General features: G+C 61.2%; 342 protein-coding genes, 4 tRNA genes, 3 rRNA genes and 6 pseudogenes (1 of these 355 only partly in view). 178 read left to right on the forward strand and 177 right to left on the reverse strand.

The window, feature by feature from the left end; translation table 11 throughout:
• The 3 genes from ACVI9W_RS13095 to rrf (ACVI9W_RS13105) all read left to right on the forward strand — a co-directional run.
• Positions 1 to 2,717 (forward strand): 23S ribosomal RNA (locus ACVI9W_RS13095) (it extends 173 nt beyond the left edge of the window).
• A gap of 138 nt (positions 2,718 to 2,855) precedes the next feature.
• A 5S ribosomal RNA gene (gene rrf / locus ACVI9W_RS13100) occupies positions 2,856 to 2,971 on the forward strand.
• A 110-nt stretch (positions 2,972 to 3,081) separates the two neighbouring features.
• Positions 3,082 to 3,197, forward strand: a 5S ribosomal RNA gene (gene rrf / locus ACVI9W_RS13105).
• A gap of 62 nt (positions 3,198 to 3,259) precedes the next feature.
• On the opposite strand, the gene ACVI9W_RS13110 is transcribed toward rrf (ACVI9W_RS13105), so the two are convergent.
• From ACVI9W_RS13110 to ACVI9W_RS13130, 5 genes are all read right to left on the reverse strand, one after another.
• Positions 3,260 to 3,727: an SRPBCC family protein gene (locus ACVI9W_RS13110; RefSeq protein ID WP_461530211.1), complete on the reverse strand. Its 468-nt coding sequence runs from the start codon at positions 3,725 to 3,727 to the stop codon at positions 3,260 to 3,262.
• Positions 3,728 to 3,757: 30 nt separating this feature from the next.
• Positions 3,758 to 7,213 carry an amino acid adenylation domain-containing protein gene (locus ACVI9W_RS13115; protein ID WP_461530212.1) on the reverse strand — a complete coding sequence of 1,152 codons (3,456 nt, stop codon included), beginning with the start codon at positions 7,211 to 7,213 and terminating at the stop codon, positions 3,758 to 3,760.
• Positions 7,210 to 8,157 (reverse strand): diiron oxygenase, encoded by a 948-nt coding sequence (locus tag ACVI9W_RS13120; protein WP_461530213.1) that lies wholly within the window; start codon positions 8,155 to 8,157, stop codon positions 7,210 to 7,212. The genes ACVI9W_RS13115 and ACVI9W_RS13120 overlap by 4 nt, the downstream gene beginning before the upstream one ends.
• Positions 8,154 to 8,930: a DUF3050 domain-containing protein gene (locus tag ACVI9W_RS13125; protein ID WP_461530214.1), complete on the reverse strand. Its 777-nt coding sequence runs from the start codon at positions 8,928 to 8,930 to the stop codon at positions 8,154 to 8,156. Before ACVI9W_RS13125 ends, ACVI9W_RS13120 begins: the two co-directional genes overlap by 4 nt.
• 643 nt (positions 8,931 to 9,573) lie before the next feature.
• Positions 9,574 to 10,266, reverse strand: a complete 693-nt coding sequence (locus tag ACVI9W_RS13130) for a GntR family transcriptional regulator (protein ID WP_461530215.1) — start codon at positions 10,264 to 10,266, stop codon at positions 9,574 to 9,576.
• Positions 10,267 to 10,568: 302 nt separating this feature from the next.
• Between ACVI9W_RS13130 and lapG the strand changes: the two genes are divergently transcribed.
• Entirely contained in the window at positions 10,569 to 11,231 is a 663-nt protein-coding gene (gene lapG / locus ACVI9W_RS13135) for a cysteine protease LapG (RefSeq protein ID WP_408635414.1), read from the forward strand.
• 10 nt (positions 11,232 to 11,241) lie between these two features.
• The gene (gene lapD / locus ACVI9W_RS13140; RefSeq protein ID WP_157190704.1) at positions 11,242 to 13,188 is read left to right on the forward strand and encodes a cyclic di-GMP receptor LapD; all 1,947 of its coding nucleotides are present in this window, start codon (positions 11,242 to 11,244) and stop codon (positions 13,186 to 13,188) included.
• Between the two features lie 37 nt (positions 13,189 to 13,225).
• Here lapD and ACVI9W_RS13145 read toward each other — a convergent pair whose 3' ends face one another.
• On the reverse strand, positions 13,226 to 13,570 hold the full coding sequence (locus tag ACVI9W_RS13145; protein WP_038605348.1) for a hypothetical protein: 345 nt from the start codon (positions 13,568 to 13,570) through the stop codon (positions 13,226 to 13,228).
• Positions 13,571 to 13,727: 157 nt separating this feature from the next.
• The gene (locus ACVI9W_RS13150) at positions 13,728 to 26,756 is read right to left on the reverse strand and encodes a retention module-containing protein (protein WP_461530216.1); all 13,029 of its coding nucleotides are present in this window, start codon (positions 26,754 to 26,756) and stop codon (positions 13,728 to 13,730) included.
• A 348-nt stretch (positions 26,757 to 27,104) separates the two neighbouring features.
• On the opposite strand from ACVI9W_RS13150, the gene ACVI9W_RS13155 reads away from it, so the two are divergent.
• The 7 genes from ACVI9W_RS13155 (at position 27,105) to ACVI9W_RS13185 (ending at position 35,894) form a co-directional block, all read left to right on the forward strand.
• A complete protein-coding gene (locus tag ACVI9W_RS13155; RefSeq protein WP_038605350.1) occupies positions 27,105 to 28,442 on the forward strand; it encodes a TolC family outer membrane protein in 1,338 nt (445 codons plus the stop codon).
• 42 nt (positions 28,443 to 28,484) lie between these two features.
• Positions 28,485 to 30,641, forward strand: a complete 2,157-nt coding sequence (locus tag ACVI9W_RS13160; protein WP_157190706.1) for a type I secretion system permease/ATPase — start codon at positions 28,485 to 28,487, stop codon at positions 30,639 to 30,641.
• Positions 30,642 to 30,648: 7 nt separating this feature from the next.
• On the forward strand, positions 30,649 to 32,004 hold the full coding sequence (locus ACVI9W_RS13165) for an HlyD family type I secretion periplasmic adaptor subunit (RefSeq protein ID WP_342625569.1): 1,356 nt from the start codon (positions 30,649 to 30,651) through the stop codon (positions 32,002 to 32,004).
• A gap of 200 nt (positions 32,005 to 32,204) precedes the next feature.
• Positions 32,205 to 33,104, forward strand: coding sequence for a TauD/TfdA dioxygenase family protein (locus ACVI9W_RS13170; protein ID WP_461530217.1), 900 nt, complete (start codon positions 32,205 to 32,207; stop codon positions 33,102 to 33,104).
• Positions 33,105 to 33,124: 20 nt separating this feature from the next.
• On the forward strand, positions 33,125 to 34,144 hold the full coding sequence (locus ACVI9W_RS13175; protein WP_461530218.1) for an ABC transporter substrate-binding protein: 1,020 nt from the start codon (positions 33,125 to 33,127) through the stop codon (positions 34,142 to 34,144).
• Between the two features lie 5 nt (positions 34,145 to 34,149).
• Entirely contained in the window at positions 34,150 to 35,013 is an 864-nt protein-coding gene (locus ACVI9W_RS13180; protein WP_461530219.1) for an ABC transporter ATP-binding protein, read from the forward strand.
• A 14-nt stretch (positions 35,014 to 35,027) separates the two neighbouring features.
• Complete coding sequence (locus ACVI9W_RS13185; RefSeq protein ID WP_038605366.1) at positions 35,028 to 35,894, forward strand: ABC transporter permease; 867 nt, start codon at positions 35,028 to 35,030, stop codon at positions 35,892 to 35,894.
• A 5-nt stretch (positions 35,895 to 35,899) separates the two neighbouring features.
• Here ACVI9W_RS13185 and ACVI9W_RS13190 read toward each other — a convergent pair whose 3' ends face one another.
• Positions 35,900 to 36,490, reverse strand: a complete 591-nt coding sequence (locus ACVI9W_RS13190; protein ID WP_461530220.1) for a WCX domain-containing protein — start codon at positions 36,488 to 36,490, stop codon at positions 35,900 to 35,902.
• A 206-nt stretch (positions 36,491 to 36,696) separates the two neighbouring features.
• Between ACVI9W_RS13190 and ACVI9W_RS13195 the strand changes: the two genes are divergently transcribed.
• The 6 genes from ACVI9W_RS13195 to ACVI9W_RS13220 all read left to right on the forward strand — a co-directional run bounded on the left by ACVI9W_RS13195 (position 36,697) and on the right by ACVI9W_RS13220 (position 42,627).
• Positions 36,697 to 37,515: a tetratricopeptide repeat protein gene (locus ACVI9W_RS13195; protein ID WP_461530221.1), complete on the forward strand. Its 819-nt coding sequence runs from the start codon at positions 36,697 to 36,699 to the stop codon at positions 37,513 to 37,515.
• A gap of 94 nt (positions 37,516 to 37,609) precedes the next feature.
• Positions 37,610 to 38,062, forward strand: coding sequence for a MarR family winged helix-turn-helix transcriptional regulator (locus tag ACVI9W_RS13200; RefSeq protein WP_038605374.1), 453 nt, complete (start codon positions 37,610 to 37,612; stop codon positions 38,060 to 38,062).
• The gene (locus ACVI9W_RS13205; RefSeq protein WP_461530222.1) at positions 38,059 to 40,149 is read left to right on the forward strand and encodes an FUSC family protein; all 2,091 of its coding nucleotides are present in this window, start codon (positions 38,059 to 38,061) and stop codon (positions 40,147 to 40,149) included. The genes ACVI9W_RS13200 and ACVI9W_RS13205 overlap by 4 nt, the downstream gene beginning before the upstream one ends.
• Positions 40,146 to 40,358, forward strand: coding sequence for a DUF1656 domain-containing protein (locus ACVI9W_RS13210; protein WP_461530223.1), 213 nt, complete (start codon positions 40,146 to 40,148; stop codon positions 40,356 to 40,358). The genes ACVI9W_RS13205 and ACVI9W_RS13210 overlap by 4 nt, the downstream gene beginning before the upstream one ends.
• Entirely contained in the window at positions 40,355 to 41,230 is an 876-nt protein-coding gene (locus tag ACVI9W_RS13215) for an efflux RND transporter periplasmic adaptor subunit (RefSeq protein ID WP_038605378.1), read from the forward strand. Before ACVI9W_RS13210 ends, ACVI9W_RS13215 begins: the two co-directional genes overlap by 4 nt.
• Positions 41,227 to 42,627, forward strand: coding sequence for an efflux transporter outer membrane subunit (locus ACVI9W_RS13220; protein WP_461530224.1), 1,401 nt, complete (start codon positions 41,227 to 41,229; stop codon positions 42,625 to 42,627). The genes ACVI9W_RS13215 and ACVI9W_RS13220 overlap by 4 nt, the downstream gene beginning before the upstream one ends.
• 101 nt (positions 42,628 to 42,728) lie before the next feature.
• On the opposite strand, the gene ACVI9W_RS13225 is transcribed toward ACVI9W_RS13220, so the two are convergent.
• Together ACVI9W_RS13225 and ACVI9W_RS13230 are read right to left on the reverse strand one after the other, a co-directional pair.
• Entirely contained in the window at positions 42,729 to 43,475 is a 747-nt protein-coding gene (locus tag ACVI9W_RS13225; RefSeq protein ID WP_157190718.1) for a slipin family protein, read from the reverse strand.
• 2 nt (positions 43,476 to 43,477) lie between these two features.
• Positions 43,478 to 44,863, reverse strand: a complete 1,386-nt coding sequence (locus tag ACVI9W_RS13230) for an NfeD family protein (protein ID WP_461530225.1) — start codon at positions 44,861 to 44,863, stop codon at positions 43,478 to 43,480.
• 102 nt (positions 44,864 to 44,965) lie between these two features.
• Between ACVI9W_RS13230 and ACVI9W_RS13235 the strand changes: the two genes are divergently transcribed.
• From ACVI9W_RS13235 to ACVI9W_RS13245, 3 genes are all read left to right on the forward strand, one after another.
• Complete coding sequence (locus ACVI9W_RS13235; protein ID WP_038605387.1) at positions 44,966 to 45,424, forward strand: aminoacyl-tRNA deacylase; 459 nt, start codon at positions 44,966 to 44,968, stop codon at positions 45,422 to 45,424.
• 60 nt (positions 45,425 to 45,484) lie between these two features.
• Positions 45,485 to 45,724: a DUF2789 domain-containing protein gene (locus ACVI9W_RS13240; RefSeq protein ID WP_038605390.1), complete on the forward strand. Its 240-nt coding sequence runs from the start codon at positions 45,485 to 45,487 to the stop codon at positions 45,722 to 45,724.
• Between the two features lie 63 nt (positions 45,725 to 45,787).
• Positions 45,788 to 46,426, forward strand: a complete 639-nt coding sequence (locus tag ACVI9W_RS13245; protein ID WP_038605392.1) for a hypothetical protein — start codon at positions 45,788 to 45,790, stop codon at positions 46,424 to 46,426.
• A 16-nt stretch (positions 46,427 to 46,442) separates the two neighbouring features.
• On the opposite strand, the gene ACVI9W_RS13250 is transcribed toward ACVI9W_RS13245, so the two are convergent.
• The 15 genes from ACVI9W_RS13250 to ACVI9W_RS13320 form a co-directional block, all read right to left on the reverse strand.
• Positions 46,443 to 46,883, reverse strand: a complete 441-nt coding sequence (locus ACVI9W_RS13250) for a CBS domain-containing protein (RefSeq protein ID WP_038605394.1) — start codon at positions 46,881 to 46,883, stop codon at positions 46,443 to 46,445.
• Positions 46,884 to 47,059: 176 nt separating this feature from the next.
• Positions 47,060 to 47,518 (reverse strand): DUF805 domain-containing protein, encoded by a 459-nt coding sequence (locus ACVI9W_RS13255; RefSeq protein ID WP_461530226.1) that lies wholly within the window; start codon positions 47,516 to 47,518, stop codon positions 47,060 to 47,062.
• 509 nt (positions 47,519 to 48,027) lie between these two features.
• Positions 48,028 to 49,302 carry a VWA domain-containing protein gene (locus tag ACVI9W_RS13260; RefSeq protein ID WP_461530227.1) on the reverse strand — a complete coding sequence of 425 codons (1,275 nt, stop codon included), beginning with the start codon at positions 49,300 to 49,302 and terminating at the stop codon, positions 48,028 to 48,030.
• Between the two features lie 12 nt (positions 49,303 to 49,314).
• The gene (locus ACVI9W_RS13265; protein WP_461530228.1) at positions 49,315 to 50,559 is read right to left on the reverse strand and encodes a vWA domain-containing protein; all 1,245 of its coding nucleotides are present in this window, start codon (positions 50,557 to 50,559) and stop codon (positions 49,315 to 49,317) included.
• 44 nt (positions 50,560 to 50,603) lie between these two features.
• A complete protein-coding gene (locus ACVI9W_RS13270) occupies positions 50,604 to 51,107 on the reverse strand; it encodes a hypothetical protein (protein WP_461530229.1) in 504 nt (167 codons plus the stop codon).
• 9 nt (positions 51,108 to 51,116) lie between these two features.
• Complete coding sequence (locus tag ACVI9W_RS13275; protein ID WP_461531831.1) at positions 51,117 to 51,836, reverse strand: hypothetical protein; 720 nt, start codon at positions 51,834 to 51,836, stop codon at positions 51,117 to 51,119.
• A gap of 42 nt (positions 51,837 to 51,878) precedes the next feature.
• Positions 51,879 to 53,330 carry a formylglycine-generating enzyme family protein gene (locus ACVI9W_RS13280; protein ID WP_461531832.1) on the reverse strand — a complete coding sequence of 484 codons (1,452 nt, stop codon included), beginning with the start codon at positions 53,328 to 53,330 and terminating at the stop codon, positions 51,879 to 51,881.
• A gap of 91 nt (positions 53,331 to 53,421) precedes the next feature.
• The gene (locus ACVI9W_RS13285) at positions 53,422 to 54,645 is read right to left on the reverse strand and encodes an ABC transporter permease (RefSeq protein WP_461530230.1); all 1,224 of its coding nucleotides are present in this window, start codon (positions 54,643 to 54,645) and stop codon (positions 53,422 to 53,424) included.
• Complete coding sequence (locus ACVI9W_RS13290; RefSeq protein ID WP_461530231.1) at positions 54,629 to 55,327, reverse strand: ABC transporter ATP-binding protein; 699 nt, start codon at positions 55,325 to 55,327, stop codon at positions 54,629 to 54,631. The genes ACVI9W_RS13285 and ACVI9W_RS13290 overlap by 17 nt, the downstream gene beginning before the upstream one ends.
• Positions 55,328 to 55,332: 5 nt before the next feature.
• Entirely contained in the window at positions 55,333 to 57,294 is a 1,962-nt protein-coding gene (locus ACVI9W_RS13295; RefSeq protein WP_461530232.1) for a vWA domain-containing protein, read from the reverse strand.
• Positions 57,291 to 58,340, reverse strand: coding sequence for a hypothetical protein (locus tag ACVI9W_RS13300; protein ID WP_461530233.1), 1,050 nt, complete (start codon positions 58,338 to 58,340; stop codon positions 57,291 to 57,293). The genes ACVI9W_RS13295 and ACVI9W_RS13300 overlap by 4 nt, the downstream gene beginning before the upstream one ends.
• A 4-nt stretch (positions 58,341 to 58,344) precedes the next feature.
• Positions 58,345 to 61,053, reverse strand: a complete 2,709-nt coding sequence (locus tag ACVI9W_RS13305) for a putative virulence factor (RefSeq protein ID WP_461530234.1) — start codon at positions 61,051 to 61,053, stop codon at positions 58,345 to 58,347.
• A complete protein-coding gene (locus tag ACVI9W_RS13310; protein WP_461530235.1) occupies positions 61,050 to 64,127 on the reverse strand; it encodes a virulence factor SrfB in 3,078 nt (1,025 codons plus the stop codon). The genes ACVI9W_RS13305 and ACVI9W_RS13310 overlap by 4 nt, the downstream gene beginning before the upstream one ends.
• Before the next feature lie 17 nt (positions 64,128 to 64,144).
• The gene (locus ACVI9W_RS13315) at positions 64,145 to 65,596 is read right to left on the reverse strand and encodes an SrfA family protein (RefSeq protein ID WP_461530236.1); all 1,452 of its coding nucleotides are present in this window, start codon (positions 65,594 to 65,596) and stop codon (positions 64,145 to 64,147) included.
• Positions 65,597 to 65,871: 275 nt separating this feature from the next.
• Positions 65,872 to 65,948, reverse strand: a tRNA-Arg gene (locus ACVI9W_RS13320).
• A 261-nt stretch (positions 65,949 to 66,209) separates the two neighbouring features.
• On the opposite strand from ACVI9W_RS13320, the gene gabD reads away from it, so the two are divergent.
• The 3 genes from gabD to ACVI9W_RS13335 all read left to right on the forward strand — a co-directional run bounded on the left by gabD (position 66,210) and on the right by ACVI9W_RS13335 (position 70,468).
• On the forward strand, positions 66,210 to 67,652 hold the full coding sequence (gene gabD, locus ACVI9W_RS13325; RefSeq protein WP_038605409.1) for an NADP-dependent succinate-semialdehyde dehydrogenase: 1,443 nt from the start codon (positions 66,210 to 66,212) through the stop codon (positions 67,650 to 67,652).
• 183 nt (positions 67,653 to 67,835) lie between these two features.
• Positions 67,836 to 69,119: a 4-aminobutyrate--2-oxoglutarate transaminase gene (gabT, locus tag ACVI9W_RS13330; RefSeq protein WP_461530237.1), complete on the forward strand. Its 1,284-nt coding sequence runs from the start codon at positions 67,836 to 67,838 to the stop codon at positions 69,117 to 69,119.
• A gap of 140 nt (positions 69,120 to 69,259) precedes the next feature.
• Complete coding sequence (locus tag ACVI9W_RS13335) at positions 69,260 to 70,468, forward strand: HDOD domain-containing protein (protein WP_461530238.1); 1,209 nt, start codon at positions 69,260 to 69,262, stop codon at positions 70,466 to 70,468.
• 72 nt (positions 70,469 to 70,540) lie between these two features.
• Here the strand turns inward: ACVI9W_RS13335 and ACVI9W_RS13340 are convergent, their stop codons facing one another.
• Both ACVI9W_RS13340 and desA read right to left on the reverse strand, forming a co-directional pair.
• The gene (locus ACVI9W_RS13340) at positions 70,541 to 71,530 is read right to left on the reverse strand and encodes a GGDEF domain-containing protein (protein WP_461530239.1); all 990 of its coding nucleotides are present in this window, start codon (positions 71,528 to 71,530) and stop codon (positions 70,541 to 70,543) included.
• 134 nt (positions 71,531 to 71,664) lie between these two features.
• Positions 71,665 to 72,849: a delta-9 fatty acid desaturase DesA gene (gene desA, locus ACVI9W_RS13345; protein WP_274296329.1), complete on the reverse strand. Its 1,185-nt coding sequence runs from the start codon at positions 72,847 to 72,849 to the stop codon at positions 71,665 to 71,667.
• Positions 72,850 to 72,998: 149 nt separating this feature from the next.
• On the opposite strand from desA, the gene dibA reads away from it, so the two are divergent.
• The 17 genes from dibA to ACVI9W_RS13430 all read left to right on the forward strand — a co-directional run bounded on the left by dibA (position 72,999) and on the right by ACVI9W_RS13430 (position 89,881).
• Positions 72,999 to 74,894, forward strand: a complete 1,896-nt coding sequence (dibA, locus tag ACVI9W_RS13350) for a phosphodiesterase DibA (RefSeq protein WP_461530240.1) — start codon at positions 72,999 to 73,001, stop codon at positions 74,892 to 74,894.
• 207 nt (positions 74,895 to 75,101) lie between these two features.
• Positions 75,102 to 75,284: a sulfur starvation response protein OscA gene (oscA, locus tag ACVI9W_RS13355; RefSeq protein ID WP_007941032.1), complete on the forward strand. Its 183-nt coding sequence runs from the start codon at positions 75,102 to 75,104 to the stop codon at positions 75,282 to 75,284.
• Positions 75,285 to 75,325: 41 nt separating this feature from the next.
• Entirely contained in the window at positions 75,326 to 76,333 is a 1,008-nt protein-coding gene (locus tag ACVI9W_RS13360) for a sulfate ABC transporter substrate-binding protein (RefSeq protein ID WP_157190730.1), read from the forward strand.
• Between the two features lie 87 nt (positions 76,334 to 76,420).
• Positions 76,421 to 77,239, forward strand: a complete 819-nt coding sequence (cysT, locus tag ACVI9W_RS13365) for a sulfate ABC transporter permease subunit CysT (protein WP_461530241.1) — start codon at positions 76,421 to 76,423, stop codon at positions 77,237 to 77,239.
• 14 nt (positions 77,240 to 77,253) lie between these two features.
• Positions 77,254 to 78,126, forward strand: a complete 873-nt coding sequence (cysW, locus tag ACVI9W_RS13370) for a sulfate ABC transporter permease subunit CysW (protein ID WP_038605430.1) — start codon at positions 77,254 to 77,256, stop codon at positions 78,124 to 78,126.
• A gap of 3 nt (positions 78,127 to 78,129) precedes the next feature.
• Positions 78,130 to 79,119, forward strand: a complete 990-nt coding sequence (locus ACVI9W_RS13375) for a sulfate/molybdate ABC transporter ATP-binding protein (protein WP_461530242.1) — start codon at positions 78,130 to 78,132, stop codon at positions 79,117 to 79,119.
• Positions 79,120 to 79,416: 297 nt separating this feature from the next.
• Positions 79,417 to 81,759 carry a TonB-dependent receptor gene (locus ACVI9W_RS13380; protein WP_461530243.1) on the forward strand — a complete coding sequence of 781 codons (2,343 nt, stop codon included), beginning with the start codon at positions 79,417 to 79,419 and terminating at the stop codon, positions 81,757 to 81,759.
• A 245-nt stretch (positions 81,760 to 82,004) separates the two neighbouring features.
• On the forward strand, positions 82,005 to 82,793 hold the full coding sequence (locus ACVI9W_RS13385) for an energy transducer TonB (protein WP_461530244.1): 789 nt from the start codon (positions 82,005 to 82,007) through the stop codon (positions 82,791 to 82,793).
• Between the two features lie 27 nt (positions 82,794 to 82,820).
• Positions 82,821 to 83,543: a MotA/TolQ/ExbB proton channel family protein gene (locus ACVI9W_RS13390; RefSeq protein WP_461530245.1), complete on the forward strand. Its 723-nt coding sequence runs from the start codon at positions 82,821 to 82,823 to the stop codon at positions 83,541 to 83,543.
• 1 nt (position 83,544) lies between these two features.
• Complete coding sequence (locus ACVI9W_RS13395) at positions 83,545 to 83,946, forward strand: ExbD/TolR family protein (protein ID WP_461530246.1); 402 nt, start codon at positions 83,545 to 83,547, stop codon at positions 83,944 to 83,946.
• Positions 83,947 to 84,127: 181 nt separating this feature from the next.
• Positions 84,128 to 84,709 (forward strand): alpha/beta hydrolase, encoded by a 582-nt coding sequence (locus ACVI9W_RS13400; RefSeq protein WP_038605440.1) that lies wholly within the window; start codon positions 84,128 to 84,130, stop codon positions 84,707 to 84,709.
• A gap of 65 nt (positions 84,710 to 84,774) precedes the next feature.
• Positions 84,775 to 85,716, forward strand: a complete 942-nt coding sequence (locus ACVI9W_RS13405; RefSeq protein ID WP_461530247.1) for a sigma 54-interacting transcriptional regulator — start codon at positions 84,775 to 84,777, stop codon at positions 85,714 to 85,716.
• A 160-nt stretch (positions 85,717 to 85,876) separates the two neighbouring features.
• Positions 85,877 to 86,662, forward strand: coding sequence for a MetQ/NlpA family ABC transporter substrate-binding protein (locus ACVI9W_RS13410; RefSeq protein ID WP_038605448.1), 786 nt, complete (start codon positions 85,877 to 85,879; stop codon positions 86,660 to 86,662).
• A 268-nt stretch (positions 86,663 to 86,930) separates the two neighbouring features.
• Entirely contained in the window at positions 86,931 to 87,596 is a 666-nt protein-coding gene (locus tag ACVI9W_RS13415; protein WP_157190738.1) for an amino acid ABC transporter permease, read from the forward strand.
• Entirely contained in the window at positions 87,577 to 88,236 is a 660-nt protein-coding gene (locus ACVI9W_RS13420) for an amino acid ABC transporter permease (protein WP_038605454.1), read from the forward strand. Before ACVI9W_RS13415 ends, ACVI9W_RS13420 begins: the two co-directional genes overlap by 20 nt.
• On the forward strand, positions 88,233 to 89,006 hold the full coding sequence (locus ACVI9W_RS13425) for an amino acid ABC transporter ATP-binding protein (protein ID WP_461530248.1): 774 nt from the start codon (positions 88,233 to 88,235) through the stop codon (positions 89,004 to 89,006). The genes ACVI9W_RS13420 and ACVI9W_RS13425 overlap by 4 nt, the downstream gene beginning before the upstream one ends.
• Complete coding sequence (locus tag ACVI9W_RS13430) at positions 89,003 to 89,881, forward strand: transporter substrate-binding domain-containing protein (protein WP_342623867.1); 879 nt, start codon at positions 89,003 to 89,005, stop codon at positions 89,879 to 89,881. Before ACVI9W_RS13425 ends, ACVI9W_RS13430 begins: the two co-directional genes overlap by 4 nt.
• Positions 89,882 to 90,007: 126 nt before the next feature.
• Here the strand turns inward: ACVI9W_RS13430 and ACVI9W_RS13435 are convergent, their stop codons facing one another.
• Positions 90,008 to 92,377, reverse strand: coding sequence for a penicillin acylase family protein (locus ACVI9W_RS13435; RefSeq protein ID WP_461530249.1), 2,370 nt, complete (start codon positions 92,375 to 92,377; stop codon positions 90,008 to 90,010).
• A gap of 84 nt (positions 92,378 to 92,461) precedes the next feature.
• Here ACVI9W_RS13435 and ACVI9W_RS13440 point away from each other — a divergent pair, with 84 nt between their 5' ends.
• Entirely contained in the window at positions 92,462 to 93,010 is a 549-nt protein-coding gene (locus ACVI9W_RS13440; protein ID WP_461530250.1) for a sugar O-acetyltransferase, read from the forward strand.
• Here ACVI9W_RS13440 and ACVI9W_RS13445 read toward each other — a convergent pair.
• Positions 93,007 to 93,576: a DUF6436 domain-containing protein gene (locus ACVI9W_RS13445; RefSeq protein WP_461530251.1), complete on the reverse strand. Its 570-nt coding sequence runs from the start codon at positions 93,574 to 93,576 to the stop codon at positions 93,007 to 93,009. The two genes, ACVI9W_RS13440 and ACVI9W_RS13445, sit on opposite strands and share 4 nt — an antisense overlap.
• Positions 93,577 to 93,675: 99 nt before the next feature.
• On the opposite strand from ACVI9W_RS13445, the gene bipL reads away from it, so the two are divergent.
• Positions 93,676 to 94,617 carry a phospholipase BipL gene (gene bipL / locus ACVI9W_RS13450; protein WP_461530252.1) on the forward strand — a complete coding sequence of 314 codons (942 nt, stop codon included), beginning with the start codon at positions 93,676 to 93,678 and terminating at the stop codon, positions 94,615 to 94,617.
• On the opposite strand, the gene ACVI9W_RS13455 is transcribed toward bipL, so the two are convergent.
• Positions 94,618 to 95,367 (reverse strand): hypothetical protein, encoded by a 750-nt coding sequence (locus ACVI9W_RS13455; RefSeq protein ID WP_461530253.1) that lies wholly within the window; start codon positions 95,365 to 95,367, stop codon positions 94,618 to 94,620.
• A 113-nt stretch (positions 95,368 to 95,480) separates the two neighbouring features.
• On the opposite strand from ACVI9W_RS13455, the gene ACVI9W_RS13460 reads away from it, so the two are divergent.
• Positions 95,481 to 96,113 (forward strand): 2OG-Fe(II) oxygenase, encoded by a 633-nt coding sequence (locus tag ACVI9W_RS13460; RefSeq protein ID WP_461531833.1) that lies wholly within the window; start codon positions 95,481 to 95,483, stop codon positions 96,111 to 96,113.
• A gap of 1 nt (position 96,114) precedes the next feature.
• Entirely contained in the window at positions 96,115 to 96,597 is a 483-nt protein-coding gene (locus ACVI9W_RS13465; RefSeq protein WP_461530254.1) for a 2-thiouracil desulfurase family protein, read from the forward strand.
• A 47-nt stretch (positions 96,598 to 96,644) separates the two neighbouring features.
• Here ACVI9W_RS13465 and ACVI9W_RS13470 read toward each other — a convergent pair whose 3' ends face one another.
• Positions 96,645 to 97,412 carry a transporter substrate-binding domain-containing protein gene (locus ACVI9W_RS13470; RefSeq protein ID WP_422420803.1) on the reverse strand — a complete coding sequence of 256 codons (768 nt, stop codon included), beginning with the start codon at positions 97,410 to 97,412 and terminating at the stop codon, positions 96,645 to 96,647.
• Positions 97,413 to 97,637: 225 nt separating this feature from the next.
• Between ACVI9W_RS13470 and ACVI9W_RS13475 the strand changes: the two genes are divergently transcribed.
• The gene (locus ACVI9W_RS13475; RefSeq protein WP_157190750.1) at positions 97,638 to 98,114 is read left to right on the forward strand and encodes a DUF4399 domain-containing protein; all 477 of its coding nucleotides are present in this window, start codon (positions 97,638 to 97,640) and stop codon (positions 98,112 to 98,114) included.
• Positions 98,115 to 98,174: 60 nt separating this feature from the next.
• Here ACVI9W_RS13475 and serA read toward each other — a convergent pair whose 3' ends face one another.
• Positions 98,175 to 99,404: a phosphoglycerate dehydrogenase gene (serA, locus tag ACVI9W_RS13480; RefSeq protein ID WP_038605485.1), complete on the reverse strand. Its 1,230-nt coding sequence runs from the start codon at positions 99,402 to 99,404 to the stop codon at positions 98,175 to 98,177.
• A gap of 172 nt (positions 99,405 to 99,576) precedes the next feature.
• On the opposite strand from serA, the gene ACVI9W_RS13485 reads away from it, so the two are divergent.
• From ACVI9W_RS13485 to ACVI9W_RS13500, 4 genes are all read left to right on the forward strand, one after another.
• Positions 99,577 to 100,974, forward strand: a complete 1,398-nt coding sequence (locus ACVI9W_RS13485; RefSeq protein WP_461530255.1) for an FAD-binding oxidoreductase — start codon at positions 99,577 to 99,579, stop codon at positions 100,972 to 100,974.
• 41 nt (positions 100,975 to 101,015) lie between these two features.
• On the forward strand, positions 101,016 to 101,681 hold the full coding sequence (locus ACVI9W_RS13490; RefSeq protein WP_461530256.1) for a fumarylacetoacetate hydrolase family protein: 666 nt from the start codon (positions 101,016 to 101,018) through the stop codon (positions 101,679 to 101,681).
• A 149-nt stretch (positions 101,682 to 101,830) separates the two neighbouring features.
• Positions 101,831 to 102,763: an SdiA-regulated domain-containing protein gene (locus ACVI9W_RS13495; protein WP_461530257.1), complete on the forward strand. Its 933-nt coding sequence runs from the start codon at positions 101,831 to 101,833 to the stop codon at positions 102,761 to 102,763.
• Between the two features lie 68 nt (positions 102,764 to 102,831).
• Positions 102,832 to 103,743 carry an SdiA-regulated domain-containing protein gene (locus ACVI9W_RS13500; RefSeq protein ID WP_461530258.1) on the forward strand — a complete coding sequence of 304 codons (912 nt, stop codon included), beginning with the start codon at positions 102,832 to 102,834 and terminating at the stop codon, positions 103,741 to 103,743.
• Positions 103,744 to 103,801: 58 nt separating this feature from the next.
• On the opposite strand, the gene rpiA is transcribed toward ACVI9W_RS13500, so the two are convergent.
• Positions 103,802 to 104,473 carry a ribose-5-phosphate isomerase RpiA gene (rpiA, locus tag ACVI9W_RS13505; protein WP_038605494.1) on the reverse strand — a complete coding sequence of 224 codons (672 nt, stop codon included), beginning with the start codon at positions 104,471 to 104,473 and terminating at the stop codon, positions 103,802 to 103,804.
• A 135-nt stretch (positions 104,474 to 104,608) separates the two neighbouring features.
• Between rpiA and ilvA the strand changes: the two genes are divergently transcribed.
• On the forward strand, positions 104,609 to 106,123 hold the full coding sequence (ilvA, locus tag ACVI9W_RS13510; protein ID WP_461530259.1) for a threonine ammonia-lyase, biosynthetic: 1,515 nt from the start codon (positions 104,609 to 104,611) through the stop codon (positions 106,121 to 106,123).
• 38 nt (positions 106,124 to 106,161) lie between these two features.
• Complete coding sequence (locus tag ACVI9W_RS13515) at positions 106,162 to 106,590, forward strand: DUF2269 domain-containing protein (RefSeq protein WP_461530260.1); 429 nt, start codon at positions 106,162 to 106,164, stop codon at positions 106,588 to 106,590.
• Positions 106,591 to 106,699: 109 nt separating this feature from the next.
• On the opposite strand, the gene ACVI9W_RS13520 is transcribed toward ACVI9W_RS13515, so the two are convergent.
• Positions 106,700 to 107,356, reverse strand: coding sequence for a histidinol-phosphatase (locus ACVI9W_RS13520; protein WP_461530261.1), 657 nt, complete (start codon positions 107,354 to 107,356; stop codon positions 106,700 to 106,702).
• Positions 107,357 to 107,496: 140 nt separating this feature from the next.
• Between ACVI9W_RS13520 and ACVI9W_RS13525 the strand changes: the two genes are divergently transcribed.
• Positions 107,497 to 107,976, forward strand: a complete 480-nt coding sequence (locus ACVI9W_RS13525; RefSeq protein ID WP_010222140.1) for an RNA pyrophosphohydrolase — start codon at positions 107,497 to 107,499, stop codon at positions 107,974 to 107,976.
• 22 nt (positions 107,977 to 107,998) lie between these two features.
• The gene (ptsP, locus tag ACVI9W_RS13530; RefSeq protein WP_157190760.1) at positions 107,999 to 110,278 is read left to right on the forward strand and encodes a phosphoenolpyruvate--protein phosphotransferase; all 2,280 of its coding nucleotides are present in this window, start codon (positions 107,999 to 108,001) and stop codon (positions 110,276 to 110,278) included.
• Between the two features lie 64 nt (positions 110,279 to 110,342).
• Here ptsP and ACVI9W_RS13535 read toward each other — a convergent pair whose 3' ends face one another.
• Positions 110,343 to 111,089 carry an NRDE family protein gene (locus tag ACVI9W_RS13535; RefSeq protein WP_461530262.1) on the reverse strand — a complete coding sequence of 249 codons (747 nt, stop codon included), beginning with the start codon at positions 111,087 to 111,089 and terminating at the stop codon, positions 110,343 to 110,345.
• A gap of 129 nt (positions 111,090 to 111,218) precedes the next feature.
• Here ACVI9W_RS13535 and ACVI9W_RS13540 point away from each other — a divergent pair, with 129 nt between their 5' ends.
• Genes ACVI9W_RS13540 through ACVI9W_RS13550 form a run of 3 tightly spaced genes read left to right on the forward strand, consistent with a single transcriptional unit; the run spans position 111,219 to position 113,844 of the window.
• Positions 111,219 to 112,001: a sulfite exporter TauE/SafE family protein gene (locus ACVI9W_RS13540; RefSeq protein WP_038605510.1), complete on the forward strand. Its 783-nt coding sequence runs from the start codon at positions 111,219 to 111,221 to the stop codon at positions 111,999 to 112,001.
• A 14-nt stretch (positions 112,002 to 112,015) separates the two neighbouring features.
• Positions 112,016 to 112,825, forward strand: a complete 810-nt coding sequence (gene lgt, locus ACVI9W_RS13545) for a prolipoprotein diacylglyceryl transferase (protein ID WP_461530263.1) — start codon at positions 112,016 to 112,018, stop codon at positions 112,823 to 112,825.
• 47 nt (positions 112,826 to 112,872) lie between these two features.
• The gene (locus ACVI9W_RS13550) at positions 112,873 to 113,844 is read left to right on the forward strand and encodes a thymidylate synthase (protein ID WP_038605514.1); all 972 of its coding nucleotides are present in this window, start codon (positions 112,873 to 112,875) and stop codon (positions 113,842 to 113,844) included.
• 104 nt (positions 113,845 to 113,948) lie between these two features.
• Here the strand turns inward: ACVI9W_RS13550 and ACVI9W_RS13555 are convergent, their stop codons facing one another.
• The 5 genes from ACVI9W_RS13555 to cadR all read right to left on the reverse strand — a co-directional run bounded on the left by ACVI9W_RS13555 (position 113,949) and on the right by cadR (position 116,964).
• The gene (locus ACVI9W_RS13555) at positions 113,949 to 114,263 is read right to left on the reverse strand and encodes a hypothetical protein (protein ID WP_461530264.1); all 315 of its coding nucleotides are present in this window, start codon (positions 114,261 to 114,263) and stop codon (positions 113,949 to 113,951) included.
• 183 nt (positions 114,264 to 114,446) lie between these two features.
• The gene (locus ACVI9W_RS13560) at positions 114,447 to 114,821 is read right to left on the reverse strand and encodes a hypothetical protein (protein ID WP_461530265.1); all 375 of its coding nucleotides are present in this window, start codon (positions 114,819 to 114,821) and stop codon (positions 114,447 to 114,449) included.
• Positions 114,818 to 115,795: a hypothetical protein gene (locus ACVI9W_RS13565; RefSeq protein WP_461531834.1), complete on the reverse strand. Its 978-nt coding sequence runs from the start codon at positions 115,793 to 115,795 to the stop codon at positions 114,818 to 114,820. Before ACVI9W_RS13565 ends, ACVI9W_RS13560 begins: the two co-directional genes overlap by 4 nt.
• Positions 115,796 to 115,802: 7 nt before the next feature.
• On the reverse strand, positions 115,803 to 116,291 hold the full coding sequence (locus ACVI9W_RS13570; protein WP_342623884.1) for an Hcp family type VI secretion system effector: 489 nt from the start codon (positions 116,289 to 116,291) through the stop codon (positions 115,803 to 115,805).
• Positions 116,292 to 116,520: 229 nt separating this feature from the next.
• A complete protein-coding gene (cadR, locus tag ACVI9W_RS13575) occupies positions 116,521 to 116,964 on the reverse strand; it encodes a Cd(II)/Pb(II)-responsive transcriptional regulator (protein WP_157190769.1) in 444 nt (147 codons plus the stop codon).
• 82 nt (positions 116,965 to 117,046) lie between these two features.
• On the opposite strand from cadR, the gene ACVI9W_RS13580 reads away from it, so the two are divergent.
• The 7 genes from ACVI9W_RS13580 to ACVI9W_RS13610 all read left to right on the forward strand — a co-directional run bounded on the left by ACVI9W_RS13580 (position 117,047) and on the right by ACVI9W_RS13610 (position 125,996).
• Positions 117,047 to 119,290 carry a heavy metal translocating P-type ATPase gene (locus tag ACVI9W_RS13580; protein ID WP_461530266.1) on the forward strand — a complete coding sequence of 748 codons (2,244 nt, stop codon included), beginning with the start codon at positions 117,047 to 117,049 and terminating at the stop codon, positions 119,288 to 119,290.
• A gap of 7 nt (positions 119,291 to 119,297) precedes the next feature.
• A complete protein-coding gene (locus ACVI9W_RS13585; RefSeq protein WP_461530267.1) occupies positions 119,298 to 120,167 on the forward strand; it encodes a LysR family transcriptional regulator in 870 nt (289 codons plus the stop codon).
• Positions 120,168 to 120,356: 189 nt separating this feature from the next.
• Entirely contained in the window at positions 120,357 to 121,421 is a 1,065-nt protein-coding gene (locus tag ACVI9W_RS13590; protein ID WP_461530268.1) for a putative 2-aminoethylphosphonate ABC transporter ATP-binding protein, read from the forward strand.
• 1 nt (position 121,422) lies between these two features.
• Positions 121,423 to 123,147, forward strand: a complete 1,725-nt coding sequence (locus ACVI9W_RS13595; protein ID WP_461530269.1) for a putative 2-aminoethylphosphonate ABC transporter permease subunit — start codon at positions 121,423 to 121,425, stop codon at positions 123,145 to 123,147.
• Positions 123,148 to 123,188: 41 nt separating this feature from the next.
• The gene (locus ACVI9W_RS13600; protein WP_400170393.1) at positions 123,189 to 124,214 is read left to right on the forward strand and encodes a putative 2-aminoethylphosphonate ABC transporter substrate-binding protein; all 1,026 of its coding nucleotides are present in this window, start codon (positions 123,189 to 123,191) and stop codon (positions 124,212 to 124,214) included.
• 89 nt (positions 124,215 to 124,303) lie between these two features.
• Positions 124,304 to 125,431 (forward strand): TIGR03364 family FAD-dependent oxidoreductase, encoded by a 1,128-nt coding sequence (locus ACVI9W_RS13605; protein ID WP_461530270.1) that lies wholly within the window; start codon positions 124,304 to 124,306, stop codon positions 125,429 to 125,431.
• 10 nt (positions 125,432 to 125,441) lie between these two features.
• On the forward strand, positions 125,442 to 125,996 hold the full coding sequence (locus ACVI9W_RS13610) for a phosphonate degradation HD-domain oxygenase (protein WP_274296372.1): 555 nt from the start codon (positions 125,442 to 125,444) through the stop codon (positions 125,994 to 125,996).
• Here ACVI9W_RS13610 and ACVI9W_RS13615 read toward each other — a convergent pair.
• The gene (locus tag ACVI9W_RS13615) at positions 125,979 to 127,343 is read right to left on the reverse strand and encodes a GTPase/DUF3482 domain-containing protein (protein ID WP_461530271.1); all 1,365 of its coding nucleotides are present in this window, start codon (positions 127,341 to 127,343) and stop codon (positions 125,979 to 125,981) included. The two genes, ACVI9W_RS13610 and ACVI9W_RS13615, sit on opposite strands and share 18 nt — an antisense overlap.
• Positions 127,336 to 128,715 carry a DUF2868 domain-containing protein gene (locus tag ACVI9W_RS13620; protein WP_461530272.1) on the reverse strand — a complete coding sequence of 460 codons (1,380 nt, stop codon included), beginning with the start codon at positions 128,713 to 128,715 and terminating at the stop codon, positions 127,336 to 127,338. The genes ACVI9W_RS13615 and ACVI9W_RS13620 overlap by 8 nt, the downstream gene beginning before the upstream one ends.
• 75 nt (positions 128,716 to 128,790) lie before the next feature.
• On the opposite strand from ACVI9W_RS13620, the gene ACVI9W_RS13625 reads away from it, so the two are divergent.
• On the forward strand, positions 128,791 to 129,309 hold the full coding sequence (locus ACVI9W_RS13625) for a dihydrofolate reductase (protein WP_461530273.1): 519 nt from the start codon (positions 128,791 to 128,793) through the stop codon (positions 129,307 to 129,309).
• Between the two features lie 74 nt (positions 129,310 to 129,383).
• On the opposite strand, the gene ACVI9W_RS13630 is transcribed toward ACVI9W_RS13625, so the two are convergent.
• Positions 129,384 to 130,775, reverse strand: coding sequence for an L-cystine transporter (locus ACVI9W_RS13630; protein ID WP_274295707.1), 1,392 nt, complete (start codon positions 130,773 to 130,775; stop codon positions 129,384 to 129,386).
• Positions 130,776 to 131,016: 241 nt separating this feature from the next.
• Between ACVI9W_RS13630 and ACVI9W_RS13635 the strand changes: the two genes are divergently transcribed.
• Complete coding sequence (locus ACVI9W_RS13635) at positions 131,017 to 132,072, forward strand: HAD family hydrolase (RefSeq protein WP_461530274.1); 1,056 nt, start codon at positions 131,017 to 131,019, stop codon at positions 132,070 to 132,072.
• 12 nt (positions 132,073 to 132,084) lie between these two features.
• Here ACVI9W_RS13635 and ACVI9W_RS13640 read toward each other — a convergent pair whose 3' ends face one another.
• The 11 genes from ACVI9W_RS13640 to ACVI9W_RS13690 all read right to left on the reverse strand — a co-directional run bounded on the left by ACVI9W_RS13640 (position 132,085) and on the right by ACVI9W_RS13690 (position 142,896).
• Complete coding sequence (locus tag ACVI9W_RS13640; protein WP_342623897.1) at positions 132,085 to 132,729, reverse strand: methionine ABC transporter permease; 645 nt, start codon at positions 132,727 to 132,729, stop codon at positions 132,085 to 132,087.
• Entirely contained in the window at positions 132,719 to 133,846 is a 1,128-nt protein-coding gene (locus ACVI9W_RS13645; protein WP_461530275.1) for a methionine ABC transporter ATP-binding protein, read from the reverse strand. Before ACVI9W_RS13645 ends, ACVI9W_RS13640 begins: the two co-directional genes overlap by 11 nt.
• A gap of 1 nt (position 133,847) precedes the next feature.
• Positions 133,848 to 134,651 (reverse strand): MetQ/NlpA family ABC transporter substrate-binding protein, encoded by an 804-nt coding sequence (locus tag ACVI9W_RS13650; RefSeq protein ID WP_461530276.1) that lies wholly within the window; start codon positions 134,649 to 134,651, stop codon positions 133,848 to 133,850.
• On the reverse strand, positions 134,644 to 136,029 hold the full coding sequence (locus ACVI9W_RS13655; RefSeq protein ID WP_038605556.1) for an LLM class flavin-dependent oxidoreductase: 1,386 nt from the start codon (positions 136,027 to 136,029) through the stop codon (positions 134,644 to 134,646). Before ACVI9W_RS13655 ends, ACVI9W_RS13650 begins: the two co-directional genes overlap by 8 nt.
• Positions 136,029 to 137,234: an SfnB family sulfur acquisition oxidoreductase gene (locus ACVI9W_RS13660; RefSeq protein ID WP_461530277.1), complete on the reverse strand. Its 1,206-nt coding sequence runs from the start codon at positions 137,232 to 137,234 to the stop codon at positions 136,029 to 136,031. The genes ACVI9W_RS13655 and ACVI9W_RS13660 overlap by 1 nt, the downstream gene beginning before the upstream one ends.
• Positions 137,235 to 137,255: 21 nt before the next feature.
• Positions 137,256 to 138,497 (reverse strand): SfnB family sulfur acquisition oxidoreductase, encoded by a 1,242-nt coding sequence (locus ACVI9W_RS13665; protein ID WP_461530278.1) that lies wholly within the window; start codon positions 138,495 to 138,497, stop codon positions 137,256 to 137,258.
• Positions 138,498 to 138,672: 175 nt separating this feature from the next.
• The gene (locus tag ACVI9W_RS13670; RefSeq protein WP_461530279.1) at positions 138,673 to 139,395 is read right to left on the reverse strand and encodes a hypothetical protein; all 723 of its coding nucleotides are present in this window, start codon (positions 139,393 to 139,395) and stop codon (positions 138,673 to 138,675) included.
• A 170-nt stretch (positions 139,396 to 139,565) separates the two neighbouring features.
• Positions 139,566 to 140,327, reverse strand: coding sequence for an L-cystine ABC transporter ATP-binding protein TcyN (tcyN, locus tag ACVI9W_RS13675; protein WP_461530280.1), 762 nt, complete (start codon positions 140,325 to 140,327; stop codon positions 139,566 to 139,568).
• A 6-nt stretch (positions 140,328 to 140,333) separates the two neighbouring features.
• Positions 140,334 to 140,999, reverse strand: a complete 666-nt coding sequence (gene tcyL, locus ACVI9W_RS13680) for a cystine ABC transporter permease (RefSeq protein WP_051939131.1) — start codon at positions 140,997 to 140,999, stop codon at positions 140,334 to 140,336.
• A complete protein-coding gene (gene tcyJ, locus ACVI9W_RS13685) occupies positions 140,996 to 141,790 on the reverse strand; it encodes a cystine ABC transporter substrate-binding protein (RefSeq protein WP_157190786.1) in 795 nt (264 codons plus the stop codon). The genes tcyL and tcyJ overlap by 4 nt, the downstream gene beginning before the upstream one ends.
• A 107-nt stretch (positions 141,791 to 141,897) precedes the next feature.
• Positions 141,898 to 142,896, reverse strand: coding sequence for a D-cysteine desulfhydrase (locus tag ACVI9W_RS13690; protein ID WP_461530281.1), 999 nt, complete (start codon positions 142,894 to 142,896; stop codon positions 141,898 to 141,900).
• A gap of 192 nt (positions 142,897 to 143,088) precedes the next feature.
• On the opposite strand from ACVI9W_RS13690, the gene epsC reads away from it, so the two are divergent.
• Together epsC and betT are read left to right on the forward strand one after the other, a co-directional pair.
• Positions 143,089 to 144,021 carry a serine O-acetyltransferase EpsC gene (epsC, locus tag ACVI9W_RS13695; RefSeq protein ID WP_107025842.1) on the forward strand — a complete coding sequence of 311 codons (933 nt, stop codon included), beginning with the start codon at positions 143,089 to 143,091 and terminating at the stop codon, positions 144,019 to 144,021.
• A 173-nt stretch (positions 144,022 to 144,194) separates the two neighbouring features.
• Positions 144,195 to 146,195, forward strand: coding sequence for a choline transporter BetT (gene betT, locus ACVI9W_RS13700; protein WP_038605575.1), 2,001 nt, complete (start codon positions 144,195 to 144,197; stop codon positions 146,193 to 146,195).
• A gap of 125 nt (positions 146,196 to 146,320) precedes the next feature.
• Here the strand turns inward: betT and tauD are convergent, their stop codons facing one another.
• From tauD to tauA, 4 genes are read right to left on the reverse strand one after another with little or no spacing between them, the layout of a single operon-like run.
• A complete protein-coding gene (tauD, locus tag ACVI9W_RS13705) occupies positions 146,321 to 147,154 on the reverse strand; it encodes a taurine dioxygenase (protein WP_461530282.1) in 834 nt (277 codons plus the stop codon).
• 19 nt (positions 147,155 to 147,173) lie between these two features.
• Positions 147,174 to 148,013 (reverse strand): taurine ABC transporter permease TauC, encoded by an 840-nt coding sequence (gene tauC, locus ACVI9W_RS13710; RefSeq protein WP_461530283.1) that lies wholly within the window; start codon positions 148,011 to 148,013, stop codon positions 147,174 to 147,176.
• Positions 148,010 to 148,804: a taurine ABC transporter ATP-binding subunit gene (gene tauB / locus ACVI9W_RS13715; protein ID WP_461530284.1), complete on the reverse strand. Its 795-nt coding sequence runs from the start codon at positions 148,802 to 148,804 to the stop codon at positions 148,010 to 148,012. Before tauB ends, tauC begins: the two co-directional genes overlap by 4 nt.
• 12 nt (positions 148,805 to 148,816) lie before the next feature.
• Positions 148,817 to 149,794: a taurine ABC transporter substrate-binding protein gene (gene tauA, locus ACVI9W_RS13720; protein ID WP_038605585.1), complete on the reverse strand. Its 978-nt coding sequence runs from the start codon at positions 149,792 to 149,794 to the stop codon at positions 148,817 to 148,819.
• Positions 149,795 to 150,302: 508 nt separating this feature from the next.
• Here tauA and ACVI9W_RS13725 point away from each other — a divergent pair.
• The 10 genes from ACVI9W_RS13725 (at position 150,303) to ACVI9W_RS13770 (ending at position 160,219) form a co-directional block, all read left to right on the forward strand.
• A complete protein-coding gene (locus tag ACVI9W_RS13725) occupies positions 150,303 to 151,640 on the forward strand; it encodes an OprD family porin (protein ID WP_461530285.1) in 1,338 nt (445 codons plus the stop codon).
• Between the two features lie 158 nt (positions 151,641 to 151,798).
• Positions 151,799 to 152,437 (forward strand): peroxiredoxin, encoded by a 639-nt coding sequence (locus tag ACVI9W_RS13730; RefSeq protein ID WP_038605590.1) that lies wholly within the window; start codon positions 151,799 to 151,801, stop codon positions 152,435 to 152,437.
• 582 nt (positions 152,438 to 153,019) lie between these two features.
• Complete coding sequence (locus ACVI9W_RS13735; protein ID WP_342623908.1) at positions 153,020 to 153,346, forward strand: hypothetical protein; 327 nt, start codon at positions 153,020 to 153,022, stop codon at positions 153,344 to 153,346.
• Between the two features lie 127 nt (positions 153,347 to 153,473).
• Positions 153,474 to 155,348: an FAD-binding protein gene (locus ACVI9W_RS13740; protein WP_461530286.1), complete on the forward strand. Its 1,875-nt coding sequence runs from the start codon at positions 153,474 to 153,476 to the stop codon at positions 155,346 to 155,348.
• Positions 155,349 to 155,511: 163 nt separating this feature from the next.
• Positions 155,512 to 156,105 (forward strand): NADPH-dependent FMN reductase, encoded by a 594-nt coding sequence (gene ssuE, locus ACVI9W_RS13745; protein ID WP_038605593.1) that lies wholly within the window; start codon positions 155,512 to 155,514, stop codon positions 156,103 to 156,105.
• A 93-nt stretch (positions 156,106 to 156,198) separates the two neighbouring features.
• Positions 156,199 to 157,164 carry a sulfonate ABC transporter substrate-binding protein gene (locus tag ACVI9W_RS13750; protein ID WP_461530287.1) on the forward strand — a complete coding sequence of 322 codons (966 nt, stop codon included), beginning with the start codon at positions 156,199 to 156,201 and terminating at the stop codon, positions 157,162 to 157,164.
• Between the two features lie 58 nt (positions 157,165 to 157,222).
• Positions 157,223 to 158,371: an FMNH2-dependent alkanesulfonate monooxygenase gene (gene ssuD / locus ACVI9W_RS13755; RefSeq protein ID WP_461530288.1), complete on the forward strand. Its 1,149-nt coding sequence runs from the start codon at positions 157,223 to 157,225 to the stop codon at positions 158,369 to 158,371.
• Positions 158,372 to 158,381: 10 nt separating this feature from the next.
• Positions 158,382 to 159,176, forward strand: coding sequence for an aliphatic sulfonate ABC transporter permease SsuC (ssuC, locus tag ACVI9W_RS13760; protein ID WP_461530289.1), 795 nt, complete (start codon positions 158,382 to 158,384; stop codon positions 159,174 to 159,176).
• A complete protein-coding gene (gene ssuB, locus ACVI9W_RS13765) occupies positions 159,173 to 159,985 on the forward strand; it encodes an aliphatic sulfonates ABC transporter ATP-binding protein (RefSeq protein WP_461530290.1) in 813 nt (270 codons plus the stop codon). Before ssuC ends, ssuB begins: the two co-directional genes overlap by 4 nt.
• A gap of 18 nt (positions 159,986 to 160,003) precedes the next feature.
• On the forward strand, positions 160,004 to 160,219 hold the full coding sequence (locus tag ACVI9W_RS13770; protein WP_010221227.1) for a TOBE domain-containing protein: 216 nt from the start codon (positions 160,004 to 160,006) through the stop codon (positions 160,217 to 160,219).
• A gap of 63 nt (positions 160,220 to 160,282) precedes the next feature.
• Here ACVI9W_RS13770 and ACVI9W_RS13775 read toward each other — a convergent pair whose 3' ends face one another.
• The 4 genes from ACVI9W_RS13775 to ACVI9W_RS13790 all read right to left on the reverse strand — a co-directional run bounded on the left by ACVI9W_RS13775 (position 160,283) and on the right by ACVI9W_RS13790 (position 165,352).
• On the reverse strand, positions 160,283 to 160,909 hold the full coding sequence (locus ACVI9W_RS13775; protein WP_461530291.1) for a TetR/AcrR family transcriptional regulator: 627 nt from the start codon (positions 160,907 to 160,909) through the stop codon (positions 160,283 to 160,285).
• Between the two features lies 1 nt (position 160,910).
• Positions 160,911 to 162,497, reverse strand: coding sequence for a glutamate--cysteine ligase (gshA, locus tag ACVI9W_RS13780; protein WP_461530292.1), 1,587 nt, complete (start codon positions 162,495 to 162,497; stop codon positions 160,911 to 160,913).
• A gap of 153 nt (positions 162,498 to 162,650) precedes the next feature.
• A complete protein-coding gene (locus tag ACVI9W_RS13785; RefSeq protein ID WP_461530293.1) occupies positions 162,651 to 163,034 on the reverse strand; it encodes a PaaI family thioesterase in 384 nt (127 codons plus the stop codon).
• The gene (locus ACVI9W_RS13790) at positions 163,034 to 165,352 is read right to left on the reverse strand and encodes a Tex family protein (RefSeq protein WP_461530294.1); all 2,319 of its coding nucleotides are present in this window, start codon (positions 165,350 to 165,352) and stop codon (positions 163,034 to 163,036) included. The genes ACVI9W_RS13785 and ACVI9W_RS13790 overlap by 1 nt, the downstream gene beginning before the upstream one ends.
• A gap of 240 nt (positions 165,353 to 165,592) precedes the next feature.
• Between ACVI9W_RS13790 and ompR the strand changes: the two genes are divergently transcribed.
• On the forward strand, positions 165,593 to 166,333 hold the full coding sequence (gene ompR / locus ACVI9W_RS13795; RefSeq protein ID WP_045180947.1) for an osmolarity response regulator transcription factor OmpR: 741 nt from the start codon (positions 165,593 to 165,595) through the stop codon (positions 166,331 to 166,333).
• Between the two features lie 127 nt (positions 166,334 to 166,460).
• Positions 166,461 to 167,774, forward strand: a complete 1,314-nt coding sequence (locus ACVI9W_RS13800) for an ATP-binding protein (RefSeq protein ID WP_038605623.1) — start codon at positions 166,461 to 166,463, stop codon at positions 167,772 to 167,774.
• Here the strand turns inward: ACVI9W_RS13800 and rimK are convergent.
• Together rimK and rimB are read right to left on the reverse strand one after the other, a co-directional pair.
• Positions 167,771 to 168,676 carry a 30S ribosomal protein S6--L-glutamate ligase gene (gene rimK / locus ACVI9W_RS13805; RefSeq protein ID WP_038605625.1) on the reverse strand — a complete coding sequence of 302 codons (906 nt, stop codon included), beginning with the start codon at positions 168,674 to 168,676 and terminating at the stop codon, positions 167,771 to 167,773. The two genes, ACVI9W_RS13800 and rimK, sit on opposite strands and share 4 nt — an antisense overlap.
• Positions 168,673 to 169,155, reverse strand: a complete 483-nt coding sequence (gene rimB, locus ACVI9W_RS13810) for a retropepsin-like aspartic endopeptidase RimB (RefSeq protein WP_157190801.1) — start codon at positions 169,153 to 169,155, stop codon at positions 168,673 to 168,675. Before rimB ends, rimK begins: the two co-directional genes overlap by 4 nt.
• A 141-nt stretch (positions 169,156 to 169,296) precedes the next feature.
• On the opposite strand from rimB, the gene ACVI9W_RS13815 reads away from it, so the two are divergent.
• The 4 genes from ACVI9W_RS13815 to ACVI9W_RS13830 all read left to right on the forward strand — a co-directional run bounded on the left by ACVI9W_RS13815 (position 169,297) and on the right by ACVI9W_RS13830 (position 173,055).
• The gene (locus tag ACVI9W_RS13815; RefSeq protein ID WP_038605631.1) at positions 169,297 to 169,698 is read left to right on the forward strand and encodes an RNA-binding S4 domain-containing protein; all 402 of its coding nucleotides are present in this window, start codon (positions 169,297 to 169,299) and stop codon (positions 169,696 to 169,698) included.
• A gap of 62 nt (positions 169,699 to 169,760) precedes the next feature.
• A complete protein-coding gene (hslO, locus tag ACVI9W_RS13820; protein ID WP_461530295.1) occupies positions 169,761 to 170,663 on the forward strand; it encodes an Hsp33 family molecular chaperone HslO in 903 nt (300 codons plus the stop codon).
• A 179-nt stretch (positions 170,664 to 170,842) separates the two neighbouring features.
• Positions 170,843 to 172,384 carry a phosphoenolpyruvate carboxykinase gene (locus tag ACVI9W_RS13825; protein WP_157190804.1) on the forward strand — a complete coding sequence of 514 codons (1,542 nt, stop codon included), beginning with the start codon at positions 170,843 to 170,845 and terminating at the stop codon, positions 172,382 to 172,384.
• Between the two features lie 242 nt (positions 172,385 to 172,626).
• Positions 172,627 to 173,055, forward strand: a complete 429-nt coding sequence (locus tag ACVI9W_RS13830) for an acyl-CoA thioesterase (RefSeq protein WP_461530296.1) — start codon at positions 172,627 to 172,629, stop codon at positions 173,053 to 173,055.
• 9 nt (positions 173,056 to 173,064) lie between these two features.
• Here the strand turns inward: ACVI9W_RS13830 and ACVI9W_RS13835 are convergent, their stop codons facing one another.
• The 6 genes from ACVI9W_RS13835 to ACVI9W_RS13860 all read right to left on the reverse strand — a co-directional run bounded on the left by ACVI9W_RS13835 (position 173,065) and on the right by ACVI9W_RS13860 (position 179,783).
• Positions 173,065 to 173,721, reverse strand: coding sequence for a response regulator (locus tag ACVI9W_RS13835; RefSeq protein WP_157190808.1), 657 nt, complete (start codon positions 173,719 to 173,721; stop codon positions 173,065 to 173,067).
• A gap of 118 nt (positions 173,722 to 173,839) precedes the next feature.
• Complete coding sequence (locus ACVI9W_RS13840) at positions 173,840 to 174,655, reverse strand: CheR family methyltransferase (RefSeq protein WP_461530297.1); 816 nt, start codon at positions 174,653 to 174,655, stop codon at positions 173,840 to 173,842.
• 289 nt (positions 174,656 to 174,944) lie between these two features.
• Positions 174,945 to 175,421 (reverse strand): glycine zipper domain-containing protein, encoded by a 477-nt coding sequence (locus ACVI9W_RS13845; protein WP_174446934.1) that lies wholly within the window; start codon positions 175,419 to 175,421, stop codon positions 174,945 to 174,947.
• A gap of 212 nt (positions 175,422 to 175,633) precedes the next feature.
• Positions 175,634 to 177,970 carry an FdhF/YdeP family oxidoreductase gene (locus ACVI9W_RS13850; RefSeq protein WP_461530298.1) on the reverse strand — a complete coding sequence of 779 codons (2,337 nt, stop codon included), beginning with the start codon at positions 177,968 to 177,970 and terminating at the stop codon, positions 175,634 to 175,636.
• Between the two features lie 2 nt (positions 177,971 to 177,972).
• The gene (gene fdhD / locus ACVI9W_RS13855) at positions 177,973 to 178,803 is read right to left on the reverse strand and encodes a formate dehydrogenase accessory sulfurtransferase FdhD (RefSeq protein WP_038605652.1); all 831 of its coding nucleotides are present in this window, start codon (positions 178,801 to 178,803) and stop codon (positions 177,973 to 177,975) included.
• Positions 178,804 to 178,895: 92 nt separating this feature from the next.
• Entirely contained in the window at positions 178,896 to 179,783 is an 888-nt protein-coding gene (locus ACVI9W_RS13860) for a LysR family transcriptional regulator (protein WP_038605654.1), read from the reverse strand.
• An 84-nt stretch (positions 179,784 to 179,867) separates the two neighbouring features.
• Here ACVI9W_RS13860 and lysM point away from each other — a divergent pair, with 84 nt between their 5' ends.
• Positions 179,868 to 180,308, forward strand: a complete 441-nt coding sequence (lysM, locus tag ACVI9W_RS13865; RefSeq protein ID WP_038605656.1) for a peptidoglycan-binding protein LysM — start codon at positions 179,868 to 179,870, stop codon at positions 180,306 to 180,308.
• Here lysM and yrfG read toward each other — a convergent pair whose 3' ends face one another.
• On the reverse strand, positions 180,309 to 180,971 hold the full coding sequence (gene yrfG / locus ACVI9W_RS13870) for a GMP/IMP nucleotidase (protein WP_461530299.1): 663 nt from the start codon (positions 180,969 to 180,971) through the stop codon (positions 180,309 to 180,311).
• An 80-nt stretch (positions 180,972 to 181,051) separates the two neighbouring features.
• On the opposite strand from yrfG, the gene nudE reads away from it, so the two are divergent.
• Together nudE and cysQ are read left to right on the forward strand one after the other, a co-directional pair.
• Positions 181,052 to 181,618: an ADP compounds hydrolase NudE gene (nudE, locus tag ACVI9W_RS13875; protein ID WP_038605661.1), complete on the forward strand. Its 567-nt coding sequence runs from the start codon at positions 181,052 to 181,054 to the stop codon at positions 181,616 to 181,618.
• The gene (cysQ, locus tag ACVI9W_RS13880) at positions 181,615 to 182,442 is read left to right on the forward strand and encodes a 3'(2'),5'-bisphosphate nucleotidase CysQ (protein WP_038605663.1); all 828 of its coding nucleotides are present in this window, start codon (positions 181,615 to 181,617) and stop codon (positions 182,440 to 182,442) included. The genes nudE and cysQ overlap by 4 nt, the downstream gene beginning before the upstream one ends.
• Here cysQ and ACVI9W_RS13885 read toward each other — a convergent pair.
• From ACVI9W_RS13885 to rfbB, 7 genes are read right to left on the reverse strand one after another with little or no spacing between them, the layout of a single operon-like run.
• Entirely contained in the window at positions 182,431 to 182,886 is a 456-nt protein-coding gene (locus tag ACVI9W_RS13885) for a YiiD C-terminal domain-containing protein (RefSeq protein ID WP_038605666.1), read from the reverse strand. The genes cysQ and ACVI9W_RS13885 overlap by 12 nt on opposite strands.
• On the reverse strand, positions 182,883 to 184,295 hold the full coding sequence (locus tag ACVI9W_RS13890) for a sigma-54-dependent transcriptional regulator (protein ID WP_038605669.1): 1,413 nt from the start codon (positions 184,293 to 184,295) through the stop codon (positions 182,883 to 182,885). Before ACVI9W_RS13890 ends, ACVI9W_RS13885 begins: the two co-directional genes overlap by 4 nt.
• Positions 184,292 to 186,106 carry a sensor histidine kinase gene (locus ACVI9W_RS13895; RefSeq protein ID WP_461530300.1) on the reverse strand — a complete coding sequence of 605 codons (1,815 nt, stop codon included), beginning with the start codon at positions 186,104 to 186,106 and terminating at the stop codon, positions 184,292 to 184,294. Before ACVI9W_RS13895 ends, ACVI9W_RS13890 begins: the two co-directional genes overlap by 4 nt.
• 35 nt (positions 186,107 to 186,141) lie before the next feature.
• A complete protein-coding gene (gene rfbD, locus ACVI9W_RS13900) occupies positions 186,142 to 187,017 on the reverse strand; it encodes a dTDP-4-dehydrorhamnose reductase (protein ID WP_461530301.1) in 876 nt (291 codons plus the stop codon).
• Positions 187,014 to 187,559, reverse strand: coding sequence for a dTDP-4-dehydrorhamnose 3,5-epimerase (rfbC, locus tag ACVI9W_RS13905; RefSeq protein WP_461530302.1), 546 nt, complete (start codon positions 187,557 to 187,559; stop codon positions 187,014 to 187,016). The genes rfbD and rfbC overlap by 4 nt, the downstream gene beginning before the upstream one ends.
• Positions 187,559 to 188,431: a glucose-1-phosphate thymidylyltransferase RfbA gene (gene rfbA / locus ACVI9W_RS13910; protein WP_461530303.1), complete on the reverse strand. Its 873-nt coding sequence runs from the start codon at positions 188,429 to 188,431 to the stop codon at positions 187,559 to 187,561. Before rfbA ends, rfbC begins: the two co-directional genes overlap by 1 nt.
• A complete protein-coding gene (rfbB, locus tag ACVI9W_RS13915) occupies positions 188,428 to 189,510 on the reverse strand; it encodes a dTDP-glucose 4,6-dehydratase (RefSeq protein WP_461530304.1) in 1,083 nt (360 codons plus the stop codon). The genes rfbA and rfbB overlap by 4 nt, the downstream gene beginning before the upstream one ends.
• A gap of 190 nt (positions 189,511 to 189,700) precedes the next feature.
• Here rfbB and ACVI9W_RS13920 point away from each other — a divergent pair, with 190 nt between their 5' ends.
• From ACVI9W_RS13920 to ACVI9W_RS13940, 5 genes are all read left to right on the forward strand, one after another.
• Positions 189,701 to 192,607 carry an aminotransferase gene (locus tag ACVI9W_RS13920; RefSeq protein ID WP_461530305.1) on the forward strand — a complete coding sequence of 969 codons (2,907 nt, stop codon included), beginning with the start codon at positions 189,701 to 189,703 and terminating at the stop codon, positions 192,605 to 192,607.
• 184 nt (positions 192,608 to 192,791) lie between these two features.
• Entirely contained in the window at positions 192,792 to 193,670 is an 879-nt protein-coding gene (gene aguB / locus ACVI9W_RS13925) for an N-carbamoylputrescine amidase (protein ID WP_461530306.1), read from the forward strand.
• 60 nt (positions 193,671 to 193,730) lie between these two features.
• Positions 193,731 to 194,837 (forward strand): agmatine deiminase, encoded by a 1,107-nt coding sequence (aguA, locus tag ACVI9W_RS13930; protein ID WP_461530307.1) that lies wholly within the window; start codon positions 193,731 to 193,733, stop codon positions 194,835 to 194,837.
• Between the two features lie 182 nt (positions 194,838 to 195,019).
• On the forward strand, positions 195,020 to 195,220 hold the full coding sequence (locus ACVI9W_RS13935) for a hypothetical protein (protein ID WP_422415500.1): 201 nt from the start codon (positions 195,020 to 195,022) through the stop codon (positions 195,218 to 195,220).
• A 141-nt stretch (positions 195,221 to 195,361) separates the two neighbouring features.
• Positions 195,362 to 195,946, forward strand: a complete 585-nt coding sequence (locus ACVI9W_RS13940; RefSeq protein WP_461530308.1) for a hypothetical protein — start codon at positions 195,362 to 195,364, stop codon at positions 195,944 to 195,946.
• Positions 195,947 to 196,040: 94 nt separating this feature from the next.
• Here the strand turns inward: ACVI9W_RS13940 and ACVI9W_RS13945 are convergent, their stop codons facing one another.
• Positions 196,041 to 198,143 (reverse strand): TonB-dependent receptor, encoded by a 2,103-nt coding sequence (locus ACVI9W_RS13945; RefSeq protein WP_461530309.1) that lies wholly within the window; start codon positions 198,141 to 198,143, stop codon positions 196,041 to 196,043.
• Positions 198,144 to 198,529: 386 nt separating this feature from the next.
• On the opposite strand from ACVI9W_RS13945, the gene ACVI9W_RS13950 reads away from it, so the two are divergent.
• Positions 198,530 to 199,822 (forward strand): OprD family porin, encoded by a 1,293-nt coding sequence (locus ACVI9W_RS13950; protein ID WP_461530310.1) that lies wholly within the window; start codon positions 198,530 to 198,532, stop codon positions 199,820 to 199,822.
• Between the two features lie 29 nt (positions 199,823 to 199,851).
• Here the strand turns inward: ACVI9W_RS13950 and ACVI9W_RS13955 are convergent, their stop codons facing one another.
• A complete protein-coding gene (locus ACVI9W_RS13955; protein ID WP_461530311.1) occupies positions 199,852 to 201,516 on the reverse strand; it encodes an FMN-binding glutamate synthase family protein in 1,665 nt (554 codons plus the stop codon).
• 222 nt (positions 201,517 to 201,738) lie between these two features.
• Here ACVI9W_RS13955 and ACVI9W_RS13960 point away from each other — a divergent pair, with 222 nt between their 5' ends.
• Complete coding sequence (locus ACVI9W_RS13960) at positions 201,739 to 202,929, forward strand: MFS transporter (protein WP_461530312.1); 1,191 nt, start codon at positions 201,739 to 201,741, stop codon at positions 202,927 to 202,929.
• A gap of 4 nt (positions 202,930 to 202,933) precedes the next feature.
• On the opposite strand, the gene ACVI9W_RS13965 is transcribed toward ACVI9W_RS13960, so the two are convergent.
• Positions 202,934 to 204,082 (reverse strand): lysozyme inhibitor LprI family protein, encoded by a 1,149-nt coding sequence (locus ACVI9W_RS13965; RefSeq protein WP_461530313.1) that lies wholly within the window; start codon positions 204,080 to 204,082, stop codon positions 202,934 to 202,936.
• Positions 204,083 to 204,256: 174 nt separating this feature from the next.
• On the opposite strand from ACVI9W_RS13965, the gene rfaD reads away from it, so the two are divergent.
• The 3 genes from rfaD (at position 204,257) to ACVI9W_RS13980 (ending at position 206,054) form a co-directional block, all read left to right on the forward strand.
• Positions 204,257 to 205,264 (forward strand): ADP-glyceromanno-heptose 6-epimerase, encoded by a 1,008-nt coding sequence (rfaD, locus tag ACVI9W_RS13970; RefSeq protein WP_461530314.1) that lies wholly within the window; start codon positions 204,257 to 204,259, stop codon positions 205,262 to 205,264.
• Between the two features lie 176 nt (positions 205,265 to 205,440).
• Positions 205,441 to 205,620 carry a type II toxin-antitoxin system HicA family toxin gene (locus ACVI9W_RS13975; protein WP_157190834.1) on the forward strand — a complete coding sequence of 60 codons (180 nt, stop codon included), beginning with the start codon at positions 205,441 to 205,443 and terminating at the stop codon, positions 205,618 to 205,620.
• Positions 205,621 to 205,646: 26 nt separating this feature from the next.
• Complete coding sequence (locus tag ACVI9W_RS13980; protein WP_461530315.1) at positions 205,647 to 206,054, forward strand: type II toxin-antitoxin system HicB family antitoxin; 408 nt, start codon at positions 205,647 to 205,649, stop codon at positions 206,052 to 206,054.
• Between the two features lie 70 nt (positions 206,055 to 206,124).
• Here ACVI9W_RS13980 and ACVI9W_RS13985 read toward each other — a convergent pair.
• The 6 genes from ACVI9W_RS13985 to ACVI9W_RS14010 all read right to left on the reverse strand — a co-directional run bounded on the left by ACVI9W_RS13985 (position 206,125) and on the right by ACVI9W_RS14010 (position 208,239).
• Positions 206,125 to 206,200: transfer RNA gene (locus ACVI9W_RS13985), tRNA-Thr, on the reverse strand.
• Between the two features lie 97 nt (positions 206,201 to 206,297).
• Entirely contained in the window at positions 206,298 to 206,540 is a 243-nt protein-coding gene (locus ACVI9W_RS13990) for a hypothetical protein (protein WP_157190836.1), read from the reverse strand.
• 24 nt (positions 206,541 to 206,564) lie between these two features.
• Entirely contained in the window at positions 206,565 to 206,945 is a 381-nt protein-coding gene (locus ACVI9W_RS13995; RefSeq protein ID WP_461530316.1) for a hypothetical protein, read from the reverse strand.
• Between the two features lie 106 nt (positions 206,946 to 207,051).
• Positions 207,052 to 207,426 carry a hypothetical protein gene (locus tag ACVI9W_RS14000; protein WP_461530317.1) on the reverse strand — a complete coding sequence of 125 codons (375 nt, stop codon included), beginning with the start codon at positions 207,424 to 207,426 and terminating at the stop codon, positions 207,052 to 207,054.
• Positions 207,427 to 207,444: 18 nt separating this feature from the next.
• Positions 207,445 to 207,651: a helix-turn-helix domain-containing protein gene (locus ACVI9W_RS14005; RefSeq protein ID WP_038605723.1), complete on the reverse strand. Its 207-nt coding sequence runs from the start codon at positions 207,649 to 207,651 to the stop codon at positions 207,445 to 207,447.
• A 9-nt stretch (positions 207,652 to 207,660) separates the two neighbouring features.
• Positions 207,661 to 208,239: a hypothetical protein gene (locus tag ACVI9W_RS14010; protein ID WP_191831274.1), complete on the reverse strand. Its 579-nt coding sequence runs from the start codon at positions 208,237 to 208,239 to the stop codon at positions 207,661 to 207,663.
• Between the two features lie 471 nt (positions 208,240 to 208,710).
• Here ACVI9W_RS14010 and ACVI9W_RS14015 point away from each other — a divergent pair, with 471 nt between their 5' ends.
• Together ACVI9W_RS14015 and mdtI are read left to right on the forward strand one after the other, a co-directional pair.
• Positions 208,711 to 209,070, forward strand: coding sequence for an SMR family transporter (locus tag ACVI9W_RS14015; protein ID WP_461530318.1), 360 nt, complete (start codon positions 208,711 to 208,713; stop codon positions 209,068 to 209,070).
• Positions 209,064 to 209,393, forward strand: a complete 330-nt coding sequence (mdtI, locus tag ACVI9W_RS14020) for a multidrug/spermidine efflux SMR transporter subunit MdtI (RefSeq protein ID WP_191831276.1) — start codon at positions 209,064 to 209,066, stop codon at positions 209,391 to 209,393. Before ACVI9W_RS14015 ends, mdtI begins: the two co-directional genes overlap by 7 nt.
• A gap of 239 nt (positions 209,394 to 209,632) precedes the next feature.
• Here the strand turns inward: mdtI and ACVI9W_RS14025 are convergent, their stop codons facing one another.
• The 5 genes from ACVI9W_RS14025 to ACVI9W_RS14045 are packed head-to-tail and all read right to left on the reverse strand — an operon-like array spanning position 209,633 to position 213,886.
• Positions 209,633 to 210,853 carry a methyltransferase gene (locus ACVI9W_RS14025; protein ID WP_461530319.1) on the reverse strand — a complete coding sequence of 407 codons (1,221 nt, stop codon included), beginning with the start codon at positions 210,851 to 210,853 and terminating at the stop codon, positions 209,633 to 209,635.
• Between the two features lie 45 nt (positions 210,854 to 210,898).
• Complete coding sequence (locus tag ACVI9W_RS14030) at positions 210,899 to 211,588, reverse strand: ABC transporter permease (RefSeq protein WP_038605735.1); 690 nt, start codon at positions 211,586 to 211,588, stop codon at positions 210,899 to 210,901.
• Positions 211,585 to 212,280 carry an ABC transporter permease gene (locus ACVI9W_RS14035; RefSeq protein ID WP_038605738.1) on the reverse strand — a complete coding sequence of 232 codons (696 nt, stop codon included), beginning with the start codon at positions 212,278 to 212,280 and terminating at the stop codon, positions 211,585 to 211,587. The genes ACVI9W_RS14030 and ACVI9W_RS14035 overlap by 4 nt, the downstream gene beginning before the upstream one ends.
• Positions 212,281 to 212,337: 57 nt before the next feature.
• A complete protein-coding gene (locus tag ACVI9W_RS14040; protein WP_461530320.1) occupies positions 212,338 to 213,099 on the reverse strand; it encodes an ABC transporter substrate-binding protein in 762 nt (253 codons plus the stop codon).
• A gap of 13 nt (positions 213,100 to 213,112) precedes the next feature.
• Entirely contained in the window at positions 213,113 to 213,886 is a 774-nt protein-coding gene (locus tag ACVI9W_RS14045) for an ABC transporter ATP-binding protein (protein WP_157190844.1), read from the reverse strand.
• 195 nt (positions 213,887 to 214,081) lie between these two features.
• Between ACVI9W_RS14045 and ACVI9W_RS14050 the strand changes: the two genes are divergently transcribed.
• Together ACVI9W_RS14050 and gabP are read left to right on the forward strand one after the other, a co-directional pair.
• Positions 214,082 to 214,339 carry a hypothetical protein gene (locus tag ACVI9W_RS14050; RefSeq protein WP_461530321.1) on the forward strand — a complete coding sequence of 86 codons (258 nt, stop codon included), beginning with the start codon at positions 214,082 to 214,084 and terminating at the stop codon, positions 214,337 to 214,339.
• 156 nt (positions 214,340 to 214,495) lie between these two features.
• Entirely contained in the window at positions 214,496 to 215,890 is a 1,395-nt protein-coding gene (gene gabP, locus ACVI9W_RS14055; protein WP_157190845.1) for a GABA permease, read from the forward strand.
• Positions 215,891 to 215,961: 71 nt separating this feature from the next.
• On the opposite strand, the gene ACVI9W_RS14060 is transcribed toward gabP, so the two are convergent.
• From ACVI9W_RS14060 to ACVI9W_RS14085, 6 genes are all read right to left on the reverse strand, one after another.
• Positions 215,962 to 216,402: a hypothetical protein gene (locus ACVI9W_RS14060; protein WP_342623946.1), complete on the reverse strand. Its 441-nt coding sequence runs from the start codon at positions 216,400 to 216,402 to the stop codon at positions 215,962 to 215,964.
• A gap of 79 nt (positions 216,403 to 216,481) precedes the next feature.
• Positions 216,482 to 217,522, reverse strand: coding sequence for a polyphosphate kinase 2 (gene ppk2, locus ACVI9W_RS14065; RefSeq protein ID WP_461530322.1), 1,041 nt, complete (start codon positions 217,520 to 217,522; stop codon positions 216,482 to 216,484).
• A gap of 144 nt (positions 217,523 to 217,666) precedes the next feature.
• Positions 217,667 to 217,742 (reverse strand) — tRNA-Phe (locus ACVI9W_RS14070).
• Positions 217,743 to 217,833: 91 nt separating this feature from the next.
• Positions 217,834 to 218,106, reverse strand: a complete 273-nt coding sequence (locus ACVI9W_RS14075; protein ID WP_038605754.1) for an oxidative damage protection protein — start codon at positions 218,104 to 218,106, stop codon at positions 217,834 to 217,836.
• Positions 218,103 to 219,170, reverse strand: a complete 1,068-nt coding sequence (gene mutY / locus ACVI9W_RS14080; protein WP_461530323.1) for an A/G-specific adenine glycosylase — start codon at positions 219,168 to 219,170, stop codon at positions 218,103 to 218,105. Before mutY ends, ACVI9W_RS14075 begins: the two co-directional genes overlap by 4 nt.
• Positions 219,167 to 221,413: an AsmA family protein gene (locus ACVI9W_RS14085; RefSeq protein WP_461530324.1), complete on the reverse strand. Its 2,247-nt coding sequence runs from the start codon at positions 221,411 to 221,413 to the stop codon at positions 219,167 to 219,169. The genes mutY and ACVI9W_RS14085 overlap by 4 nt, the downstream gene beginning before the upstream one ends.
• 360 nt (positions 221,414 to 221,773) lie before the next feature.
• Between ACVI9W_RS14085 and ACVI9W_RS14090 the strand changes: the two genes are divergently transcribed.
• From ACVI9W_RS14090 to hisF, 6 genes are all read left to right on the forward strand, one after another.
• Positions 221,774 to 223,435: an OFA family MFS transporter gene (locus ACVI9W_RS14090; protein ID WP_461530325.1), complete on the forward strand. Its 1,662-nt coding sequence runs from the start codon at positions 221,774 to 221,776 to the stop codon at positions 223,433 to 223,435.
• 141 nt (positions 223,436 to 223,576) lie between these two features.
• Positions 223,577 to 224,170 carry an imidazoleglycerol-phosphate dehydratase HisB gene (gene hisB / locus ACVI9W_RS14095; RefSeq protein ID WP_028942262.1) on the forward strand — a complete coding sequence of 198 codons (594 nt, stop codon included), beginning with the start codon at positions 223,577 to 223,579 and terminating at the stop codon, positions 224,168 to 224,170.
• Positions 224,170 to 224,808: an imidazole glycerol phosphate synthase subunit HisH gene (hisH, locus tag ACVI9W_RS14100; RefSeq protein WP_461530326.1), complete on the forward strand. Its 639-nt coding sequence runs from the start codon at positions 224,170 to 224,172 to the stop codon at positions 224,806 to 224,808. Before hisB ends, hisH begins: the two co-directional genes overlap by 1 nt.
• Positions 224,808 to 225,068, forward strand: a complete 261-nt coding sequence (locus ACVI9W_RS14105) for a DUF2164 domain-containing protein (RefSeq protein ID WP_038605769.1) — start codon at positions 224,808 to 224,810, stop codon at positions 225,066 to 225,068. Before hisH ends, ACVI9W_RS14105 begins: the two co-directional genes overlap by 1 nt.
• Positions 225,069 to 225,110: 42 nt before the next feature.
• Positions 225,111 to 225,848 carry a 1-(5-phosphoribosyl)-5-[(5-phosphoribosylamino)methylideneamino]imidazole-4-carboxamide isomerase gene (gene hisA / locus ACVI9W_RS14110; RefSeq protein ID WP_038605771.1) on the forward strand — a complete coding sequence of 246 codons (738 nt, stop codon included), beginning with the start codon at positions 225,111 to 225,113 and terminating at the stop codon, positions 225,846 to 225,848.
• A gap of 10 nt (positions 225,849 to 225,858) precedes the next feature.
• On the forward strand, positions 225,859 to 226,629 hold the full coding sequence (gene hisF, locus ACVI9W_RS14115) for an imidazole glycerol phosphate synthase subunit HisF (RefSeq protein ID WP_038605774.1): 771 nt from the start codon (positions 225,859 to 225,861) through the stop codon (positions 226,627 to 226,629).
• An 81-nt stretch (positions 226,630 to 226,710) separates the two neighbouring features.
• On the opposite strand, the gene choV is transcribed toward hisF, so the two are convergent.
• The 3 genes from choV to ACVI9W_RS14130 all read right to left on the reverse strand — a co-directional run bounded on the left by choV (position 226,711) and on the right by ACVI9W_RS14130 (position 229,748).
• Positions 226,711 to 227,889, reverse strand: coding sequence for a choline ABC transporter ATP-binding protein (gene choV, locus ACVI9W_RS14120; protein WP_342623953.1), 1,179 nt, complete (start codon positions 227,887 to 227,889; stop codon positions 226,711 to 226,713).
• Positions 227,886 to 228,734, reverse strand: coding sequence for a choline ABC transporter permease subunit (gene choW, locus ACVI9W_RS14125; protein ID WP_174446953.1), 849 nt, complete (start codon positions 228,732 to 228,734; stop codon positions 227,886 to 227,888). The genes choV and choW overlap by 4 nt, the downstream gene beginning before the upstream one ends.
• A gap of 66 nt (positions 228,735 to 228,800) precedes the next feature.
• Positions 228,801 to 229,748 (reverse strand): choline ABC transporter substrate-binding protein, encoded by a 948-nt coding sequence (locus tag ACVI9W_RS14130; protein WP_157190853.1) that lies wholly within the window; start codon positions 229,746 to 229,748, stop codon positions 228,801 to 228,803.
• 451 nt (positions 229,749 to 230,199) lie between these two features.
• Here ACVI9W_RS14130 and ACVI9W_RS14135 point away from each other — a divergent pair, with 451 nt between their 5' ends.
• Together ACVI9W_RS14135 and gbdR are read left to right on the forward strand one after the other, a co-directional pair.
• The gene (locus tag ACVI9W_RS14135) at positions 230,200 to 231,576 is read left to right on the forward strand and encodes an L-serine ammonia-lyase (RefSeq protein ID WP_461530327.1); all 1,377 of its coding nucleotides are present in this window, start codon (positions 230,200 to 230,202) and stop codon (positions 231,574 to 231,576) included.
• A 392-nt stretch (positions 231,577 to 231,968) separates the two neighbouring features.
• On the forward strand, positions 231,969 to 233,072 hold the full coding sequence (gene gbdR, locus ACVI9W_RS14140; protein WP_038605789.1) for a choline metabolism transcriptional regulator GbdR: 1,104 nt from the start codon (positions 231,969 to 231,971) through the stop codon (positions 233,070 to 233,072).
• 85 nt (positions 233,073 to 233,157) lie between these two features.
• On the opposite strand, the gene ACVI9W_RS14145 is transcribed toward gbdR, so the two are convergent.
• The 3 genes and pseudogenes from ACVI9W_RS14145 to ACVI9W_RS14155 all read right to left on the reverse strand — a co-directional run.
• The gene (locus tag ACVI9W_RS14145; RefSeq protein WP_038605791.1) at positions 233,158 to 233,412 is read right to left on the reverse strand and encodes a hypothetical protein; all 255 of its coding nucleotides are present in this window, start codon (positions 233,410 to 233,412) and stop codon (positions 233,158 to 233,160) included.
• Between the two features lie 120 nt (positions 233,413 to 233,532).
• A complete protein-coding gene (locus ACVI9W_RS14150) occupies positions 233,533 to 234,003 on the reverse strand; it encodes a thioesterase family protein (RefSeq protein ID WP_461530328.1) in 471 nt (156 codons plus the stop codon).
• 13 nt (positions 234,004 to 234,016) lie between these two features.
• A pseudogene (locus ACVI9W_RS14155) lies at positions 234,017 to 234,307 on the reverse strand (L-carnitine dehydrogenase); the annotation flags it as partial.
• On the opposite strand from ACVI9W_RS14155, the pseudogene ACVI9W_RS14160 reads away from it, so the two are divergent.
• Positions 234,300 to 234,671, forward strand: a pseudogene (locus ACVI9W_RS14160) (helix-turn-helix domain-containing protein); the annotation flags it as partial. The pseudogenes ACVI9W_RS14155 and ACVI9W_RS14160 overlap by 8 nt on opposite strands.
• Here ACVI9W_RS14160 and ACVI9W_RS14165 read toward each other — a convergent pair.
• From ACVI9W_RS14165 to ACVI9W_RS14180, 4 genes are all read right to left on the reverse strand, one after another.
• A complete protein-coding gene (locus ACVI9W_RS14165) occupies positions 234,658 to 235,077 on the reverse strand; it encodes a DUF3010 family protein (RefSeq protein ID WP_191831295.1) in 420 nt (139 codons plus the stop codon). The pseudogene ACVI9W_RS14160 and the gene ACVI9W_RS14165 overlap by 14 nt on opposite strands.
• A 7-nt stretch (positions 235,078 to 235,084) precedes the next feature.
• A complete protein-coding gene (locus ACVI9W_RS14170; RefSeq protein ID WP_461530329.1) occupies positions 235,085 to 235,492 on the reverse strand; it encodes a lysozyme inhibitor LprI family protein in 408 nt (135 codons plus the stop codon).
• Positions 235,493 to 235,604: 112 nt separating this feature from the next.
• A complete protein-coding gene (locus ACVI9W_RS14175) occupies positions 235,605 to 236,300 on the reverse strand; it encodes a hypothetical protein (RefSeq protein ID WP_461530330.1) in 696 nt (231 codons plus the stop codon).
• A gap of 58 nt (positions 236,301 to 236,358) precedes the next feature.
• Positions 236,359 to 237,120, reverse strand: coding sequence for a hypothetical protein (locus tag ACVI9W_RS14180; RefSeq protein WP_461530331.1), 762 nt, complete (start codon positions 237,118 to 237,120; stop codon positions 236,359 to 236,361).
• A gap of 246 nt (positions 237,121 to 237,366) precedes the next feature.
• On the opposite strand from ACVI9W_RS14180, the gene ACVI9W_RS14185 reads away from it, so the two are divergent.
• The 6 genes from ACVI9W_RS14185 to etfB all read left to right on the forward strand — a co-directional run bounded on the left by ACVI9W_RS14185 (position 237,367) and on the right by etfB (position 245,104).
• Positions 237,367 to 238,344 carry a dipeptidase gene (locus ACVI9W_RS14185; protein ID WP_461530332.1) on the forward strand — a complete coding sequence of 326 codons (978 nt, stop codon included), beginning with the start codon at positions 237,367 to 237,369 and terminating at the stop codon, positions 238,342 to 238,344.
• A 75-nt stretch (positions 238,345 to 238,419) separates the two neighbouring features.
• Positions 238,420 to 238,950, forward strand: a complete 531-nt coding sequence (locus ACVI9W_RS14190) for a DUF5943 domain-containing protein (protein WP_110972473.1) — start codon at positions 238,420 to 238,422, stop codon at positions 238,948 to 238,950.
• A 15-nt stretch (positions 238,951 to 238,965) separates the two neighbouring features.
• Entirely contained in the window at positions 238,966 to 241,026 is a 2,061-nt protein-coding gene (gene dgcA / locus ACVI9W_RS14195) for a dimethylglycine demethylation protein DgcA (RefSeq protein ID WP_461530333.1), read from the forward strand.
• A 119-nt stretch (positions 241,027 to 241,145) separates the two neighbouring features.
• Positions 241,146 to 243,095 (forward strand): dimethylglycine demethylation protein DgcB, encoded by a 1,950-nt coding sequence (dgcB, locus tag ACVI9W_RS14200; RefSeq protein ID WP_461530334.1) that lies wholly within the window; start codon positions 241,146 to 241,148, stop codon positions 243,093 to 243,095.
• Complete coding sequence (gene etfA / locus ACVI9W_RS14205) at positions 243,095 to 244,318, forward strand: electron transfer flavoprotein subunit alpha (protein ID WP_461530335.1); 1,224 nt, start codon at positions 243,095 to 243,097, stop codon at positions 244,316 to 244,318. The genes dgcB and etfA overlap by 1 nt, the downstream gene beginning before the upstream one ends.
• Positions 244,319 to 244,333: 15 nt before the next feature.
• Positions 244,334 to 245,104 carry an electron transfer flavoprotein subunit beta gene (gene etfB / locus ACVI9W_RS14210; RefSeq protein WP_038605821.1) on the forward strand — a complete coding sequence of 257 codons (771 nt, stop codon included), beginning with the start codon at positions 244,334 to 244,336 and terminating at the stop codon, positions 245,102 to 245,104.
• Positions 245,105 to 245,745: 641 nt separating this feature from the next.
• Here etfB and gbcA read toward each other — a convergent pair.
• Positions 245,746 to 247,038: a glycine-betaine demethylase subunit GbcA gene (gene gbcA / locus ACVI9W_RS14215; protein WP_461530336.1), complete on the reverse strand. Its 1,293-nt coding sequence runs from the start codon at positions 247,036 to 247,038 to the stop codon at positions 245,746 to 245,748.
• 144 nt (positions 247,039 to 247,182) lie between these two features.
• Positions 247,183 to 247,326, reverse strand: coding sequence for a hypothetical protein (locus tag ACVI9W_RS14220; protein WP_422418029.1), 144 nt, complete (start codon positions 247,324 to 247,326; stop codon positions 247,183 to 247,185).
• On the opposite strand from ACVI9W_RS14220, the gene gbcB reads away from it, so the two are divergent.
• Positions 247,325 to 248,422 (forward strand): glycine-betaine demethylase subunit GbcB, encoded by a 1,098-nt coding sequence (gene gbcB / locus ACVI9W_RS14225; protein WP_191831301.1) that lies wholly within the window; start codon positions 247,325 to 247,327, stop codon positions 248,420 to 248,422. The two genes, ACVI9W_RS14220 and gbcB, sit on opposite strands and share 2 nt — an antisense overlap.
• A 79-nt stretch (positions 248,423 to 248,501) precedes the next feature.
• Here gbcB and ACVI9W_RS14230 read toward each other — a convergent pair whose 3' ends face one another.
• Together ACVI9W_RS14230 and ACVI9W_RS14235 are read right to left on the reverse strand one after the other, a co-directional pair.
• Complete coding sequence (locus ACVI9W_RS14230) at positions 248,502 to 249,374, reverse strand: methyl-accepting chemotaxis protein (RefSeq protein ID WP_461531835.1); 873 nt, start codon at positions 249,372 to 249,374, stop codon at positions 248,502 to 248,504.
• A pseudogene (locus ACVI9W_RS14235) lies at positions 249,357 to 250,160 on the reverse strand (MCP four helix bundle domain-containing protein); the annotation flags it as partial. The pseudogene ACVI9W_RS14235 and the gene ACVI9W_RS14230, both read right to left, overlap by 18 nt.
• A 240-nt stretch (positions 250,161 to 250,400) precedes the next feature.
• Here ACVI9W_RS14235 and ACVI9W_RS14240 point away from each other — a divergent pair.
• From ACVI9W_RS14240 to ACVI9W_RS14255, 4 genes and pseudogenes are all read left to right on the forward strand, one after another.
• Entirely contained in the window at positions 250,401 to 250,631 is a 231-nt protein-coding gene (locus ACVI9W_RS14240; RefSeq protein WP_038605832.1) for a hypothetical protein, read from the forward strand.
• A complete protein-coding gene (locus ACVI9W_RS14245; protein ID WP_028942233.1) occupies positions 250,628 to 250,930 on the forward strand; it encodes a cell division protein ZapA in 303 nt (100 codons plus the stop codon). Before ACVI9W_RS14240 ends, ACVI9W_RS14245 begins: the two co-directional genes overlap by 4 nt.
• Positions 250,931 to 251,131: 201 nt before the next feature.
• A pseudogene (locus ACVI9W_RS14250) lies at positions 251,132 to 252,163 on the forward strand (HAMP domain-containing protein); the annotation flags it as partial.
• A gap of 132 nt (positions 252,164 to 252,295) precedes the next feature.
• Positions 252,296 to 253,024 (forward strand): methyl-accepting chemotaxis protein, encoded by a 729-nt coding sequence (locus ACVI9W_RS14255; protein WP_371261987.1) that lies wholly within the window; start codon positions 252,296 to 252,298, stop codon positions 253,022 to 253,024.
• 93 nt (positions 253,025 to 253,117) lie between these two features.
• Here the strand turns inward: ACVI9W_RS14255 and ACVI9W_RS14260 are convergent, their stop codons facing one another.
• Positions 253,118 to 254,158, reverse strand: coding sequence for a threonine aldolase family protein (locus ACVI9W_RS14260; RefSeq protein WP_461530337.1), 1,041 nt, complete (start codon positions 254,156 to 254,158; stop codon positions 253,118 to 253,120).
• 267 nt (positions 254,159 to 254,425) lie between these two features.
• Here ACVI9W_RS14260 and glyA point away from each other — a divergent pair, with 267 nt between their 5' ends.
• The 7 genes from glyA (at position 254,426) to fdhA (ending at position 263,269) form a co-directional block, all read left to right on the forward strand.
• Positions 254,426 to 255,679 carry a serine hydroxymethyltransferase gene (gene glyA / locus ACVI9W_RS14265; protein ID WP_461530338.1) on the forward strand — a complete coding sequence of 418 codons (1,254 nt, stop codon included), beginning with the start codon at positions 254,426 to 254,428 and terminating at the stop codon, positions 255,677 to 255,679.
• A 20-nt stretch (positions 255,680 to 255,699) separates the two neighbouring features.
• Positions 255,700 to 256,950, forward strand: coding sequence for a sarcosine oxidase subunit beta family protein (locus ACVI9W_RS14270; RefSeq protein ID WP_038605844.1), 1,251 nt, complete (start codon positions 255,700 to 255,702; stop codon positions 256,948 to 256,950).
• A gap of 14 nt (positions 256,951 to 256,964) precedes the next feature.
• Positions 256,965 to 257,294: a sarcosine oxidase subunit delta gene (locus ACVI9W_RS14275; RefSeq protein WP_128323342.1), complete on the forward strand. Its 330-nt coding sequence runs from the start codon at positions 256,965 to 256,967 to the stop codon at positions 257,292 to 257,294.
• Positions 257,291 to 260,308: a sarcosine oxidase subunit alpha gene (locus ACVI9W_RS14280; protein ID WP_461530339.1), complete on the forward strand. Its 3,018-nt coding sequence runs from the start codon at positions 257,291 to 257,293 to the stop codon at positions 260,306 to 260,308. Before ACVI9W_RS14275 ends, ACVI9W_RS14280 begins: the two co-directional genes overlap by 4 nt.
• Positions 260,309 to 260,450: 142 nt before the next feature.
• Positions 260,451 to 261,083: a sarcosine oxidase subunit gamma gene (locus ACVI9W_RS14285; protein WP_461530340.1), complete on the forward strand. Its 633-nt coding sequence runs from the start codon at positions 260,451 to 260,453 to the stop codon at positions 261,081 to 261,083.
• A gap of 11 nt (positions 261,084 to 261,094) precedes the next feature.
• Positions 261,095 to 261,952, forward strand: coding sequence for a formyltetrahydrofolate deformylase (gene purU / locus ACVI9W_RS14290; protein ID WP_038605855.1), 858 nt, complete (start codon positions 261,095 to 261,097; stop codon positions 261,950 to 261,952).
• Positions 261,953 to 262,069: 117 nt separating this feature from the next.
• Positions 262,070 to 263,269, forward strand: coding sequence for a formaldehyde dehydrogenase, glutathione-independent (fdhA, locus tag ACVI9W_RS14295; RefSeq protein WP_028942224.1), 1,200 nt, complete (start codon positions 262,070 to 262,072; stop codon positions 263,267 to 263,269).
• A 73-nt stretch (positions 263,270 to 263,342) separates the two neighbouring features.
• On the opposite strand, the gene ACVI9W_RS14300 is transcribed toward fdhA, so the two are convergent.
• On the reverse strand, positions 263,343 to 263,798 hold the full coding sequence (locus tag ACVI9W_RS14300) for an REP-associated tyrosine transposase (RefSeq protein ID WP_461530341.1): 456 nt from the start codon (positions 263,796 to 263,798) through the stop codon (positions 263,343 to 263,345).
• A gap of 493 nt (positions 263,799 to 264,291) precedes the next feature.
• Here ACVI9W_RS14300 and ACVI9W_RS14305 point away from each other — a divergent pair.
• Positions 264,292 to 264,597: pseudogene (locus ACVI9W_RS14305) on the forward strand (DUF3077 domain-containing protein).
• A 141-nt stretch (positions 264,598 to 264,738) separates the two neighbouring features.
• On the forward strand, positions 264,739 to 265,305 hold the full coding sequence (locus ACVI9W_RS14310; RefSeq protein ID WP_461530342.1) for a DUF2780 domain-containing protein: 567 nt from the start codon (positions 264,739 to 264,741) through the stop codon (positions 265,303 to 265,305).
• 6 nt (positions 265,306 to 265,311) lie between these two features.
• On the opposite strand, the gene ACVI9W_RS14315 is transcribed toward ACVI9W_RS14310, so the two are convergent.
• On the reverse strand, positions 265,312 to 266,676 hold the full coding sequence (locus ACVI9W_RS14315; RefSeq protein ID WP_038605867.1) for an APC family permease: 1,365 nt from the start codon (positions 266,674 to 266,676) through the stop codon (positions 265,312 to 265,314).
• Between the two features lie 103 nt (positions 266,677 to 266,779).
• Entirely contained in the window at positions 266,780 to 267,682 is a 903-nt protein-coding gene (locus tag ACVI9W_RS14320; RefSeq protein WP_342623978.1) for an acyltransferase, read from the reverse strand.
• Positions 267,683 to 267,863: 181 nt separating this feature from the next.
• Here ACVI9W_RS14320 and rloA2 point away from each other — a divergent pair, with 181 nt between their 5' ends.
• From rloA2 to creD, 4 genes are all read left to right on the forward strand, one after another.
• Positions 267,864 to 268,367 carry a retropepsin-like aspartic peptidase RloA2 gene (rloA2, locus tag ACVI9W_RS14325; protein ID WP_038605873.1) on the forward strand — a complete coding sequence of 168 codons (504 nt, stop codon included), beginning with the start codon at positions 267,864 to 267,866 and terminating at the stop codon, positions 268,365 to 268,367.
• 161 nt (positions 268,368 to 268,528) lie between these two features.
• Positions 268,529 to 269,209: a two-component system response regulator CreB gene (gene creB, locus ACVI9W_RS14330; RefSeq protein WP_157190878.1), complete on the forward strand. Its 681-nt coding sequence runs from the start codon at positions 268,529 to 268,531 to the stop codon at positions 269,207 to 269,209.
• Positions 269,209 to 270,642: a two-component system sensor histidine kinase CreC gene (creC, locus tag ACVI9W_RS14335; protein WP_461530343.1), complete on the forward strand. Its 1,434-nt coding sequence runs from the start codon at positions 269,209 to 269,211 to the stop codon at positions 270,640 to 270,642. Before creB ends, creC begins: the two co-directional genes overlap by 1 nt.
• A gap of 95 nt (positions 270,643 to 270,737) precedes the next feature.
• Positions 270,738 to 272,072, forward strand: coding sequence for a cell envelope integrity protein CreD (creD, locus tag ACVI9W_RS14340; RefSeq protein ID WP_461530344.1), 1,335 nt, complete (start codon positions 270,738 to 270,740; stop codon positions 272,070 to 272,072).
• Between the two features lie 172 nt (positions 272,073 to 272,244).
• On the opposite strand, the gene ACVI9W_RS14345 is transcribed toward creD, so the two are convergent.
• From ACVI9W_RS14345 to aceE, 5 genes are all read right to left on the reverse strand, one after another.
• The gene (locus ACVI9W_RS14345; protein ID WP_461530345.1) at positions 272,245 to 272,877 is read right to left on the reverse strand and encodes a glutathione S-transferase; all 633 of its coding nucleotides are present in this window, start codon (positions 272,875 to 272,877) and stop codon (positions 272,245 to 272,247) included.
• A gap of 9 nt (positions 272,878 to 272,886) precedes the next feature.
• A complete protein-coding gene (msrA, locus tag ACVI9W_RS14350; RefSeq protein WP_461530346.1) occupies positions 272,887 to 273,552 on the reverse strand; it encodes a peptide-methionine (S)-S-oxide reductase MsrA in 666 nt (221 codons plus the stop codon).
• A 69-nt stretch (positions 273,553 to 273,621) separates the two neighbouring features.
• Positions 273,622 to 276,315 carry a putative bifunctional diguanylate cyclase/phosphodiesterase gene (locus ACVI9W_RS14355; RefSeq protein ID WP_461530347.1) on the reverse strand — a complete coding sequence of 898 codons (2,694 nt, stop codon included), beginning with the start codon at positions 276,313 to 276,315 and terminating at the stop codon, positions 273,622 to 273,624.
• Between the two features lie 318 nt (positions 276,316 to 276,633).
• Positions 276,634 to 278,262: a dihydrolipoyllysine-residue acetyltransferase gene (gene aceF, locus ACVI9W_RS14360; RefSeq protein ID WP_038605891.1), complete on the reverse strand. Its 1,629-nt coding sequence runs from the start codon at positions 278,260 to 278,262 to the stop codon at positions 276,634 to 276,636.
• Positions 278,263 to 278,275: 13 nt separating this feature from the next.
• Entirely contained in the window at positions 278,276 to 280,921 is a 2,646-nt protein-coding gene (aceE, locus tag ACVI9W_RS14365) for a pyruvate dehydrogenase (acetyl-transferring), homodimeric type (RefSeq protein ID WP_038605894.1), read from the reverse strand.
• Between the two features lie 383 nt (positions 280,922 to 281,304).
• Between aceE and glnE the strand changes: the two genes are divergently transcribed.
• The 8 genes from glnE (at position 281,305) to ACVI9W_RS14405 (ending at position 291,359) form a co-directional block, all read left to right on the forward strand.
• Positions 281,305 to 284,241, forward strand: a complete 2,937-nt coding sequence (gene glnE / locus ACVI9W_RS14370; RefSeq protein WP_461530348.1) for a bifunctional [glutamate--ammonia ligase]-adenylyl-L-tyrosine phosphorylase/[glutamate--ammonia-ligase] adenylyltransferase — start codon at positions 281,305 to 281,307, stop codon at positions 284,239 to 284,241.
• 157 nt (positions 284,242 to 284,398) lie between these two features.
• The gene (gene waaF, locus ACVI9W_RS14375; protein ID WP_461530349.1) at positions 284,399 to 285,448 is read left to right on the forward strand and encodes a lipopolysaccharide heptosyltransferase II; all 1,050 of its coding nucleotides are present in this window, start codon (positions 284,399 to 284,401) and stop codon (positions 285,446 to 285,448) included.
• Positions 285,449 to 286,507 carry a lipopolysaccharide heptosyltransferase I gene (gene waaC, locus ACVI9W_RS14380; protein WP_461530350.1) on the forward strand — a complete coding sequence of 353 codons (1,059 nt, stop codon included), beginning with the start codon at positions 285,449 to 285,451 and terminating at the stop codon, positions 286,505 to 286,507.
• On the forward strand, positions 286,507 to 287,631 hold the full coding sequence (locus ACVI9W_RS14385; RefSeq protein ID WP_038605906.1) for a glycosyltransferase family 4 protein: 1,125 nt from the start codon (positions 286,507 to 286,509) through the stop codon (positions 287,629 to 287,631). Before waaC ends, ACVI9W_RS14385 begins: the two co-directional genes overlap by 1 nt.
• Complete coding sequence (rfaP, locus tag ACVI9W_RS14390) at positions 287,628 to 288,434, forward strand: lipopolysaccharide core heptose(I) kinase RfaP (protein WP_038605909.1); 807 nt, start codon at positions 287,628 to 287,630, stop codon at positions 288,432 to 288,434. The genes ACVI9W_RS14385 and rfaP overlap by 4 nt, the downstream gene beginning before the upstream one ends.
• Positions 288,434 to 289,168, forward strand: a complete 735-nt coding sequence (locus tag ACVI9W_RS14395; RefSeq protein WP_038605910.1) for a lipopolysaccharide kinase InaA family protein — start codon at positions 288,434 to 288,436, stop codon at positions 289,166 to 289,168. Before rfaP ends, ACVI9W_RS14395 begins: the two co-directional genes overlap by 1 nt.
• A complete protein-coding gene (locus tag ACVI9W_RS14400; protein ID WP_038605912.1) occupies positions 289,165 to 289,917 on the forward strand; it encodes a lipopolysaccharide kinase InaA family protein in 753 nt (250 codons plus the stop codon). The genes ACVI9W_RS14395 and ACVI9W_RS14400 overlap by 4 nt, the downstream gene beginning before the upstream one ends.
• Positions 289,917 to 291,359 carry a lipopolysaccharide kinase InaA family protein gene (locus tag ACVI9W_RS14405; RefSeq protein ID WP_461530351.1) on the forward strand — a complete coding sequence of 481 codons (1,443 nt, stop codon included), beginning with the start codon at positions 289,917 to 289,919 and terminating at the stop codon, positions 291,357 to 291,359. The genes ACVI9W_RS14400 and ACVI9W_RS14405 overlap by 1 nt, the downstream gene beginning before the upstream one ends.
• Here the strand turns inward: ACVI9W_RS14405 and ACVI9W_RS14410 are convergent.
• The 8 genes from ACVI9W_RS14410 to ACVI9W_RS14445 all read right to left on the reverse strand — a co-directional run bounded on the left by ACVI9W_RS14410 (position 291,332) and on the right by ACVI9W_RS14445 (position 302,349).
• Positions 291,332 to 294,127 carry a dermonecrotic toxin domain-containing protein gene (locus ACVI9W_RS14410; protein WP_461530352.1) on the reverse strand — a complete coding sequence of 932 codons (2,796 nt, stop codon included), beginning with the start codon at positions 294,125 to 294,127 and terminating at the stop codon, positions 291,332 to 291,334. The genes ACVI9W_RS14405 and ACVI9W_RS14410 overlap by 28 nt on opposite strands.
• A gap of 68 nt (positions 294,128 to 294,195) precedes the next feature.
• Positions 294,196 to 294,387 (reverse strand): hypothetical protein, encoded by a 192-nt coding sequence (locus ACVI9W_RS14415; protein WP_038605917.1) that lies wholly within the window; start codon positions 294,385 to 294,387, stop codon positions 294,196 to 294,198.
• Positions 294,384 to 295,502, reverse strand: coding sequence for a PepSY-associated TM helix domain-containing protein (locus ACVI9W_RS14420; protein WP_461530353.1), 1,119 nt, complete (start codon positions 295,500 to 295,502; stop codon positions 294,384 to 294,386). The genes ACVI9W_RS14415 and ACVI9W_RS14420 overlap by 4 nt, the downstream gene beginning before the upstream one ends.
• Before the next feature lie 8 nt (positions 295,503 to 295,510).
• Entirely contained in the window at positions 295,511 to 297,934 is a 2,424-nt protein-coding gene (locus tag ACVI9W_RS14425) for a TonB-dependent siderophore receptor (RefSeq protein ID WP_461530354.1), read from the reverse strand.
• A gap of 200 nt (positions 297,935 to 298,134) precedes the next feature.
• Positions 298,135 to 299,100: a FecR domain-containing protein gene (locus tag ACVI9W_RS14430; RefSeq protein ID WP_461530355.1), complete on the reverse strand. Its 966-nt coding sequence runs from the start codon at positions 299,098 to 299,100 to the stop codon at positions 298,135 to 298,137.
• Positions 299,097 to 299,615: an RNA polymerase sigma factor gene (locus ACVI9W_RS14435; RefSeq protein ID WP_191831326.1), complete on the reverse strand. Its 519-nt coding sequence runs from the start codon at positions 299,613 to 299,615 to the stop codon at positions 299,097 to 299,099. Before ACVI9W_RS14435 ends, ACVI9W_RS14430 begins: the two co-directional genes overlap by 4 nt.
• Positions 299,616 to 299,710: 95 nt before the next feature.
• Positions 299,711 to 300,415, reverse strand: a complete 705-nt coding sequence (locus tag ACVI9W_RS14440; RefSeq protein WP_461530356.1) for a 3'-5' exonuclease — start codon at positions 300,413 to 300,415, stop codon at positions 299,711 to 299,713.
• Positions 300,412 to 302,349, reverse strand: coding sequence for a DUF294 nucleotidyltransferase-like domain-containing protein (locus tag ACVI9W_RS14445; RefSeq protein WP_342623996.1), 1,938 nt, complete (start codon positions 302,347 to 302,349; stop codon positions 300,412 to 300,414). Before ACVI9W_RS14445 ends, ACVI9W_RS14440 begins: the two co-directional genes overlap by 4 nt.
• Before the next feature lie 236 nt (positions 302,350 to 302,585).
• On the opposite strand from ACVI9W_RS14445, the gene ACVI9W_RS14450 reads away from it, so the two are divergent.
• On the forward strand, positions 302,586 to 303,029 hold the full coding sequence (locus ACVI9W_RS14450) for a response regulator (protein ID WP_461530357.1): 444 nt from the start codon (positions 302,586 to 302,588) through the stop codon (positions 303,027 to 303,029).
• 67 nt (positions 303,030 to 303,096) lie between these two features.
• Here ACVI9W_RS14450 and ACVI9W_RS14455 read toward each other — a convergent pair whose 3' ends face one another.
• Complete coding sequence (locus ACVI9W_RS14455) at positions 303,097 to 305,274, reverse strand: malate synthase G (protein ID WP_461530358.1); 2,178 nt, start codon at positions 305,272 to 305,274, stop codon at positions 303,097 to 303,099.
• 433 nt (positions 305,275 to 305,707) lie between these two features.
• Between ACVI9W_RS14455 and ACVI9W_RS14460 the strand changes: the two genes are divergently transcribed.
• Positions 305,708 to 306,226: a glycine cleavage system transcriptional repressor gene (locus ACVI9W_RS14460; protein ID WP_461530359.1), complete on the forward strand. Its 519-nt coding sequence runs from the start codon at positions 305,708 to 305,710 to the stop codon at positions 306,224 to 306,226.
• A gap of 211 nt (positions 306,227 to 306,437) precedes the next feature.
• Here ACVI9W_RS14460 and rarD read toward each other — a convergent pair whose 3' ends face one another.
• The 5 genes from rarD to ACVI9W_RS14485 all read right to left on the reverse strand — a co-directional run bounded on the left by rarD (position 306,438) and on the right by ACVI9W_RS14485 (position 312,063).
• A complete protein-coding gene (rarD, locus tag ACVI9W_RS14465; RefSeq protein WP_038605940.1) occupies positions 306,438 to 307,325 on the reverse strand; it encodes an EamA family transporter RarD in 888 nt (295 codons plus the stop codon).
• A gap of 63 nt (positions 307,326 to 307,388) precedes the next feature.
• Complete coding sequence (locus ACVI9W_RS14470; protein WP_038605942.1) at positions 307,389 to 308,363, reverse strand: serine/threonine protein kinase; 975 nt, start codon at positions 308,361 to 308,363, stop codon at positions 307,389 to 307,391.
• A gap of 172 nt (positions 308,364 to 308,535) precedes the next feature.
• Entirely contained in the window at positions 308,536 to 310,437 is a 1,902-nt protein-coding gene (locus ACVI9W_RS14475; RefSeq protein WP_461530360.1) for a PhoX family protein, read from the reverse strand.
• Positions 310,438 to 310,500: 63 nt separating this feature from the next.
• Positions 310,501 to 311,265, reverse strand: a complete 765-nt coding sequence (locus ACVI9W_RS14480; protein ID WP_038605947.1) for a TOBE domain-containing protein — start codon at positions 311,263 to 311,265, stop codon at positions 310,501 to 310,503.
• 60 nt (positions 311,266 to 311,325) lie between these two features.
• Positions 311,326 to 312,063: a double zinc ribbon domain-containing protein gene (locus ACVI9W_RS14485; RefSeq protein ID WP_461530361.1), complete on the reverse strand. Its 738-nt coding sequence runs from the start codon at positions 312,061 to 312,063 to the stop codon at positions 311,326 to 311,328.
• 89 nt (positions 312,064 to 312,152) lie between these two features.
• Here ACVI9W_RS14485 and bioB point away from each other — a divergent pair, with 89 nt between their 5' ends.
• The 9 genes from bioB (at position 312,153) to ACVI9W_RS14530 (ending at position 322,456) form a co-directional block, all read left to right on the forward strand.
• The gene (gene bioB / locus ACVI9W_RS14490) at positions 312,153 to 313,211 is read left to right on the forward strand and encodes a biotin synthase BioB (protein ID WP_157190909.1); all 1,059 of its coding nucleotides are present in this window, start codon (positions 312,153 to 312,155) and stop codon (positions 313,209 to 313,211) included.
• Positions 313,212 to 313,218: 7 nt separating this feature from the next.
• Complete coding sequence (gene bioF, locus ACVI9W_RS14495; protein ID WP_038605955.1) at positions 313,219 to 314,391, forward strand: 8-amino-7-oxononanoate synthase; 1,173 nt, start codon at positions 313,219 to 313,221, stop codon at positions 314,389 to 314,391.
• Positions 314,384 to 315,115: an alpha/beta fold hydrolase gene (locus ACVI9W_RS14500; RefSeq protein ID WP_461530362.1), complete on the forward strand. Its 732-nt coding sequence runs from the start codon at positions 314,384 to 314,386 to the stop codon at positions 315,113 to 315,115. Before bioF ends, ACVI9W_RS14500 begins: the two co-directional genes overlap by 8 nt.
• Positions 315,108 to 315,932 carry a malonyl-ACP O-methyltransferase BioC gene (bioC, locus tag ACVI9W_RS14505; RefSeq protein ID WP_461530363.1) on the forward strand — a complete coding sequence of 275 codons (825 nt, stop codon included), beginning with the start codon at positions 315,108 to 315,110 and terminating at the stop codon, positions 315,930 to 315,932. Before ACVI9W_RS14500 ends, bioC begins: the two co-directional genes overlap by 8 nt.
• A gap of 1 nt (position 315,933) precedes the next feature.
• Complete coding sequence (gene bioD, locus ACVI9W_RS14510; RefSeq protein ID WP_461530364.1) at positions 315,934 to 316,614, forward strand: dethiobiotin synthase; 681 nt, start codon at positions 315,934 to 315,936, stop codon at positions 316,612 to 316,614.
• A 107-nt stretch (positions 316,615 to 316,721) separates the two neighbouring features.
• Positions 316,722 to 317,018 (forward strand): hypothetical protein, encoded by a 297-nt coding sequence (locus ACVI9W_RS14515; protein WP_038605964.1) that lies wholly within the window; start codon positions 316,722 to 316,724, stop codon positions 317,016 to 317,018.
• A gap of 264 nt (positions 317,019 to 317,282) precedes the next feature.
• Positions 317,283 to 319,088 carry a phenylacyl-CoA dehydrogenase gene (locus ACVI9W_RS14520; protein WP_461530365.1) on the forward strand — a complete coding sequence of 602 codons (1,806 nt, stop codon included), beginning with the start codon at positions 317,283 to 317,285 and terminating at the stop codon, positions 319,086 to 319,088.
• 182 nt (positions 319,089 to 319,270) lie between these two features.
• Positions 319,271 to 320,554 (forward strand): GGDEF domain-containing protein, encoded by a 1,284-nt coding sequence (locus tag ACVI9W_RS14525; protein ID WP_342624010.1) that lies wholly within the window; start codon positions 319,271 to 319,273, stop codon positions 320,552 to 320,554.
• Positions 320,555 to 320,677: 123 nt separating this feature from the next.
• Complete coding sequence (locus ACVI9W_RS14530; protein ID WP_461530366.1) at positions 320,678 to 322,456, forward strand: acyl-CoA dehydrogenase C-terminal domain-containing protein; 1,779 nt, start codon at positions 320,678 to 320,680, stop codon at positions 322,454 to 322,456.
• A 228-nt stretch (positions 322,457 to 322,684) separates the two neighbouring features.
• Here the strand turns inward: ACVI9W_RS14530 and ACVI9W_RS14535 are convergent, their stop codons facing one another.
• Positions 322,685 to 323,608, reverse strand: coding sequence for a LysR family transcriptional regulator (locus ACVI9W_RS14535; protein WP_038605972.1), 924 nt, complete (start codon positions 323,606 to 323,608; stop codon positions 322,685 to 322,687).
• A 158-nt stretch (positions 323,609 to 323,766) separates the two neighbouring features.
• Between ACVI9W_RS14535 and ACVI9W_RS14540 the strand changes: the two genes are divergently transcribed.
• Positions 323,767 to 325,047 carry an aspartate aminotransferase family protein gene (locus tag ACVI9W_RS14540; protein WP_461530367.1) on the forward strand — a complete coding sequence of 427 codons (1,281 nt, stop codon included), beginning with the start codon at positions 323,767 to 323,769 and terminating at the stop codon, positions 325,045 to 325,047.
• Between the two features lie 162 nt (positions 325,048 to 325,209).
• A complete protein-coding gene (locus tag ACVI9W_RS14545) occupies positions 325,210 to 325,368 on the forward strand; it encodes a YqaE/Pmp3 family membrane protein (protein WP_003177654.1) in 159 nt (52 codons plus the stop codon).
• Positions 325,369 to 325,442: 74 nt separating this feature from the next.
• Here ACVI9W_RS14545 and ACVI9W_RS14550 read toward each other — a convergent pair whose 3' ends face one another.
• The 12 genes from ACVI9W_RS14550 to ACVI9W_RS14605 all read right to left on the reverse strand — a co-directional run bounded on the left by ACVI9W_RS14550 (position 325,443) and on the right by ACVI9W_RS14605 (position 338,223).
• Positions 325,443 to 327,281, reverse strand: coding sequence for a S9 family peptidase (locus tag ACVI9W_RS14550; RefSeq protein ID WP_461530368.1), 1,839 nt, complete (start codon positions 327,279 to 327,281; stop codon positions 325,443 to 325,445).
• Positions 327,247 to 328,407, reverse strand: coding sequence for a pyrroloquinoline quinone biosynthesis protein PqqE (gene pqqE / locus ACVI9W_RS14555; RefSeq protein WP_422415327.1), 1,161 nt, complete (start codon positions 328,405 to 328,407; stop codon positions 327,247 to 327,249). Before pqqE ends, ACVI9W_RS14550 begins: the two co-directional genes overlap by 35 nt.
• On the reverse strand, positions 328,379 to 328,654 hold the full coding sequence (pqqD, locus tag ACVI9W_RS14560) for a pyrroloquinoline quinone biosynthesis peptide chaperone PqqD (protein ID WP_038605984.1): 276 nt from the start codon (positions 328,652 to 328,654) through the stop codon (positions 328,379 to 328,381). The genes pqqE and pqqD overlap by 29 nt, the downstream gene beginning before the upstream one ends.
• Entirely contained in the window at positions 328,651 to 329,406 is a 756-nt protein-coding gene (pqqC, locus tag ACVI9W_RS14565; protein WP_038605986.1) for a pyrroloquinoline-quinone synthase PqqC, read from the reverse strand. Before pqqC ends, pqqD begins: the two co-directional genes overlap by 4 nt.
• 11 nt (positions 329,407 to 329,417) lie before the next feature.
• Complete coding sequence (gene pqqB, locus ACVI9W_RS14570) at positions 329,418 to 330,329, reverse strand: pyrroloquinoline quinone biosynthesis protein PqqB (protein ID WP_461530369.1); 912 nt, start codon at positions 330,327 to 330,329, stop codon at positions 329,418 to 329,420.
• A gap of 67 nt (positions 330,330 to 330,396) precedes the next feature.
• Positions 330,397 to 330,468: a pyrroloquinoline quinone precursor peptide PqqA gene (pqqA, locus tag ACVI9W_RS14575; RefSeq protein WP_008365141.1), complete on the reverse strand. Its 72-nt coding sequence runs from the start codon at positions 330,466 to 330,468 to the stop codon at positions 330,397 to 330,399.
• A 157-nt stretch (positions 330,469 to 330,625) separates the two neighbouring features.
• A complete protein-coding gene (gene pqqF / locus ACVI9W_RS14580) occupies positions 330,626 to 332,971 on the reverse strand; it encodes a pyrroloquinoline quinone biosynthesis protein PqqF (RefSeq protein WP_461530370.1) in 2,346 nt (781 codons plus the stop codon).
• A 38-nt stretch (positions 332,972 to 333,009) separates the two neighbouring features.
• The gene (locus ACVI9W_RS14585; protein WP_461530371.1) at positions 333,010 to 333,813 is read right to left on the reverse strand and encodes a carbon-nitrogen hydrolase family protein; all 804 of its coding nucleotides are present in this window, start codon (positions 333,811 to 333,813) and stop codon (positions 333,010 to 333,012) included.
• Positions 333,814 to 333,826: 13 nt separating this feature from the next.
• A complete protein-coding gene (locus ACVI9W_RS14590) occupies positions 333,827 to 335,509 on the reverse strand; it encodes a flavin monoamine oxidase family protein (protein ID WP_461530372.1) in 1,683 nt (560 codons plus the stop codon).
• Positions 335,510 to 335,672: 163 nt separating this feature from the next.
• On the reverse strand, positions 335,673 to 336,125 hold the full coding sequence (locus ACVI9W_RS14595; RefSeq protein WP_422415335.1) for an Lrp/AsnC family transcriptional regulator: 453 nt from the start codon (positions 336,123 to 336,125) through the stop codon (positions 335,673 to 335,675).
• Between the two features lie 92 nt (positions 336,126 to 336,217).
• On the reverse strand, positions 336,218 to 337,009 hold the full coding sequence (locus tag ACVI9W_RS14600; RefSeq protein WP_461530373.1) for a lipopolysaccharide biosynthesis protein: 792 nt from the start codon (positions 337,007 to 337,009) through the stop codon (positions 336,218 to 336,220).
• An 83-nt stretch (positions 337,010 to 337,092) separates the two neighbouring features.
• Complete coding sequence (locus ACVI9W_RS14605) at positions 337,093 to 338,223, reverse strand: Fic family protein (protein ID WP_461530374.1); 1,131 nt, start codon at positions 338,221 to 338,223, stop codon at positions 337,093 to 337,095.
• A 268-nt stretch (positions 338,224 to 338,491) separates the two neighbouring features.
• On the opposite strand from ACVI9W_RS14605, the gene ACVI9W_RS14610 reads away from it, so the two are divergent.
• Positions 338,492 to 339,037, forward strand: coding sequence for a serine acetyltransferase (locus tag ACVI9W_RS14610; RefSeq protein WP_038606003.1), 546 nt, complete (start codon positions 338,492 to 338,494; stop codon positions 339,035 to 339,037).
• Between the two features lie 94 nt (positions 339,038 to 339,131).
• Here ACVI9W_RS14610 and ACVI9W_RS14615 read toward each other — a convergent pair.
• From ACVI9W_RS14615 to rpsU, 5 genes are all read right to left on the reverse strand, one after another.
• A tRNA-Ile gene (locus tag ACVI9W_RS14615) sits at positions 339,132 to 339,208 on the reverse strand.
• 13 nt (positions 339,209 to 339,221) lie between these two features.
• Positions 339,222 to 342,965 carry an EAL domain-containing protein gene (locus ACVI9W_RS14620; protein ID WP_461530375.1) on the reverse strand — a complete coding sequence of 1,248 codons (3,744 nt, stop codon included), beginning with the start codon at positions 342,963 to 342,965 and terminating at the stop codon, positions 339,222 to 339,224.
• 127 nt (positions 342,966 to 343,092) lie between these two features.
• Positions 343,093 to 344,943: an RNA polymerase sigma factor RpoD gene (gene rpoD / locus ACVI9W_RS14625; protein WP_038606008.1), complete on the reverse strand. Its 1,851-nt coding sequence runs from the start codon at positions 344,941 to 344,943 to the stop codon at positions 343,093 to 343,095.
• Between the two features lie 67 nt (positions 344,944 to 345,010).
• Positions 345,011 to 346,981: a DNA primase gene (dnaG, locus tag ACVI9W_RS14630; RefSeq protein ID WP_461530376.1), complete on the reverse strand. Its 1,971-nt coding sequence runs from the start codon at positions 346,979 to 346,981 to the stop codon at positions 345,011 to 345,013.
• A gap of 304 nt (positions 346,982 to 347,285) precedes the next feature.
• Complete coding sequence (gene rpsU, locus ACVI9W_RS14635) at positions 347,286 to 347,501, reverse strand: 30S ribosomal protein S21 (protein ID WP_002551877.1); 216 nt, start codon at positions 347,499 to 347,501, stop codon at positions 347,286 to 347,288.
• Between the two features lie 202 nt (positions 347,502 to 347,703).
• Here rpsU and tsaD point away from each other — a divergent pair, with 202 nt between their 5' ends.
• On the forward strand, positions 347,704 to 348,729 hold the full coding sequence (gene tsaD / locus ACVI9W_RS14640) for a tRNA (adenosine(37)-N6)-threonylcarbamoyltransferase complex transferase subunit TsaD (RefSeq protein WP_157190929.1): 1,026 nt from the start codon (positions 347,704 to 347,706) through the stop codon (positions 348,727 to 348,729).
• A 23-nt stretch (positions 348,730 to 348,752) separates the two neighbouring features.
• Here the strand turns inward: tsaD and plsY are convergent, their stop codons facing one another.
• Entirely contained in the window at positions 348,753 to 349,322 is a 570-nt protein-coding gene (plsY, locus tag ACVI9W_RS14645; RefSeq protein ID WP_038606016.1) for a glycerol-3-phosphate 1-O-acyltransferase PlsY, read from the reverse strand.
• Positions 349,323 to 349,396: 74 nt separating this feature from the next.
• Here plsY and folB point away from each other — a divergent pair, with 74 nt between their 5' ends.
• Positions 349,397 to 349,750 (forward strand): dihydroneopterin aldolase, encoded by a 354-nt coding sequence (folB, locus tag ACVI9W_RS14650; RefSeq protein WP_038606019.1) that lies wholly within the window; start codon positions 349,397 to 349,399, stop codon positions 349,748 to 349,750.
• Positions 349,741 to 350,250 (forward strand): 2-amino-4-hydroxy-6-hydroxymethyldihydropteridine diphosphokinase, encoded by a 510-nt coding sequence (gene folK / locus ACVI9W_RS14655; protein WP_461530377.1) that lies wholly within the window; start codon positions 349,741 to 349,743, stop codon positions 350,248 to 350,250. The genes folB and folK overlap by 10 nt, the downstream gene beginning before the upstream one ends.
• A 75-nt stretch (positions 350,251 to 350,325) precedes the next feature.
• Here folK and ACVI9W_RS14660 read toward each other — a convergent pair whose 3' ends face one another.
• From ACVI9W_RS14660 to ACVI9W_RS14710, 11 genes are all read right to left on the reverse strand, one after another.
• Complete coding sequence (locus tag ACVI9W_RS14660; RefSeq protein ID WP_461530378.1) at positions 350,326 to 351,555, reverse strand: multifunctional CCA addition/repair protein; 1,230 nt, start codon at positions 351,553 to 351,555, stop codon at positions 350,326 to 350,328.
• Between the two features lie 55 nt (positions 351,556 to 351,610).
• Positions 351,611 to 353,173, reverse strand: coding sequence for a SpoVR family protein (locus ACVI9W_RS14665; RefSeq protein ID WP_038606026.1), 1,563 nt, complete (start codon positions 353,171 to 353,173; stop codon positions 351,611 to 351,613).
• On the reverse strand, positions 353,170 to 354,441 hold the full coding sequence (locus ACVI9W_RS14670) for a YeaH/YhbH family protein (RefSeq protein WP_038606029.1): 1,272 nt from the start codon (positions 354,439 to 354,441) through the stop codon (positions 353,170 to 353,172). The genes ACVI9W_RS14665 and ACVI9W_RS14670 overlap by 4 nt, the downstream gene beginning before the upstream one ends.
• Positions 354,442 to 354,545: 104 nt before the next feature.
• Positions 354,546 to 356,468: a PrkA family serine protein kinase gene (locus ACVI9W_RS14675; RefSeq protein ID WP_038606031.1), complete on the reverse strand. Its 1,923-nt coding sequence runs from the start codon at positions 356,466 to 356,468 to the stop codon at positions 354,546 to 354,548.
• Positions 356,469 to 356,750: 282 nt separating this feature from the next.
• A complete protein-coding gene (gene glpE / locus ACVI9W_RS14680) occupies positions 356,751 to 357,080 on the reverse strand; it encodes a thiosulfate sulfurtransferase GlpE (RefSeq protein WP_157190935.1) in 330 nt (109 codons plus the stop codon).
• Positions 357,081 to 357,094: 14 nt separating this feature from the next.
• Entirely contained in the window at positions 357,095 to 357,970 is an 876-nt protein-coding gene (locus ACVI9W_RS14685; protein ID WP_461530379.1) for a symmetrical bis(5'-nucleosyl)-tetraphosphatase, read from the reverse strand.
• Complete coding sequence (apaG, locus tag ACVI9W_RS14690) at positions 357,970 to 358,350, reverse strand: Co2+/Mg2+ efflux protein ApaG (protein ID WP_191831353.1); 381 nt, start codon at positions 358,348 to 358,350, stop codon at positions 357,970 to 357,972. Before apaG ends, ACVI9W_RS14685 begins: the two co-directional genes overlap by 1 nt.
• 105 nt (positions 358,351 to 358,455) lie before the next feature.
• On the reverse strand, positions 358,456 to 359,262 hold the full coding sequence (rsmA, locus tag ACVI9W_RS14695; RefSeq protein ID WP_157190937.1) for a 16S rRNA (adenine(1518)-N(6)/adenine(1519)-N(6))-dimethyltransferase RsmA: 807 nt from the start codon (positions 359,260 to 359,262) through the stop codon (positions 358,456 to 358,458).
• Positions 359,259 to 360,248, reverse strand: coding sequence for a 4-hydroxythreonine-4-phosphate dehydrogenase PdxA (gene pdxA / locus ACVI9W_RS14700; protein WP_461530380.1), 990 nt, complete (start codon positions 360,246 to 360,248; stop codon positions 359,259 to 359,261). The genes rsmA and pdxA overlap by 4 nt, the downstream gene beginning before the upstream one ends.
• Positions 360,245 to 361,561, reverse strand: a complete 1,317-nt coding sequence (surA, locus tag ACVI9W_RS14705; protein WP_461530381.1) for a peptidylprolyl isomerase SurA — start codon at positions 361,559 to 361,561, stop codon at positions 360,245 to 360,247. The genes pdxA and surA overlap by 4 nt, the downstream gene beginning before the upstream one ends.
• Positions 361,542 to 364,352 carry an LPS-assembly protein LptD gene (locus ACVI9W_RS14710; RefSeq protein WP_461530382.1) on the reverse strand — a complete coding sequence of 937 codons (2,811 nt, stop codon included), beginning with the start codon at positions 364,350 to 364,352 and terminating at the stop codon, positions 361,542 to 361,544. Before ACVI9W_RS14710 ends, surA begins: the two co-directional genes overlap by 20 nt.
• A 130-nt stretch (positions 364,353 to 364,482) precedes the next feature.
• Here ACVI9W_RS14710 and ACVI9W_RS14715 point away from each other — a divergent pair, with 130 nt between their 5' ends.
• Genes ACVI9W_RS14715 through ACVI9W_RS14725 form a run of 3 tightly spaced genes read left to right on the forward strand, consistent with a single transcriptional unit; the run spans position 364,483 to position 366,942 of the window.
• Positions 364,483 to 365,508 carry an aminoglycoside phosphotransferase family protein gene (locus ACVI9W_RS14715; RefSeq protein ID WP_461530383.1) on the forward strand — a complete coding sequence of 342 codons (1,026 nt, stop codon included), beginning with the start codon at positions 364,483 to 364,485 and terminating at the stop codon, positions 365,506 to 365,508.
• The gene (gene murU, locus ACVI9W_RS14720) at positions 365,505 to 366,176 is read left to right on the forward strand and encodes an N-acetylmuramate alpha-1-phosphate uridylyltransferase MurU (RefSeq protein ID WP_461530384.1); all 672 of its coding nucleotides are present in this window, start codon (positions 365,505 to 365,507) and stop codon (positions 366,174 to 366,176) included. The genes ACVI9W_RS14715 and murU overlap by 4 nt, the downstream gene beginning before the upstream one ends.
• A gap of 1 nt (position 366,177) precedes the next feature.
• A complete protein-coding gene (locus tag ACVI9W_RS14725; RefSeq protein ID WP_461530385.1) occupies positions 366,178 to 366,942 on the forward strand; it encodes a DnaJ domain-containing protein in 765 nt (254 codons plus the stop codon).
• On the opposite strand, the gene ACVI9W_RS14730 is transcribed toward ACVI9W_RS14725, so the two are convergent.
• Entirely contained in the window at positions 366,939 to 367,943 is a 1,005-nt protein-coding gene (locus ACVI9W_RS14730; protein WP_461530386.1) for an alpha/beta hydrolase family protein, read from the reverse strand. The genes ACVI9W_RS14725 and ACVI9W_RS14730 overlap by 4 nt on opposite strands.
• 94 nt (positions 367,944 to 368,037) lie before the next feature.
• Here ACVI9W_RS14730 and ACVI9W_RS14735 point away from each other — a divergent pair, with 94 nt between their 5' ends.
• The 9 genes from ACVI9W_RS14735 (at position 368,038) to trpE (ending at position 378,847) form a co-directional block, all read left to right on the forward strand.
• On the forward strand, positions 368,038 to 370,428 hold the full coding sequence (locus tag ACVI9W_RS14735; protein ID WP_461530387.1) for a PAS domain-containing sensor histidine kinase: 2,391 nt from the start codon (positions 368,038 to 368,040) through the stop codon (positions 370,426 to 370,428).
• Between the two features lie 7 nt (positions 370,429 to 370,435).
• Entirely contained in the window at positions 370,436 to 371,068 is a 633-nt protein-coding gene (locus ACVI9W_RS14740; protein ID WP_174446954.1) for a response regulator, read from the forward strand.
• 201 nt (positions 371,069 to 371,269) lie between these two features.
• Positions 371,270 to 372,394, forward strand: coding sequence for an ABC transporter ATP-binding protein (locus ACVI9W_RS14745; protein WP_038606070.1), 1,125 nt, complete (start codon positions 371,270 to 371,272; stop codon positions 372,392 to 372,394).
• A gap of 40 nt (positions 372,395 to 372,434) precedes the next feature.
• Positions 372,435 to 373,469, forward strand: a complete 1,035-nt coding sequence (locus ACVI9W_RS14750; RefSeq protein WP_038606073.1) for an ABC transporter substrate-binding protein — start codon at positions 372,435 to 372,437, stop codon at positions 373,467 to 373,469.
• A gap of 64 nt (positions 373,470 to 373,533) precedes the next feature.
• Positions 373,534 to 374,781: an ABC transporter permease gene (locus ACVI9W_RS14755; RefSeq protein WP_157190948.1), complete on the forward strand. Its 1,248-nt coding sequence runs from the start codon at positions 373,534 to 373,536 to the stop codon at positions 374,779 to 374,781.
• An 11-nt stretch (positions 374,782 to 374,792) separates the two neighbouring features.
• Complete coding sequence (locus tag ACVI9W_RS14760) at positions 374,793 to 375,620, forward strand: ABC transporter permease (protein WP_461530388.1); 828 nt, start codon at positions 374,793 to 374,795, stop codon at positions 375,618 to 375,620.
• A gap of 186 nt (positions 375,621 to 375,806) precedes the next feature.
• The gene (gene rpe, locus ACVI9W_RS14765) at positions 375,807 to 376,481 is read left to right on the forward strand and encodes a ribulose-phosphate 3-epimerase (RefSeq protein WP_038606081.1); all 675 of its coding nucleotides are present in this window, start codon (positions 375,807 to 375,809) and stop codon (positions 376,479 to 376,481) included.
• The gene (locus ACVI9W_RS14770; RefSeq protein WP_461530389.1) at positions 376,478 to 377,296 is read left to right on the forward strand and encodes a phosphoglycolate phosphatase; all 819 of its coding nucleotides are present in this window, start codon (positions 376,478 to 376,480) and stop codon (positions 377,294 to 377,296) included. The genes rpe and ACVI9W_RS14770 overlap by 4 nt, the downstream gene beginning before the upstream one ends.
• 69 nt (positions 377,297 to 377,365) lie before the next feature.
• Positions 377,366 to 378,847: an anthranilate synthase component I gene (trpE, locus tag ACVI9W_RS14775; protein WP_461530390.1), complete on the forward strand. Its 1,482-nt coding sequence runs from the start codon at positions 377,366 to 377,368 to the stop codon at positions 378,845 to 378,847.
• 45 nt (positions 378,848 to 378,892) lie between these two features.
• Here the strand turns inward: trpE and estP are convergent, their stop codons facing one another.
• Positions 378,893 to 380,797, reverse strand: a complete 1,905-nt coding sequence (gene estP, locus ACVI9W_RS14780; RefSeq protein WP_461530391.1) for an esterase EstP — start codon at positions 380,795 to 380,797, stop codon at positions 378,893 to 378,895.
• 398 nt (positions 380,798 to 381,195) lie between these two features.
• On the opposite strand from estP, the gene ACVI9W_RS14785 reads away from it, so the two are divergent.
• From ACVI9W_RS14785 to ACVI9W_RS14800, 4 genes are read left to right on the forward strand one after another with little or no spacing between them, the layout of a single operon-like run.
• Complete coding sequence (locus ACVI9W_RS14785) at positions 381,196 to 381,789, forward strand: aminodeoxychorismate/anthranilate synthase component II (protein WP_038606092.1); 594 nt, start codon at positions 381,196 to 381,198, stop codon at positions 381,787 to 381,789.
• A 9-nt stretch (positions 381,790 to 381,798) separates the two neighbouring features.
• Positions 381,799 to 382,848, forward strand: a complete 1,050-nt coding sequence (gene trpD / locus ACVI9W_RS14790; protein WP_461530392.1) for an anthranilate phosphoribosyltransferase — start codon at positions 381,799 to 381,801, stop codon at positions 382,846 to 382,848.
• Complete coding sequence (trpC, locus tag ACVI9W_RS14795; protein ID WP_461530393.1) at positions 382,845 to 383,681, forward strand: indole-3-glycerol phosphate synthase TrpC; 837 nt, start codon at positions 382,845 to 382,847, stop codon at positions 383,679 to 383,681. Before trpD ends, trpC begins: the two co-directional genes overlap by 4 nt.
• A gap of 53 nt (positions 383,682 to 383,734) precedes the next feature.
• The gene (locus ACVI9W_RS14800; protein WP_461530394.1) at positions 383,735 to 384,439 is read left to right on the forward strand and encodes a lipoate--protein ligase family protein; all 705 of its coding nucleotides are present in this window, start codon (positions 383,735 to 383,737) and stop codon (positions 384,437 to 384,439) included.
• Here ACVI9W_RS14800 and crp read toward each other — a convergent pair.
• Positions 384,436 to 385,080: a cAMP-activated global transcriptional regulator CRP gene (crp, locus tag ACVI9W_RS14805; RefSeq protein ID WP_422415366.1), complete on the reverse strand. Its 645-nt coding sequence runs from the start codon at positions 385,078 to 385,080 to the stop codon at positions 384,436 to 384,438. The two genes, ACVI9W_RS14800 and crp, sit on opposite strands and share 4 nt — an antisense overlap.
• A 189-nt stretch (positions 385,081 to 385,269) precedes the next feature.
• Here crp and ACVI9W_RS14810 point away from each other — a divergent pair, with 189 nt between their 5' ends.
• Entirely contained in the window at positions 385,270 to 385,692 is a 423-nt protein-coding gene (locus ACVI9W_RS14810) for an OsmC family protein (protein ID WP_038616192.1), read from the forward strand.
• A 64-nt stretch (positions 385,693 to 385,756) separates the two neighbouring features.
• On the opposite strand, the pseudogene ACVI9W_RS14815 reads toward ACVI9W_RS14810, so the two are convergent.
• From ACVI9W_RS14815 to hemJ, 7 genes and pseudogenes are all read right to left on the reverse strand, one after another.
• Positions 385,757 to 386,797: pseudogene (locus ACVI9W_RS14815) on the reverse strand (DUF2157 domain-containing protein).
• 8 nt (positions 386,798 to 386,805) lie between these two features.
• Positions 386,806 to 387,453: a 2-polyprenyl-3-methyl-6-methoxy-1,4-benzoquinone monooxygenase gene (gene coq7 / locus ACVI9W_RS14820; RefSeq protein WP_038606107.1), complete on the reverse strand. Its 648-nt coding sequence runs from the start codon at positions 387,451 to 387,453 to the stop codon at positions 386,806 to 386,808.
• Positions 387,454 to 387,518: 65 nt separating this feature from the next.
• On the reverse strand, positions 387,519 to 387,857 hold the full coding sequence (locus ACVI9W_RS14825) for a histidine triad nucleotide-binding protein (RefSeq protein ID WP_038606110.1): 339 nt from the start codon (positions 387,855 to 387,857) through the stop codon (positions 387,519 to 387,521).
• A gap of 71 nt (positions 387,858 to 387,928) precedes the next feature.
• Positions 387,929 to 388,702, reverse strand: coding sequence for an SDR family NAD(P)-dependent oxidoreductase (locus ACVI9W_RS14830; protein WP_461530395.1), 774 nt, complete (start codon positions 388,700 to 388,702; stop codon positions 387,929 to 387,931).
• Positions 388,703 to 388,777: 75 nt separating this feature from the next.
• Positions 388,778 to 389,239, reverse strand: coding sequence for a DUF805 domain-containing protein (locus tag ACVI9W_RS14835; RefSeq protein ID WP_461530396.1), 462 nt, complete (start codon positions 389,237 to 389,239; stop codon positions 388,778 to 388,780).
• Positions 389,240 to 389,270: 31 nt separating this feature from the next.
• Positions 389,271 to 390,227, reverse strand: coding sequence for an NAD(P)H-dependent flavin oxidoreductase (locus ACVI9W_RS14840; RefSeq protein ID WP_461530397.1), 957 nt, complete (start codon positions 390,225 to 390,227; stop codon positions 389,271 to 389,273).
• Positions 390,228 to 390,260: 33 nt separating this feature from the next.
• On the reverse strand, positions 390,261 to 390,686 hold the full coding sequence (hemJ, locus tag ACVI9W_RS14845) for a protoporphyrinogen oxidase HemJ (RefSeq protein WP_191831370.1): 426 nt from the start codon (positions 390,684 to 390,686) through the stop codon (positions 390,261 to 390,263).
• Between the two features lie 142 nt (positions 390,687 to 390,828).
• Here hemJ and argC point away from each other — a divergent pair, with 142 nt between their 5' ends.
• Both argC and erpA read left to right on the forward strand, forming a co-directional pair.
• Positions 390,829 to 391,863 carry an N-acetyl-gamma-glutamyl-phosphate reductase gene (argC, locus tag ACVI9W_RS14850; RefSeq protein WP_157190963.1) on the forward strand — a complete coding sequence of 345 codons (1,035 nt, stop codon included), beginning with the start codon at positions 390,829 to 390,831 and terminating at the stop codon, positions 391,861 to 391,863.
• A 156-nt stretch (positions 391,864 to 392,019) separates the two neighbouring features.
• On the forward strand, positions 392,020 to 392,370 hold the full coding sequence (gene erpA / locus ACVI9W_RS14855) for an iron-sulfur cluster insertion protein ErpA (protein ID WP_028942121.1): 351 nt from the start codon (positions 392,020 to 392,022) through the stop codon (positions 392,368 to 392,370).
• Between the two features lie 60 nt (positions 392,371 to 392,430).
• Here the strand turns inward: erpA and ACVI9W_RS14860 are convergent, their stop codons facing one another.
• Both ACVI9W_RS14860 and ACVI9W_RS14865 read right to left on the reverse strand, forming a co-directional pair.
• A complete protein-coding gene (locus tag ACVI9W_RS14860; protein WP_461530398.1) occupies positions 392,431 to 393,522 on the reverse strand; it encodes an anhydro-N-acetylmuramic acid kinase in 1,092 nt (363 codons plus the stop codon).
• Positions 393,523 to 393,525: 3 nt separating this feature from the next.
• Positions 393,526 to 394,956 (reverse strand): peptidoglycan DD-metalloendopeptidase family protein, encoded by a 1,431-nt coding sequence (locus tag ACVI9W_RS14865; protein WP_461530399.1) that lies wholly within the window; start codon positions 394,954 to 394,956, stop codon positions 393,526 to 393,528.
• Positions 394,957 to 395,000: the final 44 nt, after the last annotated feature.

Here is a 395,000-nt window from a genome sequence, read left to right on the forward strand (position 1 = left end):
AGAGGCGAACCAGGGGAACTGAAACATCTAAGTACCCTGAGGAAAAGAAATCAACCGAGATTCCCTTAGTAGTGGCGAGCGAACGGGGACTAGCCCTTAAGTGGCTTTGAGATTAGCGGAACGCTCTGGAAAGTGCGGCCATAGTGGGTGATAGCCCTGTACGCGAAAATCTCTTAGTCATGAAATCGAGTAGGACGGAGCACGAGAAACTTTGTCTGAATATGGGGGGACCATCCTCCAAGGCTAAATACTACTGACTGACCGATAGTGAACCAGTACCGTGAGGGAAAGGCGAAAAGAACCCCGGAGAGGGGAGTGAAATAGATCCTGAAACCGTATGCGTACAAGCAGTGGGAGCCTACTTGTTAGGTGACTGCGTACCTTTTGTATAATGGGTCAGCGACTTATATTCAGTGGCGAGCTTAACCGAATAGGGGAGGCGTAGCGAAAGCGAGTGTTAATAGCGCGTTTAGTCGCTGGGTATAGACCCGAAACCGGGCGATCTATCCATGGGCAGGTTGAAGGTTAGGTAACACTGACTGGAGGACCGAACCGACTACCGTTGAAAAGTTAGCGGATGACCTGTGGATCGGAGTGAAAGGCTAATCAAGCTCGGAGATAGCTGGTTCTCCTCGAAAGCTATTTAGGTAGCGCCTCATGTATCACTGTAGGGGGTAGAGCACTGTTTCGGCTAGGGGGTCATCCCGACTTACCAAACCGATGCAAACTCCGAATACCTACAAGTGCCGAGCATGGGAGACACACGGCGGGTGCTAACGTCCGTCGTGAAAAGGGAAACAACCCAGACCGTCAGCTAAGGTCCCAAAGTCATGGTTAAGTGGGAAACGATGTGGGAAGGCTTAGACAGCTAGGAGGTTGGCTTAGAAGCAGCCACCCTTTAAAGAAAGCGTAATAGCTCACTAGTCGAGTCGGCCTGCGCGGAAGATGTAACGGGGCTCAAACCATGCACCGAAGCTACGGGTGTCACTTAGGTGACGCGGTAGAGGAGCGTTCTGTAAGCCTGTGAAGGTGAGTTGAGAAGCTTGCTGGAGGTATCAGAAGTGCGAATGCTGACATGAGTAACGACAATGGGAGTGAAAAACTCCCACGCCGAAAGACCAAGGTTTCCTGCGCAACGTTAATCGACGCAGGGTTAGTCGGTCCCTAAGGCGAGGCTGAAAAGCGTAGTCGATGGAAAACAGGTTAATATTCCTGTACTTCTAGTTATTGCGATGGAGGGACGGAGAAGGCTAGGCCAGCTTGGCGTTGGTTGTCCAAGTTTAAGGTGGTAGGCTGAGATCTTAGGTAAATCCGGGATCTTAAGGCCGAGAGCTGATGACGAGTTGCCTTTAGGCGACGAAGTGGTTGATGCCATGCTTCCAAGAAAAGCTTCTAAGCTTCAGATAACTAGGAACCGTACCCCAAACCGACACAGGTGGTTGGGTAGAGAATACCAAGGCGCTTGAGAGAACTCGGGTGAAGGAACTAGGCAAAATGGCACCGTAACTTCGGGAGAAGGTGCGCCGGTGAGGGTGAAGGACTTGCTCCGTAAGCTCATGCCGGTCGAAGATACCAGGCCGCTGCGACTGTTTATTAAAAACACAGCACTCTGCAAACACGAAAGTGGACGTATAGGGTGTGACGCCTGCCCGGTGCCGGAAGGTTAATTGATGGGGTTAGCTAACGCGAAGCTCTTGATCGAAGCCCCGGTAAACGGCGGCCGTAACTATAACGGTCCTAAGGTAGCGAAATTCCTTGTCGGGTAAGTTCCGACCTGCACGAATGGCGTAACGATGGCGGCGCTGTCTCCACCCGAGACTCAGTGAAATTGAAATCGCTGTGAAGATGCAGTGTATCCGCGGCTAGACGGAAAGACCCCGTGAACCTTTACTATAGCTTTGCACTGGACTTTGAATTTGCTTGTGTAGGATAGGTGGGAGGCTTTGAAGCGTGGACGCCAGTTCGCGTGGAGCCATCCTTGAAATACCACCCTGGCAACTTTGAGGTTCTAACTCAGGTCCGTTATCCGGATCGAGGACAGTGTATGGTGGGTAGTTTGACTGGGGCGGTCTCCTCCTAAAGAGTAACGGAGGAGTACGAAGGTGCGCTCAGACCGGTCGGAAATCGGTCGTAGAGTATAAAGGCAAAAGCGCGCTTGACTGCGAGACAGACACGTCGAGCAGGTACGAAAGTAGGTCTTAGTGATCCGGTGGTTCTGTATGGAAGGGCCATCGCTCAACGGATAAAAGGTACTCCGGGGATAACAGGCTGATACCGCCCAAGAGTTCATATCGACGGCGGTGTTTGGCACCTCGATGTCGGCTCATCACATCCTGGGGCTGAAGCCGGTCCCAAGGGTATGGCTGTTCGCCATTTAAAGTGGTACGCGAGCTGGGTTTAGAACGTCGTGAGACAGTTCGGTCCCTATCTGCCGTGGACGTTTGAGATTTGAGAGGGGCTGCTCCTAGTACGAGAGGACCGGAGTGGACGAACCTCTGGTGTTCCGGTTGTCACGCCAGTGGCATTGCCGGGTAGCTATGTTCGGGAGAGATAACCGCTGAAAGCATCTAAGCGGGAAACTTGCCTCAAGATGAGATCTCACTGGAGCCTTGAGCTCCCTGAAGGGCCGTCGAAGACTACGACGTTGATAGGTTGGGTGTGTAAGCGCTGTGAGGCGTTGAGCTAACCAATACTAATTGCCCGTGAGGCTTGACCATATAACACCCAAGCAATTTGCGTCGAAAGGCCAGATTGCGGTGTTGTGAAGACGAAACGAACCGAAAGTTTGCGACTCACAATCATCACATACCCAATTCGCTGGAGTGTCTGAACAAGACCTTCTGGCAACAGAATTTCTTGACGACCATAGAGCATTGGAACCACCTGATCCCATCCCGAACTCAGCAGTGAAACGATGCATCGCCGATGGTAGTGTGGGGTTTCCCCATGTGAGAGTAGGTCATCGTCAAGATTAAATTCCGAAACCCCTATCTGCGTATGCAGGTAGGGGTTTTGTCTTTAGAGTAGAAGCATCAAGAATTCGCTGGCACGTCGCAACAGACGGACCGGCACACAGAATTTCTTGACGACCATAGAGCATTGGAACCACCTGATCCCATCCCGAACTCAGCAGTGAAACGATGCATCGCCGATGGTAGTGTGGGGTTTCCCCATGTGAGAGTAGGTCATCGTCAAGATTCAATTCCAGAACCCCTGTCTGCATTGCAGACAGGGGTTTTGTCTTTTCTGGCCTACAGCTTCAGCTCAGCAGGTTGCGCACATTGTTCAGCGCGTCATCGGCAAAGCCCTGAAGGAACGCCTGAAACCCCGGCAGGGCGTCGCTACCACCTGTGTAAGGTTCGGCCTGGATGGTCCAGGTAGCGCGGGCACGGCGCTCATCCACCGCCTCGACCTGCATGGCCGCCCACAGGTTGCCGATGTTCAGGCTGGTGTAGATCAGGCTCCAGGTCATGTACATGGCCTGCTCGTCGCGGGCATTGAGCTGCTCGATGACCACATTGCCGTCCTTGAACAGCTTTTTGCGCACCGAGCGTACGCCGTTGCCGGTCATGTCGATGTGGGCAAGCGCCGGGATGAACACCGGGAAGCCGGCAAAGTTGCCGACGATGTTCCAGACGCTGGCGGCGTCCGCGGCGATCTCGACGCTGGCAATTACCTGGCAGCCGTGCGGATTGTGGATCAAGGTATCGGGTTGAAGTACTTGCATGCTGTGGATCTCCTGCGTGGGTTGAAGGGGTCAGATGAAGCGGATATCGCGCAGGTACTGGCAGCCGCGCTGCAGTAGTTCTGGCGACTTGGCCGGGTAGCGGGCGCCCATGCGCTCGACGCCGGCGCGGGCGTTGCGGTGCTGGATGTTGGAGATATCGCCGATGTCCTCGCCGAAGCCGTCGAGGTAAAAGCCCAGTACGTCGAACAGGGCATTGTCCCGATCGACTCGCCGCAACTGGCGTTGCCACTGCGCCACGCTGACCAGCTCGAAGGGGTAGCTGTGCTCGCGAAAGGCCTGAACGTAGTCGCACCAGCTGAGCGGCTCGGGGTTGTGCAGGTTGAACACGGCGTGGTCGGCCTGGTAGCGGCTGCTGTGGAAGGCGATGAAACGAGCGAGGAAATCTACCGGCATCAGGTCGAAGTTCAGCTCCAGCGCCGGGACCTGGCCCAGTTGCAACGAACCTTTGAGCATCAACATCAGGCGATTGCGCTGGGGTTGGCAGACGCCGGTACGGCTGTTGAAACTGATGTTCCCGGGGCGATACAAGTTGACCCACACGCCCTCGGCGCGAGCGCGCTGGAGAATGCGTTCGCCGACCCATTTGCTCAGGTTGTAACCGTTGCGCAGATAGATGGGCGGCGTTTGTGCCGGTTCTTGTTCCAGTACCTGGCCGTTGCTGTCGATGGCGCTGCAGGCCGACAAGGTCGAGATAAAGTTGAAGATCTTCTTGCGCCGGCCTTCGCACAGGCGCAGGCATTCGAACAGCGGTTCGATGTTGTCGGCGGCCAGGGTCTGGTAGTCGAGCACATGGTTGACCTGCGCCGCGTTGTGCAACAGGGCACCATACTGGCTGTCGAGGTAGCCGTAATCGCTATCGCTCAGGCCCAGCTGCGGCAGGCGCAAGTCAGCGTCGAATACCTTCACCCGACTCAGGTCCAGTGAACTTAGCCGGTTTTCTTCCAGGGCCTGAAGGAAGCGCTCATGGGCCGATTGCTGCTCATTGCGCCGGACCAGGCAAGCCACTTCGCTGGCACCCCATTGCAGTAAGGCCTCGACCAGGTGAACACCGAGAAAGCTATTGGCGCCGGTGACGATCACCTTGTGCACATCGCCCAGTCGCGCCAATGGTTGAACGACCAGTGACAGCTCACGACGGGCATCGCGTTCGGCCCGGGGATCGAGAGCGCTGCTGATCGGTGTTTGCGGGCTGACCAGCTGCGCGAGGCGTTGCAAGGTCGGCATCTCGATAAAGCGGTTGATCGGGATACCGCAGCCGAACTGTTCTCGCACCTCCAGCAGCAAGCGCGACAGCAGGATGGAATGGCCACCCAGATTGAAAAAACTGTCGTCGGTAGCGATTTCCGCTTCGGACAAGCCCAGCAGCTCGCTCCACAAGGCCCGCAGACGTGTTTCGGTGGGGTTACTCGGGGACAGGCGTTGTTCGGTCTGTGGTAGCCCCCGAGGCCGCTTCAGCAGCGCCTGGCGATCGACTTTGCCGTTGGCGGTGTAGGGCATCTGCGCCAGCAGTTGGTAGAAAGCCGGACGCATGTAGTCGGGCAGATGAAGCTCGGCATATTCGCGTAAGGCGACATCATCCGGCGTGCTCTGGGGTTGGGCGGCGAAGACCAGGATTCGCCGTTGATCATCGATGACCACTGCCAGCTGGCGGAACAATCCACTGTTGCGCAGACAATGCTCGATCTCTTCGGGCTCGACGCGAAAGCCGCGGATCTTCACCTGATTGTCGCGACGGCCACACAGTTCGATGCCATCAGCGGTCCATTTGCCGATATCACCGGTGCGGTACAGACGCCGGCTGGTGCCGTCGGCCAATCTCAGTTGCAGAAAGCGCTCGTCGCTCAAGGCAGGGTTGTTGAGATAGCCCAGGCCGACGCCGGGGCCATCGATGTACAGCTCACCGGGCTGTTGCTCGAGGACAGGCTGCAGGTCCTGGTCCAGGATCAACACTTGGGTGTTGGCGATGGGACGCCCCAGGTTGCGGGGGTTATCGCCTGCCTGGAATACCCGGGTGGTTGCCAGCACCGTGGTTTCGGTTGGCCCGTAGATGTTGTGCAACTGACACTGTCCGGCCAGTTGAGCGATCACCGCTGGTTCACAGACATCGCCACCGGTGATCAAGTGACTCAGGCCCAAAGGCTGATCGAGTGGCAGGATGCTCAACAGCGCGGGCGGCAGGAAGGCATGGCTGATCTCTTGCTGGCGGATCAGCGTCAGCAGCTGCAGCGGGTCACGTCGCTGGTCTTCGCTGGGCACCACCAGTTCGGCGCCGCAAATCAACGTCGGCAGAATATCCAGCAGCGAAGCATCGAAGCCTATGGTCGAGAATTGCAGCACCCGGCTGTGCTGGTTGAGCTGCACATGCGCGGCATACCAGGCCTGGAAGTGGCTGAGGTTGCGCTGGCTAAGCAGTACGCCCTTGGGCTGGCCGGAGGTGCCCGAAGTGTAGATCGCCGCGCAGGGGGCATCCATGGCCGGGCGCTGGCGCATCAGCGGCGGTGGGAGGCTTTGCAGATCGATAGGCAACTGATGCACGTTCAGCGTCGGCAGACAGGGGTCATCAGCATCGAGCTGGCCATCATGCAGCAGCGCACTGGCCCTGGCGTCGCGCAGAATGTGCCTCAGACGTTGCGCCGGTTGGCTTGGGTCCAGCGGCAGGTACACCGCGGCACAACCGAGTACGGCGAGCAGGCTGGCGTAGAGCGCTGACGACTTGCCCAGGCAGACACCAATCACGCTGCTGTGGCGCGAGTCGGTAACGGCAGGCAGCATACGCAGCAGTTGTTGCTGGATGGCGGCGGCTTGTGTGTGCAGTTGTCGATAGTCGATGCGCTGGCCATCCAGGCTCAGTGCTGGCTTGTGCGCGTGGCTACAGAGGCTGCGCTCCAGTTGTTCGATCAGCGAAACTTCGGCCTGCTCCAACAGCGCCAGGTCCGTGGTCTGGTTGAAACGGTGAAACAACGCCAGCTGCTCTAGCCAGCCCAGGCTTTGCTCGTGGTCATACGGCCCTGAGTTGATGGTCGGGGCTTCGCGCAGATGCTCAGGGTTGCGGGCGAACCGGCTGACGTGCAGGGCGACCAACGCCTGTAGGGCGTCCATTGCTTGCACACGTAATTGCTGGCCGTTGCCCGACGAGTCGACTGTCAGTGTCTGACGCTCGATCAAGCGCTGGGTGGTGGCACTGCCAGTCCAGCACAACAGATCGAGCCGCGGCAGGTCATGACCGGGCAGTTGGCTGACCCCCAGACGCAGACTCAGTAGCGCGCACGCGTGCAGGTTGCGCCAGGCGGCTGAATCGAGCGTCAGGCTGCCATCTTCGATGACCAGTCCAGGCTGCTTTGTGTGCTGTGCCAATGCCTGGACGTTGCTGGCCTGGAAGACACCATGGCCCTGTTGTTCTAACGCTTGGCAGACACGGGCCAGCGCCGGGCTGGCGCCGATCAACAGAATTTCGAGACGTCTCATGAATCCCTCCTTGGCTCGGGCAGGTAGTGCGCTAGAGCGCGCTGCACGTAAGGTGAATCGAGCATCGAGCTGCTGCGCAAAAAGCGCAGGATGTTGCCCAGCAGCGGATGCTGGTGATTGATCGGGTAGGCCATGGCGAGCACTTCCTCACGCAGCGCCTGGCGTACCGAAGGGGCTACGGGCAGCTGATCGATCAGGGTGAAGTCGAAGGCTTTCTGGATCTCGTTGGTCAGGTACTGCTCGAGAAACACCGGAAGGATTTCAGCGATGCACCGGTGATCTTGCTCTGCGGCGCTTTGCCAGTAGATCCGCGCCAAGCGCGCCCAGAACATCGAGTGACGTCCTTCATCGAGCAGGTGATCGGCCATCAGTCCTTTGATCGAGGGCTTGACCGTGTCATCGCGGGCGAAGGCGGCCACGTCGTCGGTCAGGGTGTTCTCGGCAATGCCGACACAGATCAGCTCCAGAGCGTCGCGTAGATGGGCTGGCGCCAGCGCCAATGCCGTCGGAATGGCGCGGCTGAGTTCGATTTCATCGGGCAGGCTGATCGGTTCGATGCCGGTCAGGGCGATGGTCTGTTGCATGAAATCCATCGCCACCAAGGCGTGGTAGTCCTCGTCGACAACCACTGTCATCGCGTCATAGCGACAGGCGAAGGGAAAGCGGATGGCGAAGCGGTCCTTGGCGATTCGGCGGGCGGTGCGATCAACGATTTCGGTTTCGAAAATCACCACATCGTTGATGAACTTGTAGAGGCTCTGCACCAGGACCAGGTCGCGCAACTGCGGGCATTCACGCAGAAAACCCGCCGTCAGCACCAGCGGCTGGCGGCTGAGCGGGTAGATCAGCCGCTGATCATCCTCGACCATGCGTCTGGGCCGGGTGCGGATGGTCGCCCGGTTCTCCCAGGTCTCGGCGAAGGACTGATAGTCAGAGGCGTTCATACACTCACCTCGACCTGGAGAGTGCGCATCGACAGAAGCAAGCGATCCCACAGGGCAATACGGTTTTGCACCGCAGCAATGGCCGCTTGGTAAACCTGCTGCTCACGTTGTGGATCGTGCTGGACCAGACGGGCGAGCAATTGCTCGGCGGCCGGGCCGTGGTCTTCGGCATCCACTTCGATATGCCGTTGCAGGTAGTAGCGAAAAGTCGGTGCCTGTTCGCCAGTAATGCCCCAGTCATCAAGGATGCGCTGGAACATCCCCGGGATGACGCTTTCCCGCCCATGCAGGAACGCTGCGGCCACGCTGTGCGCCGGAGCATTGAGGGCGATGTCGAGGGTGTGGCAGACAAACTGCCGGGCTGCATCGCTGGCGCCGGCCTGTTGCAATGCGCTGGTGTAGTCGATGCCTTCACGTTGCAGGCTGACGAAGCGTTCGATGGCCTGGGTGCTGGCGCCTACTTCGCGCATGGCGTCCAGATACAGCTCGAAGTGGCTGTAATGACCCTGTTCGAGGCGCTCGTCAGACTCTTCGCCCAGCACGATCTCATTGATCAGCCGCGCGGCTTTCGGGTCTTGCGGGGGGAGCCAGGGCAGATCAACGCAGGTCAGTTCCTGTTGCAGACGCTTGGTCAGTGACATGAAGTCCCAGACGGCAAATACATGGGTTTCCATGAACCGTTGAAGTACCGGTAGTGAATGGATTTCGGCAAATATCGGATGGTTGGAAAGTTGTTCTTTGTAATGCGCCAGTGTCGATTCAAACGTGGTCATAATGTTCCCTCATCAGCACTTGGTGATTGGCTGGCTGTTTATTTGTTACAGCGCTTTATCTATTTCCAGGCGAGCAAGTATCTCGATTGCAAAGTCGATAAAAATGCTTCGGGTGTTTTGCCAGGGCCCATGACGGCAGGCGTTTACAGGGTGCACAAGCAGGTTGCAGCTCGCTTGTGGCTGGCGATTTAAAACTTAGAACAACTTTCGAGTTTGGCGCAATAAATTTCTTGAATATATTTGCGCTGTATGTTTTTTAAATATAAGTGTGTTGCATAAAACTCTCCGTAAAGGTTTTATTGGGATGTAAGTGCTCCTTCCGATAATTAAGGATCAGAATTAAAACTGCATGAGTGAATGCCTCACTCGGAGCACTACTGGGGGCAGGGCTATTGGGGTATTGGTTCGGTGGGCAGCTGATCGGTATCGGTCCTAGCCCGGCGACTGGCTCCTTCTGCATGTTCTGGACGAGCAAACGGCCTGGCCCGCCTGGAAGGCGATCAGCGGTCGTTGCGCGAACTAGAGTGTGCCGAAAACGCGGACGCTGCCATGTCTGGCTGAAGGGGCAGGGGGGAAGGCAGAAGGTCTGGGCAGCCATCACACCTGGATGATGGCTGCCCGTCCGTAGCTCAGAGGCCCGGAATCACTCTACCGATCGACTGTTCAGGTAGGCTTTGATGGTTTTCGCTGCGGTGTTCAGGTGGCGCTCAAGCACCCTGATGGCATCATCGACCGACTTGTCGTTGGCTGCATCGACCAAGCCGTTGTGGTCGTCCTGGGTCAGTTTACCCAGGCCCATCGAGGACAGGTGAAAGCGCAGGAAGCGTTCTTCTTCGTTGAGCTCGACTTCAATCAAGTGCAGCAGCTTCTTGTTCGAGGCCTTGCTGTATAGGCTCATGTGGAACAGGCGGTTCAGGCGCCCGATTTCAGCGTGCCGGGTTTCGTTTTCCAGTTGACTGATGTAGCTGCGGGCGAGGGCGATATCGTCAGCATCGAGCAGAGGAATCGACTGACGCAGCGCTTCGGATTCCAGCAGTACTCGCAACGCATAGGTGTCTACGGCGTCTTCACCGATCAGCGGCGCGACCACAGCGCCCTTGTGCGCCACTACCTGCAGCAGCGATTGCGCTTCAAGCTGGCGCAGCGCTTCACGCACCGGCATGCGGCTGACCCCGAACAACGTCGCCAGCTCCTGCTGGCGCAGGGCCCGGCCGGGTGGCAGGCGACCATCGAGAATGGCGCTGCGCAACCGCTCTTCAATCACACTACGAGCCAGGTGCGGCGGCACTTGCTCGCTGCCCAGTATTTCGCTCAAAGGTCTGGATTTTTCGGTCACGCTTTACGTTGTCCTTAATGTCGAATGGCTTTGATCATTGGATCCAATCACCCTAGTAAGCGCAGGAGTCCTTGTCAAACCGCGCTACTGCGGCAGTAGTTGCTATCGTGAATGAAGTTTTTCTCCAAGGGAAGTCGAGCCGACGTACTGGGGCCGGGGGGCTGCCAATAGACAGGCTGGTTGATATTGCGGTGATTGCAAGGTGCCATTGTTTTTTAATGGGCAAGGCCGCACCATCGATACTTTTCCACAGGTCTGCGCAGGTTTTCGCATTGGCGATACGTTGGGCTGTTCACTTGACCATGCGTCGGCTGGGCCTTGCCGTGGTGTTCGGCTGCCTGCTGTTGGGCAGCCTGCAGGCCGATTGGGATTTTTCCCAGATCAGCCGGCGTGCCCAGTCGCTGTACGGGCCGCTAGGCGCGGGACAAGGCCGTATAGATGCCTGGCAGAACATGCTGGCGACAGAAAAGCAGGGCAGCGATGCCGAGCAGCTCAAACGGGTCAACCTGTTCTTCAATCACCAGTTGCGCTACGTCGAAGACATCGATCTGTGGCGTGAGGTCGATTACTGGGCAACGCCGATACAGGCCTTGATCAAGGGCCAGGGCGATTGCGAGGACTATGCTATCGCCAAGTACTTCAGCCTGCGACGCATGGGGGTCCCGGCGGAAAAACTGCGCATCACCTACGTCAAGGCGCTGCGCCAGAACCGCGCGCACATGGTCCTGACCTACTACTCGAGCCCCAATGCCATGCCACTGGTGCTCGACAGCCTGATGGACGCGATCAAGCCCGCCAATGAGCGTGCCGACTTGTTGCCGGTCTATTCCTTCAACGGTGAAGGCCTGTGGCTGACCGGTGCTGCGGGCAATAAGAAAGTCGGCGACACCAAACGCTTGTCGCGTTGGCAGGATCTATTGAAAAAGATGCAGGCCGAAGGTTTCCCGGCCGAACCGGTTTACTAAAGGAGCACAGATGTCACTGTTCAAACAATTGCTGCTTGCCATCTGCCTGTTCCTGGTAGTCGCGTTCAGCGGCAGCTTCATGGTCAGCCTGGAAAGCTCGCGTAGCCAGTATGTCAACCAGCTGCGTTCACACGCCCAGGATGCGGCCACAGCGCTGGCGCTGTCGCTGACACCGAACATCGATGATCCGGCGATGGTCGAGCTGATGGTCAGTTCGATTTTCGACAGCGGTTACTACTCGAGCATCAAGGTCATCGACCTGGGCTCCAGTGCCGTGCTGGTGGAGCGTCATGCCGAGGCTGATGCCAACGGTGTACCGGCGTGGTTCATTCGCCTGATCGGCCTTGAAGCCGCCGGTGGCGATGCGATTGTCAGCCGTGGCTGGCAGCAGGCGGCGCGGGTTGAGGTGGTCAGCCATCCGATGTTCGCCCTGGCCAAGCTGTGGCAGAGCGCCCTGGGCAGTCTGGGCTGGTTGCTGTTGTGTGGTGCCTTGAGCGCAGTGCTCGGTGCCCTGCTGCTGCGTCGCCAGCTCAAGCCGCTGGACTACATGGTGGCGCAGTCTCACGCCATTGCCCGCCGTGAGTTCCTCAGCCTGCCCGATCTGCCGAGCACCCCTGAACTGCGGCGGGTGGTCCAGGCCATGAACCAGATGGTCGAGAAGCTCAAGGCGCTGTTCAAGGAACAGGCCGAGCGCAGTGAAAAACTACGGGTCGAGTCTTATCAGGACAGCCTGACGGGCCTGGCCAACCGGCGCTATTTCGAGATGCAACTCAACGCCCAGGTCAGCAACATCGAAGAGGCCCGACCGGGTTACCTGCTGTTGCTGCGGGTCAAGGACCTGGCCGGGCTCAACCAGCGCCTCGGTGGTCAACGCACCGATCAATTGCTTCAGGCCGTCGGCCAGCAGTTGCAGCGCACCTGCGCCAACTATCCGGAAACCAACAACCTGATCACCCGCAGCCGTGGTGGTGAGTTCGCCGTGCTGGCGCCCGGCCTGGTGCACGAAGAAGCGGTGCAGCTGGCCCAGGCCCTGGAAGTGACCCTGCAGAGCCTGGCCGACACCGGCGCCACCGACGTCACGCCGGTGGCCTGCATCGGCATGGCGCCCTACAGTCCGGGGGATGCGCCTCAGGCCCTGCTGAAACTCGCAGACGAGGCCCTGGCCCGGGCCGAGAACCAGGTGGAGCCGGGCTGGGTCTGCCTGGAGCAAGGTACTGCGCCGCAGGCGGGCGATACGCACCATGCCTGGCACCAACTGCTCGATGAGGCGCTGCAGCAAGGGCGCTTTCAGCTGTTCTTCCAGCCGGTGGTGGCCAGCGATGCGCCGGAGAAGGTGCTGCACTACAAGGTCATTTCGCGGGTGCTGGATGCTCAGGGGCAGGCGATTGCCGCCGGACGTTTCCTGCCCTGGCTGGAGCGCTTCGGCTGGTCGGCGCGGCTTGATGTGCTGATGCTTGAGCAGGTGCTCAAGCACATGCAGAACCACACCGAATCATTGGCCTTGAACCTGTCGGCAGCCACCCTGGCCGATCCGGGTGCATTGCAGCGGGTTTATGAGCTGCTCGGCCAGCATCCGGCACTGGGGCCGCGCCTGACGCTGGAACTCGGCGAAGAGCAGCTGCCCGACCAGGCCGTGCTGGAACAACTAACCCGGCGCTTGCGTGCGCTTGGTTTCAGCCTGAGCCTGCAACGCTTTGGCGGACGCTTCAGCATGATCGGCAACCTGGCTCACCTGGGGCTGGCGTACCTGAAGATCGACGGCAGCTACATTCGTGCTATCGACCAGGAGCGCCACAAGCGCCTGTTCATCGAAGCGATCCAGCGCGCAGCACACAGCATCGACCTGCCGCTGATTGCCGAGCGGGTCGAAACCGAAGGTGAGCTGAAAGTATTGCGCGAGATGGGCATCCAGGGCGTTCAAGGACGTCTGGTGGGCGAACCTGCACCCTGGCGTTGAGGCAAGCGGCTGCAGGCCCGCAGCGGGCCTGCACTATTCAGATCAGGCCGCCGTTCTCTTCGCTGTCATCGATCAGGTTGGTCAGCCCGCCCAGCACCTGGCGGGCATTTGAGCGGCTGAGCAACTTGGCCTGAGCACCGGGTGGCAGGTCAGTGATGCTGATCACGCCTTTGGTGGTCAGTACTTCAATCAGGTCTTCAAGCACCCGGATCATGTCCAGGTCGCTTTGCTTGAGTTGCTTGAGGCTGTTCTCGACCACGTCGTCGGCAAACCAGTCCTGAACCTCGGCATGATCGGCCGGCAGCATCTCCGTGTACTCGGCGTAGGGTGCGGCCTCTACCCGGACTAGCTGGCCCTGTGCATCGCGTTGCACGTAGAACATGGGGTATCCCTCTGAAGTGTCAGTCCGTATCCGCAGTCAGCAGCATAGGCCAAGCTGGCCGGGCGTGAAGCCCGGCCAGCGAGTATGCGCTGTGACACGGTACAGGGAAAGTCCGCAGCGTTGCGCCAGCCGGACAGCGGCTGGCGCAGGCTATGGATCAACTGTTGGAGTGGTCGATCTTGATGGTCGGGTCGGCACCGGACACCAGCGAGTTGATCGTGGTGTTGGCCCAGTTGACGCCTTCCAGCTTGATCGTCACATCGGCGTTGGCCAGGCCACCGGCGGAGTTGAGCTTGCCTTCGGAGCTGACCTGCAAGGTCGACTCGCCATTGACCGTAGTGATCTTCAGGAAGTTGTCGATGGTGCTGGCCTTCTCGCCCTGGAGCAGGTCGCTCAGGTCCAGACGGTCACCTTCGGCAGGCTTGAAGTCCTTGATGATGTCCTTGCCGGTGTCGCCAGCTTTCCACACGAAGGTGTCGGCACCGCTGCCACCGGTAAGCACGTCATCGCCTTTGCCGCCGATGAGGATGTCATTGCCCTCATCGCCAAGCAGGATGTCGTTGCCCTCATCGCCAAGCAGGGTGTCGATGCCGGCCCCGCCAACCAGGATGTCGTTACCCGCACCACCGATCAGGGTGTCCTTGCCGGAACCACCGAGCAGGATGTCATTGCCCTTGCCGCCATCGAGGTAGTCGTCGCCACCCTGGCCGAAGAGGATGTCATTGCCGTCGCCGCCCAGCAGGGTGTCGGCACCATCATTGGCGCGTGACACATCGAACTCGCTGACGTGCTCGGAGATGTACTGGTGCAGCACCCGCCCATCGACTTTGCCCAGGTCCATACCCAGCTTGCCGGCCACATATGCCTGCATGGCTTCAACGCCGTTACCGGCGATGCCGTCGAAGCTGACCAGGTCACCGAACAGAATGTCGTTGCCATCGCCACCCGCGAGCGCATCGTTACCCGGTTTGGTGGCCTCGGTATGGCCGAGAATGGCCTCGGCCAGCTTGCTCGGGTCGATGTTGGTCTGCGGTTTGCCGTCGGTGTCGTATGGCCTCAGGGCGTTGGCGTTGACGCCGTTATTCAGACCGATCGCTTCAACGCTCGAGAGATTGGCCAGTAGCAGGAACGCCTCTTTGGCGTTGACGCCGGCCCAATAGGAGCCCGACTCCGCATAGGACAGCTCAAAGGTGCCATCGCCTTGCGCATTGAGTTTTCCAGAGGCGTTGTAATCGGTGTACCAGTATTTGCCAGAGCGATACTCGGCGGTGAGGTACCCGGATTTGTCGATGCTGATCCGGTTGTCATCACCCACCTTGTAATCTCTGATTACGTCGCCCGGTTTGTACTTGAGGTCCCGGAGTGCATCATCCATCGTGTAGTTGGAGTACGCGAATGTCGGGTTGGTTTTCTCACCCCGCTGATACACGTTCGGTTCGCCATCGGTGATGAAGAACGTCTGGTTGCTACCGGTGCTGCCGGCATCCTTGAGATTCTGGAACCAGTTGGCCGTGGTCTTGAATGCATCTTCGTAGTTGGTACTGCCGCCGGCCTTGAGGTTGTCGAGCGCTTTTTGCAGCGTCTTCAGGGCGTCCTTGTCGGCAAGATCGATCGAGACGGTGGTGTTGACCTTCTCGGAGAAGTCCACCAGCAGGATGTTCACCGTACCGGACTGTGCGCCATTGACGCTATTGGCCAGGGTCTTGAACACCGACTCCAGGGACTTTCTCGCCGCGTCGACGCCCGACTTCTCCATACTGCCCGAGGTATCGACAATGAACGCCAGGTTGTAGTCCTGCCCTGGTACTACATGCAGGCCGTTGACGTCGGCAACCACGATGTCGTTCTCGGTGCCCAGGGTCTTGCTGTCGTTCTCCGCCGTCAGGTTGCCGGGGAGGTAGGTATCCGGGTAAACGGTAACCGTGATCGTGCCCGGGGTGGAGGCGGTGTCGTTATTGGCCTTTTCGGTTGCGGTCGAGGTGACGGTGACGTCGAACTGGCCATGGTAGTAGGCCGGTGGCTTGATGCTCAGGCCGTTCAGGTTCCAGCCGGTGACATCCACCTCTGTCTTGCCGACGGTAACCGTGTGACCAGCGCCATCGCTGAGGATCGAACCTTCCGGAATACCACCCAGCTTGATGCTGAGCTTTTCCGATCCGTCGGTATCGGTCAGGCCGGTGGAAATACCCACCAGCTTGACGGTGCCGTTCTCGGCGCCTTCGTTGAGCTTGTAGCCCTGGTAGTAGCCTTCGCCGTTGCTGCCGTGCAGATCGCCGACGGTAACGCCAGCATTGCTCAGCTCGTTGACGTTCGGGTACATCGGGATATTGCTATTGCTCAGGTCGACCGGCGTGCCGCCATTGACCGACAGGTTGACGTCATAGCTGCCAGGGCCGCTCTGGTTGGCGTGGTAGATGTCCAGGGTGTAGTAACCGCTGATGCTCGGCGTGAATGAGCCGCTGATACCGCCACCGGCACCCCAGGTGGCCGACGCCACATTCTTGCCGCCGATAGTGATCAGCAGGCTGTCGTCACCGACACCGCTGAAGCTGTAGGTCTTGCCGGCTTCCAGGAAGATCAGGCCGGAGGTCTTCGAGCCCGAACCGCCGGTCACACTGCCATTGGACTGGGCGTTGGTCACCGTCGAGCTGCTATTCGGGTTGCCGGCGTTATCGAAGACAGTCTTCAACGCATCACCGGTGATGCCGTTACCGTTGGTACCCAGACCTTTCAGGCTGTTCCAGGTTTCCTTGACCAGGCCGATCGAGTTGACGTTGTTGCTGCCGATGATCAGGTTTGGTGCGTCGGCGACCGGGGTGATATCGACCTTGAGGGTCGATTCGTTGCCCATGCCCTGACCGTCGGTTGGTTTGAACTGGATCTGTGCGTAGTCAGCCTTCTGGTCACCCACACCGTTGCCGCCGTTGGCGTTGATACCCGACTCGTTGTGATCCGGTACGAACTTCAGCTTGCCGCCATCGATGTCGGCCTTGCTGAAGACCTTGCCGGCATCGACATCGGCCTTGGTCAGGGTTTTCCAGACATCGCCATCCTTGTACTGCAGCACGCCATCGGCAGGTAGTTTGGTGATGGTCAGGCCCAGGTTGGCGGCCGGGGTGTCGGCATCGGTGATGCCGAAGTTGGCCCAGGTCAGCACCAGGTCAGTATCTTCGGTGCCGGTCACGGCGCCACCGGCGGCGACTGGCGCTTCGTTGCTGACGATGGTGGTGGTCACACTGCCATTGTCGCCAACCACCAGGTTTTCGAAATTGCCACCGGTAGCCGAACTGATCTGCACGTTGAAGGACTCAGCGCCTTCGGCGATGCCGTCACGCAGGATCGGCACACTGAAGGTGCCGGTATTGCTGCCTTTCGGAATCGTCACGGTGGCCACGCCGGTGAAGTCCGAGCCATCTTTGGCGGTACCGGTGTAGCGCAGCGTGATGGTGACGTCAGTTTCAGCCTTGCTGGACAGCGTCAGGGTGTAGTTGGCGGACTCACCTTCGGCAACCGAGGTAGTGCCGGTGATGCCGACCGTAGTGGTGTTGGTGGTATCGGCCACGTGGGTGACAGCGGGCTTGTCGCTGATCTCCAGTTTCTCGAAATTGCCACCATTGGCACCGGTGATGGTTGCACTGACGTCGCCTGCATCGATGTACACATCGTCGCTTGGCGCATCAATGGTGATGCTGCCGGAGGTCTTGTCAGCGGCGATGATGATGGTCTTGCCGTTGCTCAAGGTCACGGTAACCGGGGTGCCTGCCGGGTTGCTCAGGGTGGCGGTGTAGGTGATCTTGCCACCTTCATCGACCGACGGGGTTGCCGTCAGTTTCAGGGTGGTGGTGTCGATGGTATCGGTCACCTTGGTGACCGCAGTGGAACCGTCGACTACCAGGCTCTCGAAGTCTCCGCCGTTGGTGCCAGTGATCTTCGCACCCACATTCCCCTCATCGAGGTAGACGTCATCGCCCGGCGCATCAATGGTGACGGTACCGGTGGTCTCGCCCGCCTTGATGGTAATGGACTTGCCATTGTCCAGAGAGACGGTCATGTCGGTGCCGGCCTTGTTGGTCAAGGTGGCGGTGTAGGTGATCTTGCCGCCTTCGTCGACCGACGTGGTTGCGGTCAGCTTGAGACCGGTTTCGTTCTGAGTATCCGGGCTATCGGTCACGGTGATGGTGGTTTCACCCGAGGTTTCCAGCTTCTCGAAGTTGCCGCCACTGGTGCCGGTGATGCTGTTGCTCAGGTCCAGGTTGCTGGTGTGCACGTTATCCGGTGCGGTGTACTGCACGGTACCGGAGGTGGCATTGACCGGGATGGTGATGCTCTGACCGTTGGCCAGAGTGATCACCAGCGGGGTGCCGGTAACCGGGGCGCTGACGGTGGCGGTGTAGGTGATCACACCGCCTTCACCGATGGTGGTCACGTCGGCAGTCAGCTTGACCGTCGAGGTGTCGTAGGTGTCAGCGACATCGGTAACGGCTGGAGTGGTATCTACCACCAGGTTCTCGAAGTCACCGCCATCGGTGCTCTCGATCGTTGCTTCGACCTTGCCAGCGTCGAGGTAGACGTCGTCCGTCGGTGCATCGAAGAGCACGCTGCCCTGGGTTTCGCCTGCCTTGATCTCGATGACCGCCCCGTTGTCCAGGGTGATGGTCATGTCGGTGCCAGCCTTGTTGGTCAGGGTGGCGGTGTAGGTGATCTGGCCGCCTTCCTGGACCGACTTGGACGCGGTCAGGGACAGACCCGTCTCGTTCTGAGTGTCCGGGCTATCGGTCACGGTGATGGTGGTTTCACCCGAGGTTTCCAGCTTCTCGAAGTTGCCACCGCTGGTGCCGGTGATGCTGTTGCTCAGGTCCAAGTTGCTGGTGTGGACGTTGTCCGGAGCGGTGTATTGCACGGTACCGGAGGTGGCATTGACCGGAATGGTGATGCTCTGACCGTTGGCCAGGGTGATCACCAGCGGGGTACCGGTAACCGGAGAGCTGACGGTGGCGGTGTAGGTAATCACACCGCCTTCGCCGATGGTGGTCACGTCGGCAGTCAGCTTGACTGTCGAGGTGTCGTAGGTGTCAGCGACATCGGTAACGGCTGGAGTGGTATCTACCACCAGGTTCTCGAAGTCACCGCCATCGGTGCTCTCGATCGTTGCTTCGACCTTGCCAGCGTCGAGGTAGACGTCGTCCGTCGGTGCATCGAAGAGCACACTGCCCTGGGTTTCGCCGGCCTTGATCTCGATGACCGCCCCGTTATCCAGGGTGATGGTCATGTCGGTGCCGGCCTTGTGGGTCAGGGTGGCGGTGTAGGTGATCTGGCCACCTTCCTCGACGTTGCCAGTAGCGCTCAGGGACAGACCGGTCTCGTTCTGAGTGTCCGGGCTATCGGTCACGGTGATGGTGGTTTCACCCGAGGTTTCCAGCTTCTCGAAGTTGCCGCCGCTGGTGCCGGTGATGCTGTTGGTCAGGTCGGCGTTACTGGTGTGCACGTTGTCCGGTGCGGTGTACTGCACGGTGCCGGAGGTGGCATTGACCGGGATGGTGATGCTCTGGCCGTTGGCCAGGGTGATCACCAGCGGGGTACCGGTAACCGGGGCGCTGACGGTGGCGGTGTAGGTAATCACGCCGCCTTCGCCGATGGTGGTGACGTCGGCGGTGAGTTTGACTGTCGAGGTGTCGTAGGTGTCAGCGACATCGGTAACGGCTGGAGTGGTATCTACCACCAGGTTCTCGAAATCACCGCCATCGGTGCTCTCGATGGTGGCTTCGACCTTGCCGGCGTCGAGGTAGACGTCGTCCGTCGGTGCATCGAAGAGCACGCTGCCCTGGGTTTCGCCTGCCTTGATCTCGATGACCGCCCCGTTGTCCAGGGTGATGGTCATGTCGGTGCCAGCCTTGTTGGTCAGGGTGGCGGTGTAGGTGATCTGGCCGCCTTCCTGGACCGACTTGGACGCGGTCAGGGACAGACCCGTCTCGTTCTGAGTGTCCGGGCTATCGGTCACGGTGATGGTGGTTTCACCCGAGGTTTCCAGCTTCTCGAAGTTGCCACCGCTGGTGCCGGTGATGCTGTTGCTCAGGTCCAAGTTGCTGGTGTGGACGTTGTCCGGAGCGGTGTATTGCACGGTACCGGAGGTGGCATTGACCGGAATGGTGATGCTCTGACCGTTGGCCAGGGTGATCACCAGCGGGGTACCGGTAACCGGAGAGCTGACGGTGGCGGTGTAGGTAATCACACCGCCTTCGCCGATGGTGGTCACGTCGGCAGTCAGCTTGACTGTCGAGGTGTCGTAGGTGTCAGCGACATCGGTAACGGCTGGAGTGGTATCTACCACCAGGTTCTCGAAGTCACCGCCATCGGTGCTCTCGATCGTTGCTTCGACCTTGCCAGCGTCGAGGTAGACGTCGTCCGTCGGTGCATCGAAGAGCACACTGCCCTGGGTTTCGCCGGCCTTGATCTCGATGACCGCCCCGTTATCCAGGGTGATGGTCATGTCGGTGCCGGCCTTGTGGGTCAGGGTGGCGGTGTAGGTGATCTGGCCGCCTTCCTGGACCGACTTGGACGCGGTCAGGGACAGACCCGTCTCGTTCTGAGTGTCCGGGCTATCGGTCACGGTGATGGTGGTTTCACCCGAGGTTTCCAGCTTCTCGAAGTTGCCACCGCTGGTGCCGGTGATGCTGTTGCTCAGGTCCAAGTTGCTGGTGTGGACGTTGTCCGGAGCGGTGTATTGCACGGTACCGGAGGTGGCATTGACCGGAATGGTGATGCTCTGACCGTTGGCCAGGGTGATCACCAGCGGGGTACCGGTAACCGGAGAGCTGACGGTGGCGGTGTAGGTAATCACACCGCCTTCGCCGATGGTGGTCACGTCGGCAGTCAGCTTGACTGTCGAGGTGTCGTAGGTGTCAGCGACATCGGTAACGGCTGGAGTGGTATCTACCACCAGGTTCTCGAAGTCACCGCCATCGGTGCTCTCGATCGTTGCTTCGACCTTGCCAGCGTCGAGGTAGACGTCGTCCGTCGGTGCATCGAAGAGCACACTGCCCTGGGTTTCGCCGGCCTTGATTTCGATGACCGCCCCGTTGTCCAGGGTGATGGTCATGTCGGTGCCAGCCTTGTTGGTCAAGGTGGCGGTGTAAGTGATCTGGCCACCTTCCTCGACGTTGCCAGTAGCGCTCAGGGACAGACCCGTCTCGTTCTGAGTGTCCGGGCTATCGGTCACGGTGATGGTGGTTTCACCCGAGGTTTCGAGCTTCTCGAAGTTGCCGCCGCTGGTGCCGGTGATGCTGTTGGTCAGGTCCAGGTTGCTGGTGTGCACGTTATCCGGTGCGGTGTATTGCACGGTGCCGGAGGTGGCATTGACCGGGATGGTGATGCTTTGGCCGTTGGCCAGGGTGATCACCAGCGGGGTGCCGGTAACCGGGGAACTGACGGTGGCGGTGTAGGTAATCACGCCGCCTTCACCGATGGTGGTCACGTCGGCGGTCAGTTTGACCGTCGAGGTGTCGTAGGTGTCAGCGACGTCGGTCACAGCTGGAGTGGTGTCCACCACCAGGTTCTCGAAATCACCGCCATCGGTGCTTTCGATGGTCGCTTCGACCGTGTCGGCATCAAGGTAGACGTCGTCCGTCGGTGCATCGAAGAGCACGCTGCCCTGGGTTTCGCCTGCCTTGATCTCGATGACCGCCCCGTTGTCCAGGGTGATGGTCATGTCGGTGCCAGCCTTGTTGGTCAGGGTGGCGGTGTAGGTGATCTGGCCGCCTTCCTGGACCGACTTGGACGCGGTCAGGGACAGACCCGTCTCGTTCTGAGTGTCCGGGCTATCGGTCACGGTGATGGTGGTTTCACCCGAGGTTTCCAGCTTCTCGAAGTTGCCACCGCTGGTGCCGGTGATGCTGTTGCTCAGGTCCAAGTTGCTGGTGTGGACGTTGTCCGGAGCGGTGTATTGCACGGTACCGGAGGTGGCATTGACCGGAATGGTGATGCTCTGACCGTTGGCCAGGGTGATCACCAGCGGGGTACCGGTAACCGGAGAGCTGACGGTGGCGGTGTAGGTAATCACACCGCCTTCGCCGATGGTGGTCACGTCGGCAGTCAGCTTGACTGTCGAGGTGTCGTAGGTGTCAGCGACATCGGTAACGGCTGGAGTGGTATCTACCACCAGGTTCTCGAAGTCACCGCCATCGGTGCTCTCGATCGTTGCTTCGACCTTGCCAGCGTCGAGGTAGACGTCGTCCGTCGGTGCATCGAAGAGCACGCTGCCCTGGGTTTCGCCTGCCTTGATCTCGATGACCGCCCCGTTGTCCAGGGTGATGGTCATGTCGGTGCCAGCCTTGTTGGTCAGGGTGGCGGTGTAGGTGATCTGGCCGCCTTCCTGGACCGACTTGGACGCGGTCAGGGACAGACCCGTCTCGTTCTGAGTGTCCGGGCTATCGGTCACGGTGATGGTGGTTTCACCCGAGGTTTCCAGCTTCTCGAAGTTGCCACCGCTGGTGCCGGTGATGCTGTTGCTCAGGTCCAAGTTGCTGGTGTGGACGTTGTCCGGAGCGGTGTATTGCACGGTACCGGAGGTGGCATTGACCGGAATGGTGATGCTCTGACCGTTGGCCAGGGTGATCACCAGCGGGGTACCGGTAACCGGAGAGCTGACGGTGGCGGTGTAGGTAATCACACCGCCTTCGCCGATGGTGGTCACGTCGGCAGTCAGCTTGACTGTCGAGGTGTCGTAGGTGTCAGCGACATCGGTAACGGCTGGAGTGGTATCTACCACCAGGTTCTCGAAGTCACCGCCATCGGTGCTCTCGATCGTTGCTTCGACCTTGCCAGCGTCGAGGTAGACGTCGTCCGTCGGTGCATCGAAGAGCACACTGCCCTGGGTTTCGCCGGCCTTGATCTCGATGACCGCCCCGTTATCCAGGGTGATGGTCATGTCGGTGCCGGCCTTGTGGGTCAGGGTGGCGGTGTAGGTGATCTGGCCACCTTCCTCGACGTTGCCAGTAGCGCTCAGGGACAGACCGGTCTCGTTCTGAGTGTCCGGGCTATCGGTCACGGTGATGGTGGTTTCACCCGAGGTTTCCAGCTTCTCGAAGTTGCCGCCGCTGGTGCCGGTGATGCTGTTGGTCAGGTCGGCGTTACTGGTGTGCACGTTGTCCGGTGCGGTGTACTGCACGGTGCCGGAGGTGGCATTGACCGGGATGGTGATGCTCTGGCCGTTGGCCAGGGTGATCACCAGCGGGGTACCGGTAACCGGGGCGCTGACGGTGGCGGTGTAGGTAATCACGCCGCCTTCGCCGATGGTGGTGACGTCGGCGGTGAGTTTGACTGTCGAGGTGTCGTAGGTGTCAGCGACATCGGTAACGGCTGGAGTGGTATCTACCACCAGGTTCTCGAAATCACCGCCATCGGTGCTCTCGATGGTGGCTTCGACCTTGCCGGCGTCGAGGTAGACGTCGTCCGTCGGTGCATCGAAGAGCACACTGCCCTGGGTTTCGCCGGCCTTGATCTCGATGACCGCCCCGTTATCCAGGGTGATGGTCATGTCGGTGCCGGCCTTGTGGGTCAGGGTGGCGGTGTAGGTGATCTGGCCACCTTCCTCGACGTTGCCAGTAGCGCTCAGGGACAGACCCGTCTCGTTCTGAGTATCCGGGCTATCGGTCACGGTGATGGTGGTTTCACCCGAGGTTTCCAGCTTCTCGAAGTTGCCGCCGCTGGTGCCGGTGATGCTGTTGCTCAGGTCCAGGTTGCTGGTGTGCACGTTATCCGGTGCGGTGTACTGCACGGTGCCGGAGGTGGCATTGACCGGGATGGTGATGCTCTGGCCGTTGGCCAGGGTGATCACCAGCGGGGTACCGGTAACCGGGGCGCTGACGGTGGCGGTGTAGGTAATCACGCCGCCTTCGCCGATGGTGGTGACGTCGGCGGTGAGTTTGACTGTCGAGGTGTCGTAGGTGTCAGCGACATCGGTAACGGCTGGAGTGGTATCTACCACCAGGTTCTCGAAATCACCGCCATCGGTGCTCTCGATGGTGGCTTCGACCTTGCCGGCGTCGAGGTAGACGTCGTCCGTCGGTGCATCGAAGAGCACACTGCCCTGGGTTTCGCCGGCCTTGATCTCGATGACCGCCCCGTTATCCAGGGTGATGGTCATGTCGGTGCCGGCCTTGTGGGTCAGGGTCGCAGTGTAGGTGATCTGGCCACCTTCCTCGACGTTGCCAGTAGCGCTCAGGGACAGACCGGTCTCGTTCTGAGTGTCCGGGCTATCAGTCACGGTGATCGTGGTTTCACCCGAGGTTTCCAGCTTCTCGAAGTTGCCACCGCTGGTGCCGGTGATGCTGTTGGTCAGGTCGGCGTTACTGGTGTGCACGTTGTCCGGCGCGGTGTACTGCACGGTGCCGGAGGTGGCATTGACCGGGATGGTGATGCTCTGACCGTTGGCCAGGGTGATCACCAGTGGGGTGCCGGTAACCGGGGAACTGACGGTAGCGGTGTAGGTGATCACGCCGCCTTCACCGATGGTGGTGACGTCGGCGGTGAGTTTGACTGTCGAGGTGTCGTAGGTGTCAGCGACATCGGTAACGGCTGGAGTGGTATCTACCACCAGGTTCTCGAAGTCACCGCCATCGGTGCTCTCGATCGTTGCTTCGACCTTGCCAGCGTCGAGGTAGACGTCGTCCGTCGGTGCATCGAAGAGCACACTGCCCTGGGTTTCGCCGGCCTTGATCTCGATGACCGCCCCGTTATCCAGGGTGATGGTCATGTCGGTGCCGGCCTTGTGGGTCAGGGTGGCGGTGTAGGTGATCTGGCCACCTTCCTCGACGTTGCCAGTAGCGCTCAGGGACAGACCCGTCTCGTTCTGAGTATCCGGGCTATCGGTCACGGTGATGGTGGTTTCACCCGAGGTTTCCAGCTTCTCGAAGTTGCCGCCGCTGGTGCCGGTGATGCTGTTGGTCAGGTCCAGGTTGCTGGTGTGCACGTTATCCGGCGCGGTGTACTGCACGGTGCCGGAGGTGGCATTGACCGGGATGGTGATGCTCTGGCCGTTGGCCAGGGTGATCACCAGCGGGGTGCCGGTAACCGGGGAACTGACGGTGGCGGTGTAGGTGATCACGCCGCCTTCGCCGATGGTGGTGACGTCGGCGGTGAGTTTGACTGTCGAGGTGTCGTAGGTGTCAGCGACATCGGTAACGGCTGGAGTGGTATCTACCACCAGGTTCTCGAAGTCACCGCCATCGGTGCTTTCGATGGTCGCTTCGACCGTGTCGGCATCAAGGTAGACGTCGTCGGTAGGCGCATCGACGGTGACGGTGCCGCTGGTCTCGCCAGCCTTGATCTCGATGACTGCGCCGTTGCTCAGGGTCACAGTCATCGCCGTACCGGCTGGGTTGGTCAGCGTCGCGGTGTAGGTGATCTGGCCGCCTTCCTCGACGTTGCCAGTAGCGCTCAGAGACAGACCGGTAGAAGCCTCGGTATCCGGGCCATCGGTCACGGTGGTCACCGGGTTGCCGGTGGTTTCCAGCTTCTCGTAGTTACCACCGGTAGTGCTGGTGATGCTGTTGGTCAGGTCCGGGTTGGTGGTGTGGACGTTGTCGGGTGCAACGAACTCGACCGAACCGCTGCTTTGGCCAACGGGAATAGTGATCTGCTGACCATTGGCCAGGTTGATGATCAGCGCCGAACCGGTAACCGGTGCGGTCACCGAAGCGGTGTAGGTCACCACGCCGCCTTCAGCGACGCTCGGGGTCGCGGTCAGGGTGACGGTCGAGGTGTTGATGGTGTCGGTCACCTCGGTTACCGCCGGCACTTCGCTGACCACCAGGTTTTCAAAGTTGCCGCCATCGGCCTTGTCGATGGTCACGCCAACACTGCCGGCATCGATGTACACGTCGTCGCCAGGTGCCGCCACGCTGACGCTGCCTTCGGTCTGGCCAGCGGCAATGGTGATCACCGCGCCGTTGCTCAGGGTCACCGTTACCGGGGTGCCGGCCGGGTTGGTCAGGGTCGCGGTGTAGATGATCTGGCCGCCCTCGGCGACGGTGCCGGTGGCCGTCAGGCTCAGGCCGGTATTGTCGAGCGAGTCGGTGATGGTAGTAACGGCCGGGTTCGGGTCCGACACCAGGTTTTCGAAGTTGCCGCCCGTGGCCCCGGTGATGGTAGTGCTGACGCTGCTACCGTTGTTGTAGACGTCGTTCGGTGGCGTCTGCACGTCGACGGTGCCGCTAGTCTGCCCGGCGCCGATGGTGATGGTGGTGCCGTTGGACAGGGTGACGGTCACCGGCGTCTGGGCTGGATTGGTCAGGGTGGCGGTGTAAGTGATCACGCCACCTTCGGTGATACTCGGGTTCGCGCTCAGGGTGACCGTGGTGGTGTCGACGGTGTCGGTGATCTGGGTAACCGCCGGGGTGGTGTCCGGGGTGATGATCAGGCCGGCGCCACCGCTGGTGCCGGTAATGGTCGCAGAAATCTCGCTGCCATCCACGTACACGGTGTCGTTTGGTGCAATGGTCACGCTGACGCTGCCGGTGGTCTGCCCGGCGCTGATGACGATGACCTGGCCGTTGGACAAGGTAACGGTCAGGTCAGTCAGCGGCGGCTGGCCCAACGTAGCGGTGTAGATGATCACACCACCGGCCTCGGTGATCGACGGCGTGGCGGTCAGGGTCAGGCCGGATTCGCGCGTAGGCGTGGTGGTGTTCGCGTTGTTGGCATCGTCAAGGCCGCCCAGGTCCAGACGGTTGTCATCTGTGGCAAAACCGATAGGGGCAGTCGGGAAACCGATGGTCGGATCAACCGAGCCTGCCGTGGCATCCAGCATGACGAAACTGTGGCCACCACCGGCAGCACCACCAGAGCCTGCAGCCGAAGGGCCGGCCGCAGTGGCTTCCAGTTCGGTGGTCGGGTCGGCACCAGCAGCAATAGCTTGTTGCAATTCTTCGACCGAAGGCGCGGCCTGCGCGGTAGCAGCCGAAAGGTCGGTGCTGCTGTCTGGCGCGTCAGCGCTCCATTGCGTATCGCGGCCCAGATCCAGCGTGCGGCCGTCGGCCAACTCCAGGGTTACAGCGCCTGCCAGGCCGGTCAGCACCTGCTCGCCAGCAAGCAGGCGGTCACCTTCGATGAGGACGCGCCGAGCCCCTTCCGGGGATACGGCGATGACTTGACCAACAATGCTTTTGACGATGGCAACAACGCTGCTCATTGGACTCTCCGAATACCCGTATCAGTTGGCTTCCATGCCCAGTCGGCGCTGATTTGCCGCATTCCGATGGGTATGTATCAAATGTTATTTTGACGCAAAATCCGTCAAATATTTGTCTATATTTTTTGGCTATTAACTTTATGCCAAACTATTGACCTTCCTGCCGCCATCCTAAACAATCAACACCGTAATGTCACATTGATATTTAAGCGGCTGCCACCCTTCCTACGTACGCTCGAGTACCCCTTCGGAAGTTTCCGACAGAACGTCAAGCTGGTTGCCATTTTCGAATGCAGCAACGTCCTTTTGCTGTGATCTGGGACAAGAGGTCCCTAGGAAAAACGTCTCATGCGCGCGTCATTGTTCACTGCTCTTCCTTTCGCCCTTGCTGCCAGTTTCGCTCAAGCACAAAGCCTGCCTGAAGCCATGCAAAAAGCCCTTGAGGTGCATCCGGAAATCCAGGCCGGGGTTAACAGCCGTATCGCGGCCGACTACCAACTGCGTGCTGCCAAGGGCGGCTATCTGCCGAAGGTCGATGTGCTGGCAGGTTACGGCCGCGAAGGGACCGACAGTCCGAGCACGGGCAACCGCTGGGAAACCCTCAACCGCGGTGAATCCAGCCTGCGTCTGCGGCAAATGGTTTTTGACGGTTTTGCCACCTCCAGCGAAGTAGGGCGTCAACAAGCCACCGTTAACTCGCGCGCTTACTCCTTGCTCGGTGCCTCCGAGCGCACCGCGCTGACCGTCGCCCAGGTTTACCTGGACGTCCTCACCCGTCGCGAAATGGTGCGCCTGGCTGAAGACAACCTGCGCAGCCACGAACGCATCTACGACCAGATCAAGCTGCGCACAGCCCGCGGCGTGGGGCGTCTGGCTGACCTCGACCAGGCCGAAGCGCGTCTGGCTCAGGCCCGTAACAACCTGATTACCGAGCAGACCAACCTGGCAGACGCCAAGACCAACTACCTGAGCGTGGTTGGCCAGATGCCGGACGAGCTGAGCGCCCCTGCGCCGTTTATCGACCTGCTGCCAGCCAACCTCGACGAAGCCCGGCAACAAATGGTCGAAAGCAGCCCGATCCTGCGTTCGGCGGAGTCCGATATCGCGGCGGCGGAAAAACAATACGAGGCGGCAAAGTCTACGTTCTATCCACGTTTCGATGCAGAACTCGGACGGACGGCCGATAACGATATCGATGGCATGAACGGCCACAACAACGAATGGCAGGCTATGCTGCGTATGAGCTTCAACCTGTATAACGGTGGGAGCAACAAGGCCGATCTGGAATCCAAGTCGTACCAGACCAACCAGGCGCTGGACATTCGTAACAATGCCTTGCGCCAGCTCAATGAAGAACTAGGCCTGGCATGGAATGCTATGGATAACGCCAACGCGCAATTGCCTATTGCCCAGCAATACGTCGACTACAGCAACAACGTGCGCAGCGCCTACCAGAAGCAATTCAGCCTGGGCGAACGGACGTTGCTCGACTTGCTCGATAGTGAGAACGAGCTCTTCACCGCTCAGCGTCGCCTGGCCGAGGTGAAGAACAGCCAAGTGTTTACTCAATATCGAATCAAGGCGACCATTGGCCAACTGCTCAAGAGCCAGGGCGTTGTCGCGCCAATGGCCTCCGTTGTGCAAAACGATATGAAACCGAAGGTCAGCCTGCCAGGCATGAACTGAGGTTCACCTTAATCTCCAACCGTAATCATCAAGAGAAACCGCGTGGAATCAGAAGTCAGTCGAGTCCAACTCAGCCATGATCCACGCAGTCAGCACGATGATCCGTTGCTGGACAGCCTGCTGTCCCTCTGTGTGTTGCACCAGAAGCCCGCCAGCCGGGCAATGCTGACCACCGGTCTGCCATTGCCGGCCCAGCGCCTGAGCCCGGAGCTGCTGCCGCGTGCGGCGGCCCGTGCCGGTCTGCAGGGGCGTCTGTTGCAACGCAAGCTGGAGCAGATACCGGGCATCGCCATGCCGGCGATGCTGCTGCTCAAGGATGGTCGCAGCACGGTGTTGCTCGGTTGGGAGAATGACGACACCGCGCGGCTGTTGCTCAGCGAGAGCGACGGCGGCGAGGTGCATGTCAGCCGCGAGGCGTTGCAGAGTGACTACAGCGGGCGGGTGTTCTTCGCCCAACCGCAGCACAAGTTCGACGTCAATCACGGCAACCTGATTCCCCGCGCCCGCTCCTGGTTCCGCGACACGCTCAAGCGCAGCCGCTGGCTGTACATCGATGCCATCGCCGCCAGCCTGGTGATCAACCTGATCGCCCTGGCCGCGCCGCTGTTCGTCATGAACGTCTACGACCGCGTGGTGCCCAACCAGGCGACCGCGACCCTGTGGGTGCTGGCTGTCGGTATCTGCGGCGCCTATATCTTCGACCTGATCCTCAAAGGCCTGCGCAGCTTGTGCCTTGACCTTGCCGGGAAAAAGACCGACCTGATCATCTCCGCCACGCTGTTCGAGCGCATCGTCGGCATGGCGATGAAATACCGTCCGGCGCGGGTCGGCAGCTTTGCCCAGAACATTCACGAATTCCAGGGGCTGCGCGATTTCCTCGCCTCGCTGACCCTGACCAGCCTGATCGACCTGCCGTTTACCCTGCTGATCCTGCTGGTGATCGCCATCATCGGCGGCCATCTGGTGTGGATTCCGATCATTGCCTTCCCGCTCGCCCTGGGCATTGGCTACGCCCTGCAGAAGCCCTTGGTGGCGACGCTGGAGCGGACCATGGCCCTGGCGTCCGAGCGCCAGTCGAGCCTGATCGAAACCCTGGCCGGTCTTGATGCGGTCAAGGTCAACAACGCCGAAAGCGAACGCCAGTACATGTGGGAGCAGACCATCGGCACCCTCAGCCGTCTGGAGCTGCGGGTCAAGGTGCTGTCGGGTCTGGCGATGAACATCACCTTGCTGATCCAGCAACTGGCCGGGGTGGCGCTGATCTGTGCCGGTGTTTACCAGATCATTGCCGGCAACCTCAGCATGGGTGGCCTGATTGCCTGCTACATGCTCAGTGGCCGTGCCCTCGGCCCGCTGGCGCAACTGTCCGGCTTGTTGACCCGCTACCAGCAGGCCAAGGTCACCATGGTTTCGACCGACCAGATGATGGAGCTGCCACAAGAGCGCAACTTCGAAGAGCGCCCGCTGAGCCGCCAGGTGCTGCAGGGTGCAATCGAGTTCCGCAACATTGATTTCACCTACCCGAACCAGCAGAACCTGGCGCTCAAAGGCGTCAGCCTGAGCATCCGGCCGGGTGAGAAAATCGGCATCATCGGCCGAAGCGGCTCGGGCAAGAGCTCGCTGGCCAAGCTGATCGTCGGCCTGTACGAAGCCGACGGCGGTTCGCTGCTGGTCGACGGCGTGGACATCCGCCAGATCGACGTCAGTGAACTGCGCCACAACATCGGCTATGTGCCCCAGGATATCCAGCTGATGGCCGGCACCCTGCGTGACAACCTGGTCAGTGGTGCGCGTTACGTCGAGGACGAAATGGTCCTGCAGGCCGCAGAACTGTCAGGTGTCCATGAATTCGCCCGCTTGCATCCGCAGGGCTATGAACTGCAGGTCGGCGAGCGTGGCCAGAACCTATCGGGCGGTCAGCGCCAGAACGTTGCCCTGGGCCGGGCGCTGTTGCTCAACCCACAGATCCTGCTGCTCGACGAGCCTACCAGCTCCATGGACAACACCGGCGAAGAGCGTCTCAAGCAGCGCCTGCAAGCCGTCATTGAAAGCAAGACCGTGGTCCTGGTCACCCACCGGGCATCGTTGTTGTCTCTGGTCGATCGCTTGATCGTCGTCGATCGCGGACAGATTGTTGCGGATGGCCCGAAAGCCGCCGTCATGGATGCGCTGAAGAAGGGGCAGATCAGTGTTGCATAAGATCGATATGGGTCAGGTCAAGGACAGCCTGCGCAAGTACTTCAAAGGCTCCGAGTCGCTCAGCGGCCAGCCGCTGCCCGAGGTCAACAAGGCCCTCATCGAGGATGCGCCGCGTATCGTGCGCATGACCATCTGGGGCGTAATCGCGTTCTTCCTGTTCCTTGGAATATGGGCCAACTTCGCGATCATCGACGAAGTCACCCGGGGTGAGGGCAAGGCGATTCCGTCGTCCAAGCTGCAGAAAATCCAGAACCTGGAAGGCGGCATCGTTGCGCAGATCTTTGCCAAAGAAGGCCAGATCGTCGAAGCGGGCGACCCTTTGCTGCGTCTGGACGATACCCGTTTTGTATCCAACGTCGGCGAGACCGAAGCGGATCGCCTGGCCATGGCCTTGCGTGTAGAGCGCCTGAGTGCCGAGGTCGAAGACCGTCCGCTGAAGATCGACGAAGAGATTCGCAAGGCTGCGCCAAGCCAGGCGGCCAACGAAGACGCCTTGTACCAGAGCCGTCGTCAGCAATTGCAGAGCGAAATCGGCGGCTTGCAGGAGCAACTGGTGCAGCGCCAGCAGGAACTGCGCGAGTTCAGCTCCAAGCAGGCCCAATACCGCAATAGCCTGCAGTTGCTGCGTCAGGAGATCAGCATGTCCGAGCCGCTGGTGGCCCAGGGCGCAATCTCGCAGGTTGAAGTGCTGCGCCTCAAGCGTGCCGAAGTGGAAAACCGCGGTCAGCTCGATGCCACCTCGCTGGCCATCCCGCGGGCCGAGTCGGCGATCAAGGAAGTCGAGCGCAAGATCGATGAGACCCGTGGCAAGTTTCGCAGCGATGCCCTCACTCAGCTCAACGAGGCGCGCACCGACCTGAGCAAGGCGCAAGCCACTGGCAAGGCCCTGGATGACCGGGTCAACCGGACCCTGGTCACCTCACCGGTGCGCGGTATCGTCAAGCAGCTGCTGGTCAACACTGTCGGCGGTGTGATTCAGCCGGGCAGCGACCTGGTCGAAATCGTACCGCTGGATGACACCCTGCTGGTTGAAGCGCGTATCCGCCCGCAAGACATCGCTTTCCTGCATCCCGGCCAGGAAGCCATGGTCAAGTTCACTGCCTATGACTTCACCATCTATGGCGGCCTGAAAGCCAAGCTGGAACAGATCGGCGCCGACACCATTACCGATGAAGACAACAACACCTTCTACGTGATCAAGCTGCGTACCGATCGCAGTCACCTGGGCACGGATGAAAACCCGTTGTTGATCATTCCGGGCATGGTCGCCTCGGTGGATATCATCACTGGCAAGAAGAGCGTGCTGAGCTACCTGCTCAAGCCGATCATTCGTGCCCGGGCTGAGGCGCTGCGCGAGCGTTAACAGCATCGCGGGGCAAGCCCTGAAGCCCACCATATGCTTATTCAATAAAGATATTTAAATTATCTCTCTTATGACTTTATAGTCACTTCCCTGCGTACCTGCCGACCAATCGGCGCGCCGCACGACCGAACCAACACGGAACCCCGTGAGTTTCTGATCGATGCGCGCACCTTTGGGCGCGCTCTGCGTGGGAGTGAATCATGTCAGCGGCCTCCAGCGTCTTGTCACCTGTCGACAGCGCACAACAACAACGCTTCGAAATTCGTCCTTTCTCCGGTGCCGTCGGTGCCGAAATCATCGGCCTGGACCTGTCCCGTGCAGTCACCACCGAAGACTTCGCCCGGATTCACCGCGCGCACCTAGACCACCATGTGCTGGTGTTTCGCGACCAGCACATCACCCCCGAACAACAGATTGCCTTCAGCCGCCGCTTCGGTGTGCTGCAGATCCATGTGCTCAAGCAGTTCCTGCTGGCCGGCCACCCGGAAATCCTCATCGTCTCCAACATTGTCGAGAACGGCCAGAACATTGGCCTGGGCGATGCCGGCAAGTTCTGGCACTCAGACCTGTCGTACAAGGAGCTGCCGAGCCTGGGCTCGATGCTGCATGCCCAGGAGCTGCCGAACGAAGGCGGCGACACCCTGTTCGCCGACATGCACAAGGCCTGGGACGGCTTGCCTGAAGCCCTGCGCACTGCCGTGCAAGACCGTAGCGCGGCGCACTCCTACACCGCGCGCTACAGCGAAACAAAATTCGAAGGCAACTGGCGCCCGACGCTGACGGCCGAGCAACTGGCCCAGGTGCAGGAAGTGATTCACCCGGTGGTGCGCACGCACCCGGAGAACGGCCGCAAGGCCCTGTTCGTCAGTGAAGGCTTTACCACCCGCATCGTTGGCCTGCCCGAAGACGAAAGCCGGCAGATCCTCGCCGAACTCCATGCCCACAGCGTGCTGGAACAGAACATCTACCGCCACCAGTGGCAGCCACGTGACCTGGTGTTCTGGGACAACCGCTCGCTGATCCACCTGGCCGCCGGCTGCCCTGCGCACCTGCGCCGCAAGCTGTACCGCACCACCATCCAGGGCGATGCCCCGTTCTGACACGTATCGAGGAGTACAGCATGCGCAAGTCAATCAGCCGCCTGGCGGCCAGTATCGGTCTGGGTGTCAGCCTGCTCGCCGGCAGCCTGGTAGCCCCGGCAACCGCCCAGGCCGAAGGTGAAATCCGTATCGCCGAACAATTCGGCATCGTTTATCTGCTGCTCAACGTGGTGCGCGATCAGAACCTGATCGAGAAACACGGCAATGAGCAGGGCATCGACATCAAGGTCGACTGGACACAACTGTCCGGCGGCGCCGCGATCAACGATGCCTTGCTGTCCGGCTCGATCGATATCGCCGGAGCCGGAGTCGGCCCGCTGTTGACCATCTGGGACCGCACCCAGGGGCGGCAGAACGTCAAGGCCGTAGCGTCGCTGGGTAACTTCCCGTACTACCTGGTCAGCAACAACCCCAATGTAAAGACCATCGCCGACTTCAGCGAGAAGGACCGTATCGCCTTGCCGGCCGTGGGGGTCTCGGTACAGTCGCGTTTCCTCCAGTACGCTGCGGCCAAACAGTGGGGGGACAAGGAGTACAACCGCCTCGACAAGTACACCCTGGCCGTTCCGCACCCTGACGCTACCGCCGCCTTGCTGGCCGGTGGTACCGAGCTCAATGCGCACTTCTCCAACCCGCCGTTCCAGGACCAGGTGCTGGCCAACAAGGACGTGCACGTCGTGCTCAACACCTACGACCTGCTCGGGCCGAACTCGCCAACCGTGTTGTTCGCCACCGAGAAATTCCGCAAGGACAACCCGAAAACCTACAAGGCCTTTGTCGATGCCCTGGCCGAGGCCGCGGATTTCGCCCAGAACGACAAGGCGGCCGCGGCCGATACCTACATCCGCGTGACCAAGGCCAAGATCGACCGCGAAGCGCTGCTCAAGATCATCGACAACCCGCAGTACGAGTTCAGCGTCACGCCGAAAAACACCTACCCGCTGGCCGAGTTCCTCTACCGCGTGGGCGCGATCAAGCACAAACCCGACTCCTGGAAAGACTACTTCTTCCAGGACGAGACACCGCTGCAAGGGAGCTGAAGCGCATGAACACCCCATTGCAAGGCCACACGGTCAGCAAGTTGAGCAGCGTCGCCACGCCGCCGCTGCTGCAGGTGGATAACGTCAGCCTGGAGTACCGCACCGCGCAACGCGTGGTGCGGGCCACGCACCAGGTCAGTTTCGAAGTGGACAAGGCTGATCGCTTTGTCCTGCTCGGCCCCTCCGGTTGCGGCAAGTCGACGCTGCTCAAGGCGGTCGCCGGTTTTATCGAGCCGCAGGAAGGGCAGATCCGCCTGCAGGGCCAGGCGGTGCATGGCCCGGGCCCGGACCGGATCGTGGTGTTCCAGGAGTTTGACCAACTCCCACCGTGGAAAACTGTCAAACAGAACGTGATGTTCCCGTTGCTGGCGTCCGCCACGCTCAAGCGCAAGGAGGCCGAAGCGCGTGCCTTGCATTACCTGGATAAAGTCGGCTTGGGCGGTTTTGCCGATGCCTATCCGCATACCCTGTCAGGCGGCATGAAAGCCCGAGTGGCGATAGCTCGCGCATTGGCCATGCAGCCGAAAATCCTGTTGATGGACGAACCTTTCGCCGCCCTCGACGCCCTGACCCGGCGCAAGATGCAGGAAGAGTTGCTGCTGCTTTGGGAAGAGGTGCGTTTCACCTTGCTGTTCGTCACCCACTCGATTGAAGAAGCATTGGTGGTGGGCAATCGCATCCTTTTGCTGTCGCCTCATCCCGGGCGGGTACGCGCCGAAATCCACAGTCACCAATACGACCTGCAGAGCCTAGGCGCCAGTGATTTCCAGGCCTCGGCGCGACGCATCCATCGCTTGCTGTTCAACGATGACGCGCATGCCGAGCACGACCCGGCACTGGATTTTACCGACATCCGTATTGCCTACTGACCGGGAGAATTGCCATGACCACATCTGTTACGCCGCGTCAGGAATACGAAGTCGTCCTCGAGCCGCTGCTCAGTGTGCCGATCGAACGTGAGCTACCTCTGGGCCAGCGCTTGTGGCAACAGGCCTGGCTGCGCAAGGGGCTGATCCTGGTGCTGCTGGCGGTGGCCTGGGAAGCTATCGCTCGCTACCAGGCTAACGACCTGCTGCTACCCAGCTTCCTGCAGACTGCGGCGGCCCTGTACGACGGCCTGATCACGGGCGAATTGCCGGCCAAGGTCGGCGTTTCCCTGGTGGTGCTGCTCAAGGGATATCTGCTGGGTATTGTCCTCGCGTTCGGCCTGACCACCCTGGCCGTCTCGACCCAGTTCGGCCGTGATCTGCTCAGCACCCTGACTTCGATGTTCAACCCGTTGCCGGCCATTGCCCTGCTGCCGCTGGCCTTGCTCTGGTTCGGTCTGGGCGACAACAGCCTGATTTTCGTCCTGGTGCATTCGGTGCTCTGGGCCCTGGCCCTGAACACCTATGCCGGGTTTCTCGGTGTGTCGGAAACCCTGCGCATGGCCGGGCGCAACTATGGTCTGCGCGGCTTGCGACTGGTGCTGCACATCCTGATCCCGGCGGCGCTGCCGTCGATTCTCTCGGGTCTCAAGATCGGCTGGGCCTTCGCCTGGCGCACCCTGATTGCCGCGGAACTGGTGTTCGGCGCCACCAGTGGCAAAGGCGGACTGGGCTGGTACATCTTTCAGAACCGCAATGAGCTGTACACCGACAAAGTCTTCGCCGGGCTGGCCGTGGTGATCCTGATCGGCCTGCTGGTGGAAAGCCTGGTGTTCAACAACCTGGAGCGCATTACCGTGCGCCGCTGGGGTATGCAGCGCTGACCGGCTCAGGCGCTCTGGTACTGCGCCGCAGCGTTGCTCAGGGTTTCGGCGATCTGCTGGCGCAGGGCCAGGGGCTGTTCGACGATCAGGCCGTCGCCCTGGCTGAGTAACCACCAGCGCAGTTGCCAGCCGTTGCTCACCGTCGCACGCAGGCAGTGGCCGTGCTCCAGCTGGGTCAGGTGCATATCCGCTGACAGCGGGGTTGCACGCACCAGGCGCGCCAGGTTGTCGCTGATCCAGGCCTGCAACTCGATCTTGTCGGTATCACCAAACTGCAGGGCATCGCTGCGCAAATAGGCCTGCAGATCAAAGTCGCGCAGGCCTTCGCTGGCGTTGTTGAGCACGCGCAACTGGTGAAAACCGGCATTGGCCGCCCAGTGCCAGCCGTAGGGAATGCTCTTGTCGTTGCGCTCCAACGGAAAAATCAGCGACAGCTCGTTCAAGTCGCGTTCAATGGTGCGCTTGCTGATGGTAAAGCCGGCGTCTTTCAGGCGTGCTACCAGCTCGGCGCTGGTGGTACCGGGTGAACGGCTGGGCAGTTGGCGCAATAACTCCCATTGACGGCTGAGTGTGGCGCGGGTCGTGGCGGAGGGCAAAGTGTGGCGTCCTTGTCTAGGCTTGCGGTTGTAGCATGTTCCTAGTGGAAAGATATGGCAATTGGCCATTTATCTATCGAATCAAGGATGAAGTAGTTGATTTGCCTCAACCGAATCGTTCGCGACAGGTTTTGTCGTGGCTTTGCGCAGAATCACGCCTCATTACTCCTGCCTTCGTTTCGGCGGGTTGTTCAATGAGGATGAACATGTCAGCTGCCAGCAACATTTACCCACTGCTCGAGCGTCTGCTTCCCGAGCGCATCATTGCGGTGTCTGGCCGTTCCAGCCAACTGGAGCGGTTGTACGCCGGTGTGGGTATACCCAGCCAGCGGGCAGCTTTGGGTGAAAGCTTCATCCTGATCAGCCGTCTCGAGGAGGCCAGCGACCTGCAGGCGCTGTACAGCGATCTGCGGGCCCAGGCTCTGGATGGCAGTGTCGCGGCACTCAACGACCTGGGCTGGATCTGGCTCAATGGCAAGTACTGGCGCGCCGACCCGATGCTGGCCGGGCACCTGCTACGCATGGCGGCGTTGCAGGGCAGTGCGCCGGCCTGGTTCAACCTGGGCCAGCAGTATTATTTCGGCAAGGGTGTAGAGGTCGCCTATGCCAGTGCGGCTGAGTATTACCAGCAAGCCTTCGAGCGCGGTCTGGAACAGGCGGCCGCGGCCTTGGGCGATCTCTACGAGGAAGAAATCTGCGACAACGAAGTGCAGGAGTGGAAGGTCGACCTGCACATGGCCTACCACTGGTTCTTGCGCGGCGCCCAGCGCGGCGAGGCGCGCTGTCGTTTTGAAGTCGGCTACCGGCTGCTGCACGGGCAGACCGTGGCAGCCGACCAGAAGGCCGGCGTGTACTGGCTGGAACTGGCGGCCGTGGCCGGGGTGATGCAAGCCGCCGAAGAGCTGGCGGTGCACTTCAGTGTGTCGCAGAACGCCTTGCGCTACCTGTTCTGGCGTGACCAGGCCATCGCCATGGGCAGTTCGCTGGCCCTGACCATGAAGCTCGAAGATCAACTGCAACCCTGAGCGTGGCGCTCGTCAGCCACGCTTGACGGCGGGGGCGATGATCGAAGAATATTGATAGTTAGCAAACTATGAATATAGCGATGACCCTCCCTTCATGACTCTCGATGCACTGCACCTGAACATCAGCAGCGGTATGGTGGTGGCCGGTCGGCACTGGCGGCGGATCTGCCAGGCGACCTTGGCCGGCTACGGTATTTCCGAAGCCTGTGCCATGCCGTTGCTGATGATCGTGCGCCTGGGCGACGGCGTGCACCAGGTGGCGGTGGCCCAGGCCGCCGGCCTTGAAAGCCCCTCGCTGGTACGCCTGCTCGACCAGTTGTGCAACGCCGGGTTTGTCTGCCGCAGTGAAGACCCGGTGGACCGCCGGGCCAAAGCCTTGAGCCTGACCCACAGTGGCCGGGTACTGGCGGAAACCATCGAGGGCGAGCTGGTGCGTTTGCGCCGGGAGGTGCTGCAGGGCATCGATGAAGCCGATCTGCTGGCCACCCTGCGTGTGCTGCGGGCCTTCGAACAGGCCGCGCAGCGCACCCCGGGAGTGTCTTCGTGAAGGACTTTTTCAGCACCCTGCCGCCCGCGCGCGACTGGTTTTACGGCGTGCGTACCTTCGCAGCATCGATGATCGCCCTGTACATCGCCTTGCTCATGCAACTGCCACGGCCTTACTGGGCCATGGCCACGGTGTACATCGTCTCCAGCCCGTTTGTCGGCCCCACCAGTTCCAAGGCGCTGTACCGTGCCATGGGTACCCTGCTGGGCGCGGCTGGCGCGGTGTTCATGGTGCCGCTGCTGGTGCAGACGCCGGTGCTGCTGACCGTGGCCATTGCCCTGTGGACCGGCACCTTGCTGTTTCTTTCTCTGCACCTGCGCACTGCCAACAGCTATGCCCTGATGCTGGCGGGCTACACCTTGCCGATGATCGCCTTGCCGGTGGTCGACGATCCGCTGAGGGTGTTCGACATCGCCTCGTCGCGGGCCCAGGAAATCTGCCTGGGTATCGTCTGTGCCGCGGTGGTCGGGGCGATCTTCTGGCCGCGGCGCCTGACGCCGGTGCTGGTGGGCGCCACCGGCAACTGGTTCAACGAGGCCATTCGCTACAGCGATACTTTTCTGGCCCGCAGCGCATCGGCCGAAACCGTGGGTACCTCGCGCGCTTCGATGGTTGCCACCTTCAACTCCCTGGAGTTGATGATTGGCCAACTGTCCCATGAAGGCGCACGCTCGCAGACGGTGAAAAATGCCCGCGAACTGCGCGGCCGGATGATCCACCTGTTGCCCGTGGTCGATGCGCTGGACGATGCCCTGGTGGCCCTCGAAGCGCGCGCGCCGGCCCAGGCCTCTCAGCTGCAACCGTTGCTGGAGCAGGCTCGTGAATGGTTGAAGAGTACTGCCAGCGACGCCGCGCCGAGCCGCTGGTCAACCCTGCGGGCACAGCTCGAAGCGATGCAGCCCAGCGCCGCCGCCCTCGACGAGCGCGCCGCGCTGCTGCTGTCCAACGCGCTCTACCGCCTGGCCGAGTGGGTCGATCTGTGGCAGGACTGCTGCAGCCTGCAACACGCCATCCGCAATGAAGACCTGTCGCCCTGGCGCGCGGTGTACCGGCATTGGCGCCTGGGCCGGCTGACGCCGTTCTTCGACCGTGGCCTGATGCTCTACTCGGTATTCTCCACCGTGACCGCCATCATCGCCGCCACCACCCTGTGGATCCTCTCGGGCTGGAACGACGGCGGTAGCGCGGTGATTCTGGCCGCCGTGGCCTGCAGCTTCTTTGCCGCGATGGACGACCCGGCGCCGCAGATTTACCGCTTCTTTTTCTGGACGGCGGTGTCGGTGGTGTTCGCCAGCCTCTATCTGTTTCTGGTGCTGCCCAACCTGCACGACTTCCCGATGCTGGTGCTGGCCTTTGCCGTGCCCTTCATCTGCGTCGGTACCCTGACGGTACAGCCGCAGTTCTACCTGGGCACCTTGCTGACCATCGTCAACACCGCCTCGTTCATCAGTATCCAGGGCGCCTACGACGCTAACTTCCTGACCTTCATCAACTCCAACCTGGCCGGGCCGGTGGGGCTGTTGTTCGCCTTCATCTGGACCCTGGTGATGCGGCCGTTCGGCGTCGAGCTGGCGGCCAAGCGCCTGACGCGTTTCAGCTGGCATGACATCGTCGGCATGACCCGGCCTGCGACCCTGGCCGAACATCGGCGCCTCGGCGTGCAGATGCTCGACCGCCTGATGCAGCACCTGCCGCGCCTGACCCAGACCGGCCAGGACACCGGCAGCGCCTTGCGCGATCTGCGCGTGGGCCTGAACCTGCTCGATTTGCTGGCCTATATGCCACGGGTCGGCGCGCTGCCACGCCAGCGCCTGGAGCGAGTGGTGGAGGAGGTCGGTGAACACTTCCAGGCCTGCCTCGACGCCCGTCGTCGCCTGCATGCCCCCGAAGTGCTGCTGCAGAGCATGGAGCGTGCGCGCCGTGCCCTGAACCTCAATGACCTGGCGGATAGCGCCGACGCCCGCGTGCACCTGCTGCATGCCTTGAGCGGCTTGCGCCTGGCGCTGCTGCCAGGTGTCGAGGTGGTGCTGGAACCCTCTGGCGACCAGCCGCAACTGCCTTACGGCATCGATGGAGCGCCCCTGTGATCGGTGAACTGGATATCAGCGGGGTGTTCCTGCCCACGCTGCTGGTGATGATGGTCCTCACCTACCTGATGTTTCTCGGGGTGCACGCCGTGCTTACCCGTGTGCATTTCTACCGCCTGGTCTGGCACCGGGCGTTGTTCAACGTTGCGCTTTACGCCGTGCTGCTCGGCACGGTCGACCACTTTTGCCGAAACCTGATGCTGCCATGAAAAAACCCTTATTGACCCTGGGCCGCGTGGTCCTGACCCTGCTGGTAGTGACGCTGGCGACCGTACTGGTCTGGCAGATGGTCATGTATTACATGTTCGCCCCCTGGACGCGGGACGGGCATATCCGTGCCGACGTGATCCAGATCGCCCCGGACGTGTCCGGGTTGATCCAGCAGGTCGAGGTCCGCGACAACCAGGTGATCAAGCGTGGCGACGTGCTGTTCACTATCGACCAGGACCGATTCAAGCTGGCGCTGCGCCACGCCCAGGCGACCCTGGCCGAGCGCAAGGAAACCCTGGCCCAGGCTCAGCGTGAGGCACGGCGTAACCGTGGCCTGGGCAACCTGGTGGCGCAAGAGCAACTGGAAGAGAGCCAGTCCCGCGAGGCCCGCGCGCAATCGGCGCTGGCCGAAGCCCAGGTCGCGGTGGACGCTGCTCAACTCAACCTCGACCGCTCGGTGGTGCGCAGCCCGGTGGATGGCTACCTCAACGACCGCGCACCGCGTGCCCACGAGTTTGTCAGCGCCGGCAAGCCGGTGCTGGCGGTGGTCGACAGCGCGTCCTACCACGTCGATGGCTATTTCGAAGAAACCAAGCTCGGTGGTATCCACATCGGTCAGGCTGTGGATATCCGCGTGATGGGCGACAACGCCCGCCTGCGTGGGCATGTGCAAAGCTTTGCGGCGGGTATCGAAGACCGAGACCGCACCAGCGGTGCCAACCTGCTGCCCAACGTCAACCCGGCCTTCAGCTGGGTGCGTCTGGCCCAGCGGATTCCGGTGCGGATCGCCTTCGATGAAGTGCCGGCGGACTTTCGCATGATTGCCGGGCGTACCGCGACCGTGTCGATCATTGACGGTAACGGCCAATGAAACGCCTGTCGCTGCTTGGTGTGAGTCTGCTGCTGTCGGCCTGCCAGATGGTCGGGCCGGATTACTCACTGCCCAAGGAGGCGGCGATGCAGCGCGCCGACCTGCAGGGTGAGTTGCGCCAGGATGCCCACAGCGTGGTGTCTGCGCCGGTGCCGCAGAACTGGTGGCATCTGTATCACGATCAGCGTCTGAACACGCTGGTCAGCCAGGCCCTGGCGGCCAACACTGAATTGCGCGTCGCGGCGGCCAATATCGCCCGTGCGCGTGCTCAGGTCGAAGAAGCTCAAGCCCAGGTCGGATTCAACGGCGGGGTAAAACTGGGCGCGCAGCGCTTGCAGGAGTCCGGTGAAGCCTTCCTGCTGCCGGAGAAGGTACCGGTGGCGAACATCGGCGAAGCCATCATCAGCGCGTCCTACCAGTTCGACCTCTGGGGCACCCTCAAGCGTGGCGTCGAGGCTGCCCAGGCCAATGCCGACGCGACCCAGGCCGCTGCCGATACCGCACGCATTACCCTGGTGGCCGACGTGGTGCGCGCCTACACCCAGGTCTGCGCGGCCAACGAGGAGTACCACATCGCGCGTGAGTCGTTGGATCTGCAGGAGCAGAGCGTGAATCTGGTCCAGCGTCTGCGCGACGCCGGGCGTGGCGACGAAACCCAGGTGACCCGTTCGCAGACCCAGTTCAAGTCGCTGCGTGCCGAGCTGCCGCGCTACCAGGCCGCACGCGAGGCGGGCTTGTATACCCTGTCGATGCTGCTGGCCAAACCGGTTGCGCAGTTGCCAGCCGGCACCGCTGATTGCGCCGAGTTGCCGCACATCGCCCAGGTGTTGCCGGTGGGCGATGGCGCCGCGCTGCTCAAGCGGCGTCCGGACATCCGTCAGGCTGAGCGCAGCCTGGCGGCGGCCACGGCGACCATCGGCGTAGCTACCGGTCAGCTCTATCCGGACATCAGCATCGGTGCCCAGGTCGGCACCATCGGTATCCTGGAAAACCTCGGCGAACCGGCGACGAACCGTTGGGGCTTCGGCCCGGCGTTGACCTGGACCGTGCCAACCAATGGTTCGCGTGCACGCATCCGCGAGGCCGAGGCCTCGACCCAGGCGGCGCTGGCGCATTTCGACGGGGTGGTGCTCAACGCCATCCGCGAAACCCAGACCAGCCTGGCGCAATACAGTGCATTGCTGGAGCGGCGTGACGCCCTGGCAGACGCCGAGCGCTCGGCGCAGCAGGCGGCAGATCATACCCACCGTTTCTACCAGGCTGGGCGCGAGTCGTTCCTGGCTGATCTGCAGGCGACGCGGACCTATACCGATATGCGTGCGCAACTGGCCATGGCCAATACTCAGGTGGCGATGGGGCAGATCGGGCTATTCCTCGCCTTGGGTGGTGGCTGGTAGGTCACTGCCTGTGGGAGCGGGCTTGCCCCGCGATGCGATCTGACAGATACACCGCAATCGCGGGGCAAGCCCGCTCCCACCGAGTCCCCCCAAAGGCACTATCACTTATCCACAAACCCCTTGAGCATCTCGATCGGCAACGGAAAGACGATCGTCGACGACTTGTCCCCGGCGATCGTGCCCAGGGTCTGCATATACCGCAGCTGCATGGCCCCCGACTGGCGCCCGAGCATTTCTGCCGCCTGCATCAGTTTCTCCGAGGCCTGCAGTTCTCCTTCGGCATGGATCACCTTGGCCCGCCGCTCGCGCTCGGCTTCGGCCTGGCGGGCAATGGCGCGGATCATCGATTCATTGAGGTCGACATGCTTGATCTCGACGTTGGCCACCTTGATGCCCCAGGCGTCGGTTTGCGCGTCCAGTACCTGGCGGATATCCAGGTTCAGGCGCTCACGCTCAGCCAGCAACTCATCCAGCTCATGCTTGCCGAGCACCGCGCGCAAGGTGGTCTGCGCCAGCTGGCTGGTGGCCATGAGAAAGTCTTCGACCTGGATGATCGCCTTCTGCGGGTCGAGCACGCGAAAGTACAGCACGGCATTGACCTTGACCGAGACGTTGTCACGGGTGATCACATCCTGCGGCGGCACATCGAGGACCACGGTACGCAGGTCGACCCGGACCATTTGCTGGACCCCGGGAATCAGCAGCACCAACCCCGGCCCCTTGACCCGCCAGAAACGCCCGAGCTGGAACACCACGCCCCGTTCGTACTCACGCAGAATGCGAAACGCCGACAGTAACAGCACGGCAGCAAATGCCAGCAACGCACCAATGCCCAGTTCGAAAAACATCTTCAGTCTCCTTGCGCCACAGCGTCTGCTGCGGCGCTGACGTCCAGAAGTACGCCCTTGCGTGAGATCACCCGGACGTGTTGCCCCACTTGCAGCGGCGTCTGGCTGTAGGCCTGCCACTGTTCACCCTGCACCTGCACCGAGCCGATGTACGGATCGCTGTCATTGACCGCCATCACCGTGGCCAGGCTGCCGACCAGCCCGGCATCGCCACTGACCAGCGCGCGTTTGCGTGCTTTCATGGCCATGCCCAGCACGCCACCGAGCAGCAGTGCCGAGAACAGCGCGAGGAACAGGATCAGCGGCAGCGGAATGCCGAAGCCGGGCACATCGGTGTCCATCAGGATCACCGCGCCCACCACAAAGGCGACGATGCCGCCAAAACCGACCACACCAAAGCTGGGCATGAACGCCTCGGCAATCATGAAGGCCACGCCGAGCAGAATCAGCGCCGCCCCGGCGTAACTCACCGGTAGCAGCTGTAGGGCATACAGGGCCAGCAACAGACAGATACCGCCGATCACGCCGCCGACCCCGGAGCCTGGGCTCATGAACTCGAACATCAGGCCGTAGACGCCAATCATGATCAGGATCAGCGCGACGCTGGGGTTGGTGATCACCGCCAGCAAGCGCGTGCGCCAGTCTGGCTGGCGCTCGATCAGCGGCGCGGCGGCAGTCTGCAATTGCACGGTTTTCCCGGCGACTTCGAGGGACTTACCGTCGAGCTGGCGTAACAAGTCGGGCAGATCGTTGGCAATCTGGTCGATCACCTTCAGACGCAGGGCTTCGCTGGCAGGCAGGCTGACCGCTTCACGCACGGCCTGCTCGGCCCAGTCGGCATTGCGCCCGCGCATCTGCGCCAGGCTACGGATATAGGCGGCGGCGTCGTTGACCTGTTTACGGGTCAAGGTGTCCTGTTCGCTCGGTGCCGGTTGCTTGTCGCCCGTTGGCGCTGCCGGTGGTGCTCCAGGGTCTTTCGGCGTGCCGGGCAGGCCGCCGATCTGCACCGGGGTAGCGGCGCCGAGGTTGGTGCCCGGGGCCATGGCTGCGACGTGGCTGGCGTAAAGGATATAGGTGCCAGCGCTGGCCGCCCGGGCACCACTGGGGGCGACGAAACTGGCCACTGGCACGGGGCTGGCCAGGATCGCCTTGATGATCTCGCGCATCGAGCTGTCCAGCCCGCCCGGGGTGTCGAGGCGGATCACCACCAGCTGCGCCTGGTCGGTTTCGGCCTGGTGCAGACCACGAATCAGATAATCGGCACTGGCCGGTCCGATGGCGTCGTTAATACTGAGCACCAACACCGAATCGCCGGGCGCTGCCTGACCGCCGGGCAGCGCGCCGAGCAAGAGCAGCAAGAGCAGGTGCCGACACCAGCGAGCGATCACCTGAGTTCACCCGGTTTGTGCGTGTCCAATAAGTTTAGTCCGCTGCCCACGGCAGCACGGCCTAAACTTCAGAAGTGGGGGAGCTGTATCCGGAGGTGCATCATGCGTATGGCAAAAACCCTGCAGCAGTGCCTGGACAAGGCCGGCTGCGACTATGACATCGTTCCTCACGCGCACTCATCCACCAGCCTTGAGTCGGCGCGCATGGCCGGGGTACCCGCTGAAAGAGTGGCCAAGTCGGTCATGCTCGACGACCGCCATGGCAACTACCTGATGGCTGTACTACCCGCCAACCGTCACCTGGACATGAGCAAGGTACAGGCCACCGGCCAGTGGCACATGACGATTGAAAGCAACCTGCCTCATCTGTTCGGTGATTGCGAGCGTGGCGCCATCCCGGCGCTGGGTGATGCGTATTCGATCAAGATGCTGGTGGACCCGACGCTGACTCGCCAGGGGGATATCTATGTCGAGGCCGGCGATCACGACCACCTGATCCACATGAACATGACGCAGTACCTGAAACTGGTGCCGAACGCCGAAGTGCGTGAGGTTTGCTGATGATCAACCCACTGCCAGGCTGGCGTCGTGGACGACCGGTCTGGCCCTAAGGAGTGACCCATGGAAGCACCCAATCACAAGTTTTCGGAATTGTTCAAACAGCTGGGACTGCCCGACGATCCCGTCGGCATAGACCAGTTCATCACCAGCCATTCGCCGCTCAAGAACGAGATAAAACTGGTCGATGCACCCTTCTGGACGGAGGCACAAAGGACGTTTCTCAAGGACAGTATCGAGGAAGATGCCGACTGGGCGGTGATGTTCGACCAGCTCAATGAGGCCTTGCGAAATAAACGCTGAGCGGCACTGATACCGGCGTTTGGCGTTGCTATGCTCAGGAAAAAACAACAGGGGGATAGCGCAATGAAAGATCCCTATGCCGTCGGTTTCTGGTGTGCCGTGACCGCCTTGGGCCTGCTGACCGCCGGTTATTTCTATGGTGTCAAAGAAAGCTATCAACTGAACCAGGCCCTGGTGTTTCTCTACGCCGCCGGTGGCGTGATCGGGGCATTGGCGCTGACAGCCCTGGCCTGGATTGCCTGGCAGCAGTTGCGGGTCAGCAAGCGTCAGCTGGCCCAGGGGCGCACGCTGGTGGCGATCTGGAACACCAAGGTTGCCTTGCGTCGGGTCGAAACCGTGTTCGACCGCTACTTCTGGGGCAGCTACTGGCAACCGGGGCGAACCTTCCAGGAAGTCATGGGCGAGCTTGAAGGCACGCCACTGGAGCAAAGCCTCGAAGCCCTGAAACGCCAGTGCCGCGAGCTCGACAAGGAAACCCACGACCTGCGCCGCCACTGGCTGGACAACGCCCGTGAACTCTCCACTGTCGCCACCGCCATGGCCCGCGAGCGCTATCAACTGGACCTGTGCGATTCGCAGCAAAGCAGCGGGCGCGGAGGCGCGGTGCTCAACCGCGACCTGGAAGTGCTGGTGTACACCTGGTCGGCGCGCCTGCGCAGCTTCGATCACCAGCTTGATGAGCTGGAGACCGAATATCGCTGAGGGGTGTCGCGGCGAGTCAATCGCCGCGAATGTACTGTTCCAGCTGCGCAATCATGTTGGCCTGCTCGGCGATGGCCTCCTTGACCAGGTCACCGATCGACAGCAAGCCCAGCAACTCACCGTTCTCCACCACCGGCAGGTGCCGCAGGTGGCTGTTGGTCATCATGTTCATGCAGTAATCGATGTTCTGCTGCGGGTCCACCGTGATCACCGGCGCGCTCATGATTGCGCTGACCGGGGTGCCTACTGACGAGCGGCCCTTGAGCACCATCTTGCGCGCGTAGTCGCGCTCACTGACGATCCCCACCACCTGGCCGCCCTCGACCACCGGCAAGGCGCCGACGTTCTTCTCGGCCATCAACTTCAGTGCATCGAGCACCATCTGATCCGGCGCGATGGTGTGCACCTGGTGATGCTTCTCGGCTTTGGTTTTCAGGAGCTGTGCCACGGTTTTCATAGAGGCCTCTGCGATGCTGGAAGTGGATGACGGCAGATACCTACAGAATCGTGTACAGATGGCCGCAGAGCAAGGGAGAAAGCGGCATCGATGCGATTGAAAAACGTCATTGGCAGGCCCGCAAACGAAAAAGCGGCCAAGGATGGCCGCTTTGTTAAAACCTGATCAATGCGTGATCAAGCGATACCCTTCGGGTTCGGGCCGAAGCGGTTAGGGCCTGGCGTGCTGTCCTGGCACAGGAACACGATGTTGGCGAATGGCAGCAGCAACCACCAGCCGCTGCGGTCGGTATCGTGCATACGACGAACTGCGGCAGCGATGGCTGGGACCAATATTGCGAGGAAGTACAGCGTTGAGATCGAATCATTGATGCCTGTCAGGCCTTCAACGAAGCCAATGCCAAAGGAAATCAGGAAGTTGATCAGGCAGAACATCCAGTATTCTTTGCGGCGCGCACGGCCGGCGAATACGGCGTACTTTTTCAGTACGGCGATATACCAGTTACCCGTGGCATCTGGTGCAGTTGTCGAAACTGCAGCAGCTGCCGCAATGCCTTGAGGCGCCCCACACTGCGGGCAGGTCACGGCGCTCTGATGGATTTTCTTGGCGCAGCCCCGGCAAAAAACCATATTCACTTGTTATCCCTCACATTAACTAACTGAAATACCTATAAGCATAAAGAGCGAAATGCCCGATATGACAACGCCGGCAATGCCCATGCTGCTTCCAGGCTTTCGCTGCAAGATGCTGATGCTGCCCAGGACCAGGCTGGCTATTGCAAACAGGCTTATTCCGAGCAAATTGTAACTGTCCCATTGGGTGTCACCAAACAGGGAAAGTATGCAGAAAATCCCGAACATCAGGGAAACGATGCCCATCCAGGGGGAGGACGGATTGGCAGGCCGAAGGTAGCTCGGAGGATGCTGGCGTGCACCGCATTGGGGGCAGGAAGGTGCCGTTTCATGTATCTGCTTGGCGCAACCGCGGCATAACACCATTGCCATGACAAACCCTTTTTTGATCGTTCCTGGTATGCGTGTGCAGCAGAAATTAGCTGGTTAGTTTACCCATTATTCCATTGGTGGCGAAACAGTGGCGACACGTTGAGGCTGCCGGTCGCCACCAGCCGGCAACTTCGCGATGCTCAATTACAACCTGCTGCGCTTGAAACCTCCAGGCTAGCCTCTTGCAATGCTGAAGCTACCGCTGCGCCATCGTTGGCGGTGTAGACCCGGCCTCCGGTATTTTCTGCTGCACAGTTGGAACCGGTGCTGGCGCTGATGTTGACGATGTTGATACGCAGCCGCGGTTGTTGCTCGGCAATCCGCCGCGAGACTGCACACACGCTTTGCCCGCAACTGTCGCTGCCGTCGACGAACATGATGATCACGCCGTCGCGATCCCGGCCGTTCATTTGACTGGCCGCAGCTTCCAGGCTGATGCCCAGCGCTGTCCCGCCCTGCGGCTGCAACTGGTTGATTCGGGTGATCAGGTCGCTGCGCCGCGTTGGGTCGAATACGCCATGATCCCGGGGCGCGCGGCAACCATCGAAGGTGACCAGGCGCATATCGATGCCCTTGTCCAGGTTCTGGATCACCGTGCTCAGTGAGCTCTTGGCGACATCCATACGTGATATTCGCTGCTTGCTGTCGTAGGGCAATAACTCTTCCAGCAACGGCACCTTGCGCAACAAACTGATGTACCACTGTTCGTCTTCGCGCTTGATGCGGATCCGCTCATCCATGGAGCCGGAGGTGTCGAGCACCACGGCAAACTCGGAGGGCTGGAAGGCGCCACCTGGTGCACAGACAGTTGGCGACGTTGTCGTTTGCCAGTATTGGCGCACCGAAGGCCAGTACAGGTAGAGCCAATACAACGCAGCGAGCAGTAGCAGACCCAACAGCCAGGGCCAGAGGACCAGGGGCCGACGGCGCGGCGCCGGTTGCGGTGGACGTGGTGGGGGTGGCGCGGGAGCAGGCTGGGGTGCGGCAGCGGGGGAGGCTGGTGCTACTGGCGGCGCCAGCACCGGTTGGGGCTGGCCCCAGCGTACTACCAAGGGTTCGCCGTTGATGCTGTACAGGTTGTTCAGGTCCGCAGCGTTGATCAATTTGCTCAACGCTTGGGCCGCCCCCGCCTGACCTCGGCGGTCAAGCTCCTGGGCCAGTTGTTGCACCGCGGCCTGACGCTCGTCATAACGCTTGAGCAACTGCGCCTGTTGCTCGTGATCAAGGCTGGCATAGAGGTGCGGCTGACCTTCAAGCGCCGACCACCACTCCAGCACACCGTCACGGCCCTGACGCGGGATAGCGTACAGGTGGGCGATGCTGGGCGGAAAGTGCTGACGAATCAGCCCTACAGTCTGCTCCAGCACCGAGGCTGCTTCCGGATTGGCCTGGGTATCGCGCAATACTCGTTGCATACGTTCGGCTCTCTAGTCGCAGTTGGCTTTGCTGGAAACGTCCTGGCTGGCCGCTTCAAGCGCCACCGCCAGCTGCGCGGCATCGTTCGCCGAGTAGACCTGACCACCGGTGCTGGTGGCGATGCAGTCGGCCAGGCTGTTGTTGCTGATGTTGATCAGGTTGACCTTCAGTCGTGGCTGATCGCGGGCGATGCGTTGTGCCACCTCGCACACGTTCTGGCCGCAGCCGTCGGCACCGTCGACGAACATCACTATCACGCCATCACGGTCACGCCCGTTCATGTTGCGTGCGGCGGCCTCCAGGCTGGCGCTGAGCGCGGTGCCATCGTCGGCGACCAGGCCCTGAATACCCTGAATCAATGCCGGGCGTTGGGCCAGGTTGAACACGCCGTGGTCCACTGGGGTGCGGCAACCGTCGAAGGTCACCATGCGCATGTCGATGGCCGGGTGCAGTTCATTGACCATTTGCGTCAGCGATTGCTTGGCCACGTCCATGCGTAGCGGGCCACGGGTGATTCGAGCCCAGCGCTCCAGGTCAGGGGCAGGGTTGTCCTGGTTCTCGAAGAACCATTTTTCATCCTCCAGCGTGGCATCGACGCTGAGTCGCATAGAGCCTGAGGTATCGAGCACCACGGACAGTTCAGGTGGTTGCACCTTGGGGTCCTTGAGGCACGCGAACGGCTTTGCGGGCTCGCTCTCAAACCAACGTTGCAGATACGGCCAGCCGAACCACAACGCCGCCAGCAGTGCCAGCAGTGCCAGCAATGGCAGCAGGAACCAGGGCAGCCAGATCCACCAGCGGCGCTTCCTGGCCACAGGGGGGGCGACAGGCGGCGGTGGCGGCGGTGCTGGCGGTGCTGGCACCGGCGCAGGCTCATCCCAACGCACCAGCAACGGGTAGCCATTAACGCTGTAGAGGTTATCCAGATCTGCCGGGCCGATCAGGCGACGCAAAGCCGCGGCCTCGCCGGTCTGTCCGCGCTGTTCCAGCGCTGTGGCCAACTGACGGATAGCGTCCTGGCGTTGCTCGTAGAGGCTCGACAAACTTGCTTGCTGCTCGGCATTGAGCTCGTGATACCGACGTGGCTGTCCCTCCAGTTCAGACCACCACTCCCGAGCGCCGTCCTTGCCTGTGCGAGGGATGGCGTAGAGTTGGGCAACGCTGGGCGGAAAGTGCTTGGTGATGATCGCGACTGTCTGTACGAGATCGGCCAGGCCCGAATGGTCCGGCCCGGTATCACGGGTAACCCGCTGCATGATGGAATCCTGAAAAAGATCGGCAGCCGAAGCTGCCGAGGGGCTTACTCGTAACCCAGGCTCAATTGCAGGCGGCTGACCTGCTGCTGGAGGGTTTTGAGTTCTTGCTTGCGGGCTTCAACCTGGGCTGCGTTGGCATTTTTCGCCGGCGCGTTCTGGCCTGCCTTGAGCTGTTTTTCCAGCCCGGCGATCTGCTGCTGCACATCGCTTTTGTTGCCGTGCCGAGCCTTGAGGGTGCTCAACAAACCATTGAGCGACTTCTCCAGGCTGGCCTGCTGGCGTTGCTGGGTGGCCAGGTCCTGACGGGTCGAGGCCTGCAGCGCGCTGAGCTGGTCATAGACCTGGTTGAACTGGCGATTCTGCTCGCGAGCCGCAACCAGTTCCTGTTCACTGTTGCGCACTTGCTCGGCATAGCCGCCGCCGTAATCGCAGTTGAGCTTGCTGATCAGGCTGGCATCGCTATTGGAAGGGCTGCATTGCGACGCGGTGGTCGCGCAGCCGGCCAGGGTGGTCAGCACCAGTGCACAAAGACCGATTCGTACGAACATGACGTGTCCTCAGCCCAGGGTGATAGCCGAACGCTGGCTGTAGAGGCCGTCGACCTCTTGCTGCAGCGATGCGACCTTGTTGTTCATCTTGGCGATTTCAGCCTCGACCTTCTGCACTTCGGCCTGGTTGGAGCCGCTTTCACGCTCGAGTTTGGCAACGTTCTGGAACTCGGTGATACGCGTCTGCATGTTCTTCACATCTTTGCGCATCAAGGTGAGGTTCTTGTCGATGCTGGCGATGTTCTCCTGGGCCTTGGCCTTGTCGACGGTCTTGGCCTTGATATCGCGCTCGATAGCAGCGATCTGCTGTTTGTCATCGTTGATCACGCGTTGCAGGGTGCTGGTGCGTTCGGCCACTTTGGCCGTTTCTTTCTGCACATCCGCGCTCATCACGTTGAGGCGCTGGGTAGTGTCGGCGTATTTGGCACGACGGTCATCCAGGTAGTAGTTGGCACCCATGGCCACGCCACAGGCGGCCAGACCTGCGGCGACTGCGCAGACTGCCTTGTTGCTGGAATTGGACAGGGTGCAGGCCAGCACGCCACCGGCGGCAGCAACGGCGCAGGCCTGATAGCCCGAAGTGCTGAAGAATTTGGCGTCGTTACCCGTTGTCAGACGCGGGTCGGCGGTGCCGGGGGTGTTGTCACCCAGCAACGAGCTTCCTGTGCTGGCACAACCGCTCAGCACCAGGCTGAACGCCATCATCAGGCCCATCCACATCCGAGTCATACCTGGCTTGTTCGTGTTCACGTTTGCTTTCCTTGGTCGCGGTTAATTATGAGTAACGGCCTTGCAGCTCTTGAGCCAGGCGTTGATGTCGATTTTCTGGGTCTTGAGGAACGCCGCCTGGTTGCTCCAGTGGGTACGCAGGTAAGGCGTCAGTTCCGAAAGATTCTTGTTGGCCGTCAGCACGCCTTCGAGCACTGGAATCTGGGCTTCGAGCAGCGATTGGCCATAGAGCGAGCCCGAGTCGACCAGCGAGCTGGCGTAGTAACGGCTGAGCTTGTGCAGGCGATCGTTTTGTTCGTCCAGCTTGGTTTTGCGCATGCCGCAGGTAGGGTCTTCCTCGCCGGCCTTGCAGTTGGCGGCGTAGTTTTTCTGCAAAAAGTCCAGGTACTGGCCGTCATCAAGCATCTTGGTGCAGAGGAAGGCACCGAGGTTGAGACTGGCGCGGATTGCCTGGTCGCGGGCTTCCTGCTGTTGCTGGTTGCTCGCGCGCAGCTGGTTTTCCACGGTCTTGAGCTGGTCCTTGAGGCCTTGGTCTTCGACACTGGAAGCCAGGTCTTCAAGGGCTTTGACGGTGCCTTTGTCTTTCGGGTCGGCCGACGGCTGGTCGCTGCCCAGCTTGCTCCAGCTTTTCTCGATGCTGCTGACACGCTCGCGTGAGGTCAGGGTCGGAGAGACCAGTGCCAGGCGCAGGCCATTGGTTTTCTTGGTCACCGGGCCCTGGGCGTTGTAATAGGACTCTTCCTGACGCAACGCGGTGCGCAACTGGCCCTCGGCCGTCAGGTAGTTGCCGCCACGCACGACATAGCCACCGGCCTGACCGTGCTGGCGGTCGAGTTTGTTCAGGCGGAAGGGTTCGAACATCATCTCGCTGGCGTTGCCGAGCATGTCGTGCAGGCCCAGCGGGTTTGGCTTGAGCAGGCCGCTGAGCTGCAACTTGCCGTTGGCCGATTGCGCGCCGGCGTACCATTCGTAGCTATTCAAACCTTCGGGCATCGGGTAACGACCGTCACGGAATTCGGCGGTGCTTACCTGCAGGCCGCCACGGGCGGCAAACTCCCACTCGGTTTCGGTGGGCAGGCGCAGGAAGCCCTGGGCGCCGTCTTCGCTCGGCAGCTTGGCGGCGGCGTTGGCACGCAGCCAGCGGTTGTACTTGTCGGCGGCCTGCAGCGCATCCAGCCAGCTGATCGATACCACCGGCAGGCGCAGCTTGTTGGACGGCGTCGGGCAGTTGTCATCGGTCAGGGCCTGGTACTGAAGCTGGGTCATCTCGTACTTGGCCATCAGGTAGTAACGAGACTTGTCGCCCTTGGCGCTGGTAAAACTGCCGGAAATGAAAGCTGGCCGGGTCTGTTCCACATAGCCCCACTCGGCGCTGTCCTGACCGATGTTGATCGGGTAGTCATCCAGGGGGCCGGCCAGCGGGATCAGTACTTTGCGAAACACCATCGAGCCGTCGCAGGGCATCGGCAGCACGACATCATCGGCGTCGGGCATCGGGTTGTAATGCTTTTCTTCCCAGGCCGCGGCTGAAGCGTTAAGCAGGTAGCCGAAACTCAGAGGTACAAACAGAAGACGGCAGCAGGCTTTAAAGCTCACGCAAACTCTCCGCAGGTTGAATCCTTATCGCCCGCAGGGCACCGATCAAGGCGACCAGGGCAGCGACCAGGAAGGCTAGGAACAAGGCCACCAGGCCATGCCAGACAGTGATGTGACAGATGAACGTGCCGGTGGCCTGACTGCTGCCCAGCAGGTGATCGAACAGCAGGCTGCCGACGAAGTAGCTGCCCAGCCCGCCGAGGTAACCGACGATGCTCAACAGCAACGCTTGCAGCACTACATAGCCGGCCACTGCCGCGCTGCCGAAACCGAGCAGACGCAGCACGGCAAGATTGCGCCGTTTACGATCGATGTTGGCCAGGAAGGCGCCCACCAGCGAGGCGATGCAGCCGATCAGTGCGGCGCCGGCAATCACCCCGAAGATCAGCCCCAGCACATGGTTGATCGCCTTGACGCTGTCGATTTCGGCCAAGCGGCTGCTGGTCTCGATGCGTTGTGCGTTGAGCCAGCGTTCCAGCGGCTCGACGCTATCGATATCGCGGGCATAGAGCCGGGCGCGGGCATAGCCGACCTTCACCCCGTCCAGGCCTTTGCCGGTGACGCCACCGAGGCTCGCGACCTGATAGCCATCGCGGTAATACTCGAGCTCCAGCAGCAGTTCCGGGCTGACAAACGCAGCGGGGCGGGCGAAGCGCGCGGGCTCCAGTACTGCCTGCACCTGCAGGGTACGTTCACCGCGCTCATTGACGCCGTCCATGCGCCGGGCGACGCGCAGGCGCACGCTATCACCGGCCTTGGCGCTCAGGCGCTCGGCAGCGCGGGCACTGAGAATCACCTGATCGCCCTGGAGTGCGCTCAGAGGGGACTTGAGCAAGGGATCGTCGGCCTGGGTGGGAATGACTTCGACGTTATCGGCGAACCGTCCGCGCTCACCCAGCAGGTCAGCCTGGGTATTGAGCGAGCGGGTCTGGCCGATGGCGAAAGCTACCTGTGGCTGTTGGCGCAGCTGTTCAATCCATTCGCGGTCATAGTGGCCACTGCTGAGCATCTTGATCTCAAGATTGCGGGGGTCGCTGAGCAGTTCTTCCTGCAATTGACTGACCACGCCATGTTTGAGGCCGAACAACAGCAGCAGCGGGGCGATCACCGCCACCAGCGAGGCGGCCATGCACAGGGTTACCTTGCGGTCGTGCCAGAGGTCGGCCAGCGACAGTTGCATCAGCAAGCCGAGACGCTTATGCCAGGGGTTCAAAGCGCGTCTCTCCTTCGCCATTGACCGCACCCAGGCGCGGCAGGCCGAAACTCTCGATCAGCGCCCAGTCGTGCGACACCACCAGGGCGCTGAGGCCCAGTTCGCTGACCAGGTTGAGCAACAGCTCGAACAGGCGCCGGGCATTGTTCGGGTCGAGGGCAGCGGTGGGTTCGTCGGCCAGCAACAGGCGCGGCTCGTGGGCGATTGCCCGGACGCAGGCGACGCGCTGACGCTCGCCAATGGACAGGGCCTGGGGCAACTTGTCGAGCAGGGGGCCAAGGCGCAAGGCATCGATCGCCTGGTCTACGGCGTGACTGCGAGCAGAGAGCCCAAGCATCCGCCGCGGCAAGTGGATGTTGTCGCGCACATTGAGAAACGGCAGCAGGCCGCCGTTCTGCAGGACGAAACCCAACTGCCGCGAGCGCACTGCCGCCAGGTCCGGTTGACGGTCCTCGGCCAGCAACTGCGCTACGTCCAGAGCTTCTGGTCCAAGGTGATAGCGGCCCAGCGACTGTGGCGCCAACAGCAGGCCGATGGCTTCCAGCAGCGTGCTTTTGCCGCAACCGCTTTCACCGGTGATCGCGCAGATCTCTCCCTGACGCAGCTGCAGTGTGTCGAGCCGCACCCGGTGAGCTTGCGGGCCTTGTCCGCGCACCACCAGCAGTCCTTTGATATCCAGCATCGGGATCAGGGCATCATTTCAAGCGGAACGGGGTAGACGTTGTCGCGACTGTCGCTACCCGGCGCCAGCGCTACCCAGCGGTCCACATCAGCGTTGTAGCGCTGGTAGTGGCGCAGCTTGGTGCTCAGGTTGCGGATGAATTTTTCCTGAGCCAGGCCATCCAGGCCTTTCCAGGTTTCTTCATCCAGATTGAGCACTTCACTCTGGTAAGGCAGGTCTTCCAGGTACTCACCGAGCACGCCAAGGTCGGCGACACGGGTGGTCGAGCCCTGCTTGAGCTGGTTCGGGTCGGCACCCATGGTGGCGGCAACCGAACGCAGGCGGGTGAACATCTCGCTTGGCGAAATCATGCCTTCGTTGGCGGCATCGACAATCTGCTTGAGCACGTCGCTGAGGTCGCTGAGCTGGGCCTTGGTCAGCAGCACCCGCACATCGGTGGTCGGCAGGTTCTGCTTGATCAGGTCACGGTCGCTGATCCAGGCCTGGAACACAGGTGGCGCCTGGGTACCGGTGGTCTTGCCGAGGTAAGCCAGTTGCATGGCATGGCCAATCAACGCGGCGTCTTCGAGCATCTTCTGCTCGGCCGGGTCGGCCTTGGCATTGGTCGCGCTACCGATGGCGTCTTCACCCAGGTACGCCGATTTCACCTGCTGGGTGATGGCGGCAGCCAGGCCATCGACCTTGCGGCCGAAGGCTTCTACGTCGCCGGCATTGACCGGGTAGTAGAGCGAAGTGTTGGTGCCCGGGTAGTTCGACAGGGTCCGGTACTGGGCTTCGGCGCTGCTGTGGTTTTTCATGCCGCTCGGGGTTTTCAGGTGCAGGGTGTAGAGCGCGACGCCAGGGTTGCTGGCCTCGATCTTGACCTGCTCTGCACCAAGTCCTGTGCCCGACAGCTTGTCGGTGCCGTCGATGGCGCCGGCGTCGGTGATCAGCACCACATAGCGGGCGCCGAACTGGCTCCAGTCGACCTTGTCTACCGCGTGCATGACGCCAGCATAGGCATCTTCATCGAAGGTGCTGCTGGAGACCTTGGCCTGCTTGAGGTCAGCGACCTTGGCCATGAAGTCGGCGCCGTCCTTGACGGTGTTGGGGTCGGCGTACATCTTGCTGACGTACTCAAGCCCGGGTACGGCCTTGGTGCTGGAGCGGAAGGCGACCAGGCCGAACTTGACCTGCTTGCCCAGGTTCTCCTTCTCGATCTGTGCGTACACCCGCTTGATCGCCTCGCGGGTACGATCGATGTACGGGTCCATGGAGATGGTCGAGTCGATTACGAATACTACCGCGGCACTGAAGGCTTTCATCTGTGTCTTGGTTGCGGCAGTAGCGTTGGCAGCCGGAGCGCTGGCGCTGGCGGCGTCGGCCTTGCTCACCGAGGCGACGTTGAGAATGCGGGTACGGAAACCCTCTTCAGTCATCACCTCTTCGCCGCTCAGTACCGGCAGAAGGTAGAAGTTTTTCTGCAGATCGACGAAATACTCCGGCTCCTGGGCCAGTACGCCGGGTGCATCGCTGCCTTGCTTGAGCTTGGCCCGCAGCGGAGCGACCTGGCTGACCGGGTCCGGCGCGTCGAGGATGCCCTCCAGCTGGCTGCGGTCCTTGAAGAACATCAGCCGGTCGCGGTTGGCCGGGTTGGTGAAGGCCAGGGTCAGCTGCATTTTCCATTCGACGGTGCAATCGGCCGGCAACCAGCCGATGCTCTTGCCTTGGGTGTCGGGGCCGACGCGCAGCCATTCCTGGCTACCGGCGCTGCTGCGCTCATACACGTAAAAGCGGCTGAAGGCAGGTTGGGCGGTACCGGCAGCATCGCCTGCAGCGTTACCCAATTTGCAGGTCGGGGTGGTCAGTACGCGCTGGAACAGGGTCTTTTTGCCGGCTTGCAGTAGCGGCTGGTCGGCCGCTTGCAGGGTCGGGCTCAGGCTGATCGCCAACAAGGCAGCGGCCAGGCCGCGCAGCTGCAGACTCATGGCTTGAGCTCCTCGAAACGCTGTTTGGCGTCGGCGTTGTTGGCGTCGAAGCCAAGAATGGTCTCGTACCAGTACGCGGCGGTAGCGGTGTCAGGGGCTTTGAAGCACTCGCTTGGCTGGTGGTACTTGGGGTCGTACTCGTGGGCGTAGGCGGTAGCGATCTGGATGTCGCCGCTTTGCGCACGGTTGGCGTACAAACGCTGAGCGACCGCGCACTGGTTATTGGCCTTGGCCAGGTTGATCACTTCCAGCAGGGCAGCACTGCCCGGTGCCTTCTGGATGCAGCCCTGGACGAACGCCAGTTCAGGCTGGCTCTGCATGCTTTCCAGCGTGCAGGGTTGGGCTTCGGCTGTAGGCGGCGTGGTTGTTGTGCTTGTCGTTGTAGGGGGCTGCTCTGCAACTGCAGGCTTGGGCTGTTGCATAAACCACCAGGCACCGGCAGCAATCGCTAGCAGCACGAGCAACAGCAGCAACGGCAGCAGCCAGCGATTCTTCTTCGCAGGCGCTGCAGGTGGCGGTGTTACAGCTGGCTCGGGAATCGGCTCAGGAGCGGGTTCAGCAATCACCGGTGCTTCAACCACCGGTGCTGGTGCCTCAGCGACCACCACGGGCTCAGGAATCTGCGGTGGCGGCGGAACAGCTGCGGGCGCTGGCACGGGCTCAGGCTTTTTCGCACCGGTGGAGGCGATCGAAGCAAGCAGGTGCTTGTCCAGACGCACCATGGTCGCTTCGCTCTGGCCCAGGGCCGGGTTGTTCAGCGTGATGCGGAAGTTGGCGGTGCCGCTGGCGGCCAGCAGCGGGTCGATCAGCTCCGGGCCGACCACCACCTGCAACGCGTCTGCCCCCTCTGCCGGCGCCAGGCCGATCAGCTGGAAACCGTGGGCAACGTTGGTCCACTGCTTGCCCGGGTGCAGAAAGTCGCGGGTCTGGCTGCTTTGCACCGAATATTCCAGCCCCTCGCTGGCACCCGTCCAGCCACTGATCCGCAACCACCCCTGGCCAGGGGTGTTTTCGATCAACGGCAGCACATCAACTCTGATACCCATGCAATCAACTCGCTTCGAATGTGTTCAGCAGGACCGCCAACTGGCGACGCTGCTCGGTAGTAATTTCGGGGTCTGCGCCGCTTTTGGCGTTTTCCTGGGTGAGCCAGGCCAGGCCCGATAACCAATCCACCTGGTAGCGCTGTTCCTGGTGCGAAGGCTGCTCTGGCAGCAGCGGCAGTTCGCCTGACGGCACCGAGCGATAGAAGCTGAACACCGGCGCCCGCTCGCCCAACAGGCTATTGGGGCGTTCGGCCTCAGGCTTGGCCAGCAGGCCGAACCAGGAGAGGAAGTCACGCATCAGCAACTGCACCGACAGCACCTGGCGTTGCACTGTCTGATCGCGATGCAGACCGCCCTGCACACGACGGGTTACCGCTTCGTCCAGTTCTGCCATGAAGGCCTTGTTGCGTACGGCGCTGATCAGCTCTTCGGTGAGTGCGTCGACCACGTCTTTGTTCAGGCGCAGGCTATTGAGCAGCAGGGTGCGTGTACCCAGGTCACGCATATGCTTGATCCAGGCTTTGAGCGCTGCGCGGGCAAAGCGCTGCTCCGGGGTCAAGCGCTGCGCCAGCGGCTTTTTCACGGCGGCGACAGGTTCGGCCTGGGGGCTGGCGAACAGGTTGCCGAAGTTGAGGGCCGGGGCTTGGTTGGCTGGCGCCCGGACATTCTGCTCAGGCTCGGCCTCTGCTTCGGCGTCCAGGCCATCGATGTGGTACACGCCGCTGAGGTACAGGTCGCGCAGTTGCTCCACCGGCAATTGCAGCTCATGGATCAGATTGGCGATGACATCCGGGTCGGCGCCCAGGTTATCGAGCAGGTATTGGGTTTTCTGGCGCTTTTTGTTCAGTAGCTGTTCGAAGTCTTCTTCGCGCCAGACATGCAGGCCGTGTTCCAGCAGGTCGGCACGGCACTGATGCAACTGCTCTTCGATCCGGGTCAGCTTGAAGTCGATGTTGGCCACGCCCTTGAAGCTGCCGCTGAAACGGGTGATACCGCCGTCGTTGAGCTCCAGCATGGCTTGCCAGGCGTCCTGAGGCTCCTTCACATGGCGCTGGACCGAAGGGCTGACGGCAAAGCATTGCTTGAGCTGGTTCAAGCGCTGTACATGACGTTCGGTGAATTCGTTTTCTTCGCCGCTGCCGCCATCACGTTCGATGAACGCGGTGTCCAGGCGTGGCTTGCGCACCAGGTACGTGTTGTTGAACGGCTCATTCGACCAGTTCTTCATCCACTCCATGGCACCGAAGCGCTCGATCATGGTCAGCTTCATCATGTTCTCGCAGCCTTCGGGCAGTTGCCCTTCGCTCAGGCCGAGGGTGTTGCTGATGAAACCATCAAGCATGGTCAGCGCCCAGATCAGGCCTGGAGTGCGCTGGCCGCGCTCCTGTGGGGTGGCGCCTTGGGTCTTGTGAATCCAGCGCGTGAGCACCGGCCCTACACTGACCACTTCACTCTGTTTGAACGAACTGGTGCACAGTACCAGCGCGTTCATCTGCTGCGAGTCGGTGTAGCGCTCGAACAGGTAAGCGACTTTGCCACGCAGGATCAGGGTCGAGACCGGGTTGATTTCTTCAACCGCGTTCGGATCCGCGGCATCCTCGATGCGCAGCAATTTCTGGCGGGTGCGGTAGCCGGGGAAGTCGAGCAGATCGACCTCTTCCACCACCGGATCCTTCGGCGTATTGCTCAAGCGGAACGTCATTTCAGCGGTCAGGGCTGCCAGTTGAGCGATGGTCAGGCCAGTGCTGGCCTGTGCTTTGCCATCGCGTACCGGCAATACATTGACCGCAAGATCACGACCGGTGCCCAGACGTCCAAGGATGTCGACGTTCATGATGCTGTTGGCTTGGGTGTAGGTGCCGTTTTCGTCTTTGACCAGAACGCTCAACGGGGCGAACACGGTGTCCGGGTAGCCCATTTTCTGCAGGCCGCCGACCAACTGCTCATAGACTTCGGTCAGGCCATCCTGCTCGCCCCAGAGGATCGAGAACAGCTTGGCGCGCTGGCGGTAGTTCAAGCGCGGGGCCAGTTTCATCACCCGCGGCCAGTACACCTCGGCCAGTTTGCGCACCGACTTCTCGTAGTTGCCTTTGAGGTAGTCCCACAGGGCGACCACATCATCGGCGCTGACGCCTGGCTGCAGGTTTTCTACTTCGCGCCCTTCGAATGCTGCGAGCACGGACTGGATGCGTTCGTCGGTGAACGAATAGTCGAGCTTTTCCTGGTCGAAGTCTTCAAACCAGGCGTTGGAAAGAATCTTCGCCACTTCGATTTCGCTGAACAGCTTCAGCTCCACCGGAAAGTTGGCGTCGGGGCTTGGCTGCGCCCAGCGGCTGAAACGGGTGACCAGGCCAGTGGCTTCTTTGCCCAGGCCCGTGGGGTTAACGTGTTCGATGAAGTCGAGGGTCTTGCCACCGAAATCGGTTTCCAGGCGGCCACTGGTATCGGCCGCGAGGGCGGAAATCAGGTACGACTTACCGGCCTGGGACAGGCCGAAGAAGCCAATCACCATCGGTGTGGCCGCAGCGCGCTGAAGGTCCCTGGCGCGGTTGCGTGCGCGGTGCAGGCGCAGGTTCAGACCATCGGCCTCGGCCTCGACACTGGCGGCGTTGCCACGTACCTGTTCGATCCACGTCAGCGCTTCGTCGGCACCTTTATGGACGGCGCTCCAAGCGCCCATCAGTTGTTGCTGCTTTGGCGTTAGATTGCTCATTTTCCTTTGACGTTCCCGCTGTCGAGCCAATAGTCACTGTCACTCAGGTTGCCGGTCGGCATGGTGTTGAGTGAGAGCTCAAGATCCCGTTCGAAGTCGAAGTCGGCATCCTGAATGTTCGATTTCAGATCAGAAATAATCAGCTTGTCGCTGATCAGGCCCTGCTCGAGCAGAAGGTCAGAGGGCTCATCGACGGCCAGGCGAATACGCAGCACCGGCGCTTCGCCGCCCTTGCCGATGGACTGGGAGAAGTTACGTTTACCCTGATCGGTGAAGCGCAGGGTGTAGAGCGGCGAGGCCGACCAGCGCTCAGCAGCCAGCTGGCGGTAGCCCAGGTGCATGTCACCACGCATTTCCAGCCACGGCGTGCCACGCTCTTCGCCCTCACCGACGATAGGCAGCTCGATGCGGCCTTTGTCGGAGGTCAGGTTGTGATACAGCACGTCGCCATGCTTGATGGTGCCGGCGTTATCGATCTGACCGAAGTGCTTGATGGTCGAGTACGGTTTGAGCATCGTGGTGCGGAAGTAGAAGTTCGGCACACTGTGCTTGGCGCACAACAGGCAGATCATTGCACCCACCGACGCCGTACTTTTCGGGTCATCGATCAGGCCATTCTTGTGGAACGGGTACCAGCCGCCGGTGCGGTAGTTTTGCAACGGCAGGATGCGTCCTGGCGGCAACGGCAGGCGTTGACGGATAAACGCCTGAATGCCTGGCAGGCGCGACGGCCGACCGGTCAGCAGTAAGGCATCACAGGCGTAGTGCGAGATGACTTCGCACAGTTCGCTGAGCACCTTGGTGATGTTGATCTGCCCGCCGATAAAGGCGAGGTGCACCTGTTCGAGGTCCAGGGCCAGGGGGGTGCTCAGCAGATCCAGTGTGCCGTCGCGACCCACGTCACGGCGAACCGCCGCATTAACGAACTCCAGCACGCTGTCGTTGACCGATGCATCACCGAGCAGCGTTCGCCAGCTCTGCTCGACCACCGGCAGCGGCGCTTCGGGGTCATATTGCTCATAGGCCTTGAGCACCGCCAGGCCGAGCGGTACGAACACCTGAAGGTTGAGCTGCTGACGCAGAACGCGTTCCTGGGCGCTGGCTTCACCGTTGCCGCACAGGCGTGACATCAAGGCATCCGGGGCATACACACCGGCATCCTGCAGGGCGCGCTTGAACGAAGGCAGGATAAATTCGCGGATCACATCCAGCAGAATGTCGTCGCCGGCAACTTTGAAACCATCGCGAAAGCGTTGCTCCGGCACGATATGCACGTTGGCGCCATTGCCGCCGTTGTTGCCGCGATCCAGGCGATAGTCGGTGATCACCAGGTCGGTGGTGCCGCCACCGATATCAATGGTGGCCAGGGTGATCTGTTCCGCTTCGGTCTTGTCCGGGCGCGCCAGGGTGGCAAAGAACTCTTCCGGATGGCCGGCGAAGTTCTCGCTGATCTCGTTGTACAGGTACACCAACTGGCCACAACTGGCTTCGTCCCAGTCCACGCGGATGCTCGGCAGCGGCGTGCGTGGTTTGACGCTCTTGTCTTTGAAGGGGTTGCTGTCGCCTTCATGCCAGCCGAGGCTTTTCCACACCAGGCCGACGGCTTCGAACATACGATTGCTAAGAATGCTGCGCTCTGCCTGAGGCATGCCTGGTGGCACAGTCAGGGTGATGCTGTTGAGCAGGCGTGGGGTTCGGGCGCGACCCTGGCGCGAACGTTGCGCCGGGCTGTTGATCTGCGACAGCGCCTGAGTGACGACCTCAGCCAGCATGAAGGTCATCAGGTTGCTGCGCGAATACAGTGAAGAGAACGCGGACATGTCGTTCTTTGGCGGCAGATACAACGCTTGCCCGAGGTCATTGATCAACGACGAGAAGGGCGCGGCAATCGCTTCCGGCTCATCGCTGACTTTCTTGTTGGAGGTGTTGAAGCGCCAGCCGTGGCCGTAGGCTTTTTCGTCCCACAAGTAGCGCTTCGGGCTGGACAGCCCGGTGGAACCTTCGGTGCCGCGACGGCGACTGGCCAGGCGACCGGCTTCACCACCAACGCGAGCCAGGGTGGGCCACTGGAATGCATCGTGACGGCCGCTCTGGCTCGACCACTGATCGTTGCCGAAAGCGGCCTTGCTGAACTCGACCCGGCTTTCAAACGCCTGGTTGTAGATCTGGTGTGGCTCGCTCAGATCGCGCAGCTCAAGCACATAGTTGTTGAGCATGCCCGCGCCAGCCTGGCCGTGGTCCTCAATCAAAATGCCGCAGGTACGCGAGTTACCGACATCCAGTACCAGGTCGACCTTGATCGGCAGTACGACGCCCTGTGCATCGTTGGCCACCACTTTGATTTCCGGGATTTCGACCTTGGGCTTTTCGCTGCTTTGCTCGGCCGGCACAGGGCGGCGTAGCAGGCTCAACAGGTTGAGGTAGTGAGCGATGTGACGATTGCCTTGCAGGTCCCGCTCCAGGCGCTCACGCGTCCATTCCGCGCGGGCCTCGCTGTACAGTTCGGTCAGCCACTCGCGGATCCAGCCATTGGTCAGGAACCAGCCGTACTCGCGAGCGCTGCAGGCCAGCTTGAACGCGACACCCGAACGCACATCTTCTTCGCTTGGTGCCAGGTAGGCGGCGCCGTCGACGGTTTTCATGATGCGGCAGTCGAAGGCGATGGTCAGACGATGGGTATTACCGTCGATATCGGCTTCAGGCAGCTTGATCAGGCGCATCCGCGACCAGTTGTTCGGGCCCTCGTCGTAGCGGTGGGGCGGCATGAAGCGCAGGAAGGGAATTGGCAGCCAGGCGCCATCGAACAGCTTCAGGCTTTCTTCCATGCCCAGGCGGAAGTGGTTGTCTTCCGTGGAGTCGAACTCGACCTGAACCATTTTGTCTGGCTCGGGTTCGTAGAAGTCCTTGTACTCCTTGGACCACAGCAAGCGGGTCGGGACCATACCGTTGTTGAGCTGAACGAACTTGCCGGCCTGTTCATCAGGGCCCAGGCGCAGGGCGAAGTCCATGAACTGGATACCGCTATCGCTGACCAGTGTGACCGTTTCTTCGAACTGAGTGATTTCAGGCAACATCTTCTGCGCTTCTCGTGTTATTGGCCGGCTTGTTTCATCAGCATCGGGAAATCGTCCGCACCATAGTTACCGGTGCAGTCGGCGATGCTTTTGGCGCCTGGTTTGCAATTCACTTGGGGGAGTTCGTAGCTGCTACCGTCGGCACAGGCCGCTTGACCATCGCTGGTAATCGACAGCGTGCCACCATTCATCGCAGCGGCCACCGGGCCCTTGCAGCTCACCCCGTCGGAGCGGCTGACCGTGGCCTGGCCTTTGCCGTTCTGGAAGTCGTACTTCAGGCTCAGCGGTTTGGCAGTGCCCACTTCCTGGATGCCGGCACCGTTGTAGTTGCCGTTGAGGAAGTCGGCTGCACCATTGCCGACATTGGGCGGAATGGTCAGTTGTGACGGCTGTGCTGGCGGCTCTTGCGGCAATTCAGGTGGTGCAGGGGGCTGCTGGTTACCCTGGCCTTCAGGCAGCGTTGGCACCTGATCGGCAGGCGGTTGCCCTTGAGCAGCCTCGCCGTTGTTCGCTTCAGGCGTCTGAGCTGCCTCGGTTTTCAGTGCTTCAGGTGTGCCAGGCTTGGCTGAGTCCGGCGGAGCGGGCACGCTGCCCCCGGTTGGCAGCGTCGCGTCAGTGCTGGTGTTTGTACTGACTGTCTGGCCCATTTCAGGCAGGCCGTTGCCCGTGGGCAGAGTGGTAGTTGGCAAGCTCGGGTCCAGGTGAACGTCCGGCTTGTTGAAATCGCCGAGCGGTAAACCACCCAGGCCCATGCCAGGCCAGCAACTGCGCAGCCCGAATAGCAGCAAGGCGAGTAACAGCAGCAAGGCCAGCAGCCACAACCAGCGCCGCCACCAGGGGCGTTTGGCGACTTCGGTGACAACCGGCGCCGGCTGTGGAGGCGGTGCTACTGGTGTTACTGGCGCTACGGGTGCCGGTGCAACGGGTTCGGCAACTTTCGGGATGCTGGGGTAGAGGCAATGCAGCGGCTGACGGCTACGCTCGGCACCGGCATGAATAAAGCCCCAGAAGGTCAGTACGGGTTTGCCGTCGACCAGGTACACATAGTTTTCATCGGGGAAGGGCACCACACAGGTCAGCAGCTTGCCGAACACCGTGCGATCACCTTGAGCGCCGGGCTTGCTGCCGGGTAGTGGCTGGCCATTGGCATCCAGCCCCAGCAGCTCGTTACTCAGGTCGTTGATTCTGCTCTGCAGCACTTCAAGCTGCGCGCGTGCGGGCGCACGCTCTTCTTCGGTAGCGCTGCTCCAGGGAATCACATCACCCAGACGGTCGCTGTACCAATCGATTTTGCTGCCGAGTTCATCGGTTTGCGGAATGGCAAGGTGCTCGACCAGCCCAGGGTGGTCGGGGTTCTTGCGCCGAATGGCTTCGCGAAGCTGTAGAGCAGCCCGGTAGACCGGTTGACCCGTCTCCCCCAGCGCAGTGAATTGTTCACTTTTGCCGCTGCGTAGCAGTACTCCGCGCATCCTTGTCCTACCTTTTAGCTCTTCCCATAAGCATCGAGCGCCTCTATAGAGAGACGCCCGAAATTTTGAGAAACACTAACGGCAAGCGCAGGGGCCGTCAATTCAAATGGATGGCAAATTGCTATAGGTAGGGCAACTGCCTGTGGGAGCGGGCTTGCCCCGCGAAGCGATGAGGCTGTCAGCCCGTAATCGCGGGGCAAGTCGAGTCGTCGCAGCGCCGCTCCCACAAGGCATAAAAAAAGGCCCAGGTTTGCACCTGGGCCTTTTCATCTATATGGCGCACTCGGCGGGATTCGAACCCACGACCCCTGCCTTCGGAGGGCAGTACTCTATCCAGCTGAGCTACGAGTGCAACGCGGGCGCCATGATACCCATCTAGACTGGCGGCGTCCATCGCCACAATTTGCTGTGTTCGATTTTGCACACGCAGGGGGCTAGAGGTGACGTTGATCTGAAAAAGGTCGCCGTATAGCGCTTTTTGTTCTTTTTTTCGAACACCCTATTGTCCTTTTTCCTCGTTGCTCCTAGGATTCGTTTGAGATTTCAAACGCTATCCTTTTTCTACAATCAATAATTCGCGCCGTGTCTGTACGGTGCCGTTAAGGAAGCCGACATGCAGCTTAAAGACGCCCAGTTGTTCCGCCAGCAAGCCTTCATCGATGGCGTGTGGTTGGACGCGGACAATGGTCAGACCATCAAGGTCAACAACCCGGCCACCGGCGAGATCATCGGCACTGTGCCGAAGATGGGCGCGGCCGAAACCCGTCGCGCCATCGAGGCCGCCGACAAGGCGCTGCCGGCCTGGCGTGCACTGACCGCCAAAGAGCGTGCTGGCAAGCTGCGTCGTTGGTTCGAATTGATGATCGAGCACCAGGACGACCTGGCCCGCCTGATGACCACCGAGCAAGGCAAGCCACTGGCTGAAGCCAAAGGCGAGATCGCCTACGCCGCTTCCTTTATTGAGTGGTTCGCTGAAGAAGCCAAGCGCGTTTACGGTGACACCATTCCTGGCCACCAGCCAGACAAGCGCCTGATCGTGATCAAGCAGCCAATCGGTGTAACCGCAGCGATCACCCCGTGGAACTTCCCGGCGGCGATGATCACCCGTAAAGCCGGCCCGGCCCTGGCCGCTGGCTGCACCATGGTCCTCAAGCCTGCTTCGCAAACCCCGTACTCGGCTCTGGCCCTGGTTGAGCTGGCCACCCGCGCCGGTATCCCGGCTGGCGTGCTGAGCGTGGTGACCGGCAGCGCCGGCGACATCGGCAGCGAGCTGACCGGCAACCCGATCGTGCGCAAGCTGTCGTTCACCGGCTCGACCGAAATCGGTCGCCAGCTGATGGCCGAATGCGCCAAGGACATCAAGAAAGTTTCCCTGGAGCTGGGCGGTAACGCACCGTTCATCGTATTCGACGACGCTGACCTGGATAAGGCCGTCGAAGGCGCGATCATCTCCAAGTACCGCAACAACGGCCAGACCTGCGTCTGCGCCAACCGTATCTACGTTCAGGACGGCGTCTACGATGCCTTCGCCGAGAAGCTCAAGGCCGCTGTGGCCAAGCTGAAAATCGGTAACGGCCTGGAAGACGGCACCACCACCGGTCCGCTGATCGATGGCAAAGCGGTCGCCAAGGTTCAGGAGCACATTGCTGACGCGGTCGGCAAAGGCGCTCAGGTACTGACCGGCGGCAAGCTGATCGAAGGCAACTTCTTCGAGCCGACCGTTCTGGTCAACGTGCCGAACAACGCTGCAGTGGCCAAGGAAGAAACCTTCGGCCCGCTGGCGCCACTGTTCCGTTTCAAGGACGAGGCTGAAGTCATTGCCATGTCCAACGATACCGAGTTTGGTCTGGCCTCGTACTTCTATGCCCGTGATATGAGCCGTGTGTTCCGTGTTGCCGAAGCGCTGGAGTACGGCATGGTCGGTATCAACACCGGTCTGATCTCCAACGAAGTCTCGCCGTTCGGCGGTATCAAGGCCTCGGGCCTGGGCCGCGAAGGTTCCAAGTACGGCATTGAGGACTACCTGGAAATCAAATACCTGTGCATCAGCATCTGATCGCAGCGTAAGGCTTTACCTCTGCCAGCGAGGCGCGAGAGCGACGTCTCGCTGGCCTTTTTACACCGTACACCCAGTGGCCTGGGCCCCTGCAGCAGTCGATCAACGCATGCTGCCAGCAGTTGAATACCGGCCACTCTGACTTGAATCGCGCCACCTTGTGTGTGGCGAATTGAGGACATTATGAGCAACAAGACCAACGAATCTTTGATGCAACGCCGTGTCGCCGCCGTTCCACGCGGTGTTGGCCAGATCCACCCGATCTTCGCCGACTCGGCCAAGAACGCTACCGTTACCGACGTTGAAGGCCGTGAGTTCATCGACTTCGCCGGCGGTATCGCGGTACTGAACACTGGTCACGTGCACCCGAAGATCATCGCTGCCGTTGAAGCCCAACTGCACAAACTGACCCACACCTGCTTCCAGGTGCTGGCGTACGAACCGTACGTAGAAGTCTGCGAGAAGATCAACGCTCGCGTTCCTGGCGACTTCGCCAAGAAAACCCTGCTGGTCACCACCGGTTCCGAAGCCGTTGAGAACGCCATCAAGATCGCCCGTGCCGCTACTGGCCGTGCTGGCGTAATCGCCTTCACCGGCGCTTACCACGGCCGTACCATGATGACCCTGGGCCTGACCGGTAAAGTCGTGCCTTACTCGGCCGGCATGGGCCTGATGCCAGGCGGCATCTTCCGCGCGCTGTACCCGAACGAACTGCACGGCGTGAGCATCGATGACTCGATCGCTTCGATCGAGCGCATCTTCAAGAACGACGCCGAGCCACGCGACATCGCCGCGATCATCCTCGAGCCAGTTCAGGGCGAAGGCGGTTTCTACGTTGCGCCTAAAGAATTCATGAAGCGTCTGCGCGCCCTGTGCGACCAGCACGGCATCCTGCTGATCGCTGACGAAGTGCAGACCGGCGCTGGCCGTACCGGCACCTTCTTCGCCATGGAGCAGATGGGCGTTGCCCCAGACCTGACCACCTTCGCCAAATCCATCGCCGGTGGCTTCCCGCTGGCCGGTGTCTGCGGCAAGGCTGAATACATGGACGCTATCGCCCCGGGCGGCCTGGGCGGCACCTACGCCGGTAGCCCGATCGCTTGCGCCGCGGCCCTGGCCGTGATGGAAGTGTTCGAAGAAGAGAAACTGCTGGAGCGTAGCCAGGCTGTTGGCGAGCGTCTGGTTGCTGGCCTGCGCAAGATCCAGGACAAGCACCCGATCATCGGTGACGTGCGTGCCCTGGGCTCGATGATCGCTGTTGAAGTGTTCGACAAGGCCGGTTCCCACACCCCTAACGCTGCTGCCGTTGCTTCGGTTGTAGCCAAGGCGCGTGACAAGGGTCTGATCCTGCTGTCGTGCGGCACCTACGGCAACGTCCTGCGTATCCTGGTTCCGCTGACCTCGCCTGATGAGCAACTGGACAAAGGTCTGGCAATCATCGAAGAGTGCTTCGCAGAACTCGCGTAAACTGTGACGCAGTAGAAGAAAAGCCCGCTTCGGCGGGTTTTTTTTCGACTACAGGAACGCAAGACGGCTAAGGTTGCCAGCAAGGAGAGATCTTGGAAGGTGCGCAGGATTGCGCGTCGTGAATTATCGGAGAGCCGCGTATGAGCACTGCCAACCCACCTACAGCACCTTGTGTGTTGATTGCCGAAGGCGACCCTTGGGTACGGGAGATGCTCAGCCAGATGCTGCTCAGCGTGCGTTGCGATGCACGGGTGCAGGTCTGTGCCGATGGCTCCCAGGCGCTGGCGGCGCTGTCGTGCCAGCCTGACCTGATCATTGCTGCGCGTGAACTGCCTGGCGGTGACGGTCTGGATCTGCTGCGCAATGTGCGCGCCAAGCAGCGTCAACCGGCGCTGCCGTTCATTCTCATGAGTAATCGCAGCGACAGCGCCAGCGTGCGCGAAGCCTTGCCGTTCGCACCTACGGCTTACCTGAGCAAGCCCCTGAACATGGACGCCTTGCGTCATCGCCTGGAGGAGCTGCTGCTCAAGGTCGGTGAACAAATTGCCTGTCCGGTGCCGGCGCTGCAACCGGGTATGACCCTGACGCGTTTTCTCGAAGGGCGCCGGGCCACGGCCGATGGCGGTCCGTTGCTGGCCGATGTGCAGCAGGCCATCAAGCGCAGCCTGAACCCGCAGGGGCTCAACCTCAAAACGCTGGAAGAAGAGATCCGCAACGATCCGCAGGTGACGGCCGTGCTGATCGCTGCCGCCAACAGTGCTGCCTTGCACCGCGACGGCGCCGTGCAGACATTGCTGCAGGCGCTGAACAAGCTCGGGACCACGCAGAGCATGAACCTGATCCTGGGGCTGACGCTCAAGCGCAGCGCCAAGCTCAGTGACCCGTTGTTGTCGCAGCGGGCCCAGCACTTCTGGGAGCTGTCGCTGCACGCGGCCGAGTACGCCCGGGTGCTGGCGCGGATGCTCGAGCTGGATCAGGAGCGCTGTTACTGCGCCGGTCTGCTGCATTGTCTGGGTGACCTGGCGTTGCTGCGTTGCCTGCAGGAGTGGCGCTTATCCGGGGGCGAGCTGGATGAGGATGACATTGAGTTGTCGCTCAATGAATTTGGCGCGGCCTTCGGTTCGGCGTTACGCACTCGCTGGCGCTTGCCGCTGGAGCTGCGCGAACTGATCGCGGCGATCTACCAGCTGGGCGGCGGAGTGTATTCGCGTGAAGCGCTGGTGATGAACCTGGCTGGGCAGCTGGCGCGGTTGCCGGCGGATCAGGGGCTGGAGGCGTTGGCCGAGAGCAAGACGGCGCGGTTGCTTAAAGTGGGGATGGCGGAGTTGAGCAGGCTGCGTAAGGTTTGAGTTGGTATCGCGGGGCAAGCCCGCTCCCACCGGACACCGCTGTGGGAGCGGGCTTGCCCCGCGATGAGGCCTTCAGCCAATCACAATCTGATTCTTGCCCTGGCGCTTGGCCTGGTACATCGCCGCATCCGCCCGGGCAAACAGGCTGTCCAGCGATGAATCCACTTCACTGATGCCGGTCAGCCCCTGACTCACGGTCACGCCGAACACCTGTTGATCATGACTGAATTCCAGACACTGGATTTCCCGCTGCAAGCGCTCGGCGATCTGCTCGGCGACCTGTGGCGTACAGCCAGGGAACACCGCGGCAAACTCCTCACCACCGATGCGCCCGAACAGATCGCCACGGCGTAACACGGCCTTGCCGGTGTCGGCGATGCGCTGCAGCACATAGTCGCCTTCTTGATGACCATAGGTGTCGTTGATCTGCTTGAAGTCATCGATATCGAGCAGCAGGAAGGCCAGCGGCGTGTGATCCCGCCGTGCCGCTTCGAACGCTTCCTGAGCGCAGTCGAAGAAGTGCCGGCGGTTGCTGCTCTGGGTCAGGACATCCGTGGTTGCCAGCAGCTGCAGCTCGCCTTCGACGCGTTTCTTTTCGGTGATGTCTTCGGCCATGCCGACCACGATCAGCCGATGTTCGCTGTCGGTCTGCTGGTTGATAAAGCACTTGTCGCTGAGCCAGCGGACGTTGCCGTCGGCATCGATGATGCGGTACTCGCGGTCTTCCACGGCGCCTTTGACCAGCACTTCGGCCAGGCTGCGCTCGGCGTAGTCGAGGTCGTCAGGGTAGATGCTGTCGCGCCATTCATTGAAGTCGGCCAGCAGCAAGTGGGCCGGGCGGCCGAAGATTCGCTCGTAGGCGGGGCTGACATACAGCACCTGACGGGATTCCCAGTCGAACGCCCAGAGCACGGCATTGACGCTATCGAGCAACGAGCTGAACAGCTGTTCGCGCTCGCTCAGGCGCGCCACTTCGCCTTGGGCGTGCATCAGCGCCAGGAGGGCCTGGGCCAGTTCCGGGGGTTCATTGTGGGGTTGGGACGTCGGTTTCTTGTTGACCATTTGCGCGGAACTTCTCACACAGAGGCGGGCGGCCACGACCCGGCCCGCCACGCGGGCGTTATGCCTGTCAGAGTGAGAATAGGCGGTGAAGTTCCGGATGGCGCGCCCCGCGAAGGGCGCGCCGATCAACGGCGTCAGCTCGCTGCAGGACGCAGGGAGTAGGTTTTCAGCTGCGCCGCGAAGTCGCGCAGCGATTGAATACCGCTGGCCTCGGCCTCGTGTACCCAGTCTTTCATCGCCGCCAGCATGTCGTGGCCGTTGGCGCTGGTGCGTAGCCAGATTTGTTGCAGGGCCAGGCGTTTTTCGTAGATGGTCTTGAGCGCCTGGCTGTGTTCGAGCATGGTCTGGATGCGCAGGTGGTGACGGTCTTCCAGCAGGCTGGTTTCCCGCGACAACAGTCGCTTGGCGCGGCGGAACTGATGTCGCACCGAGTCATCGACCCGCGCCAGTTCCTGTTTGACCAGCGGCGCGATCACCAGCTTGCGGTACTGGGCCATGATCTGGAAGCGGTTGTTGAGGATCGCCATGGCGGTGTCCATGTCCAGCTGGCCCTTGCCTTCGACCCGATGGGCAATCGGCGCGACGCGCTGCACCTTGGCCAGACGCAGGAAGCAGAACAGCTTGATCCACGCCCAACCCATGTCGAACTCCCAGCGCTTGACCGACAGCTTGGCCGAGTTGGGGTAGGTGTGGTGGTTGTTGTGCAGCTCTTCGCCGCCGACGATGATGCCCCACGGCACCAGGTTGGTGGCGGCGTCGCGGCATTCGAAGTTGCGATAACCGACGGCATGGCCAAGGCCATTGATGACCCCGGCGGCCCAGAACGGTATCCACATCATCTGCACCGCCCAGATGGTGATGCCGATGGTGCCGAACAGCAGCAGATCGATGACCGCCATCAGGGCGATGCCACCCAGCTTGTAGCGCGAGTAGAGGTTGCGCTCGATCCAGTCTTCCGGGCAGTTCTTGCCGTAGATCCGCAGGGTTTCCGGGTTTTGTGCCTCTTCGCGGTACAGCTCGGCACCTTTGCGCAGGACGGTGGACAATCCCAGGATTACCGGGCTGTGCGGATCGTCGACGGTCTCGCATTTGGCGTGGTGCTTGCGGTGGATGGCTGTCCACTCGCGGGTGTTCTGCGCCGTGGTCAGCCACAGCCAGAAACGGAAAAAGTGCTTGAGCCCGGCGTTCAGTTCCAGCGAGCGGTGGGCTGAATAGCGGTGCAGGTAGACCGTGACACTGACGATGGTCACATGGGTCATGACCAGGGTAACTGCCAGCAGTTGCCAGGCCGACAAGTTGAGCAAACCTTGGTACCACATAGGCGAAAGGGCCCTCTAGAACATAAGGAACAGCGGGAAGCATTATCCCTGCACCGGCAAATAAAACCAGTCGGCCTTTTAGATAGGAGGTCACGGGATGTTTCTACCCTATAATCCCCCATTATTTTTTGTGGGCTTGTCAGGACCTTATGTCTGCTTCCATTCGAGACGCCATGCGCATGGCTGCGCTCTATCTGGTGTTGTCTGTGCTCTGGCTGGCACTGTCTGACCAATTATTGAGCAGTCTTTTCGATAATCCTCAGCAACTGGCCCGCTGGCAATTGCTCAGTGCCTATGTCTGGGTGCTATGCAGCGCCTTGCTGATCTTCACTTCCCGAGCCCGCCTGTTGAATTTCATCGGTGTCGGCGCACGCCTGCGCCGCGAAGACCGCGAGCGTCTGCGCATGGCCGCGGCGGTGTTCGACAGCACCCTTGAAGGCGTGCTGGTGACCGATCGAGACGGGGTGATCGTGCATGTGAACCGTGCGTTCATGCAGATCACCGGGTACGAAAAGGACGAGGTCATCGGTCAGCGGCCGAGCAAGTTCAAGTCCGGGCGGCATGGGCCGGTGTTCTATCAGGAGATCTACGCGACCCTGGCCGAAAAGGGCGAGTGGAGCGGCGAGATCTGGAACCGGCGCAAGAGTGGCGAGGTGTACCCGCAGTGGCAGACCATCTGCTCGATCCGCGATGACAGCGGCGAGCTCAGCCACTATGTGGCGGTGTTCAGCGATATCAGCGCGATCAAGCACAGCGAGCGCGAGCTGGCCTACCTGGCCCACCATGATCCACTCACCGACTTGCCTAACCGCCTGCTGTTCAACGACCGCGCCGAACAGGCGCTGGCCGCGGCCCAGGCCAACAAGCGCGGTTGTGCCCTGCTGTTGCTGGACCTGGACCATTTCCAGAGCATCAACGACGGCCTTGGGCACAATGTCGGTGATCAACTGCTCAAAGTGGTGGGCGAGCGTCTCAAGGCGCTGCTCGGTAGCGGCGTGACCCTGGCTCGCCTGGGTGGCGACGAGTTTGCCGTGCTCACCGAGCAATGCCCGCAAGTCGGCCAGGCCGCAGCACTGGCGCAAAATATCATTGATGCGATGAAGCAACCCTTTGAGTTCGATGAGCAGCGCCTGTTCGTCAGCGCCAGCATTGGTATCAGCCTGTTCCCCAGCGATGCCCTGAGCGCCGAGCAGCTGTTGCGCAATGCCGACTCGGCACTGTTCAAGGCCAAGGCTTGTGGGCGTGCCGGTTACGCGCTGTACACCGAAGAGCTGACGGCCCATGCCCAGCAGCGGGTCGAAACCGCTGGAGAGCTGCGCCGGGCGCTGGAGCAGGAAGAGTTGCGGGTCTATTACCAGCCGGTGCATGAGCTCAACAGCGGGGCGATGATTGGCGTCGAGGCGCTGGTGCGCTGGCAGCACCCACAGCGCGGGCTGGTGGCGCCCGGTGAGTTCATCCCGATTGCCGAACGCACCGGCCTGATTGCCGATATCGATACCTGGGTCTTGCGCCACGCCTGTGCACAGATGGTGCAATGGCAGGCCAGCGGGCGGCCGCTGCAGTTCGTGGCGGTGAACATTTCCAGTCGCCTGTTTGGTCATCGCGACCTTTATCAACAGGTGGCCAAGGTGCTGCATGAAACCGGCCTGGCCCCGGCGATGCTGGAGCTGGAAGTGACCGAAAGTGCGGTGATGGATGACCCCGAAGTCGCTCTGGAACAGTTGCACCGTTTACGTGAACTGGGGCTGCGCCTGGCCATCGATGACTTTGGCACGGGGTACTCTTCGCTGTTGCGGCTCAAGCGGTTGCCGGTGCAAAAGCTCAAGATCGATCAGGGCTTTGTCGCTGGTTTGCCGTGGGATGAAGACGATGCGGCGATCGTCCGGGTGATCATTGCCCTGGGCAAAAGCATGGGTATGCAGGTCCTTGCCGAAGGTATCGAGCAGGCCGAGCAAGCGCAGTTTCTGCTCGAACATGAGTGCCAGCTGGGGCAGGGGTACTGGTTTGGACGGCCGGTTCCGGCGCAGCAATTGCGCTGGGTCTGAGGGCCTCATCGCCGGCAAGGCCGGCTCCCACAATATCCACCTGTGGGAGCCGGCCTTGCCGGCGATGCTTTGTGATTCTGGTTATATAAAAATTCTTAAATAGTATTTTTAAGAATATTCAACGCCCCCTAAGATTGCCCTCAAGCCAGGCGCAGTCGCTCCCTTTCACGCAACTGCACGGCATCCCTTATTCACAGGAGCACGAGCATGAGCGCATCTCTGCGTAGCGTTGACGGTCAGGACGAAGCCACCATTCTGCGCGAAATCCAGAGCGCTCTGCGCGATCTGCGCTTTGGTGCGGTGGAAATCACCGTACACAACGCCCAGGTCGTGCAGATCGAACGCAAGGAAAAGTTCCGCCTGCAGAACCCCGGCAACAAGCCCAGCTGATAACCCTAATTAGAAAAAAATAGCCAATCGGGAGCTTCACCATGTCCATCCGCCGTTATGCCCTGGCTGCACTCGCCAGCGCCGTGTTTGCCGGTTCCGCCATCGCCAAGGACTACGAGTTGCTGAACGTGTCCTACGATCCGACCCGGGAGCTGTACCAGCAGTACAACGCCGAGTTCATCAAGCACTGGCAGCAGGCTCATCCGGACGACAAAGTGAAGATCCAGCAGTCCCATGGTGGTTCGGGCAAGCAGGCCCGGGCGGTGATCGACGGCTTGCGCGCCGACGTGGTGACCCTGGCCCTGGCCGGCGACATCGACGAGGTGGCCAAGCTTGGCAAGTCCCTGCCGGACACCTGGCAGACCCGTCTGCCGGAAGCCAGCACTCCGTACACCTCGACCATCGTCTTCCTGGTGCGCAAGGGCAACCCCAAAGGCATCAAGGACTGGGGCGATCTGATCAAGAAAGACGTCTCGGTCATCACCCCGAACCCGAAAACCTCCGGCGGTGCGCGCTGGAACTTCCTCGCCGCCTGGGCCTACGGACTGAAAGCCGGTGGCAGCGAAGCCAAGGCCCAGGAATACGTGAAGGAGTTGTTCAAGCACGTACCGGTACTCGATACCGGCGCCCGTGGCTCGACCATCACATTCGTCAACAACGGTCAGGGTGACGTGTTGCTGGCCTGGGAAAACGAAGCGTTCCTGGCCCTCAAGGAAGACGGTGGCAACGACAAGTTCGAAATCGTCGTGCCGTCGCTGTCGATCCTCGCCGAGCCGCCGGTGGCCGTGGTCGACAAGAATGCCGAGAAGAAGGGCAACGAAGCGATTGCCAAGGCCTATCTGGAACACCTGTACAGCCCGGCCGGGCAGAAAATCGCTGCAGAGAACTTCTACCGTCCGCGTGACGCAAAAGTTGCCGCCGAATACGCCAAGCAGTTCCCGAAACTGGATCTGGTAACTATCGACAAAGACTTCGGTGGCTGGAAAACTGCCCAACCCAAGTTTTTCAATGATGGTGGTGTGTTCGACCAGATCTACACGGCCCAGTGATCCATGGCCGTCAGGATAATCGCCGTTCAGTAGCCAGCATGGGCCCGGGATTCGTTCCGGGCTTCGTGCGTTCAACCAGGGACCTTTATGTCACGTCGTATCTCCCCCGTCATACCCGGCTTCGGGCTGACGCTGGGCTACACCTTGGTGTACCTCAGTCTGATTGTGCTCATACCGCTGGGGGCCATGTTCGTGCATGCCGCCCAGCTCACCTGGGAGCAGTTCTGGGCCATCATCAGTGCACCGCGCGTCCTCGCCGCACTCAAGCTGAGCTTCGGTACTGCCCTCTGCGCCGCCATCATCAACGGCATCATCGGTACGTTGCTGGCCTGGGTGCTGGTGCGCTACACCTTCCCGGGGCGCAAGATCATCGAGGCGATGATCGACCTGCCGTTCGCCCTGCCGACCGCCGTGGCCGGCATCGCCCTGACGGCGCTGTATGCGCCTGCGGGCCTGGTCGGCCAGTTCGCGACTGACCTGGGTTTCAAGATTGCCTACACCCCGTTGGGCATTACCCTGGCGCTGACCTTCGTGACCTTGCCGTTCGTGGTGCGTACGGTGCAGCCGGTACTGGCCGACATCCCTCGGGAAGTCGAAGAAGCCGCGGCCTGTCTGGGTGCCAAGCCCTTGCAGGTGTTCCGCTATGTACTGGTGCCGGCGCTGCTGCCCGCCTGGCTGACCGGTTTTGCCCTGGCCTTTGCCCGCGGTGTCGGTGAGTACGGCTCGGTGATTTTCATCGCCGGCAACATGCCGATGAAAACCGAGATCCTGCCGCTGCTGATCATGGTCAAACTCGATCAGTATGACTACACCGGCGCTACTGCCATCGGCGTGCTGATGCTGGTGGTTTCCTTCATCCTGTTGCTGCTGATCAACCTGCTGCAGCGGCGCATCGAAACCCCTTGAAGGAGGCCACGTCCATGTCTGCATCTACCCTTGGCGCGGCCGCTTCGGCCAACGCCGCCCGCCGTGGCAGCTCAACCTCGCGGCGAATCCTGATCAGTCTCGGCTGGTTGATCTTCGCCCTGTTCCTGCTGCTGCCGCTGGTTATCGTGGTGTCCCAGGGCCTGAAAATGGGCCTGGGAACATTCTTCGAAGCGATCTTCGAGGCTGACGCCTTGTCGGCCCTGAAGTTGACCCTGATCGCCGTGGCTATCTCGGTGCCACTGAACCTGGTGTTCGGTGTCAGCGCCGCCTGGTGCGTGAGCAAGTACAACTTCCGTGGCAAGAGCATCCTGGTGACGCTGATCGACCTGCCATTCTCGGTATCGCCGGTGATCGCAGGTCTGGTCTATGTGCTGATGTTCGGCGCCCAGGGCCTGTTCGGGCCGTGGCTGCAGGACCACGACATCCAGATCGTCTTCGCCTTGCCGGGCATTGTTCTGGCGACCATCTTCGTCACCGTGCCCTTCGTCGCCCGTGAACTGATCCCGCTGATGCAGGAGCAGGGCACTCAAGAGGAAGAGGCTGCGCGTTTGCTGGGCGCCAACGGCTGGCAGATGTTCTGGCACGTGACCCTGCCCAACATCAAATGGGGCCTGATCTACGGTGTGGTGCTGTGTACCGCGCGGGCGATGGGTGAGTTCGGTGCGGTGTCGGTGGTTTCCGGGCACATTCGCGGGGTGACCAACACCTTGCCGCTGCACGTCGAGATCCTCTACAACGAATACAACCACGTTGCGGCCTTCAGCGTCGCCAGCCTGTTGCTGATCCTGGCGCTCTTCATCCTGCTGCTCAAGCAGTGGAGCGAGAACCGTATTAACCGTCTGCGCCATAGCGCAGCGGAGGAATAATTCATGTCGATCGAAGTTCGTAACGTCAGCAAGCGCTTCAACGCTTTCCAGGCTCTGGACAGCATCAACCTGGATATCCACAGCGGTGAGCTGGTGGCGCTGCTCGGCCCGTCCGGCTGCGGTAAAACTACCCTGCTGCGGATCATCGCCGGGCTGGAAACCCCAGACCAGGGCAATATCGTTTTCCACGGTGAGGATGTTTCCGGTCACGATGTGCGTGATCGCAACGTCGGTTTCGTGTTCCAGCACTACGCCCTGTTCCGTCACATGAGCGTGTTTGACAACGTCGCTTTCGGTCTGCGCATGAAGCCCAAGGCCGAGCGGCCGAGCGAGAGCAAGATTGCCGAGAAGGTCCATGAGCTGTTGAACATGGTTCAGCTCGACTGGCTCAGCGACCGTTATCCCGAGCAGCTTTCCGGTGGTCAGCGCCAGCGTATCGCCCTGGCGCGCGCCCTGGCCGTTGAGCCCAAGGTGCTGCTGCTCGACGAGCCGTTCGGCGCCCTCGATGCCAAGGTGCGTAAAGAGCTGCGCCGCTGGCTGGCGCGCCTGCACGAAGATATCAACCTGACTTCGGTGTTCGTGACCCACGACCAGGAAGAGGCGATGGAAGTTGCCGACCGTATTGTGGTGATGAACAAAGGCGTGATCGAGCAGATCGGTTCGCCGGGCGAGGTGTACGAGAACCCGGCCAGTGATTTCGTTTACCACTTCCTCGGTGACTCCAACCGCCTGCACCTGAGCGAAGGCCACCACGTGCTGTTCCGGCCTCATGAAGTGTCGTTGTCGCGGCATGAAGTCGAGGGGCACCATGCGGCCGAAGTGCGTGATATCCGTCCGCTGGGCGCGACCACCCGGGTGACCCTGAAGGTTGAAGGGCAGAGCGAGCTGATCGAGGCTGAAGTGGTCAAGGACCATGACAGCCTGACCGGGTTGGCGCGTGGCGAGACTTTGTTCTTCAAACCCAAGGTCTGGCAGAAAGTCGCCAATATCTGAGTCATTCCTAATCGCGGGGCAAGCCCGCTCCCACAGGTTTTCACCAACCCTGTGGGAGCGGGCTTGCCCCGCGATCGTTTCCCCTCCCGTCCTGCAAGCCAAGCACCACAACCAGCACTGTGGCGGCTCGTTCGCGCCTGCGCGGCATATGCATTTTTCTCATAAAAAGTATCGGCCAAAGGCATTTGCCCTACCTCCGTTGCACTCCTTATAAAGGTCATCTCTTATTCGATAAATCTATTTCAACTAATAAATAAATAGCCAATAGGAATATGCATTCCTGGCCAGGAGCCGCCCATGAGCCCGACCCATCGCCTTGCACCTCTCTCTTCACGGCGACTCCAGCGTCTGCCCCTGGCCCTGCTGCTGGCCGGCAGTGCGCACTGGTTGCCAGCCCAGGCCGCCGAACCGCAACAGACTGCGGTGAAAGCCAGCGACAGCCAGCTCAAGACTGTCACCGTGACTGCCCGCCGTCGCGAGGAGAGTGCCCAGGACGTGCCGACACCGATGAGTGTGATCGATGGCCAGGCGCTGGAAACCCAGCGCGTGTACCGCATACAAGACCTGCAGCAACTGGTGCCGAGCGTTAACGTTGCCTACATGCATGCGCGCCAGTCCAGCGTGTCGATTCGCGGTCTGGGCAACAACCCGGCCAGTGATGGCCTGGAAGGCAGCGTTGGCCTGTACCTGGACAACGTCTACCTCGGCCGTCCGGGCATGGCGGTGTTCGACCTGATGGACATCGAGCAACTGGAAGTGCTGCGCGGTCCGCAAGGCACCCTGTTCGGCAAGAACACCACCGCCGGGGTGATCAACATCAGCACCCGGGCGCCGAGCTTTACCCCCGAGCGCAGCATCGAAACTTCGGTGGGCGAGGATGGCTACTTCCAGACCAAGGGCACCCTGTCCGGGCCCTTGAGCGAGACCCTGGCCGGGCGCATTTCGGCCTACCGCACCCGTAGCGACGGCGACATCAAGAACGAGTTCGACGGCCATACCCTCAATGGCGGTTCGCGCCAGGGCTTTCGTGGTCAGCTGCTGTACAAGCCCAGCGAGCAGTTCAACCTGCGCTGGATCGGCGACTACAACGAAGAGGATTCCAGTGCCGGCACGCGTTTGCTGTACAGCACCGGGCCGACCATCAATGGCGTCAATCGCTACGAAGCCCGGGCCAAAGCGGCAGGTGCCACGCTGATCGATGGCAGCACGCGCAAGGTCAACCTGGACAGTGATCAACAGGTCACGGTGTTCCAGGGCGGGACCTCGCTTGAGGCCAACTGGACCCTGGACAACGATTTCACCCTCACATCTGTCAGTTCCTACCGCTGGTGGGACTTCACCCCGCGCAACGACGAGGGCCTGAACGTGCCTGCGGCGTTCAACTCCGGGGTTTCGGTGCGCGACAAGCAGTACTCGCAGGAATTTCGTCTGGCGTCACCCACCGGTGGCTTCTTTGACTACGTACTGGGCGCCTATTACTTCGGTTCCGATCTGGATAACAAATCCTTCGTCTATTACGGTCCCCAGGCGGACATCTGGAATGGCACCCCGGCTGGTGCCCTGGCCAATGTCACTACGCTCGGCAAGGGCCATATCGAGACCGACAGCTTTGCCCTGTTCGGCCAAGGCACCTGGCACCTGACCGAGCGCCTGGACTTCACCGCCGGTATCCGTGGCACCTATGAAGAGAAAAGCGCCTGGGTCGATCGCGCAGCCCCCGTCGGCGGTGCTGCTGTCAGCGGCGCTGCGGCCGCTGTACGTCAGGGCCGGGTGGGGGCTTACGACTCGGGTGATCTGAACCAGTACACCTTCAGCCCCTCGGGCCTGCTCAACCTGAGCTATCGCTTTACCGATGATCTGCTCGGCTATGCCACCTTGTCCCATGGCGAGAAGTCCGGCGGCGTCAACCTGACGGTGGCGACCGCGCCGGTGGCCGGTGCCGACTCGCTGCTGATCGGTACCGAGCGCGCCAACAACGCCGAGCTGGGTCTGAAGAGCACCCTCTGGGATCGCCGTCTGCAGCTCAACGCCAACCTGTTCTGGACCGAAGTGCATGGCTACCAGACCAACGCCTACGACGAAGCCAACCGTGTGCAGTACCTGACCAACGCAGGTTCCGTGCGCTCGCGCGGGGTTGAAGTGGAGAGCACCCTGGTGCCGATCCGCGGCCTGACCTTGAACCTCAACGGCTCCTACAACGATGTGCGTTACCTGTCCTACAAAGACGCCCCGTGCGCCCCGGAAGTCGCCCTGCAGCCAGGGGCGCCCGCTTCCTGCGATCTCACCGGCCATCAGGTGGTCGGCGCCTCGAAATGGATCGGTAATGCCAACGGCCAGTACCAGTGGGATCTGGACAACGGCCTGCAGCCCTATGTCACCGCCAGCTATGCCTTCCGCTCCAAGGCAGTGGGCACGGTTGAGGACTCCGACTTCGCACAGATCCCCAGCTACGCCGTGGTCAACCTGTCCACCGGCTTGCGCGGCGATCTCGGTCAGGGCCAGTGGGACGTCTCGCTGTGGCTGAAAAACGCCTTCGACAAGACCTACTACACCACCCTCTGGAGCGCTGCCAACGGTGGTTATGAAGGCCTGGTGGGCACACCGAAAACCCTGGGCCTGACCGGTCGTTACGACTTCTGAGAACGGTTTTTCGATGCCTGCCCTGAATACTTTTCATGCGCGGCAGGCATCGGCAATCCGGCGATTGGCCCAAGCCCTTGAATGGTGCGGGGTAGAGCGAGAGGTCGGTCTTTGTTATTCATTTAAGTTCTATATATAACTTTAAAAATTACTTTAAGAAATAAGCCGGCAACAGTGATGATCCACACAGCGAAGGCAAATGAGCTGCCTTCGGTGAAACACATAGCGACCCCAGGAGTTGATCAATGGGTAATGTCCAGACCGCTGCCACCGCGCTTGATGTGCTTTGGCGCCAGACGCCGAGCGGCGAGCTGGTCGATCTCGGCCGACCGCACCGTGTCCCCTTGGCGCACCAACGTCTTCAGCGCACGCCGAAAAGCGCCTTGGGGCGCCGGGAAAAAATCCTCTTGGGGGTTTTCGCCCTGGTTCTGCACGGTGGCGTTGCCTACTGGCTCAGCCAGACGCCAACGCCGGTGCTGCCGGTGGTGCCGCCGGAAATTCCACCAATGACCATCGAGTTTTCGCAGCCAGCGCCGCCCGTAGTCGAGCCACCACCGCCTGCGCCACCACCTGCCGTGGTCGCGCCACCGCCACCGGTGGTCGATGAGCTGGCGGCAAAACCTGCACCCAAGCCGCTACCCAAACCCAAGCCTGTGGCAAAACCCGTGGCCAAGCCGCAGCCCAAGGCGGTCGAACAGCCTCCCGCGCCACCGCAACCGGTTGCCGCACCGACGCCGCCTGCGCCTGCTCCGGTGACACCGGCCTCGGCCAGCGCCGGGTACCTGAAGAATCCGGCCCCGGAGTACCCGGCGCTGGCCCACCGGCGCGGCTGGGAAGGCACGGTGATGTTGCGCGTGCATGTCCTGGCCAGCGGCAAACCCGGTGAGATTCAGCTGCAAAAAAGCAGTGGCCGCCAGCAGCTCGACGACGCCGCCCTGGCCGCGGTCAAGCGCTGGAGCTTCGTTCCGGCCAAGCAGGGTGAGGTGGCCGTGGACGGCTGGGTCAGCGTGCCGATCGAATTCAAGATCCACTAATTCGCGCTAACAGAGAGAGTATTGATCATGACGTTATTGGCATCCCCCCTCGAATCCATCGAAAGCGCGGTGATCTGGCTGCTGGTGGGCTTCTCTGTCATCACCTGGGGTTTGGCCCTGATCAAAGGTGTGCAGTTTGTGCGCTTGAAAAACCAGGACAAACGCTTTCACAAGCAGTTCTGGGCGGCCTCCAGCCTGGATGCTGCTGCAGAACTGAGCGAAACCCAACCAGGCGCTGCCGCCCGGGTGGCCCAGGCCGGTTACGCCGCCATTGCCGTCGGCGAGCCTGGTCAGGCCAGCGACCTGAGCCAGGCCATCAACCATCAGGACCGCCTGGAGCGCGCCTTGCGCCAGCAGATCGTGCGTGAGCGGCGCTCGCTGGAAACCGGCCTGGCGGTGGTTGCCAGTATCGGCAGTACCTCGCCTTTCATCGGTCTGTTCGGTACGGTCTGGGGCATCATGGAAGCCCTCAAGGGCATCAGCGCGGCGGGTTCCGCCAGTCTTGAAACCGTTGCCGGTCCTATCGGTGCGGCGCTGGTCGCCACCGGTGTGGGGATCGCCGTCGCGGTGCCGGCGGTGCTGGTTTACAACTACTTCCTGCGGCGCCTGAAGCTGACCGCTGCCGACCTCGATGACTTCGCTCACGACTTCTACAGCCTGGCGCAGAAGAGTGCCTTCCGCGTGCTGGTGCACCCGGCGGCCTACAAGCCGGCCAGCAGTACCGCGCAAAAAGTGAAGGAGGCTTCCTGATATGGCCTTCTCGACCCAGGACAGTGACGAAGTACTCAGCGAGATCAACGTGACCCCGCTGGTCGATGTGATGCTGGTGTTGCTGGTGGTGTTCATCGTCACCGCACCGCTGCTGACCAACGCCATCCCGATCAACCTGCCGAAGACCGAAGCCGTGGCGCCGGTGGAGCAGAAAGACCCGTTGGTGGTGAGCATCGATGGTGGCGGCAAACTGTTCATCAACAAGGATGAAATCCAGCCCGACCTGCTGGAAAACAGCCTGCAGAGCGCCAAGGCCAAGGATCCGGAACTGCGTGTGCAGCTGCAGGCCGACGATGGCGTGAATTATGGGGAAGTGGCGCGCGCCATGGCCTCGATAGAACGTGCGGGGATTACCAAGCTGTCGGTGATCACCGCCCGCTGAGCAACACCCTCAGGCAAGTCTTCGGGGGCCATTCCTGGGCAGGGGGTGGTCCCTTTTTTTATTTCTGTGGCTGGGCGGACTGTGATTTTGGTTATTAATAAATAGCTTCTTATTCCTTTACGAATATAACCACCTCCCTATACTTGGCCTCAAGCACGCAAACCCAGCAGGAGGCGTCCCCATGCGCAACACGTCGATCCGTTACCTGATTGTGCCGGGCTGGCAAGGTTCGCCAGAAGATCATTGGCAGAGTCATTGGCAGCAAGTGCTGCCCAACAGTGCGCGGGTCGAACAGCTCGACTGGGTGACGCCGCAGCGCCACGACTGGGTGGCGGCTCTGGAACAGGCAGTGGCCGCCGACGATTCGCCGGTGATCCTGATTGCCCACAGCCTGGGCTGCATCACCGTTGCCCATTGGGCTGCACAAGCCAGTGCCAGCCTGCTGCGTCGTGTGCGCGGCGCTTTGCTGGTAGCACCGGCCGATGTCGAGCGCCCGACCTGCTCGCCAGCCTTGCGCAACTTCGCGCCGATTGCCCAGCAGTTGTTGCCGTTCCCGAGCCAGGTGGTCAGCTCTGACAACGATCCGGCAATCAGTGCTCCACGCGCCATGCAACTGGCGCGAGCCTGGGGCGCCGAGGTGGGTTTTCTGGCCGGGGCCGGGCATATCAACGTCAAGTCCGGGCATCGCCGCTGGGAGCAGGGCTTCGCCTACCTGTACCGCCTGCAGAACCGTCTGGAACAACACGCCCTTCGCCGCGCCTGAACCCCAGGCGCTGACCTTATCCTGATCCAACGCCCGGCCCCAGGTGCTTCGGGCGGGAGTTTGCCATGAGTAATCACGACACCTTCGGTCAGCCGCTGCTGACCTTCCCTGAGCTGGACAAGAGCCCGCTGAGCATCCGCGCCAAGGCGCTGGTGTTCGTCGACCCGCGCTCGCGGCAATTGCGTGAGGAGCTGGAATTGCTGGCGCCGTTGGCGCTACCAGTGCTAATCCGCGGCGAGACCGGTACCGGCAAGGAGCTGCTGGCCCGGCAGATTCATCGCGCCAGTGATCGCGCCGGCCTGTTCGTTTCGGTCAACTGCGCGGCGATCAGCCCGACCTACGCCGATGCCGAGCTGTTCGGCTACAGCGCCGGTGCTCACAGTGGTGCTGCGAGCAGCCGGGCCGGCTGGTTCGGCTCGGCCAATGGCGGCACCCTGTACCTGGACGAAATCGCTGACTTGCCGCTGGCGATTCAGGCGAAGTTGCTCGCTGCCCTGGAAAACCGTGAAGTCACCCGGGTTGGCGCCCAGCAACCCAACCCAGTCGATGTGCGTCTGGTCGCAGCGTCGAGTATCGACCTGGGCGAGGCGGTCAGCGCCGGCAAGTTCCATGAGCGGCTTTACCACTATCTACGCGAAGGGCATCTGGAGCTGCCAGCCTTGCGCGAGCGGGTCGGCGATATCCTGCCGCTGGCCGAGTATTTCGTCGGTATCTACAGCCCGCGGCTGAACCTGCCGGTGCCGTTGATCAGTGAGGCCGCCCAGCGTGTGCTGGAGTTTCATAGCTGGCCGGGCAACACCCGAGAACTGGAGAACGTCATTCACTTTGCGTTGTTGGTCAGCAGTGGCGAAGAGATTCTGCCCCGGCACTTGAACCTGCCAACGCCGCTGCAAGCCCTGGCCAGTCAGCTTGATCAGCTGTGCCAGCGGGCGCTTGCCGATGAGCGCAGTGCCCTGCAGGGCCTGCTGGAACAGGCTTTGTTGCGTCTGGCGCAAGGCGCCGGGTAATCCGGCGCAGCTTCGTGGTTAAAATGGAATAAGCAGCGAAATAAAAGATATTGTTCCGGTATAAAAAATCTCGGTATTGTCCGTTCCAAGCCAGCTAGCAAATGGCTGGCAACCTGATTTGCCGTCGACCGATGGCCCTGTATTCGAATAAGGACTGCGCATGAAAAAGGCTCTGTTGTTCACTGCTCTGGCGGCCGCTCTGTCGGTTGCAGGTTTCGCCCACGCCGGCGAGAAACTGGTGGTTGCCGCCACCCCGGTGCCCCACGCTGAAATCCTTGAGCTGATCAAGCCGACCCTGGCCAAAGAAGGTGTAGACCTTGAGATCAAGGTGTTCACCGACTATGTGCAGCCTAACGTGCAGGTCGACCAGAAGCGTCTGGATGCCAACTACTTCCAGACCCTGCCGTACCTGAAGAACTTCAACGAGGGTAAAGGCACTCACCTGGAAACGGTCATCGGCGTCCACGTCGAGCCTTTCGGTGGCTACTCGAAGAAGGTTAAAAGCCTGAGCGAGCTGAAAGACGGCGCTACCGTTGCCATCCCTAACGAAGGCAGCAACAGCGGTCGTGCCCTGCTGCTGTTGCAGAAGGCTGGCCTGATCACCCTGAAGGATCCGAAGAACGCCCTGGCAACGCCGAAAGACATTGCCGAGAACCCGAAGAAGCTGAAGTTCCGCGAGCTTGAGTCGGCCATGCTGCCACGTGTCCTGGACCAGGTTGACCTGGACATGATCAACACCAACTATGCACTGGAAGCCGGTCTGAACCCGGCCAAAGACGCCCTGGTAATCGAAGGTTCCGATTCGCCGTACGTGAACTTCCTGGTCGCCCGTCCAGACAACAAGGACAGCGACGCGATCCAGAAACTGGCCAAAGCCTTGACCAGCCCGGAGGTGAAAACCTTCATCGAGAAGAAATACAGCGGCGCGGTACTGCCGGCGTTCTAAGCAGCAACTGATACACCTCCTGTGGGAGCGGGCCTTGCCCCGCGATTGCAATGTGCCCTGACACAACGCGATCGCGGGGCAAGCCCGCTCCCACAGTTGCTTTATGCACAGGCATTTGCGGTTAGCTGTTTGGGTGATATCAATATGCAATAAAGGTATTTAAATATTTGTTTTTATACCTTTAGAGTCTTAGTCATTGTGCTCACCCGCACTGACAACCCCTGTGTAGAGCGGCCCGTTTACCCTCGGGCCGGTCCGAGATCCTCTCATGAGTTTCGATGTCGCTTTTATCCTCAGCACGCTACCGGCGTTTCTCAAAGCCGTCGGCGTTACCCTGCAGGTCGGCCTGATCGCCATTGCCACCTCACTGCTGGTGGCGCTGATCAACGCAGCAATCCTGGTCTACCGCACGCCCTACCTGCAGCGCCTGGTGCAGCTGTACGTGGAACTGGCGCGCAACACGCCGCTGCTGATCCAGCTGTTCTTCGTCTATTTCGCTTTGCCGAGCCTGGGCCTGAAAATCTCCGGCTTCGCTGCCGCGATCATCACCATGACCTTTCTTGGTGGTGCGTACCTGACCGAGGTACTGCGCGCCGGCGTCGAGGCGGTGCCACAGGCACAGCTGGAATCGGGCCGCTCGATCGGCCTGTCCGACGGCCAGCTGCTGCGTTATGTGATTCTGCCTCAGGCCGGCATCCTCAGCTTGCCGTCGCTGTTTGCCAACTTCGTTTTCCTGCTCAAGGAAACCACGGTGGTCTCGGCGGTGGCGGTGCCGGAAATCCTCTACACCACCAAGAGCTACATCGCGCTGTACTACAAGACTTACGAGATGCTCGCGGTGCTGACGCTGATCTGTGTGTTGCTGTTCCTGCCATTGTCGCTGCTGCTCAGCCGCCTGGAACGGAGGCTGCAACATGGCCAGTTCGGGTCTTGAGTTGTTGCTGGTGTCCTTGCCGCAACTGGGCAAGGGTGCCGCGCAGACACTGGCGATCTCGGCGCTGGGGATTGTCTTCAGTACTTTCGGCGGCGTGCTCTACGGTGTGCTGGCGAGCCTGAACCTGCGCAGCCTGAATCTGCTGCTGCGGGTGTACCTGGAGCTGTTCCGGGCGATTCCGGTGCTGGTCTGGTTGTACCTGCTGTTCTTTGGCCTGCCGATTTTCTTTGCCCTGAGCATCCCCAGCTTCTGGTGCGCGGTGCTGGTGTTGTCGCTGTGGGGCGCCAGTGAAGTGGGCGAAGTGGTACGCGGCGCCTTGCGTTCTTTGCCCCGCGGCCAGCGTGAGGCCGGCCTGTCGATTGGCCTGTCTGCCTGGCAGCTGTATGGCTATGTACTGCTGCCGCAAGCACTCAAGCGCATGACCCCGCCGACCATCAACATCTACACGCGGATCATCAAGACCAGCTCGCTGGCGGTGCTGATCGGGGTGGTCGATGTCATCAAGGTCGGCCAGCAGATCATCGAGCGCACCTACGAGTCGGTGCTGATCTACGGCGCGCTGTTCCTGTTTTTCTTTTTTATCTGCTACCCGCTCTCGGCTGCTTCGCGCGCCCTTGAGCGCCGCTGGACACACGCATGAGTGCATTGATCGAGTTCAAGGGCTTCAACAAATTCTTCGGCGAGCAACAGGTGCTGAACAACATCGACCTGCAAGTGCGCAGCGGTGAAGTGGTGGTGATCCTCGGCCCCAGCGGTTGCGGCAAAAGCACCTTGCTGCGCTGCCTGAACGGCCTGGAAAGCGCCCACAGCGGCCACTTGCGCCTGGCCGGTGAAGAACTGCTCGAGCCGCGCACCGACTGGCGCCGGGTACGCCAGCGGGTGGGCATGGTGTTCCAGAGTTATCACCTGTTTGGCCACATGAGCGTGCTCGACAACCTGCTGCTGGGGCCGCTCAAGGTGCAGAAGCGCGAACGCCGTGAAGCCCTGGCCCAGGCCGAAGCGCTGCTGGCGCGGGTGGGCTTGCTGGACAAGCGCGACGCTTATCCGCGCCAGCTTTCCGGTGGCCAGCAGCAGCGCATCGCAATCGTTCGCTCATTGTGCATGAACCCTGAGGTGATGCTGTTCGACGAGGTCACCGCAGCCCTCGACCCGGAGATGGTCAAGGAAGTGCTGGAGGTGATCCAGGGCCTGGCCCGTGACGGCATGACCTTGCTCATCGTGACCCATGAAATGGCCTTCGCCCGCGCGGTGGCCGACCGCATCGTGTTCATGGAGGCCGGCAGGATCCTTGAACAGCGCGACCCCGAGAGCTTCTTTACGAACCCGCAGACCGCACGCGCGCAGCAGTTCCTGGAGAAATTCTCCTTCGTAGAAAGCCTGCCCAAAATGCCCGCAAAGGAACTGTCATGAAAACTGCCAAAACCTCGAAACTGCTGTTGTCCCTGTTCAGCCTGGCCCTGCTGGCCGGCTGCAACAAGGCGGAAGAACCCGCCAAGCCTGCTGGCGCAGGTGCGGCGCCAGCCACCAGCTACCTGGAAACCATCAAGGCCCGCGACAAGCTGATTGTCGGCGTGTTCACCGACAAGCCGCCGTTCGGCTTTGTCGACGAGAGCGGCCGCTATGTCGGCTTCGATACCGACATCGGCCGCCAGTTCGCCAAGTCGCTGCTCGGCGACGAGAACAAGGTCGAGTTCGTTGCGGTTGAGCCGGCCAGCCGCATCCCGTTCCTGCAAAGCGACAAGGTCGATCTGATCCTCGCCAACATGACCGTGACGCCGGAACGCAAGGAAGCGGTGGAGTTCACCAACCCCAACCTGCGCGTCGCGGTCCAGGCCCTGGTGCCTGAAGGCAGCAGTGTGAAAAAACTCGATGACCTGGCCGACAAGACCACCATCGTCACCACCGGTACCACCGCCGATATCTGGCTGACCAAGAATCACCCGGACTGGAAGCTGCTCAAGTTCGAGAAGAACTCCGAGTCGCTGCAAGCACTGGCCAATGGTCGTGGTGATGCCTATGCCCAGGACAACCTGATCCTGTTCAGCTGGTCGAAGCAGAATCCGGGATACCGCGTGTTGGCCGAGAAGCTGGGCGAAGAAGCGCCGATTGCACCGGCTGTGAAGAAGGGCAATATCGAGCTGCGTGACTGGGTCAACGCTGAACTGGCGCGCCTGGGTGAGCAGAAGTACCTGCTCAAGCTGTATGACCAGTATGTGCGCAAAGAGCTGAGCGACGACACCAAGCCTGAGAGCGTGATTGTCGAAGGTGGTAAGTGGCAGGGCTGATCATCGCAGCCACCTGTAGGAGCGGATTTATCCGCGAAGGAGCGCAGCGCGCGCCCAAAGCAGGGACTGCCATGCAGTCCATCGCGGCGGTCCGGCGTCCCGGTGAATCCGCTCCTACGAGTTTAACTAGTTTGCAGGCACCAACCTCAACGTACTCTGCGCCGCAATCACCCCCATCTGCGCCTTGTGGTACTGCCCCTCGATATAGTCCTTGGCTTGATCGGCATAGTGCCGGTCGAACAGCACGCCACTTTGCCCCACCGGGTTGATGGTCAGGGCCTGCCCGGCATCGGCGAAGTCGATCAGGCGCCGGGTCGAAGGGCCATAGGTGACCGGCCAGGGCGCCGGGCCGATCTTCGCCGACAGGTTGTTCGGCACTTCATGCGTACCTGGTGCGGCAAAAGCGCCGACGTTGAACAGCAGGTTCAGCGGCTTCTGCAGCCCGAGCGGATGATTGTGGGTCAAGGTATGCGCCTTGCCCCATTGCCAGGCGGTCGGGTCGCTGCCCAGTGTCTCGCGCAGATGGGTCAGGCTGGCCTGCCAGGCGCGTTTCACCGCGTCGCTGCGGCTACCATGCTCGCTGCTGCCATGCAGCCCCCACCAGGGCGACTCGGCGTCGGCGGCCAGGCGCGGCAAGGCGGCATCGATGACGCGGGTGCTGATCAGCATCTGGAACCAGGCATCGCCCAGTTCGTCATGCATGGCGGCGTACGCCAGGTCGTAGAGCAACTGGTTGAACAGCGTGGCGCTGACCGAGTCCAGCGGATAGTCGCCATTCCAGCTGGCCAACTGTTCGACCAGCTCCTTCTCCTGATCGCCCGCAGCCACTTCTCGCAAGACTCCCAACAACGGTGCCAGGGTGCGTGGGCCATAGCCGCTGGCTGTGTCGAGCTGTAGCGCCTGACTGTTTTGCGTATCCCATTTGATCGTTGCATCGGCCAGCTGGCGATCGAGCTGCTGGCCACGGTCGGCGAGGTTGTAGTACCCGGGAATCGGCATGGCGGCGGGCGGCTGATAGTTGGCCGAGACGATGTAGCCGCTGGCCGGGTTTTCCGCCTGCGGGTTGGCGCTGAACGGGTAGAAACCGAGTTTGTCGGCCTGGGCCGTGCTGCCGTCGAGGATGAACGACGGGTTTACCCCGTCCGGGCGAATCGGTAGCTGCGCCGCCGCCCACCAGCCAATGTCGCCGCGGGCGTTGGCCCACACCAGGTTGAGGCCAGGCGCCTGGATCTTCGCGGCGGCGCTGCGCATCTTGTCCAGGGTGTCGGCGCGGTTGACCTGGTAGAAGCCTTCGAGCACCGGGTTGTCGGTTTCCAGAAACGCCCACCACATGGCAATCGGTGTCGGCCCGGCATTGGCGCCGATCACCTGGTTGACGATCGGGCCGTGTGGCGAGCGCTTCAGGGTGATGGTGACAGGCTCCTCACCCTTCACCGCAATAGTGTCCTGGGTGATGGTCAACGCTTGCCACTGGCCGTTGATACGCACCTGGTCAGGGTTGGCCGGATTGACCTGCTCGGCGATCAGATCGACATCGTCGTTCTGGAACATGGTCAGGCTCCAGCCGAACTCGCGGTTATGCCCCAGCGAAGCGAAGGGGTTGAGCGCCTGGTGATAGCCATAGAGGTTGAAACCGGGCGCCGACAGTTCGGCTTCGTACCACACGGCGGGCACGGCAAAGCTGATATGCGGATCGCCGGCCAACAGCGGTTTGCCACTGCGGGTGCGGCTGCCGGACAGCGCCCAGGCGTTGCTGCCTTCGTACTGTGGAATGCCAGCCTCGCTCAGGGCTTGCTGGCTGATCAGTGCCAGCTGCTCCAGGCTTTTCCAGTCGGCAGCTGCCAGCGGCGGGCGGCTGTGCAGCGCACCTTCAGGGTTCCAGTCGAGGTCGAAGATGTTCAGGTATTCGCTGCCGAGCTGGTCGCGCACATAGGTCAATGCCGGTTCCGTGCGAAAGGCGGCGGCAAAGCTGTAGGCCATGTAGCCGGCAATGCTCAGGGTGTCCTGGGCAGTGAACGGCCGTGGCGTGATGCCCAGCACATCGAATTCCATGGGTTTGGGATGGCTGTCCTGCCAGGCATTGAGGCCATCGAGGTAGGCCTGCAGTGCGAGCCAGGCAGGCGATTGTTTGTCCTGGCGTTCGATGTAGCGCTCGGCCTGTTCGCGAATACGCAGGCTGCGGAACAGGCTATCGGTGGGCAGCAGCTTGCTGCCGAGCACTTCTGCCAGTTCGCCGCGGGCCAGGCGGCGGATGATCTCCATCTGGAACAGCCGGTCCTGGGCATGCACATAGCCCAGTGCGCGGTACAGGTCGATCTCGTTGCTGGCCTGCAGGTGCGGTACGCCACGGGCGTCATAACGCACGCTGACCGGGGCTTGCAGGCTGGCCAAGGCGACTTCGCCTTCACGCTGCGGCAGCTTGCCCTGCACATACCAGTAACCGCCGCCGGCTGCCGCGGCAATGACCACAGCGAGAAAGGTCAGGCTGCGCTTCATCAGGACTCCTTGTGCTTTTTAGCGGATATTGTGGTCCGATCATCGAGGTAAATTCGGACAGAGGATAGTCCCAAAGGAGGGAAGATGACGCTCAGTGAAAAGCAGAAGATGCTCAGCGGCCAGCTCTACCACGCCAGCTGCCCGGAGCTGCAGGCCGAGCAGATCGCCAACAAGCACTGGATGCAGCGCTACAATAACAGCGCCGAACTGCTCAACGAACAGCGGCATGGACTGCTGGTAGAACACTTCAAAGTGGTGGGGGACGGCGCAGTGATTCGCCCACCGTTCTATTGCGACTATGGCTACAACATCAGCCTGGGCAGCAACGTGTTCATGAACTTCAACTGCGTGATCCTCGATGTCTGCCCGGTCAGCATCGGTGACGATTGCCAGATCGGCCCGGCGGTGCAGATCTACGCCGCCGACCACCCACTGGACCCGAAGGTACGTCGCAGTGGCCTGGAAAGTGGCCGGCCGGTGAAGATCGGCAACAACGTCTGGATTGGCGGCGGGGCGATCATCCTGCCCGGGGTTACCGTGGGCGATAACGCGGTAATCGGTGCCGGGAGCGTGGTGACCCGCGATGTGCCGGCCAGGGCGACGGTGGTGGGTAATCCGGCACGCTTGCGTTAAGGGCTCCAGGGGCAATAGCACCCCACTGCCATAGTATGCGTGGCACTGACCGCACGCCCTTGGCTCAGCGCCAGCAATATCGGTTCGATAAAACTGTTGCTCGAGTTACAGGTCGCCCCCTCGCTGTAAGGACCGAAGTAGGCCAGCTTGCCCTGACGATCCCAGATCGCTACACCAGGGCTGGCAGGCAGGTGTTCGGCACCGGGCAGTTCAGCCAGTGGCTTGAGGGCGCTGAGCGTACTTGGCAACTGTCCACGGCTGCCGGGCTTCTGTACTACATAGAACGCCACCCCCTGTGGAGCGAAATGCTCGATCAGTTCCGCCAGGTGTTGCTGGTTGCCAACGTTGCACGGGCAGGCCGGGTCCCAGAAGTGCACCAGGCGGATCGGCCCGGGCCCGGCGATTTCGGCTGGCAGCTGCAGCCGGTCGCCGGAGAACAATGCGGTCTGGTTATCGAACGGGCGTAGATAGCGGCTCTGGAAACTGTCGTAGGCCCACCACAAACCGGCGGCGCAAAAAGCGGCGATCAGCAGGCCAAGCAGGGTGCGGGTGGATGACGCAAGCATGAAGGCGATTTCCGAGAAAAGTCGCCTAGCTTGCCATGCTGCTGGCAACAGCTGAATATCACAGGTCAAAATCCGGCTTTTGCTGTGTGGAAATCCTCTATGCCTGCGTCATTTCAGCCCGACTCGTTACGCGCCAGCCTGGCGCCGATGACGGCGCGTCAGCCGTTGTCGACCCAGGCCCAGGCCTATCAGCGTTACTACGGGCTGGATTTCCCAGCGCGCAAGGTCGCCGCGCAACGCTGGCTGGGACGTTTCGAGGCGGCGGGTTTCGAGCTGGTCGGGCAGGTCTGGTTGCCAGCGGCGCCAGTGGCGACCCTGGTGTTGCTGCATGGCTTCTACGACCACATGGGCTTGTACCGACATGTGATCGACTGGGCGCTGGATCAGGATTACGCGGTGATCGCCTGTGACTTGCCGGGGCACGGTCTGTCCAGCGGCGAGCGGGCCAGCATCGACGATTTCGCTGCCTACCAGCAGGTGCTGCAGGCGCTGTTCGAGCAGGGCCGCGCCCTTGAGTTACCGCAGCCCTGGCATCTATGTGGGCAAAGTACCGGCGGGGCGATTGTCATTGATCATCTGCTGCACGGTGGCGCGCAGAGCCCGGCCCAGGGTCGGGTGATCCTGCTGGCGCCGCTGGTGCGGCCACGTTCGTGGCGCTGGTCGAAATTCAGCTATCACCTGCTGCGCCCGTTCGTGAAAGGTATCGAGCGGCGCTTCAGTGAAAACAGCAACGACCCGACTTTCCTGCCGTTCCTGCAAGCCGATCCGCTGCAACCGCGGTGCTTGCCGACAGCCTGGGTCGGGGCGTTGGTGGAGTGGGTCAAGCGCATCGAGGCGGCGCCGGTCAGTGCGCGGCGGCCGCTGATTATTCAGGGCCAGTCCGACATGACCGTGGACTGGCCGCACAACCTCAAAGTGCTGCAGGAGAAATTCGCCGCGCCCGACATCCTGTTGATTCCCGAGGCGCGCCATCACCTGGCCAACGAGCTGCCGGCGATCCGTCAGCGCTATTTTGACTTCATCGACCAGCGTCTGGGCTGATCACTTCAGGTCCGAAGTGTTCTGCCCGACGGCCAGGCCGGCGCGGATCGCGGCCAGTGCAGCCTTGTAGTACGTCTGACCCTCTGCCGATTCGGCAAAGGTAGCGAACTCATCCAGCTCTGCATCGGACAAGTCGCGATACACGTAGAGCAGGGTGTTGTTCAGTTCACTGCCGATCTGCTGCATCAGCCGCTGGCGCTGACCGTCGAGCAGGCTCTGGGCCTGAGCGCCGCCGAGCAGGCCGGGGATCATCTGGCTGAGGCTGTCGGCCGCGACCCCGGCAATCGCCAGGCTGACTTCTGCACCGGCTTCACGGGCGGGCAGGGCCTGGGCCAGGTGGCCGATGATCAGCAGGCGGTTGTCGCTGGCCTGGATTTTGGGCAAGCCCTTGGCATTCTTGGCCAGCTGGTCGCGACGGGTGGCCAGCAGTTCCGCGGCGACAATCTTGCGGCCCAGCGGCGACTGGAAGAATGTCAGCGCAGGGCCGGGATTGCTCAGGTTGGCACGCAATTGCGCCTGGGCGCGCTTGTCCACAGCCTGGGCCTGGAAGCGCTGGTTACTGTTATTGACCAACGCCTGATAAACCGCGGGCGGCAGGCTATTGCGATAGCGCTGCTGGGCGGCATCGAGGGCATCGGTAAAGTGGGCGCGCTGCTCAGGCCAGCCGGCGACCTTGTAGAGTTGGTCGAGGCTGTCTGCCCAGACAGGCGTGGTGCAGATCATCATCAGCAAAAAAAACAAACGGCGCATTCAGGACTCCTGTCGGCAGGGCGCTATTGTCTTGGCCTTGCCGGGCTTTGTCGAGAAGCCATTGCATACTCTCGGCCAAGTGGCGCTGTCGGATTTCGCGGCAGATGGATACTATGCGCGACATGCACATATCCCCTGATGACCCCCTGCTGTTGCGCATCGTCGACGACCTGGCCACCCGTGGCTGGTCGCAGCAAAATACCTTTCTTCCAGAGCCTTTGACTCTGGCGCTGGCGGCCGAGTGCCGCAAACGCGCCGCCGAGGGCGAGCTGGAGCCAGCAGGCGTGGGTCGCGGCGTTGCCCAGGAGGTCCGCGAGGGTATTCGCGGCGATCGTATCCAGTGGTTGGAGCCCGGCCAGGCCGAGCCTTGCGACCACTACCTCGAGCTGATGGACAGCTTGCGCATAGCCCTTAACCGCGGCTTGTTCCTTGGCCTTGAGGACTTCGAGTGCCATTTCGCCCTGTATCCACCGGGTGCTTTCTATCTCAAGCACCTCGACCGCTTTCGCGATGACGACCGGCGTATGGTCTCGGCGGTGATTTACCTTAACGAAGGCTGGCAGCCCGAACACGGTGGCCAGTTGCGCATGACCCTCAAGGGCGACGTCGAGCACGACGTGCAACCGATTGGCGGTTGTCTGGTGGTGTTTCTTTCCGGCGAAATACCCCATGAGGTGTTGCCGGCTCAGCGCGATCGCCTGTCACTGACCGGCTGGTTCCGTCGTCGTGGCAACGAGCCGTTCTGAGATGCACAGGGTTCTGGTCAGTGCCTGCCTGCTCGGTCAGCCGGTGCGCTATGACGGGCGCGCCAGCGGGCACCCGGATCTGTTGCAGCGCTGGCAAAGCGAAGGCCGGATCGTAGCGCTGTGCCCGGAAGTGGCGGGCGGCTTGCCGACGCCTCGGCCAGCGGCGGAAATCCCTGGCGGCCAGGGCAGTGCCGTGCTGGATGGCGATGCGCAGGTGATTACGGTTGCTGGCGAGGATGTCAGTGCGCAGTTTCTCGCCGGTGCGCAGTTGGCGCTGGAGTTGGTGCGGCGGCATGGCATCCGTATCGCGGTGCTCAAGTCGGGTAGCCCTTCGTGCGGCAACCTGCTGACCTATGACGGTACCTTCAGCGGTACCAAAGTCACCGGCGAAGGGGTGACTACCGCTTTGCTGCGTCGAGAGGGGGTCCAGGTGTTCAGTGAGCTGGAGCTTGAGGCGGCAGAGCAGGCCTTGAGACAGCTTTAAATGCATCGCGGGGCAAGCCCGCTCCCACTGCCCAGCGACGCTTTTGCTTACTTCGGCGGCTTGCTGGCATCCATCCCGAACCATTTCTGCGACAGGGCTTCGAGCCGGCCATCGGCCTTGATGCGCTGCAGGGCTTTATCCACCGCGCTGTGGAACGCCGGGTTACCCTTCTGGAACGGAATCGCCAGGCTCAGGATCGGGCCGACGGTCGCGCCTTCGGTCACCGTCTGTTGGCTGTCACGAATGGCGTAAGGCACCAGCAGACGGTCGCTGATGGCGGCATCGATCTGCTCGTTGGCCACGTCCTTGATCGGTTGGCTGGCGTCTGGATAGCTGCGCAGATCGACGCCTTCGACGCTCCGCGCCTGCTCGGCGAACTGACTGCCCTGAACCACGCCGAGGCTGTGGCCCTTGAGTGCACCGAGGTTGGCCAGCGAGCGTTTCTCGTCCTTGCGCACGATCAACTGGGCGCTGGAATAGCTATAGGGTTCGCTGAAATCCAGGCGTTCCTTGAGTTCGGGGGTGGCAGCGACCTGGTTCAGGGCAATGTCGTATTTGCCACTCTCGACACCCGGCAGCAAATCGTCGCGCGTCGTCACCACGAACTCGGCGCGTACTTCCAGCTCGTCGGCCAGCAACCGGCCGAGTTCGATTTCGAACCCCGCCAGCTTGCCGTCATCCTTGAAGTTGAACGGCGACATGTTGGCTTCGACGGCAATGCGCAATTCGCCACGGTCATTCATGTCGTCGATCAGTTCGGCATGTGCCCATGGGCTAAGCAGGGCGGCAAGTAGTATCCCTATGGTCAGGCGCATTTAAGTCCCTTGAAGTCATTGGCAGTGAAGAAGATCGCCGCGGCTTTCTGATAATGCCACGGTCGAGCGCAACTAGGACAACATCGAAAGGGGGATGTTAGACGCCCGGAGAAATATTTTCTGTGCAAATTTCCGAGTATGTTCTGATCCAATTGATCTATGGTTACCAACCATTGCCTTTCGTTTAACAGGCAAGGTTAAAGAAGCAAATCACAGGAGAAGTGAATGAAAAGCCTAGTTTCGCGTGCAGCCGTCGTTGGCCTGTTGATGGGAGTTTCGGCGTTTGCTGCAGCCGCCGAAGGCCTGAAGAGCCAGGAGCCGCCGAAAGACGCCAAGGTCTTCATCGTTTCCCCGGCCGATGGCGCGACGGTCGACAAGACCTTCACCGTCAAATTCGGTATCGAGGGCATGGAGCTCAAGCCAGCGGGTGACCAGACCCCGCACACCGGCCACCACCACCTGCTGGTAGATGTCGACAAGGAGCCGGCCGCAGATCAGGTTCTGCCTACCAGCCTGCTGCCGGAAAATAAGGCGCCGCTGCCAGCCGGTCCGCAAGTACTGCACTTCGGCAAGGCGCAGACCGAGGTCGAACTGACCCTGACCCCAGGCAAGCACACCTTGCAACTGGTGCTGGGCGACAAGTTCCACGTGCCGTTCAAGCCAAGTGTTGAGTCGAAGAAGATCACCGTAGAAGTGAAGTGATCGGCGCAGCATGAAAAAGGGAGGCCACCAGGGCCTCCCTTTTTTTGTCGCCAGAAGAACTTAGAACAGTACGCGGGAACGGATAGTGCCCTTGACGTGTTGCAGTTTTTCTTGCGCCAGATCCGAGTACTCGGCGTCAACGTCGATTACTACGTAACCGACTTTCTCGTTGGTCTGCAGGAACTGACCGGAGATGTTGATCGCGTTTTCAGCGAAGACTTTGTTGATCTCGCTGAGTACGCCCGGGATGTTTTCGTGGATGTGCAGCAGACGGTGCTTGCCCGGGTGCGCCGGCAGGGCCACTTCAGGGAAGTTGACCGACGAAACGGAAGTACCGTTGTCGCTGTACTTGACCAGTTTCTCGGCCACTTCCAGACCGATGTTGGCCTGGGCTTCGGCGGTGGAACCACCGATGTGCGGGGTCAGGATCACGTTGTCCAGGCCACGCAGCGGGCTTTCGAACTGCTCGTCGTTGGAGCGCGGCTCGACCGGGAACACGTCGATGGCAGCGCCGATCAGGTGTTTGTCCTTGATCGCTGCAGCCAGATGATCCAGCTCGACCACGGTACCGCGGGCGGCGTTGATCAGGATCGAGCCTTTCTTCATCGCGCGGATTTCTTTCTCGCCGATCATCCACTGGGTGGATGGCAGCTCAGGCACGTGCAGCGAGACGATGTCAGCCAGGCCCAGCAGCTCATTCAGGCTGGCGACCTGGGTAGCGTTGCCCAGTGGCAGTTTGGTCAGCGGGTCGAAGAAGAACACCTGCATGCCAAGGCTTTCGGCCAGGACCGACAGTTGGGTGCCGATCGAACCGTAACCGACGATACCCAGCTTTTTGCCCCGGATTTCGAAGGAGTTGGCCGCGCTCTTGATCCAGCCACCACGGTGACAGGAAGCGTTTTTCTCCGGGATGCCGCGCAGCAGCAGGATCGCTTCGGCCAGCACCAGCTCGGCGACCGAACGGGTGTTGGAGTACGGCGCGTTGAACACGGCAATACCGCGCTCGCGGGCCGCGTCCAGGTCGACCTGGTTGGTACCGATGCAGAAACAGCCGACAGCGACCAGTTTCTTGGCGCAGTCGAAAACCTCTTCGGTCAGTTGAGTGCGCGAGCGGATACCGATGAAGTGGGCATCGGCGATCTTTTCTTTCAGCTCAGCGTCGGGCAGAGAACCGGTGAGGTACTCGATGTTGCTATACCCGGCGGCCTTGAGGACGTCCACGGCGGATTGGTGGACGCCTTCGAGAAGAAGGAACTTGATCTTGCTCTTATCGAGAGAAGTCTTGCTCATCTGCGTAAACCTGTGTCCCGGAGAAAAATGGCAGGGAAGTGAAGCTCTCGCAGCATCGGCTTAAAGCTCGATCAGCGGGGGGCGTATGCTAGCATGAGTCCCCCCCGATACGCCCATCCCTGGCACGTGAAGAGTGCTCAGGGTGACTATGAATAGTTCGAGAGTTCTGTCGATGACCAATTCTGCGTTGCTTGATGAGCTGATGACCCTGGTTGAGCCCGGCAAGGTGCTGACCGATGCGGATTCCCTCGAGACTTACGGCAAGGATTGGACCAAACACTTTGCCCCAGCACCGCTGGCCATCGTGTTTCCCAAGAGCACCGAGCAGGTCCAGGCGATCGTGCGCTGGGCCAACGGGCACAAGGTTGCCCTGGTGCCTTCGGGCGGGCGTACCGGCCTTTCGGCGGCAGCGGTGGCGGCCAATGGCGAAGTGGTCGTGTCCTTCGACTACATGAACCAGATCCTTGCCTTCGATGAATTCGACCGTAGCGTGGTCTGCCAGCCGGGCGTGGTCACTGAGCAACTGCAGAACTTTGCCGAAGACCAGGGCCTGTACTATCCGGTCGACTTCGCTTCTGCCGGTTCAAGCCAGATTGGCGGCAATATCGGCACCAATGCCGGCGGAATCAAGGTGATTCGCTATGGCATGACCCGCAACTGGGTGGCCGGCCTGAAGGTGGTCACCGGCACCGGCGACCTGCTGGAGCTGAACAAGGACCTGATCAAGAACGCCACGGGCTACGACCTGCGTCAGCTGTTTATCGGCGCCGAAGGCACCCTGGGTTTTGTGGTCGAGGCGACCATGCGCCTGGATCGTGCGCCGAACAACCTCACCGCGATGGTCCTCGGCACGCCGGATTTCGACTCGATCATGCCGGTGTTGCACGCCTTCCGCGACAAGCTCGACCTTACAGCCTTCGAGTTCTTTTCTGACAAGGCCCTGGCCAAGATCATGGGCCGTGGCGATGTTCCCGCACCGTTCGAAACCCCGTGCCCGTTCTATGCCCTGCTGGAGTTCGAAGCCAGCACTGAAGAGGTGGCCAACGCCGCCCTGGCTACCTTCGAACACTGCGTGGAGCAGGGTTGGGTGCTCGATGGCGTAATGAGCCAGAGCGAGCAACAGCTGCAGAACCTGTGGAAGTTGCGCGAGTACATCTCCGAAACCATCTCGCACTGGACTCCATACAAGAACGACATATCGGTCACCGTGTCGAAAGTACCGGCTTTCCTCAAGGATATTGACGCGATCGTCGCAGAAAACTATCCGGACTTCGAAGTGGTCTGGTATGGCCACATCGGCGACGGCAACCTGCACCTGAACATCCTCAAGCCCGATGACCTGAGCAAGGACGAGTTCTTTGCCAAGTGCGCTACGGTGAACAAGTGGGTGTTCGAGATCGTGCAGAAGTACAACGGCTCGATTTCGGCCGAGCACGGCGTGGGCATGACCAAGCGTGATTACCTCACCTACAGCCGCTCGCCCGTGGAAATTCAATACATGAAAGCGGTGAAGGCGGTGTTCGATCCGAACGGGATCATGAACCCGGGCAAAATCTTCGCTGTCGAGTAAGTCAAAGGCATAAGAGCTTCCAATAGCGCCAGGAGTCGGTAATGAGCTATCAGCACCAGTATGTAGACGGCACGCGTATTCACTTTCCCCTGGGCAAGGTGGTGTGCATCGGGCGCAACTATGCCGAGCACGCTAAAGAACTGGACAACCCGATCCCGACCGAACCGCTGCTGTTTATCAAGCCGGGCAGTTGCGTGGTGCCGGTCAATAGTGGCTTCAAGATCCCGGCCGAGCGCGGTTCGGTGCACTACGAGGCAGAAATTGCCGTATTGCTGGGCAAGTCGTTGTCTACCTCGCCAAGCGAAGAAGAGGTGCTCGACGCCATTTCCGGCTTCGCGCCGGCCCTGGACCTGACCCTGCGCGACCTGCAGGCGCAGCTCAAGGACAAAGGCCTGCCGTGGGAGCGTGCCAAGTGTTTCGACGGCGCCTGTGTGCTGGCACCCTTTGTCGCCGGTAGCACCTTCGAAGACCTGGCCGATATCGGTATTCGCCTGACCATCAACGGCCAAGTGCGCCAGGACGGCAACAGCGCGCTGATGCTCAACCCGATCGTGCCGATGATTCAGCACATGGCTTCGCAGTTCGGCCTGCAGGCCGGTGATGTGATTCTGACCGGCACGCCAGTGGGTGTCGGCCCGCTCAATCCGGGCGATGAGCTGGTGCTGGAGCTGCCTGGCGTCAGCCGCTTCGAAAGCACAGTGTTGTAACCCGCCAGGGCAGCCAGTCACGCTGGCTGCCCTGCGCGCTGTCGGCTTTTGTCATTTTTTTCACAAACAATCCGGATAATGTTTGCGGATCTGGCTCTGCGAACGTGCCGGTAATGTGTTATTAACTGGCAAAAAAGAGCAGCGATCCCATGGCCACTCCCGTTTCATCCGGTAAATCCGTGCCGTCTGCGCGAAAGCGTGGGCTCGCCTTGCGTTGGTCGACCTGGTTGGCGGCGACAGCGATCATCGGTTATGGCGTGGCGATTGCCATGCATTGGGATGATCGCGGGCTATTGTGGCTGAAGGAGCGTTTTGAGACCCCGGCGGAGCAGCAAGCCAGCATCTGGTTGCCGGACTACCAGGTCGATATCGATGCCAAAGTATTGCCGGGCATGGAAGATGACGAAGCCTCCGACCTGACCTACAACCCGGTCAGCAAAACCCTGTTCGCCGTCATGGGCAAGAACCCCTTCCTGGTCGAGCTGAACCTTGAAGGTGATGTGCTGCGCAAGATGCCGCTGGAAGGCTGGAGCAACCCTGAAGGTGTGGCGGTACTTGAAGGTGGACGGCTGGCGATTGTCGATGAACGTGATCACTCGCTGACCATTGTCACCCTGACTGCCGATACCCGTTCCCTGAATATCGCTGATTTCCCGCAGTACGATCTCGGCCCGTCGGAGAACCAGAACAAGGCGTTCGAGGCGATAGCCTGGGACCCTCGCCAGCAACGTATTGTCCTTGGCGAAGAGCGTCCGCCGGCCTTGTTCACCTGGAACAGCGATGGCCATAGCCCTCTGGCCGGTGACAAGCAGCCGTTGCCAAACGAAGAACTGGACCTGCGCAATCTCTCGGCCCTGGGCATCGACCCACGTACCGGGCATATGCTGGTGCTGTCTGCCGATTCCAACATGTTGCTGGAGCTGAATGAGAGTGGCGAGCAGGTCAGCTTCATGACCCTGCTGGGCGGCTTCAACGGTCTGAACAAGCGCATTCCGCGCGCTGAAGGTGTGGCCATGGATGAGCAGGGCACCCTGTACATCGTCAGTGAACCAGACCTGTTCTACCGTTTTAAAAAGCCCTGATCAGGATTTAAGCTTGGCTTCAGTTGAGTGTGGTTAGATTCAGGCTGTCATCTATAGGGTTCTCCTGAATGCGTCGCTACATCCGCCTGCCTCTGATTTTCCTGGTTGTCAGCCTGCTGGCTGTGCTTGTGCTTGCAGCGGCGGGGCAGCATTACCGCTTGTTCGAACGCGGCTGGTTCAATTTCAAGACCTGGTGGCAGCCCTCCGAACTGAGCATCGGTCTGGACCAGTATCGCGTGGCGATCGAGGCACAGCCCCTCGAAGGGCTGAATGACGATATCTCCGCACTCACCTTCGATCCGGACCGCAATAGCCTGTTCACCGTGACCAATCAGCGTTCGGAGTTGATTGAGCTGTCGCTGGACGGGCGCGTACTGCGGCGGATACCACTCACCGGTTTCGGCGATCCCGAGGCGGTCGAATACGTCGGCCCCGGCAGTTATGTGATCACCGATGAGCGTGAGCAGCGCCTGATTCGTGTGCAGCTCAACGACAACACGCTATTGCTTGATGCCAAGGATGCCGAGCAACTGACCTTGGGGATCGGTCTGAACGGCAACAAGGGCTTTGAGGGTCTGGCTTACGACTCGGTGGGCAAGCGCCTGTTCGTGGCCAAGGAGCGCGACCCGATGCTGATTTACGAGGTGCATGGCTTCCCCCACGAAAACCCCGAGCAGCCTTATGCGGTGCATGTGGTGCAGGACCAGAAACGTGATTCACGGCTGTTTGTGCGCGATCTGTCGAGCTTGCAGTTCGATGAGCGCAGCGGCCATCTGCTGGCGCTGTCGGATGAGTCGCAGCTGGTGCTGGAGCTGGATGTGAAGGGTAAACCCTTGAGCAGTCTGTCACTGCGCAAGGGTTTTCAGGGCCTGAAGCAGAGCGTACCGCAGGCTGAAGGCATCGCTATGGACGATGCCGGGACCATTTACCTGGTCAGCGAGCCGAACCTGTTTTACGTGTTCAAGAAACCGACTGAGTAAGCTTCATCGCGGGGCAAGCCCGCTCCCACAGTGGGAGCGGGCTTGCCCCGCGATGCTTTTAGACCTTGAGGGTCTTGACCCCTTCAGAAGTCCCCAGCAACAGCAGATCCGCCGGGCGTGCCGCGAACAAGCCGTTGGTGACCACGCCGACAATGGCGTTGATCTGGCTTTCCAGTTCCACCGGGTTGGTGATCTGCAGGTTATGCACATCGAGGATGATGTTGCCGTTGTCGGTGACCACGCCTTCACGATAGACCGGGTCGCCGCCCAGCTTGACCAGCTGGCGCGCCACATGGCTGCGGGCCATCGGGATCACTTCGACCGGCAGCGGGAAGGCGCCCAGCACCGGCACCAGCTTGCTGGCGTCGGCGATGCAGATGAAAGTCTTGGCCACAGCGGCAACGATCTTTTCGCGGGTCAGGGCTGCGCCGCCGCCTTTGATCAGGTTCAGGTGCTCGTCGCTCTCGTCGGCGCCGTCGACATAGAACTCCAGGTCGCTGACGGTGTTCAGTTCATACACCGGAATGCCGTGACCCTTCAGGCGTGCGGCAGTTGCTTCAGAGCTGGCCACGGCGCCATCGAAGGCAGCCTTGTGCTGGGCCAGGGCGTCGATGAAGCAGTTGGCGGTCGAGCCGGTGCCGACGCCGACGATGCTCTTGTCGTCGAGCTTGGGCAGAATGAAATCGACAGCGGCCTGGGCGACAGCCTGTTTGAGTTGGTCCTGGGTCATGCGGGCTCCGAAGCGGGGAGGAGTATCGTGAAGACGCGTAGTATAGCGGCTAAAACCACGGACTTGCTGTGGTCGCCCGACAAGGCGCTGGGGTAGACTTCCAGCCCCGCCCAACCGCTCAGTGATGCTTTCCCGATGCTCGAACAGTACGTCAAGAAGATCCTCACCTCGCGCGTTTACGACGTTGCCGTCGAAACCCCGTTGCAGACCGCCGGCCAGCTGAGCAAGCGCCTGGGCAACAACATCCTGCTCAAGCGCGAAGACTTGCAGCCGGTGTTCTCTTTCAAGATTCGCGGTGCCTATAACAAGCTGGCGCAGCTGACCCCTGAGGAACTGGCCCGTGGCGTGGTTACCGCTTCGGCCGGCAACCATGCCCAGGGCGTGGCGCTGGCGGCGCGGGAGCTGGGGATCAAGGCGACCATCGTCATGCCCAAGACCACCCCGGAGATCAAGGTCGAAGGCGTGCGCTCGCGCGGTGGCAAGGTCGTGCTGCATGGCGACTCGTTCCCGGAAGCACTGGCCTACTCGCTGAAACTGGTCGACGAAAAGGGCTTCGTTTATATCCACCCCTATGACGATCCGCACACCATTGCCGGTCAGGGCACGGTGGCCATGGAGATCCTGCGCCAGCACCCGGGTCAGCTGGACGCGATCTTCGTTCCCGTCGGCGGCGGCGGTTTGATCGCCGGTATCGCGGCTTACGTGAAGTACCTGCGCCCGGAGATCAAGGTGATCGGCGTCGAGCCGGATGACTCCAACTGCCTGCAAGCCGCCATGGCTGCGGGTGAGCGCGTGGTCTTGCCGCAGGTCGGGCTGTTCGCCGATGGCGTGGCCGTAGCGCAGATCGGCCAGCACACCTTTGACATCTGCAAGACCTATGTAGATGAAGTGGTGACCGTCAGTACGGATGAAATCTGCGCTGCGATCAAGGATATCTACGACGATACCCGCTCGATCACCGAACCTGCCGGCGCACTGGGCGTGGCAGGCATCAAGAAGTACGTCGAACTCAATGGTGTCCACGGCCAGACCCTGGTGGCTATCGACTCGGGTGCCAACGTCAACTTCGACCGCCTGCGCCATGTTGCCGAGCGTGCCGAGCTGGGTGAAGGCCGCGAAGCCATCATTGCCGTGACCATTCCTGAGCAACCCGGCAGTTTCAAGGCGTTCTGCGAGGCGATTGGCAAGCGCCAGATCACCGAATTCAACTACCGCTACCATGCCGATGGTGAGGCGCACATCTTCGTCGGCGTGCAGACCCACCCGGACACCGACCCGCGCAGCGCGCTGATCCAGAGCCTGACCGAGCAAGGCTTCCCGGTACTCGACCTGACCGACAACGAGCTGGCCAAACTGCATATCCGTCACATGGTAGGCGGCCATGCCGCGCGGGTCAGTGACGAACTGGTGCTGCGTTTCGAGTTCCCGGAGCGTCCGGGAGCGTTGTTCAACTTCCTCAACAAGCTCGGCGGGCGCTGGAACATCTCGATGTTCCATTACCGCAACCATGGCGCGGCCGATGGTCGCGTGGTGGCGGGGCTGCAAGTTCCGGATGATGAGCGCCATCTGGTGCCTGCCGCCCTGGCCAAGATCGGCTATCCGTACTGGGATGAAACCGATAACCCCGCGTACCGGCTGTTCCTGGGCTGAGCAGCTAAGCTCAGGACAGCTCACAAGGAAGCAATGACATGGAATACCTGACTACTCTCAAGGTCCTGCACATCTCGGCCACCGTGCTGTTGCTCGGCAGTGCCCTTGGCCTGGCGATCTGGACCTGGCTGGCGCGCCGTAAGGGCGACACGGCAGTAGCGAGCCGACTGATGCAGCGGCCGCTGGTGTTTGTCTGGCTGTTGATGGGTATCTGCCTGGTCAGCATGCCGTTCACCGGTTGGTGGCTGGTGCACCTGATCGGCTGGCCACTGGGCCAGACCTGGGTGCTGGGCTCCAGTGTGATCTACACCTTCGGCGCGTTCAGCTGGTTCTGGCTGCTGGCGCGGGTCAATCGCCTGCGTACGGCACCGACTGCGGGCAATCCGAAGTTCACCCTGGCGCTGGCGCTGTTCAGTGGTGTGTGTTTCATCGCTATCGCCGGCCTGATGGGCGCCAAACCGGTCTGATCATACGGGCTTCGGTGGGAGCGGGCTTGCCCCGCGATTGCGGTTGTTCAGTCACATCGCATCGCGGGGCAAGCCCGCTCCCACCGAGCAGTCGCTCCCATAGCGGCGATCAATCGCGCAGGCTGATCACCGGCCAACCGCGCTTTTCAGCTTCGGCGCGCAGCTTCGGGTCCGGATCGACGGCGACCGGATTGGCCACCTGCTCCAGCAGCGGCAGATCATTCATCGAATCGCTGTAGAAATAGCTGCCTTCCAGGTTGAAGCCGTTTTCTTCCAGCCATTGATTCAGACGCGTCACCTTGCCTTCACGGAAGCAGTGCACACCGGTACTGCGACCGGTGTAGCGACCGTCAACCATCTCGCATTCGGTGGCCAGCAGCGTCTCGACTTCCAGACGCTTGGCAATCGGCCCGGTAATGAAGCGGTTGGTGGCGGTGATGATCACCAACTTGTCGCCGGCATCGCGGTGCTTTTTCAGCAGGGCCAGGGACTTGGGCAGGATGATCGGTTCGACGCAATCGCGCATGAAATCGGCATGCCATTCGTCGAGCTGGGCCATTTCGGTGTTGGCCAGGATCTCCAGGGTGAATTCCAGGTAGGCATTGAGGTCCAGCTTGCCGGCCAGGTAGTCCTGGTAGAACTCGTCGTTACGGTTCTTGTAGGCCACCGGGTCGAGAATGCCGCGCTCGCACAGGTAGTCGCCCCACGCGTGGTCGCTGTCGCCGCCGAGGAGGGTATTGTCCAGATCGAATAAAGCCAGGCGCATTTAAGTCACTCGCATAACATCTGAAAAGTCCCACAGAATACGGACTTTTCACATCGGTGCACATAAGGTAAACAGGCGCGTTGCTGGCCTTGTGACCTTTGTGGAACAATGCGGTTACATGCGTTTGCGAGGTTGCTGCCGTGATCGACCCCGATGGTTTTCGCCCCAATGTCGGGATCATTCTGACGAATGATCTTGGGCAGGTGCTATGGGCTCGGCGGATCAACCAGGATGCCTGGCAGTTCCCCCAGGGCGGTATCAACCCTGAAGAGACGCCGGAAGATGCCCTGTACCGCGAGCTGAACGAAGAAGTGGGGCTAGAGCGCGATGATGTTGAAATTCTTGCCTGCACCCGCGGCTGGTTGCGTTATCGTTTACCCCAACGTCTGGTTAGGACCCACAGCCAACCGCTGTGTATCGGCCAGAAACAGAAATGGTTTCTCCTGCGCCTGGTCTCCAACGAGCAGCGGGTGCGGATGGATCTGACCGGGAAACCGGAGTTCGATGGCTGGCGCTGGGTCAGTTATTGGTATCCGCTGGGCCAGGTGGTGACATTCAAGCGCGAGGTTTACCGCCGCGCTCTCAAAGAGCTTGCCCCGCGCCTGCTGGCGCGCGACTGACGACGGAGTTCGACCCCGAGCCATGCTCAATACGCTGCGCAAGATCGTCCAGGAAGTTAACTCCGCCAAGGATCTCAAGACGGCGTTGGGGATCATTGTGTTGCGCGTCAAAGAGGCCATGGGCAGCCAGGTATGCTCGGTCTACCTGCTCGACCCGGAGACCAACCGCTTCGTGCTGATGGCCTCCGAAGGCTTGAACAAGCGTTCGATTGGCAAGGTCAGCATGGCCCCTAACGAGGGCCTGGTCGGTCTGGTCGGCACCCGGGAAGAACCGCTTAACCTGGAAAACGCCGCCGACCACCCGCGCTACCGTTACTTCGCCGAAACCGGTGAAGAACGCTTCGCCTCGTTCCTCGGTGCGCCGATCATTCACCACCGGCGGGTGGTCGGGGTTCTGGTTATCCAGCAAAAAGAGCGGCGCCAGTTCGATGAAGGTGAAGAAGCCTTCCTGGTGACCATGAGCGCTCAGCTGGCCGGCGTAATTGCTCATGCTGAGGCCACTGGCTCGATCCGTGGCCTGGGCCGTCAGGGCAAAGGCATTCAGGAGGCCAAGTTCGTTGGCGTGCCCGGTTCGCCCGGCGCTGCGGTAGGCAAGGCAGTGGTCATGCTGCCACCGGCCGATCTCGATGTGGTGCCGGACAAGTCGGTGGATGACATCGACGCCGAACTCAAACTCTTCAACAATGCGCTGGAAGGCGTACGCGCCGACATGCGCAGCCTGTCCGCTAAACTCGCCACCCAGCTGCGCCCGGAAGAGCGCGCGTTGTTCGACGTCTACCTGATGATGCTCGAAGACGCGGCCCTGGGCGGCGAAGTGGTGCAGGTGATCAAGACCGGGCAGTGGGCCCAGGGCGCCTTGCGCCAGGTGGTGGGCGAGCACGTCAACCGCTTCGAGCTGATGGACGATGCCTACCTGCGGGAGAGGGCTTCCGATGTGAAGGATCTGGGCCGGCGTCTGCTGGCCTACCTGCAGGAAGCACGGCAGCAGACACTGGTCTATCCCGATAACACCATTCTGATCAGCGAAGAACTGACCCCGGCGATGCTCGGCGAAGTGCCGGAAGGCAAGCTGGTCGGCCTGGTTTCAGTACTTGGCTCAGGTAACTCCCACGTCGCGATCCTGGCCCGGGCCATGGGTATTCCGACTGTGATGGGCCTGGTTGACCTGCCGTATTCGAAGGTCGACGGCATCGACATGATCGTCGATGGCTACAAGGGCGATGTCTACACCAACCCTAGCGACGTGCTGCGCAAGCAGTATGCCGAAGTGGTCGAAGAAGAGCGCCAGCTGGCTCAGGGCCTGGATGCCTTGCGCGAATTGCCGTGTATCACCCTCGATGGCCACCGCATGCCGCTGTGGGTCAACACCGGCCTGCTCGCCGATGTCGCCCGCGCCCAGCAGCGTGGTGCCGAAGGGGTCGGCCTGTACCGCACCGAAGTGCCGTTCATGATTAACCAGCGCTTCCCCAGCGAAAAGGAGCAGCTGGCGATTTATCGCGAGCAACTGGCGGCCTTCCACCCTTTGCCGGTCACCATGCGCAGCCTGGACATCGGTGGTGACAAGGCGCTGTCGTATTTCCCGATCAAGGAAGACAACCCCTTCCTTGGCTGGCGCGGTATCCGCGTGACCCTCGACCACCCGGAAATCTTCCTGGTGCAGACCCGCGCCATGCTCAAGGCCAGCGAAGGCCTGAACAACCTGCGCATTCTGCTGCCGATGATTTCCGGTATCCACGAGCTGGAAGAAGCCCTGCACCTGATCCACCGGGCCTGGGGCGAAGTGCGTGACGAAGGCACCGATGTGCCGATGCCGCCGGTGGGCGTGATGATCGAGATCCCGGCCGCGGTCTACCAGACCCGTGAGCTGGCGCGCCAGGTGGACTTCCTGTCGGTCGGTTCCAACGACCTGACCCAGTACCTGTTGGCGGTCGACCGCAACAACCCGCGGGTTGCCGACCTCTACGACTACCTGCATCCGGCCGTACTGCAAGCCCTGCAGAACGTGGTGCGCGACGCCCATGCCGAAGGCAAGCCAGTGAGTATCTGCGGCGAGATGGCCGGTGATCCGGCGGCAGCGGTGCTGCTGATGGCCATGGGTTTCGACAGCCTGTCGATGAACGCCACCAACTTGCCGAAGGTGAAGTGGATGCTGCGTCAGGTCAGCCTGAGCAAATCCCAGGAGCTGTTGGCCCAGGCCATGGGCATCGACAACCCGCAAGTTATCCACAGTTCGCTGCAACTGGCCCTGAAGAACCTGGGGCTGGCGCGGATGATCAATCCGGGGTCGGCGAAGAATCTGTAAACCTTATCGCGGGGCAAGCCCGCTCCCACAGGATCGGTGGGAGCGGGCTTGCCCCGCGATAGCGTCAAACCTGCAAATCCACTTCCCCCAGATGCCCGCCAAACGGCCCGAAACTGCGCTCCACCAATCGCCGCCGACCATCCGCCTCGACAATCAACACCGTACTTGCCCGCGTTCCATAGTTCTGGCTGGCGATAAACACACTCGACAGTAAGCGCTCGGTGCTGAGCCCTACGCCGGTTTCCGGCAGCTCGCCGTCCGCCGCTTGCAGGTTATCCCCAAGCAACGTCAGCAAGGCTTCGGGCTGCGGGTCAGCCAGATGTTGCGTCAGCCCGGCACGGGCCTTGACCAGCTTCGGCCAGGGCGAATCCAGCCCGGCGTTGGACAGGCCATAAACACCTTCGCCAAGCAGCCGTACCTGCGCGTCACGGGCGCTCAGGTAGCCCAGCGCGCCGTTATCGCCTACCAGCAGGTTGAACCCCGAATACTGCTGGCTGCGGCTGGCGACCTGGTCCAGATAGGCTTCGACGCCCAGCTCGCCACGCAGGAAGGCCGCCACCAGCTCACCCCGGGAGCGTGCACCCAAGGCTTGCTGCGGATCACGAATATTGGTCAGCGCAGCAAAACGCCCCGCCGGGCCTACGCCCAGCCAGGTACCGCCTGCTTCCAGGTCGCGCCCGGCATAGACGCCAGGTGCATCGTCCCAGGCGCCCAGCATGCGGCTGGGACGGGCATAGAACTCATCGCGGTTGGCCGCGACGATCAGCGGCTGGGCATGCCCGGGCCGCCAGGCGAAAACGATCAGACACATAGGTGGACCTCTGTGTTTTTGCCCACTCTACCTATAGCGCCCGACCTGATCCATCGACTTGATGTGTCTTCACTAGAGCCGCAGGCCTCCCTTCCGTTACCATGCCGGACTGAATTGACGGGGGCGACAATGGAATTCGTGCTCTATTTGCTGCTGGGCGCCTGCGCAGGCGTGCTGGCCGGGCTGTTCGGCGTTGGCGGTGGCATCATCATCGTGCCGGTGCTGGTGTTCAGTTTCACCTTGCAGGGCTTTGATGCCTCGGTGCTCACCCACCTGGCGGTGGGCACGTCGCTGGCGACCATTGTCTTCACCTCGATCAATGCCATTCGCGAGCACCATCGCAAGGGTGCAGTGCAGTGGCCGATCTTTGTCTGGATGACCCTGGGGATACTGGTCGGTGCCGGTATCGGTGCCAAGACTGCCTCGGCGATCCAGGGGCCGATGCTGCAGAAGATCATCGGTGTGTTTGCCCTGGTGATTGCCGCGCAAATGGCCCTGGACCTCAAACCCAAGGCCAGCCGCAGCATTCCCGGCAAGCCCGGCTTGACCGCCGCCGGCAGTGTGATCGGCTGGGCCTCGGCGATCTTCGGTATCGGCGGCGGCTCGTTGACCGTGCCGTTCCTGACCTGGCGCAGCCTGCCGATGCAGCAGGCCGTGGCAACGTCCTCGGCCTGCGGGTTTCCGATTGCGGTGGCCAGCGCCCTGAGTTTCATCTGGCTTGGCTGGCACGACCCGCACCTGCCGGCGCATAGCCTGGGCTTTGTGTACCTGCCCGCGCTGCTGGGGATTGCCCTGACCAGCATGTTTTTTGCCCGCTTCGGCGCGCGTCTGGCGCATAAACTGTCGCCACGCCTGCTCAAGCGGCTGTTCGCCGCGCTGCTGTTCTGCGTGGGCTTAAGCTTTTTGCTTTAACGAGAGGAGTTACCATGCTGCCTTACCCGCAGATAGATCCCGTGGCCATTGCCCTGGGACCGCTGAAAATTCACTGGTACGGCCTGATGTACCTGATCGGCATCGGCGGCGCCTGGCTGCTGGCCTCGCGGCGGCTGAACCGCTTCGACCCGACCTGGAGCCGCGAAAAACTCTCGGACCTGGTGTTCTGGCTGTCGATGGGCGTGATCGTCGGCGGACGGTTGGGCTATGTGCTGTTCTATGACCTGCATGCCTACCTGGCCAACCCGGCGCTGATCTTCGAAGTGTGGAAGGGCGGCATGTCGTTCCACGGCGGTTTTATCGGCGTAATGCTCGCGGCCTTGTGGTTCGGCAAGCGCAACAACAAATCGTTCTTCGAGCTGATGGACTTCGTCGCGCCGCTGGTACCGATTGGCCTGGGCGCCGGGCGGATCGGCAACTTCATCAACGCCGAGCTGTGGGGCAAGGCCACTGACGTGCCGTGGGCCATGGTCTTCCCGCCGTTCAGCGATCCAGCGCAATTGCCGCGTCACCCGTCGCAGCTGTACCAGTTCGCCCTGGAAGGTGTGGCATTATTCCTGATCCTTTGGCTGTACTCGCGCAAGCCGCGCCCGACCATGGCCGTTTCCGGCATGTTCGCGCTGTTCTACGGTATTTTCCGTTTCATCGTAGAGTTCGTGCGGGTACCCGATGCCCAGCTTGGCTACATCGCCTTCGGCTGGTTGACCATGGGTCAGTTGCTTTGCGTGCCGATGATTGTCGGTGGCATCTTCCTGATCTGGTGGGCCTACAACCGCAAACCCACGGCCAAGGCCGCCGTTTGATTTTCCACGGCAGGGCGATCCCCTGCCGTCTTTGCTACAGGTAAGCCATGAAACAGTATCTAGATCTGGTCCGCGACGTCATCGAAAACGGCACCCTGCAGGGTAACCGTACCGGTATCCGCACCATCAGCCTGCCTGGCGCCATGCTGCGCTTCGACCTGCAGAAAGGCTTTCCGGCCATCACCACCCGCAAGCTGGCGTTCAAGTCGGCCATCGGCGAAATGGTCGGCTTCCTGCGTGGCGTGAAGAATGCTGGCGAGTTCCGTGAACTGGGCTGCAAGGTCTGGGACCAGAACGCCAACGAAAACGCCCAGTGGCTGGCCAACCCGTTCCGCCAGGGGCATGACGACCTCGGCGAGATCTACGGCGTGCAATGGCGCCAGTGGCCGGCCTACAAGCGTATCCCGCTGAGCAACCCGGCCGCGATCGAACTGGCGCAGAGCCAGGGCTTCCAGAAGATTGCCGAAGCTGAAGAAGACGGCGAAGCCTTTGTGGTGCTGTACAAGGCCATCGACCAGATTCGCCAGTGCATCGACACCATCCACAAAGACCCGGGCAGCCGCCGCATCCTGTTCCACGGCTGGAACTGCGCCCAGCTCGACGAAATGGCCCTGCCGCCGTGCCACCTGCTGTACCAGTTCCACCCGAATGTCGAGACCAAGGAAATCTCCCTGACCCTCTACATCCGCTCCAACGACCTGGGCCTGGGCACACCGTTCAACCTCACCGAAGGCGCGGCATTGCTGTCGCTGGTCGGTCGCCTGACCGGCTACACGCCGCGCTGGTTCACCTACTTCATCGGTGATGCGCATGTGTACGAGAACCACCTCGACATGCTCAACGAACAGCTCAAGCGCGAGCCGCTGGCGGCACCGAAGCTGGTGATCAATGATCGCGTGCCTGAGTATGCCAAGACTGGTGTGTATGAGCCGGAGTGGCTGGAGAAGGTCGAGCCGAGTGACTTCAGCCTGGAAGGTTACGAGCACCATGCCCCGATGACGGCGCCGATGGCGGTTTGATTGACTGCAATTGTCGGCAAGTTCACTTTTGCAGACAGCCGCTAACCTTATCGGGGGGTTGACCCGCGATAAGGTTGGTCCTATTTGAGCAAGCTATCATCACTTTATGAAATAAGAGTAAAAGATTCTATAAAATAAGAGTAAATGCCAAATGCCATCCAGGCAGCACATACCAACATATGCAAGCTCCACGATATAACCAGCAGCCGCTTCAGATTATCCGGAAATTGTTTTTCCTCATCTGGATCTAATAGTCCTTTCTTTATGTATGTGTTTTTGAATATCAAGGCCATGGTAAGGCCGCCAATACGTATAGCTTTCCCCGGCAAACCTGCTTGCGAATATATTGATCTAGTACCCACGACAATACTACTGTTGCTTAAAAAAGCTTCCGCCTTTTCTGTGTAGGCATGTGCCACGTAGGCTAACCAAATTAATATAAAAAATGATGGTACTAAGACGAAGCTTGCAATTAGGCCTATAGGTACCTGAGTCACTGATTATATTTCCCATATACATACTCACCAAGCTGCTCGCCTCTGCCGCTACCGATGTCATCGCCGATTTTTCCGATCATCGCGACGGCTACCACAGTACAAGCATCATTCGATGAAATTAGAGTAGATGCTAAGTGCCATCAAGGCGGCACACACCAAGAAGACCAAACCCCATGATACGAATAGCAGTCGCATCAGTTTTTTTGGGAAATTTTTTACTTCACTAAGCTCCAATATCCCTTTTTTGATGCATAGGTTTTTGATCATAAGAGCCATGGTAAGTATGCAGCTGCGCATAACTTTCCCCAACAAGCCTGCTTGTGAGTATATTGATTTGGTGCCCACGACAATACTGCTATTGCTTAAAAAGGCTTCCGCTTTTTCTGTGTAAGCATGTGCCACGTAGCCTACCCAGATGCATATAAAAAATGTCGGAACTAGAATGAATCCTGCAATTAGGCCTATAGGTATCTGATTCATTGAGCATATTCCCCATATAAATACTCACCAAACTGCTCACCACGATACTGTCCGACTCTACCGCCTGCCCAGCCTCCCACCGCTCCGCCTACGACACCGCACACTAGGGCTCCTGGACCGCCAGTGGCGATGCCTAAAACGACGACGCAGCCAAGGGCGGCGGTACCGCCTCCTACATAACCTGCCGCGGCACCCAACATCAATCCACCGGCTAATGAGGCCCCCTCCACATACTTCGCCTTCCTGCACTGCTCTTCCCGGCCCAATGAACAGGCTTTTTGGATACTAAGCGCGGTGGCTGCGACCTCCAGCGCAGTACCTATGTAGGTACCTTTTTTCACAATCTTCGCAGCTTTGGCCACACCGCTGATCTTGCCGGCGTAGCCGTCGATTTCGCCCTTGTGCAGGAAGCTCTTCGTGGAAATGCCCAACATTCGTTTGATGGACCCTTGTTGCTGCAATCCGGCACCGTATGCCGCCACGTTGTCGAGCTGAGACCCCAGCTTGCCGAATAACACGGCACGCTCGACATAGAACTTGTCCCGAGCCGCTGGCGAGCCCGTGCGTAAATACTCGTTATGGAGCTTTTCGATGTCGAGCAAGGATTTGCGAATGGCTTCCAGGTGTTTGCTCCAGGCGTCACTTACCACCCCTGCGCCGAGGGCGCCATGGGCGAGCATGTTCTGGAGCAGGTCAAAGTTGTCCAGCAAGAAGTCGTCAGCGTCAGTGTTACTCGACAGCAGGGCAATATGAACTTCAAGCGCCTTGGCCATCATGTAGGCCTCTTGGCTGGTGCTTGATGGCGTGGACAGATCGCCGAGGATGACGAGCTCCCCCGCCAGCACAACGCTGTTGGCGATGTGACTGTTGAGGGCAATGAATTTGCGATTCGCGATACCGGAAAGGTTAAGCCCGGCTCTCAAGGATTCGAAAGTCTGGGTTCTGGTATTTATGAAAACCTGAGGCTCAGCCATGTTCGCCTCACGAATACCGTTTGTTGCCAATTCGATCCCAGCCGCCTGCGACATTGCCGCCGCCGGCACCATCGCTACGCTTTTGCTGGGTGTAGGTGGTTTTGATGCGACCGAAATCCAGCTGCACTACTTCCTGAGGGACACCTGCACCAGCGTTTTGCATGTAGTCAGCGATGATGACTTGCTCAAGAACAATCTCGAAGTATTTGAGTTTGTCAGTGCCCGCACGGCAAAGCGCCAGGGTCACTTCTTTCAAGTGCTCGCCTGCGCAACTGGCTTCCAGCAGCTTGCAGCTGGATTTATCCATTGCCTTGGTGAACGTGAATGCGGTCATGGTCGTGCGGCCAGAGGATGCGCCGCCCGCCGAGCTGGCGGTTGCGGAGGTGCTTTGGTGGGCCCCAAAGCTATAGCCGGTGATTTCAATCCAGTCCCGGTATGTTTCGTCCAGCGCTTCGCCAGGAATACCGTCGATTTTTATGAATGCGTCAAACGCCATATTGCCACTCCTTGGTGATGGTAAATGCTCCGTGTCGGCGTACATCAGCGCGACGTCCTGAGGAAACTAGTCCTCATGAATCTTCTCAACAATGAGAAAGCGCGACAGCATTCGTAGGAGTGGTCTGAAAGCAGCGGACTGGTCGGTGGGAGCGGGCTTGCCCCGCGATGAGATGTGAATGACAGACCGCTATCGCGGGGCAAGCCCGCTCCCACCGGGTGGTTTTTCGTCAGTGGCCGTGGCTTCTGCCTACATGTGAATGCTCGGCCTCGGGGGCCGTCACGGCGCCGTTGACTTCAAGATGCTGGAGGATCGAGCACTGCACCTCTTTGGGATGACAATGCTGGCGCAGCTCCAGCAATTGCGCCTGCAACGCCTGCAACCCTTCGATTCGCGCATTGACGTGCTGGATATGCTCGTCGATCAGGGCGTTGACGCTTTCACACTGGTCGTCCGGGCTGTCGCGCAGGCGCAACAGGCTGCGGATTTCTTCCAGGGTCATGTCGAGGGTGCGGCAATTGCGGATGAAGGTCAGGCGCTCGACGTGGGCCTGGGTGTACAGCCGGTAATTACCCTCGCTGCGCGCAGGCTCCGGCAGCAGGCTCTCCCGCTCGTAGTAACGGATTGTTTCCACTGCGCAGTCGGTGGCTTTGGCCAGTTCTCCGATCTTCATCTGAAAATACCTCGGCAGGTTGCTTGACCCTATAGTGGCTACAGGGTGTTCACTTGGCAACAGGACATTTAAGGATGAACCCATGAACCAGCCTGTCAGCCATACCCCGGGTAAAGACACCCACGATCACGCCAGCCATGACCATGCCAAGCATGCCCACAGCTGCTGTTCCCACGATGCCGCACCCTCTCTGGTGCAGTTGAGTGAAGCGGCCAGTGGCGATGCGCGCCTGAGCCGCTTTCGTATCGAGGCCATGGACTGCCCGACCGAGCAGACCCTGATCCAGAACAAATTGGGCAAGCTGGCAGGCGTTGAGCAGTTGGAATTCAACCTGATCAATCGCATCCTCGGGGTGCGGCACACCCATGCCGACACCCTGACCATCGAGCAGGCGGTCGCTTCGCTGGGCATGCAGGCCGAACCACTGACCGAGAGCAGCGAAGAACCTGCCGCGCCTCCGGCTCCGGGGAAAAAGCACTGGTGGCCGCTGGCGCTGTCCGGGGTTGCGGCCATTGCCGCCGAAGGCATTCACTTCGCCGAGTTGGCGCCTTCCTGGGTGGTCGCGCTGGTGGCGTTGGTGTCGATCCTCAGCTGTGGCCTGGGTACCTATAAAAAGGGCTGGATCGCCCTGAAGAACCGCAACCTGAACATCAACGCGCTGATGAGCATCGCCGTCACCGGCGCCGTGCTGATCGGTCAGTGGCCGGAAGCGGCCATGGTCATGTTCCTGTTTACCGTCGCCGAGTTGATCGAGGCGCGCTCGCTGGACCGTGCGCGCAATGCGATTGGCGGGCTGATGCAACTGAGCCCGGACATGGCCACGGTGCAGCAGAGCGATGGCCAATGGCGTGAAGTCGAGGTCAAACAGGTAGCGCTGGGAGCGCTGGTGCGGGTGCGCCCCGGTGAGCGTATCGGCCTGGATGGCGAGGTGGTCAGTGGCCAGTCGAGCATCGACCAGGCGCCGATTACCGGTGAGAGCCTGCCGGTGGAAAAAGGGCCTGGCGACAAGGTTTTCGCTGGCACCATTAACCAGGCCGGTGCCTTGGAGTATCGGGTGACGGCAGCTGCCGGGCAATCGACGCTGGCGCGGATCATCAAGGCTGTGGAAGAAGCCCAGGGTGCCCGCGCGCCAACCCAGCGATTCGTCGATCAGTTCTCGCGGATCTACACCCCGGCGGTGTTTGCCTTTGCCCTTGCGGTCGCGGTGATACCACCGCTGTTCATGGCCGGTGCCTGGTTCGACTGGATCTACCGCGCCCTGGTGTTGCTGGTAGTGGCGTGTCCATGCGCTCTGGTGATCTCCACTCCGGTGACCATCGTCAGCGGCCTGGCCGCAGCTGCGCGCAAAGGCATTCTGGTCAAGGGCGGGGTGTACCTGGAAGGTGGGCGCAAGCTAGATTTCCTGGCGCTGGACAAGACCGGCACCATCACCCACGGCAAGCCGGTACAGACCGATCATGTCGTACTTGATCCGCTGTTCGAAGGCCGCGCCCAGACGCTGGCTGCCAGCCTGGCTGACCGATCCGACCACCCGGTGTCGCGTGCCATTGCGGTATATGCCAACGAGCAGCAACTGGCCCTGAGTGACGTCTCGGCGTTCGAAGCCCTGGCAGGGCGTGGCGTGCGCGGCGAAGTGGCCGGTGAGTTGTACCACCTGGGCAACCATCGTCTGGTCGAAGAGCTGGGTCTTTGCTCGCCACAGCTCGAAGCACAGCTCGATGCCCTGGAGCGTCAGGGCAAGACCGTGGTGCTGCTGCTCGACAAGTCTGGCCCGCTGGCCCTGTTCGCGGTGGCTGACACCGTCAAGGACAGCAGCCGCGAGGCGATTGCCGAACTGCATGAACTGGGTATCAAGACTGTCATGCTCACCGGCGACAATCCTCACACTGCGCAGGCCATTGCCGCTCAAGTGGGTATCGACCAGGCTCATGGCAACCTGTTGCCGGCCGACAAGCTCAAGACTATTGAAGATCTATACGCCCAAGGGCACCGGGTCGGCATGGTCGGCGACGGCATCAACGACGCTCCAGCACTGGCGCGCTCGGAGATCGGCTTTGCCATGGCTGCAGCCGGTACCGACACGGCGATCGAGACCGCCGACGTGGCGCTGATGGATGATGACTTGCGCAAAATTCCGGCCTTCGTCAGGCTCTCGCGTCAGACCGCGGCGATCCTGACCCAGAACATCGTGCTGGCGCTGGGGATCAAGGCGGTCTTTCTGGCGATCACCTTCGCCGGCATGGCAACCATGTGGATGGCGGTGTTCGCCGACATGGGCGTGAGTTTGCTGGTGGTCTTCAACGGCCTGCGCCTGCTGCGAAAATAGAGGATGTATGTTGAGTTCCGAGTTGAAAGCCTTCTACATGGTTGCCCGCCTGGGCAGCATTACCCTGGCGGCGAAGAAACTCGGGCTCAGCCAACCGACCGTGACCACGCAGATCCGCAACCTGGAAAGTCAGTATGCGGTGGAGCTGTTCTACCGTGGCGGTCGGCGCCTGACCCTCAGCGACGACGGCGCGCGGTTGCTGCCGATGGTCAAGACCCTGCTGCAGCAGGAAGCCGATATCGAGTTCTTCCTGCGCAACAGTGGTCAGGGCCAGGGCAGTTTGCGCATTGCTGCCACCGCGCCGTACTACATCCTCGATCTGGTGAAGATCTTTCGCGAGCGTTTGCCTCAGGTAGAGGTTTCGGTGGAAATCGGTAACTCCCAGCAGGTGCTGGAGTTGCTGGAGGACTACCGCGTGGACCTGGCTGCTTCTTCACAGCTGCTGGAAGATGCGCGTCTGGTGCGGCGGGTGTTGGGCACTGATCCATTGGTGGTGGCGGTGCATCGCAATCATCCGTTGGCCAGCCGTGAATCGTTGCCGCTGTCGGCACTGGCCGGGCACTGCCTGCTGGTTCGTGAGCAAGGCTCGACGACACGCAAACTGACCGAGCAGATGCTGGAAGAGGCCGGGGTCAAGGTCGGTTCGATGCTGGAGATCGGCAGCCGCGAGTCGATCCGTGAAGCGGTGTTGCGCAACATCGGCATCAGTATCATTGCCCGTCATGAAGTGCCGCATAACCCTGAGCTGCGGGTGTTGAGCCTGGAGAATGCACCGGTGATGCATGAGTACCTGTATTGCCTGAAGGAACGCAGGCAGGCGCGTTTGCCTGCGGCTTTTTTGGGGTTGGCGCAGGAAGTGTCGGCAGTGGAGATTTGAAGCATCGCGGGGCAAGCCCGCTCCCACCGAGACCACTAACCTCGGTGGGAGCGGGCTTGCCCCGCGATGCTTTTAAACGAACTACACCCAAATCTGCCTATACCACTATCACCATCTTTTGCTTCCCAGCCACAGAACCTTCGCATTACCTCCCTAGCATGGCCCTCATTCGTTCGATGAGGTCCTGCCATGAACACTCCGGTCGCAAACTCAGGCGCACAGATGAAAGTGCGCGGTATCCACAAGCGCTTCGGCGCCTTTACCGCCCTGCAGGATGTCTCCCTCGACATCGCCGCCGGTGAACTGGTGTGTCTGCTCGGCCCGTCCGGCTGTGGCAAGACCACGCTGCTGCGCTGTATTGCCGGCCTCGAACGCCAGGACCGTGGCACCCTGTACATCGGCGACCGCGACATCTCCGAGTTGCCGCCCCAGGCCCGTGATTACGGCATCCTGTTTCAGTCCTATGCGCTGTTTCCGAACCTGACGGTCGAGGCCAACATTGCCTATGGCCTGGCCGGCAGCGGTCGTGACGAAGTGCGCCAGCGGGTGGCGCAGATGCTTGAGCTGGTCGGTTTGACCGGCAGCGAGAAAAAGTACCCCGGCCAGCTTTCCGGTGGCCAACAGCAACGGGTAGCCCTGGCGCGTGCCCTGGCTCCGGCACCTTCGTTGCTGCTGCTTGACGAGCCGATGTCGGCCCTCGACGCCCGCGTCCGCGAGCACCTGTGTACCGAGCTGCGCCAGCTGCAACGCCAGTTGGGCATCACCACCTTGATGGTGACCCACAACCAGGACGAAGCCATGCTCATGGCCGACCGTATCGCGGTGATGAACAACGGCCAAGTCGAGCAATACGCCACGCCCCAGGAAATTTACGACAAACCCGCCACACCGTTTGTGGCCGAGTTCGTCGGCCAGGGCAACTGGTTGCCGTTCCAGCGCCACACCGACAGCCACGCCCAGGTCGGCGGCCTGAACATGCGCCTGGCCGATGGTGCCGGCCAGGCGCGCAGCGGTCGTTTGTTCTGCCGTCCTGAAGCGATCAGCGTCAATCCGCCCGTGCATGAAGAGAACCTGTTTCCGGCGCGGGTGCGCGAGATTACCTTCCTCGGTAACCGCTGCCGCATGAGCTTCGAGTTCAACGAACTGCCGGGCCATGCGCTGTTGGCCGAAGTCGCGCCCGAGTCGATGCCGCGCCTGGGTTCCCAGGACATCTGGGTCGCCCTGCCGCCGCGCAGCCTGCAGGTGTTTGCCTGAGATGGCCGCGCCAATGGCCATGCCGATCGCGCAGGCGAAGGCAGCACAGCGCTCCGGCGCTTCACTGGGTGATCGACTGTTCGTGGTCGGCGGTAAATGGTTGCTGCTGCTCCTGCTGACGGTTGCGGTGTTGATGCCGCTGCTGGCGATCTTCTGGCGCGGCTTCAGCAGTGATGCCGGGCAGGGTGGTGGTCTGGTCGCCGCACGTGAACTGTTTGCCAGTGCCAACTTTCACTGGCTGTTGGGTAACAGCCTCAAAGTTTCGCTCAGCGTCGCCGCGATTGTCGTGCCGCTGGCCTACCTGTTCGCCTACGCTTTGCAACGCACGCTGATCCCCGGCAAGCGCATCTGGCGCGGCATTTCGCTGCTGCCATTGCTGGCGCCGTCGATGCTGCCGGCCATTGCCCTGGTTTATTTGTTCGGCAACCAAGGGCTGCTGCGCGGGCTGCTCAGCGACAATATCTATGGCTTCTGGGGCATTGTCCTCGGCGAGGCCATCTACACCTTTCCGCATGCCCTGATGATCCTGCTGTCGGCGCTGTCGCTGGCCGACGCGCGCTTGTTCGATGCCGCGTCGAGCATGGGCGCCGGTCCCTGGCGCGCCTTCCACAGCATCACCTGGCCGGCGACCCGTCAGGCGGTGTTCGCCGCGTTCTGCCTGGTGTTCACCCTGACCATCACCGATTTCGGTGTACCGGTAGTGGTTGGTGGCGACTATCAGGTGCTGGCGCTGGAAGCCTATAAGGCGGTGGTCGGTCAGCAGCAGTTTGGTCGTGGCGCCTTGATCGGCATGGTGCTGCTGGTACCGGCGCTGCTCAGTTTCACTGTCGATGCCTGGCTGCGCCGCCGTCAGGGCGATGCCATGAGTGGCCGTGCCCAGGTGTTCATCCCGCAGCCGTCGCGCCGTCGTGATGCCTGGTTTCTGGCTGTGGTGCTGGCGGTCTGCGCGGTGTTGCTGCTGGTAGTGGGCATGGCGGTGTACTCGTCGCTGGTGACCTTCTGGCCGTACAACATGACCTTGTCGCTCAAGCACTATCAGTTCGATGAAACCGCGGGTGGTGGCTGGCTGGCTTACACCAACAGCCTGACCATGGCGCTGGGAACCGCATTGATCGGCAGCGCGGTGATTTTCACCGGCGCCTACCTGATGGAAAAAACCAAGGGCCAGCGTTCACTCAATCTGCTGCTGCGCTTGCTCAGCTTCGTGCCGATGGCGGTACCCGGTTTGGTTCTGGGCCTGGGCTACGTGTTCTTCTTCAACCTGACCAGCAACCCGCTGCATGTGTTCTACGGCAGCATGGCGCTGCTGGTGGTGTGCACCATTGCTCACTATTTGACCACCGCAAACATGACCGCGACCACCGCCCTGCGCCAGCTCGACGGTGAGTTCGAAGCCGCTGCGCTGTCGCTCAAGGCGCCGCTGTACCGGCACTTTCTGCGGGTCACCGTACCGATCTGCCTGCCGGCACTGCTGGACATCATCCGCTACCTGTTCGTGTCGGCGATGACCACGGTGTCGGCGGCGATCTTCCTCTACAGCCCGGACACCATCCTCGCCGCCGTCGCCGTGTTGAACATGGACGACGCCGGCAACGTCGGCGGCGCGGCGGCGATGTCGACCCTGATCCTGCTCACCAGCGCCAGCGTTTCGCTGCTCCTGGCCTGGGCCTCGCGTGGCCTGCTGCAACGTTCTCAAGCCTGGCGCCAGCGCGCGCCGGGCCAATGATTGCCTTACCCATCCCTCGTACCGTTCAAAGGAACCGCATCATGTTCAAGCCACTTGCTCTTGCCGCTGCCGTCCTCACTGCGTTCAGTCTGCAGGCCACTGCCGCTGACACCCAGCTGACGGTTTATACCGCGCTTGAAGCCGAACAACTCAAGAGCTACAAGCAGGCCTTCGAAAAGGCCAACCCGGATATCGAGATCAAGTGGGTACGCGATTCCACCGGCATCATCACCGCCAAGCTGCTGGCCGAAAAAGACCGCCCGCAGGCTGATGCGGTGTGGGGCCTGGCCGCTTCCAGCCTGGCGATCCTCGACCAGCAGGGCATGCTGCAAAGCTACGCCCCGAAGGATCTCGACAAGATCGGCGGCAACTACCGCGATGCCGCCAACCCGCCAGCCTGGGTCGGTATGGACGTCTGGGCGGCGACCATCTGCTTCAACACCATCGAAGCCGAGAAGCAGGGCCTGACCAAACCGGTAAGCTGGCAGGACCTGACCAAGCCTGAGTACAAGGGCAAGATCGTCATGCCGAACCCGGCGTCGTCCGGCACCGGCTTCCTCGATGTCAGCGCCTGGTTGCAGACCTTTGGCGAGAAGCAGGGCTGGGCGTACATGGACGGCCTGCACCAGAACATCGGCCAGTACGTCCACTCCGGTTCCAAACCGTGCAAGCTGGCGGCGGCCGGTGAGTTCCCGATCGGTATCTCATTCGAATACCCGGCCGTGCAGCTCAAGCGTCAGGGCGCGCCGCTGGACATCGTCCTGCCGAAAGAAGGCCTGGGCTGGGAAATCGAAGCCACCGCCGTGCTCAAGGGCAGCAAGCATGAAGACGCCGCCAAGCGCCTGGCCGACTTCTCGGCAAGCCCGGCAGCGATGGAACTGTACAAGGAAAACTTTGCCGTGCTCGCTCAGCCGGGTATCGCCAAGCCGCAGACCGAGCTGCCGGCTGACTACGAGCAGCGCCTGATCAAGAACGACTTTGCCTGGGCCTCGAAGAATCGCGACAGCATCCTCGCTGAATGGCGCAAGCGCTATGACGGCAAGTCGGAGAAGGTGGCGCAGCAGTAATACCGCATCGCGGGGCAAGCCCGCTCCCACAGGAGATAACACAGTCCCGGTGGGAGCGGGCTTGCCCCGCGATCCTTAAGGAGATCCCAATGACCGATCTATTAATCGTCGGCGCCGGCATCCTCGGCTTGTCCCATGCCTACGCCGCTGCCCGGCGCGGCCTCAAGGTCCGTGTTTTCGAACGCACCGCTACCCCGTTGGGTGCCTCGGTACGCAACTTCGGCCAGGCGCTGGTCACCGGCCAGCCACCGGGTGAAATGCTGGAGCTGGCCAAGGCCAGCCGCGGAATCTGGGCGCACTGGTCGCGTCAGGCCGGCTTCGAATTGAAGAGCAATGGTTCGCTATTGTTCGCCCGTACTGCCCTTGAACAGGAACTGCTGGAAGCCTTCTGTGACGAGCGGGCCGTAGAGCACGGTTACAAGGTCGAGCTGTTGTCCAGTGCGGTTCTCAACGATCTGTATGGCGGCCAGTTCCGTCACCATCGCGCGGCGTTGCGCGGGCTGGACGACCAGCAGCTGTACTCCCGTGAAGCCATCCCCATGCTGATCCGCTTCCTGCAGCAGGAACTGGACGTGCAGTTTCATTTCTCCACCCTGGTTCGCGATATCGAACCAGGCAAAGTCTCGACCACCGCAGGCGACTTCAGCGCCGCGCAGATCGTGGTCTGTTCCGGGCATGACTACCAGACCCTGCTCGCCGAACCCATCGCCAAGCTGCAGCCGCAAGTCTGCCGCTTGCAGATGCTGCGTGCCCGTCCGCGTTTCAACCTGAATTTGCAGCATGCCCTGCTGACCGGTCTGAGCTGCGTGCATTACGGCGCCTTCGCCGACCTGCCGCAGGCCCAGGCCCTCAAGACGCAATTGCTTAGCGACAGTCCGCACCTGATGGAGCATGGCATTCACTTGCTGATCAGCCCCACGCCCCATGGCGAGCTGATCATCGGCGACTCGCACGCCTATGGCAGCGATGCCGCGCCGTTCAATGCCGAACAGGTCGACAACTGGATGATCGAACTGGCCGAGCACACCCTCGGCGGTCGGATCGAGGTGGTCGAACGCTGGCAGGGAGTCTATGGTTCTGGCGGTCGCGGACCGTTTTCGCTGTTGCAGGTGGCGCCGGGTATCAGCGCTGCGCTGATGCACAGCGGCGTCGGCATGAGCGTCGGACCGGCCCTGGCCGAGCGGCATATCGCTCGACTGTTCAACGAAAGCGCTTGAGGGGATAACGATGAGAACGGCCGAACAGGTTGTCAGCGAAATATTTGCCCTGTACCAGCAGCATGGTGATGAAGACTATATCGGCGAGCCGGTGTCGCAGCTGGAGCACATGTCCCAGGCGGCGCAGCTGGCGCTGGATGAAGGTTTTGATGATGAAGTGGTACTGGCGGCGTTCTTCCATGACATCGGCCACATCTGTGGTGGTGCCGAAGGCGACATGGGTGGCTACGGTGTGGTCAGCCATGAACAGGTTGGCGCCAACTATCTGCTGCGCTGCGGTTTCAGCGAGCGACTGGCCAAGCTGGTGCAATACCACGTCGAGGCCAAGCGTTACCTGACTTTGCGTAAACCGGGCTATTACCAGCGATTGAGCGAAGCCAGCCGGCGCACCCTGGAGTATCAGGGCGGGGTGATGAGCGAGGCTGAGGCCGACGCTTTCGAGCGCGATCCGTTGTGCACGGTGAGCCTGCGCATGCGCGAATGGGATGAGCTGGCCAAGGAGATGCATGTGCCGGTGATTGATCTGGATGTGCTCAAGGCCAAGGCGCTAAAGCTCCTGCACTAACAAGTCGATCTGCTCCTGGCGCTCGGCCTGATTGAGCCGCGCGCCGGGATTGAGCGACGACCACTGCGGATGCGCCCGGGCTTTGCTCAAGGCGTCCGGCAGTTTGCCCTCGCGCCAGCTTTGTTCCTGCGGCGCGCTCAACTTGATCCGCTCCATCGCCGCATGCCCGCGGCTGTCCAGGGCCTGGATCAGCTGATGCTGACGCAGGGCCAACAGGCGCAACACGCTGTCATCTACCGTTAATTCCCGCTGTCCCTTGAGCTTGCCCAGCAGGCGTGAACCGTAGCTGCGCGCGGTCTGCAACGCGCCACCGGCAATGGCCCCGGCCAGCGCCGCAGCGCCCAGGGTCAAACCGCCGACCAGCAGGTCGACACCGGCACCCGCCGCCGCGCCGGCGGCCACCCCGCTACCAAGGCGTACGCCCAGCAATTTAAGGGTCTCGGGATTGAACAGGTCATCACCCCAACGCCCGTCCAGCAGCGGCAATTCGCTGGCACTGGCGTCATCCTTGCGAAACGCATACAGCTTGAGCAAGGCCTCGACGCAACGTTGTTCACGCTGGCGAACCTCCTTGCGCAAGGCTTCGATAGCGATTGCTTCGGCACCTGGTTCAGCCACCACGCTACGACGGCAGGCGGCGCAATCGAGCAGCAATTCGGCAATCAGGCGTTTGCCACTGAGCTGGCGGGCCAGACGCTGGGCCTGTTGATCGTCGATCAGGCGTTGCAGGGCCGGGCGCGACTTTTCCAGCATCAGCGCCAGGCTTTCGTAGAGGCGCCGTTCACCATCTTCCGGCGGCGCGACGCTGTCGAAACGCACCAGCGCATGAAGACCAAGCCGGGCCAGCGCTTCACGCCAGTCAGGCTCGCGGTGGTCGCTGCTGGCGACAAAGTTGAGCACCGGCAGTAACGGCTTGCCGCAGCTGGCGAGCACTTCCAGTTCATCCCGGTATTTGGCCAGCACCGGTTCGCGGGCATCGATCACATACAGGCCGGCATCGCTGGCCAGCAGTTGGCGCAACACTTTGGCTTCCTGCTCGAAACGCTGGCGCGCTTCGCTGCCCTGGAGAAAACGCTCCAGGCGCGCCGGACCGTCGAGGCGTTCGCCCGGCCGCTCCAGGCGTTCGAGGTAGTCGAGCAGGGCAATGGCATCTTCCAGGCCGGGAGTGTCATAGAGCTCCAGCAGCGGTTCGCCATCCACCGACAGCCGCGCACCTTCGACATGGCGGGTGGTGCTGGGCCGATGCGAGACTTCACCAAAACCGACATCACGGGTCAGGGTGCGCAGCAGCGAAGTCTTGCCGACGTTGGTGTGGCCGACCACGGCCAGTTTCAGCGGCTTAGTCATGACCATGCTCCAGCCAGTTCAGCGGGGCGCTGTCGGCGTGCTCCAGCCCAAGCTGATCGAGGGCCTGATGCCAATCGCCCAAGCGATCAGCATCCAGAGCCTGGCCGGGCAGGGCCTGTAGCAGCCAGATGCGGGTGGCGCCAGCGTTGCGCGCAAGTTCGGCGAGCAGCGCCAGGCTGCCACGGTCTGGCGAGCGACGTGGGTCGCAGGCGATGGCCAGGCGCGCCGGCGGGAAACGGCTGAGTTGTTCCAGCAATTTGTTGCGCGACTCGCGGCTGTCGAGCACGCCGGCGTTGCTGACTGTGGCGGGCAAGGCGGGCGGCCAGGGGCGCTGGTCGTCCAGCTCCAGGCCGACCAGCAAGGCGCCGTCACTGTGTTCATCACCCACGCCACGGACAATCTGCGGCAAGGCATCCGGCGCGGCATCGTTGACACCAAGGCGTTCGCTGCTGGGCATCAGCGCTTCGCGCAACTGGCTGTAGCCGGGGAGATTGAGGTCCAGGCCCAGGCGCTTGCGGCCGCTGCGCCAGCGCCACAGGCACAAGGCGGCGAGCAGCAAACGTGGAAGGATGCCGAATACCAGCAACACCCCGAGCAGCCAGCTGGCCCAGGCCTGGCGGGCCAGTTCAAGGGCGGGTTGGCTGTCGCCACTGGCGCGGATCATGTCGATGTCTGGCACATTGAAGCCGAGCAAGGCAGGTAGGGCGCCGAGGGCCTGGGTCAGTCCGACGAAGGTGTCGGCGCCGAGAATGGTGGTCTCCCAGACGAAACCGTAACGCCGGGTGGCGAGCAGAATCAGCATCATCATCAGCGCTGTGCCCAAGGCGACCAGCCATAGGCTGTGAACCAGCAGCCCGAGCAGCCAGCGATTGAGCTTCTGGCGTTGCAGCAACACCAGCAGGGCGGGGGCTAAATGTGCAGCCTGGGCATCACGGGCGAATTTTTCGCTGAGCCATAACCACAGCCTGCCCAAGGTCGCGCCTTGCTCACCGGCGAAGATAAAGCCCACGGCCCAGCCGGCCAGCAACAACAGGTTCAAGCCCAGCAGGCTGCCCAGCGCCCAGAACACATTCACCGGACGCTGGCTGTCGCCCAGAGCGGCCAGGGCTAGACCGGCGCCGCTGAAAATTGCCAGCACCAGCAACAGCGCCAGGGCCAGGCGCGCACCTTGTTTCCAGTGCTGCAGGGCGCTGCGCATGCCGTCGCGTTCGGCCAGCCACAGGGCGCGCTGTTCGATGCGCGTCGGCAGATCGCCACCCAGCTGGCGGGCGCGGCGATTGGCTTCCTGATCCTCCAGGGGGCCTGCATGTTCCTCGCGCAGGCGTATGGCCTCAGTGAGCCAGCGTTTGTCCAGGTCAGTCAGTGCAGTCACACAGTCTTCCATTGATCAAGTCAGCCCAAAGCATAACCCAGGCATCGAAGATCGGGCTTTGCTATCCTCGCCGACATGAAAACATCACTCCCCCTCAGCCTGATCGCGGCGCTCGCCGAGAACCGCGTAATCGGCATCGACAACAGCATGCCCTGGCACCTGCCGGGGGATTTCAAGTATTTCAAGGCCACCACCCTGGGCAAGCCGATCATCATGGGGCGCAAGACCTGGGATTCGCTGGGCCGGCCATTGCCCGGGCGTTTGAACCTGGTGGTCAGCCGCCAGCCTGGACTGCAACTCGAAGGCGCCGAAGTGTTCGCTTCGCTCGACGAGGCCATGCTGCGCGCCGAGCAGTGGGCGCTGGCGCAGGGCGTCGATGAGCTGATGCTGATTGGCGGCGCGCAGCTGTATACCCAGGCGATTGAGCGTGGTCTGGCGGATCGGCTGTATCTGACGCGGGTCGAATTGAGCCCTGAAGGGGACGCGTGGTTCCCTGAGTTTGATGCGGCGCAGTGGACGTTGGCGTCGAGCCAGGAGAATCCGGCGGAGGGAGACAAGCCGGCGTATCACTTCGAGGTTTGGGAAAAGGTTTGAAAGCATCGCGGGGCAAGCCCGCTCCCACAGGAGGTTGATGATCTCTGTGGGAGCGGGCTTGTCCCGCGATTTCCTCAGGAATGCGTCAGCTGCGCATGCTCCTGAGTCTCCAGCACTGACTTGTCAGTCTGCTTGAGCATCTGGCTGGTAATCGCCCCCGCCGTCATCGAACCATTCACATTCAGTGCCGTACGGCCCATGTCGATCAGCGGTTCAACCGAGATCAGCAACGCCACCAGCTCGACCGGCAAGCCCATGGCCGGCAACACGATCAGCGCGGCGAAAGTCGCACCGCCACCCACCCCGGCCACCCCGGCCGAACTCAGGGTCACGATGGCCACCAGCGTGGCAATCCACAGCGGATCCAGCGGGTTGATGCCGACGGCCGGAGCCACCATCACCGCCAACATTGCCGGATACAGACCGGCACAACCGTTCTGGCCGATGGTCGCGCCGAACGAAGCGGCGAAGCTGGCAATCGACTGCGGAATGCCCAGGCGCAGGGTTTGTGCCTCGATGCTCAGCGGGATGCTGGCGGCGCTGGAGCGGCTGGTGAAGGCAAAGGTCAGTACCGGCCAGACCTTGCGGAAGAAGCGCAGCGGGTTGACGCCGCTGATCGCCAGCAACACGCCATGCACCACGAACATCAGGCCGAGGCCGATGTAAGACACCACGACAAAGCTGCCGAGCTTGAGGATGTCGTCCAGGTTCGAGCTGGCGACCACCTTGGTCATCAGCGCCAGCACGCCATACGGGGTGAGCTTCATCACCAGGCGCACCAGGCGCATTACCCAGGCTTGCAGGGTGTCGATGGCGGCCAGGGCGCGGTTGCCCTTTTCCGCATCATCCTTGAGCAGCTGCAGGGCAGCCATGCCGAGGAACACGGCAAAGATCACCACGCTGATGATCGACGTCGGCTTGGCCCGGGCCAGGTCGCCTACCGGGTTGCTGGGGATGAACGACAGCAGCAGTTGCGGGATATTCAGCTCGGCGACCTTGCCCACGTAGTCGCTCTGGATCGCCTGCATCCGCGCGGTTTCAGCGGTGCCGGCAACCAGGCCTTCGGCGGTCAGGCCGAACAGGTTGGTCAGGACGATACCGATCAGCGCGGCAATGGCCGTAGTGAACAGCAGGGTGCCGATGGTCAGAAAGCTGATCTTGCCGAGCGACGAGGCGTTGTGCAGGCGAGCCACGGCGCTGAGGATCGAGGCGAAGATCAGCGGCATGACGATCATCTGCAGCAACTGCACATAGCCGTTACCGACCAGATCAAGCCAGCTGATGGTGGCCTTGAGGATCGGGTTACCGGCGCCATAGATGGCGTGCAGGGCAGCGCCGAACAACACACCGAGGACCAGGCCGACCAGGACTTTCTTGGCCAGGCTCCAGTTGCCATGACGGGTTTGAGCCAGGCCTAGCAGCAACGCCAGGAACGCCAGCAGGTTGAGTGACAGCGGCAGATTCATTGAAGCTCCAGAGAAAAGGCGGGGGCATCGCCTCTGTGTGCGATTGCGAACAGAAATGCTAACAGCATGAAAACGAACGAATTTATATCAAAAGGTAATTTGCATAGTCGTTTTTGGAATATAGGCATGTCGCAAATGGCATGTGCAACGCCGCTGAGGAGTGTGTTGGCGTCGTTGTCAGGTCGTCCTCAGCCCTTTGCTTTGGCTAGCGTGGGCGAGCCTCTTTTCTGGAGAAATGCACATGACGTCTGCTCCGAAAGTACTCGCTGCCGGTCTGGCACTGCTGCTGACCGGTCAAACCTGGGCCAGTGAACTCAAGCATTGGCCTGCTGACGCGGCCAGGCAGCTGGACACGATGATCGCGGCCAATGCCAACCAGGGTAACTACGCGGTGTTCGACATGGACAACACCAGCTATCGCTTCGACCTCGAAGAGTCGCTGTTGCCGTTCATGGAAAACAAGGGCCTGCTCAGCCGTGAAAAGCTTGATCCATCGTTGAAGCTGATGCCGTTCAAAGATACTGCCGAACATAAGGAGAGCCTGTTCAGCTACTACTACCGGCTCTGTGAAATCGACGACATGGTCTGCTATCCCTGGGTCGCCCAGGTGTTTTCCGGCTTCACCCTCAAGCAGCTCAAGGGCTATGTCGATGAGCTGATGGCCTCTGGCAAACCGATCCCCAGCACCTACTACGAGGGCGATCAGGTCAAGACCATCGAGGTACAGCCACCGAAAATCTTCACCGGCCAGACCGAGCTGTTCAACAAGCTGATGGCCAACGGCATCGAGGTGTATGTGATGACCGCCGCCTCCGAAGAGCTGGTGCGCATGGTCGCCTCCGACCCCAAATACGGCTACAACGTCAAACCGCAGAATGTCATCGGCGTCAGCCTGCTGCTCAAGGATCGCGAAAATGGCGCGCTGACCACCGCGCGCAAACAGATCAGCGCAGGCAGCTATGACCCGCAGGCCAACCTGGGCCTGGAGCTCACCCCTTATCTATGGACCCCGGCAACCTGGATGGCGGGCAAGCAGGCGGCGATCCTGACCTACATCGATCAATGGAAGAAGCCGGTACTGGTCGGTGGCGATACACCCACCAGTGACGGCTACATGCAGTTCCACAGTGTCGATGTCGGCAAGGGCGGTATTCACCTGTGGATAAATCGCAAAGCCAAGTACATGGACCAGCTCAACGGCATGATCGCCCAGAACGCTGCAGCCCAGGCCAAAGAGGGGCTGCCGGTGACGGCGGACAAGAACTGGGTGATTGTTACCCCTGAGCAGATTCAATGATGCCCTGTGGAATCAGCGCTTGTTCAGGCCCTTGGCCAGCCGGTCACCGCCCAGCTGAATCAAGGCCACCAGCACCACCAGCATGACAATCACGGTGAGCATGATCTGGCTGTCGAAACGCTGGTAGCCGTAGCGGTAGGCGATATCGCCCAGGCCGCCAGCACCGATGGCACCGGCCATGGCCGAGGAGTTGATCATGGTCACCAGGGTGATGGTGAAACCGCCGACGATGCCCGGCAAGGCCTCGGGCAGCAGTACGTGCCAGACGATATGCCAACGGCGGCAGCCCATGGCCTGGGCGGCTTCGATCAGGCCATGGTCGACTTCGCGCAGGCTGACTTCGGCGATCCGCGCAAAGAACGGTGTGGCGGCAATGGTCAGTGGCACCACCGCCGCCCAGACCCCATAGGTCGTACCGACAATCAGGCGGGTAAAGGGGATCAGCGCGACCATCAGGATCAGAAACGGGATCGAGCGGAACAGGTTGACGAAGGCCCCGAGCAGTCGGTTCAGGGTCGGCGCCTGGTAAATCCCGCCCTTGCCACTGGTGACCAGGATCACCGCCAACGGAATCCCGGCCAGTAGGGCGATCAGCGACGACACCCCGACCATCAGCAAGGTATCCAGTACGCCCTGGAGCAAGCGATCAGTCCACATAACCCAGTACCTCTACCTGCGTGGCCCATTGCCGGGCACGTTCGATGACCTGTTCATGGCTGTGCGGCGAGTTCGCCACCGACACCAGCAATTGCCCCAGCGGCCGCCCCTGGATCGGCTCGATCCCGCCTTGCAGCAAGCTGATCCGGCCACCGAGGCTGGCGAACAATGTGGATAACTCCGGTGCCTGGCGTTCAGTGCCACTGACTTTGAGGTTCAGCACCAGCGCCGCTTCGGCACTGCCCGGTTGCGGTTGCAGGCGGGCCTGCAAAGTGGCCGGCACGGCGGCTTGCAAGGGCGCGAGCAAGGTCTTGCTGACGTCGTGGCGGGGATTGCCGAAGACCTGCCAGACCGCGCCTTGCTCGACGATACGTCCGCGTTCCAGTACCACCACCCGCTGGCAGATATCGCGGATCACTGCCATTTCGTGGGTGATCAGGATGATGGTCAGACCCAGGCGCTGGTTGATGTCGCGCAGCAGCTCAAGAATCGACGCGGTAGTTTCCGGGTCGAGGGCCGAGGTCGCTTCATCGCAGAGAAGAATGTCCGGGTCGTGCACCAGCGCCCGGGCGATGCCGACGCGCTGCTTCTGCCCGCCCGACAATTGCGCGGGATAGGCATGCTGCTTCTGTTCAAGGCCGACCAGTTCCAGCAACTCGGCAACCTTGCGCTGGCGTTGCGCCTTGGGTACGCCGGCGACCTTGAGGGGCAGTTCGACGTTCTGCCACACGGTCTTGGCTGACATCAGGTTGAAGTGCTGGAAGATCATGCCGATGCGCCGACGCAGGCGCACCAGGCGGTCTTCATCGAACTCGCCGATATCGACCTGATCGATCAGCACACGACCGGCGCTAGGCTGCTCAAGACGATTGATGGTACGGATCAGCGACGATTTGCCCGCACCGCTGCGGCCGATGATGCCGAAGATCTCGCCGCGCTGGATGTTCAGGTCGATACCTTCCAGCGCCGGGGCGGTTTGCCCCGGATAGGTTTTGCCCAGGCCGATGAAGCGCACATGGGCGTTGCCCAGCTCAGGGTGCAGGGCCCGTTGCCGGGCCTGCTGCAGCGGCGCAAAGGAGGACTCCTCTGGCGCCAGGAGGGCGGTGGCGGCGCTCATCTCAGCTCTCCCAGCCCGGTTGGTAAAGCTTGCCATGGGCTTTGTCGAGCGCGGCACGCACCGCTGGCGAGTGCTGGTAGATGTCGATGAACTTGGCCAGGCGCGGATCGTCCTTGTTCTGCGGACGGATGACGAACTGGATCACGTATTCCTTGTGATCGAGGCCGTCGAACAGCAGGGCCGAGGTGGCATCGAAGGTATTGGCCAGGCGGATGTAGGCCGGATAACCCTGGACCAGGTCGGCATCGTCGTAGGCCCGCACCAGTTGCACGGCTTCGACCTGGAGGATCTTCAGCTGCTTGGGGTTGGCGATGATGTCTTCTTCGCTGGCCTTGTAGCCCACGCCGGGTTTGAGGGTGATCAGCCCGGCCTTGGCCAGCAGCTGCAGGCCGCGGCCGCTGTTGATCGGGTCATTGGCGATGGCCACGCTGGCGCCTTGTGGCAACGCGTCAAAGCTTTTGTATTTTTTCGAGTACAGGCCGACGTTGTTGATGATCCCCGATGCATAGGGCACCAGATCAAATCCGGCCGCCGCCTTGGCGTTTTCCAGGAACGGGATGTGCTGGAAGTAATTCACATCGATGTCGCCGCTGGCCAGGCTGACGTTTGGCGCGATCCAGTCGCTGAACTCGATCAGTTCGACGTCCAGCCCCTGCTTCTTCGCTTCGCTGACGGCCGCTTCCAGCGGGATGGCGAAGGCTGCGGTGGTGCCGACCTTTAAAGCATCGGCGGCCTGGGTGGTGGAAAACAGACCGAGGGTCAGGGCCAGCGCCGCGACGGGGCGGGCAAGGAAGGTCTTAAGCATGCTGTAGCGCTCCGCTCGGGGTGGTGTGGCGATAGCTGGCGCCGGGATGCTCGGCGGGCAGCAGGGGCTGGTCACTGGCGAAAAGCTTTTCGCGCAGGGTGCCGTGTTCGTAGGCGGTCTTGTACGAGCCGCGACGTTGCAGTTCGGGGATCACCAGGTCGATGAAGTCGACATAGCTTTCCGGGGTCACGGTGCGGGTCAGGTTGAAGCCGTCCAGGCCGGTTTCGGCGATCCAGCTTTCCAGTTCGTCGGCGACCTGGGTGGGTGAGCCGACCAGGGTGATGTAGCGCCCGCCGAGGGCGTGCTGGTCGAGCAGCTTGCGCCGGGTCCAGTCGTTGTTCTGCAAGGTCTTGGTTGCCGACTGGATGGCGTTGCTTTTGACGTACTGGATCGGTTCGTCCAGTGCGTAGGCCGAGAAGTCGATACCCGTGGAGCTGGCGAAGTGCGCAACCCCTGCTTCGGCGCTGGCGTAACGCAGGTACTCGGCGTGCTTGGCCCAGGCTTGCTCCTCGGTTCGCGCGACGATCACGGTCAGGCCCATGAACACCTTGATCGCCTCGGGATCACGGCCAGCGGCCACGGCAGCCGCGCGAACCTTGTCGACCTGGGCGCGGGTACCGGCCTTGGTCTGGCCGCTGATGAAAACGCACTCGGCATGGTTGCCGGCAAAGCCCAGGCCGCGCTCGGAGCTGCCGGCCTGGAACAGCACCGGCGTTCGTTGCGGCGAGGGTTCGCACAGGTGATAGCCTTCGACCCGGTAGAACTCGCCCTGGTGCTGCACCTTGTGGACTTTGTCCGGGCGCGCGTAGACCCGCTGCTGGCGGTCGTTGGTTACTGCACCGTCTTCCCAGCTGCCTTCCAGCAGTTTGTACAGCACCTGCATGTATTCATCGGCCTGGTCGTAGCGGCGGTCGTGTTCGGCTTGCTGCTCAAGGCCCATGGCCCGGGCGGCACTGTCCAGATAGCCGGTGACGATGTTCCAGCCCACCCGGCCACGGCTCAGGTGATCGAGGGTCGAGAGCTTGCGGGCGAACAGATAGGGCGGCTCGTAGGTCAGGTTGGCGGTCAGGCCGAAGCCCAGATGCCGGGTCACCGCGGCCATGGCCGACACCAGCAGCAACGGGTCGTTGACCGGCAGCTGGATCGACTCCTTGAGCGGCACGTCGACGTTGTTCTGGTAAACGTCGTAGACCCCGACGATGTCAGCGATGAACAGCCCGTCGAACAGCCCGCGCTCAAGCAACCTGGCCAGTTCAGTCCAGTACTCCAGCGTCTTGTACTGGGTGGACGTATCCCGTGGGTGAGTCCACAGACCGTGGTTGATGTGGCCAATGCAGTTCATGTTGAAGGCATTGAGGAGGATTTTCTTCTTGGCCATCAGATGGTCCCCCGCAGCGGTGGGTTCTCATCGTTGAGGTAGTAGTTGCCGATGGCGTGGTACTTCCAGCGCACCGGGTCGTGCAGGGTATGCACGCGGGCGTTGCGCCAGTGACGATCGAGGCCATGTTCGGCGAGGGTGGCCTGGCTGCCGGCCAGTTCGAACAGGGTGCTGCCGGCGGCCAGGGAAATTTCGGTGCTGATCGCCCGGGCTTCGGCCACGGCGATGGAGGCAGCGGCCACGGTGCTGGCGTTGGGCTCGGCCTGGGCCTGGTCGAGGTACTCGCCGGCGCGTTCAAGCAGGGCCTCGGCGGCGTGCAAACGAATCGCCAGATGACCGAAGGATTTCAGCGTCAGTGGGTCGTCGCTGGCCTTGTCGATGCCGGAATCGATCCATGGCCGGCTGCGGGTGCGCACGAACTGCAGGGCATCTTCGTAGGCGGCGCGGGCGATACCGGTGTCGATCGCGGCATGAAGGATCTGCGCCAATGGGCCGACCGTGGTCGGACGTTCGAAGGCACTCTGGAACGGCACCACATCCTCGGCAGCAATCCGAACATTGTCGAATTGCACCGAGCCGCTACCGGTGGTGCGCTGACCGAAGCCGCTCCAGTCGTCGATCACTTGCAGCCCGGCGCTGTCGGCGGGGACAAACACCAGCTGCTGCACGCCCTGCTCGTCGACCACCGAAGTGGGAATGCGCTGGGCATAGAGCGCGCCGGTGGCGTAGAACTTGCGCCCGTTGATGCGGTAGCCGTCACCGTCCCGGCTCAGGGCTGTGGTGCGGTCGTGGGCGGTTTTGGTCCCAAGTTCCGCCAGGGCGTTACCGAAGCGTTTGCCGGCCAGTACTTCGGCGTACAGGCGCTGCTGTTGCTGCGGGCTGCCGTTTACCCGCAGCACTTCCAGGGCATAGAAATGGTTTTGCGGAATCTGGCCCAGGGAGGCATCGGCCTGGGCGATGCGCGCGATGACTTTGGCCAGGGTAACGTTTGAAACACCGGCGCCGCCAAAGGCTTTGGGGACGCTGATGGCCCACAGGCCGGAGCGCGAAAACAGCGCCAGTTCCGGGTGTGGCAGGCGACGTTCGCGGTCGCGCAGGATGCTGTCGCGGCGCAGTTCGCCGGCCAGTTCTTCGGCAATCTGCAAAGCCTGGGCGTCAGTGTGGATGACCGCGACGTTTTCGTGCGGTTGCGGCAGAAGGCTCATAAATAGGCTCCAGTGGTCTGGTCAGATCCAGGAATGCCGGGCAGGCAAGGTACCGTTGAGGTGATAGGCGCCGACGGCGTGGTATTTCCAGCGCACCGGGTCGTGGAGGGTGTGGACGCGGGCATTGCGCCAGTGCCGGTCGAGGTTGAACTCGGCGAGGGTGGCGCGGCTGCCGGCCAGCTCGAAGAGCTTCTCGCTGGCTTGCAGGGCGATCTCGGTGGTCAGTACCTTGGCTTCGGCCACGGCAATCGAGGCCCGGGCTGCCGAGGCGGCGTCGACAGGCGCGGCGTTGACTTCATCGAGGGTGCGCGCGGCCTTGCTCAACAAGGCCTGGGCCGCATGCAGCTCAAGTTGCAGGCGGCCGATATCGGCGATCACGTAGAGGTCATCACTGGCGCGCTCGACCTTGGCATCGATCCATGGCCGTGATTTTTCCCGGACAAAGGCGATGGCGTCGGCGACCGCGGCTTCAGCGATGCCGGCATCGATGGCCGCCTGGATCAATTGCGAAGCGGCGCCCTGGATATTCGGCACCTCGTTCTGGCGCCAGTTGTCGATCACCAGCTCGGCGTCGACCTGAACCCGGTCCAGCAGCACGGTGCCGCTGGCGGTGGTGCGCTGACCGAAGCCGGACCAGTCATCGACGATGCGCAGCCCTGGCGTGCCGCGGTGGACAAAGGCCATGACCTGACGGCCTTCATCGTTCAGCGCTTTGACCGCTACCCAATGGGCAAACAGGGCACCGGTGGAATAGAACTTCTGGCCGCTGAGCACATAGTGGTCGCCCTCGCGGGTGATCCGTGCCTTGAGTTCCAGGGTGTGCTTGCTGCCGCGTTCTGGACCGGCATTGCCAATCCGCCAGCCGTCGAGCACCGATTTGAACAGCAGGTCCTTCTGCCGCTCACTGGCCGTGCCTTTGAGCAACTGCAGGATGCCGAACTGGTTCTGCGGGATTTGCCCCAGCGCCGGGTCGGCGGCGCTGATGATGCGAAACACTTCGGCGATGGTGACAAACGACACCTGGGTACCGCCGTAGGCGCGGGGAATGGAAATGCTGCCCAGGCCGCTGCGGGTGAATTGTTCGATTTCTGCCCAGGGCAGCTTGCGTTGCTGGTCGCGCCGGGCAGCCTGGCTGCGGGCAACTTCGGCCAGTTCACGGGCAGCCTGCAGGGCCTCGGCGTCACTGCGCAGGACCTTGGCCGGCAACAGCAGCGGGGCGCTGTCGAGATCACTGTGGACGTTGGTATCTGCCAGACTGGACATCAGTGCCGCTCCCTGGCTGCACTCAATGCCCTGGCGTTACGCACTGGGGTGATTGTGTTCCTGACCATAACCTTACCTCACGTATTGGAAAGGTCGGCGCGGGCTGCGCCGACTGAAATGCGCTGGTCCGGTGGTCCGGTTTATATACCCTAATGCTGTATAAAAATTAAATAAACTAACTTATTGGAATATGGATAGAAGTACTCGACGCTCGCCCGGCAAACACTCGCAGGTGCACGGCAGGCGCCCACTGCGAGCGGTTGCCGACCCGGTCGAGAATGCAGTAACTCAGTTCCAGGTGTGGGTCGGGACCGTTTTCCTCGATCAATGTCAGAGGGATCCTGGCCGGCAGCGGCTGGCCGACCAGGCACTTGCTCACGCCAGGCAAATCCACGCACAGGTCGCCCCAGCGCAAGGTGATCCGGTCACCTTCGGCCATGTTCCGGTAGGGCGCCAGGGTGCAGGGCAGGTCGTTGTTCAGGCTGTGCAGAAACAGGCCCTCGCGACGCAACCGGCCCGCCAGCTGCAATGGCTGCAAGTGCTCGTGGGTGCTGTTGCCTCCAGGGCAGTCGAGTTTTACCAGGACCTGCAGTTCAGGTGAGCGCAGCGGGTGGTGACCGGGTTTGAGCAGGCGATAATGCAGGCGGTGGCTACCGTTGTGCAGCAAGCTGGCGGGTATGCGCAGGTCGATGCAGCCATCCGGCTCATGGGCTTGCAGGCTGTGGGCGGCGACAAAGCGCTGGCCCCAGAACAAGGTCAGCAGATCGCCGGCTTCCATGGGTGGCTGGATCGGCACGCGCGCCCGTAATCGCGCGGCGCTGTGGCAGCCAATGCCGGCGGCATTGATGCCGGGGAGAATCGGTGGGAAAAGTTCGGGTCCTTGGCTGACATTGGGCATGGCGCGCATCCTTGGCATAAGCATCTGCTGGATTGGCGGTTATTGGCCAGCAGACGCGCAGGATCAAGCCCGCACACTGCCATTTGGCCGCAGACGGAAAACTTCGGAACAGGACTACGCCCACAGGGAAAACCTGCGGGCGCGGTTGGGGATGGGGTCTGGTGGGGAACTCAGTACCCGGTGTTCTGGACGCCGAGGAACTTGCCGAGGAACTGCCGGGTTCGCTCTTCCCGGGGGTGGGCGAACAGCGCCCTGGCTTCACCCTGTTCGACAATCACGCCCTTGTCGAAAAAGATCACCCGGTTGGCGACATCACGGGCAAAGCTCATTTCATGGGTGACGATGATCATCGTGCGTTTCTCTTCGGCCAGGCCGCGGATGGTCGCCAGCACTTCGCCGACCAGCTCCGGGTCCAGCGCCGAGGTCGGTTCGTCGAACAGGATCACTTCAGGTTCCATCGCCAGCGCCCGGGCAATCGCCACCCGTTGCTGCTGGCCGCCGGACAGTTTGCGCGGATACGACGCCTCTTTGCCCGCGAGGCCGACCTTGGCCAACAGCTTCATGCCCAGGGTCACGGCTTGCTCACGCGGGGTCTTCTTGACCACCAATGGCCCTTCGATAACGTTCTCCAGCGCCGTGCGATGGGGAAACAGGTTGAAGTTCTGGAACACGAAACCGACCTGCTGGCGCAACTTGCGGATCAGGCCTTGCTGTTTGGTCAGGGGCAGGTTGGCATCGATGGTCACGTCACCGACCTGGATACGGCCGCTGCTGGGTGTTTCCAGCAGGTTCAGGCAACGCAGGAAGGTGGTCTTGCCGGAGCCGCTGGGGCCGATGATGGCGATGACTTCGCCGGCCTCGACCTTCAGGCTGATGTCGTTCAGAACCGTCTGGCCATTGAACTGTTTGCTCAGTCGCTCTACCACGATCATGCCGCGTTACTCCTGGTCGTGCCGGTTGACCCGCGCTTCCAGGCGGTTCTGCAGGTGCGCGAGAACGCTGGCCAGCACCCAGTAGATCAGTGCGGCGGCAAGGTACATGGTGAAGACTTCGAAGGTGCGCGCGGTGATCAGCTGCGCCTGGCGGAACAGCTCCGGCACCTGGATGGTCGCGGCCAGGGCGGTGTCCTTGACCAGCGAAATGAAACTGTTGCCCAACGGCGGCAGCGCGGTGCGCGCCGCCTGCGGCAGGATGGCCCGGCGCATGGCCTGGCCACGGGTCATGCCGATACTGGCGGCGGCCTCCCACTGACCACGGTCGATGGAGCCGATCGCGGCGCGCAGGATTTCACAGGCATAGGCGGCCATGTTCAGCGAGAAGCCGATCAGCGCCGCCGGTAGCGGGTCCAGTTCCAGGCCTACCTGGGGCAGGCCGTAGTAGATCACGAACAGCTGCACCAGCAGCGGGGTGCCGCGAAAGAACGACACATAGACCCGTGCGATCCAACTCACCAGCTTGATGCGTGACAGGCGCATCAGGGCCAGGCCAAAGCCCAGCAACAAGCCGAAGAACATCCCGCCGAGGCTGAGAATGACGGTGAAGTACGCGCCCTTGAGCAGAAAGGGCGCGCTGTCCAGCGCAAGCTGCAGGCTGTCTTCGATCATTTAGTCACATCGGCGCCGAAGTACTTCTCAGAGAGCTTGGCCAGGGTGCCGTCGGCGCGCAGCTTGTCCAGTGCCTTGTTGATGGCGTCGAGCAGTTCAGGCTCGCCCTTGCGCAGGGCGATACCGGCTTCCTGACGCGAGAATGCGTCACCGGCAGCGGTAGTGTCCTTGGCTTTCTTGGCGTATTCCAGAGCGGCCAGGCGGTCGATCAGGATGGCGTCGATACGGCCGACACGCAGTTCCTGGAACTTGGTCGGATCGTCTTCGTAGGTGCGCACGTCAGCGGTCGGTACATTGGCTTTGACCCACTGCTCGTAGTTGGTGCCCAGGCCTACCCCGACCTTCTTGCCGCCCAGGTCGGCAGCGGATTTGATGTTCAGCTCGGCGGCCTTTTTCGTCAGCACCAGCGCCTGAATACCGGAAACGGTGTAAGGCTCGGAGAAGTCGTACTTCTTCTTGCGCTCCTCGGAGATGGTCACCTGGTTCACCACGGCGTCCAGACGTTTGGACTCCAGGGCAGCCAGGATGCCGTCCCACTTGGTTGGCTGGATCTTCGCCTTGACCCCCAGCTCCTTGGCCAGGGCCTCTGACAGCTCCACTTCAAAACCCGACAGTTTGCCGCTCTCATCGACGAAGCTGAACGGCGGGTAGGTGCCTTCCAGACCGATGTTGATGACACCCTTGTCCTTGATGGTTTTCAGTTGCTCGCCGGCAACCGCCTGACCGAGCAGACTGGCGCCCAGCAGCAGGGCGACGCCTGCGTTGAGAATCTGTTTAGCGATTACTGTCATGACGAAGCCCCAATGTTGTTGTGTAGTGGTTGGCGACTATAGGGTGACGCTAATAGGCTTAAAAATAATATAAATTCATTTTCTTATATTATTTTTGTATATGTCATTTAGCTATTCCAGACCTCAGGGTAGGCGAATAATGCCGGTGCCCCACCGGTATGCAGGAAAATCAGCGGACCGTCGTCGAATCGCTGGCGCGCAATGCCGTCGAGCAGGCCGGCCATGGCCTTGCCGGTGTACACCGGGTCGAGCAATAAACCTTCCTGGCTCGCCAGCAGGCGAATGGCGGCGAGGGTGCCGGCGTTCGGTTCGCCATAGCGCGGGGCGAAGTATTCGTCCCAGAGTTCGATCTTGAATGTCTTCGGCAGGCGGATGCCCAGCAGTTCGGCGGTACGCTCGGCCAGCCCCTCAACTTTCGGCCGTTGCGCCTCGTCGTTGCGCGACACGGTAACGCCGATCACCGGCAGCTTTGGCAATTTCTCGGCCAGGGCGATGGCCAGGCCGCTATGGGTGCCGGCGCTGCCGGAAGCGAGTACAACGCCGGCAAAGGTCTGGCCGCAGTGCTTGATCTGTTCGGCAAGTTCGAGTCCTGCACGCACATAGCCCAGTGCGCCGAGCGCGTTGGAGCCGCCGATCGGCACGATGTACGGTCTGCGCCCGCTGGCGTGCAGACGTACAGCCAGAGATTGCAGTTGCTCGTCGGCGTTGTCGAGGTTATCCACAAGCTCGACCTTGGCATCGAACAGGTCCAGCAGCAGGCGGTTGCCATTGCTTCGGTAGTTCGGTGATTCGGTGCCGATCGGGTTTTCCAGCAGCGCGACACAACCCAGGCCCAGTTGCGCAGCGAGTGCCGCGGTCTGGCGCACATGGTTGGACTGGATCGCCCCGGCGGTGACCAGGGTATCGGCGCCCTTGCTCAGGGCATCGGCAGCCAGGTATTCGAGTTTGCGCAGCTTGTTGCCGCCCAGGGCCAGCGGGGTGCAGTCGTCACGTTTGACGTAGATGTCGCGGCCAGCCCAGGCCGAGAGGCGGTGCAGCTTTTCCAGCGCGGTCGGCGCGCCAAGCAGGTCCAGACGATTGAAGCGGGAGAGCTGTCGGTCGATCATGGCAATACATCTGCAAGGGAAAATCCGACTATAGGCAGCGCCGGGCCAGCGGGCAACTCCCGGCCTTATGCCGGCTATATTGCGTTTTGGAATAAAGGGTTATTTTTTCTCCCCCCGGCATTTGCCGTAAAGTGAGCGTCTATCTGGCGGCCTTCTCATTCCATTATCGCCGCCGCGGCAGGAGACGTAACCGTGAGCGAAAACGCGCAGACAGGGCATTGGCAACTGCAGGGCATTGTTGCCGGCTTGCGTAGCGCCCGTGACAAATGGCGCAGCAGCAATGGTCGCAGCAGTGGTGAGCAAGGGGGGCGCGAGCTGCCTTCGCGCGAAGCCATGCGCCACATCCTTGAGCAATTGTGCGGGGCATTGTTTCCCATGCGCCTGGGGCCGGTGGACCTGCGCGAGGAAAGCGAAGATTTCTACGTCGGGCATACCCTCGATTCGGCCCTGACTGCCTTGCTTGCCCAGGCGCGTCTGGAGCTGCGCTATGTCGCCCGTCACGGCAAGTGCAACACTGCCGACGTCGATGCCACCGCGCTGCGTTTGATCCAGGATTTCGCAGCCGCGTTGCCGGGCCTGCGCAGTGTGCTCGACACTGACGTGCTGGCGGCCTTCCATGGCGACCCGGCGGCACGCAGCGTCGATGAAGTGTTGCTGTGCTACCCGGGAATCCTGGCGGTGATCCATCACCGTCTGGCCCATCACCTTTACCGTTCCGGCCTGCCTTTGCTGGCGCGGATCAGTTCGGAGCTGGCGCATTCGGCCACCGGTATCGACATCCACCCGGGTGCGCAGATCGGCAAAAGCTTCTTCATCGACCATGGCACCGGAGTGGTGATCGGCGAAACGGCGATCATCGGCGAGCGGGTACGCATCTATCAGGCCGTGACCCTGGGGGCCAAACGCTTCCCGGCGGATGAGGACGGGCAACTGCAAAAAGGCCATCCGCGCCACCCGATCGTCGAGGACGACGTGGTGATTTATGCCGGTGCAACTATTCTGGGGCGTATCACCATCGGCAAGGGTTCGACCATCGGCGGCAACGTCTGGTTGACCCGCAGTGTGGCGCCGGGCAGCAACCTGACCCAGGCCAATCTGCAGCACGATGACGGGACCCAGAAGTAACCGCAGCAGGGCTTGGATTGCGGCATTGGGTCGCATTGCGGACCCCATCCATGTTTAACTTGAACGCTTGTTCAAGTTAAAACGGTGGTCCGCTGCCGGCGTTCAACAGGAGGAAACCCTTTGCTGAACCCGTTCAATCCAAGCCTTTCCCTTCATATCGAGGTGCACGTTTAATGGGTGCACCGAGTTCTTCAGCCAGCGGCAAGATCCGCATGAATCCGCCGGTTTTCTATTTCGCGGCGAGCTTTATCCTCATTTTCGGACTGGTGGTCATCAGCAATCCGCAAGCGGCCGGTGAATGGTTGCTGGCGGCACAGAACTGGGCGGCCAATACGGTCGGCTGGTACTACATGCTGGCGATGACGCTGTACCTGGTCTTCGTGGTGGTCACCGCCTTGTCCGGCTACGGCAAGATCAAGCTCGGTGCCGACCACGACGAACCCGAGTTCAGTTACCTGTCGTGGGCCGGCATGCTGTTCGCCGCCGGTATCAGCATTACCCTGTTCTTCTTCTGCGTTTCCGAACCCCTTACCCACATGCTCCAGCCGCCCCAGGGTGAAGCCGGAACGGTCGAGGCCGGGCGTCAGGCGATGCAGTTGCTGTTCCTGCATTGGGGCCTGCATGGTTGGGGCGTGTTCGCCTTCGTCGGTATGGCCCTGGCCTATTTCGCCTATCGCCACAACCTGCCGCTGGCCCTGCGTTCCGCGCTGTACCCGCTGATCGGCAAACGCATCAACGGGCCGATCGGCTATGCGGTGGACGGCTTTGGCATCATCGCCACGGTGTTCGGCCTGGGTGCGGACATGGGCTTTGGCGTGTTGCACCTTAACTCGGGCCTGGATTACCTGTTCGGCATTCCGCATACCCAATGGGTGCAGGTGGCGCTGATCACCCTGATGATGGGCGCGGCGGTTGCAGTTGCCGTGGCCGGGGTCGAGAAGGGCGTGCGGGTAATGTCCGATATCAACATGTTCCTCGCCTGTGCGCTGCTGCTGTTCGTCCTGTTCGCCGGGCCTACCCAGCATCTGTTCAATACCCTGATCCAGAACCTGGGCGACTACCTTGGCGCACTGCCGAGGAAGAGCTTCGACGTCTATGCCTATAACGAAGCCAGAGACTGGCTGGGTGGCTGGACCGTGTTCTACTGGGCCTGGTGGATTGCCTGGGCGCCCTTTGTCGGGCTGTTCATCGCGCGGATTTCGCGTGGCCGCACCATCCGTGAGTTCGTCTTCGGTGTGCTGCTGATTCCGCTGGGTTTCACCCTGGCGTGGATGTCGATCTTCGGCAACAGCGCAATGACCCAGGTGCTCGATCACGGCATGACCGCGCTAGGCCAGTCGGCCATCGACAACCCTTCGATGACTCTCTACCTGCTGCTGGAAACCTATCCATGGAGCAAGGCGGTCATTGCCGTCACGGTGTTCATCAGCTTTGTGTTTTTCGTCACCTCGGCCGACTCCGGCACCGTGGTGCTGTCGACCTTGTCCGCCCGCGGCGGCAACGCTGATGAAGACGGACCGAACTGGTTGCGGGTGTTCTGGGGGGCGATGACTGCCCTGGTGACCATCGGCCTGTTGTTCGCCGGCAGCATCGACTCATTGAAATCGGCGGTGGTGCTTACTTCGTTGCCGTTCTCGGTGATTCTCCTGGCGATGATGTGGGGCCTGCACAAGGCGTTTTACCTGGAGTCGCAACGGCAGATCGCGCAGATGCATTCGCTGGCGCCGTTCGCCAACTCACGGCGTGGCCGTGGTGGCTGGCGTCAGCGCCTGAGCCAGGCGGTGCATTTCCCGTCGCGCGACGAGGTCTACCGGTTCATGGATGACGTGGTGCGCCCGGCGATTGCCGAGGTGACCGAGGTGTTCGTCGAGAAGGGCCTGAACGTCATAACCCAGGAAGACCCGAGCCATGACAACGTCAGTCTGAAGATTGGTCATGGCGAGGAGCAGCCGTTCATCTATCAGGTACAGATGCGTGGCTATTTCACACCGTCATTCGCTTTGGGCGGGTTGGGTACCCAGGAGTTGAAGAACCGCCGTTACTACCGGGCCGAGGTGCATCTGAGCGAAGGCAGCCAGGACTATGACCTGGTGGGTTACAGCAAAGAGCAGATCATCAACGACATCCTCGATCAGTACGAGCGGCATATGCAGTTTTTGCATCTGGTGCGTTAAGAGCACCGCGGGTGCTTTGCGTAGGAGCGGATTCATCCGCGATGGGTCGCGCAGCGGCCCTAAAAGACAGGCCTGCTACGCAGGCCATCGCGGATGAATCCGCTCCTACAGTCCTGCGGTGAAAGTCAGAACGGCGCATCCCCGAGAATCGTCGCCCGATGCATCACCCGTCGCTGCGGGCGGTAGTCATCTACCGCGTAATGCTGGGTCACGCGGTTGTCCCAGAAGGCCACGTCATTCTCCTGCCAGCGCCAGCGGATGGTGAACTCCGGCCGCGTGGCGTGGGCGAACAGCAATTTCAGAATCGCCTCGCTTTCCGCCTCGCTCAGCTCATTTATCCTCGTGGTGAAACCGTCATTGACGAAAAGCGACTTGCGGCCGCTGACCGGATGCGTGCGGATCACCGGGTGTGACAGTGGCGGGTTGTTGCGTCGCGTCGTTTCCCAGCGTTGCAGATCCTCAGGCGTGGTGCCGAAGCGCTCCAGCGGGAACGACTTGGTGAAGTCATGGGTTGCGGTCAGTCCGTCGAGCAATTGCTTGAGCGGTGCTGACAGAGCTTCGAAGGCCGCGATACCGCTGGCCCACAAGGTATCGCCGCCATAGGTCGGCAGTTGCTTGGCGCTGAGGACCGCACCCAATGCCGGGGTCGGCAGGAAGGTCACGTCGGTGTGCCAGATGGCGTTGTCACGCACGTCTGTCACAGCGGTGTCGAGCACCAGCACCTGCGGGGTTTCCGGCACGTTGGGGTAGATCGGGTGAATATGCAGGTCGCCAAAGCGCGCGGCAAAGTCAGCCTGTTGCTGTGGGTTGATCGGCTGGTCACGGAAGAACAGCACCTGATGCTTGAGCAGGGCCTGCTCGATGGTGTCGCGTTGTTCGTCGTTGATCGCGCGGCTGAGGTCGATACCGCTGATCTGTGCGCCGAGTGCAGTGCTCAGTGGAGTAATGGTCAGGCTCATGGCTATTCTCGATTCGTCTTCAATGACTCTGGCCGTGCCAGGGCACCAGTTTGCGCTGCAGGGCGCGCAGCCCCATTTCCAGGGCGAAGGCAATCAGTGCGATCACCAGGATGCCCAGCACCACCACGTCGGTGACCAGGAACTGCGCCGCCGACTGGACCATGAAACCCAGGCCGCTGGTGGCGGCGATCAGCTCGGCAGCGACCAGGGTCGACCAGCCCACACCGAGGCCGATACGTATACCGGTGAGGATGTCGGGCAGGGCACTGGGCAGGATGACGTGGCGGATCAGCTGGGCCCGCGTGGCACCCAGCGATTGCGCCGCCCGCAGTTTGGTCGGATCGACCGTGCGCACGCCGGTGGCGGTGGCAATGGCAATCGGGGCGAAGATCGCCAGGTAGATCAGCAGCACCTTCGACAACTCGCCGATGCCGCACCAGATTACGATCAGTGGCAGGTAGGCCAGGGGTGGAATAGGGCGGTAGAACTCGATCAGCGGATCGAGAATGCCGCGGGCAATTCGGTTATGGCCGATAGCGATGCCGATCGGAATCGCCGTAGCAATCGCTGCGCCCAGCGCCAGGCCGATACGTCCCAGGCTCGCGCCCAGGTGTTGCCACAGGGTCGACTCCATATAGCCTTGGGTCAGCAGCAACCAGGCTTTGGCCAGCACGGCGTCAGGGGATGGCAGAAACAACGGTTCGATCCACTCGGCGGTGGTCACCGCCCACCACAGCAGGAGCAGGGTGGCCAGGGTCAGGCCGCTGATCCAGCGGGTGCTCAGGCTGCGGCGGATCTTCACCGCCGGGGTTGACGGGCTGCTGCGTTTGGCCGCGACCGGCACTTCCAGGCTGCTCATGCGAACTCCTGCCGCACGGCGGCGCTGCGTTGCGAAAACACCCGGCTCAGCACGTGCTCGCGGGTTTCGATAAAGCGCGGGTCGGACTTGATCGCACGGGCCGATTCACCAGCGGCATAACGCTGACCGAAATTCAGCTGCAGGCGCTCGACGATCTGCCCGGGATTGGGCGCCAGCAGGATCAGGTCGGTGGCAAGGAACACCGCTTCTTCAATGTCGTGGGTGATCAGGAACACCGGTTTGGCCGTGCGTTGCCAGACCTGCAGGAGTAACTCCTGCATCTGTTCACGGGTAAAGGCATCGAGGGCACCGAACGGCTCGTCCATCAGCAGCACCCGCGGATCGGCGGCCAAGGCGCGGGCCAGGCCCACACGTTGTTTCTGGCCACCAGACAATTGCCAGATGCGCCGCGTGCCGAAGTCGGCCAGGTCAACCAGGGCGAGCATTTCCCGGGCCTTGCGTTCACGCTCGGGGCGCGGCACGCCCGCCAGTTCCAGGCCGAAGGCGACGTTGGCCAGCACATCCTGCCAGGGCAGCAGGGCATCGTCCTGGAACACCACGCCGCGCTCGGCACTCGGGTCTTGCACCGGCACACCGTCAAGCGTGATGCGCCCGGCGCTGGGCGTTACGAACCCGGCGATCAGGTTGAGCAGCGAGGTCTTGCCGCTGCCCGACGGGCCGAGGGCCACCAGCAACTGCTGTGGGCCCAGGCTCAGGTTGATATCGGCCAGCACCGGTTCGGCTGCCCCGGGGTACTGTGCGCTGATGCGCTCCAGTTCAAGCAATGCCATGACTAGCTCCGATCAGTTGGCGATGAACTTGGCGCTGACGTACGGCGCGTAGTCCGGCAGTACCGCTTCGACCTTGCCCTGTTCCTTGAGGAAGGTGGCGGTGTCGGTGATGGCCTGGGTAGTCGGCGCACCGAGTGCGGCAATCTGGTCGGCCGCCAGCGGGAACACGTTGCCTTGCAGCAGGGCTGGAATGTCTGTGGCTTTGGCGCCGGAGAGCTTGACCAGTTTGTCGACGTTGCTCTGGTTGGCCAGCCAGGCTTGTGGGTCTTTGCGGTAGTCGGCGTAGGCATCCAGGGTGACTTTGGCGAAGGCCTTGACGATTTCCGGGTGCTTGGCGGCAAAGTCCTTGCGCACGATCCAGGCATCGAAGGTCGGTGCGCCTTTCTCGGCCAGTTCGCCGGAGGTGATCAGCACCTTGCCGTTTTCCTTGGCCACACCCAGGGCCGGGTCCCAGACGTAGGTGGCGTCGATGTCACCGCGTTTCCAGGCGGCGATGATCGCTGGTGGCGCCAGGTTGAGGATCTGCACCTTGGCCGGGTCGATGTTCCACTGTTTAAGCGCGGCCAGCAGGCTGTAATGACCGGTTGAAACGAAAGGCACGGCGATCTTCTTGCCGATCAGGTCCTGCGGCGAATTGATCCCGGCACCTTCGCGGGCCACCAGGGCTTCAGCGGCGCCGATCTGGGTGGCGATCAGAAAAGTCTCCACCGGCAGTTTGCGGGTCGCGGCGGCGGCCAGGGGGCTGGAACCGAGGTAGCCGATCTGCACGTCGCCCGAGGCCACTGCGGTGATCACATCGGCGCCACTGTCGAACTTGCGCCAGTCGATGCTGGCCTTGCTGGCTTTTTCATAGTCGCCGTTGACCTGAGCGACTTTCGCCGGATCGACGGTGGTCTGGTAGGCAACGGTCAGGTCAGCCGCCTGAGCGAACCAGCTGGCGCCAGCCAGGGTCAGGGCGGCAAACAGGCGCAACGGAGCATGCAGGGTCATGGTGAACTCCTAGTCAGGCGAGCAGTGGGGAGATAATGGTCGGAAGACTAGATGATCTAAGAAACTTAAAATAAATAACTTTTTAGCATTAGCTTAGGAGCCAATCGCTTTAAGCTTTCAGGCTGCCTCGCGATGACGGAGGTCAAGGTCATCAGCAGCTGAAAACGAAATGATGGGTGGATGCAGCGAACACGTCAGTTCAGGCGGTCTAAAAAATTATTTGCTAATAACCTTTAGGTATTAGCTTGTGTGTCGATAACGACAGCGGAGAAAATTTCGGTGCATATTCCGTAATAATCTGAAAAATTACGAAATAAGTCTTTTTGGAATTATAGGATTGTCATTATCCTTGACCCCAAGGGCTGGCGCATTAGACCAAAGTCGTGAAACGAACAGTTACGATTGACTTGACGGTCACGCTTTGGTGCTAATCGCCAATCGACGTCGAGCAGGGCAATAGATCCTGCCGTAAGCGACACACAAGAATTAGAGACGAGAGGAGCAAAACATGTACAAGTCGACCTTGGCACTCGCCGTGGCCGTAGGGGTTCTGGCCCAGCAAGCGAATGCCGCCGGTTTCGTTGAGGACAGCAAGCTGTCGCTCAGTTCGCGGACCATGTATTTCAACAACGACAACCGTGACGGTGGCTCTGACAACCGCGAGTCCGGTCAGGGCTTCAAGCTCGACTACATCTCGGGTTTCACTGAAGGTACCGTCGGTTTCGGTGTCGATGCCCAAGCGCTGTGGGGTATTCACCTGGATGGCGGTAAAGGCCACCACCCGGATAACAGCAGTTTCTTCCCAAGCGACACCGATAAGTCGGCTGAGAGCCAGTGGGGCCGTTTTGGTGCCAACGCCAAGGCACGCTTCTCCAAGACTGAAGCGCACTTCGGTAGCGCTCTGGCGCCGAACCTGCCAATCCTGGTGTCCAACGACGGTCGTCTGCTGCCGCAAACGTTTGAAGGCGGTACCATTCAGTCGAAAGAAATCGACAACCTGACCCTCAATGCCGGTCAACTGACCCACGCCATGGGTCGTGCGTCGAGCAACCGTACTGGTCTGTCCGTCTCCGGCGCAACTCAGGACAGCAACAAGTTCCAGTTCGCCGGTGGCGACTGGAAGGTCACCAAAGACCTGACCTTGCAGTACTACTACTCGAACCTGGAAGACTTCTACAAGCAGCACTTCCTGGGCCTGGTTCACGTCTACCCGATCGCCGAAGACCAGTCGTTCAAGACTGACCTGCGCTACTTCGACAGCAGCAGCGATGGCAAGAACGGTCAGACCGGTTATGCCTTCGACAACAACAAGGGTTTTGCCAAGAACAAGGGCGAGGTCGACAACAAGACCTGGAGCGCCATGTTCACCTATACCCTTGGCGGCCATGCCTTCCTGCTGGGTCACCAGCAGATCGGTGATGACGGTGGTTTTGTCTGGGCGAACCAAGGCGGTGTGACTAAAGACGGCACTAGCAACACAAGCACCGAAGGTAACGCTGGCGCCAGCTTCTACCTGTTCACCGACAGCATGATCAACCAGTTCGCCAAAGCCGGTGAGAACACCACTTTCGGTCAATACTCCTATGACTTCGCACGCCTGGGCGTACCGGGTCTGAAGACCTCGGTTTCCTACCTGCGCGGCGATGACATCAAGAGCGCCAAGAACGGCAGCAGCTATCACGAATGGGAACGCGATGCGCGCATCGACTACGTCATTCAGGAAGGCACCCTCAAAGGCCTGGGCGCCAGCCTGCGTCACGGCGTGTACCGCGGTGCTGGTAACGAAGCCAGTGCTGACCAGGATCAGACCCGTCTGATCTTCAACTACACTTACAGCTTCATGTAAGTCCGGTTGAAACAAGAAGCCTCGCTCGATGCGAGGCTTTTTTATGCCTGCTGATTTATAGGTTTAAAAGTTATAAATAAATCGATATTTATTCTTTTTGTTTTTATCCCAGTGCAGGCACAGTAACCCCATAACGAACCCAGCCAAGGAGCCGCACCATGAGCCTCAGACTCGGCGACATCGCCCCCGACTTCGAACAGGAATCCAGCGAAGGCAAGATTCGCTTTCATGAATGGCTGGGCAACAGTTGGGGCGTGCTGTTCTCGCACCCGGCCGACTTCACCCCGGTGTGCACCACCGAGCTGGGCTTCACCGCCAAGCTCAAGGAACAGTTCGCCGAACGCGGGGTCAAGGCCATTGCCCTGTCGGTGGACCCGGTGGACTCCCATCACCGCTGGATCGAAGACATCAACGAAACCCAGAACACCATCGTCAACTTCCCGATCCTGGCCGATGCCGATCGCAAGGTTTCCGATCTCTACGACCTGATTCATCCCAACGCCAGCGACACCCTGACGGTTCGCTCCCTGTTCGTTATCGACCCGAACAAGAAGATCCGCCTGACCATTACCTACCCGGCCAGTACCGGGCGTAATTTCCACGAGATTCTGCGGGTGATCGACTCGTTGCAGCTGACCGACAACCACAAGGTTGCCACGCCGGCCAACTGGCAGGACGGTGACGAGGTGGTGATCGTGCCGTCGCTCAAGGATGAAGACGAAATCAAGCAACGCTTTCCGAAGGGTTACCGGGCGGTCAAGCCGTATCTGCGCCTGACCCCGCAACCCAATCGCTGATCTTTAGCCATAGCAGGGATTTTGGGCCGTTTCGACGGCCCTTTTTTTTGGGGGTTTTCACGGGATCCTGGGGGCGCATGGAAACAAGAACGTGGATTCACTGGGCACACGTGAAGTCATCGCCCGTTATACGGCCTCACCCACTAAGTAGTGGTTATTAATAAAAGTCCATTGGAAATTGCGATTATAGCGAAATGGTTTTTCTTGTTACTGGCAGATAATCCGCTGCGCTACTAAGTTAATTGCAACGAGCGAAAGGAATCACCCCGCAGCCACGGAGGCTTTTTCCCTTCATTCGATTTATATCCGAACACCCGTCGCGTGTGTTTTGGCGGGTATCAAGCAATCATAACGTCACGGAAACAAACAGAATATTAGGCGACATTGACTGGCGTGTTAGACGACAGCGGTGTCGCCCAATAGTAGTTCGGGGCCTGTATGGAATGAGGCTGCCTGCCTGACCCGCGCTGTCACAACAGCCTCTGCTGAATACATGCTGGGCAAGACGTAAGCACGCCGCTGCTAAACGGCGGAATCCTGCATGTTTTTCATTTTACACTTATGTTGTAACAGGAGGTTACTATGAGACAGGTTCAGAAGATCACAGTCAACAATAAAGGCGGATACGTATTCAGTTTTTCAGTCCAGTGGCTTGGTAGCGACGGTAAATGGTCTACCTCCGAATGGAATAGCGGCAACTACTCCGTGGGCTTTTCCCGGACCACTCCCGACCTTGATTCGATTGGTGTCCCGGCCGACGCGCTGGCGGTGACAGTCTACGGGCACGCGGTGCTCGGGACTTCTGGTCAGGGGACGCCGTTTCTCGCTTTCGCGCCAAACGGTCAGATCGCAACCTATGATGCCGTCGGCACTACTTACATTGGTTTTGCAATCAATTTGATTGAGTAGATAGCAACTTCTCTAGGGTGATACCTGGCGTCGACGTTCCCACGAACCATCGTGAGCGGGTTGGCGCCAGTGTATCTCCTTCTACGACTGGTTAACTTAAGTTACAACAACCTACCTGGACACCACCATGAAACAGGTCGAGCGAATTGGTTGTCTTAATAGTGGCATATTTGTCATGAACTTTTCGATTCAGTGGTTTGATTCGACGGGTCGTTGGCATACTTCCGAATGGAATAGTAGTAACTTCGAAAATGGTCTGTACAAAGTGAGTCCTCCACTTTCAACTCTCGGCGTTCCGGCGGATGCAATTGGCGTGGCGCCTTACGTTTCCGCTGTTTTGGGAACAAGTAACCGCGGCGCACCTTTGGTGCAGTCGGCGAATAACGGCAGACTGGCCGCTTACGAAGTCACCGGCACGACCCTGGACTTCACGGTCCAACCTCTGCCGTGGAGAAACTGGGCCCAGAACATTATTTATACGATGACGATTGATGGTGAATACTACTTCTCACCTACGCACCTGGCTGAACTTCAAGACATCGTACGCCAGGCCGTAAAGGCTGGTGCGACAGTACGCGTTTCCGGTCAGCGTCATGCACAGCCGCCGTTAGTCGCCGAAGACAATCGTGTCGCCCCGAGTCCCACCCGCTGGCTCATCGATCTCTCCTGCTATAAGGACCTGGGCTCCGGTGGTAATCAATCCATCGTGTTGCATCCTTCGGGCGATAAGGTCACGGTGAATACCGGCGTCCGTGAGGACGAGCTGGATGCGTTCCTGACCAGCAATGACATGATGCTCAAGACTGTTACCGCCGGCGGCTTCTTCAGCCTTGGCGGGATGACGGCGGTCGATGTGCATGGTGCGACAATCACCGCACCGATCTTCGCGGAAACGGTCTCGGCGTTCAGCATCATGGGGCCGGATGGCCAGGTGAAGACCATCGATGCACAGACGCCGGCAGTGGATGGTTGGTCGCCCTTGCAGTTCGCGCGCGTCTCTCTCGGTGCGCTGGGGGTTGTCACCTCGGTCACCGTGGATGTAATGCCACGACCGTGGGCCACGACGTTGAGGGCGGGCAAGGATACGAACATTACGTGTGACGATGAGCAAACGTTCATTGCGCAATTCAAGACGCGGCTTGCGAGTCATGACCGCGTTGAGTCTTTCTTCAACCCGTACAACAACACCTTTCTCCTCTTGTGGTGGGACGTAGTTTCGTCTCCGTCGACGCAGACCCCAAACTTGAGGCCAAGTGTTCCGCCTGCCTGCGCCCTGGCGCAAGAGAATGTCTTCGGCGCGCCGTACTTGATTCCGATGGAGCCTATCATCGAGCCTCCGCTCATCGCGGCTCAGTATGCCGGAAGCACAACGGCGGCAAGCGCAGTCATTGATGCGGGATTCCTCACGGTCGAAACGCTCTTCGATCAGGCGGCGGCGATCTACTCTGACTTGTGGCTGACCAAGGCCTCCCGAGTGATCTTCATGTCCTATTTTGTCGAACTTCCGGCTCTCGACGACGCAGGGCTCAGCAAGGTCTGGCAGGGCCTTAACGCAGTGATGGCCCGGATCAAAGGGTCCACCGACTTCCTTCTGGTTGCGCCGATGGAGTTCCGGTTCGTCTGCGGCGGCGACAGCGCATTGGCTGGGACGTACACACAAACTGCCAACGCGACCTTCGTCAATCTGGATCTTATTGGGTACGTGCCGGCCGTAGCAGCGTCTGACTACCCCGACCGGTTGCTCCATTTCTTTGCAGACATCGAGCGTGCCTGGGTTGCCCTGGGAGGTATGCCGCACACCGGTAAGATGTTCGGCTTCTACGACCCGACTCAACCGGCCGGAACGTTTTCGCCACCTTTCAACCCAGCTTTCATAAAGGATCTTGCGACGCGTCGCAGCGCTAGAACCATGGCCTTCGACGCCTACCGCGGAACCTGCGATCCAACAGGCGTTTTCCATAACCATTTTGTTGCGGCGCTGCTGGGAGGCACGACGCAATAGCATTTGCTGCTGTGGGACTCTGTTGTGTTTTAATAGTCCAATAATGAATAAACAAATGAAAAAATATGATTTATTGGTATATGTGTTTAGCTGTTAAGGTCAGTGCATTCCAGCGAGAACCCGAACTCGCGGCCTTTTAGAACACGATCAAGGATGCGCTCCAATGCTGGTTGTTTCTCTCGGTGGTAGTCCCAGTCTGCGTTCACGCTCCGGTGTGCTGCTTGAGCGCAGCCGCCAGTGGTTGCAAGGCCAGGGCGTCGAAGTGGTGACTTTCCAGGTGCGCGACTTTCCGGCCGAAGACCTGCTGCATGCGCGTTTCGACAGCCCCCGTGTGCAGCATTTTCTGCAACTGGTAGAGCAGGCCGACGGCCTGGTGGTGGCGACGCCGGTCTACAAGGCGTCGTTTGCCGGGGCCTTGAAAACCCTGCTCGACCTGCTGCCTGAGCGCGCGCTGAGCCACAAGGTGGTATTGCCCATCGCCACCGGCGGCAGCATCGCCCACATGCTGGCGGTGGATTACGCACTCAAACCGGTGTTGTCCGCACTGAAGGCCCAGGAAATTTTGCAAGGGATCTTCGCGGATGACAGCCAGATCACTTATGGCGAAGGCAATGCCGCCGCGCAACTGGCGCCGGTTCTGGAACAACGTCTGAACGAGTCGCTTGAACTGTTTCACAGTGCCCTGGCACGCCGACCGAAACCGGTCGCCCCCGGTGTACTGAATGAGCGTCTGCTCAGTGCTCGCTGGAGCATCTGAGCCGCACCACCCGATTTTCTGCAATTCCCACCTTACTCGCCCGCCAACGGGCAAGCAGGTGCAGCCTGAACCCAACAGCAAAAGGAGAGCGCTATGCGCACTGTCATTTTGCGTCGTGGTCTGGTCGCTCTGTTTGCTGCGGCTGTGTCCTTCGGCGCTATTACTCAAGCCCAGGCTGAAAGCCTGCGTATCGGTTATCAGAAATACGGCACCCTGGTGCTGCTCAAGGCCAAGGGCTCGCTGGAGAAGCGCCTGGCCGCTCAGGGCATACAGGTGCAATGGACGGAATTTCCCGGCGGCCCGCAGTTGCTTGAAGGCCTGAACGTCGGCTCCATCGATTTCGGTGTAACCGGTGAAACCCCGCCGGTATTCGCCCAGGCAGCCGGTGCTGATCTGCTGTACGTGGCCTATGAGCCGCCTGCGCCGCACAGCGAAGCGATCCTGGTGCCCAAGGGCTCGTCGATCCAGTCGGTCAAGGAACTCAAGGGCAAGAAAGTTGCGCTGAACAAAGGCTCCAACGTGCACTACCTGCTGGTGCGCGCCCTGGAAGATTCCGGCCTCAAATACACCGACATCCAGCCGGTGTTCCTGCCCCCGGCCGATGCCCGCGCCGCCTTTGAGCGTGGCAGTGTCGATGCCTGGGTGATCTGGGATCCCTATCAGGCCGCTGCCGAACAGCAGTTGCAGGCCCGTACCCTGCGTGACGGCAAAGGCATCGTCGACAACCACCAGTTCTACCTGGCGACCAAACCCTACGCGCAGAAGCACCCGGAAGTGATCAACACCCTGGTCGAGGAAGTGCGCGCCGTAGGCGAGTGGTCCAAGGCCAACCCGCAGGAGGTCACCGACCAGGTCGCACCGTTGCTGGGGCTACCGGCCGACATCACCCTGACCTCGGTCAAACGCCAGGGTTACGGTGCTCACTTCCTGACCCCGGACGTGGTCAGCGCCCAGCAGAAAATCGCCGACACCTTCCACACGCTCAAGCTGATTCCCAAACCATTGAGCATCAAGGATGTGATCTGGACTCCCCCGGCCAAGGTCGCTACCGCGCCTTGACGATTCGCCCGTGCCGGGACGCGGTCCCGGCTTGCGTTCCCCTTAGGAGACAACTCCAATGAGCCTCAATGTTTTCTGGTTTCTTCCCACCCATGGCGACGGCCACTATCTGGGCACCGCCGAAGGTGCGCGCGCTGTCGATCACGGTTACTTGCAGCAGATTGCCCAGGCTGTCGACCGCCTGGGCTTTGGCGGCGTGCTGATTCCGACCGGGCGTTCCTGCGAGGATTCCTGGCTGGTCGCGGCATCGCTGATACCGGTGACTCAGCGGCTGAAATTTCTGGTCGCGCTGCGCCCGGGCATCATCTCGCCGACTGTGGCGGCACGCCAGGCCGCAACCCTGGACCGGCTCTCCGGCGGCCGGGCGTTGTTCAATCTGGTCACCGGTGGTGATCCGGAAGAGCTTTCCGGTGACGGCCTGTTCCTCAGTCATGAAGAGCGCTACCAGGCGTCGGTGGAGTTCACCCGCATCTGGCGCCGGGTACTGGAAGGTGAAACCGTCGATTACGACGGTCAACACATCCAGGTCAAAGGCGCCAAGCTGCTCTATCCACCGATCCAGCAGCCACGTCCGCCGCTGTACTTTGGTGGCTCTTCGGAGGCAGCACAGGATCTTGCCGCCGAGCAGGTCGAGCTGTACCTGACCTGGGGTGAGCCACCGGAAGCGGTTGCCGAGAAGATCGAGCAAGTTCGCGCCAAGGCTGCCAAGCAAGGCCGCAGCGTGCGCTTCGGTATTCGTCTGCATGTGATTGTGCGCGAAACCAATGCCGAAGCCTGGCAGGCCGCCGAACGCCTGATTTCCCATCTGGACGACGACACCATTGCCCGCGCCCAGGCGTCGCTGGCGCGCTTTGATTCGGTGGGCCAGCAGCGCATGGCCGCACTGCACGGCGGCAACCGTGACAACCTGGAAGTCAGCCCCAACCTCTGGGCCGGGGTCGGTCTGGTGCGTGGCGGTGCCGGCACGGCGCTGGTGGGTGATGGACCGACCGTGGCGCAGCGGGTCAAGGAATATGCCGCACTGGGCATCGATACCTTCATCTTCTCCGGTTATCCACACCTGGAAGAATCCTACCGGGTGGCGGAACTGCTGTTCCCGCACCTGGATGTGGAGCGCCCGGAACTGCCGAAAAGCGGTGGTTACGTGAGCCCCTTCGGCGAGATGGTCGCCAACGACATCCTGCCCAAATCCGCAGCACAGCGCTGAGGACCTGGCCATGAGTCGTGCATCCACTCCCTGGCCGCAGCGCCTAGCGCCCTGGGCGCTGCCGCTGTTGCTGTTGGCGGTCTGGCAATTGGCAGTCAGCGTCGGCTGGTTGTCGACGCGCATCCTGCCGGCACCGAGCGCGGTGTTCAGCGCCGGTGTCGAACTGGTGCGCAGCGGCGAAATCTGGGCCCATCTGGCAATCAGTGGCTGGCGCGCCGCGCTGGGCTTTCTGATCGGTGGTGCGATCGGCCTGGCCCTGGGCTTTATCACCGGTCTGTCGAAATGGGGTGAACGCCTGCTCGACAGCTCGGTGCAGATGATCCGCAACGTCCCACACCTGGCGCTGATCCCGCTGGTGATTCTGTGGTTCGGCATCGATGAGTCGGCGAAGATTTTCCTGGTGGCCCTGGGCACTTTGTTCCCGATTTATCTCAATACCTACCACGGCATCCGCAACGTCGATCCGGCGCTGGTGGAAATGGCGCGCAGTTATGGCTTGTCCGGCTTCGAGCTGTTTCGCCAGGTGATTCTGCCCGGTGCCTTGCCTTCGATTCTGGTCGGTGTGCGCTTCGCCCTGGGCTTCATGTGGCTGACCCTGATCGTTGCCGAAACCATTTCGGCCAACGCCGGCATCGGCTACCTGGCGATGAATGCCCGTGAGTTCCTGCAGACCGATGTGGTGGTGCTGGCGATTGTTCTTTATGCCGTGCTTGGCAAGCTTGCCGACCTGGCGGCGCGGGGCCTTGAACGGGTCTGGCTGCGCTGGCACCCGGCCTATCAACCGACCCGGGGAGAGGGCGCATGACCATCCTCAAAGAACCACCCGCACGGCTATTGCGCGGCATACCGCTGGCGGCGCACAACCTGCAGAAAACCTTTGGCCAGCGCCAGGTACTGCGTGACATCGACCTGCATATTCCTGCCGGACAGTTCGTCGCCATCGTCGGGCGTAGCGGTTGCGGTAAAAGCACCCTGTTGCGTTTGCTCGCGGGGCTCGACCAGCCCACTGGCGGCGAGCTGCTGGCAGGTTCGGCGCCATTGAGCGAGGCACGCGAAGACACCCGGCTGATGTTCCAGGAAGCGCGGCTGTTGCCGTGGAAAAAGGTGATCGACAACGTCGGCCTGGGCTTGTCCGGCAACTGGCGAGCACAGGCGTTGCAAGCCCTGGAGGCAGTCGGCCTGGCCGAACGTGCCAACGAGTGGCCGGCGGCGCTGTCGGGCGGGCAAAAGCAGCGCGTGGCCCTGGCCCGTGCCTTGATCCACCAGCCGCGTCTGTTGTTGCTCGATGAACCGTTGGGCGCGCTGGATGCCCTGACCCGTATCGAGATGCAGCAATTGATCGAACGGCTCTGGCGCCAGCACGGCTTTACCGTCTTGCTGGTGACCCACGATGTCAGCGAAGCGGTTGCCGTCGCAGACCGGGTAATCCTCATCGAAGACGGTGAAGTGGGCCTGGACCTGATCGTCGACCTGCCGCGCCCTCGTGTGCGTGGCTCACATCGCCTGGCGGCGCTGGAAACCGAAGTTCTCAACCGCGTGCTCTCGGTGCCGGGTGCACCGCCTGAGCCGGAACCCGTAGCACCTTTGCCAACGCAGCTGCGTTGGGCTCATTGACCTGAAGGAAGCAAGCAGATGACCATCAAAGCGATCAACGTACGTAACCAGTTCAAAGGCACCGTAAAGGAAATCCTCGAAGGCCCGGTGCTCTCGGAAATCGACGTGCAGACGGCGTCGGGTATCGTCACTTCGGTGATCACCACCCGTTCGGTGCGCGAGCTGGAACTGACCATCGGCAGTGAAGTGATTGCCTTTGTGAAGTCGACTGAAGTGTCTATCGCCAAGCTCTGAGGCATCGCGGGGCAAGCCCGCTCCCACCGGTTGTGGGAGCGGGCTTGCCCCGCGATAGCGCCGTCAGCGTTTCGGTAAATACGGCGGCAGATACAACCCCAGATACGCATCAAACACGCGCATGCCTTCCTCGGCCATACGCGGCGTAATCTGCCCGTGCAACTGCACCGAGCGGGCATACACCCGATCCCCCAGCTCCATGGCCAGGGCAAACACATCGACGTCTTCCGGCAGCACCGGTAACTGAAAGTGCTGGGCGAAGAGTTTGTGCATCAGGTCGCCCAGCTCAATGTCGTGCTGGCGGTCGGCCTGGGTTACTTCGCTCAGACCGTGCTGGGCAAGAATCAACTGACGGGCTGCGGCATCCTGGTTGTAGATGCTCAGCATGCGCTGTTCGACCAGGCGCGAGAGGTCGTGCCAGGTGTTCAGCGTGTTGGCTTCAATCGGCTCGGCCAGGCAGGCCCGGAAGGCGCCATGCACATCAGTGGTCAGGGCCTCGAGCAAAGCCGGGACACTGGCGAAAAAGTGATACACCGAGGACGGCGGGATTTGTGCCCGCTCGGCGACACTGTAGATCGACAGGCTGGCCACGCCTTCACTGGCCAGCAGGGTGCGCGCCGCTTCGAGGATCGAGTCGATCCGCGCCTGACTGGCGGCGCGGGGTTTACGCGTGGAGACAGTCCGGCTCATGTCAGTTGCTGATCGCCAGGATGCTGGCCTGGTAAGCGCTGACGAACAGGTCGAAGTCGGCCTTGTCCTCTTCACGCTCAAGCCTGGCCTGGGCCTCCAGGGATTCGCGCGCCGCTGTTTCGAAGCGCTGCTGCTCGTCCGCCGACAGGGCTTGGGCGCGGAAGAACTCGGCATGTGCCTGGCTCTGGCGCAAGGCAAAGCGGCTGAAGCTTTCCTTGTGTTCAGTCATGCTCGCCAGGACCTGGGCCGACGGCGTCAGGGACGGGTCGCTGACCTTGGCCTTCTGCAGTTCTAGCGCCTTGGCGTGTTCATCGCTGTCCAGGCTGCGGTCGAGCAGCGCGGCCAATGGCGCAATCCGCTCAAGCAGTTCATTGGCCCATTCCTTGAGTTCCACCGGCTTGCCGTGGCGTTGCAGCACCAGGCCCGGGCGGCGACCTTCCTTGACCACACTGAGGAAGTTGCCAGTGCAGTTGCCGCATTCCAGGTAACCCAGCAGCGGGCTGTCTTCCAGAGCGCAGAACAACAGGAAGGCGTCGAGGAAGCGCGATTCTGGCAAATCGATGCCGGTCGGCAGGAACGGGTTGATGTCCAGGCACCGCACTTCGACGTACTGGATACCGCGGGCCATCAGGGCCTGGATCGGCCGCTCACCACTGTAGGTCACGCGTTTGGGGCGGATGTTGGAGTAGTACTCGTTTTCGATCTGCAGGATATTGGTATTGAGCTGTACCCATTCGCCATCCTTGTGCGTGCCGATTTCGACATACGGCGCATACGGGGTGGCGACGGCCTTGCGCAGGCTGTCGGTGTAGCTGTTCAGATCGTTGTAGCAAGGTGTCAGACCGGCCTGGGCGTTGCTCTGGTAACCCAGGTCGCTCATGCGCAGGCTGGTGGCGTACGGCAGGTAGAGCGTATCGGCGTCGAACTGTTCGAGCTGATGCGGGCGGCCGCGCAGGAAACCGGCATCCAGCGCCGGCGAGGCGCCGAACAGGTACATCAGCAACCAGCTGTAACGGCGGAAGTTACGGATCAGGGCGATGTAGGCCGCCGACTGATACGCGCGGTCATCGAGGTTGCTGCCTTCAGCGCTGCGCAGCAGCGGCCAGAGTTTTTCTGGCAGCGAGAAATTGTAGTGAATCCCGGCAATGCACTGCATGGTGCGGCCGTAACGCAGGGCCAGGCCCTTGCGATAGACGTACTTGAGCTGACCGATGTTGGAATCGCCGTACCAGGCAATCGGAATGTCTTCCTCGGCCGGTAGCGGGCAGGGCATCGACGGACTCCACAGGTATTCGCTACCCAGTTTGGAGTAGGCGAAGCGGTGGATGTTCTCCAGGCTTTCGAGGGTCTGCGCCGGGTCGGCCAGGGCTGGGGTGATGAACTCCAGCAGCGACTCCGAGTAGTCCGTGGTGATCTGCTCGTGGGTCAACGCCGCGCCGAGAGCCTCGGGGTGCGGGGTTTGTGCCAGGCGACCGTCCTCGGTCACACGCAAGCATTCGCGCTCGATGCCGTGCAGGCACTGCTTGAGCAGGGAGAGATTGTCGCCTTGGCCGAGCAGGCTCAGGCGGCGGTTGAGAAGTTCGCTCAAGATGGATTCCTTCACGCGTCAGTCGCCCCAATATGGGGGTGGAAATGACGGTCTACAAGGGTGGACAGAGGAACTGGCGTTGTCGCCTGGTTTTGGCCGGCTTTCGGCAGTGCCTGCGCTCTGCCGAAAGTATCGCAATTTGGCTGTTTGCGGCTAGAGGACGACGAACGTTCCCTGCGCTTTTGCCACCAGCTTGTCGTCCTGAAGTACTTCAGCGTCGACCACCAGGGTGCGCCGCCCGGCATGCAGCACCCGGGCGATACAACGCACCTCACCTTCGCTGACCGCGCGCAGGTAGTTGATCTTGCATTCCAGGGTCACGCTCTGCTGGTCGAAACCATGGGAACTGGAGCAGGCCAGGCCCATGGCGGTATCGACCAGGCTGAAGATCGCCCCGCCGTGCAGCTTGGCGCCGCGGTTGCGCAAATGCGGCTCCAGGGCGAGGGTCATTTCTGCAACCCCCGCGTCCAGACGCTGCAGGCGGCAGCCAAGCAGCTGGCTGAAGGCGCTGAGGACGACCTCTTGCGGGGTCTCCATCACTTCTTCTTCAACTGTTTGGCGTTGGCAAACAGCGACGCCATGGCGTTGTTGGTCGGGGCCGGAGTTTCTTTGGCGCGGGCTGGAGCGCCCTGTTGGCGTGGTGCCGAACCTGGACGGCTACCGCGGGCGCCGTCGATCTTCTCGCCCGGGGTGTCGCTCATGCGCATCGACAGGCCGACGCGTTTGCGCGGGATGTCGACTTCCATGACCTTGACCTTGACCACGTCGCCAGCCTTGACCGCTTCACGCGGGTCCTTGATGAACTTCTCCGACAGCGCCGAGATGTGCACCAGGCCGTCCTGGTGCACGCCGATATCGACGAAGGCACCGAAGTTGGTCACGTTGGTCACCACGCCTTCGAGGATCATCCCCAGTTGCAGGTCCTTGAGGTCTTCGACACCTTCCTGGAACTCAGCGGTCTTGAACTCGGGGCGCGGGTCGCGGCCGGGTTTGTCCAGTTCCTGGAGAATGTCGGTGACGGTGGGCAGGCCGAAGGTTTCGTCGGTGAATTTCTTCGGGTCCAGGCGCTTGAGGAAACCGCTGTCGCCGATCAGCGAACGGATGTCGCGGTCGGTTTCGGCAGCGATGCGTTGCACCAGCGGGTAGGCCTCAGGGTGCACCGCCGAGGCATCCAGCGGGTTGTCGCCATTCATTACGCGCAGGAAGCCGGCGGCCTGTTCGAAAGTTTTTTCGCCCAGGCGGCTGACTTTCTTCAACGCCGCACGGGTCTTGAACGCACCGTTGGCGTCGCGGTGGCTGACGATGTTCTGTGCCAGGGTGCTGTTGAGGCCGGAAATCCGCGCCAGCAGCGCCACCGAGGCGGTGTTGACGTCGACGCCGACGGCGTTCACGCAGTCCTCGACCACGGCGTCGAGGCCGCGCGCCAGCTTGAGCTGCGAAACGTCATGCTGGTACTGGCCGACACCGATGGATTTCGGATCGATCTTCACCAGTTCCGCCAGCGGGTCCTGCAGACGGCGGGCAATCGACACGGCACCACGGATCGACACGTCGAGGTCCGGGAATTCGCGCGCTGCCAGTTCCGAGGCCGAGTACACCGAAGCGCCGGCTTCGGAGACCATGATCTTGGTCATTTTCAGTGCTGGATATTTTTTGATCAGTTCGGCGGCCAGCTTGTCGGTTTCGCGACTGGCGGTACCGTTGCCGATGGCAATCAGCTCTACCGAGTGCTTGGCGCACAGGGCGGCGAGTACGGCGATGGTCTGGTCCCACTGGTTTTTCGGCACGTGCGGGTAGACCGTGGCGGTATCGAGCAGCTTGCCGGTGGCATCGACCACTGCCACCTTGCAACCGGTACGCAGGCCCGGGTCAAGGCCCAGGGTCGCGCGCGGGCCGGCCGGGGCGGCCAGCAGCAGGTCGTGCAGGTTGTGAGCGAAGACGTTGATCGCCTCGCCTTCGGCATTGTCGCGCAACTCGCCGAACAGGTCGGTTTCCAGGTGGCTGTAGAGTTTGACCTTCCAGGTCCAGCGCACCACTTCGCCGAGCCACTTGTCCGCAGGACGGTTGTGGTTCTGCAGGCCGAAACGCTCGGCAATCATCATTTCGCAGGGGTGCAGGGTGCCCGGCAGCTCTTCGCCGACCTTCAGCGAAGCGGCCAGGACGCCCTCGTTGCGGCCGCGGAAAATTGCCAGGGCGCGGTGCGACGGCACGCTCTTGAGCAGTTCATCGTGTTCGAAATAGTCGCGGAACTTGGCCCCTTCCTCTTCCTTGCCGGCCACCAGGCGGGCGCTGAGCACGGCTTCCTGCTTGAGGAAGCTGCGCAGCTTGTCGAGCAGGCTGGCGTCTTCGGCAAAGCGCTCCATGAGGATGTACTTGGCGCCTTCGAGCGCGGCCTTGACGTCGGCCACGCCTTTTTCGGCGTCGACAAAACGTGCCGCTTCGGCTTCAGGGCTCAGTTGCGGGTCGTTCAGCAGACCATCGGCCAGCTCGCCGAGGCCGGCTTCCAGGGCGATCTGGCCCTTGGTGCGGCGCTTTTGCTTGTAAGGCAGGTAGAGGTCTTCGAGGCGGGTCTTGGTGTCGGCCAGCTTGATCTCGCGGGCCAGCTCAGGGGTCAGCTTGCCTTGCTCTTCAATGCTGGCCAGGATGCTGGCGCGGCGGTCGTCCAGTTCGCGCAGGTAGCGCAGGCGTTCTTCCAGATGGCGCAGTTGGGTGTCATCCAGGCTGCCGGTCACTTCTTTACGGTAACGGGCGATAAAAGGCACCGTCGAGCCTTCATCCAGCAGGGCCACGGCCGCTTCGACCTGTTGTGGGCGGACACCGAGTTCCTCGGCGATGCGGCTGTTGATGCTGTCCATAAAACCACCTGACAAATTGTGAAAACAAAGGCCGCGGGCGGGCGCCATGGGGCACCCGGAGCAATGCGGCGCTGGCTGAAAGCGGCGCATTATACCCAGCGCGCCGGACTTGCGGTGATAGCAGCGCGCCAGCTCTCGACCAGGCAGAACTGGCGCACCGGGAAAAATCTGCTAACAATGCACACGGCACGGCCAATGGCGGCTAAGCCATAATGCGTGCCGAGATTAGAGGAGTTATTCATGAGCAGCACTGCACAAACCGCTGAAGGCGAAAAAATTCTCATCGTCGATGACGACCCGGGCTTGAGCAGCCTGCTGGAACGTTTCTTCACCAGTAAGGGCTATCGCGCCCGTGCAGTACCCAATACCGAACAGATGGACCGCCTGCTGGCCCGTGAGGTTTTCAACCTGGTCGTCCTGGACTTGATGCTGCCTGGCGAGGATGGTCTGACCGCCTGCCGTCGCCTGCGCGCCGCCAACAACCAGATCCCGATCATCATGCTCACCGCCAAGGGCGACGAACTGAGCCGGATCAAGGGCCTGGAACTGGGGGCCGACGATTATCTGGCCAAACCGTTCAATCCCGACGAGTTGATGGCGCGGGTCAAGGCCGTGCTGCGTCGTCAGGCTCCCGCGGTACCGGGCGCACCGGGCAGCGAAGATGAAACCGTCACCTTCGGCGACTATGAGTTGTCGCTGGCGACCCGTGAACTCAAGCGTGGCGAAGAAGTGCACATGCTCACCACGGGTGAGTTCGCCGTGCTCAAGGCGCTGGTCATGCATGCTCGCGAGCCGCTGACCCGCGACAAACTGATGAACCTGGCCCGTGGCCGTGAATGGGATGCCCTGGAGCGTTCCATCGACGTGCAGATTTCCCGCCTGCGTCGCATGATCGAACCCGATCCGTCGAAGCCGCGCTATATCCAGACTGTCTGGGGCGTTGGCTACGTATTTGTACCGGATGGCAATGCCAGCAAGTGATGTTTCGAGTGTAGGAGCCAGTCACTGCAAGCAGGGCGGACCTTCGGGTTGCCCTGTTTTTGCGTGTGCCGAGATCCGCAAAGCCTGCGAGCCATGCTCGTTCCTGCAAAGTGTGTAGCCGTTGTTAATGAAAACGCCCCTGTGGTTCCCGCAAAGCTTCTTCGCCCGCACCCTCTGGCTGGTGCTGATCGTCGTGCTGTTTTCCAAGGCCCTGACCCTGGTTTACCTGCTGATGAACGAAGACGTGCTGGTCGATCGTCAGTACAGCCACGGGGTGGCCCTGACCCTGCGTGCCTACTGGGCCGCCGATGAGTCCGACCGCGACAAGATTGCTGAAGCGGCAGGATTGATCCGGGTGGTCGGCTCCGGTGTGCCGGAAGGTGAACAGCACTGGCCGTACAGTGAAATCTACCAGCGCCAGATGCAGGCCGAGCTTGGCGCCGACACCGAGGTACGCCTGCGCATCCACGCGCCACCAGCGCTGTGGGTAAGGGCGCCGAGCCTGGGTGATGGCTGGTTGAAAGTGCCACTGTATCCACATCCGCTGCGCGGCCAGAAAATCTGGAGCGTACTGGGCTGGTTCCTGGCCATTGGTCTGTTGTCCACGGCGTCAGCCTGGATCTTTGTCCGTCAGCTCAACCAGCCGCTCAAACGCCTGGTGTTTGCCGCCCGGCAACTGGGGCAGGGGCGCAGTGTGCGCTTGCCGGTCAGCGATACGCCGAGCGAGATGACCGAGGTTTACCGGGCCTTCAATCAGATGGCCGAAGATGTCGAACAGGCCGGACGCGAGCGGGAGTTGATGCTGGCGGGTGTGTCCCACGACCTGCGTACGCCCTTGACCCGCTTGCGACTGTCCTTGTCGTTGCTGGCCAACGAAAGCGACCTGACTGACGACATGGTGCGGGACATCGAAGACATGGACGCCATCCTCGACCAGTTCCTCGCCTTCATCCGTGACGGGCGTGACGAACCGGTGGAAGAGGTCGACCTGAGCGATCTGGTGCGCGAGGTGGTTGCGCCGTTCAACCAGCCTGAAGAGCGGGTGCGCTTGTGCCTCGAGCCGATTCCGCCTTTCCCGCTGCGCCGTGTTTCGCTCAAGCGCATGCTCAACAACCTGATTGGCAACGCCCTGTATCACGCCGGTAAAGGGGTTGAGGTGGCGGCCTACGTCTCGGGTGACAGCAGTGCGCCTTACGTGGTGCTCAGTGTGCTGGACCGGGGGGCGGGCATCGATCCGAACGAGCTGGAAGGGATCTTCAACCCGTTCATTCGTGGTGACCGTGCCCGCAGCGGCAAGGGCACGGGGCTGGGGCTGGCGATCGTCAAGCGAATCGCCGCCCAGCATGGCGGCAATGTCGAGCTGCGCAACCGCTCCGGCGGCGGCCTGGAAGCCCGGGTACGCCTGCCGCTGGGGCTGTTGCTGCCGCGCGACGCGGTTTAGCCCTTACCTTTGGTGCGGGTCAGGTTTGGCCCGCCGTTCTTCTCCAGATGCTCGATGATCATCCCGGCAACGTCCTTGGCGGTGGTGACCTCGATGCCCTCAAGCCCAGGTGACGAGTTCACCTCCATCACCAGCGGGCCGTGATTGGAGCGCAGGATATCCACCCCGGCGACGCTCAACCCCATGACCTTGGCCGCACGGATGGCGGTCATGCGCTCTTCCGGGGTGATCTTGATCAGGCTGGCGCTGCCGCCGCGGTGCAGGTTGGAGCGGAACTCGCCGGGTTTGGCCTGGCGCTTCATCGAGGCAATGACCTTGTCACCGACCACGAAGCAGCGGATATCGGCGCCGCCGGCCTCCTTGATGTACTCCTGCACCATGATGTTCTGCTTCAGGCCCATGAACGCCTCGATCACCGACTCGGCAGCCTTGGTGGTTTCACACAGGACCACGCCGATGCCCTGGGTGCCTTCGAGTACCTTGATCACCAGCGGTGCGCCGTTGACCATCTGGATCAGGTCGGGGATATCGTCGGGGGAGTGGGCAAAACCGGTGACCGGCAGGCCGATGCCACGGCGTGACAACAGTTGCAGGGAGCGCAGTTTGTCACGCGAGCGGGCGATGGCCACCGACTCGTTCAACGGGAACACACCCATCATTTCGAACTGACGCAGCACCGCGCAGCCATAGAAAGTCACCGAGGCCCCGATGCGCGGAATCACCGCATCAAAGCCTTCCAGGGGCTTGCCGCGGTAGTGGATCTGCGGCTTGTGGCTGGCGATGTTCATGTAGGCGCGCAGGGTATCGATCACAACCATTTCATGGCCTCGTGCAGTACCGGCTTCAACCAGACGACGAGTGGAATACAGACGCGGGTTTCGCGACAGCACGGCGATCTTCATGCAACACCTGTGGAAGGAGAAATAGTGGCCGGAAATGCCGGCTTGTCCTGAACGTACTTGAGGCCCGGATTGACCACCAACTGGCCATGGATCAGGGCTTTGGAACCGAGCAACAGGCGATAGCGCATGGCCTTGCGGCACGCCAGGGTGAATTCCACTTGCCAGACCCGGTCACCCAGTGCCAGCGGTGTGCGGATCACGTAGCGGATTTGCGCCTGGCCATTGGAGCTCTTGATGGTTTTCATCGTCACCAGCGGCGCTTCGCAGCGCCGGTGACGTAGCTGCACGACCGAGCCCAGGTGCGCATTGAAGCGCACCCAGGGCTCGCCGTTGCGCTCGAAAGGCTCGACCTCGGTGGCATGCAGGCTCGAGGTGCTGGCGCCGGTGTCGATCTTGGCGCGCAGGCCAGCCACGCCGAGGTCGGGCAAGGCTACCCACTCGCGCAGGCCAATTACAGTCAAATGGTCAAATGTCTTCAAATTGCTCAACCAGCATGAAAAGTCGCAAGGCCGGAACCGGCGTGCGCGACAGGTCGGTGAACTGTAAGCACGCCGCGGTTTTTTTGCATCCGCCAGATACGGTAGTACAGTTCCGTTTACGAAATTAAGCGGGGAAATGTCATGGCACAAAAGCCGGAAGAGGACGATAAGGTCCGCTTGGACAAATGGCTATGGGCAGCGCGCTTCTACAAGACCCGGGCGCTGGCCAAGGCGGCCATCGAGAGTGGCAAGGTGCACTGCCGGGGTGAGCGATGCAAGCCAGGCAAAGAGCCACGGGTGGGCGACGAATTCGTCTTGCGCACCGGCTTTGATGAGCGCACGGTGGTGGTCAAGGCGCTATCAGTGGTGCGTCGTGGCGCGCCTGAGGCCCAGGCGCTGTATGAAGAAACCGCCGAAAGTATCGAGCGGCGCGAGAAGGCGGCCGCCATGCGCAAGGCTGGCGCACTGGGCGTGACGACCGATGGTCGGCCAACCAAGAAACAACGGCGTCAGCTCCACCAGCTTCACGACAGCGCCGGTTAACGGGCGCGGGGCGCACTGATAAACTAGGTGCCATTAACTCATTTACGCGAAAACCCGAACCCATGTCTGAATTGCCGGATACCGATTACACCCAACGCTTCATCTTCGACGACCGCGATGTCCGCGGTGAAATGGTCGGGCTGGAGCGCAGCTACGCCGAAGTGCTGGCCAAACATCCTTACCCGCAGCCTGTTGCGCAACTGCTCGGCGAGCTGATGGCGGCTGCCGCGTTGCTGGTCGGCACGCTGAAGTTCGATGGCCTGCTGATCCTTCAGGCACAGTCGAGCGGGCCGGTGCCGCTGCTGGCCATCGAATGCACCAGCGAGCACGAGATTCGCGGCCTGGCACGCTATGTGGCCGAGCAGATCAAGGATGATGCGACCCTTGCCGACCTGATGCCAGGCGGTCATCTGGTCCTGACCATCATTCCGGTCAACGGTCAGCGCTACCAGGGCACCGTTGAGCTGGACGGCAAGGACCTGTCGGAATGTTTTACCAACTATTTCGTCATGTCCCAGCAGATCAACACCTGCATTTCCCTCACCGCCGATGGCATCCGTGCCCGTGGCCTGCTGGTGCAGCAGCTGCCCGCCGATCGCCAGAAGGACATCGAGGAGCGTGAGGAAAGCTGGAACCACGTGAAGGCTCTGGCCAACACGGTGAAAGCCGAGGAACTGCTCGGTCTGGACAACGAGACCGTACTGCATCGCCTGTATCACGAAGACGCCGTGCGCCTGTTCGATATCCAGCCCCTGCATTTCCGCTGCAGCTGCTCGCGCGAGCGCTCCGGTAATGCCCTGGTCAGCCTCGGTAAACATGATGCGCTGGCGCTGGTCGAAGAGCATGGCGGCAACATCGAAGTCGACTGCCAGTTCTGTAACCAGCGCTACCAATTCGATGCAGCCGATATCGAGCAATTGTTCGCCGGTGGCGGTGTAGACACGCCGTCAGATACTCGGCACTAAAACGTTTCACTACAGGTAAATCTCCTGTCTAACGCCGGAAACTCGCCGTTCTGACAGGAGGGCCCTACTTTTTTTGGGCGTTTCTGGCATAATCCGGCCACTTTTTTCGCTGTAGTAGTTTTCAAAGCTCTACTACAAAACGTTTGGAGCACTCGGCCGCAGGCCGGATGGGGAATCTCATGACGCAAGCCAACAACACCGTGTACACCGACCTGAGCGTCGATGAGCTGGTAAAAGAAGCGCTGAACCGCGGTGAAGGCGAGCTGGCCGATACTGGCGCGCTGGTTGTGAAAACTGGTCATCGCACTGGTCGTTCGCCGGTTGACCGTTTCATCGTCGAAGAGCCGTCCACTCAGGATGCCATCGCCTGGGGCCCGATCAACCGCAAGTTCCCGGCCGACAAGTTCGATGCCCTGTGGGACCGCGTTGAGGCGTTCAACAACGCACAAGAGCATTTCGTTTCCTACGTTCACGTAGGCGCTGCCGCCGAGCACTACCTGCCGGTGAAGATGACCACCCAGACTGCCTGGCAGAACCTGTTCGGTCGTTGCCTGTTCATCAACCCGCAGCAGTACAACCCTGCTGGCCGTGATGAGTGGCAAGTTCTCAACGTTGCCAACTTCGAGTGCGTACCAGAGCGTGACGGTACCAACTCCGATGGCTGCGTGATCCTCAACTTCGCCCAGAAGAAGGTGCTGATCGCTGGCATGCGTTATGCCGGTGAAATGAAGAAAGCCATGTTCTCGGTGCAGAACTTCCTGCTGCCGGCTGCTGACGTGCTGCCAATGCACTGCGCTGCCAACATCGGCGAAGAGGGTGACGTCACCCTGTTCTTCGGTCTGTCGGGTACCGGCAAGACCACCCTGTCGGCTGACGAAAGCCGTTACCTGATCGGTGACGACGAGCACGGTTGGGGCGAAGGCGTTGTCTTCAACATCGAAGGCGGCTGCTACGCCAAGTGCATCGACCTGTCCGAGAAGAACGAGCCGGTCATCTGGAAAGCCATCAAGCACGGTGCGGTGCTGGAAAACGTCGTGATCGACGACGCCAAACACGCCGACTACGCCGATGTCAGCCTGACCCAGAACAGCCGTGCCGCCTACCCGCTGGAGCACGTTGCCAAGCGTTCCGAAGCGAACCTGGGTGGCGAGCCAAACGCCGTTATCTTCCTGACTTGCGACCTGACTGGCGTACTGCCACCGGTTTCGATCCTGAACAACGAACAGGCGGCCTACCACTTCCTGTCCGGTTACACCGCGCTGGTCGGTTCCACTGAAATGGGTTCGGGCAGCGGCATCAAGTCGACCTTCTCCACCTGCTTCGGCGCGCCGTTCTTCCCGCGTCCGGCTGGCGAGTACGCTGAACTGCTGATCAAGCGTATCAAGGGCTTCGGCTCCAAGGTCTACCTGGTCAACACTGGCTGGACCGGTGGTGGCTACGGCGTCGGCAAGCGCTTCAACATCCCGACCACCCGTGCGGTGATCGCAGCGATCCAGAGCGGCGCGCTGGTCGGTGCCGAGACCGAGCACCTGGACATCATCAACCTGGACGTGCCAAAAACCGTTCCTGGCGTCGATACCGTCCTGCTCAACCCACGCAACACCTGGGCTGACCAAGCCGCCTACGATGAAGCAGCCAAGGCCCTGGCCAACCTGTTCATCGACAACTTCAAGAAATTTGAAGTGTCCGACGCCATCAAGGCCGCTGGCCCACAGCTGTAAGCTGAAGCCAGTGTGAAACGAAAAAGCCGCCCCCAGGGGCGGCTTTTTCGTTGGTGCGGGTGACTCTGGACTTGTGGGAGCTGGCCTTGCCAGCGATCGAGTGCAACGCACTCGCCTGAATGTGGACGTGGACGTGTTGTCAGTGCTGGCCTCATCGCTGGCAAGGCCAGCTCCCACAGGTTCCGCCGCAAGCTGGAATTATGGGAAGCTTGCATTCGACCTTCTACATGTACAGGCCCGCCATGTCCGATACCCCTCAACGCCACGACTATCCCCACCTGCAACCGATCCTCACGCGCTGGCAAGACAGCGACCTTAACGGCCATATCGCCGGTGCCACGGTGTACAGCTACTTCGACACCACTATCCAGGCATTCCTCCAGCAGCAGGGCGGTCTGGACCCGCAGGAAGGGGCGGTGGTCGGTTTTGTGGTCAGCTCGGCGGCGGACTTTTTCGCCTTGCCGGCATTTCCCGACACCCTTGAAGTCGGTCTGCGGGTAGCGCGCCTGGCCGGCAGTTCGGTGGAGTACCAGTTGGGTTTGTTCCGGGTTGGCGAGGCGCAACCTTGCGCAGCGGGCAAGGTGGTCCAGGTGTTCGTCGAGCGCGCCTCGGGACGGCCTGTGCCGTTGCCGGCCGAGTTGCAGGCGGCGCTGCTGAGCTTGCAAGGCTGAGCCGCGCGCTCAGTCGTTCAGGCAAATGATGCCTTCACGGACCGCAAACAACACCAGGCCCGGCACATCATGAATCTGCAGGCGGTGCATGATCTGTGAACGGTGCGCCTCGATGGTTTTTACGCTCAGGCCCAGGCCGTCGGCAATCGAGCGGGTGCTTTCGCCACGGGCGATGAGCCGCAGGATTTCCAGCTGACGGGTCGTCAGCTGCATGGCGTTGTTTGCGGGCGTGCGCTTGCGGCTGTGTTTGACGGCCTGGCCGATGACCATTGGCAGAACTGCCGAGGACAGGTACTGGCCGCCATTCTTCAAGGCCTGCAACGCCTGCTCCAGCTCTTGCACGGTGGCACTTTTGAGCAGAAAGCCATGGGCGCCGAGTTGCAGGCAACGCATGACGAAGTCCAGTTCCGAACGTGACGAGAGCATCAGCACGTGGCAGGTCGGTGCGCGCAAATACAACTCGCGCAGGATCTGTTCACTGTCCAGGGTGTCGGCAGTCATGGCGAGAACAATGACATCAGGCTTGAGCCTTTCTGCCAGGGCGACAGCGGTCATGCCGTCGCCTGCGTCACCGATTACGGCGTATTGTTTTTTTTGTTCGAGCAACGCGCGCAGGCCGGCTCGAAAGAGCGGCGAGTCGTCGGCAAGTAGGATTCGGCAAAGCATGGGTTCGAGCCTGTTTCGCAAATGTTGGGAGGCGGCAGGTTTGCTCGGTCCGTATGAGCGCTGCCGCGACGGCGCGTGATCAGTATCGAAGGTCTGCCGTCGGTGTCGGCAGCGCAGGTCAACATAGGCGCTCGAACACCGAGGGCAGTATCGGCCGTAATGGCAGATCAAGCCCGTGAATGCTTTCGCTGTGGCCGATCAACAGCAGCCCACCTGGGCGCAGCCTGGCCAGCAGGCGCTGGACCACCCGTTGCTTGTCATCCTGACTGAAACAGCTCAGCAGATTACGCAGCAATATCGCATCGAATACGCCGAGATCATCAGGCAATGCCTGGATCAGATTGATTTGCTGCAAGCTGACGCGCTCACGCAGGGCAAGCTGTACTTGCAGACGCCCGGCCATTTCGCCAACGCCACACTGGCAGTAGCGCTGCAACCAGCCCCGGGGAAAGTAACGTGCCTGGGCGATGTCGTAGATGCCTTCACGGGCAAGTCCGAGCATGCCTGGGCTCATGTCGCTGGCGAGGATGCGCCAGTTGTCGTTGACGGCGTGTTCGCTGGCGACCATGGCCAAGCTGTAGGCTTCTTCGCCAGACGCGCAGGCGGCGCTCCAGAGGCGCGTAGGACCGGGGTGCTCAGCCAGCCAGTGGGCAAGGAACTCGAAATGCCGGTGCTCACGGAAGAAATAGGTCTCTTTGGCGACCAGCAATTCGACCACGCGCTGACGCTCGGCATGCTGTTCGGGCAGCGTGAGCAGGTGCAGGTAATCGGCGAAAGTCGCTAGCTGATAGTGTCGCAGGCGTCTGGCCAGGCGGGCTGCAATGACCGCACGGCGGTCAGCTGGCAGAATCACGCCCGATGCGTTTTCGACCAGAGATTGCAGCTCAAGGAACTGTACTTCGTTGAGCGCGGGTAAGCGTTTGCCGGCCGGCATATCAGCCTCTGCGGGCAATGGGCAGTCGGGTCGGCGTTGCAGAATCGATGCGCATTCCCTGCGTCCATTGGCTGATTGGGGAATGATCGATGATAGCTACTGGCTACTACCGGCAGAATCGGGGTGACCCCTAAGGCCATAAACAAGGTAGGGATAATAGGGCGCTGTAGGGCTTTGCTGAGTCAGCGGGGGATTTGCCTGAACGGCTTGAGCGGTAACGCGGATGGAGCGCTCTTAGTCCCTGCCGGTGAGGGCAGGGACTAAGAGATTGGCTTAAGCCCAGGCACGCTTAGCGGTGGCGCCAGTGCTTCTTGTGCTTGCGATGGCCATAGTGGTGGCCACGGTCGTGGTAGTAACGACGGTCGTCATAACCACGTCGGCTATGGCGATAATCGTCCTCGTCCGCTTCTTTGCCCATGTAGTTACCCAGCGCACCGCCGGCACCACCGCCTGCGGCAGCACCCATGTAGCCACCAGTAGTGCCGCCCACGCTACGGCCGATTGCGTTACCGCCCGCTGCGCCCAAGGCGCCACCGATGGCCGCTTCACCACGGCTGTGCTTGTTCGCACCGACCGCACTGCCTGCCGCGCCGCCAAGGCCCGCGCCGATTGTCGAGCCAGTGCTGCCGCCAATCGAGTTGCCGACCACTGAGCCCAGTACCCCACCCAATGCGCCGCCAATACCGGCTTCGGTGGTGCCACCTGCCGAGGCAACGCCACTGAGCAGGCCGAGAGACAACAACAGAATCGAGGAGTACTTCATCAAGAAAGCCTCATAGGGATGACGAGGCGATCCTGAGGCTGGCGAAGGGGGCTGGCAACGGAAATCCGACGAGTAACACGACTTGTGCACAATTCGCTAAGTTGCTGTTTTAACTATGAAACTTTCTTGATTTTACGCTGTCTGAGCTTACTTGAAACAAGGCCCCGGCATCGCTGCCAGGGCCTTTTTTTTTCGTTCTCGAACCGAGAATGCTGTCAGAGGATGCGCGCGTTGTCGCTGGCGGCCTGCAGTTTGATCGCAACGAACTTCGAGGTCGGGGTGTGGCTGCCGTCACCGACGCTTTCCAGCGGCACCAGCGGATTGACTTCCGGATAGTACGCCGCCGCCTGACCTGCCGGAATGTCGAAAGCCAGCAGAGTGAAGCCCTTGACCCGACGTTCACGGCCATCGCTCCAGAGCGACACGATATCGGCCTTTTGCCCTGGGTGAAAGCCCAGGCGGATGATGTCGGCCTCGTTGGCGAAGAGGACGTTGCGCTGGCCCTTGACCCCCCGGTAGCGGTCGTCGAGCCCATAGATGGTGGTGTTGTACTGATCGTGGGAGCGCATCGATTGCATGATCAGGTCCGGTACCTGGCCGGTCGCGCGTATGCACTCGTGCAGCAAGTCGTCCGGCAGTCCGTTGGCTTTGAAGTTGGCCCGGCCGCTGGCGGTCTTCCACTGCCGCTGCCCGGCGCTGTTGCCCAGATAGAACCCGCCAGGGTGCTCCAGGCGCTGGTTGAAGTTGTCGAAGCCGGGGATGGTGTCGCCAATCAGGTCGCGGATACGTCCGTAGTCGGCCACCAACCAGTTCCAGTCCACCGGTTTGGCACCGAGCGTGGCGGCGGCAATGCCGGCGATAACCGCAGGCTCCGAACGCATTTGCCGTGACAGTGGCTGCAGCTGGCCGTTGGAGGCATGCACCATGCTGAACGAGTCTTCCACCGTGACCGCCTGCGGGCCTTCGCTTTGCAGGTCAATGTCGGTGCGGCCCAGGCAGGGCAGGATCAGTGCCTGTTTACCGTGAATCAGGTGGCTGCGGTTGAGCTTGGTGCTGATCTGCACGGTCAGCTCGCAGTTGCGCAAGGCCTGGGCGGTACGTTCGGTGTCGGGCGTTGCCTGGGCAAAGTTGCCGCCAAGGCCGATGAACACCTTGGCTTGACCGGCGAGCATGGCGCGGATCGCTTCCACGGTGTTATGGCCGTTATGGCGCGGCACCTTGAAGCTGAAACGGCGCTCCAGGGCATCGAGCAGGGCCACCGGCGGGCGTTCGTTGATGCCCATGGTCCGGTCGCCCTGGACGTTGCTGTGGCCTCGCACCGGGCACAGGCCTGCACCGGGAACGCCGAGGTTGCCACGCAGCAGCATCAGGTTGGCGATTTCCTGGATGGTCGCCACCGAGTGGCGGTGCTGGGTGATACCCATGGCCCAGCACATGATGACTTTCCTGGCTTTGCAGTACATCCGCGCGGCTTGTTCGATATCGGCCAGGCTCAGACCGGACTGGGCCTCGATCTGCGCCCATGAGGTGTTATCCACCGCTTGCAGATAGTCGGACACACCTTGGGTGTGTTGATTGAGGAAGTCATGATCGAAGATCGCCGGTGCGTTGCTGGCCTGCGCTTCGCGTTCCCACTGCAGGAGGAACTTGGCCATGCCGCGCAACACCGCCATGTCGCCGCCCAGCGCCGGACGGAAGTACGCGGTGTTGGTCGGACGGTCGCCGTTGGTAAGCATTTCCAGCGGATGCTGCGGGTGCTGGAAACGCTCCAGGCCGCGTTCCTTGAGGGGATTGATGCAGACCACCTGAGCGCCACGCTTGACCGCTTCACGCAGCGGTTCGAGCATGCGCGGGTGGTTGGTGCCGGGGTTCTGGCCCCAGACGAAAATCGCATCGGCGTGCTCGAAATCATCAAACGTCACCGTGCCTTTGCCGACCCCGACACTCTGGCCCAGAGCCACGCCGCTGGCCTCGTGGCACATGTTCGAGCAGTCCGGGAAGTTGTTGGTGCCGTAGGCGCGCACGAACAGCTGGTACAGATAAGCCGCCTCGTTACTGGCCCGGCCCGAGGTGTAGAACTCGGCCTGGTTGGGGCTGGCGAGGTTTTGCAGGTGGCTGGCGATCAGGGCGAAAGCGCCATCCCAGTCGATCGGGCGGTAGCGATCGGTAGTCGGCTCATAGACCATCGGCTCGGTCAGCCGCCCCTGGTATTCGAGCCAGTAATCACTCTGGGCCAGCAGCGAGGTGACGCTGTGGCGGGCGAAGAACGCCGCATCGACACGGCGCTTGGTGGCTTCCCAGTTCACCGCCTTGGCGCCGTTCTCGCAGAATTTGACCATGCCGTTTTCCGGCGAGTCACCCCAGGCGCAGCCGGGGCAATCGAAGCCACCATTCTGGTTGGTCTTGAGCAGGGCGCGGATGTTCTTCAGCGCGTTATCGCTGCCGAGCCAGGCCTGGGCCACACTGCGCAGCGCGCCCCAGCCGCCGGCGGCACCGTGGTAGGGCTTGTAACGCGGGACAGGCTTCTGGTCGGCTTGGTGGTGCAGGCTCACGGTCAGTTCTCCAGCACGGGGCTGAACACCCGTGGCGCACTGTGTTTGGGCAGATGGATCAGGTTGAGGTTGTGGCGGCGCGCCCATTGCAGGGCCAGGCCGGTGGGCGACGACAGGCTGACCAGGGTCTGGATGCCGGCGCGCAGGACTTTCTGGATCAACTCCAGGCTGCAGCGGCTGGTGACGATCGCCAGGCCACCGTCGAGGCTGATGTGCTGGCGCAACAGGGCGCCGATCAGCTTGTCGAGGGCGTTGTGCCGGCCAATGTCTTCGCGGCCCAGCAGCAGTTCGCCCTGGTTGTTCATGAACAATGCCGCGTGTACCGCACCGCAGTGCTGGCCCAGCGGCTGGAAAGCATCGATGCGCTGGCGCAGACCGTCGAGCCAGTGCGCGGGCGGCAGCGGGGCGCCAGGCAACACCTTCAGTTCCGGCAGCGCTTGTTCCAGGGCTTCGACCCCGCACAGACCGCAGCCACTGGTGCCGGCCAGCTGGCGCCGCTGGTTTTTCAGGTTCCAGAAGGCGCGGCTGGCGATTTCCACTTCTGCGCTGATCGCCGAGCCCCGGCCGGTGAGCTTGAGGTCATAGATGTCGTCAGGCGAAGTGATGATGCCGCTGCCGAGGCTGAAGCCGACGATAAAGTCTTCAAGGTCGGTCGGGCTCACCAGCATTACCGCCTGGTTGATGCCGTTGTAGGCAATGCCCAGGGCGACTTCTTCGGCCAGCGGCGTGCTGGCCTGGCTGTCATCGGTCAGGTGGCTGTAGTCATAGCGGTTGCTGGCCGCGGGCGCAGTCAGGGGGGCGGACGCCGCGCAGGCCGGAGGTGTTGTGCTCATTAGAGATACCGGCGGCTGGTCTGGTTTAAGCCTAGGCTTGCGCTCGGGTATCGTCTAATCGCTAATGCTGATGCCTTGATAGATGGCGTCGATCAGGCACCGCTTTGCAAGGCTTGGAATTCAGCCAGGCAGGCTTCGGCCAGGGCCGAGCGTGGCGCCGTGCGCCGCATGATCAGGCCCAGTGGCGCGAGGGTGCTGGCCTGTTCGATCGGTTGCAGGCGCAGCCGTTCGGTGAGGACTTCCAGGCCCGCTGCCAGTGGCATGATCGCGCAACACAAACCGCCGCCGACCGCCTGGACCAGCTGATGGACGGCATCGGTCTGTAGCAGCAACCGCGGCTCCAGCCCCCGGCTGTGAAAGTTGTGATCGATCGACTGGCGAAAGTGCATGCCGGCGGTCAGCAGGCCCAGCGGCAGTTCGGTCAATGCCTGCCAGCTTAAGGGCTGCTCGTCGAAGCGAAAATGATCTGGGTCATACAACAGGCCCATGCGGGTTTCACCCAGGGGCAGGGACAGAAAACGCTCGTGGTCCAGGCGTTCGAGGTAGGACACCCCCAGATCCAGACGGTTACTGGTCAACTGCTCAAGAATCTGCTCGGAGCTCAGCGCGCTGAGTTCGAAGTTCAGGTCCGGGTGGTGTTGGTGCAGGCGTTGCAGCAAGGGCAACGGATCGAAGCTCGACAGCGGCACTACGCCCAGGCGCAGGTTACCGACCAGGTGGCCGCGACAGGCGGCGGCTTCAGCATGCAGGCCATCGTAAGCCGCAATCACTGTACGCGCCCAGGCCAGCACCCGCTCGCCCTGGGCGGTGAAGCCTTCGAAGCGCTGGCCACGGTTGACCAGGGCCAGGTCCAGCTCTTGCTCCAGGTTGCGCAGGCGCATGGACAAGGTCGGTTGGGTTACATGACAGCGGGCGGCGGCTTGGCCGAAGTGGCGGGTTTCATCCAGGGCGATGAGGAATTTGAGTTGTTTGATGTCCATCGTCGCTCCGTGGCGCAAAGCAGGCGGAGCATTCTAACCTGTCCTAGACTCCAGGCTCCGAGATTCATCACCAAGGAGAGCGGTATGAGCATTTTCAGTTTCATCAAAGAGGCCGGTGAGAAAATCATCGACCTGCTGACCCCAGGTAATGCCAATGCCAGCGAGCAATTGCAGAAGCATGTGGAAGCGGTTGGCCTCGGCAACCCGAACATCCAGGCCACGGTCGATGGCGACAAGGTGACCGTCACCGGAGAAGTGGCCAGCCAGGAAGAAAAGGAGAAGATTCTTCTGGCGCTGGGCAACATTGCCGGCGTGGCTAGCGTGGATGACCAGATCACCGTGACCGGACCGGTCGTCGCCGCTGCGCGCTTTGTGGTGGTGAAGAAGGGCGATACCCTCAGCGCGATTTCGCTGGCGGTGTATGGCAACGCCAATCTGTACAACAAGATCTTCGAAGCCAACAAACCGATGCTCAAGCATCCGGACAAGATCTATCCGGGCCAGTCGCTGCGCATTCCCGAGTAATCACAAGCCTTCGAGTAGCGCCCGGTAGTCTTCGACTGCGGCGAACTCCTCGGTATCCCGCGGCCCTTTGCGGCTATCTGGCTGGCGCACCGCAAGCAGGTGCGCCACGCCAAAATCACGGGCGCTGCGCAGGATCGACAAGGTGTCGTCGATAAACAGGCTGCGCTCCGGCGTGAAATTGATATCGGCCTGCAAGGCTTCCCAGAACTGCGGGTTTTCCTTGGGGTAACCGTAGTCATGAGAACTGATCAGGCGTTCGAAGTAGGGCGCAAGTTCCACCCGTTCCAGTTTCAGCGACAGCGAGTCGCGGTGGGCGTTGGTGATCAGGATCACCCGCTTGCCGGCCTGCTTGATGGCCTGGAGAAAAGTGTCAGCGTCCGGGCGCAAGGCGATCAGGTGGGCGGTTTCCAGCTTCAGGTCGCGCACTGAAATATTCAGCTCGCGGCTCCAGAAATCCAGGCAGTACCAGTTCAGCGAGCCGGCGTGCTGCTCGAACAGGGGCTGCATTTCCAGCTCGGCCATCGCCCGGCTGATACCGTGCAGGTCGGCATAGCGCTGGGGCAGGTGCTCGAGCCAGAAGTGGTTGTCGAAGTGCAGGTCCAGCAGGGTGCCGTCCATGTCCAGCAGGACGGTGTCGATGGTGGACCAGGCTAAAACGGGCATATGAAATTCTCGGACAGTCAGGGCAGCGGTGGCCGGGCAAGCCACGGTATAGTAACCCGTTCACGCCCAGGAGCCGCCCCATGCGCCAGAAACCCACCGTCCTCTCCCGCGAAATTGTCGCCAGCAGCCGTCTGTTTCGGGTCGAAGCTGTGCAATTGCGTTTTGCCAATGGTAACGAGCGCACGTATGAGCGTCTGGTGGGGCGCGGCAACGGTTATGGTGCGGTGATGATTGTGGCGATGCTCGATGCCGAGCACGCGGTGCTGGTGGAGGAGTATTGCGGCGGTACCGACGAGTACGAGCTGTCCTTGCCCAAGGGCCTGATCGAGCCAGGCGAGGATGTGTTGGCGGCGGCGGACCGTGAACTCAAGGAAGAAGCGGGCTTTGGTGCGCGTCAGCTCGAGCACCTGACCGAACTGTCGTTGTCGCCGGGCTACATGAGCCAGAAGATCCAGGTGGTACTGGCCACTGACCTGTACGAAGAGCGCCTGGAGGGCGATGAACCGGAGCCGATGCGCGTCGACAAGATCAACCTGCGTGAACTTTCAGCGCTGGCCCAGCACCCGCAGTTTTCCGAAGGTCGCGCACTGGCAGCGTTGTACCTGGTGCGCGACCTGCTGACGCAACGTGGGGTGTTCAGCGCATGAACGACCAGCAACTGATGCAACAGGTGGTCGGCTTGGCACGCGAGGCGGGCAAGGCCATCCTGCCGTTCTGGCGCGCCGACGTCGCGGTAACGGCGAAAGCCGATGATTCGCCAGTCACTGCTGCTGACCTGGCCGCCCATGAAGTGATTGCCAAGGGTCTGCAGACGTTGGCCCCGGCGATTCCGGTGCTGTCTGAGGAGGACTGCAATATCCCCTTGAGTGAGCGTCAGCAGTGGCAGCGCTGGTGGCTGGTCGACCCGCTCGACGGCACCAAGGAGTTCATCGCCGGTACGGAAGAGTTCACCGTCAATATCGCCCTGATCGAGCAGGGCCGCGTAGTGTTTGGCGTGGTGGCGATTCCTACCAATGGCCGTTGCTACTACGGTGGCCAGGGCATGGGGGCCTGGCTTGAAAAAGCTGAGGGCGTGGCTGAAGCCATTAAGGTGCGCACCAGCCCACCTGCGGGGGAGCGCTTTACCGTGGTCGCCAGCCGTCGACATACCAGCCCAACGCAGGAAGCCCTGCTGGCCGGTTTGAGTACAGCGGTCGGTGAGCTTGAGCTTGCCAATATCGGCAGCTCGCTGAAGTTCTGTCTGTTGGCTGAAGGGGCTGCCGATTGCTATCCGCGCCTGGCGCCGACGTCCCAGTGGGACACTGCAGCCGCGCAAGGTGTGCTGGAGGGGGCTGGTGGGGAAGTACTCGACCTCGATGGCCAGGCCTTTGCCTACCCGCCGCGCGAGTCGCTGCTCAACCCCTTCTTCCTCGCCTTGCCAGCCGCCGCACCGTGGCGCGGCAAGCTACTGCAACTGGCTTCAACGATGTAGCACGTACTGGCCGCTGAACAGCACGGCGGCCTCATCGCTACCCGCATTGCTGACCCGGGTGTGCAGGTTAAGGCGCGCCCGGCCGCGACGCTGGTAAGTGGCAACGAAGCGTTCCCAGACTTTCTCCTCCGGCGCTGCGCACACGGCGATGGCCGCGCCGGTGACCGGCAGCGGATAGCTGATCTGTCCTTCCTGAATGACGATATGACCATCGTCGATGCCCGCCTCACGCAAGCGCAGGTGCAACCAGCCCCATCCGACCAGCACGGCAGCGCAGTACAGACTGCCGCCGAACATGGTGCTCTTGTGGTTGACATTGGCGGCCAGCGGCAACTGCAGGCGCAGTTGCTGGTGCTGCCAGTCGAGCACCTGCAAGCCCATTTCGCGGGTCAGCGGAATGTCGCCGTGCAGCACAGATTCCAGGTAGCGGCTGTCCGTGGTCATGGGCGGTTATCCTCCATTTCGTCAGGGCTGGTATTGCTGTCGGCGAAGCTCAGGCCATGTTTGCGCAGTTTGTCGTGCAGGGTCTTGCGTGGAATACCCAGTGCTTCGGCAAGGCTGCGCATGGAGCTGTGCGGCTGGGCCAGTTCGGCGGCGATCAGCGAGCGTTCGAATTGCTCGACCTGGTCGCTGAGGTTGCCGCTGGTGGCAGTGACCGGTTGTTCGTGGGCCGGCGCAGGCGCCTCACCGTCCAGCGCCAGCTCCAGCCCGAGGGCGAAGCGTTCGGCGGCATTCTGCAGTTCACGTACGTTGCCTGGCCAGTTGTGACGCAGCAACAGCGCGCGCTGTGCCGGCTGCAAGCTGTTCGCTGGCAGACCGTGGCGTTCGCTCGCGGCATCGGCGAAATGCTGGAACAACACCAGAATGTCATCGCCGCGTTCACGCAGCGGCGGAATGCGCAGCGGTGCGACGTTCAGGCGGTAGTACAGGTCGGCGCGGAAACGCCCCTGGTCGGCGGCCTGACGCAGGTCTTCCTTGGTGGCGGCGATGATGCGGATGTCCAGCGGGATCTGCTGGTTACCGCCCAGACGTTCAACCACGCGCTCCTGCAGCAGACGCAGCAGCTTGACCTGTACGTCCAGGCTCATGCTCTCGATTTCGTCGAGGAACAGCGTGCCGCCATTGGCAAACTCGAATTTGCCGATCCGGCGTTTCTGCGCCCCGGTGAATGCCCCCGGCTCGTGGCCGAACAGTTCGCTTTCGACCACCGATTCGGCCAGGGCGCCGGCGTTGATCGCCACGAACGGGCCGTCGCGACGGCTCGACAGGTCATGCAGGGCGCGGGCGACCACTTCCTTGCCGGCACCGGTCTCGCCGAGGATCAGCACATCGGCGCGGGTCCCGGCGAGAGCGCCGATCTGCTCGCGCAGGCGCAGCATGGGGGTGGAGTGACCGACCAGGCGGGTACTCAGTTGCTGGCGGTCGCTCAGGGCCAGGCGCAGGCTGCGGTTGTCCAGCACCAGGCGGCGCAGGGCCAGGGCGCGGCGCACGCTGTCGAGCAGGGCGTCGCTGGCGAAGGGTTTTTCGAGAAAATCATAGGCGCCGGCACGCATGGCCTGGACCGCCAGCGGCACATCACCGTGCCCGGTAATCAGCAGCACCGGCAGTTCCGGGTCCTGGGCGTGCACCTGTTGCAACAGCTGCAGACCATCAATGCCAGGCATGCGGATATCGCTGACCAGCACGCCGGGCCAGTCCTGTTCAATGCGTGCGGCCAGGTTCTGCGCATCGCTCAGCGACAGGACGTTGAGACCGGCAAGATCCAGGGTCTGGCTCAGGGCCTGGCGCAGGTGCGGGTCGTCGTCGACCAGAATCACCTGTACGCGGCTGTCGATGAGCGGCTCGGTCGTCATGCCGATGGGTCCTCCGAAGTTTGCAGGTTGGCGCCGGGCTTGGCGACGCGCAGCTGCAGGGTAAGCAAGGCGCCACCTTCCGGGTGGTTGCCGAGCAGCAACTCGCCGCCCAGCGCGCGCATCAAGGTATCGCAGATCGCCAGGCCCAGGCCAAGCCCCTGGGTACGCGTCTTGGTGGTGAAAAACGGCTCGCGGGCACGGGCCAGCGCTTCGCTGGTAAAACCCGGGCCGTTGTCGCGAATGTACAGGTAGACGTTGCCGTCGCGCTGTTCGGCACTGAGTATGAGTTTACGCGGGTTGGCTTTTTCGGTCAGGGCATCGAGGGCGTTGGCCAGCAGGTTGCCCAGCACCTGGCGCAGGCGGGTTTCGCCGGCCTGGACCCACAGCGTAGCGTCCGGCAGGTCGCGCACCAGCTCCACCGCCATGGCACGGCGGCGCTTGGCCAGCAGGGCCAGGGCGTCATCCAGCGCCGGCTGCAGCGCTACGCTTTCCGGCGCATGCCTGTCACGGCGGGCGAAGGCGCGCAGGTGGGCAATGATCGAAGCCATGCGTCCGGTCAGTTCGCTGATCAGTTTGAGGTTGCTGCGGGCGTCGTCGGTACGCTGGTGATCGAGCAGGATCTCGGCATTTTCGGCATAGCTGCGGATCGCCGCCAAGGGCTGGTTGAGCTCGTGGCTGATGCTTGCCGACATGGTTCCCAGCACCGACAGTTTGCCGGCCTGGACCAGCTCGTCCTGGGCGCGCACCAGTTCCTGCTGGGCTTGCTCGCGCTCCAGTACCTCGTCTTTCAGGCGGCTGTTGAGCCCTTCGAGGTCGGCGGTGCGCTCAATCACGCGCTTCTCCAGCTCCTGGCGGGCATGCGCCTCGAAGTCGATACGGTCCATATAATGGCGTCGGCGTTGCATCATCAGGCCCAGCAACAGCATCAGTACCAGCAGAGCGGCGGCGCCGATGGCGACCACGGTGTTCACCGAGCGGTCGATCAGGGTTCGCGGGGCAAGGATGCTGACCTGCCAGCCGGTTTCCTCAATCGCCTGGGTCTGGATCAACCAGGCCGCCTGGTCAAGGTTCAGTGGCTGCGGGGCCTGGGTCGGATAGGGTTGGATGGCGGCAATCGCTTCGCGTTCGGCATCGCTCAGCGGCCGGGTGGCACGAAAGCGCCAGTCCGGACGTGAAGTGAGGATCACCACGCCGTTATGGTCGGTCAGCAGCAACTGCTCAGGCGTTTTGCCCCACAGGGTTTCGGTGTGGTCCAGATCGACCTTGACCACCAGCGCGCCGATGATCTGCTCTCCATCGCGCACGGCAGCGGCGAAGAAATAGCCGCGCTTGGCCGAGGTCGTGCCCTGACCGAAGAAGCGCCCCAGGCGTCCGGCAATCGCTTCGGTGTAGTACGGGCGGAAGGCGAAGTTGCGACCGACGAAGCTGTCGTGCTTGTCCCAGTTGGATGCCGCCAGGGTATTGCCCCGGGCGTCCATCAGGTACATGACTTCGGCGCCGGTCTGGGTGGCGATGTCCTTGAGCAGACGGTTGGCGTTGGTCAGGGTTTCCAGGCGCAGTGGATCGGCCAGCACTGCGCGCAGGGCGGGCAGGTCGCCAAGGATCTGCGGCAGCGTTTCATAGCGGTGCAGGGTGCCCAGCAGGTTGGCGACGTACAGGTCCAGGGTCTGGCGGTTCTGGCCGGCCAGTTCACCTTGGTAATAGTGTTTGGCCAGGTGCTGCAAGGGCCAGAGCAAGGGCGCCAGGCATACCGCCAGCAACGCCAGACTGCGCCATCGAGGGCGGCGGGGAAGAGGTGGAATCTTGGTCATGGTAACTGCGCCAGAATGATCTGGCGCATTATGCGCTACTTCAGGCAGTCGATCAGCGCTTGCTGCCAATGCGGTTGGCTGACCTGCCACTCGCGTTGCAGGCGGCTGCAATCGAGGCGCGAGTTGAGCGGGCGACGGGCCGGGGTAGGGTACTCGCTTGAAGAGATCGGGAGCAGCTCGGCGCACGGCAGCCCCTGGGCCTTGAGTTGCTCGCCGATGGCCTGGGCAAAGCCAAACCAGGAGGTTTCACCCTGAGCGGTCAGGTGGTAGGTGCCCCACGCGCCAGCCTGGCCTGCCTGCCAGCGTTCGATCAGAGCCCGGGTGCTCAGCGCGATGGTACCGGCCCAGGTCGGCGCGCCGATCTGGTCAGCGACGATGCGTAGTTCAGGCTTTTCCTGCAGCAGGCGCTGCATGGTCAGCAGGAAGTTACGCCCATGGCGCGAATACACCCAACTGGTCCGCAGGATCAGGTGCTCGCCACCGACCACGGCAATGGCCTGTTCACCGGCCAGCTTGCTGCGCCCGTAGACGCCCAGCGGATTGGGCACATCGTCTTCGGTGTAAGGGCCGTCCTTGCTGCCGTCGAACACGTAGTCAGTGGAATAGTGAATCAGCGGGATTCCCAGCTTCGCGGCTTCTTCGGCGAAGATGCCTGGTGCCTTGGCATTGATTGCAAACGCCAATTCCGGCTCGCTCTCGGCTTGATCCACTGCCGTATGAGCGGCAGCATTGATGATCAGGTCAGGCTTGAGCGCCTGCACCCGCTCGCGGATGCCGTCGGGGTGGGCCAGGTCGAGCTGGTTACGACCCAGGACGTGCAACTGGCCAAGGGCGCCCAGGTGCTGTTGCAGCTCCCGGGATACCTGGCCGTGATGGCCGCTGATCAGGATATTCAGTCGGCGTGCAGTCATGGGAGCAGGTCCAGCTCTTTCAGCGATTTACCGGCTTGGTCCTTGGCGGACAACTGCGGTGCTTCAGTCAGTTGCCAGTCGATGGCCAGGTCTGGATCATCCCAACGAATGCAACGTTCAGCGGCCGGGTTGTAGTAGTCGGTGGTTTTGTAGAGAAATTCGGCGCTGTCGCTCAACACGACGAAACCGTGAGCGAAACCTTCCGGTATCCAAAGCTGGCGGCGATTGTCGGCAGACAGCCTTACCCCGACCCACTGCCCGAAGTGCGGGGAACTGCGGCGGACATCGACAGCGACATCCAGCACTTCACCGTGGGTCACGCGAACCAGCTTGCCCTGGGTATTTTCCAGTTGATAGTGCAGCCCACGAAGTACGCCTTTCTGCGACTTGGAGTGGTTGTCCTGGACAAAGGTTGTGCAAACGCCGGTTTTTTCTTTGAACGCCTCGGCGTTGAAACTCTCGTAGAAGAAACCGCGGTCATCGCCGAATACTTTCGGCTCGAGGATCAGTACACCCGGCAGATCAGTAGTAATTACGTTCATTAATGTTCTTCAGCCAAGGCATAGAGGTATTGTCCGTAGCCGGTCTTGCCGAATGCCTTGGCACGTTCCAGCAAATGCGAGCGATCGATCCAGCCTTGCTGGTATGCGATCTCTTCAAGGCAGGCAACCTTCAAGCCCTGCCGATGTTCGATGGTCTGCACGTACTGCGAGGCTTCCAGCAGGCTGTCGTGGGTACCGGTATCGAGCCAGGCAAAGCCGCGACCGAAACGCTCCACACGCAGATCGCCGCGTTGCAGGTAGGCGTTGTTGACGTCAGTGATTTCCAGCTCGCCGCGGGGCGACGGTTTGACGTTCTTGGCTATTTCCACCACATCGTTGTCGTAGAAGTACAGACCGGTCACCGCATAGGGTGACTTGGGCCTGGCGGGCTTCTCTTCGATCGACAGCGCGCGGCCGTGTTGGTCGAAGTCGACAACACCGAAGCGTTCCGGATCCTTGACCAGATAGCCGAACACCGTGGCACCAGACGGCTGCTTGATGGCACGCAACAGTTGTTCGCTGAAGCCCTGGCCGTGGAAGATGTTGTCGCCCAGGATCAGGCAGACCGAATCGTCGCCAATGAATTCTTCACCGATCAAGAAAGCCTGGGCCAGCCCATCCGGAGAAGGCTGTTCGGCGTAGCTCAGTTCGATACCGAACTGGCTGCCGTCGCCCAGCAGCTGTTTGTATTGGGGCAGGTCGTACGGGGTGGAAATCAGCAGGATTTCCCGAATACCGGCGAGCATCAGCACCGAGATCGGGTAGTAGATCATCGGCTTGTCGTAGATCGGCAGCAGTTGCTTGGAAACACCCAGGGTGATGGGGTGCAGGCGGGTGCCGGAGCCTCCGGCCAGAACGATACCTTTGGTCATGCAATAAGATCCTTGAAGTCGCTGGCGCCCAGGCGTTGGCCTTGATAACTACCATCTTGAACCCGCTGGCACCATTCCAGGTTGTCCAGGTACCACTGCACAGTCTTGCGCAGGCCGGTTTCGAATGTCTCTTCCGGGACCCAGCCCAATTCGCGCTCGATCTTGCTGGCGTCGATGGCGTAACGCTGGTCGTGGCCAGGGCGATCCTGAACGTAAGTAATCAGGTCGGCATAGTTGGCAACGTCTGCCGGACGCTGTGGCGCGAGCTCTTCGAGCAAGGCGCAGATGCCCCGGACCACATCGATGTTCTTCTGTTCGTTGTGCCCACCGATGTTATAGGTCTCACCGACCTTGCCCTCGGTAACCACCTTGAACAAGGCACGGGCATGATCTTCGACGAACAACCAGTCGCGTACCTGCAGGCCGTTGCCATAAACAGGCAGGGGCTTGCCGGCCAGCGCATTGAGAATCACCAGCGGAATCAGTTTTTCCGGGAAATGGAACGGCCCGTAATTGTTCGAGCAGTTGGTGATCAGTACCGGCAGGCCATAGGTGCGCTGCCAGGCGCGGACCAGATGGTCGGATGCCGCCTTGCTCGCAGAATAGGGCGAGCTTGGCGCATATGGCGTGGTTTCGGTGAACAGGTCATCGACGCCATGCAGGTCGCCATACACTTCGTCGGTGGAAATGTGATGGAAACGGAACGCTGCACGCTCCTGCGCTGGCAGTGTCAGCCAGTAGGCGCGGGTCGCTTCCAGCAGGCTGTAGGTGCCGACGATGTTGGTTTGAATGAAGTCTGACGGCCCATCGATCGAGCGGTCGACGTGCGACTCTGCCGCCAGATGCATGATTGCATGGGGCTTGAATCGCTCAAGCACCGCGCTGACGGTTGCCTGATCAGCAATATCGGCGCGGACGAATTCATAGCGGGTATTGGTCGCGATGCTGGTGAGCGATTCCAGATTGCCGGCATAGGTCAGCTTGTCGAGGTTGAGGACCTCGTGCTCGGTATTGTTGATCAGGTGACGCACCAGCGCCGAGCCAATAAAACCGGCTCCGCCGGTTATGAGTATGCGCATATCCAGTGACCTTTGATGAATCTTATGATGATCTGCTCAAGCCTAGCTTGCGGGCAAACCGGTGCAAGGCAGTTACGCCGCCACGGCAGGGTACTGCGGTACACCTCGTTGTTCATCGCTTTTTCCTCGCCGTACTTGCTTATCGGCAGAAGCGGTGGCGATATAAGCAACAAAAAAATGAGGTCTCACCATGCCGCTCAGTACCCTGCTCCACCGCTCCAGCCAGCCTTGTCCCGACGTCAGCGAGCAGCAGGCGCTACGGGTATTGCAGGAGCACTATGGGCTCAGTGGTTCTTTGCAGCCTTTAGGTAGTCAGCAAGACCTGAACTTTCGTGTCGATAGCGCCCAGGGGCGCTATGTGCTGAAAATCTGTCACGGCGATTATACCGTTGCTGAACTGGAAGCCCAGCATGCCGCTCTGAGCTACTTGCTCGAACGTGGTTTACCGGTGCCCGCCGTGATAGCTGCAGGTTCGGGAGAGCAACTGCTGGCGCTGGACCTGGACGGCCAGCCCCTGCGTGTACGCCTGCTCGACTACATCGAAGGGCAGTCGTTGACCCGCCTGAAGTACATGGCCCCGCAATTGGTCGCTGAGTTGGGCAGGCTGTGCGCGCGCATCGACCAGGCGCTGGCCGGATTCACCCATCCAGGACTTGAGCGCACGCTGCAATGGGACCCACGCCATGCCCCGGCCCTTATCGCTCATCTGTCGCCAGTACTCTCCGACGGGCCGCGCAAGGCGCAGTTGCTAGCCGCCACCGCCAAGGCCGAGCAGTGCTTGCAACCATTGATCGAACAATTGCCGATGCAGGCCGTGCATCTGGACATCACCGATGACAACGCTGTCTGGCAACGTGACGAGCAGCGGCAATGGCAGTTGCAAGGGGTCATCGATTTCGGTGATCTGCTGCACACCTGGCGAATCGCCGACCTGTCGGTAACCTGCGCGGCCTTGCTCCATCATGCCGAGGGCGATCCGCTGCGCATCCTGCCTGCCGTCCAGGCCTACCATGCGCTCAATCCACTGACCGAAGCCGAGCTCAAAGCCCTTTGGCCGCTGATCGTCGCACGCGCTGCGGTGCTGGTGCTCAGCAGTGAGCAGCAGTTGAGCGTCGATCCGGGCAACGGCTACATTCGTGACAACCTCAGTCACGAATGGGAAATCTTTGACGTCGCCACCAGCGTACCGTTCGAACTGATGGAAGCGGCGATTGTGCAGGTTGCCGGTTTCGATCTGCCCGCATTGCCGCTGCAGGCCAGCCTGCTGCTACCTGGCTTGCAGGCCAGCACCGTTACCCCCGTGGACCTGGGTGTATTGAGCAGTCACTTCCAGGCCGGCAACTGGGAACAGCCCGGTATCGACCAGCAGCTGTTGCGCGAACAGGCCGGAACACAAGGTGCAGCCTGTTCGCTCTACGGTCAGTATCGTCTGTCGCACACCCATATCGACAACCCGCAAGAGCCGCGTACTTTTGCGTTGCACGTCGAGCTGCAGGTGGCGGCGACTACCGAGGTGCAAGCGCCTTGGGCGGGGGTCTGGGTGCAAACGGCAGAGGGGCAGGGCTGCCTCAAAGGCGAGCAGTGCAGCTTGTGGTTGCGCGGACTGGAGGATGCGCCTGACTCGGGGACGCAATTGAACCCAGGGCAGCGCCTGGGGCAGACCGACGGAGTCTTGCGGATCCAGCTGTGCCGGGTCGCGGATCTGTATCCGCCGTCTTTCGTTGTGCCGTCGCGAGCTGCCGCCTGGCAGGCACTGTGTCCGTCGCCGCAAGCATTGCTGGGGTTCACCTGTGAGGCCGAGCCGCTGGTCGATGCGCAACAATTGCTGGAGCGCCGCGACGCCAGCTTTGCCCGCTCGCAGAAGCACTATTACGAGCAGCCGCCGCACATCGAACGCGGCTGGCGCAACTACCTGATCGACATGCAGGGGCGCTCGTACCTGGACATGCTCAACAATGTCGCGGTACTCGGCCACGGTCATCCACGCATGGCCAGCGAATCGGCACGGCAGTGGTCGCTGGTCAACACCAACTCACGCTTCCATTACGCGGCCATCGCCGAGTTTTCCGAGCGGTTGCTGGAGCTGGCGCCTGACTCCATGGACCGGGTGTTCCTGGTCAACAGCGGTACTGAGGCCAACGACCTGGCAATCCGCCTGGCGTGGGCCTACAGCGGTGGCCGCGACATGCTCAGCGTACTGGAGGCCTATCATGGCTGGTCGGTGGCCACCGATGCGATTTCCACCTCGATTGCCGACAACCCTCAAGCCCTGAGCACCCGGCCTGACTGGGTGCATCCGGTCATTGCACCGAACACTTACCGCGGCGCCTATCGCGGCGAAGACAGCAGCGCCGAGTATTTGCGCGATGTCGATGCCAAGCTGCAGGCTTTGGCTGCCGAGCAGCGTCAATTGGCCGGATTCATCTGTGAGCCGGTGTACGGCAACGCCGGCGGCATCTCCCTGCCAACGGGTTACCTGCAGCAGGCGTATGCCAAAGTCCGGGCCGCGGGTGGTGTATGCATCGCCGACGAAGTACAGGTCGGCTACGGGCGGCTGGGCGAGTATTTCTGGGGCTTCGAGCAGCAAGGTGTGGTGCCGGACATCATCACCATGGCCAAGGGCATGGGCAACGGCCAGCCCTTGGGGGCGGTGATCACCCGTCGGGAGATGGCCGAAGCGCTGGAGGCCGAGGGTTACTTCTTCTCCTCTGCTGGCGGCAGCCCGGTCAGTTGCCGGATCGGCATCGCCGTACTCGATGTCATGAAGGAAGAGGGCTTGTGGGACAACGCCCGCGACGTTGGCAGGTATTTCAAGGCGCGCCTGCAGGCATTGGTCGATAAACATCCGCTTGCCGGTGCAGTGCATGGCTCGGGCTTCTACCTGGGCCTGGAGCTGATACGCGACCACAGCACCCTGGAGCCGGCCAGCGCAGAAACCACCACCCTGTGCAACCGCCTGCGCGACCTGGGGATCTTCATGCAGCCTACCGGCGACTACCTGAACATCCTCAAGATCAAGCCGCCGATGTGCACGACCCGTGAAAGCGTGGACTTCTTCGTCGACAGTATCGACAGGGTCCTGTCAGAAGAGCTCTAGCCCGTGGGCTGACAGCCGGTTAAGTCGATTGTTATCGACTTAACCGGCTTTTTTGCGCCTGAATATTTTGGTTGTCGGCTTTTAAAGTCGATATTTATCGGATATAAAGTCGACCATCACCCAGCAATCTGTCATCGGTCGTCTGCACGGTCAGCCGGCCCAGTCATCCTTCGAGGAGGTTTTCATGAGCCGCACCGTTACCGTCGCCGCCACCCAGATGGCGTGCTCCTGGGATCGTCAGGACAACCTGGCCACCGCCGAAAAGCTGGTCCGCGAAGCCGCGGCCAAGGGCGCGCAGATCATCCTGATCCAGGAACTGTTCGAAACCCCGTACTTCTGCCAGAAGCCGAACCCGGACTACCTGCAGCTGGCTACCCCGGTTGAAACCAACGCCGCTATCGAGCATTTCCAGGCATTGGCCAAAGAGCTGCAGGTTGTGCTGCCGATCAGTTTCTTTGAACTGGCCGGGCGCGCGCGTTTCAACAGCATCGCGATCATCGATGCCGACGGCAGCAACCTCGGTGTATACCGCAAGACCCACATCCCGGATGGTCCTGGCTACCACGAAAAGTATTACTTCAACCCGGGCGACACCGGCTTCAAGGTCTGGCAGACCCGCTACGCCAAGATCGGCGTCGGCATCTGCTGGGACCAGTGGTTCCCAGAGTGCGCGCGCAGCATGGCGTTGCTCGGCGCCGAAGTGCTGTTCTACCCGACCGCCATCGGCAGCGAGCCGCATGACAAGACCATTTCCTCGCGTGACCACTGGCAGCGTGTGCAGCAGGGCCACGCCGGTGCCAACCTGATGCCGCTGATCGCCAGCAACCGTATCGGCACCGAAGAACAGGACGGCTACGACATCACCTTCTACGGCTCGTCGTTCATCGCCAACCAGTTTGGTGAGAAAGTGCAGGAGCTCAACGAGACCGAAGAGGGCGTGCTGGTGCATACTTTCGACCTCGACAAACTGGAGCACATCCGCAGCGCCTGGGGCACGTTCCGTGACCGCCGTCCAAACCTGTACGGCCCGGTCAAGACCCTCGATGGCGCGCTGGAATCCTGATCATTCAATGACCTCGACGCAGGCCTCGATGCCTGCGTCGGACACTGCAAAGGTTTACTCATGAAGACCCTGACCAGCACCCCACGCGCCGACGGCTTCTACATGCCAGCCGAATGGGCGCCGCAAACCCAGGTATGGATGGTCTGGCCCGAGCGTCCGGACAACTGGCGCCTGGGCGGCAAACCGGTACAGGCCGCACACGTGACGCTGGCCCAGGCCATCGCCCGTTTCGAGCCGGTGACCGTGGCCGTTTCTGCCGCCCAGTACGACAATGCCCGTGCCCGTCTGGACGGGCCGAACATCCGTGTAGTGGAAATCAGCAACGACGACGCCTGGGTGCGTGACACCGGGCCGACTTTTGTCATCAACAACAGCGGCGAAGTGCGCGGCGTTGACTGGGGCTTCAATGCCTGGGGCGGCTTCGAAGGCGGGCTGTACTCGCCCTGGAACCGTGACGAGCAAGTGGCCAGTAAAGTCCTCGAGATGGAACGCTGCCAGCGCTACCACACCGAAGGCTTCGTGCTTGAGGGCGGCTCGATTCACGTCGATGGTGAAGGCACCCTGATCACCACCGAAGAATGCCTGCTCAACCACAACCGCAACCCGCACCTCAATCGTGAGCAGATCGAAGCGGTGCTGCGTGATCACCTGGCGGTGGACACCATCATCTGGCTGCCCGATGGCCTGTACAACGACGAGACCGATGGTCACGTCGACAACTTCTGTTGTTACGTGCGCCCGGGTGAAGTGTTACTGGCCTGGACAGATGATCCGCAAGACCCCAACTACGCGCGTTGCCATGCCGCACTCGAAGTGCTGCAGAACAGCCGTGATGCCAAAGGACGCACGTTTACTGTGCACAAAATGCCGATCCCGGGACCGCTGTTCGCCACTGAAGACGAGTGTGCGGGTGTCGATCCGGTGGCCGGTAGCCAGGAGCGTAACCCGTCGGTTCGCCTGGCCGGGTCCTACGTCAACTTCCTGATCGTCAACGGCGGCATCATTGCGCCGAGCTTCGACGACCCGGCAGATGCCGAGGCTAGAGCGATTCTGGCGCGGGTGTTCCCGGAGCATGAAGTGGTCATGATCCCGGGCCGCGAGATGCTTTTGGGGGGCGGCAACATCCACTGCCTGACCCAGCAGCAACCGGCACCGTTCAAGGGCTGAATCCAAGCCATAAAAAAACCCGTCTTCGGACGGGTTTTTTTATGGGCGGGCGACGATCGGCGAGGCGCGCTGGCACATCTCTTGTATTTGTTTTGCATTGTATTTCAAGCGGATAGGGCAGCGTCGTTCTGTCACAAAGTTTGAGTAGTTTGCCGCTCACGGCCCAGGGAGTATGTGTCGAAATGAATGCAGTAAGTGAGCCGGCTTCGCCCTCATCAGCAGTGAATCACGAGGCCCTTCAGCGGGTAGCCCAGTGGTTGAAAGACAATGGAGCAATCCGCGGCAGGAAGTCCGATCAGCGCCGCTCGTTGCTGGCCCGTTACCCGACGGGGCTGATCACCGACGCAGAGCTTGAAGCGCTGCTGGGTGTCTGGCACGGCTGAGTGGTATCTGCCAAGAACAAGCCCGATTTCTGAATCGGGCTTTTTTTCGGGTGCTAGTTAAGTACAGCTGTCGGTCAGGCGCGTTCTTGCAGAATGAAGCGGCAGGCGATTCTGCCTTCATTGACACAAGGAAGTAGTTCTATGGCCACTCATCGAGAAAAATCTTTCATAGCTACCGTCTCGTCGGAGATCGGGACGCTTGGACATTTCCGGCAGTTGCATGCGGAAAGTCTTGTAGATCCATTTACCAGGGACACGTGGGCCTTTACTCCCTCTTTTGCTCCCCATTTTCTCGGCCATATAAGTGAAGACAGACCTGTACAGCCATTGCAATGGTATTTCCGGTCGACCGACGCCGGTTATGTGATTTACACGAGAAGCGAACATTTTTTCGGTAGCTACATCGGTTATGGCGCCGGCTACTTTGGTGCTTTCAGCACGAAAGCGCAAAGCCGATCCAGGTTCCGCTTCGAGCCTGTCGTTGGTGAAGAAGGCAGGCATGGGGTAGTGATCGGAGAAGGGGATGAGGTAATCACCAGGCTGGTCTCACTGGACACAGGCGAACCGCTTTGCCTGCGGGAAGATCTCTTTAAATATCGAAGTTCGAAAAGCTGGCAGTCAAAGCGCTGTAGCTACATTGCCGCTGATGGCGGTGAACCGCTCCACCTGCGCCTCAAAATCGTTCAGACCCATGCACCTTACCTGGATAATCCTGATGAAGTCTGAAGGCGCAACCGCCTGCTATGGCGTTGCTTGCGCTTGGGTATAGAGAGCAAGAGCGGCAAACCGAATGTTTGCCGCCCTTCCCGGTCGGGAAAAATCAGAAACTATAGGTACCGGTAACCACCAGACTGCGTGGATCACCGAACTGGATCTGCGCGGCGCTGGTGGCCGAGCTGTAGTAGGTCTTGTCGGCGATGTTGTTCAGCGCCGCGCGCAGGTCCCAGTCCTTACTGCGGAAGCCCGCCAGGGCGTCCCAGCGGCCGTAGCCTGGCAGTACGGCGGTGTTCTGGTTGTCGGCGTAGCGTTCGCCGACCAGGGTCAGGCCGGTTTCACCGTACCAGCCCATTTCCGGCTTCCAGGTGACGAACAGACTGCCGTTGCGTTTGGCGACGTCACTGACACGGTTGCCTTCAAAACCATTGTTGTCCTCGACAATGGTTGCATCCTGAATACCGATACCACCGCGCACATACCAATTGCCGACGATGTTGCCGGTAGCCGTCAGCTCCACGCCGCGCGAGCGTTGCATGCCGGTAAGCAGGGTGATGCTCGGGTTGTTCGGATCGCTGGTGCGACGGTTGTAGAGCTCAAGTTCGTAGATCGCCAGGGTGGTGCTCAGGCGCTCGTCGAGCCAGTCGCTCTTGACCCCGATCTCCTTCTGGCGAGTCTCTTCCGGGCTGGTTTCGTTGCTGTTGCCGGCCGCACCCGGGGTGATACCGATCAAGCCACCGCCTACCGGCGAGAAGGTCTTGCTCCAGGAGGCATAGAAGGAGTGCTCTTTCCACGGTGAATAGACCACACCCAGGCGTGGGCTGGTGCTGTTGCTGTCCTGCTTCTCGGAAATGCCCTTGATCTTGTTGGTGGTCTCCACTTCGAACTGGTCGAAGCGCACACCGGCCAGCACCTGCCACTGATCGTTCAGGCGTAATTGATCCTGGATGTACAGGCCACGGCTATCGACCACGGTGTGGTTGTTGCTCGATAGCGCCATTGTGCCGTTGTGCTGCAGATGGCGGTTGGGGTTGTCCAGGTCCACGCTTGGCACCGGGCTGGCACCGGGCCCCTTGGTGGCGGCGTTGTAGAGCATTGGATCGCGGCGCTGGTTGCCGAACTCAATGCCGGTCAGCAAGGTGTGCTGCAGGCCGAAGGTGTCGAAGTCGCCTTCCAGCTCGAGGTTGTTGAACAGGTTGCGAGTGTTGAGGTCTTGCTGCCAGCGTTGCCGGGTGACCTGATTGGTCTTGGCGTTGTAGCCGGTCTGGTAGGTATTGTCGAAGTCGCTATTGAGCTTGAACAGGCCCAGGGTGTGGCGCACCTGCCAGTTTTCATTGAGCTGGTAGTTCAGGCGCGAGCGCAGCGATTGCGCCTTGTCGTCGATGAAATCGCGCTGAGTGTCGCCGTAGGTGGTGTCGCGACCGACATCGGCCGGGCGGCCATTGACACTGGGGATGCCACGATCAGGGGTACGGTTGTAGCGGCTGTATTCGTATTGCACCAACCAGTTGAGGTCCGGGGTCAGCTGCCAGCTCATGGACGGGGCGAACAGCTGGCGGCTGCCGTCGATACCGTCGCGGAAGCTGTTGTTGTCCTGGTTACCCATGTTCAGGCGCAGGCTGATGTTTTCCGACGGATCGGCACTGAGGTCGGCGTACAGGCTGCGCAGGTCTTCGCTGCCGCCTTGCGCTTCGATGGTCGAGCGCCGGCCGGCTTCCGGCATCTTGCTCACGCGGTTGACGATCCCGCCTTGGCTGCCGCGTCCGTAAAGCACCGCAGCCGGGCCCTTGAGCACTTCGATGCGCTCGATGTTATGCAGGTCGCGCACGTACTGGCTATCGTCGCGGATACCATCCAGGTAGAAATCGTTGCTGGCATCGAAGCCGCGGATGCGCACGCTGTCGAAGCGGGTGTCGGCACCGTTGCTGACGTTGGGGATGCCGCTTAGCGCCTTGCCCAGATCGCTGGTGCCGTAGTCCAGGACGTTGCTGGTTTTCACCGAGTCGATAGCCTGGGGAACGTAGCGGGCCGGGGTGGAGGTACGGGTAGCGGTACTGACTTCCTTGACCCGTGGATCATCGCGATCACGATCGCTTTCGGCGGTCACCGAAACTTCAGGCAGGGTGGTTGTGGCGGCCAGCGCCAATCCGGAACTCAGAAACAGGGACACACCCAGGGTCAAGGGTGACAGGCGGCAAGGGGCAGGCATCAAGGACATCCGAAGGGGGTTGGGTAGCAGACGAAAAGGGGAGTGAAATTTTGCGCGGATGATAATGCTTGCTATTTACTTGTGTTAATCGTTTCTCATTTGCTCTTACTGTTTTGTATTTCAAATTGTTGCGGTGGTGCCTGTCTGCGGCGATTTGACTCAATTATCAATCCAAGTTCACGAATTTTTGACATGCTGATCCGCACACGGATAGGATTCGGTCAACGCCTGTAGGCCCATAGGCCAAGAGTCCAGAATAAAAGGCCCGCTGCGATCACTCGCAGGCGGGCTTTTATTTTTTGACCCGCGAGCGTCAACCCACGCAGGGGGCGTGGTTTTTGGCGTAGGCCACAGAGCGTATTTGACTACGTAATAAGGAAAATAAAATGTTGAAAACCAGGATCAGCCTGATCGCGCTGGGGCTTATGGCGGCGACTCAGGCTTCGGCCAATGACCAGGCCTCTTCAAAGGGCTTCATCGAAGACAGCAGCGCCAGCCTTTTGCTGCGCAACGCTTTCATCAACCGCGACAAGAAGCACGACACCCAGGATCAGCGCGAATGGGGTCAGGCCTTCATCGGTAAATTCTCCTCCGGCTTCACCCAGGGCACCGTCGGTGTCGGTGTGGATGCTTTCGGTCTGTACGCTGTGCGTCTGGACGGTGGTAAGGGTCACAACGGCGGCGCCGGTATCGACTTCTTCAAACCAGCAGATGGCGACTCGCCAAGCAACCCGCAAAATTCCCCGCACAACCTGGCCCGTGGTGGCGCCGCGGTCAAATTCCGCGTCTCCAACACTGTACTGAAGTACGGCGACCAGATGCCGGAACTGCCGGTACTGCAATACGACGACGGCCGCCTGCTGCCAGAGAGCTACACCGGTACCCTGATCACCTCCAAGGAAATCCAGGGCCTGGAACTGAACGCCGGCCGTTTCACCCAGGAAGCGCGTAAAAGTGCTGAAGGCCGTGACAGCGGTGGCCTGAAGTCGATCAACGTATTTGGCGGTAGCTACAAGTTCACCGAGAACCTGTCGGCCTCCCTGTACGGCTCCGACGTCGAAGACGTGCTGAAGAAGCAGTACCTGGGCGTCAACTACGTTCACCCGCTCGCGTCTGACCAGTCCCTGACCCTGGACTTCAACGGCTACAAGACCAAACTGGATCGCGAGTTCGCCACTGACGACCGTCGTGACAACACCATCTGGAGCCTGGCGGCAACTTACGGTTTCGGCGCGCACTCGGTGACCATCGCGCACCAGCGCAGCACCGGTAACACCGGCTACAACTACGGCTTCTACCAGAACGCCGGTGGCGTGGGTGATGGTGGTTCGACCATCTACCTGGCCAACTCCTACTGGTCTGACTTCAACAACGAAGACGAGCGTTCCTGGCAGCTGGCCTATGGTCTGGACTTCGGCGCCTTCGGCGTACCGGGCCTGACCTACAAAGTGGCCTACGTGCGTGGTGACCACATCAACACCCGTGGCTTCGGCGAAGGTGAAGAGCGCGAGATCTTCAACCAGTTCAAATACGTAGTTCAGGAAGGCCCGGCCAAGGACCTGTCCGTCAAACTGCGTAGCTCGTTCCTGCGTACCGACACCAGCATGCGTCAGGCCGAACTCAACGACGACGGTAACGAAGTCCGCGTGTTCATCGAGTACCCGATCAGCATCCTCTGATTGCTGTTTGCGTCTCCAGCAACCCCGGCCTAGGCCGGGGTTGTTTCTTTGTGGCGTAGCACCGGCTTGATTGCCGGCGCCTCACCCGTCTCTGGCTCGAAACTGTCGCTACGAGCCATCCGCCACATCCGTGCATAGAATTCACTGTCGATCGAGCCGCTGAGCAACTCACCGGGCTTGAGGAACACATGCAGCTGGGAAAACAGGCGGATTTCGCTGGCGCTGATGCGCCGGACCAGGTGTTTAGGCTTGAGCTGTGACGGATGCTCAAGACCTGCGGCGGCGAGCATCTCGGCCAGGGCATGCAGGGTGTTGCGGTGAAAACTGTAGACGCGCTCGGCCTTGTCCGGCACCACCAGTGCGCGTTGTCGCAGCGGGTCCTGGGTCGCCACCCCTGTGGGACATTTGTTGGTGTGACAGCTCTGCGACTGGATGCAGCCAATGGCGAACATGAAACCACGCGCCGAATTGACCCAGTCCGCACCGATGGCCAGTACGCTGGCGATATCGAAGGCACTGACAATCTTGCCGCCCGCACCAATGCGCACCTTGTCGCGCAGGTTCAGCCCCACCAGCGTGTTGTGTACGAACATCAGCCCTTCGCGCATCGGTACGCCGATGTTGTCGCTGAACTCACGCGGTGCGGCGCCGGTACCGCCCTCCTTGCCGTCGACGACGATGAAGTCCGGAACAATGCCGGTCACCAGCATGGCCTTGGCGATGCCCATGAATTCCCAGGGGTGGCCCAGGCAGAACTTGAAGCCCACCGGTTTACCGCCAGACAACTCGCGCAATTGCGCAATGAACTGCAACAGCTCGACCGGCGTGCGAAAGGCACTGTGCGCTGCCGGTGAGATGCAGTCCTCGCCGACCTCCACCCCGCGGGTAGCGGCGATCTCGCTGCTGACCTTATGCCCGGGCAGTATCCCGCCATGTCCAGGCTTGGCACCCTGACTCAGCTTGATTTCGATCATTTTCACCTGCGGGTCGCGGGCCTGCTCGGCAAAACGTTCGGGGTCGAAACGGCCAGCGGCGGTGCGGCAACCAAAATAGCCGCTGCCGATTTCCCAGATCAGGTCACCGCCGTGCTCACGGTGATACGGGCTGATACTGCCTTCCCCGGTGTCATGGGCGAAGCGGCCGCGCTTGGCCCCTTGATTGAGCGCGGCAATGGCGTTGGCGCTGAGGGCGCCGAAGCTCATGGCCGAGATATTGAAGATCGAGGCGGAATAGGGTTGGCGACACTGCGGACCACCGATTGCGATACGGAACGAGGCGGGATCCGGGGTTTCCGCTGGCAGCATCGAATGGCTGATGAACTCGAAGCCGGGTCGGTACACATCGTTGAGCGTACCGAAGGCTTTCTCGGCGCTTTCATTCTTGGCCCGGGCGTAGACCAGCGAGCGCTGGGCGCGCGAGAACGGCAGCTTGTCGTCATCGCCCTCAAGCAGGTACTGGCGAATTTCCGGGCGGATGGTTTCGATCAGGTAACGGATGTTGCCCAGAATCGGATAGTTGCGCCGTACCGCATGGTGGCTTTGGCGCAGGTCGTTCAGGCCAACCAGGCTGAGCAGGGCGCAGATCAGGGTGAAGGGCCAGAGCCAGGCATGACTCGCAAGAAAGGGCAGGCTGATGCAGGTGAAGAGCAGGCAGCCGGCCAGACAGGCGTAGCGGCTGGGAAGCGAAGCTTTCATGAATCTTCCACTGATATGAGAGATCCTGCCAAGGATAGGGCAAGCGCCCGGGCGGAAAACCCGTGAAATCAGTAAAAGACTTTTATCCCCGGCGTGCTTGCAAGGCTGGCCTCGGCGGGTTAGTTCGCTGCCTACTGAACCTGACTCCGGCACTTGCATAACTGCCGCTTGCAGCACCCGTGCTAAAAGGCATTTCCAGTATTTGCCAAGTGAAGCCACACCATGCCCGCTACCCGCGCAGCACCCACGGCACAGGGCTTTGGCCTGCTGTGCCTGGCCAGCTATCTGCTGTCGTTGTCCTACGGTTCGACGTTTTTGCTGTCGCTGTTGGTCAGCAGTCGTGGCGGTAACGAACAGGACGCCGGGCAGATCATTTCGCTGGCCATGCTCAGTACGGTAGTCGCCGTGCTGGGCAGTGGTCACCTGGCCGATCGCCTGGGTTCGGCGCGGGCCATCGCGCTCTGTGCACTGTGCTTGGTGACGGCGTGCCTGGGTTTTGCCCTGGTGCCTGGCACAGGCAGCGGGTTGATGGTGTGTGGCCTGATCCTCGGCCTTGGTTGGGGAGCGTTTTACACCCTGGGGCCAATCCTGGTCAGTGAGCGGGTCGATGCCCAGCGGCGCACGCACAGCTTTGCCCTGCTCTCGGGCAGCATGATGAGCGGGATCGGTTCCGGGCCGCTGGTCGGCAAGCTGGCCAGCGTTTTCGATCTGCCGGTACAGACTGCGTTCTACACCGCAGCCCTGGCCGCGCTGTGCGGCTTGCTGATTTTCAACCATCTGGCGCGACTGCCACGTCCGGCTTCGAGCCCGGTCAGCATCAGTCGCCGCGCCTGTAACGAGGTACTGGGTTCAAAGGCGCGCTGGCCGATTCTCATGGTCGGCCTGGGCGGTGCGATCTTCGGTGGCCTGGGCAGCTTCCAGACTTCCTATGCAGCGGGGCGTGGCCTGGACTACTCGTTGTTCTTCGTTGGCTTCATGAGCGCGGCGATCAGTTGCCGGTTGCTGATCGCCGGCTGGGTGGTCAAACGCGATGCCTATCGGGCGTCGTGCCTGCTGTCGGGCTTTATCGTCCTGGCGGTACTGGCCTTGGGCTGGGGCGTAGAGGGCAACCTGGGTTACTTGCTGGCAGCGGCTTTGCTGGGCGTCGGTTATGGCCTGAATTATTCAGTGATCAACGGCCTCGCTGCGAACCAGGCACCGCCCGGGCACACCCCACAGGCCTTGCTGTTGTTCAGCCTGGCGTACTTTCTCGGGGTGTTCGGCTTTCCCTGGCTGGCGGGCCACTTGATTGTCAGCAAGGGTACCGAGGCGATGATGGTCAGCTTGCTGGTTGTGGCTCTACTCAACTGGGCGATCAGCGTCGGCCGTCTGTACGGACGCCGACGCGCGCTGGCACTGTCGGTGCCAGGCTGAGCCATTACTGCCCGGGGGCGATAGCGAACATCAGCTTGTCGCCTTCGAGGTACACCACGGCTTCGTGGCCCAGAACATCCACCGGAACAGCCGAAATCGCTTCATGCTCGGGGACGATCTTTTCAAGTGTCTTGTTCTGTAGATCAACACGCCAGACACAGGCAAAGTCGCCGCTGTTGTCGAAGTACAGCACCGGCCGGGTTTCGTTCCACACCGGATTAACCAGGCTCCAGCCCTTATCATTCTTGTCCATCACCTGGTCGTAAGCGTTCGAGTCGTACTCGTAGGGGTAGTACAGCCGCAGGTGGTAGTTTTCGACGTTCAGGTCATTGGCGATCCGCGCCTTGGAAAAGCGTTTGCTCCCGGATTCAGCGGAAAACAGCTGCGTTGAAGGTTGTGGCTCGGCCTTGGAACCCAAGGTATAGGCCATGCTTTGCTCGGCTTCGCCCTTCACGCGATGACGGTAGTAGAACACCCCGTCGATGATGCCGGCAAAGCGCTCGCCCTGATCATTGGCGCCGATCTTGTTCCAGCCACTGAAACGAATGTCACGGACAATCGGATGAAGGCCTGGGCGGGCGTCGGAGTACTCATACAACGAGCCGAAGTAGCGGCGCTCATAGCTATTGCCAGGGCTGCGGATAGTCTGGTCCAGGTGCTCGCCAACAAAAATCACCACGTTGAGCACACCGTCCAGGGTTGCCACGTCAACCACCTGGGCATAGTCGACGCCCTTGACCTGCGGGAAGGTGGCCAAGGCAAAGCGTTGCCAGGCTGCATCCTCGATCTGCAGGTAGGGTTGCTGGTCCTGTGCAGGCTTTAGCGCAGGTGTCTCGGCTTGAGGGTTGGCCGGCACCGGTGTGAGCCGTGAAATCTGTTGATCGTAAGCCTCCTCAATGCACGGGACCGCCGCGCAGCGATTGCGTACCTCACGCAGCCATTGCCTTTCCAGCTCACGGAAAATCTTCAGGTGTTGCAGCGGACGATAGTGCTCATTGAGCAGATCATCCTTGGCCGACAGTGAGGGTGTGGTGCAGATGGCAGTTTCCACCAGCGTTCGGGCTTTACTGCAGTCGAAACTGGCGGCAAAGGCAGCAGGGCTGGTCAGACAAGCGACGATCAGGGCGGGCAGCAGGCGCGTAAAGGCTTTCATCAGACATCCATGTGCACAGAAGCGGGTGGGGGATGATAAGGCAGAGTCTACAGTCACGGCAAAATCGCGGCCTGACGAGCGTCACGGCTATCCACATTTTTATTGATCCTGGTTAATTTTTGTACAAAGCCCTTGCCTAGACTGTCGGCTCTCCACCCTTGAAGGGGAAATGGCATGACGATTATCGTGACCGGCGCCGCCGGGTTTATCGGTAGCAATCTGGTACAGGCCCTCAACCAGCGCGGCGAAACCGAGATCATCGCTGTTGACGATCTGACTGACGGCGACAAGTTTCGCAACCTGGCCGACAGCGAAATTGCTGACTACCTCGACAAGGACGACTTCCTTGAGCGCTTTGCCCGCGGCCAGTTCGGCAGAGTCCGCGCCGTGCTGCACCAGGGCGCCTGCTCCAGCACCGTCGAAGGCGACGGGCGCTTCATGATGGACAACAACTACCGCTTCAGCCGCGACCTGCTCGAAGCTGCCCAAGGGCTGCAAGTGCCGTTGCTGTATGCCTCGTCGGCGGCGGTGTATGGCGCCGGGCGGGACTTTCGCGAACAGCGCGAAAGTGAGCGGCCACTGAACGTTTACGGCTACTCCAAGTTTCTCTTCGACCAGCGTGTGCGCAGGCAATTGCCAGCCGCGCGTAGCCAGATCGTCGGCCTGCGTTACTTCAACGTCTACGGCCCGCATGAACAGCACAAAGGCGCGATGGCATCGGTGGCCTTGCACTGCTTCAACCAGTACCAGGCCCATGGCAAGGTCAGCCTGTTCGGCAGCTACGGTGATTACCCAAGTGGTGGGCACCTGCGTGATTTCGTCTCGGTGGAGGATGTGGTCAAGGTCAATCTGTTCTTCCTTGAACGCCCGCAGCTCAGCGGCATTTTCAATGTCGGCAGCGGTCGTGCCCAGCCGTTCAACGACGTTGCCCTGGCGGTGATCAACCGTCTGCGTGAACAGCAGGATCAGCCGCCGTTGTCACTGGAGATGGCCTTGCTTGAAGGCATTCTGGAGTACAGCGAATTTCCCGAGCATCTGCGTGGCAAGTACCAGTGCTATACCTGCGCCGATCTTGAGCGTTTGCGCGCTGTGGGCTACCAGGCGCCGACGCTGACGGTTGGGCAGGGTGTGGCGCGTTACTGTGACTGGTTGCTGGGGCTCGAAAGTCCGCCGCCGATGTAGGACCTCCACATCGCAAAATGCTGCAGCACTTCGCAGCGAGAGGGCGTCACGGCCTTTGTCATATTGCGCTGTCACTGGCTCTAGCGAATTAGCTCGTCTGGGTGTCGGTGGGTACAGTGTTGATGAATGTCGGCTGGTGGTTATAATAACTACCAATCGGCTGGTCAGGGACGACTATGAATAGCCGACAACTCATTGCTCAAATTGAAGCTGACGGCTGGTATCTGGTGAGAATCAGAGGCAGCCATCACCATTTCAAGCATCCGGTAAAGCCTGGCCTGGTGACGATCCCTCACCCGAAGAAGGATCTCCTGGCCAGGACGGCGAGCAGCATACTGAAACAAGCCCAGCTCTGATGTGTAGAGCTGAAGAGGATCTCAAGATGCTTTTTCCTATTGCGATTCTTCCCGGTGATGAGCAGCACGCTTGGGGAGTTGAGGTTCCAGACATTCCGGGCTGCTTCTCTGCGGGGGATGATCTTGACGATGCCATGGCAATGGCGCGCGAAGCCATCGAAGGTCACCTTGAGATGCTTGCCCAGGACGGGCAGATGATTCCCAAAGCCAGCAAGGTGACCACCCACGCGACCAATCCAGCGTTTGCAGGATGCACTTGGGCGGTGATTGATATCGATATCACCAAGTATCTGGGCAAGGCTGAAAAGCTGAACATCACGTTACCGGCTTATTTGCTCAGCCGTATCGATGCTTATGTGAAAAGCCATCCTGAGCAGAAGAGCCGATCAGGTTTTTTGGCAGAGGCTGCGTTGAAGGTTCTGCAGAGTTCCTGATCAGGTCTGAGCAGGAAAAGCTACAAACAAAAAAGGCCCACCTTTCGGTGAGCCTCTTTTTTACTGCGTATGGTGCCGGCACCAGGAATCGAACCCGGGACCTACTGATTACAAGTCAGTTGCTCTACCATCTGAGCTATACCGGCACAGGGGCGTCATTATAGCGATCAGTTTGCGTCTGTAAACTACTTCTGCAAGATTCCTCGCAATACCTGTTTTCAACAGACATCACGAGGCATTTTCTTACCAGCCGCGGTGCAATGTCGTGGCGTCGGGTTCGGCTTTGCTCGGGTCGAACAACATCGGCTTGTGATCGTGGCAGCCGCGCTTGTTGCAGTGCATGTAGGGCTGGGCCGGCAGGCCGTTGTCGCCCAGGACCTGCATCTTTGGCATGTCCCAGCCAGCGTCCGGCGTGTAGCTTGAGCTGCTGCAACCGGCCAGGGTCAGGATGAAGGTGAGCAAGGCAAGTGAGCTGAGTGTGTTCACGGTGAATTCCGTTTTCCGAAGGTTTCAGTCTTTGTTGAGAATGCGCTGGATAGTGCCGCCGCAGGCCTGGTAGCAGCTGTCGTAGTCATTGCCACAGCTAAAGCTTGAGCCACTGCTGTACGGGTAGCTGGGGTAGTAGCAGCTGTTACGTGCGTCTTTTTTGCTCTTGCCGGCCTGGCAGTATTGGTAGCTTCTGAGGTTGGCCTGGTACAGGGCCTGCTCGCTGTTCTCTTGCAGGCGGGCCATCTGTTTGCAGTGGTTGCGTTCGCTGGCGCAGCTGTTGATGCAGTTCATGCCCATCGCGCTGGGCGGGGGCGAGTATCTATAGGTGTAGCCGGGGCCGCAGCCGCCGAGCAGGGCGACAGCCAGGAGCAGCGCAACGCGCCACTTGAGTGAATTGCTCACGAGTTACCACGTCCTTGGTCATTGGAACGGATCTCATTGGACCAGCGTATTCGGTTGGTGCCGCCCGTGGGAGGGCAGACAGGATGTTTACAGCGGATTCCATTCTCTAAAAGAGGGGGACACGCTCGATGGTGCCGCCGCAGGCCTGGTAGCAACGGTCGTAGTCGATCTCACAAGTATATTTCTCGCTGTTTTGCGGGTATTGCGGGCTTCTGCAGTCTTTATAGACTTCCTTGTCGCTCCTGCCGACCTGACAGCGCTCGTAGCTCTGCACTTCGCTGTCATATATGACCTTGTCGTGCTTGTGCTGCTGTAGTCTCAAGTAGGTACAACTTTTAACTTCCCTGGTGCAGGTGTTGAGGCAGTTGACGTCCGTCAGCTTGGCTGGTGGCGTGTACTTATGGATGTAGATGGGGCCGCAGCCGCCAAGCAGGCTCGCAACCAGAAGCAGTGCAGCGCAACACTTGAATGAATTTCGCATGAGTCAGCCGTTCCTTGGTCATTCCTCGCTGAACTCCAGCAGGTCACCTGGCTGGCAGTTCAACGCTCGACAGAGTTTTTCCAGGGTTTCAATTTTGAAACCCTTGATCTTGCCGTTTTTCAGCAGCGACAGGTTCGCTTCCGTAATCCCGATAATTTCGGCCAGATCCTTGGATCGGATCTTGTTTTTGGCCATGACCACGTCGAGGCGGATGATTATCGGCATAGAGGGAAGCTAGACATAACAGTTGTGTTCATCGCTGATGGTTTTGGCGTCACGCATGAGGAGTGAAAAGGCACAGAGCAATATCCCTTTCATGATCTCGTAAACCGCCACGGATGATACACCGATCGATACGCTGAAGCTTCTTTCCCCGGCCGGCAGGTCGATGGCAAAGGCCAGGCCCTGGAGGGTGCCGATCAGCGGCCAGAGCATTGGTGTGCAGATGCACAGCAGGCCTACCCACCACAGCAACTTGATGTTCGACGCGGTCCAGGTTTGCCCTTTGGACAGACGCATGAAGAACAGCCCGGTGAAGAACAGCGCCAGCACCGAGAGGCTGCTGGGGATCAGCTCAAGGGCCAGTACCAGGCTCAGGGCCAGGGTCGAGGGTTGATGGTCGGGTGCCAGCAGCAGTGGCATCTGATCGCCATAGCTTTGCAGGTAGGCGCTTTGTACCTGGGCCTTGTCGAATACCCAGAGCAGCAAGTTGCCGCCAAATTCGGCGATGGCGGTTGTCCAGGTGAGGAGGGCGGCGAATGCGCCGATCACTCGAAGGCGCGAGCGCGCATAGGCCACTGTTTTACTGTTCATGAATTGCCTCCGTTCGGTGTTGAGCGGTGGGCATTATTTTCTAGAAATTATCGTAATACAATAATTAATTGTTGTATTTGTTGGTGTGCGGCGTTTTGACTCATCGCGGGGCAAGCCCGCTCCCACAGGGTAATTGGCCCCCTGTGGGAGCGGGCTTGCCCCGCGATGGGTAATATAATTTACGAACCTTTCTGCAGCCTTTAAGGGCTTTCACCTGAATACGTGCTCAAAGACGCGAAATTTAATTAGTCATTTTCTATCGATTTGACTTTAACGATGCTTTGAGCTAATTTGTTGTTCATTATGTTGAACACTAAAGCGTTTCTGCTCCCCACCTCTCGTCTGGCTTCCCGTGAAAATCACTGGACCGGCGGTCTCTAGCGCCTCCCCCGACAAATAGCCTTTTCTTTCTTTTTGTCTGTAGCCGTCGCCGTTTGTGCGCCGGGTTTGTGTCGCCCGTGGGAGGGCATCATGCGTTCCTGGATCTATCTGTTTATCGCTATCACCGCTGAGGTGATAGGCACCGCATCGATGAAATTCGCCGCCACTGAGCACCCGGTGCTTGGCCATGGCTTGATGTACGCGATGATCGGTCTGTCGTACTTCTTCCTGGCCCTGGCAGTAAAACGTGTACCGGTCGGCGTGGCTTACGCGCTGTGGGAAGGCATCGGTATCGTGCTGATCACTCTGATCAGCGTTACCTGGCTGGGTGAAAGCCTTGGCCTGCTCAAGGCTGCAGGCCTGGGTGTGATGATCGCCGGTATCCTGCTGATCAAGGCCGGTACCCGCCCGGCACCTGCCGAGCGCAACATGGGGGCCCTGCCATGCTAAGCATGAACTGGATTCCTTTTGCCTGGTTGGGCCTGGCTATCGTGCTGGAAGTTATCGCCAACCTGCTGCTCAAATACTCCGACGGCTTCCGCAAGCGTGGCCTGGGGATTCTGTCGATTCTCTGTGTGCTGGCAGCGTTTACCGCGCTGGCCCAGGCTGTTCGCGATATTGAACTGTCGCTGGCTTATGCCATCTGGGGCGGCTTCGGCATTCTCGCCACTGTGGCGATGGGTTGGGCACTGTTTGGCCAGCGTCTGGCCGGGCGTGGCTGGTTGGGCCTGGTGCTGTTGCTGGCCGGTATGAGCCTGCTGAAACTGGCCTGATTTGCCTGCTTAGAGCAAATCGCTAAAGCGCTTATGCACAACGCACGTGCCAGCCAGGCAGTACATGCGTCGGAGCGACGCAGGCCATTGGTCTTTGCGCAAATGGCTGTTTTTGCTGGCGATAAGCCGCTGGATAAAAAACCACCAATCACCGAAAGCGCTTGGATCCAAGGATTTTCAGGGTTTTTTCAAAAGGTTGCCCACAGACTTATCCACAGGCTGCACACAGTTGGCAGCGGCTACTGGCGTTCGGCCAGAAGCATCAGATTGCGCGGTGTCAGCGGTTGCTCGCAAAACACTCCCAGCTGCACCCGGTAGCCTTGCTCCTGCAAGTACAAGCCGCGGTCCAGCACCAACCACATCTCCAGCGGGCGCCGGAACAGATTGCGCAGCAGCTCCAGGTTGCGTACCTCGGCCAGGCGCTGCCAGCCCTTGGCCTGCAATGCCTCCCAGTCGGGGGCATGGTCAATCTGCAGGTCTTTGCGGGCAGCCAGATCCCGGCAGTAGTCGGCAAAGGGCTTGTGCAGCCAGCTGACCGGCAATGACGGAGTCGGCAAATACTCATCGTTGCCGCGCAGCTGGCGTTGCAGCAGATCGAATCCCAGGCGCCTGGCCATCGACTCGTCGCGCTGGCGTCGTACCCGCGCGCCAGCGGTAACGGTTTCACTCAGGGGCAACCCCAGATCATCAATGGACAGCTGCAGGCCTGAAGCAATGGCAGCAGTGGACATCGGCTGGTACTGCGCTGCCTGAATGCGGTTGTAGCAGCAAGGTGCGATGGCCAGCTGGCGGCAGCCCTGACGGCTGGCCAGTTGCATCAAGCGGACATGCAGATCACCGCAGGCATGCAGGGCCACCGCGGTATGTGCACTACTCAGGTGGCGATCGGCATCGTCGGCCAGCACGTCCTGCAACAGGTGCTGGCTGGGCAGGCCGTGATGCTGACTGAGCTGCTGGCCTGCTTCGACCAGTGCCGCGTCGTATTCCAGGCAGGTCAGATGTTGCCTGTCGGCCTGCAGCAGTCGTCGCCCGAGGTGGCCTTTGCCCGAGCACCAGTCGAGCCAGTGTTGCGGTTGGCGGGTAAAACCCAGATGGCTGGCAAACGCTTCGATCTGCTGCCACTTGCGCCCAGGCACGTCGACATTCAAACGATGGCCTGCCGAGGGCAGAGCGACTGTGGATAACTCACCGACCTCTGACAGCTGAGCGGCCAGGCTGGCCAACTGTGGAAAAGGCGCGGGGGCCTGCAATTGTTCGGGGTGATTGTGTGCTGCTTCCGCCTCGTTCAGCGAACGTTGCCGCAACCAGCTGGCCAGGGCCGGGTGCTCGGTCTCCCAGGGCAGGTGCAGCTGGGTGAAGGGGCGTGGTCGCCAAAGCGACTGGTGCTCGCGCAGGAAGCCGTCCAGGGCCTGGAAGCGGCTGAGCAACTGGTTATCTTCGAGCGGGCGGGCAGTGGTCATGGGCAGATACGAAAACGGGGCTGTGATCAGCCCCGTTATACAGGTTCAGCGACCCTGGCAGGCGTCGACGCGCAGCCAGCGTTCGAGTTGCTTGAACGCTTGCACCAGGAGGAACGAGATCAACAGATAGAACAGACCTGCGGCGAAGAAGATCTCCACCGGCAAATAGGTGCGGGCGATGATCGTCCGCGCCATACCGGTCAACTCCAGCAGTGTCACGGTACTCGCCAGGGCGCTGGCCTTGAGCATGAGGATCACTTCGTTGCTGTAGGCCGGCAGGCCGATCCGCGCTGCGCGCGGCAGCATGATGTAGAACATTGCTTTGGCCCTGGACATGCCCAGTGCCCGCGCCGCTTCGATTTCACCGCGTGGTATGGCCTGCAGCGCGCCACGCAGGATCTCGGCGATGTAGGCGGCGGTGTGCAGGGTCATGGTCAGCACGGTGCACCAGAACGGATCGCGCAAGTAGGGCCACAAGGCGCTGTTGCGCACGGCATCGAACTGCGCCAGGCCGTAGTACACCAGAAACAGCTGAACCAGTAACGGCGTGCCACGGAAGAAGAAGATGTAGCCGAAGGGCAGGGCGCGCACGTACCAGTGTCGGGAAGAGCGGGCGATACCCAGCGGAATGGCCAGGATCAGGCCGGCAATCACGGCGATGGCTACCAGTTCGAGGGTCAGTGTGGCGCCTTGGGCCAGGCGTGGCAGCCACTTGATGATGACTTCCCAGTTCATTGGTTAGGCCTCACGAAGCCGCGTGCGGCACGTTTTTCCATGAAGTGCATGCCGGTCATGGCAAGGATGGTCAGGCCCAGGTAGATAACCGCGGCGACCATATAGAAGGTGAAGGGCTGCTTGCTCACCGTCACGGCAATCTGCGAGTGACGCATGATCTCTTCCAGGCCGATCACCGATACCAGCGCGGTGTCCTTCATCAGAATCATGAACAGATTACCCAGGCCTGGGAGGGCGATGCGCCACATTTGCGGCAGGATAAGTTTGGAGAAAATCCGCCCTTTGGAAAGGCCCAGGGCCAGGCCTGCTTCACGGTGGCCCTTGGGGATGGCCAGGATCGCGCCACGGAAGACCTCCGTGGCATACGCGCCGAAGCACAGGCCCAGAGCGATGACGCCCGCAGCAAAGGCGTTGAGCTCAAGGCCGGGAATATTCAGGGCTTCGCCGAGCCGGTTCATCAGGCTGACGGTGCCAAAGTAAATCAACAACACCCAGAGCAGTTCGGGCACGCCGCGAACCAGCGTGGAGTAGAAGCCACCCAGCCATCGCAGGGGTTTGTACGGCGAAGTCTTGGCCAGGGCGCCAAGCAGCCCCAGTACCAGGCCCAGGCATAGGGCCGACAACGCGAGTTTGACGGTCATCAGCGTCCCGGCCACCAGGGCCGGACCGAATCCGTAGAGATCAATATTCATGGGCAGGTTTGTTCAAGGGACCGGCATCGCCCTCAGGGCGATGCCGGTCGGGGCGAATCAATAGATGCTGAACGGGAAGTACTTGTTGTTGATCTTCTCGTAGGTGCCGTCGGCAACGATTTCCTTCAGTGCGGCGTTCAGCTTGTTGCGCAGGTCATTGTCGCCTTTGCGCACAGCGATACCGACCTTGTCGCTTTCGTTCACCGGCTCGCCTTTGAACTCGTAGTTTTTGCCGGCTTCGGACTTGAGCCAGTCGTAGTTGGCGTACTTGTCAGCCAGCAGGGCGTCGACGCGGCCCGAGGTCAGGTCCAGGTAGGCGTTTTCCTGGGTGTCGTAAAGGCTGACTTTGAACTTGCCGTCCATGCCGCCGTGATCGTCGAGCCAGATAGCGGCCTGGGTGGCGCGCTGGGTACCAAGGGTCTTGCCGGCGAGCGACGCATCGTCAGTCTTGAAGTCGACGTTTTTCGGGGCGATGAACTGCTGCTTGTTCGAGTAGTACGGGTTGGTGAAGTCCACGGCCTGCTTGCGCTCGTCGGTAATCGACAGCGACGAGACGATGAAGTCGAACTTCTTGGCGTTCAGGGCCGGGATGATGCCGTCCCAGTCGGAGGTGACCACTTCGCACTCGACTTTCATCTTGGCGCACAGGGCGTCACCGATGTCTTTGTCGAAGCCGACGACCTGGCCGCTGGCATCCTTGTTGTTGAACGGCGGGTAAGCCGCCTCGATGCCCATCTTCAGTTTCTCGGCAGCCATTGCATTGGCCGAGAACACCAGCGTGGCGGCAGCGGCCAGGAGGAATTTCTTATAGGTCTGCATGCGTGTTGCTCCGTTAGCGGTTGCTGGACATGAATTGTTTACAACGCGCCGAGTTCGGGTTTTCAAAAACCTGCTGCGGCGTTCCCTGCTCTTCGACCAGCCCTTGGTGCAGGAAGACGACTTCACTGGACACCTGACGGGCGAAGCCCATTTCGTGCGTAACCAGTAGCATGGTACGGCCTTCTTCGGCGAGAGCGCGGATAACGTTGAGCACTTCCTGGACCATTTCCGGATCCAGGGCCGAGGTCGGCTCGTCGAACAGGATGACCTTGGGTTTCATTGCCAGGGTACGGGCAATGGCTGCGCGCTGCTGCTGGCCACCGGACAATTCGGCCGGGTAGCTGTGACGCTTGTTGTGGATCCCCACCTTGTTGAGCAGTGCCTCGGCATGCTCGATGGCTTCGACCTTGCTCTGGCCAAGCACGCGGCGTGGCGCCTCGATGATGTTGTCGAGGATGCTCATGTGCGGCCACAGGTTGAAATTCTGAAACACAAAGCCGATCTCGCTGCGCAGGCGATTGATCTGCTTGTTGTCGGCAGCCACCAGTTCGCCGTTCTTCGCGGCCTTGAGCCGGAGTTCTTCACCTGCCACCAGGATCTGGCCCTGATGCGGGTTCTCCAGCAGGTTGATGCAGCGCAGCAGAGTGGACTTGCCGGAGCCGGAGGATCCCAGGATCGAGATCACGTCGCCATCGCGTGCGGTCAGCGAGATGCCTTTGAGGATCTCCTGATCGCCGTAGCGTTTGTGCAGGTTGCGGATTTCCAGCGCGGGCGTGGCCTCAGCCATGTGCGGTCCTCATGTGTTCTGGTGCGCTCCTGCTGTTGGCGGCCTTCTTGGCGAGCGCCAAGCTAGCATAGCGGCCGAATGACAGCCAACAAGGTCGGGAGGGGCAAGCAGTTGCCAGGTGGGCGAGTGTCGCATCGCTGCAGCGGACTGTCGCGCGGATGACCACTTGCCCTCGTTTCCAGGGCCGGAGCCTTGATGAAAAAAGGCGCGATGGTGCCATTTTTGGCCAGTGCTGGGAAGTCGTTTCTGACCTTGGGTACAGCTTCGGGCCGTGAATGGCGGCTTTGGTTGTACCTGAGGGTTGCGCCTTTTTGTTTCTTCGATGTGCGTGAGGTGTTACCGCTGGATGATTTTGGTGCACCTGGGGCATTTGTAAGTGGGTATTTCAGTAATCGTGGTTTTCCGAGGGTTTTTGAGGGTCTTTCGGTCAGCTTCTGGCAGAAAGGCCTGTAAGCCTTGTTTGACGGGGGTGTGAGATATTTCGAACGAACGGTCATCGTGCTGGCGCGGATATTGCCTTATGGATCGGCAACAGGATGTAGCAATCTTTTTATCCAAGGCGCGCCTCAGGTCGCAGGATCAGAACGCAATTCTTGCAAAGGTAGTTTTATGAGCGGTACGCACAATTCCAATGACCTCGCTCAGGGGCTCAAACAACGGCATGTCACCATGCTGTCCATTGCTGGTGTTATCGGTGCCGGCCTGTTCGTAGGCTCTGGCCACGCCATCGCCGCCGCCGGTCCGGCCGTTCTGCTGGCCTATGCCGCCGCCGGTACCCTGGTGGTGCTGGTGATGCGCATGCTCGGGGAGATGGCGGTCGCCTCGCCGGATACCGGGTCCTTCTCTACTTATGCCGACAAGGCCATCGGCCACTGGGCCGGTTTTACCATTGGCTGGCTGTACTGGTGGTTCTGGGTACTGGTGATTCCGCTGGAAGCCAACGCCGCAGCGGCCATCCTGCATGCCTGGTTCCCTGATGTCGGCATCTGGGTCTTTAGTCTGGTCATTACCCTGCTGCTGACCGCGACCAACCTGTTCAGCGTGAAGAACTACGGCGAGTTCGAGTTCTGGTTTGCCCTGCTCAAGGTTATCGCCATCATCGGCTTCATTATTCTTGGCACGGCGGCCGTGTTCGGTTTCCTGCCTAACAGCCAGGTCAGCGGCGTCAGCCACCTGTTCGACACCCAGGGCTTCATGCCTAACGGTCTGGGCGCAGTGCTGGCAGCCATGCTGACCACCATGTTCTCGTTCATGGGTACCGAAATTGTTACGATCGCGGCAGCCGAATCCAAGGATCCGGGCAAGCAGATCTCCAAGGCAACCAATTCGGTGATCTGGCGGATCTTCCTGTTCTACCTCGTGTCGATCTTCCTGGTGGTGGCGCTGGTGCCATGGAACAGCAGTGAGCTGGCAGAAGTCGGTTCCTACCAGACCGTGCTGAACCTGATGGGCATCCCTAACGCCAAGCTGATCGTCGACATCGTTGTGTTGATCGCGGTAACCAGCTGCCTGAACTCGGCGCTGTACACCTCCTCGCGCATGCTCTTCTCCCTGAGCAAGCGTGGTGATGCACCGGCCGTGGCCCAGCGCACCACCTCCAGCGGTACCCCGTATGTTGCGGTGGTGCTGTCGACCGCAGCGGCGTTCCTGACTGTGGCTGCCAACTACGTGGCACCTGCCGCGGTGTTCGAGTTCCTGCTGGCAAGCTCCGGCGCCATTGCCTTGCTGGTGTATCTGGTGATTGCCATCTCGCAGTTGCGCATGCGCCGTCAGCGCATGGCGCGTGGCGAGAAGATCGCGTTCAAGATGTGGCTGTTCCCGGGCCTGACCTGGGCGACCATCTTCTTCATCGTCGCCATTCTCACCGTGATGCTGGTGCGTCCGGATCACCGTATCGAAATCATCGCGACCGGCTTGCTGTCGATTGCCGTGGTTGCGGCCGGCCTGCTGGTGGCGCGCAAGCGCAAGGCCGAGGCGGCTGGGCGTGCGGTGCTGAACAACTGATTCAGGGCTGTTGAAATGAAAAGGCCGCGATCCTCACAGATCGCGGCCTTTTTTATTGCTGCTGGCCTGGGTCAGCCAAACATCTTCTGTTGCTGCTTGGCCACCGCTTCCGAGGCCGAGATGTAGGCTTCCTGGAACTCGTCGCTTTCCAGCCAGGCCATGGTGGTGGCTTCGTCAGCCCCGTCCAGCCATTTGCGGTAGGCGCTGAAGACCATGACGATGTAGTCGGTGGCGTGCTCCTCCTTGTGGCCTTTGAGAACCAGGGCCAGCAGGGGATCGACCAGGAACACCGAAATCAAGGCCACCAGGCCGCCTTCCTGGGCTTGCTTCATCTTTTCGAACAGGGCGGTGTAGCTGCCCGAGTTCATGGCCTTGTCGAAGACCTGCTCGACGCTGGCGCTGGAGCTTTCGCCGGAGCTCTTGACCGCCTGGCCACTGCGCACCATGCGATTCTCGCGAGCCTTGGTGGCGGCGCGCTTGGCGCGTTTCTGCTGTTTGCTGTTGGAGGCCATCGGTGAATCCTGAGTCGTAAAATTTTGCGTATTGAAGCCTAGTTGGCAAAGAAACCCAAGTGCCGCCGACGGCCTTCGCTCAGGCGGGCTGTGCCAACTCGCCACGGTCTTCCTCGACAAGCACCCGTGCCGCGCGCTCAACCAGCAGCGGATCGGGCTGGTGGGCCACGCTCAGGTCCTTGCCCGGATAGTCGAGCGAATGCAGGAAGTGGCGGATGCAGTTGATCCGTGCGCGCTTCTTGTCGTCGGACTTGATCACCGTCCAGGGCGCGTCGGCAGTGTCGGTATGGAAGAACATCGCCTCTTTGGCGGCGGTGTACTCATCCCACTTGTCCAGCGACTTGATGTCGATGGGCGACAGTTTCCAGTGCTTGAGCGGATCGTCGCGGCGCGAGATGAAGCGGCGCAGCTGTTCTTCGCGGTTGACCGAGAACCAGTATTTGAACAGCAGGATGCCGCTGTTGCAGAGCATGCGCTCCAGGTCAGGTGCCTGGCGCATGAACTCCAGGTACTGCAGCGGCGAGCAGAAATCCATTACCCGTTCGACGCCGGCGCGGTTGTACCAGGAGCGGTCGAAGAAAACCATTTCACCGGCAGTCGGCAGGTGCTGGATGTAGCGCTGGAAGTACCACTGGCCCTTTTCCTGCTCGGAGGGCTTCTCCAGGGCGACGATGCGCGCGCCGCGCGGGTTCAGGTGCTCCATGAAGCGTTTGATGGTGCCGCCTTTGCCTGCCGCGTCACGGCCTTCGAACAGCACGACAATGCGCTGGCCGGTTTCCTTGGCCCAGCTTTGCACCTTGAGCAGTTCGATCTGCAGCTCGTGCTTGGCCTTTTCGTACTCCGCGCGGCGCATGCGGTTGCGGTAGGGGTAGCTGGCGGGCAGCTTTGCAGTAGTGCTGTCTTCGTTGGAACCGCGCGGGGCGGAGGCTACCTTCAGTGCGGCCGGTTGCTGGCTGATGGCGCTGATTTCACCGTCGGCGGTGGCAGTGCCGGGCTTGCGGGTGGTGCGTGGTCGCCGTGGGCGGCTGGTGCCGGGCGCGCGTGGCGGGGTCTGGCTGGTACTGGCCGATGTGTCTGAAGTCGGTGAGGGCAGAGGCAGGGCAGTGGATTCTTCGCTCATTGGGGGCCTGTTGGTTTTTTCGAATGTCCTTCAGGCAGCATACGGCAGTGTGGCAAGCGCGCACTGACGGTGGTCAACGCCCCGCTTTTTTATGGCGCAAACAAAAAACCCCTGAATCTCGCGATTCAGGGGTTTCGGTATTAGTGGTGCCCAGAGACGGAATCGAACCGCCGACACGGGGATTTTCAATCCCCTGCTCTACCGACTGAGCTATCTGGGCAACGGGGCGCATTAAAAGGCTTTTTCAGGTTTGCGTCAACGACTTTTTGAAAATTTTTTAAATTAATTCCGTCGCTTACGATTTTCCGGGGTTATTCGGCTGGTGGAACGTAGCCTTCGGCCTTTTCGAATTCCTGGCCGGAGAAGAACTTGTCCATCTCGCCCTGGAGGAATTTGCGGTCCTCGGCGTTCATCATGTTCAGGCGCTTCTCGTTGATCAGCATGGTCTGTTCCTTCTGCCAGTCGGCCCAGGCCTTCTGCGAGATGTGCTCGTAGATGTCCTGGCCCTTGGCGCCCGGGTACGGTGGGCGCTCCAGACCTGGCAGTTGTTCTTTGTACTTGCGGCACATTACGGTGCGGGTCATCGCGACTCTCCTGCAATCAAAACGTCGGCCGCGCGTTTCAGCAGTTTTTTCACCGGGGCGGCAAGGCCCAGGCGCGGCGGGGTGGCGAGGTTATACCAGAGCCAGTCGGCCTCGGCCACGTGGGCCCGGGTGTCATCGACCCGGACCAGCCATGGTTCGATGGCCAGCTGGAAATGGCTGAAGGTGTGCGTCAGGCTGTCCAGCGCCTGGCTGGCGCTGAGGCTCAGCCCGTGCTGGTCGGCCAGGTCGTCGAGCTGCTCCAGGTTGTCCAGCTCCGGCAGGCTCCACAAACCGCCCCAGAGCCCCGTGGAAGGGCGCCGGTAAAGCAGGATGGCACCTTCGCGGTTGGCCAGCAGCGGCATCAGCGTGCGCCGCTGTGGCAGCTCCTTGCGCGGTTTGGGTATCGGGTAGCGAATCTCCTGGCCGAGCATGTGCGCTTCGCAACCGAGCTTGAGCGGGCACAGCAGGCAACTGGGTTTGCTGCGGGTGCACAGGGTGGCGCCGAGGTCCATCATCGCCTGGGTGTAGTTATTGACCCGGGTGTGTGGGGTATAGCGTTCGGCATTGGCCCACAGGGCTTTGGCCACTTTCGGCTCGCCCGGATAGCCTTCCTGGGCGGTGTAGCGGGCCAGTACGCGCTTGACGTTGCCGTCGAGGATCGGCGCGCGCAGGCCCATGCTGATGCTGGCAATAGCGCCGGCGGTGGACAGGCCGATGCCAGGCAGCTCGGTCAGCTTTTCGACATCGCGGGGGAATTCGCCGGCGTACTGCTCGACGACGATCTTCGCGGTCTTCTGCAGGTTGCGCGCGCGGGTGTAGTAACCCAGGCCTGTCCACAGGTGCAGCACTTCGTCTTCAGGGGCTTCGGCCAGGGCCTGCACGGTCGGTAGCGCGGCCATGAAACGGTCGAAGTAATTGAGTACGGTGCTGACCTGGGTCTGCTGCAGCATGATTTCCGAAACCCACACCCGATAAGGCGTGATGCCCTGTTGCCAGGGCAGGTCATGACGGCCGTTACGGTCGTACCACTCCAGCACGGCGCTGGAAAACTGCTCAGGACTCATCGCTTGAACAACCCCTTGAGCGCATCTTTGAGTTCCGGGCTGACCTTGTCACCGAGTTTCTCGTCGATCTTGTCGCTGAGTTTTTCGCTGACTTTGTCGCCCGCCAGCTTGGCGGCGACTTTGCCCAGCGCATCTTTGTCCAGGCGGCAGGCTTTGGCGCCCAGCTCAAGCGGGCCGCGGCAGCGCAGCGGCAGTTCGAGGCCGACATAGCGCTCGCCGACCTGGCAGGCAGGGTCCGGCATGTCGCGTTTGTCGCCCTCGACGATCACGCCCACCCGGTAGTCCATACCCAATACACGCAGGTCGAGGTCGCCCTGACCATTGACCGTCAGACCGGGAATACGCGCCTTGAGGTCTGGGTTGCTGGCCACGCCATTACGCAGCACCAGGCTGCCTTTGAGCTCCTGGAAGGGCGTGTCCTTGCCGCGGGGTTCGCCGCTCAGGGCTTTGCGGTTGAGGGTGGCGATGGCCTGGCACAGCTGTTGTTCAAGGTTGGCGTTGACCAGGATGCCGTCGTTGATGACAAAGCTGGCGTTGCCATTGAGGGTGTCGACTAGCGCCTTCTGACTGTTGCCGGTGGCGGTCAGGTCGCTGCTCAGGGTCAGCAGGCCCTTGACCGGCGGGGTTTCGGTCTGGCTCTTGATGAAGTGCTCGACCGGCACCCGGTTGACCTTGGTGGTGAGGCCGATCTGCGGCACCGCCGGACGAACATCCAGGGTGCCCTTGCTTTCGAAGTCGCCGTCATACAGGCCGCCGCGCAGGGCTTCCAGGGTGATCAGGCCGCCCTGGCCCTGGGCTTTCAGGTGGGCGTTTTCGATCGGCAGTTTCTCCAGGGTCAGCAGGCCGAACGTCAGGTCAGCCTGCAGATCGAGCTGGCGCAGGCGATCGACCGGCAGCAGTTTGTCGTTGCTCCAGGCAACCTGGGTCGGGGCGTCGGGCAGCGGCGTGTTGCCGGCGCTGGCCAGGGCGCTTTGTTCCTTGCTCTTGACCTCGGCCTGGCGCGCTGCAGTGGCACTGGCCGCCGCTTCACTCTTGGCCGGCATGTAGCGGTCGGCGTCGAACTTGTCGGCTTTGAGCTGGATGCGCAGGGCTTGTTTGGCGAAGTCTTCGACCGCCAGGCGGCCACTGAAGGTGCTGTCGTCGAGTTTTACCGCCAGGTCTTCCAGGGCCAGGCTGGTGGGGCTGCCTTGCAGGCGGCTGACCAGTTCGAACTTGTTCAGCGCGCTGGCGTCAGCTGTGGCGGGCAGCGTCACGCCGACGCTGTCGAGGAAGGTACGCAGGTTGATCTGGGCGATCGACAGGCCACCCGTCAGTTGCGGGGTTTTGTCCAGGTCACGCAGGTTCAGCTCGCCGAGGGCGCGCAACTGGTTGGCCGAGAGTTTCAGGCCGTTCCATTCGGCGACGTTCGCCGCCAGGTCGACCAGCAATTGGCCCTGGGCAGCGAAGGTCAGGGTTTTGCCCTGCAGAGGCTCGCCCGAGGCTTCGCCGCTGAGCTTCATGTCTTCGAACTGGTAGCGCTTGAGGCGGCGGTCGAAACGCAGCTCGCCGTTGAGTTCCGTGCGTGCTTTGAGTACCGGTTGCCCGACGCTGACAAAGGCGGTCATTTTCAGCGGGATGTTCACCCCTTCGTGGACCGCGCCGGTGCTCAGCTGGATGCTTTCGGCGCCAAAGGTCTGACCGCTGCGTGCATCGCTGTACTGAACCCGGGCGTTGTTCACGGTCAGGCTGTCGATATCCAGCTTGACCGGACGCTCGTTGCTGTCGCTCTTGGTCTCGGCCTTGGCTTCGCCAGCAGGTGCGGGTGCGGCACCCTCGGCGGAGGCTGCTGCAGCGACCGGCAATGGCTTGCCGATGTCTTCCCAGTTGCCGTGGCCATTCTCGTCACGGCTCAGGCTGAGGTTCAGACCTTCGACGCGTACGTCGCTCATCTGCACTTCGCGGCGCAACAACGGCAGGACGCGCACTGACAGACCGAGCATCTGCAGGTCGGCAAACGGCACTTTCGGGTTGTTCAAAGTGGCGATGCTGGCTTCATGCAGCTCCAGCCCCAGCCAGGGGAACAGGCTCCAGCCGATGTCGCCATTGAGCGTCAGCTCGACGTGGGCTTTGTCGCGTGCAAGCTGGCGAATCTCGTCTTTGTAGTCGTTGGGATCGAAGAGGTGGGTCAGGGCAAATCCCAGAGCCACAATGATCAGCAACAACCCGAGAAGCACCAGCCCCAGGATTTTGCCGAACGCTTTCATGGGCGAGTCCTTGTAGTTCGATTCTAAAATTTAGCCGCAGAGTATAGCGCTGCGCTTGTCGTCGCTGGAGATGCTCAAGGTTTACTGAGGATTTCTCCTACAAGCGCTGGCTTGATTTGCTCAGGATTTCGACAGCGATGGGTATGACAGTTCCTTGCGCAGAGCAATCAGCTGCCGAACAAAAGACGATATCAGTTTGCTTTCAAAGGCAGAGGCTAATGCTACTCTTGCGCCGCTCACAGGCCCTTGTGCGGCGATTTGTCGCGTTTTATAGGGCAGCTGTGCCAAAAAACGATCAGTTGCCTATGTGCCAAGGTCGTGAGCCGTGAGCTGACCATCTCTACGCGGGGAACACAATAAATGAACAGCAGTATCACGGCAGGCACGTTAACCAGCAGCCCTGGTTTTCTGTCCAAGGAGCGGATCATCGCCGCGCCTGGTTTCAACCGCTGGCTGGTACCACCGGCGGCGCTGGCCATCCACCTGTGCATCGGCATGGCCTACGGTTTTTCGGTGTTCTGGTTGCCGTTGTCGCAAGCGATCGGTATTACCGCGCCGCTCGCCTGCGCGCCGGACATGAGCTTCTTCGCCCGCCTGTTCAGCACCGAATGCGACTGGCAGATCTCGATGCTCAGCTGGATCTATACCCTGTTCTTCGTGTTCCTCGGCTGTTCTGCCGCCGTTTGGGGTGGCTGGCTGGAGCACGCCGGGCCGCGCAAGGCCGGAGTGGTTTCGGCATTGTGCTGGTGTGGTGGCCTGCTGATCTCGGCGTTCGGTATCTATACCCACCAGCTCTGGCTGATGTGGCTGGGCTCGGGTGTCATCGGCGGTATCGGCCTGGGCTTGGGCTATATCTCGCCGGTTTCGACCCTGATCAAGTGGTTCCCGGACAAGCGCGGCATGGCCACCGGTATGGCGATCATGGGCTTTGGCGGTGGTGCCATGGTCGGCGCGCCACTGGCGGCAGCGCTGATGAACCACTTTGCCAGCCCTGAAGGCGTAGGCGTCTGGCAGAGCTTCGTGGTGATGGCGGTAATCTACTTCGTGTTCATGATCGGCGGTGCCTTGGCCTATCGAGTGCCACCGACCGGCTGGAAGCCCGAGGGCTGGACCGCACCGCTGAAGAAAGCCAGCAACGCGATGATTACCCACCGTCACGTACATGTCAGTGTGGCGTGGAAAACGCCGCAGTTTGCATTGATCTGGTTGGTGTTGTGCCTGAACGTGTCGGCAGGTATCGGCATTCTGGGCATGGCCTCACCACTGTTGCAGGAAGTTTTTGCCGGCAAATTGCTCGGTAACGACTTGAGCTTCAGCGAACTCAGCAGCACGCAACTGGCGCAGATTGCCGCAATCGCTGCCGGTTTTACTGGCCTTTTGAGCCTGTTCAACATCGGTGGGCGGTTTTTCTGGGCGTCGTTCTCCGACTATATCGGGCGCAAGAACACCTATTTCGCCTTCTTCGCTCTCGGTGTCGCGCTGTATGCGCTGGTGCCGAACATGGGCCACCTGGGCAATATCGCCCTGTTCGTGGCGGCGTTCTGCATCATCCTGTCGATGTACGGCGGCGGCTTCGCCACAGTGCCGGCGTATCTGGCCGACCTGTTCGGCACGCAGATGGTCGGCGCCATTCATGGTCGTCTGTTGACTGCCTGGGCTGCTGCCGGCGTGCTGGGGCCGGTGCTGATTACCTACTTGCGTGAGTACCAGCTGGCGCTGGGCGTGGAGCGTGCGGCGGTCTACGACATCACCCTGTACATCCTGGCTGGCCTGCTGGTGCTGGGGTTTGTCTGCAACGCGCTGGTGCGCCCGGTGGCCGACAAGTACTTCATGACCGATGCGCAGCTGGCGGCGGAACAGGCGCTGGGGCATGACCAGAACAACGGTAATGCCCGGGTGCTGGAGTGGCACGCAGCGCCGGGCAGTCTGCCGCTGGTAGTCGCTGCCTGGCTGGTGGTGGGGATTCCACTGGCCTGGGGGATCTGGGTGACACTGCAAAAAACCGCAGTGCTGTTCAACTAACCCCTCTGTTCCCACTGGAAATTGCAGAAAATCGTCATGTGGCAGGTAAATCCCCTGCCACATGTCATCTTCGTTTCATGCCACGCGCTTCTAGGCCTATAATGATCGCCTTTTTCGCCCAATGATTTTGCGGAGCTGGTGATGGTCGAACGTAAGGCTTCCGTCGAGCGCAATACTCTGGAAACCCAGATCAAGGCCTCGATCAACCTGGATGGCAGCGGCAAGGCCCGATTTGATATCGGTGTGCCTTTCCTTGAACACATGCTCGACCAGATCGCCCGACATGGGCTGATCGATCTCGACATCGAGTGCAAGGGCGACCTGCATATCGACGATCACCATACCGTCGAAGATGTCGGTATCACCCTCGGCCAGGCTTTCAACCAGGCCATCGGCGACAAGAAGGGCATCCGCCGCTACGGCCATGCCTATGTGCCGCTGGACGAAGCCCTGTCGCGTGTGGTCATCGACTTCTCCGGCCGTCCCGGCCTGCAGATGCATGTGCCCTACACCCGCGCCTCGGTAGGCGGCTTCGATGTCGACCTGTTCCAGGAATTCTTCCAGGGCTTCGTCAACCACGCCAACGTCACCCTGCACATCGACAACCTGCGTGGGCACAACACCCACCACCAGATCGAAACGGTGTTCAAGGCGTTCGGCCGCGCGCTGCGCATGGCGATCGAGCTGGACGAGCGCATGGCCGGGCAGATGCCATCGACCAAGGGTTGCCTGTAATGCAGACAGTTGCCGTTATCGACTATGGCATGGGCAACCTGCACTCGGTGGCCAAGGCCCTGGAGCACGTCGGCGCCGGCAAGGTGCTGATCACCAGCGACGCTACGGTAATCCGCGAGGCTGACCGCGTGGTGTTTCCGGGGGTCGGCGCGATTCGCGACTGCATGGCCGAGATTCGCCGCCTGGGCTTCGACAGCCTGGTGCGTGAAGTCAGCCAGGACCGTCCGTTCCTCGGCATTTGCGTCGGCATGCAGGCGTTGCTCGATCACAGCGAAGAGAACGACGGTGTCGACTGCATCGGCCTGTTCCCGGGCCAGGTGAAGTTCTTCGGTAAAGACCTGCACGAAGAGGGCGAGCACCTGAAGGTGCCGCACATGGGCTGGAACGAAGTCACCCAGTCCATCGACCACCCGCTGTGGCACAACATTCCTGACCTGGCGCGCTTCTATTTCGTCCACAGCTACTACATCACTGCGGCCAAGGCCGTGCAGGTGGTGGGGCGCGGTCACTATGGCGTCGATTTCGCCGCCGCACTGGCCGAAGGATCGCGTTTTGCCGTGCAGTTCCATCCGGAGAAGAGCCATACCCATGGCCTGCAGTTGCTGCAGAACTTCGCCGCCTGGGACGGCCGCTGGTAATGAGCAAGTCCAGGACCAAGGCACCGATCCTCACCCTCGCCCCGGAACAGGAACGCGAGGCGCTGGATGTTCTCAAGCGCTTCCTCGAAGACCGTTTCGAGTTGCAGCTGGGGTCGTTCGAGGTCGCCGAGGTGCTGGATCTGTTTACCAAAGAGATTGCCCCGCACTACTACAACAGGGCGATTTTCGATGTGCAGAACCACCTCAAGGAACGGTTCGAAAGCATCGAAAGCGACCTGTGGGCGCTCGAGAAGAACTGACTTCCCGAGCATCACTGTTTACCGAATAGACAGGTTTTGCAGATGCTGATTATCCCCGCTATCGATCTCAAGGACGGTGCTTGCGTACGCCTGCGCCAAGGCCGCATGGAAGATTCCACGGTTTTCTCCGACGACCCGGTGAGCATGGCCGCCAAGTGGGTCGAAGGCGGCTGCCGCCGTCTGCATCTGGTTGACCTCAACGGCGCCTTCGAAGGCCAGCCGGTCAACGGCGAAGTGGTTACCGCCATTGCCAAGCGCTACCCGAACCTGCCGATCCAGATCGGCGGCGGTATCCGTTCGCTGGAAACCATCGAGCATTACGTCAAAGCCGGCGTCAGCTACGTGATCATCGGCACCAAGGCGGTCAAAGAGCCAGAGTTCGTCGCCGAAGCCTGCCGCGCGTTTCCGGGCAAAGTCATTGTCGGCCTGGACGCCAAAGACGGCTTCGTCGCCACCGACGGCTGGGCTGAAGTCAGCTCGGTGCAGGTCATCGACCTGGCCAAGCGTTTCGAAGCTGACGGCGTCTCGGCCATCGTCTACACCGACATCGCCAAAGACGGCATGATGCAAGGCTGCAACGTGCCTTTCACCGCCGCCCTGGCCGCGGCCACCAAGATCCCGGTCATCGCCTCCGGCGGTATCCACAACCTCGGTGACATCAAGGCCCTGCTCGACGCCAAGGCGCCAGGCATCATCGGCGCGATCACCGGCCGCGCGATCTACGAAGGCACCCTGGATGTCGCCGAGGCACAAGCCTTCTGCGACAGCTATAAAGGCTGAGGACTCCGACATGGCACTGGCCAAGCGCATCATCCCTTGCCTGGACGTGGACAACGGCCGGGTGGTCAAGGGCGTCAAGTTCGAGAACATCCGCGATGCCGGTGACCCGGTGGAAATCGCCCGGCGCTACGATGAACAGGGCGCTGACGAAATTACCTTCCTCGACATCACTGCCAGCGTCGATGGCCGCGATACCACCCTGCATACCGTCGAGCGCATGGCCAGCCAGGTGTTCATCCCGCTGACCGTGGGCGGTGGCGTGCGTACCGTGCAGGACATCCGTAACCTGCTCAATGCCGGTGCCGACAAGGTCTCGATCAACACTGCCGCGGTGTTCAACCCGGAGTTCGTTGGCGAGGCTGCCGCGCACTTTGGTTCGCAGTGCATCGTGGTTGCGATCGACGCCAAGAAGGTTTCCGGCCCGGGCGAAACCCCGCGCTGGGAAATCTTCACCCACGGCGGTCGCAAGCCGACTGGCCTGGATGCGGTGGAGTGGGCGAAGAAGATGGAAGGCCTGGGTGCCGGTGAGATCCTGCTGACCAGCATGGATCAGGACGGCATGAAGAACGGCTTTGACCTGGGCGTGACCCGGGCCATCAGCGATGCCCTGGGTATTCCGGTGATTGCTTCGGGTGGTGTGGGCAACCTTCAGCACCTGGCTGACGGGATTCTGGAAGGTCATGCCAGCGCAGTGCTGGCGGCAAGCATCTTCCACTTCGGTGAGTACACGGTGCCGGAAGCCAAGGCGTTCATGGCCAAGCAAGGCATCGTCGTCCGCTGACAGTCCTCTATCGCGGGGCAAGCCCGCTCCCACCGGGATTTAGGTGATCCCGGTGGGAGCGGGCTTGCCCCGCGATAGCATTCACCCCAGATTCTTGCCCAACAGCGCGTGATACAACTCGCTGTCACCGAGAATTCCCACCACCGTATTCCCTTCCTGCAGCACCAGCTTGTTACCGGTCTGGTAACGGATCTGCAGGGCCTCACGCATACCGATGCTGGCACTGACCAACGTTGGCTTGCGGGCTAGTCCTTCCACCGCTTCCCCTGGTGCCCAGTTCTGCAGGTCCATACCCGTAGCGCCCTGACGTGCACCCTTGATGGTGTTGCCTTCGGCCAGATCCAGCCACGAGTCGCCACCCGGGTCGATGCACACCGAACCATTGATGCGTTTGCACTTGTCCAGGGTGCGCATCAGGCTGCGGCCACACAGCACGTTGAGCGGGTTGGTGTGGGCGACGAAGGTGCGTACATATTCATCGGCCGGGTTGAGGACGATCTCCTCGGGCTTGCTGTACTGGATGATCTTGCCGTCTTTCATGATGGCGATCCGGCTGCCCAGCTTCAGCGCTTCGTCCAGGTCGTGGCTGACGAACACGATGGTCTTGCTCAGCTTGCGTTGCAGCTCCAGTAGCTCGTCCTGCAGGCCCTGACGGATCAGCGGGTCGAGGGCCGAGAAAGGTTCGTCCATCAGCAGGATGTCGGCGTCCATGGCCAGCGCGCGGGCCAGGCCGACGCGTTGCTGCATGCCGCCTGAGAGTTCATCGGGCTTCTTGTTGCGCCATTGCGTCAGGCCGACCAGTTCGAGTTTCTCGTCGACCAGCTTGCGCCGCTCTTTCTCCGGACGCCCCTGCATTTCCAGGCCGAAGCTGATGTTCTCGCGCACCGTCAGCCAGGGCATCAGGGCGAACTTCTGGAACACCATGGCGATGCGCTTGGTGCGCATCATTTTCAGCTCCGCCGGGGTGCAGTGGGCGATGTCGATATGCGAGCCTTCGTGCTCGACGAACAACTTGCCGCGGCTGACGGTATTGAGGCCGTTGATGCAGCGCAGCAGGCTCGACTTGCCCGAACCGGACAGGCCCATCAGCACGCAGATTTCGCCTTTGTTGATATCCAGGTTGGCCTTTTCCACGCCGACTACCAACCCGGTTTTTTTCAGGATCTGCTCCCGCGAAAGGCCTTGGTCTAGCAGGCTGAGGGCCTCACGCGGTCGGCTGGAGAAGATAACGTCTACATCTTCGAAGCGAATAATGCTCATGCTTCACTCCTTACCGGTGCGTCGGGTTGTTTGCAGATGCGGTCGAGCATGATCGCCAGCAGGACGATCGCCAGACCCGCTTCGAAGCCCAGGGCTATATCGGCGGTGTTCAGTGCGTTGACTACAGGTTTGCCCAGACCATCGGCGCCCACTAGCGCGGCAATCACCACCATCGACAGCGACAGCATGATGCATTGGGTGACGCCGGCGGCGATGCTCGGCATGGCATGCGGCAGTTCGATGCGTGACAGCAGTTGGCGGCGTGAGCAACCGAAGGCCTTGCCGGCATCGAGCAGTTCCTGGGGCACATCACAGATACCCAGGTAGGTCAGGCGGATCGGCGCGGCGATGGCAAACACCACCGTCGAGATCAGCCCGGGAACCACGCCCAGACCGAACAGGGTCAGGGTCGGGATCAGGTACACGAAGGTAGGGACCGTCTGCATCAGGTCGAGGACCGGGCGCATGGCGGTGTAGAACATCGGTTTGTGTGCGGCGAGGATGCCCAGCGGTACGCCGATGGCCACGCAGACCAGGGTGGCGAACAGCACCTGGGCGAGGGTCTCCATGGTCTCTTGCCAGTAACCGAGGTTGAGGATCAGCAGAAATGACAGTACGCAGAAGGTGGTCAGCGCCCATTTGCGCTGGATCAGGTGCGCGATCACTGCAATCAGGCCGATCAGGACGAAGGGATTGAACCAGGTCAGTGCCCCGGTTACACCGTGGATCATGTATTCCAGTGCCGCAGCGAAAGCATCGAAGTAGTTGGCGCCGTGTTGCGTCAACCATTCAACGAAGCCTGCGATGTACTGGCCCAGAGGGAGTTTTTCATCGATCAGCATGATAGCGAGCGTCCACCTGCAAAAAATTGAAGACAGCCTGCGGCGGGGCCAGCCCGCCGCAGGCAGTGCTTACTGCGTCAGTTTGGCCTTGGCCGCCTCCAGGCCCGGTTTGCCGTCAACGGTGGTAACCCCTGCCAGCCAGGTATCGAGTACCTGAGGGTTGTTTTTCAGCCAGGCCTTGGCGGCTGCGTCGGGTTTCATCTTGTCGTCCAGGACGTTGCCCATCAGCGTGCTTTCCATGTCCAGGGTGAAGGACAGGTTTTTCAGCAGCTGGCCGACGTTGCTGCATTCCTGCGCATAACCCTTGCGGGTATTGGTGAGCACGGTGGCTTTACCGTATTCGGGACCGAAGAAATCATCGCCGCCGTCGAGGTATTTCATCTTGAAACGGGTGTTCATCGGGTGCGGTTCCCAGCCCAGGAACACCACCGCAGTGTCGCGGCGCTGGGCACGTTCAACCTGCGAAAGCATGCCTGCTTCGCTGGACTCGACCACCTTGAAACCGGCGTCCTTGAGGCCGAAGGCGTTCTTGTCGATCATGCTCTGGATGGTGCGGTTGCCGTCGTTGCCCGGCTCGATGCCGTAGATCTTGCCGTCCAGTTCCTTCTTGAACTTGGCAATGTCGGCGAAGTTTTTCAGGCCCTTGTCATACAGCGCCTGCGGTACGGCCAGGGTGTACTTGGCGTTCTCCAGGTTGGCCCGCACGGTTTCCACCGTACCGGCATCACGGTACTGCTTGATGTCGTTTTCCATGGTCGGCATCCAGTTGCCGAGGAACACATCCATATTCTTGCCGTCGGCCAGCGACTTGTAGGTCACTGGCACCGAAATCATGGTGGTCTTGGTTTTGTAGCCCAGCGATTGCAGCACCACACTGGTCACCGCGGTGGTCACGGTGATATCGGTCCAGCCGACATCGGAGAAGTTGACGGTATGACACTGCTCAGGCTCGGCGGCCTGGGCCAACAGCGGCACACTCAGTAGCGCGGTCAGCAATAGCGAGGGTGAACCTTTCATGCGATGGACTCCTGATGTTTTTTCTCGGATGTCCCACGGGACCGCCGTGCTTTATGGTTTGCATTCGGTCGGGCCTGACTATCGGGCGATAGCGGGACAGGTGCCGTGCAATCGAGTCGATACCGATCATCTAACAGCGAAAATCAAACGCCTACAGGGTGCGTCGTATCCAGTACAGACAGGGTCGTATCCAGTGTCGATGAGGTCGTTTACAGATTTATCCCACCCCGTAAACGCAGTTTTGCTGCTTCTGCACCGCAAAAAAACGGCGCAGAAACGGTCGTGACAGCTGGCGGCGTTGCTGGGCAAGAACGCGTCGGTTGTAGACGTCAGAAGTCCGCTCAAAAGCCTGATGATGCGCGAATTCGGCGGATTGCCGCCTATTTAGCGTAGCAGTTGCAACGCCCTTGGCCTGGCTTGGGGGTGGCTGCTCAATCAGGAGGTAGGTGGCATGGCCATCAGTGTGTTCGACCTGTTCAAGATTGGCGTCGGCCCATCCAGCTCTCATACCGTCGGGCCCATGCGGGCCGCGGCGCTGTTCGTCCAGGGCCTGCGTGAACGTGGTGAGCTCGAGCAGGTGCGCCGCATCGAGGTGCGCCTGTACGGCTCGTTGTCGGCCACGGGGATCGGTCACGGCAGCGACAATGCGGTCATCATGGGCCTGATGGGCGAGTGGCCGGACGCTATCGACCCGTCGCAAATCGGCCCCCGCATCGCGGCACTGCGTGAAACCGGCACCTTGCTGCTCGATGGCCGGCTGCAGGTCGGTTTTGTCTGGGCGCGCGACATGCTGTTGCTCGACGAGAACCTGCCTTATCACCCCAACGCCATGACCCTGATCGCTGAAGACTCGGCGGGCGAGCTGCATCGCGATACCTATTACTCGGTCGGCGGCGGCTTCGTGGTGGATGCGGCGCAGGCCGCCAGTGGTGTGCTGGACGCCGATAACACCGTGCTCCCCTACGATTTCAACAGCGCTGTGGAACTGCTGGAGCTGTGCAAGAAAAACGACCTGCGCGTGTCGCAACTGATGCTGGAAAACGAGAAGGTCTGGCGTAGCGAAGCGGAGATTCGCGCCGGTTTGCTCAAGCTCTGGCATGCCATGCAGGCCTGTGTCGAAAACGGTCTGAAATACGAAGGGATTCTACCCGGTGGGCTCAACGTCAAACGCCGCGCAGCCAAGCTGCATCGCAGCCTGCAGGAGTTGAACAAGCCCAATGTGATCGGCTCGACCTTGAGCGCCATGGAGTGGGTCAACCTTTACGCGCTGGCGGTGAATGAGGAAAACGCGGCCGGTGGGCGCATGGTCACGGCGCCGACCAATGGCGCGGCCGGGATCATTCCGGCGGTGCTGCATTACTACATGCGCTTCAGCGATGAAGTCAGCGAAGCCTGCGTGGTCGACTTCTTCCTGGCGGCGGCGGCGGTGGGCATTTTGTGCAAGAAAAACGCGTCGATCTCCGGTGCCGAAGTGGGCTGTCAGGGCGAGGTCGGTTCGGCTTGTGCGATGGCGGCGGCGGGGCTTGCCGAAGTGCTCGGGGCGACGCCGGCGCAGCTTGAGAATGCCGCAGAAATCGGTCTTGAGCATAACCTCGGGCTGACCTGTGATCCGGTCGGCGGGCTGGTTCAGGTGCCGTGCATCGAACGCAATGCCATTGCCGCGGTGAAGGCAATCAATGCCGCGCAGATGGCGCTGCGTGGCGATGGTGAGCACTTCATCTCGCTCGACCGGGTGATCCGCACCATGCGCGACACCGGCGCCGACATGCATGACAAATACAAGGAAACCTCGCGTGGTGGCTTGGCGGTCAACGCCATCGAATGTTGACCCGGCCTGCGCCGTTAATGCTCATGCATGCCACCTTTTGGCGCAGCACTCGCTAGCGCTTCGATAAACGCCTGTCACCCCGGTCATTTGCGCTTGGGGTGACACATCGTCGATGTCGTTTCTGGGCATCCTTCCCACAAGTGCTACCGAATTGCTCATGTTTCCTACGCAGCGGCGCTAGCACGGTCTTTCCCGTTTAAAACCGGCGCCCGGAACAAAGGCGATTTAGACGCTGCGCGACGTCGTTTTTGGGTTTTATTGAATGCCCATTCAATTTCAGGCATGGCAATTGCGTTGTGATTGGCAAAGCCCCTGCATTCGAATCGGGGCCGTGACAAAAAAAGCCCGTGCCTGCCTGAGGCGCACCCTGCATTGTGTGAGGAGATACCGCGATGACGTCGTACAACTCCGGGACCCCAACCCAGAACCGCGCACCTCAATCCATCGGCTTCCTGCTGCTGGACAACTTCACTCTCATCTCCCTGGCTTCAGCAGTCGAACCGCTGCGCATGGCCAACCAGCTATCCGGCCGCGAGCTGTACCGCTGGAGTACCTTGAGTGTGGATGGTGGTCAGGTGTGGGCCAGCGACGGCTTGCAGATCACCCCGGATGCGGCCATGCACAAGGCGCCGGCCATGGACACCGTGATTGTCTGCGGCGGTATTGGCATTCAGCGCACCGTGACCCGTGAGCACGTGACCTGGCTGCAGAGCCAGGCCCGCCAGTCGCGGCGTCTGGGTGCAGTGTGCACCGGCAGCTGGGCACTGGCGTGCGCCGGTTTGCTCGACGGTTTTGATTGCAGCGTGCACTGGGAATGCCTGGCGGCGATGCAGGAAGCTTTCCCGCGGGTGAGCATGAGTACCCGGTTGTTCACCCTCGACCGTAACCGCTTCACCAGCTCCGGTGGTACCGCGCCGCTGGACATGATGCTGCACCTGATCAGCCGTGATCATGGCCGCGAGCTGTCGGCAGCGATCTCCGAGATGTTCGTCTACGAGCGCATTCGCAACGAGCAGGATCACCAGCGTGTGCCACTCAAGCACATGCTCGGCACCAACCAGCCGAAGCTGCAGGAAATCGTCGCGCTGATGGAAGCCAACCTGGAAGAGCCGATCGACCTGGATGAACTGGCCGTGTATGTCGCGGTGTCGCGTCGCCAGCTTGAGCGCCTGTTCCAGAAATACCTGCACTGCTCGCCGTCGCGCTACTACCTGAAGCTGCGCCTGATTCGCGCCCGGCAACTGCTCAAGCAGACGCCGATGTCGATCATCGAAGTGGCGTCGGTGTGCGGCTTTGTTTCCACGCCGCACTTCTCCAAGTGCTACCGCGAGTATTTTGGCATTCCGCCGCGTGATGAGCGCGTGGGTTCCAATACCGCGCAACAGGTGGCGATGATGCCGATTCCGCAGGCCTTGGTGCTGTCGCCGCTGGCCGGGCCGATGTCGGCGTTGAGCCAGGCGCGTAATGAATCGACGTTTGCCAGTGTAAGGCTCTAAGCGAGGCTTCGGTGGGAGCGGGCTTGCCCCGCGATGCGATGTGACTGACAGATCGCAATCGCGGGGCAAGCCCGCTCCCACCCTTTCAGCGATTCTTGAACTGCGCCAACGCCGGCAAAAGCTGCTTTTCGATTGCCTGACGCACAGCGGGCAGGATGGTCGCATTGCCGGTGTACATCTGCTCAACCATGCCCTTCAGGGCTTTGGCCCGCGGTTCACTCAAACCCCGCACTGCATATTCGCAGGCCTGTTCGGCGCTGGCGTCGGCCGGCATCTCGAAACCCAGGGCGCGCAACTGGCCCAGCAGGTCGTCTTGATCAATCAAATCCGCATGCATCATGGTTGTTGTCCTTGTTTGCAGGTGTGATCGTCAGTCGATTCTGTGGGCACAGGTGCAGGGCGGCAAGGACAGAATGACGTAATGGCTGCTTTACCTAAGAACAGGTCGTTTTCGGGTAAATCAACCTGACAACCCAATCACTCGTCCAACAAACTCAGCTGCTGGCAGGTCAACCTGCTCATCAACAATCCCCTGCAAACGCGCGGCGACCTCTGGCGCAAACGGCGCAGAGCGTGGCCCGGCCAGGTCTACATGCAGCAACATCTGCTCGCTGGCTGCCAACGCCTCGGCAAAACCTTCACGGTGCAGGCTGTGATACAGGTGCAAGCGCTTGCGATCAAAACCGATCACCTGCGTCTGCACCCATACCTGGGCACCCAGTTTTACCTCATGCAGGTAGTTCAGGTGGCATTCCAGGGTAAACAGCGAGTTGCCACTGGCGCTGCGGTTGTCGCTATCGAGGCCGATACGGTCCATGAAGGCATCGGTGGCGTAACTGAAGATCAGTAGATAGAAGGCATCGCGCAGATGCCCGTTGTAATCGACCCAGTCCGCCTGGACCGGGGTTTGATAGGTGATCAGTGTCGGCATCCGAGGGCTCCGTTCAGTCGCTGAAGGCCATGCCATGCTTGGCCTTGGTGGTTTTTACTGCCTCCAGTACGGCCAGCAGGCAATCATCACGATAGCGTTCCAGCGCGCTGATGCTGCGTTCGCCCAACTGTTCGCTGGTGCCTTCGACTACAGCGTCGATCAAGCCGTCAGTCAGCTCCGGCGCTGGCAGGTAGGTCCACGGCAGTTGTAGCGCCGGGCCGAACTGCGCCATGAAGTGGCGCATGCCGGCATCGCCACCGGCCAGGGTGTAGGTGAGGAAGGTGCCCATGAATGACCAGCGCATGCAGATCGCCTCACGCTACGGCATCAGCAACAAGAAGCTGGTGCAGGTGATCGGCGAGATGGAGCGCAACACCGAGCAACCGCTCAACACCCTGGTGCTGGCCGAGTCGGTGCAGGTTACCCGGCGTCAGCTGGAGCGCCTGTTCCGCCTGTACCTGCACGACACCCTCAGCGGCTTCTACCTGCGCTTGCGGCTGGACAAGGCGCGGCAACTGTTGCGCCAGACCGACATGAGCGTGCTGGAGGTGAGTATTGCCTGCGGTTTCGAATCAGCGTCGTACTTCACCCGCTGCTACCGGGGGCGTTTCGAGCGTTGTCCCCGGGAGGATCGCAAGGCTCGAACCGTAAACCTCAGCGGCGCTTGAGCAACACCGCGCAAGCGCTCTTGAAGGCTTCGTGCTGGTATTTGTTCAACGAAGCGGGCAGCTCGATGTTGTGCTTCTTGGCCTGAGCGCTGACGGTCTGTGGTGAAACCAGCTCCACTTCACAATTGTCCAGCAACTGCAGCACGCCTTCGATCTTGAAGGTGGTCGGGCCGCCGGCGAAATCACCTTTCTTGCTGCGCTTCTTGATTGCCAGGTGGCTGATGCCGTGTTCAGCGATGAACTGTCGGGCCTGGCTGGCGAAGGCTTTGACGTTGTCCGCCTGCTCATCGTCTTCCAGACCGATCTTTTTCGTCGCCAGGGCAACATGCACCGGGCTTGCGCCGTCCAGCGTGGCGACGGCGAGCAGCGCTTCGCTGCCTTTGATTTCAATTCCGCAGATTTTCATGCTGTTCTCAATCGGAGTTTTGCAGACCCAGGGACTGCAGGTATTCGGAGCGATCGTCGCTACGTTGGGCCAGGCAGGTATTCAGGGCCGCGTCGAAGGTCTTGCCCGGTTTTTCGTCGAAGGTTTCCACCTTGCAATCGGCATCGCGCAGTTGTTTCCACAAGGTTTCGGCGGCGTTCAAACGCTTGCTGACCTCACTGATCTTCGCGTCCTGCCCGGCATACTGTTCCTTGATGCGATCCAGCAGGTCGCTAAACGCGGCCTCGAGCTCACGTTCGGCGGTGGTGCGGCTGAACAGCGCGCAGTCGTAGTTCTGCTGGTCGGTCTCGACGTTGTCGCACGGCGTACTGTCTTCTTCACTGGCGTGGGCACCAAAGGCCAGGGCCGCCAGGACCAGCCATACCATCGTTCTCATGCAGTCATCCTCTCCAGGGAACATGGGTGCCGATTCTCGCTCAGCGCCATAACCTTGAACAGCGTTACTCGACATTTGTCATGAAGCCTCACGGGCGCCACGCCGGCTTGTGTCAGTCCCTGTCCGGCACCAGCAGGTTGTCAGGTTCGTCCGGGGCAGCAAGCACTGGAACTGTCATTTTTTCCGGCCTATGCTCCAGCACGTTCTGCACCTTTGTTCTGATTTTGGCGTAATCGGCTTTGAGCTGGAATCCGTTGGTCTGGACAAGATAGTTTTCAGCCATTCCAGGGCTGTTCAGCTTGTGGTTCAACCAGTCCTCACCTGACGGACATTCGATGTTCTCAAGTGTCAGATTGCGGGCAAACAGGTTGGTGGCACTTCGCACCACGAGGAGCTCAATCCACACGCCTTTTCGCTGTGCAGCATCGGTGGTTTTGCCGACGGCAGCCTGCAGTGCCAACCTGGCGCTTTCGTTCAGCGAATTGGTGAGCTGGTCGAAGGCGGTAAGCACCTCCTTCTTGAATGGCGGCACTGCCAGGGTGTTGCGCAGCAATTCGAGCAGTGTAAACGTCTTGTTTGGCAAGGGGAGGCTCTCAGTGGCCGTCGCAGTGCGCAGCCAGTGCATACGTGAAAGTCCGATGCCGTATTGGTGTCGCCATTCACCCACCGTGGCGTGTGGGGCTTTGTTTGAGGTCAACTGAGCCAACAGGCTTGACTGCAGGATGTCCTGCTTCTCGCCCGTTGGAAGGCGTGTGTCGATCAGTACGAGTTGCGCCCCATTGATGTAAATGTCGTAGGAACTGTGCATTCTGTTTTATCCTCAACGATCAATGCGTCGGCCGCGACGCGGCCGGCGCTGGTCCTCTTCAGAGCTCGATGTCGGCGAAGTAATCCTCTGCGCCTTTACCCAGGATTTCTTCAAGCCGATTGCGTTGCTTGGCGTAATGAGCCACGTTCAGCTCAAACTTCGCCGCCGCGCGATAGATATCTACCTGGGTTTTTTGAAACGTCCAGAACAGCACTTTTCTGGTCTTTACGGCTTTCTTGAAATCGATGCTCATCAAGATCATCGAAGGCGTGCCGCCACCCGTTTCGGTGCAGGGCAGCGTCTGGAAAGTTGCATAACTTTCGGAAGCGCTGTTGTTTTCCAGAAGACTAAGAGCTTTGCCATTTTCGTCTGTGGCGATCAGTGCTTTTTCTGCGATTGTGACGAACTCCTGGGCACCGCCGGCGGCTGCGCGAATGATGTCCAGTGCGACTTTTTCCATGGAAAACGAGGTGGCGGAAGGCGAATACTGTTGCCGGGCATAGTTGATCGTGTTCCAGCCCATCATCTTCAGTGCTTTGTAGTATTCGTCGGTCCAGCCGCGCAAATTGGTCTCTTTCTGGAATCGTTTATCCGCAATCTGTTGGGCCAATGAAACACAGTTCATGACGTCAGTTGCATTTTGTGGGGACAGGCGGTCGGTCATGCCTATGACCGCCTCACCGATGACTGCACCGTTTTCCTTGCCGGGTTCGATGATGTCGCCAGGCAACGAGGCGAACGAGCTGATCGCGGAGCGCGTGCGGCTCTGCGGTCGCAGGATGATTTCGGAAAAGTATTGATTTACTTCTGATTGGTACATGGTAATTCCTTGGGCTATCCGTTCGTTGTCGGAGGGTCAACGATGGCAGGCAGCTGACAGCCAATCGAGCAGGAGTGAGTTCCTCCAAGGGAAGCGTTTGAAAGCGTCTGCTAGTGAAGCCTTTGACGCTTTCGGTAAACCCCCTGTCGTTTTTGCATCTGGTTCACCTGTCGAGCAGGCATATGCTGGCCCCAAAGCGCCGGCAGACGATTCGGCGCAGGTAATGCCAATAAAGGGGACAGCCTGATGAGCCCAGCCGAATTACACGCCGACAGCATCGTTATCGACGGGCTGATCATTGCCAAATGGAACCGCGAGCTGTTCGAAGACATGCGCAAGGGCGGCCTGACCGCAGCCAACTGCACAGTGTCGGTCTGGGAAGGCTTCCAGGCCACGGTCAACAACATTGCCGCCAGCCAGAAACTGATTCGCGAGAACGCCGACCTGGTAATGCCGGTGCGCACCACCGCCGACATCCGCAAGGCCAAGGAGCTGGGCAAGACCGGCATCCTCTTCGGCTTCCAGAACGCCCATGCCTATGAAGACCAGATCGGCTATGTCGAGGTGTTCAAGCAGCTTGGCGTCGGTATCGTGCAGATGTGCTACAACACCCAGAACCTGGTCGGTACCGGTTGCTACGAGCGCGACGGCGGCCTGTCGGGCTTCGGTCGTGAGATCGTCGCGGAAATGAACCGTGCCGGGGTCATGTGCGACCTGTCCCATGTCGGTTCCAAGACTTCCGAAGAAGTCATCCTCGAATCGAAAAAGCCGGTGTGCTACTCGCACTGCCTGCCCTCCGGGCTCAAGGAGCACCCGCGCAACAAGTCCGATGAAGAGCTGAAATTCATCGCCGACCATGGCGGCTTTGTCGGCGTGACCATGTTCGCCCCGTTCCTGGCCAAAGGCATCGACTCGACCATCGACGACTACGCCGAAGCCATTGAATACACCATGAACATCGTTGGCGAAGACGCCATCGGTATCGGCACCGACTTCACCCAGGGCCATGGCCAGGACTTCTTCGAGTACCTGACCCACGACAAGGGCTACGCCCGGCGCCTGACCAACTTCGGCAAGATCATCAACCCGCTGGGCATCCGCACCGTGGGCGAGTTCCCCAACCTCACTGAAACCTTGCTCAAGCGCGGGCACAGCGAGCGCGTGGTGCGCAAGATCATGGGTGAAAACTGGGTCAACGTCCTCAAAGACGTTTGGGGCGAATAAGCCGCCAGTAACCGTCTTCCGACCCCTGCCACCGGCGCAGGGGCAGCCAACCAAATTTTCTGGAGTTCAGTTTCCATGGCCAAGATCGCCCCGCAATTGCCTATCGAAGTCGACAGCGAGACCGGTGTCTGGACCAGCGATGCCCTGCCGATGCTGTACGTGCCGCGGCATTTCTTCGTTAACAACCACATGGGTATCGAGGAAGTGCTGGGCGCTGAAGCCTATGCCGAAATCCTTTACAAAGCCGGCTACAAGTCCGCCTGGCACTGGTGCGAGAAAGAGGCTGAATGTCACGGCCTGGAAGGTGTGGCGGTGTTCGAGCACTACATGAAACGCCTGTCGCAACGCGGCTGGGGCCTGTTCAAGATCCAGGACATCGACCTGGAAAAAGGCACTGCCAGCGTCAAGCTTGAGCACTCGGCATTCGTCTATGTGTACGGCAAGGTCGGGCGCAAGGTCGACTACATGTTCACCGGCTGGTTCGCCGGGGCCATGGACCAGATCCTTGCCGCTCGCGGCAGTTCCATCCGTACGGTCGCCGAGCAGGTCTACGGCGGTTCGGAAGAAGGCCACGACGACGGCCTGTTCATCGTCAAGCCGCTGTAAGTCGAGGATCCCGCCATGGCTTTCGAAGCAATGTTCCAGCCGATCCAGATCGGCAAACTGACTATCCGCAACCGGGTCCTGAGTACTGCGCACGCCGAGGTCTACGCCACCGACGGCGGCATGACTACCGCGCGCTACATCAAATACTACGAAGAGAAGGCCAAGGGTGGCCTGGGCCTGGCGATCTGTGGCGGCTCCTCGGTGGTGGCCATCGACAGCCCGCAGGAATGGTGGGCCTCGGTGAACCTGTCGACCGACCGGATCATCCCGCACTTCCAGAACCTGGCCGACGCCATGCACAAGCACGGCGCCAAGATCATGATCCAGATTACCCACATGGGCCGCCGCTCGCGCTGGGACGGTTTCAACTGGCCAACCCTGATGTCGCCCTCGGGCATCCGTGAACCGGTACACCGCGCGACCTGCAAGACCATTGAGCCGGAGGAAATCTGGCGGGTGATCGGCAACTACGCGCAAGCCGCGCGCCGTGCCAAAGAAGGCGGCTTGGATGGCGTCGAGCTGTCGGCGGTGCACCAGCACATGATCGACCAGTTCTGGAGCCCGCGGGTCAACAAACGTACCGACGAATGGGGCGGCAGCTTCGAGGGCCGCATGAAGTTCGGCCTGGAAGTGCTCAAGGCCGTGCGTGCGGAGGTCGGTCCGGATTTCTGCGTCGGCATGCGCATCTGCGGTGACGAATTCCACCCCGATGGCCTCAGCCACGAGGACATGAAGGAAATCGCCAAGTACTACGACGCCACCGGCATGCTCGACTTCTTCGGGGTGATCGGTTCGGGCTGCGATACCCACAACACCCTGGCCAACGTTATCCCCAACATGAGTTATCCACCGGAGCCGTTCCTGCACCTGGCGGCCGGGATCAAGGAAGTGGTCAAGGTTCCGGTGCTGCACGCGCAGAACATCAAGGACCCGAACCAGGCCACGCGCATCCTTGAAGGCGGTTATGTCGACATGGTCGGCATGACCCGTGCGCACATCGCCGACCCGCACCTGATCGCCAAGATCAAAATGGGCCAGGTCGATCAGATCAAACAGTGCGTCGGTGCCAACTATTGCATCGATCGTCAGTACCAGGGCCTGGATGTGTTGTGCATCCAGAACGCCGCGACTTCTCGTGAGTACATGGGGGTGCCGCACATCATCGAAAAAACCACCGGGTCCAAACGCAAGGTAGTGGTGGTTGGCGCCGGCCCTGCCGGGATGGAAGCGGCGCGGGTATCGGCCGAGCGTGGTCACGACGTCACTCTGTTCGAGAAAAAGGACGCCATTGGCGGGCAGATAAGCATCGCCGCCAAGGCCCCGCAACGCGATCAGATCGCCGGTATTACCCGCTGGTATCAACTTGAGCTGGCGCGCCTGAAGGTCGACCTGCGTCTGGGCACCGCCGCGGATATCGACACCATCAAGGACCTGCGTCCGGATGTGATCGTGCTGGCGGTGGGCGGTCATCCGTTCCTCGAGCAGAACGAACACTGGGGCGCTGCCGAAGGCCTGGTGGTCAGCAGCTGGGATGTGCTCGACGGCAAGGTGGCGCCGGGCAAGAACGTGCTGGTCTACGACACCATTTGCGAGTTCACCGGGATGTCGGTGGCCGATTACCTCGCCGACAAAGGCAGCCAGGTCGAGATCGTCACCGACGACATCAAGCCGGGCGTGGCCATCGGTGGTACGTCGTTCCCGACCTACTACCGCAGCATGTACCCCAAGGAAGTGATCATGACCGGCGACCTGGCGCTGGAAAAGGTCTACCGCGAGGGCGACAAGCTGGTGGCGGTGTTGGAGAACGAATACACCGGCGCCAAAGAGGAGCGGGTGGTCGACCAAGTGGTGATCGAGAACGGCGTGCGGCCTGATGAAGCCCTCTATTACGGGCTCAAGGAGGGTTCGCGCAACAAGGGCCAGATCGATGTCGAGGCGCTGTTCGCGATCCAGCCGCAGCCGATCCTCAGTCAAGCGGGCGAAGGCTATTTGCTTTATCGCATCGGTGACTGCGTGGCCCAGCGCAACACCCATGCGGCGATCTACGACGCCTTGCGCCTGTGCAAGGACTTCTGATCGACCTCTGTGGGAGCGGGCTTGCCCCGCGATAGCGCTGTATCTGACATACCGCTATCGCGGGGCAAGCCCGCTCCCACAGTGTCATTTCCAAAGCACGATTGCTGTGGGAGCTTCCCATGTTGAACACCCTGATCCCCATCCTCCTGTTCGCCGCCCTGGGCCTCGCCGTCCTCGGCGCGCTGCGACGCGTGCGGATGTGGCGCCAAGGCCGGCCGTCCAAGGTCGATCTGTTCGGCGGCCTGCTGGCCATGCCGCGGCGCTATATGGTCGACCTGCACCACGTGGTCGCCCGTGACAAATACATGGCCAACACCCACGTCGCCACCGCCGGTGGCTTTGTGCTGGCTGCGGTGCTGGCGATCTTGGTGCACGGCTTTGGCCTGCACAACAAGATCCTTGGTTATGCCTTGCTGCTGGCCACGGTGCTGATGTTTGGCGGTGCGCTGTTCGTTTACAAACGCCGGCTCAACCCGCCTTCGCGCCTGTCGAAAGGGCCGTGGATGCGCCTGCCGAAAAGCCTGCTGGTGTTCGCCGGCAGCTTCTTCATTGCCACCTTGCCGGTGGCCGGCATCCTTCCCGAAGGCTTTGGCGGTTGGCTGCTGGTGGCCTTGCTCGGCCTTGGCGTGCTCTGGGGTGTGTCCGAGCTGTTCTTCGGCATGACCTGGGGCGGGCCGATGAAGCACGCCTTTGCCGGGGCCCTGCACCTGGCCTGGCACCGCCGTGCCGAACGCTTCGGTGGTGGCCGTTCCACCGGGCTCAAACCGCTGGACCTGGAAGATCCGCAGGCATTGCTGGGCGTCGAGAAACCCAAGGACTTCACCTGGAACCAGTTACTCGGCTTCGATGCCTGCGTGCAATGCGGCAAGTGCGAAGCCGCGTGCCCGGCCTTTGCTGCCGGACAGCCGCTGAACCCGAAAAAACTCATTCAGGACATGGTCGTCGGCCTGGCCGGCGGCACCGATGCCAAGTTCGCCGGTAGCCCGTACCCCGGCAAGCCAATCGGCGAGCACGGCGGCAACCCGCACCAGCCAATCGTCAATGGTCTGGTCGATGCTGAAACCCTGTGGTCGTGCACCACCTGCCGCGCCTGCGTGGAGGAGTGCCCGATGATGATCGAGCACGTCGATGCCATCGTCGACATGCGTCGTCACCTGACCCTGGAAAAGGGCGCCACGCCAAACAAGGGCGCCGAGGTACTGGATAACCTGATCGCCACCGACAACCCGGGCGGCTTTGCCCCGGGCGGGCGGATGAACTGGGCCGCGGACCTCAACCTGAGCCTGCTCAGCGATACCAAAACCACAGACGTGCTGTTCTGGGTCGGTGACGGCGCCTTCGACATGCGCAACCAGCGCACCCTGCGCGCCTTCGTCAAAGTGCTGAAAGCGGCTCAGGTGGACTTTGCCGTGCTTGGTCTTGAAGAGCGCGACAGTGGTGATGTGGCCCGGCGCCTGGGCGATGAAGCGACCTTCCAGCAATTGGCCAAACGCAATATCCAGACCATGGCCAAGTACAGCTTCAAGCGCATCGTTACCTGCGATCCGCACAGCTTCCATGTGCTCAAGAACGAATATGGCGCCTTCGGCGGCGAGTATCGGGTGCAACACCACAGCACCTACATTGCCGAGCTGATCGGCGCGGGTGCGCTGAATCTTGGGCAGCACAAGGGCGGCAGCGTCACCTATCACGACCCGTGCTACCTGGGCCGTTACAATGGTGAGTACGAGGCACCGCGTGAAGTACTGCGGGCCCTGGGCATCGAAGTGAAGGAGATGCAGCGTTCGGGCTTCCGCTCGCGTTGCTGTGGCGGCGGCGGCGGTGCGCCGATCACCGATATTCCCGGCAAGCAGCGGATTCCCGACATGCGCATGGACGATATCCGCGAGACCGCCGCCGAGCTGGTGGCCGTGGGTTGTCCGCAGTGCACGGCAATGCTCGAAGGTGTGGTCGAACCGCGGCCATTGATCAAGGACCTGGCTGAGCTGGTTGCCGATGCCCTGCTCGAAGAACAGGCCCCGGCGAGTAAACCTGCCCCAGCAAAGCGTGAACCTGCGGAGGTGCACTGATGAGCGACATTATTCGCCGTGATCCGCGCGCCGAGTGGATTGCCCGCAACCGCCTGCACCCGCTGCACGCGGCCATGCAACAGGGTCAGCAGCACAGCTGGATGGGCCCCAACGGGGTCATCCGCAAGACCCCCCATGGCGTCGGCTTTATCGGCCCCAACGGTATCAAACGCATCGACCGCAGTGGCGCCCAGCAGGGCACCAGCAACAAGCGCAGTGCGGCGGCGGTGGTGGAGTTGCCGTTGCATCAAGTACTGCAACCGGCGTTCTACATCGCCGTGGTCCCGGACATGGTCGGTGGCCGCCTGGGCAGCCACGACCGCGACCTGCTCGGCCTGGCCCATAGCCTGGCCGGGAGTGACGGCGCGGTATTGGCCGTGGTGTTTGGCGAGCACAAGGAAAACAACTTTTCCACAGCCGGTGTTGATCGCTTGCTGGTCATCGAGGGGGATGAATTCGACGGTTATGCACCGGAGCAACTGGTGCAGGGCCTGCGCGCTGTGGATAACCAGTTCAACCCGCGCCATTGGCTGCTGCCCGACAGCCGCACCGGTGGCGGTGAGCTGGGCCGGCGTTTTGCCGCGGCGATCAATGAACGCCCGGCTACGCGGGTCTGGCAGGTCAAGGACGGGCAATGCAGTGGCCGCGCCGGTGCTGGTCAGCAGGACCTGATTCGCGGGCTGCCACGCTTGATCCTGGCCGCAGCCGAATGCGCCGAGCCGGTCAGTGAAACGCGTCACGAAGCCTTGCCTGAGCAGTTATCCACAAGCGCGGCGCGCAGCCTGCCACGTATCGAAGACCTCGGCCCGGTGGCTGTCGACCCGGCCGCGATTGCCATGGCCGAAGCCGAGTTCATTGTGTCCGGCGGCAACGGGGTCAAGGACTGGGAGCTGTTCCACCGCGCCACCGTGGCCCTCGGCGCAACCGAGGGCGCGTCGCGGGTGGCGGTGGATGACGGCTTCATGCCGCGCAATCGGCAAGTGGGGGCCACCGGCACCTGGGTGACCGCACGGGTCTATGTGGCTGTGGGTATCTCCGGGGCGATCCAGCACCTGCAGGGCATTGGCGCCTGTGACAAGGTGGTGGCGATCAACATGGACCCTGGCTGCGACATGATCAAACGTGCCGATCTGTCGGTCATCGGCGACAGTGCGGCGATCCTCCAGGCGCTGATCGAGGCTGTGGAAAACTATCGCAACGACGCCAAGCGCGACGCGGCATAAGGGCAGGGGACAACTATGAACACCAAGGTCATCAGTCTGGTTTCGATCGGTGCTCACCCCAGCTCCGGCCGCACCCGGCGTGCCGAGCAGGACGCACGGGCAGTGGAGCTGGGCCTGCAACTGGCTGGGGATAACTTGCAGGTGCTGCATGCTGGCGATCCTCAGGAGCCGGCGTTGCGCGCCTATCTGGGCATGGGCCTGGAGCAACTGGATGTACTAGAGCAACCGTCGGGCGCCGATGCCCTCGGGGTACTCGGCGATTACCTGCGCGATGCCGGTGCCCAGCTGGTGCTGACCGGGAGCCAGGCGGAAACCGGTGAAGGCTCTGGCATGCTGCCGTTCCTGCTGGCCGAGCGTCTGGGCTGGCCGCTGGTGGTGGGCCTGGCCGAGGTGGAATCTATCCACAATGGCGTGGCCCAGGTGCTGCAGGCGCTGCCACGCGGCCAGCGGCGCCGGCTCAAGGTGCGCTTGCCGCTGCTGGCAACGGTGGATAACGCCGCACCCAAGCCGCGCCAAAGCGCTTTTGGCCCGGCACGACGCGGTGTGTTGGCTGCCCGCCAGGTACAGATTGTCGAAGACGAGTTATTCACAAGCGCCGAACTGCAGCCGGCCAAACCGCGTCCCAAACGCTTGAAAGTGATCAAGGCCAAGAGCGGTGCCGATCGCATGAAAGCGGCCACGGCCAAGGCCAGCGGTGGCGGTGGACAAGTGCTCAAGGATGTCAGCCCGCAAGCCGGTGCCGAAGCCATCCTCAAACTGCTGGTGGAAGAGGGTGTGCTGCGCTGAGCAGTTGCTCACAAAGTCTGTTGGCCGATCTGTGGATAAAGTGTTTGTGTATCGCTGGAAGGCACGCATGGCGTGCCTTTCGGCGTTATGGTCAAAAAATGATCAGGCTAAGTGACGGATTTTTCGGGCTTTTCTCTCACCGCCTTGGTTGATATTGCCCACAATCGCTGTTGGCGGGTCTGTGGATAATATGTTTGCCCATGGCGGAGAGCCCCGTGTGGCAAGGGTTTCACGAGGTTGATCAAAAAACACCCAATTCGCCTGTTTGCCTTAGCCAATGCCGTGCATCTGGGCCATTTGAGGCGTTATCCACAACGGTTTTCCACGCTTGGGACTTTTGCACACAAAGTCTGTTGGCGTCTCTGTGGATAAGGTGTTCGCCTTCTGCTGTGAGCCTTGTTTTTAAAGGCTTGTAGAGATTTGATCAAATATTGATCAATATTTTTTGCAGGGAAAAACAATGACTTGCCCACATTAGCTGTGGGCTGCCCTGTGGATAAAGTGTTTGCTGTGTGCAGGGGCCCAGTGGGGCCGGGGGATTGCGGGAGGTGGTTAAAGTTTGAGCAGAGCATCGCGGGGCAAGCCCGCTCCCACCGGTTTTCACCATCCCGGTGGGAGCGGGCTTGCCCCGCGATCAGACTTTACTGCACAGCCACACCCTTGAGATAAGGCGCAGGCGCCGCCCCCAGGTTGTTCAACATACGCTCGCTGTACCAGTCAACGAAGTTCACCACCCCGAACTCATAGGTCTTGGAATACGGCCCAGGCTGATACGCCGTGGAGTTGATCCCGCGCTGGTTCTCCTCGGCCAGGCGCCGGTCCTGGTCATTGGTGGCATCCCACACCTGGCGCATGCGCTGCGGGTCGTAATCCACACCCTCGACCGCATCCTTGTGCACCAGCCACTTGGTGGTGACCATGGTTTCCTGGGCACTGATCGGCCACACGGTGAAGACGATCATGTGATCGCCCATGCAGTGGTTCCACGAGTGCGGCAGGTGCAGGATGCGCATCGAACCGAGGTCCGGGTTCTTGATCCGGCCCATCAGCTTCTGGCAGCCCTGCTTGCCGTCCAGGGTCATCGACACCGTGCCCTTGAGCAGCGGCATGCGCACGATGCGGTTGCGCAGGCCGAAGCTGGCGTGGGCATACGGAATCTTCTCGGCGTCCCAGGCCGCAGCCGAGGCGGCGACGTGATCTTTGAAGGCCTGGTCGGCGCGCGGGTCGGTGACGTCGTCCCATTCCAGCAGGGTTTTCAGCAGCTCCGGGTGCGAACCGCTGCAGTGGTAGCACTCGCGGTTGTTTTCCAGCACCAGCTTCCAGTTGGCCTTTTCCATCAAAGTGGTTTGCACCGCCACCTTGGTGTTTTCCATGTCGTAGGGCTCCATGTAGTGAGCCAGGGTGGAAAGAAAGTCGTCGATCGCCGGTGGATTCTCGGCCAGGCTGATGAAGATGTAGCCGCCAGCGGTCTTGACGTTGACCGGTTTGAGCCCGTACTGCTTCATGTCGAAGTCGGCGCCCATCTCGGTGCCGGCGAACAGCAGGCGGCCATCGAGCTCGTAGGTCCACTGGTGGTAATGGCAGACCAGTTTCGCCACCTTGCCCTTGTCGCTGGTGCACAGCCGCGAACCACGGTGACGACAGACGTTATGGAAGGCATGCACCTGGCCTTCAGCACCGCGCACCACGAGGATCGGGTTCTTGCCGATCTGCAGGGTGAGGAAGTTGCCCTTGGCCGGGATTTCACAGGTCATCCCGGCGATCAGCCATTCCTTCTGGAAAATTTCTTCCATATCGATCTGGAACAGGCGTTCGTCGCTATAGAACGGCTGTGGCAGCGAGAAGGTGCGCTCGCGGCTCTGCAGCATCTCGGCAGTCGCCTTGCGCGCAGGTTCCAGTGGATCGCCCAGACTCAAAGTTGCGGTGACGTCCATCGTTCAGGTCCTCATGGCCGGTGCTTGTGGCCGGTGAAAGTGGCTAATCATTGTTATGGCGACGCAAGGCTGAATTACAGCAGGATCATTTGCGATGGAGTGTGCGATTGAAGCTGCGGCGATCCATATCCATGGGCGACATGATCAGATCCGTTTCCGACGCGCCAGCCCTTGTCGCAGGGGGCTGGTCGCGATAAGCACGCCGATGTCGCGGATAGGAATGTGTCTGCCGTGCAGCTTGAGCAGAATCGCAAGCATCAGGCCGCAGTCGGCCGTGGAGACGAGCATGTCCAATTTCCTCAATCCGGTCAGCACCCAGACCTGGGCCAACGGCCGCCACATCGTCCGTTGCGTCAAGGTGATCCAGGAAACCTGGGATGTGCGCACCTTCTGTTTCATGGCCGACCAGCCGATCATGTTCTTCTTCAAGCCCGGGCAGTTCGTCACCCTGGAGCTGGAGATCGACGGCGAGCCGATCATGCGCTCGTACACCATCTCCAGCTCGCCTTCGGTGCCTTACAGCTTCTCGGTGACGATCAAACGGGTGCCGGGCGGCAAGGTCTCCAACTGGCTGCACGACACCCTGCACGAAGGCCAGGAGCTGGCGGTGCATGGGCCGGTCGGGCTGTTCAACGCCATTGACTTCCCCAGCCCCAAGGTGCTGTACCTCAGTGGCGGCGTCGGCATCACCCCGGTGATGTCCATGGCCCGCTGGTTCTACGACACCAACGGCAATGTCGACATGGTGTTTGTGCACAGCGCGCGCTCGCCGAAAGACATCATCTATCACCGCGAGCTGGAGCACATGGCGTCGCGGATCGACAACTTCAGCCTGCACATCATTTGTGAGAAGCACGGCCTGGGCGAGCCCTGGGCGGGCTATCGCGGCTACCTGAACCAGAAGTTGATGGAGCTGATTGCTCCGGACTACATGGAACGGGAAATCTTCTGCTGCGGCCCGACCCCGTACATGCATGCGGTCAAGCGTCTGCTTGAGGGCAGCGGCTATGACATGAACCGATACCATGAGGAGTCGTTCGGCGCGACCCCGGCCGAGGTCAAGGCCGATGCCGTCGAGCTCGCCGAGCAAGCGGCCGACGCCCCGGAAGTGGACAATGCCGACCTGCATCAGGTGGAGTTCACCGCCGCCGGCAAGAGTATTCGTGTGGCGCCGGGTGAGACGGTGCATGCCGCGGCGGCCAAGCTTGGCCTGATGATTCCCAAGGCCTGCGGCATGGGCATCTGCGGCACCTGCAAGGTGCTCAAGCTGGGCGGCGAGGTGGAGATGGAGCACAACGGCGGCATCACCGATGATGACGTCGCCGAAGGCTATATCCTGTCGTGCTGCAGCGTGCCCAAGGGCGACGTGCGTATTGAATACTGATCCGGGAATTTTTCGCGGGGCAAGCCCGCTCCCACAGGGGGAGCCTGCCCCCTGTGGGAGCGGGCTTGCCCCGCGATGATCAGACGCTGAAGCGCGCCACCAGCCCGTTCAGGTCAACCGCCAGGCGCGACAGCTCGGCACTGGCCGCAGTGGTCTGGTGGGCACCGGTGGCCGATTGCACCGACAGGTCGTTGATGTTGACCAGGTTGCGGTCCACTTCGCGGGCCACCTGAGCCTGCTCTTCGGCAGCGCTGGCGATCACCAGGTTGCGCTCGTTGATCTCGGCGACCGCGCCGGTGATGGTGTCCAGCGCCAGGCCTGCACCGCGGGCGATGTTCAGTGTCGACTCGGCACGTTCGGTGCTGTTGCGCATGGAATTGACCGCCTGCTCGGTACCGCCCTGGATACTGCCGATCATCCGCTCGATTTCACTGGTCGACTGCTGGGTGCGGTGGGCCAGGGCGCGGACTTCATCGGCGACCACGGCAAAGCCACGACCGGCCTCACCGGCACGCGCGGCCTCGATGGCGGCGTTGAGTGCCAGCAGGTTGGTCTGGTCGGCCAGGCCGCGAATCACATCCAGGACCTTGCCGATATCCCGCGATTCTTCCGCCAGGTTGCCGATCAGATCGGCGGTACCCTGCACATCGACGCTCATGCGCTCGATGGCGCTGACGGTTTCCAGCACCAGATCACGACCGTCACCTGCCGAACGGGTGGCTTCCTTCGACGCTTCGGAGGTGCTCACGGCATTGCGCGCCACTTCTTCAACCGCGCTGGTCATTTCGGTGACGGCGGTGGCGGCCTGCTCGATTTCGTTGTTCTGCTGTTGCAGGCCACGGGCGCTTTCGTCGGTGACGCTGTTCAATTCTTCGGCAGCCGAGGCCAGCTGCGTGGCGGAGCCGGCAATCAGTTGCAGGGTGTCGCGCAGTTTGTTCTGCATCTTGGCCATGGCCCGCAGCAGCCGTGCGGCTTCGTCGTGGCCCTCGGTCTCGATGGTACGGGTGAGGTCGCCTTCGGCGATGCGCTCGGCCGCCTGCAGGGCCTCGTCGATCGGTTTGACGATGCTGCGGGTCAGCAGCAGGGCACAGATCAGGGTCAGCACCGTGGCGGCCAACAGCAGGCTGATGACCAGGCTGATGGCGTTGGAATACTGATCGGCAGCGGTCTGGTTGATGGAGCGGGTCTGCTCGGTGTTGATGCTGACCAGTTGATCCATGACGCTGTTGATCTGCTCGGAACTGTTGAGCATGTCGCGGTTGATCAAGGTGCGCAGGGTTTCCAGATCGTTGCTCTGCGAAGCCTGGTGCATGCGGCTTTCCAGCTGGCGGTAGTCGCTGAGCAGCTGCACATACTGGTTGTAGGCGGAACGCTCCTGCGGACTGCTGATCAGCGGTTCATAAACCCGGCGCGCTTCATCGATCTGCTGGTTGCGCTGGCCGATCAGCTTGAGGGTGTTTTGCAGGGTGTCGGCTTCGCGGTTGAGCAGCAGGCGATAGGACAAGGTGCGCAGGCGCAGAGTCAGCTGGGTGAGCTGATCGAGGTTGGTGATGCTCGGTACCGTGGAGCGCTCGATGAATTCGCCGGCCTGGCGAATCTTGCTCATCTGGTTCAGAGCGAACAGACCCAGGCCCAGCATCAGCGCGCCGATCAAGGCGAACCCCAGCAGCGCGCGCGGGGCGATATTCATATTACGTAGGGACATGGTGGTCTTCCGGAGGGGGAAAAGGCGCGCCATACCGGCGCCGGATTCAGGATTGCCTTCCCTATCGGACAACCTTTGGCAGACTTGAGCGGCGGAAGGTGAAACTGTGAATTAGTGATCGGTTTTCCTGACAGGCGGGCATCTGCAGCGGGAACCGGACGGTGATCGGTGGGTCAATCTGCACCAGGCCGAAGCGTCTAACCCGATATCCCTGGCGACCACGCGGACTTTTCTTTATCGTGTGCGCCCCCTGAAAATCCCGAGAAGGCAATCATGTTGGAAACTTCCCTCAGTCAATTGGAACAACTCGTCAGCGACCTGGTACAGAAGAATCAGGAACTGACCGAACGCAACGAGCAGATCGCTGCTGAACTGGCCCAGGCCAAAGATGAAAACGAAAGCCTGCAGCTGGCGCTGATGGAACAGGAAGAAAAACAGGGCGCCACCGCCGCGCGCATCCAGGCCCTGGTCGAGCGCGCCAGCGTTGGTACCGTTAACGCATGAGAACTTCAGCACAGCCGATCAATGTCGTGTCGATCCTCGGCAGCGATTATTCGATCAAGGCCCCCGAAGGCCAGGAACAGGCCCTGGCGCAGGCCGTGCAGATGCTCAACGCGTCGCTGGCCGAGACCAAGCGTAAATACCCGACCCTGATTGGTGACAAGCTGCTGGTTCTGGCAGCCCTGAACCTGTGCTCGCAGCAGATCGAACTGCAACAGCAGCACCAGCAGGCCCTCGACCGTTACCAAGAGCAAGTCAGCGCCACGGTCGATGTCATTGCCCGGACCATCGGCAACAGCTGATCGGCTCCCGCTACACCGTTCCACTTCTTTTGCTTGCTCACTGCCCTTTCGGCAGTGGGCGGCATTGTCGTGGGTCAATGGAATAATTGTATTTTCGTCTGTATACAATTGGCCTGGCTATTGCAGCACAAGGCTTATTTACTCAGGGGAAGGTTCATGCAGTTCTGGCGGCGCAGTATTCAGTGGCAATTGATTGCAAGCATGGGCGCAGCCCTGTTGGTGAGCATTCTTATCGTGGCCGGAATCTACTCGGTGGCGGTCAATCGCCTGACCGAGCGTTACCTGGTCGACACGGCGTTGCCGGCCAGCATTGAGGCGATTCGTAACGACATCGAGCGGATGTTGAGCCGTCCGCTCACCGCCGCCGCCGATATTGCCAACAACACGTTGCTGCGCGACTGGCTGGCGGCGGGCGAAGACAGTGCCCAGGCGCCGCAATTTATCGAGTACCTCGAAGCGCTGCGGCAGAAAAACCAGGCCTTCACGGCGTTGTTCGCAGCCACTGAAACCAACCATTACTACAACGAGAAAGGCCTTGATCGTACGTTGAGCCGCAGCAACCCGGCCGACAAATGGTTCTTTGGTTTCATCGACAGCGGCAATCCGCGCCTGCTCAACATCGACACCGATGGCAGTACCGGTGAACTGGCACTGTTCATCGACTATCGGGTGGAAAAGGCCGGCAAACTGGTTGGCATTGCCGGGCTCGGTCTGCGCATGACCGAACTGTCGGAATTGATCCACAACTTCAGTTTCGGTGAGCGCGGCCGGGTGTTTCTGGTGCGCGGCGATGGCCTGATCCAGGTTCATCCGGAGCAGCAATTGAGCGGCAAAACCAAGCTTGCCGAGCAGATCGGTGAGTCGGCCGCTCAGGCTGTTTTGAACCGAACCGAAGGCTTGCACAGCAGCCGCTTCGAGCGTGATGGCGAGGGCTACCTGGCCCTGAGCCTGCCGCTGCGCGACCTGAACTGGACCCTGGTCGCTGAAGTACCGGAAGCGCAAATCTATGCCCCGGTGCGCGAGACGGTGTGGTTGACCAGCCTGATTGGTGCTGGCGTGGCGCTGGTGTCGCTGCTGCTGGTGGTGTTGCTGGCCCGTGGCATAGTCCGGCCGATCCGCCGGGTCACCGGGGCGCTCATGGCGATTGGCAACGGTGGCGGTGACCTGACCCAGCGTCTGGATGCGACGCGTGCGGATGAACTGGGCGACCTGGCTCGCGGGTTCAACCGCTTTCTCGACAGCCAGCGCGACCTCATCGGCGAGGTCTTGCACACCAGTGAACGCTTGCACCGTTCGGTCGAACTGGTGACCCAGGTAGTGGAGAACACCGCAGACCGCTCGGGGCGTCAGCAGGAAATGACCGAAATGGTTGCCACGGCAGTGCATGAAATGGGCCTGACCGTACAGGACATCGCGCAGAACGCCGGCAATGCCGCACACGCGTCGGAAACCGCGCGTACTGAGGCGCTTGCCGCCCGTGAAGTGGTGCGCCGTTCGATTGCCCACATCGAGGGCATGTCGGGTGAAATAGGCCAGGCGGCCCATGCGGTGGGTGAGCTAGCCAGTGAAGTGGCGTCAATCGACGAGGTGCTGGCGGTCATCCGCAGCATCTCCGAACAGACCAACCTGCTGGCGCTCAACGCCGCCATCGAAGCGGCGCGAGCCGGAGAGATGGGCCGCGGCTTTGCCGTGGTCGCCGACGAAGTGCGCACCCTGGCCCGGCGCACCCAGGTGTCCACCGATGAAGTGCAGCAGATGATCCTGCGCCTGAAGCACGGCGCCGGCAGCGCTGTGACATCGATGCAGGCCGGGCAGGCGGCAACCGGCACCGGTGTGCAATCCAGCCAGCAGACCGGCGCCTCACTGAGCACCATTACCGATCAGGTTGAACATATCAGTGACATGAACCATCAGGTGGCCACGGCGACGGAAGAACAGTCGGCGGTGACCGAAGAGATCAATCGTACCGTTCAGGGGATTTCCGATCTGGCCCGGGAGACGGCATCCGAAGTGCAGGAGTGTCGTGAGGAGTGTCAGGCGTTGCGCGGGTTGGCCGATGATCTGGCGCGGCAGATGGGTGGGTTCAGGCTTTAGGCCTGTGTGAAATTCATCGCCGGCAAGGCCGGCTCCCACAAGGGCCGGTGTATGCAGTCCCTGTGGGAGCCGGCCTTGCCGGCGATGGCGCCGTCAGGCGCCCATGGCCTCACGGATGTCCGCCGCCAGTTCACGCACCCGCGCCTCGTCGGTGTCCCACGAGCACATGAACCGCGCGCCACCGCTGCCAATGAAGGTGTAGAAGCGCCAGCCCTTGTTGCGCAAGGCTTCCAGCGCCGGTTCCGACATCTGCAGGAATACCCCGTTGGCTTCCACCGGGAACATCAGCTCTACGCCCGGCACGTCACTCACCAGTTCGCTGAGCAGTTGTGCGCAGCGGTTGGCATGGGCGCCGTACTTGAGCCAGGCACCGGTCTCCAGCAAACCGACCCATGGCGCAGACAGAAAGCGCATCTTCGAGGCCAGCTGGCCGGCCTGTTTGCAACGGTAGTCGAAGTCTTCGGCCAGCTTGCGGTTGAAGAACAGGATCGCCTCACCCACCGCCATGCCGTTCTTGGTACCGCCAAAGCACAGCACATCGACGCCGGCCTTCCAGGTCAGCTCGGCCGGCGTGCAGCCGAGGTAGGCACAGGCGTTACTGAAGCGGGCGCCGTCCATGTGCAGGTTCAGGCCCAGCTCCTTGCAGGTGGCGCTGATGGCCTTGAGCTCTTCCGGGCGATACACACTGCCGACTTCGGTGGCCTGGGTAATGGTCACCACGCGTGGCTTGGGATAGTGGATGTCCTGGCGCTTAAGGGCAATTTCGCGGATCGATTCAGGGGTCAGCTTGCCGGCCACCGTACGGGCGGTGAGCAGTTTTGAGCCGTTGGAGAAGAATTCCGGGGCGCCACATTCGTCGGTCTCGACGTGGGCGGTCTCCGAGCAGATCACGCTGTGATAGCTCTGGCACAGCGACGACAGCGCCAGCGAGTTGGCGGCGGTGCCGTTGAAGGCGAAGAACACTTCGCAGTCGGTTTCGAACAGTTTGCGAAAGTACTCCGAGGCGCGCGCGGTCCACTGGTCATCACCGTAGGAGCGGTCATGACCCTGGTTGGCTTTTTCCATCGCGGCCCAGGCTTCCGGGCAGATACCTGAGTAGTTGTCGCTGGCGAATTGCTGGCTTTGATCTGTCATGACACTGTCCTGTGAACGACGCAGAACCGCACTCTAAACCATTGCTGAATCGGTTGCCTATACAGGCGCTTCGCGGCGGTCCGGCGCCCGGTAAATCCGCTCCTACAGCCTGTAGGAGCGGATTTATCCGCGAAGGGCAAAAGGCAATGTCGTAAACGCACCATTGCAAGGCGTGCGTAGGCATCTGGGCTGTCTGCGTCGGGCATAGGATCGCTGCAAAAGGGCAATTGCCCGACAAGAACCGATGCCGCTGCCGGGAGAGACGCGATGTTCAGCAAGCAAGACCAGATCCAGGGTTACGACGATGCACTGCTGGCGGCGATCAATGCCGAAGAGCAACGCCAGGAAGATCACATCGAACTGATCGCCTCGGAAAACTACACCAGCAAGCGCGTCATGCAGGCCCAGGGCAGCGGCCTGACCAACAAATACGCCGAAGGTTATCCAGGCAAGCGCTACTACGGCGGTTGCGAGCATGTGGATAAAGTCGAGCAACTGGCTATCGATCGCGCCAAGCAGCTGTTCGGCGCCGACTACGCCAACGTCCAGCCGCACTCCGGATCTTCCGCCAACAGTGCCGTGTACCTGGCTCTGCTGCAGGCCGGCGATACCATTCTCGGCATGAGCCTGGCCCATGGCGGTCACCTGACCCACGGTGCCAAGGTGTCGTCCTCGGGCAAGCTGTACAACGCCGTGCAGTACGGCATCAACACCAGCACCGGGCTGATCGACTACAACGAAGTCGAGCGCCTGGCCGTGGAACACAAGCCGAAGATGATCGTCGCCGGTTTTTCGGCCTACTCGAAAACCCTCGATTTCCCACGTTTCCGTCAGATCGCCGACAAGGTCGGCGCCTACCTGTTCGTCGACATGGCCCACGTTGCCGGTCTGGTGGCTGCTGGCCTGTATCCGAACCCGCTGCCTTACGCCGATGTGGTCACCACCACCACCCACAAGACCCTGCGCGGCCCACGTGGCGGCCTGATCCTGGCGCGCAGCAACGAAGAGATCGAGAAGAAGCTCAACGCCGCGGTATTCCCCGGTGCCCAGGGCGGCCCGCTGATGCATGTGATCGCCGCCAAGGCAGTGTGCTTCAAGGAGGCGCTGGAGCCGGGCTTCAAGACTTATCAACAGCAGGTGATCGACAACGCCCAGGCCATGGCCAAGGTGTTTATCGAGCGCGGCTTCGATGTGGTCTCCGGTGGTACCGACAACCACCTGTTCCTGGTCAGCCTGATTCGCCAGGGTCTTACCGGTAAAGATGCCGATGCTGCCCTGGGCCGCGCTCACATCACCGTCAACAAGAACGCCGTGCCCAACGATCCGCAGTCGCCGTTCGTCACCTCCGGCCTGCGCATCGGCACCCCGGCGGTTACCAGCCGCGGCTTCAAGGTTGCCCAGTGCGTGGAACTGGCCGGCTGGATCTGCGACATCCTCGACAACCTCGGCGATGCCGATGTCGAGGCCGATGTTGCGAAGAACGTGTCGGCACTCTGTGCAGATTTCCCGGTTTATCGCTGAGCGGTTCAGGAGTGAAGACTATGCAACGTTACTCGGGCTTCGGCCTTCTCAAGCACTCGCTCAGCCACCACGAAAACTGGCAGCGCATGTGGCGCACGCCGACCCCGAAAAAGGTCTACGACGTGGTCATCGTCGGCGGTGGCGGGCACGGCCTGGCTACGGCCTACTACCTGGCCAAAGAGCACGGCATCACCAACGTTGCCGTGGTCGAGAAGGGTTGGCTGGGCGGTGGTAACACCGCGCGCAACACCACCATCGTGCGCTCCAACTACCTGTGGGACGAATCGGCGCATCTCTATGAGCACGCCATGAAACTCTGGGAAGGACTGTCGCAGGACATCAACTACAACGTGATGTTCTCCCAGCGCGGGGTCTACAACCTCTGCCACACCCTGCAGGACATTCGCGACTCCGAGCGCCGGGTCAACGCCAACCGCCTCAACGGCGTGGACGGCGAGCTGCTCAATACCCAGCAGGTCGCCGAAGAAATTCCTTACCTGGACTGCTCGAAAAACACCCGCTATCCGATCCTCGGCGCCACCGTGCAACGGCGTGGTGGCGTGGCCCGTCACGATGCGGTGGCCTGGGGCTACGCACGTGCCGCCGATGCCCTGGGCGTGGACCTGATCCAGCAGACCGAAGTGATCGGCTTTCGCAAGGAAAACGGTGTGGTCATCGGCGTCGAGACCAACAAGGGCTTTATCGGTGCCAAGCGCGTCGGTGTGGTCACCGCCGGTAACTCCGGGCACATGGCCAGGCTCGCCGGCTTCCGCCTGCCGATCGAATCGCATCCGCTGCAGGCGCTGGTGTCCGAACCGCTCAAACCGATCATCGACAGTGTGATCATGTCCAACGCCGTGCACGGCTACATCAGCCAGTCGGACAAGGGCGACCTGGTCATCGGCGCCGGTATCGACGGCTGGGTTGGCTACGGTCAGCGCGGTTCGTACCCGGTGATCGAACACACCCTGCAGGCGATCGTCGAAATGTTCCCGATTCTTTCGCGGGTGCGGATGAACCGCCAGTGGGGCGGCATCGTCGACACCACGCCGGACGCTTGCCCGATCATCTCCAAAACCCCGGTGAAGAACATGTTCTTCAACTGTGGCTGGGGCACCGGCGGCTTCAAGGCCACCCCGGGCTCGGGCAACGTTTTTGCCGCCAGTCTGGCCAAGGGCGAAATGCACCCGCTGGCCAAACCTTTTTCCATCGACCGTTTCTACAACGGTGCACTGATCGACGAACACGGCGCCGCCGCTGTCGCCCACTAACAGGAGAAATCCCTATGTTGCATATCTTCTGTCCCCACTGCGGCGAGCTGCGCTCCGAAGAGGAGTTCCACGCTGCAGGCCAGGCGCACATTCCGCGGCCGCTGGACCCCAACGCCTGCTCCGACGAGGAGTGGGGCACCTATATGTTCTTCCGTGACAACCCGCGTGGCCTGCACCACGAGCTGTGGATTCACGCCGCCGGTTGCCGCCAGTACTTCAACGCTACCCGTGACACGGTGACCTACGAAATTCTGGAAACCTATCCGATCGGCGCCAAGCCGCAAGTGACCGGCAAAAACACCAGCCCGCAGTTGGCAGTCAGTGGTCAGGGAGAAAAGGTATGAGCCAGGTCTATCGCCTGTCCAACGGCGGTCGTATCGATCGCAGCAAAGTCTTGAACTTCACCTTCAACGGCCAGACCTACCAGGGTTACGCCGGTGACACCCTGGCCGCAGCGTTGCTGGCCAACGGTGTGGACATCGTCGGGCGCAGCTTCAAGTACTCGCGCCCCCGCGGGATCATTGCCGCAGGTTCCGAAGAGCCGAACGCGATCCTGCAGATCGGTGCCACCGAAGCCACCCAGGTGCCCAACGTGCGCGCCACCCAGCAGGCCCTGTATGCCGGCCTGGTGGCCACCAGCACCAACGGCTGGCCGAGCGTCAACACCGACGTCATGGGAATTCTCGGCAAGGTCGGCGGCAAGCTGATGCCGCCGGGCTTCTACTACAAGACGTTCATGTACCCGCAGTCGTTCTGGATGACCTACGAGAAGTACATCCGCAAGGCGGCTGGCCTTGGGCGTGCGCCGCTGGAAAACGATCCGGACAGCTACGACTACATGAACCAGCACTGCGACGTGCTGGTGGTCGGCGCAGGGCCTGCCGGCCTTGCCGCGGCATTGGCCGCCGGGCGCAGCGGTGCGCGGGTGATCCTTGCCGATGAACAGGAAGAGTTCGGTGGCAGCCTGCTCGACAGCCGTGAAAGCCTGGATGGCAAACCGGCTGCCGAATGGGTCGCGGCGGTGATCGCCGAGCTCAAGGGCATGCGTGAAGTGACCCTGTTGCCACGGGCCACGGTCAACGGTTATCACGACCACAACTTTCTTACCATCCACGAGCGCCTGACCGACCACCTGGGTGATCGCGCGCCGATCGGCACCGTGCGTCAGCGCATGCACCGGGTACGTGCCAAGCGCGTGGTGCTGGCCACTGGCGCCCATGAGCGTCCGCTGGTGTACGGCAACAACGATGTGCCGGGCAACATGCTGGCCGGCGCGGTTTCCACCTACGTGCGTCGTTATGGCGTGGCGCCGGGCCGCAACCTGGTGCTGTCGACCAACAACGACCATGCCTACCGTGTGGCGCTGGACTGGCATGACGCCGGCCTGAAAGTGGTCGCCATCGCCGATGCCCGGCACAACCCGCGCGGTTCGCTGGTGGAAGAAGCGCGGGCCAAGGGCATGCGCATCCTCACCTCCAGCGCAGTGATCGAGTCGCGTGGCAGCAAGCATGTGACCGCAGCCCGTGTCGCCGCGATTGACGTCAAGGCACACAAAGTCGCCAGTCCCGGCGAATGGCTGGACTGCGATCTGGTTGCCACTTCCGGCGGCTACAGCCCGGTCGTGCACCTGGCTTCGCACTTGGGCGGCAAGCCGGTCTGGCGTGAAGACATCCTCGGCTTCGTGCCGGGCGACGCACCGCAGAAGCGTGTGTGTGTCGGTGGCATCAACGGAGTGTTCGCCCTGGCCGACACCCTGGCAGATGGTTTCGAAGGCGGCGTGCGCGCGGCAACCGAAGCCGGTTTCAAGGCCGTGCAGGGCACCCTGCCGAAAGTCCTGGCACGTCAGGAAGAAGCCACCGTGGCACTGTTCCAGGTGCCCCATGACAAAAACACCGCACGGGCGCCGAAGCAGTTCGTCGACCAGCAGAACGACGTCACCGCCGCTGCCATCGAACTGGCTACTCGCGAAGGTTTCGAGTCGGTCGAGCACGTCAAACGCTACACCGCCCTGGGCTTCGGTACCGACCAGGGCAAGCTGGGCAACATCAATGGCCTGGCCATCGCGGCGCGCTCGATGGGCATCAGCATTCCGGAAATGGGCACCACCATGTTCCGCCCCAACTACACGCCGATCACCTTCGGCGCCGTGGCTGGCCGGCACTGTGGGCACCTGTTCGAGCCGGTGCGTTTTACCGCGCTGCATGCCTGGCACCTGAAAAACGGCGCCGAGTTTGAAGACGTCGGCCAGTGGAAACGGCCGTGGTACTTCCCGCGCAACGGCGAAGACCTTCATGCCGCCGTGGCCCGTGAGTGCAAGGCTGTGCGTGACAGCGTCGGCCTGCTCGATGCTTCGACCCTGGGCAAGATCGATATCCAGGGCCCGGACGCCCGTGAGTTCCTCAACCGCATCTACACCAATGCCTGGACCAAGCTCGATGTGGGCAAGGCCCGTTATGGCCTGATGTGCAAGGAAGACGGCATGGTCTTCGACGACGGCGTGACGGCCTGCGTCGGCGAAAACCACTTCATCATGACCACCACGACCGGCGGCGCGGCGCGTGTGCTGCAGTGGTTGGAAATTTATCAACAGACCGAATGGCCAGACCTGAAGGTGTACTTCACCTCGGTGACCGACCACTGGGCGACCCTGACCCTGTCGGGCCCGAACAGCCGCAAGCTGCTCAGCGAAGTGACCGATATCGACCTGGACAAGGACGCGTTCCCGTTCATGAGCTGGAAGGAAGGCCTGGTCGCGGGTGTGCCAGCGCGGGTATTCCGCATCTCGTTCACCGGTGAGCTGTCGTATGAGATCAACATCCAGGCCAACTACGCCATGGGCGTGCTGGAGAAAATCGCCGAGGCCGGCAAACAGTACAACCTCACCCCTTACGGCACCGAGACCATGCACGTACTGCGGGCCGAGAAGGGCTTCATCATCGTCGGCCAGGACACCGACGGCTCGATGACCCCGGACGACCTCAACATGGGCTGGTGTGTCGGCCGTACCAAGCCGTTCTCGTGGATTGGCTGGCGCGGGATGAACCGCGAAGACTGCGTGCGCGAAAACCGCAAGCAGCTGGTCGGGCTCAAGCCGGTCGACCCGACCCAGTGGCTGCCGGAAGGCGCGCAACTGGTGTTCGACCCGAAACAAGCGATCCCGATGGACATGGTCGGTCACGTCACCTCCAGCTATGCCAGCAACTCCCTGGGCTATTCCTTTGCCATGGGTGTAGTGAAAGGTGGGCTCAAGCGGATCGGCGAGCGGGTCTACTCGCCGCAGGCCGATGGCAGCGTGATTGAAGCGGAGATCTGTTCTTCGGTGTTCTTCGATCCGAAGGGTGAGCGGCAGAACATCTAACACTGTGGGAAGGGGATTGTGTGTGGGAGCGGGCTTGCCCCGCGATGCGATGTTGACTGTACCGACGTCATCGCGGGGCAAGCCCGCTCCCACAGAAGTCCCTCCCGCAGGCAGGGTCCATAGAATTCAAGGCAGGTGAGTAATGAGCACGATCAACGTCTATCAGCAACGCCCCGGCAACGACGTCAAAGCCGAGTCGCCACTGCATCACGCCGACCTGCCCAGCCTGGTCGGCAAAGGCCGCAAGAACGCCGGGGTGACCCTGCGGGAACACAAGTTTCTCGGTCATCTGACCCTGCGTGGCGATGGCCGCGACCCCGCGTTTTCCGGCGGTGTGTTCAAGGCCTTGGGCCTGGAACTGCCAGTGGCGCTGACCGTGGTCGCCAACGGCGAGATGTCGCTGCAATGGCTGGGCCCGGATGAGTGGCTGCTGATCGTCCCAGGCGGCCAGGAGTTCGCGGTCGAGCAGAAGCTGCGCGATGCCCTCGACGGTCAGCATATCCAGCTGGTCAACGTCAGCGGCGGGCAAACCCTGCTGGAACTGAGCGGCCCGAATGTGCGCGAAGTGCTGATGAAATCCACCAGCTATGATGTTCATCCAAACAACTTCCCGGTCGGCAAGGCAGTGGGCACGGTGTTTGCCAAGTCGCAATTGGTGATCCGCCGTACCGGCGAGGAAACCTGGGAACTGCTGATCCGTCGCAGCTTCTCCGATTACTGGTGGCTGTGGCTGCAGGACGCGGCAGCCGAATACGGTTTGAGCATCGAGGCCTAGGGAGAGTCGTCATGAGCCGAGCACCGGACACCTGGATTCTCACCGCTGACTGTCCGAGCCTGCTCGGTACGGTGGATGTGGTGACGCGCTATTTGTATGAGCAGCACTGCTACGTCACCGAACACCATTCGTTCGATGACCGGCTGTCCGGGCGCTTCTTCATTCGCGTGGAATTCCGTCAGCCGGATGACTTCGACGAAGCCAGTTTTCGCGCAGGCCTTGCTGAGCGGGGCGAGGCCTTTGGCATGCTGTTCGAGCTGACCGCGCCAAAGCACCGGCCGAAAGTGGTGATCATGGTGTCCAAAGCCGATCACTGCCTCAACGACCTGCTCTATCGCCAGCGCATCGGGCAATTGAGCATGGACGTTGTGGCGGTGATTTCCAATCACCCGGATCTGGAGCCTCTGGCCCAGTGGCACCGCATTCCCTACTACCACTTCGCCCTTGAACCACACGACAAACCGGCGCAGGAGCGCAAGGTGCTGCAGGTGATCGAGGAATCCGGTGCCGAACTGGTGATCCTTGCCCGCTACATGCAGGTGCTGTCGCCGGAACTGTGCCGCAAGCTCGACGGTTGGGCGATCAACATTCATCACTCGCTGCTGCCGGGCTTCAAGGGCGCCAAGCCTTATCACCAGGCCTACAACAAAGGCGTGAAGCTGGTGGGGGCCACGGCCCACTACATCAACAACGACCTCGACGAAGGGCCGATCATTGCCCAGGGCGTGGAGTCGGTCGACCACAGCCATTATCCGGAAGACCTGATCGCCAAAGGCCGCGACATTGAGTGCCTGACGTTGGCACGGGCGGTGGGCTATCACATTGAGCGGCGGGTGTTCTTGAACGCCAACAGGACGGTAGTGCTCTGACTGACGCCATCGCCGGCAAGGCCCTCAAGATCAAAACAGATTCCAGTAACACAGCGCCGCCCCCGGGCAGCGCACTTTGCACCGCTACATAACAACAAACTTTAGCGAGGTAAAAGCATGTCTGGTAATCGTGGTGTGGTGTATCTCGGCGCCGGCAAGGTCGAGGTGCAGAAGATTGACTACCCGAAAATGCAGGATCCGCGTGGCAAGAAGATCGAGCACGGGGTGATCCTCAGGGTGGTCTCCACCAACATCTGTGGCTCCGACCAGCACATGGTCCGTGGCCGTACCACGGCCCAGGTCGGCCTGGTGCTGGGCCATGAAATCACCGGCGAGGTGATCGAAAAAGGCCGCGACGTGGAAAACCTGCAGATCGGCGATCTGGTCTCGGTGCCGTTCAACGTCGCCTGTGGCCGCTGCCGCTCCTGCAAGGAACAACACACCGGCGTCTGCCTGACGGTCAACCCGGCCCGTGCCGGTGGTGCCTACGGCTATGTCGACATGGGCGACTGGACCGGTGGTCAGGCCGAATACGTGCTGGTGCCTTACGCCGATTTCAACCTGCTGAAACTGCCCAACCGCGACAAGGCCATGGAGAAAATCCGCGACCTGACCTGCCTCTCCGACATTCTTCCGACCGGCTATCACGGTGCGGTAACGGCCGGGGTTGGCCCGGGCAGTTCGGTGTACATCGCCGGTGCCGGCCCTGTGGGCCTGGCTGCGGCGGCTTCGGCACGTTTGCTAGGGGCCGCAGTGGTAATCGTCGGTGACGTCAACCCGGTGCGTCTGGCGCACGCCAAGGCCCAGGGCTTTGAAATTGCCGACCTGTCCCAGGACACCCCGCTGCACGAACAGATCGCCAACCTGCTGGGCGAGCCGGAAGTAGACTGTGCGGTGGATGCCGTAGGCTTCGAAGCCCGTGGTCATGGCCATGCCGGTGCCAAGCACGAAGCACCGGCTACCGTACTCAACTCGCTGATGGGCGTGGTCCGCGTTGCCGGCAAGATCGGCATTCCCGGCCTGTATGTCACTGAAGATCCGGGTGCGGTGGATGCCGCAGCGAAGATCGGTAGCCTGAGCATCCGCTTCGGTCTGGGTTGGGCCAAGTCGCACAGCTTCCACACCGGGCAAACTCCAGTGATGAAGTACAACCGTCAGCTGATGCAGGCGATCATGTGGGACCGCATCAACATTGCCGAAGTGGTGGGCGTGCAGGTGATCAGCCTGGATCAGGCGCCTGAAGGGTATGGCGAGTTTGATGCCGGGGTGCCGAAGAAATTCGTTATCGATCCGCACAAGCTGTTTAGCGCGGCGTAAGGACATCGCGGGGCAAGCCCGCTCCCACCGGATTTTGAGAACCCGGTGGGAGCGGGCTTGCCCCGCGATGCTGTTAAAGCCAGACCGCATCCCAATGCGGATAATCCCCAAGCTTGGTTACCAGCCCAGCCCTCAGCGGATTGGCCACCACATAGCGCGCCACCACCCGCACCTTTTCTTCCCGCCGCAACGCATGATCATGATATCCAGGCTGCCACAGCTTGCCCTGCAGCGTGCCTTGCTTGTACAGCGCACAACGGCTGCGGGATTTGAACCGGCGCATCAGGCAGGCCAGTGAGCCATGCTGCAGTTCAATCAGCCAGTGCACATGATCCGGCATTATCACCCAGGCCAGAGTACGTGCGGCGCCATCAATTTGTGCCTGCTGGAACTGTGCCGGAATACAGCGGGCGGCCTGGAAACTCTCGAATATCGGTTCTCGATTGCGAGTAATGCTGGTCAGCAGGTAATAGCGGCCGGGCTCGGAGAAGCGGCCGCGGCGCAGGCGGTGGGAGGCGGGACTGTCCATGTCGTGGCTCCTTGAAAGATGAATTTTCAAGGTAGTTGTCGAGCGGTGGAGGCACCCGACCAAACTGGATCTCAATGTTGCCAATGGCAATTGGAAGCAACCCCCCGGTGGGAGCGGGCTTGCCCCGCGATAGCGGTTTGTCAGTCACATCGCATCGCGGGGCAAGCCCGCTCCCACCGGCCGTTGCAGTTACTTCTGGATGTTTCCAGGCTGGTCAATTCCGGTCCTAGGAAATACCCTACCGCGTCTGTCGATCCCCGTCTGATTGCCCTCGGAAACCAGTCCTTCTAGGCTCCGTCGGTCGCTGTCAGTTCAGCGATCGGGTGTGGAAACCCGGTAATCACACGTTAGTCGCCCTTGTTATGGCGGCTGTGCGCGGGAGGCTTTCGAGCCTGCCGGGTTTACCGTGTGTCCCGGTTTTCCACCTCGCGTACAGCTGCCACCATTTCGTGTGGAAACAAAATGGTGCAGCCAAATTACACGCGGAGGCTGCATGAAAAAGATCGTTCCCGATCCACCTGATTCTTTGTCCCCCACCCTCGACAAACCCTTCGGCGATTGCCCTGCCGGTCACCCGCAACTCTTCTCCGTCAATGCTGGCATCGCTCCGCATGACGCGCTGGTGCATATCTCGCTGTATCTGCGTTGCGCCTAGGACACGGCGAATCAATCTTTCGATGGTATCGATGAGTCGGCCAAGGGCTTTCTCTGGTCCACCCTGCATTCGGTGGAGATGGCCAAGGGGCTGGTGGAGGCTTTGCTTGATGCTCTGGAGAATCGGGAGTTGAGTCCGCTTTGACAACATCGCGGGGCAAGCCCGCTCCCACCGGTGGGAGCGGGCTTGCCCCGCGAAGAGGCCATCACTGCCCACGGAACATTCCCCCACCTCCACAGTCCAACCCTCGTTTCCCCCCGCCTTTACGGCTGACGAGGTCCCTTCATGAAACGTTTCGCACTGGTCACCCTGATGACCCTGGCTGCCAGCCCGGTGTTTGCCTTCAACCTCAGCGATGCGGCCAACGCCGTTTCCGCCATGCAAGGCAACAAGGACGGCGCTGCAGTGCAGGCGCCAGCCGCCTCGGCGAATCTGCTCAACACCCTCGGTAGCGAGCTGAAAATCACCCCGGAACAAGCCATCGGTGGCACCGGCGCCTTGCTCGGCCTGGCCCGTAATCAACTCAGCAGCACGGACTACGAACAACTGAGCAAAGCCGTACCGGGCCTTGATCTGCTCTCTGGCGAAAACGCCTTGGGCGGCTTGAGCGGGCTGGGTGAGCTGCTCGGTAACAGTGGCAATTCGTCGGCCCTGAGCAATGCCCTGGGCGGCAACGTCAAAGACACCAATGACCTGAACAACGCCTTCAGTGCCCTGGGTATGGACATCGGCATGATCGGCCAGTTTGCCCCGCTGATCTTGCAGTACCTCGGTCAGCAGGGCGTTACCGGTTCGCTGTTGCAGAGCCTCGGCGGCTTGTGGGGCGCGCCGGCTACAGTGCCCTCGGTTTAACGGCGCTTAGGCTGCTTCGGAGAAATTCACCGTGCGCACCGGGCGGCGGAATCCGCCCGTCAGCACCATCAGGTAGCCCAGGCCCAGGCCGAACCAGCTCAGGCCGATGGTCAGGGTCATCGCCGACAGGCTGGTCCACAGCCACAGGGTCAGGCTCATGCCCACCAGCGGGATCAGGCCATAACGCAGCAACCCGGCCAGGTTGCGCTGGCAGGTGTCGCTGATCAGGTGGGTGCGGATCACCGCCAGGTTCACCGCCGAGAACGCCACCAGTGCGCCAAAGCTGATCAGCGATGCCAGGGTGGCGAGGTCGATCACCAGCGCCAGCAGCGAAAACGCCGAGACCACCAGGGTAGCGGTGACCGGTGTGCCGAAGCGTGGTGAGAGGGTGGCGAACCAGCGTTGTGGCAAGACCTTGTCACGGCCCATGGTGTAGAGAATCCGCGATACCGCCGCTTGCGAAGCCAGGGCCGAACCGAGGCTGCCGGCGACGAATGCAGCGGTGAAGAAGTTGGCCAGGAACTGGCCGCCAGCCTTGAACATGACCTCGTTGGCGGCCGCGTCGGTATTGGCGAAATGGCTGCCTGGCAGCACCAGCTGGCTGATATAGGCCAGCAGGGTGAACAGCAGGCCAGCGCCGAGGGTGGTGAGGATGATCGCCCGTGGCACGTTACGTTCCGGGTCTTTGGTTTCCTCGGCCAGGGTCGACACGGCATCGAAGCCGAGGAACGACAGGCACAGCACCGCCGCTCCCGCCATCAGATGACTGAAGCCCGGCTGGGTGCCATCGCCGAGAAAAGGTGAGAGCACATCGACCGGTTGCCCGCCGCCCAGGGTTTTCAGCGACAGCGCGACGAATACGCCGATGAAAATGATCTGCGCGCCGACAATCAGGTTGCTGGCCTTGGCCACCGAGTTGATGCCGACGACGTTGAGCACGGTAACCAGGGCGATCGACGCGAGGATGATGGTCCAGACCGGGATGCTCGGGAAGGCGATGTTCAGGAACAGGCCAATGAGCAGGTAATTGATCATCGGCAGGAACAGGTAGTCGAGCAGCAGCGACCAGCCGGCGAGAAAGCCGATGCTCGGCCCGAATGCCAGGTTGGTGTAGGAGTAGGCCGAGCCGGCAACCGGAAAGCGCCGGACCATGAAGCTGTAGGACGTGGCCGTGAAGAGCATGGCCAGCAGGGTGACCAGGTAGGCGCCGGCGGTGCGTCCCCCGGTGAGTTCGGTGACGATGCCGTAAGTGGTGAAAATGGTCAGCGGGACCATATACACCAGCCCGAAGAACACCAGGGCGGGAAGCCCGAGGACGCGGCGCAGTTGAGCGGAATCTGCCTGGGCAGCATTGCTGGATTGGTTGGCCATTGATCGATCCTGGCTTTTTTGTAGTTGTTAGTTGATCGATTTTTATCCAGTTAATCCGCCAATAGCAAAGAAGATTCCCTTATCTTGATTATTAACGCAGATTTTAATCGGCTATCGCAGGGGCCAGCTCCGCCCGCAATGCTTCAATCCGCTGATCTTTGTCGCGCCACAGCTGGTTGACCCAGTCCTGCACGGTCTGGCGCAACAGCGGATCGTTTTCGTAGTCGCCCTCCCACAGCGCCGGGTCCAGTTCGTGCACCTGGATGTCGATGATCACCTTCGGCACAGCGCCACTGAGCAGGTCCCAGAAGCCCGGCGCCTTGTCACCGGGGTAGACGATGGTGACGTCAAGCAGGGCATCGAGCTGTTCGCCCAGCGCCGCCAGCACAAAGGCGACACCACCGGCCTTGGGTTTGAGCAGGTGCTTGTAGGGTGACTGCTGGGCCACACGCTTGGCTTCGGTGAAGCGCGTGCCTTCAAGGTAATTGACCACGGTCACCGGCTGGCGCTTGAACAACTCGCAGGCGGCCTTGGTGATTTCCAGGTCCTGGCCTTTGAGCTCCGGATGTTTGTCGAGAAACGCTTTGCTGTAGCGCTTCATGAACGGGTAATCCAGCGCCCACCAGGCCAGGCCCAGCAGTGGCACCCAGATCAGTTCTTTTTTCAGGAAGAACTTGAAGAAGGGGATACGCCGGTTGAGCACCTGGATCAGCGCCGGGATATCGACCCAGCTCTGGTGGTTGCTGATGGCCAGGTAGGATGTGTCCAGGCGCAGGTCATCGGCACCGCGCACGTCCCACACCGTGGGGATGCACAGACGGAAAATCAGTTTGTCGATTTCAGACCAGGTTTCGGCGATCCACATCACCGTCCATGAGGCGTAGTCACGGTAACGGCCGGGCAGGACCAGTTTGAGCAGGGCAAAGACCAGCAGCGGGCCGATCAGGACCAGGGTGTTGAGCAGCAACAGCAAGGTCACAAGAATGCCCGTCAGTAAGCGGCGCATAAGAAAGCTCTTATATTCAAGTAAGCGGCCGGCAATGATAAGCAGCCTGTCGGCATACGCCAAATGCTCAGGTCTGCTCGACTGGGACAAATGTTTCACATTGTGTTGAATAAGCTATTAACGCGAACCTATCCTGCCTTCGCAGTCTAAACACTGTCTTATCTCAAGGAAGCGGATCCCTGTGAAATCTGTACTTGCACTGCTGTCGCTGCTGGCCCTTCCGGTGATGGCTGCCGAGCCGACCCTGTATGGCCGCTACGAATACATCACGCTGCCGGAGTTTGGCGGTGAAACCCTCAAGGCGAAAATGGACACCGGGGCGCTGACCGCGTCGTTGTCGGCCAAAGACATCGAGCTTTTTACCCGTGATGGCGAAGAGTGGGTACGTTTCCGCCTGGCGACCAAGGACTCCAGCGGCAAGGTTTACGAACACAAGCTGGCGCGCATCAGCAAGATCAAGAACCGCGCCGATGAAGATGAAGACGGCGAGGGAGCGGAGATCAGCAAGCGACCGGTGGTGGACCTTGAGCTGTGCCTGGGCGACGTCAAGCGTACCGTTGAAGTCAACCTGACCGACCGCAGCAGCTTCAACTATCCACTGCTGATCGGTGCCAAGGCCTTGCGTGAGTTCAAGGCGGCGGTGAACCCGGCGCGACGCTTCACGGCGGGCAAGCCTGAGTGCTGATACCTGGTGGGAGCGGGCTTGCCCCGCGATTGCGGTTTCTCAGTCGCATCGCATCGCGGGGCAAGCCCGCTCCCACCGGAGGGGAAAACATCCTATGGGCCTTGCCAGACCCCTGAGAATCTCCTACAAGATGCAACACTCCAGTGCCAGGCCCGGACGCCATGCCCCACATACTCATTGTCGAAGACGAAGCGGCCATTGCCGACACCCTGATTTTTGCCTTGCAGGGTGATGGCCACAGCACAGAGTGGGTGACTCTGGGCAGTGCTGCGCTCGATCAGCAGCGTCAGCGGCCAGCCGATCTGATCATCCTCGATATCGGTCTGCCGGATATCAGCGGCTTCGAAACCTGCCGCCAGCTCCGGCGTTTCAGCGACGTGCCGGTGATGTTCCTCAGTGCCCGCGACGGTGAAATCGACCGCGTGGTGGGCCTGGAAATCGGCGCCGACGACTATGTGGTCAAGCCCTTCAGCCCGCGCGAAGTCGCGGCACGGGTACGGGCAATCCTCAAGCGCATGGCACCGCGTGCGGAGCCGGTGAGCGCACCGCTGCTGTTCCAGGTCGATACCCTGCGCATGCAGATCAGCTATCGCGGCCAAGCCCTGAGCCTGACCCGCCACGAATTCCGGTTGTTGCAGAGCCTGCTGGAGCAACCCGAGCGGGTGTTCAGCCGCGAGCAACTGCTCGATGCCGTCGGCGTGCCCGCCGACGCAGGCTATGAACGCAGCATCGACAGTCATATCAAGAGCCTGCGTGCCAAGCTGCGCCAGGTGGCCGCCGATGCCGAGCCGATCCAGACTCACCGTGGCCTGGGTTACAGCTACAGCCCGAGCCACAGCTGATGCGCCTGGGCATCCGCATCTTCCTGGTCTACTTCCTGTTTGTCGGGCTGACCGGCTACTTCATTCTCAGCACCGTGCGAGAAGAGATCCGTCCCGGTGTGCGCCAGTCCACCGAGGAAACCCTGGTGGACACCGCCAACCTGCTCGCCGAAATCCTTCACGACGACGTCAAGGCCGGCACCCTCGGCCAGAGCCGTTTGCCGCAGGTGTTGCGGGCCTATGGCCAGCGCCAGCCGAATGCCGATATCTGGGGGCTGTCGAAGAATCAGGTCAACCATCGCATCTATGTCACCGATGCCAAGGGCATTGTCCTGCTCGACTCCAGTGGTGCGGCGGTGGGCCAGGACTATTCCCGCTGGAACGACGTCTACCTGACCCTGCGCGGTGAGTATGGCGCACGTTCGACCCGCAGCGACGCGGAGGATCCCGAGTCGTCAGTGATGCACGTCGCCGCGCCGATTCTTGATGAAGGCAAGATTATCGGCGTGGTCACCGTGGCCAAGCCGAACAAGTCATTGCAGCCGTATATCGATCGCTCCGAGCAGCGTTTGCTGTACCTGGGACTGGGCCTGATCGGCCTGGGCTTGCTGGTCGGTGCCGCGCTGTCCTGGTGGCTGGCCCGTTCGCTACGACGCCTGACCCATTACGCCCAGGCTGTCAGCGAAGGAGAGCGCACCGCGCTGCCGCACTATCGCGGCGGTGAGCTGGGGCAACTGGCGGCGGCGGTGGAGCGTATGCGCACCCAGCTGGAAGGCAAGGACTATGTCGAGCGCTACGTTCACACTCTGACCCATGAGCTGAAGAGCCCGCTGGCGGCCATTCGCGGCGCATCGGAGCTGCTCCAGGAGCCGATGCCGGAGGCACAGCGTCAGCGCTTTGCCGACAACATCGAGAGCGAAAGTGCGCGCATGCAGCAGTTGATCGAGCGCCTGCTCAACCTGGCGCAGGTCGAACAGCTGCAAACCCTTGAAGAACAGCAGCACGTGTCGTTGGCAGCCCTGGTCGATGAGCTGTTGCTGGCCCAGAGTGCGCGGATCGAAAGCAACGGTCTGCAGGTGCGCCAACGTGTACCGGCGAGTACTCGCCTGCTGTGTGAGCCGTTCCTCATGCGCCAGGCCATCGCCAACCTGCTGGACAACGCCCTGGACTTCACCCCGCCCGGCGGCAAGCTGGTGTTCGAACTGGAGAGGCAGGCTACACGTGTGGCCCTGAGCCTGTTCAACCAGGGCGAGGCGATTCCCGACTATGCCCTGGGGCGGGTGAGCGAGCGCTTCTATTCGTTGCCGCGGCCGCTTAGCGGGCGCAAGAGTACCGGGCTGGGGCTGAACTTTGTCGAGGAAGTGATGCAGCTGCATGGCGGGTCGCTGGAAGTTGCCAACGTCGAAGACGGTGTACGCGTGCGCTTGTGGCTGCCCGCCAAACGCCTGGACTGAAACTTCACACACTTTGCACGCAAGCTCCACACATCTCCCCAAACACTCCATTTTGATTGCGCAGACTCTGCCCATCGAAACTGGAGTGTTGCCCCATGAGTCGAACCTTGAGTCTGAAACTTGGCACCATCGCCTTGCTGATTGTGCTGTTGCTGATCCCGCTGTTCATGATCGGCGGCCTGATTGGCGAGCGTCAGCAATTGCGTGACAACGTCGTACAGGACATCGCCCAGAGCGCGAGTTTCAGCCAGCAGATCAGCGGCCCGGTACTGGTGGTGCCGTATCGCAAGACCGAACGAAGCTGGAAGACCGAAGAGGGCAAAACCTTCGTGGAAACCAAGCAAGTCAGTGGTCACCTGTATTTTCTGCCAGAAACCTTCGAACTGAAGTCGGGCATCGACACCGAACTGCGTTCGCGAGGGATTTACCAGGCGCGGCTGTTTCATGCGGATAACCACATCAGTGGCCAGTTCAAAGTGCCGGCGAATTGGGGCATTAACCAGGACCTTGAGGATTATCGCTTCGAGCCAGCCTTTCTTGCGGTCGGCATCAGTGATATCCGCGGTATCGAAAAGGGCCTGCAATTACAGTTCAATGACCAGCGCCTGGACTTCCAGGCCGGCACCGGCCTGAGCTGGCTGGGTGGTGGTGTGCACGTGCCCCTGGACCGCCTCGACGGCAAGGCAGAAACCCTGTTCGACTATGCCTTCGATCTCAGCTTGCAGGGCACTGGTCAGCTGTATGTGCTGCCGGTTGGCCGCAGCACCAGTGTCAGCATGGCGGCTAACTGGCCGCACCCAAGCTTTGTCGGCAACTACCTGCCCAGCAGCCGCAAGGTGGACGCGGGTGGCTTCTCGGCGCGCTGGCAGACGTCGTTCTTTTCTACCAACCTGGAAGACGCCCTGAGCCAATGTGCGGTCAACGCCAGTTGCGCGGATTTCCGCGACCGCGCCTTCGGGGTCAGCTTTGTCGACCCGGTGGATCAGTACCTCAAGAGCGAGCGGGCGATCAAGTATGCGTTGTTGTTCATCGCCCTGACCTTTGCTGGCTTCTTCCTCTTCGAGATTCTCAAGAACCTCAGCGTGCACCCGATTCAATATGCTCTGGTGGGTGCGGCCCTGGCGTTGTTCTACCTGCTGTTGCTGTCGCTGTCCGAGCATCTGGGTTTTGGCCTTGCCTATCTGCTGTCTGCCGGAGCCTGTGTACTGCTGATCGGTTTCTATCTGTCTCATGTGCTGCACAGCCTGTTGCGCGCCATGGGCTTTGCCCTCGGGCTGGCGGTGCTCTACGGCATGCTCTACGGGCTGCTCAGCGCCGAGGACTATGCCTTGTTGATGGGTTCGCTGCTGCTGTTCGGGCTGTTGGGTGTGTTCATGGTCCTGACCCGGCGACTGGACTGGTACAGCGTTGGTCAGGGGAAACTGCAATGAGCGGCTTGCGCGAGGAGCGGCATCTGGGAATGGTGTTGGCACGGGGTATTGCCAATGTGTGGACGGCAGAGGTCAGTGTGGGAGCCGGCCTTGCCGGCGATGAAATCGCTGCGGTGTCAGCTAGTGCGCGGCGTCTGCATCGCTGGCAAGGCCAGCTCCCACAGGGGTTGAATCAGGTTAGCGAAGGATCCGTCGCCTGCATCGACGCCCGCTGACTGACCTCGGCATACCAGGCCGCGAGCTTCGGCTGCTGTTCACGCCAGCCGAGGCCCGGCATGCGCAGATCAAGGTAGCCCAGGGCACAGGCCACACCGATGGCGGCGATGTCGAACGCCGCGCTCAGCTCGGCAATATGCTCCTGCTCAAAGCTGGCCAGGCCGCGGCGGATCTTGTCCTGTTGGGCTTCGATCCAGCTGTCCCAGCGTTTATCTTGCGGGCGCAGGAAGGTTTCGTAACGGGTCAGCACCGCGGCGTCCATGACCGCATCGGCCAGCGAGGCGAGGGTCAGGCGATGCCAGCGCGACCAGCCTTCCCTGGGGATCAGCGGGTTGCCAACATGCTGCAGGTCGAGGTATTCGCAGATCACCCGGCTGTCGTGCAGCACGTTGCCGTCAGCCAGGCGCAAGGCCGGGATTTTCCCGGCCGGGTTGCCCTGGTTGAGTTCGGCAACCGGGCTGACCGGCGTCAGGTTGACGCTCTGCAGTGCCACGCGCCCGGTCTGCCCGGTCTCGTGCAGCACCACCATGACCTTGCGTACGAAGGGCGAAGCCGGCGAGTAGTACAGGATCATGCTCGGTGCGGACATGTCGAACCCTCAGTTGCCTTGCAGGCTGGGCGGCAGGCAGACACCGGTGCCACCGATACCGCAGTAGCCGTCAGGGTTTTTCGCCAGGTACTGCTGGTGATAGGCCTCGGCGAAGTAGACGGTCGGCGCCTGGTCGATCTCGGTGGTTATCTCGCCGAAGCCGGCTTTGGTCAGTTCAGCCTGGTAGGCCTGTTTGCTGGCCTGAGCCTGTTCCAGTTGTTCGGGGCTGGTGCAGTAGATTACCGAGCGGTACTGGGTGCCGATGTCGTTGCCCTGGCGCATGCCCTGGGTCGGGTTGTGCAGTTCCCAGAACATCGCCAGCAGTTCCTGGTAGCTGACCTTGTCCTTGTCGAATACCACCAGCACCACTTCGGTGTGGCCGGTCAGGCCCGAGCAGACTTCTTCGTAGGTCGGGTTGGGGGTAAAGCCGCCGGCATAGCCAACCACGGTGCTGACCACGCCTTCACGTTGCCAGAAGCGCCGTTCGGCACCCCAGAAGCAACCCAGGCCAAAGATCGCAAAGTCGACGTTCTCGAAGAACGGCCCGAGCAGTGGGGTGTCTTTGAAGACAAAGTGCTTCTCGGGCAGGGTCATCGGGGTTTCGCGGCCAGGCAGGGCCTGTTCCGCAGTAGGCAGGACGTTTTTGTTCACCAGGATTTCCGAGCGCAGGACCATGAACCCATTCCTCTTCAAAGTAGGACGATAAGGGATAGAGTCGTAGTGTGCCCGAGTGTTACGCCGCTGTCAGGCGCTTGGGCCACGCGGATAACGCTTGAGTTTGTTGACCAGATCGGCCCCCGGAATCGGGCGGTCGAACAGATAGCCCTGGCCGACGTCGCAGCGGTGACGACGCAAGAACGCCAGCTGTTCGGCGGTTTCGATGCCTTCGGCGACCACCTGGAGCTTGAGGTTGTGGGCCATGGCGATCACCGCCGAGGTGATTTCCATGTCGTCCTGGTTGTCGGGGATTTCATGAATGAAGCTGCGGTCGATCTTGATGATATCGATCGGAAACTTTTTCAGGTAACTGAGCGAGGAATAGCCGGTGCCGAAATCGTCCATGGCCAAGGTCAGCCCCAGCTGCTTGAGCTGGTCGAGCTGGCGATGGGTGTCTTCGGTGGCTTCGAGCAGCAGGCCTTCAGTCAGTTCCAGCTCCAGCAGATGGGGCGGCAGGGCTTCTTCCTTGAGGATGTTGGCGATCGAGGCAACCAGCTCGGGATCGGAAAACTGCTTGGGTGACAGGTTGATCGCCACCTGCAGGTCGCCCAGCCCTTCAGTGCGCAACTGCTGGCTCATGCGGCAGGCCTGGCGGGCGATCCACTTGCCGATCGGGATGATCAGCCCGGTTTCCTCGGCAACGCTGATGAACTGATCCGGGCGGATCATGCCCTTGTCCGGATGGTTCCAGCGCAGCAGGGCTTCCAGGCCCAGCAGACGGCCGCTGCGCAAGCACAGCTTGGGCTGGTAGAACACATCCAGCTCGTTCTGGGTCAGGGCGCGGCGCAGGTTATTTTCGACGAACAGCTTGTAGCTGGCTTCGGCATTCAGGGCTTCGGTGAACACCTGGGCCTGGTGTTTGCCGTTGGCTTTGGCCTTGTGCAGGGCCAGGCCTGCGTTTTTCATCAGGGTCTGCGGGTCGCGGCCATGCAGCGGGGCACAGGCCAGGCCCACGGAGCCGGTGACGTTGATCAGCTGGTTGTCGACGAACAGCGGTTTGTCGAGGGTCCTGAGCAGTTGCTGGGCAATCTGCTTGCCGTCTTTGAGGTCGGTGTCTTCGAGCAGGACGGCGAACTCGTTACTGGCAAAGCGCGCCAGGCTGCCGCCGGCGCTGAGGCTGTTGCGCAGGCGCCGGGCCAGGCTGATCAGCAGCTTGTCGCCGGTCTGGTGGCCGAGGCTGTCGTTGATCCGCTTGAAGTTGTCGATGTCCACCAGCAGCAGGCAGATCGGGCTGTCGCTGTCGCGGGCGAAGCGTTCGTCAAGGTTGCGGATGAACGCCGGCCGGTTGCCCAGGCTGGTCAGGTTGTCGGTGTAGGCCAGGCGTTCGATGCGCTGCTGCGCCAGCTTGCTCTGGGTGATGTCTTCGTAGATGCCGATGTAGTGGGTCAGTTCGCGGTTGTCACCGTAGACCTTGGAGATCGACAGCTGCCCCCAGTAGGGCTCGAGGTTCTTGCGCCGACTCTTGAATTCGCCCTGCCAGCTGTTGCCCATGGCCAGGCTCGAAGGGGCGTCGAACAACAGCTCACTGAGGTTTTCCAGGGCCGGTAGCTCGGAGAGGCGATGGCCATGGACCTCCTCAGTACTGTACTGGGTGATGGCGGTGAAACTCGGGTTGACGTACTCGACCACACCATCGCGGTTGACCAGCAAAAAGGCGTTGGCACTCTGCTCGACAGCACGCTGGAACAGATGCAAGGCGTTGGTGGCGGTACGCCGGTTGTGGTTGTTGATGACCTGGGCGAACTGATCGGCGAGCTCGCCGGCAAAGGCAATTTCATCCGACTGCCAGGCCCGCGCCGAGCCAGTGTGTTCCAGGCAGAGCACGCCGACCACCTGGCCATCGATGCGGATACTGGCATCGAGCATGGCGTTGATATCGCGCGGGCGCAGGCTTTCAGCCATTTCCCGGGTGCGCGGATCGTGACTGGCGTTGTGGGCGTCAATGGCGCGGCTGGTGTGCAGGGCGTCGAGGTAGTCGGGAAAGCAGCTGGCGTCGATGGGATCGGGCAGGTGGTATTCCTGGCTCTCGCGGTAGTATGCGGAGATAGGCTCCAGGCGCTGCCCTTCCAGGTACCAGATGCTCGCACATTCGATCTTGTAGATCTCACAAGCGCTGCGGGTGATCAGCTCGGCGGCTTCGAGCAGCGAGTTGCTGGCGCTGTAGCGATGACGGGCGAGGTGCAGGATCAGCTCCTGCTGGGCGCGCACTCGCTCCAGATGCTCAAGTTGTTCCTGCTGTGCCTGCTGGTTGAGCTGCAGGGCGATCTGCAGGCGGTTGTTGCGGGTTTCCAGGTCGGCGGCGCTGAGGTCCGGGCCGTCACCGGGCTGGGTGTCGATGACCATCAGGTAGCCGCGCAGCAACTGGCGGTTGTGCTGCTTGTAGGCCTCACCGAGTTCCAGCAGGTGCAGCGGTCCTTGAGCGGTGTGCAGGGTGTAGCGCACCAGGTAGTGCGGGCGCTGGCCCAGCTGCAGTTGGATGGCGTCATGCAGTTTGTAGCGAGCCTCGGGCTCCATCAGGCTGGCGTAGGGCGAGCCGACCAGGGCGCAGAGCTCGACCGCGGCCAGGCCGAACTGGCGTTCGCAGGCGGGGTCGAGGTACAGCAGGGCCCAACTGGCTTCATTCAGCCGTTCGAAACGCAGCATGCCGAGCCGCGAAGGCACGGGCAATTGCGTCACGACCTCGGCCACCATACGGCTGGCGGCATCGGGTTGGCTTTTCATTGAGGGCTCGCTTCAAGAAGGCTGTTCGCGAAGATAGCGCAATCTGCTGCTACGCGTTTGGGCAAGGTTGCATCATGCGCTTGAGGCTGACAAGCCTGCATCTACTGTGTCGGCACCCAAGCGTGAATCTTAAACCCGGTGGGAGCGGGCTTGCCCCGCGATTGCGGTTTGTCAGTCACATCGCATCGCGGGGCAAGCCCGCTCCCACCGGGAATCGCAGACAAAAAAAGCCCCGCCAAAGTGGCGGGGTTGAGGTACGAGCGTGGCAGCTCGAAAAGGGAGCCTGTCTCCCTCGGCAGAGGGAGACAGGAAACAGCATTACAGCAGCATGGTGCGGATGTCGGTCAGCAGGTCGCCCAGGCGCTTGGTGAAGCGCGCGGCAGCTGCACCGTTGATCACGCGGTGATCGTAGGACAGCGACAGCGGCAGCATCAGCTTCGGCTGGAAGGCTTTGCCGTCCCAGACTGGCTGGATGGTGGCCTTGGAAACACCGAGGATCGCCACTTCCGGCGCGTTGACGATCGGCGTGAAGCCGGTGCCGCCAATGTGACCGAGGCTGGAGATGGTGAAGCAGGCGCCCTGCATGTCGTCTGCCGAGAGCTTTTTGGTCCGGGCTTTTTCAGCCAGGGCCGCCGCTTCGCCAGCCAGTTGCAGCAGGCTCTTCTGGTCGACGTTCTTGATCACCGGGACCAGCAGGCCATCCGGGGTGTCTACGGCGAAACCGACGTTGACGTACTTCTTGCGGATGATCGCTTTGCCGCTAGGCGCCAGCGAGCTGTTGAAGTCCGGCAGTTCCTTGAGCAGGTGGGCGCAGGCCTTGAGCAGCAGCGGCAGGACGGTCAGCTTGACGCCGGCCTTCTCTGCAACGGCTTTCTGCGCAACGCGGAAGGCTTCCAGCTCAGTGATGTCGGCCGAGTCGAACTGGGTCACGTGAGGCACGTTCAGCCAGCTGCGATGCAGGTTGGTAGCACCCATCTGCATCAGGCGAGTCATCGGCACTTCTTCGATTTCACCGAAGCGGCTGAAGTCGACTTCCGGAATCGGCGGGATGCCTGCACCACCGGTTGCACCGGCGGCCGGGGCTTCCTTGGCCTTCTGCATCATGGCCTTGACGTAAACCTGCACGTCTTCCTTGAGGATACGACCGTGCGGGCCGGTGGCCGCTACCGCGCTCAGCTCGACGCCGAACTCACGGGCCAGCTGACGCACGGCAGGGCCGGCGTGAACCTTGGCACCGTTGGCTGCGGCAGGGGCGGCAACCGGTGCGGCGGCTGGGGCAGCCGGCGCAGGTGCAGGTGCGGCTGCAGCAGCAGGAGCAGCTGGCGCCGGAGCGGCAGCGGCAGGTGCTGGAGCGGCAGCCGGTGCAGCACCGGCAACTTTCAGCTTGAGGATCAGGTCGCCGGTACCGACTTCGTCGTCCAGCTTGGCAATCACGGCTTCGACCACGCCAGCGGCTGGAGACGGAATCTCCATCGAGGCTTTGTCCGATTCCAGGGTGATCAGCGACTGGTCGGCTTCGACGGTATCGCCGACCTTGACCAGTACTTCGATGATCTTGGCTTTGCCCGAGGAGCCGATGTCCGGAACGTGGATGTCCTGAACCGTGGCAGCCGCCGGGGCAGCTGCCGGAGCAGGAGCAGCCTCTGCAACCGGAGCGGCAGCAGGAGCCGCGGCAGCCGGTGCAGCAGCCGGAGCCTCAGGCGCCGCAGCGGCGCCCTCGACTTCCAGTTCCATCAGCTCGTCACCTTCTTTCAGGCGGTCGCCGAGTTTGACCTTCAGCGACTTGATCACACCGGCCTTGGGGGCCGGGATCTCCATGGAGGCCTTGTCGGACTCCAGGGTCAGCAGGCTCTGGTCAGCCTCGATACGGTCGCCGACTTTGACGAACAGCTCAATGATTTCACCTTCACCGCTGCCGATGTCAGGTACGCGAATGAGTTCGCTCACTTAAAAATACTCCTCAGCAGTCCAGTGGGTTGCGTTTGTCCGGGTCGATACCGAACTTGGCGATGGCGTCGGCCACAACCTTGGGTTCGATCTCGCCACGGTCAGCCAAGGCTTCCAGTGCAGCCAGCACGACGAAGTGACGGTCGACTTCGAAGAAGTGACGCAGCTTCTTGCGGCTGTCGCTGCGACCGAAACCGTCGGTACCCAGGACTTTGAACTCTTTGCTCGGTACCCACTGGCGAATCTGTTCGGCGAACAGCTTCATGTAGTCGGTAGAGGCGATGACCGGGCCCTTACGGCCAGCCAGGCACTCTTCGATGTAGGTGATCTGTGGCTTCTGACCAGGCTTGAGACGGTTGCTGCGCTCTACGGCCAGGCCGTCGCGACGCAGTTCGTTGAAGCTGGTGACGCTCCAGACGTCGGCACCGACGTTGAACTCTTCACGCAGGATCTTCGCCGCTTCACGCACTTCACGCAGGATGGTGCCGGAGCCCATCAGCTGAACGTGGTGCGCCGCTTCGCGGGTGTCTTCCTCGAGCAGGTACATGCCCTTGATGATGCCTTCCTCGGCGCCGGCAGGGATCGCTGGCTGGGTGTAGGCTTCGTTCATCACGGTGATGTAGTAGAAGACGTCCTGTTGCTCTTCGGTCATCTTCTTCATGCCGTCCTGAATGATCACCGCCAGCTCGTAGCCGTAGGTCGGATCATAGGTGCGGCAGTTCGGGATGGTCGCGGCCAGCATGTGGCTGTGACCGTCTTCGTGCTGCAGGCCTTCACCGTTGAGGGTGGTACGGCCGGCGGTACCGCCGATCAGGAAGCCACGGGTACGGCTGTCGCCAGCGGCCCAGGCCAGGTCACCGATACGCTGGAAGCCGAACATCGAGTAGAAGATGTAGAACGGCAGCATCGGCTGGTTGTGGTTCGAGTACGAAGTACCGGCAGCGATGAAGGAGGACATGGCGCCCGCTTCGTTGATGCCTTCTTCGAGGATCTGACCTTTCTTGTCTTCGCGGTAGAACATCACCTGGTCTTTATCGACTGGCTCGTAGAGCTGGCCGACGGACGAGTAGATGCCCAGCTGGCGGAACATGCCTTCCATGCCGAAGGTACGGGCTTCGTCCGGGATGATCGGCACGATGCGCTGGCCGATTTCCTTGTCCTTGACCAGCTGCGCGAGGATCCGCACGAAGGCCATGGTGGTGGAGATTTCGCGGTCGCCCGAGCCGTCGAGGATTGCCTTGAGGGTTTCCAGTGGCGGAGTCGGGATGTTGAAGCTCTGCGCGCGGCGCTGCGGCACGAAACCGCCCAGGGCAGTGCGGCGCTCGCTCAGGTAGCGGGCTTCGGCGCTGTCGGGCTCTGGCTTGAAGAACGGCAGGTTCTCCAGATCTTCGTCCTTGACCGGGATGTCGAAGCGGTCACGGAACAGCTTCAGGCTGTCGACGTCGACTTTCTTGGTGTTGTGCGCGGTGTTTTTCGCTTCGCCGGCACCGGTGCCATAACCCTTGATGGTCTTGGCCAGGATGACGGTCGGTTGCTCTTTGTGGTTGACCGCTTCGTGGTACGCCGCGTAGACCTTGTACGGGTCGTGGCCGCCACGGTTGAGCTTCCAGATCTCGTCGTCAGACAGGTCGGCAACCATCGCCTTGAGCTCAGGCGTGTTGAAGAAGTGCTCGCGCACGAACGCGCCGTCTTTGGCTTTGTAGTTCTGGTACTCGCCGTCGATGACTTCGTCCATGCGACGTTGCAGGATACCGTCGACGTCCTTGGCCAGCAGCGGGTCCCAGAAACGGCCCCAGATGACTTTGGTCACGTTCCACTGTGCACCGCGGAATACGCCTTCGAGTTCCTGGATGATCTTGCCGTTGCCGCGAACCGGGCCATCGAGGCGCTGCAGGTTGCAGTTGATGACGAAGATCAGGTTGTCGAGCTTCTCGCGGCCAGCCAGCGAGATTGCACCCAGCGATTCCGGCTCGTCGCACTCGCCATCGCCCAGGAAACACCAGACTTTCTGCTTGCCTGGCTGGATGTAACCACGGTGCTCCAGGTACTTCATGAAGCGTGCCTGGTAGATGGCCTGGATCGGGCCCAGACCCATCGAAACGGTCGGGAACTGCCAGAAGTCAGGCATCAGCCAAGGGTGCGGGTAGGACGACAGGCCCTTGCCGTCGACTTCCTGACGGAAGTTGTTCATCTGCTCTTCGGTGATGCGGCCTTCCATGAACGCGCGGGCATAGACGCCTGGCGAGGTGTGGCCCTGGAAGTAGATCAGGTCGCCGCCGTGCTCGTCGGTCGGGGCCTGGAAGAAGTAGTTGAAGCCGATGTCATACAGGGTGGCACTGGAGGCGAAGCTCGAAATGTGGCCGCCCAGGTCCGAGTCTTTCAGGTTGGTGCGCATCACCATGGCCAGCGCGTTCCAACGCACCAACGAGCGAATGCGGCGTTCCATGAACAGGTCGCCAGGCATGCGTGCTTCGTGGGTGACAGGGATGGTGTTGCGGTATGGCGTGGTGATGGCATATGGCAGCTGGGAGCCACTACGGGTGGCCAGCTCGCCCATACGGGTCATCAGATAGTGAGCGCGGTCTTCGCCTTCTTTGTCGAGAACCGACTCCAGGGCGTCCAGCCATTCCTGGGTTTCGACGGGATCGAGGTCTTGCATGGCTTGCTCCAGGGCGGAAAGGCTTCCAGAATCGGTTGCCTGAGTTTGCGACTGGCCTTTTGGGCAGACGACATGAAATTCTTGGATTACCGGAGAGTGTACCGGCGTTGTGTAGTTTTACTACAAATGAATCACCATTTCATGCTTTTGAAGTGAAGAAGCAGTAGTAAAACTACAGAAAAATGGCTCATGGCCTCTGTTCAGGTTGTGAGAAAAATCGATACCGGTAGTTAAAAACAAGTTAAGAAAAGGTTTGCTGCGATGGTTTCTGCCAGAGAATCAGATTTTTCAGCTATTTCTAACTTTTGTATGACAGTCCAACCGTGGTCAGGCTTCCCTGGTCCGCTCGCTGCCAATCTTTTCTCGCCGATCAAGGATAGACCATGAGCCTGCCATTGCTGGCCGATGTGCCCGCCACCCTTGCGCCGTTTGTCAGCCGCAGCGAGCAATCGTTGCGTGACGCGGTTGCCCAGAGGCCTTCTTTATCGCTCGAGAGCTGGACGGCCCAGCGTTGGGCGCAGTTCGCCCGGGTTACCGCGGCCAGCGACTTTGTCTTCGAACAAGCACTGCGTGATCCGGCCATGCTCCTCGATCTGGTCGCCAGCGGCGAACTTGATCGCAGCTTCACGCCGGGCGAGCTGTGCGCGCAGATTGCCGCTGCCACCCAGGCTGCCACGAGCGAAGACGAGCTGGCGCGCAACCTGCGGCGCCAGCGCAGCCGCCAGCAGGTGCGGATCATCTGGCGTGACCTGAACCGCCAGGCTGACCTGGTGCAGACCTGCCGTGACCTGTCGGACCTGGCCGACGCCTGCATCGATCAGGCCTACCAATGGTTGTACCCACGCCATTGCCAGCAATTCGGTACCCCGATCGGGCATCGCAGTGGCCTGCCGCAACATATGGTGGTGCTGGGCATGGGCAAGCTTGGCGCGGTGGAGCTGAACCTGTCGTCGGACATCGACCTGATCTTTGCCTTCCCTGAAGGTGGCGAGACCGAAGGGGTCAAGCGCTCGCTGGACAACCAGGAGTTCTTCACCCGCCTGGGCCAGCGCCTGATCAAGGCCCTGGACCCGATCACCGTCGACGGCTTCGTGTTCCGTGTCGACATGCGCCTGCGTCCTTACGGCTCGTCCGGTGCGCTGGCTCTCAGCTTTAATGCACTTGAGCAGTACTACCAGGACCAGGGCCGCGACTGGGAACGCTACGCGATGATCAAGGCGCGGGTAGTGGCCGGTGACCAGGTGGCCGGCGCGCAATTGCTGGATGTACTGCGACCTTTCGTTTACCGGCGTTACCTGGACTTTTCCGCGATCGAAGCGCTGCGCACCATGAAGCAGCTGATCCAGCAGGAAGTGCGGCGCAAGGGTATGGCTGACAACATCAAGCTGGGAGCTGGTGGCATTCGCGAGGTCGAGTTCATCGCCCAGGCGTTTCAGCTTATCCATGGCGGCCGCGACCTGAGCCTGCAACAGCGGCCTTTGCTGAAAGTCCTTGCGACGCTTGAGGGCCAGGGGTACCTGCCGCCTGCAGTGGTTGCCGAACTGCGTGAGGGCTATGAGTTCCTGCGTTACACCGAGCACGCGATCCAGGCGATTGCCGACCGTCAGACCCAGATGTTGCCGGATGATGAACTGGACCGTGTGCGTATTGCCTTTATGCTCGGTTTCAGCAACTGGGCGAGCTTCCGTGACCAGCTGACGCACTGGCGCGGACGGATCGACTGGCACTTCCGTCAGGTCATCGCCGATCCGGATGAGGACGAAAACGAAGAGGGCGAAGTGATTGTCGGTGGCGAATGGCTGCCGCTGTGGGAAGAAGCTCAGAATGAAGAAGCCGCTTGCCGTCAGTTGCAAGACGCCGGCTTTGCCGATCCGGGCAAGGCACTCAAGCAGCTCGCCGGGTTGCGCGCCAGTCCGCAGCTGCGCGCCATGCAGCGCTTGGGGCGCGAGCGTCTGGACGCCTTCATTCCGCGTTTGCTGGCCCAGGCGGTGGAGCACGCCGACCCGGACCTGGTGCTGGAGCGCGTGCTGCCACTGGTAGAGGCGGTGGCCCGGCGCTCGGCGTATCTGGTGTTGTTGACCGAGAACCCGGGGGCGCTGCGGCGCTTGCTGACCCTGTGCGCCGCCAGCCCGTGGATTGCCGAACAGATCACCCGTTTCCCGCTGTTGCTCGACGAGCTGCTTAACGAAGGCCGTTTGTTCAGCCCGCCCAAGGCCCCGGAGCTGGCGGCTGAATTGCGCGAACGGTTGACGCGGATTCCCGAGGACGACCTTGAACAGCAGATGGAAGCGCTGCGGCACTTCAAACTGGCCCATAGCCTGCGGGTAGCGGCGTCGGAAATCGCCGGCAATCTGCCGCTGATGAAGGTCAGCGATTACCTGACCTGGCTGGCTGAAGCCATCCTCAACCAGGTGCTGGCCCTGGCCTGGCGCCAGACCGTGGCGCGCCATGGGCAGCCCAAACGCAGCGACGGCAGCCTGTGTGACCCCGGTTTCATCATTGTTGGCTATGGCAAGGTCGGTGGTATCGAGCTTGGCCATGGTTCGGACCTTGACCTGGTGTTCATCCATGATGGCGACCCCCAGGCTGAAACCGATGGCGCCAAACCGATCGACAGTGCCCAGTTCTTTACTCGCCTGGGTCAGCGAATCATCCACCTGCTGGCCACCCAGACCAACTCCGGGCAGCTCTACGACGTGGACATGCGCCTGCGTCCTTCCGGCGCTTCCGGCCTGCTGGTCAGTTCGCTGGGCGCCTTCGAGCGCTATCAGCAGAACGAGGCCTGGACCTGGGAACACCAGGCGCTGGTGCGGGCGCGGGTGCTGGCAGGTTGTGCGCAGCTGGGCAGCGCGTTCGAGACGGTGCGCGCGCAGATTCTGGGCCAGGCCCGCGACCTGCCCAAGCTGCAGGCCGAAGTCAGCGACATGCGCGCCAAGATGCGCGACAACCTGGGGACCAAGGTCAGCGCCGCCGGTACCGGTGCCAACGCGTTCGAGGCCGGCGTGCCCTTCGATATCAAGCAGGATGCCGGTGGTATCGTCGATATCGAATTTATGGTGCAATACGCCGCTTTGGCCTGGTCTCACGACCATCCGGAACTGCTGCGCTGGACCGACAACATCCGCATCCTCGAAGAGCTCGAGCAGGCCGGACTGATGCCCGCCAGCGACGCCATACTGTTGCGTGAGGTGTACAAAGCGTTCCGCTCGGCGGCGCACCGCCAGGCCCTGCAGAAGCAGGCCGGGGTGATCGATGCCTCGCAGTTTGTCCAGGAGCGCCGGGAAGTACGGCGTATCTGGGCTGAGCTGGGGCTGGCATGAGCGGTTGAACCAGGCGAATCAGGCGGCAGGAAGCCTGCCACGACCACACTACAGCCCGAGTGGCGTACACTGGTCCACATATAGCCTGAATATAAAGAGGGGAGGCCAGGCTGTTCGCGGACAGGCTGCAGCCTCCCTGATCGTTTCTGGATAAAGCATGAGAATTTTGATCATTGGCCCCAGCTGGGTGGGCGACATGGTAATGGCGCAAACCTTGTTCCATTGCCTGAAGCAGCAACATCCGGCGTGTGTGATCGACGTGCTGGCCCCCGAGTGGAGCCGGCCGATCCTCGAACGCATGCCTGAAGTGCGCCAGGCCTTGAGCTTTCCGCTCGGCCACGGCGCCCTGGAACTGGCGACCCGGCGGCGTATCGGCAAGTCCCTGGCCGGTCAGTACGACCAGGCGATCCTGCTGCCCAACTCGCTGAAGTCGGCGTTGGTGCCGTTCTTTGCCGGTATCCCCAAGCGTACCGGCTGGCGCGGCGAGCTACGTTTCGGCCTGCTCAACGATGTGCGCAAGCTGGACAAGGCGCGTTATCCGCTGATGATCGAGCGCTTCATGGCCCTGGCCTACCCGGCGGGTACCGAGTTGCCCAAGCCGTACCCGCGCCCGAGCCTGCAGATCGAGGCCGCCAGCCGCGATGCCGCCCTGGCCAAGTTCGGCCTGAGCCTGGACCGTCCGGTGCTGGCTTTGTGCCCGGGCGCCGAGTTCGGCGAAGCCAAGCGCTGGCCGTCGGAGCATTACGCCAAGGTGGCCGAGACCAAGATCCGTGAGGGCTGGCAGGTCTGGCTGTTCGGCTCGAAGAACGATCACGTCGTGGGCGAGTCGATTCGCGACCGGCTGATTCCTGGCCTGCGTGAGGAAGCCAGCAACCTCAGTGGCGAAACTTCGCTGGCCGAAGCCATCGACCTGCTGTCGTGCAGCGATGCCGTGGTGTCCAACGATTCCGGGCTGATGCATGTCGCCGCTGCCCTCAACCGGCCGCTGGTGGCTGTTTACGGCTCGACCTCGCCGGGCTTCACTCCGCCGCTGGCCGATCAGGTCGAAGTGGTGCGCCTGGGCCTGGAATGCAGCCCCTGCTTCGACCGTACCTGCCGTTTCGGCCATTACAACTGCTTGCGTCAGCTCGAGCCCGAGGCAGTGGTGGCTGCGTTGCAGCGCCTCAATGGTCCGGGCCTGATCGATGTTCTGGCCGAGGTCGACTAAGTGCGGGTATTGCTGATCAAGACCTCTTCCCTGGGCGACGTGATTCACGCACTGCCGGCACTCACCGACGCGGCCCGGGCGATTCCCGGTATTCGCTTCGATTGGGTGGTCGAGGAAGGCTTTGCCGAGATCCCCAGCTGGCACCCGGCGGTGGACAAGGTGATTCCGGTGGCGATTCGCCGCTGGCGCAAGAACCTCTGGCAGACCTTCAAGAATGGCGAATGGCGCCAGTTCAAGCAGCGTTTGCGCGAGACCAAGTATGACCTGGTGATTGATGCCCAGGGCCTGGTCAAATCCGCGTGGCTGACCCGCTACGTCAAGACTCCGGTGGCCGGGCTCGATCGCTATTCGGCGCGCGAAGGCTTGGCCAGCCGCTTCTATGACCGACGTTTTTCGGTGCAGCGTGGACAACATGCGGTGGAACGGGTGCGTCAGCTGTTCGCCCTGGCCCTGGGCTACGACCTGCCGGCCGGTCTGGGCGACTACGGTCTGGACCTCAACCGCCTGCAGTTGCCAGCGGCCGCGCCGTTCGTGGTGTTTCTGCACGGTACGACCTGGGCGACCAAGCACTGGCCCGAGGCCTACTGGCGTCAGCTGGCCGAGCGCCTCGGCCAGCAGGGTCTGGAGGTGCGTCTGCCGTGGGGCAACCCGGCCGAGCAGGCGCGCGCCGAGCGCATCGCCAAGGGCTTGAATAACTGCCAGGTACTGCCCAAATTGAACCTGGTCGGTGTGGCTCGCGTATTGGCGGCTGCCAAAGCCTGTGTGGCGGTGGATACCGGTCTCGGTCATCTGGCGGCGGCGCTGGATGTGCCGACCCTGTCGTTGTTCGGCCCAACCAACCCGGGGCTGACCGGTGCCTACGGCAAGTCTCAGGTCCACCTGGCCAGCGATCTTGCCTGCGCACCCTGCCTGCAGAAGAAATGTACCTATAAACCGAGCGCTGAAGACCAGCGCCGGTTCGATCTCAAACGCGAGTGGCCGCTGTGCTTCACTCGCCTGAATCCCGAGCGTGTGGCGAGCCAATTGCGCGCGTTGCTGCTGGCTGAGGATGTTCGTTAATGCAACTGGCTTTTGTGCTGTACAAATATTTCCCCTTCGGTGGCCTGCAGCGCGACTTCATGCGTATTGCGCTGGAGTGCCAGCGGCGTGGCCATCAGATCCGCGTCTACACGCTGATCTGGGAAGGCGATGTGCCGGAAGGCTTCGAAGTGCTGGTGGCGCCGGTCAAGGCGCTGTTCAACCATCGGCGCAATGAAAAACTCAGTGCCTGGATGGAAGCCGACCTGGCCAAGCGTCCGGTCGACCGCCTGATCGGCTTCAACAAGATGCCGGGGCTGGATGTCTACTACGCCGCTGATGGCTGTTTCGAAGACAAGGCGCAGAACCTGCGTAACTCGCTGTACCGGCGCTGGGGCCGCTACCGGCACTTTGCCGAGTATGAGCGCGCGGTGTTTGCCAAGGACGCCAAGACCGAGGTCCTGATGATCTCGGAAGTCCAGCAACCGCTGTTCATCAAGCATTACGGTACCCCGCTGGAGCGTTTCCATCTGCTGCCACCGGGTATTTCCCAAGACCGCCGGGCACCGGCCAACGCCGCCGAGATCCGCGCCGAATTTCGTCGCGAGTTCGACCTCAAGGACGACCAGTTGCTGATGGTGCAGATCGGCTCCGGGTTCAAGACCAAGGGCGTCGACCGCAGCCTCAAGGCCCTGGCGGCCTTGCCGTCGGCACTGCGCAAACGCACGCGGCTGATGGTCATCGGTCAGGATGATCCCAAGGTGTTCCAGCTGCAAAGCGCGGCCCTTGGCTTGACCGATCAGGTGCAGTTCCTCAAAGGCCGCAGTGATATCCCGCGTTTCCTGCTCGGTGCCGACCTGTTGATTCACCCGGCCTATAACGAAAACACCGGCACGGTGTTGCTCGAAGCGCTGGTTGCCGGCTTGCCGGTGCTGGTGTCAAAGGTCTGTGGCTATGCCCATTACATTGCCGAGGCCGACAGTGGCCTGGTGCTTGACGAGCCGTTCGAACAGGAGCAGCTCAACCAGTACCTGCAACGCATGCTCGAAGACGATGCGGCCCGCGCCAGCTGGGCGCGCAACGGGCTGGCCTTCGCCGACAGCGCTGATCTCTACAGCATGCCCGAGCATGCCGCCGATGTGATCCTGGCCCCGGAGCGTAAATGAAACTGATACTGGCCGAGCCGTTCAAACGCCTGTGGGCCGGGCGCGATGCCTTTGATGCCGTGGAGGGCCTGCAGGGTCAGGTATACCGCGAGCTGGAAGGCCGTCGCACCCTGCGTACTGAAGTCGAAGGGCGTGGCTACTTCGTCAAGATCCACCGCGGCATTGGCTGGGGCGAGATCTTCAAGAACCTGTTTACTGCCAAGCTGCCGGTGCTCGGCGCCGGCCAGGAATGGCGGGCAATCCAGCGCCTGCATGAAGTCGGGGTGCCGACCATGACCGCCGTCGCTTACGGCGAACGTGGCAGCAATCCGGCCGGGCAGCATTCGTTCATCGTCACCGAAGAGCTGGCACCGACCATCAGCCTGGAAGACTTCAGTATCGACTGGGTCAAGCAGCCGCCGCTGCCGCGTCTCAAGCATGCGCTGATTGCCGAAGTGGCGCGCATGACCGGGATGATGCACCGCGCCGGGGTCAATCACCGTGACTGCTACATCTGCCATTTCCTGCTGCACACCGATCGTGAAGTGACGGCTGATGATTTCAGGCTGTCGGTGATCGACCTGCACCGTGCTCAGACCCGGACCACCATCTCCCGACGCTGGCGTAACAAGGACCTGGCTGCGCTGTATTTCTCGGCGCTGGACATCGGCCTGACCACGCGCGACAAGCTGCGCTTCCTGCGTGGTTATTTCCAGCAACCACTGCGTCAGATCCTTGCTGAAGAGGCCGCGCTGCTGCGCTGGCTGGAAGGCAAGGCCCAGAAGCTCTACGAGCGTAAACAACGATACGGGGATGCGCTCTGATGGCGGGATGGACACTGGCGCCTGATTGCCAGGCACTGGCGGCGGATTTTGGCAGTATCGAGGCGGTCTTCGCCTTGCAGGGCGAGCGCCTGACGCACGATCCGTTGAGTGAGGTGATCCGCGTTCAGCGTGACGGCGTCAACTATTACGTCAAACGTTACATCGGTGCCGGCAAAGGCTTGCGCCGCTACCTGGGGCGTCCGCGGATCAAGGCCGAGTGGCAGAACCTCAAGCAGTTCGCCAAGTGGGACATTCCCACCGCCGAAGTCGTGGCCTGGGGCCTGGAGCGCAACGGTCTGGCCTTTGGCCGCGGGGCGATGATCACCCGTGAGCTGCCGCGCACCGAAGACCTGTCGGCGCTGGCCGAGCGCAAGGATCAACGTCTGGCCGACCGCGGCTGGGTAGACCACGTCAGCCGTCAACTGGCCCGGCATACGCGGATCATGCATGACCACCACTTCACCCATAACGACCTGAAGTGGCGCAACCTGCTGGTCGATGACCAGGCCCGGCTATTCTTGATCGATTGCCCGACCGGCGACTTCTGGTGGGGCTTCATGCTGCGCTACCGGATCACCAAAGACCTGGCATGCCTGGACAAAGTGGCCAAGTATCACCTGTCGGCCACCCAGCGTTTGCGCTTTTACCTGCAGTATCGTGGACGCGAGCGCCTGAATGCGGCGGACAAGCGTCGGATCCGGCATGTCGTGACGTTTTTCGAGGGACGCGAATGAATGACTTTCTCGCCAGTGCCGAGACGGCACTGCTTGAGCGCCATGGCCTGAACGGTTTCGACCAGCTCTGGGCACTGCAACTCGACGCGGTGGATGAGCCCAATACCGGTCGCGGCGGCTGGAGCAGCGTCTTTCGCCTGGAGCTGGAGGGTAAAGGCTATTACCTCAAGCGCCAGAGCGATTACCTGACCCGTACCTTGCACCGGCCCTTCGGCGAGCCGACCTTCGCCCGTGAGTTTCGCAATATCAGCCGCTATCAGAAGCTGGGGATTCCCGCGCTGCAGGCGGTCTACTACGGTGAGCGCACAGTCGACGGCGAACGCCGGGCGATCCTGATGACCCGTGCCCTCGACGACTGGGACGATCTGGACGGCTTGCTCGGGCAATGGCCGATGCTGGAGATCGGCCAGCGCCAGGACATCCTGCGTGCCTGTGGCCTGCTGGCGCGTACCCTGCACGCCGCCGGCCAGGTGCATGGCTGCTTCTATCCCAAGCACATCTTCCTGCGCGAGCGCAGCGATGGCTGGCTGGCGCAACTGATCGACCTGGAGAAAACCCGGCCGCTGTTGCTGGGCATGCGTGACCGGCTCAAGGACCTTGAACCGCTGTTGCGCCGTGCCCCGGTCTGGAGCGAAGCTGAAGTGCGGGTGATGCTGTCATCCTACCTGGAGCAGCCTGCCGACAGCATGCTGGTCGATACCTGGCTGCAGCGCCTGACGCGCCGCCGCCGTGCGAAAGAGGCACGTTGATGCGTTTGTCCGAACTCAAGGATGCCGGGCGACACCCGGACCTGCCCCTGAACATCAGCCTGGCCGACGCCGCTGGCAATGCCGAGCTGCAACTGCTCAGCCTGCTGCGGGTGTTGCCCGGGCAGCGTTATGTCGGCGCCGGCGTCTGGCGTGGCAAGCCGGTGCTGGCAAAGTTGCTGGTGGGCAGCAGTGCTTCCCGGCATTTCCAGCGTGAGCTTGAAGGTGCACGCTTGCTGGCCGCACAAGGCCTGACCACACCGCTGCTGCTTGCCGATGGCTTGCGCGAAGGTGAGGGTGGCTGGTTACTGTTCGAATTCCTCGAAGACGCGCAGAGCCTGGCCGATGCCTGGGCAGCGGTCGAAGCCTTGCCGCCGCTGGCCGATGAGCAGCAGCTGGTGCTCGCTGAAGCGCTGGCGGCAGTCGGGCAGATGCATGCCAAGGGCTTGTGGCAGGAAGACCTGCACCTGGACAACCTGTTGCGCCATGGCGGCCAGCTGTACCTGATCGATGGTGCCGGGATCAAGGCTGAGACCCTGGGCAAACCCCTGTCTCGTCCGCAAGTGTTGCAGAACCTTGGCGTCCTCTTCGCGCAACTGCCCAAGCGGCTGGAGCCGTTCATCGAAGAACTGCTGGTGCATTACCTGCTGGCCAACGCCGAGCACGCGCTGCCTCTGGAAGCCCTGCAGAAGCAGATCGACAAGGTGCGCAACTGGCGTCTGAAGGATTACCTGGAGAAGGCCGGGCGCGAGTGCACGTTGTTCAGCGTCGAGCGCAGTCTCTCCGGGTTGCGTTCGATCCGCCGCAGCGAACTGACGGCCATGCTGCCGGTGCTGGAGCAGGCCGATGCGCTGATCGACCAGGGTCACCTGTACAAGACCGGTGGTGCCGCCAGTGTCGCGCGCATTGATGTGAATGGCCGGCCATTGGTCCTCAAACGCTACAACATCAAGAACACCGCGCACTGGTTCAAGCGCTTCTGGCGCCCGAGCCGGGCCTGGCACTCGTGGATCGAAGGGCATCGCCTGGAGTTTCTCGGCATCGCCACGCCACGGCCGCTGGCGGTGCTGGAGCAGCGGGTCATTGGCCTGCGCAGTCGCGCCTACCTGGTGACCGAGTATGCCGACGGGCCGGACCTGATCGAATGCTTCGCGCCTTACGTCGACAGTGGCGAGGTGCCTGAGGTGCAGCTGCAGGCGTTGCAGGCGCTGTTGAAGCAGCTGATCCATGAGCGCATCAGCCATGGCGACATGAAGGGCCACAACCTGTTCTGGCAGGACGGCCAGTGGTCGCTGATCGACCTGGACGCCATGTGTCAGCACGCCACCCAGCTCAGTTTCGCCCCGGCCTTCGCCCGTGACCGGGCGCGGCTGTTGCGTAACTGGCCGAGTGGCAGTGCCCTGCATCAACGCCTGGATCAGTTGCTGCCACGTATCTCCGAGTAGCCCGCAGGCAACGCCAGCCAGTCGCTGCTGCGGCCGGTCTGGCGGACCCTGATGCGCCAACTGCCCTGGTGCCAGCGCAGTACCGCCCAGGCAACAACCGTGGCGCGCTGGGCGTCGGGAATAATCAGGTGAAAGTGCTTGTCCAGCAGGTGCCGACGCAGAGGCAGCTGCCTGGGGCCGGCCTGCAGGTACAGCTGGCCGTCGTCTTCATACACTCCGTGGCTGCTGTCGACAGCTTGGCCATCAAGCGGGTCTGCCAGGCGACAGGCATCCAGCAAGCGTTTCAGGTCCGGCAGTCCTTCGTTCCAGATCACCGGTGAGTCGATAACCCAGTCACCGTTCTCGCGACGTTTGAGCGGGAGTTGAAGGTAGGCGTCCGGTTCTTCGGGATCGAGCACATGCCAACGCTGGCCATCGAAGCTGACCTTGTAATAGTGCCCCTGGTTATCCTTCACGTAGTACTGGGAGAGCCCTTCAAACGCAGAAGCTTTTTCGTACACACCTTCGCCATAGATGCCATCGATACGGTAGCGCAGCGTGCTGGTTTCGGGGCTGACCTGGAAGCGGCTTGGCACCGGCAACGGTGGTCGTTTGGGTATGCCGCGGATGGCCCGGCGCATGAAGCCTGTACCAACGTAGCTGGTGGCCGCGTCATTGGCGTGACTAAGGGCGTTGTAGAGGTGCCTGAGAACGCCTTCCCGGTCCTCTTGCCTATAGGCTTCGAAGCCATCCCAGACCTCAAGCGCCAGGCGGCCTGTGGACAGTGCCAGCATGGCGCGATTGGGGAGTACCAGACTGATCAGATCGACGATCAGCCAGGCTGCATCGATGACCGACTGCACGTTGACCTCGGTGGTCGTTCGACTGCTGGTGTTGACCGCCGCGAGCAGGCCGCGTACTTCAGCCATGTAGTAAGCGAAGAACAGATCACCGGAGATGGCTGGCTGGGTGAAGTAAGGGCCCAGTCGACCTTTGGTCAGCAGTCGCTCGGTAATGGCCGGATCGAGTTGCGGCAGACGTTGGGTAATGTACTGGCGTAGCGGCGGGCTGGCACGTACGGCACGTAGCAGCTCACGGACGCTGCTGTATTCGCGCCAGGATCGCCTGTCCGGTGCGTCAGGGGTGTACAGGACAAAGGAGGGAATGCTCTGCTCCTGAGCATTGATCAACAGTACGCCTTGCAGGGTGTGTCCCTTGATCAGCAATTGCCGAACCTGAATCGAGTGGCCCTCCACTTGGCGGCGGTTGCCATTGTCAGGGGCGTCGAGTACGGCAGTCACCCAACGGTATCCGCGTTCCAGCCGATCTTCGGCGAAGTGTCCGGCATAGCGGGCTTTGGCCGCTTCGGCGCGCATCCGGGCACGGTTGATCCGGGCGTGCGCCTGCGTGCGCCAACGCCCGGCGCGTGAATCGATCAATTGGGTATAGAGAAATTCGGCATAGCTTGCGCCGACGTTCAGATCGCGGATAAGCGTCTTCACATAGGCGGGCGAGAGATCGTCGGGAAGCTCCGCTCCTTGCGCATGAGAAATCCTCGCCGTCAGCCAGTAGTCAAAATCGAACCAGGGCAGATTGTTCAAGGCCAATAGGTCTAACGGGAAGGTTTGGGTGATCATCTCCACGAGTTCGTCGCCGACGCGGACTACGCCTTGCCAGGTGACATGACTCGATGGGTTCAGCGGATTCAGATGCGGCCCGGTCTGGCGCCCGCGGGTGATGCTGACCCTGATCTGTTCAGGCGCAAGCGTTACGCCCAGATCGTGTCGAATGCGTGTCTGCAGGCGCTCGCGGGTCCATGCCAGCAAGCTGTGTTGCTGTTGAAACCGGGTGAGGGTGAGGATGCCGGGTGCGGCCGCTTCTTCCGTGGCCAGCACCAGTTCTTGCAGGGTCTGCATGATGTGACTCAACCCCTGGGCGCTGGTCTTGCGCAGCCATGCGGGCAAGTGTTTCTCCAGCAGCAAGGAATAGCGGGTTTGCAGTGCAGCCTGAGCGCCACAGTCTTCCTTCAGGCTCATTGCCTTGTCGAGCCGGGCCAGGAGGTTGCCCTGTTGTTCTTGCAGCCAGGCGTTGCTCAGGCGTTGTCGCTGGGTGTCGAGCAGACGCTCGATCTGTTCTTCGAGCAGATCATAGGCGTACCAGTCATAGCGCAGCCGTTCGGCATGACGCGCGCGTTCGGCATCCTCCTGGTTGCTGAAGAGATGGAGCAGGGGTCTGCTTTGCTGTGGATCGTCCAGGCGCTCGCACAGTTCGGCGTGTAGCTCGGCAAGCGTGGCATAGGCTTCGATGCCATGGGACAAGCTGCATAGCAACGCCCAGCCACTGGTCTCTCCCGGGTTGAGCAGGGTGCCTTCCGGGGTGCCTGCAATGATCACCAGGGTGCCATGCAGGTAGCTGCGCCAGTTCGGTTGGCTGCTCTCCAGCAGCGGCCGATAGACCTGTGGGCGCTGCTGCTGTGGCAGATGCCGGCGTTGCCAGGACTGAGGAAGCTCCAGGCAGGTTCGCATCTGCCAGGCCTGGTCGGCGCTCAGGGTCTGGTCGGCCATGCGCAGGTCGATTTCAGCGAGCATCTGATCGCGGCGCAGGGTGATCAGTTGCTGTTTGCGCGTGACACCTTGAGGATTTGCGCTCGACCAGAAACTCGCCAATGCGCCATGAAGACGCTGGCGCGCACCTTGGTGGTCATTCGGGGGGTGCTCAGGGGATGGAAGGTCTTTGAGCAGCTCGGCGATCTGCTGATCGACGGCTTCGATGCGTTCAAGGGGGGTCATGGTCCAGCTCCTGCAGAAAAGGAGCTGGCCATGCTAGGAGCGCGTAGTCAGGCGCAGTCGGTACACTGTTATGACACTGAGGTGCGGGGTCGCCAGAACCCACGCAGACCCAACACCGCGGGAATGCCCAGGCCAACCCAGGCCAGAGCATCCCACCAGCCATCACCAAGCAGCGCGGCGAACAGCCCGGCGGCACCCGACAGGCCAATGACCAGCGGCCAGGCAAAGACCCTGCGGGTTGATTGCGATCGGTGGCTCATGCTGCCACCTCCTGCACCCGCGGACGCCGTTGCTTGCCCCACCACAGGTACAGTCCGCTGCCCAGCACGATGATGGTCAGTACATCGAGCAGCGCCCAGAGGATCTGCATCGGCCGGCCACCGTAGTCACCAAAGTGCAGCGGCTGCGACAGTCCCATCGCGTCCATGTACCAGGGGCGATCGCCAACGGCGGTCACCGCCAGGGTCGATGCATCGATCAGTACCGGCGTCAGCAGGTGTGCGGTCAGGTGCGTACCGCCCTTCATGAACACCGCGTAATGATGTTCGCTGGAAAAGCGTGTGCCCGGGAACGCGATAAAGTCCGGGACCATCCCCGGCGCGGCGTCGGCGGCGATGTCCAGTACCCGGCTGACCGGTGCCAGTTGCGTCAAGGGCGGTGCATCACGGTAAGGCGCCACCATCGCGCTCAGACTGTCGTTGCGCCACGCCGCGATGACCAGGTCCGACAGGGCACTGATCACCCCGGTCACGCCCACCACCAGGGCCCAGGTCAGGGTGACGATACCGATCAGGTTGTGCAGGTCGAGCCAGCGCAAGCGCGATGACTTTTCATGGCGCACCGTGGCGAACTTCAGGCGGCGCATGAACGGCGCATAGAGCACCGTGCCGGAGATGATCGCGACGACGAACAGCACGCCCATGAACGCCAGCAGCAGCTTGCCGGGCAGGCCGGCAAACATGTCTACATGCAGGCGCAGCATGGTCATCATGAAACCGCCATTGGCCGACGGCATTTCCACCGCTTCGCCGGTGCGGGCATCGAGCATGAAGGTATGCGACGAGTTCGGTTCGGTACCGGCGGTGGCCGCCATGATCGCGATCACGCCATTACTGTCGTCCTCATCCCAGCCGAAGTACTGCATGACTTCGCCCGGGCGATGCGCCTGGGCTTTGAGGACCAGTTGCTGCAGGTCCAGTTTCGGCGTGTCGGCGGGCATCTCCTGCAGTTGCGGAGCATCGCCCAGCAAGTGGTCGATCTCGTGGTGAAAGATCAGCGGCAGGCCGGTCACTGCCAGCATCAGCAGGAACAGGGTGCAGATCAGGCTGGTCCAGGTGTGGACAAAGGACCAGCGGCGTATGGTCTGGCTTTTCATTAACGCCCTTAGAACTTGTAATTCACGCTGGCAACCACGTTGCGCTCGTCACCGTAGTAGCACCAGTAGCCATCGCAGTTGGCCAGGTAGTCCTTGTCGAACAGGTTCTTGGCTTCGACCGCTACGGTCATGCCTTTGAGGGTGTTGATCTTGCGGCCCAGGTCGTAATGGACCGAGGCATCGTAGACGGTGTAGGAGCCAACGTGGGCCAGATCGGTGTTGGCGGTGTTGCCATAGTTGTCGCCGACGTAGCGCACGCCACCGCCGATGCCAAAGCCGTCAAGCGGGCCGTTGTACCAGGTGTAGTCAGCCCACAGGGTCGCCTGGTTACGCGGGATCAGAGCCATGCGATTGCCTTGCTCGCTGGCCGCGCCCTTGAGGATTTCGGTGTCGGTGTAGCTGTAGGAACCGATCAGCTTGAGATTGTCGGTTACCTGGGTCGTCGCCTCCAGTTCAAGGCCGCGGACCTGCAGTTCGCCCACCTGGCGGGTCAGGTTGCCTTCGGTAACTTTGACATTCTCCTGGCGCAGGTCGTAGACCGCCGCGGTGTACAGGTTCTTGCTGCCCACCGGCTGATACTTCACGCCCACTTCATATTGGCGCCCTTCGGTCGGCTTGAACGACTGAGTGGCCGAGACCGCTGCGCCGGTGGTCGGCTGGAACGACTCGGTATAGGAAATGTACGGGGTCACACCATTGTCGAAGACATAGCTCAGGCCGACGTTGCCGGTGAAGGCCGTGTCGCGTTCGGTGCTGGTGGCGTCGCCGAGGTTGTGGAAGGTGGTGCCGGTGTGTACCCAGTCTTCACGACCACCCAAAGTCAGGCGCCAGTTGTCCAGGGCAATCTGGTCCTGGACGTAGAGGCCGGTCTGGCGGGTCTTCTGGTTGTAGTCGTACATGGTGAAGTAATCGACGTTGGAGAAGTCCTGGCCATACGGCGGCTTGATCACGTTGCCTGGCGGCACGCTGTAGCTCAGGCCGTAGTCCCATTGGTAGTTGGTGTTCGAGCGCTGGTGGTCGAGGCCGATCAACAGGGTGTGGCTCAAGGCTCCGGTCTGGAAGTCGGCCTGGAAGTTGTTATCCACGGCGAACTGGCTGATGTCTTCGTTGACGATGCCGGTTTCCCGCGGAACCGTGCCGTCTGCCTCGACGAAGCCGTTGTTCATGGTCGCAACGTTGATGCCCTGGAACGACAGATCGCTCTTGGTGTAGCGCAGGTTCTGGCGGAACTGCCAGACATCGTTCATGCGATGCTCGAAGGCGTAACCGAGCGCGTAATAGGTGCGGTCGTAGAATTCCCAGTCTGGATCGCCGAGGTTCTTGTGGTGGGAGATATCGCCGGCCGGCGAGTCCAGCTTGGTGCCCTGTATCGGCAGGAACTGCCCGGAGATGCCGGTATCGTCGCGGGTGAACTGGGTGATGAAGGTCAGGCTGGTGTCTTCATTCATGTTCCAGGTCAGGCTGGGTGCAAGGTTGTAGCGCTTGTCCGGAACATGATCGGTTGGCGAGCCACTGTCGCGCACCACGCCGCTGACGCGGTAGAGGAACTGGCCCTCGTCGTCGATCCTGCCGGTGCTGTCGAAGTTGATCTGGCGGTGGTTGTTGCTGCCAGTCTGCGCTTCGACCTCGTGGGCGCTTTCGGCCTGCGGGCGACGGCTGACCATGTCGAGCATGCCGCCTGGCGGGGTCTGGCCGTAGACGGACGAAGCCGGACCACGCAGTACAGCGATACGCTCAAGGTTCCATGGCTCGACCTTGGGGTTGGCGAACGAGCCTTTTGGCAGCGGCAAACCATCAAGGAACTGGGTTGGGTCGAAGCCGCGGACTCGCAGCCAGTCGGCGCGGGGGTCGGAGGCGTAGCCGCTGCTCTGCACGCCTGCGGTGTAGCGCAGGGCGTCGTTGAGGTTGAGGACCTGGCGATCGTCCAGTTGCTCACGGGTGATGACCGTCATCGAGCGCGGTATTTCGACGATCGGGGTGTCGGTCTTGGTACCTGCAGCGCTGCGGGTAGCGGTGAAACCGGTGGCCGGGCCCCAGGCGCTTTCATAATCGCCGGTGGCGTTGATGCTGGTTTCCGGCAGCGCCAGGCTACCTTCGGGCGTCGCGACCAGGCTGTAGGTGCCCGCGCTGCTTTGCTGCAGTTGCAGACCGGTGCCCCGCAATGCCGCCTGCAAGGCGCCCACGCCGCTGTACTCGCCGCTGACCGGTGCCGAGGTGCGACCGCTGGCCAGGCTCGGGTCCAGGGTCAGGGCGATGCCGGCCTGGCTGGCGATCTGGTTCAGGGTGCTCGACAGCGGTGCGGCAGGCAGGTTGTAACTGTGCAGGCCGGATTGCTCGGCGGCCACCAGCGAGCTGCTCACCACGGGGGCGGACAGGGCAATGGCGATGGCCAGCAAGCTGGGGCGCAGGAAGGTTTGGAAAACGCGGGACATGCAGCAACTCCTCGACGAATACGTGCTAACTAGCTTCCTTGCCGAGTGAGAGAGAAAAAGTGATAGGGGTTAGTGAAAATTATTTTGATTTAGTTTTCAGGCGGGGCTGCTGCCGCAGCCCATCGCCGGCAATGCCGGCTCCCACAGAGGATTAGGGGTAATAAACCCTGTGGGAGCTGGCTTTGCCGGCGATGAGGCCCTTAAGGCGAATTAGGTTTAGCCACCACCGTCACCCACCACGGGGTGTGCTGCTCGATCTGTACCGGCAAGGTCGGCAGCAATGAGGTCAGCGCCAGGTTGGTGTCGTTCAGCGGGAAGCTACCGGTGATGCGCAGGTTGGCCACCTCCGGCGCAACCCCCAGGTAGCCGCTGCGGTAACGGCCAAGCTCGTCGATCAACTCGCTCAGAGGCACGTTGTCGACCACCAGCATGCCGCGGGTCCAGGCGTCGGCACCGACGTTGAGGCCGGCAATCTGCCCGAGCCGGTCATGACTCATCAGCACCTGCTGGCCTTCATGCAGAATCTGTTCGTCGCCGCTGTCCTGCGGCCTGGCCGCCACGGCCGACTGCAACACGCTCAGGCGGGTACCCTGATCTTCCACTTTGACCAGGAAGCGTGTGCCCAGTGCACGCATGCGCCCGTCTTCGGTAGCGACGATGAAGGGACGATCATCCTTGTGTCCGGTCTCGATGGAAACTTCGCCCTCATGCAGGACAATCAGGCGTTCCTTTTCATCGAAGCGGATGTCCACCGCCGAATGGGTGTTGAGGCTGATCAGGGTGCCGTCGGTCAGGCGCAGGCTGCGTTGCTCGCCGGTGCCGGTGCGCTGATCGGCGAGCCAGTAACCGACTGACTGATAGGCGCTGACCCAGCTCAGCAAGCCAACCACCAGCACCAGGCTGGCGGCGCCACTGCCAATCTTGCGTACACGCTGACGCAGGTTGGCGCGCGACTGCAGCAAAGCCTGGCGCGCAGGCCCGGCTGCGGCACTGAAGCGTTGGTCGAGCATGCCCAGTTGCATCCAGGCGCGGGCGTGCTCTTCATTGGCGGCATGCCAGCGGGCGAATTCGGCACGTTCGTCGGCAGTGCCGCTGCCTGAATCCAGGCACAGCTGCCAGGCGATGGCGGCATCAAGCACGCGGGCGCTGACCGGCTTGCCGTTCATGTCGGTTCGCCGTACAGGGCGATGTAGCACTGGCGCATGCCCTGGGCCAGGTACTGGCGCACACGGGACACGGAAACACCCAGGCGTTCGGCAATCTGCGCATGGTTCAGGCCGTCCAGACGGTTGTAGAGAAACGCCGCGCGGGCTTTGCTCGACAACTTGCCCAGCAGGCGATCAATGGCCTTGAGGTCTTCGAGAATCAGGTGTTGTTCTTCCGGGGACGGTTGTTCGGCTTCGGGGATCAGCATCAGCTCGGCCAGATAGGCCTGCTCGAGTGCCGCGCGGCGAAAATGATCGAACAACAGGCCCCTGGCGATGGCCAGGAGAAAGGCTCGGGGTTCACGCGGTGGCGGCAACTGGTCACGACCCAGCAGGCGCACGAAGGTGTCCTGGCTGAGGTCTTCGGCACGCTCGGCGCAGGCGATATTACGCCGTAGCCAACCGAGTAGCCAACTGCGATGGTCGCGGTAGAGCGTACCGACCAGCTCACTGTGTGGGCTTTGTACGGACGACAAGGCGTTCCCCGAAAAAGATGCGTTAACTAACGAGAATTATTCGCGATTGTTGCAGAATCTTCTTGTGGAACGCAATTGACGCTCATCGGATGGCGCTAGAAGCCGTGACTTTGTTGCTTTCGCCGCCGCCAGCGCTGCAGGTGCTGGTCCAGCTGTACCGGGCTGTCCAGGTGCTGGCGCCGGGCCTGGCTGAAGAGGATCAGGGCCAGTTCGGCCGTGACCATGGCATCGGCGCTGGCGTTGTGCCGTTCGATTGCCTCAAGGCCGAAACAGGCCGTCCAGTCGTCCAGCCCGGCTTCGCGCAGGGTTATCTGCGGGTTCAGCAGCGGCGCCAGTTCGGCCACGTCGAAGAACGGGTGCTGCAGGCGATAGCCCAGGTGGTCTTTCAGGGCGCGGCTGAGCATGCGCTGGTCGAAGGGCGCATGAAAGGCCAGCACCGGGCTGTTGCCAATGAAGGTCATCAGGTCGAGCAACGCCTCGGCCGGATCGCAGCCGGCAGCGATGGCGCTGGGCCCCAGGCCATGGATCAGGACGCTGGAGGTCAGCTTGTGATCGCGCTGATACAGGGTGCGCTCGAACTGCTGGCTGAAGTCGATGGCGCCGTCTTCGATGACCACTGCGCCAATCGACAGGACCTGGTCGCGCTGGGTATTCAGGCCGCTGGTTTCCAGGTCCAGTACTACCCAGCGCTGGCTGCGCAACGAGTCTTCGCTGAGTGTGGCGGCAGGTGCCAGCTGTGCTGCCCGTTGGCGCATGTGTTCGTTGATCTGTCGGGGCCGCAGCCAGGTGAACAGGCTCACAGTTGATACCTCAGGGCCAGGCTGCTCTGCAGGCGTTGGGCCTGGCGCAGGGACTCGCGCAGGATGCGCCTGTCGAGGTGGTTGAGGCTGTCCGGATCGACGCGGTTGGAGTACGGCAGATGCTGGCGGCTCTGTAACTGGTGTTGCTGCATGCGGGTTTGCTGGATGAAGTGGTAGGCCTCTTCATAGGCGGCGCCGTCGAGCGGGTCGATGACCTCCCGGGTAACCAGCTCGCGCAGGCGCTCCAGGGTGTTGTTGGCGCTGATGCCATTGGCCAGGGCCAGCAGTCGCGCGCCGTCGACGAACGGCGTCAGGCCCTGGACCTTGAGATCCAGCGTGGCGGCCTTGTCATTGCCCTGACGGGTCAACACGAACTCCCGGAAGCGCCCGACCGGTGGTCGCTGGCGCAAGGCATTGTCGGCCATCATGCGCTGGAACAGGCGGTTATCGGCGACCTGTTCAAGAATGCTCTGGCGCAGTTGTTCGCAGGCGCTTTCGTCACCCCAGACCACCCGCAGATCGAAATAGATGCTCGAAGCCAGCAGGTTTTCCGGGGTGGCTTCACGGATAAAGGCGGCGAAGCGTCGCGCCCATTCGGCACGGGACAGGCACAGCTCGGGGTTGCCGGCCATGATGTTGCCCTTGCACAGGGTAAAGCCGCATTGCGCCAGGCCCTGGTTGATGTGTTGCGCCAGCGCCAGCAGACGGCCACGGATCTCGGCGGCGTGGGCGGCATCGCGGGCTTCGAACAGAATGCCGTTGTCCTGGTCGGTGTGCAGGGTCTGTTCGCGCCGGCCCTCACTGCCAAAGCACAGCCAGCTGAAAGGCACGCCCGGATCGCCTTTTTCTTCGATCGCCAGCTCGATCACCCGGCAGACAGTGTGATCGTTGAGCAGGGTAATGATCTGGGTAATCTGTGTTGAAGACGCACCATGGGCGAGCATGCGTTCGACCAACTGGCCGATCTCGCCGCGCAGCGACACCAGGCTTTCGATCCGTGTGGCATGGCGGATGGTCCGCGCCAGGTGGACTAGGTCGACACGTTGCAGGGAGAACAGGTCGCGCTCGGAGACCACGCCGCACAAGCGCTGGTCCTCGACCAGGCAGACGTGGGCGATGTGCCGTTCGGTCATGGCAATGGCGGCGTCGAAAGCGCTGGCCTGGGGGCTCAGGTAGAACGGATTGTGAGTCATATGGCCGGCGATCGGCTGGGCAAAGTCGGCGCTGGCGTCGGCCACCACCTGGCGCAGGTCGCGCAGGGTGAAGATCCCCAGCGGAAAGCGCTGCTCATCGACGATCACGATGCTGCCGACCTGTTGCTCGTGCATCAGCGCCACGGCCTCACGCAGCGGCGTGTGGCGTTCGCAGACCACCGGGTGACGCATGGCCAGCTCGCCCAGGCGGGTATTGAGTGAGTATTGGGTGCCGAGGGTTTCTACCGCGCGACGCTGGACCTGCTGATTGACCTGGTCGAGCAGGCTGCTGACGCCGCGCAGGGCAAAGTCGCGAAACACGTCCGAGAGGGCGAACAGACGAATGAATGCCGCCTTGTTCAACTGCAGGCAGAAGGTGTCTTCACCGGCCAGATGTTCAGTGCGGGTCGCGCGCTCGCCGAGCAGGGCGGCCAGGGGAAAGCACTCGCCGCTGGTGATCTCGAACGTGGTTTCGGTGCCGGGGCGGGTGACGTGCTGGCGTTCGCCGATCACCCGGCCCTGTTTGACGATGTAGAAGTGCTCGACCGGCCCGTCGCCGGGCTTGATGATGCTGTCATTGGCCGCATAGAAACGCAGCTGACACTGCTCGACGAGAAACGCCAGGTGGGCGTTCTCCATCTGATTGAAGGGGGGAAAGCGTTGCAGGAACTGCAGGGTCCCCTGGATGTTCTGCAGTACTGCAGTTTTTCCGGCCTGGGAGAAGGCGTCCATTTTGCTCATGAGCATTACCGCGTCTTTGTGTCGACCTTGTAGATATCGACCTTGTTGTTTTCGACCCTCATGGTCGGCTGCAGGGTGCCCAGTGCCCATTGGACGTAAGTCTAAATGGGGCGACGGGCAGGGTGAGAAACGCGACGGGTGTCAAATTGTCGACGAGAGGCGGGTTGCAAGGTGATCAAAAGCGGTCTGAACTTGATTCGAGGGACATTTTGCGAGTCATTGATGATGAGACAGCCATGCCCGACCAAGAAGACATACTGAGTGATGCCGAACGTGAAGCACTGGCAACGGTTACGGCGCCGCGGGCTGTGCCACAGAAAGTATTGATCGTCGATGACAACAAGCTGGCTCGCGAAGCGTTGGCCAGTTACCTGAAAACCAAGGGTATCAAGTGCGTGATGGCGGAAAATGCCGAACAGGCCCTGGAGCGCCTGGAAGGCAAGCAGGATATCGGTTTGTTGATTACCGATCTGCGTATGGGGCCGTTCGATGGCCTGGAGCTGATCCGGCAGATTCGCGAATCAGACAAAGCGGCGTTGCCGATCATCATCGTGTCCGGTGATGCCGACGTGCCAGACGCCATAGCGGCGATGCATTTGAGTGTCGTCGACTTTTTGCTCAAGCCGATCGATCCGAACAAGTTGATGGGGTTGGTGCGCAGGGAGTTGGGAATCGCTTGAAGCTGATCGCGGGTCAAGCCCGCTCCCACAAAACCTGTGGGAGCGGGCTTGACCCGCGACGGGCTATTTACAGACCGTTCTTGGCCTTGAACTCACGACGACGGCGATGCAGCACCGGCTCGGTGTAGCCATTCGGCTGCTTGGTGCCTTCTACCACCAGTTCGACCGCCGCCTGGAAGGCGATGTTGGTGTCGAAATCCGGTGCCAGTGGGCGGTACAGCGGGTCGTTGGCGTTCTGCTTGTCGACCACCGGCGCCATGCGCTTGAGGCTTTCCAGCACCTGAGCCTCGGTGACGATACCGTGGCGCAGCCAGTTGGCCAGCAACTGTGCGGAAATACGCAGGGTGGCGCGGTCTTCCATCAGACCGACATCGTTGATGTCCGGTACTTTCGAACAACCTACGCCCTGGTCGATCCAGCGTACAACGTAGCCGAGGATGCCCTGGGCGTTGTTGTCCAGCTCGTTGCGGATCTCTTCGTCCGACCAGTTGGTGTCAGGCGCCAGCGGGATGGTCAGGATGTCATCCACCGATGCCGGTGCACGCTTGGCCAGTTCCGCCTGGCGGGCGAATACGTCGACCTTGTGATAGTGCAGCGCGTGCAGCGCGGCGGCGGTCGGCGACGGTACCCAGGCGGTGTTGGCACCGGCCAGCGGGTGAGCGATCTTCTGCTCGAGCATGTCGGCCATCAGGTCCGGCATGGCCCACATGCCTTTACCGATCTGGGCACGGCCTTGCAGACCGGTGGCCAGGCCGATATCGACGTTGGAGTTCTCGTAGGCACCGATCCACTTCTGGGTCTTCATGGCGCCCTTGCGCACTACAGCGCCGGCTTCCATGGAGGTGTGGATTTCGTCGCCGGTACGGTCGAGGAAGCCGGTGTTGATGAACACCACACGTTCCTTGGCCGCTTCGATACAGGCTTTGAGGTTGACCGTGGTACGGCGCTCCTCGTCCATGATGCCGACCTTCAGCGTATTACGCTTCATGCCCAGCACGTCTTCGATGCGGCCGAACAGCTCGTTGGTGAACGCTGCTTCTTCCGGGCCGTGCATCTTCGGTTTGACGATGTACACGGAGCCGGTGCGGCTGTTCTTGCGGCTGGTGTTGCCGTTGATGTTGTGAATGGCGGCAAGGTTGGTGACCAGACCGTCGAGGATGCCCTCGGGTACTTCGTTGCCGTCCTTGTCGAGGATGGCGTCGATGGTCATCAGGTGACCGACGTTACGCACGAACAGCAGCGAGCGACCGTGCAGGGTCACCGAGCCACCGTTCGGGGCAGCGTATTCACGATCCGGGTTCATGGTCCGGGTGAAGGTCTGGCCGCCTTTGCTGACGCTTTCCGCGAGGTCGCCCTTCATCAGGCCGAGCCAGTTGCGGTAGATCACTACCTTGTCATCGGCATCGACTGCAGCAACCGAATCTTCGCAGTCCATGATGGTGGTCAGGGCGGCTTCCATCAGCACGTCCTTGACCCCGGCAGCGTCGGTCTGGCCGACCGGCGTGCTGGCATCGATCTGGATTTCGAAATGCAGGCCGTTGTGCTTGAGCAGAATCGCGGTCGGCGCCGAGGCGTCGCCGTGGTAGCCAATCAGCTGGGCGTCATCGCGCAGGCCGCTGTTGCTGCCACCTTTGAGGGCAACCACGAGCTTGCCGCCTTCGATGCGATAGGCCGTGGAGTCTACATGCGAGCCGGCAGCCAGCGGCGCGGACTCGTCGAGGAAGGCGCGGGCGAAGGCAATCACCTTGTCGCCGCGAACCTTGTTGTAGCCTTTGCCTTTTTCCGCGCCACCGGCTTCGCTGATCGCGTCGGTGCCGTACAGGGCATCGTACAGCGAGCCCCAGCGGGCGTTGGAGGCGTTCAGGGCGAAGCGCGCATTCATCACTGGTACAACCAGTTGCGGGCCGGCCATGCGGGCAATTTCGTCGTCGACGTTCTGGGTCGAGGCCTGGAAGTCTGCAGCTTCTGGCAGCAGATAACCGATGTCCTGGAGGAAGGCTTTGTAAGCCACGGCATCGTGAGCCTGGCCTTTACGCGCCTGGTGCCAGGCATCGATCTGTGCCTGCAGTGCGTCACGTTTGGCCAGCAGTGCTTTGTTCTTTGGAGCGAGGTCGTTGATGATCTTTTCTGCCCCCACCCAGAACTGCTCGGCGTTGACGCCAGTTCCGGGAATGGCTTCGTTGTTCACGAAGTCGAACAGGACTTTGGCGACCTGAAGGCCACCGACTTGAACGTGTTCAGTCATTGCTTGCCTCACTCTGCTCAGCTATTGCTCTTCTATTTAGGCCTTGCGCGCTTCTCTAAACACGGCACCAGAACATGCCCGATGGGCGGCTGGGTGCTGCCTGCCAGACAGGCTGGCGAGCGGTTGCGTATTTTCACAGGCGCCTTGGCAGACATCGATTCGACGTTTTGTAGTCCGCGCTGCGGCATACTACATGATGCGCTGCGGTTGTGAAAATCAGACTAAATACGTCGTTCTGCGACCATTTTGTCGCAGAGGGTCACGCTGGGAATCAGTATGTTCTCAAAAAAGTGGCAGATTGTTCCAGATAAATCTTGAAACAGTACACGATTTGTCTTCAGCGGCTGCTGCGGCAGGTTGCCGCGCCTTGCCTATACTTTCTCCGCAGCCTTTGATTTCAGGGGCCGAACCGTTAAAAGCAGAGGGTTACCGCGTGGATCATCTCGTACTGACAGTGATCGCCCCCGACAAAGCCGGCCAGGTCGAACGTATCGCTGAATGCATTGCCGAGCATAACGGTAACTGGTTGGAGAGCCGCATGTCGCGGATGGCCGGGCAGTTTGCCGGGATCCTTAAGGTAGCGGTGCCGGCCGAGTCCTACGAAGAGCTGGTCCGGGCCCTGGAAGCCTTGGGCAAACATGAAATTCGCGTGCTGATTGCCAAAAGCGGCATCGATCCGTCCTGCACCTGGAAGCCGATTGCCATGGAGCTGGTCGGCAATGATCGCCCGGGTATTGTCCGTGACATCACTCGCTTGCTGGCCGAACAGGGGGTCAATGTCGAACGCCTCAGCACCGACGTGCGTCCGGCCCCGATGAGCAGCGAGCCGCTGTTTCACGCCGATGCGTTGCTGGCGATGCCTTTGACCCTTTCTCTGGATGTGCTTCAGGCCAAGCTTGAGGCGCTGGCGGATGACCTGATGGTGGAACTCAAGCTGCGGCCGGAAGAATAGTTATCCCGGTTTGCCGGGGACCGGCCTGTGGATAAGCTGGGGGAAGCCTGCGCTAGCCCAGGCGGGCCGCGGCTTTGCAGGAATTGAGCAAAAAACCACCAATAATCAGTGGCTTGTGCACAAAGCACGGGGATGAGGGTGTGGATAACCTTGGGAGAGGTTGCTGCAGGCCACGAATCACGTGGCCTGTAGATAATTGTACGTTTTTTGATCAGCTGCGCCGGCGCAAGCTCAGCCAGGCATCGACGCTGTAGAGGGCAAGACCGGCCCAGATGAACATGAAAGCCACCAGTGTGCTGCTCGACAGGTGCTCGCCAAACAGCAGCACCGCCTGCAGCAGCACCAGCGTCGGCGCCAGGTACTGCAGGAAGCCCAATGTGGTGTAAGGCAGGTGTCGAGCGGCAGCGTTGAAACATACCAGCGGCACCAGGGTCACCGGGCCGGCGGCGATCAGCCAGAGCGCTTCGCTGCTGGTGTAGAAGCTCGCTTGAGCGCTATGGGCCATGGGGTTGAGCAGCAGCCAGCCGATGGCCAGCGGTATCAGCATCCAGGTTTCCACCACCAAGCCCGGCAAGGCCGCGACCGGTGCCTGTTTGCGAATCAAACCGTAGAAGCCGAAGCTCAGCGCCAGCACCAGTGAAACCCAGGGCAGGCTGCCGACTTGCCAGACTTGCTGGGCCACACCGAGTGCCGCCAGGCCTACGGCAACCCACTGCAGGCGGCGCAGGCGCTCACCCAGCAGCAACATGCCCAGCAGCACGTTGACCAGCGGGTTGATGTAGTAGCCCAGGCTGGCTTCCAGCATGCGTCCGTTGTTCACCGACCAGACGTAGGTCAGCCAGTTACCGGCAATCAATGAGCCACTGAGGGCCAGGATCGCCAGACGCTTGGGGTTATCGCGCAGTTCGCGCCACCAGCCCGGATGCTTCCAGACCAGCAACAGCAGCGAGCCGAACAGTGCCGACCAGAGCACGCGGTGGACGATGATTTCCACCGCTGGCACGCTTTGCAGCGCTTTGAAGTAGAGCGGGAACAAGCCCCAGATGATGTAGGCGGTCAAGCCCAGGATGTACCCGCGGCGCGGGTTGGCGGCGTGCATGCAAATTCCTTGCTTAGGCAGCTATCTAAAAGCACCGCTATTGTAGACAGACTTGGGCGTGTGTCAGAACAATTTCAGCGGTTCTTCATCCAATGCCGCCATCTGCTCGCGCAGGGCGAGAATCTGGTCGCCCCAGTAACGCTCCTGGCCGAACCAGGGGAAGCTGCGCGGAAACGCCGGATCGTCCCAGCGCCGTGCCAGCCAGGCGCTGTAGTGCAGCAGGCGCAGGGCGCGCAGCGGTTCGATCAGGGCCAGCTCGCGCGGGTCGAAATCGTGGAACTCGTTGTAGCCATCCATCAGTTCGGCCAGCTGGCCCAGGCGTTCATGACGGTCGCCGGCAAGCATCATCCACAGGTCCTGGACGGCGGGGCCCATGCGGCAGTCATCAAGGTCGACAATGTGGAAGACTTCGTCGCGGCACATCATGTTGCCTGGGTGGCAGTCGCCGTGCAGACGGATGGTTTTGTGCGGGGTGCTGGCATAGATGGCTTCGACCCGTTTGAGCAGGTCGCGGGCGACTGACTCGAAGGCCGGCAGCAGGCTTTTCGGCACGAAATTGCCTTCAAGCAGCGTGGCCAATGAGGCGTGGCCAAAGTTATCCACGGCCAGCGCTTCACGGTGCTCGAACGGGCGGGTAGCGCCGACTGCATGCAGGCGTCCGAGCAACTGGCCCAGGCGATAGAGCTGGTCGAGATTGCCGGGTTCCGGGGCGCGGCCGCCACGGCGGGGGAACAGGGTGAAGCGAAAACCGCTGTGTTCGAACAGGGTTTTGCCGTTGTGGATAAGTGGCGCTACAACGGGGACTTCGCACTCGGCCAGTTCGGCGGTGAAGCTGTGTTCCTCGAGAATCGCCGCATCGGTCCAGCGGTCCGGGCGGTAGAACTTGGCGATCAGTGGTTCAGACTCTTCGATACCTACCTGGTAGACGCGGTTCTCGTAGCTGTTGAGTGCCAGAACGCGGGCATCGCTGAGAAAGCCGATGCTCTCCACGGCGTCGAGGACCAGGTCGGGGGTAAGGGTTTCGAAGGGGTGCGACATGTCAGCTCCTGCTGTGCGGCAGGTGGCCGCATCATGTGGGCATGGTACCCCACAGCGGGGCCGCTGGCGCGACCCATCGCCGGCAAGGCCGGCTCCCACGAGGTCGGTTGTGCATGCAGTCCTGTGGGAGCCGGCCTTGCCGGCGATGGCTGCGTAGCAGCCCCTGCTGATCTCAGGTCCCGACGATCCCGCCATCCTCCCGGCTGATCGCCATTACCGACGAGCGCGGCTTGCCATTGGGCAAGTGCTCGGGAAAGGTCGAGCCGCCGGTTTCACCCGGATGCTGAATGCCGACGAACAGAGTGCGCTGGTCCGGCGAGAAAGCAATGCCCGTCACTTCGCAGGCCACCGGCCCGACCATGAAGCGCCGGATCTCGCCGCTGACCGGATCGGCACAGAGCATCTGGTTATTGCCCATGCCGGCAAAATCACCGCTATTGCTGTAGTCACCATCGGTGAGGATCCACAGTCGGCCATCCGGATCGAAGCCCAGCCCGTCCGGGCTGTTGAACATGTTCTGCGGGGTAATGTTGCTTGAACCGCCCTTGGCATCATCAGCGTGTACCGAAGGGTTGCCGGCGACCACGAACAGGTCCCAGTCGAAGTTCATGGCGCCGTGGTCATTATCAGTTTCGCGCCAGCGCAGGATCTGCCCGTAGAGATTTTTCTCCCGTGGGTTGGGGCCGCCTGCCGGCTGGCCTTCTTCCCCGCGTTTGACGTTGTTGGTCAGGGTGCAATAGACCTGACCGTCCTTGGGGCTGACCACAATCCATTCCGGGCGGTCCATGCGCGTGGCCATGAGCTGGCTGGCAGCCAGGCGCGCATGGATCAGGACCTGGGCCTGGCTGGCAAAACCGTTGGCGGCAATCAGGCCGTTCTTGCCATGGCTCAGCTCCAGCCACTGGCCTTTGCCTCGCGGATGGTCGGCGTTCTGGTCGCCATCGTCGAACCGCGCGACATACAGGGTGCCGTGGTCGAGCAGGCTGCGGTTGGCGCTGGGGTTCTTGTGGTCGATGCGGTCGCGGCTGATGAATTTGTAGATGAACTCACCGCGCTCATCGTCGCCCATGTAGACCACCGCCCGGCCATCGCGGGTTTCGCCAAGGGCTGCGTTTTCGTGCTTGAAGCGGCCCAGCGCCGTGCGCTTGACCGGGGTTGAGTCCGGGTCGAACGGATCGATTTCCACTACCCAGCCATGACGGTTCAGTTCATTGGGGTTCTTCGCCAGGTCGAAGCGCGGGTCGTGCGGGTGCCAGCCGATTTCCTTGCTGTCGATCGTGGCTCCGTAGCGTTTCTGCCCGGCATCAAACATGTGGGCCGGATCGCTGCTGCCGAAGCAGTCGGTGAAGTTCTCTTCGCAGGTCAGGTAAGTGCCCCACGGCGTCTTGCCGTTGGCGCAGTTCTGGAACGTACCGAGCACCTTGCGACCGCTGTTGTCGGCCGCGGTCTTCATCCAGGTATCGCCCGCTGCCGGGCCGCTGACACGGATCGGTGAGTTGCCGTGGATGCGCCGGTTGTAGGGTGAGCCCTGGACGAACTGCCATTGGCCATTGCTGCGTTTGACCTCAATCACCGAGACGCCTTCGGCAGCCTGTGCCTTGTGCACGTCTTCGGCGGAGGCCGGTTGCCCGCCGTGAGCGAACAGATAGCGGTAGTTGGTGTATTCGTTGTTGATGGCCATCAACGCCCGATTGTCATCATCGGGGAAGGGGAACAGGCTCATGCCGTCATTGTTGTCACCGAACTGCAGTTCCTGGGCCTTGGCTGTGCCCTGGCCGGATGCATCGAAGGCCGGGGCGTCGGCATGCAGCGGCTGGCCCCAGCTGATCAGTACCGAGGCCTTGTAACCAGGGGGCAGGCTGATGCTGTCGGCGGTGGCACTGGGGATGCTGGCAAAGCCGAGCAGGCTGCTGTTGGCGGCGCTGACGCTGGCGGCCATGACGCTGCGGCTGAGCAGATTGCCACTCAGAAACAGGGCGGCGCCGCACAGGGCGCCCGCTCCGATGAAACGACGGCGACTCAGGCTGACCAGCTGTTCGAGGTCGGTGGACTGGTGTTCTTCTAATAGGTTCATGACAGGCTTCCTGCGGGTTTGGCAGTCACCTTAGTCAGCGCTTATGACGGTTTTGTGTCGGTTTTACAAAGGCGTTCCGATAAGGACGTAGGACGGTTGAAACTGAACGCGTAGGTTGCTGCCTGCGGCCACTGCATGGGCGTTGAGCCAGGCAGGTTCAGCGAAGGTGCACAGGGTTTGCCCGTTGCTCAATGTCAGGCGCACCTCAGTCGGCCCCTGAGGCTCGTCGAGCAGTTCCTCGACCTTGGCCTGCAGGCAGTTGTAGCCCGCCAGTGGGCGCTCTTGAGGGCTGAGCAGGGTCAGCCAGCCCGCCTTGATCAAGGCCACCACGGTAGTGCCCGGGGTCAGCTCCAGGCGCTGGGTGCTATCGCGGGTAATCAGTGCGTCGATGCTTAGGTCGCCGGCCAGGGCCAGGCTGATACGGTCGTAATGTCCTTGTGCCTCAATGGCACTGACCCGGCCGTGCAACTGATTGCGCGCGCTGGTGCGCAGCATCAGGCGACCGAGCAGGTCGAGGTCGCTGGCGTCTTCGGCGGCTTCCAGAATCTGTGCCTGCAACGCTTGCAGGCGCTGATACAGGCGCAGTACCCGTTGGCCTTCTTGCGACAGTTTGGCGCCACCACCGCCGCGGCCACCGACACTGCGTTCCACCAGCGGGCTGGCCGCCAGGTTATTGAGTTCGTCGATGGCATCCCACGCCGCTTTGTAACTCATGCCGGCGCTCTTGGCCGCACGGGTGATCGAGCCTTGTTCGGCAATGTGCTGCAGCAAGGCGATCCGCTGTGGGCGGCGAACAATGTGTTGGGTGAGCAGGGCTGGCAAGGACATGTGCGGGCACGAGTATGTAGGAAATATCAGCCACGAAAGTGCCCGCAGCCTGACGGCAAGTCAAGCGCTGCCGGGCTTGGCGGTGCGTGCCAGACAATAGACATCGACGCGGCGGGCGCCGGCCTTGAGCAGCAGGCTGGCCAGGGCCTGGGCGGTGGCGCCGGTGGTCAGCACATCGTCGATCAGGGCCAGGTGCCGACCTTCCAGCCGGTCGACGTTTTCCACAGCAAAAGCCTGGCGTAGATTGCGTTTGCGCTGCCGCGCGTTGAGGCCCTGCTGCGCCGGTGTGTCGACCAGGCGTTTGAGTAACCGTTCGTCGCAGGCGATACCGGTGTGCACGGCCAGCCAGCGGGCCAGCATGGCGGCCTGGTTGTAGCCGCGCTGGCGCAAGCGGCGACGGCTCAGGGGTACCGGCAGGAGCAGCGCCGGACGCGGCAGGCCGTCGCTGAAACGGTGTGTCAGCCAGCGGCCCAGCAACTGCGCCAACAGGTGCCCGAGCGGCCACTGGCTGTGGTACTTGAACCGACTGATCAGCGCATCCAGCGGAAAGCCGTAGTGCCAGGGCGCCTCAACCCGGTAGAAAGCCGGGGCGCGGCGGCTGCACTGGCCGCAGGTCAAACCGTGCATCGGCAGCGGCAAGGCGCACACCTGGCAGCCATCTTCCAGCCAGGGCAGGTCGGCTTCGCAGGCGACGCAAAGCGGGTAGGGTTGGTCGGCGGTTTCATTGCACAGCAGACAGCCATGGTTATTATTTAACCACTTGTAAACCATGCTTTTGAGTTGTGGTTGACAGTGCATCGAGCTTCCTTAACTATGCGAGCTATCCGTGATGCGCTGGCGGGCAATCCTGTTCCGGCGCCAGAACAAGCCTAAACAAGGAACCGCCGATGAGCGCCAGCACAACTGCAACAACACGTCACGACTGGACCCTGGCCGAGGTCAAGGCGCTGTTCCAGCAACCGTTCAATGACTTGCTGTTCCAGGCGCAGACCGTGCACCGTGCGCACTTCGACGCCAACCGCGTTCAGGTCTCGACCCTGCTGTCGATCAAGACCGGCGCCTGCCCGGAAGATTGCAAATATTGTCCACAGTCCGGTCACTACAACACCGGGCTGGAAAAACAGAAGCTGATGGAAGTGCAGAAGGTCCTCGAAGAGGCCGCTCGCGCCAAGGCCATCGGTTCTACCCGGTTCTGCATGGGCGCGGCCTGGAAGCACCCGTCGGCCAAAGACATGCCCTACGTGCTGCAGATGGTCAAAGGGGTCAAGGCCATGGGCCTGGAAACCTGCATGACCCTGGGCAAGCTCGATCAGGAGCAGACCCAGGCGCTGGCCGAAGCCGGGCTCGATTACTACAACCACAACCTCGACACCTCGCCGGAGTTCTACGGCAGCATCATCACCACCCGTACCTACAGTGAGCGCCTGCAGACCCTGTCCTATGTGCGTGACGCCGGGATGAAGATCTGTTCGGGCGGGATCCTCGGCATGGGCGAGTCGCTGGACGACCGCGCCGGCCTGCTGATCCAGCTGGCCAACCTGCCGGAGCACCCGGAGTCGGTACCGATCAACATGCTGGTGAAAGTCGCTGGCACACCGCTGGAAAACGCCGAAGAGGTCGATCCGTTCGACTTTATCCGCATGCTCGCCGTGGCCCGGATCCTGATGCCGAAATCCCATGTGCGGCTGTCGGCCGGACGCGAGGCGATGAACGAGCAGATGCAGGCTCTGGCGTTCTTTGCCGGCGCCAACTCGATTTTCTACGGCGAGAAACTGCTGACCACCGCCAACCCGCAGGCCGACAAGGACATGCAACTGTTCGCCCGCCTCGGCATCCAGCCTGAAGCCCGTGAAGAGCATGCCGACGAAGTCCATCAGGCGGCCATCGAACAGGCGCTGATCGAACAGAAGAGCAGCGAGCTGTTTTACAACGCCGCCTCGGCCTGAGGCGCCCATGGCTTTTGATCTTCGTGCGCGGCTGGAACAACGCCGCGCTGCCGACCTGTACCGTCAGCGGCCATTACTGCAGAGCCCGCAAGGACCGCAAGTGGTGGTCGATGGTCAGCCATTGCTGGCTTTTTGCAGCAACGACTACCTGGGCCTGGCCAATCATCCTGAAGTGATCGCCGCCTGGCGCGCCGGTGCTGAACGCTGGGGTGTCGGCGGAGGCGCTTCGCACCTGGTGATCGGCCACAGCACCCCGCACCATGAAGTGGAAGAGGCGCTGGCCGAACTCACCGGCCGGCCGCGCGCGTTGCTGTTTACCACAGGCTACATGGCCAATCTCGGTGCCTTGACGGCGCTGGTGGGGCAGGGCGATACGGTGCTGCAAGACCGCCTCAATCATGCCTCGCTGCTTGATGCCGGGCTGCTCAGCGGCGCGCGCTTCAATCGTTACCTGCACAACGACGCGGGCAGCCTGGCCAGCCGTCTGGACAAGGCGGTAGGCAATACCCTGGTGGTCACTGACGGGGTGTTTAGCATGGATGGCGACATTGCCGATCTGCCGGCCCTGGCTGCCACAGCAAAGGCCCGCGACGCCTGGCTGATGGTCGATGATGCCCATGGCTTCGGCACGCTGGGGCGCAACGGCGGCGGGATTGTCGAGCATTTCGGCTTGAGCACCGAGCAGGTGCCGGTGCTCATCGGCACGCTGGGCAAGGCGTGCGGTACTGCCGGTGCCTTTGTTGCCGGCAGCGAGGAGCTGATCGAGTGCCTGATCCAGTTCGCCCGCCCCTACATCTATACCACCAGCCAGCCACCGGCTTTGGCGTGTGCCACTTTGCGCAGCCTGCAACTGCTGCGCAGCGAGCACTGGCGCCGTGAGCATCTGGCGGCGCTGATCCAGCAGTTTCGTAGCGGCGCCGAGCAAATCGGCCTGCAGTTGATGGACAGCTTCACCCCGATTCAGCCGATCCTGATCGGCGACAGTGCGCGGGCCTTGCGCCTTTCGCAGATGCTGCGCGAACGCGGCTTGCTGGTCACCGCGATCCGTCCACCGACGGTACCCGCTGGCAGCGCGCGCCTGCGGGTAACCTTGAGTGCGGCGCACAGTGCGGCTCAGGTGCAGCTATTGTTGGATGCATTGTCTGACTGTTATCCGCTGCTGGAGCCTGCTGATGCGTAACCGACTGGTGCTTCTGCCGGGCTGGGGCCTGGGACGTTCCGCATTGCAGCCATTGGTGGCGGCGTTGCGCGCCATCGACCCCGGCTTGCAGGTCGAAATCGAGGATTTGCCCAGTCTGGTGTCGAATGATCCGCAGGACTGGCTCGACAAGCTCGACCGGCAATTGCCACGCAATGCCTGGCTCGGCGGCTGGTCGCTGGGCGGCATGCTCGCCGCCGAACTGGCAGCGCGGCGCGGCGATGACTGCTGCGGATTGATCACCCTGGGCAGCAACCTCAGTTTCGTCAGCCGCCCGGACTGGCCGCACGCTATGCCTGCAGACACGTTCCAGACCTTCCTCGAAGGCTGCCGCTATCACACCCAGGTCACGCTCAAACGCTTCATTTCGCTGTGCAGCCAGGGCGCTGAAGAACCGCGCAGCCTGGCCCGCTTGCTCGGTGCGGCGATGCCTGAACCTGCCCCTGAGCAACTGGTGGCCGGCCTCGAAGTGCTCGGCCAGCTCGATACCCGGGCAGCGCTGCAGGCTTATGGCGGCCCGCAGTTGCACCTGTTTGCCGGTCGTGACGGGCTGGTGCCGGCCGAAGTCGCCGGGGTGTTGCTCGAAGAATTGCCCGACGTGGAAGTCGGGCTGCTGGAAGACAGTGCTCATGGTTTTGTGATGGAAACACCTCATGAGTTGGCGGCTGCGATAAAGGCCTTTGTACATGAGAGTGGCGATGACTGATCTTTCCCAGCCGGGCCTGCCCGGCGCCTTGCCTGACAAGCGTCAGGTCGCGGCCTCGTTCTCGCGCGCTGCCGCCAGTTACGACAGCGTTGCCGAACTGCAGCGCGCGGTGGGTAGCGCCTTGCTTGAACAACTGCCCACCAGCATAGAGCCGCAACGCTGGATGGACCTGGGCAGCGGCACCGGCTATTTCAGCCGCGCCTTGCACAAGCGCTTCCCGCAGGCCGCAGGTGTTGCCGTGGATATCGCCGAAGGCATGCTCCAGCATGCACGCGAGCAAGGCGGGGCGCACTACCATGTGGCTGGCGATGCCGAGCGTTTGCCAATGCAGGACGCCAGCGTCGAGCTGATCTTTACCAGCCTGGCGGTGCAATGGTGTGGGGATTTTCACGCCGTGCTCAGTGAAGCTCGACGGGTCCTGCAACCGGGCGGTGTGCTGGCCTTTGCCAGCCTTTGTGCCGGCACATTGCATGAGCTGCGCGAGAGCTGGCAGGCGGTCGATGGCCTGGTGCATGTCAATCGCTTCCGCCCTCTGCAGGACTACCAGCGCCTGTGTGCCGGGAGTGAGCTGCAGGTAGTGGGACTGGAGGCTCGCCCGCATGTGCTGTATTACCCCGATGTGCGCAGCCTGACCCACGAACTCAAGGCGCTCGGCGCGCACAACCTCAACCCGGGCCGCCCTGCCGGGCTGACAGGACGGGCGCGGATGCAGGGGTTGTTGCAGGCCTATGAGCAATTTCGTCAAGCGCAAGGACTGCCAGCCACTTATCAGGTGGTCTACGGTGTACTGCAAAAGCCGCTGATAGAAGGGAAGTGAAATGAGCCCAGCCTATTTCATCGCCGGAACCGACACCGATGTCGGCAAGACCACCGTGGCTGCCGGGTTGTTGCATGCGGCGCAGCTGGCGGGCCTGAGCACGCTGGGGGCCAAACCGGTAGCCTCCGGTTGCACTGCCAGCGCCAAAGGCTTGCGCAATGACGATGCCCTGGCGCTGATTGCCCAGAGTTCGATCAAGTTGCCTTACGAGCAGATCAATCCCTTCGCTTTCGAGCCCGCCATTGCCCCGCATCTGGCGGCCCGCGAAGCCGGAGTCATTTTGAGCGTGCAGGCTTTGCTGGAGCCTATGCGCGCAGTGCTGGCCCAGGGCGCAGATTTCACCCTGATCGAAGGTGCTGGTGGCTGGCGCGTACCGCTGTCCGATCAAGCCAACCTGTCTGACCTGGCTATTGCCCTGAAGCTGCCGGTGATTCTGGTGGTCGGCGTGCGCCTTGGCTGTATCAATCATGCCTTGCTCAGCGCCGAAGCCATTGCCCGCGATGGACTGCAACTGGCCGGCTGGGTTGCGAACATCGTCGATCCGCGCACCTCGCGCCTTGAAGAAAACCTGGCGAGTCTGGCCGAACGATTGCCAGCGCCGTGCCTGGGGCGGGTACCCAAGCTCAAGCAGGTAAGCGCTGAAGCAGTGGCGGACCACCTGCAGCTGGACCTGCTGGACTAGCCTGCGTCTATCGTATGGCAACATGCCATTAGCGATTTCAACGGGCCTTTTGCCAGCAGGTCTGCTTCAATAGGGGCTGTTCGCCTTCAGCGTCATGGAGTTTCGACATGGAAATCTCAGGCAACTCAGCATTCTACGCCGGGCTCGGTGCGATCCAGGCCGGGCAGAACCGCGTCGATCAGGCCGCCAGCCAGATCGCCAACACCACCGTCGAGCGCGCCGCCACCAGCCAGTCCAGTGACTATCAGGCCGAGCGCCTGCGTGCGGTCGATCGCAGCCAGCAGATGGACCTGGCCACCAGCAGTGTGGAAATGGCCCTGGGCAAGCATCAGGTCGAACTCGGTGTCAAAGTGGCCAAAGCATCGGACGAAATGCTCGGCACGCTGATCGACACCTACGCCTGACCCTCCCGCCGCGCTCGCTGCGGGTCTTCAACTATTCTTTGAGTATCAGCGCCTTGGCCTTGCCGGCAGGCGCTCGGCTGCGCGTGCGTGGGGTTTTTTACCCGCCAAACCACGCAGTCTTGCATGACCGAACTGCCCTCGGGTTGATGCTTGACAAGTTTTCGGCGTAAACGTATGTTTCAAACAACTGTTTGACCGAATGCCAACAACAACGGATCGGTCGTGGTCTCTCTATCCAGGATTCATCAGCAGAGGTTCATCGCTATGCCTGATTACAAAGCCCCCTTGCGTGATATTCGCTTCGTTCGTGACGAGCTGCTGGGTTACGAAGCGCATTATCAGAGCCTGCCGGCTTGCCAGGACGCCACTCCAGACATGGTTGATGCCATCCTCGAGGAAGGCGCCAAGTTTTGTGAACAGGTGCTGGCCCCGCTGAACCGTGTCGGTGACCTGGAAGGCTGCACCTGGAGCGAGTCGGGCGTGAAGACCCCGACCGGTTTCAAGGAAGCCTACAACCAGTTCGTCGAAGGCGGCTGGCCGAGCCTGGCCCATGACGTCGAGCACGGCGGTCAGGGTCTGCCCGAGTCGCTGGGTCTGGCGATCAGCGAAATGGTCGGTGAGTCGAACTGGTCGTGGGGCATGTACCCTGGCCTGTCGCATGGCGCGATGAACACCATCTCCGAGCACGGTACCGCCGAGCAGCAAGAGACCTACCTGACCAAGCTGGTATCCGGCGAGTGGACCGGCACCATGTGCCTGACCGAACCTCACTGCGGTACCGACCTGGGCATGCTGCGCACCAAGGCCGAACCTCAGGCCGATGGTTCCTACAAAGTGACCGGCACCAAGATCTTCATCTCGGCCGGTGAACACGACATGGCCGGTAACATCGTCCACATCGTGCTGGCTCGCCTGCCCGATGCACCGGCGGGTACCAAAGGTATCTCGCTGTTCATCGTGCCGAAGTTCCTGCCGACCGCCGAAGGCACTGTCGGTGAGCGCAACGCCGTGTCCTGTGGTTCCATCGAACACAAGATGGGCATCCACGGCAACGCCACCTGCGTGATGAACTTCGACGCCGCTACCGGCTACCTGATCGGCCCGGCCAACAAAGGCCTGAACTGCATGTTCACCTTCATGAACACCGCTCGCCTGGGTACCGCGCTGCAAGGCCTGGCCCACGCCGAAGTGGCGTTCCAGGGTGGCCTGAAGTACGCTCGCGACCGTCTGCAAATGCGCTCGCTGACTGGCCCGAAAGCGCCGGACAAAGCCGCTGACCCGATCATCGTTCACCCTGATGTACGTCGCATGCTGCTGACCATGAAAGCCTTCGCCGAAGGCAACCGCGCGATGGTGTACTTCACCGCCAAGCAGGTCGACATCGTCAAGTACAGCCAGGACGAAGAAGAGAAGAAGAAAGCCGACGCACTGCTGGCTTTCATGACCCCGATCGCCAAGGCATTCATGACCGAAGTCGGCTTCGAAGCGGCCAACCACGGCGTACAGATCTATGGCGGCCACGGCTTCATCGCCGAGTGGGGCATGGAGCAGAACGTTCGCGACAGCCGTATTTCCATGCTGTACGAAGGCACCACCGGCATCCAGGCGCTGGACCTGCTCGGCCGTAAAGTGCTGATGACCCAGGGCGAAGCGCTCAAAGGCTTCACCAAGATCGTGCACAAGTTCTGCCAGGGCAACGAAGGCAACGAAGCGATCAGCGAGTTCGTCGCACCGCTGGCCCAGCTGAACAAAGAGTGGGGCGAGCTGACCATGAAGGTCGGTATGGCGGCGATGAAAGACCGCGAAGAAGTCGGTGCTGCCTCGGTGGACTACCTGATGTACTCCGGTTACGCCTGCCTGGCCTACTTCTGGGCTGACATGGCGCGCCTGGCTGCCGAGAAACTGGCTGCCGGTACCAGCGAAGAAGCCTTCTACACTGCCAAGCTGCAGACCGCGCGTTTCTACTTCCAGCGCATCCTGCCGCGTACCCGCACGCACGTTGCAACCATGCTGTCGGGCGCCAACAACCTGATGGACATGAACGAAGAGCACTTCGGTCTCTCGTACTGAGTTATCTGCTGTAGCTAAAAAGCCTGCCCTTACCGGCAGGCTTTTTTGTTTGTGGTGTCCTGCTGGGAGCGGTGTCCCCCTCCCATCGCTGTTTCCGACCAAGCGCATTCATCAATTCATGTGCACTGCCGATACCTTAAAGGCACAATGCCATTATTGATCTGCCGGGTCGGAGATTACCCTTGTTTCGTTTATCCGCTGTACGTCCGAGCCACTTCCTGCCGTCAGTCTGTTTGCTGGTGTCAGGGCTCGCCGCCGCCTATGTGAGAGACCTCAACGTCTTCTTCACATCGCTGTTCAATGTCTTGCCTACCTTGGTGCTGTTGCTGGGCGGCGCCTACTGCGCCGTGTATCGCCGTCAGCGCGAACTGTTTCTGATGGTCACGGTGTACATCGCCTATTTCCTGCTCGACACCCAGACCGATTTCTATCGCGACAATGGCCGGGTCCGTGAGGATGCTGCGGTGGTGTTCCATTTAGTCTGCCTACTGTTGCCGCTAATGTTTGCCCTTTACGGCGCCTGGCAGGAGCGCACACATCTGTTCCAGGACATGGTCGCGCGTTTCGCCGTATTGCTGGCGGTCGGCAGTGTCGCCCTGGGGCTGGAGCAAAGCTTCCCGCAGGCATTGCTGGGCTGGCTGGCGGAAATTCGCTGGCCGTCGCTGCATGGCCAGTGGATGAGTCTGATCCAGCTGGCGTATCCGGTGTTCATCATTGCCTTCGTCCTGCTGGTGGTGCAGTACCTGCGTGAGCCCAGGCCTTTGCATGCCGCGCAGGTGATTGGCCTGATCGGAATTTTCTGGATGTTGCCCAAGACCTTCATCCTGCCCTTCACCCTGAACATCATGTGCAGTCAGGTGATGCTGATGATCGCTGCGGCGGTTTCCCACGAGGCCTATCAGATGGCGTTTCGTGATGAACTCACCGGCCTGCCCGGCCGCCGGGCCCTCAACGAGCGCATGCAGCGCCTGGGGCGCAACTATGTGCTGGCGATGACCGACGTCGATCACTTCAAGAAATTCAACGACACCCATGGTCACGATGTCGGTGACCAGGTGCTGCGTCTGGTGGCCAGCAAGCTGTCCAAGGTGACCGGTGGCGGCCGCGCCTATCGCTACGGTGGTGAGGAATTCGCCCTGGTGTTTGCCGGTAAGAGCATCGAGGAGTGCATGCCGCATCTGGAAGCGGTGCGCGAGGTGATCGCCAACTACAACATCCAGTTGCGCAACCAGGACAACCGCCCCCAGGACGACCAGCAGGGGCGCCAGCGCCGCGGGGCGTCTGCAGCGACCAGTGTTTCTGTGACCATCAGTATCGGCGCCAGCGAACGCCTGATCGATCACCGCTCTCCCGACGAAGTGCTCAAGTCGGCGGATCAGGCGCTCTACAGCGCCAAGGGCGCGGGGCGTAACTGTGTCATGGCCTACGGTCATCAGGCCAAGCGGGGTGCAGTGCGTACGGCGTGACCGTGAGTGACCATGTAGTCATCAGATGACCCTATGTCTCGCAAAAGTTGTTCGGTTACACTGCTTGCATAACAGTGAAGCGGTCCTGTGGGACCGTCCCCGACTCAAGTGTGAGAGGTTGCCATGGCTGACTATAAAGCGCCGCTGCGCGATATGCGCTTCGTCCTCAATGAAGTCTTCGAAGTTGCCAAGCTCTGGGCGCAATTGCCGGGCCTGGCCGAAGCTGTCGATGAAGAGATCGCCCTGGCGGTGCTGGAGGAGGCCGGCAAGGTCACAGGCAAAAGCATCGCGCCGCTGAGCCGTAGCGGTGACGAAGAAGGCTGCCATTGGGACAACGGTGCTGTGCGCACGCCGGCCGGTTTCATCGATGCCTACAAGACCTATGCCGAAGGTGGTTGGGTCGGTGTGGGTGGTGATCCGGCCTACGGCGGCATGGGCATGCCCAAGGTGATCTCGGCTCAGGTCGAGGAAATGGTCAACTCGTCGAGCCTGGCGTTCGGTCTGTATCCGATGCTGACCGCTGGCGCCTGTCTGTCGATCAACGCCCACGCCAGCGACGAGCTCAAGGAAAAGTACCTGCCGAACATGTACGCCGGTATCTGGGCAGGCTCCATGTGCCTGACCGAGCCGCACGCGGGAACCGACCTGGGCATTATTCGCACCAAGGCCGAGCCGCAGGCCGACGGCAGCTACAAAGTCAGCGGTACCAAGATTTTCATCACCGGTGGTGAGCACGACCTGACCGAGAACATCATTCACCTGGTGCTGGCCAAGCTGCCGGATGCTCCCGCCGGGCCGAAGGGCATTTCGCTGTTCCTGGTGCCCAAGTTCATGGTCAACGCCGATGGCAGCCTGGGTGCACGCAACCCGGCCAACTGCGGTTCGATCGAACACAAGATGGGTATCCAGGCTTCGGCCACCTGCGTGATGAACTTCGATGAAGCCGTGGGTTACCTGGTCGGCGAGCCGAACAAGGGCCTGGCGGCGATGTTCACCATGATGAACTACGAGCGTCTGGGCGTGGGTATCCAGGGCCTGGCGTCGGCGGAACGTTCTTACCAGAACGCCATCGAGTACGCCCGTGACCGTCTGCAGAGCCGTTCACCTACCGGCCCGCAAGCCAAGGACAAGGTCGCTGACCCGATCATCGTGCACCCCGACGTACGGCGCATGCTGTTGACCATGAAGGCGTTGAACGAAGGCGGTCGTGCCTTCTCTACCTACGTCGCCATGCAGCTGGACACCGCCAAGTTCAGCGAAGACGCAACCACCCGTAAACGCGCCGAAGACCTCGTCGCCCTGCTGACCCCGGTATCCAAGGCTTTCCTCACCGACCTCGGCCTGGAGTCTGCGGTGCATGGCCAGCAAGTGTTCGGCGGCCATGGCTACATTCGCGAGTGGGGCCAGGAGCAACTGGTGCGTGATGTGCGCATCACCCAGATCTACGAAGGCACCAACGGCATCCAGGCGCTGGACCTGATGGGCCGCAAGGTCGTGGGCAGCGGCGGTGCGCTGTACAAGCTGTTCGCCGACGAGATTCGCCATTTCACCGCCACTGCCGGCACTGAGTTGGGCGAGTTCGTCAAACCGCTGAACGCCGCTTTGGACAACCTCGACGACCTGACCGCCTGGGTGCTGGACCGGGCCAAGAACAACCCGAACGAAATCGGCGCAGCGTCGGTGGAGTACCTGCAGGTGTTCGGTTACACCGCCTATGCCTACATGTGGGCACTGATGGCACGTACCGCACTGGCCAAACAGGGTGAAGAGGATTTCTACGCCAGTAAACTCGGCACCGCGCGCTTCTACTTCGCCCGTCTGCTGCCGCGTATCCACTCGCTCAGCGCTTCGGTGAAAGCCGGTAGCGAGTCGCTGTACCTGCTGGATGCGGCACAGTTTTGAGATTGGCGCGTCGTGTAAGCAATCTCTTACACGACGTGGTGACTTTTCGCCTCTATCGGAAGATTGGATCCACAGTTAATCTTCTCACATGGACGTCGCGCAGGAAGCGCAAAGTACATAACACGGACACGTAGGATTCCTGCCAGGGTGGCGGGGCGAAATGGATGTCAGGGAAACAGTCTGCAAAGCCCCGCTTCGGCGGGGTTTTCTTTTGCCCAAAGAAAAGTATCAGCCCAGCACATCCAGCGGCGATACCCCGATCTGCCTTGGATCGGCCTCCTCTTCCAGCAGTGTGCGCAGCAGCTCGACCGACGCTTGCTGGCGCTGCGCATCGCGAAACACCAGACCAATCTTCAGCGGCACCCGTGGTTCGCTCAGCGGCTTCCACAGCAGTTCCTGATCGTCCTCGACCACTTCCTTGGCCCGCCCCGGCAGCACGGTGGCCAGCGAGGTGTGGCCGAGGCTGTCGAGAATCCCGCCCATGTTGTTCATTTCTGCCTGCACCTGTGGCCGCCGGCCGAGGTTGGCCAGTTGCGTTTGCCAGATCTGCCGCACCTGGAACTCTTCACCGAGCAGCAGCATGGGCAGTTCCGCGGCTTGCTTGAGCGAGACTTTCTTGAATTCCCGCAGCGGGTGAGTGTTGGGGATTACAAGTTGCAGTTCATCTTCGTACAGCAGCAGGCCATGCAGACCAGGCTGACGTGGCGGCAGGTAGCTGATGCCGATGTCCAGGCTGCCATTGAGCAGGCGTCGTTCGATTTCCAGGCCCGACAACTCGTAGATCTGCACTACCAGATGCGGCTGGGCCTTGCGTACCCGGTCGAGCAGTTGTGGCACCAGGCTCGGGCGTACGGTTTGCAGGACGCCAATGGCCAGGGTCCGCAGGGATTGGCCCTTGAAGTTGCGCAAGGCCTCACGGGCACGTTGCAAACCGTCGAGCAGAGGCAGCGCATGGTTGTACAAAGTGTGTGCGGCGAGGGTCGGCAGCAGGCGTTTGTTGCCCCGCTCGAACAGGCTGACATCCAGGCTGTGTTCGAGCTGGCGGATCTGTTGCGACAGCGCCGGTTGCGACAACGACAGGCGCTCGGCGGCCCGGCCCACATGGCCTTCTTCATAGACCGCGACGAAATAACGCAGTTGGCGAAAATCCATAAGTAATACTTATCAAAAATGCTCGAAAAACCAAATGGCTGTTAGCCGGCAATACGCCTAGTCTATCCCGTATTCACAAGGCTTGCAGGGCCACAAGGCGCGATGAACACTGTGTATCTTGATGTTGTTTACATAGGATTGGCAAAAGGGTTGAAAACATGAATCTGTTCAGTTTTCGCCGCCCGACGCCGGTCGTGGCCGAGCGCAAGCCTGTGCCGGTTGCCGCCGTGGCCGCTGAGGCACTGCCTCGCGATTGCCTGATGCCAGCCACTGAGCGTGCGCCGCAAGTGTTCGTTCGCGGTCAGGGCTCGTGGTTGTGGGACAGCGAAGGCCACGCCTATCTCGACTTTACACAGGGCTGCGCGGTCAACAGTCTCGGCCATAGCCCCAGCGTGCTGGTCAAGGCATTGGGCAGCCAGGCCCAGGCGCTGATCAATCCGGGCGCCGGTTTTCATAACCGTGGTTTGCTGAAATTGGTCAACCTTCTCTGCCAGAGCACCGGCAGCGACCAGGCTTACCTGCTCAACAGTGGTGCCGAGGCCTGCGAAGGAGCGATCAAACTGGCGCGCAAGTGGGGCCAGCTGCATCGCAACGGCGCCTATCACATCATCACCGCCAGCCAGAGTTGCCATGGGCGTAGCCTGGGTGCGTTGTCGGCGTCCGATCCGTCGCCGTGCAATCGTTGCGAGCCAGGTTTGCCAGGCTTCAGCAAGGTGCCGTTCAACGACCTGGAGGCGCTGCACGCTGCTGTCGATTCGCGCACCGTGGCGATCATGCTCGAACCTATCCAAGGTGAAGCCGGAGTGATTCCGGCGACGGCTACTTACCTCAAGGGCGTTGAGCGTCTGTGTCGCGAGCTGGGCATCCTGCTGATTCTTGATGAAGTGCAGACGGGTGTCGGCCGCTGCGGTGCCCTGCTTGCCGAGCAGACCTACGACGTACGCGCTGACATCATCACCCTGGGCAAGGGTCTGGGCGGAGGCGTTCCGCTGGCCGCATTGCTGGCCCGGGGTAGTGCCTGCTGCGCCGAAGCCGGTGAGCTTGAAGGCAGTCACCACGGCAATGCGCTGATGAGCGCCGCGGGCCTGGCGGTGCTGGAAACCGTGCTGGAGCCAGGCTTCTTTGAGCACGTTCAGGAGTCTGGGAGGCACCTGCGTGATGGCTTGAGTCGTCTGGCAGGTCGTTACGGCCAGAGCGAAGTCCGTGGCCAGGGCCTGCTCTGGGCATTGCAACTGAGCGAAGACAATGCCGCCGAGCTGGTCAAGGCTGCGCTCCATGAGGGCCTGTTGCTCAATGCGCCACAGCCGGATGTGCTGCGCTTGTCGCCTGCCTTGACGGTAAGCAAGGGCAACATCGACGAAATGCTCCTGCGCCTGGCCCGGGCCTTTGCCCGAGTGCACTCGGCGCAACAGCACCAGCGGCGAGAAGCCACGGCCTGATTGCCCACGAATTTACGAATTAACCGAACCGTCTCGCGTTCCTGCGCATCGCCCCGGGCCTGTAGTTTTTGGCCTGGGGCGTTTTTTTATCTGTGGTTTACCGGTTGAACCCTGGCACGGCGCTACAGTCAGTTCTAGTACATCACTGAAGGAAGCTGCGCCATGGACTTTATCCGCATCATCATCGCCATACTCCTGCCGCCGCTTGGCGTGTTCCTGCAGGTTGGCTTCGGCGGCGCCTTCTGGCTCAATATTCTGCTGACCTTGCTGGGCTACATTCCGGGCATCGTGCATGCGGTGTACATCATCGCCAAGCGCTGAGTCATCGCGGGGCAAGCCCGCTCCCACAGGGGTATACCGTCGCTGTGGGAGCGGGCTTGCCCCGCGATAGCGATCTAAAGACCTTCCAGCACCCGGCGATAAAAACGCCATTCTTCTTCCAGCGCATGAGCCAGATTGGCCGCTGTGCGAAACCCATGACGTTCCGACGGGTAGAAATGCCCTTCGGCACGGATGCCGTTGGCCTTGAGTGCCGCCAGCATCGAGCGGGTCTGTTCAGGCACCACCACGGCATCCAGCTCACCCTGGAAGAAAATCACCGGAACCTTGATGTTCCCGGCATGCAGCAACGGCGTCCGCTGCCGGTAGCGCTCGGCATCTTTTTGCGGGTCACCGATCAGCCAGTCCAGGTAGTCACCTTCGAACTTGTGCGTGGCCCGGGCCAGCGCCTGAGGATCGCTGACGCCATAAAGACTGGCGCCCGCGCGGAAGACATCATGAAAGGCCAGGGCGCAGAGGGTGGTATAGCCGCCGGCACTGCCGCCGCGGATAAAGGCCTGGGTCGGGTCGATCAGCTTGCGATCGGCTAGATGCTCGACCACCGCGCAGGCATCCTCGACATCGATTTCACCCCAGCGCAGGTGCAGGGCCTGGCGATACACCCGGCCGTAGCCGCTGCTGCCGCGGTAGTTGAGGTCAGCCACGGCGAAGCCGCGCTGGGTCCAGTACTGGATACGCGGGTCGAGCGCCGGGTAGCACGCCGAAGTCGGGCCGCCATGGATGAAGACGATCAAGGGCGGCCGTTTGGCGCCGTTCATGGCCGGGTAGAAGAAACCGTGGGCAATGCCATCGCCGCTGGGGTAGCACAATGATTGCGGGCGACTGATGCGTTCGGCAGGCAGGGGCGCCGCGCCACCGGCCAGGACCTGCACGCGATGATCTTTACGGTCGATGGCAATGACTGCCGGTGGACTGGTGGGCGACGCAGCGATGGCGTAGAGATGATCCTGATCCAGGTCCAGGCAGCGTAAACGGCTGTAGGCGGTTTGCACCGGTTGCTGCGAGCCATCGGCATGACACAGAGCGAGACGACTGAAACCGTCCTCAAGCCAGGTGGCCAGGTAGTGATGTTCGCCCAGCGGCAGCCAGGTACAGGCACCCAGTTGCCAAGGGGCTGCAGCGTGATCGGCGTTTGCCGCAGGCAGCGCACTCCAGCCCTCGGCCGTTTCCCCCCAGGGTTGCCAGAAACCGTTGCGGTCAGAAAGGCAGTACAGGCGGCCACGGCCATCGAAACGTGGTTGCTGCAGCGATTGCGCCGGGCCCTGGTCGCCGGCTATACAGCGGGGTTCACCCCAGCGCCCGTCATTCATACGCTCGCGACACAGCAGGCGGGTAGCGGTCCAGGGCTGTTCGGGGCGGCTCCACTCGATCCATGCCAGGCGTGAGCCATCGGCACTCAGGGTTGGCGCGGCATAGAAATCCGCACCTTCGGCGAGTACCTCTCGCTGCTGCGCAGCGATGGCCACCAGGCGGTGTTCGACCTGATCTGCGGCATGGGTTTCCTCCACGGCCAGGACCTGGCCTGCGGCCCAGCGCAGATCGCCGTATCGGCGTTCGCCCTGTGTTAACGCTTGGGGCACACCAGCCTGTAGTTCCTGGGTATAGATCTGCTGGTCAGATTCGTTGACGAACACCAGGCCGTCATCACTCAGGCAGAAGCTGCCACCGCCGTACTCGTAGACCCGGCTGCGTACGCTGAAGCCGTCCGGGGTCAGGCAATGGGCCTGGCCATGACGCCAGTGCCAGATCCGGCAGGCACCGTCGCGTGGGCGAAACTCGTTCCAGAACAAGCCCTGCGGACCCACCCGCAACTCAGCGAAGTCGGTGCCGGCGGCCACCGCCTGTTCGGCACTGAAACGCTCAGCCGCGGGCAATGACACGGGAATTTCGCTCATTACGGAAGGTCAACTGTTCGATGTTCAACTGGGCACTCTCGGCTTCTTCGCGGGCCTTGAGGATGATGCCGTGGTCCGCTGATTTGGCGCACACCGGGTCGGCGTTGCTGGCGTCGCCAGTGAGCATGAAGGCCTGGCAGCGGCAGCCGCCGAAGTCCTTTTCCTTCTCGTCGCAGGAGCGGCACGGCTCGGGCATCCAGTCATAACCGCGAAAGCGGTTGAAGCCGAATGAGTCGTACCAGATGTGCTGCATGCTGTGCTCGCGCACGTTGGGGAACTGCACCGGTAACTGGCGGGCGCCATGGCATGGCAACGCGGTGCCGTCCGGGGTCACCGTGAGGAACACACTACCCCAGCCGTTCATGCAGCCTTTGGGACGCTCTTCGTAGTAGTCGGGCGTGACGAAAATCAGTTTGCACGGGTTACCGGCAGCCTTGAGCCGCTCCCGGTACTCATTGGTGATGCGTTCGGCGCGTTCCAGCTGTGCACGGGTTGGCAACAGGCCGACACGGTTCAGCTGGGCCCAGCCATAGAACTGACAGGTGGCCAGTTCAACGAAGTCGGCTTCCAGGGCGATGCACAGCTCGATGATGCGGTCGATCTTGTCGATGTTGTGCCGATGGGTGACGAAGTTCAGCACCATCGGATAGCCGTGGGCTTTGACCGCCCGGGCCATTTCGAGCTTTTGCGCGAAGGCTTTTTTCGAGCCCGCCAGCAGGTTGTTGACCTGCTCGTCGCTGGCTTGAAAGCTGATCTGGATGTGGTCAAGGCCGGCCGCTTTGAAGGCGGCGATTTTTGCTTCGGTCAGGCCGATGCCGGAGGTGATCAGGTTGGTGTAGTACCCCAGGCGCCGGCCTTCGCCGATCAACTCGGCGAGGTCCTGGCGCACCAGCGGCTCACCGCCGGAAAAGCCTAGCTGCGCCGCGCCCATTTCCCGCGCCTCGGCCATCACCTTGAACCACTGTTCGGTGCTCAGCTCCTGGCCCTGGGCGGCAAAGTCCAGCGGGTTGGAGCAGTACGGGCATTGCAGCGGGCAGCGGTAGGTCAGCTCGGCGAGCAGCCACAGCGGCAGGCCGACCTCGGGTTTTGCCGGTACTTCACTCAAGGACGATCCAGTGTTCGGCACGGGCGACCTCCATGAATTGCTCGATGTCGTCAGCGAGCTCGGCGACACCGGGGAACTGCTGGTCCAGCTCGGCAATGATCGCGGCGACATCACGCTGGCCATCGATCAGTCCACCGATAAGGGCCGCGCTTTCGTTGAGCTTGATCATGCCCTCGGGGTAGAGCAGCACGTGGCCCTTCTGCGCTGGCTCGTACTGGAAACGATAACCCGGACGCCATTTCGGGGTTTGCGCGCGATCAAAACTCATAAGGCGATTCCTTTGTGCCAGACCCTTTCGCTGGTGACACTGTGATAAGGCGGACGGTTCAGTTCATAAGCCATGCTCATGGCATCGAGCATGCTCCAGAGGATATCCAGCTTGAACTGCAGGATCTCCAGCATGCGCTGCTGGCCCTCTACTGTAGTGTAGTGCTGCAGGGTGATCGCCAGCCCGTGCTCGACATCGCGGCGGGCCTGGCCCAGGCGGGTGCGGAAGTATTCGTAGCCGGCCGGGTCGATCCACGGGTAATGCTGCGGCCAGCTGTCCAGGCGCGACTGGTGGATCTGCGGGGCGAACAGTTCGGTCAACGAACTGCTGGCCGCTTCCTGCCAGCTGGCACGGCGGGCGAAGTTGACGTAGGCGTCGACGGCAAAGCGTACACCCGGCAGCACCAGCTCCTGAGAGCGAAGCTGGTCGGGGTCGAGGCCGACCGCCTGACCCAGGCGCAGCCAGGCTTCGATACCGCCGTCTTCACCCGGTGCGCCGTCATGGTCGAGCAGGCGCTGAATCCACTCGCGGCGGATTTCGCGGTCCGGGCAGTTGGCGAGGATCGCGGCGTCTTTGAGCGGGATGTTGACCTGATAGTAGAAGCGGTTGGCAACCCAGCCCTGGATCTGCTCGCGGCTGGCGCGGCCTTCATACATCGCCACATGGTAGGGGTGATGGATGTGGTAGTAGGCACCCTTGGCGCGCAGGGCCTGTTCGAATTCGGCGGGGGACAGCGCTTTGGCGTCGCTCATGTCGGCTCCTGCTAGAGGCTGATGCTCATGCCGTCGAAGGCGACTTCGACGCCACGGCGATTGAGTTCGGCGCGTTCGGCCGAGTCTTCATCGAGAATCGGGTTGGTGTTGTTGATGTGGATAAGCACCTTGCGTTGCTCAGGGAAGCCTTCCAGCACTTCAAGCATGCCACCGGGGCCATTCTGCGCCAGGTGACCCATTTCCCGGCCGGTGCGCGTGCCGACACCACGGCGTTGCATTTCATCATCCTCCCACAAGGTGCCGTCGACCAGCAGGCAGTCGGCTTCATGCATCATCTGCAGCAGCTTGGCATCGACCTGGCCCAGGCCCGGGGCATAGAACAGTTTGCCGCCAGTGCGCAGGTCTTCGACCATCAGCCCGAGGTTATCGCCCGGGTGCGGGTCGAAGCGGTGTGGCGAGTAGGGCGGGGCGGCGCTGCGCAACGGGAAGGGGGTGAAGCGCAGGTTCGGGCAGGCGTCGATGACAAAGCTGCCTTCCAGTTCAATGCGGTTCCACTGCAGGCCGCCGTTCCAGTGGCTGAGCATGGTGAACAGCGGGAAGCCGGTGCTCAGGTCCTGGTGGACCATGTCGGTGCACCAGACCTGATGCGGGCAGCCTTCACGCAGACTCAGCAGGCCGGTGGTGTGATCGATCTGGCTGTCGAGCAGGACAATCGCACTGATCCCGGTGTCGCGCAGGGCGCGTGCTGGCTGCATGGGCGCGAACGCTTGCAGTTGTGCGCTGATATCCGGTGAGGCGTTGCACAGCACCCAGTGCACACCGTCGTCAGACAGGGCAATCGACGACTGGGTACGCGCTGCTGCGCGCAAGGTACCGTCGCGAAAGCCTTTGCAGTTCTCGCAGTTGCAGTTCCACTGCGGGAATCCGCCACCGGCGGCGGAACCTAGAATCTGGATGTACATGGCCACTCCTGCCGCGTCTTGAAATAAAAACGCCCCGGCTGACCGAGGCGTTGTAACGCAAGCGAACTCAGCGGCTTGCGAAGTACATGGTCACTTCAAAGCCGATACGCAGATCAGTGTAAGCAGGTTTGGTCCACATGGAATGACTCCTTCCGGAATGGTCTGGGTTGGGCGGTTACTGGTTTAGTCCGCTCGGATGACGAGCGGTTCCACTCGCCGAGATTGCGCTATCTTACTAAAAACTACGTACTGAATGGTTAAATCTACGATAAATGCCGTTACATATTCGGTAAGAATCACCCGGTAACCCAGTTGCCGTCTTCGGCTGCGGGGCCATTGGCCAGGATCAGCCAGCCTCGTTTGGCGTGCAAAATATCCTCGGCGCTCTGCCGCAGCTGTGCGTCATCAATGGCGAGAATCTCTATCTGGAGATCGTCCAGCGTCGTCTGGCTGCGGCCCGCCAGCTGTGCCTGCCAGGCCCATTCGGCGACGTCGGCGTTACTCATTGCGGCTTCGTTCATTTGTTCGGCAAGGGCCTGGCGCACGTCGGGGCTAGCAGTAAGTGTAGTCGGCAGGGACGTGAGGAAATCATCGATATGGGCAAGGGTCTGCGCATGGCTGGCACTCGGCGACTGCACGCCGAACAGCAGGCCGCTGACGCCCTGAATCTGACGGAAGGCGCTGAATACGGCGTAACCCAGTTGCAGTTCGACACGCAGGCGTTGATAGAACGGCCCTTGAATGTGCTGTGCCAGCAAACGGGTACGGGCTTCTTCAGTGATCGCCACGGGGCAGAACAGCAGCAAGGCCTGCTCGCTGGCCAGCGGTGGCAGGCATTGCCAGCGGCGAACAGGCTCCACAACGATCGGGTGATGCGCGCCAGGATGCCCGGGAACACTCTGCAGCACGCGGTTGAGGGCATGTTGCGGTCTTTCGCCGAATCCTGTGGCCATGGCCTGCCATCGGGCGTGTTGCCACACAGCCTGCAGGTCGCTTTGCTCGAGGGTACAAACGGGCAAAGGTGCTTCGTCTGCACCAATGAGCTGTTCGGGGAGCTGGCGGAGCAGGACGCGAATCGGCATGGCGTCGGCTTCACTCGCAGGCTTTGCAGTCCAGCTGGCCGCACCGGGACGTTGGAGTGCCTCCAGCGCCTCTTGGGTTACGGCGACCACCGTTTCAGGTACACCGGCGCAGCGTATCTGCCAGAACGGGCCACAGGCTTCGAACTGCAGTGTCACCCCAGCCCTTGCCGCACGTTCTCGCAGGGGCTGCAAAGCCCGGTCCAGGACCTGCCAGAGCGGGGCGCGTGTGGCCGCAGTCAGCTGCCAGCGTAGATAGACGACCCCATGCCGGCGTTCAGGCGGTAGTAGCGGACTCAAATACAGCCCTGTGGGAGCCGGGACGGCTGGGTGATCGGCGTAATGCACGTTGAGCAAGGGTTCCGGGGCAGGTAAATGCCAGCTCTCAGTGCATGTCGGTGAATCGCCTTGCAGCAGGCTGTCGAGCAAGCTGTCCAAGGCGTGCCGGGCTTGCTCGCTCAGCGCTTCATAAGGCCGGGCAGCACTGTCACGACAGGCCAGGTCCAAGGCTGTCGCCGCCAGGGCGTGGCACTGTTGCAAGCTTGCGTATTCCTGGTACAGCACCGAGCGGTCCACCTCGCGGAAGAACCTCAACCAGCTCTGTACAAGCGCCTGTGCCTGCTCACCTATGGCTGCGTCGTTGAGTTTCAGGCGGATGTGCAGCAGTGCCTGACCGGCAAAGCCGTACAACGGCGAACACTCAAGCGCTTGCAACCCTCGATGGCGAAGTGCCGCCAGCAGCCCACCTGCCCGGGCATCAGTCAGCCAGGTGCTGAGAAACTCGATGGCCTGTTCCATGCCCGTCGGTTGTTGCTCCACGGCATACAACAGGTCCAGTTGCTGAGCGCTCAGTTGCGGCTCAAGCCTTTCGTCGACAAGCGTGGGTGGTTGCGCCTGCCCGATCCGAACACCGCTGGCCAGGTGGCTGGCAGCGCCACGGGCCAGCGCTTCCAGTTGCTCAAGGCTTTGCGGGCCGCTCAGGCTCAGGATCATCTGTCCTGCCTGGTAGTAACGCTGGTGATAAGCCTGCAACGCAGTCTGAAAGTCGCGGCTGTGCACGGGCAGGCTGTAGCGGTTGCCGGCCTGGAAACCACTCAGGGGATGCTGGCCGGAAACCCTCTGTAGCAGGGCAAACTGCGCCTGGGCCTGGGGATTGCGCGACCAGGCGATGAATTCGGCATGGATCACTTCACGTTCGCGCAACTGGCGTTGTTGATCGAAAACCGGGCGGGCGAGCATGTCGCACAAACGCTCGAGGCCGCCGGCAAACGCCGCTTGCGGGACTTCGAAAAAGTAGTCGGTGGTGCGCTCGCGGGTACTGGCGTTGACCTGGCCGCCATGACGCTGCATATAGCGCATCAGGCCGTCGCCCAGGGGGAAGCGCTCAGTGCCGAGAAACAACAGGTGCTCGATAAAGTGTGCGAGCCCTGCATAGGCGCGCGGTGCGTCATGACTGCCGGCCATGACCCGCACGGCAGCGGCGCAGCGCTTCAGCTGCGGGGTATGCCGCAGGATGACCTGCAGGCCATTGTCGAGGATGAGGTGTTGCACAGTGCTGGGCATGACGGTTCCGTTGCAGCGCGAACCGTCATGCTAGCGGATTATCCGCGATCGCGCGGATCGCCATACAGCTCAGGGCGCAGGTCGTGCAGGTAGGGCGTGCTGGCGCGTCCTTCGTGGACCCGTTGCAGTTCCAGGTCTGCCTGCAGCAGGGTGCTTTCGCGGCCTGCCATGGCCAGGATGCTGCCGTCCGGGCCGACAATGCTGCTTTGTCCGCAGTAGTGGATCTCGTCTTCGCTGCCGCAGTAGTTGGCGTAGACCAGGTAGCACTGGTTTTCGTAGGCGCGGGCGCGCACGGTGACTTGGGCAATGAAGTCGTAAGGCACCATGTTCGCCGTCGGCACCAGAATCAGCTCGGCACCGGCCAGGGCCAGGCGTCGGGCATTTTCCGGAAACTCGATGTCGTAGCAGATCAGCAAGCCCAGCCGCCATCCGTTCAATTCCACCACCGGGAAATGATCGGGGCCCGGGCTGAACATCGCCCGGTCCAGACCGCCGAACAGGTGGGTCTTGCGGTAGTTGCACAGGCTGCTGCCATGGGCGTCGATCAACTGCACGGCGTTGTAGATCCGGCCATCCTCTGATAGCTCCGGATAGCCGTAGGCAATGGCGATACGATTGCTCTGGGCGATCTCCACCACGGCCATGGCCGAAGGCCCGTCTTCGGCCTCGGCCAGGCGCGCCACGGCTTCACTGCCGATGTTGTAGCCGGTCAGGAACATCTCCGGACACACCAGCAACTCTGCACCCCGGGCTGCGGCCAGTTGCGCCTGCTGGTGCAGGCGCTCGAGATTGCCGGGTACGTCCAGTGGCTGCGGAGCACCTTGATACAGCGCAATGCGCATGGCGTTACTCCCGTCAGTCGGCGAGGGCGATCGGTCCGATCTCGTTGAATACATCGCCCGGGCCTGGGTTATCCGGATGGGTATGCCCACCGAAGTGATTCATGATACCCCACACCGCATTGAGCGAGGTTTGCACCGCGCCCTCGACCCAGGCCGGGGTCCACGACACGTCGTCACCGGCAATGAAGATACCGCGCTGTTCGGCGGGCATGTCCTGCTGCATGAAGTGCGCGTACATGCGCTGGTTGTAACGGTAATGGCCAGGCAAGGCGCCCTTGAACGCTCCGAGGAAATGCGGGTCGGCTTCCCAGGACACGGTGATCGGGTCGCCAATGATGTGGCCAGCGATATCGACTTTCGGGTAGATCTTCTTCAGCGCGTCGAGGGCCAGTTTCACGCGCTTTTCCACCGGGTGCGGGAGCATCTTCAGGGCGTCGCTCATCCACGAGTAGGACAGGCAGATGACCCCCGGCTTGTCGTCACCGTTGTCGAACAGGTAAGTGCCACGGGTCAGGCGGTCGGTCAGGGTCATGCTCATCAGGTCGCGGCCGGTCTCCGGGTCTTTGTCTTTCCAGAATGGCCGGTCGACCATGACAAAGGTTTTCGACGACTGCATGTAGCGGGTGCGGTCCAGAGCCATCCACATCTTCTGCGAGAACAGCGACTCTTCACATTCGATCTGGGTGGTCAGCAGCCAGCTCTGGCAGGTGGTGAGCACGGCGGCGTAGTGGCGGGTGTCGCCCCAGGTGTCGGTCACCGCCAGGCGTCCGTCGGCATCGCGGGCGATGCTCTTGACCCCCGGACGCGGCGCGCCACGGTGCAGCGAGCTGAGGCTGGTGCCTTGCGGCCAGTGCGCGCAACGCTCGGGAACATGGCGCCAGATGCCCAGCGGCACCTGCTCAACGCCGCCGACCACCAGGTGTTGGTGATCGTCGCAGTTGGTCATCACCACGCGGAAGATTTCCAGCATCGAGTTGGGGAAGTCCGAGTCCCAGCCGCCGGTGCCGAAGCCGACCTGGCCGAACACTTCCCGGTGCAGGAAGCTGAGCTTGGCGAAGGCCTTGGAAGTAGCGACGAAGTCGTAGAAGGTGCGGTCGTCCCACAGCGGCACGAGGGTGTTCCAAAGCTCCTTGAGGCGTGGAACATCACGGTCGCGGATCGCCTGCTGGATGTCGCCGAAACGGGCACCATCTTCCAGCGCGTCGGCCCAGGCATCGGCAACCTCCTGGAACAGTTTCGGCAGGTCGGAAAGTTTTTCGGCGTAGTGGGTCTGACCTTCCAGGTCGATGACCGTACTGCCTGAGGCCGGCGTCAGCGGGTTGGGAAAGGGCTTGGTCTCAAGGCCCAGCTTGTCCACATAGTGATAGAACGCTGTGGACGATACCGGGAAACGCATACCGCCAAGCTCGGCGATGATCCCGTCGGTACCTTCGAAGGTCTGCGAGCGCAGGCGGCCACCCATCTTCGACGCTTCGTAGACCACCGGTTTGAGGCCCAGCTTCATCAGCTCGTAGGCCGCCACCAGGCCGGCGATACCGGCACCGACAATCGCCACTTCTTCACCATGGCGCTCGGCCGGGATACTGCCCAGGCCTGCGGGGTGCTCGATCCAGTCGTCAAAGGCGAACGGAAAATCCGGGCCGAAGATGGTGACAGGTTTCTTGCCGTCGGCGGGGTGGCGATTGTTCTTGTTCATAGATGACCTTGCCAGGGCTGCGCAGGATGCGGAGCTTGAGTATAGGAAAACGCTGGCGGTCAGTTTAGAGGGTGGGAGTTACGTAATTAAGATGCAGAGTGTCGTCTATCTGTGATGTTGCTTGTCAGTTTGCATGGTTATTTCGTCATATCGTCGGGCCTGCTTACCCGCGATCAACCTTGCTGCTGAGGATGATCGAGGTAGTGGTCTTTTCCACACCATCGACACTGCCGATCTGGTCGAGCAACTGGTCCAGCTGCTCCGGCGAATCACTGCGCAGCCAGGCCACGTAGTCGAACTCGCCACTGACCGCGCACAACTGCTGGACTTGTCCCATGGCACTCAGGCGGCGCACCACGTCCTTGCCCGAGCGTGGTTGCACTTTAATCCCGACATAGGCCTGCAAGCCGCCGTCGATCAGGCGCTGACCCAGGCGTACGCCATAGCCGCTGATGACCTTGGTCTTTTCCAGCCGCGCCAGGCGCGAGGTCACCGTGGTGCGTGCGATGCCCAGTTGCCGGGCCAGCATGGCGACGCTTTCGCGGGCATTGATCTGCAGTAGCGAAATCAGTTGGCGGTCGATTTCGTCGAGGGCAACGGGACGGCTGTCGGACATGGAGACTCTCGGGTGTGCGCCGCGTAGCACGGCGCATGAACTGAATGTATTAGCCTATCCATACCGCACGCTGGCGAGCAAGCCGCGCTTGCTCAGGTGCGTACCAGTGCCTGCACTTCATCGAGGGTTTTGTAAGGAATCACTGTGCGCGGCAGTCGGGAGGTGGGCGACAGGTTGTAGACGGCGAAATCCTTGTCGACCACCGACTCGGCCAGCAGCTCGAAGGACGGCAGGATGCGCGAATCGAAGTGTTGGTCCAGGCCGCAAGGTGACAGCTTGGAATGTCGGTTTTCGTAGAACCTGCCAGCATTCTGGTTCAAGTCCACTCCAACCATGAAGACCTTGTTGAAACCCGCATGGTAGGCAATCTGCAGCGCTACGTAAGCCACCGTGCGAGCATCAAAGAAGCCGCGGTGCAGGTTCTTGCTGAACCCCAGGGGTTTCCGGCGACTGCCCGGGAAGGGGCGATTGCGGATGAGCTCAGGGTCTTTTCGCAGCAGGTCGGAAAACTTCGCCTTGCGGGCTTTGCGCAGAAAATACAGCTCGCCGCTGGCGGCAACACCGGCGGACTTGTAGTGGTCCTCCCAGAGCGCAACCCGTTCACTGCGGCGCATGGCTTCGGCAAACAGCTCGGGTTGCTGGTTGGAAAAGTCCTTGTCCGTGCAGACATAAAAAAATGGCTTGATCGGCGTATCGAGGAACATGGAGATCGCGCCGTTCATCGTGATCATCGGGATGTCGGAGAATTCCTGAAAAGGAAAGTCCTTTGCCGAACTGCCCGAGGCGATCACGAAAACCGAGCCTGACCCTGCATTGCGGCAATCATCGAAATGGCTGACGCTGAATGGCACGTCAGAAATCAACTGTGCTGTGGAAGCGTCCATTTTAGAAATCCTTAACTTGCATCGATGATTGGGGGATGGCTGGGTGAAGACCTCTTATTTTATAAGTTTTCCTGATCTGATTGCTAATCGCCTGCGTGGTTAACCTGATAACGGGTGCTGCGTCCGCCACCCGGTAGGCGGGTTATGCAACCTTTCTCAAGAAGGTCACCCAGATGACGGGTTGCGGTGGCTTTGGAAACTTTTGCGACGGCCTGGTATTGGGCTGCGCTGATACCGTTCTCAAAACCGCGTTCGCCGCCATCGAGCAAGCGATTGAGCACCTTTATCTGTTCAGCCAATAAGACGTGATTGCGGTGCACTTGCCAGAAGCGCGCTTTGTTCAGCACGCGCCCAATGCGGGTAAGGGCTTGCTCCAGGCTTTTGAGTAGTGTTGCGAGGAACCACTGCAGCCAGGCGGTGATATCCAGCGTCCCTTTCTGGCTGGCTTCGAGGACGTGGTAATAGCCGGCGCGGTCGTCGAGGATGCTCGCTGACATGGCATAAAAACGAATGCTCTGCTGTTCGCCTTGGGCCAGCGCCAAGTCGGTGAGGGCGCGAGTCAGGCGGCCGTTGCCGTCATCGAAGGGGTGTAGGGTCACAAACCAGAAATGGGCAATCCCAGCGCGCAGCAATGGGTCGAGACGGGTATCGCTGCGACTGCTTTCGAACCAGTCGAGGAAGTCGCTCAGCTGCTGTTCCAATCCGGCGCGTGGTGGAGCTTCGAAGTGCACGGTGGGGCGGTCGAGTCGGCCGGAGACAACCTGCATAGGCTCTTCGCCGCGTAGTGTGCCGATGTGCAGTGGACGCGCTGACAGGTTTTCGTCGTCGGGGAACAGCCAGCAGTGCCAGCTATACAGGCGCTTTAGATCCAGCGGGTGCTGATGTACGCGGGTGGCATCGAGCAGCAATTGCGCCAGGCCTTCAGAGCGTGCAGTGGTGCGGTCTTCCTCGCTCAACCCCAAGCGCCGGGCCAAGGAAGAACGCACCGAGCCAACATTCAGTTGCTCGCCCTCAATGGCGGATGAGGTGACGATGTTCTGAAGCAGGGCATCCAGGCTGCTTTGTGCTTCAGTGTCACTGCCGACAGCACCGAGCATGCCGAGCAAACGCCCCTGAGCCTGGGTGCAGGCGCGCAGCAACGGTATAAGCGGTTCGGCTTGCCAGTTGAAGTATGGCCAGTTGGGATGCTGCCAGATCCAGACGGGAAGATTCATTGGGCTTGCTCATGTGTGAGCCGATTAGAGCGCTTATTCGGCTCATTGCTTGAGCTGATTGTGCCGAGTAATCGGCTCACTGTCTAACGTGAACACAGACTGTCTTACCCGGTTGCTCCGGCTGGCTAGCTTCTCCTGCAGCGATTTCCGTCCGTCCCGCCGAATGTGTCGGCGCTATCTCGAATTCGATACAATTGCACCATCTATAGAGAAACTGTCCAGGCGGATGGATTCGGATTCATCCGGGAGAAGATCGCAAGTGGAATACATGGATTGGGAGAATCTGAAGAGATTCTGGCGCATCGAAGTGATGGGCGGTGAAGAAAAGAAATTGAAGTTCAAGCGGATATTTCGGCGCATTCGTCTAAAAGAACAAGAGCATTATCTGTTCTGGTTCAGGCTGGCGCAGCATCTTCATCGACGCCGGAAAGGGGTGCTCAATTACCCCAAGATTGCCCGTCGAATCCACGCAAGTTTAGTTCGCACCCACGGCATCGATATCATGCTGGCGGCGGAAATCGGTCCTGGCCTGAGCTTCTCTCACCGTGTAGGGATAGTGATTGCGGATGCGGCACGGATAGGCAAAAACCTGTCCATTCGCCAGAACACCACTATCGGTGTGAAAACCGCTGGCCAGAAAGGTTTGATCCACATCGGCGACAACGTAGTAGTCGGGGCCAATGTTTGCATAATCGGTGACAACCTACGTATAGGCGACAATGTAACCATCGGGGCAATGGCCTTTATCAACAAGGATGTGCCTGATAACAGCACTTGCTTTACCCGGCACGTAACGACGATCAATCAGAAGTGAATAACTGTAGCGGGCCTGGAGTCGAAACCCCTGGTCTGCTGAGTTGATGATTCCCTGAAACGACGAAAGCCGCGCAATGCGCGGCTTTCTGTTTTGGTGGGCCCACACGGACTTGAACCGTGGACCAAAGGATTATGAGTCCTCTGCTCTAACCAACTGAGCTATAGGCCCCAGTGGTCGCGAATTATAACGAGGGTTTCCAGGCAGTGCCATCCGAAAGATCCGAAACTGCTATACGAAGGAATGACGCGGCGAATTCCTCCGCAGGTAACGGCAGGCTGACGATGTAGCCCTGGATCTGCTCGCAGCCTTCAGCGGCGAGAAATTGCTGTTGGGCCTGGTTCTCGACACCTTCGGCAATGATGGTCAATTGCATGCTGCGCCCCAGGGCAATGATCGCTCGGGCGATGGCGGCATCGTGGGGATCATCCGGCAGGCCACGAATGAACGATTGGTCGATCTTGAGGATGTCCAGCGGCAGGCGCTTGAGGTAGCTCAGTGACGAGTAGCCGGTGCCAAAGTCGTCGATCGCCAGCTGCACTCCCAGGTGCTTGAGCTGGTGCAGAATGGCCAGGGCTTCTTCGGCCTGGCTCATGATGAAGTTCTCGGTAATTTCCAGTTGCAGGTCACCGGCTTTGAGCTGGTGAGTCTTGAGCAGCTGTTCTATGCGTTTGATCAAACTGGTTTGACGCAGTTGGGCGCCGGCCAGGTTGACCGACAGCGGACCGAAGGCCTGGTAGCGTTTCTTCCAGATCTGCATTTGCCGACAGGCCTGTTCCAGCACCCAGTCGCCCAGTTGCAGAATCATGCCGTTCTCTTCGGCCAGGCCGATGAAATGTTCTGGAGGCACGTCGCCAAACAGTGGGTGGGTCCAGCGAATCAGGGCTTCGGCGCCCACCAGACTCTGGGTTTTCAGGCTGAATTTGGGCTGGTAGCTCAGGCTCAGCTCGTTGCGTTCTATGGCCCGGCGCAACTCGTGCTCCAGGGCAATGCGCTCGCTGGCCTGGGCCGTGAGGTCGCGGGTGTAGCATTCGACCCGGTTGCGGCCTTTGGCCTTGGAACGGTACATCGCCGCGTCGGCATTGCGGATCAATGAGGCGACGTCGGTGCCGTCCTGCGGGTACAGGCTGGTGCCAATGCTCGCGCTGGTGAAGAACTCGTGTTCGCCGGCCTGGAACGGCGCGCTGAAGCAGGCCAGCAGTTTGTTGGCGATATGACTGGCGTCGCTGGGCTGATGCAGGCCGGGCAACAGGATGATGAACTCATCACCGCCCAAACGCGCCACTGTATCGATATCGCGCACCTGTTCTTTCAGGCGTTGGGCGATGCCTTTGAGCAGCAGGTCGCCGACCGGATGGCCAAGGCTGTCGTTGATGTGCTTGAAACGGTCGAGGTCGAGAAACAGCACGGCCCCCTGACGTTTGGAGCTCTGGGCACAGGTGAGGGCCGCTTGCAGGCGGTTTTCGAACAGCGTGCGGTTGGGCAAGCCAGTGAGTGGATCATGGTGAGCCTGGTAGTCGAGTTTCGCCTGGGCATGTTTGAGGCTGGAAATATCGGCGAACACCGCGACAAAGTGGGTGATGGCCCGTTCGCTGTTGCGCACGGCACTGATGGTCAGCCAGCTGGGATACAGCTCGCCATTTTTGCGCCGGTTATGGATTTCGCCTTGCCAGTGCCCTTCGGCGGTCAACTGGTGCCACATGGCGGCATAAAAAGCGCTGTCGTGCTGGCCCGAGGCGAGCAAGCGCGGTGTTTGCCCCAAAGCTTCGAATTCGCTGTAACCGGTGATTTCGCTGAACGCCCGGTTGACGGCGCTGATGCGCTGTTCGGTGTCAGTGATCAACACACCTTCGGCGGTATTTTCAAATACGGTGGCGGCCAGTTGCAGCTTTTCCTGCATCAGGTGGCGTTCGGTGATGTCGCGGGCGATGGTCAGCATGCAGTCGACACCGGCTATCGGCAATGGCCGGGCAGACAGCTCGCACAGGCGTATCTGGCCGTCGCTGCGGCGGATATGGCAGCTGAAATCACGGACGAAGCCGTCTTTTTTCAGCATCTCCAGCAGGCGCCGACGTTCGTTAAGGTCCACCCAGATGCCCAGGTCCAGCGAGGTGTGATCCAGCGAGGTATGGCTGTCGAAGCCGGTCAGGCGGCAGAAACCTTCGTTGACCTCAAGCAGCAAGCCATCACTCTGGCGTGACAACAGCAGACCGTCAGGCGAGGCGTGGAAGGCCTTGGCGAACTTCTCTTCGGAGGTTTGCAGTTGCTCCTGGGTTTCCTTGAGCTGGCTGATATCGCGCACGGCCACGACCAGGGCTGGCGTGTTGTCGAGCTCAAAGGTCTCCGCCGAGATCAAACCGGTGAACAACTGGCCGTTGCTGCGCCGGAACAGCGTTTCCAGGTTGCGAATGCTGCCTGACTGCAGGCGCAGGAGTAATCCTGGGCCGATCCCGTCGACTCCCCAGATGCTCAACTCTGTAGCGGTGCGGCCAATGACCTCTGCCGAGCTCAGGCCGATCTGCTCTTCGAAGGCCTCGTTGACCTCCAGCAAACAGCCGTCGCTGAGGCGGGCGATCAGCAGGATGTCCGGGCACTGCTGGAATACCGAGGCGAATTTCTGCTCCGACAGGCGCAGGGCATCCTCGGCATTCTTGGTTTCGCTGATATCGATCATCAGGCCGCGCATCACCGGCTTGTGCCCGTGCTCGATCAGGCTGACGATATCGCGCACCCACAGGCTGCGGCCATCGGCGCAAATCACCCGATAATCGAGGCTGTGGTCGCGCCCGGCAGCGGTCTCGCTGTCGCAGTAGGCCTGGGCCCAAAGGGCGTCATCGGGGTGAATGATGCTGCGCCAGAAGCCCGGGCGCAGCCAATGACCCAGCGGGTAGCCGAGCAGGTCTTCGGCGTGCGGCGAGACGTAGCTGTAGGTGAAGTCGTTGGCATCGGCTTCCCAGGCTATTGCCGAGAGGCTTTCGACCAGGCCGCGGTAGTGGTATTCGCTGCTGCGCAGTTCCTGTTCCAGAGCGATGCGGCGGGAAATTTCCGAACTCAGCCGCCGGTTGACCCGCATCATTGCCGCCAGTATTGCCACCAACAGCAATATGCCGGGCAGTCCATAGATCAACAGGTCGTACCAGAGTTTCCGGTGATCGAGGACATTGCCGACCCAGCGCTCCTGGATCTTGCCGATTTCGCTGGTGCTCATGTCGGCCATGACTTTGTCGAGAATGCCGACCAGGATCTTTTGCTCCCGCGGTACCGCCATGGCCAGCTGGTAGCGGTAGTTGGTTTCACCGCTGACATACAGACCGTCGAGTTTGAGCTGGCGCAGGCTCCAGATGCTCGATGCGAGGTCGCCGACCACAGCGTCGACTTCATCGGTGGCCAGTGCCTGCAGGGCCGAGCTGACGTTGGGCAGGGCCACCAGGTTCAGGTCAGGGTGATGGGTGCGCAGCAATTCATGCGGCGCATAGTTCTCCACCACGGCAATCTTCAGCCCGTAGAGATCCTTCAGGGTGCGCGGTTGCGCTCCGCCCTCATGGGCCAGAATGACGATCGGGAAATCCAGGTAGGGGCGGGTGAAGGCCAGGAAACCCTGGCGCTCCGGTGTCGACATGACTCCAGGGAGTAACTCCAGCTGGTTCTGCCGTGCCTGTTCAAGCACGGCAGACCAGCTGGACGGCTCGACCGGTTTGAACACTACGCCCAGTCGCTCCTGGATAAGGGCAATGTAATCGGCAGCCAATCCCTGGTAGCGACCGTCCTGGTCACGGTATTCAAACGGTGGCCAGGATGCGTCGACGCCCAGGCGCAGCTGCGGGTGGGCGCTGAGCCAGGCTTGTTCTTCGTCGGTCAGGGTCAAGGCGCCGGCCGTTGCGCTCCAGAGCATCTGGAACAGCAACAGGAGGGCCGGCATTTTGGGCATAACGGCCTCGTCACACAGATGAACTGCTTCGAGTGTAGACGGGCATTTCTGCGCCAGGGTAGTGGCGAAAGACTTAAAGTGTGTGATCGCAGAAAAGAAAAACCCCGGCCTGGGCCGGGGTTTGTCATCACTCGTCGAGGAAGGAGCGCAAATGCTCGCTTCGCGTCGGGTGGCGCAGCTTGCGCAGCGCCTTGGCTTCAATCTGACGGATCCGTTCACGGGTCACGTCGAACTGTTTGCCGACCTCTTCGAGGGTGTGATCGGTGTTCATGTCGATACCGAAACGCATGCGCAGCACTTTGGCCTCGCGTGCGGTCAGACCGGAGAGCACATCACGGGTCGCTTCCTTGAGGCTTTCGACCGTGGCGACATCGATTGGCGACTGCATGGTCGAGTCTTCGATGAAGTCACCCAGGTGCGAATCTTCGTCATCGCCGATCGGGGTTTCCATGGAGATCGGCTCTTTGGCGATCTTCAATACCTTGCGGATTTTGTCCTCAGGCATTTCCATGCGCTCACCCAGCTCTTCCGGGGTCGGTTCGCGACCCATTTCCTGCAGCATCTGCCGGGAAATACGGTTGAGCTTGTTGATCGTCTCGATCATGTGCACCGGAATACGGATGGTGCGGGCCTGGTCGGCGATCGAACGGGTGATCGCCTGGCGAATCCACCAGGTGGCATAGGTCGAGAACTTGTAACCACGACGGTATTCGAACTTGTCCACCGCCTTCATCAGGCCGATGTTGCCTTCCTGAATCAGGTCGAGGAACTGCAGGCCGCGGTTGGTGTACTTCTTGGCGATCGAGATAACCAGACGCAGGTTGGCCTCAACCATCTCTTTCTTCGCCCGGCGAGCCTTGGCTTCACCGATCGACATGCGACGGTTGATGTCCTTGATCTCGGCGATGGTCAGGCCGGTTTCGTCCTGCAGGTCGATCAACTTTTGCTGGCAAGCGACGATGGCGTCGCTTTTCTCGCCCAGTGCAGCAGCCCACTTGGTGCTGCGCTTGGAAAGATCGCTGGCCCAGGTCTGGTCGACTTCGTTGCTCGGGAACAGGCGCAGGAAGTCGGCGCGTGGCATGCGTGCGTCACGGACACACAGTTGCATGATGGCGCGTTCTTGCTGACGCAGACGATCCAGGGCCCCACGAACGCGTTCGACCAGTACTTCGAACTGCTTTGGCACCAGCTTGATCGGCATGAACAGTTCTGCCAGTTCAAGCATCGCCTTGAGGCTGTCCTTGTGCTGGCGGCCGTTCTTTTTCAGCACTTTGAGGGTGGCGTTCAGTTGTTCCTGGACGGCACCAAAGCGCTGTTGGGCAACGACTGGATCGGGACCGCTTTCGGCCTCTTCCTCATCGTCACTGCTTTCTTTCTCTTCGTCTTCTTCGTCGTCAGCCTCGGCCTTGGCCGGTGCTTTCGGATCGACAGGCGGCGGTACTTCGGCCGGCGGGGCGATGCCGTCGTCCGGGTCGATGTAGCCACTGAGAACATCCGACAGGCGGCCGCCTTCGGCGGTTACCCGGTCGTATTCGCTGAGAATGTATTCGACAGTACCCGGGAAGTGAGCGATAGCGCCCATGACTTCGCGAATACCTTCTTCGATACGCTTGGCGATTTCGATCTCGCCTTCGCGGGTCAGCAGCTCGACGGTACCCATTTCACGCATGTACATGCGCACTGGGTCAGTCGTGCGACCGATATCGGTTTCCACAGCCGCCAACGCTGCGGCGGCTTCTTCAGCTGCGGCTTCGTCGGTATCGGCTTCGGCCAACAAAAGGGCATCCGCATCCGGAGCACTCTCGAATACGTTGATCCCCATGTCGTTGATCATGCGGATGATGTCTTCCACCTGCTCCGGATCTGAAATATCCTCTGGCAGGTGGTCGTTGACCTCCGCGTAAGTCAGGTAGCCCTGCTCACGACCGCGGGTGATCAACTCTTTGATGCGAGACTGCTGTTGCGCTTTTCCGGACATAACACCCTATCCACTGAAGGTCTTGGCGGGCAAAAAACAAGCCGAGGATTATACCCGAGCTAGGACCTCACGCGCCAGTTGAGGTCGGGGTTTGTGCGGGAACATTCCGGCTTAACAGGTCGCGCAGCTGATTTTTTTCCTCTGCGCTCAGTTCACTTTGACGTGCTTTCCTGAGCAAATGTTCCAGGCTTCGCTCGCGTTGGCGAGCGGACAAGCTAGTTATAGTGTCGAAAAACTGTTGTTCAAGGTTGTCGGCATCGATCAGCCATTCCTTTTCTGCCAATGCCCGCAGCAATCGACCTTGTTCAGTGCCGTGCCAGCGTGCAATCAGCTGTAGTGAGCGTAGCTCAGGATTCTTTTGCAACGCTTCCAGCAGCGCCACCAGCAGCTGGGCGTAGACGTGTTCTTCGGCCGCGAAATGGCCGGCATCTTCGACTTTTTTGGCCAGCTGCGGATGGTGCAGCAGGGTGCGCAAAGCGCTCAAGGTCGGGGGTTCCACCGAAGTCGGCACCCGTGGCGGCGCATCCTGGCGTTGACCGTTGCGTTCCCAGGGCTTGCCCTTCTTGTCCCACGGTTTGCCTTCCCATTTCTTCTTGCCGCCCTTGTTCGGCGTCCACTGCTGTTGCGGTGGTGCGTACTCGGGTTGGTGGAAGTCGCCGTAGTCCGGGGTGTAGTCGGGAATGGCGTCGTAATCGATGCCCGGATCGTAGCTGGGTGGCGCTTCGGCAGGGGCGCTATGGCTCAGTTGCTCGACCTGCTGGTTGTCGAGCCCGGTGATTTCCTTGAGACGATTGCGCATCAGCGCGCGAAGGTTGGCACCGGGCACTTTTTCGATCAACGGTGCTGCCAGGGTGGCCATATGCGCCTTGCCCTCAAGCGAGCGCGGGTCAGCTTCTTCGGTCAACTGCTGGAAAAAGTAGTCGGCCAGAGGCTGGGCATGCTGGTTGATGCGGGCGCGGAACGCGTCAGTGCCTTCGGCGCGAACCAGGGTGTCCGGGTCCTCGCCTTCGGGCAGGAACAGGAAGCGCGCTTTGCGGCCGTCCTGCAGGCTCGAAAGGGTGGCCTCCAGGGCGCGCCAGGCGGCATTGCGGCCAGCCTGGTCGCCGTCGAAGCAGAACAATACGCTGGGAACCACGCGGAACAGGCGCTTGAGGTGCTCTTCGCTGGTGGCGGTACCCAGGGTCGCCACCGCATTGCGCAGGCCTTGCTGGGCCAGGGCAATGACGTCCATGTAACCTTCGACAACGATGATTTCATCGAGGTTGCGGTTGAACTTGCGCGCCTCGTAGAGCCCGTACAGTTCCTGGCCTTTGTGGAACACCGGGGTTTCCGGGGAGTTCAGGTACTTGGGCTTGTCGTCGCCGAGCACCCGGCCGCCAAAGGCGATGACCCGGCCGCGGCTGTCGCGGATCGGAAACATGACCCGGTCACGGAAGCGATCGTAGCGCTTACCGGACTCGGCGTTCTCGATCAGCAGGCCGGCATCGATCATGGCCTTTTGTTGCAGGGTATCGCTGCTCAAGTGTTTGAACAGGTTGTCCCAGCCGGGCGGGGCATAGCCGAGGCCGAAGTCGCGAGCGATTTCTCCCGACAGGCCACGGCCCTTGAGGTATTCCACGGCCGAGCGACGGGTCGGGTGGCTTTTCAGGGCCTGGCGATAAAATTCGGCAGCCGCTTCCAGCAGGGGGTACAGCGGCGAGTCGGTGGGTTGCCGGGGCTTTTGCCCGCGTCCACCTTCCTCGCGAGGGATTTCCATGCCGGCAGCCTTGGCCAGCTCCTCGACGGCCTGGGGAAAATCCAGGTTGTCGTGGTCCATGATGAAGCCAAGGGCGTTGCCGCCCGCGCCGCAGCCGAAGCAGTAATAGAACTGCTTGTCGGGGCTGACGCTGAAGGACGGGGTTTTTTCCTTGTGGAACGGGCAGCAGGCGGTGAGGTTCTTGCCGGCCTTTTTCAGCTGCACGCGCGAACTCACCACATCGACGATGTCGGTACGGTTGAGGAGGTCGTCGATGAAGCTTTGGGGAATCAGCCCGGCCATGGCACTCTCATCATCAGGCGATAAGCAAGTGTAATCGCTAATGCTGCGGGAACGGCTGCGCGTTCGAGCGATGTCGAATGGCGTAACACAAAATTCGGAAAGACGTGCTCGTCTGTAGCCGGTGAGGGCTCGTCAGTAATGACGTGCACAGCTGGCGTTGAGGCCAGTTCTGACGTTTCAGGCAGGTTGTCCACACTGCAGGGCAATGGGACGCCTCGGGCACGAAGGCCTGAGGATCAAACAACTACTGCCGGCAGCCCGGCTTTGGGCCGGGCGAGGCAGAAGCTTGCGACGGACGTCTGTATTAGTACAGACGAACGGCGCGGCGCTGTTCGCGCTGAACTTTCTTGGCGTGACGTTTAACAGCGGCTGCTGCTTTGCGCTTACGCTCAGAAGTCGGCTTCTCGTAAAATTCGCGGCTACGAACTTCAGCCAGAACACCGGCTTTTTCGCAGGAGCGCTTGAAACGACGCAGAGCTACGTCGAAGGGTTCATTCTCTTTAACTTTGACGGCTGGCATCCAGAGCTACCTTCATTCATTACCGGGGGTCAACGAACTCGTGGCAAAACTGTGCACTGGAGAACGTCGGTTTTTAAGGGTTGCGGATGTTAACCCTTAGCCAGCCGGAATGCAAAGCCTCTGATCGAAAACCGCTGGTCGGCACCGGGAGTGGGGACTATCATGCGCGCCTTCGAATTCAGCCTCCACAAGGCGCAGACCCATGCTAGTACTGGGATTGGAAACATCCTGCGACGAAACCGGCGTCGCATTATACGACAGTGAACGCGGTCTTTTGGCCGATGCATTGTTCAGTCAGATCGACCTGCACCGTGCCTATGGCGGCGTGGTGCCGGAGCTCGCCTCACGCGATCACGTCAAGCGCATGCTGCCGTTGATCCGCCAGGTGCTGGACGAGGCCGACTGTGTCGCTACCGAAATTGATGCCATTGCCTATACCGCCGGCCCCGGGCTGGTCGGTGCGCTGCTGGTGGGGGCGTCCTGCGCCCAGGCCCTGGCGTTTGCCTGGGGTATTCCGGCGTTGGGCGTGCATCACATGGAAGGTCATCTGCTCGCGCCGATGCTCGAAGAGCAGCCGCCTGAGTTCCCGTTTGTCGCCTTGCTGGTGTCCGGTGGACATACCCAGCTGGTGCGCGTGGACGGCATTGGCCGTTACCAATTGCTGGGTGAAACCCTTGATGACGCAGCGGGCGAAGCGTTCGACAAGACCGCCAAGCTGATGGGACTGAATTATCCAGGTGGCCCGGAAATCGCCCGTCTTGCGACTCAGGGCGTTCCAGGGCGTTTCGTTTTCCCGCGGCCGATGACCGATCGACCTGGCCTGGATTTCAGCTTCAGCGGCCTCAAGACCTTTGCCCTGAACACCTGGCAGCAGTGCCAGAGTGCTGGAGACGACGGCGAGCAAACCCGTTGCGACGTGTCGCTGGCCTTCCAGCAGGCAGTGGTGGAGACTCTGACCATCAAGTGCAAGCGTGCCCTGAAGCAGACCGGCCTCAAGCGCCTGGTGATCGCCGGTGGTGTCAGTGCCAACAAGGCCCTGCGGACCTCGCTGGAAGACATGCTCGCGGGCATCAAGGGCAATGTGTACTACGCCCGCCCACAGTTCTGCACCGATAATGGCGCCATGATCGCCTATGCCGGTTGCCAGCGCTTGGCTGCAGGGCAGCAGGAAAGCCTGGCAATCAGTGTGCAGGCACGTTGGCCGATGGAACAGCTGGCGCCGCTGTGATGAGCGGCGTTCATGCGTCCGATTCAGAAATGCCGTTCGCGGCCGGCAAAAAGGTCGCGTAGATTGCCGCGGTGACGCCAGACGATCAGCACGGTCAGCACGCTGATTGGCAATAGCGCTTCCGGCTCGCGCCAGGCCAGCAGTGGCAGGGTCAGAGGTGTGGCGATCAGTGCCGCGAGGGAGCTGGTGCGGGTCAGGTAGAAGGTCAGCAGCCAGGCGCAGATGGCCAGCAGTGCTGCTGGCGGGTAGAGCCCCAGTAACAGGCCGGCGGCGGTGGCGACACCTTTGCCGCCGCGAAAGCAGAAGTACACCGGAAACAGGTGGCCGATGACCGCACACACGCCGATCCAGGCCTGTTGTTGCAGGTCAAGGCCGGCAAGATTGGCGACCAGCACGGGCAACAAGCCCTTGCACAGGTCGCCAAGCAGGGTCAGGACCGCCAGCTTGCGGCCGGCCAGACGCAGCATGTTGGTTGCCCCGGCGTTGCCAGAACCGCTCATGCGCGGGTCCGGGCTGCCATTGAGGCGGCTGAGGAGTATGGCAAAGGACAGCGAGCCAAGCAGGTAGGCGAGCAGCGCCAGTAACCAAAACATGCTAACTATTCCGGGCGAGGACGCCTTGATTCTAACGGCGCCAGTCGCCCTTGTCGTGCAGTGGAGAGAAGTGCTTGGACAGAGTGTTCATCGAAGGCCTGGAAGTCGATACCGTCATCGGTGCCTATGACTGGGAGCGTGGCATTCGCCAGTGCCTGCGCCTGGACCTGCGTTTTGCCTGGGACAACCGGCCGGCAGCGGCGGGCGACGACCTGACCCTGGCCCTGGACTACGCCAGTGTGACTGCGCGTATCCAGGCGTTTGCCGAACAATCCGAGTTCCAGTTGGTCGAAACCTTCGCCGAGCGCCTGGCTGCAGTGCTGATGAGCGAGTTCCAGATTCCCTGGCTGCAGCTCAAACTGACCAAGCCCGGCGCCGTGTCGGCCGCCACCGGAGTGGGCGTGGAGATCGAGCGCGGATGTCTCTGAACCGGGTTTACCTTGGCCTTGGCAGCAATGTCGAGCGTGAACGGCATTTGACGGCGGGGCTGGATGCGCTGGCTGTTTTTCTGCAAGACATGCAGTGTTCGGCAGTGTTCGAGAGCCAGGCGGTGGGCATCAAAAGCGGCCCGTTCTTCAATCTGGTGGTGACCGGGTTGACCGATATGCCGCTGATGGAACTGGATCGTCGACTCAAGTTCATCGAGGCTGACAATGGCCGCTATGCGCCAGAGCGCAAAGGCCTGCCGCTGGATATCGATGTGCTGATGTACAACGATCTGCATGGCAGTTTTGACGGCCTGGTGCTGCCCCGCGCCGAGATTCTCAAGAATGCCTTTGTATTGTGGCCGCTTTCGTTGATTGCCCCTGAGTTGCTGCATCCGGGAGCAGGCAAAACCATGGGCCGGTTGTGGGAAGAGGCGCAAATCGACCAGGTGCTAGCGCCTGTACCCTTTGAGTGGCACGGGCAGCAGTTGACCTGTCTCTGAGCTTTTTCTGGTCCCTGTCGCGGGGCAAGCCCGCTCCCACCGGTTCTGTGGGAGCGGGCTTGCCCCGCGATGCTTTCAGGCGCCGAAGTTGTTCTTGTAGGCCTTCAAGGCTTTCAAGCGCTCGCCCTTGAGCGCCTCTCCCAGCGCTTGCCCGGTCAGCCCTTGCTGCACCAGTGGCTGCACCTGTACTGCCCGCGCTGCCGCCGCCGCACCGCGCAGGTAATCGGCTTGCGGGTACTGCCGCTGCTCCAGCCCCTTGCGTCCCCGGGCGTCCATTTCGCACGCTGCGATGAACTCCTCAAAACGCTGCGGCCGACGATAAACATCGAAGCTTTGCAGCAGTTCAAGCAAGGTCGAGGCCCTGAGCTCCAGAGCGCGGTGGCAGTGCGTGTGGTACTCACCGACCAGTGCCGCCAACTCCTGGCACTCGCGTGGCACCTTGAAGCGCTGGTTGACGGCCTTGATCAGCTTGAGCCCGCGTTGCTCGTGAGCGATGTGCCGCGGCCATTCCTCCTCCGGGGTAAGCCCTTTGCCCAGATCGTGGAGCAGGCAAGCCCAGCGCACACTCAGGGGTTGCTGATGCTGTGCGGCTTGTTCGAGGACCGAGAGGGTGTGGATGCCACTGTCGATTTCCGGGTGGTGGGCCGCAGGTTGCGGTACGCCGAACAGGGCTTCGAGTTCAGGCATCAGCTCCTTGAGAGCGCCACAATCGCGCAGCACCTGAATGAACACCTGAGGCTGATCCTCCATCAGTGCCCGGGCAATTTCTTTCCAGCTGCGCTCGGCGGTGAGTGCCTGGAGTTCACCGGATTCGCTAAGCTGGCGCATCAGCTCAATGGTTTGCGGTGCAACCTTGAAGCCCATTGCGGCGTAGCGCGCGGCAAAGCGGGCGACGCGCAGGACCCGCAATGGATCTTCGGCGAATGCCGGGGAAACATGGCGTAAAATGCGGGCTTCGAGATCTTTTCTGCCGCCATAAGGATCGCTGACGTTACCCTGCTCATCTTCGGCCATGGCATTGATGGTCAGGTCGCGTCGGATCAGGTCTTCCTCGAGGGTTACCTCGGGGCTGGCGTGAAAGGTGAAGCCACCGTAACCGCGGCCACTCTTGCGCTCGGTGCGCGCCAGGGCGTATTCCTCGCCGCTTTTGGGGTGGATGAACACCGGAAAGTCGGCACCCACGGGCCGATAGCCGAGCGCCTGCATTTGCTCTGCGCTAGCGCCGACCACAACCCAGTCGATATCACTGACCGGCCGGCCGAGCAGGCGGTCGCGTACGGCACCGCCGACTTTGTAGATCTGCATGAAAATCCTCCGTTGATGCCACAGGATACCCTGTCTGGCAGCAACGGAGGGCTGGCTAGAGGTGCACGACCGCCAGGTCCAGGCGCCCGTACTCGGCCTCGCCATGCTCGCCCTTGGGCGGCACGTGGTGGGTTTTCATGATCTGGTCACCCTGCAGGGTTTCCAGGTGGATATCGAAGCCCCAGAGGCGGTGCAGGTGCTTGAGCACCTCCTCGGTCGAGTCGCCTAGCGGCTTGCGATCGTGTTGCTGGTGGCGCAGGGTCAGGGAGCGGTCGCCACGACGGTCGATGCTCCAGATCTGCACGTTGGGTTCGCGGTTGCCCAGGTTGTATTGAGCGGCCAGGGTTTCACGGATGATCCGGTAGCCGCTTTCGTCATGGATGGCCGGTACCAGCAGGTCATCGCGCTGGTCGTCATCGAGGATGCTGAACAGCTTGAGGTCGCGGATCACCGTGGGTGACAGGTACTGCAGGATGAAGCTCTCGTCCTTGAAGCTGCTCATGGCGAACTTGATGGTCGACAGCCAGTCGCTGCCGGCGATTTCCGGGAACCAGCGGCGGTCCTCTTCGGTGGGGTGTTCACACATGCGCCGGATGTCCCGGTACATGGCAAAACCCAGGGCGTAGGGGTTGATGCCGCTGTAGTAGGGGCTGTCGAAGCCTGGCTGGAACACCACGCTGGTGTGCGACTGCAGGAACTCCATCATGAAGCCCTCGGTAACCAGGCCTTCGTCGTACAGGTCGTTCATCAGGGTGTAGTGCCAGAAGGTCGCCCAACCCTCGTTCATTACCTGGGTCTGGCGTTGCGGGTAGAAGTACTGGGCGATCTTGCGCACGATGCGCACGATCTCGCGTTGCCAGGGCTCGAGCAGCGGTGCGTGTTTCTCGATGAAGTAGAGAATGTTCTCCTGGGGCTCGGCCGGAAAGCGCGCGTTGTCACGGTCGCTGTTCTTGTCGGCGCCTTTGGGGATGGTCCGCCACAGGTCGTTGATCTGCTTTTGCAGGTGTTCTTCGCGTTCCTTCTGCCGCCGCCGTTCCTCCTCGGCGGAAATCGGGTAGGGGCGCTTGTAGCGGTCGACACCGTAGTTCATCAGGGCGTGGCAGGAGTCGAGCAGGTCTTCCACCGCATCGATGCCGTGGCGTTCCTCGCACTGGGTGATGTACTGCTTGGCGAACACCAGGTAGTCAATGATCGAGCTGGCATCGGTCCAGGTACGGAACAGGTAATTGCCCTTGAAGAAACTGTTGTGCCCGTAACAGGCGTGAGCAACCACCAGGGCCTGCATGCAGATGGTGTTTTCTTCCATCAGGTAGGCAATGCACGGGTCGGAGTTGATCACGATCTCGTAGGCCAGGCCCATCTGGCCCCGGCTGTAGGATTTCTCGGTGCTGAGGAAGTGTTTGCCGTAGGACCAATGGTGATAGCCCAGAGGCATGCCGACGGACGCGTAGGCATCCATCATCTGCTCGGCGGTGATCACTTCGATCTGGTTGGGGTAAGTGTCCAGGGCATAGCGCTCGGCCAGGCGGCTGATTTCCCGGTCATAGGCCTGGATCAGTTCGAATGTCCATTCGGACCCGGTGGAAATGGGTTGGCGCTTCTGCTCTCTAGCGGTCATGTCACTAACCTGCGCTGGAAGAGTTCACGGAAGACCGGATAGATATCGCCGGCCGACACCAGCTGCTGCTGGGCGAACGTATCGGCAAAGGCTTCGCCGATGCGTTCATATTCGAACCACAATGCCTGATGTTCGCGAGGGGTGATCTCAACGTAAGTGTAGTACTGGACGAACGGCATGATCTGCTTGGTGAGGATTTCGCGGCAGATCGGTGAATCATCGTTCCAGTTGTCGCCGTCAGAGGCTTGGGCGGCGTAGATGTTCCATTCGTTGGCCGGGTAGCGTTCGGCCATGATTTCCTGCATCAGTTTCAGGGCGCTGGAGACGATGGTGCCGCCGGTTTCCCGGGAGTAGAAGAACTCCTCTTCGTCGACTTCGCGGGCACTGGTGTGGTGGCGGATGAACACCACTTCGATCTTGTCGTAGTTGCGCTTGAGAAACAGGTACAGAAGGATGAAAAAGCGCTTGGCGATGTCCTTGGTGGCCTGGGTCATGGACCCGGAAACGTCCATCAGGCAGAACATCACCGCTTTCGAGCTGGGGTTGGGTTGCTTGATCAGCAAGTTGTACTTGAGGTCGAAAGTGTCGAGGAAAGGTACGCGGTTTATACGTGCGCTCAAACGCTCAATTTCGGCTTCTATTTCCTGAATATCGCCGAAATTGTCTGGTTCTTCCCGTTTAAGTCGCGCCAGTTCCTCTTGCGCTACACGCAGCTTGGCGCGGCTGCTGCCAGACAAGGCGATGCGTCTGGCGTGAGCCGAACGCAGCGTGCGGATGATGTTGATGCGCGACGGGTTGCCTTCGTTGCTGATACCGGCTCGCACGGTCTTGAAGGTGTCAGTGCCGGCCAGATGGCGTTTGACCAGGTTGGGCAGCTCCAGGTCCTCGAACATGAATTCGAGAAATTCCTCCTGGGTAATCTGGAAGACGAATTCGTCCATGCCCTCGCCGGAATTGCCGGCCTTGCCTCGCCCACCGCCGCCACCGCCACCCTGTGGCCGGGCGATGTGTTCGCCGGCGGTGAATTCCTTGTTGCCTGGGTGGACCACGGTCTGCTTGCCGCCGCGGCCGTGGTGAAGCACCGGCTCGTCGATATCACGACCGGGAATGCTGATCTGCTCACCATGCTCCATGTCGGTAATGGAGCGGCGACTTACGGCCTCCTCGACGGCTTTCTTGATGTGGTCACGGTAACGCCGCAGGAAACGCTGGCGGTTGACCGTGCTCTTGTTCTTGCCGTTCAGGCGTCGGTCGATCACATAGCTCATAGGCCCCTCCGGGGAGCTGAAGACTCAAGCTTCAAGCCGCAAGCCGGGCCAGGCGGCTGACAAGAGCCTGGCGCAGAGCTTGCGGCTTGCCACTTACAGCTCGGTCACTGCGATTTTCTGACCCGCAGGTACCATTCCGAGAGCAGCCGAACTTGCTTGTCTGTGTAGCCGCGTTCCACCATTCGAGTGACGAAGTCGTTGTGTTTCTGTTGATCCTCTTTGCTCGCCTTGGCGTTGAAGCTGATGACCGGCAGCAGGTCTTCGGTGTTGGAGAACATTTTCTTCTCGATCACTACCCGCAGTTTTTCGTAGCTGAGCCAGGTCGGGTTCTTGCCGTTGTTGTTGGCCCGGGCGCGCAACACGAAGTTGACGATCTCGTTGCGGAAATCCTTCGGATTGCTGATGCCCGCCGGTTTCTCGATTTTTTCCAGCTCTTCGTTGAGGGCGATGCGGTTGAGGATTTCGCCGGTTTCCGGGTCGCGGTACTCCTGGTCCTGGATCCAGAAGTCGGCGTACAGCACGTAGCGGTCGAAGATGTTCTGACCGTACTCGCTGTAGGACTCCAGGTAAGCAGTCTGGATTTCCTTGCCGATGAACTCGATGTAGCGCGGTGCCAGGTACTCTTTCAGGTAGCGCAGGTAGCGCTCGCGCACTTCGGCCGGGAATTGTTCCTGCTCGATCTGCTGTTCCAGCACGTAGAGCAGATGCACCGGGTTGGCGGCGATCTCGTGAGGATCGAAGTTGAACACCTTCGACAGGATCTTGAAGGCAAAGCGGGTCGACAGACCGTTCATGCCTTCGTCCACCCCGGCAGCGTCGCGGTATTCCTGGATCGATTTGGCTTTGGGGTCGGTGTCTTTGAGATTTTCGCCGTCGTAGACACGCATCTTCGAATAGATGTTCGAGTTTTCCGGCTCTTTGAGTCGCGACAGCACGGTGAACTGGGCGAGCATCTTCAGGGTATCAGGTGCGCAATGGGCCTTGGCCAGCGAGCTGTTGAACAGCAGTTTGTCGTAGATCTTGATCTCGTCGCTGACCCGCAGGCAGTAAGGCACCTTGACGATGTAGATCCGGTCGATGAACGCTTCGTTGTTCTTGTTGTTGCGGAAGCTGTGCCATTCCGATTCGTTGGAGTGGGCCAGCAGAATCCCGGAGTAGGGGATAGACCCCAGGCCTTCGGTGCTGTTGTAGTTACCTTCCTGGGTGGCAGTCAGCAGCGGGTGCAGAACCTTGATGGGCGCCTTGAACATTTCGACGAATTCCATCAGGCCCTGGTTGGCCCGGCACAGTGCGCCCGAATAGCTGTAGGCGTCGGCGTCGTTCTGTGGGTATTCCTCGAGTTTGCGGATATCGACCTTACCGACCAGGGCGGAAATATCCTGGTTGTTCTCGTCACCCGGTTCGGTTTTGGCGATGGCGATCTGGTTGAGGATCGACGGGTACAGTTTGACCACCTTGAACTGGCTGATGTCGCCCCCGAACTCGGCCAGTCGCTTGGTCGCCCAGGGCGACATGATGGTATTCAGGTAACGCCGCGGAATACCGAAGTCTTCTTCGAGGATCGCGCCGTCTTCCGTGGCGTTGAACAGCCCCAGAGGCGATTCGAAGACCGGCGAGCCCTTGATGGCATAGAAGGGCACCTTCTCCATCAGTTGCTTCAGCTTTTCGGCCAGGGAGGACTTGCCGCCACCCACGGGGCCGAGCAGGTAGAGGATCTGTTTCTTCTCTTCCAGGCCCTGAGCGGCATGGCGGAAGTAGGAGACGATCTGATCGATGCACTCCTCCATGCCATGGAAGTCCTCAAAGGACGGATAACGGCGGATCACCTTGTTGGAGAAGATTCGCGACAGCCTTGAGTTGTTCGAGGTGTCGACCAGTTCCGGCTCGCCAATGGCCATCAACAGGCGTTCAGCCGCCGACGCGTAAGCACTGCGATCGCTTTTGCAGAGCTCAAGGTACTCTTGCAGCGAAAACTCTTCCTGACGGGTGGACTCGAAACGTTGTTGGAAGTGGCTAAAAATACTCATGACGTCACCTCGCTCGATACGTGGAGCCGACGCCGGATCAGTCAGCTGATGCTGGCATGCAATCGACGAGTGCCGATTGCTGTATACCCCCCAGAACACCTAGAACTCGCTACCGATGACCCGCACGCCGGTGTACCGGCTCTCCCCTTTTTGGATGGCCTGGGCTTAAGGATAGTTCGTAATCCGGGAGGTCAAGGGTGGTTGCGCATGAAGTTCGCCATGACCGTTCGTCTGGTCAGGCGCGAGCCCGCACAGGACGCGGGCTACGGCAGGTGAAAAAAATTATTCGGCAGTGCCTTGAGCGGTTTCTGCCGGGTATGTGCCACGCCACAGCTCAAAGCCACCGTCGAGGCTGTAGACGTCGGAAAAGCCCTGGCTGACCAGATAGGCAGCAGCGCTCTGGCTGGAGTTGCCGTGATAGCAGACCACCACCGTGGGGGCGTCGAGGTCGGCGCCGCGGATGAAATCTGCCACCGAATGGTTGTCCAGATGCCTGGAACCGGTGATGTGGCCGAGGGCATAGGTTTGCGGGTCGCGAATATCGACCACGACCGCACCTTGCTCGCGCAGCGCCTGAGCCTGCTCGGGAGGGATGCGTTTGAATTCGCTCATGGGTACGGTTTCCTTCAGGACTGGTCGCTTATTCTAGCGGGTTGTGCTGGCGCGGGTAGAGGGCGCGGTGTGCCTTCGTCGGTGCAATCGCAGCGATGCAACTGGCCGTTATCGACGTTGTACAGGGTCATTGCACCGCCCCAGACGCAGCCGGTGTCCAGGGCAATCACTCCTGGCTCCTTGCAGCGGCCTTCAAGTGCCGCCCAGTGGCCAAAGATGATTTTCACATGACGCGAGCGCCGCCCTTTGTGGGCGAACCAGGGCTTGTAGCCGGGCGGGGCAGTCTCGACACCTTCTTTGCCCTTGAGGTCGAGCTTGCCTTCACTGGTGCAAAAGCGCATGCGGGTGAAGTAGTTGGTGATCACCCGCAGGCGGGTCACGCCACTGAGATCCTTGCTCCACTTGTTCGGCTCATTGCCGTACATGCCGTCCAGGTAGGGCTTGAGGCGGTTGTCGTCGCGCAGCACTTCCTCGACCTCGCTCGCCAGCTCCAGCGCCTTGCCCAGGGTCCACTGCGGTGGAATGCCAGCATGGACCAGGGCTACGCCACGCTGCTCGTCGTAGTGCAGCAGCTTTTGCCGTCGCAACCAGTCAAGCAGTTCGTCAGCGTCCGGCGCCTGGAGAATCTCGAGCAGGGTGTCACTCTTTTTCAGGCGCTCGATGTTGTGCCAGGCCGCCAGCAGGTGAAGGTCGTGGTTGCCCAGCACACACACCAGTGAGTCGCGGATGGAGTACAGGAAGCGCAGGGTTTCCAACGACTCCGGGCCACGGTTGACCAGGTCACCCACCAGCCAAAGACGGTCGACGGCGGGGTTGAAGTTGACCCGCTCAAGCAGGCACTTGAGCGGTTGCAGGCACCCTTGCAAGTCACCTACTGCGTACACCGCCATTAGTGCAGGGCTCCGGGAACGGCCAGGCGGAACGGGGCGATAATGGCCTCGAAGCGCTTACCGTCTTCGGCGAACATCTGGTAGCTGCCCTGCATGGTGCCGACCTGGGTGCTGATCACTGCGCCACTGCTGTAGGTATGGCTCTTGCCGGGTTCGATCAGCGGTTGCTGACCGATCACGCCGGCGCCCTTTACCTCTTCGACCTGACCATCGCCATTGGTGATCAGCCAGTGACGCGACATCAGTTTGGCTGGCAGCGACCCATTGTTCTGCACGGTAATGGTGTAGGCGAAGGCGAAACGCTCGTTTTCGGGGTCGGATTGTTCTTTGAGAAAGCGGGTCACGACGCTGACGTCGATCTGGTAGCGGGGATCAGACATGCAAGGGGCCTTGGAAACAGACGCGGATACGGCAATTGCGTTCAGTCTAGGCTATTGGCGGGGTTGCCGGCCAGTCATGCGGGCATGACTGACCGTTGCAGCAGCTTAGTGGCTGCCTTGTTGCTCGGCCAGCTTGTCCGCCAGGCGGACGAAGGCGGCCAGGTCCAGCTGCTCCGGGCGCAGGCTGCCGTCGACGCCAGCGGCTTCGATGGCTTCGCTGCTGAGCAGGGCCTTGAGGGTATTGCGCAGGGTCTTGCGGCGTTGGTTGAAGGCTTCGCGGACGATGCGCTCAAGCAGGCGATGATCCTTGGCCGGGAACGGCAGGGTTTCGTGCGGAACCAGGCGTACGATGGCCGAGTCGACCTTCGGTGGCGGATTGAATGCCCCGGGGCCGACGTTGAACAGATGTTCGACCCGGCAGTGGTACTGAACCATGATCGACAGGCGGCCCCAGTCGCCACCACCGGGACCTGCAGCCAGGCGCTCGACCACTTCCTTCTGCAGCATGAAGTGCATGTCGCGGATCAGCTCGGCATTGGCCAGCAGGTGGAAGATCAGTGGCGTGGAGATGTTGTACGGCAGGTTGCCGACCACGCGCAGGCTGTTTGGCGCGGCGCCCAGGCTGGTGAAGTCGAACTTCAGGGCGTCGCCCTGGTGCAGGCGGAAGTTGTCGCGGCCAGCGAATTGCTGGTTGAGGATCGGCACCAGGTCCTTGTCCAGCTCGACCACGTCAAGCTGTGCGCCGCTGCCCAGCAGGCCTTCGGTCAGGGCGCCCTGGCCCGGGCCGATTTCCAGCATGCGATCGCCCGCCTTGGCGTGGATCGAGCGCAGGATGCGGTCAATGACCCCGGCATCGTGCAGGAAGTTCTGGCCGAAGCGCTTGCGCGCCCGGTGTTGGTATTGCTCACTCATAGTCGGGTCTCGGCCATCTGGTAGGCGGTTTCCAGGGCGACTTGCAGGCTGCCGGTGTCAATCTTGCCGCTGCCGGCCAGATCCAGGGCGGTGCCGTGATCGACCGACGTGCGGATGATCGGCAGGCCCAGAGTCACGTTGACGGCGGCGCCAAAGCCCTTGTACTTGAGTACGGGCAAGCCCTGGTCGTGGTACATCGCCAGCACTGCGTCGCAGTGCTCCAGATATTTGGGGGTAAACAGGGTATCGGCAGGCAACGGGCCGCGCAGGTCCATGCCTTCGCTGCGCAGGCGCGCCAATGTGGGTTCGATGGTGTCGATTTCTTCATGGCCAAGGTGGCCACCTTCACCGGCGTGCGGGTTCAGGCCGCAGACCAGGATGCGCGGATTGGCAATGCCGAACTTCTGTTGCAGGTCGGCGTGCAGGATCCGCGTGACGCGTTCCAGGCGTTCCGGGGTGATGGCGTCGGCTACATCGCGCAGGGGCAGGTGAGTGGTCACCAGGGCCACACGCAAGCCGCGAGTGGCCAACATCATCACCACTTGCGCGGTGCCGGTGAGATCGGCGAGAAATTCGGTGTGGCCGGAAAAGGCGATACCGCTCTCGTTGATCACACCCTTGTGCACAGGCGCGGTGATCATCCCGGCAAAATGCCCGTCAAGGCAGCCTTGGCCTGCGCGGGTCAGGGTTTCCAGGACGAAAGCAGCATTGGCTTTGTCCAGCTGGCCAGCCACCACCGGGTTCTGCAGCAGCGTGTCCCAGACATACAGGCTGCCGGCTGGAGCAGGCTGGTCGGGAAGCGCGTCGAGGCTGACCGGAAGCAGATTGACAGCCACACCCAGCTGCGTGGCCCGCTCGGTGAGCAGGTCACAGCTGGTGATGGCAATCAGGGGATGAGGCTGGGCTTGCGCGGCGAGCAGCAGGCACAGGTCGGGACCTATGCCGGCCGGCTCGCCGGGTGTGAGGGCGAAGCGCTGAAGTTTCACTGGGAGGCCTGATCGGCGCCAGGAAGCTTGATTTCAACGTAGGCTTCGTCACGGATCTGACGCAGCCAGGTTTGCAGCTCTTCGTCGTACTTGCGGTTACGCAGTACGTTCATCGCTTGTTGCTCACGGGCTTGCTCGGTGCTGTCAGTGGCGCGACGGCCGATGACTTCGAGGACGTGCCAGCCGTACTGGGTTTTGAACGGTTTGGTGACCTGACCCTGCTGGGCGTTGGCCATTTCTTCACGGAACTCGGGCACCAGGGCATTCGGGTCGATCCAGTTAAGGTCGCCGCCGTTGAGAGCCGAACCGGGGTCTTCGGAGTAGCTCTTCGCCAGCTGGGCGAAATCTTCGCCGCTCTGGATGCGCTCGTAGAGTTTCTCTGCCAGTGCTTTGGTAGCCGCTTCGCTACGGATCTCGCTAGGCTTGATCAGGATATGGCGAACGTGCACTTCGTCACGCACCATGGTCTGGCCGCCACGCTTTTCCTGCAGCTTGAGGATGATGAAGCCGCCTGGTGTACGGACAGGCTCGGTGACATCGCCCACCGACATGGCGCTGAGCATACGGTCGAAAGGTGGTGGCAGCTGAGCCGCTTTACGCCAGCCCATCTCACCACCTTCCAGCGCGCTTTCGCTTGCCGAACGGGCGATCGCCAGTTGAGCGAAGTCGGCACCTTGCTTGAGCTGCAGGTAAACCTGCTCCGCTTGCTTGGCTGCGGCCTGGATGGCGGCCGAATCAGCGCGTTCCGGGGTCGGGATCAGGATGTTGGCCAGGCGGAATTCTTCCGACAGCTGCATCTTGCCCATGTCCGAGGCGAGGAAGTTCTTCACTTCCTGCTCCGACACCTGAATGCGTTCGGCGACACGACGCTGACGCACGCGGCTGATGATCATCTCGCGACGTACCTGCTCGCGAGCATCTTCATAGGACAGACCGTCGCGGGCCAGGGCCGCGCGGAACTGCTCCAGGTTCATGCCATTGCGCTGGGCGATGGTGCCGATGGCCTGGTTCAGCTCTTCGTCGGTGATGCGGATGCCGGAGCGGTCGCCGATCTGCAGTTGCAGGTTTTCGACGATCAGGCGTTCAAGCACCTGTTGATCGAGCACGCTAGCGGGTGGCACGGAGCCGCCACGCTTGGCGATGGTCTGCTGGACTTCACGCACGCGGCTGTCCAGTTGGCTCTTCATCACCACGTCGTTGTCGACGATGGCCACAACGCTGTCCAGGTTTTGCACGGCGGCATGCGCCGTGCTGCTCAGCAATACAGCGCCCAGCAGCAGCGGGCGCAGACAATCAGTAAGCTTGGTCTTCACGTTCACGATAACCTTGAATGCCTTTGTCGAGGAAAGACTCGACCTTATTGCCCACTACGCCGCCGAGGCCTTTCAGCACAACCTGCAGGAAGACGCCGTGGTCACCTTTTTCGTTTTGCGGAGTTGCCTGGCTGAAATCGTCGTAGTCAATCCAGTAACGGTTGATCAGACGCAGCTTCCAGCAGCAGTTGTCGTACTCGAAACCGCCGAATGCTTCCAGGGTACGGTTGCGGTTGTAGTCGTGCTGCCAGCGGGCGATCGCGGTCCACTGCGGAACGATCGGCCACATGACCGAGAAGTCATGTTGCTGGATCTTGTAGTAGTCCTTGACGTAGTTCGGGTCGCCTGGAACGCCGTAGTCGCCGCCGCCCACTTGCCAGCGACCGGTGGTGCTGTTGTAGGTGACCATGTCGTTACGGTAGCGGTAACCGAGGTTGACCACCTTGTTGACGTCGTCTTCAGGCTGGTAGTGGAACATCGCGCTGCCCGAGCGGGTGCTGCGGCTGTCCGGGTCCCAGTTGAAGTCGGAGTTGAAGCGCCAGTCGCGGTTGAAGCGGTAGGCATACTCCAGCGCATAGGGAGAAACATCCGACTGTGCGTCCTTGCGGTCTTCGAACTTGATACCAGGCAATTGAACCTTGCGGTCCTTGAAGTACAGCGCCTGGCCAACGCTCAAGCGTTGGCGTTCGAAGCCGTTCTCTTCGATCCAGCGGTTGGTCACGCCCAGCGACAGCTTGTTTTCGTCACCGATACGGTCGTTGCCGGTGAAGCGGTTGTCGCGGAACAGCGAGGCGTAGTTGAACGTCGATTCGCTGGTGTCGAAGACCGGAATGTCCTGTTGGTCTTCATTCGGGACGTACAGGTAGTACAGGCGCGGCTCCAGTGTCTGGCGATAGTTCTTGCCGAACCACTGGGTGTTGCGATCAAAGTACAAGCCGCTGTCGACGCTGAAGATTGGTACGTTACGGTTTTGCGAACTGCCGAATTTGCCGAACTCTTCCGGTGCTGTAGCAGCCTGCAGTTTGCCCTGGCTGTCCAGATCAAGATCGTAATGCGTAGAGGTATACTTGAGCGATGGTGTCAGGTAGCCGTAGGTCGCTGTCAGAGGCAGACTGATTTTTGGCGCAGCATACAGGCGGGTACCGTTGGCACGCGCGAGGCCAAAAACGTTCTGGTCGATACGACCACCATCGGCGCGCACACTTGTATCAATGTTGCCGTCTTCGTCGAACACGGTTCCGCTTTTCAGATCACGATCGAATCGAACTGCTTCAGTTTCATAACTGAGGTCAAAACCACCCGGATGGTAAGGCAGCATCCCGTTGATGGTGATTTGCGGCAGCTTGTCGTAAGGGGTGATCTGCGAAATGGTCGCCAGCTCATAGGACTGCACATTCAAACGTGCAGTGTAGGTGTCGCCGCGCCAGGTCAACGCACCTTGCTGATTGAGGAAGTCAGTGCTTTCTACACCAATCTGATCCGATTCCAGATCCTGGAAGTAGAACGGATCGCTGATGTCGGTGTAGTCGACTTCAGTCAGCAGACGCTCGTCAAGGCCGCCCTTGTGCTGCCAGTTGACCATCCAGCGTTGATCCTGGTAGTCGGTCTGTTCCTTGCGATCATCATCCTTGTCATTCAGGTAAGCACCACCGAACTGACCTTCACTGGATTTGGTCAGGTAGCGGAACTCGCCTTCCATCAACATGCCGCGCTTGGCCATGTAGCGTGGATACAAGGTGGCGTCGTAGTTTGGCGCCAGGTTGAAGTAGTACGGCGTGACCAGCATGAAGCCGGTGTCACTGCTGGTACTGAACGATGGCGGCAGGAAACCGGACTGGCGGCGATCGTCGATCGGGAAGTAGATATAGGGTGTGTAGAACACCGGAATATCCTTGACCCGCAGGGTGACGTTGGTCGCGGTACCGAAACCGGTGGCCGGGTTCAGGGTGATGTTGTTGCCCTTGAGCTGCCAGGCGTTACTGTTCGGCTCACAGGTGGTGTAGGTACCATCCTTGAGGCGGATGATGGCGTTCTCGGCGCGCTTGGCGTACAGCGCGCTACCGCGGATACGCGACTTGTGCATCACGTATTCGGCGTTGTCGACCTTGGCTTCACCGGTGTCGAGCTGAATGTCGGCATGGTCGCCAACCACCAGCGAACCGTTGTCACGGATCTTGACGTTGCCGGCGAGTTCGCCACGATTCTCGGCCTGGTACAGGTTGGCCTCGTCGGCTTCAACCTGCATGCTGCCCTGGCGCATGACCACATCACCGGCGAGGGTGGCGATCTGCTGCTCTTGCTGGTAACGGGAAACCTTGGCGCCGATGAAGGTCGGGGCTTCATCCTTTGGCGTGGTGTCATCCATGCCCGGACGGGTCGGCTCGATATAGGCGCCGGCACAGTACGGCCCGGTTTCGGCGAGCTGGGCAGGGGTCAGCTGATCACGCGGAACCCAGTCCAGGTGGCTGTAGTCGGCGCTGCGGGATTTCAGCACACGGCCTTTGCTCTCGGTAACGAGCATCGGGCCCTTGCCGGCCTCTTCGACGGCTTCGCCGGTCTCAGCGGTGGCTTCGCCCGTCGAGCTGACAGCTGCACCCGGATGCACCGGACGAGGCGGCAGCGCGGCAGCGTTGGCTTTGGGCTTGCAGTCCCAGCCTCCGGCAGCGGACACTTGGCAGTCGAATTGCTCTGCGGCGACCACATACGAGGTGGCCAGAGGTTGCAGCGCCAGCAGACCGCCGGTGACCAGCAACGGGAATTTTTTACGAAACGCGGGGGATTTCAATGCCATCTTATTAGTCCGGGCTTCCTGCGTGCCATCTGCCCGCGTGTGGGGCCGCACGCCTCTCGATGGTCTGAAAAAGATGCTGGATAATAAAGCATGACCCGCTTGACGGCTAGGGCCGTCGGAGACCCTTGTAATGCCTGATCACGATGTACGCCTGCAACACCTCACTGTCTGGCTCGATGCACAACTGACCGATCTGTTCGATAAACAGGGCTGGGGTGCGGTTCCAGCGGCCAGCCTGACCGCTGCGAGCAGCGATGCGAGCTTTCGCCGCTACTTCCGCTGGCAGGCCGAAGGCCACAGTTTTATTGTCATGGACGCACCGCCACCGCAGGAAAACTGCCGTCCTTTTGTTGATATCGCTCACTTGCTGGCTTCTGCCAAGGTCAATGTCCCGGTAATTCATGCGCAGGATCTGGAGCGCGGGTTCCTGCTGCTCAGCGATCTGGGTACCCAGACTTATCTCGATGTGATCAATGCCGACAATGCCGATGGCTTGTTCAATGACGCTATCGATGCGCTGCTGGCGTTCCAGCAATTGCCGATGGACGCGCCGTTGCCGAGCTACGACGTGGCCCTGTTGCGCCGCGAGCTGGAGCTGTTTCCCGAGTGGTACGTGGGGCGCGAGCTGGGTCTGGGCTTCACTGACCGGCAACTGGCCGCCTGGCAGCGCATCAGCACGCTGCTGATCGACAGCGCTCTGGCCCAGCCCAAGGTACTGGTGCACCGCGACTATATGCCACGCAACCTGATGCAGAGCGTTCCGAACCCTGGCGTACTGGATTTCCAGGATGCCGTTTACGGGCCGGTCACCTATGACGTCACCTGCCTGTTCAAAGATGCGTTCCTGAGCTGGCCGCAAGCGCGGGTCGAAGGCTGGTTGAAGGGCTACTGGGACCGGGCGCAGGCCAAGGGCATTCCAGTGCAGGCTGATTTCCAGGACTTCTACCGCGCCAGCGACCTGATGGGCGTGCAGCGGCACCTCAAGGTCATCGGTATTTTCGCGCGGATCTGCCACCGTGATGGCAAGCCGCGCTACCTGAGCGACGTACCACGCTTCTTTGCCTATATAGATGAAGTGATTGCCCGCCGTCCTGAACTGGCCGAGCTGGATGAGTTGATCGAAAGTCTGCAGGCTGAGGCTGGAGCGCGTCCATGAAGGCAATGATTCTCGCGGCGGGCAAGGGCGAGCGGATGCGTCCGTTGACCCTGCACACGCCCAAGCCTCTGTTGCCGGTGGCGGGTGTGCCGCTGATCGAGTACCACCTGCGCGCCCTGGTGGCAGCAGGTTTCAAGGAGGTGGTGATCAACCACGCCTGGCTCGGCGCACAGATCGAAGCTCATCTGGGTAACGGTGCCGGTTGGGGCCTGAACATCAGCTACTCGCCGGAGGGCGAGCCGCTGGAGACCGGGGGCGGGATCTTCAAGGCTCTGCCCTTGCTCGGTAATGAGCCCTTTGTGCTGGTCAATGGTGATGTATGGACCGATTACGACTTCAGCCGTTTGCCGCAAAAGCCTGCAGGCCTTGCCCATCTGGTGCTGGTCGATAACCCGGGCCATCACGGCAAGGGCGATTTCTGCCTGCAGCAGAGTTTGGTCAGTGACGGCCAGGACGGGGCAGACACCCTGACCTACAGCGGCATCGCCGTCATCGATCCGGCCTTGTTCAAAGACTGTACGGCCGGTGCCTTCAAGTTGGCACCCCTGTTGCGCCAGGCAATGGCAGCAGGTCAGGTCAGTGGCGAGCATTTCAGTGGTCACTGGGTGGATGTTGGTACGCAGGAGCGTCTGGCGGAAGTCGAACTACTGATCAAAGGACGCCGTTGACATGTTGTGGCCGAGCACAGTGATTGGTGCCGGGGCCGGCTTCGCCATTGCCAGCATTCCTGGGGCATTGCTGGGGGCGTTGCTGGGGCAGGCGATGGATCGCCGCTTGCAGTTGCACAGTTGGGCGCATGTCCGTGAGCGTCTGGGTGGGCGTCCGGTATTGCGTGACGATGAGGTGCTGTTCGTGCTGCTAGGGCGTCTGGCCAAGAGTGACGGGCGGGTGGTCGACGGGCATATTCAGCAGGCGCGTCAGGAAATGCAGCGCCTGGAGATGAGCGAGCCTGCGCGTCGCCGGGCGATTGCCGCGTTCAACCGCGGCAAGAGTGGCAAGGACCGCTTGGGTGTCTACCTGCGTCGTTTGCGGCAGCAACCTCATGCCGCCGAGGGCATGTTGCGCGCTTGCTTGCGCATGGCCTGGGCCGATGGCCGGGCAGGTCGACGCGAACGCGAGCTGTTGCTCGACTGGGGGCAGCAGCTGGGGTGGTCGGCGCCCAAAGTCCAGGCACTGGCGCTGGAATATGAGCCCCAGCGGGCGGGCTTATCCAGCGCCAATCTTGGTTATCAGGACGCTTTGCGCATGCTCGGCGTCGAGGCGCACGCTGAGCCGGGCCAGATCAAGCAGGCGTATCGGCGTCTGGTCAGCCGCCACCACCCGGACAAGCTGGTCGGCAGTGGCGCCAGCCCATCGCAGGTACGTGAAGCCACCGAGCGTACCCGCGAGCTGCACCAGGCCTACGCGATCATCCGCCAGCGCCGCGGTTTCTAGTCGGCCATTTCCGGGCTGAGCCAACCACGCACGCGGCGGAACAGTTGTTCCTGTTCTGCCGCGCTGTTGCCGGGCATGGCGGTCAATCCTACCTGACGATAATTGTTGTCCTTGAGCCGTTTGCTGGCCTGCAGACGCTGCTCGGCAGCGCGTCGCGCCTGGGGCTGGTTGGTGTAGAAGAAGTCCGCAGTGGGGACTTTCAGCGAAGGCGCCAGGGCGTCCAGGCTCTGTTCGGCTTGAGCGGGCGTCTGCGCTGTGACCATTACCAGTTTCTGCACCTGTGCCGGTTGCCGCTCACTGAGATAGCGGGCAGCCCAGTAGGCGCTACTGCCATTGCCCAGCAGGACGATGCTCCGTGCGTTGTGCTGCTGGGCGTAAGCCACAGCGGCATCGAGACGGGCAAAGATGCGCTCGGCATCGGCTTTGTCATTGATGCCTGGGGCCTCGGGTTGGGCTGCACTTTCGTTGGCCTCACTCTCGGCGGTCGTAGCTTTTTCGACGCTGGCATTGGCGTCATCAGGCGTGTCCTTGGCCGGTGCGCTCTCACCTTGGGCCACCGCCTGGCTTGGAGTCGGTGCAGTTTCGACACGTGCTTGCGGGCTGTCGGCCAGCAGGTCCGGCAGGCTCAGACTCAAACTATGCCAGCCGGCGTCCGGAAACTTGCGGCGCAACGGGCCGACGGTCTTAGGCCAGTCGGCGGTTTCGCCAGCGCCGGCGAGGATGATCAGTGCGCCCTCGGGTTCGCTGGTGTTGGCCGGTTTCCACAGCGCGAGGAAGTTGTCGCTGCCGGCTTGCAGCATTTGTTGCTCGGCCTGGGGGACCTGCCGCTCCAGCGCCTGGGCATCTTCCTGGCTGCGTTCAGCCAGCGGTTGGCGCTGGACGCTTGCCGGTGGAGTGTTTTCAGCAGCTTGCGGTGTTTCATCTGCAGCCGCTTGTGCGCTACAAGGTAGTATCAATACAAGGCAAAACGCCGGAAGCGTCGTGCGAAAAAGTGCGAACATGGAGTGGTCCAGGCCAGAATAATACCGGCAGCCTAATAGTATTTGTCCGGGACGGCCATGCTCGGCGGCCATCCATTCTTTGATGAGCGTTTAGATGAAGTCACTGCGCTGCCTGTTGGTTATCGGCTGTTTGTGCTGGTCCTTGATCGCTTGGGCGGCCCCTGCAAGCACGTCGACCGCTGTAGTTCTCGACCCTGCGCAACAGCAATGGCTCGAGCAGCACCGCAGCCTGCGGGTCGGGCTGGTGTTGCAGGCGCCATTTGCCCAGTTCGACCGTCGCCTGCAGCAACTGTATGGGGTCAATGTCGAACTGATGAACTGGCTGGGTCGTTCGCTGGGGCTGGACCTGACCTGGCGTAACTTCCCGGATCAGGCCGCGCTGGAGCGGGCGCTGGTGGCTGGTGAGGTCGATCTGGCGCCTGGCCTGACCCAGACACCGGCCGGTCTGCGCTTGTGGCTGTTCAGCGATCCGTACATGCGTGTGCCGCAGTTGATCGTTGGGCCGCGCAGTGGGGCGGTGGCGGTGGATCTTGAAAAGCTCGGCGACAATGAACGGGTCGCGGTACGCATGCCCAGCGCGGTGGCCGACTACCTGCGCGCCACCTACTCGAACCTCAATTTGCAAGGCGTTCCCGAGGAGCGTCAGGCGCTGCAGCTGGTACTCAGCGAGCAAGCCCGCTACGCCGTGGTGGATGAAGCGCAGTTGAGCCGGCTGTCGCGCGAAAGCGAGTTCAGCGACCTGGCGGTGGTCGGCGATATTGGCTTGCCGCAATTGTTGCGGGTTGCCTCGCGACGCGACTGGCCGCAGCTGGCAGAGATTCTTGAACGTGGTCTGCAGGCCATTCCGGCCAAGGACCTGGAACAGTTGCACCAGCGCTGGCTGGAACCCAAGTACCCGCGCTTGAGCGAATCGCCGGGTTTCTGGCAGAACCTGGGACTACTGCTTGCTGCGCTGTTGTTCAGCTGCATTGCCATCGTGGTGTGGCAGCGGCGCCAGTTGCGTCAGTTGGAGTACCACCTGCTGGCTGCGCGGGAGACCATCAACCAGCGTCAGGCTCGGGAAGAGGCCTTGCGCTTGAGTCAGTTCTCCATCGACCAGAGCACGGTGGGCATTCTCTGGGTCAACTGGGATAGCCATGTGCGTTATGCCAACCGCGCCGCCGAAAACATGCTCGGCTATGCCGAGGGTGCGGTGGTCGACCGGCCACTGATCGATTTCGAGCCCGGCCTGCATATGGACCGCTGGCTTGAACTGTGGAAAGGCGCGCGGGCCAGCAACGATGTTGCCCTGCATTTCGAAACCCAGTGCCTGCGCGCCGATGGCAGCCTGCTGCCGGTGGATGTGTCGCTGAGCTTTTTGCGCTTTCGCGATGCCGAGTACCTGGTGGTGTTTCTCACCGACGTGACCGAACGGCGCCGGGCCCTGGCTGCCTTGCGCGAAAGCGAGGCCAGGCTCAAGGGGATTGCCGGCAACGTTCCGGGTCTGGTGTTCCGGCTGGAGCGCAACCCGGCTGAAGGCGAGCTGGAATTCCCCTACATCAGTGAAGGCAGCGAGGCTCTGGTCGGTTATACCCCGGCGGCCTTGCAGCACCCGGACATGGGCCTGCGCAACCTGGTTCACCCGGATGACCGGGCCGATTACCACAAGGTTCAGGACCTGGCCCTGGCCACCGACCGCGACTGGTCCTGGCAAGGGCGCATCCTGACCCGCGAGGGTGAGCAGCGCTGGGCTGATATCAAGGCCAGTACCCGTAGCCTGGGCGATGGCCGCGTGGTCTGGGACGGCGTGGTCTGGGACATTACCCAGAGCAAGCGGGCCGAGCTGGAGCTGGCCCGCTCCCAGGAACAATTGCGCGATCTGTCGGCGCACCTGGAAAGTGTCCGTGAAGAAGAGAAAGCCCGTATCGCCCGGGAAGTGCATGACGAGCTGGGGCAGATGCTGACGGTGCTCAAGCTGGAAACATCGATGTGCGAGCTGGCCTACGCCGACCTCGATCCCGGCCTCAACGAGCGCCTGGCCAGCATGAAACGCCTGATTGCCCAGCTGTTCCAGTTGGTTCGAGATGTCGCCACCGCGTTGCGACCGCCGATTCTGGATGCTGGCATCGCCTCGGCGATCGAGTGGCAGGCCCGGCGTTTCGAGGCGCGCACGCAGATTCCTTGTCTGGTCCAGGTCCCGGAAAACCTGCCGCCGTTGAGCGATGCCAAGGCCATTGGCCTGTTCCGCATCCTGCAGGAGGCGCTGACCAATGTCATGCGTCACGCCCAGGCGCATACTGTGCAGATCAGCTTGAGCCTGGACGGTCGCACCCTGCGTTTGACGGTTATCGACGATGGTATCGGCTTTGCGCTGGATGAAAACCGCCCGACATCTTTCGGTCTGGTCGGGATGCGGGAACGGGTACTGATGCTGGGCGGACAAATGACCCTGGAGAGCGAACCGGGCGAGGGCACCAGCCTGAGCGTGGCGATTCCCCTGAAATAGGAGCGGTATTGTGATTCGAGTTCTGGTTGCCGAAGACCACACCATCGTTCGTGAAGGCATCAAGCAGTTGATTGGCCTGGCCAAGGATATGCAGGTGGCAGGGGAGGCCGGTAATGGCGAGCAATTGCTGGAGACTTTGCGCCATACCGACTGCGAAGTGGTGTTGCTGGATATCTCCATGCCCGGGGTCAATGGCCTTGAGGCGATTCCGCGGATCCGCGCCTTGAGCAACCCGCCAGCGATCCTGGTGCTGTCGATGCATGATGAGGCGCAGATGGCCGCGCGGGCGCTGAAGGTCGGTGCTGCGGGGTATGCGACCAAGGACAGCGATCCGGCCTTGTTGCTGACGGCCATTCGGCGGGTGGCCGGCGGTGGTCGGTACATTGACCCGGATCTGGCTGACAGGATGGTCTTCGAGGTCGGCCTGACTGACGCCCGGCCCCTGCATTCGCTGCTGTCGGAGCGCGAGTTTTCGGTGTTCGAGCGCTTGGCCCAGGGCGCCAACGTCAACGACATTGCCCAGCAGCTGGCACTGAGCAACAAGACCATCAGCACCCACAAGGCGCGCCTGATGCAGAAGCTCAATGTGAACTCGCTGGCGGAGTTGGTGAAGTACGCCATGGAGCACAAGTTGCTCTGAGTGTTCTGATTGCGACATCGCGGGGCTGTGGGAGCGGGCTTGCCCCGCGATGACATATCCAAAAACGCCATCCTTGTAGGGCAATCCCTACCCCAAGCCTTCCATCCTGCTGATACCAATCTCTCTCCACCCCCGATTTGCGCCGCCTCGCCCCTTCACTAGGCTGTCAGCACGGCAGTCATCCAATAAGAAGGTACGGGTATGAGTGAGGTGAATTCGAGCGCTGCAGCCGGCGAAGTGCTGGTGAGCTTTCGCGGTGTGCAGAAGAGCTATGACGGCGAAACGTTGATCGTCAAAGACCTCAATCTGGATATTCGCAAAGGCGAATTCCTGACCTTGCTCGGCCCTTCCGGCTCCGGCAAGACCACCAGCCTGATGATGCTGGCAGGCTTCGAGACCCCGACCGCCGGTGAAATCCAGCTGGCCGGGCGTTCGATCAACAACGTGCCGCCGCACAAACGCGACATCGGCATGGTGTTCCAGAACTACGCACTGTTCCCGCACATGACCGTGGCTGAGAACCTCGCCTTCCCTTTGAGTGTGCGCAACCTGAGCAAGACCGACATCAGCGAGCGGGTCAAGCGCGTGCTGAACATGGTCCAGCTCGATGCGTTCGCCAAGCGCTATCCCGGCCAGTTGTCCGGCGGCCAGCAGCAGCGGGTGGCCCTGGCGCGGGCACTGGTGTTCGAGCCGCAGCTGGTGCTGATGGACGAACCGCTCGGCGCGCTCGACAAGCAACTGCGTGAACACATGCAGATGGAAATCAAACACCTGCACCAGCGTCTGGGTGTCACCGTGGTGTATGTGACCCACGACCAGGGTGAAGCGCTGACCATGTCTGATCGCGTGGCCGTGTTCCACCAAGGCGAAATCCAGCAGATCGCCGACCCGCGCACGCTCTATGAAGAGCCGAAGAACACCTTCGTCGCCAACTTCATCGGTGAAAACAACCGCATCAATGGCCGCCTGATCAGTCAGGACGGCGAGCGTTGCCTGGTGCAGCTGGCCCGCGGTGAGAAGGTCGAGGCATTGGCGGTCAATGTCGGCCAGAGCGGCGAACCGGTGACCCTGTCGATCCGCCCCGAGCGCGTACGCCTCAATGGCCACAGCGAGAGCTGCGTCAACCGCTTCTCCGGGCGGGTGGCCGAATTCATCTACCTGGGCGACCACGTACGGGTCCGCCTGGAGGTGTGCGGCAAGGCCGATTTCTTCGTGAAGCAGCCGATTGCCGAACTCGACCCGGCCCTGGCCGTGGGCGACGTGGTACCGCTTGGCTGGGAAGTGGAGCACGCCCGCGCGCTCGATCCGATCCTGGAAGCCAATTGAAGGTTTGCTTCACCAACCCTGTACTGTGGAGAGAATAATAATGCTAAAGCACTTGAAGTTGACCGCACTGACGCTGGGGCTGTTTGCGGCGGGCCAGGCCATGGCGGCGGCTGACCTGACCGTGATCTCTTTCGGTGGTGCCAACAAGGCAGCCCAGACCAAAGCGTTCTACGAACCATGGGAAAAGGCTGGCAATGGCAAGATCGTTGCGGGCGAGTACAACGGTGAAATGGCCAAGGTCAAAGCCATGGTCGACACCAAGAGCGTGTCCTGGAACCTGGTCGAGGTCGAGTCGCCGGAACTGGCCCGTGGTTGTGACGAAGGCATGTTCGAAGAGCTCGACCCTGCGCTGTTCGGTGACGAGGCCGACTATGTCCCAGGTGCTATCCAGCCTTGCGGCGTAGGTTTCTTCGTCTGGTCCACGGTGATGGCCTACAACGCCGACAAACTGAAAACCGCGCCGACCAGCTGGGCCGATTTCTGGGACACCAAGCAGTTCCCGGGCAAGCGCGGTCTGCGCAAGGGCGCCAAGTACACCCTGGAATTCGCCCTGATGGCCGACGGTGTCGCGCCTAAAGATGTCTACAAGGTACTCGGCACCAAAGAAGGCCAGGATCGTGCCTTCAAGAAACTCGACGAACTCAAGCCAAGCATCCAGTGGTGGGAAGCTGGCGCTCAGCCGCCACAGTACCTGGCCTCGGGTGACGTGGTCATGAGCTCGGCCTACAACGGCCGGATCGCTGCAGTTCAGAAAGAAAGCAACCTGAAAGTGGTATGGAACGGCGGCATCTACGACTTCGACGCCTGGGCCATCCCGAAGGGCGCGAAAAATGCCGAAGAAGCCAAGAAGTTCATCGCCTATTCGGTCAAGCCTGAGCAACAGAAGATCTACTCGGAAAACATCGCTTATGGCCCTGCCAACTCCAAAGCGGTGAGCCTGCTCTCCGACGAGATCAAGAAAGACATGCCGACCACCCCGGAAAACATTGCCAACCAGGTGCAGATCGACGTCGCCTTCTGGGCCGACAACAGCGAGCAACTGGAGCAACGCTTTAACGCCTGGGCTGCCAAGTAAGGTCGGCTGATGGAGCGTCGGCACGTCGCCGACGCTTCCTGTTCTCAAGATTTCGGAGTTCGCTATGGCCATCGCAGTGCCCCTCAATGAAGGCGCCGGTTCCACCCTTAAGCAGCGTCTGGCGCGTGCCGAGCGGGTCAACCGCTGGAAGGCGCAAGCCCTGATCGCGCCGCTGGCGCTGTTCCTGCTGCTGGTTTTCCTGGTGCCGATTGCCGCGCTGCTCTACAAGAGCGTCGGTAACCCGGAAGTTGTCACAGGTTTGCCGCAGACCGTTGCGGCGGTCACGCAGTGGGACGGTAAGGGCCTGCCGGACGAATCGGTGTACAAGGCACTGAGCGAAGACCTTGGCCAGGCGCGCAAAAATCAGACCCTGGGCGACACCTCCAAACGTCTGAACATGGAGCTGGCCGGCTATCGCAGCCTGCTGGCGAAAACCGCCCGAGCCTTGCCGTTCAAGACCGAGCCGGCTTCTTATAAAGAAGCACTGCAAGAACTGGACGAGCGCTGGGGCGATCCGGCCTACTGGCAGGCCATTCGCCGTAACACCAGTAGCGTCACCCCGTTCTACCTGTTGGCGGCTCTGGATCACCGCATCGATGATCTCGGCGAGCTGGCCAAGGCTACCCCGGACCAGGCCATTTACCTGGACATCTTCACCCGTACCCTGTGGATGGGCTTTGTCATCACCGCCATCTGCCTGGTGCTGGCTTATCCGCTGGCCTATTTGCTGGCCAACCTGCCAACCCGGCAGAGCAACCTGTTGATGATTCTGGTACTGCTGCCGTTCTGGACCTCGATCCTGGTGCGGGTTGCCGCCTGGATTGTGCTGTTGCAATCGGGTGGTTTGATCAACAGCGCACTGATGGCCCTGGGCATCATCGACAAACCGCTGGAGCTGGTATTCAACCGAACCGGTGTGTACATCTCCATGGTCCACATTCTGCTGCCGTTCATGATCCTGCCGATCTACAGCGTGATGAAGGGCATCTCACCCACCTACATGCGTGCGGCGATCTCCCTGGGCTGCCATCCGTTCACCAGTTTCTGGCGGGTGTACTTCCCGCAGACCTACGCAGGTGTAGGCGCGGGCTGTCTGCTGGTGTTCATCCTGGCCATCGGCTACTACATCACCCCGGCGCTGCTCGGCAGCCCGAACGATCAGATGGTCAGCTACTTCGTGGCGTTCTATACCAACACCAGCATCAACTGGGGTATGGCTACTGCATTGGGCGGTCTGCTGCTGCTCGCTACCGTAATTCTGTACCTGATCTATAGCTGGCTGGTCGGCGCCAGCCGCCTGCGTCTGAGCTGAGGAGCGTTGTCATGCTGAGCCCTTACATGTCGCCCGTTGAGCGGGTCTGGTTCTACAGTTTGCGCATCCTCTGCGGGCTGATCCTGTTGTTCCTGGTGTTGCCGGTACTGGTGATCATTCCGTTGTCGTTCAACTCCGGCAGCTTCCTGGTCTATCCGCTGCAAGGCTTTTCGTTGCAGTGGTATCACGACTTCTTTGCCTCGGCCGAGTGGATGCGGGCGTTGAAGAACAGCATCATCGTCGCTCCGGCGGCGACTGCGCTGGCCATGGTGTTCGGCACCCTGGCGTCGATTGGCCTGACCCGCGGTGACTTCCCCGGCAAGCCGCTGATCATGGCCCTGGTGATTTCGCCGATGGTGGTGCCGGTGGTGATCATCGGTGTCGCCAGCTACCTGTTCTTCGCGCCGCTGGGCATGGGTAACAGCTTCATTTCGCTGATTCTGGTGCATGCGGTGCTGGGTGTACCGTTCGTCATCATTACCGTGTCGGCGACCCTGCAGGGCTTCAACCACAACCTGGTGCGGGCGGCAGCCAGCCTTGGCGCCTCGCCGCTGACAGCCTTCCGCCGGGTGACCTTGCCACTGATTGCCCCCGGGGTGATTTCCGGCGCCCTGTTTGCCTTTGCCACCTCGTTCGACGAAGTGGTGGTGACTCTGTTCCTCGCCGGCCCCGAGCAGGCGACCCTGCCACGGCAGATGTTCAGCGGAATCCGCGAGAACCTCAGCCCGACCATCGCTGCGGCGGCGACTTTGCTGATCGCATTCTCGGTGCTGCTGTTGCTGACCCTGGAATGGTTGCGCGGCCGTAGCGAGAAACTGCGGACCCAACAGCCAGCCTGACGGGGATTGCTGTAGGAGCGGATTTATCCGCGATGGGGCGCGCAGCGGCCCTATAGATGGGCCTGCTGCACAGCCCATCGCGGATGAATCCGCTCCTACTCGTCGACCGCTTTGATACCGGTCAGCCCATGGCCATTCGCCTGAGGTACAATGCGCGCCACTGTGATTCTGCCCTACAGGTGCGCCATGCAGCCCTACGCTATTGCCCCCTCGATTCTTTCTGCCGACTTCGCTCGCTTGGGCGAGGAGGTCGACAATGTGCTGGCCGCTGGTGCCGACATCGTTCACTTCGACGTAATGGACAACCACTACGTACCGAACCTGACCATCGGCCCTATGGTCTGTACCGCACTGCGCAAGTACGGCATCACCGCGCCGATCGACGTGCACCTGATGGTCAGCCCGGTCGACCGCATCATCGGCGATTTCATCGAAGCGGGCGCCAGCTACATTACCTTCCATCCGGAAGCCACCCTGCACATTGATCGTTCACTACAGTTGATTCGTGACGGTGGTTGCAAGGCCGGTCTGGTGTTCAACCCGGCAACCCCGCTCGACACCCTCAAGTACGTGATGGACAAGGTCGACATGATCCTGTTGATGAGCGTCAACCCAGGTTTTGGCGGTCAGAAATTCATTCCCGGCACGCTCGACAAGCTGCGCGAAGCCCGTGCGCTGATCGATGCCAGCGGCCGCGATATCCGTCTGGAAATCGACGGTGGGGTGAATGTGAACAACATTCGTGAGATCGCTGCCGCCGGTGCCGATACCTTCGTCGCCGGTTCGGCGATCTTCAATACCCCGAACTACCAGGAGGTCATTGCCAAGATGCATGCCGAACTGGCCCTGGCGCGCCCATGAGTGGCTTCGAGCAGCTGTTCCCCGGCGCACTGCCCAAACTGGTGATGTTTGATCTGGACGGTACCCTGATCGATTCGGTACCGGACCTGGCAGCGGCGGTGGATAACATGCTGCTCGAAATGGGGCGCAAGCCCGCCGGCCTGGAGGCGGTGCGCCACTGGGTCGGTAATGGTGCCCCGGTGCTGGTGCGCCGGGCTCTGGCCGGTGGTCTGGATCATGCCAACGTCGATGAAGACGAGGCAGAAAAAGGCCTGGAGTTGTTCCTGCAGGCCTATGCCGACAACCACCAGCTGACCGTGGTGTACCCCGGCGTGCGCGACACGCTCAAGTGGTTGCACAAACAGGGCGTGGAAATGGCCCTGATCACCAACAAGCCGGAGCGCTTTGTCGCGCCGTTGCTCGACCAGATGAAAATCGGTCGTTATTTTCGCTGGATCATCGGTGGCGACACGCTGCCGCAGAAGAAGCCTGATCCGGCAGCATTGCTGTTCGTCATGAAAATGGCCAACGTCTCGGCTGAAGCCGCCTTGTTCGTTGGCGATTCGCGCAGCGACGTGCTGGCGGCCAAAGCAGCCGGGGTCAAGTGCGTGGGCTTGAGCTATGGCTACAATCACGGACGGCCGATCAGCGAAGAAGAGCCGTGCCTGGTCATCGATGACCTGCGTGCGCTGTTGCCCGGTTGCTTAGATGCGGCCACTGGGATAACGTTGGCTGACGTTCATTCCCCCAAAGATCGAGATTCCATCGTGGCGGTTACCGGCAAACTCTGGATGAAAGTCATCAAGGCCCTGGCCCGTTGGCGTTGGCGCGCCTGACTGTTCGCTGCCGGCCGTTGCCGGCCCGTTTGCCTGTTTGACCCATTTGCTGTTTGCCACGAGGCTATCATGACCCGCGAAGAATTCCTGCGCCTGGCCGCTGCCGGCTATAACCGTATTCCCCTGGCCTGCGAGACGCTGGCCGACTTCGACACGCCGTTGTCGATCTACCTGAAACTGGCCGATCAACCCAACTCCTACCTGCTTGAATCTGTGCAGGGCGGTGAGAAATGGGGGCGTTACTCGATCATTGGTCTGCCGTGCCGCACCGTGCTGCGCGTGCATGACCATCAGGTACGCATCACCCATGACGATGTCGAAATCGAACGTCACGACGTGGAAGACCCGCTGGCTTTCGTCGAGTCCTTCAAAGAGCGCTACAACGTCCCGACCATTGCCGGCCTGCCGCGCTTCAATGGTGGCCTGGTGGGCTACTTCGGTTATGACTGCGTGCGCTATGTCGAGAAGCGTCTGGGCAAATGCCCGAACCCTGATCCGCTGGGCGTGCCGGATATCCTGCTGATGGTGTCCGACGCCGTGGTGGTGTTCGACAATCTGGCGGGCAAGATGCACGCCATCGTGCTGGTCGATCCGGCCCAGGAACAGGCCTACGAAAATGGCCTGGCACGTCTGGAAAGCCTGCTTGAACTACTGCGCCAGCCAATTACCCCGCGTCGCGGCCTGGAGCTGGGTGGCCCGCAAGCTGCCGAGCCGACCTTCCGTTCCAGTTTCACCCAGAGTGACTACGAGCGTGCGGTCGATACCATCAAGGAATACATCCTGGCCGGCGACTGCATGCAGGTAGTGCCGTCGCAGCGTATGTCGATCGACTTCAAGGCAGCGCCTATCGACCTGTACCGGGCGCTGCGTTGCTTCAACCCGACGCCGTACATGTATTTCTTCAACTTCGGTGACTTCCACGTAGTGGGCAGCTCGCCGGAAGTGCTGGTTCGGGTCGAAGACAATCTGGTCACCGTACGCCCGATTGCCGGTACGCGTCCACGTGGCGCCACCGAAGAGGCTGATCGTGCGCTGGAAGAGGATCTGCTGTCGGACGACAAGGAAATCGCCGAGCACCTGATGCTTATCGACCTGGGCCGCAACGACGCCGGCCGGGTGTCGGCAACCGGAACGGTCAAGGTCACCGAGAAGATGGTGATCGAGCGTTACTCCAACGTCATGCACATCGTTTCCAATGTCACCGGTGAACTGAAAGAAGGCCTCAGCGCGATGGATGCGTTGCGCGCCATTCTGCCCGCCGGGACCTTGTCCGGGGCACCGAAGATCCGCGCGATGGAAATCATCGATGAGCTTGAGCCGGTCAAGCGCGGTGTCTACGGTGGCGCGGTCGGCTACTTTGCCTGGAACGGCAACATGGACACCGCCATCGCGATCCGCACAGCGGTCATCAAGGATGGCGAGCTGCATGTCCAGGCTGGTGGCGGTATCGTTGCCGACTCGGTGCCTGCGCTGGAGTGGGAAGAGACCATCAACAAACGCCGGGCGATGTTCCGCGCGGTAGCGCTGGCGGAACAAACGCCGCGCAGCTGAAGTTGAAAAAACGGCGCTCCAGATGAGCGCCGTTTTTTTATGCCGTCAGAAGTCCAGACTCAGGGCCAGGTTGATCCCTTGCTGGGTCAGTTCGTCACTCTTGCGCCAGTTGTATCCGGCGCGCAGTGCCAGTTGCGGTGCCAACTGATGAACCACACCCAGGCTGGCGCGATTCATATTGCTCTGCGGGGTGTAGCCGGTGAGGGTGAAGTCGTTGCCCGGCAGGCTGTTCAGGTGCAGGCTCAGGTCCTGTTGATCATCCTCGAACTCATGCTCATGGGCGATTTCGGTAAACAGCTGGGTGGCCGGTGCAATCCGGTATTTGCCCAGCAGGCCGAGGCCCAGTCGGCGTGATTCACGTTCCTGATCATCAAAACTCAATGCCGTAGCACGGGCGCCTTTCTCCGAGTAACCATCGACTTTCACGCGGGCATAGTCGGCACTGATAAAGGGTGACAGGTGCCAGTCGCTGTCTGCCTGAGCCAGGTCATAGCCCAGGCGCGCGGCAAAGGCCCAGACTTCGCCGTCGGTATCACCTTTTTCGCTGCGCTCGTTGATCCCCAGGGCGAATGTACGCTTCAGGTCACCATAGTCCAGGTGCCCCACGCTCAATGCGGCATCGGCCCACCACTGGTTGCGCTGGAACTGGGCGAATGCGCTGGCCAGATAACTGTCGAGCTTGTACTCGGAGTCGTGGGCACCGGCTTCGAGCTTCTGCTGATCGATACCGACGGCCAGACCGATGCGCCAGGCTTCGTCGAGGCGGTAACTGCCACCCAGGGTCAGGTTGTAACCATGGCCATCGGCGCTGGCCGAACTGCGCTGGCCATCGATATCCAGCTTCTGTCCGCTGGCGGCAACGATGGCTTGCCACTGGCCGACGCCTTGCCAGTCGCTCTGCCATTGGTTGCGCAGTTCGTCCTGATGCGCACGCAGGCTGGCGTGAGCCATTTCCGGCAGTAGCGTCAGTTCCCAGGGGGCGGCAAGCAGTGAGTAACCGTAGTCGGCAATCAGCTTCTGTCCGGCGCTGGTGGGGTGGACTGAGTCGTTGAACAGCAGCTTGTCTGGATCAGGCGTGGCGCTGTTGATTCCGTACAGCGGGTTTTCCAGGCAACCATTGCCGCTGTAACAGGTGCCGACCAGGTTCTGGCCGACGGCAAGGCCGAACTGTTGTGGCGCGTTGACGCTTTCCTGAAGCAGCAGGGGCACGTTCAGCGCAATAATCTGCGCATCGATCTGCCCCAGTTGCCGCACCAGTTCCTGATTGAAGACACTGCTCAACTGCGACAGTGGCCCCTGCTGTGCAGTACCGCTGAATGCTGGCGTCAGGCCCAGGTCGGGCAACAGCCAGACCATGATGTAGCGTGCTCCCCCCTGTTGCAGCGCGTGGGCGCTGGCGGCCAGGCGGTCGGCTGCGGCTACGGCGCCAGCCGGGGAGGTGACCAGCCCTTGAAGGAAGTCGTTACCGCCACCGGTCAGATAGTAGAGCGCGTTCGGGTCGGCTCGCAGGCCCCCGGCAAGATAACCGGGGCGCTCACGCAAAACGGTGCCGGCCCCGGGGTTGCCCGGGGGGATGACGGTCAGTGAGCTACCGGTGATGGACTCGTAGATCTGGTCGGTGCGGTAGCCGCCCACCGCCCAGTTGTTGCCATCGGGGCGACCCAGGGCGGCATTCACCGGGGAGGTGGAGGCACCCAGTTCGCTCGGCGCGATACCCAGTTGTGCCCCTAGCAGCATGGGCGATACCGCAGCGTACTGGCCATTTGCATCGCGGTTGGTGAAGCGCAGACCGCTGCCGCTTGGGTCGCTGGGGTCCGGGAATTGCCCGGCATCACTGAGGCTGTCACCAAAAACGACCAGTGTCGAATAGGGTGACGGCGCGGCAAATGCCTGGCTGCTGGCCAGCAGTAACGTGCCGAGTAATGAGCGGAAAAATGGAGGTTTTTGCATCGAAGAGGTCCCTTTTCATTGTTTTTATAGAATCCGCCCGAGCGACCTTAGCAAATCAGGGGGTATTGTTTACCCAGCCATTCGTTTCCCCATGCTTCCAGCCATATTGCGTGCGCCGCTGCGGTAAGCTACTGTGCGGGAACGTATGAACGAGACCTACCCCGTGTTGATCGTCAGCAAACTCTTGATGCGCGTTATCAAGGCCCACGCCCGTTGGCGTTGGCGCGCCTGACTTTATCTCCTGCCGGTTTTTCCGGCCCAGTATCGCTTTGCCTTTTTCACACCGCTGTCACTGTCACTGCATTCGGAAATTACCGTCGCACACAGAGCGGGCCGCGTATGTCACTCGCGCGCAAGGCATGTCATTAAAGTCAGTAGATGCAAGAGGTTGAACCCAGATGTTACTGATGATCGACAATTACGACTCCTTCACCTACAACGTCGTGCAGTACCTCGGCGAGCTGGGTGCAGAGGTCAAAGTCATTCGCAACGACGAACTGACCATCGCCCAGATCGAAGCCCTGAACCCCGAACGCATCGTGGTTTCCCCCGGTCCGTGCACTCCGACCGAGGCCGGTGTTTCCATCGAGGCGATTCTGCACTTTGCCGGCAAGCTGCCGATTCTCGGCGTCTGCCTGGGCCACCAGTCCATTGGCCAGGCCTTTGGCGGCGATGTTGTGCGGGCCCGCCAGGTCATGCATGGCAAGACCAGCCCGGTTATCCACAAGGACCTGGGCGTATTTAACGGCCTGAACAACCCGCTGACCGTGACCCGCTACCACTCGCTGGTGGTCAAGCGTGAAACCCTGCCCGAGTGCCTGGAAGTAACAGCCTGGACTGCCCTTGAAGACGGTTCGGTGGACGAGATCATGGGCCTGCGGCACAAGACCCTGAATATAGAAGGGGTGCAGTTCCACCCCGAGTCGATCCTCACCGAGCAGGGCCACGAGCTGTTCGCCAACTTCCTCAAACAGACCGGCGGCCGCCGCTAAGGATCGATTATGGATATCAAGAGCGCGCTCAGCCGCATCGTCGGCCACCTGGACCTGAGCACTGAAGAAATGCGCGATGTGATGCGCGAGATCATGACCGGCCAGTGCAGTGAAGCGCAGATCGGTGCCTTCATGATGGGCATGCGCATGAAGAGCGAAAGCATCGACGAAATCGTCGGCGCGGTCTCGGTGATGCGCGAGCTGGCCGACAAGGTCGAACTCAATACCCTGGATCAAGTGGTCGATGTGGTCGGCACCGGTGGAGATGGCGCAAACATCTTCAACGTCTCCACCGCTTCGGCTTTCGTTGTAGCCGCTGCCGGTTGCACTGTGGCCAAGCATGGTAACCGTGCCGTTTCGGGCAAAAGCGGCAGCGCCGACCTGCTCGAAGCTGCCGGCATCTATCTGAACCTGACGCCCGTGCAGGTTGCCCGTTGCATCGACAGCGTCGGCATCGGCTTCATGTTTGCCCAGACTCACCACAAGGCGATGAAATATGCCGCAGGCCCACGTCGTGACCTGGGCCTGCGCACCTTGTTCAACATGCTTGGCCCGCTTACGAATCCGGCCGGTGTGAAGCACCAGGTGGTCGGTGTGTTCACCCAGGCTCTGTGCCGACCGTTGGCCGAAGTGCTGCAGCGGCTGGGCAGCAAGCATGTGCTGGTGGTGCACTCCAAGGATGGTCTGGACGAATTCAGCCTGGCTGCACCGACTTTCGTTGCCGAGCTCAAGAATGACCAGATCACCGAGTACTGGGTCGAGCCCGAAGACCTCGGCATGAAGAGCCAGAGCCTGCATGGCCTGGCTGTCGAGAGCCCGGAAAAGTCCCTGGAATTGATCCGCGATGCCTTAGGAAGGCGTAAGACCGAGAATGGCCAGAAGGCTGCGGAGATGATCGTACTCAATGCCGGTGCCGCGCTGTATGCCGCTGACCACGCAATGAGCCTCAAGCAAGGTGTCGAGCTTGCCCACGACGCACTGCACACCGGCCTTGCCCGGGAAAAACTCGAAGAGCTGGGCGCTTTCACCGCCGTATTCAAGCTGGAGAATGAAGGATGAGTGTACCGACGGTTCTGGAAAACATTCTCGCGCGCAAGGTTCAGGAAGTTGCCGAGCGCAGCGCCCGGGTCAGCCTCGCCGAGCTTGAGCGCCTGGCTGCCGCCGCCGATGCACCACGCGGTTTTGCCAAGGCGCTGATCGAACAGGCCAAGCGTAAACAGCCTGCAGTCATCGCCGAGATCAAGAAGGCTTCGCCGAGCAAGGGCGTGATCCGCGAAAATTTCGTGCCGGCCGAAATCGCCGTCAGCTACGAAAAAGGTGGTGCGACCTGTTTGTCGGTACTCACGGACGTCGACTATTTCCAGGGGGCCGATGTCTACCTGCAGCAAGCCCGTGCGGCGTGCAAGCTGCCGGTGATCCGCAAGGACTTCATGATCGATCCGTACCAGATCGTCGAAGCCCGTGCCCTGGGCGCTGACTGTGTGCTGTTGATCGTCTCGGCGCTGGACGATGTGAAGATGGCCGAGCTGGCTGCCACCGCGAAAAGCGTCGGTCTCGATGTGCTGGTTGAGGTACACGACGGCGATGAGCTGGAGCGCGCGCTGAAAACCCTCGACACCCCGCTGGTCGGCGTCAACAACCGCAACCTGCATACCTTCGAGGTCAGCCTGGAAACCACCCTCGACCTGTTGCCGCGGATTCCTCGCGACCGTCTGGCGATTACCGAGAGCGGTATTCTCAATCGCGCGGATGTCGAGCTGATGGAAATCAACGAGGTCTACTCGTTCCTGGTTGGTGAAGCTTTCATGCGTGCCGAGCATCCGGGCCTGGAACTGCAACGTTTGTTCTTCCCTGAGCGCGTTGTGCAGCATCCGGTGCAAGGTCTGGACTGATTCGACTCTGAAGCCGGCATTGCCGGCTTTTTTGTATCTACAAGGTTATTGCGATGACTGATCAATTAGTGGATGTGACTGTCGAGGCTGGGCTGCATGCCGAGCAGGATCTACTGGCAGCAGTGTGCAAGGGCGAAAAGGACTATGGCCTGTTGTTCTGGCGCCCGACCGATCATGCCTTGGTCATGCCGCGGCGCATGAGTCGTCTTGAAGGCTTCGAGGCGGCCTGCTCCGAACTGGCGGTTGCCGGATGGCCGGTGTTGTTGCGCGAAACAGGTGGCGAGCCGGTGCCGCAATCGCCCGCGGTGATCAATATCGCGCTGATCTATGTGGCCCCTCGCAGTGAAGGCGACCACGGCCGAATCGAAAATGCCTACGAACGTCTGTGCCTGCCTTTGTGCGATGTATTGCGTGAATGGGGCGGGCTGGCCTCGGTAGGCGAAATCGAAGGGGCGTTCTGCGACGGGCGTTACAACGTCAATCTCAATGGCCGCAAACTGGTAGGTACGGCCCAGCGCTGGCGCCAGGGGCTGGGCGGCAAGCGTCCAGTGGTGCTGGTGCACGGCGCATTGCTGTTGGATAACGAGCGCGAGTCGATGGTGGCTGCGGTCAACCGCTTCAACGAATGCTGCGAACTGGAGCAGCGCTGCCTGGCCGACAGCCATATCGCCCTGCGCGAGGTGGTGCCCGAGGCGCCTTTGCTCGAGCGCCTCGGCCAGGCTTACGCTGAAGTGATCGAGGGCATCGCCCGCGACTAGCGGGTGCCGAAGACCACCATGGTTTTGCCCTTGACGTGTACCAGGCTGCGTTCCTCAAGATCCTTGAGGACGCGGCCGACCATCTCCCGTGAACAACCGACGATACGGCCGATCTCCTGACGGGTGATCTTGATCTGCATGCCGTCGGGGTGGGTCATCGCATCGGGTTGTTTGCACAGTTCCAGCAAACAGCGGGCAACGCGTCCGGTGACATCGAAAAACGCCAGGTCACCGACTTTGCGCGTGGTGTTGCGCAGGCGCTGGGCGATCTGGCTGCCCAAGGCATAGAGAATGTCGGGGTCCTGACGAGCCAGTTCGCGGAATTTCTCATAGCTGATTTCCGCTACTTCACATTCGCTCTTTGCCCGTACCCAGGCGCTGCGCTGCTGTTCCTGGCCGACAGGTTCGAACAGGCCCAGTTCGCCAAAGAAATCGCCGCTGTTGAGGTAGGCAATGATCATCTCATGGCCATCGTCATCCTCGATCAGGATCGTCACTGAGCCTTTGACGATAAATGACAGGCTATCGGCTTTATCACCGGCGCAGATGATATTGCTCTTGGCCGCAAAGCGCCGCCGCTGGCAATGGGCGAGTAGCTTGTCGATGTTCTTGATCTTGGCTGGAAGGGCTGAGGCAACCATGGCTGAATCCCGGTAAGAGGCAACGCTTGTACACTTTTATAGGTAGTCTGACGACGCGCGCCAGTGATTTGGCGTCAGCTTATCAGACACTTGTTGTTATATCGGCAGATATACTCGCACGCTTGAGCTTTTCCGCCGACGCTTCTGGGTCTAAGCTGGCAGCCTTTTTAAAGCAAGGGAGTCCGGATGATGAAGGCGCGTATCCAGTGGGCAGGTGAAGCCATGTTTCTCGGCGAATCGGGCAGTGGCCATGTCGTGGTCATGGACGGCCCACCCGAGGCCGGCGGGCGTAACCTGGGTGTACGGCCGATGGAAATGCTCTTGCTGGGCCTGGGTGGCTGCAGCAACTTCGATGTGGTCAGCATCCTGAAAAAATCCCGTCAGGCGGTGGAAAGCTGCGAAGCCTTCCTTGAAGCCGAACGCGCCAGCGAAGATCCCAAGGTGTTTACCAAGATCCACCTGAATTTCGTGGTCAAAGGCCGCGGGCTCAAGGACGCTCAAGTGAAGCGCGCCGTAGAGCTGTCGGCAGAAAAATATTGCTCGGCGTCGATCATGCTGGGTCGTGCCGGTGTTGAAATTACCCATAGCTACGAGATCGTCGAACTCGGCTGATTTATGTCATCGCGGGGCAAGCCCGCTCCTACAGTAGGAGCGGGCTTGCCCCGCGATCGATTAGTCAACGGCGCAGCCCAGGCAGCAGTTGCTCCAGGCCCTTGGGCAGTTGCGCGCGCAAGCGGCGACTCAGATCTTCACGATGCTTCTGATAAAGCAGCCCCAGCGCAATAACGCCCAGGCCGATCAGGCTCAGTATTAGCGGAAACAGCAGAGAATCTTCAAAGACTTCGTACGACAGGTAGCCCAGGTATGCTGCCACGCCCATGGCGCCAAAGACCATGAACATCGGTCTGCGAAGCAATACCGCCAAGCCCATCAGGCCGAGGTTGATCAGGCAGTAAAAGGCTTTGCCCAGCTGGCTGTCGCTTTCCATCAGGCTCAATCCCAGCCAGAAGGCCAGAAGACCGGCAAGGTATCCCCAGAAGGCAAAGTCCTGGCGGGTGCGGCCATCGATTACCAGGAATATAGCCAGCACTACCAGGCCGAACCACAACGACACGGCAAGGCGCTGTTCCCAGTTGAAGGTATGACCGTAGAACCATTCGCTCAGGTCCATGGACATGAACCACAGGGCCAAGGCGATCGGCATGACGATAAAAGGGAAGGGGATCACCCGCAGCATCAGCAAGCCGGCGACAACCGTTGCCGCCTCCATCAGCAACCAGCCACCTTGCACATAGGTGTAGTAGTTGTGGTAGCCGGTCTGGGTGTCGTCAAGCGGCCAGAAACCGGTGAGCCGCTCCACTGCGAACACCGCCAGAGGCACAATACTGACTGCAACTGCGCCGAGCACACCGGCGGGGATGATCTGCCCGCGGCGTTGCATGAACAACCCGCCCAGGGTCAAAACGGCAATGTAGGCCACGGCGATCAGCAGCAAAGCACTGTCGCCGATACGCATCCAGGCCTCGTTGAGCAGTCAGCCCATGGCGGCCATGATCAGCAGTGCGCCGAGGTAGAACGCCACATGAGCCAGCTGGAAGCTAGCCTGCGTGCTCGGTTGCTGCTTGAGAAACTCAAGCAGGGCCTGGTCCTGGCCGGGGTTCAGAACGCCTGCGCTCACCGCGCGGGCCAGGTCCTTGGCATCGAAGCGTTCTGCCATGGCATGTCCTAGATACGGTAGGTGCTTTTGGTCATGACCTTGGCCATCAGGCTCATGCCAAAACGCACGGGGGCAGGGAAGCGGAAGCCGCCAGCCTCCAGGGCTGATTCGGCGTGCTGTTCTTCGTCGACGCGCATTTGTTCAAGGATAGCCCGGGATTTTTCATCTTCGCTCGGAATCTGCTCCAGGTGCTCGTCCAGGTGCTTGCACACCTGATGCTCGGTGGCGGCAACAAAACCCAGGCTGACCTTGTCGCTGACCAGTCCGGCCAGTGCGCCGATGCCAAACGACATACCGTAGAACAGTGGGTTGAGTACGCTCGGATGGCTACCGAGCTGACGGATACGCTGTTCGCACCAGGCCAGGTGATCAATCTCTTCTTCGGCCGCGTGCTCCATGGCCTTGCGCACTTGTGGCAGCTTGGCGGTCAGGGCCTGACCCTGATACAGCGCCTGCGCGCAGACTTCACCGGTATGGTTGATACGCATGAGGCCGGCCACGTGGCGGGTCTGGGTATCGTCCAGGGTGACATCCGGCTGGATGATGGCCGGTGACGGGCGGGATGGTTGGCCGCTGAAGGGCAGCAAGGTGCGCATGGCGGTATCGGCCTGCAGCAACAAGCGGTCGAGCGGCGAATAGTGACGTTCGGTAGCCATCGGGCACCTCCGCAAGAATGTGCCCGACAGTTTACCGCAATCGAGATGATCGGGCTTGCCCTGGATCAGCCCGGCGGCCAGTGCATCTGACGCTGCCCCAGTACGTGCATATGAATGTGGTAGACCGTCTGGCCGCCCAGTTCATTGCAGTTCATGACTACGCGGAAACCGTCTTCACAGCCCAGTTCCTTGGCCAGCCGCTGGGCAGTGAACAGGATGTGTCCAGCCAGGCCCTTGTCGTCTTCGGTCAGATCATTGAGTGTGCGGATAGGCTTTTTCGGGATGACCAGAAAATGCACCGGCGCCTGTGGGGCGATATCGTGGAAGGCCAGAACCTGGTCGTCCTCGTAGATGATCTTGGCCGGGATTTCCCGGTTGATGATCTTGGTGAACAGAGTTTCCACTACGGTTGCTCCATGTGAGGGATCGGGCCTGAGTGTACTCAGGCTGGGTATCGACGCCCAGCCCCGCGCGTTCAGCGTGGGCAATAGGCTTGATTGATGGCGCCCGCCAGCTTGCGGGTCATCCAGCGCGACAGCAGGCGTGGGCTGAATGCCAGCCAGCGGTTGCGCCGACCGGGAATGATCAGCGCACGGTTCTTGTCCAGGGCGCGGACGGTGTACAGGGCGACTTCCTCGGGGCTCAGGCAGCGCTGGCCCGTTTCCAGGCGCGGGATGCGTCGCAACGGCGAGCGGACCGGGCCTGGACACAGCACCGATACCTTGATGCCGGTGCGCTTGAGTTCTTCACGCAAACCTTCGGAGAAGTGCAACACATACGCCTTGCTCGCCGCATAGCTGCTCATCCATGGCCCTGGAGCAAAGGCTGCGAGGGACGCGACATTGAGGATCTGTCCGCCACCCTGGACGGCCATGGCATTGCCCAGGGCATGGCAAAGTCGGGTCAGGGCGAGAATGTTCACTTCGATCAGGTCCTGCTCGTCGCCCCATTCCTGGGCCAGGAACGGCCCGTAGGAGCGAATGCCGGCGCAGTTGACCAGCAGGTCGATGTGGCGCTCGCTTTCTTCGAGTTCCAGCAGGAAACCGGACAGTCGCAGTGGTTCGCCCAGATCACAGGCGCGAAACAGCACTTCGACGCCAAAACGCTGGGTCAGCTCGATGGCGATGCTTTCCAGTGGGTCACGCTGGCGGGCTACCAGAATCAGATTGCGTCCCCGGCGTGCCAGTGCTTCGGCCAGTGCCAGGCCCAGGCCGCTGGAGGCACCGGTGATCATGGCGTAACGGGTCATGCAGTTCTCCAGTCTGGAAGGGAGGCCAAAGCGCCCAGTTTACAGGTACGGCGTCGGGCGTGCTGCTGGCAGGCGCTAGAATCCGCCCTTGGTGGCAGCGATGCCGATAAAACCCAGGATCAGTACTGGCCACAGGCAAGCCAGGCCCCGTTCTACCGAACTGTCGGGCGCTGGCACCGGGCCGAAGCGGTTGCTCGCTTGATTGCCCGGCAGCAGCACCAGTACCAGGATAAAGAAGTCCCCCACCCAAGGCATCAATGCCAGCCAGCAAAACCAGCCGCTCCAGTTCAGGTCGTGCAGGCGCTGGACAATCAGCAACATGCTGAGGATGCGGGCGATGAGCAAACCGGCAATCACCAGAAAACCGACCAGATCTGACGACACCGCGCTGGCCACCCAGGCCAGGACGACCAGGCCACTGATCGTTGCCACCGCCAGCGCGAAGCTCCAGGCCAGCAGGCGAACCCGGCCGATCCGCCCCTTGGTGCTCATGAACTGCGGTTTGGTTGAGGTGGTGGCGATCAAGCTGTTGTTCATGCGGGCTTCCTTTGCCGTGGTGCATCGTGGCTCAGCCCGGCCAGTGACGGCTCAGGGCTGTGGCCGAGGCCTGTGCCTGGCGGTACTCGGCATCCAGGCTGGCGATCAGTTGTTCGACAGCGCACAGTTTGTCGATGGCGCCGACGCCTTGCCCTGCCGACCATACGGTCTTCCAGGCCTTGGCCTCATCACTAATGGGTTTGAGTTTGGTTTCGGTGTGACTGCGCAGGGCGGCCATGTCGAAACCGGCGTTTTCCAGGCTCTGGCGCATGAAGCTGGCAGGCACCCCGGAAACCGCAGCGGTGTGGATGATATCGGCTGCCTTGGCCGCTAGCATCATTTCTTTGTAGGGGCCTGGGGCCTGGCTTTCGTGAGTGGCGATAAAGCGGGTGCCCAGGTACGCCAGGTCTGCGTCGAGTAGCTGCGCGGCGAGAATTTCATGGCCGCGGTTGATGCAGCCGGCCAGCAGTAACGTCTTGTCGAAGAACTGGCGGATCTCGGCAATCAGCGCGAACGGGCTCCAGGTACCGGCGTGGCCACCGGCACCGGCGGCGACAGCAATCAGTCCATCGACCCCGGCTTCAGCCGCTTTCTCGGCGTGGCGCCGGGTCGTCACGTCATGAAACACCAGGCCGCCATAGCTGTGCACGGCATCGACCAGTTCCTTCACGGCACCGAGACTGGTGATGACAATCGGTACCTTGTGTTCGACGCACAGTGCCAGGTCTGCCTGCAGGCGCGGATTACTCTGGTGCACGATCAGGTTGACCGCGTAAGGCGCAGGTTTGTCCAGGGCGGCCAGACCTGCCTCGATTTCCTCGAGCCAGGCCTTGAAGCCGCTACTGTCACGCTGGTTCAGCGCCGGGAAACTGCCGACGATCCCGTTGGCGCAACAGGCCAGCACCAGTTGCGGGTTGGAGATCAGAAACATGGGTGCCGCAACCACCGGCAGACGCAAGCTTTGTTCGAGCAGGGCAGGCAATGACATGGCAGGTATCCCGAGGCTGAGTAAGGGTTTAGGTTAGAACGGTTTGACCACCACCAGAATTACCACGGCCAGCAGGATCAGCACCGGTACTTCATTGAACCAGCGGTAGAACACGTGGCTTCGGGTGTTTTCGCCGCGGGCGAAGCGCTTGAGCTGGGCGCCGCACATGTGGTGATAACCGATCAGCAGGATCACCAGCGTGAGCTTGGCGTGCATCCAGCCCTGGCTGAGAAAGCCCGGGGTCAGGCTCATCAACCAGATACCGAAGACCAGCGTGGCGATCATCGACGGCAGCATGATGCCGCGATACAGCTTACGCTCCATGGTCACGAAGCGTTCCTGGCTGGTGCTGTCCTGGCTTTGCGCGTGATAGACAAACAGGCGGGGCAGGTAGAACAGCCCGGCAAACCAGCAGACCACGCTGACGATATGCAGCGCTTTGATCCAGAGAAAAAGCATGGAGTTGAGTTCCTTCAGGGTTCACGGTCGTCAGATAGTAGAGGCTAGGCGCCTGGCGGGCCATCTCAACAGTTGTGGGCGTGTTTCAGGCCCCCTATTATCGTGGGCTTTCCTGTAGGTTCGTTGATAAGGGGCACGCGTTATGGTCAAGGTCGGTATCGTTGGCGGCACGGGTTACACCGGGGTCGAGTTGCTGCGTCTGTTGGCACAGCATCCACAGGCTGAGGTGGCGGTAATCACTTCGCGTTCCGAAGCCGGCCTGGCGGTTGCCGATATGTACCCGAACCTGCGTGGCCATTACGACGGCCTGGCGTTCAGCGTGCCGGACGTGAAAACCCTGGCGGCCTGTGATGTGGTGTTCTTCGCCACCCCTCACGGTGTTGCCCATGCCCTGGCGGGCGAACTGTTGGCGGCAGGCACCAAGGTCATCGACCTGTCTGCTGACTTCCGTCTGCAGGATGCCGATGAGTGGGCCAAATGGTATGGCCAGCCCCATGGCGCACCGGAACTGCTCAAAGATGCGGTCTATGGCCTGCCAGAAGTCAACCGCGAGCAGATTCGCCAGGCGCGCTTGATTGCCGTACCGGGTTGCTACCCTACCGCTACACAACTGGGTTTCCTGCCATTGCTGGAAGCCGGTATCGCTGACGCCTCGCGCTTGATCGCCGACTGCAAATCGGGCGTGAGTGGTGCTGGTCGTGGCGCGGCGGTGGGTTCGCTGTTCTGTGAGGCCGGTGAAAGCATGAAAGCCTACGCGGTCAAAGGTCACCGCCACCTGCCAGAGATTACCCAGGGCCTGCGCCGGGCGGCAGGGAGCGATGTCGGCCTGACCTTCGTTCCGCACCTGACGCCGATGATCCGTGGCATTCATTCCACCCTGTACGCAACGGTTGCCGACACCTCGGTCGACCTGCAGGCGCTGTTCGAAAAGCGTTATGCCGATGAACCGTTCGTCGATGTGATGCCCGCCGGCAGCCACCCGGAAACCCGCAGCGTGCGCGGTGCCAACGTCTGCCGTATTGCCGTGCACCGGCCGCAGGGTGGTGATCTGGTTGTCGTGCTGTCCGTCATCGACAACCTGGTCAAAGGTGCGTCGGGCCAGGCCGTACAGAACCTCAACATCCTCTTCGGGCTGGATGAGCGCATGGGGCTGTCGCATGCTGGCTTGCTGCCATAAGTAGTGTTGCTGATAGCGGGCCCGCCTTGTGCGGGCCTTGTTGTTTCTGCTCGGCACCCAGACGAAAGCCGCACAATTCTTGACCGATTTTCTCGGAGAAGCGGATAATGCGCGTCATCACGCATTATGGCGGCATAGCGCCGGGAGATAGTCAGCATGAGCGTCGAATCCTTCACCCCTGTGGCATTGCAGTTCACTGAGGGTGCAGCGCACAAGGTGAAGACCCTGGTCGATGAAGAAGGCAATGATCGCCTGAAGTTGCGAGTGTTCGTGACCGGGGGCGGTTGCTCGGGTTTTCAATATGGTTTTACTTTTGATGAAGATGTCGCTGAAGACGACACCATCGTCGAGCGTGAAGGGGTGGCCCTGGTGGTCGATCCGATGAGCTTCCAGTACCTGGCAGGAGCCGAAGTGGATTACCAGGAAGGCCTGGAAGGCTCGCGTTTTGTCATCAAGAACCCGAACGCCAGCACCACCTGTGGTTGCGGTTCGTCGTTCTCGATTTGATCGCTGGGTTGCTTGCACCGCAAACGCCGCGCTAATGCGCGGCGTTTTGCTGTGTGCGGTTCAGGCGGGGTAAATCGCGCCAAGCACCCGCAGGCCGCGGGCGCCAGTGACGCTTGGACGATTGCCCGGAATGCCTTGCAGGCAGCAGTGGGCGAGCCAGGCAAAGGCCATGGCTTCGACCCAGTCCGGGTCAATGCCGTGGGCTGCAGTGCTACTGACACGGGCGCGAGGGAGCAGGGCGGCCAGACGGTTCATCAGTGTGCCATTGTGGGCGCCACCCCCACAGACCAGCAATGCCTGGGTGTCTTCCTGGGCTGTCTGCAGGGAGCTGACAATGCTGTGGGCTGTGAGCTCAAGCAGCGTGGCCTGGACGTCGGCAGCGGCAATCGCCGGCTGTGTGGCCAGGTGGTGCATGAGCCAGGGCAGGTTGAATACTTCGCGCCCTGTACTCTTCGGGCCGGTACCGGCGAAGAACGGGTCGCTGAGCAGGCTGGCAAGCAGCCCAGCATGCACCTGGCCACTGGCTGCCCAGGTGCCATCGCCATCGTAGCTGCGGCCCTGCTTCTCATGAATCCAGGCATCAAGCAGCACGTTGCCCGGGCCGCAGTCGAAACCACTGACTGGCTTGTCCTGTTCGATCAGGCTGAGGTTGCTGAAACCGCCAACGTTGAGCACGGCCAGGCGCTGTCCCTGATGCTCGAATAGTGCCTCATGAAAGGCCGGAACCAGCGGTGCACCCTGGCCACCTGCGGCCACATCACGGCGCCGAAAATCACCCACTACGCAGATACCGCTGAGCTCGGCGAGCAAGGCAGGATTGCCAATCTGTACGGTGAAGCCGCGTGCCGGCTCATGGCGGATGGTCTGGCCATGGCTGCCAATGGCGCGAATATCTGCCGGCTTGAGGTTCTGGGCGGCCAGCAGGTGTTCGATACCCTGAGCTGCGAGCGTTACCCACTGTGCTTCTGCCAGCGCGGCGCGAGCGATTTCATCCGCGCCGCTGGCGCACAGGTCCAGCAGGTCCTGGCGCAGGCTGGTGGGCATGGGGATGTAGTGGGTAGCGAGCAGGCGGGTGCTCTGCTCCTGTGCGATCAAGGCGATGTCCAGGCCGTCGAGGCTGGTTCCGGACATCACCCCCAGATAAAGAGCCATTGCTTAGCGCTTGTTGGAGGCGAGCATGGTGGCTTTTTCCTGGTTCATGCGAGCCACCAGTGGTTGGCTCTGCTGCAGGAAGCGTTGACGCTCGGCCTTGGCGATCGGATCGGCCATTGGCAGCTTTTGCCCCAGCGGATCGACGTGGACGCCGTTGACCTGGAACTCATAGTGCAGGTGCGGTCCGGTGGACAGACCGGTGGTGCCGATATAGCCGATGACCTGGCCCTGCTTGACGGTGCCGCCGGTTTTCACGCCCTTGGCGAAGCCCTGCATATGGCCGTAGAGGGTCTGGTAGCGATTACCATGCTGGATGATTACGGTGTTGCCGTATCCGCCGCGACGTCCGGCAAGCAATACCTTGCCGTCACCGGCAGCCTTGATCGGGGTGCCACGTGGTGCGGCGTAATCAACACCCTTGTGGGCGCGGATCTTGTTGAGGATCGGGTGCTTGCGACCGGCCGAGAAGCGCGAGCTGATGCGGGCGAAATCAACCGGGGTACGGATGAAGGCCTTGCGCATGCTGTTGCCGTCAGCGGTGTAGTAGTTGGTATTGCCCTGCTTGTTGGTGTAGCGAACGGCGGTGAAGGTCTTGCCGCGGTTGGTGAAGCGGGCAGAAATGATGTTGCCGTTGCCAACCACCTTTCCGTCCATGACCTTCTGCTCGTAGATCACGTCAAACTCGTCGCCCTGGCGGATATCCTGGGCGAAGTCGATGTCGTAGCCGAAGATTCGTGCCAGGTCCATGGTCATGCTGTGAGGCAGGCCGGCGCGCTGACCGGATGCCGACAGCGAGCTCTTGATTACGCCGTGGGCATAAGCCGAGCGCATAACCGGTTTGCTGACTTCGCGATTGAAGGCGTAACCGTTTGCGCCTTTGGTCAGGCGAATGGTTTCCAGGTTGCTGACCTTGCTGTGCAGGCTGGCCAACTGGCCGTCCTTGTCCAGTTCGATCTGCAGTACTTGGCCGTTTTTAAGCTGGCTGAACTGCTTCGCCTGTTTGTTACTGCTCAGTACTTCTTGCACAGCGCTGGCCGGCAGGCCGACCTTGGCGAACAGGGTCGACAGGGTGTCGCCACGGCTCACGGTCACTTCGCGATGGCTAGGGTCCTTGGCTGGAGCGGCTGGTGCTGGCGCTGGCGCAGCAGCCGGCTCGACCTTGGCGGTCTCCTCGGTGGGTGCAGGGCTGTTGTCGATCTGGGCAAACGGTGAGGCGGTGGACGCCTCTGCGTTCTGTGCCAGTGGTGCGTCCGGTTCTTGCTTGAGCTGCTCGGCAGGGCTCTCCAGCTCGAGGTTCAAGGTGGTTTTCTTGGCTTCTACCTCGCTGGAGGGAAACACCAGCAAGGCCAGACTGAGCAAGGCGGCGATGCCGCTGGCGGCCAACAGATGGCTCTTCGGATAAAGCGGGGGCGCTTTAGGCGGTTCGTTGGTCATAGATGAATTGACTTTGAAATAGATGAATTGGAAAAGATGAATGA

This window comes from Pseudomonas sp. 210_17 TE3656 (assembly GCF_054821965.1).

Coding starts and splice junctions, on each gene's coding strand:
- ACVI9W_RS13110 (WP_461530211.1), bottom strand. CDS start 3,727: ATGCAAGTACTTCAACCCGATACCTTGATCCACAATCCGCACGGCTGC.
- ACVI9W_RS13115 (WP_461530212.1), bottom strand. CDS start 7,213: ATGAGACGTCTCGAAATTCTGTTGATCGGCGCCAGCCCGGCGCTGGCC.
- ACVI9W_RS13120 (WP_461530213.1), bottom strand. CDS start 8,157: ATGAACGCCTCTGACTATCAGTCCTTCGCCGAGACCTGGGAGAACCGG.
- ACVI9W_RS13125 (WP_461530214.1), bottom strand. CDS start 8,930: ATGACCACGTTTGAATCGACACTGGCGCATTACAAAGAACAACTTTCC.
- lapG (WP_408635414.1), top strand. CDS start 10,569: ATGCGTCGGCTGGGCCTTGCCGTGGTGTTCGGCTGCCTGCTGTTGGGC.
- lapD (WP_157190704.1), top strand. CDS start 11,242: ATGTCACTGTTCAAACAATTGCTGCTTGCCATCTGCCTGTTCCTGGTA.
- ACVI9W_RS13145 (WP_038605348.1), bottom strand. CDS start 13,570: ATGTTCTACGTGCAACGCGATGCACAGGGCCAGCTAGTCCGGGTAGAG.
- ACVI9W_RS13150 (WP_461530216.1), bottom strand. CDS start 26,756: ATGAGCAGCGTTGTTGCCATCGTCAAAAGCATTGTTGGTCAAGTCATC.
- ACVI9W_RS13155 (WP_038605350.1), top strand. CDS start 27,105: ATGCGCGCGTCATTGTTCACTGCTCTTCCTTTCGCCCTTGCTGCCAGT.
- ACVI9W_RS13165 (WP_342625569.1), top strand. CDS start 30,649: ATGGGTCAGGTCAAGGACAGCCTGCGCAAGTACTTCAAAGGCTCCGAG.
- ACVI9W_RS13170 (WP_461530217.1), top strand. CDS start 32,205: ATGTCAGCGGCCTCCAGCGTCTTGTCACCTGTCGACAGCGCACAACAA.
- ACVI9W_RS13175 (WP_461530218.1), top strand. CDS start 33,125: ATGCGCAAGTCAATCAGCCGCCTGGCGGCCAGTATCGGTCTGGGTGTC.
- ACVI9W_RS13180 (WP_461530219.1), top strand. CDS start 34,150: ATGAACACCCCATTGCAAGGCCACACGGTCAGCAAGTTGAGCAGCGTC.
- ACVI9W_RS13185 (WP_038605366.1), top strand. CDS start 35,028: ATGACCACATCTGTTACGCCGCGTCAGGAATACGAAGTCGTCCTCGAG.
- ACVI9W_RS13195 (WP_461530221.1), top strand. CDS start 36,697: ATGTCAGCTGCCAGCAACATTTACCCACTGCTCGAGCGTCTGCTTCCC.
- ACVI9W_RS13200 (WP_038605374.1), top strand. CDS start 37,610: ATGACTCTCGATGCACTGCACCTGAACATCAGCAGCGGTATGGTGGTG.
- ACVI9W_RS13215 (WP_038605378.1), top strand. CDS start 40,355: ATGAAAAAACCCTTATTGACCCTGGGCCGCGTGGTCCTGACCCTGCTG.
- ACVI9W_RS13220 (WP_461530224.1), top strand. CDS start 41,227: ATGAAACGCCTGTCGCTGCTTGGTGTGAGTCTGCTGCTGTCGGCCTGC.
- ACVI9W_RS13225 (WP_157190718.1), bottom strand. CDS start 43,475: ATGTTTTTCGAACTGGGCATTGGTGCGTTGCTGGCATTTGCTGCCGTG.
- ACVI9W_RS13235 (WP_038605387.1), top strand. CDS start 44,966: ATGCGTATGGCAAAAACCCTGCAGCAGTGCCTGGACAAGGCCGGCTGC.
- ACVI9W_RS13240 (WP_038605390.1), top strand. CDS start 45,485: ATGGAAGCACCCAATCACAAGTTTTCGGAATTGTTCAAACAGCTGGGA.
- ACVI9W_RS13245 (WP_038605392.1), top strand. CDS start 45,788: ATGAAAGATCCCTATGCCGTCGGTTTCTGGTGTGCCGTGACCGCCTTG.
- ACVI9W_RS13250 (WP_038605394.1), bottom strand. CDS start 46,883: ATGAAAACCGTGGCACAGCTCCTGAAAACCAAAGCCGAGAAGCATCAC.
- ACVI9W_RS13260 (WP_461530227.1), bottom strand. CDS start 49,302: ATGCAACGAGTATTGCGCGATACCCAGGCCAATCCGGAAGCAGCCTCG.
- ACVI9W_RS13265 (WP_461530228.1), bottom strand. CDS start 50,559: ATGCAGCGGGTTACCCGTGATACCGGGCCGGACCATTCGGGCCTGGCC.
- ACVI9W_RS13270 (WP_461530229.1), bottom strand. CDS start 51,107: ATGTTCGTACGAATCGGTCTTTGTGCACTGGTGCTGACCACCCTGGCC.
- ACVI9W_RS13275 (WP_461531831.1), bottom strand. CDS start 51,836: ATGACTCGGATGTGGATGGGCCTGATGATGGCGTTCAGCCTGGTGCTG.
- ACVI9W_RS13280 (WP_461531832.1), bottom strand. CDS start 53,330: ATGCCCGACGCCGATGATGTCGTGCTGCCGATGCCCTGCGACGGCTCG.
- ACVI9W_RS13290 (WP_461530231.1), bottom strand. CDS start 55,327: ATGCTGGATATCAAAGGACTGCTGGTGGTGCGCGGACAAGGCCCGCAA.
- ACVI9W_RS13295 (WP_461530232.1), bottom strand. CDS start 57,294: ATGAGTCTGCAGCTGCGCGGCCTGGCCGCTGCCTTGTTGGCGATCAGC.
- ACVI9W_RS13300 (WP_461530233.1), bottom strand. CDS start 58,340: ATGGGTATCAGAGTTGATGTGCTGCCGTTGATCGAAAACACCCCTGGC.
- ACVI9W_RS13305 (WP_461530234.1), bottom strand. CDS start 61,053: ATGAGCAATCTAACGCCAAAGCAGCAACAACTGATGGGCGCTTGGAGC.
- ACVI9W_RS13310 (WP_461530235.1), bottom strand. CDS start 64,127: ATGTTGCCTGAAATCACTCAGTTCGAAGAAACGGTCACACTGGTCAGC.
- ACVI9W_RS13315 (WP_461530236.1), bottom strand. CDS start 65,596: ATGCGCGGAGTACTGCTACGCAGCGGCAAAAGTGAACAATTCACTGCG.
- gabD (WP_038605409.1), top strand. CDS start 66,210: ATGCAGCTTAAAGACGCCCAGTTGTTCCGCCAGCAAGCCTTCATCGAT.
- gabT (WP_461530237.1), top strand. CDS start 67,836: ATGAGCAACAAGACCAACGAATCTTTGATGCAACGCCGTGTCGCCGCC.
- ACVI9W_RS13335 (WP_461530238.1), top strand. CDS start 69,260: ATGAGCACTGCCAACCCACCTACAGCACCTTGTGTGTTGATTGCCGAA.
- ACVI9W_RS13340 (WP_461530239.1), bottom strand. CDS start 71,530: ATGGTCAACAAGAAACCGACGTCCCAACCCCACAATGAACCCCCGGAA.
- desA (WP_274296329.1), bottom strand. CDS start 72,849: ATGTGGTACCAAGGTTTGCTCAACTTGTCGGCCTGGCAACTGCTGGCA.
- dibA (WP_461530240.1), top strand. CDS start 72,999: ATGTCTGCTTCCATTCGAGACGCCATGCGCATGGCTGCGCTCTATCTG.
- oscA (WP_007941032.1), top strand. CDS start 75,102: ATGAGCGCATCTCTGCGTAGCGTTGACGGTCAGGACGAAGCCACCATT.
- ACVI9W_RS13360 (WP_157190730.1), top strand. CDS start 75,326: ATGTCCATCCGCCGTTATGCCCTGGCTGCACTCGCCAGCGCCGTGTTT.
- cysT (WP_461530241.1), top strand. CDS start 76,421: ATGTCACGTCGTATCTCCCCCGTCATACCCGGCTTCGGGCTGACGCTG.
- cysW (WP_038605430.1), top strand. CDS start 77,254: ATGTCTGCATCTACCCTTGGCGCGGCCGCTTCGGCCAACGCCGCCCGC.
- ACVI9W_RS13375 (WP_461530242.1), top strand. CDS start 78,130: ATGTCGATCGAAGTTCGTAACGTCAGCAAGCGCTTCAACGCTTTCCAG.
- ACVI9W_RS13380 (WP_461530243.1), top strand. CDS start 79,417: ATGAGCCCGACCCATCGCCTTGCACCTCTCTCTTCACGGCGACTCCAG.
- ACVI9W_RS13385 (WP_461530244.1), top strand. CDS start 82,005: ATGGGTAATGTCCAGACCGCTGCCACCGCGCTTGATGTGCTTTGGCGC.
- ACVI9W_RS13390 (WP_461530245.1), top strand. CDS start 82,821: ATGACGTTATTGGCATCCCCCCTCGAATCCATCGAAAGCGCGGTGATC.
- ACVI9W_RS13395 (WP_461530246.1), top strand. CDS start 83,545: ATGGCCTTCTCGACCCAGGACAGTGACGAAGTACTCAGCGAGATCAAC.
- ACVI9W_RS13400 (WP_038605440.1), top strand. CDS start 84,128: ATGCGCAACACGTCGATCCGTTACCTGATTGTGCCGGGCTGGCAAGGT.
- ACVI9W_RS13405 (WP_461530247.1), top strand. CDS start 84,775: ATGAGTAATCACGACACCTTCGGTCAGCCGCTGCTGACCTTCCCTGAG.
- ACVI9W_RS13410 (WP_038605448.1), top strand. CDS start 85,877: ATGAAAAAGGCTCTGTTGTTCACTGCTCTGGCGGCCGCTCTGTCGGTT.
- ACVI9W_RS13415 (WP_157190738.1), top strand. CDS start 86,931: ATGAGTTTCGATGTCGCTTTTATCCTCAGCACGCTACCGGCGTTTCTC.
- ACVI9W_RS13420 (WP_038605454.1), top strand. CDS start 87,577: ATGGCCAGTTCGGGTCTTGAGTTGTTGCTGGTGTCCTTGCCGCAACTG.
- ACVI9W_RS13425 (WP_461530248.1), top strand. CDS start 88,233: ATGAGTGCATTGATCGAGTTCAAGGGCTTCAACAAATTCTTCGGCGAG.
- ACVI9W_RS13430 (WP_342623867.1), top strand. CDS start 89,003: ATGAAAACTGCCAAAACCTCGAAACTGCTGTTGTCCCTGTTCAGCCTG.
- ACVI9W_RS13435 (WP_461530249.1), bottom strand. CDS start 92,377: ATGAAGCGCAGCCTGACCTTTCTCGCTGTGGTCATTGCCGCGGCAGCC.
- ACVI9W_RS13440 (WP_461530250.1), top strand. CDS start 92,462: ATGACGCTCAGTGAAAAGCAGAAGATGCTCAGCGGCCAGCTCTACCAC.
- ACVI9W_RS13445 (WP_461530251.1), bottom strand. CDS start 93,576: ATGCTTGCGTCATCCACCCGCACCCTGCTTGGCCTGCTGATCGCCGCT.
- bipL (WP_461530252.1), top strand. CDS start 93,676: ATGCCTGCGTCATTTCAGCCCGACTCGTTACGCGCCAGCCTGGCGCCG.
- ACVI9W_RS13455 (WP_461530253.1), bottom strand. CDS start 95,367: ATGCGCCGTTTGTTTTTTTTGCTGATGATGATCTGCACCACGCCTGTC.
- ACVI9W_RS13460 (WP_461531833.1), top strand. CDS start 95,481: ATGCGCGACATGCACATATCCCCTGATGACCCCCTGCTGTTGCGCATC.
- ACVI9W_RS13465 (WP_461530254.1), top strand. CDS start 96,115: ATGCACAGGGTTCTGGTCAGTGCCTGCCTGCTCGGTCAGCCGGTGCGC.
- ACVI9W_RS13470 (WP_422420803.1), bottom strand. CDS start 97,412: ATGCGCCTGACCATAGGGATACTACTTGCCGCCCTGCTTAGCCCATGG.
- ACVI9W_RS13475 (WP_157190750.1), top strand. CDS start 97,638: ATGAAAAGCCTAGTTTCGCGTGCAGCCGTCGTTGGCCTGTTGATGGGA.
- serA (WP_038605485.1), bottom strand. CDS start 99,404: ATGAGCAAGACTTCTCTCGATAAGAGCAAGATCAAGTTCCTTCTTCTC.
- ACVI9W_RS13485 (WP_461530255.1), top strand. CDS start 99,577: ATGACCAATTCTGCGTTGCTTGATGAGCTGATGACCCTGGTTGAGCCC.
- ACVI9W_RS13490 (WP_461530256.1), top strand. CDS start 101,016: ATGAGCTATCAGCACCAGTATGTAGACGGCACGCGTATTCACTTTCCC.
- ACVI9W_RS13495 (WP_461530257.1), top strand. CDS start 101,831: ATGGCCACTCCCGTTTCATCCGGTAAATCCGTGCCGTCTGCGCGAAAG.
- ACVI9W_RS13500 (WP_461530258.1), top strand. CDS start 102,832: ATGCGTCGCTACATCCGCCTGCCTCTGATTTTCCTGGTTGTCAGCCTG.
- rpiA (WP_038605494.1), bottom strand. CDS start 104,473: ATGACCCAGGACCAACTCAAACAGGCTGTCGCCCAGGCCGCTGTCGAT.
- ilvA (WP_461530259.1), top strand. CDS start 104,609: ATGCTCGAACAGTACGTCAAGAAGATCCTCACCTCGCGCGTTTACGAC.
- ACVI9W_RS13515 (WP_461530260.1), top strand. CDS start 106,162: ATGGAATACCTGACTACTCTCAAGGTCCTGCACATCTCGGCCACCGTG.
- ACVI9W_RS13520 (WP_461530261.1), bottom strand. CDS start 107,356: ATGCGCCTGGCTTTATTCGATCTGGACAATACCCTCCTCGGCGGCGAC.
- ptsP (WP_157190760.1), top strand. CDS start 107,999: ATGCTCAATACGCTGCGCAAGATCGTCCAGGAAGTTAACTCCGCCAAG.
- ACVI9W_RS13535 (WP_461530262.1), bottom strand. CDS start 111,089: ATGTGTCTGATCGTTTTCGCCTGGCGGCCCGGGCATGCCCAGCCGCTG.
- ACVI9W_RS13540 (WP_038605510.1), top strand. CDS start 111,219: ATGGAATTCGTGCTCTATTTGCTGCTGGGCGCCTGCGCAGGCGTGCTG.
- lgt (WP_461530263.1), top strand. CDS start 112,016: ATGCTGCCTTACCCGCAGATAGATCCCGTGGCCATTGCCCTGGGACCG.
- ACVI9W_RS13550 (WP_038605514.1), top strand. CDS start 112,873: ATGAAACAGTATCTAGATCTGGTCCGCGACGTCATCGAAAACGGCACC.
- ACVI9W_RS13560 (WP_461530265.1), bottom strand. CDS start 114,821: ATGAATCAGATACCTATAGGCCTAATTGCAGGATTCATTCTAGTTCCG.
- ACVI9W_RS13565 (WP_461531834.1), bottom strand. CDS start 115,795: ATGGCTGAGCCTCAGGTTTTCATAAATACCAGAACCCAGACTTTCGAA.
- ACVI9W_RS13570 (WP_342623884.1), bottom strand. CDS start 116,291: ATGGCGTTTGACGCATTCATAAAAATCGACGGTATTCCTGGCGAAGCG.
- cadR (WP_157190769.1), bottom strand. CDS start 116,964: ATGAAGATCGGAGAACTGGCCAAAGCCACCGACTGCGCAGTGGAAACA.
- ACVI9W_RS13580 (WP_461530266.1), top strand. CDS start 117,047: ATGAACCAGCCTGTCAGCCATACCCCGGGTAAAGACACCCACGATCAC.
- ACVI9W_RS13585 (WP_461530267.1), top strand. CDS start 119,298: ATGTTGAGTTCCGAGTTGAAAGCCTTCTACATGGTTGCCCGCCTGGGC.
- ACVI9W_RS13590 (WP_461530268.1), top strand. CDS start 120,357: ATGAACACTCCGGTCGCAAACTCAGGCGCACAGATGAAAGTGCGCGGT.
- ACVI9W_RS13595 (WP_461530269.1), top strand. CDS start 121,423: ATGGCCGCGCCAATGGCCATGCCGATCGCGCAGGCGAAGGCAGCACAG.
- ACVI9W_RS13600 (WP_400170393.1), top strand. CDS start 123,189: ATGTTCAAGCCACTTGCTCTTGCCGCTGCCGTCCTCACTGCGTTCAGT.
- ACVI9W_RS13605 (WP_461530270.1), top strand. CDS start 124,304: ATGACCGATCTATTAATCGTCGGCGCCGGCATCCTCGGCTTGTCCCAT.
- ACVI9W_RS13610 (WP_274296372.1), top strand. CDS start 125,442: ATGAGAACGGCCGAACAGGTTGTCAGCGAAATATTTGCCCTGTACCAG.
- ACVI9W_RS13615 (WP_461530271.1), bottom strand. CDS start 127,343: ATGACTAAGCCGCTGAAACTGGCCGTGGTCGGCCACACCAACGTCGGC.
- ACVI9W_RS13625 (WP_461530273.1), top strand. CDS start 128,791: ATGAAAACATCACTCCCCCTCAGCCTGATCGCGGCGCTCGCCGAGAAC.
- ACVI9W_RS13630 (WP_274295707.1), bottom strand. CDS start 130,775: ATGAATCTGCCGCTGTCACTCAACCTGCTGGCGTTCCTGGCGTTGCTG.
- ACVI9W_RS13635 (WP_461530274.1), top strand. CDS start 131,017: ATGACGTCTGCTCCGAAAGTACTCGCTGCCGGTCTGGCACTGCTGCTG.
- ACVI9W_RS13640 (WP_342623897.1), bottom strand. CDS start 132,729: ATGTGGACTGATCGCTTGCTCCAGGGCGTACTGGATACCTTGCTGATG.
- ACVI9W_RS13645 (WP_461530275.1), bottom strand. CDS start 133,846: ATGAGCGCCGCCACCGCCCTCCTGGCGCCAGAGGAGTCCTCCTTTGCG.
- ACVI9W_RS13650 (WP_461530276.1), bottom strand. CDS start 134,651: ATGCTTAAGACCTTCCTTGCCCGCCCCGTCGCGGCGCTGGCCCTGACC.
- ACVI9W_RS13655 (WP_038605556.1), bottom strand. CDS start 136,029: ATGGCCAAGAAGAAAATCCTCCTCAATGCCTTCAACATGAACTGCATT.
- ACVI9W_RS13660 (WP_461530277.1), bottom strand. CDS start 137,234: ATGAGCCTTCTGCCGCAACCGCACGAAAACGTCGCGGTCATCCACACT.
- ACVI9W_RS13665 (WP_461530278.1), bottom strand. CDS start 138,497: ATGTCCAGTCTGGCAGATACCAACGTCCACAGTGATCTCGACAGCGCC.
- ACVI9W_RS13670 (WP_461530279.1), bottom strand. CDS start 139,395: ATGCCCAATGTCAGCCAAGGACCCGAACTTTTCCCACCGATTCTCCCC.
- tcyN (WP_461530280.1), bottom strand. CDS start 140,327: ATGATCGTGGTAGAGCGACTGAGCAAACAGTTCAATGGCCAGACGGTT.
- tcyL (WP_051939131.1), bottom strand. CDS start 140,999: ATGATCGAAGACAGCCTGCAGCTTGCGCTGGACAGCGCGCCCTTTCTG.
- tcyJ (WP_157190786.1), bottom strand. CDS start 141,790: ATGACAGTAATCGCTAAACAGATTCTCAACGCAGGCGTCGCCCTGCTG.
- ACVI9W_RS13690 (WP_461530281.1), bottom strand. CDS start 142,896: ATGATCGACCGACAGCTCTCCCGCTTCAATCGTCTGGACCTGCTTGGC.
- betT (WP_038605575.1), top strand. CDS start 144,195: ATGGGTGCACCGAGTTCTTCAGCCAGCGGCAAGATCCGCATGAATCCG.
- tauD (WP_461530282.1), bottom strand. CDS start 147,154: ATGAGCCTGACCATTACTCCACTGAGCACTGCACTCGGCGCACAGATC.
- tauC (WP_461530283.1), bottom strand. CDS start 148,013: ATGAGCAGCCTGGAAGTGCCGGTCGCGGCCAAACGCAGCAGCCCGTCA.
- tauB (WP_461530284.1), bottom strand. CDS start 148,804: ATGGCATTGCTTGAACTGGAGCGCATCAGCGCACAGTACCCCGGGGCA.
- tauA (WP_038605585.1), bottom strand. CDS start 149,794: ATGACCCTGCATGCTCCGTTGCGCCTGTTTGCCGCCCTGACCCTGGCT.
- ACVI9W_RS13725 (WP_461530285.1), top strand. CDS start 150,303: ATGTACAAGTCGACCTTGGCACTCGCCGTGGCCGTAGGGGTTCTGGCC.
- ACVI9W_RS13730 (WP_038605590.1), top strand. CDS start 151,799: ATGAGCCTCAGACTCGGCGACATCGCCCCCGACTTCGAACAGGAATCC.
- ACVI9W_RS13735 (WP_342623908.1), top strand. CDS start 153,020: ATGAGACAGGTTCAGAAGATCACAGTCAACAATAAAGGCGGATACGTA.
- ACVI9W_RS13740 (WP_461530286.1), top strand. CDS start 153,474: ATGAAACAGGTCGAGCGAATTGGTTGTCTTAATAGTGGCATATTTGTC.
- ssuE (WP_038605593.1), top strand. CDS start 155,512: ATGCTGGTTGTTTCTCTCGGTGGTAGTCCCAGTCTGCGTTCACGCTCC.
- ACVI9W_RS13750 (WP_461530287.1), top strand. CDS start 156,199: ATGCGCACTGTCATTTTGCGTCGTGGTCTGGTCGCTCTGTTTGCTGCG.
- ssuD (WP_461530288.1), top strand. CDS start 157,223: ATGAGCCTCAATGTTTTCTGGTTTCTTCCCACCCATGGCGACGGCCAC.
- ssuC (WP_461530289.1), top strand. CDS start 158,382: ATGAGTCGTGCATCCACTCCCTGGCCGCAGCGCCTAGCGCCCTGGGCG.
- ssuB (WP_461530290.1), top strand. CDS start 159,173: ATGACCATCCTCAAAGAACCACCCGCACGGCTATTGCGCGGCATACCG.
- ACVI9W_RS13770 (WP_010221227.1), top strand. CDS start 160,004: ATGACCATCAAAGCGATCAACGTACGTAACCAGTTCAAAGGCACCGTA.
- ACVI9W_RS13775 (WP_461530291.1), bottom strand. CDS start 160,909: ATGAGCCGGACTGTCTCCACGCGTAAACCCCGCGCCGCCAGTCAGGCG.
- ACVI9W_RS13785 (WP_461530293.1), bottom strand. CDS start 163,034: ATGGAGACCCCGCAAGAGGTCGTCCTCAGCGCCTTCAGCCAGCTGCTT.
- ACVI9W_RS13790 (WP_461530294.1), bottom strand. CDS start 165,352: ATGGACAGCATCAACAGCCGCATCGCCGAGGAACTCGGTGTCCGCCCA.
- ompR (WP_045180947.1), top strand. CDS start 165,593: ATGAGCAGCACTGCACAAACCGCTGAAGGCGAAAAAATTCTCATCGTC.
- ACVI9W_RS13800 (WP_038605623.1), top strand. CDS start 166,461: ATGAAAACGCCCCTGTGGTTCCCGCAAAGCTTCTTCGCCCGCACCCTC.
- rimK (WP_038605625.1), bottom strand. CDS start 168,676: ATGAAGATCGCCGTGCTGTCGCGAAACCCGCGTCTGTATTCCACTCGT.
- ACVI9W_RS13815 (WP_038605631.1), top strand. CDS start 169,297: ATGGCACAAAAGCCGGAAGAGGACGATAAGGTCCGCTTGGACAAATGG.
- hslO (WP_461530295.1), top strand. CDS start 169,761: ATGTCTGAATTGCCGGATACCGATTACACCCAACGCTTCATCTTCGAC.
- ACVI9W_RS13825 (WP_157190804.1), top strand. CDS start 170,843: ATGACGCAAGCCAACAACACCGTGTACACCGACCTGAGCGTCGATGAG.
- ACVI9W_RS13830 (WP_461530296.1), top strand. CDS start 172,627: ATGTCCGATACCCCTCAACGCCACGACTATCCCCACCTGCAACCGATC.
- ACVI9W_RS13835 (WP_157190808.1), bottom strand. CDS start 173,721: ATGCTTTGCCGAATCCTACTTGCCGACGACTCGCCGCTCTTTCGAGCC.
- ACVI9W_RS13840 (WP_461530297.1), bottom strand. CDS start 174,655: ATGCCGGCCGGCAAACGCTTACCCGCGCTCAACGAAGTACAGTTCCTT.
- fdhD (WP_038605652.1), bottom strand. CDS start 178,803: ATGAGCACAACACCTCCGGCCTGCGCGGCGTCCGCCCCCCTGACTGCG.
- ACVI9W_RS13860 (WP_038605654.1), bottom strand. CDS start 179,783: ATGGACATCAAACAACTCAAATTCCTCATCGCCCTGGATGAAACCCGC.
- lysM (WP_038605656.1), top strand. CDS start 179,868: ATGAGCATTTTCAGTTTCATCAAAGAGGCCGGTGAGAAAATCATCGAC.
- yrfG (WP_461530299.1), bottom strand. CDS start 180,971: ATGCCCGTTTTAGCCTGGTCCACCATCGACACCGTCCTGCTGGACATG.
- nudE (WP_038605661.1), top strand. CDS start 181,052: ATGCGCCAGAAACCCACCGTCCTCTCCCGCGAAATTGTCGCCAGCAGC.
- cysQ (WP_038605663.1), top strand. CDS start 181,615: ATGAACGACCAGCAACTGATGCAACAGGTGGTCGGCTTGGCACGCGAG.
- ACVI9W_RS13885 (WP_038605666.1), bottom strand. CDS start 182,886: ATGACCACGGACAGCCGCTACCTGGAATCTGTGCTGCACGGCGACATT.
- ACVI9W_RS13890 (WP_038605669.1), bottom strand. CDS start 184,295: ATGACGACCGAGCCGCTCATCGACAGCCGCGTACAGGTGATTCTGGTC.
- ACVI9W_RS13895 (WP_461530300.1), bottom strand. CDS start 186,106: ATGACCAAGATTCCACCTCTTCCCCGCCGCCCTCGATGGCGCAGTCTG.
- rfbD (WP_461530301.1), bottom strand. CDS start 187,017: ATGACTGCACGCCGACTGAATATCCTGATCAGCGGCCATCACGGCCAG.
- rfbC (WP_461530302.1), bottom strand. CDS start 187,559: ATGAACGTAATTACTACTGATCTGCCGGGTGTACTGATCCTCGAGCCG.
- rfbA (WP_461530303.1), bottom strand. CDS start 188,431: ATGACCAAAGGTATCGTTCTGGCCGGAGGCTCCGGCACCCGCCTGCAC.
- rfbB (WP_461530304.1), bottom strand. CDS start 189,510: ATGCGCATACTCATAACCGGCGGAGCCGGTTTTATTGGCTCGGCGCTG.
- ACVI9W_RS13920 (WP_461530305.1), top strand. CDS start 189,701: ATGCCGCTCAGTACCCTGCTCCACCGCTCCAGCCAGCCTTGTCCCGAC.
- aguB (WP_461530306.1), top strand. CDS start 192,792: ATGAGCCGCACCGTTACCGTCGCCGCCACCCAGATGGCGTGCTCCTGG.
- aguA (WP_461530307.1), top strand. CDS start 193,731: ATGAAGACCCTGACCAGCACCCCACGCGCCGACGGCTTCTACATGCCA.
- ACVI9W_RS13935 (WP_422415500.1), top strand. CDS start 195,020: ATGAATGCAGTAAGTGAGCCGGCTTCGCCCTCATCAGCAGTGAATCAC.
- ACVI9W_RS13940 (WP_461530308.1), top strand. CDS start 195,362: ATGGCCACTCATCGAGAAAAATCTTTCATAGCTACCGTCTCGTCGGAG.
- ACVI9W_RS13945 (WP_461530309.1), bottom strand. CDS start 198,143: ATGCCTGCCCCTTGCCGCCTGTCACCCTTGACCCTGGGTGTGTCCCTG.
- ACVI9W_RS13950 (WP_461530310.1), top strand. CDS start 198,530: ATGTTGAAAACCAGGATCAGCCTGATCGCGCTGGGGCTTATGGCGGCG.
- ACVI9W_RS13955 (WP_461530311.1), bottom strand. CDS start 201,516: ATGAAAGCTTCGCTTCCCAGCCGCTACGCCTGTCTGGCCGGCTGCCTG.
- ACVI9W_RS13960 (WP_461530312.1), top strand. CDS start 201,739: ATGCCCGCTACCCGCGCAGCACCCACGGCACAGGGCTTTGGCCTGCTG.
- ACVI9W_RS13965 (WP_461530313.1), bottom strand. CDS start 204,082: ATGAAAGCCTTTACGCGCCTGCTGCCCGCCCTGATCGTCGCTTGTCTG.
- rfaD (WP_461530314.1), top strand. CDS start 204,257: ATGACGATTATCGTGACCGGCGCCGCCGGGTTTATCGGTAGCAATCTG.
- ACVI9W_RS13975 (WP_157190834.1), top strand. CDS start 205,441: ATGAATAGCCGACAACTCATTGCTCAAATTGAAGCTGACGGCTGGTAT.
- ACVI9W_RS13980 (WP_461530315.1), top strand. CDS start 205,647: ATGCTTTTTCCTATTGCGATTCTTCCCGGTGATGAGCAGCACGCTTGG.
- ACVI9W_RS14000 (WP_461530317.1), bottom strand. CDS start 207,426: ATGCGAAATTCATTCAAGTGTTGCGCTGCACTGCTTCTGGTTGCGAGC.
- ACVI9W_RS14005 (WP_038605723.1), bottom strand. CDS start 207,651: ATGCCGATAATCATCCGCCTCGACGTGGTCATGGCCAAAAACAAGATC.
- ACVI9W_RS14010 (WP_191831274.1), bottom strand. CDS start 208,239: ATGAACAGTAAAACAGTGGCCTATGCGCGCTCGCGCCTTCGAGTGATC.
- ACVI9W_RS14015 (WP_461530318.1), top strand. CDS start 208,711: ATGCGTTCCTGGATCTATCTGTTTATCGCTATCACCGCTGAGGTGATA.
- mdtI (WP_191831276.1), top strand. CDS start 209,064: ATGCTAAGCATGAACTGGATTCCTTTTGCCTGGTTGGGCCTGGCTATC.
- ACVI9W_RS14025 (WP_461530319.1), bottom strand. CDS start 210,853: ATGACCACTGCCCGCCCGCTCGAAGATAACCAGTTGCTCAGCCGCTTC.
- ACVI9W_RS14030 (WP_038605735.1), bottom strand. CDS start 211,588: ATGAACTGGGAAGTCATCATCAAGTGGCTGCCACGCCTGGCCCAAGGC.
- ACVI9W_RS14035 (WP_038605738.1), bottom strand. CDS start 212,280: ATGAATATTGATCTCTACGGATTCGGTCCGGCCCTGGTGGCCGGGACG.
- ACVI9W_RS14040 (WP_461530320.1), bottom strand. CDS start 213,099: ATGCAGACCTATAAGAAATTCCTCCTGGCCGCTGCCGCCACGCTGGTG.
- ACVI9W_RS14045 (WP_157190844.1), bottom strand. CDS start 213,886: ATGGCTGAGGCCACGCCCGCGCTGGAAATCCGCAACCTGCACAAACGC.
- ACVI9W_RS14050 (WP_461530321.1), top strand. CDS start 214,082: ATGAAAAAAGGCGCGATGGTGCCATTTTTGGCCAGTGCTGGGAAGTCG.
- gabP (WP_157190845.1), top strand. CDS start 214,496: ATGAGCGGTACGCACAATTCCAATGACCTCGCTCAGGGGCTCAAACAA.
- ACVI9W_RS14060 (WP_342623946.1), bottom strand. CDS start 216,402: ATGGCCTCCAACAGCAAACAGCAGAAACGCGCCAAGCGCGCCGCCACC.
- ppk2 (WP_461530322.1), bottom strand. CDS start 217,522: ATGAGCGAAGAATCCACTGCCCTGCCTCTGCCCTCACCGACTTCAGAC.
- ACVI9W_RS14075 (WP_038605754.1), bottom strand. CDS start 218,106: ATGACCCGCACCGTAATGTGCCGCAAGTACAAAGAACAACTGCCAGGT.
- mutY (WP_461530323.1), bottom strand. CDS start 219,170: ATGAGTCCTGAGCAGTTTTCCAGCGCCGTGCTGGAGTGGTACGACCGT.
- ACVI9W_RS14085 (WP_461530324.1), bottom strand. CDS start 221,413: ATGAAAGCGTTCGGCAAAATCCTGGGGCTGGTGCTTCTCGGGTTGTTG.
- ACVI9W_RS14090 (WP_461530325.1), top strand. CDS start 221,774: ATGAACAGCAGTATCACGGCAGGCACGTTAACCAGCAGCCCTGGTTTT.
- hisB (WP_028942262.1), top strand. CDS start 223,577: ATGGTCGAACGTAAGGCTTCCGTCGAGCGCAATACTCTGGAAACCCAG.
- hisH (WP_461530326.1), top strand. CDS start 224,170: ATGCAGACAGTTGCCGTTATCGACTATGGCATGGGCAACCTGCACTCG.
- ACVI9W_RS14105 (WP_038605769.1), top strand. CDS start 224,808: ATGAGCAAGTCCAGGACCAAGGCACCGATCCTCACCCTCGCCCCGGAA.
- hisA (WP_038605771.1), top strand. CDS start 225,111: ATGCTGATTATCCCCGCTATCGATCTCAAGGACGGTGCTTGCGTACGC.
- hisF (WP_038605774.1), top strand. CDS start 225,859: ATGGCACTGGCCAAGCGCATCATCCCTTGCCTGGACGTGGACAACGGC.
- choV (WP_342623953.1), bottom strand. CDS start 227,889: ATGAGCATTATTCGCTTCGAAGATGTAGACGTTATCTTCTCCAGCCGA.
- ACVI9W_RS14130 (WP_157190853.1), bottom strand. CDS start 229,748: ATGAAAGGTTCACCCTCGCTATTGCTGACCGCGCTACTGAGTGTGCCG.
- ACVI9W_RS14135 (WP_461530327.1), top strand. CDS start 230,200: ATGGCCATCAGTGTGTTCGACCTGTTCAAGATTGGCGTCGGCCCATCC.
- gbdR (WP_038605789.1), top strand. CDS start 231,969: ATGACGTCGTACAACTCCGGGACCCCAACCCAGAACCGCGCACCTCAA.
- ACVI9W_RS14145 (WP_038605791.1), bottom strand. CDS start 233,412: ATGATGCATGCGGATTTGATTGATCAAGACGACCTGCTGGGCCAGTTG.
- ACVI9W_RS14150 (WP_461530328.1), bottom strand. CDS start 234,003: ATGCCGACACTGATCACCTATCAAACCCCGGTCCAGGCGGACTGGGTC.
- ACVI9W_RS14165 (WP_191831295.1), bottom strand. CDS start 235,077: ATGAAAATCTGCGGAATTGAAATCAAAGGCAGCGAAGCGCTGCTCGCC.
- ACVI9W_RS14170 (WP_461530329.1), bottom strand. CDS start 235,492: ATGAGAACGATGGTATGGCTGGTCCTGGCGGCCCTGGCCTTTGGTGCC.
- ACVI9W_RS14175 (WP_461530330.1), bottom strand. CDS start 236,300: ATGCACAGTTCCTACGACATTTACATCAATGGGGCGCAACTCGTACTG.
- ACVI9W_RS14180 (WP_461530331.1), bottom strand. CDS start 237,120: ATGTACCAATCAGAAGTAAATCAATACTTTTCCGAAATCATCCTGCGA.
- ACVI9W_RS14185 (WP_461530332.1), top strand. CDS start 237,367: ATGAGCCCAGCCGAATTACACGCCGACAGCATCGTTATCGACGGGCTG.
- ACVI9W_RS14190 (WP_110972473.1), top strand. CDS start 238,420: ATGGCCAAGATCGCCCCGCAATTGCCTATCGAAGTCGACAGCGAGACC.
- dgcA (WP_461530333.1), top strand. CDS start 238,966: ATGGCTTTCGAAGCAATGTTCCAGCCGATCCAGATCGGCAAACTGACT.
- dgcB (WP_461530334.1), top strand. CDS start 241,146: ATGTTGAACACCCTGATCCCCATCCTCCTGTTCGCCGCCCTGGGCCTC.
- etfA (WP_461530335.1), top strand. CDS start 243,095: ATGAGCGACATTATTCGCCGTGATCCGCGCGCCGAGTGGATTGCCCGC.
- etfB (WP_038605821.1), top strand. CDS start 244,334: ATGAACACCAAGGTCATCAGTCTGGTTTCGATCGGTGCTCACCCCAGC.
- gbcA (WP_461530336.1), bottom strand. CDS start 247,038: ATGGACGTCACCGCAACTTTGAGTCTGGGCGATCCACTGGAACCTGCG.
- gbcB (WP_191831301.1), top strand. CDS start 247,325: ATGTCCAATTTCCTCAATCCGGTCAGCACCCAGACCTGGGCCAACGGC.
- ACVI9W_RS14220 (WP_422418029.1), bottom strand. CDS start 247,326: ATGCTCGTCTCCACGGCCGACTGCGGCCTGATGCTTGCGATTCTGCTC.
- ACVI9W_RS14230 (WP_461531835.1), bottom strand. CDS start 249,374: ATGGCCAAGATGCAGAACAAACTGCGCGACACCCTGCAACTGATTGCC.
- ACVI9W_RS14240 (WP_038605832.1), top strand. CDS start 250,401: ATGTTGGAAACTTCCCTCAGTCAATTGGAACAACTCGTCAGCGACCTG.
- ACVI9W_RS14245 (WP_028942233.1), top strand. CDS start 250,628: ATGAGAACTTCAGCACAGCCGATCAATGTCGTGTCGATCCTCGGCAGC.
- ACVI9W_RS14255 (WP_371261987.1), top strand. CDS start 252,296: ATGGTTGCCACGGCAGTGCATGAAATGGGCCTGACCGTACAGGACATC.
- ACVI9W_RS14260 (WP_461530337.1), bottom strand. CDS start 254,158: ATGACAGATCAAAGCCAGCAATTCGCCAGCGACAACTACTCAGGTATC.
- glyA (WP_461530338.1), top strand. CDS start 254,426: ATGTTCAGCAAGCAAGACCAGATCCAGGGTTACGACGATGCACTGCTG.
- ACVI9W_RS14270 (WP_038605844.1), top strand. CDS start 255,700: ATGCAACGTTACTCGGGCTTCGGCCTTCTCAAGCACTCGCTCAGCCAC.
- ACVI9W_RS14275 (WP_128323342.1), top strand. CDS start 256,965: ATGTTGCATATCTTCTGTCCCCACTGCGGCGAGCTGCGCTCCGAAGAG.
- ACVI9W_RS14280 (WP_461530339.1), top strand. CDS start 257,291: ATGAGCCAGGTCTATCGCCTGTCCAACGGCGGTCGTATCGATCGCAGC.
- ACVI9W_RS14285 (WP_461530340.1), top strand. CDS start 260,451: ATGAGCACGATCAACGTCTATCAGCAACGCCCCGGCAACGACGTCAAA.
- purU (WP_038605855.1), top strand. CDS start 261,095: ATGAGCCGAGCACCGGACACCTGGATTCTCACCGCTGACTGTCCGAGC.
- fdhA (WP_028942224.1), top strand. CDS start 262,070: ATGTCTGGTAATCGTGGTGTGGTGTATCTCGGCGCCGGCAAGGTCGAG.
- ACVI9W_RS14300 (WP_461530341.1), bottom strand. CDS start 263,798: ATGGACAGTCCCGCCTCCCACCGCCTGCGCCGCGGCCGCTTCTCCGAG.
- ACVI9W_RS14310 (WP_461530342.1), top strand. CDS start 264,739: ATGAAACGTTTCGCACTGGTCACCCTGATGACCCTGGCTGCCAGCCCG.
- ACVI9W_RS14315 (WP_038605867.1), bottom strand. CDS start 266,676: ATGGCCAACCAATCCAGCAATGCTGCCCAGGCAGATTCCGCTCAACTG.
- ACVI9W_RS14320 (WP_342623978.1), bottom strand. CDS start 267,682: ATGCGCCGCTTACTGACGGGCATTCTTGTGACCTTGCTGTTGCTGCTC.
- creB (WP_157190878.1), top strand. CDS start 268,529: ATGCCCCACATACTCATTGTCGAAGACGAAGCGGCCATTGCCGACACC.
- creC (WP_461530343.1), top strand. CDS start 269,209: ATGCGCCTGGGCATCCGCATCTTCCTGGTCTACTTCCTGTTTGTCGGG.
- creD (WP_461530344.1), top strand. CDS start 270,738: ATGAGTCGAACCTTGAGTCTGAAACTTGGCACCATCGCCTTGCTGATT.
- ACVI9W_RS14345 (WP_461530345.1), bottom strand. CDS start 272,877: ATGTCCGCACCGAGCATGATCCTGTACTACTCGCCGGCTTCGCCCTTC.
- msrA (WP_461530346.1), bottom strand. CDS start 273,552: ATGGTCCTGCGCTCGGAAATCCTGGTGAACAAAAACGTCCTGCCTACT.
- ACVI9W_RS14355 (WP_461530347.1), bottom strand. CDS start 276,315: ATGAAAAGCCAACCCGATGCCGCCAGCCGTATGGTGGCCGAGGTCGTG.
- aceE (WP_038605894.1), bottom strand. CDS start 280,921: ATGCAAGACCTCGATCCCGTCGAAACCCAGGAATGGCTGGACGCCCTG.
- glnE (WP_461530348.1), top strand. CDS start 281,305: ATGAGCCTGCCATTGCTGGCCGATGTGCCCGCCACCCTTGCGCCGTTT.
- waaF (WP_461530349.1), top strand. CDS start 284,399: ATGAGAATTTTGATCATTGGCCCCAGCTGGGTGGGCGACATGGTAATG.
- ACVI9W_RS14385 (WP_038605906.1), top strand. CDS start 286,507: ATGCAACTGGCTTTTGTGCTGTACAAATATTTCCCCTTCGGTGGCCTG.
- rfaP (WP_038605909.1), top strand. CDS start 287,628: ATGAAACTGATACTGGCCGAGCCGTTCAAACGCCTGTGGGCCGGGCGC.
- ACVI9W_RS14395 (WP_038605910.1), top strand. CDS start 288,434: ATGGCGGGATGGACACTGGCGCCTGATTGCCAGGCACTGGCGGCGGAT.
- ACVI9W_RS14400 (WP_038605912.1), top strand. CDS start 289,165: ATGAATGACTTTCTCGCCAGTGCCGAGACGGCACTGCTTGAGCGCCAT.
- ACVI9W_RS14405 (WP_461530351.1), top strand. CDS start 289,917: ATGCGTTTGTCCGAACTCAAGGATGCCGGGCGACACCCGGACCTGCCC.
- ACVI9W_RS14410 (WP_461530352.1), bottom strand. CDS start 294,127: ATGACCCCCCTTGAACGCATCGAAGCCGTCGATCAGCAGATCGCCGAG.
- ACVI9W_RS14415 (WP_038605917.1), bottom strand. CDS start 294,387: ATGAGCCACCGATCGCAATCAACCCGCAGGGTCTTTGCCTGGCCGCTG.
- ACVI9W_RS14420 (WP_461530353.1), bottom strand. CDS start 295,502: ATGAAAAGCCAGACCATACGCCGCTGGTCCTTTGTCCACACCTGGACC.
- ACVI9W_RS14425 (WP_461530354.1), bottom strand. CDS start 297,934: ATGTCCCGCGTTTTCCAAACCTTCCTGCGCCCCAGCTTGCTGGCCATC.
- ACVI9W_RS14430 (WP_461530355.1), bottom strand. CDS start 299,100: ATGAACGGCAAGCCGGTCAGCGCCCGCGTGCTTGATGCCGCCATCGCC.
- ACVI9W_RS14445 (WP_342623996.1), bottom strand. CDS start 302,349: ATGAGCAAAATGGACGCCTTCTCCCAGGCCGGAAAAACTGCAGTACTG.
- ACVI9W_RS14450 (WP_461530357.1), top strand. CDS start 302,586: ATGCCCGACCAAGAAGACATACTGAGTGATGCCGAACGTGAAGCACTG.
- ACVI9W_RS14455 (WP_461530358.1), bottom strand. CDS start 305,274: ATGACTGAACACGTTCAAGTCGGTGGCCTTCAGGTCGCCAAAGTCCTG.
- rarD (WP_038605940.1), bottom strand. CDS start 307,325: ATGCACGCCGCCAACCCGCGCCGCGGGTACATCCTGGGCTTGACCGCC.
- ACVI9W_RS14470 (WP_038605942.1), bottom strand. CDS start 308,363: ATGTCGCACCCCTTCGAAACCCTTACCCCCGACCTGGTCCTCGACGCC.
- ACVI9W_RS14475 (WP_461530360.1), bottom strand. CDS start 310,437: ATGAACCTATTAGAAGAACACCAGTCCACCGACCTCGAACAGCTGGTC.
- ACVI9W_RS14480 (WP_038605947.1), bottom strand. CDS start 311,265: ATGTCCTTGCCAGCCCTGCTCACCCAACACATTGTTCGCCGCCCACAG.
- ACVI9W_RS14485 (WP_461530361.1), bottom strand. CDS start 312,063: ATGCACTGTCAACCACAACTCAAAAGCATGGTTTACAAGTGGTTAAAT.
- bioB (WP_157190909.1), top strand. CDS start 312,153: ATGAGCGCCAGCACAACTGCAACAACACGTCACGACTGGACCCTGGCC.
- bioF (WP_038605955.1), top strand. CDS start 313,219: ATGGCTTTTGATCTTCGTGCGCGGCTGGAACAACGCCGCGCTGCCGAC.
- ACVI9W_RS14500 (WP_461530362.1), top strand. CDS start 314,384: ATGCGTAACCGACTGGTGCTTCTGCCGGGCTGGGGCCTGGGACGTTCC.
- bioC (WP_461530363.1), top strand. CDS start 315,108: ATGACTGATCTTTCCCAGCCGGGCCTGCCCGGCGCCTTGCCTGACAAG.
- bioD (WP_461530364.1), top strand. CDS start 315,934: ATGAGCCCAGCCTATTTCATCGCCGGAACCGACACCGATGTCGGCAAG.
- ACVI9W_RS14515 (WP_038605964.1), top strand. CDS start 316,722: ATGGAAATCTCAGGCAACTCAGCATTCTACGCCGGGCTCGGTGCGATC.
- ACVI9W_RS14520 (WP_461530365.1), top strand. CDS start 317,283: ATGCCTGATTACAAAGCCCCCTTGCGTGATATTCGCTTCGTTCGTGAC.
- ACVI9W_RS14530 (WP_461530366.1), top strand. CDS start 320,678: ATGGCTGACTATAAAGCGCCGCTGCGCGATATGCGCTTCGTCCTCAAT.
- ACVI9W_RS14535 (WP_038605972.1), bottom strand. CDS start 323,608: ATGGATTTTCGCCAACTGCGTTATTTCGTCGCGGTCTATGAAGAAGGC.
- ACVI9W_RS14540 (WP_461530367.1), top strand. CDS start 323,767: ATGAATCTGTTCAGTTTTCGCCGCCCGACGCCGGTCGTGGCCGAGCGC.
- ACVI9W_RS14545 (WP_003177654.1), top strand. CDS start 325,210: ATGGACTTTATCCGCATCATCATCGCCATACTCCTGCCGCCGCTTGGC.
- ACVI9W_RS14550 (WP_461530368.1), bottom strand. CDS start 327,281: ATGAGCGAAATTCCCGTGTCATTGCCCGCGGCTGAGCGTTTCAGTGCC.
- pqqD (WP_038605984.1), bottom strand. CDS start 328,654: ATGAGTTTTGATCGCGCGCAAACCCCGAAATGGCGTCCGGGTTATCGT.
- pqqC (WP_038605986.1), bottom strand. CDS start 329,406: ATGAGCGACGCCAAAGCGCTGTCCCCCGCCGAATTCGAACAGGCCCTG.
- pqqB (WP_461530369.1), bottom strand. CDS start 330,329: ATGTACATCCAGATTCTAGGTTCCGCCGCCGGTGGCGGATTCCCGCAG.
- pqqF (WP_461530370.1), bottom strand. CDS start 332,971: ATGCCCAGCACTGTGCAACACCTCATCCTCGACAATGGCCTGCAGGTC.
- ACVI9W_RS14585 (WP_461530371.1), bottom strand. CDS start 333,813: ATGCGCATTGCGCTGTATCAAGGTGCTCCGCAGCCACTGGACGTACCC.
- ACVI9W_RS14590 (WP_461530372.1), bottom strand. CDS start 335,509: ATGAACAAGAACAATCGCCACCCCGCCGACGGCAAGAAACCTGTCACC.
- ACVI9W_RS14595 (WP_422415335.1), bottom strand. CDS start 336,125: ATGTCCGACAGCCGTCCCGTTGCCCTCGACGAAATCGACCGCCAACTG.
- ACVI9W_RS14600 (WP_461530373.1), bottom strand. CDS start 337,009: ATGGACGCTTCCACAGCACAGTTGATTTCTGACGTGCCATTCAGCGTC.
- ACVI9W_RS14605 (WP_461530374.1), bottom strand. CDS start 338,223: ATGAATCTTCCCGTCTGGATCTGGCAGCATCCCAACTGGCCATACTTC.
- ACVI9W_RS14610 (WP_038606003.1), top strand. CDS start 338,492: ATGGATTGGGAGAATCTGAAGAGATTCTGGCGCATCGAAGTGATGGGC.
- ACVI9W_RS14620 (WP_461530375.1), bottom strand. CDS start 342,965: ATGCCCAAAATGCCGGCCCTCCTGTTGCTGTTCCAGATGCTCTGGAGC.
- rpoD (WP_038606008.1), bottom strand. CDS start 344,943: ATGTCCGGAAAAGCGCAACAGCAGTCTCGCATCAAAGAGTTGATCACC.
- dnaG (WP_461530376.1), bottom strand. CDS start 346,981: ATGGCCGGGCTGATTCCCCAAAGCTTCATCGACGACCTCCTCAACCGT.
- rpsU (WP_002551877.1), bottom strand. CDS start 347,501: ATGCCAGCCGTCAAAGTTAAAGAGAATGAACCCTTCGACGTAGCTCTG.
- tsaD (WP_157190929.1), top strand. CDS start 347,704: ATGCTAGTACTGGGATTGGAAACATCCTGCGACGAAACCGGCGTCGCA.
- plsY (WP_038606016.1), bottom strand. CDS start 349,322: ATGTTTTGGTTACTGGCGCTGCTCGCCTACCTGCTTGGCTCGCTGTCC.
- folK (WP_461530377.1), top strand. CDS start 349,741: ATGTCTCTGAACCGGGTTTACCTTGGCCTTGGCAGCAATGTCGAGCGT.
- ACVI9W_RS14660 (WP_461530378.1), bottom strand. CDS start 351,555: ATGCAGATCTACAAAGTCGGCGGTGCCGTACGCGACCGCCTGCTCGGC.
- ACVI9W_RS14665 (WP_038606026.1), bottom strand. CDS start 353,173: ATGACCGCTAGAGAGCAGAAGCGCCAACCCATTTCCACCGGGTCCGAA.
- ACVI9W_RS14670 (WP_038606029.1), bottom strand. CDS start 354,441: ATGAGCTATGTGATCGACCGACGCCTGAACGGCAAGAACAAGAGCACG.
- ACVI9W_RS14675 (WP_038606031.1), bottom strand. CDS start 356,468: ATGAGTATTTTTAGCCACTTCCAACAACGTTTCGAGTCCACCCGTCAG.
- glpE (WP_157190935.1), bottom strand. CDS start 357,080: ATGAGCGAATTCAAACGCATCCCTCCCGAGCAGGCTCAGGCGCTGCGC.
- ACVI9W_RS14685 (WP_461530379.1), bottom strand. CDS start 357,970: ATGGCGGTGTACGCAGTAGGTGACTTGCAAGGGTGCCTGCAACCGCTC.
- apaG (WP_191831353.1), bottom strand. CDS start 358,350: ATGTCTGATCCCCGCTACCAGATCGACGTCAGCGTCGTGACCCGCTTT.
- rsmA (WP_157190937.1), bottom strand. CDS start 359,262: ATGAGTGAGCAATACCAACACCGGGCGCGCAAGCGCTTCGGCCAGAAC.
- ACVI9W_RS14710 (WP_461530382.1), bottom strand. CDS start 364,352: ATGGCATTGAAATCCCCCGCGTTTCGTAAAAAATTCCCGTTGCTGGTC.
- ACVI9W_RS14715 (WP_461530383.1), top strand. CDS start 364,483: ATGCCTGATCACGATGTACGCCTGCAACACCTCACTGTCTGGCTCGAT.
- murU (WP_461530384.1), top strand. CDS start 365,505: ATGAAGGCAATGATTCTCGCGGCGGGCAAGGGCGAGCGGATGCGTCCG.
- ACVI9W_RS14725 (WP_461530385.1), top strand. CDS start 366,178: ATGTTGTGGCCGAGCACAGTGATTGGTGCCGGGGCCGGCTTCGCCATT.
- ACVI9W_RS14730 (WP_461530386.1), bottom strand. CDS start 367,943: ATGTTCGCACTTTTTCGCACGACGCTTCCGGCGTTTTGCCTTGTATTG.
- ACVI9W_RS14735 (WP_461530387.1), top strand. CDS start 368,038: ATGAAGTCACTGCGCTGCCTGTTGGTTATCGGCTGTTTGTGCTGGTCC.
- ACVI9W_RS14745 (WP_038606070.1), top strand. CDS start 371,270: ATGAGTGAGGTGAATTCGAGCGCTGCAGCCGGCGAAGTGCTGGTGAGC.
- ACVI9W_RS14750 (WP_038606073.1), top strand. CDS start 372,435: ATGCTAAAGCACTTGAAGTTGACCGCACTGACGCTGGGGCTGTTTGCG.
- ACVI9W_RS14755 (WP_157190948.1), top strand. CDS start 373,534: ATGGCCATCGCAGTGCCCCTCAATGAAGGCGCCGGTTCCACCCTTAAG.
- ACVI9W_RS14760 (WP_461530388.1), top strand. CDS start 374,793: ATGCTGAGCCCTTACATGTCGCCCGTTGAGCGGGTCTGGTTCTACAGT.
- rpe (WP_038606081.1), top strand. CDS start 375,807: ATGCAGCCCTACGCTATTGCCCCCTCGATTCTTTCTGCCGACTTCGCT.
- ACVI9W_RS14770 (WP_461530389.1), top strand. CDS start 376,478: ATGAGTGGCTTCGAGCAGCTGTTCCCCGGCGCACTGCCCAAACTGGTG.
- trpE (WP_461530390.1), top strand. CDS start 377,366: ATGACCCGCGAAGAATTCCTGCGCCTGGCCGCTGCCGGCTATAACCGT.
- estP (WP_461530391.1), bottom strand. CDS start 380,797: ATGCAAAAACCTCCATTTTTCCGCTCATTACTCGGCACGTTACTGCTG.
- ACVI9W_RS14785 (WP_038606092.1), top strand. CDS start 381,196: ATGTTACTGATGATCGACAATTACGACTCCTTCACCTACAACGTCGTG.
- trpD (WP_461530392.1), top strand. CDS start 381,799: ATGGATATCAAGAGCGCGCTCAGCCGCATCGTCGGCCACCTGGACCTG.
- trpC (WP_461530393.1), top strand. CDS start 382,845: ATGAGTGTACCGACGGTTCTGGAAAACATTCTCGCGCGCAAGGTTCAG.
- ACVI9W_RS14800 (WP_461530394.1), top strand. CDS start 383,735: ATGACTGATCAATTAGTGGATGTGACTGTCGAGGCTGGGCTGCATGCC.
- crp (WP_422415366.1), bottom strand. CDS start 385,080: ATGGTTGCCTCAGCCCTTCCAGCCAAGATCAAGAACATCGACAAGCTA.
- ACVI9W_RS14810 (WP_038616192.1), top strand. CDS start 385,270: ATGAAGGCGCGTATCCAGTGGGCAGGTGAAGCCATGTTTCTCGGCGAA.
- coq7 (WP_038606107.1), bottom strand. CDS start 387,453: ATGGCTACCGAACGTCACTATTCGCCGCTCGACCGCTTGTTGCTGCAG.
- ACVI9W_RS14830 (WP_461530395.1), bottom strand. CDS start 388,702: ATGACCCGTTACGCCATGATCACCGGTGCCTCCAGCGGCCTGGGCCTG.
- ACVI9W_RS14835 (WP_461530396.1), bottom strand. CDS start 389,239: ATGAACAACAGCTTGATCGCCACCACCTCAACCAAACCGCAGTTCATG.
- ACVI9W_RS14840 (WP_461530397.1), bottom strand. CDS start 390,227: ATGTCATTGCCTGCCCTGCTCGAACAAAGCTTGCGTCTGCCGGTGGTT.
- hemJ (WP_191831370.1), bottom strand. CDS start 390,686: ATGCTTTTTCTCTGGATCAAAGCGCTGCATATCGTCAGCGTGGTCTGC.
- argC (WP_157190963.1), top strand. CDS start 390,829: ATGGTCAAGGTCGGTATCGTTGGCGGCACGGGTTACACCGGGGTCGAG.
- erpA (WP_028942121.1), top strand. CDS start 392,020: ATGAGCGTCGAATCCTTCACCCCTGTGGCATTGCAGTTCACTGAGGGT.
- ACVI9W_RS14860 (WP_461530398.1), bottom strand. CDS start 393,522: ATGGCTCTTTATCTGGGGGTGATGTCCGGAACCAGCCTCGACGGCCTG.
- ACVI9W_RS14865 (WP_461530399.1), bottom strand. CDS start 394,956: ATGACCAACGAACCGCCTAAAGCGCCCCCGCTTTATCCGAAGAGCCAT.